The sequence below is a fragment of the Flavobacterium sp. LK-23 genome (assembly GCF_058135255.1).
Genome location: NZ_JBYUVT010000001.1, coordinates 57,672 through 519,044, shown reverse-complemented (window position 1 = coordinate 519,044; position 461,373 = coordinate 57,672). Strand labels below are relative to the sequence as shown.

Genomic DNA, 461,373 nt, shown 5'->3' with positions numbered 1-461,373 from the left:
GTCATTAAAGCAAAACAAAAACTCAAAAAAGAAACTGTAAATTTTAATTTCATTTTTATTTAGAATTAATTTTGATAGTGCAAATTTAATTGTTGGATAGCAACTAAACAAGTTATTCTTATTTATTCTAAATTAAATAGTTTTTAAAGGTTAAAATTTTCATTAATTCAAAAAATTAACATCTTAAGCTAATCTTAAGTTAATTTTAAGCAAAAAAAAACCTGTTCTAATGAAAGAACAGGTTTTTATATTGTCGAAAATTACTTAAAAATTACAACTCTAAAGCACGTTTAGCGTCACCATTCATTAATAATTCTACTGGGTTTTCTAAAGCCTCTTTTACAGCAACTAAGAAACCAACAGACTCACGTCCGTCGATGATTCTGTGATCGTAAGAAAGAGCAACGTACATCATTGGGTGAATTTCAACTTTTCCGTTTACAGCAATCGGACGCTCGATGATGTTGTGCATTCCTAAGATTCCTGATTGCGGAGGGTTGATGATTGGAGTAGATAACATACTTCCAAAAACTCCACCATTAGTAATTGTAAAAGTTCCTCCAGTCATATCGTCAACTGTAATTTGACCGTCACGAGCTCTTAAAGCTAATCTTTTGATTTCAGCTTCAATTCCACGGAAAGTCAATAATTCAGCATTACGAACAACAGGAACCATTAATCCTTTTGGTCCTGAAACTGCGATTGAGATGTCAGCAAAATCATAAGCGATTTTGTAATCACCATCCATCATTGAGTTAACATCTGGATATAATTGTAAAGCTCTTGTAACTGCTTTTGTAAAGAATGACATAAAACCTAAACCAAGACCACCATGTTTTGCTTTGAAAGCATCTTTGTATTCGTTACGAATTTGGTTGATTGGTGTCATGTTTACTTCGTTGAAAGTAGTAAGCATAGCTGTTTCATTTTTAGCTGAAACTAGTCTTTCTGCTACTTTACGACGTAACATAGATAATTTTGTACGCTCAGTTCCACGGCTTCCACCAGTTGGAGTTCCCATAGATGGTACTGCATTTACAGCATCATCTTTAGTAATTCTTCCGCCTTTACCAGTTCCTGAAACTGTTGCTGGAGCAATATTTTTTTCGTCTAATATTTTTCTCGCTGCCGGAGATGGAGTTCCAGCTGCATAGCTTGTTGCTGCCGGAGCCGCTTTCGGAGCCTCAGCTTTTGGTGCTTCTGCCTTTGGAGCTTCCGCTTTTGGAGCTTCCGCTTTTGGTGCCTCAGCTTTAGGAGCTTCCGCCGCTGGAGCTGCACCACCTGCTGGTTTAGCAGCATCTGTATCAATTAAACAAACTACAGCACCTACAGCTACTGTATCACCTTCTTCAGCTTTTAGTGTAATTACACCGCTCATTTCAGCAGGTAATTCAAGAGTAGCTTTATCTGAATCAACTTCAGCAATCGCCTGATCTTTTTCTACATAATCTCCGTCTTTTACTAACCAAGTTGCAATTTCAACTTCTTTTATTGATTCCCCTGGTGATGGGACTTTCATTTCTAAAATCATCTTATTTCTTTGTTTAAGGTTTTTATGGTTTCAATCCCGATAGCTATCGGGATTGAAACTTGAAACATTTTTTTATTATCTGAATAAATTTTTATCGAATACCATTCTAATTGCATCTGCATGACGACGTTTCGCACGTGTGTAGCTTCCAGATGCTGGAGCAGAATATGCTTTTAATGAAGCCAATCTCCATTTTACAAGATCAAAGTTCATTAACATAAAGCTGTAAGCTCCCATGTTTTTAGGCTCTTCTTGCGCCCAAACATAATCGTCAGCATTTGGATATTGTGCAATAATTTCTTTGATTTGATCTACAGGGAAAGGGAATAATTGTTCGATACGAACCACTGCAACATCATTTCTTCCGTTGTTTTCTCTTTCTGCTACGATATCATAGTAGAATTTACCTGTAACAAAAACTAAAGTTTTTACACCTTTTTTGTCTACGGTATTGTCATCAATTGTTTCTTGGAAACTTCCGTTTGCAATTTCTTCAACTGTAGATACACATCTTGGATCACGCAATAAACTTTTTGGAGAGAAAACTACCAATGGTTTACGGAAATTCGTTTTCATTTGTCTTCTTAACAAGTGGAAGAAGTTAGCAGGCGTTGTACAATCTGCAACATACATGTTGTGTCTTGCGCAAAGCTGTAAGTAACGCTCCATTCTTGCAGAAGAGTGTTCTGCACCTTGTCCTTCATATCCGTGAGGCAATAATAAAACGATACCATTTTGGTTGTTCCATTTGTCTTCACCACAAGAAATGTATTGGTCAATCATGATTTGAGCACCGTTAGAGAAATCTCCAAATTGTGCTTCCCAGATTGTTAAGGCTTTTGGGTTTGCTAATGCATATCCATAATCAAAACCTAAAACACCATATTCTGATAAAAGTGAATTGAATACACCAAAGTTTCCTTTTTTGTTTTCAATAGCGTTCAATAAGATTACCTCTTCTTCAGAATCTTCTACTTTTACAACAGCATGACGGTGAGAGAATGTACCACGCTCAACGTCTTGACCAGAAATACGAACGTCGAATCCTTCTGTTAAAAGTGAACCGTAAGCTAGTGCTTCTGCAGTTCCCCAATCGATGGTATTGTTATCGTAACCAGCTTTTCTGTCTGTAACAATTTTACTGATTTTGTTAATAAACTTTTTGTCTTCAGGTAAAGTTGAGATTGTCTTAATGATAGAATCTAATCCTTCTTTGGCAAAAGTAGTGTCAACTTTTTGAAGCATTTGTGTATCTGTTACTTGAACAAATCCGTCCCATTCGTTTTTCATGAATGGAGTAATGATTGTTAAGTCTTTTTTACGTGAAGCTTCTAAGTTTTCTTCTAAAGCAGATTTGTATTGTTTTTCTAAAGCATTAACATAAGATGCATCGATTACACCGTCAGAAAGTAATTTATCTGCGTAGATGTCTCTTGGGTTTTTATGTTTAGCAATGATTTTGTATAAAACAGGTTGTGTGAAACGAGGTTCGTCACCTTCGTTGTGTCCGTATTTTCTATATCCTAATAAGTCAATAAATACGTCACGTCCAAATTGCATTCTGTAGTCTAATGCAAAAGATACAGCGTGTACAACAGCCTCTGCATCATCAGCATTTACGTGTAATACTGGAGAAAGAGTCACTTTAGCAACGTCTGTACAATAAGTAGAAGAACGAGCGTCTAAGTAGTTTGTTGTAAATCCAACTTGGTTGTTAATTACAATGTGGATTGTTCCTCCAGTTTTGTAACCATCAAGTTGGGCCATCTGAATGATTTCATATAAAATACCTTGACCTGCAATTGCAGCATCTCCGTGTACTGCGATTGGCAATACTTTAGAGAAATCGTCAGCATAGTATTTATCTTGTTTAGCTCTTGTGATACCTTCAATTACAGCTCCAACAGTTTCTAGGTGAGAAGGGTTTGGCGCTAAATTGATGTTGATGCTTTTTCCTGATCTTGTTTTTTTGTCGGCAGTAAGACCTAAGTGGTATTTTACGTCACCGTCAAAATATTCTTGATCGTAATCTTTACCGTCAAACTCACCAAAGATATCTTGAGTAGATTTTCCGAAGATGTTTGCCAAAACGTTCAAACGACCACGGTGAGCCATTCCCATTACGAATTGTTCAACACCTTTTTCAGCAGCTTGCTCGATTAAAGCATCTAAAGCTGGGATGATAGATTCTCCACCTTCTAATGAGAAACGTTTTTGTCCAACATATTTAGTATGAAGGAAGTTCTCAAAAGAAACAGCTTCGTTTAATTTATTTAAGATTGTTTTCTTTTCTTCTGTAGAGAAATTTGGCTGATTAACATTTACAGCCAATTTGTCCTGAATCCATTTTACAACACCAGGATTTCTAATGTACATATATTCAATACCGATATGCTGGCAGTAAATAGCTTTAAGACGATTTACGATATCTTGCAAAGAAGAAGGCACCATGCCGATGGTTTGAGCAGCATCAAAAACAGTCGAAAGATCGGCTGTTGTTAACCCGAAGTTTTCAATATCCAAAGTTGGAGATGAAGTTCTACGGTCACGAACAGGATTTGTTTTCGTGAATAAATGCCCGCGCGTACGGTATCCGTCAATTAATTTTAGTACATTGAATTCTTTTTGCAGTTTTTCTGAAACCAAACTACAGTCTGCGTTGTCGCTAGTCACGTACTCAACGATCGTTTGCACTGGATTTTCGTCGTTATAAGTTGTTTGTCCAAAGTCAAAACCTTGAAAAAAACTTCTCCAGCTAGGCTCAACGCTGTCTGGGTTAACTAAATATTGATCGTATAATTGTGCAAAAAACTCGGTATGCGCTGCGTTTAAAAATGAAAACCTATCCATAATATGAGTGAATATACTTTTTTGTTATATAGAAAGGCAAAAGTACAACAATCACATTTATTTAAATCTTTTTTTTACGTACTTTTACGTAAAAATTTGTTAAAATAAACGTTAACTATGAATAAAATTCAATTTTCAATCGATTGCAAATATTTTTTTGTGATTTTGGCCGTCTTATTTTCAAGTTATAGTATTGCACAACAAAAATATGTCATTGACAACAGTAACCATTTTTGGGAAAAAGTTCAATTTGGAGGTGGTTTAGGTCTTGGGTTTGGCTCAGGATACACTAATGTCTCTGTAATGCCAAGTGCCATTTACAATGTCAACGAAATTGTTGCCCTTGGAGTTGGATTGCAGTTTGGCTATTTATATCAAAAGAATTATTACGAATCATTTGTTTACGGCGGAAGTTTTATAACACTTGTAAACCCGATTCCGCAACTTCAATTATCTGCAGAATTGGAACAAGTTAAGGTCGATACCGACTACGATGAAAATTATTATCATCCCGGTTTTTCCGATTCTTATTGGAATACCGCATTATATCTAGGAGCAGGTTATAGAACAGGAAACGTGACAATTGGAGCGCGTTACGATGTTTTATACGATCCTAATAAAAGTCTTTACGGTTCAGGATTTATGCCTTTTGTGAGGGTGTATTTTTAAAGTACTTTATATAATAAAAAAGACCGATTCAATTTGAATCGGTCTTTTTTTATTTTGAAAACTTATGCTTCACTATTATTGTTCTACATAAATAGAATATACGCTCCTTGGGTCAGTAATTGGATCACCTGGATTACTACCTCCCACAATTGATCTTGCTTGTTTTGAGTCAAGTTCCATAATATTTGTTTTCTTAAATACTATTTTTTTTGGTTTGATTTTGTTCATAATCTTTTTCATAATGTTTTTGGGTTTTAAAATTGGGTTTAATATTTTAAATTGTTTGGTGAAATTATTCTAAAAATGATATTAAAAAAAACCGATGTACCTTATTTTTATAAAAATAGCCTGCCTTTTTATAAAAAAAATATATCTTCGGCATTAAATTAATTATTCCTATTTTTTTGAAAAAGAAACGAAAATGAATAGACTGTCTAGGTTGTACTGTTTACTTTTATTATTTTCTATTAATTTATTTTCTCAGAATAAAATAGAGGTCTATAAGGATTCTGTAAAAAGTTTGCTGTATACTAATCCTGTTAAAGCAAAATATTATTGCCATAAAATACTAAAATACGCTAAATCTAATAATTTGCTCGAAGAAGAAGCCAAATCTTCTTGTGTTTTAGCTGACTTAAGCGGTGCATTAATGCAAAAAGATAGTGCTTATTATTACTTTGATAAAGCAATCCAAAAGACGATTCAAATCGGTAATCAAAAACTCGAAATGGTCTTCAAGATCAATAAAGCAAACTTTTTATTCAACGAATTTGATTTTGAGGAAGCTTTAACTCTTTATGAGGAATGTTCGGAATTGTCTAAAAAACTGAAAGATGAAAATGCTTATGATTACATTTCGATAAAAAAAGGAAGTATTGCTTATGAATTGGAGCGATATCAGGACGCTTTAAATATCTACAAAGAAAACCTAAATAAAAAAGGCAGTAGTCCTGTAGGTCAATTAAACCTCAAATTGGGATTAGTAAAAACGTATATTAATCTAAACAAACCAGATTCAGCCTATATCTTTATAAAAAGTGGACTTAAGGAATCTCAAGAAAGTAGATTTAGAGAACATGAAGTTCATTTTTTGATTCAGTTAGGATTAATTTATATAGATAAAAAAAAATACTCAGAAGCTAAATCAACTTTTGATAAAGCATTGCTTATTGCGCAAAATATCCAAAGTAAAAATTTAATAATCGATACCAATATCAAGATATCAAGATTGTATTCTATCCAAAAAGAGTACGATAAAGCAATTTTGATCTTGGATTCATTAATAAAAAAGGAGGCTGCATCAAATATTCCGGTAGAGACTTTATCTGAAATCTATTATCTATTAGCAGAAAACTATAAATCAATTAAGAAATTTTCTGAATCAAACTACTACTATAGTCAATTTATTGAAAAATCGAAGAAAATTGGAGAAAAGAGAATTGAAGCTATTGATCATTTGCATAAAATTGACATCAACGAAATTAAAGAACGTGAAAATGAACAAAAAAAACAAAATTGGATTTTACTTGGTTTAATTCTTTTTTTGATTCTAGTATTTGTTAGATTTTTACTTAAAAGAAGAAAAGACAGCATACAAAATCAGATAAAATTTGAGGAGCTAATGTTTAAAATTAAAAAATTTGAACATCAAGCCCACATAAAAGTGGATGAACAAGAACAAAGTACAGATTTTTTAAGCGAAGAATTGGAAGATCATATGGTAGAGGATAAATTTGAATTAGAACAGGTTCAAAATCCAATTATGCCTATTATTACAGATCTTGATGATGAAATATTTATTGAAAAAAATAATCTTGAAGATAACAATACAGAAAGTGGAGAAGACGCAAACTCTCAATTTGTTATAAAAGATACAACAAGAATAGAAATTTTGGAGAAGCTTATTAAATTGGAAGAAAAAAAATTATTCTTAAAACAAGATTTTACATTGCATAATGTTGCAAAGAGATTAAAGACAAATACGGCCTATTTATCTAAAATAGTGAATAATGAATTAGGCAAGAATTTCAGCACTTATGTAACTGAATTGAGAATTAATTATATCATTCTTGAATTAAAGAATAATGCAAAGTTAAGATCCTATTCAATTAATGCCATAGCAGAAGAAATTGGATATAAAAGTCCTGAATCATTTACCAAATATTTTAAGATTGCAACCGGAATTAGCCCTTCTGTTTATATAAAAAAGATAAATCAAATGCTAGAAGATGAAAAGAAGTAATTCTTGCGCAAGTTGTTGATTTGTAAGCAATTAAATTTATATTTTGCCCCCTTATTTTATAAATATGGGGGCTTTTTGTTTTTTTGACAGGAAAAAAAGATTTTACTTTGTCTCAGAAATAATTCGAATATCGAAATGTTTCAATTGGGTTTAAAAAAGTGGTGAAAATAAGTAGCCACTTTTAAATCTAAAAAAATAAAACAGAGTGTGGAGACTCTGTTTTATAAGGTAATTTAAAAAAAAACGTAATACCTAGCAAGGTTGCCAGAAATTACTTCTGCAAAAGTAAAAAAAAATGTGCTTCATAATACATTTTTTTACAAATTCTAAAGTACTTGTACAAAGCATTTCTTGTTAGCTTTTGAAACAAAGGTTATGAAAACAAGTAATCAATCTGGTCCTAAAAGACTCAGCAAAAATTCAATTTTTAAAATTTATGACAACCAGGGCATAAGTAGTTCTAAGTCATTGTTTTATAAAATTTCAAAAAAAATTAAAGGTTTTTTCAAATAAATCAGCCAGGATATTTTTAGTGAAGCAATTATATGCTTTCGTGTTTTAGCTATAAATATCTATTGATTGTAATTGAGTAAGGTTGAAATAGTTTTAGGTACAGTGATGTTATTTTAATCGCTGATCACTAGATGCTTGAATTAATTAACTAATACAAAATAAAAAGAATTGAATGGTAGTACAGACTTTTTCCTGCCTGTATTATGTGAGATTCTTATTTATAAAAATTAATCGTTAAACAATTAAACAATAATCAAATGAAAAAAACAATTATTACCAACAAACTGGCTTTTAAAAAAGCAGATGTTACAGAATTAAATGAAAATTCAATGAATGAAATCATTGGAGGATCAACTATTTTAGGAGGAGACAATTGCACAGGATGCTGTTGTTTGCAAATAAGTATTATAATAATGCAAGATATGTAATCCAGACATTTTAGAATGAAAAAATTAACTCAAAACAACAAATTAGCTTTCAATAAAGCTATTGTTACTGAATTAAACGAAAATGAATTGCAAGATATCAATAGCGGCACAAATGATTTAATTATAAGTTTTATTATAACTGCCGGATATGGTACTTGGTTAATGGTTGTGTAAAAAGCAAATGAGCAATAGCATTACTATTAGTTTGTTAGTAACTAGACAATTGTACAGAATAAACAGGGTGTGGAGACTCTTTTTTATAAGGTAATTTAATAAAAAACGTAATCTTAAAAGTTTACTGGAAATTGCTTCTGCAGATGTAAAAAACATTTTCATTTCGTTTTTTACGCTTTCAAAAGCACTTCTTCTATCCAATACTTGATTACAAAAATAGAGTGTATGTCTAGGAATATATTTGCCTAAAGGGTTAATACTGTCTAAAAATCATACAGATCATTATGTTCTAAACTGCTAAAATTGGGCCGATTTCTCAGCTTAGATTTTAGTACGCGGCATCAGTATGTTCTAAAAAGAAATGGGACGTATTCAAATTTGGGCAATATGGACTCTGAATCTATTGCGTGCCATAATTCAAATGAAAGTAAATTATTAAAAAACAAATGATCATGAAAAAAAAAGACACAAGCAATAAACTTGCTTTTAATAAAACGGCTATTACAGAGCTTAATGAAAGTCAACTTCAAGAAATAAACGGAGGTACTGATTCACTCAGAAGTATTTCTATTACGATTTATGTTTTGACTTTACTTTAAAAATAATAACAACCTAATAATTAGAAAATGAAAAAACAAAATTCAAACAACAAGCTGATTTTTAATAAAACTGTCGTTGCAGAATTAAACGACACCCAGCTTCAAGATGTAAATGGCGGAAGCATCCTTTCATCTATACTTGTAATTGCTAGTATTGGACTAGGAATTCTAACTAGTCAAGCAGAGAATATCTAATAAATAAAATTATGAAAAAACAAAACTCAAACAACAAGCTTGCTTTCAATAAAGTAGCTGTTACAGAATTAAATGACAATCAATTAAACGAGATCAACGGCGGAACATCAATAGATGGTGGCGGAGATACTTGTACAGGATGTTGCTGTGTGCAGACTTTACTTGCAGTAGCTTAAAATTTTACTGTTTAATCTATTAGTTTTTTTAACAATTAACTGAAGATAAAAACAATCCTAAAAAAGGAGTAACCCAAAAATCCTTAAAAGAGTAGGGAACAAAAATTAAATATAAAATTATGAAAAAGCAAAACGCAAACAACAAGTTAGCTTTCAATAAAGCTAGTGTTATCGAATTGAATGACAGTCAAATGCAATCTGTAGAAGGAGGAACCGTGACAGTCTCTTCATATTATTGTGTAGCTGCCATTAGTGCATCTATTTATTGGTTAATGGCTGACTAATGGAAACAATGAGTTATAAAAGCAATCGGATAGTTTTGATTTTTTTATTAGCCGCTTTGACAAGTTATATTATTGTTAGAGATTTTAAGAAGAAGCAATATTCTAAAAAAAATGAAATCGAAAATAAAACTGCAAAACAAAGCGATCTGAAAAGTCATAAAATAGAGTAAGAATAAATTGCCGCTAAAAAACAACCAAATGGGTATAAAATAGCAGACCTATTTTTATAGTACTAACAGTATTTTAATACCGTATCGTATCCCATATTGTATTGCTTAGACGACAATTTATTGAGATCTTAAATTTTATATTAAAACAAACAAGGAGAAACCTGAAAAGCCTGAAAAGAGTAAGGATTGAATTTAAAGTTTAAAAAATTATGAAAACGCAAAACCAAAACAACAAGTTAGTTTTTAACAAATCTGTACTTACAGAATTAAATGATGATTTATTAAAGGAAGTAAACGGAGGAGGTAGTGTTCTAGAAAGTTTCTTGGCTTCAGTAGCGATCAGTTATGAAATCACTAAAGATTTATTTGCTGACAAGTAATAGATTAGAATCCACACGATAAGTTACAATGAATGACAAGGAGTAACCCGAAAATCCTTAAAAGAGTAGGGAATAAAAATTAAATAATAAAATTATGAAAAAGCAAAATGCAAACAACAAATTAGCTTTCAATAAAGCTAGTGTTATCGAATTAAATGACAACCAAATGTATTCAGTAGATGGAGGAACTTCTCCAGTAGCAACTTCTTCAGGATATTGTTCAGCAGTACTTGGTGGACTTGTTAGTGCAGGTATCGCTTGGTTAATGGCTGATTAGTATAAACAATGAGTTGTGAAAGTAATCAGATACTTTTGACTTTTTTATTAGCCTTTCTGACAAGTTATATTATTGTTAGAGATTTTAAGAAGAAGCAATATTCTAAAAAAAATGAAATCGAAAATAAAACTGCAAAACAAAGTAATCTGAAAAGCCATAAAAAAGAGTAAGGACTAAATTTAAAATTTAAAATTATGAAAACGCAAAACCAAAACAATAAGTTAGTTTTTAACAAATCTGTAATCACAGAATTAAATGATGATTTATTAAAGGAGGTAAACGGAGGAAGTAGTGTTCTAGAAAGTTTCCTAGCATCAGTAGCGATCAGCTATCAAATCACTAAAGATTTATTTGCTGATAAATAATAAATCAAAAAAACAAAACAGAAACAACATTATGATTTTTAATACGTCTGAACTTACAGTATTAAAAACTATTACTAATAAACCGAGATAGTTTAAGGGGTGTTTTTGTAAAGTTATTAGAGACTCAATTAAGGATAGCACAATTGATTCTTAAAAAAACTATCTGCATTAATTTGCAGGTAGTTTTTTTTTTATTGAGAATAAACTATAGATAATATTTTAATAGTTCAAAAAGGGCTGGTTTTATTGTAGCGTTATTGATTTTAAAAATCAGATAACGCTTTTTTTTGTCATTAAAAACCATGAGAACTAACTGAAAGCATAAAGACTCGTAAAAATGCAAATGATATTTTATTTATCTAAAAATCAACAATATAGATCGTATTTTTATATGCTTTTTTTATAAAAATAGGGATTCTTCACTTTTTTCTTCTTTAAATATTAGGTTCATTTGTCAAACAATTTAATACTAAAGAAATGAGCGATAATGAAATTTTTCCAAAAGAGATTTTAAACAGTACAGTTGAAAATCATATTATCAAGCATAATAAAAAAACGTCGCTTTTATTTGTGATTACTTTCTTAGCACTTTTAATTGCAGCGGTTTCTTTGCCTTTTATAGTTATAGATATTTATACGACAAGTAGAGGAAACATAATTCCGCAAGAAAAAAAACTGACACTATACTCACCCATAAGTGGTAAAATATCTTTTTTTAATGTTGATGAAAATCAAAAGATAAAAAAAGGCGATACTCTACTAATAATAGAACACAATATATTAAAAGAAAGAGAGAATCTGAACATTGTTCAAAGTTCTGAAAACTTACGTTACTTAAATGATTTGAAGAATTTGATCGATCGAAATTACAATCAAATACAATCCGATCAATATAAAAGAGAGCTTTTAAAACATCAGCAAGAATTATATAATCTAGATGTTATTATTAAAAACACCCAATCCGATTTTAATAGAAAAGAATACTTGTTTCAAAAAGAAGTTATTTCTAAATCCGAATTTGAAAAAGCACAACTGGATCTGGATAAGATTAAAAACGATCGAATCAATTTAATTAAACAAACCGAATTATCTTGGCAAAAAGAATATACACAGCTAAGTCAGAATAATAAAAGTATTCATTCGAATCAAAAACAGTTAAAAGAAGAAGAAAATAATTATATGATAATTGCCCCCATAGATGGCGAATTAATAAACATGCAGGGTTTTCATAAAGGCAGCGGAATTGCAGCAGGAAACCCAATTGTTGAGATTTCTCCCGATAGGGATATTATTGTAGAAACCTACGTTAATCCTTCAGAAATAGGGTTTTTAAAAGAAGGTGGAGACGCCATATATCAGGTTGATGCTTTTAATTCAAATCAATGGGGTTTTGCAAGGGGTAAAATTATCGAAATAAGTAAAGATATTTTAATCATCAATAATGCTCCTTATTACAAAATTAAGAGCAGTCTAGAAAAAGACACTTTGTCTCTAAAAAATGGGGCGACAGGAAACTTGAAAAAAGGGATGAGTTTAACAAGCCGTTTTTTTCTAACTAAAAGAACTGCATATCAGTTATTATTTGACAAAGTAGACGATTGGTTTAATCCTTATAACAACAAAAATGAGTAAAATTGCAATAAAACAACATGATTCTTCAGATTGCGGTGCTGCTTGTTTAGCTTCAATTTCAGAACATTACAATTTAAGTCTGCCTATTTCGAGAATTAGACAATATGCGAATACCAATCAAAAAGGAACAACATTATTAGGGTTAAGAGAAGCTTCAGTAAAATTAGGATTTCTAGCCAAAGGAGTAAAAGTTGAATTTGAAGGATTAAGAGATATTCCGTTACCTGCCATATTGCATGTATTAATTATAAAAGACGGGCATGAATTTCCTCATTATATAGTGGCTTATAAAGTTACCAGCAAATATGTCCTTACAATGGATCCTGCGGTAGGCAAATTGGAAAAAAAGTCATTTGCTGAATTACAAAAAATATTTACTGGGTATGCTTTAATCTTAGTTCCTGATGATGACATTTTTAAAGAGAAAAACGAGAAAATATCAAATTTCAGAAGGATATTATTTTTATTAAAACCGCATAAGTACATTTTACTGCAAGCTATTATTGGAGCCGTTTTATATACGCTTTTAGGTTTTTCGGTTTCAATTTATGTTGGTAAGATTACAGATTTTGTACTAGTCAGCGGGAATAAAAGCTTGTTGAATTTAATGAGTGTAATTGTAATTGGCTGTTTGTTGCTTCAAATTATATACAGTGTTCTAAAAGATGTATTTATTCTAAAAACAAGCCAGCAAATAGATTCAAGATTAATCTTGGGATATTACAAGCATCTTTTTACAATGCCTCAAAAGTTTTTTGACACCATGCGAATTGGTGAAATTATGTCAAGAATTGGAGATGCCGTAAAAATTCGAGCCTTAATAAATGAAACTGCTTTAAGCGTTTCTGTTAACATTCTAATTGTCATTTTTTCGTTCGTTTTTATGTTTACTTTTTATTGGAAATTAGCTTTAATTATTTCATTGATAATTCCGTTTTATGTTGCTATTTACTTCATAACAAACAAGCTAAATAAAAAAGTAGAACGCGAAATAATGGAGAAAAACGCGCTTTTAGAATCTCAATTGGTAGAGTCTATAAAAAATATAGGTACTGTTAAAAGATTATCGTTGGAAGATTTCTCTAAAATAAAAACAGAATTAAAATTTATTGATTTGCTTCAAAGCATTTATAAATCTGGATTGAATGGAATTTTTTCAAGAACATCTACAGATTTTGTTTCCAGATTATTCACTATAATCCTTTTATGGGTAGGAACTTATTATACAATTGATGGCGAAATTACACCAGGAGAATTGTTTTCGTTCTACTCTATTATTGGATATTTTACTGGTCCGGCAGCACAATTGATTGGGACTAATCAGGCAATTCAGAATGCAATGATTGCTTCAGACCGTTTGTTTGGAATTATGGATCTTGATCGTGAAGAAATGGAATCTAAAGTAAATCTAACCGCACATAATTTTGATGATATCAAATTTAAAAACATCGATTTCTCTTATGAATTAGGAAGATACATTTTTAAAGATTTGAATTTAACAATCAAGAAAGGTCAATTTACAGCTTTGGTTGGAGAAAGCGGAAGCGGAAAAAGTACAATTGCCTCATTAATTCAAAATATTTATGCTCCAAAAGAAGGTAAAATATTAATTGGGGAATATGATCTGAATTATATCTCTAAACAAAGTATCAATTCATTAATTACCACAGTGCCTCAAAATGTAGAGCTTTTTGATGGGACCATTGCTTTTAACATTGCAATCGGACAATCCAATCCAGACATGGAAAAAATAATTAATGTGAGTAAAAAAGTGGGAGCTTATGATTTTATTGAGGCTTTACCAAATGGATTTAATACTTATTTAGGCGAGTTTGGAGCTAATTTGTCAGGAGGAGAAAGACAAAGAATCGCTTTTGCAAGAGCACTCTATAAAGATCCAGAAGTGCTTATTCTTGATGAAGCTACTTCAGCTCTTGATTCGGAATCAGAGTTGGTAATAAAAAATCTGGTAGAAGATTTAAGAGCACAGGGAAAAACAATAATTGTAATTGCGCACAAGCTGCAGTCGATAAAAAAAGCAGATGTTATTTATGCCTTTAAAAAAGGTGAAATCATTGAGGCAGGTTCTCATGAAGAGTTGCTAAATAAAAAAGAATACTATTATAAAATGTGGAACAATATAATTGTTGAATAAGGAAAATTTAAAAAAATGAAAAATTACTCTTTTACAAAAACAGCTATTGTAAGAACTCCAATTGAAGAAAAACAATTGGATATTACTTGGGAGAAGATTTTAGAAATCTTCTCAAAAAAAGAAAACAGAGAAGCATTATTTATTGGCTCGCCAAACATCTACAAAGCACTTTTATCTTGGGAAAAAGGAGAAGCTTTTCAGACTGAAGATGACTTGAAAAACTTAAAGGGATCTTTGTATAAATATGTTTCCCGTTTGTCAAACAGAAGTACGCCTTTTGGAATGTTTGCTACTGTGTCAGCTGTAGATGTGAACTCGGAAACTGACTTGAATGTTAAGGAGAGCGTTTTTGGCAGGTTTACTAAATTTGATATGTATTTCTTAGGGAGCTTTTTGCCTGTAATCTTGCAAAATGATGCTATACAAAAGGTTTTAAAATACCATAGTAACAACTCAATTTACACCGTTTTTGATAAATATAGGTATGTAGAATACTATTTTAAAGATAATGTTCGATTTCATAAAATTTCTGAAGTAGAAATCAGTGAATATCTGGAAGAAATATTCACGAAAGCTAAAAACGGAGTTTTGTTAAGTGAATTGGTAAATAATTTAGTTTCTGATGAAATCACGGAAAATGAGGCCAAAGAATTTATCAATACTCTTATACAAAGTCAATTTATCGTAAGTGAACTTGAGTTTACCATAACGGGAGAAGATTATCTGGATAAATTAGTAAAAGTATTTTCGGAAAAACGATTTGATTTTTATGAAGCACAGGTTATCAAAGAATTAATTACTAATCTAAAAACAAAAATTAATACCCTTGATGAAAATAATACTAATGATCCTGTTTTATATACTGAAATTCATGAATTAGTAAATGAGGAACTAAACCATGTTGATGTTTCAAAATTATTTCAGGTTGATAGTTTTAGAAAGATAGAGAATGGTTCTATTAGTTTTAAAACTTTAAAAAAACTACGTCCTGCACTAACAGTTCTAAATAAATTGCAGTCAAAATACAACAATGCCAATTTGAATGATTTTAAGAAAAAATTTCAAGAACGTTTTGAAGAATATGAACAGCCATTGGTAAGCGTTCTAGATCCGGACATTGGTATTGGTTATGGAAGACAGTCTGGAGCAAAATCTCCTTTGGTTGACGAATTGCTAATCAACACCGAACAGTCTGATGTGAATCAGATTTCAATGGACACAAAAAAGGCGTTTATATTCAAAAAATTGATTCAGGCTACAAAAAATAACCTTCAGTCTATCGAAATTACAGATGACGAAGTCAATAAATTTGAAGAAAATGAATCTTTATACCCAGATACTTTTTCAGCATTTGTAAATGTTTTTCATGAAGATGGAGTTGAAAAAATCAATTTAAAAACAGCTAGTGGTCCATCTGCAAACGGATTAATAGGAAGATTTAGCCATTTAGATACCAAAATTTTAGATTTATGCAATGAAGTAACTGCAATTGAAAATCAACTGCAACCAGACAAAATTATTGCCGAAATAGTACACTTGCCTCAGGCGAGAACAGGAAATATCTTATACAGAAATTTTCAAAGAGAATATGAAATTCCGTATTTAGGAAATGCATCTGTAGAAAAAGAGAATCAAATTATGATTGAAGATCTTTATGTTTCAGTTAAAGGAGGAAAAATCGTTTTGCGCTCTAAAAAGCTCAATAAAGAAATTATTCCAAGACTAAGTAATGCACATAACTATAGTGCAAATGCATTGCCAATCTATCATTTTCTTTGTGATCTTCAAAATCAAAACTCTTTTGGATTTGGATTTAGTTGGGGGGCACTTCAAAATCAGTTTGATTTTTTACCACGATTAACTTATAAAGATGCGGTTTTAAGCAGAGCTACCTGGAACATCAGTAAAACTGAAATTGAAAGTATTCTGGCAGTTAGTGAATCAAAAAACATTGAATTTATTCGAAATTTCGTAGCACAGAGAAACATTCCGGATCTTGTATATTTTACTCAGGGAGATAATGAAGTGTTGATTAATTTCAAAAATGATTTGAGCTGTAATGTTTTTTACTTTATGCTCAAAGGTGAAAAATTCGTTCAATTAAAAGAGTTTTTCTTCGCTGAAGATACTATAACAGGCACTTATTGTAATGAAATAATTTTTACCGCGCATAAAAATATCGATCAAAAACAAGAAGCTGACACCACAATTCAGTTTGTATCGAAAGAGTCTAAGTCAAATGTTATTCCTTCATTTTCAATAGGAGAAAAATGGCTTTACTATAAGTTTTACTGCGGAGAAAGAGCAGGAGAAGAGGTTCTAAATAGAGCGATAAACCCAATTGTCGAAGAATTAAAGTCAAATGATTTAATCGATAAATGGTTTTTTATTCGTTATCATGATACTCAGGGACATCATATCAGATTCCGTGTTTTGTTAAAAAAGACAGATTCTTTTACAGATTGTATTCAAATCGTTAAAAAGCATATCGAGCCTCTTGAAAAAATGAAAATAATCTGGAAAACACAAACAGATAATTATCTTAGAGAGTTGCAGAGATATGGTTATGAGGTTATCGAAGAAACTGAAACCTTGTTTCATAATGATAGCGAGTGTACTTTGCAGTTTACTGATATGATTGAAGGAGATTCGGGAGAAAAAGTAAGATGGCTGTTCTCCTTATTGTCTATTGATCACTTTTTAGATGATTTCAATATTGGCCTTGAAAGTAAAGTCAAATTGTTTAATGTGGCCAAAACCAGTTTTGGAAAAGAATTTAATCGTTCAGGAAAACTTAATAAACAGATTAATGAAATGTTTGTAACTCATGAATCTGAAATTGAAGCTTTCTTAGACAGAAACAATATCGATGAAATGTATGAGCCATTAAATCAAATTCTTAAACAGCGTTCAGACAAAAATGTCGATGCTATCGCTACAATAAAAAGAAGTAGCGAAGACCAACGTCTTCCTACACTGCTTTTTAATATCATGTTAAGTTATGTCCACATGATTTGTAATCGAATTTTTATAACCAAACAAAGAGCACACGAAATGGTTGTTTATGATTATTTGTATAAATATTACAGTAAAAAATTGCACGCAAGTAAAACACTTAAAGAAAAAGCAGAATTAATAAATTAAAATTATGAGAGCATTAGCAGTAGTAACTTCTTCTTTATTTGATAAAATCGAAGACAGTCAAAAACATTTAATCGAAATTGATAACTTAAAAATTCCTATTGCTTTCATTGAAGGAACTCCTCCTAATTTTGAAGCTGATTCTGATAAATACGCGAATTTTGTTTTAGTAAAAAAATCAAGTTTCTCTTTAAATTATAGAGATTTAGGCGTAATTGAAGGCGCATGGAAAAAATTGAATGCTGAAAAAGAGGATACTTTTTACGCCATTGGATCTGATTTTTCAGGACACGTGGCAGCTATTGGTAAAAATGTAACCACATTAGCAGTAGGTGATTTAGTGATGGGTAATTGCTTTTATCCTGAATCTGAAAATGGAACTATCCCAGGAATTCCCTCTAATCATTCTAGTAAAGAATATGAAATATATCATTGGGGAAAACTAATCAAAGTACCAGATTATATTTCCAGTGTCGAAGCTGGAGCGATGAGTATCGGAATTCAAACGGCTACGGCAATGATTAGAAAAGCCAATATCAAAAAAGGAGATAATGTATTGGTAACATCAATTACATCTAATACTTCTTTCTTTTTCCTAAATGCGCTTTGGAATCTGGATTGCAATGTTTACGGATTATCTTATTCAGGGAAAAATACAGAAATAGTGCGTGAGCATTTTACTTTTATTAAAGATGTTTTTGGGATAAAGGAAAATAAAATACCCGAAAAAATATTTTTTGATGTCGTTTTGGATGCCTTTTCAGACACATATTTGCCTATTTTGTCTTCAAAATTAAATTTGCATGCACGATACGTGACTTGTGGCATTTTTAATCAGTCATCAGATAAAATAACAAATGTAAAACCAATAAATTTACCTTTATTGATTGCCAATTTAATGATTCGTAATGTGAGTTTTATTGGCAATTGTTTGGGAACAACGGAGGATTTGCTGACAGGTATTGAAACCTATAAAACACATAAAATAAAGATTGATTCTATTTTTACAGATGGCGATACTTTGGCTGAGTTTATCAATAAAACCTATAATTTAGGATCTGATAAATTCGGGAAGGTTGTTTATCAATATACTTAATTCGGGGGAAAAGTCTATTTATAATAATTTCTAAACCAAACCTTCTGCCATTCTCTCTTTAGAATCAAGAAAGCAACTTGTTCGGCCAGAATAACCAAATCTGATCCGTCAAGTTGTTTGATTTCGTTTTCGGGAACGTCAATGATGTAGAGAAGATTTAAGTATTCAGCAAATTTGTACTGAATCATTCGGTAAACTTTTTCATGAAGCTGAATCTTTAATTCGTCTGGCGAAATGCTTAACGGAAAATCGATTCCTTCATTGGCCAGATTAAAATCTTTATTAATCTGCTCAATAAGATTCAAATATAAAGTCTCTGCCTGCGCTTGCTCTAATAATGATTCGGTATTTACTGGTGCTACAAACATGTGATTTTAGATTTTTGATTGCTGATTGTAGATTTTTTTCTGAATACTAATTTCTGAAAACGGAACACTAAACTTTGCGTCCCATTAAGTTTTCTCCAAAAGTCCTCAAAACGTTTTTCTTTTCATCGCTGATTTCCATTTTTTCCAATGTTTCAAAAGCTTTAAAAGTATACATTTCAATTGCTTCCTGTGTTGCTTTTGATGCTCCAGATTCGTTAAAAATTGCTTTGGCAGTTTCTATTTTTTCTACATTATCTTCTAGCTGAAGCGTAAACAATTTTTCTAATTCTGAAGCTTTTTCGTTAGAAGAAAATTCTAAGGCTTTTAGATATAAATACGTTTTTTTATTTTCAATAATATCTCCTCCAACTTGTTTTCCAAAAGTTTCAGGATCTCCAAAAGCATCCAAATAATCATCTTGAAGCTGGAAAGCCAATCCTAAATTCAATCCGAAATCATAAATTAAATCGGCTTCTTTCTCAGAAGTTTTAGATACAATTGCGCCCATTTTCATGGCAGCTGCAACCAAAACAGCTGTTTTGTATTCAATCATTTTAAGATATTGCGGAATCGTAACATCTTTACGAGTTTCAAAATCTACATCCCACTGCTGTCCTTCGCAAACTTCAAGCGCTGTTTTGCTGAATAATTTGGCTAGATTTCTAAAAACAGTTGGTTCATATTGTTCAAAATATTGATAAGCCAAAATAAGCATGGCATCTCCAGAAAGAATCCCAGTGTTTAAATCCCATTTTTCATGCACCGTAACTTGTCCTCTTCTCAACGGCGCGTCATCCATAATGTCATCATGAACCAGCGAAAAGTTATGAAAAACTTCAACCGCCATTGCTGCCGGAAGCGCAATCGAATAATCAGTGTCAAAGACCTCTGCAGCCATTAAAGTTAAAACAGGACGAATGCGTTTTCCGCCAAGACCTAAAATATATTCTATAGGCTCGTAAAGGTTTTTAGGCTCTTTATGTATGTTTTGGCTTTGAAGATAATTGATGAAAAAATCTTGGTACTGACTTATATCGTGCATAATGAATTCTGATTTCGAAGCTCAAAGATACAATTCAAATATGAATTTCAATTATTGAAATGATTAAAAGCTTCTTAAAGAATTGGAAAGGGGTCTTAATTATTCTCATTTCTAAGATGTTAAAATTTTTTATAAAAAACTTGGAAACTTTTTTGGTATTTAGAGTTTCCTGTCTATATTTGCAGCACTATAATGGAAACTGACAACACTGTAAAAGTTTCCATAAGAGTTTGAATGATTTATAAATTCAATTAAATCAAGTATTTATGAAAACAAAATGGACCTTAGATTCTAGTCAGTCAGATGTTTTATTAGAAATGAGAAGATCGAGAACTGCTTATATGGGTGGAAACACAAATAAATTTGATGGTTATGTAAACATAGAAGATAATGAGATTGAAGATGCTTCGGTTGAATTCTCTTTGGATATCAATAACAAAAATGAAAGTTTCCAATCTATAGATGCTTATTTACAGCTTCAAGACTTTTTTGAAGAAGATGAGCATCCAATTATTAGCTTTAAATCGACTTCATTTCAAAAAGTAAATCAGAATATCAATTTCTTCAAAGGAGATTTAACCATAAAAGATATTACAAGAGTAGTTGAATTGGATGCTGAATTTTTGGGAGAAAATATTTATAACGGAGAAAAGAAAGTAGCTTTTGAAATTAAAGGAAATATCAAACGAGAAGACTTTGGTTTAGATTTTAGCTCTTTTAATCATTCTTCTGGCGCCGCTTTGGGAAAAGACATCAAACTTATAGCAAATTTAGAATTTAGCATATAAATCTTACTAAAAGAATAAATTAATGTAAAATTATTACAAAAATATCGGAAACTATTTTTTTGATTTTAGTTTCCAAAGTATATTTGTAAGGCAATTCGAGAATTTAAAATGAAAGAGAAGATTATATCAAAAGCAAGCGAGTTATTTTTAAAGCTTGGTTTTAAGAGTGTTACAATGGATGATATTGCAGGAGAAATGTGTATTTCTAAAAAAACGATTTACAAATATTTCTGCAACAAAGAAGTTTTGATTGAGGAAAGCACATCATTAGTTCATGGCCAAGTGCACGAAATCATGGACACGATTATAGCAAAGAATTATAACGCTATTCATGAGAATTTTGAGATTAGAGAAATGTTTCGTGATATGTTTAAAAACAACATTGACACTTCGCCAATCTATCAGTTGAAAAAACACTATCCAGAGATTTATCAGAACATTTTGTCTTTTGAAATTGATCAGTGTACGCAACTTTTTAGAGAAAATATCGAAAAAGGAATTCGTGAAGGACTATATAGAAGTGATTTAAATGTAGAGGTATATGTTAAGTTTTATTACACTCTAGTTTTTCATATAAACGAAAATACGGTTTCTGAAAGTGAAGCGCAAAGAATAGAGTTGGAGGCCTTGGAGTATCATACTCGTGCAATGGCAACCGAAAAAGGAGTAGAGGAATTAGAAAAGCAATTAAAAAAAATAAATAATTAATTATCCAAATTGTCGTCATTTATTCTGGGAGAGTTGTAAAAGATGAAATGACGATGCCATCTCAAATTTTTAAAATAAATAGTAACTACTTATGAAAAGAATCTTTCTTATAGTTTTGTGTACACTAGGCATAACTGCTGGCGCACAAGTCAAAACCTTAACCTTGAAAGAGGCTGTTACATATGCACTTGAAAATAAAGCCGATGCTAAGAAGGCAAAACTTCAGGTCGAAAACAGCGAATATAAAATTCAAGAAATACGCTCGAGAGCATTACCGCAAATAACTGCAAATGGTAACTTAACCTATAACCCTATCATTCAAACAACAGTTATTGATGGTGCGGGATTTGGACAGCCAGGAACGACAATTCAAGCTGCTTTTGGTCAGAAATGGACATCAACAGCTGGGGTTTCTTTAACTCAGGCAATATTTGATCAGGCAGTTTTTACAGGTTTAAGAGCAGCACAGTCTACGCGTGAATTTTATCAAATTAATAGTCAATTGACAGACGAACAAGTTATTGAAAGAGTTGCAAATAACTACTATTCTGTTTATGTACAGCGTGAAAGACTGATATTGTTAGACAGTAACTATGTAAATACTCAAAAGGTTCGTGATATTGTGCAAGGACAATTTGATAATGGTTTGGCTAAAAAAATAGATTTAGACCGTATTATTGTAAAAATGTCTAACATTGACACAGAGCGTCAACAAGTTAAAAATCAAATTGAACTTCAGGAAAATGCATTGAAATTCTACATGGGTATGCCTATCGAATCTCAATTTGTGATGCCTAAAGAAGAATTTGAAGTGGTTCCAACGTCTTTAACAGAAGAGCCAAATGTTGAAAACAGAACTGAATACCTGCTTTTAAAGAAACAAGAAGAGCTTTTAGTATTTAATAAAAAGGCAATTCAGGCAGAATATTATCCTACTCTTTCATTGACAGCTGGATATAACTATATAGGTCAAGGTCCAGAATTTCCTTGGTTTGCAAAACCATCATCTGGAGTATACTGGTCAGATTTCTCTGGAATCGGATTAAATTTGAGAGTGCCGATTTTTACAGGTTTTGGAACTCGTTCTAGAGTAAGACAAGCTGATGTTGAAATCAGATCTCTTCAAGAAGATATCAAAGACACTAAACTTTCTTTGGATTTAGATTATAGAAATGCAATGACGCAGATCAATAATAACCTTGTAACTATTGAAAACCAAAGAGAAAATATGCGTTTAGCGCTTGATATTTTATCAAATACCAAAAACAATTACCTTCAAGGTTTAGCATCTTTAACCGATTTGTTAGACGCACAAAATGCATCGCTTGAAGCTCAAAATAACTTTACAAGAGCAGTTTTAAATTATAAAATTGCCGAAATATCTCTAATCAAATCGAAAGGCGAACTAAAATCTCTTACTAAATAACAAATTATTACAATGAAGAAAATAATTATAACAATCGTAATCATAGTCGTGGCTATTGTCGGGATTAACTACATTCTAAATAAGAACAAAACAGAAAACGAAGCGAAAACTGCAATTGTAGCAGAAAAAAATGCAGCCGTTTCTGTAAAAGTAGCTACAGTAAAAACAGAAGATGTTAACTTAGGTTTTACTGCAAACGGAAACTTTGCACCGATTCAGGAATTGACTTTTTCTGCTGAAAAATCTGGAAAAGTAATTAGTGTTTTAGTTAAAGAAGGCGACTACGTAAGAGTAGGACAAACTCTTTTAACAGTAAGAGGCGATGTTATCAATGTAAATGCTCAAGCAGCAGAAGCAGCATATCAAAATGCAAAATCTGATTATGCTAGATATGAAAATGCTTTCAAAACAGGTGGTGTTACAAAACAACAATTAGATCAAGCAAAATTGGCTTTGACTAATGCGCAATCTAGCTATACTCAAGCTAAAATTAATGTTGGAGACACAAGAGTAAAAGCTCCTATTAACGGATACATCAATAAAAAATATATCGAGCCAGGTTCTATTTTAGCTGGAATGCCTGCAACTGCTTTATTTGATATTGTAAATGTTTCTAAATTAAAATTGACTGTTACAGTAAACGAAACGCAAGTTGCTAGTTTAAAATTAGGGCAGACTGTAGATATTACAGCAAGTGTTTATCCTGATAAATCTTTTAGCGGAAAAATTACTTTCATCGCTGCAAAAGCAGATGCATCTTTAAATTTCCCTGTTGAAATTGAAATTACAAACAATGCAAACAATGACCTAAAAGCGGGTATGTACGGAACTGCAAACTTTGGTGCTAAAAACCAAAAACAAAACTTGAAAGTTGTTCCTAGAAATGCTTTTGTTGGAAGTGTGAGCAGCAACGAAATCTTTGTTGTAGAAAACAATGTTGCTAAATTGAAAAAAGTTGTAGCTGGAAGAATTTTAGGAGATAAAGTTGAAATCATTAATGGTTTAAATGACGGAGAAGTAGTAATTGTTACAGGTCAGATCAACTTACAAGACGGAAATACAGTAGAAATTATTAAATAATTATACCGCTTTAAGCCTTAAGCCATAAACTTTAAGCCTTTAATAAAAGCCTAAAGCCTACAGCATATAGCCTAAAGCCAAAAATAAGATATATGAAATTAGCCGAAATATCCATAAAACGTCCGTCGTTGGTAATTGTATTGTTTACAATTCTGACTCTTGGTGGATTGTTCAGCTACAGCCAATTAGGCTACGAGCTGATCCCAAAATTCGAAACCAACGTTATTACGGTTTCAACTGTATATCCTGGAGCTTCTCCAAGTGAGGTTGAAAATACAGTGACAAAGAAAATTGAAGATGCGATTGCGTCTCTGGAAAATATCAAGAAAATTGATTCTAAATCTTATGAATCTCTTTCTGTAGTATCGATTACATTGACATCAAATGCAAACGTTGATATTTCGATGAACGATGCGCAGCGTAAAATTAATGCTATTTTAAGTGATCTTCCAGACGATGCAGATCCACCGTCATTGACTAAATTCTCTTTGAGCGATTTACCAATTATGACGCTTGGTGCGAATGGAAAAATGGACGAAGCAGCGTTTTACGATTTGATCGATAAAAAGATTGCTCCAGTTTTATCTCGTGTACAAGGGGTTGCTCAGGTAAACATTATTGGTGGTCAAGAGCGTGAGATTCAAGTAAACCTTGACGCAGTAAAAATGCAAGGTTACGGACTTTCAGTTCCTCAGGTGCAGCAGACTATCTTAACTTCGAATCTGGATTTCCCAACGGGTAACATTCAAACTCGTAACCAAAAAATATTAATTCGTTTAGCGGGTAAATATAAAAATGTTGATGAATTAAGAAACTTAGTAGTTTCTTCACAAGACGGAATTCAAGTTCGTTTAGGAGATATTGCTGATGTTCAGGATACACAAAAAATCGCGGAGAAAATTGCGCGTGTAGATCAAAAAAGTGCGATTGTACTTCAAATTGTAAAACAATCAGATGCAAATGCCGTTGCGGTAAGTGAGCAATTGATTAAGACAATTAAGACTTTAGAGAACGATTATAAATCGGCTCAATTGAAATTGGAAGTAGCAAAAGACAGTACAGTCTTTACTCTTGAAGCAGCAGATTCTGTTGTACACGATTTGTTAATTGCGGTTATTCTGGTAGCTTTCGTAATGTTGTTCTTCTTGCACAGTATTAGAAACTCATTGATCGTAATGGTGTCTATTCCAGCATCTTTGATTGCGACATTTATCGGAATTTATTTGTTAGGTTACACACTTAACTTAATGTCTTTACTTGGTTTATCTCTTGTTGTTGGTATTCTTGTGGATGACGCGATTGTGGTATTGGAGAATATTTATCGACACATGGAGATGGGTAAAAGCCGAATCCGTGCAGCTTATGACGGAACTGCCGAAATTGGTGCAACAGTAACTTCGATTACATTAGTAATTGTGGTAGTGTTCTTGCCAATTGCAATGAGTACAGGATTAGTATCGAACATTATTACACAATTCTGTGTTACGGTAATTATCTCTACGATGTTTTCATTATTGGCTTCGTTTACCATTATTCCGTGGTTGTCTTCTCGTTTTGGAAAACTAGAACATATTGAAGGTAAAAACATTTTCGGAAGAATCATTTTAGGATTTGAAAGCTACTTAACTCGTTTTACTAACTGGGTATCTAACTTGTTAAACTGGTGTTTGGATCACTATATTAAAACAATGGGAGTTATTCTGGTATTGTTTTTTGGTACGATCTTCTGGTTAATGGGAGGTGGATATATTGGAGGAGAGTTCTTCGCATCATCTGATAGTGGTGAGTTCTTGGTTCAAATTGAGATGCCAAAAGATGCTTCATTAGAGCAAACTAACTTTATGACGCAAAAAGCAGAAGCTTTCTTAAAAGGAGAGAAATATGTTTTCAGCCAAATTACAACTGTAGGACAAACCAGTGAAGGTTTAGGAGCTGCTCAGGCAACTGCTTACAAAGCTGAGATTGACGTTAAAATGATTGATCAAAAAGATCGTACAGATGATGCCAATGTTTATGCTGCAAAAGTAAAACGTAAATTAGAAAAAGTTTTAGTTGGTGCAAAAGTTAAAACGGTTCCAGTAGGTATTTTAGGTACTGCTGAGGATGCAACTTTAGGTTTGATTGTAACAGGTCCAAACGTAGAAAGCGCGATGAAATTTGCAAAAATGGCTGAAGCTGAATTACGTACTATTCCTGGAACAACGGAGATTAAATTAACAGTTGAGGATGGAAACCCTGAGATCAATGTTCAAGTTGATAGAGATAAAATGGCCGCTTTAGGATTAACACTTCAAACGGTTGGTTTAACTATGCAAACAGCTTATAGTGGTAATACAGACGGTAAATTTAGAGCTGGTGAATACGAATATGACATCAATATCAAATACAACGAATTTGATAGAAAAAATATCACAGACGTTAGTAACTTGATTTTTATCAACAATGCAGGTCAGCAGATTAAATTAAATCAATTCGCAACAATTACTGAAGGTTCTGGACCAAGTAAATTAGAGCGTAGAGATAAAACGGCTTCTGTAACTGTACAAGGTCAGAACGTTGGGGTGCCAGCAGGAACAATTGTACAGCAATGGCAAGCAAAACTGGATAAATTGCAAAAACCAACTGGAGTTAACTACATCTGGGGTGGTGACCAAGAGAATCAATCTGAAGGATTTGGTACTTTAGGAATTGCATTATTAGCCGCTATTATCTTGGTTTACCTTGTAATGGTTGGATTATATGATAGTTTCGTTCACCCGTTTGTCGTATTATTTGCTATTCCGCTTTCGTTCATTGGAGTTTTATTCGCTTTAGCGTTAACAAACAACACTTTAAATATCTTTACGATCTTAGGGGTAATCATGTTGATTGGTCTGGTGTGTAAGAATGCGATCATGCTTGTCGATTATACCAATCAGCGAAGAGCAGCTGGAGAATCAATTAGAAATGCCCTAATCCAAGCAAACCACGCTCGTTTACGTCCGATTTTGATGACAACAATTGCGATGGTTTTTGGTATGTTCCCAATTGCATTAGCATCTGGAGCAGGAGCAGAGTGGAAAAACGGATTAGCATGGGTAATCATTGGAGGTTTGATTTCATCATTATTCCTTACTTTGATTGTTGTGCCAGTTATCTACGACATTATGGAGAAAATTATCCGTAAGTTCTCTAAAGGAGAAAAAATCGATTACGAAGCTGAAATGCATGCCGATTATGAGCATACAGAATTAAGTGAAGACGGTTTTAATCCGAAACATACTCATTAATAGTTTTGATTTTCAATAGAAATTCCAAAGTCCGAAATTGGAATTTCCCCATTAAAATCCCAAGTTCCTTTAAATTGGAATTTGGGATTTTTTTATTGATTCTTTAAAATTATTTCACGCAGATTTTACAGATTTTGGCAGATTAAATTAAAAGAAATCTGCATGTATCTGCTCAAATCTTTAGTAGATCTGCGTGAAAAAAAATAGCACTTTACATTGGAATTTGGAATTTGAACTTTGGAATTTGAACTTTGAGATTTGGAATTTTCCTATTCTTAATTGAAAAATATGTTTATTTGCATCACCTTACTAAAATAATTATGCTACAAAAAGATAAATCTGCAGCAATTGGTTTTATTTTCATAACCATGTTAATAGACATTACAGGATGGGGAATTATTATTCCTGTAATACCAAAACTAATCGAAGAATTGATTCATGGAGACATCAGCGAAGCGGCAAAAATTGGTGGCTGGTTAACTTTCGCGTATGCGATAACTCAGTTTGTATTTGCTCCTGTAATTGGAAATTTAAGTGATAAATTCGGAAGAAGACCAATCATCTTAATTTCCCTTTTCGGATTTTCTTTAGATTATATTTTACTGGCGTTCTCGCCAACCATTATCTGGCTCTTTATCGGAAGGATTATTGCTGGAGTCACTGGCGCAAGTATTACAACCGCTTCGGCTTATATTGCGGATGTCAGCACTCCTGAAAATAGAGCTAAGAATTTTGGATTAGTAGGTGCTGCTTTCGGACTAGGATTCATAATCGGACCAGTTATTGGAGGGCTTTTAGGCCAATACGGATCACGAGTTCCTTTTTATGCCGCAGCCATTTTATGTATGGTAAACTTTCTTTATGGATTTTTTATTTTACCAGAATCACTTAAAAAAGAGAATCGTAGACCTTTTGATTGGAAACGTGCCAATCCAATTGGAGCTATTTTAGGTTTGAGAAAATATCCAACTTTAATTGGTTTAATTGCCGCAATATTTTTGTTGTATGTAGGTTCGCATGCCGTACAAAGCAATTGGAGTTTCTTCACCATTTACCAGTTTAATTGGGACGAAAGAATGATCGGAATCTCATTAGGAATAATTGGTCTCTTGGTAGGAGTTGTGCAAGGAGGATTGGTTAGATACATCAATCCGAAGATTGGAAACGAGAAAAGTATTTACATCGGTTTAGCTTTATATACAATCGGAATGCTGTTGTTTGCTTTTGCAACAGAAAGCTGGATGATGTTTGTATTTTTAATTCCGTATTGCCTTGGCGGAATTGCTGGACCAGCACTTCAGTCTGTTGTTGCAAGTAAAGTTGAGCCAAGCGAGCAAGGAGAAATTCAAGGAACTTTAACCAGTTTAATGAGTGCTTCTTCTATTATTGGTCCGCCAATGATGGCCAATACATTTTACTTTTTTACGCACGATGATGCACCGTTTAAATTTGCAGGAGCTCCTTTTATTTTAGGAGGAGTTTTAATGTTACTAAGTACAGTTGTTGCTTATTTTTCGTTGAAAAAACATGCTGTTCCACAAACAGAAAAGGAACAATAAAAGGTATATTTTTAAAGTAAAAAAGCCTTCATATTTAAATTATGAAGGCTTTTTTATGTGTGGTGAAGTTTTATTCTTTAATAAATTTCACAGCTTTTTCTTTTCCGTCAGACTTTATATTTAAAATGTACAGACCAGAAGCAAGATGAGATAAATCTATTTGAGCTTCTGTACTATTTAATTTTTTTGCAAAAACAGATTGTCCCGAAACAGAGAAAATTTGAATGTCTTCAATAACTGATCTGTTTTTGACTGATAAAATATGTTTTACAGGATTTGGGTAAAACTGAAAACTGGTCAAGTCAAAATCTGGATTAGAAAGCGAACCATTTAGTTTGGCTGTTACAGCAAGACGTTCCTTACTTTCAATTCCGTTTATAGTTTGAGAAGCATAATAAGTTACACCATCAACCAAAACCGTAGACAATGGTAAAGAAGGTTCTATGGCAACTTTACTTGTTTTTCCGGTTGGAGAAGTTCCTGGTCTACTGTACCATTTAATGTTTTGACCATTAATAACAAGATCACCTAAAGTTTGCCCAGATTTAAACTCTAAAACCATTTCTTTTTTACCATCTATTAAAGGCGCTGGCGGATTAACCGTTATGTATAGCATGGTGTAACAGCCATTTTCATCGATAACATAAATTTCATGATTTCCAAAACTTACATTTGTAAAGACATTATTAGCCACACGTTCGAAAGGATCTAAAGAATAAAGATATTTTCCAGTTCCTCCAACTGCATTTACAGTTATGGTCTGATTTTCAATATTTACACTTACAATTATTGGATCAGGCTCACTTATATGTATTATTGATGATCTTATACTGCAGTTTACGGCATCAATAACATCAACAGTGTAATCTCCCACTCCTAGATATTTAAAAATATTAGACGATTGCGGGTCTGTTAGTTGAGTTCCAATGGCGTTTCTAAGTTGGAATTTGTAGGGAAAAACACCGCCAGTTGCATTTGCTTCAATTGATCCGTCTGCTGCTGATGTACAGGATACATTTTTGGCTGTTAAATCAAGAGATATTGGGTTATATTGTTTTATAAGAATGTTTTGTGTAAATGTACAGTTTGCATCATCTTTTGTTGTTATGGAATAAGCGCCTGGTTCTAAGTTATTTAAAGTAAAGTTAGATGTTTGATTAGTTATATAAGGAGCACCATTTATAGAATACTGGTATGGCAGTTTTCCGCCTTCGGTAACAATTTTAATTGAACCTTTGTTATTACAAGTAGTATTGGTTATCGCAGCCATTGAAGATAAAGTAGATTTATATTGATTGACTGTAACGTTTGTTGAAGCAATACATCCAACTTGATCTTTTATGTATACAGTATGAGTTCCCGCTTTTAATTCGCTTGATACATTTGAGGCGGAGTAATTTTTTCCATCAAAAGAATAAGTATAAAAAGATGCCCCTCCAGTTCCTGTGATTGTAACAAGATCTTTATCGCCACAACTAACACCTTCTGTAACAGTTGCATTTGCAATCAATGGAGTATAGCTACCTACTTGTATGTGTAAAGGATTATTGAGAGGTGCACAATTTTTACTGTCTCTAATCAGAACTGTATAGTTTCCAGGATCTAAATAGAAGAAACTTGTTGGCTTGTAAGTTTCTCCATAATCAAGAGAATAATAATAAGTGGTATTGCCTCCTGGCCCCACTATCATAATTTGTGATTTTGGTTGATCACAAGTTATTGCAGTTGTGAGATATTGAACTTCAAAAGACGGATAGAAACTTAACTCAAAATAGTTAATGCTAATAGTGCCATTATTATTTATTCTGGCATATATAGTGCGAGGATTATAAGAAGAATACCTGACAGGATCAGGTATTGCATTTACATTATTATTAGCATCTTCCAGACTTAGATGATAGCTGACGGTTGTCTGCAATGGATTTAAATTTCCAATTAGTTCCGCACTTTTAGTAGTCAAATCAAATAAAGGATAATTTTGGCAGGTTTCAAGTTTGCTAATCTGAGCAAAAATTAAAGTAGGCAATAAAAAAAGAAAACAGAGTAGAGTTTTTTTCATACAGATATATTTGTTAAAATAGCTCAACAAATATATCAAAAAAAGGGATTGTCTTATTTTAAATACAAATAATGGTTAAAATAGTCAATAATTGCTTTTCCTTGCAATAAAACATCGGCACCGATAATACCGTGAACAGGTTTTGCTTTGTACGATTCTAATGCTTCGTTTACATGTGAAAGATCAAAAATGACAATGCTAAAATCTTTACTTTTCCAGCTGCCCAATTGCAGTTTATTTTGAGATGAAATCTGTGTTGCCATTCCGGTTCCTCCAGCTCCAGAAGCTTTTGTTTTAGAATTTTTTGCAGCAAGTTCAAAACGTTCAATAGACTCAAAACCTACGCAAGTATTTGATGCGCCTGTATCTAAAATAAAATTTCCAGAATAGCCATTAATTTTAGCTTTAATTAGCAAATGCTGTGTTTTGGTTATTTTAAACTTTATTTTTTTGTACTTCTCTATTTTGAGAATTTCGTGAAGATTTTCCATTCCTAGTATTGATTGAAACTCAAAAATAAAGCAATTAAACCCAAAAAACTAATGATATGCAAAAGATATAATTGGAAGGCTTGTTGGAGTTTCAAAATATACGTAAGGTTTGTTTCCTATTTTTATCCTTTTAAATTTTTAAAGCTTTTTTTAAGTTTTTTTTTGATTATATGCAGTTGATTATAATGTGGTTACCTTTTGTTTTTTAAGATTTTTAGGATTCTTTTTTTTAAATTAGCTATAAAATGCTTTTTTATGGATCTAAATACAATTCATCCGGATCAAAAATATATCGACGGACTTGCTGCAAATGACTCGGTAGTAATTGAAATGATATATAAAAAGTTTGCGCCCAAAGTGGTCCAGTTTATAACCAATAATTCTGGAGACAAAGATCAAGCGCAGGATGTGGTTCACGAAATCATGGTTTTGCTTTTTAATCAGGCGAAAGCGAGAAAACTTCACTTAACATGTCCATTTGATGCCTATTTTTTCTTGCTTTGTAAAAGACGATGGCTAAACGAACTCAAAAATTCTGCCCATAAAGATGTAACAATTTATGAAAACGTGGTATCTGTTAATGAATCTGCTCACGAATTGATTGCTCAAACAGAAAAATTTGAAGAAGAACAAAAGCGTTACGGAAACGAAAATAAACAGGAAATAGAAGAGGATAGAGTTGCTTTTGAAGGAAACCTGACTAAAATTTCAGATAAATATTTCAATAAAAAGAAACATAAAACAGCGTCGCTTAAACCTTGGTATTTTGCCGTAGCAATTTCTATAATTGTAATGTTCGGATTGTTTTTCTTTGATTATAGACATTATCCTAATTTTGAAGATTATAACCATCCAGAAAGTGCCTATTTTACAGAAAGAGGCGTTTCTGAAGCCATTTTAAAACAAGCAGAAAATAATTTTAACGGAAAAAGATATGAAACCGCGATTCCGATTTTTGAAAGTATTTTGAAGGAAAACAATTCAGATGAAATAAAATATTTTTATGCTGTTTCATTGTTGCAGGTAAGCAAATACGTAAAAGCAGAAACCATTTTTAAAGAATTGGAAGCCGGAAATTCTGTTTACAAAGAAAAAGCAAAGTGGAATCTGGCTTTATCTAAGCTAAAACAAGGAAAATATAACGAATGCAAAGCCATTTTACAGACCATTTCGCAAGACTATGAAGGCTATGATGATGTAGAACAATTACTTGAAGAATTGGAGTAAAATTAAATTATTAAGAAAAATTTTATCTCTTTACGGGAAACCTCAATCGAATTTGGAATTTTAGTTCTAAATTCGATTTTCTTTTTTAACGAATAGCCCAAAATCAATTTAACCTAACCATTAAAACCAAAATGAAAAAAGTTATCCTGTTGTTTCTTTTTATTTGTTCGCAAACCATTTTTAGTTTCAATAAAATTACCGATACTGAAAAATTAGCTGCGACTTGTAAAGTATGGGGTTTCTTAAAATATTATCATCCCAAAGTGGCTAATGGAGAATTGAATTGGGATAATCAGCTTTTGGAGAAATTGCCATTAATAGAAAAAGCACAAACTAAAGAAGAGTTGTCTTTAATCTTAGAAAATTGGATCGATGATCTTGGACCAGTAAAAGAAATTGCTCCAATTATTACTCCAAAAGAGGTTAAACTTTTTGATAAGAACTTCGATTTAAGCTGGTTCAATGACAAATTGTTTTCTAAAAGGCTCTCAAAAAAATTAAAATTTATCGAAGAAAATAGATTTCAAAGTAATGAAGAATTTGGACCAAGTTTTGACGGTTTTAAAAACTTAAAAAACTATTTTAATCTTGATTACACTAATAAAAATTCAAAGCTTTTAATGTTTTATGCGTATTGGAATGTGGTAGAATATTATTTTCCATACAAATACATAATGGATCAGAAATGGGATAAAACTTTAAATGAGTTATTGCCTTCTGTTGTTGAATCCAAAACACCAGAAGATTTTTATAAAGTATTGAGAAAAGCCGCTGCAAAACTCAATGATACTCATGTCCAGTTTCATATTTACCCGTCTGAAACAGCAAAAAAGAGTTTTTATTATTTTCCAGCAACAGGTAAAGTAATAGATGAAAAATTAGTAATTACCGAGATTTTGGGAGATAGTCTTGCAGAGGTCGACAATATTAAAATTGGAACTGTAATTACTAAAATAAACGATAAGAGCATTAGAGAAATTATTGAAGAGAAAAGAGATATTGTTTCTGCTTCAAACGAGGTTGCTTTTCTGGATAAAGTTCTGCGCACAATTTTAGTGAGCGAATCTGAAAAGGTAAATGTAGAATTCCTTAAAGATGGAAAATACGAAACAAAGTCAATGACTTGGTTTAACTATCACGATTCGCATCGAAATGAGTATAAAAAAGGAGCACAGATAAAGAAAGATAAATTTAAACTTTTGGACAATAATATTGGTTACGTAAACATGGGAGTTATTAAACCCAAAAATGTTCCTAATATGATTGACGCTCTGAAATCGACAAAAGCTATAGTTTTTGATATGAGAAATTATCCAAATGGAACTTTTGGAGGAATTGGTAATTTTTTGAATTCTGAAGAAAAAGAATTTTGCCTTTATACCTATCCATATTCAAATTATCCAGGAAAGTATACTTGGGAAGAAGGAAGAAAAGTGGGATTTGAAAATAAAGACCATTACAAAGGAAAAGTTGTTGTATTGCTTAATGAAGATTCTATAAGCCAGTCAGAATGGACGGCGATGTGTTTTCAAACAGCAGGAAATACCACAATTATTGGAAGTCAGACTGCCGGAGCAGACGGAAATGTTTTTGAATTTGATTTTAGTGGTTATCATACTAATTTCTCTGGTATTGGCGTTTACTACCCAGACGGAAGAGAAACCCAACGTATAGGAATTGTTCCCGATATTGAGATAAAACCAACAATTTTAGGTATTCAACAAGGCAAAGATGAAGTTTTGGAACGGGCTTTGCTATATATAGAAACGGGAAAATAAAACCTCGTTTGTCATACTGAAGAACGAGGGGTCACACTAGCTGATCGAGAGAAAAAATGGGGGTTTTCTTTTCGACGCTTCTTGTGAGGCCCTTTGTTCTTCAGAATAACAAAAATTAGGTGATTATTATTCTGACCTTTGTTAAAGCTTCAAGCTTTGACAAAGGTTTTTTTATTTTCAGGCATTTATAAAAAAGAAAAAATCTGTGTTTATCTGTGTTTTCACGAAAGTGAAATCCGTTTTATCCGTGTCCGATTTACGAAATTGCTATTCTTTTAATATTGTCGTAATTTTGGCGCTTTAAAATTATAGTCTTGAATTCAACACCCATTATTACCGATACCCACACGCATTTATATTCTGAAGAATTTGATCAGGATCGTGACGCAATGATTCAGCGCGCAATTGATGCCGGAATTACCCGTTTTTTTATTCCCGCAATTGATGCTGCCGCTACACAGTCTATGTACGATTTGGAGAAAAACTATCCCGAAAATGTATTTCTAATGATGGGTTTGCATCCTACTTACGTGAAAGATAATTATCGGGAAGAATTAGCGCATGTTGAAGCAGAATTATCTAAAAGAAAATTCTATGCTGTTGGAGAAATCGGCATCGATTTGTATTGGGATAAAACCCATTTAAAAGAACAGCAAATCGCTTTTAAAAGACAAATTCAGTTAGCAAAACAATATAAATTACCTATTGTAATTCATTGCAGAGAAGCTTTTGATGAAATCTTTGAAGTGTTGGAAGAAGAAAAATCTGAAGATTTATTTGGGATTTTTCATTGTTTTTCCGGAACTTTAGAACAAGCAGAACGTGCGATTTCCTACAAAATGAAATTAGGAATTGGCGGCGTTGTTACTTTTAAGAACGGAAAAATCGATCAGTTTTTAAATCAAATAGATTTGAAACACATCGTTTTGGAGACAGATTCTCCATATTTAGCACCAATTCCGTTTAGAGGAAAAAGAAACGAAAGCAGTTATTTGGTCAACGTTATTGCTAAATTAAGCGATGTATATGGAGTTTCTACAGAAGAAATTGCAGCAGTTACAACCCAGAATTCCAAAGACGTTTTTGGGATTTAACCTGTACCTTACAAAACTTTAATTTTTTTTTTGTTCTTTTGCCCACTTAAACCCAAATAAATAATGCAGAGATTTGATGCCATTCGACCGTTTTATGATTCCGAAATAAATGAAGCACTTCATGGTGTAGTAAATCATCCTATGATGAAAACCATGATGAACTTTACTTTTCCGGACGTAGAAGATGAGGTTTGGAAGGAACAATTAAAGAAAACACATTCTATTCGTGATTTTCAATGCAACTTTATTTACAACACAATCCAGAAAGTTTTAGAAAAAAGCTCTGAAGGTCTTACAACTTCAGGTTTTGAAAAACTGGAACCTAATACTTCTTATCTGTTTATCTCGAATCATAGAGACATTCTTTTGGATACAACATTATTAAATGTTTGTTTATTCGAACATGGTTTAGTAATGACTGCTTCGGCAATTGGAGATAATTTAGTAAAGAAAGCGTTCTTGGCAACTTTAGCAAAATTAAATAGAAACTTTTTAGTTTTAAGAGGATTAACGCCTCGTGAAATGCTGCAAAGTTCAAAGCTGTTGTCTGAATATATGGGACAATTACTGCTTCGCGAAAATCGTTCGGTTTGGATTGCCCAAAGAGAAGGAAGAACAAAAGATGGAAATGACGAAACCAATCCAGGAGTTTTAAAAATGATTGGAATGGGTTCTGACGAAGAAAACTTAATGGATTATTTTAAGAAATTAAAAATTGTTCCAGTTTCTATTTCTTATGAATACGATCCGACTGATGTTTTGAAAATGCCGCAATTAATGGCAGAAGCAAATAACGAAGTTTACGTAAAAGACAAAAACGAAGATTTCATGACCATTTTGAGTGGTATCATGGGAACTAAAAAAAGAATACATATTTCTGTTGGCGATGTTCTGGATACAGAAATCGATCAGATTGTGGCTGAAAACGATAATGCAAACAAGCAAGTTCAAGCTTTGGCACAAACGATTGATGATGTTATTTTGAAAAATTACCAATTATGGCCAACAAACTTTATTGCTTACGATATTTTAAACGAAACAGACAAGTTTGCTCACAAGTATAAAGAAAGCGAAAAACAGCTTTTTGAGCGTCGTTTAGAAATGAGAATCGGAAGCGATAATCCTGTGACAAGACAAGGATTCTTGGCTATGTATGCTAACCCTGTTGTCAATAAATTGAAATACCAAGATGTCATCTAAAGCAAAAATATTATTGGTTTATACCGGAGGAACTATCGGTATGAGCAAAGATTTTGAAACGGGAGCGCTTAAAGCCTTCAATTTTGGTAAATTAATTCAGAAAATTCCAGAAATTAAACAATTGGACTGCGAAATCGAATCAATTTCGTTTGAACATCCAATTGATTCTTCTAATATGAATCCCGAAATGTGGACAAGAATTGCCACCATTATCGAGGAAAATTACAATACTTACGACGGATTTGTAGTGCTTCACGGCTCAGATACCATGTCGTATTCGGCTTCGGCATTAAGCTTTATGCTCGAGAATTTGGCCAAACCAGTTGTGTTTACAGGTTCGCAATTGCCAATTGGTGATTTGCGTACTGATGCAAAAGAAAATTTGATTACAGCGATTCAGATTGCTTCTCTTCAAGAAAACGGGAAACCAGTTATTACAGAAGTATGTTTGTATTTTGAATACAAATTATACCGCGGAAATAGAACTTCTAAAGTAAACGCAGAACATTTTAGAGCTTTTACGGCGCCAAATTATCCTGAATTAGTAGAATCTGGTGTTCATTTAAAATTAAACAAGCATTTATTTCTTCCAATAAATAAAGATGCAAAGCTGATCGTTCATAAAAATTTGGATAATCACGTTGCAATCATTAAAATGTTCCCAGGAATGAGCGAAATTGTTCTAGCTTCAATCCTTGCAACTCAAGGTTTAAGAGGAATTATTTTAGAAACTTACGGTTCAGGAAATGCTCCAACAGAAGATTGGTTTTTAAACCTAATAGAAAAAGCAATCAAATCTGGAATGCATATCGTAAATGTAACACAATGCTCGGGCGGAAGTGTAAACATGGGACAATACGAAACCAGTACAGCTTTAAAATCGCTTGGAGTGATCTCAGGAAAAGACATCACGACAGAAGCGGCAATTACTAAATTGATGTATTTGCTTGGTCATAATATTCCTCAAAACGAGTTTAAAGATATTTTTGAAACCGCACTTCGCGGGGAGATATCTTAAAGTAAAATTCCAATATTTTTTAAAGGAAATATCAAGTTTTAAATTCCAAATTCCAATCATTTACGATAAAGAGCTTTGTCAAAGTTTTAAACTTTGACAAAGCTGACCAAAGTAGTTTATTAATTCTCTAACGTTTGGAAAAATTGGAATTTGGAATTTCTTTTTTGGAATTTAAAACTTAAAACTTGGAATTTCGATACTCAACCGGACAAGTTTCCAAATCTTCGATTGCTTTATGTTTTTTGTAATACAAATAAACAATTACAGAAATAAGACAGATAATTCCCTGAACAGCGACTGTAGCTCTTACACCTAAAAAGTGAGAAACATATCCAATAATTAAACTTCCCACAGGAATCATTCCTTGATAAGCCATCATGTAGTAGCTAATGCTTCTTGAGCGCATATTGACAGTACTATGAGTCTGAATGTAAATGTTGATAGAAGAAGTTTGTCCCATCATTCCAATTCCGCTTAAAGTCATACAGATCAATGCAATTGTAATACTGCTTGAAAGGGCTAGAATAATTACGCTAAAACCAAGAAGTAAACTTGCCGAGATCATCAATTTGTTCATGTTTTCAGCAGATTTTAGATTGGCCAAATAAATTGCAGACAAAACAGACCCAATTCCGGCAGCGCTTTCAAACCAGCTGAAAGTTTCGGCATTTCCGTTAAAAATATCTTTGGCGAAAACCGGCATCAAAGTATTAAAAGAAATGACGAATAAACTGCTGCAGGTAAGCATTAAAAGCATTCTGGCCATTTCGGTTTCTTTTTTTACATAATCTAAACCTTCTACTAAATCATCTAGCATATTCAGCTTATTTTCGGCTTTAATATGCGGTGTGATTTTCATCAGCATTAGCGAAATCAAGACAGGAACATAACTCACGAAATTTCCAATAAAACAGATATCTTCTCCATATTGATGCAAGATAATTCCAGCAAGAGCAGGACCTGCAATACGAGCAAAATTATTCATGGTAGAGTTTAGCGCTACAGCATTCGGGAGATCTTCTTTATTGTCTACAATATCAATCATCATGGTTTGACGGCACGTCATATCAAAAGCATTGATAATTCCCTGAATAAGACTTAGCGCAAGTATAAAATTGATATTGTAAATTTTAAGATAAATAAGCAGAGCCAAAGCTCCAGCTTGAAGCATTGCCAAAGATTGCAATACCATCATCGCTCGATGTCTGTCATAACGCCCAATAATGCTTCCTGCTAAAGGTGCCAGAAACAAAGACGGAATCATACTTAAGAAAGTTGCCAAACCTAATAAAAAAACAGATCCTGTAATGCTGTAAACCATCCAGCTTACTGCTGTTTTTTGCAACCAGGTTCCGATAACGGATACCGATTGACCGTAGAAAAATAATTTGAAATTTTTTGATTTTAAGGCTTTAAACATAACTCTAAATATTTAATACAAAGGTCGGGATTATGATAGCATTAGAAAAATTAATAATTTTACTGATAATAAGTAGTAAAACTTATCAATATGGAAATTTATCAACTGCAATATTTTATCAAAACAGCTGAGGTTTTGCACTTTACCAAAGCGGCAGAATTGTGTTTTGTAACGCAATCGGGACTTTCGCAACAAATTAAAAAACTCGAAGAAGAACTTGGTTTGCCTTTGTTTAAGCGTATCGGCAAAAAAGTGCAATTGACAGAAGCAGGTTCGGTTTTTTTAATTCATGCTAAAAAAGTAGTAGAGAATGTAGAAAACGGAAAACAGGCCATTGAGGATTTAAACGAAATGATTGGCGGCGAATTACGTATTGGCGTGACGTATATTTTTGGATTATTGATCTTGCCTGTGGTTAATGCATTTGCTAAAAAATACCAAAATCTCAAAATTATTGTCGAATATGGAACTACCGAGGTTTTAGAACAGAAGTTAATTGACAACGAATTGGATTTGGTATTCGTTATTTCGTCACACGAAATTGAAATGCCGATTCAGAAAGTGCCATTATTTACTTCAAATATGGTTATGGTGGTTTCTAAAAATCATGCTTTAGCCAATTTGGACAAAATTGCTTTTAAGAAAATAGAGGATATTCCGCTGATATTGCCAGGGAAAGGATCCAATTCGCGAGAATATGTCGAAGAATTGTTTAAAAAGTTTAATATGAAACCTAAAATTTCGATAGAGCTCCAGTCTATTCACGCATTATTGCAAATGGTCGAAAATAGCGATTGGGCCACAATTGTTGCCGAAATGGCTCTAAAAGATTGGGATAGCCTACAAGCAATTCAAATTACAGGAGTTTCTACAAAGAGAGATTCCTACATGTTGACAATGGGAGGTTACCAGAAAAAAGCCGTAAAACTATTTATGGAAGAATTTAAAAAAAGCATTTAAAAGGAACTTGGATTTTACCTTTGTAAAGTCAGTTTTTTTTGTGTTATTTGCAGACCAAATTAGAAAGGTGTCCGAGTGGTTTAAGGAGCTAGCCTGGAAAGCTAGTATATGGGTAACTGTATCGAGGGTTCGAATCCCTTCCTTTCTGCGAGTTTTTAATTAAAAATAATACCAAACCTCGAAATGTATATTTCGAGGTTTTTTTATTAACTTTCTAGAATTGCGCAATGTACATTTAGATTAACTAGAATAGGATTAATTGGTAGTACAATTGTTTTTTTGCAACTCATATTAAACGTCCTTTTAAGATGGAAAAGCAGGAATTTATTTTTTATAACACCGTTGATGGAAAATCTAATGTAGCTCTTTTTGCAAAAGATGGTGATGTTTGGATGAGCCAAAACCAATTGGCAGAACTTTTTGACACCTCTAAGCAAAATATTAGTCTGCATATTCTAAATATCTTAAAAGAGAACGAGTTAGATGAAAATTCAGTTGTCAAGGATTACTTGACAACTGCCTCTGATGGCAAAAAATATAATGTTGTATTTTATTCTTTACCTATGATTTTGGCAATTGGTTTTAGAGTGCGAAGTATAAGAGGTACACAGTTTAGACAATGGGCAAATCAAAATCTGCAAGAATATATGATTAAGGGGTTTGTAATGGATGACGAACGTCTTAAAAACCCAAGCGGAAGAACAGATTATTTTGATGAATTACTCGAACGAATTAGGGATATTCGTGCTTCTGAAAAAAGATTCTATCAAAAAGTTCGAGATCTTTTTGCTTTGAGTAGCGATTATGATGCTACAGACAAAGCTACTCAAATGTTTTTTGCAGATACGCAAAATAAATTGCTTTACGCTATTACAGGAAAAACAGCCGCAGAATTAATTGTTTCTCGTGCCAATGCAGATGTTCCAAATATGGCACTTACAAGTTGGAAAGGTGGTATTGTGCGAAAACAGGATATTTATATAGCAAAAAATTATCTTACTAGTGATGAGATTGATTTGCTAAATCGATTTGTAGTAGTGTTTCTTGAAACGGCAGAATTACGAGCAAAGAATGCACAAGATATTACAATGAATTTTTGGAAAACAAATGTTGATCGAATTATAGAGTTTAATGACAAAGAAGTTTTAACTCATAAAGGAAAAGTGACGCATTTACAAATGGAAGAAAAAGTTGATGCGATTTATGAAGAATTTAATAAGCAGCGTAAACAACTTGATGCCCAAAAGGCAGATGAACAGGATTTAGAAGAGTTGAAACAATTGGAAGATAAACTTACAAAGAAATCTAACTAATAATTTAGAAGAGATTTTCGAGTGGTTGACGGAGCAAGCCTGGAAAGTTTGTATATGGGTAACTGTATCGAGGGTTCGAATCCCTTCCTCTCTGCTGAAAAAATCCCGCAATTTCAATATTTGAAATTGCGGGATTTTTTGTTTTAAAACAGGTGTAAATACCTAGTTTACTTTTGTTAAATGTTTTTATATTGCTGTTAATGTTGAAGTTATTTTGAGTAGTTACGGAAAACCATAATGAAATTTGTTATAATTATTATATAATTGATGTCTCTAAGATGATTTTTCTTGTAATTCAATTTATAGCTAGAAAAACTCTTTTTAGAGATTTTTATTAACACAAAATCATAATTAAGCAAAATAAAAATAACATGAACAAACCAGAAAATGTAAGATTAGAAGTTTTTAGATTTAATTTAAACCCTAGAAGAAGTTATTCGGGAACAAACACTTTCCGTGATTTGTTTTTAAGGAAAACTTCAAGCCCTCCAGAAATTTCAAATGAGGATTTATTTACTACTTTTTTTAATTATTTTATTACAGCTTTAGATACAGACTATAAAATAGTTAGAAACAAGGCGTTTACTTTAATAAATGGTAATGGTGAAACAAATTTTCAATCAGAAAATACAATTATGTATGGAGTTTTAGAAGGAGGACCGCTAGGGGAAGGGAAAACAAGAAGAACATTGACGAATAAAACTGAAGGTAATTCTTTAGATGGAAATGTTATTAACGATAAATATTTTTTTTACATCTATACTCCTTTAAATAGTAGTAATGGGTATATTATGTTTCAAATTTATCAGCAAGATAGCATTAGATTCGAATTTTTTAATTTTTTGTTTAATGATATATTTAAACACGTTCCGGATTATAACATGCCTGATTATGATCCTTTTATTCCGCAAAGCATTAGAGATGAATTTAAAAGTGGAGCCAAAATTAAAGAATTGAAATTTTCTGAAACTATGCTTTCAAATCAAATTGAAGATTCAGCAAGCTTTAGATCACTAAATGAAAGTTATAAAATTGAGGTCAAAGTTACTCCAGTTAGGGGGAATGTTAGATTTTCATTATTAGAAACATTAGTCCCTCCATTTGTTGCTAAGGCATTTAATGGAATTACACTTAATAATTTCGATAACAAAAAAGTTGTTTTACAAAATGCAACTAGCAAAAAAAGAGCGACATTTGAAATGGACGGTGCAGGTGATATAATGCCGAGGATATATCTGAAAGACAGAATCGAAATAAGTAGTTTTGGAGTTCCAAACTTTGAACAGCTAAAATCTTACTGCGATACGATCTTAGATGGACTATTAGAACAACAACCAACGGTAAGAGAAGTATAAAAGATGATATTTTTAAATGTAAAAAAAATATATACTAACGCAAAAAAATCTCTATATACAGATATAAATGGTAAAGAAGATAGATGGAATATTCCGTATTTATTTATTAATTATATAGTACCAATAATAAGTTGCGTTATTGTATACATAAATAGAGAGAAGCTTTTGGATGATCCTAAAGTTATAGCGACATTGTTATCACTTTTTTCAGGATTAATGTTTGGTGTACTTATCAAAATTCCAGACAAGTTTAAAGATCTAGAACCTAAAAAATTTGAAAGTATAGATGAGGAGACTAAGAGAAAACAAGTGAAAAATTATCTTAAGCTTTTTATGTATTCCTTGTCTTATTCAATACTTGTTGCTCTTTTTTCAATTTTTTTTACTTTATTAAATTCTTTTTTTCCAAGTTTAGTAGGTTGTGATTTAAATCAGTTTTATCTAGTAAAAGATTTAGAAAAGATAAATTGGTTGCGAACATTCGAGTTTTTAATAATTGTTACGTATAGATTTTTACTAGTAAGTTTCTTATTCAATTTTGTTTTTTATATTTTTAAAGCAGTAGTTAATTTATATGAGTTTATGCTTTATGAATTCAGTAAAATAAAATAGAGGCTTATCGAGAAAAAGCAATTTTGATACAAATCAAAGAAAAAAGAGATCTCAAATTTTCAAGATCTCTTTTCTGCAATTATATTTTATAAAACAATTTTACTTCCCTTTCAACAACTTCTCCAAATACTCATTTTTATCCTTTTCAGATTGCAATAAACGTTCGTAAAGTTTTTTGTTTTCCTCATAAACTTCAACCAATTTATCTAAAGGATTGAATGTACAGTGATTTGCATGAATGGCACCAGAATTAGAACTATTATCGTAAAAATTGGCAAAATAGTTAATCATATTTTCTTCCGTAAAATTTTGAATTGCTTCAACACTTACACCAAGAGCTTTTGCGACAGCTTTCAGTTTTTCGTCGTCTATAGTTTCGCTGTTTTCCATAGCAGAAACCGCCTGCTGATTTGTTCCTAAAGCTTGTGCCAAAGCTTCTTGCTTCATGTCTTTCAGCTCACGAATTCGGCTGATTTTTCTTCCTATATGACTTGGTCTTGTTGTTGTGCTCATACTTCAAAGGTATTTAAAATTTTTTAGAGAAAAATAGATTTCAGTAAAAAACAGGCTATATTTTGTAAGATACGGTTTATAATTATTTTCGAAAAGCCAAATTTATGAAAAAGAAAACGTCTAATCTAGCCCCGATAGAAGCGATATCCTTTTGTGTTGGGGTTCAACACAAAAGATAAAGCGGATAGCGGGACTAAACGTGATTTTGAAAATGAGTTTTTCTGCTTCTAAAAATTAAAAATTCTTAATCTTGCAGTGCTATTTTAACCTTCGGCATCATCTTATCGACAAACATTCTATAAGCGGCTTCTGAAGGATGCAAACCATCTGAAGCAACCAAAATTGGATTGTTAAGTCCTTCGCGCGTGATTTCTGTAATCGATACAAAGGCAATTTGATTGGTGTTGCAATATTTCTCTGCAAAAGAATTGTATTGGTTAATTTCTGTTGAAATTGTACCGCTTTGATTTCCTGCAAGAGCTTGTCCGTATGGAGTATACGCGTAGTCTGGAATAGAAATAACGACAACATTTTTTCTGTCGCCTTTGGCTAGCATAATGGCTTTGTTGACTAATTCTGGGAATTCTTTTTCGTAAATAGAAAAACTTCTATGCTGAAATTGATTATTAACACCAATTAAAAGTGTTACGAGATCATAATTGGATTCTGGATTTTGAGAATCAATGGACGAAATTAAATTGGATGTTGTCCAGCCTGTTGTAGCGATTATTTTAAGAGAAATGCTACTAGAGTACATGGCGTTTAAACTCGCCTTTAATTGCTCAGGAAAACGGCATGTAGCGCACACGCTTTGACCAATGGTATAACTATCGCCTAAAGCTAAATAATTTACTTTGCTGGCAATTGGTGGTTCTGTGGTTTTGGGTGGAGTTACAGCTGGTGGAGAAGTTGTGGGAGTAGTTTCGTCTGAACTGCAGCTCAAAAGAAATACTGAAAGTATAATAATAACTATTTGTTTAAAATGTGGTTTCATAATTTGTTCCAATTAGATTCTAGTCGCTTTAAACAAATAGTTACGTTAAATGACTGGTTACGGTTTTGTGGCTTCTTTGTAAATATTTCTTTCCATAGTAATGTGAAGTCTTTCAAACATTTCAAAAATATTAAAACTTTCTTTTTTATAGTAAGCTTGTACAGCTTCTTTGGCGCTTTTCAAGACCGTTTCATTTTCCCAAACGGCAATTGTAATGTAAATTAAATTGCCTTTTTCATCAACGCGTTCGTAAGCATTGTCATTTACAAATCCGTTTAAATGTTTTATAAAGTTTCGGTTGATTTGCAATCGTTCTAAAAATTCTTGTTTTGATTTCTCGGGAACAATAAATTTATCGATAAAAATTTGCTGCATGGTTTCTGATTTTTTAGGTTCAATTTCTGAATTGATTGTTGTTGATTGAGCATTTGTTCTATAGCTGAATAATGTCAAAAAGACAATTCCGATTAAAAGATTTGTTTTCATAATTCTTGTTTTTATTGAGGTAAAATTCAGAATTACGAAGCTCTAATCATTGTAAAAAATCATTGATTTACCAAAATGAAGGAAAGTTGAAAAACTCTGTTGGAGTTTGTCCTGTAAACAATTTGAAGTCTTTATTGAAGTGAGGCTGGTCAAAATAACCCGCATCAAAAGCCAGATCGATAAGGTTTTGGTTTTTTTGTTTGTGATCGATAATTGATTTTATACGAACAACATAACAAAATTGTTTTGGAGTTGATCCAATTGTTTTTCGGAATCTTTTCTCAAAAGCATCTTGACTGATAAAAAGTGCATTGGCAAGTTCTTTTATTTTAATGATGCCTTTTTTAGATTGTATGATATTAATGGCAGCCGAGATTAAATCGTCTGGTTTATAATTGTGGAGTCTTGATAAAAGAAACTGTTCTATAATTGCAATTTTTTGATTGTTGGTTTTTGCTTCGGCTAAAAGTTCTTCAATAATGGCAATTTTTTGCCGTGGAATAAAGTTGTCGAGCGAAACACTTTCTTCAAATAATTCATGAAGCGGTTCTTTAAAAAAAGCTTTAGCACCAGCTTCTTTAAACTGAACGACAAGAGTTGCCGTATCTTTTGCATAATTAATTAATCGTACAGATTTGCGAATACCCGAAATTGTAGAAAGGGGTAATTTATCATGCCGATTTTCTTGAATATAATTAACGTCGCCTTTGCAGCGAAAAGCAATTGCTAGCGAAGTGCTGGGCAAAACCCTGTTTGTCAATTCGTCTTCGCTTTCAATAATTCTGTAAGTTTTGACAAAAGGCTTTAATTGTTCTGTTGGAATGAAATCGATAATTTTCATTTGAAAGTGTTTTCAACAGTTTGAATGTCAAAGGTATGAAAAACAAAATTCCAATAACTTATCTGTTGTTAAAACAGTTTCAGTTATTGGAATTTTTTAGAGAAGAGTTACGTTAAATAACTTATTTTATTTTTAAACCATTTCGGTTTTCATCACGATTTCTTCTTCGATGGCGTTCCAAAGTGCGATACGTCTTTCTAGGGCAAGAATTGAAACTTCTTCAACTTCTTTCCATTTTTGAGCATCTTCTTCACATAATTCTGTAATCATTTGCATTGCCATTGGTCCATGCTCGTCGGCATCCAATTCGATATGTCTTTCAAAATAGTAAAGCAATTTTGTTAGATCTGTATCGGGAAGGTTTTTCTGGAAATTTTTCAAAATCTGAGTAAACATACTCGGAATCAAATCTTCTCTTCCAAAGGTAAATGCAGCGGCAATTTCGTGTGGTTTTCCTTCTTCGATAACTCTAAAAGTAAAATCAAGGAAAGATTTTACATTTGGATGTAATGAACTTTGTTTGATGGCAACAAATATATTTTGAAGAGAATGTACATCTGATAAAAAGTTTAAAACTCCAGTTGTATTGGCTCCACAAGCTTCCATTGCTTCCAGATACATTTCGTAGTGGCTTTGTCTTCTTCCGTCAATTGTCAAATCGGTTTCTTCTGCAAGAACAATTTCGTTAATTAAATAACGAGTTTCTGGGTTTTTAGTTGCAAACCAAGGTGTTGTTGTGCAAGTAAGTTTGGCCTGCAATGCTTTTAAAAGTGACATAAAATCCCAAACAGCATAAACGTGTGTTTCTAGAAAGCTGTGTAAGTCATCTATGTTTTGAATCTTATTGTATAAAGAATGATGTAATAGTTGGTCTTTTTGTGTTTGTATGCTTTTGTTTATCGTTTCGATATTCATTTTAAAAAAATTTTAATGCAAAGATAAAAAGCTTCTCTGTTAGAAGAAGCTTTTTAAGATTGATTTTGTATATATTTTAATAATTATCAATTATTTAAACGCAGGGATTCCAGTTACATCCATTCCAGTTATTAATAAATGTATATCGTGAGTTCCTTCGTACGTAATCACACTTTCAAGGTTCATCATGTGGCGCATAATAGAGTATTCCCCTGTGATTCCCATGCCTCCAAGCATTTGTCTTGCTTCGCGCGCAATGGTAATTGCCATGTTTACGTTGTTGCGTTTTGCCATAGAAATCTGCGCAGTTGTAGCTTTTCCTTCGTTTCTTAAAACACCTAAACGCCAAGTTAATAATTGTGCTTTTGTGATTTCGGTAATCATTTCGGCCAATTTTTTTTGCTGTAATTGAGTTCCTCCAATTGGTTTTCCGAATTGGATTCTCTCTTTTGCATATCTTAAAGCAGTGTCATAGCAGTCCATTGCGGCGCCAATTGCTCCCCATGCGATTCCGTAACGAGCAGAATCTAAACAGCCAAGCGGTGCGCCCAAACCAGACTTATTTGGTAAAAGGTTTTCTTTTGGAACTTTTACGTTATCAAAAATAAGCTCACCTGTTGCAGATGCACGAAGCGACCATTTATTGTGCGTTTCTGGAGTCGAAAAACCTTCCATACCACGTTCTACAATTAATCCGTGAATACGGCCTTCTTCATTTTTAGCCCAAACAATAGCAATGTCTGCAAACGGAGCATTTGAGATCCACATTTTGGCACCATTTAAAAGATAATGATCACCCATATCTTTAAAATTGGTAATCATACTTCCTGGATCTGAACCATGATCGGGTTCTGTTAAACCAAAACAGCCAATAAATTCTCCTGTAGCTAGTTTTGGCAGGTATTTCATTCTTTGTTCTTCATTTCCGTATTTCCATATAGGATACATGACCAAAGAAGATTGTACAGATGAGGTCGATCTTACGCCAGAATCGCCTCTTTCAATTTCCTGCATAATCAAACCATAAGAAATTTGATCTAGTCCTGCACCTCCATATTCTACAGGAATATAAGGACCGAAACCACCAATTTCGCCAAGACCTTTTATAATTTGTTTAGGAAATTCAGCTTTTTGAGCATATTCTTCTATAATAGGAGAAACTTCTCTTTTAACCCACGCACGTGCAGATTCGCGAACTAATTTGTGTTCGTCTGTTAGTAAATCGTCTAAGTTATAGTAATCTGGAGATTGAAATAGGTCTGGTTTCATGTTATTTAATTTTAGCAAAGCAAATTTACATAATAAAAATATAACAAATAGATATAAAATTGTTATATTTTTTTATGGTAAAAATAAAATTAATAGGAATTTGGCAAATAAATTGTAGTTTATTGATAATTTATAGACTATTTTTGAATTCCAAAAACAAACTTAATGAGGCTGATCATCTCTTTTTTCTTTTTATTACTAACACTTTTCAGTGTAGCGGCTCAAAACAATGGAGAGCTTACAGAAGAAAAGTACTTAGAATTACAGGATAAAATCCGCTTTAGTGTTAATGGAGATAATGATGAAGGCTTAGGCTATGTTAATCAGATGCTTAAGTCTAAAAATGACATGCACAAAGCTTTTGCTTATGGGGCAGGTTCGTATTTGTATCAGTTAAAAGGAAATGCTGATAAGTCTGATAAAATGTATGCAGAAGCGATAAAGCAATTAAGCAAGATTCCTGAGTCAAATGAAAAAACAAAACTGCAAGCCTATCTGTGTAACTATAGAGGTCTTACTTATTGGAAAAGATCTAATTATGGTAAGGCTCTAGGCAGCTATCAGGAAGGAGTTAAGCTTTCTTCTAAAATAAATGATGTTGTTCAAATTGTAAAATTCAAAGCCAATATTGCTTTGCTTAATGAAAGTGTTGGCAACTATCAGTTATCTATAAAAATCTTAAAACAAAATGAAGCATTCTTAGACAAGAATGAGAGTCTATACGAAAAAGATCAGTTTCAAAATTCTAAAAGTAACACGTATACCAATCTCGGAAATTCTTATGAAGGATATTATTCTAAAAATCGTCAAAAAAGCTATTTATTAGATTCTGCTGAATATTATTATAAAAAAAGTGTAGCGTATTCAGATAAATTTATTGATAACAAGACTACTGCTAAACTTAGTTTAGGTAATATTTATGTGTTTAAAAAGGACTTTACCAACGCCGAAAAAATTTATTACGATATCTCTTTTTATGCAAAACAAGTGGATAATGAATCTCTATATCAAGTTGCTTGTTTTAATTTAGGAGACCTTTATTATTCTATTAAAAAATATGATAGAGCGCTTATATTTTTAAAAAAGGTAGATTCTATTAGTCAAAAAAATAAAAAGGTCGACATTAGTTTTTTTAGGTCTAATTATATACAGGCTAAGATTTACAGTATTAAAAATGAACCTGAGCTAGCCTACAAGCACTCTAAGCTATACTTGGATTCTTACGAAAAATATGAAGGTAATCTAAGAGATGAAGCATTAGAGGTTAACTATAAATTGGGTACGGCAGATCTTAGTGGAGAAATGCTTAGCGTTCAGGAGAAGTATAAATATGAAGTGTTTTGGAATAAAGCATTGAAAATATTTTATGTTATTCTCGTAATTGGAATTGTGTTTTTTCTCATAAAAAATATTAGGGATAAAAATAAAGCGCAAAAGAAAATGAACGCTTTAATTGAAGAGTTCAAAGCTAATCTGGAAAGGAAAGAACTTGAAAAAACAGAAACTGAGCAAGTTGCAGCCGAAGCAATAGTAACAGAAATTCTAGAAGTAGAGGATGTTGCCTTGAAAAAAGAAAATGCTAATTTGAGTATCGACGAAGCCAAAGAAAATAAAATAGTTGAAAAACTATTGCTTTTGGAAGAAAAGCTAGAATACTTAAATGCCGATTTTACGCTTTCGTATGCTGCAAAAAAAATAAAGACCAATACTACTTATTTGTCTTATGTAGTGAATAAAAGATTTGGAAAATCTTTTAGTGAATATTCTAATGAATTGAAAATTAACTATGTTATCAATCAGATGATTACAAACCATTTGTATCGAAAATATTCGACACAGGCAATTGCAGAAAGTGTTGGTTTTAAAAATGCCGTATCTTTTGCAAAATCATTTCGCAAAAGAACTGGAGTGTCTCCAGCTCAGTTTGCGAATAATATTTAATTTCATATGATATAACTTTTTTAATTGTTTCCATTTCCGCCAGTTTTCTTAGGCTCGTTTGGATCAATAGTTGGATCGTCACCTCCTCCTTTAATTGTTTTTTGCTCTTTTCTAGAGATTGTTTCTAATTGAAAATTTTCGAATGTTAATTTGTTATTTTTCATGACTTTATTTTTTGGATTAGTTTTTAAAAGAGTTTTTTCTATTGTTTATGGATTCCCGTTTCCGCCAGTTTTTCTAGGCTCGTTTTGATTATTTGGGTCAATAACTGGATCGTCACCTCCTTTAATTGTTTTTAGCTCTTTTCTAGAGATTGTTTCTAATTGAAATTTTTCGAATGTTAATTTGCTATTTTTCATGACTTTATTTTTTTGGATTAGTTTTTAAAGTGTTTTTTTTTCTATTGTTTATGGATTCCCGTTTCCGCCAGTTTTTTTAGGCTCGTTTTGATCATTAGGGTCTATATTTCCCCCTCTAATTATTTTTTTTTCTTCTTTAGAAAGTTTGTCTATTTGAAAATCGTTGAATGTTAATTTTGAATTTTTCATGTTATTGATATTTGTATTATTAAAAATTAGTACTATAAATCTTTCATAAATATTTTTTGGCAGTCATATCAGATGCGATAAAAAACAGCGCTAAAAATTGAGTATGTAAAGTTTTTTGGGTTTATTTTTTGGTCTTTAAAAGCAGTAGAAAAAAGATTTATTTATAAGTTAATTCCGATTTTTTAAAATTGTTTTTCTTTGCTTTTTTGGGAGTGTTTTTTGTTCTTTTGGAGGATCAATTATGGACTAAAATTGGTCTTTTTTTACATCCTCTTTTTATGATTTTTTTCTTGTAAAATCACCTCTTTTTTAGGGCCTATTTTTCATGTTTATTAATGTTTAGATTATTACTTATCCAAAACTAGATAAAAAGCGAAACCGTTAATCGAAAATGGGCTTTTGAAGCTTTTTGATAAATAAATATACATTTAAAACCTTGTATTTCAATACTTTGTAGTGGTTACTATACTTGGTATAATTTATAAATTGTATGTGGTATAATTAATAAAATGTATGTGTTCATGCGATTTTAATCAATAAAAACCCCAATCTTTGCAGTGTAATTATGATTTAAAAACGATCCAAAACGATGTTAAAGCTGGTCCAAAAATTTCTGCAAATCAATCGCTACTCAGATATCAAAAATGAGTTTAAGGATCTGTTTTTGTCACATCCAAATTATCCGAGTTTGTTTGCCATTACAGACTCGTTTGATTTGCTTTCTGTGGAGAACGCAGCAGTGAGAGTTTCGAAAGAGCAGATTGAAGATTTGCCTTCAAACTTTTTGGCTTATTTTAAAGACGAATTAATACTGGTAGAAAAAATTAAAAGCGGGGTTAGAATCACAACCACAAAAAAAGGAACTCAAAAATTATCTTATGATAAATTTCTTTTAGACTGGAATGGTGTAATTGTAGCCATTGAACCAAACAATGTAGTAGCAAGAGATAATCTTAAAATAGAATACAATTGGTTGAAATATTTTCTGCCTCTTGCCCTAGTAGCTGGATTATCTTTCTTTTTTAATCGTTTTGATTGGTTTAGCGCTTCCTTTTTGGTAACATCGGTATTAGGTTTTGTCGTAAGCATATTTATTGTACAGGAGAAATGGGGAGTTAAAAACACCGTAATTTCTAAATTCTGTAATTTAAGTTCAAATACTTCTTGCCACTCTGTAATAAGTTTCAATGATGATATTGCAAATAGATGGTTGAGTTTCTCAGATTTGCCATTGCTTTTCTTTGGATCAAGCATCATTGCCATATTAGTTCAGCCTTTAAGTTCGGCTATTTTTATTGGATTCTTAAGTCTATTAGCCATTCCAATAATAGTTTGTTCTATCTGGATTCAGAAATTTGAGATTCAAAAATGGTGTATAATGTGTTTAGCAATATCATTTTTAATCTTAGTTCAAAGTATAGTTTGGTTTTCGTCAGATCTTTTTACGTTGAGTTTTAGTTTTAATGCCATTTTTCCTTATGTATTTTCGTTACTGCTTTTAATTCCGATCTGGGCGACAGTTAAGGTGATGATTAAAAAAATGCTTGATAATGAGAATTCTTTAAAAGAGCTTAAGAAATTTAAAAGAAATTATTCACTATTAAATTTCTTGTCTAAAAAAGTAAAATATACAAAAGGATTTGAAGATTTAAGAGGCTTGACTTTTGGTAATAAAAATGCAGGAGTTAGACTTTCTGTCATTCTTAGTCCAAGTTGTGGACATTGTTATAAAACTTTTCAAGAAGCTTTTGATTTAGTATTGAAGTTTCCAGATAAAATATTTTTGAATGTTCTTTTTAATATTAACCCCGAAAACAACGATAATCCTTATAAAGCAGTTGTAGAAAGACTATTAACAATTAATAGAACAACGCCAGGAAAAACAGTTGAAGCAATCTCAGATTGGTATATCAAGAGAATGGTTCATAAAAAATGGCTTAAAAAATGGAATGTTGATTCTGTAAGCATGATGATAAATCAGGAAATTCAGAAACAATATGATTGGTGCTCTATGAACAATTTTAATTATACACCTATTAAAATTGTCAATGAAAGGCTGTTTCCAAATGAATATGAATTGAATGAATTGAAATATTTCTTAAATGATTTTGTTGAGGAAGTTCAAGTTTTAGAGAAGACAGCATAAAAAAAACAGAAATTTCGACTGTTCAAATAGAAAATGTTAATCCCCGATTTAAAACCTGCAGTTATGTTAAAGAATATTTTGAAATTGAAAGGTGCGGTAGAATTGACTGCAAATGAGCTAAAAACAATGAACGGAGATCATGCTCCTATTTGTGAAGATGGATTTAAAGCGAAAAGATGTACAGAATTTGGAACGGTGCCAGCACATTGGAACTGCATACCAAATAGTTATGTTGGAAGCTGTTAAGGAAAATATTAAGCATCAAGTTATTAAGGATTTGAGGCTTAAACTCAAAAATGTAAATAACCAGTTATGTTAGAAAAAATTTTAAAAAGCAAAGAAACAAGAAAGCTGACAAAAAAAGAGCAGAAAAGCATTTTAGGAAGTGAGTATTCACAAGAACTGAATTGCAATGATACTGCTGTCGAGAAATATTATGCTTGCTAATTTTAATGTTTAGATAGTAACAATCAAGCACTGTTATTATATAAAAAAGGTATTAAATATGTTAAAGAAGATCTTAAAACTCGAAGGTGCTCACTACATTAACAAAAGTGTACAGAAGACCATGAAAGGAGGAATTCCAGATTGTTGGGTTTATGCTTTGGAAGCAGGATGCATTTTAATACCGTTAGGCGAAACTTGTCCGCTAAATACATCATCGGGTATTTGTGATACAAGCCGTCTTTGTTGTTGATTTTTAACTTTTTTAAAAGTAATACGATATAGCCTTATTTAGAATTTAGTCATGTTTTTTTTGAATGTATAGGCGCTCGATCGTGGAACATTGAGCAAATTCTCAGTATTGATGATTGGTACTGAGATTCTTAGGAGTTGGTCGCTGTGTTAATTTTATTTGGTTAGGGTAACCGCGACCATGTCCTAAAGAAATTGTGTTGCTAAAAATTTGTTTTTAAATACGAAACAGAGAAGATCATATCTTCTCTGTTTTTTTATGTTAAAATTCTAATATTGCAATTATGTAAGTTTAAAAGTATTATATTTATAATAACAGTAGGTTTAATCTTAAAATTATGAATTTGATCGCGAGCAAATCATAAAATTTTAAAATTATTCCTGCAGATTATTTCTTAACTATAACATTTTTAAATTATGAAAAATTTACAAAAATTTGGTAAAGCTTTAAGCAAAGCTGAAATGAAAAGTATTAATGGCGGATTTTCTTGCTCTTGCAATGGTCGTTATCTAGGAGAGTATTCTTCTGCGAGCGCATGTTGTTCTGCTTGCAATGTAAGTTGCTAAATTGCAGAGTAGGGTAAGGAGGCAACTCCTTACTCTTTATAAAACCTTTTTTTAACCAGCAATAAAGCCTCTAGAATTACCTCAAATTATTATGATTATAAGTATTTATAAATATCAACAAAGACTCCTAGTTTTGCTTCTTGTGCTATTTTTTAATCAGGAAGCTTTTTCGCAAAATAGTGCAGTTATTCTAGGCAAAGGTTTTGATAAACAAAATGGCAAACTTCTTAAAGTAGCAAAACCAATTGGAAATTATCCTAAAAGTTTTTATAAAAAAAATAGCGACGATATAAAAGTTGAAAATGGGCAATTTGTAAAAGAATTAGAATTAGATTCTAACGGCTTTGTTACCATTTATGAGGATCCGTATATGTTTGGAAGCTTTTCTTTTTTTGTAGAGAAAGGAGATTCCATAATAATAGAACAAAAGAAAGATAGAATTGAAATAAGTGGGAATAATTCAGCTTTTAATAATCTTTATACAAATAATTCATATTTAAAAGTAAGTCCAGATGGTGTTTTTGATGTTTTGACAGTTTTAAAAAAGTACAAAAATGCTGATGATGTTATTAAAAATATAGATATTCAAAAACAAAAAATATTTAATTTTTACCAAGCTTTACACAAAGAGAAAAAAATTAGTGCGAACTGTTTGAAAGCAGTTAATGCTGAAATAGATGGGCGAATTAATTTTTTTGCGGGTAATTATTCAGAAAACGGAAGAAGCGAGGAAACGAGAAAAAAACTAGGATTAGCATTTGATACTAAAGAAGCTCAAAAATTAGTTGAGTTTTATAATTCAAAATATTCTGTATTTAGCGAAAATAGTTTGTATAGTACCATATTGGATCAAAACCTCTATATGACGGGTTGGAATATGGAAGCACAGGCCAAAAAGACAAATAAAAAAGTCAATAGGTTTTGGAATCAATTTGATGAGCTATTTAAAAGTTGCAGATCAAATTTTGGTGTAATTGATTTTGTAGAGCCCGAACAATACAAAGAAATATATATTGCAAGTTGTATTTTTGAGTCAATACGATTCAATTGTGTAAAAAATAAAAAAGACTTAATAGCTGTTTATAGGGCTTTTATAAAAAAATACCCTGAAAGCAATTATAATGCAATAATAGAGAATCTTCTTTTTGAAGATGATCTAAAGCAAAAGGAGAATAATAATTCTCCAATAGGAAGTTTAAGTTCGTATGACGCAGCTGTTGGGTTGTCGATTTCAAATAGCCGTATTGATGTAAAGAAATCCTTTGAGGAGGCAATTGCTGAAAAATATCCAAATCAAAATTTGTTCATTGATTTTTGGGCAACATATTGCTCTCCATGTATCAAGCAATTTGAATATAATGACGAATTGCATGTGTTTTTAAACAAGCAGGATATCAAAACGATTTATGTGACTATTGATAACGAAGCAAGTGTCGATTTATGGAAGAAAATGATTAGCGATTACAGTTTAGTTGGGTATCATCTTTTTGCAAGCGAGGTTTATAGAAATGAAAAAATAATGAAAGAAGTTATCGATTATGTGCCTCATTATTTTGTTTATAATTACAAAACAAAAAAAATAACTTTAGTTGAAGGTTATCCAAGTGAGAAACAAAAATTTTATGATAAAATAACGGCTTCCCTTATTAAATAAACTAGAGCATGGATAATTCCAAGAAAATAGCTTTGCTGTATCCTTACTATGGGAAATTTCCATGGTATTTTAAATTTTTCATTGAATCATGTAAGTACAATCCATCAGTTGATTTTATAATTTTCACAGACATAAAAATTAATGAAGAACTGCCAAAAAATATAATCGTAATTGAATACTCATTTTTAGAATTGAAAAAATTAATAAGTGAGAAAATGGGCTTTTCTGTTTCATTGAATTCTCCTTATAAATTATGTGATTTTAAACCTGCATACGGAGTAATTTTTTCAGAATTTATTACTGATTATGATTTTTGGGGACATGGAGACATTGATTTAATCTTCGGAAATATAAGGACATTTATGACCGATGAGGTTTTGGATAATTTTGATGTAATCTGTGTTAGGGATGAATACGTTACAGGTTTTTTTACTTTATTTAGAAATAATGAGTTTGTAAATAAATTATATGAGGAAAGTAAAGATTATAAGTTTGTTTTTCAAAACGAAAAAAACTTTGTATTTGATGAATGTGGCAACTTGTTTTCAGAGCTTCAGGCGGGAGAATCTATTTTTGAATTAGAATCGGAAATAGAAACAATGACTCATGTGATAAAAAGACTTAATCAGGAAGAAAAAATTAGAGCCTATTTTGATTTCTTTGTTGTCGAAGGTATTCCAGGAAATTTACTTTGGGATAATGGTACACTCAGCTTTAAAGATCAGTACGAAATACTATTGTATCATTTAATCACATTTAAGAATTTTCCACACTTTGTACCTTTTTTTTGGAAAAAAGTACCTTCAAAATTTTACATCGGTAAGAATTACTTTTCCTCTTATCCCGAGAACTCCGCTAGAATTAAGTTCTATAAGATATTCTTTCAATTTTATTTAAGCATTTTAAATCTAAAAGACGCATTTTTGAGATGGTTTGAAAATTTAAAAACAACTACATTATTATTTTTTAATAAAAACGCATATGATGTAACAGAGGTAGTTATAATCATAGATAATAAAAAAAAAAGAAAGGTAAAAAGGTTAGAAAAAAAACAAATTGAAGGAAATGCTTCTAAAGAGATTTTTGGTATAAAATGATTATAGATATTTAACAGAAGAGTTTACAGAACTATTTTGATCTCATCTAATAATTTTATACTTTTTGTAAGTATTTTAGATTATATTGCTGTACAAAAAATTGAATGACAATTGAAAAAATTTCCCCATTATAAACAGGCAGATTACAAAGATTGTGGCCCAACGTGTTTAAAAATAATTGCAAAGCATTACGGAAAAACAATCAAAATTCAGGAATTGCGTGATGCAAGCGAGACAACTCGTGAAGGAAGTAATCTACTTTTTTTAAGCGATGCTGCCGAAAAAACAGGTTTTAGAACTTTAGGGGTAAAGTTAAGCTTGGAGAGATTAGAAGAGGTGCCCTTGCCTTGTGTGCTGCATTGGAACCAAAACCATTATGTGGTACTTTATAAAATCAAAAAAGGGACATATTACATTTCTGATCCAGCTTTTGGATTAATTCAATATAATAAAGAAGACTTTTTAAAATTCTGGATTGGCAATAATGCCGACGATCAAACCAAAGAAGGTGTTGCGCTGTTGCTAGAACCAACACCAGTTTTTTTTCAGTCTGAATTTGATAAACAAGAAGGTGGAGAAATAGGTTTTGGACTATTATCGCATTATATTCTTCGCTATAAATCATTTTTGATACAGTTAAGTATCGGATTATTGGCAAGCAGTTTACTGCAGCTTATCTTCCCTTTCTTGACTCAAAGTATTGTTGATGTCGGAATCCAAAATCAGAATCTTAATTTTATTTATCTGGTTCTTTTTGCCCAACTTTTTCTTTTTGCTGGAAGAACAGGTTTGGACCTTATTAGGAGCTGGATTCTACTACATTTATCAACCCGAATCAACATTTCTCTTATTTCAGATTTCTTTATTAAATTAATGAATCTGCCTATTTCCTTCTTCGATGTGCGAATGACTGGAGATATCATGCAGCGAATAAATGATCATCGCCGTATCGAAAAGATTCTGACCACATCATCGCTCAATGTTCTGTTTTCTGTAATTAATATGTTTATAATGGGAGCTGTTTTGGCCTATTATAATCTGCAGATTTTCTTAGTGTTTTTTGCAGGAAGTGTGTTATACTTTGGCTGGATAATTCTATTCTTGAAAAGAAGAGAAGCATTGGATTATAAACGATTTGCGGAAATTTCGAATGAGCAGAGTAAAGTAATAGAGCTGATAAACGGAATGCAGGAAATTAAGCTTCATAATGCCGAAAAGCAAAAACGATGGGGCTGGGAGTATGTTCAGGCGAGACTTTTTAGGGTTTCGATAAAAGGATTGGTTTTGGAGCAGACTCAAACTATTGGTTCTTCAATTATTAATGAATTAAAGAATATTTTTATCGTATTTCTTTCAGCAAAATTAGTGATTGATGGTTCTATAACTTTAGGTATGATGCTAGCAATCAGTTCGATTGTTGGGAGTTTAAATGGGCCAATTACGCAGCTTATTGAATTTGTTAGGGAGCTTCAGGATGCTAAAATATCGTTAGCCAGATTGTCCGAAATTCATCAGAAAGAAGATGAAGTCCAACAGGAGGTAAACCAGACAAGTGAAGTTCCGCAAGATGTCGACATAGAAATTAAAAACCTTTCTTTTCGATATTTAGGTTCAGATATTCCTGTTTTAGACAATCTAAACCTTTTAATTCCGAGCAATAAAGTAACTGCAATAGTGGGTGTTAGCGGAAGCGGTAAAACGACTTTAATGAAGCTCCTGCTCAAGTTCTATGAACCTGAAAAAGGAGAAGTGCTTATTGGAAACGCACAGCTTAAAAATATATCGCAACATGCATGGAGAGCTAATATTGGAGCCGTAATGCAGGAAGGTTTTATTTTTAGCGATACCATTGCTAATAACATTGCTATTGGAGTGGATAAAATCGATAAAGAAAGATTGCTTTATGCTGCAGATGTGGCAAATATTAAACAGTATATCAGTGAGCTGCCTCTAAATTTTAATACCAAGGTTGGTTCTGAAGGATTAGGAATGAGTACGGGACAGAAACAGCGTCTGCTTATTGCAAGGGCGGTTTATAAAAATCCCGAAATTTTATTTTTTGATGAAGCGACTTCAGCCTTAGATGCCAATAATGAAAAAGAAATCATGAAAAAACTTGATATTTTTTTTAAAGACAAAACGGTTGTGGTAATCGCGCATCGATTGAGTACTGTTATGAATGCTGATCAGATTGTGGTTTTAGATAAAGGAAAAATCATAGAGATAGGAAGCCATTCGGCATTGGTAGAACAAAAGGGTAGTTATTTTGAATTGGTTAGAAATCAGCTGCAATTAGGAAATTAATCATGAACAAAGATACATTTGAATTAAGAAGCGAAGAGGTTCAGGATATCCTGACCAAAGTGCCACATTGGATGATACGATGGGGTACGGTTTTAATATTTGCCATAATTGTTTTACTGTTTTTTGTTTCCTGGTTTGTCAAATATCCAGATGTTGTAAAAACAGAAATTGTAATTACCACTAATATTCCGCCAGAGAAAATAGTTTCAAAATCTTCTGGACGTATTGAGGCTATTTTGGTTAAAAATAAAATGCTGGTTCCTAAAAACAGCACATTGGCTATTATTGAAAATACAGCCAATTACAAGGATATTTTTCGACTAAAGGATATTGTTGATAAATACGACATCAACAACTCGCAAAAAGAATTTCCTTTTGAGCAATTGAAAAATACGCAATTCGGTGAAGTAGAAAGTGCTTATGCTGCATTCCAGAAAGATTATCAGGCACAGGAACTCAATAAAGATCTGCATCCATTTCAGATCGAAAGTAGAGCGCAACAGTCCGAAAAAGTTCAAATAACAGAAAGGTTAGAAATCCTACAACAGCAAAAAATAATTAACGAACGCGAATTGGAACTTCAGAAAAATGAAGTAGCTCGTTTTGAAACGCTGTTTAATAAAGGAATTATTTCTGCTCAGGAAATGGAAGTTAAAAAATTGAATTTCCTTCAGGCGCAAAAGAACTATCGAAGCCTGCTGTCTTCGATTTCTCAATTGAGGTCTTCTTTGATTGACAACACAAAATCAAGTCAGAATTTGCAAATAAATAGCACTAAAGAAGAAGTTAATCTAGATCGTAGTGTTTCGCAGTCCTTTTATCAATTGAAAAAAGTGATAAGAGATTGGGAGTTGGCTTATGCCTTAAAATCGTCAATTAGCGGAAAGGTTACCTTTTTGCAGGTTTGGAATGAAAATCAGACCATAAATGTTGGCGATAACGTGTTTTCGATTATTCCAGATGCAAAAAACAGTTTCATAGGAAAAGTAAAAGCTCCAGCTTTAAATTCAGGAAAAATAAAAGTAGGTCAGAGGGTCAATATTCGTTTGGCAAATTTTCCTGATAGAGAATTTGGGGTTCTAAAAGGAGAGATTAAAAATATTTCGCTCGTGCCCGATAAAGAAGGAAATCTACTAATAGATGTTGCGCTTCCAAACGGTTTGAAAACATCGTACAATAAACAAATTACTTTCCAACAGGAAATGAAAGGAAATGCAGAGATTGTAACCGAAGATCTGCGTTTAATTGAGCGAATTCTATATCAGTTTAAAAGCATTTTTGAACAAGTTTAAAATTAACCAATCCCATACCTAACCATTAACCAAAACCACAAATTTTAAATGAAAAAAACAGTACTTATCACATTTTTACTATTCTTTCAATTTTCTTTTTCAAAACCAATTACCGAAACTCAAAAGTTAGCTGCAACCTGCAAGGTTTGGGGTTTCCTAAAATATTATCATCCGAATGTCGCAGATGGCAGTAAAAATTGGGATGAACAATTATTTCAAATTCTGCCAAAAGTAGAAGAAGCGAAGACTTCTGAAGCATTTTCTCTGGTAATTGAAGATTGGATTGATTCTTTGGGAGAAATTAAAAAACAGGAAACTTTAAAACCAGCTGTAAAAAAAGAATATTTTGATAAAAATTTCGATTTATCATGGGGCAATAATAAAGAATTGTTCTCGAAATCACTTTCAAAAAAATTGAAATTTATTGAAGAGAATAGAATTCAGGAAAAACAGTATTATGTTGCTTATGAATTCGGCAGTAATGGTCCTCCATTACAATTTAAAAATGAAGTAAAATATGCAGATTTTAAATGGACTGATAAAAATTTACGCCTTTTAACCCTTTTTAGATATTGGAATTACATCGAATATTTCTTTCCCTATAAATATCAAATGGATGAAAATTGGGATAAAGTTTTAAATGAAATGCTGCCAAGATATTATGCGCCAGAATCTGAAAAGGATTTTAATTTGGCAATGCGTGAGATCTCTGTAAAGCTAAATGATACTCACGCCTCAACTAGTATGCCTCAATTGTTTGAATATTTTGGCGATAAATTTATTCCTGTAGACGTTACTATCATTGATGAAAAAGCAATTGTTGTTGCATTGAAAAATGATTCTCTGGCAAAAGTTAGTGACATTAAGATTGGCGACGTAATTACAAAAGTAGAAGGGAAGACTATTGCAGAAATTTTGAATGAAAACCGAAAATATGTAGAAGGATCTAACGAGCCATCTGTTTTAAGGAATGCATATTGGGCAATTTTTAATGGCAAAACACCTTCATTTGAAATCGAGTATATTCGAGACGGAAAAACTTCAATAAAGTCTATTAATAGATATGAGTATGAAGATTTAAAAATTCAGTTTCCAGATAAAGAAAAATGGAAAATTTTAGAGGGCAATATCGGTTATGTTGATTTTAATGAACTTGATCCAGCAGATGTTCCGGCCTTAATTTCAGCCTTAAATAATACAAATGCAATAATTTTTGACAATAGAAATCGACCACACGAGGTTATGTATCCAATTGTAGATTGGCTTAATCCTGAAGAGAAAGAATTTGCCAGATTTCTTGATCCAGATGTAAATTATCCTGGACGTTATTATTGGAGAGAAGAAATTCAGAAGTGCGGGAAAAGCAATCCAGATCATTACAAAGGAAAAGTAATTGTGATAACAAATGAAAAAGCTGTAAGTCATGCTGAATTTACTTTAATGAGTTTACAAACGGTTCCTAATTGTGTAGTTATCGGAAGTCAGACAGGTGGAGCTGATGGTGCAAATTACAGATTCCAAATCATTAAAGGATTTGGTTCTTCATTTACCTGCTATGGAGTTTTTTATCCAAACAAAAAAGAAACCCAACGTATTGGAATTGTTCCAGATATTGAAGTGAAGCCTACTATTTTAGGAATTCAGCAAGGAAGAGATGAGGTTTTGGAAAGAGCTGTTCTTTTTGCTAAAAAAGGTAAATAGAAAAATTTAAACAGAGTCTTTGTCAAAGTTTTAAACTTTGACAAAGATGTTTTTTTATAATGAACCCGAATCGCAATTTTTAAATGAAAAGAACATTACTTATTACTTTCGTATTATTGTTTCAACTTTGTTTTTCTAAACCAATAACGGAAACTCAAAAATTAGCCGCAACGTGCAAAGTTTGGGGCTTTTTAAAATACTATCATCCAAATGTTGCTAAAGGAAATTTTAATTGGGACGACCAGCTTTTTAAAGTTTTGCCAAAAATAGAAGAGGCAAAAACAGATATACAGTTTTCAAATGTTATAGAAAAATGGATTAATTCTTTGGGTAAGGTTAAAGCTTATAAAGCAGAACTTCCAAATGAAGAAATAGATTATTTTGACAAAAATTTTGATCTTTCTTGGACACAAAATACAGTACTGTTCTCTAAGAGTCTGTGTCAAAAACTAAAATTTATTGAGCAAAATAGAATTAAGGGAAAACAATATTATGTTGAGAGTGGTGTTGAGTTTACAAATGAAGTAGAATACGATTTATTCGATGATAAAGATAAAAGCTTTCGACTTTTAGCTTTGTTTCGCTTCTGGAATTATGTTGAATATTTTTTTCCATACAAATATCAAATGGATCAAAACTGGGATTTAGCTCTAACCGAACTTTTGCCAAGAACAATTAATCCTGTTTCAGAAGTAGATTTTTATTTGTTGCTCAAAGAAATGAGTGCTAAATTAAATGATACTCATGCTTTGTTTGGAGCAAATAAATTATTCGAAATTTTTGGATGGAATTCGGTTCCTTTCGAGTTTAAATTTATTGGAAATAAAGCTATTGTTACCGGTTTTAAAAATGATTCTTTGTCTGCTATAAATGATATAAAAATAGGCGACGTTATCACAAAAATACAAGGAAGGTCAATAGATGTTCTCATAAAAGAAAATTTAAAATATGCCGAAGGATCGAATTATCCTGCGCAATTAAATCATTTAGAATGGCCAATTTTTAGTCAAAAATCTAATGTTTCAGAAATTGAATTTGTGAGAGATGGCAAAATAGGAGTAAAAGAAATTAATTATTATGAGTATAAAGATTTAAAAATTAATTATGAGAACAATAGTGAGAAATATAAATTCATAGAAAATAATATTGGTTACGCTAATTTGGCTGTCTTAACTCCAGATGACGTTTCTACTATGATGGAGAAGTTTAAAAATGCTAAAGCTATTATTTTCGACATTCGAAACTATCCTCAAGGAACTAATTTTGCAATTGCAGAATATCTAAACCCAGAACCGAAAAATTTTGTAAAATCTATAGATGCTGATTTAAGTTGGCCAGGGCGTTATATTTGGAGAAAAGAAGACACGCCTTGCGGGAAAGTTAATCCGGATTATTTTAAAGGAAACGTAATTCTTTTAGTGAACGAAAAATCGATAAGCCATTCAGAATTTACTGCTATGACACTAATGGTAGCTCCAAAAACGACTATAATTGGTAGTCAGACTGCAGGCACGGATGGAAGAAACTATAGATTTCAAATTATAAAAGGCCTTTGGACTTCCTTTACAACTTACGGAGTTTTTTATCCAAACAAAAAAGAAGTGCAACGTATAGGGATTGTTCCTGATATTGAAGTGAAGCCTAGTATTTTAGGCATTCAGCAAGGAAAAGATGAAATTCTAGATCGAGCTATTCTTTTTGCTAAAAATGGTAAATAATAAATTATAAATCTTTGTCAAAGTTTTAAACTTTGACAAAGATGTTTTATTACATCTTCAAATAAAAATCCTTAGTTAATTCAACATATTCTGGCGTATAAACATGACGATCAATTTCGATTATTAATTCATCAATTTCAATTTCTGAAGCTTCATTTCGGCTAAAAGCCAATAAACTACGCTTAATTTCAGATTTTGAGGTTCCTTTTACTCGAGTAATTTTAAAAGGATGTAATTCTGCTTCTTTAGCTAGAGCAACAAATTTTTCTTCTTCTCTGAAAGGAAGAATAACTGCTAAAACTCCGTTTTCTGAAAGCAATAAATCGGCAGCTTCAACAATTTCTTCAAAAGGCATTGCATCTTGAAAACGCGCTAAATCGCGTTGTTCATTATCTGTTTTGTAGTCTTCAGCATAAAAAGGCGGATTCGAAACAATTAAATCATATTCGTCTTCTGGTTCTTCAATAAATTCATCTAAACCAGCGTGAAAGCAGAATAAGCGATCACCCCAAGGAGAGCTTTCAAAATTTTCTACCGCTTGTTCGTAAGCGTCTTCATCAATTTCAAGCGCATCAATTTGTTCTGCATTTGTTCTTTGCGCCAGCATCAATGCAATTATCCCCGTTCCAGCGCCAACATCTAAAACACTAAACGGATTATGATGAATAGGAGTCCAAGCTCCAAGTAAAACACCATCAGTGCCTACTTTCATAGCGGTTTTGTCTTGTTTAACAGAAAATTGCTTGAATGAAAACATTGCAGTATATAATTGAATTTAAAAGTTTATGATGCAGTTAGAAAACTGAATACTAAAAACTGAGACTGAACACTAACTTTAAAGGTACATCTCCACAAGACCTTCAGGAAGATCCATGATTACTTTTTTGTTCTCACGATCAATTTTTACAAGGAAATTATCAATCATTGGAACTAAGATTTCAACTTCACCATTTAAAACTTCAAAAAGAGGCTGTGCAGTTGAATCGTTGATAGAAGTTATTTTTCCGAAAACACCTAAACGCTGGTCTTCGATTTCAAAGCCAATAACTTCGTGGAAATAAAATTTGTTACCGGTAAGTTTTGGCAACATAGTTAAAGGAAGGTAGATTGCATTTCCTAATAAAGCATCTGCATCTTCTTCGGTATTTACATCTTCAAAACGAACTCTTAGAAAGTCGTTTTTGTGTAATGAACTTGTTTCAATAAAAAAAGGAACCAAGTGTTTGTTGTGTTCAACAAACACTGATTCCAGATTTTCGTATAACTCAGGCTCATCTGTATCTAAATAGACCAAGACTTCACCTTTGAAACTAAATTTTTTAGCGATTTTACCTAAATAAAAACAGTCTTCTTTACGCATTATCGCTAAGTAAAATTATGCTTCAGTTGTTTCGTTATTCTCTTCAGCAGCAGGAGCTTCTTCAGTAGCTTCAGCAACTTCTTCAGTAGCCTCAGTAGCTTGTGCAGCAGCTTCAGCTTGTGCAGCAGCAGCATCAGCAACACGTTTAGCGTTAACTTCTTGCTCAGCTTTTAAAGATTTTGCTTTAGCATCAGCTTTTGCTTTAGATAAACCATCTTTTTTAGCATCAACTTTACCAGCTTTTGATTCTAGCCAAGCAGTTAATTTAGCATCTGCTTGCTCTTGTGTTAAAGCACCTTTACGAACTCCTCCATCAAGGTGGTGTTTCAATAAAGCACCTTTGTAAGAAAGGATAGCTCTTGCAGTATCAGTTGGTTGAGCACCATTGTGTAACCATTTTACTGCGCTGTCAAGGTTTAACTCAACAGTTGCTGGGTTAGTGTTTGGATTGTAAGTACCGATTTTCTCTAAGTATTTACCATCTCTTTTTGAGCGTGCATCTGCAGCTACTACCCAGTAAAAAGGTTTTCCTTTTTTACCGTGTCTTTGTAATCTAATTTTTACTGACATAATCTTATTGATTAAATTTTGAGGTACTCGACCTCTGTTAATTAAGGGCGCAAAGATATAATTTTTTTATGAAAAACACGTTTTAAAGAAGATTAAATATACTTGAGTTGTTTTTTTAGCATTTTTTTGACTTTTTAATTTAAGTATTTAGTTCTTAATGCAATACTTTTGCATCAAATTCATTTTAAACATGAAAAAATACTTTTACTTTTTATCATTTTTACTTTTACTTATCTCTTGTACAGAAGATGTAAGATTTAATAATCCAGCTTTTCAGACTTTAAAAGACAATAATTTTTGGAGGGCTCAAGCTTATGAAGCAGGAACAGAATCGAACGGAACTTTTGTTATACATGGTTCTCTAGGGAATGAACAAATAAGTTTTAAACTTCCTGCGCCAACTGTAAAGACCTATGTTTTAGGTGTAGATGATGTTACAAAAGCGACTTATAAAAACACTTATAAAGGACAAGAAGCAGAATTTAGTACGGGAGTTGCCAAAGGAAACGGGCAAATTGTCGTGACGGAATATAATACGGAAGAAAAAACTATTTCGGGGACGTTTAAATTTACTGTAATTAATACTGATCCTAGTGCTGAGAAGCAGGAAATGCACTTTTCTGAAGGTGTTTTTTATAAAATTCCGGTTGCGCCAGAAGGGAATTTTGTTCCCGTTGATTAAGTTATTCGTCTGAATTTATTTTGCAAAATCAAAATAAAAACTTAAATAAACTAATATATAGTAGATTACAGAATAATAAGACTACATTTGCTTATTATTATAAATAAATATCTATGAATATTTTTGTTGGAAGCCTTCCATTCAGTATTGAGGAAGCAGATTTAAGAGAGTCTTTTGAGGCTTATGGAACAGTTGACTCTGTTAAAATTATTACTGATAAATTTACTGGAAGAAGTAAAGGATTTGGTTTTGTTGAAATGCCAAATGATGCAGAGGCTCAAAAAGCAATCGATGAATTGAACGGTGCTGTAGTTTCAGGTCGTACAATCGTTGTTAATAAATCTGAACCTAAACCAGAAGGCGAAAGAAGAAGTTTTAATAACAACCGCGGAGGAAACGATCGTGGTGGTTACGGAAACAACCGTGGCGGAGATCGCGGAAACAGAAGAGAATATTAATGTTTTTTTTCTAAAATATAAAAGGGATCAACGAAAGTTGATCCCTTTTTTTTGTTTCAGGTTTCAAGTTTCAACAACCTGAAACTTGAAACCTGAAACAAAAATTAACTAAGTTATACATTCGCAGCTAACCAGTCACCAACTTCTTTGGTGCCGTATGCTTTTCCGCCATTAGCCAAATCTTCGGTAACTACTCCAGCTTCTAAAGCCTTGTTTACAGCATCTCTCATCGCTTTTCCTTCTTCTATCAATCCGAAGTTTTCGAACATCATGGCAGCAGATAAAATAGTAGCCATTGGGTTGGCAATGTTTAATCCTGTTGCTTGTGGGTATGAACCGTGAATAGGTTCGAATAAAGATACTTCAGCTCCCATAGAGGCAGAAGGCATTAATCCCATTGAACCTGAAATTACAGAAGCTTCATCTGTTAAGATATCTCCAAATAAGTTCTCCGTAATCAATACGTCATAAGAATTTGGCCATTGAACCAAACGCATAGCAACAGCGTCAACAAATTCGTAGCTTACTTCAACTTCTGGATAGTCTTTTTCCATTGCTTGAACTGTTTCTCTCCACAAGCGTGAAGTTTCCAAAACGTTTGCTTTGTCAACGCAGCATAATTTTTTAGAACGAGTCATGGCTAATTCAAAACCTTTTTTAGCTAAACGCTGTACTTCGGCTCTTGTGTAAACACAGTTGTCGTAAGCTGTATCTCCGTTGTCTTTTCTTCCTTTTTCACCAAAGTAAATTCCACCTGTCAATTCTCTTAAGAAAACTAAGTCAGTTCCTTCGATTCTTTCTCTTTTTAATGGAGATTTATCTAATAAAGATGGGAAAGTAAAAGTTGGTCTTACGTTTGCGAACAAACCTAATGCTTTACGCATTTTTAATAAACCTTGCTCTGGACGTACTGGTGCAGAAGGATCGTTATCGTATTTTGGGTGGCCGATTGCTCCAAAAAGAACCGCATCAGCATTTTTACAAACTTCGTGTGTTGCATCTGGATAAGGTTCTCCCACTGCATCAATTGCAGCAGCACCGGTTAAAGCTGGTTTCCAAGTGATTTCATGTCCGAATTTTTTTGCAATAGCATCAGATACTTTTACTGCTTCATTTATTACTTCTGGTCCGATTCCGTCGCCGGCTAAAAGGGCTATGTTTAATTTCATTCTATATGTGTTATTAAGGTTCAAAGTGACAAAGTGACAAAGTTTCAAAGTTTTTAAAAGCAGACTAAATCTTTGTCACTTTGTTACTTTGAAACTTTGCAACTATATTAAGTTATAATGTTAAGCATTTTCTGTGTTGCAATAATCGCTGCAACGGTTTGATCTGAGTCTAATCCGCGGGTTTTGAATTCTTTTCCATTGTTGACCCATGTAATAATGGTTTCGCACAATGCATCAGAACTACTTCCTGGAGGGATTCTTACCGCATAATCAATTAATTTTGGAAGCGTTAATTTTTTGCTTTTGTAAATCTTGGATAAAGCATTCATAAAAGCATCAAACTGACCGTCTCCTTGTGCATTTTCTTCGATTATTTCTCCGTTTAAATTTAAAGATAAAGTCGTAGATGGGCGCATTCCTTTAGAATGAACCAGCATATAAGAATTTATAGTTATTTTTTCTTCGTAAGTATGACTGTCCAAAACATCCGAAATAATGTATGGAAGATCTTCCTTAGTTACGGTTTCTTTTTTGTCGCCTAGTTCAATAATTCTTTGGGTAACCAATTTTAAATCTTCGTTGTTTAGTTTTAAACCTAATTCCTGAAGATTTTTTTCAATATTAGCTTTTCCAGAAGTTTTTCCTAGAGCATATTTTCTTTTTCTTCCAAAACGTTCCGGAAGAAGATCATTAAAATACAAGTTGTTTTTGTTGTCACCGTCAGCATGGATTCCAGCTGTTTGCGTAAAAACATTATCACCAACAATAGGTTTGTTGGCAGGAATTCTGTAGCCTGTAAAAGTTTCTACCAACTTGCTTACAGAATACAGAGAAGTTTCTTTTACATTGATGTTTACTTGTGGCAAATAATCGTTAATTACGGCAACAGTACTTTCAAGAGGTGCGTTTCCAGCACGTTCTCCCATTCCGTTTACCGTTACATGAAGTCCGTTGATTCCAGCTTTTATCGCTTCCATAACATTAGCAACGCTTAAATCGTAGTCGTTATGTGCATGGAAATCAAAGTGAATGTTTGGATATTTCGCTCTAATTTTTGAAATAAACTCAAAAGTTAGAGATGGAATTAAAACGCCTAAAGTATCAGGAAGTAAAACTCTTTTAATTGGCTGAGTTGCTAAGAAATCTAGGAATTGAAAAACATAATCTGGAGAATTTCGCATTCCGTTGCTCCAGTCTTCCAGATAAACATTAGTTTCTATATTATTTTCTTTAGCTAAAGATATAATCTGAGCAATTTCAGAAAAATGCTGTTCGGGTGTTTTTTTCAATTGATGCGTTAAGTGATTCATTGAACCTTTGGTCAACAAATTTTGCACTTTGGCTCCAGCTTTTTTCATCCAGTCGATTGAAACGCCTCCGTCAACAAACGTTAGCACTTCAATTCTTTCAATATAGCCTCTTTCTTCAGCCCAAGAAGTAATGCCTTTTACGGCCTGAAATTCTCCTTCGCTTACACGTGCAGAAGCAATTTCGATTCTATCAATATTTAATTCCTCCAACAACAATTGCGCAATGGTTAGTTTTTCTGCAGCAGAAAAAGATACTCCTGAGGTTTGTTCACCATCACGAAGCGTCGTATCCATTATTTCAATTTTTCTTTTTTCCATATTGATGTTTCTAACGGGTGGGATATTTTTAATATTCCTGTTTTAATTTTGACGCTGATTTTACGGATTCGCTTTGCGAAGATCCTGATAAAACAGATTTTTTATATTGAATAAAATAAAATCAGCGTCCTATTATTCTAGAAAGACCCGACTGGTTTTTGAAACCTGTCGGGTCTAATATCCTGAATGAGATTTCTATTTAGTAAGGAAGTTTATCAGCAAAAGCTTTAATATCTTCCTTCATATCTTGTAAATAATCAATGTCGTCAAAACCATTAATCATGTTATTCTTTTTGTATCCGTTGATAGCAAAAGATTCTTGCTGACCAGTTGATAATAAAGTAATAGTTTGGTCTGGAAGATTGATTTCTAATTCTGTTTTAGGATCGGCCTCGATAGCTTTGAAAATGTTTTCCAAAAACTCAGGGCTGATTTGTACTGGCAAAACACCAATATTCAAACAGTTTCCTTTGAAGATATCTGCAAAGAAACTAGAAACTACAGCGCGGAATCCGTAATCGTAAACTGCCCAAGCAGCGTGCTCTCTAGAAGATCCTGAACCGAAGTTTTTTCCTCCAACCAAAATTTTTCCGCTGTAAGTTGGGTTGTTTAAAACGAAATCTGCTTTTGGAGTGTCGTCTCCGTTATATCTCCAGTCTCTAAAAAGGTTGTCTCCAAAACCTTCACGTTTTGTAGCTTTTAAGAAACGAGCTGGAATGATTTGATCTGTATCAACGTTCTCAATTGGCAGTGGCACTGCACTGCTGGTAAGTATATTAAATTTATCGTATGCCATTTTTTGGAATTTTAGATTTTAGATTTTAGATTTTAGATTTTCTTTTGAAAACTTAAAACACAGAATCTAAAATGTTTTGTTTTAATAATGTTAGTTAATTTTATTTTGAAGAAATTTAGATAAAGATTGCTCAAAGTGAGGAATCTAAAATCTAAAATCTGCAATCTAAAATAATTCGCGCGGGTCAGTTAGTTTTCCTGTAACAGCAGCAGCAGCAGCCATAATTGGACTTGCCAATAAAGTTCTTGAACCAGGACCTTGACGACCTTCAAAGTTTCTGTTTGAAGTACTTACTGCGTATTTTCCTGCAGGCACTTTATCATCGTTCATTGCTAAACAAGCTGAACAACCCGGCTGACGTAATACGAAACCAGCTTCAGTTAGGATATCTAAAATTCCTTCTTCTTTAATCTGAGCTTCAACAACGTGAGAACCTGGAACTAACCAAGCGGTAACATTATCTGCTTTTTTTCTTCCTTTTACAATTTCAGCGAAAGCTCTAAAATCTTCAATACGTCCGTTTGTACAACTTCCTAAGAAAACATAATCAATTTGTTTTCCGATCATTACATCGTCTTCATTGAAGCCCATGTAAGCCAAAGATTTTTTGTAAGTTTCCTCACCACCTTCAACTTGGTTGGCACTTGGGATATGTTTTGTGATACCAATTCCCATTCCTGGGTTTGTACCGTAAGTAATCATTGGTTCGATATCTTCAGCTTTGATGTTTAATTCAGCATCAAACACAGCATCAGCATCAGTTTTTAGAGTCTTCCAGTATTCAACAGCTTTGGTCCAAGCTTCTCCTTTTGGAGCGTAAAGTCTTCCTTCTAAGAAATCGAAAGTAGTTTGGTCAGGAGCAATCATTCCTCCACGAGCACCCATTTCGATACTTAAATTACAAACTGTCATACGGCCTTCCATAGTCATGTTTTCAAAAACATCACCAGCATATTCAACAAAATATCCTGTACCTCCAGAAGTAGTTAATTGAGCAATAATATAAAGCGCAACGTCTTTTGGACCAACACCTTTGCTTAATTTACCGTTTACGTTAATACGCATTTTCTTTGGTTTAGGCTGCATAATACATTGTGTAGAAAGCACCATTTCAACCTCAGAAGTTCCGATACCAAAAGCAATAGCTCCAAAAGCACCGTGAGTAGACGTATGCGAATCTCCACATACAATAGTAGCACCTGGCAAAGTAATTCCGTTTTCAGGACCTACTACGTGTACAATTCCATTTTTTTGGTGACCTAATCCCCAGTGCGAAATTCCGTATTCGTTAGCATTATCTTCAAGAGCCTGAAGCTGGTTAGCAGAAAGCGGATCCTGAACTGGTAAATGTTGGTTTATGGTTGGTGTATTGTGGTCGGCAGTTGCAAAAGTACGTTCCGGATATAATACGTTAACGCCTCTTGATTTTAATCCTAAAAAAGCAACAGGACTCGTAACTTCATGAATGAAATGGCGGTCAATAAAAAACACATCTGGTCCATCTTCAATTTTACGCACAACATGTGAATCCCATACTTTGTCAAATAATGTCTTACTCATTTTTTATTTTTTTTAATTGTAATTTCTATAACCACAGCAATTTCCTGTTCATTATAATAGCAAAACAAAAGTAAAAAAAGATAAAAAAGCGTCAATTTCGATATTTCATTATATACGATACCCAAACTAATTTACAAATTGCCAAACGGCTTTTGCAGACTAAAATTTGAAAGAAAAATGATGAAGAAACTGATTTGCTTTTTCTTTTTCGGCTTTAATTTTACCTGATTGTTTTTTGTTTTAATAGTTTGCAAATTTATCTCAAAATCAATATAAAATATAAGAATTTAATTGAAAAAATCTAACAAAATGAATAAAAATAGTAATAATTGTTAGTTTTGAAATCTCTGCTTAAAAGAGGTTTTTTGAGTTTTTTATCGCTTTTAAAGGAGTTTTTTGGACATTATTTAGATTCAATAAACAGTCTAAATACTACGACATCCAAGAAGTGTATTTTTATGAAATTTTATGATTTTCTGCGGTAGAAACTGATTTTTTGAGAGCAGTTTTTTTGAAAATTAATTCAATGAATTTTTAAATTATAGAAATATTAAATTGGATTTCTTCTTGTAAATATAGTTTGAAAAATTGCATTTTTTTGATTGTTGTTAATTTGGAATCTAAATATTTCTTAATAATTTTAAGCACATTCAAATCAAAAATTAAACATGAATAATCTTGAATCAATTAACCACAATATAACCCAAATAAGAAGTAAAATAAACAAGTTTAATTTGTGTGCTGCAATTTTAATAGGTACAGGAATATTATTAGTATTATTCTTTATTGTCTTTTTTTATTATACAGATAGAAATCACTATGAATATTTAGTTGATGTTGGTACAATTTCGGGAGGAATTGTATCTTCCTTATTTTCTCTAGGTGGTCTGATTTTAGTTTATGTTGCCTTTTTAGGACAGGAAAAACAAAACCTAAACCAGCAAATAATCAACATCAATAATGAAGAGGAGATTAAAAAACAGAATAATTCAAACCAAGTTCAACATTTTGAAAATATATTTTTCAAATTAGTTGCTAATTATCAAGAAACTAAGTCGAATTTTTACATAGTTAAAGGTTCAAATATATTTTCGGCATTCGTTCAACATTTTAGGAATAAAATTTCACCAATTACAATACTGCGAAACCCGTCAAATCATAAATTATCGTTTACATCTGCAAAAAAAGAATTTAATTTTGATACCTCTTTTATATTTCAAATAAATTCAATTTTAAAATTTACGTATTCTTATAAGTCGGAAATAATAGATAAAAATATGTATGCAGAAATCTTTATCTCAACAATCTCAAATTATGAGAAAAAATGTATTTTTTTAATCTATAATTACAGTGATGAACTTACTCATGAAAATAGAATATATATTGACAAAAGTGAGTTAATGAATGGATTAACTATAAATAATATCTAAATTTTAATAGTTATACATTTTTTCTGTTCTATTTTAAATTTAAGTTATTTTAGTTGCTAGTTATCAGGAATAAATTGATATTACATCGGATAAAATGTAATTATCGGACAAAATAATCTAGTGTTTTAGAGATAAATTGCTATAAAATAATTTAAATGTAATTCTTAATTGCTTGTTTGTTAGGTTTTTACATTAGTGTTCTTCAATTGAAATTAAAAAAACAGTTCGGTGCTTTAGGAAAAAAATAAAATTTATAAGGGCAGTGTGACAAATATGGAAAAGAAAAAAGAAAAATTGCAAGATAGCTATAACAGATTTATAGATCAGTTGTTTATAAAAGAATTATACTTACCAGCAAAAGAACTTCATCAAATTCTTATAGAACAATTTAATATTAGTCCTGAAAATTCAAGAAAGATCGTCAGTAGAGCTGTGTCAAATAATATTATTTCTTCTTCAAAACCTTCAAAGTTTGGAAATGGTCAATTCATCTATTTTTATAATACTTATTCATTATCTATCGATGATATTAAAAAAATAGTTAAAGAAGCAAGACCTCCAATTTATAGATTATTACAATTGCTTGAAGATAATGATGGAATTGTATCGTATTTTGAAGGACTAAAAATTACAGCAGCTCCGCATAAAGATAGTTCTTCTAAAATAAATGGATTGGATGATATTATTAAATTATTGAACAAGTTAGATTTAGTTTACGAAACAAGAGATGAAAATGATAATGCATTTATATTACTAAAAAAGCATAGTCAAGTTTTAAATAAAATGGAAGAATTCGTTTTAATAAATAATCATTATCAAAAAATGATAATTGACTGTAATCTTATTCCTGATATTTTATCATGGCTTAATAACTCTAATATAATTGATAATCTTCAATTTCTTTACAGAAATAAAAACACACCTGGCTTAGGAGTTATTCATAATAATTTGTTTTGGGATGCTTGCGCTTATACTAAGAGTACTGGAATTAATCCAATTTTAGGCGCGAAAGCTGATGTGATCGAAAAACAAACTTTGGTAGCTTTGGATATTGTTTTGGCTACCGAATATTCATTAGTTCATTTGGAAGCATTTTTAAATAGAATTCAAATAAATATTAATTCAGTTAAAGCAACAAAGCGAAAAACATTACCTATAATAATATATCGGGAATGTAGTAAAGAAGTTTTTATGAAAATTCGTAAAAATGGTATAATAGCATTCAATATAAGTGCAATTTTTGGTTCTAAAATTTTTAATATTATACAGAAGACTAGTCAGTTACCATTTCTTTTAAAAGATAATCAAAATTTAGATGAATCAGTCGAATCAATATTAAAAGCAATTAAAAATACTGGACAGGATGGAGCTTTAAAAGATTTAAGAGGGACTTTGTTTGAATACTTAATGTACCCTTATTTAAAATTTTTATATCCATCTGCATCTTTTGAACAGAATAAAATTTTAAAATTAAAGGATAAAAAACATGAATTTGATTTTATTATAACTTCTAGTCACCCACCGGAAATAATATTTGTAGAGTTAAAAGGTTTACGAGATGGAACTTTCGTTTCACTAGGAGATAAAAACACTAAAGCATCTTTGGTTTGGTTTTTTCATAAATCTATGGGTTTGGCTAAAGAATACTATAAAAATAAAAATGAAAAAAATTTAAGTATCAAAGCTATATTTATTACTTCGGCTGATTATTGGTCTACCGCAAAATCATTTATTGAGGAAATGAATAATAGTACTTATAAATCTAAAAAAGCAAATGTTATAATTGCAAGAAATGAACTTTTGGAAAATTTAGAGAATAACGGCTTTTATAATGAGGTAAAAATGATTGATAAATATTATTCTAAATTAGAAGAAGAAATATTTGATAATAATTTCTATGATCAATTTATGAATCAACTAGAAGAAGATTTAAATGTTAGTTTAGATTTAGATAATATACCTAGTGTTGAAACAATTAATGACTATTTGCAAAAGTCAGAAAGTGAAGAAGATTTTTAAAAAAAATCAAATCTTAATTTTTTAATATGACTTTTATGGTATTTTGTTGTCTTTTCATAATCATGTTAAAAAAGCTTTTGTTAACAACTTTCGCTTCTTTATTTCTTTAAAAAAAGCGTAAATTTGAATTCCTCCGATTTTTCATTTCGCATTTTATTATGTTTCATGTTGTCAATGTTTTGCAATGTGTAAGATTTGAGATTTGGAGCTTTAAAATTTGACTTTTACAACTCTATGTATTTAATATTCGATACCGAAACAACCGGATTACCAAAACGCTGGGATGCCCCGATAACCGATTCTGATAACTGGCCTCGCTGTATACAAATTGCGTGGCAGCTTCATGACGAAATGGGACAGCTCATCGAACATCAGGATTATTTGGTAAAACCAGAAGGATTTAATATTCCGTATGATGCCGAGCGTATTCACGGAATCTCTACTGAATTGGCTGAAGCCGATGGAATCACTTTGGCCGAAGTTTTAGAGAAATTCAATATTGCCTTAAGCAAAACCAAATTTATCGTTGGACAAAATTTAGGTTTCGACGTTAATATTATGGGAGCCGAATTCCATAGAATGGGAGTGGAGTCTCAAATGAGTTCAATGCCTGTTCTGGATACTTGTACCGAAGTTACGGCTTCATTATTACAGCTTCCTGGAGGTCGTGGAGGAAAATTCAAACTTCCAACTCTGACCGAATTACACAGTTATCTTTTCGATCAGCCTTTCGCGGAAGCGCACAACGCAACTGCCGACGTTGAGGCAACTACGCGTTGTTTCTTAGAATTGGTTAGAAGAGAAGTTTTTACAAAAGAAGAATTAGACGTTCCGAAGGAATATTTCAAAGAATTTCAGGAAAGAAATGCTGAGCCATTTAAGTTAATTGGTTTAAAACATATCAACTTAAAAGCAGCTTCTGATAAAATCAGAGAGCAGCTTAAAGCTTTAGCTGGAGAAGGGCAGCAAAATGTCGTTTCAGAAGAAGATAAAGCCGATTTCAAAGCAGCGAAATTTGCGCATTTACACAATCATACGCAGTTTTCGGTACTTCAATCGACTATCGGAATTGGGAATATAGTTGCCGCTGCCGCTAAAAACGGAATGCCAGCCGTTGCCATGACCGATACAGGAAACATGATGGGAGCTTTCCATTTTGTGAGTGCTGTAATGAACCACAACAAAGCGGCTTCTGGAAAAAATAAAGCTTTGGTTGAAGCTGGAGAAGAACCAACAGAAACAGAAGTAAAACCCATTGTTGGCTGTGAGTTTAATATCTGCGAAAACCATTTAGATAAAAGCAAAAAAGACAACGGTTATCAGGTTGTTTTAATGGCTAAAAATAAAGCGGGTTATCACAACTTGGCTAAAATGGCTTCGATTGCTTATACAAACGGATTTTATTATGTTCCTAGAATTGACCGCGCGATTGTGGAGCAATATAAGGGAGATATTATGGTTTTGTCGGGGAATTTATACGGAGAGATTCCGAGTAAAATTCTGAATATTGGTGAGAACCAAGCCGAAGAAGCTCTGATTTGGTGGAAAGAACAATTTGGCAAAGATTTCTATCTAGAAGTGATGCGCCACAATCAGGAAGATGAAAATCGGGTCAATAAAACCCTGATTGAGTTTTCAAAAAAACATGATGTTAAGTTAATTGCGACAAATAACACCTATTACTTAAATAAAGAAGATGCCAATGCGCACGATATTTTGCTTTGTGTAAAAGACGGTGAAAAGCAGGCAACGCCTATTGGACGCGGACGTGGTTATCGCTACGGACTTCCAAATCAGGAATACTATTTCAAGTCGCAAGACGAGATGAAAAAACTCTTCGCCGATTTGCCCGAAGCGATTATCAATATTCAGGAAATTATAGATAAGGTCGAAATTTATTCGCTTTACCGTGATGTATTGCTTCCGAAATTTGATATTCCAGAAGAATTTATGGTACCCGAAGATGAAGAAGATGGTGGTGTAAGAGGGGAAAATAAATACTTGAGACATCTTACTATGGAAGGTGCCAAAAGACGTTATGGCGAAATAACCGAATCGATTCAAGAGCGTTTGGATTTTGAGTTAATGACGATTTCAAACTCAGGTTATCCAGGTTACTTTTTGATTGTACAGGACTTCATTGCCGAAGCTAGAAAAATGGACGTATCAGTAGGGCCAGGTCGTGGATCTGCAGCGGGTTCGGCCGTTGCATACTGTCTGGGAATTACCAATATTGACCCTATTAAATATGATTTGCTTTTTGAGCGTTTCCTAAATCCTGACCGTGTATCGATGCCCGATATTGATATCGATTTTGATGACGAGGGTCGTGGTCGTGTAATGGATTATGTAATCAACAAATACGGTCAAAAACAGGTTGCGCAGATTATCACTTATGGTAAAATGGCAACCAAATCGGCAATTCGTGATACGGCGCGTGTACTGGATTTACCATTGTTTGAAGCCGATAGAATTGCAAAACTGATTCCAGGAATGATGCCGTCAAAGTGGAATTTGGCGCGTTTTATTTCTGAGAGTGAAGAGGAAGTTAAAAAAGCGCTTCGTTCTGACGAATTTGACAATGTAAAAGAATTAATAGCGATTGCCAATGAAGATGATTTGGCAGGAGAAACCATTCAGCAGGCAAAAATTCTGGAAGGATCGATGCGTAATACGGGAATTCACGCCTGTGGGGTTATCATTACGCCATCGGATATTACAAATTATGTTCCTGTAACAACAGCAAAAGATTCTGATTTATATGTAACACAGTTTGATAACTCGGTGGCAGAAAGTGCCGGATTGCTGAAAATGGACTTCTTGGGTCTGAAGACCCTTACGCTGATAAAAGATACCGTAAAACTGGTAAAATACAGAACAGGAATTGATCTAGATCCAGATAATTTCCCGATTGATGATGAAGAAACGTATGCGCTTTTCCAAAGAGGTGAAACCGTTGGAATCTTCCAATATGAGTCGCCTGGGATGCAGAAATACATGAAAGATCTGAAGCCAACGGTTTTTGGAGATTTAATTGCCATGAACGCATTGTATCGTCCGGGACCTTTGGAATATATTCCGTCTTTCGTTCGAAGAAAAAATGGTGACGAGGAGATCAAATACGATTTAGATGCCTGTGCAGAATATTTATCTGAAACCTACGGAATTACGGTTTACCAAGAGCAGGTAATGCTTTTGTCTCAGTCTTTGGCAGGATTTACAAAGGGTGAGGCCGACGTCTTACGTAAAGCGATGGGTAAGAAACAAAAAGACGTACTGGATAAAATGAAGCCGAAGTTTGTTGAACAAGCGGCTGCAAAAGGTCATGATGCAAAGGTTTTAGAGAAAATCTGGAAAGACTGGGAAGCTTTTGCGAGTTACGCCTTCAACAAATCGCACTCGACTTGTTATGCTTGGATTGCGTATCAAACGGCTTATTTGAAAGCGCATTATCCTGCAGAATATATGGCAGCGGTACTTTCAAATAACATGAACGATATCAAACAGGTTTCTTTTTTCATGGAAGAATGTAAACGGATGGGATTACAGGTTTTAGGTCCAGACGTAAACGAATCGTACTATAAATTTACCGTAAACGATGACTACGCAGTTCGTTTCGGAATGGGAGCGATTAAAGGTGTAGGTTCCGGAGCTGTCGAAACTATTGTAGAAAACAGAAAAGACGGAAGATATAAATCAATTTTTGATTTGGCGAAACGAATTGATTTACGTGCTGCCAACAAAAAAGCAATTGAAAATTTAGCACTGGCTGGAGGTTTTGATTCTTTTGAAGGAACAACGAGAGCGCAATATTTCCACGATGATGGCGACGGAATTACATTCTACGAAAAGGCAATGCGTTACGGATCGAAGTTTCAGGAAAACGAAAATTCGTCACAGGTGAGTTTGTTTGGAGAAACCAGCGAAGTACAGATTGCAGAGCCAGTTGTTCCTCCATGTGAAGACTGGAGCACAATGGAAAAACTGGCTAAAGAAAAAGAGGTTGTCGGAATTTATATTTCGGGTCATCCGCTTGATGATTTTAGATTTGAAATGAAATACTTCTGTAATGCTCGTTTAGAAGCATTAAAAAGCATGAATGAATATGTAGGTAAAAATCTAAATTTTGCCGGAATTATCAATAACGTACAGCATCGTGTAGCCAAAAATGGAAAAGGTTGGGCGGCTTTCAACTTAGAAGGGTATGACGAAAGTTACGAGTTTAAGATTTTTGGTGAGGAATATTTAAAATTCCGCCACTTCTTAATTCAGAACAATTTTGCCTTTTTGAAAATATTAATCAAAGACGGATGGGTAAACCATGATACAGGTAAAAAGTCGGATCCTAGAATGCAATTTGTAGAGATTCGACAATTGCAGGATATTTTAGAAGCTTTCGCTAAGAAATTGATCGTATTATTGAATATCAAAGATCTTCATCCTGAATTTATTCATAAACTGAGCCATTTGTTTGCTGAATACAAAGGAGAGAATTCAGTGACTTTTGAAATCATGGAGCTAGAAAAAATAAAGCGATTGGTCGAGGTAGAAACTCCAACCGATTTTGAAGCTGAAGATGCTGTTTTTGAAGCCGAAAATGAAAATGAAGATAGTGCGATGGAAGACACTAAGATTCAAGAGGTAAATGAGGTTGAAGAAATAAAAGTAGTCACCAAATTAACCATGCCGAGCCGTCGTTTGAAGGTTAAAATTTCTGCTGAATTATTGCAGGAGTTGGAGAAAATGCAGATTAATTTTAAATTGAACTAAAAAATTAACAGTTAAAATTTAAACACATGTTAATTTTTTATGTTAAAAATATGCATGCATAATAGTTTTTTAGTAATATTGCCCAAAATTACAACGTTTTCGTTCCAAGTCTAACTTTACAAGCTGTAAGAATGTGTTAAAATGTTCTAAGTTTGTACTAATCAATAAATCAAAATTATGAAAAAGAACCTATTTTTATTAGGGTTATTAGTTTGCTCTATGGCCACAATGGCGCAATCAGAAAAAGCAGAAAAACCAGAAAGCTGGTATTTTAAATTGGGGGGATCTTATTTTATTCAAACAGCTGCTACAGAATTTCCAATTGTAAATGGTGCATTGCCTAATACAGATGTTTATGCGGCAGATGGTACAACTTTAATTTCGAGAGAAACAAATCATGGTTCATTTGGAGAAGGATTTCGTACAGGTATAACTGCAGGATATCGTTTTTCAACTCGTTTGGGAGTAGAAGTAGGATTTAACTATTTCAGTAGCGCTAGTAAAACTATGGTTGAAACTACTAACAGATTAGTTGCTGCTGGTCCTGTATTTGCTACTGGAAAAGCAGTAGGAAAAATTCAGGCTTTTGATGTTGCTCCAGCTCTTGTGTTGTTTTTAGGAGAATCTCACGGTTTTGAACCTTACACGAAAGTAGGAGTTATTGTACCTGTTCATGGAGATTTGACAATTAAAACAAATAGAACTTATACAACCCCAGCAGGTACTGTCAATAGTTATGCTAAAGATGTAGTAAAACCTAATCCAACAGTTGGATTTTTGGCTGCATTAGGAACATCTTATAAATTAGGAACACACATTGCTGTTTTTGGAGAGTTAGAATACCGTAACTTTACTGTTCACGGAAAAACAAAAGAAACTGAAGTATATACAGAAAATGGAGTAGATAAATTAAATACACCAACTAATTTCCGTCCTGATGCTTCATACTCTGCAAGTCATACGAAATATGTTGATCAAATTAATACAACTTCAAACAGTAAAGTAACTAATGCTGCAGGATTTGATAATACAAGAGCTACAGATGATATTAGTTCTTATGTTGGAATTTCTGGTTTAGGTTTGACTTTAGGTTTAAGATACAGCCTATAATTTTCCAATTTTTTTTATAGTTTACAAAAAGAGGATATTCGAAAGAATATCCTCTTTTTTTTTGAGTCTTGTCTGTGATCCTTCCTTCGTCAGGATGACAAATTGTATTTTAATTGATAATTATAATTTCGAATCTCTAAACTCCTTCAAAACTTGATCAATAACCCAAGTGGTTCTGGCGCCAGAAGTACCTTTTGATGGAGAAGCATTTTCATTCCCTAAAAGTTCAGCAATAACAGTTTCAATAAACGGCTGTTGAATGTGAAGCGGGTTTTCTATTGTAATGCTTTCTTTTTCTCCATTTGTATATTGAATATGAACGGGATCATTTCCAAAAGTAGAAAACGAGATTTTACCTTTATCGCCTACAATTTCAGTATTATCATAACGTTCAAAACTCGCAAAATTCCATAGACCAGATCCGTGAATTCCGTTTTCAAATAAGAATGACATTGAAACAGCATCTTCGGCAGGATAAGCCATTAACTGAGAAGTGGCATGTCCGCGAACTGATTTTATCGGACCTAAAACAAAATCTAGGAAATCTAAAGTGTGGCAAGCCAAATCGACAAAAATTCCACCTCCAGAAATATGTGGTAGAACTGTCCAAGGAAGATTGATTTCGTCATCATAACGTGCTTCAAAAGGATGGTACAAAACACAATTTACGTGTCTGATAGTTCCTAATTTTCCCTGATCGATTATTTCTTTAATTTTTAAAAAACGAGGCAAAGCCCTTCTATAATAAGCAACAAACAAGGGAACATTATGCTCTTTGCAAGCGCTAATCATTTCGTTGCATTCTTCAAATGTCAAAGCCATTGGTTTTTCTACATAAACAGGTTTTCCAGCTTTGGCGCATAAAATAGTGTATTCTTTATGAGAAGATGGAGGAGTAGCTATGTAAACAGCATCAACTTCTGGATCATTTATTAGATCTTCAGCGTTAGAATACCATTTCGGAACATTATGGCGTTTGGCGTAATCTTCGGCAAGAGCCGCATCTCTTCGCATAACCGCAACTAAAGCAGAATTTGGAGCTTTCTGAAAAGCTGGTCCGCTTTTAACTTCGGTTACATTTCCACAGCCAATAATTCCCCATTTTATAATTTTCATGGTTTAAGTTTTAAGTTTCTCAAATTTAAAAGAAAATTAGCCACGAATTCACGAATTTTTTGATCTGAATGTTTAAAAAATCTGTATCGAATTATGCGAACTAATTTCACGCAGATTTAAAATAATTTTAGCAGATGCTCGCAGATTTTTTTAATTCAATCTGCTAAATCTGCAGAATCTGCGTGAAAAAAAATAAAAGCCACAGATTGAAGAGATTTTCACAGATTTTTTAATCTATCTAATCCTTTTAATCTGTGGCATAAAATAAATAAGCCACGAGCTCACAAAAATAATTCGTGAATTCGTGGCTAATAAAAGCTTAGTTTAAAGTCTTACTTTTTCGGTAAAGCTTTAAAACCCATATTGTAAAGCGTGAAAGCTTGAATGTCTACATTTTCCTGAATTGTAGCTGCAACAGATTTTCCTGCTCCGTGTCCTGCTTTAACATCAATTCTAATTAAAACCGGATTTTCTCCTGTTTGTTTTTCTTGTAACTCAGAAGCAAATTTGAAACTATGTGCAGGAACAACACGATCGTCATGATCTCCCGTAGTTACCATTGTAGCAGGATAATGAGTTCCTTTTTTTACATTGTGTACAGGCGAATATCCTTTTAAGTATTCAAACATTTCTTTGCTGTCTTGAGCAGTTCCGTAGTCAAAAGCCCATCCTGCACCTGCAGTAAAAGCATTGTAACGAAGCATATCCATAACCCCCACAGCTGGTAAAGCTACTTTCATTAAATCTGGACGCTGTGTCATAGTTGCACCGACTAATAAACCTCCGTTAGATCCTCCGCGAATAGCTAAATAATCAGAAGAAGTATATTTTTGAGCAATTAAATATTCTGCAGCAGCGATGAAATCGTCAAATACATTCTGTTTTTGAAGTTTCGTTCCCGCATCGTGCCATTTTTTTCCATATTCACCGCCTCCTCTTAAGTTCGCTACAGCATAAATACCTCCGTTTTCCAACCAAACTGCATTTGCAATATTGAAACTTGGAGTTAAAGAAATATTGAATCCGCCATAACCATAAAGAATAGTTGGATTTTTACCGTCTAATTTTGTTCCTTTTTTATATGTAATAATCATAGGAACTTTTGTACCGTCTTTTGACGTATAGAAAACCTGTTTAGATTCGTAATCTTCGCTTTTGAAATCTACTTTTGGTTTTTGATACACTTCAGATTTACCAGATTTTGGCTCCAAAGCATAGATGCTTCCTGGAGTTGTATAGTTAGTAAAGCTGTAGTATAAAATTTTATCTTCTTTTTTACCGCCAAATCCGCCTGCAGTTCCAACAGCAGGAAGTTTGATTTCACGAACTAATTTTCCGTTGTAATCATATTGCTGTACAAATGAAACAGCATCTTTTGTATAATTAGCAAAGATATAACCAGCACCAGTTGAAGGAGATAAGATATCTTTGGTTTCTTTAATAAAATCTTTCCAGTTTTCAGGTTTCGGATTTGCTGCGTCAACCGTTACGACACGTTTGTTAGGAGCATTAAAGTCGGTTTCGATAAACAATTTGCTTCCTTCATTGTCAATAACACTGCTGTCGCTGTTAAAATTGTCTACGATTGTAACAATTGGACTGTTCGGCTTTGTCAAGTCTTTAATGTACAATTCATTTCCGTAAGTCGAATTAGCAGCTGTAATTACCAAATAACGATCGTCTTCAGTAACATATCCGCCTACATATCTTCTTTTTTGATCTGCTCCAAAAATTACTTTATCGTCTTTTTGAGAAGTTCCCAGTTTATGGAAATACAATTTGTGCTGATCTGTTTTAGCAGATAATTCACTTCCTTTTGGTTTTTCGTAACTAGAGTAGTAGAAACCTTCATTTTTGTACCACGAAATACCACTGAATTTCACATCAACTAAAGTATCTTCTACAACTTTTTTAGAAAGCGCATCTATGATGATTACTTTTCTCCAGTCGCTTCCGCCTTCAGAAATTGCATAAGCAGCTTTGCTTCCATCTTCAGAAAAGTCAAGACCGCCAAGAGAAGTTGTTCCGTCTTTAGAAAAAGTATTCGGATCTAAGAAAACTTCTTCTTTTCCGTTTGCATCTTTTCTGTAAACTACAGATTGATTCTGAAGTCCGTTGTTTTTAGAGTAATAAGTAAATTTCCCTTCTTTATGTGGAGCTCCTATTTTTTCGTAATTCCATAGTTTTTCCATTCGCTTTTTAAGTTCTTCGCGAAACGGAATTTTATCTAAATAAGCATAAGTAACTTCATTTTCAGCTTTTACCCAAGCACCGGTTTCGGCAGACTTATCATCTTCTAACCAACGGTACGGATCGCTTATTTTAGTATCAAAATAAACATCAACAGTTTCTCCTTTTTTGGTTTGTGGATATTGTATTTTGCCTTGTCCAAACGAAATTCCTGCGGTTGTAATTGCCATTAATAAAAATGTTTTTTTCATAGTTAGTTTTATCTGTTGTAACAAAAATAGCACTTTTTGTGAGATTGTTGTGTTACTAACCGCAAAGAACGCAAAGAGTTTACGCAAAGCATGCATAATTAATCTCGCAAAGACGCGGAGGCGCAAAGTTTTAAAATTTCTTTGCGGCTTGGCGTCTTTGCGAGAATCTTTTAATCGTCATTTTATAAAATAAAACTTAGCGAACCTTGCGTAATACTTTGCGCTCTTTGCGGTTAAATTTAAAATTATAAATTGAAATTAACCCCCAAAACGATGTTTCTTCCAATATTCGGAATTCCGTCTGTTTTTAATCTAGAAAGGTGTGCAATATATTTTTTATCAAATAAATTGTTTCCGTTAAGGTTAAGGTCGAAAGCCGTTTTTCCTAGTTTGACCGTTCCTCCAAAACCTAAATTCACCAAAGTATAACCTTTAGAAGCTGTTTCGAAGCCGCTTACATTATCTTGATTGAAAGTAGAAGAAACATTCAAAGATGCAAAACCTTCGCTTAGCCAATTTTTGATATTAAATTCAGTTCTAAGCGTATTATTCCAATTATTTGCAGGAATCAAAGGAAGATAATCTTTGTTGTCTTTTTTACCAGTAACCGTTTCAAAGCTCGTTTCAAAATGCAACCAATCTAATGGATGAGGGTGAAAATGAAGACCAACTTCTCCACCGTACAACTGTGCATTATCCTGAATGTAAGCAAAAACATCATTGTCTTCTAAAACTTCTCCCGTTGGCGAAGTGTAGATATAGTTGTTTACGCGATTATAAAATCCGTTTACAAAGAATTCAAAATGAGAGTTTTTATATTCTAAGTTCAAATCAGTCTGAACATTTTGTTCTGTTTTCAGATTTGCATTTCCAATTTCGTAACGATTTGTTCCTTCGTGAACACCGTTTGAAGTCAATTCTGCCAAATTCGGCGCTCTAAATCCTGTTGCAACATTTAAACGGAAAGTTAAAGGCTCAGCAAATTTTGTTTTGTAGCCTAAAGAAGCATTAAAACTATCAAAAGAACGATCTAAAGCTTGAAAATAGCCTTCTTCACCTTCAGTTCCGTGTGCGATAGAAGTGATGTTTCTGTTGTCAAAACGCAATCCAGCTTGAATAACGCTATTATCCCATTCGTAATTGGCAGTTCCAAAAACTCCAAAATCGTTCGTTGTAGCATCTGGAATTAAATATTCTTCTCCTGAATTTTTGTTGGTCTGATGCATTCCTTGAACGCCAAAAATAGTTTCTATTTTTCCGAATTTAGGAAAATGATATTTCGCATTATAATTGAAAGTATTCAATTTCATGTGTAAAGAAGCATCATTGCTATCTTCAAATTCGCTTCTATCATTAGCGATGTATCCTAAATCGACATGTAGTTTTGAATTTTCAAAGAAAATCACATTATTCAAACTTAATAAATGATTGTAAATTCCTTGTCTCGGAAATTGAGTGTCTTTGCTCGAAGATTGTTCTGCAATTCCATCTTCTGGAATTCCAATGTCCAGTTTGTTAAAATTATATCTAACAACGCTAGAAAAAGTAGAGTTGCTGTACCCGATTCCAGTTTTAAAATCAGTTTCGTTATAGCGTGAATTGGTTACGCGATCGCCGTCAGCAATTTTGTAGTCAGAATGTGTGTTGTAGCTTCCTCTCGCTAAGAATTTCCAGTTGTCAGTAGAAGTTTTCAATCCGATAGACGAATTGCTTCCTTGTGTATTTGTAAAATATTTTTGACTGAAATTGGCTTTAAAATCGCCTGCATCTGCAAATTTTTCAGGATTGAAATATAAGACACCTCCCAAAGCATCAGAACCATACAATAATGAAGCTGGGCCTTTAATAACTTCAACACTTTCTATTCCTGCATCGTTTAAACCTAAACCATGTTCGTCTCCAAACTGCTGGTTTTCGATACGAACGCCTTGAGAATACACCAAAACACGATTACCGCTAAGTCCGCGAATTACAGGTTTTCCGATAGAAGTTCCTGTAGAAATCTGAGAAACTCCAGGGATTGTCGCTAATCCTTCAATTAAAGTTGAGGTTCCTTTTTGCTGTAATGTTTTAATGCTTTCGTGCTCAATTTTCATTACGTTTTGCGATTGCAGTTTGTTAAAAGGCGTTGAAACCACTACTTCGTCCATTTCTAAAATGGATTCTTCAAGAGTGATGTCTAATGTGTTTTGTTTTAATAATTTAGCAATCGTTTTGTTTTGATTGGCATATCCAACATAAGTAAAAGCAATACGTAAGGTTCCATTTGGAAGATTATTCAATTCGTATTTTCCGTTTGCGTCTGTTGTAGTTCCTTTATGCAATTCTGGAGCATAAACAGAAACTCCAGGCAATGGATTATTCTGATTGTCAGTTACGGTTCCTGAAACCGAATTTTGAGCAGTAAGTATGCTCGAAAACCCTAAAATAAGGGCTATTATAAATTTTTTCATTTGAAAATGATGCTATAGTTAAATGGAATTTTTTCTTCGAATGAAAAACCAAAAGCCAACAATAAAGCATTCTGATCCTAATGGATAAAAATAGGATTAGGAAACTCAATGTTATTTGAATTTTAAATTAAAAGAAATGTGATGTTTTTTCGAATAATCGAAACTTAAGAAACTATAGCGGCAGGCGGCCCCCGTAAGAAATACGAAGTGGTCGAAATTGAAAAAATCTTCTCTGAAAATGGGAAGAAATAAGGGGTTTCTCTATCAAATGAATGAAATGCAAAAGAAAAATCTTGTGGAAGAATAAAAGATTCAAAAGCAAAATGGCAAACAAAACAAACGTCATAATCATGATGCTGATGCGTTATTTCGCCGTTCGGATCATTGTAATTATGATGGCACTGTTTTTCTGAAAGCTGCTTTACAATATGCTCATAACTATGTATAGACTGAAACAATATTGAGAACAATATCGTGACAGCAAAAGATAAACTTAGTATGAGCTGCTTTTTCTTCATTTACTGCAAAGGTATAAAACATAAAAAGATAATTGATTTATTTTTGGCTTTTCCAGTCGATTTATTGAAAAATACGCAGCAATTAATTTTATTAGCAGGTAAAATAAGAATATTTGCATTTCTTAGTGTTGCTAAAAGCATTGTATTATATTTGTATATGAAATAAATAAACACATAAAAACGTTTATTTTAAAATCCTCTTTTAAAACCCAATTTACGATATGCGAATTATTTTTAGCTGCTTATTTGTACTCACTTTTTTTAACTCTTTTGCACAAGAAGACGTTAAGCCTGAGATAAAACCAGTTGTAAAAATAGATTCTTTGTATCGAGAAGATCAATTTTATTTTTCGGTTACTTATAATATGTTTACCGATATTCCAGTTAATTTCAAACAGAATAAGTTTTCTCTTGGACTTTCGGGAGGTTTCTTACGCGATATGCCGGTTAATAAATCGAGAACTATTGCTATTGCTACGGGTTTGGGATTGAGTTATCAGAATTATTATCAAAATTTAACGATTTCTGAGGATGCTTCAGGTACAATTATATATGGAGTTAACAGTTATGGAGAATTTGTTTCTAATCGTTACCGACAATATTCTGTAGATCTTCCAATAGAATTTAGATGGCGTAATTCGACTTTCGAAAGCACTAAATTCTGGCGTATTTATGGTGGTATAAAATTGAGTTATGTGTTTTCAAGTTCCTCTATTCTGGATGATGGAGAAACGACATATAGAATTAAGAATAACGATAATATCAATAAATTTCAGTACGGCCCATATCTTTCGGCGGGATACAACACTTGGAATGTCTACATCTATTATGGTTTAAGTCCTTTGTTTAATTCGGCAACCACTTTGTCTGGTGAAAAAATCAATATGAAAACCTTAAATGCAGGATTGATCTTTTATATTTTATAACCACAAGTATAAAAATAGAAGCTGCGGCATTATGCCAACAAACAATCCAATTAATATTTCTCTAGAAGTATGTGCATTCATTTCTAAACGGGATGAGGCCACAATTCCCGATAATAAAATAAGTAAAGCGGGCCAATACGGATTATGAAGCTGAAGATGAATGTTTAATCCGATAACAAAAATCGTTAAACCCGAGATAGCGACCATATGTAAGCTTGCTTTTGTCTTGAACAGCACACATACCAGTGCCAAAATAGTACTGAATAATGCGGCAAGAAAAAAGAAATGAAGCTCTGGATAACGTGTAATTACGATACTTCTTTTAACTAATAAAATATACAGAAAACATTGTAGAATAAGCGGAATCGTTCGTTCTGAAGTCTGACTTAGCATTATCGATTTTACGTGTCCAGTCGATTTTAACAATAGATAAAATAAGACAGGAACTATGACGTTAATGACCAAAATCTGAATTAAGACAAAATACTTTTCGTTTGTACTGAAAATATCGTCTTTGTAAAATAGGTAAAACAAAGTTGCATATAACGATATAAAAATCGGATGTAATATATAAGAGAATATTGGAAGTACTTTTTTCAAAACATGGAAATTTGTGGTGTAAAAACAAATATAATCAATAAATTTTTTCTGCCATGAATTACATGAATTCAGGGGAATTATTTTTTTTTGCCACAGATTTTTAGGATTAAAAAGGATTATAATCAGTGATAATCTTTTAATCTGTGGCTAAAAATTTTCACGCAGATTCTGCAGATTTAGGCAGATCTAAGCCAATTTAATTAATAAAAAAATCTGCGCGCATCTGCTTAAATTTTTTTAAATCTGCGTGAAATTAATTTGTAAAAATTTGGGACATTCGTGGCAAACCTTTTTTTAAATTTGAAAAAAAGAAATTTCTAAATGAGTCTAAATTTAAAAAGCCTTGTTTCAGTATTAAATGCCAAATGGATTGGCTCAGATGCTGATGTTTTAATCGATCATATCTCAATTGACAGCCGTTCGCTTCAAAACGGATCGCAAACATTATTTTTTACTCTGGCTGGGGTTAACAATGATGCTCATTTGTTTATTCCAGATTTAATAGAAAACAAAGTTCAAAATTTTGTTGTTCAATATATTCCAGAAGGTTATGCCGATAAAGCTAATTTTTTGGTTGTCGAAAATACGCTTTTTGCACTTCAGGAATTTGCTGCTTATTATAGAAATTTATTCCATTTTCCAGTTATTGGATTAACGGGTAGCAATGGTAAAACGATCGTAAAAGAATGGCTTAATTTTTTATTGAGTCCAGACTACAATATTATTAGAAGTCCAAAAAGCTACAATTCACAAGTTGGAGTTCCGCTTTCGGTAATTGCAATTAATGAAAAGCATAATTTAGGCATTTTCGAAGCTGGAATTTCGACAGTTAACGAAATGATTCATCTGGAAAAAATAATTAAACCTACAATAGGTGTGCTCACTAATATTGGAAGCGCACACGATGAAGGGTTTCTAAATTTGGTGCAAAAGATTGATGAAAAATTACTTTTGTTTAAAGATTGTCCGATCATTATCTATCAAAAAACCGAAGTTGTCGAATCTTGTTTAACGCAGTTTGCAGCAGAATATATGGTGCATCCACGAAAACTTTTCTCATGGAGTTTTACCGATCAAAACGCAGATGTTTTTATTGAAAAACGAGAACATAAAAACGACCATACTTTTATTCAATATCGATACAAAAACGAAATTTTCAGTTTAGAAATTCCGTTTAACGATTCGGCTTCGGTAGAAAATGCGATTTCTTGTTTGTTGGTTTTATTGCATTTTGATTACGATCAAGAAACGATTCAGAATCGAATTGAGATGCTATATCCTGTTCGTATGCGTTTGGAAGTAAAAAACGGAATTAATAATTGCAGTATTATTGACGATAGCTACAGTTCCGATTTTCAATCGCTTAAAATTGCTTTGGACTTTTTAGAAAGTCAGAAGAAGAAAGGCGCTTCAAAAACGGTTATTTTATCTGATATTTTCCAAAGCGGATTCAGCAATGAAGAATTGTATTCTAAAGTTGCTCAGTTAATCTCAGATAATAAAATAAACCGTGTAATTGGTATCGGATCCACAATTTCTTCTTTTAAAGCGAAGTTTCCAAACAGTACAATGTTTGAAAACACGACCGATTTTATAGCTGAAATCGATAATCTGAATTTCAATAATGAAACGATTCTAATAAAAGGAGCAAGATCTTTTCAATTTGAAGAAATCGTTTCGCTTCTGGAAGAAAAAACACACGAGACCGTTCTTGAAATTAATCTCGATGCGATCACTCATAACTTCAATTATTATAAGTCAAAACTAGCGCCAAATGTCAAAATGATGGTGATGGTAAAAGCATTTGGTTATGGTAACGGCGGATTAGAAATTGCAAAATTACTGGAACATCAAAAAGTAGATTATTTAGGTGTCGCTTTCGCGGATGAAGGAATCGCGTTGAAAAATGGCGGAATAAAACTTCCAATTATGGTTTTAAATCCAGAATCGACTAGTTTTCCATCTATTATTCAATATCAATTAGAGCCTGAAATTTATAGTTTGAAAGGACTAAATGCCTTTTTGAAAATAGCTCGCGAAAAGAACTTAAAAGAGTACCCGATTCATATCAAAATAGATACAGGAATGCATCGTTTAGGTTTTGAAAACAATACGATCGACGAATTGATTGCAACTTTAAAAGGAAATTCAACGGTTCGTGTTCAAAGTATTTTATCGCATTTGGCAACAAGCGATGATCCAAAACATTTTGATTTTGTGCGACAGCAGATTGCATTGTTCGAAAAACTGTCTTCAAAATTAATAGCAGAATTAAATACTAATCCAATTCGACATATTTTGAATACTTCAGGAATCAGTAATTTTCCTGACGCGCAATACAGCATGGTACGTTTAGGAATTGGATTGTATGGCGTTTCAAATGATCCCGCAGAGCAAAAGTATTTAGAAAATGTTGGAACATTAAAATCCATCATTTCTCAAGTCCGAACCATTCCTGGTGGTGACAGTGTGGGATATGGACGCCGTTTTATGGCCGATGCAGCAACTAAAATAGCCACAATTCCAATTGGATATGCTGATGGAATTGCGAGATTATGGGGAAATGAAGTGGGTTTTGTCACCATCAAAAATCAAAAAGCCAAAATTGTTGGAAGTGTTTGTATGGATATGCTAATGGTCAACGTAACCGACATAGATTGTAAAGAAGGCGATTCGGTGATTATTTTCGGCGAAAGCCCTACTGTGATAGAGATGGCTGTAGCCTTAAAAACAATTCCGTATGAGATAATGACCAGTATTTCGCAGCGAGTAAAAAGAGTGTTTTTTAGATAATATTAAGAATTTTCAATAAAATTGCGTATTTTCGATATTCATTTATTATTCAACTAAACAGATCAGATATGGGATTTTTTTCAGAATTTAAGGAATTTGCAATGAAAGGCAACGTGGTTGACCTGGCTGTCGGGGTGATCATTGGAGCTGCTTTTGGTAAAATTGTCAGCTCATTTATTGAAGATGTAATTACGCCATTGCTGTTGAAACCAGCTTTAGATGCTGCGCATTTATCGACTATTGAGCAATTAACTGCTTTTGGAGGAGTAAAGTACGGAGTCTTTATATCGGCAGTAATTAACTTTATTATTGTGGCTTTTGTTTTATTCCTGATAATTAAGGCAATGAACCATGCTAAAAAGAAAGATGTTGCACCACCGCCTCCAGCTGGACCAACTCAAGAAGAATTATTGATACAGATTAGAGATTTATTGAAAAATAAATAAAAATATAATACCGCTACACTAAGTCTAACTTAACCGTCTTCTAAAGAGACGGTTTTTTTACAAAATGTTTATTTTATAACATTTTGTTATTTTTTGTGAATCACCTTGTGGAAACTTTTATTATACTTACTTTTGCCTTACAAATTAGATTAATTGATTATTTAAAAATATAAAAATGAGAATTGCAGTTGTAGGCGCTACCGGAATGGTAGGCGAAGTAATGCTTAAAGTATTAGCAGAAAGAAATTTTCCTGTTACAGAATTAATTCCTGTTGCATCAGAAAGATCAGTTGGAAAAGAAATCGAATACAAAGGAACCAAATATAAAGTAGTAGGATTACAGACAGCTGTTGATATGAAAGCTGATATTGCTGTTTTCTCTGCTGGTGGAGATACTTCATTAGAATGGGCTCCAAAATTTGCTGAAGCTGGAACAACTGTAATCGACAACTCTTCTGCATGGAGAATGGACCCTACTAAAAAACTGATAGTTCCAGAAATCAATGCTGACGTTTTAACTAAAGAAGACAAAATTATTGCAAATCCAAACTGTTCTACAATTCAAATGGTTTTGGCTTTGTCTCCTTTGCACAAAAAATACAACATTAAAAGAATCATCGTTTCTACTTACCAATCTATTACAGGAACTGGTGTAAAAGCGGTAAAACAATTAGAAAACGAGTACGCTGGAGTTAAAGGTGAAATGGCTTACAAATATCCAATTCACAGAAATGCAATTCCACACTGCGATAGTTTTGAAGAAAACGGATACACTAAAGAAGAAATGAAATTAGTTCGCGAAACTCAAAAAATTCTTGGTGATAACACCATTAGAGTTACAGCTACTGCAGTTCGTGTACCAGTTGTAGGTGGACACAGTGAAGCAGTAAATGTTGAGTTTACAAATGATTTTGATGTAAACGAAGTTCGCGAAATTCTACACCATACAGATGGAGTAGTAGTTCAAGATAATTTAGATACCTTTACTTACCCAATGCCATTGTATGCAGAAGGTAAAAATGATGTTTTTGTTGGAAGAATTCGTCGTGACGAAAGCCAGCCAAATACATTAAACATGTGGATTGTTGCCGATAACTTAAGAAAAGGTGCTGCAACAAACACAATCCAAATCGCTGAATATTTAATTAAAGCAGGTTTGGTATAATTGAGAGATTAAATAAAATTGTTATAAAGAGAAAACCGTAATTGCAGTGATGTAATTACGGTTTTTTTGTGCGCTGTTTTATGGTATATTTGATTTGAAATTAGACAAATATGATAGACATAAACTTAAATTACATCAAAGACAATTATATAGAGTTTGAAGAAGTAATAAAAACAGCAAATATTTCATCAGATAAATTAAATCAGTTAATTGAAAGTAAACTTGTTCCTGGACCTTCTTATATTATAAATTCAGAAATAAACATTACCTCTTCATTAAATGATAATCATAGAATTATTGTTGAAGAAAAGTATTTTCACCCAAGTGTTTTAGAACTTATAAAAAAGAATGCGGATAATGCGAATCCTGAAAAGTTTAAATTGGAGTTCAAAGAAAATTTGTTGTCAAACTTAAAAAATCACCCCCACAAAGCTTTTGCATACGGAAATGTTTTCGGTGATAACGGGAATATTGATAACGAAAAAATCGAAAAGGTTTTAGAAGAAGAATGGAATCACTATTGTAATGGCGTTTACGGAATTTGTACTCTAAACAATAACGAAAATGCCATTATTGATAAAGAAATCGCTATAAAAAGGATTTTGAGCTTTATAGAAAAGAAATCAACTTCAGTAACAGACGATGAAAAAATAGAGTTACAGAAAATTAATGTAGAATTTAATAAATCTACGAGTTCTTTTGCACCGTATCAAAGAGAATCGAGTAGTAGAGGTAAATATTTGGATAAATTATTACGAGAGTTTTCTTTAGATAATTTGGTAAAAGAATACGAAGAGATATAAATAAAAAAAGCGAGAATCAATAAATTCTCGCTTTTTTTATTTTTAATATTCCGGAGCCAGTTCTAATTCTAGTCCTTCTAACTCTTCAGTAATTGGTATCTGACAACCCAAACGGCTATTAGACTTAACATAAAATGCTTCCGAAAGCATAGCTTCTTCATCGTCTCCCATTTCAGGTAATGCAACATCATTTAGAACATAACACTGGCAAGATGCGCACATGGCCATACCTCCACAGGTTCCTTCAACAGGAAGTTCGTATGCTTTGCATAACTCCATTATATTCATTGCCATATCAGTCGGAGCCTGTAATTCGTGTATAACTCCTTCTCGATCTTTAATTTTAATTAATACATCCATTTTAATTATTGGAATTTTTGGCAGGATTTTATAACGTGAAAAAATCCTAATTTATATTAGCTAGTAGGTTTAGTACTAAAAGCGTATTCTTTTCTATCATTCTCTTTTAAGTGCATTTTTACACCAAGAACGTTATCGTTTTTTTCAAGAATGGTAACCACTGCGATTACAGAATAATAATCTCTATCAGACTGGAAAATCAATGTTCCTTCGTAAGTCGTGTTTAATACTCCTTGTTTGTCAGTTGAAGCAGAAAGCTTTCTCGGATTTGAGAATTCTGCCGAACTGTAAGTTGATTTTACTGTAAATTTTGCTTTTCCTTCTACAAAATCGTATAAGAAATCGTAGTTTCCAATTCGCAATGTTCCAGGTGCTTCGTTTGGATTGATTGAAAAGATAATCTTACCTGAATATTGAAAGTCAGACCATTCTTCAGATTCACTTACCCAAGCCTTGTCAACCACAACATTCTTACTTTGGGCATATCCTACAGAAACAAAAAACAATAATAAAAAAAGAGCGTAATAGTTTTTCATAAGTTTAAGATTTAAGGGTTTTGTGACAAATTTAAGTTAAAAATGTAACAATTCCTTAACAGAAACTCTTAAATCTTTGCGTTGTTTTTTGTGAATGTGGCAAAAAACGTCTTTTTTTAGGTGTTATTTTATGATTTTTTCAATCAAACAATAATTTACCTATTATTCTTGTTAAACTTTTAGGGTTTAATTTGGATAAAAAGATGCTGTTTTTGTTACATTACATTTACCACAGTTTCAATTTGTGGCGCATATTTTTTTATGGTAGTTTCAACACCAGCTTTTAGTGTCATTTGATTAACGCTACAGCTAATGCAAGCTCCTTCCAAACGAACTTTTACATGTTTGTCATCTTCGATAGAAATTAATGAAATATCTCCACCGTCAGATTTTAAGAATGGTCTTATCTCATCTAAGGCCAATAAAACATTACTTGTTAATTCTTCTGTTGTCATAATATGAATGTGTCAATTAGAGAATGTTTTTTAATTCGAAAATGTGCCAATTAGAAAATTAGAAAATTCACTTTGTTGCGTGAAATTATCTTATTTTCTAATTTTCACATTATCTCATTAGTTTCATTATCTCAATTATCTAATTATTTTTTAACTGCCGAGCAACCTGCCATTGTTGTAATTTTGATGGCTTCTGTTGCTGGTAAGCTTTCGTTTCTGTTTACTGTTTCTTGTACAACATTTCTAGTAATTTCTTCAAAAACTGTTTCTATTGGAGAACCAGTCTGCAATGCTGCTGGACGACCATAATCTCCTGCTTCGCGAATAGATTGTACAATTGGAACTTCTCCTAAAAACGGAACTCCTAAATCTTCAGCAAGGTTTTTAGCACCTTCTTGTCCAAAGATATAATATTTGTTTTCTGGCAATTCTTCTGGTGTAAAGTAAGCCATATTTTCTATAATTCCTAAAACAGGAACATTGATGTTGTCTTGCATAAACATTGCCACACCTTTTTTGGCATCTGCAAGTGCTACCGCTTGCGGAGTACTTACTACAACCGCTCCAGTAATTGGAAGTGACTGCATGATAGAAAGGTGAATATCTCCAGTTCCAGGAGGCAGGTCAAGAAGCATGAAATCTAATTCTCCCCAATCTGCATCAAAAATCATTTGGTTTAATGCTTTTGCAGCCATTGGCCCTCTCCAGATTACGGCTTGGCTTGGCGCTGTAAAAAATCCGATTGAAAGCATTTTGATTTCGTAGCTTTCAATAGGTTTCATTTTTGATTTTCCGTCAACTGTTACAGAAATCGGTTTTTCGTTTTCAACGTCAAACATAATTGGCATAGAGGGACCATAGATATCAGCATCTAAAACACCAACTTTAAAGCCCATTTTTGCAAGTGTAACAGCTAAGTTTGCAGTTACAGTAGATTTTCCTACTCCTCCTTTACCAGAAGCAACTGCAATAATATTTTTAATTCCAGGAATGGCACGACCTTTAATTTCCGGTTTCTCTGGAGCTTCTACTTTAATATTTACCTTTACTTTTGCATCTGGCGATATTAGTTCATGAATTGTTCTTCTAATATCATCTTCAGCTCTTTTTTTGATGTGCATAGCAGGCGTATGCAATACAAGGTCTACAACAGCTTCATCTCCAAATGTAATCACATTGGTTACAGCACCGCTTTCAACCATATTTTTTCCTTCTCCAGCAATAGTGATTGTCTCTAAGGCTTTTAGAATTTCTTTTCTATCTAGTTTCATTGTAATGGGCTATTTTTTTATTCTCTAAAAACAGTCTTATAAGATTATATTTATTTAAACTGATTTCAGGGTGCAAAGATAACAGATTAAGTTCGGAAATTAAGCGTTTTTGGATTGTAATTATTGATATTGAGATTATTCAAAATTATTCAACATAACTTTTTATTAAAATGGAATCTAAGGATCATTATCTATTTTGATGCTTTTAGAAAAGTTCTTCCAATTTAAAAGAATGTTCTTTTATGTAAGTTTTCTTTCAAATAAATAAAATTCTCACAAAACTTCGTTATATTTGATTACCCAAATCGATTGATTACCAGACAGGAAAAAAATATGTGAAAACTAAGGTTTTTTGAGTAATTTTTTGGGTTTTCGGTATTTTTTTTAAAGTTATTTCTACCAATTTAAACTTTAAAAATATGCGAAATTTTACTTTTTCTCTAATTATTGTTACAGTCAGTTTTTTTGCATTTTCATTCAATTCATTGTCTAACAATGCTAAAAGCAATTCTGATCTGTCAAATCGAAAAGCTGTTGCGGTCATTACAATCGATGCGGCTTCCATCAATGCCTTCTTCAAGAAATATCCAAAGCTTAAAAAATATCAGAAAGATGTTGATGATATTTATAAAGCCAAACAGTACAAATCTCTTTGGTATGATGATAAAAGTATCACTGAATTTGGATCCTTATTGTATCAGAAAGTAAATGTTCTGAAAGATCAGGGAATTGAAGAAAAAATGCCTTATAAAGAACAAATTGATGAGGCGTTTAATGAAAGTTCTTCAAACAAACCATCTCAACTCGATACCGAATTACTACTTACCAGTATGTATGTGTTTTATGCGAGTAATGTGTATTCTGGAGTTGATCCTGCGACATTGAAAAAAATAGGATGGTATTTGCCTGCAAAATCTATTTCATATACTCATATTCTAGATTCATTAATGGTAGATACCAATCGATTGAATGAAGATGATAATCTATTATTCAGTCAATACTACAGATTGAAAGGTGCGCTGAAAAAATACCGTAAAATAGAAACCGATAATCTATGGCAGAAAATTGCGATTGACAGTGCGACTTTTAAAGATTTAAGACCAGACGATACAGCTATCGCCATTAAACAAATTAGAAATCGCTTATTTGTAGTAGGAGATTTAAAACAAGATTCTGGAAGTGATATTTATGATGAAGAATTGATGGCGGGAGTTTTAAATTATAAAAAAAGATATAATTTAAAAATAAATTATGCCCTAACGAGAGATATTATCAATCAAATGAATGAGCCGATTAGCAAGAGAATCAGAACCATTATGCTAAACATGGAAAGATGCAGATGGATTCCGACCAAATTGGCAAAAGCAGAGGAGTACGTCATGGTTAATATTCCTTCATTTAGGCTGTTTTATGTTAAGGACGGAAAATATGATCTGGTTTCGGACATTTTTGTGGGTAACAGACTTAGTGAAACGGTGATTTTTAGTGGAAGTATGGATCGAATAGTCTTTAGTCCGTATTGGTACGTGCCAAATAGCATTATACAAAACGAATTAAAACTCCAGATTGCAAGTGATAAGAACTATTTGGAAGAACATAATATGGAATGGAACGGAGGTAAAGTGCGACAAAAACCAGGGCCGAAAAATTCGTTGGGATTAGTAAAATTCATGTTCCCAAATCCAAACGATATTTATATGCACGATACGCCTGCAAAAAGTTTATTCGAATTTGAAAAACGTACTTTTAGCCACGGCTGTATCAATGTGAAAGAAGCCAAACAGCTTGCTTTGCATATTTTAAAAGACGATCCAGACTGGCCGGCAGACAAAATTGAGAGTGCTATGAATGGCGGAAAAGAAACAACCTGTATGCTTAAACGTAAAATTCCGGTTTATATAGGTTATTTTACCTGCTGGGTTCAGGACAACGGAGAAGTTAATTTTTTCCCAGATGTATACGATCGAGACCAAAGTTTGGATAATTTGATTTATAATGATGCCATTACAATGAAAGATTAAAAATAAAAGCCCGACGGATTTTACTGAAATCTGTCGGGCTTCTTTAAAAAAAATGGTCTACAAGCTTATTCGTATTTTAGATATTTTAATACATCTATTCTAGTTACCTGAAATGCTTTTGTTAAAACAATTACTAATGTTAAAAACAAAAGTGAAATCAGGGCAATTATAAACGGAACTGTCGATATTCCAATTCTAAAAGCGAAATCTTCAAGCCATTTCTGTAATAATATATAAGCAGGAACAATCCCGATTGCAAATCCTATAAAACAGAAGACAATATATTGTTTCGACAATTCTTTTAGGAGTATATCTGTTTCGGCTCCTAATGTTTTTCTAATGGCGATTTCTTTCAATCTTCTCTCCATCGAAAATGATGCCAAAGCGAACAATCCGAATATAGCAATTATGATTACGACCAAATTTAGGATGAAAAAGAGGTTTTTTTGTTTGACTTGCTCTTCATAAGTTTTTGCGAATCCTTTGTTAACAAATTCGTAATCAAATGGATAGTCAGGATTAACGTTTTTCTCCCAATATAATTTCAATTTTTCTAACGTTTCTGTTAAATTATTTGGAGAAACCTTTACAAGAACTCTATTAAAATTATTCCATTTTAGCGTTTTTAAACTAATAAAAACCATTGGCGGAACCTTATTCTGTAAATTGATTAAATTAAAGTCTTTCACAACTCCAACAACTTTAAACTTCAAATTATCACTGTTTCCAATACTCCAGCCCGATGTTATCATGGTGTTTACTGGATTCTTAAGATTTAGTTCTTTGGCAAGTGTCTCGTTTATAAGCATGCCGTTTACAGTGTCTGAAGCAAATTGAGCAGATAAATCGCGCCCTTCAACGATTTTAATCTTCATCATTTCAAGAAACCCAAAATCCATTTCGATGTTTTTTGGCTGTACAAAAATTCCATTATGCTTAAATCCTGAACTTGATCCCGAATTGCCTCCAAAAGTGCCGGCAAATGTAGTAACATCTACAACTCCGGGAATTTTTTTAATTTCTTGTTTCTCTGCTAAATATTTATCTGTTCTGCTTAATCGGTCTTTTGTATTGTACGTAATAGAAAGTACCTGATCACCGCTAAAGCCTAGATCTTTGTTCATCATGTAACTAACTTGCGAATTAACAATCAATGCTCCAATGATAAAGAAGGCAGCAATTCCGAATTGAAAGATAAGCATCGAGTTTCGAATCCAAATACCGCTTTTACTTCTTGAAAAATTCCCTTTTAAAACCTTTAATGTTTCAAAATTTGAGATATAAACAGCAGGGAAAATACCCGCAAGAACGATTACTAATCCAAATATAAAAATGAGCTGCAGGTAAAATTCGCCGCCATTCATAGTCAAAGTTTTTCTCAAAAAGGTATTGTAATAAGGTAATGAAAGTTCTACAATTGCAAGTGCAAAAACAATTGCAAGTGTTACGATTATAGAAGTTTCAAAAATAAACTGCGTAACAATTTGCTTTTTTGTTGCACCCACAATTTTACGCACACCTACTTCTTTGGCGCGTTTGATGGCCGATGCAGTTGCCAAATTGATATAATTTACTATAGATAAAAATAAGATTAGAATAGACAAACCGCCCATAATGTAAAGCAATTTCAAATTGCCCTGTCCTTCAGGAAAATTTTGGCCTCCTGAACTTATTGTGCCATATAAACGAGACGTTTTCAATTGATCTAGGATCACTTCTACCTGTCCGTTTTCTTTTAAATATTGCTCTACGGTCTGACCGCTGGCTTTGGCATCTTTTACGGTTCTGTTAACAAAAATTACATTTTGCATTTTCTTTATAAGAGCAGCAGAATTGGTTCCTTTTTTAGCTTTGACCATTAAAGCATAATTAAAATTCCCCCATTGATCTCTGTCGCCCTCACGTTTAACCCCGTTAAAGACATAATTTGGTTCAATTGAAGAAGGTGTAGTTACACGAAAAACCGCTTTTACGATATAATCGCCATTACCATACGAAATTGATTTACCAATTGGATCATCGTTTTTGAAAAGCAATTTTGCTTGATCTTCGGATATGGCAACACTATTTTTTTCTTTTAAAATGTTCTGTTTGTTTCCTTTTATAATTTCAAAAGGGAAAAAATCAAAAAAGTTTTCGTCTGTACGAACAACTTTTTTATCTAATATTTTTAGATTTTGAAATTTAACAACACCATCTTCGTACCAATTGTAGAGAAAACAAATTTTGTCAATTTCAGGGATTGTAGCTTTACAAGTCTCGCCAAAAGGGATTGAACTAGTTGCCCAAATATCTCCCGAACCAATTTTGTTTAGAACAAGATAAGTGTTCTCTTTTTCAGGATTCCATTGATCGTATGCATTTTCATTGTTCCAATATAAGATCGCAAAAATGACAGAAGCAATCCCGATGCTTAGTCCTAAAACATTTAAAAACGAAAACAATTTGCTTTGTTTTAAATGATATATAAATATTTTAAACCAGTTAAAAATCATTTTGTGGTATATTTTTTATAGTTGATATGGTTGTTTTTGGTAAACCTTTCGGTTTTACATCATAGTAAATATTTTGCATACTAGCTCTACCAGAACTACAAGTGCAGTAACAATAATTTTAATCATCACTTTATTATTTAGCGTCCATAAAAACATCAACATTGCGTTGATTTAATTTCTCAGAAAATATAACTCCGTCTTTCATATGAATGGTTCTTTGCGAAAAAGAAGCATCATAATCAGAGTGGGTAACCATCAAAATGGTAGCGCCTTTAGCATGTAAATCGGTTAAAAGTTCCATTACTTCATTACCGTTTTTACTGTCTAAGTTTCCTGTTGGCTCATCGGCCAAAATAATTTTAGGATCATTTACCAACGCTCTTGCAACGGCAACTCTCTGCTGCTGTCCTCCAGAAAGCTGTTGCGGAAAATGTTTCAAACGATGAGAGATATTAAGTTTTTCGGCAATCGCTTCGATTTTTTGTTTTCTTTCAGAAGCTTTTACGTTGTTGTAAAGCAATGGCAATTCGATATTATCATAAACAGAAAGCTCATCAATTAAGTTGAAATTCTGAAAAATAAAACCAATGTTTTCTTTCCTCACTTGCGCTCTGCCTTTTTCTTTTAAGCCAATCATTTCTTGGTCTAGCAGTTTGTAGCTTCCGGTGCTTGCACTATCCAAAAGCCCGATAATATTTAATAAAGTCGATTTTCCACATCCAGAAGGCCCCATAATGGTTAAAAAATCTCCTTTTTTTATTTCTAAATTGATACCGCTCAAAGCAGCAGTTTCTATTTCTTCTGTTCTAAAAACTTTGGTTAAATTCTGAATTGTGATCATAATTTTTTAGGTTTTGAAATGTTTATTAAATACGTTTTTTGATTGATGATTGAAATTATATTTTTGTTTATTTTGTTTCAAGTTTCAGGTCTCAAGTTGGTTGCAGCGTTAACGTGAAACCTGAAACTTGAAAACAAAATAAACTATTCTTTATTTAGAGAAAGCTCTTCAATATCTTTATAATCGGTGTAAGAAGAAGTAACTACAGATTCGCCTTCTTTTAAACCTTTTAAAACTTCATAATACGAAGGATTTTCACGTCCTAATTTGATATTTCTTCTTATCGCTTTGTTTCCGTTTACAACAAAAATCCATTTTCCTGCAGCTTCTTGGTTAAAAGCTCCTCTCGGAATTACCAAAGTTCTATTCTTTTCAGACAAAATCAGTTTTACTCCAAAACTAAGTCCGTCCTGTAGAACAATGTTTTCTTTGCTTACAAAAGCAAGCTCCACAGTAAATCGTCCGCCTTTTACTTCAGGAATTACTTTGGTCACGATAACTTCAAGATTTTTCCCTTTAAATTCTACCTGTCCTTTTAAACCTTCTCTAAGTTTTTCCAGATAAAATTCGTCTACTTCAGCAATCAGCTTGTATCCTTTGTTAGAGTCGATTCTTCCAATGCTTGCACCTGCCTGAAAAGTCTTTCCTAAAACAGGTTCAAAAGAGGTTAATCGTCCTGTTTCTGGCGCTGTAATTAAAAAGTTCTTTTTGTTGTTTCTAAGAATATCCAAACTTTTTTCCATAGTCTGGATTGAACGGTTTATTTGTGAAATCTGAACCTGATTGCTTTGTTTTTCTTTTTGAATACTCTGCTGAATGGTTCTTTTGCGTTCTTCCTGAAAACGAAGGCTTTCTTTAAAAGTATTCCAGTCATTTTTAGAAATTACATCTTTCTCATACAACTTCGCGTTCATATCATATAATCTCTTTGCGTCGTTATAATCATGCTCTATCAAAACCAAATCTTTGTTTAGATTTAATTCTTGATTTCGAATGTTTAATTTCCCCGTATTCAAATTGTTAATTTGTTCGATAATAGCAGTTTCCTGAGTCAGATAATTCAATTCTGTATTTGGATTGTACAAACGAGCCAGCGATTGTCCTTTGGTAACCATTGCGCCATTTTCTACAAAGATTTCTTTTACAGAACCTCCCTCGGTAACATTCACAAGCATAACATTCAAAGGTTCTACTTTTGCCTGAAAAACAACAAAATCTTCAAAAAAGGCTTTTTCTGCTTTTTGAATTACCAATTCGTCGGCTTTTACATTTAAAGTTCTTTTGGTGTTAAATGCAAAAAGGACGATTACGAGCAAAACTAAAAAAACAGCAATTGCTATTGCGAGATATCTAAATTTTTTACTTTTACGAGGAATTATCGTGTCCATTTTTTTAATTATTTTACTGATAATCAATAGGTAAATATTGTGCCATAAAATTTATTATCTGTAAAGTATTGATTTTAAAGAGGCTCTAAAAAACACTTCTAAAAAGCAGTGTCCGATAATGAACAGTTGACCGTTCGGAAGCGGACAGAAAAAAGACCACATGAGAAAAAAACTAGCCCAAATATTAGTTGTTGACGATCAGGAAGAAATTCTTTTTTCTGCAAAAATGATTCTTAAAAAACATTTCGAGACGATTTTTACAACCAATAGTCCTAAAAAAATCATTTCGATCTTAAACGAAAATGACATAAATGTGGTGTTGCTGGATATGAATTACCGAATTGGTTTTGAAGATGGGCGAGAAGGAATTCATTGGCTGAAAGAAATTAAAACACTTTCTCCCAATACAATTGTGATCTTAATGACCGCTTTTGGTAAAATTGAAACCGCTGTAGAGGGTATTAAAATTGGAGCTTTTGATTATGTACTAAAGCCGTGGAATAACGAAAAACTGCTAGAAGTTATTGATAAAGCAGTCACTGAAAGCAGAAAAACTAGCAAAAAAACAACTTTAGAAAAAACAGAGAAGGCCGAAAAGAAATATTTTGTCGGCACTTCAGCAAAAATAAAACAAGCGTATTCTATCGCCGAAAAAGTGGCCAGAACAGACGCCAATGTTTTAATTTTGGGCGAAAATGGAACAGGAAAGTATGTTTTTGCCGAATTTATTCATCAGCATTCGGAAAGAAAAAATGAGCCTTTTGTACATGTTGATTTAGGTTCGTTAAGTGATAATTTGTTTGAAAGTGAACTTTTTGGTTACGCCAAAGGTGCTTTTACGGATGCTAAAATCGATACCGCTGGCCGTTTCGAAAATGCATTAAACGGAACTATTTTCTTAGATGAAATTGGAAATATTCCCTTGCATCTTCAAGCTAAATTATTGCACGTTTTACAAACCAAAACCGTAACGCGTTTAGGCGAAAGCAAACCACGATCGCTGAATGTTCGTGTTATTGCCGCAACGAATAGTGATATTAAAACAGAAGTCAAAAATAAAACGTTCCGTGAAGATTTGCTGTACCGAATCAATACTATGGAAATCAATTTGCCTTCTTTAAGAGAAAGAAAAGACGATATTGTACCGATGGCCAATTTTATTCTGGAACAGATTGCTGAAAAATACAATCAAGAAAATTGGCGTTTTGAAGAAAATGCTGCATACTATCTTGAAAAATATCCATGGAAAGGGAATGTCCGAGAAATGGAAAACAAAATTGAACGCGCTTTGATTTTAGCTGAAAACAATACTATTTCGGTAATGGATCTGGATATTTTGGATTTTGAAGAAATTCAGGAAAATGATGAAAATCCGTTATCGGAAATGGAGAAAGGCGCAATTGAAAAAGCACTTTTCAAGCATAACGGAAACATCAGTAAAACGGCTGAAGAACTTGGTTTGTCGCGCGCTGCGTTGTACAGAAGAATTGAAAAATACGATTTGAAGAATTAGAATGAATAATAATTTTGCCACAGATTAAAAGGATTTTCACAGATTTAAAATAAAAAATCCTTTTTAATCCTTTTAATCTGTGGCAAAAAAAAATAATAAATGAAAAACTGGAAATTTTATAATGCCTTGTTCCTGAGAGTCGTGTTTATCATGGTGCTCTTTCTGTGCAGTGCATTATTGTTTTACAAAGGATTTCAATACAACGCTTTATTAGTCGGTATTTTCGTTTTGATTTTTCTAATTGAAATGTATTTTTTTGTCAAAAGCCAATTGCTATTTTATGACAAAACGATAAACTCGATTCTACATGACGACTTTTCTGCCCATTTTCCAGAAGAACATAAAAAAGACAACTTCAATAGTCTGTATCTTTTGTATGATACTTTAAAAGTTCAGAAACAAGAGCAGATCTCTAAAGAATTAATCTACCGTTCGATTTTGAATAGTATTGATACCGCTGCTTTAATCTTAGAAAAAGAAAATGAGGATTGGTCCATTTTTATAATGAATGACTGTTTTTCTAATCTTTTCAAAGTGCCAAAAGTAAGTCATTGGAAATACCTGAAAAACTATCTTCCGAGTTTATGCGGCGAAATTGAAAAGGTTGGTTTTGCAGAATTAAAAACCGCTATTTCAATCAAAATTGAAGATCAGGATCTGCAGACTTTTATGTTGCAAACTTCTCTTACGCAGACTTATGACAAAGAGTATTTTATTGTTTTACTAGACAGTATTCAGCGCGTTATTGAGAAGAAAGAAAAAGAAGCATGGATTAATCTGATGAAGATTATTTCGCATGAACTAATGAATTCTTTAACGCCTATTCGTGCGCTTTCGCAGAATTTGCTTCACATTGTAGATCAGGATGAATTGGAAGATGATGATTTTGAGGACATTAAAAGCAGTATTTCGACAATCATAAATAGAAGTGATCATTTACAGTTTTTCGTGGAAAATTATCGCAAACTGGCAATGCTTCCAACGCCGAATAAACAAATGACACCAATCAATGCTTTGTTTGAAGATTGCCTTCGAATTATGAGTCCGATCTTGAAGGAAGAAAGAATAGAATTGATGAATGAAATACACAGTTCACGTTCTATTATGATTGATAAAAATCAGATGGAGCAGGTAATTATCAATTTGATTACCAATAGTATTCATGCTTTAAAAGAGAAATCAGAAAAGAAATTAATGATTTCCAGTTATACAGAGAATAATCGTTTTTTCATTGTAATTTCAGATAATGGAAAAGGAGTAGATGCTGAAATTAGAGATAAAGTTTTCCTTCCGTTTTTCACCACCAGAAAAGACGGAGCCGGAATAGGATTAACGCTTTCTAAGAATATTATTGAAGCACACGGAGGTTATCTGAGCTATCAAACTGATGAAGATAAAACGAGTTTTGTGATTTGCTTGATTTAGTGGGTTTGCCACAAAGTCGCAAAGACGCGAAGATTTTATTGTAGAGACGCACTGCAGTGCGTCTACACAAAGAGAGTAAATATTGATAATGGTTTAATCTCGCAAAGTCGCAAAGACGCGAAGATTTTATCGTAGAGGCGCACTGCAGTGCGTCTACACAAAGAGAATAAATATTGATAATGGTTTAATCTCGCAAAGACGAGAAGTCGCAAAGCTTATTTTAAATTTTCTTTGCGACTTCGCGTCTTTGCGAGAGATATAAACACATTGTTTAAATGAACTTATATCACTTATATGGTGAAAATGTTTGCTATGATTCAACTTCCGGTTTCCAGAAATGTTTTTCAAAATCTACAATTTGATTGTTGACCACTTTGATTCCCTCATTTTCTAAAAGCTGTTGCATTAAATTAGTTCCATCAAAGTGATGTTTTCCTGTTAGAAGTCCTTTTTGGTTAACCACTCTGTGTGCAGGAACATCATCCATATTATGACAGGCATTCATTGCCCAGCCGACCATTCGTGCAGAACGAGCTGTGCCTAATGCTTTTGCTATTGCACCATAAGAAGTAACTTTTCCAAACGGAATTTGTCTGGCGATTACATAAACTCTTTCAAAAAAATTTTCCTCTGCCATTTTAAAATATTTTTACCATTAAGATATGAAGCTAATAAAGATAAAAACTTAATTTTTCTTAATCTCTTAATGGTTAATTTTATTTATCCGAAGTAGTAATTCAGGATATTAAAAAGTGTTGCTAGAGCTACTAATCCAGTAATGGTCCCGATAATGGTATTCATGTTTCTCATGAAGTAATCGGTTTTCTTTTCTATTCTTCCGAAGAAAGCAATATAGCTGTATAAAATTCCGAAAGCCCCAAGAACAGAACCTAATACAAATGTTAGTATAATCGGGTTTTGAAATGTAAAAAGATTGTATGAAGCCAGAGTAACACTTACGACAACATAATACGGAATCGGAAAAAAGTTTAATCCAGAAAGCAGCATTCCGAGAAAGAAACTGCTTTTTTTACTCTTTTTGATTTTCGTTTTTTTCTTTGCTATCGGATCTTTTGCAAAAAACAAAAAGTAAATAGTTAAGATCGAAAAAATGACAAAACCAACTTCACGCAATAAGGTTACAACATCTGGACGATTGTCTATGACACGAGCAAACAATACGGCAACATAAGCTTGAAAAAAAATAACTAAAACAGCCCCGATTACAAACCATAAAGCATTCTTTTTGCCTTCTTTCATTTTTATTTTGGCAGCTGTCATATTGAGCAATCCTGGCGGAATAGTCCCGATGGCTGCAGCAATAAAGCCTGAAAGTAATGGGGTAAGATAGGTCATTTAGTTATTAAAATCGGTTAGATAAAGGTTTCAAAATTAAAGTTAGTCTTTAATTTTGAAACGAATATACGTAATTGCCTTATTAATTTCTAAATATTGTTTTTCGTAAAAAGTCTGTATAGAAGTTACAACTTCTGGGCTTCCTTCGTTTTTATAGACGTTATGGTTGGCATACAAAACTTCGTGACCTTCTCCGTGAAGCAATCCAAGAGTATAACCGTGCATAAATTCGCTATCGGTTTTAAGGTTTACGACACCGTCTTTTTTCAGGATTTTTTTGTACAATTTCAAGAACTCAGAATTGGTCATTCTGTGTTTGGTTCTTTTGTATTTGATCTGCGGATCTGGGAAAGTAATCCAGATTTCGTCTACTTCGCCTTCAGCAAAAATATGATTGATCAATTCGATTTGGGTACGAACGAAAGCAACATTATGAAGTCCGTCTTCAACAGCAGTTTTGGCACCACGCCAGAAACGCGCACCTTTAATATCAATTCCGATAAAATTTTTGTTTGGGTATTTTTCTGCTAATCCAACAGAATATTCTCCCTTTCCACATCCTAATTCTAAAACTAATGGATTATCATTTTTAAAGAAATCAGAGTTCCATTTTCCTTTTAAAGGCATTAAATCGCCTACAACTTCTTCTCTGGTTGGCTGAAAAACGTTTTGAAATGTTTCGTTCTCTCTGAATCTTTTTAGTTTATTTTTACTTCCCACTTTTACAAAAATTTTCCGCAAAATTAAGGAATATAAACGAATGAAAATAGCGTAATTAGGTTTAAAAAGTTTTCCGCCACGAATTCACGAATTATTTTAAAAATAAAATTCGTGAATTCGTGGCGGAAAAAAATATTTTTAACCGTAATGTGGCTCAGTAATTGGTTTTGATTTCGGATCTAATGTTTCATCATGTTGTGATAAATCCAATCCGATGTGTTCTGATTCTTCTGAAACTCTTAGCGGAATAATGAAATTGGTTACTTTGAACAAGAAATAAGCTCCAAAGAAAGTAAAGACTGAAACCAGAACCAATGCCATCATGTGGTGTCCGAAAACATTCCATCCGCCGTGAAGTAAACTTGCATTTTCGCCGTGAGCGAAAATAGCGGTTAGAATCATTCCCATAATTCCGCCCACACCGTGACAAGCAAAAACGTCAAGAGTATCGTCGAATTTTTTAGAATATTTACAATTTACAGCCGTATTAGAAACCAAAGCTGTAATGAATCCGAAGAACATACTTTCTGGGACAGAAATAAATCCTGCAGCAGGCGTAATGGCAACTAAACCTACGACAGCTCCAATACAAGCCCCTAAAGCAGAAACTTTTCTTCCGTTCATTCTGTCAAAGAAAATCCAAGTTAACATCGCTGCAGCCGATGAAGTTGTCGTTGTAGCAAAAGCCATAGCCGCAGTTCCGTTGGCAGCAAGAGCAGATCCAGCGTTGAATCCGAACCATCCAAACCAAAGCATTCCTGTTCCTAACAATACAAATGGAATATTGGTTGGAATATGCTGGCTGTTTTTTCTTTTTCCTAAAACAATAACGCCCGCCAAAGCAGCAAAACCAGAACTCATGTGTACCACAGTTCCTCCGGCAAAATCTTTAACTCCAAAATAGCTTCCTAAAACGCCTGTTGGGTACCAAACTGCGTGACATAAGGGAGCATATATAAAAATGGTAAATAAACTAATGAAAACTAAATAAGAAATAAAACGAACGCGCTCTGCAAACGAACCTGTGATAATCGCAGGACAAATGATGGCAAATTTCATCTGAAACAAAGCAAAAAGCATAAACGGAATCGTATTGGCCAATTGTTTATGAGGCAGAACGCCAACATAATCCATAAAAGCAAAAGTGGTCGGATTACCAAAAAAGCTGTAAAAATGATCTCCAGAACCAAAACCAACCGGTTCTCCAAAAGCAAGACTAAATGCAACTACAACCCATAAAAGCGTAACGACACCCAGACAGATAAAACTTTGAAGCATAGTCGAAATAACGTTTTTCTTTCCTACCATTCCACCATAAAAGAAAGACAATCCTGGTGTCATGATTAAAACCAGACAGCTTGAAGTAAGCATCCAGGCAACATCGGCAGGAACAATATGATCTGTAGTTCCAAATTCTGATAAAACATAATTATTTTCGGTAACTGTTGGCCAAAAAGCCCCTATCGTACATACGACGCTTATCATGATAAAGGAGATAATCCAGCGTTTTTCTATTTTCATTTTTAAAATACTTTGTTTAACCCTATTTTTTTTGGGGTCAAAGTTAGAAAAAAATAAATATTCTTGTTTTTAAGGCTGTTAAAATAGAGGTGTGGGTTTTATTTTGATGAATTTTGTAAAATACGGTTCGTTTTTTTGACAGTATCTTATTCTAAAGTTACAAAAAAGCGCTGTTTTTGCCGAATTAATTAAAATTAATCTGCTAACAGTGCTTCTAAAGTGCTCAAAAAGTTATGTTTATAATAAGAAAACCGTAAAATGTTTTATTTTTTCTGAAGTTTTGCGATCAAAGCGTCTTCAATTGGAGCTTTTATCTTGGTTACAGTATCAACTTCGTCATTTGGAACGGTCATCGATAGAACATAATGCTGAATTTTCCATTCGTTCCCTACTTTTATTAAAACTCCAGAACCGCGGCAAATTTTCATTTGTGTGTCTAGCAATTCGTCAAACCAAGCAATCTTTCCGCTTTTATCAAAAAAGATATGACGCTCTAAAGCTTTAAAATTCCACGTAGTTCCTTTATCGAAAAAGGGTTTTGCCCAAATAGCAAATTCTTTTTTGGTCCAATTTTCAGTTGCATCGGTTCCAATGTAAATTGCGTCGTCTGCCAATACATTAAAGTAAGCATCAAATTTTACTTCGCCAGCAGCTTTGTGCCACGCGTCAAGAGTCTGATTGATTTTGTTTTTGTCTGCTTGTGCATTGGCAAAAGAAGCAACGAATAAAAGAAGTAAAAGTGTTTTTTTCATGAGATATGTTATTTGAGTTTAAAGGTATAATTTTTTTTGAACCATATAAGTGATATAAGAAAACTAAAGAAAACGAATTATTGCCGCAAAGGCACCAAGGCACTAAGAATCTTTAAAATAAAACTTTGCGCCTTGGTGCCTTTGTGGCAAGTGTAAGTAAAGCTTAAATTATCTTACAATACTTATATGGTGTAATATCTCAAAAACCACTATATTTGATTCTCAATAAAAATACCCCAGTCATGAAGGCAAAATTACTTATAAGTTCACTTGTTATAACCTCTCTTTTGATTGTTTCCTGTAAAAAGGAATTAGAGCCGCAAGAAAGTACAGCGACTTCAGAATTAGTACGATTAGGACTTGCAAAAGATACCACAAAACCTGCTGCGCCAGTGGTGCAAGCACCTGCAACAAAACCAAATACAGTTTTAAGCGATACAAAAGGAATTAATCCTGCTCACGGACAGCCGGGACACCGTTGCGATATTGCGGTTGGCGCACCTTTAAATTCTGCACCAACACAGCAAGCGCAGGCAACTCAAGCACAAACCGTTCAGGTAAATCCGACTCAGCAGAAAATGGTTACGACTACAACTGCTGCTCCAGTTAAAGTAGCAAAAGGAATGAATCCGTCACACGGACAGCCAGGACATAGATGTGATATTCCTGTTGGAGCACCTTTAAATTCTGCTCCTGCAAAAACTACAACAACAACAGCTTCAAACACAGCTCAAAGCGGAACAGTTACGCAAAACTTTACGGTTACTCCGCCAGCATCAAACCCAGTTCCAGCCTTGTTAAGTACAGAAGGCACTGAAGCTACCGTAGCAGACGGAATGAACCCACCACACGGAAAACCAGGTCATCGTTGCGATATTGCAGTAGGGGCACCGTTGCCAAAATCATAAGTTAAAGAGACAAAGTAATAAAGTAACAAAGTGACAAAGATTCCAAGAAAACTTAGAATCTTTGTCACTTTATTACTTTGCAACTTATTATATTAATGCTCTTTTATTTTTTCGAAAGTGCTCGTCAATGTTTTTTTAGCTTTGGCCAATGCACCGCTAAAAGCTTTTTCAAGACTTTCGGCGTGTTCTGTAACCGTAATTGGCTGTAGTTTTACAGGACGAACTTCAATCACACACTTTTTGTCATGCAAGCTGAATTTTTCTCCATTTTCATCTCCAAAATGAATTTCTACGCGAGTAATTTTATCTTGAAAACGGTCTAAGCTTTTTTCTACTTCTCCAGAAAAATAACTTTCTAATCTTGCACTTCCTTCAATGTTTTTGTCGGTGTTGATTTGTACTTTCATAACAAATAAAATTTAATGATTCATTCTCAAACTTATTTATTTTAAAGGAAAAAGACAAGTGAGTTAAGGAAATATTATGAAATTTTAAATTGATTTATTTTTCAATTTTGTAATTTCGATTTGGAGAAAATATACTTATAGTATTTTAATTTATAAATAAAGAAAAAAACTTACAATTAATTATTTTGTTTCGTATGTTTGCAATTCCTAAATGCAAAATATTATGAATACAAAAAAAATTCTTGCCCGTGTAGTATGGTGGCGATATTGGAAACAATCGCAACGCTCTTTGCAGCGTAGGACACCTAAACTATGCGGGTTTTATAATTCCTAAATGCAAAATTATGAGTACCAACACCCTTTCCAAAGAAACCGAATTGAGATTAACTGAATTCTTCAACAATTCAATCGATTCCAAAAGTATGGCTAAAACCATTAGGCAAGTCAATTTCCTAATTGCTTTAAATGCAATACGAGAAGATGGATTTATGAAAACCGAAACCGTAAATATTGAAGATGGTTTCTATTGGCTAAATGAATTAGCAGAAATTCTTGATCCTTATTTGGGGATTGAATAGATTTTAGAAATTGGAAAAAGCCACTTTGAGGAGTGGCTTTTTGGTTTTTATTTATTGTTACAATAAAAATTATTGACAAATTATTTTATAGTGATCTTCAATGAACAAAGTAGTAACGTTTTTTTAAAACTTGATCCAAAAATCACAATTTATATTTATATTTGCTAAAATTAGATCAAATCATAATTTGTAAAACTAAAAAAATGGCAAGTTTTGGAGATTTTTTAAAACTAGAGAGAGAAAAGAGAGAATGGACTCAAACAGAATTTGGAGCCAAAATAGGAATTAATTCAAGCGCAATTAGTCGGATGGAGAATGGTTCTCAGAAGTTTAGCATTTCCAAGCTCAAAATACTTGCTGAATTGTTTCAAATGGATAATGAAAAAATAAGTGATTTGTTTTTTGCAGATAAATTTGCGAGGGAAGCATTTAAATATAAATGTTCAGATTCTGTTTTTGCTGTTGCAGAAGACACTTCAAAATATTTAAAAAATAAAAACTATAAACAAGGGGAATTAGATTTATAATGAAAAAATATACTTTAATAGATGTCTTTTCTGGAATAGGAGGGTTTCATAATGGATTCTTGAATACTGAACGATTTGAGATGTTACTAGCTGCTGATTTTAATCAGGATTGTGAAGCATTTCATATAAAAAACCATCCAGATTTGCCTTTTGAAAAAATTGATTTATCACAAATAGACGAAAAAAAATATTGGGAAGATAAGGGAATAACAGAAGTTGATGTGTTAATTGGCGGGCCACCTTGCCAAGGATTTTCAACTATTGGAAATAGAGCTTCCTCGAATAGTTTAAAAAGAGAAAAGTATGATATTCGTAATAATCTAATTGGTCATTTTATTAATCATGTCAGAGTTCTTCGACCAAAATACTTTATAATGGAAAATGTTAGAGGATTAACAACTTATAAAAAAGGAAATTTTTTTGAAGATGTATTAGAAGAGTTTAACTCTATTCCGGGATATGAAATTGATTATAAAGTGCTTAATGCAGCAGATTATGGAGTGCCTCAAATAAGAAACAGAACCTTTGTATTTGGTAATAGAATTGGTTTTTTAGAAAATACTTATCCTGAAGCTGATCATTTTGAAAAAGGTGTTAATGGTGAAAAATGGAAGACCGTTGGGAATGCCATAAATGATCTTATTGGTAAAGAGAATGAAATTGAAAACCATAGTCCGTTAAATCACAAACCTAAGAATATAGCAAGATATCAATTAATACCAGAAGGAGGTCGTATGCCAGAAGACAAATTGTCTCCTGAACTTTATAGGAAAAATTTTGGAAGTACATTTAAAAGATTACATAGAGATAGACCTTCTTTAACAATGGTGCCAGGACATAACGCATTTCCAATTCATCCTATTTTAGATAGGAGCCTAACTGTCAGAGAGGCTGCGAGGATTCAAACTTTTTCTGATAATTTAATTTTTACAGGAAATAGACAAGCTCAATGTATTCAGGTAGGAAATGCAGTACCTCCTTTATTTGCAGAAAAATGGGCACAACATGTAATAAAAATTTTAGATGAATATGGAGAATAATTTGACTTTTATTGATTTATTTTCAGGAGCTGGAGGGTTTTTGAGGGGATTTTTGAATCAAGGATTTGAACCTTTATATTCTGTTGAGAATTGGAAACCAGCTATTGATACCCATAAACGAAATTATCCTAATGTGCCAATTATTTCAAAAGATATACGTGACGTATCAAATGAGCAGTTAATTGAATTTACAAAAGGGAAGAAAGTGAATGTAGTTGTCGGCGGTCCTCCTTGTCAAGGATTTTCTACCATTGGAAATCGTAATCCAGAAGATGCAAGAAATAATCTAATATTAGAGTTTCTAAGAGTAGTGGATACGTTAAAGCCAGATTACTTCATAATGGAAAATGTTCGTGGTCTCGTATCTTCACAAAATGGTTATTTTAAAGATATTTTACTTGAGAAATTTAGGGATATTGGATATAAAAACGTAGAATGTAAAATTGTTTGTGCTACTGATTATGGTGTCCCTCAGAAAAGGTATAGAGTTCTTTTTATAGGGTCATTAGATGAATCAGAAATTGATTTCCCACAAAATATAAACTCTAAAGATAATCCCGAGACATTGAGAAAACATATAATGGATTTAGTTGGAAAAGAAAATAAAATTCCAAATCATGTACCAATGAACCATAATCCTCTTGTTAAAGAGAGAATTAGTTATATTAAAGAAGGAGGAGGTATTAGTGCCGACATACCTAAAGACTTACTTAAGGGTTCTAGAAGTGATTATAAAGAAAATACTCTTAAGAATTTTAGCCATGTTTACAAGAGATTGCATAGAGATAAACCGGCGACAACAATGGTTCCGGGACATAATGCATTTCCTCTTCATCCTACAGAAAATAGAAGTTTAACAGTGAGAGAAGCTGCAAGAATTCAAACATTTCCAGATGATGTAATATTTGAAGGGACAAGACAAGAGCAGTGTATTCAAGTCGGGAATGCAGTACCTGTTAAGTTGTCTGAAGTATTTGCTGAACATTTAAAACTTAAATTAATTGAGCAATGGGAGCAAATCACGACTTATTAGCTGAAAAAGCAGGAAGAGCTATTATTTCTAAAATTGTCAATAAAGTCGACAATTGGTCTCAGATTTTCTCTGATAATATAAATAAGGCCGGGGATTTTAGTTGGCCAAGACCAGATTATGTTTGTTTTGATTATGATTTAGATCAAAGTTTAGCATTTGAATTTAAGCCGCCAAATCATTCAAAACGAGAATATTTAACGGGATTAGGTCAAACTCTTTCTTATTTGGAGAAACATCATTATTCGGGTATAATTTTGCCTAAGGTAGTTGAAGGATTCAATATGGCGGAGCATTTGGCAAAAATTCTTTCATTAGATATTTTTTCAAGACATTATATTGCAGTAATTGGTTATGATGAAAGAACTTTAGAGTATGACCCAATTGGCTCAATACAACTTTATAAAGCAATTGAGCATGAAAGAACAGGTGAAATAGTAGATGTAAAAATTAGTCAAACTTATTGGTGTTGGTGGCGCGATATTAGTCATTATGAGGTGTTTACTTTGCTAGACTTACTGGATAGATATGGGAATCATGGGGGCGATATTTATACGCATTATGCATGGCCAGAATTCTGGGGATTAATGATCGGTGGTTGTACAAAAACTTGGGAAGGTGAAAGCCGAGATAAAAAAGATGATGAAGCTAATTATAGAAGTGAAAAGCAAAACTATAAAATTCCATTATTTCAACTTGGTTTAATTGAGCCTTCCGAGGGAAGACTTACGGCTGAAGGCTATAAGCTAATTGCAATCGGTAAAATATATGGGTTAGATAGTAGTCTTTACATTGATTATTTAACTAAATTGGTTCTTATCGAAGGAAAACATTTGATTTTAATTCAAGATTTAGAAGAATATAAATCCAAAGCAAGCACTGTTAGTTTATCTAATAGTGTACAATTTCGCAAGGATTTTGAGACTTATTTAGATCGGAATAATTCTATAGGCTCTAGAAAAGAAGGAAGAACAACTACAGGTAATAAGGGAAGTTATATACGAGACGAGTTAAAATTGTGGAATAAGTTAGGATTGTTAAAATTAACTAGAAACGGTTATTTTATTCCTGGCAGAGGAATCGAATTTAATTGGGCAAGAATAACGGAGATTCTTACTAAAGATTTTTTATACTAATAATCTAAATTATGTACGTTTTTATTTAATGAATTATTTTAAATCAAAAAGGGAGTAGCTATTTTTAATGGTTTTAATAATTCGATTGTTTTTCTTTAAGAATTAATTTACTTTGAAGCTAAGTGCCCTAGCCCTGATGGGAGGGAAAATCCTTTTGTGGCGGCGTTCGGCATAAAAGATTGGAAGGACAGCAGGAAACAGCTCCTTATTGAAATTCTAAAAATGAAAGCTCTTCTCCTGAAGCCTCGAGATCGATCAGAGTGACAAACTAAGAGAACGCCTAAGGTTAAAAAGTTATTTCTCCTTATCCTTCTTCCCCCACTTAACCTTCATTTTTCCTTCATTATCATAAGCAATCAAATGCAGGACAATACCGCGTTCGCGAACGGCTTTTCGTTCTTCTTTGGTAGCGAGTTTGGCGTCGTTTTTAGAATTTCTTAGCGGGATGGTAAGTGCGAGATTGGTGCCTCGGCCGAAAGAGTAAATGCCATTTATGTCAAAATTTAAGACGCTGGAACTTATGGTAAGTTTATTGACATCGATTTGTTCTCCGCGCAGATTGAGCGAACCCGACAAATCGCTGAAAGTAATATTTTCGACATCGCGAAACGGAAAAGCAAATTTTCCGACTTTCATAATCGGTTCAAAATTGAGTAATGCGCCTTGGTTGACATTAAAATCGAGTTTTCCTTTCATCGAATTTACAATCAAATCGCCTTTACTACTCATTAAACCTGCAACATTGGTATTGCTGGTTAATCGTCCGCGAATGTTTTTTGGACTAAAAGATTTGATTCCGAAATTATTAAAAGACCTTAAAAAGTTCGCAATATCAACTCGGTTTACCTGTGCGTTTGAAGTAAAAACATAATGATTGCCGCTTGGCTGTACAGAACCGCTAAAGATGATGCTTCCGCCAGAAGTATTTAATGTTCCGTTTTTGAGCAGAATCTTAGAATTTAGCATCTGAATTGTAGCCTGAGTATTGGTTGCGGTAAGCGCTCCGTAGGTGATATTATCGGCTTTGAGATTAATTACAGCTGTACATTTTTCTATTACCGATCGTAACTGATTCGTAAAATTGACATTCTTTTTAACTGGTTTTTTCTCTGCCACTTTTTGTTTTGGAGAATTTTGCAGAACGCCTAAAAACTGTTTCACATCAATATTCGGACAGTAAATATTCCAATTTACAACCATTTTTTCGGGCGCGTCGTAATAAAGATTCAAGAAATTATCGATTTTTCCGTCAATGCGAATAATGTTCTTTTTGTGTTTGTAAGCTATTTTTTTAATGTAAAGCGCTTGTTGCGTAAACGACAATTGTACAGCCGTTTTTTCGGCGTGAATCTTTTTCGGAAGATAATCGAATGTAGCATCAGCAATATCTACGTCGCCCGTAAATTTGGGTTTATTGATGTACAAATCGACAATGTCAAACTGAAATTTCAAATTGGCTTTGGCATGACCGCTTTCAAAATGAAGAATTTTCTCGTTCATCATTCCGTTGAGTTTCGAAATGTCAAAATCGGAATTTACAACTCCTGTGGCAATCGGTTTTTCGAGATTGTTAATTACGGCTTGCGCAATTTTTAATGGAATGTTTTCGTATTCAGCTTTAAAATTGGTTAGAATAATGGCTGAATTTGGATCGCTGGATTCTTCTTTGGGTTTAAAAGTGTTAGTAAAAATTCCTTTGAAACTGCAATTGGTAAACAAACCGTCAGGAATACTCACTTCGTTATCGCGAATGTCTGCCTGCACTACAATTTTCGGATCGCCCTCAACATTCAAATCGCCTTTAATGTCGCAGTTTACCTTAATCGGTTTTTTGATGTCAAACTGATTAAGCTTCGAACTAATGTTTGACGATAATAAATTGGAAGCATTTCGCCATAAAATATCCGTTCCGATATTGATTCCGAAAAGCGAATTGTTTTTTCCGACATTAAAGAAAGCGATAATATCAAAAACGTCAGAACCAATTTTAAGTCCTTTGGTTTTAATATCTATTTTCTGATTGGCTTCGGCATACGAAATATCAAAATTGCCTTCGAGAATTTTTTCCTTAGCAAAACTTCCGTGGACGGTATTAAAAGCTAGACTGTTAATTTTGGTTTTCAAATACAAATTGGTTTGCCAGCTGTCATCTTCATAATTTACTTTTGATTTTAAACTTGCCACATCAAAATTAAACAATTTATGTCCCAAATGATTGTCAATAATAACATGAACATCGTTGAGGTTTACTTCGTCAATTGTCGTTTCGGGTTTTTCTTTATCGGTCTGCGTTTTTTTCTGTTTAGGTTTAAAAATATTGGCGTTCGAATAACCATTTTCGGCTTTATAAATATAAATATCGGCGTCGTTGATTAAGATTTTATGAATGTTGATTTCGTGCTGCAGTAAGCTCCAAATGTTCAAACGCGCTTCGATTTCTTTTGCTCTCAGCAAAGTATGTTTGTGGCTCTGCCATTGATTGTCTTTTATTTCGACATCACTTAGCGCCAATGTAAAGTTTGGGAAACCAGTAAGAAACTTATAATGAAAATCTCTAATATGGAATTTACCGTTTATATTTTCGTTGATTTTGGTATTGACTTTAGCAATAATTTCGGCTTTATTTCGGTTAAAATAAATCGACAAACCTCCGCAGGCCAGCAAAAGTATTGCAATTAAACCCAAGATAAAATATCCAAAGCGTTTGGCATATTTTTTAAAAGAATCAGATTGCAGAAAGGATTTGGTTTTGGATATAGCTTCTTTCATAGTAGCCGAATTTTGGATGTATTAAAGATACTACAAAAAACTTTAACTTTTTATTGGTTTGATTTTCAGATAAATATATTGTAATTTTAAAGCTATGTGGCTTATAATTAATGATAATACATTTATAACGAAAACTAATTTAGTAATGGTGTTTGATTTATTTTAAATTTTTAAATTTGTACTGTAGTTTGAAAGTTAAATATTCAAACCTAATTTTAATCTTAATATATTATGGCATTAGCAATAACAGATGCTACTTTTGATGAAGTAGTTTTGAAATCAGATAAACCAGTAATGGTAGATTTTTGGGCAGCATGGTGTGGTCCTTGTAGAATGGTTGGTCCAATCATTGACCAATTAAGCGAAGAGTACGCTGGTAAAGTAGTTGTTGGTAAAGTAGATGTAGATGCTAACCAAGAATTTGCTGCAAAATATGGTGTGCGTAACATACCAACCGTTTTGGTGTTTCATAACGGTGAAGTAGTAGGAAAACAAGTAGGAGTAGCTCCGAAACAAACCTACGCAGATAGTTTAGACGCTTTATTGTAATCTTAGATTACGATTGATATAAAAGAGGTTTGACGAGTAGTCAAACCTTTTTTATTTTTCTGCCACGAATTCACGAATTAAATTTGTGAAATTATCAGGCCGGCTATATACATTTTAGAAGTAATTAAATTAGCGCGAATTCGTGAATTCGTGGCAGAAAACCTTTGTTTGAAAATCAATTAGTGACTGTGAGTTTCACTGTTTTCGTAACCCAAAACTGTAATCATATAAGGAGTACTAGAAACCTTAGTCTTTTTGATTGCCAATGTAGAAAGATTTACTTGTACTAACTCGCCAGTTGTTGGCGAAGTAATGTAAGCAAAACGGTCTGTAACTGCCATTTGAGGTTTTAATGTGGCATCTATAGCTGTTTCTGCAGTTGCTTTAGTTTCTTTTACTGCTTGTAAACTGCTGATGTCGTAAAGTTTAAGCTCTCCAGAATGCAATAAAACAGCCAGTTTTTTATGGTCGTAACTTGTTTTGCATTGCATAATGGTTGTGTTCGCAATAATTGGTTTTACAGTATTAGCCGCAACATCAATTAAATAAGCGCCTTTTGCAGCTGTATAACCAATAAATTTTCCAGCCGAAGCCGTTTCTAAAATACTTCCAAACCAAGCCGTTCCAAAATCTGCTGGATGATCGATTAGTTTTTGGTTTCCGTTGCTTTCTACAACCAAAATTCCGCTTGACGAACCGAAAACAGCATAAACGCCGTCTGAGGCATTTCCGTGAATTCCTTTTGTCACAATTTTAGCATCAAAAAGTGTTTTTCCAGTATTGTCAATGATTTTTACTTTTTCTGGAAGCGTTCCCGTAACCGAATTGTCTTTTACCGTAATCGCATAAGTTCCGTTTGTAAAAGTCGCCATTGCACCGTGATGTGCCAATAAACCAGCGTTTATCGTTTTGAAAGTTGAACCAGCTTTGTTTACATCAGCTTCTTTACCAACAGAAAGCGTTCCGTCTCCGTCGTTAAAAGTCAGTATTTCTCCAATTTTACTTTTAAAATGCGTTGGTTTTAATGCGCTTGTAGCTAAAATTCCAAATTTCGGAACATCATCTACATCAATATGATCGCCGTGTAATTCCAATCCGCTGTCGAAAGTTTCTACAAAATTATTGTCTCTGTGAACAATTCCCGCATAACGTCCAGATTCTGTTGTGTACAAAGACGATTTAGCAAATTTTGCCGTAAAAGAACTGATCTTATCTTCATGCGGATCAAAAAGGGTTAACTCCGTAGTTTTTTCGTCAGAAAGTAAAACTCGAACAAATGTATGTTCTTCAGAAGTGTCGTGATCATGATCGTGATCGTCGTGGTTGTCATCGTCGTTGCTGCACGAAACAGCAAAAAGCGATAAAGCAAATAAAAATAGTAGTTTGTAAAACTTGTTTTTCATTGTAATAAAGGATTTAAAATTTGTAAATAATTGAGTTTTGAAAGGTTGTACTTATCGCGAAATCAAAAACGGAATCTTCATAGAAACAATAATGTTTCTTCCCGCTTCTGGAAGTTCGATAAGTCTATAAAAGCTAGTGTGATTTAAATATCTGGTATTAAATAAATTCTGGATCTGAATATTGATGCTGATATCCTGTTTTCCTGTTTTTATTTTTGAGCCCAAAGCCACATTAAAAACATGACTTTCAGCCGTTTTTTTCTCAGGCGGAACAATATTGTTTTGTTGTGCCGTAAAGCGATAATCAACAGAAAAGTAAGGTTCTTTTAAAAAGGATATTTGAGGTTCGTAATTCAATCCCAACAAAACAGAAGGCGGTGGCGAAAACGGAAGCGTATACCCTTTTTTACTGCCCGATTTTTGTTCGGAATAAAGATATTCGGCACCAATTTCTGCACTTAAAGATTTTAGGAAATAATAACGAGTCTGAAATTCTGCGCCATAGCGAAATACTTTGCTTTGTTCATATTCAAAAACCTGATTTCCTGCGCCATAATAAATATCATGAGCTGAGGTTGGATTCAGATAAATGAAATTTGGAAAATAGTTCACAAACGGAGTCAGTTGAAAAGAGAAGTTTTGCTGATTCCATTCCATTCCCAAATCCAATTGATATGAACGTTCTGCGTCCAAATTAGGATTTCCTTTTTCGAATCGGAAATAATGATAATTTACACCATTTGAAGCCAGTTCTTTGGCAATCGGCATTCTAAAACTCGAACCCAAATTGGCTTTCAGCGAAAGCTTTCCAGGATTGTAATTTGCTCCAACCGACCATGTAAAACTGTCAAAAGTTTTGGTTAAATCTTGAGAACGTTGTAAATATTCCAATTCCGTTTGATTGTTTTCAGAAACTGGACTTTGAAACCAATCGTAATACGATTTCATTTTAATTTTTCCGTAATCGTAACGAACAGCGCCGTTTAAAAACCATTTTTCGTTCAATTCAATTTTATCGTAAGCAAATAAGCCAGCGTTAAATTGTGTGAAAGCGGGAATTAAAAAACTCCATCCGCCGATTTCATTTTGCTGAAAAGCTAAATTCGAACCAACCGTAATTTGATGGTTATCAATTCTAAATTCGTCTTTAGCAGAAAACGACCAAACATCTTTATCATATTGGCGTTCCAAATCTTGTGGAGCGTACATATCTTCTGGATAAATAGGAGGCATATAACCGTGATTGACATAATGGCTATATTCTCTTCTAAAGTTATTCTGAAAACCAATTTGCGTCTCAAAAGCATGATTTACCAATTGAAAAGAAGTCGTATTGCTAACCTTTAAATGATTGACTTGCTGAAATGGCATCAAAATATCGCGGCTCGATTTATCGTGTAATTCCAGATCTACATTTCGGGGTTCGAGTCCGTGCGCATTCGCAAAAAAACCGCTTTTGGTATGCACATTGCTGAAATAGAAAACCGATTTAAAATGTTCTCCCGAATAACCCGAACTCAAATGAAAATCGAGTTCTCGTCCTGCCGTATTTCGTAAATGATTTTTGTATAATGGAACAGCATAACTATACACATGAACCACATCGGTCGGAACGCGATAATCGCCATAATCCATTGTGGTTACTCGAGAATCAAAGAACCAATTTTCGTTTCTTCCAAATAAATTAATAGAACTTCCAAATTGCGCATTGTTGCTTTTTCCAGTAAGATCAACGCTTCCGCCAAAAGTATTTTGAGATGGAAGTGGCAATGGTTTAATATTGACCGCACCGCCCACAGCATCAGATCCGTAAATAAATGAAGAAGGGCCTTTTATAATTTCTACTCGATTAACCGCATATTGATCGATTTCCAATCCGTGGTCTGCGCCCCATTGTTGGCCTTCGTGTTTCAAACCGTTCTCCACCACAATAACCTGATTGAAACTCAAACCACGAATCAGCGGTTTAGAGCCTCCAGAACCAATCGAAATAGTTTTAACGCCAGGCAATTTCTGTAAAGATTGCATCAAACTTCCGCCAAGATTACGCTGAATAAAACTATTGTTTACCGTTTCAACATTTAGCGATTCTTCTTTTTTGCGTTTTTCAATAGAATTTCCGTTAACTAAAACTTCGTTAAGTTCCTTGATTTCTTGTTTTTTTTCTGAAGGCTGATTTTGAGAAACAGCTTCGGCTGCAATCAGTAAACTGAGGAGTAAGAAACAATATTTCCAATATATGGATAGGGCATTCTTCATTAATCTGATCTTATAAAATTTTAATACTTAAACCTTTCAGCGTTTGCCAGCCTTCTTTATCCGTCAAGCGAATCATAAAATGATAATCTCCAGGATCAACATCGGCTGGAATGGTAATTTGTGTCGTTGCTTCATAGCTTTTCACCCCGTTTGGAATAGTGTAATTGTTAATGAAAAGCATTGGTTTTACAGGCTTTTTTACCGCTTCCATTTCACAGCTCGTCACTTCTGTACTGTGTGTATGATGATCGAAATTGTGATGAATATCTAGGCTGTAAGAACCAAGCGCGACATTATCATTAAAAATGGCTTTGAAAGTGATGGTTTGACCGCGCTGGATTGTACTACATTGAATCGGAAAAGCATCTGTTCCAGTAATATCAATTACAGGATATTCGGTGTCAATTTCAGTATTATCGCTGGAGCAGGATAAAATAATGGCAAGAGCAAAAACGCCTAAAAGAAACTTTATATTTTTCATATTTTTGGATTGGAATTAAAGTGCAAATGGAAGCTCAAGAGATTGCGAAAAGTTGATATTGTACGTCGTATTTTTATACAAAACCAAGAAAGTATAGTTGCCAGAAGTCCAAGATTTATTAGCAACCAAATCTTGTGGAACTGGTAAATTGTTATCTTTTGCGGCACCAATAGTAAGCTTTGGAGTTTCTCTTAGAAATTTTGTTCCGTCCCACGGAATGTTAGAGAATTGACTAGCATCTGCCACGTTTTTATGTTCGAAAACATCATATACAATCACTTTGCTAAAATCAATCTGATCTACACTTTCTGGATTATGTTTGGTATTTTTATTAATCAAAAGCAAATACATAATTCCGTCGCCTTTTACGCCTTCAAGCGTTACTTGCGAACTGAAAATGTCGTTGTTTTTGTATTTAGCCGTCTCATCAGAAAACTTGCCTTTTCGATACATAAAAGTGTCATTTATAAAAAGAGTAAATACCGAAGCAACAGGGTTTACAGGAATATTTTCTAGTTTGTAAATCGTTAGGTTTTTCTTTACTTCCAGCTTCGTTCCGTTTTGATCGTTTATGATAATGATGAAATCATATTTTCCTTCTGCAGCATCTTCTGGAATATCAAAGTGTTTGTGAACCGTTGCGTTTTTTGCGCCCGCATACTGCGTCCATGTAATTTCATGTGACCATATTTTAGAATACGTTTCGGTGCTTTTTTCTACAATCTTAACTTGTACATTTTTGATTTTATCAGCAGCTGTCACTTCTGCATTAAAATGGAAATCCTGACCAATAGTTGCTGTTTCGTTATTGCCAAGACCAAGTTCGATTTTATCAATGGTGGGAATTGCCTGTTCTTTTTCGGAATCGTCATTGCTACAGCTTGTAAAAGCAATTGCAGCAAAGAGAGAAGCCAAAATGAGTTTTGTGGTTTTCATTTTTTCTGATTTGATTTTGATCATTTTATAAAGGGTATTTGGGTTATAAAAGAGATTGTAAATACTTTTAAGTTTTTATGACTAAAGACATTAGGTTAAGATTTTTTCTTTAAGGTTTTCTTTGATTTAGCTCTCGCAAAGTCGCGAAGACGCAAAGAAAATTGCTCTAAGCTTTGCGTCTTCGCGACTTTGCGAGAACAAACAAATGCTTAAAGAGAATAGCCGTAACTAAAACCTGAATTAGAATTTAGTTCGAATGTGTTAATCGATAAAAAGTTGAGGTTTTTTTGTGTAGAAAAGCTATTTCAATATCGATATCAATATCAATATCAATATCAATATGTTGTATTAAATGCTTAGAATGAATAAAATAGACGTTGAATGTTTTAAGATTTTGAAATCATAAAAACAATTAAATAGCCGAATGGCAAAACAATCGGGAACACAAAAAAATACTAAAGTGTAAAAGGCGGGGCTCGAAGGGAAAATAAAGAGCCCTTAAAAAATGTAAAATGTGGTTTGCTGTAAAAACTAAGGTGTTTTACAACAGGATTATTCTTGAAAAACTGAAAAACAGTAAACTCAAAGGTGCCAACAGCACTGAATTTAAAATCGCAAATCGAACATTTGTGAAATGAATGAAGTTTGGCTTTAAATTGCGGTTTTTCGGAAACAGAAAACTCTAATTTCTCTTTGCAATTATGAGTGTCTAAAATATGTTCGTACGAATGGACAGCCGGAAAAAGTATTGCGAACAATACAATTAAAGGCATAAAGAGATTAATAAGTTTAAGTTTCTTTTTCATTCGTTGAGATTATTTCCGACTCATTTAAAGTCAGAATTAATGCAATAGTGTTGCAAATATAGAAATCTTATTTTTAAATGCAATGTTGTTGCAGTAATTGTTTGCGAAAAATCAATGCTTTTGCTAATTTTAGCAAATCTTATATTCCTTAAAAATGAAAATTTTCTACAGCTTCCTTTGTTTTTTTATCTTGATTTTCAATAGTTTTTCGCAGTCAAAAGAAATGCAGGTTTATCTTTTGGATAAAGGTGTTTCAGAGTCATTGGCTAATTATAGAAAACAGGAAATCTCAGATGTCACTTACGGACTTTCATTTGAAATTCCGAATAAAAAAGAAGAACAAATTAAAGCCAATTTGGTTTTAGGAGTAACTTTGCCAAATCATCCTTATCGTTATGTTTATTTAGATTTTAAAGAGAAAACGGAAAACATACAAGCAATTGAAGTCAATGGAAAAAAGGTTTCAATTGTACACGAAAATGGCCATATTGTGATTGATTCTTCGGCTTTAGTTTCAGGAAAAAATAGCATTTCAATTTCTTTTATTGCAGGTAATTTATCATTAAATAGAAATGATGATTTTCTATACACTTTATTAGTTCCAGATCGCGCAAGTACATTGTTCCCGTGTTTCGATCAGCCAGACATAAAAGCGACTTATAAACTAAGTCTTTCTGTGCCCAAAGAATGGTCAGTTTTGGCTGGAGCCAATGTAAAAGAAAAAACCGAAAAGGGAGATTTTACACTGTACACTTTTGCAGAATCAGACAAAATGAGCACGTATTTATTTTCTTTCGTTGCCGGAAAATTCAAAAGCGCGACACAAAAGCCAGGTTTAGAAATGACCATGTTGTATCGTGAAAATAGTCCGGAGAAATTTCGCGTAAGCGCTGATACTATCTTCAATTTGCATCAACAATCTTTAGATTTTTTAGAAAAATATACTAATTATAAATTTCCATTTCAAAAATTAGATTTTGTTTCAATTCCAGTTTTTCAATATGGCGGAATGGAGCATGTAGGAGCAATTCAATACAGAGAATCGACTTTGTTTTTGGACAACAGTGCAACCGACAGTGAGAAATTAAACCGCGCAAAACTCATCGCGCACGAAACCTCGCACATGTGGTTTGGCGATTTGGTAACCATGAAATGGTTTGACGATGTTTGGATGAAAGAGGTTTTTGCCAACTTTATGGCCGATAAAATCATGAATCCGATTTTTCCGAAAGTCAATCATAATCTACAATTTTTTACGGCGCATTATCCTAGCGCTTTCGCGGAAGACCGATCTTTAGGAACACATCCTATCAAACAGCATTTGGCGAATTTAAAAGATGCGGGTTCGCTATATGGAGCCATTATTTACAACAAAGCACCAATTATGATGCGTCAGTTAGAAGCTTCTATGGGAAAGGAAGCTTTTCAGAAAGGAATCGAAAAATACATTCAGAAATATGCCAACGACAATGCCGATTGGAATAATCTCGTAGAACTTCTCGATGCCGAAACTCCATTAGATATGAAAAAATGGAGCGATGTCTGGGTAAATAAATCGGGGAGAGCCATTTTTACGGATCAAATCGAATATGATGCTAAAAACCGAATTAAAAGCTTTAAAATTCAGCAAAAAGCAGAAGATAAATCAGAGAATATCTGGCCTCAGGTTTTTCAGATTGGTTTAGTTTATGGTAAAGAGGTAAAGGTTTTATCGGTTAATATTAATGACAAAAATACGATTGTAAAAGAGGCTATCGGACTTGAAAAACCGCTTGCCCTTGTTTACAATTATAATGGTTTTGGATACGGCGTTTTTCCGCTTGACGGAAACAATTTAAATTATATTGCTGGTTTAAGAGATGAAATGGCAAGAGCTTCGAGTTATAGTAATCTTTATGAAAATACTTTGATTGGCAATGTTTCGCCAGAAAAAGCTTTTGATTGTTTTTTAAAGGGGATTCAAACAGAACAAAACGAATTGGTTTTAAGAATTGTTTCAGGAAATTTAAATACGATTTACTGGAGATTATTGACAGAAAAACAGCAAAGTAAATTTCAGAAACAGCTTGAAGGTGTTTTATACGAGCGTTTACAGGCCAATTTATCTGCAAATATCAAAAAGACTTTATTCGGATTATTTAGCTCAATTGCCTATTCTGATTCGGCGAAAGCCAGTTTGTATAAAATTTGGAACAGAGAAATTTCTATTCCGAATTTGAAATTAAACGAAGACGATTATACCAATGTGGCAATGAATCTGGCTATTTTTGAACATCCAAAAGCTGATGAAATTTTGGAGAAAACCAGAACATCTTTCACAAATCCGGATAAACAAAAGCGTTTTGAGTTCTTGCTTCCCTCATTATCAAAAGACGAATCGGTTCGAAATGCTTTTATGGAATCTTTAAAAGACGATGCAAACCGTGAGAAAGAATCTTGGGTTTCGGTTGGGTTGGCAAATGTAAATCATCCGCTTCGTCAAGGAAGTGCTCAAAAGTATATTAGATTTTCATTAGATTTGGTAGACGAAATCCAACGGACGGGAGATATTTTCTTTCCGAAAGATTGGCTGGATAATACCGTTGGGAAATATTCGTCGAAATTTGCTTTTGATGAAGTACAGCGATTCTTAAAAGAAAACCCTAATTTTAGTCCGATCTTGAAACGTAAATTGTTTCAGGCGACAGATTTGCTTTTTAAAGCACAAAATATTAAAAAAGAAACCGAATGAAAATCGAATCGGAAATAGAGAAAGTCTCCAGTTTTCAGCATCTAGAAATGCTGGCCAATCAGGTTGTGGAAGGTTTTATATCGGGAATGCACAAGAGTCCGTTTCATGGATTTTCGGCCGAATTTGCAGAACATAAAGTCTACAATGCAGGCGAAAGCACCAAACATATCGATTGGAAATTGTTTGCTAAAACGGATCGTTTGTACACGAAACGTTTTGAGGAAGAAACCAATTTACGCTGTCATCTTATTGTAGATAATTCGTCATCAATGCATTATCCTGAACTAAAATCAAATCAGCCTTTTTACGAAAAGAAAATCGGATTTGCAGTTTTGGCTTCGGCGGTCTTGATGAATATTCTAAAGAAACAGCGCGATGCCGTTGGGTTAAGCGTTTTCTCGGATAAATATGAATATTACGCTCCAGAAAAAGGAAGTGATCGTCACCATAGAATGCTTTTGAATAAACTGGAAGAATTATTGGTTCAGCCAAAAGTCAAAAAGACGACCGATACAATAACATATCTGCATCAGATTGCAGAGAAAATGCATCGCCGTTCGATGATTATTTTGTTTACCGATATGTTTCAGACCGAAGATGATGAGAAATTATTCAACGCACTGCAACATCTAAAACACAATAAGCACAAAGTAGTTTTATTTCATGTAGTTGATAATGAAACCGAATTGAAATTTGATTTTGATAACACGCCAAGAAAGTTTATTGACTTAGAATCAGGAGAAGAGGTTTCGATTTTTGCTGACAATGTAAAAGAAGAATATGAAAAAAGGGTAGAGGCTTACTTTAAAAACTTGGCTTTAACCTGTGCGAAGAACCAAATTAAGTACGTTCCAGTAAATGTTGGCGATAATTTTGAAAAAATATTGACTACATATTTGGTTGAAAAACAAAACTTTGGATAAATATTTGAAAATTTATTTCATTTTTTTTACAAAAACACTTGCAGAAATGAAATTCTGTACTATCTTTGCAACCGCAATAACGCAGAGGTTTGGTAGTTCAGTTGGTTAGAATACATGCCTGTCACGCATGGGGTCGCGGGTTCGAGTCCCGTCCAGACCGCAATATTGGGGAAGCCTTTCTTAACAGAAAGGCTTTTTTGCCCAAATACGGTATCTAAGATTAGTTGTGTTGTTTTGCTACGACTTTGTAACTCGTAGCTGGTTTAGTAGTTAGACCAATGAAAAGCTTTCCACTTTTGTGGATGGCTTTTTTGATTTAAGACACTTTTGGTTTTTTTTTATTTAACCGCAAAGAGCGCTAAGATTTTACGCAAAGTCCGCAAAGATATTTTCTAAAGAATGCAAAGTTCGCAAAGCTTACAATTGAGAAAGCTTTGCGATTTTTTTTTTTTGCTTAATTCTAATTTTAACCCACAGTTTGTAATTCTGAGGAACGAAAGCACGAGCGAAAGCGAACTGGCGAAGTAATCTCCGCAAGTAACTCTATAAAGATTTTCCATTCATTATATAAAAACATGGCCCGTGGTTTCAACCACGGGAACACAATCTATATAAATACGTCTCCGGTGGTTGAAGCCACGGGCTATGTTTAAAAATGAGTGTTTGAAACAATGGGTTATGTGAATGAAAAACTGCGGACTTTGCGTAAATCTTAGCGCTCTTAACGGTTAAGTAAAAGAAAATTCTTGCTTTTTGATTGAAACTTGAATTTTTAAAATATTGGATTTTAACCAATTAAAAAATTGTCTAAATTTTATTTGAAAAAACACTTGCAGAAACGAAATTCTGTTGTATTTTTGCACCCACAATAACGCAGGGTTTGGTAGTTCAGTTGGTTAGAATACATGCCTGTCACGCATGGGGTCGCGGGTTCGAGTCCCGTCCAGACCGCCTAAGTTTGTAAAAAGCTTCTCTTAATGGGAAGCTTTTTTGTTTTTATACAGTTTATGAAATTTAACCGCAAAGAGCGCAAAGGTTTACGCAAAGTTCGCAAAGCTATATCATATAGCTTTGCGAACTTTGCGTTTGTAAACGTAATCTTAGAAGAAATCTTAGCGCTCTTTGCGGTTAAAATTCTATTATCTTTATAATATGGAACAATCCCCTTTTAAAGTAGACAAATATTACATCAAGAGAGTAGATGCCGATAAGAAAAGCATTTACTGTCATCATGATATAATGGGTGAATTACTGGTTCCTACACATAAACACAACAAAGCTCAGATGCTGTATGCAGAAGGCGATGTGGTTTTTGTGACAACTGAAACGAAATCATATTTTTTGCCTGCAAGACATTTTATTTGGATTCCCGCGGGAGTAGAGCATAGTATCGAGCCCAAGTCGGAACATGTGATGATGCGAAATTTGTATTTTCCGGTTGAGAAGGATGAGGATGATTTCTATAAAAGCGAAGGTATTTATCCGGTGAATAATCTACTGCTTCAAATGATGATGTTTACCAATCAGTGGAACGGCGATTTGAAAAAAGGAAGTCCTAGTTTTGTGATTGCAAAAGCCATAAAAGCGATTCTTCCGCAGATATGTCATACCAATTTACCTTTAGAACTTCCTCAGCCTAAAGATAAACGATTAGGAAAAATTCTTCGACATATTGAGAACAATCTAGGAGAAACGATTCTTTTTGCCGATGTGGCGCATGAATTTGGGTTTAGCGAACGCTCTTTGTATCGCTTATTTCAAAAAGATCTCAAGATGTCTTTTATTCAATATTATACCATTCGAAGAATCCTCAAAGCGATCGAACTTTTATTAGAAAGAAAACTTTCGGTAAAAGAGGTAGCTCTAGAAGTTGGGTATAATAGTGTTCCGACTTTCAGTAATACTTTTTTTAAGATTTTAGGTCAAAGACCTTCTGATTACTTAAACGGAGAAGAAATTTTAGAAAGAAAGTAGTTTTTATTTCACGCAGATTTTAATAGATTTTACAGATTCTTTTTATTCCATGCGTAAAAAAGAATCTCTCACAGATTCCGCAGATTTGAGAGATTTTTTTAAATGCTTTATAATCTGCACAATCAGCTAAAATCTATTAAAATCTGCGTGAAATAGCACAATCCAAACCTATTTTGTAATAAATTGTTTTTCAGTGTTTTAATATAACGTTTTCGGAAAATGGAATTTTAACATTTGTCCGAAATGAATATGTTATTGACTTTTTAGAATCATCCGCCAAGCAAAAAATGAAGGAACTTTGCAGCATAAATTATTCAAATATTCATGTTCCTTACAAAAACAAACTCTAAAGAAGATTGTTTTCCCAGAAGCTTATTGATTTTACTAATGGTATTGGTATTCAGTAGTTTACAAGCTCAGGAAGTTCATACGGTTTCTTTACAAGAAGCGATGAAACTGGCGAAGGAAAACAACAAAAAAATCCTTAAATCTCAACTGGAGATTACGCTCGCTGAGCAAAACATCAAAGAAAGAAAAGAACTTAGATTACCGGATGTACAACTAAACGGAATGTACTCCAGAATTACGAACATTACAGAATTTAAAGGAGATGGTTTCTTAAACGGAAAAGAAGTTACGAAAGCAATTCCTGAAATCTATGAGGTAAATTCAACTTTTAAAATGCCAATTTACGTTGGAAACAAGATTAATAACGCAATAAAAATTGCGAATCAGGAAAACGAAATTGCAAAAATAAAATCGGAAAAAACAGAAAATGATATTGAACTAGAAGTTGTTGCAAACTATCTGGCGATTTATAAAATGATGGAACTTCAAAAGATATTTGAAGAAAACATCAAAGAAGAAAAAAGCCGATTAAAAGAAGTGCAATCGCTTCAAAAACACGGAACGGTAACCAAAAATGAGGTTATACGTGCCGAATTACAGCTTTCAGATCGTGAGTTGAACGCGCTTACAAACTCCAAAAACATTAAAATTGCGCTTCACGATTTGAAGACTTTAATTCAGATTTCAGAAAACGAAGAAATTGCAATCGATACAACTGCAAGTCTGGACGAAATGAATGGTTTAGATCCGTATGATTTTTATCTGAACAAAGCGATGCAGAATGAAGAAATGCGAATTGCAAGTCAGGAATTAAATATCAGTAAAACCGAAATGCAATTGGTAAAAGGGAATTATCTGCCAAGCGTAAACTTCTTCGGGAATTACGGCTTTTATTATCCAAATTACAAATTCTTTCCGCCAAATCCGTATTTGTACACTTTAGGGCAGGTAGGAATCGAGGCACGTTTTGATCTTTCGGCTTTGTATAAAAACAAGACGAAAGTGGCAAAAGCAAGCACTAAAATCGATATGCAGAAAATGCAGACTGAAATTATAAAAGAAGAAATTCAAGATCAGTTATATAAAGAGCATACTCAGTATCAGGAAATACTTGAAAAATTTGTCGTGGTGGATAAAGCTTTGGATTTAGCTGAAGAAAACTACCGAATTGTAAAGCTGAAATACTTAAATCAATTGGTTTTAATTACCGAAATGGTCGATGCTGATAATGCGTTGCTTCAGGCAAAATACAACAAAATCTCTACCCGATTGGATGCTGTTTTGAAACATTATGAAATGATGCACACGGCAGGGATCATGCCTCAGAGCTAAATGCTGATAAAGATTTGACTAAAGCCTTAGAGGGAAGAAGCAAGAGGAAAGACTTGGAAGAGGAAAGAAGCAAGAGAAAAGATTTAAAAGAAAAAACTTAGATAAAGAGATAAAAAAGATGGTTAAGATAAAAAATGAAACTAAGAGAAATAAAACGTTTCATATATTAATAACAATTATTGCGTGTACGCTGGTAATAAGCGGGGTTATTTTGGGAATTTGGTTTTATGTGTTTAACCGAAACCATGAAGAAACCAATGATGCGCAGGTAGAACAATATGTTACGCCAATTATGTCGAGAATTACAGGTTATGTACAGGAAGTTCGTTTTGACGAAAATCAATTTGTACATAAAGGAGATACTTTGGTGGTGATCGATAATAGAGAATATAAATCGAAATTGAATGTGGCTCTTGCCGATGTTCAAAATGCGCAGCAAAATAGCGTTGTGGCTCAAAAAAATGCCATTAATACAGCAAGTGCAACGGCAATTAACGAGTCGCAATTAGATGCTGCAAAATCGAATCTTTGGAAAACTAAGCTAGAATACGAAAGATATAAAGCTTTGGTGAGCGAAGAAGCAGCAACTTCTCAGCAATTAGAAAAAGTAAAAGCAGATTACGAGTCGGCACAAGCACATTTTCAGGAAATGAAAAATAGAATTCATTCGGCTACTTTAAGTACTTCTGTTGCTGAAGCGAATGTTCCAACAACGCAAACGAATATTGCTTCAAAACAAGCTGTTGCAGATAATGCGGCATTGTTTCTTTCATATACTGTAATCACAGCACCTTATGACGGCTGGGTTGGAAAAAGAACTTTACAGCCTGGACAAATGGTAAAAGAAGGACAATCTTTGCTTTCTATTGTAAGTAAAGAAAAATGGATTACAGCGAACTTTAAAGAAACGCAATTGCAATATTTAACTGTTGGGCAAGAAGTTGAAATCAAAGCAGATGCAATAAGCGACAAAGTTTTTGTGGGAACAATTGCTTCGTTATCGCCTGCGAGTGGTGCGAGATTCTCGTTGCTACCTCCAGATAATGCGACTGGAAACTTCGTAAAAATCGAACAGAGAATTCCAGTTCGAATTCAGTTAAAAGAACAAGACAAACAAACCGATTTTTTAAGAGCAGGAATGAACATTACGGTTGTTGCTGCACGCAAATAAAATGGAAGATAAAAGTATATTTAAATCATGGGTTCCAAAATGGGCGATCATTATTATTTTGTTCGTTTGTTTACTGCATTCCATGATTTTATTGGGAGTTTACACGTCAAACGTCACATATGCGGCGAGTTTTCTGGACATTGAGCCAGAAGATTTGCAGTTTGCAATGTGCGTTACGTACGGAACTCTGCTGGCAACCATTTTAATAGAAAGCCGATTTTCAAGTTTTTTTCCTGCAAAAAATTACCTGATGGCGGTTTATTCCTTAATCGGAATTACCATTATTTCATCGGCTTATATTACTAATTTTTCAGTTTTTTTATTGATGAGAGTTGCCGAAGGAATCTTGATGGCGCTTCCTGTAATCACGATCAGACAATTGCTTATTGAGCAGTTCAATACTAAAAATGCCATTATTATCGGGTTTTCATTTTACTACGGCGCGCTGTTGTTGTCTACGCCTTTTATTATGAATATCGCTGTGTGGTTTCTCGATCATTACGACTGGAAATATATGTTGTATGTTTCGGGCGGACTACAAGTTTTAAACGTCTTTTTAATCTTAGTTACTTTCAGGGGGCACCGAATTACAAAGAAGATTCCGTTGTATCAAATCGACTGGATGAGTTATTTTTTGGTTTTAATTTCGATTCTTTGCGGTGCCTACTTTTTTGTTTTTGCTGAGAAAAAATATTGGTTACAGTCTTCAGAAATGGTTTTAATCTTGATGATTTCGCTCATTACAGGCGGATTATTCATTTTTAAAGAACGTTTAGTAAAACGACCAAGTTTTAATTTTGAAGTTATAAAATACGCCAATCTGCGAATAGGATTTTTATTGTTTTTCCTTTTCTATATTAGCAGAGCAACACTGAGTCTTTGTCATTCGGCAATGTTTTCAATCTGGAATTGGGATCCTTCTCGTGTTGCGGGCGTTCAGTATATAAACGGATTAGGAAACGTAATCGGACTTATTTTAGCCGCATTTTTCTTGATGAAATCTGTTTCGACTAAAATTATTTTTATGATTGGTTTTACGCTTATTGCTATTTTCCATTTCTGGTTTACGTTTCTTTTTGTGCCAGATATTGCATTGAGCGATATTATCATTCCCTATATTTTGCAAGGAATCGGTGTTGGATTTTTATTTGTTCCGCTCATCTTATTTACCACATCATCGGTTCCGGCAAATATGGCGGTTTCTTCAGGAATTGTTGGGGTTTCAGGGCGTTTTTGGGGAAGTACAATTGGTTTCTGCGTCATGCAGAATGCAATGGTTTTCTTGAACAAAAAACACTTCTTGAAATTAAGTCAATTTGTTACTGGTGAAAATCCAGAAGCACAGCAAACCATTGCAAGCACAACTCAAAGTTTTATTGCCAAAGGATATTCGGCAGATAATGCAAATGTTTTGGCCATGAAAAAGGTTTTCAGTACAATCACAAAACAATCGACTTTATTGGCCGATATGGAAATTTATACGATTGTTGGTTATGGTTTAGTGGTTTTGATTATTCTAATTGCATGCAATCAGCATTTAAGACAAACCATGACGTTGGTTAAAAGTAAAATTTGGATCGGCTAGAAAGCAAATCCCAATTTTTTAAATTCCAAATTCCAAAAGGCGTAAAGTTTTATTTTTAAAGCCACAGATTATAAAGATTAAAAGGATTTTTGTTTCACGCAGATTCGGCAGATTTTAGCAGATTTAATTTTTGAGATTTTTAAAAATAAATAATCTGCGCTTATCTGCTTAAATCTTTTTAAAATCTGCGTGAAACAAAAAAACTTTGCGGCTTCGCGACTTTGCGAGATTAAAAAAAAACTCTTAGCGAATCTCTGCAAAAAACCTCCGCGCAACTCTGCGGAAAAACTTATCTTGCAACCGTTAAAACAACAAAATAAAATTATGAGCCAGCAATGTGTAATTTTTGATATGGATGGCGTGATTTCACACACCAATCCGCATCATGTAATCGCTTTTGAAAAGTTTTTCGATAAATATAATGTTCCGTATACTCAAGAAGAATTTGAAGAACATATGTACGGAAAACACAATAGTTATATCATGACGCATTTCTTCAAACGTCCAATTGAGGGAGAGGAATTGATTAAGCTTGAAGATGAGAAAGAAGGAATGTTCCGTGAGATTTATAAAGACAAAGTCGAAACGATTCCGCATTATATGGATTTTTTAAACGAATTAAAATCTCGTGGTTTCAAAACTGCAGTTGCCACATCAGCGCCGCGTGCAAATTTGGATTTGATCGCCAATTTCCTGAAACTCGACGAAAAAATGGATTCGATGATGTCCAGCGAAGACGTTACATTTCATAAACCAAATCCAGAAGTGTATCTAAAATCGGCAGAACGCGTTGGAGTTTCTCCTTCTGATTGTGTGGTTTTCGAAGATTCTTTTTCGGGTATTACGGCAGGACTAAATGCCGGAATGAAAGTGGTTGGCGTTTTGAGCACGCATACCAAAGAACAGCTTCCGCCATGTGATTTTTATATTAATGATTATAGTGAAGTGAATGTGGATAAGGTTATTGAAATATTGGGTAAATAAATTCCAATTTTTTAAATTCCAAATTCTAAACTTTGCGACTCTGCGTCTTTGCGAGATTAATTTTAAAGTATTAAACTTATGAATCTCTCGCAAAGTCGCGAAGTCGCAAAGTTTTTTTAATACTTCTCCTCCAAAAAAGCCATCCAGCCTTTTTCAAATTCCTCTTGCGTTACATTCAATGTTTTTTCAATGTTGCCGAAAGATGCAATCAGTTTGGGCAGAATGTCTTTTCCCCATTTTTGCGTCATGTATTCGATTATCGTGTAGCCAATATTATAAATCTGATTGCTGTGATTTAAATCTTCTAAAGTCAGGTTTTTGCTTTTGGCGTATTTTACGCTTAACGTATTTACTTCTTCTGCTTCAAACATACTAATCGATTCCCAAAGCCAACGCGGATATTCGGCTTTGAATTTTTTATCAAATTCTCTTTCAAAAGTCAGTCGGTCTTGGGTGATAATGGTATCTTTTGCTTTGTGTATTAATATGTTCAGCTGAACGCAATGCGTAAACTCGTGCAAAGCCGTTTTGAGCGGATCGTCTGGAAAGATGGAATTAAACCAATTCGTCCATACAAAATGAAATTCGTTTGGACCACGACTTGTGCCTTTTGTGTTTTCTGTTAAACCCGTAGCTTCATTAAACTTGAATTGCGAACCGTAAACAAAAACCTTTATCGGGTCGTGTTCTACGTCTTTTAGATTTTCTCTTATTCTAGAATAATTTTCCTCGAGATGTTTGCTGACTTTTTCGGCCTCGCTTTTATAAATTCCGTTATAGGAAACAATAAAATGCTCTGATTTAAGAGTTTTGGTTTCGTGCTGAACGGTAAAGCTTCGGATCGTTCTAGCAAAATAAAAAACAGCAATAATTGCTAATAGAATAACTAATAATCTGTATTTTCTCATGTGTTCTAATTGTTTTTTGAGATTAAAAACAAGCGAAATTTTGAGAATTAGGTTTTTGGTGTTTTAAAAATAAGAATATTTAAATACTAAAGCTTAAAATAATTAAAGAAATTTCTGAATTTATAGTTTTTGGTGGTTTTTAATCTCGCAAAGTCGCAGAAGCGCAAAGTTTTTTTTTAGCCACAGATTATTAAGATTAAAAGGATTTTTTACGCATTGTAACCATAAAGTATTGTCATTTCGAGGAACGAGACTCGAGCGATAGCGAATAGGCGAAGCAAATCTCCACAAGTAGCTCCGCAACGAAAAGCTAATCTTTGTCGATATGCGAGTGTGATTTCTCCTTCGTCGAAATGACAAACTAGACGGATAGTCTTTGACTAAAATTTAAACTCGTCTGTTCTTTATCTTCAAAAAAACTTCATTTCTAAACCAATTTTCATCTTCTTGAGTTTCAAAAATTCGTTTTGGAAGGAAGATTGCTTGTCCTTTGGTGTAGTATAAAAGATAGAGGTCATTTAGTTCGAAAACTTTTACAAAATTTTGCATAGGAACTGTACTATTAGAGATTTCCCCCATTCCAGAAATAATTCTATCTGAGAATATTTCATGTTGTCTTTCGTAGAAAATAATCTTATTATCTTTTGAATTTGTAAAAATCCAATATTTATAAATCGTAAGAACAGGATACATAAAACCAACGACTATAATAAAAATGCTAAAAGAATCTTTCTTTCCAGTAAAAAGAACGAAAGCAGAAAACATCCACATAAAAAGAAATAACCATCCTCGTCTTTTTAATTCAAGTCTAACGAGGAACATGAAATATTCTTTTTTTGTAAGTTGAACTTTTTTGGTTTTAATCATTGGAGATTAAGGAAAATTTTAAGGTTTTATTTCAAAGGAAAATCAAACAATTCTTTAGGTTCAATATCTAAAGCATTTGCGATTTTTATAAGAGTTTTTACTGTAGTATTGATTTTAGCAGTTTCTATTCTTGCTATCTGAGACTTAGTAACACCAGAATCATCAGCTAAATCTTGCTGTGATAAGTCTTTCTTTTCACGTAATTGTCTGATGTGAATGCCAAGATTTATAATATAATTTTCTTCTGAAATGTTCATATTTCAAAAGTGGAAAGATTTATTTCGCTTTCGATAGCATACATGCCTACAAATTATTATATTTGCTCCAAATAAAAAATAAGACAATGGCTACAAATGATCTTTCGGAAGAAACAGAAAAGAAACTCTTAGATTTTTTTAATAATGTTATTGATGCCAAAGATTTGGCAAAAGCAATACGGCAATTAAATTATGCAATTGCATTAGTTGTGATGAGAGATGATGAAAGAGGATATGTTTATGCTCAAAGAGAAAACTTAGAAAAAGGTTTTTATTGGCTGAATGAATTAGCTGAAATTTTACATCCTTATTTGGAGGTTGAATAAGAGAAAATAACGTTTTAAGATATCTTCATTTCGACGAAAGGAGAAACCAAAAGCAAAACCGACAAAAAATTCCAGAGTGATTTCCGCAATTTTTTTCATAGTTTGACAACCTGTTGGTGATGCTGAAAAGCTCCTTTCGTCAAGGTGATAGGAAGGGGTTCTAAAATTTTAATTTTAGATGATATAATTATATGATAAGTCAATTGATTTAACAAAGAATATTCATTAAAACGGTAAATCATCTGGCTCATCCGCAGTTATTTTTTCATTTTTTGAAAGAGCAATTTTAGTTAGAAAATCTGTTGCTTCTTTGTTTAAATTTATTCCTTTTTGTTCTAATTCTTCAATAACTATAGATTTAAATTCTAGTTTGTCTATTAGGTGTTTGTGTTTAATTGTGAAAATTCGAAATAAATCATCCCATGTCATGGCGTATATTTCATAATTTTTTATTGACTGTACTAAGTATTTTTTTCCTTTTTCTTTTTGATTAACATGTAAATCTTTGATGTATTCATCTAGTTTTATCCCAACTAAAATGAATTTCCACGTTCTTGTAACGCTATTAAATCTTTCATCTTCAATTATAAATCTCAGATATCTTTCTACTTGTTGAAACTGTTCAGAGCCAATAATAACGCTAGGTCTCTTTAATTCAACAATAATATTCTCTTCAATTGTCAAGTCTGGATCACTGCCATCAATAATCTCTGATTTTCTAGAAATAAAAATATCTGGTCTTTGTAATTTATTTTTATTATCTATTTTCTCTGGCTTTTTTTTGTTTTTTTCTAAATGAGAGTAATAATTATTCAGAAGAATTTCGAAGTTTTTATCAGCAGAAACTAAATGGTATTGCTCTCCAAAAAGCCAGTAGTTATCTTCAATTACCTTTTGAACATGATTTCTTTCATCAGTAAACTTTTTCAAATCAAAGACTAGTAATTTAAGTATATCAACTATCTTAAATCTATTTTCTAAAAATTTCACAAGTGAAGTAATATGTGAAAGTTTAGTTGTTTTCAGAACATTTGAAAGTTCCAGTCTATCCGCATCTGAAAGTTTTACAACATTATCTACAATATTTAAAACATGTTCTCTTTGATCAGTATCTAATAATAGATTTAAAAAACCTACAATCGTTTTGCTTTGTGGGATACTAAGATTTTGAAAAATTTTAGGTTGAACACTATATAATTCTTTTACAACATTTTCTAAATCCTCTTTTCTAAGCTTATCATATTTATTGTCGCTAAAAAAGGGGAAAATACTGTTTCTATTATATTTCTCAATTAAAGCATCAGCTTTTAAATTTCTTACAAATTCTTTTTCTTTAGAGCTAACAAACTCGTTAAGATGGTCTATTAAGACTTTAAATGTTGGGTTGCTTTGATTAAAAGAATCATCTAGAACAGGATGATCATTTTTAGTGGCTTTAAATAAATCGAAATAATCAGATTCTATATAAACAGAATGATGAAAATCTGCAGTTTTATTGTTAAAAGAAGTATGCTTTCTATAAGCTTCTTTCTTATTGCTATTCAAAAAATAATAATAGTATTTATCTCCGATTTTTTCATTCCATCGTAAAAAACTTATTTTAAAAATGAATTTACCGAACTGAATTTCGTGATCATCTGAATCAGCAATTACTGTTTCGTAATTTAGAGGATGGTTGTTTATAAGGATTTTATAATCTCGCTCTTTATTTAAGTAGAGAAACCATCCAAACTCATTTGCTAAATAATTCTCGAAGTCTTCATTGTCGAGCAAATCGCTAGTTAATGCAAAAAAATCTTCAAATATTACTTCTGTACCATTTTGTTTATTTTTTGTAATAACTGTATCAATAGTTTCAAAGTTCTGAATTTCGTCTTTGTTTATTTGAATATTATAATTTAAAAAACGTCCGTCATCAGATTTAAAGGTAGTGTCCCATTTTGCTTTATTGCAAAAAAGTGAAAAGGAATATCTTCCTTTCCCTTTTTTTCCTTTGACAAATCCAGTTTCTGAAAATGAATTTGTTTTTAAGGAGACCATAAAGTTCCCGAATGTTTCTGAAATATTGGCAATATTTATTCCTGTCCCATTGTCTGATATGGAAAAATTATGAATATAGCCAATTTCATTAGCCGTGAAATCAATTTTTATGATAGAAGCATTTGCATCAAAACCATTCCAGATATATTCAGCTATAGCTCTTTTGTAATCAGTTGGAAGCCCACTTCCTTCTATACTCTTTGATGTAAGTTTGGTGGTGTGTTTTTTCATTTTTTTGGCTAGAATTGGATATAAATATAGAAATTAATAACCAATCTTATGCTTTGTAAAAAAAATGATAATAAAATAAAGAAAAACAAAAAAGCTTCTGAAAATCTATTCAGAAGCTTTTTTTTGTGCGGATAATAGGACTCGAACCTACACGCCTTGCGGCACCAGATCCTAAGTCTGGCACGTCTACCAATTTCGCCATATCCGCGGTAATTGTGGGTGCAAAGATAGGCATACTTTTGAATTATCAAAGCATTTTTTGAAAATTTTTTTTAATTCTCTTTTTCGTACTTTTGGGTTTCTATAAAAATAATTTAAATGGAAAATATTAAGTCCTACGTTCAACAACATAAAGATCGGTTTATCAATGAATTGATCGAATTATTAAAGATTCCGTCGGTTTCTGCCGACACTGCATATTCTCAAGATGTTATTGACACAGCAGAGGCTGTAAAAGAAAGTTTATCAAAAGCAGGGTGCGATTATGTCGAAACTTGCGACACTCCAGGTTACCCAATTATCTACGGAGAGAAAATTATAGATCCAAATCTTCCAACGGTTTTAGTTTACGGCCACTACGACGTACAACCGCCAGATCCATTAGAATTATGGACTTCACCACCTTTTGAACCCGTTATTAAAACTACAGATATTCACCCAGAAGGAGCCATCTTCGCGCGTGGAGCTTGTGACGACAAAGGTCAGATGTATATGCACGTAAAAGCGCTTGAATTAATGGTGCAAAGCAATACGTTGCCTTGTAACGTAAAATTCATGATCGAAGGTGAAGAAGAAGTAGGCTCGGCAAGTTTGGCTTGGTTCGTAGAGCGCAATCAGGAAAAACTGAAAAACGACGTTATCTTGATTTCAGATACAGGAATGATCTCCAACCAACAGCCGTCGATTACGACAGGTTTAAGAGGTTTGAGTTATGTTGAAGTAGAAGTTACAGGTCCAAACCGCGATTTGCATTCAGGTTTATACGGTGGAGCTGTGGCAAACCCAATTAATATCCTGGCAAAAATGATTGCTTCGCTTCACGACGAAAACAATCATATTACAATTCCAGGTTTCTACGATAAAGTAGAAGAATTATCTGCAGAAGAAAGAGCAGAAATGGCAAAAGCGCCATTCAGCTTAGAAAAATATAAAAATGCTTTAAACATTGCCGATGTTTATGGTGAAAAAGGGTATGTAACCAACGAGCGCAACTCAATTCGTCCGACATTAGACGTAAACGGAATCTGGGGCGGCTACACTGGCGAAGGTGCTAAAACGGTTATTGCGAGTAAGGCTTTTGCTAAAATCTCGATGCGTTTGGTTCCAAATCAGGAATGGGAAGAAATTACAGAACTTTTCACGAAACATTTTACAAGCATTGCTCCAGCTGGAGTTACAGTAAAAGTTACGCCTCACCACGGTGGTCAAGGTTATGTTACGCCAATTGACAGCATTGGTTATCAGGCAGCGAACAAAGCGTATACAGAAACGTTTGGAGTTCCTGCAATTCCGGTTCGTTCTGGCGGAAGTATTCCGATTGTGGCTTTGTTTGAAAAAGAATTAAAAAGTAAAACCATCTTAATGGGATTTGGTTTGGATAGTGATGCAATTCACTCGCCAAATGAGCATTTCGGAATCTTTAATTACTTGAAAGGTATTGAGACAATTCCGTTGTTTTACAAGTATTTTGTGGAATTGAGCAAATAGTTTTTTAACCGCAAAGAGCGCGAAGAATTACGCAAAGTTCGCTAAGTTTTTTTTAAAACAAGATTATAAAAGTTCGCAAAGCTATATAGATAAAGCTTTGCGAACTTTGCGTTTATAAGCGTAATCTTAAATAAAATCTTAGCGTTCTTTGCGGTTAAATTTTTTTAACCGCAAAGAACGCTAAGATTTACGCAAAGTTCGCTAAGATTTTTTAATAAGATTTATAGAAGTTCGCAAAGCTATGTCTGCAAAGCTTTGCGAACTTTGCGTTTATAAATGCGATTCAAAATAAAATCCTTGCGTTCTTTGCGGTTAAATTTTCAGCAGCATTTTTAAGATATAAATCCGTTCAGAAATGAGCGGATTTTTTTGTTTCTAATATTTTAATATTCAAAGGAAAAACCTCTGTCACTTTGTGCCTCTGTCACTTTGCAACTAAAAAAAAAGACCTCTTTTTCTTGCATATTTAAAATTTAACTCTACATTTGTAGAAACGAATCTATAATTGTAGAGTAATGGTAAATATGAAAAACATCTTTTTATTATTTCTTTTAGGTTCAATGCTTTTGGGGTGTAAAAGCCAGCCGATCAATCAGAAGATTGACAAGAAAAAAGAAGGTGTTTGGATTGACACATATTCACAAGACGGAACAGATTATAAATCGTATGAATATTATAAAAATGATCTTCCGGTAAAAAAGTGGAAATCGTACATTAATGGAAAAATCTACAAAACGGAGAAATACAAAAACGGAATCTGTATTGTAAAAAGTTATTACGAAAACGGAAAACTGGAATCGAAAGGGAAAACAAAATTAGAAACGAATTCGGTAGAAACGCATTGGTTTTATTTTGGAGAATGGAAGTTTTATTCGGACAAAGGAAAATTAAAAGGAATCAAAAATTACGAAAAAGGAGAATTGATTTCGGAACAAAATATTAAATAAACCAACTAACCTCTAAACCATGAAAAAAATAATTACACTCTCTTTATTAGTGATGAACTGTGTTTTTATGCAAGCCCAAACGTATAAAGAATGGGTTCGAAAAGCAGATTCTTGCTACACAGCAAAAAACTATGAATTGTCTGTTTCGTATTATGAAAAGGCTTTTAAAATAGAGCAAAAAGACGATCGAGACTTATACAACGCAGGCTGTTCTGCTTCTATGGCAAAAAAGAACAAAAAAGCATTTAAATGGCTAAATCTTTCTATCGATAACGGATACGAGAATATTGCACATCTTAAAATTGATAACGATTTAAAGCCTTTGCACTCAGAAAAACAGTGGAATAAAACAATTGATAAACTGCAAAAGAAGTTAGATATTATTGGAGCAAATTATGATAAAGTGCTAGAAAAAGAGCTTGCAGAAATTTATACCGAAGATCAGGAAATTCGAGGAGAATTTATGAATGTTTATAGAGCTTCAAAACCTGATAAAAAGAAAATTGACAGCATTGGTAAAATCATGGAAAGAAAAGACAGTATTAACCTCATTAAGGTGATGAAAATACTGGACGAAAGAGGATGGCTAGGAAAAAATGTGGTAGGTTCTCAGGGAAATCAGACTTTGTTTCTGGTGATTCAGCATGCCGATTTAAAATACCAACAAAAATATCTGCCTATGATGAGAGAGGCGGTTAAAAACGGAAATGCCAATCCAGGGAATCTGGCCTATTTGGAAGATAGAGTGGCTTTGAGAGAAGGAAAAAAACAAATTTATGGCAGTCAGAGTTCAATGAATAAAAAGACTAATAAAATTCGGATAGCGCCAATGATAGATCCAGATAATGTCGATAAAAGGCGTGCAGAAGTCGGACTTGGAACTATGGCCGAATATGCGACAAAATTGAATGTTGAATGGAATTTGGAGGAATATAAAAAGGAATTGGCCGAAACAGAAAAACTTGAAAACACAAAACCATGATACAATTATCAAATGCAGAAGAACAATTAATGGAGCATTTATGGAAGCTTGAAAAGGCTTTTATGAAAGATTTGCTCGAAGCGTATCCTGAACCAAAACCAGCAACAACAACCGTGGCGACGCTTTTAAAACGAATGATCGATAAGAAATTTGTGGCGTATACCGAATTCGGAAATTCGAGAGAATATTATCCGCTGGTCAAGAAAACAGACTATTTTGCAAAACACGTAAAAGGATTAATTAGTAATTTCTTTAATAATTCGGCTTCACAGTTTGCTTCATTCTTTACAACTGAGACCAATTTATCGGCTTCAGAACTAGAAGATCTTAAAAAAATAATCGACTCAGAAATTCAAAAAAAGAAGAAATGATAACGTATCTTTTAAAATCCGGTGTACTGCTTGTTGTTTTTTATGCGGTATATAAATTGTTGTTAGAAAACGAAAGAATGTTTCGATTCAATCGTGCTTATCTTCTCGGAAGTTTGGTTTTTAGTCTAGTTATCCCGCTGCAATTGTTTTCGATTGCATCATTTTTTTCGTCAAAAATTAAAACAATTCAGCTGGATGAAATAATGATTGTGTCTAATCAATCAATCTTAAACAAAGTTTCATACAATGAAATCGTATATTTCTTTTTAAGTGCAATTTATGTTCTCATTGCAACAATTTTATTGATTCGATTTGCTGTAAATGTTTCTTCCTTTTTCTTGAAAATGAAAAAGAATTCGGTACAATTTATAGACAATCAGAAACTTGTTTTAATGAAAGAATCGGTTTTACCACATTCTTTCTGGAATGCTATTTTTATTAGTAAAGAAGATTTTACAAATGGAAAAATTCCATCAGAATTAATAGCTCATGAAAAAGCACATTTAGAGCAAAAACATACTTTGGATATTCTTTTTGTTGAGGTTTTGCAAATCGTATTTTGGTTTAATCCGATATTTGTTTTGTTTGAAAAAGCCATAAAGCTCAATCATGAATTTTTAGCTGATGAAGCTGTAAATAAAAAATTTGGAGAAGTTAGAAGTTATCAGAACTTATTGTTGCAATTTGCTTCAAATAAACATACCGTCGTTTTGGCAAGTACTATCAATTATCAAATAACAAAAAAACGTTTGCTCATGATGACTAAAGAAAAATCGCCAATTGCAATGGTTTTAAAAGTGAGTTCTGTAAGTGTCGTTTCTATTTTATTGTTAATTGCTTTTAATTCGGAAGCTACTGCGCAAACCAGTTTTAATGGAAAAAACAGTATTGGCGTTAATGAAAAGGCAGATGTTAAACAACCACAATTTCCTGGTGGAATAGAAAAGTTCTATATGTTTGTGGGACAAAATTTTAAAATGCCAGAAGAATTTTCGAAACAAAAAAAGGATGGCAAAATTTTTATTGAGTTTATGGTCGAAAAAGATGGAAGTTTGTCTGAATTTAAAGTCGTAAAAGATTTAGGTTATGGAGTAGCAGAAGAGGCGACTCGAGTTTTAAAACTTTCTCCAAAATGGATTCCAGGAAGCGAACACGGAAAACCTGTTAGAGTCCTTTATACTTTACCAATTACTATTCAAAATAATAATTAGCAAAAAATTTAAAAGAAATAAGAATTAGTGTAGATTTGTAAAAAATATGCTACAAATGAAACCATTTTCTAATTTAATATTTAAAGTTGCTTTTTCCTTTTTTTTACTGCTTTCATGTAATTCAAAAAGTTGGGCACAAGAAGTAGAACTAATAGATCTTTCTGCTAAATCTGATAATACTGTAAGTGTAGAAACTCAGGCAGAATTTCCTAATGGTTTAACCGATTTTTACATCTTTTATGCTCAAAATTATAAGATGCCTGAGATTGCTTACGAAAAAAAAGTAGATGGAAAGTATTATATACATTTCACAATTGAAAAAGATGGGTCTTTATCTAATATAAAAATTGTAAAAGATTTAGGATATGGTTTGGGTGCCGAAGCTATTCGTGTTATGAAAATCTGCCCAAAATGGATTCCAGCAACTAAGGATGGCGAACCTGTAAGTTCTAAATTTATTTTACCGATGGTTGTTCAATTGGCGAGACCTTTAGGGCATTAAATAAAAACAAAAAAATCCGTTCTTTTTGAACGGATTTTTTTTTGTTCTGGCGCTAAAATTGGAACAACTTTAATTAAAGTAAAAATCTATATTTGTAAGTATAGTATATAATATTTAGCGGTTAAACAATTAAAAATATGAAGAGAATATTTACTCAGAGTTTTGTATTACTAATATTGATTTTCATGAGTACGAAAAGTATGGCTCAGGAAAATAATTCGAAAGATGAGGATAGACCCTTGGAAATGAAGGTTGATAGCATTGAGAAAAAGCCTGATTTTCCAGGTGGAATAAACAAGTTTTATAGGTTTGTGGGTAAAAACTTTAAAGTTCCAGAAAAAGCATTGAAGTATGGAGGAAAGGTAAAACTGCAGTTTATTATTGAGAAAGACGGTACGTTATCTGATATTAAAGCAGTGGAAGATATAGGATATGGAACGGGTGAAGAAGCTGTAAGGGTTATAAAACTTTCGCCTAATTGGATTCCGGGTTCAAACAAAGGTTTGCCGGTAAGAGTATTGTATACATTGCCCATTACGCTTACACCAGCTATGTAAAATAAAAAAATCCGCTTCTGATGGGAGAAGCGGATAAAATTAAAAACTAATTAAAAAAAAATTCTAAAAATAAACATGCAGATCCAGACTAAAACAGGTCTGGATTGTATCCAAAATAAGGCACATTTTGTTCATTAAAAATGACCCCATATTCTTCTAACTCTTTCAAAATCGGCTCATAAACTTCTTTTTTTATAGGAAGCTGAACGCCTGGAGTTGTAATTTTTCCGTTTAAGATTAATAAAGTAGCAATTGCAACCGGAAGTCCGACTGTTTTTGCCATTGCAGTATAAGTTTGGTCTTCGCCAATACAAACCATTTTAGAATCGATTTGTTTCTTTTCTCCATTTAGTTCATAACCAAATTTATGATACATCACAATCATATCTTTGTCCTCTGGTTCAAGAGCCCAGCTGTCAGTCAGAATTTTTTCTAAGATTTGAGCCGGAGTAGCATTTGGCAGATTTACTTTTTTGTCTGGGTTAAATAAATCCAATTCCAAAAGTTTATCCCACATAATATCGTCTTGATCGATTTTTAGAATCAATCGAGTTTTAATTTCTACAGAATCTGTTGGATGATACGGAAGGAAAGAATTGATGAACTGACGATAACTCATATTTTCTGACCCCTCTAAAATATAGCTATCATCAGTCATCCCGAGCTGTACAAACATATTCCATGCGCGAGAATATCCCACTCTTCGAATAGTTCCTCTATATAAGGTAAGAATATCATCTAAACCATAAACCGAGCGGTATTTAAGAGAATCGCGATTAGAATAGGCTTCAAATTTACCGTAACCTTCTACTTCTAGAAATTCAGTTCTTCTAAATAAAGCGCTGTACGGAATATATTTATAAGTTCCTTCCTGAATGAATTTTGCAGCACCGCCTTGTCCTGCTAAGACCACGTTTCTGGGGGCCCAAGTAAATTTGTAATTCCATAAATTATTGTCAGATTCAGGAGCTACAAGTCCGCCACAGAAAGATTCAAACAAAAGCATTTTACCGCCTTTCGATCTGATTTCGTCAATAACTTTCATGGCACTCATATGATCGATTCCTGGATCTAGACCAATTTCGTTCATAAAAATCAGATTGTTTTTGATGGCTTCTTCGTTTAAAGCTTGCATGCCGTCACTTATATAAGAAGCTGTAACAAGATGTTTTTTGAATTCTAAACAATCTTTTGCAATTTCGATATGCAAATGTGCAGGAAGCATAGAAATTACTATTGACGCATTTGCAATAGCTTTTTTTCTTTCGTCGGAATTAAAAATATCTAAGGCAAGCGGTGTGGCATTCGGATGATTCTGAGTCTTTGCTTTTGCAAGATTCAATGAAAGATCGGCTACGGTTAAATGCAGCTTTTCTTCATTAGATTTTGATAGTAAATATCGAATCAAAGACGATGCAGATCTTCCTGCTCCAATTATTAAAACGTTTCTCATGTCTCAAATATTTAACACAAATATATTTAAATGTTATAAATATAACAATTCAAATTAAATAAAATTCAATATATTTTTTGAAATCGGATAAAAAATAACCTGATTTTGTTCTAAATAATCCAGAAACTAAAGCGGTTTTTCGATTCGTTTAAAGTATTTTTGTTTCAAATTTCAAAAGAGATATATTATGAAAAGAAGAATCGTTTTAACTGGAGCTTTTATCGGTATGTTAGCTATTATTTTGGGTGCTTTTGGCGCTCACTTATTGAAAAAATATCTTTCAGTTGATCAATTAAATACTTTTGAAGTTGGTGTTCGTTACCAAATGTATCACGCCTTATTTCTTCTCTTTTTATCTACTCAAAAAGATATAGCCGAAAAGACCTTAAAAACGATCTATAATTTTGTGGTAGCAGGTGTTGTTCTTTTCAGCGGTTCAATTTATGTATTGGCTACAAAAGACTACACTTTGTTTGAATCTAAAATTATCGTATTCGCAACTCCTGTGGGTGGTTTTCTATTAATTATTGGTTGGGCGCTATTATTCTTTACGATATTGAAGAGAAAATCATAAAATCCCGAAAAAAAAATTCTGTCTAAGAATTAATCTTTAATTTTGTCACATAAATAACATATAACTTTATTTATGTGACTTTTTTGTATTTTCTGTTGTCAAACAAAAATAATATAACAAATTCGCGCATAAGGTTGTAAATAAACAAATTAGAGGCGGTTATTTTTTTCTTTTTATAATTTTTAAAGTGAAATTTCTCTTTTTTCATATAAATTAAAGTGAAATTTAAGTATTTTAAAAGAAATAAAAATAAATCTGTAATTTTGCTTTAAACAAAAAATCACACACAACTTAAAAACTTATGGACACTAATACAGTTTTCGCGCAATCGATTTCGTTAAAAGAGTTAGGAATTGAAAATGCAAAAGTTCGTTATCAACTATCTGCAGATGAATTACATGCGATTACTTTGCAGTCAGGACAAGGTGTTGAGAATTCTACAGGAGCGTTAGCAATTAATACAGGCGAATTTACAGGTCGTTCTCCACAAGATCGTTTTATCGTAAAAGATGATATTACAAAAGATCAAGTTTGGTGGGGAAATGTAAATATCCCTTTTGAGCCCCAAGCTTTTGAAAAGCTTTATAATAAGGTAACAGCATTTTTATCAGACAAAGAGGTTTTTGTTCGTGATTCTTATGTATGTTCAGATCCAAATTATAGATTAAATGTTCGTGTTGTAACAGAAACTGCTTGGTCAAACTTGTTTTGCTACAATATGTTCTTACGTCCAGAAGATTCAGAACTGGCAAATTTTACTCCAGAATGGACTGTAGTTTGTGCTCCAAGTTTTATGGCAGATCCTGCTGTAGATGGAACACGTCAGTCTAATTTTGCTATTTTAGATTTTACTAAAAAAATTGCTTTAATTGGAGGAACAGGTTATACGGGAGAAATGAAAAAAGGAATTTTCTCTGCATTGAACTTTATTCTTCCGGTTTTCAAAAATACACTTCCAATGCACTGCAGCGCCAATGTTGGTGAAGCAGGAGATACAGCAATCTTTTTCGGATTGTCTGGTACAGGAAAAACAACTTTATCTGCAGATCCAGAACGTAAATTAATTGGAGATGACGAACACGGATGGACAAACGAAAACACTGTTTTCAATTTTGAAGGGGGATGTTATGCAAAAGTGATTAATTTAACAGAAGAAAACGAACCAGACATTTTTAGAGCAATCAAAAAAGGAGCGCTTTTAGAAAATGTGGTTTTCAAAGAAGGAACAAACGTAGTTGATTTTGACGATGTTTCTATTACTCAAAATACTCGTGTAAGTTACCCAATTACACATATTGATAATGTACAGCCAGGTTTGATTGGACATAATCCTAAAAATATATTTTTCTTAACGGCCGATTCTTTCGGAATTCTGCCTCCAATCTCAAGATTAAATCCAGGTCAGGCGGCTTACCACTTTATTTCTGGATATACAGCAAAAGTTGCGGGTACAGAAGCGGGTGTAACAGAGCCTCAGCCTAATTTCTCTGCTTGTTTTGGAGCGCCATTTATGCCTTTACACCCAACGCGTTATGCTGAGATGTTGAGCAAGAAAATGAAAGATGCGGGAGTAAAAGTTTGGTTGATCAACACAGGTTGGACAGGTGGACCTTACGGAGTAGGAAGCCGTATGAAACTGAAATATACTCGTGCTATGATTACTGCTGCATTAAAAGGAGAATTAGACAATGTAGAGTACGTAGATCACAAAGTGTTTGGAATTGCAAAACCACAATCTTGCCCGAATGTTCCAGAAGAAATTCTAAATCCTAGAAATACTTGGGAAGACAAAGATTTATACGATAAAAAAGCGTTAGAATTAGCTCAGAAATTCAAAGCTAATTTTGCCAAATTTGAAGAGTTTGCAAATGCTGAAATCTTAGCAGGAGCACCAATTACAGAATAAAGGGAATTATTTAATTCAAAATAAAAAAGCTGTTCAGAAATGAACAGCTTTTTTGTTTTTTGTGTTTGTCTGATAATTCTTCCTTGTCTCCCTGAGCGGAGTAGAAGGGCATTTCAATTAGAAACTTGGCTTCGACTTCGCTCAGCCTGACAATAAGTGCTTTTTAAGACATTGAAACGCAGTTTTCAGTACAGTTTAAAGGAAAGTACCGAAAAACTGCAATTTCAAATCAACACTGAATCTTTATTTCTTCGTTTCGTCAATTCGTTTTTGAATCAAATCCCAACTATAATAGTGGAAAGTCATTCCGTTGCTCATCGCTACAAAAAGTCCGTTTTTATATTTTGGCCCTAAGTTTACGCTTGTCACATCTGCACCATCACATTCGATCGTAGAAGTCGGAACTTCTGCCAATAAAGGATGATTGTTCGGATCTCCTTTTGCACCTTCTCTTGGATAAACCATAAAAGAATTGGCCTGTTGATTGGATACTAAAATATATCCTGTAGAATCTGTTTTTTTGTAAATCGCAATTCCTTCGTGATCTGCTTTGAAATCTTTTTGACCAAAGAAAGCCAATTCTTTATTATCGTTTAAAGCCGGATCTGCTTTGTATTTTCTAATTCCAGCTTGTTCATCGCAATAGTACACAAAACCTAATTCGTTATCCACAGCAATAGCTTCAATTTCTTTTTTACCGCTGTATGTTCCGAATTTGCGAACCACTTTTGCTGCAGCAAATTTTCCGTTTCCAGAAAGTTCATATTGCCATAAATAACTTCCAGAAGGCCCCGTTTTTCTTCCCACAATAGCAAAAATCTTTCCATCGCTTGGGCGTGTATATAAAGCAACTCCCATTGGGTCGCGTTGTGCTTCTCCTTCAAAAACAGGAATTCCGCCGTTATCAATAGGTTCTAAATCAGGTAAGCTAAAAATTCTGATTTTATTTTCTTCACGTTCAGTTGTTACTGCAACATCTACTTTTTTTCCGTCAATAATTAATCCGTAAGCGATATCAACGTTGTTAGGACGTTTTAGCGGAATTGATTTTTTAAGGATTTTTCCACTCAAATCAAAAGCATACAAACCTCCGTCTGTGTCTTTATCTGTTCCCACAATAATACTTTTTGAAGGATCTGTTGGGTTTATCCAAATAGAAGGATCGTCTGTATCGTGAGGTAAAGCTTCTGTAACTGCTGTTGGTTTTACAGCGTTTGGCTGAACTGGAGCTAATTTATCGTCTTTACAAGCTGTAAATGAAACAGCTAAAAGTAAAAGAGCAACTAAAGATTTATTTTTCATTATGTTATATATTTTAATGCAATTAGACAGAGCGCTAAACTCTGTCTAATTTAAGAATTTTATAAAAGTGCAGATTACAAGTCTAACTTCAATCCGAAATTGTAACGTGGCTGGTAATATTCTGCTTGTTTTGTATGAGCAGCAACTCCTTGGTAGTAACGTAACGGTTGGTTTGTTAAGTTATTTGCTTCAGCAAAAACACGTAATTGTTTTGTGATTTTATAAGAAGCATTGGCATCTAAGAAAAATTGCTTGTCATAGTAACTATCCTTGTAAGACTCAGAACCTAATTCATCTAAATAATCAGAAGTAAAGTTGGTTGAGATTCTAGCAGAAAAACGTTTGTTTTCCCAAGATAAAGATCCGTTAAACATGTGAGGCGTTGTTCCAGGAAGACTGATGTCGTTTCTTTCATTTCCATCTTCATCAGCAATTCCGCTTGCTTTAGATTTTGTGTAGGTATAATTTAAATAGATACCGAAACCTTTTAGGAATTTACCTGGCAAGAAATCCAATTGGCGTTGGAATGCAACCTCAAATCCGTAAACATCAACATTTTCTCCGTTTCTTGATTGTAAGAAAGACCAGTTTTCTCCTGCTGGAACTGGGTTTGCTTGATTAGGAAAATCTGCAGCAAATTTCGCATCTGTATATTGATTGTCGCTGTAGTTGTAAATGAAATCATTTAATCTTTTGTAGAAAACACCTCCAGAAATTAAACCAACAGATTTGAAATAGTTTTCAGCCATGAAATCATAATTGTATGAATAGGTAGCTTTAAGATCTGGATTTCCAGCTGTAATTTCTTTATCGGCAGCGATATTGTTTACATAAGGAGCCAATGCATAATAATTTGGTCTAGCCAATGCTGTTGTAGCAGCAGCTCTCAAAACTAAATCTTTGGTTGCGTTGTATTGGAATGAAATACTTGGCAATAAATTAGTGTAAGAGTTGGTGTTGTTGATTTTGCTTTCTAATTCTTCCTCGTCTAATACACGGTTTCCTGTATAATCTATATGAGTATTTTCAACACGGAAACCTAAAACCATAGAAAGTTTATCATTAAAATCTTGATCCCATCTTACATAAGCAGCAGTAATTCTTTCTTTAGCATTGTAGTTTACAGCTAAATATTCTGCTGGATCTGTTTCTTTTTCAAATAAAGAAGCATTGTTCAAATCTAAACCTCCTAAATAGTTAGCAGAAGCGAAAGTTCCCGGTACATATTTGCTTCCTGGATTAAATCCGTTTCCATCATAATAAGATGTTGGAACTTGCGATAATAATTCCATATCGTCGTTAAGCGGAGTATAAGAATAGAACATATTGTTTCTTTCTTTTTCTTTTAAACGAAGTCTAAGACCCGTTCTCAATCTTCCTTTTTCTCCTGCAATTACAGAGAATGGGAAACGAATGTTTACTTTAGCACCAAATTCGCTTTCGCTTGTTTCGTCTGTGTTTTCAGTAACAGAGTCAAATTTAAATTCGTCAACAGACTCACCAACAGTAGTGATTAAAGGAAATCTAATATCTGATAAATCTTCGAACATTTCTAGACCTTTTTGACGGTATTCGATATAACGCTCACCCGGACGGTATTCTCTAGCTTTTGCATAGTTTGCAGACCAATCTAAATCTAATGTAGAATTGATTAAGTGTTCTCCACGAATAGAATAGTTTTGAACTCTTTGATCTTCTAATCTTCTGTTTTTGTTTCGGTTGTTGTCTAAACCACCTTTGGTCTGACGTTTTACACGACCTTCAAAACCAACAATTTCTTCACCATTATAAAGTGGCTCAATATCATCGTAAGTGGTTCTAAAACGGTTTTCTCTATCATCTCTCCAGTTGTAGATTGCATTGGCAAAAATGGTATTATTGTCATTGAATTTATAATCTAAAGCAACAGAAGCACTACGACGGATACGCTGTACATCATACTTTCTAATTTCAGAAGCTTGTAAATAGTCATTTCCAAACTCATCTTTTACCCATTCGTTTTCGACGTTATCAGAACCGTAATCCACATTGTTATAAGATCCGCTAAAAACTACTCCTAATTTATCATTTGCAAAACGGTTACCATAAACAAAACCAGCAGTATAAGAAGCATGTTCACGAATTGGTAAATAACCTCCTGCAAGAGTTGCAGAAATTCTTTCTCCGTTTGGAGTTGCTCTTGTAATTAAGTTTACAGAACCCCCAATTGCATCAGCATCCATGTCTGATGTTAGTGTTTTGTTTACTTCGATTGTAGAAATCATATCAGATGGAATTAAGTCCATTTGTACGTTTCTGTTATCTCCTTCAGCAGATGGAATACGATCTCCATTTAAAGTTACAGAGTTCAAAGATGGAGCTAAACCTCTAATAATAATGTTACGCGCTTCACCTTGATCATTCTGCATTGTGATACCTGGAACACGTTTTAAAGCATCTCCAACGTTAGCATCTGGGAAACGTCCCATTTGATCTGAAGAAATTACGTTTCCGATGTTTTTGTTATTTTTCTGTTGATTCAGCGCTTTTGCCTGACCTTTTAAGATATCTCCAACAATAACCTCTTTCAGTTCATTTTCAGAAGCTTTAAGAGAAAAATCAATTACGTTGTTTTTTCCTTGCTCCACTTTTATTTCTTGAGTTAAAGAAGTATATCCAATATATTTTACTTCAACTTGGTAAGTTCCTTCATTAATATTTAATAATTCGAAACGACCGTTGTAGTCAGAAACGGTGTATTTTTTTTCGCCTACAATTTGAATCATTGCTCCAGGAAGAGGCAGTTTGTCATCGGCGTCTAATATCTTTCCAGATATAATAGCCTTCTGAGCAAAACCTGTAAAGGCGAATAAAAAGAATGCTGTTAATAGATAGAATTTTTTCATTGTGTGTGTTTAGTTTAATTTCGGTTGCGAAACTAAGACCCATGTATTACTAAAGCCTTGAAAAAAAATTAACATAGTGTTATGATTAGTCAGTTATTGCTTATAATTATTAATGTTTAACTAACATTGCGCTTTCAAACGTTTGATTCACAACTAAAAAGAAATTGATATTTTGACTGTATTTGAAAATTTGGCGTTAAATTTGCCATATCAATCACAATCAAAAATCATCAATCATGTTAAAACAATTTTTTATCCTATGTTCAGGAGCCGACCGTGATCTCTTGAAAGACTGCTCAGAAGGCGAACAAACCAAATATGTTGGTATTGGCGCCACCGTGTTCTTTACGGCAGTTATGGCTTTTCTAGCCAGTGCTTATGCGCTTTTTACTGTTTTCGATTCTATTTACCCAGCCTTAATTTTCGGTTTTGTTTGGAGTTTGCTAATCTTCAATTTAGACCGATTTATCGTTTCTACGATTAAAAAAAGAGATCGTTTTCTAGACGAATTCCTTCAGGCAACTCCGCGTATTGCTTTGGCTATTATTATTGCAATTGTAATTTCGAAGCCTTTGGAGATTAAGATTTTCGAAAAAGAAATCAATACCGTTTTATTGAAAGAGAAAAACGAAATGGAATTGGCCAACAAAAAACAAATTGGAACGTATTTCAAAACGGATTTAGATAAAAATAAAGCTGAAATTGCTGCGCTTAAAGCGGATATTGTAAAGAAAGAGAAAGAAGTAAACGATTTATATTCAGTTTATATTACTGAAGCCGAAGGAACAACCGGAACTAAAAAATTAGGAAAAGGTCCTGTTTATAAAGAGAAACGCGAAAAACACGATGCGGCCTTAAAAGAATTTGAAATACTTAAAAAAGCAAACGAAGCTAAAATTGCCGAAAAAGAAAAAGCTGGCGTACAGCTTCAGGCTGATTTAGACAAAAAGGTTTCGCAAACACAGCCTATCATTGAAGGTTTCGACGGATTAATGGCGCGCATCAATGCCTTAAATAAACTGCCTTGGCTTCCGTCATTTTTCATTATGCTGTTGTTTCTGGCAATTGAAACCTCTCCGATTATTGCTAAATTATTAGCGCCAAAAGGGGAATTCGATTTCAAGCAAGAAGAAGCCGAAACCGCCATGAAAGCAACTTTGACACAAAATAAATACCAACGTGAATTATTAGTTAAAACAAGTGCAGAAATGCATGATAAAGTTTATGCTGATATTGCAGAAGATAAAGGTTTATTCGATCTGCAACGAAAAAACGCAAAAGAATTGCTAGAACTGCAATCTCATAAATTTGTAGAAAAGCAAAAAGCGACTTTATAAGTACAAAGTGCAAAGTTTCTAAGTGCAAAGTTATAAATGCAAAGCCCGAAATAGAATCTCTATTTCGGGCTTTTTATTTTAGACAAAGTCAATAATCTTTGTACTTTGTACTCAGAACTTTGTACTCAGAACTTTGTACTTTTAAATTACATATAACTTAAAATCTCTTTTTTGTAAGCGTCATATTCTCCTTGCATGATCAAACCATTATCAAGAAGTTTTTTGTAATTCTGTAATTTATCAAAAAGTTCTTCTTTAGATAAATCACTTAATCTACGTTCTCCAGCAGGTTGATTTGGTTGCGTCGGAAGCGGTTCAAAAGTTTCTGTCACAGCTGGAGCTGCAGGTAAAATTTCTGCAAAGCTTGTTACTTCTTCTGTTTCTACCTCTTCGATTTCGTCTTCAACTTCTGCTTCTTCCACAATTTCTTGAACTGGAGCTGCTGTCTGAACAGGATTTTTTAATAAATCTAATTGCTCTTTAGCATAGGTATACATTTTTCTAGCCTGAATTTTCGGAATATAATCTATAGAAATAATCAGGTCTGTATTAGTGCTAAATGAAAACTCAGAACCTAAAATATTTTCTTTTACAAATGAGCTTGTAATATCATCCCAAGTATAATCTGTAAAATTCATTGAAAGGCCTAAGTTTTTAGGCGTGCAAATAATAATACGTTTATTGGTTAAGATTATACTATCAGGAAAAACAGTAATTGCAGGCTTTTTTTGCACGGCGATGTAACCAACTTCTTCACCTTTCATTAATAAATCAGTAAGTTTCGAAGTTATTTTTTCAATCGCTTTTGGATCTTGTTCTTCGTTTAGAAATTTTTTAAATTGTTCTTTCATTGTTTATTAGTTGCTAAGTTTCAAAGCGGCTAAGCTGCTAAATTTTTTTTCTTACGATGCAAATGTAATGCCTAATTTTCTAATTCGATAATTTCATTTTGAATTTTCTTCGTCAAACTTTTGAAAACCAATTCGTATGAATGGTCTATGAGTTCCTTCACGAATTTATCAGGTAAATTTCCGTTCAAAGCCACGGTATTCCAGTGTACTTTGCTCATATGAAATCCAGGCTGTATTTCGTCATACTCTGCTCGAAGTTCCTGTGCGCGGTCTGGGTCGCATTTTAAATTTGCTGATTGCTCATTTTTTTCCCATTGAGAAAGAGAAGACAAAGCAAACATTTTTCCGCCCACCTTAAAGACCAAAGTATCTTCATCAAAAGGAAAATGTTCGCTGGCTCCTTTTTTTGAAAGACAATATTCGTAAAACGTTTCTAAATTCATAACTGTTTATTTACCAATTTCACCTAAATGCGTGTATTTAAAGCCTTTTTCATATTTAAGACCGTAACCAAAAATACGATCCATTGCCGAATGTGAAAATAAAATAATTCCCGCTAATTGCACCATTTCAATACTTAAATAAAATCCGATGGCATAAATTAAAAGCGCAATTCCTTTGTGATGAAAGATGTTGTAAAGAAATGCTCCAGTTTTGTTTCCAAAAGCATAACCCATCATTGATAAATCGGGAGCCAGAATTAAAACCAGAAACCACCACCATTCATAATTTAAGCGGTTGAACAAAAAGATTCCAAGAAGGAATAAAGCGACTTCCTCAAGTTTTAAAACTGTTTTCATTTGACTATTTTTTCCATCATCTTTTCAGGATGATTTAGTTTTGTAAATCCGAATTTCTCGTATAAAAAATGAGCGTCAGTTGTTGCCAATCGCCAGATTTTAACTTCTTGCAGTTGAGGTTCTTTCATCATCGCTTCAATTAGAATTGATGAGTAGCCTTTTCCACGATGTTCTTCATCAATAAAAACATCCATTAAATAAGCAAAAACGACATAATCGGTGATCACACGTGCAAAGCCAATTTGTTTGTCCTCTAAATAAATTCCAAAACAAACCGAAGCATCAATCGTTCTTTGCACTTCGTCAATCGTTCGTCCTGCAGCCCAATAAATGTCTTTTAAAAAGTTCTGTATAAAGGGGACATCGAGTTTGGTTTTGTCAGTTGAAACACTAATCATATTGTCTAATTTTTTTGCCACTAATTACACTAATTTTCACGAATTATTTTTTGCCACAGATTAAAGGATTAAAAATGATTAAATCTGTGTGAATCTTTTTAATCTGTGGCAAAATAAAAAAAAGAAATTCGCGAAAATGAGTGCAACTATTGGCGGCCTTTTAAATTTTATATAAAATTGGTTTGCTTGGACTTGCATCATTTTCAAACGAAGCGATTTGAAGATTTAATATATAATTTCCGTCTTCAATTTCGTCTGCAACATAAATCATTTCTGTAATTGTCGCATTGAACCGTGCATCTTGATTTAAATTATTTGTGTCTTTTACATTCCAAAATGCTTTATGTGCTAATAATTTTCCTTCGTCATGTTCTTTGTCCACACTTGGGAGATCGATCAATAAATGCTGAATTTCGCTTTCGCGGATGAAAATTGCAGCATCTTCAGACAAATACGGTGGATTGGTATTGGAATATTTTCTTGATTTTTTATCTTTTTGATTGGGAAGAGTCCGAATTACTAAGGCTTCGTTTGTCACGCTGAGCGGAGTCGAAGCGCTATCCAGTGATGTCACATTGAGCGAAGTCAAAATGTTTTCTTTCATAATCACCAAATCATCTCCAATCTTTTCAGGTTCAACCGTAATCAGTTTAGCAAAAAAGAAGAATTGTTTTAGAGATTGGTTAATACTGTAAAAATCATTGGTAATATGCCCCAAGCATTCCGTATGCGTTCCATGCCCATGCGGATTGAAGAAAATATTATTGAAATTCGTAGATGATTTTCCTTCAGAAACTTTTCCAATCCAATCACCAAAAACTACTGGTTCAATGACTGGTTTTTCAATATACCACGCAATCGGATTTTCATCTGTATTGGTTAATGGAATAGAAATATCAATGGGTTTTGATAAGTCGATTTCGAAGTTGTTGATTTTTGCTATCATAATTTAACCGCAAGGTTCGCTAAGGTTTACGCAAAGGTCGCTAGGATTTTATTAAAGATTGTTTGCTATTCTTTTAACTCCATGTTTTAGTAATGCAACATTAAAATTTATTAATAAGCCTAGTTTGCAATTTGTTAATTTTAAGTAAGTCAATAGTTGGGCAAAATGAACTTCATTTAAGCAATCTACAGACTTTATTTCCAAAATTAGTTTATTTTCTACTAAAATATCTAATCGATAACCAACATCTAATTTTACTTCTTCGTAAATTAATGGTAGAGGCTTTTGTTTTTCAACTACCAAGTTAAATTTTTTCAACTCATAAAATAGACATTCTTCATAAGCACTTTCTAAAAGTCCAGGTCCTAAAGTTTGATGAACCTTCAAAGCTGAATGAAACACAATTCGAGATAAATCATTCTCTGACATAAAATAAATATTTAAAGCCCCAAATATAATACCTGCGCCTTTAAAATATAGATTTATTCCTACAAAAAAACAAATAGCGTTCTTTGCGTAAACCTTAGCGAACCTTGCGGTTAAACTTAAGTTTCAACATAAAACAAATCTGAAGCAATTCCATCTGTTAAAAATTTTCCTTTAAGAGTTGGTTTTAAAATGTTGTTTTCGATCGAAAGCAAATCGTCATTTAAGAACTTTTGAGCTTGTTCCAGTAAATAATTCAAATATTCTGATCCGAATTCCTTTTCAATTCTTTCTAAAGAAACGCCCCAAATGGTTCGTAAACCCGTCATGATATATTCGTTGTAACGATCTGAAACAGTTAAGATTTCGGTTTCAATTGGAAGTTCGTTGTTTTGAATTGCTTTTAAATACAACGAATTATTAGCAATATTCCAGCCTCTTTTTTCGCCATCATAACTATGTGCCGAAGGTCCGATTCCTATATATTTCTTGCCCAACCAGTAAGCCGAATTGTTTTTGGAGAAATAATTTTCTTTTCCAAAATTGGATAATTCGTAATGAATAAAACCATTTTTTTGAAGCATTTCGACCAAAATCATAAAATGATTTGAAGCCACTTCGTCTTGCGGTTCAGCAACTTTTCCAGTTTGAATTAATTTGCTTAAAGCCGTTTTGGGTTCAACCGTCAAAGCATAACTCGAAATATGCGGAATGCCAAAATCTAAAGCAGTCTGAATATTATGTCTCCACATTTCGTCACTCATTCCTGGAATTCCATAAATCAAATCCAGTGAAATATTGTCGAAATATTTTGTCGCTTCTTCCAGACATTTTTTGGCTTCCGCTGAATTATGGGCACGATTCATCATCTTTAAATCTTCTTCATAAAAAGACTGAATTCCGATGCTTAATCTATTTATTGGGCTTTTCGATAATTCCAGAATTCGTTCAGCAGACAAATCATCCGGATTAGCTTCAAGTGTAATTTCAGGGTTTTGTACAACTTTATAGTTTTTATAAACTTCAGAAATTAAAAAGTTGATTTCTTCATTTGATAAAACCGAAGGAGTTCCGCCGCCAAAATAAATGGTTTCTACGATCTCATTGTCACTTTGAGCGGAGTCGAGAAGCTCGTTTTTACGCATGCCAATTTCTTTAGCTAATGCCAAAACCATATCGTCTTTCTTTTTCATCGAAGTCGAAAAATGAAAGTCACAATAGTGGCAAGCTTGCTTGCAAAAAGGTATGTGAATGTAAATTCCTGACATTTTTTATTAGATAATTAGAGAATATGTCAATTAGATAATTTATCCGTTGTCTACAGAATTATCTAATTATCAAATTGACGCATTGACTCATTTCTTAACTCGATCCTCATTCTGTTTTACAAAAGCATCCCAACCAGAATAGCTTTTTCCAGCCACGACTTTTCCCGAATTAAAGAAATGACAAACTGCTGCTGCTAAACCGTCTGTTGAATCGAGATTTTTTGGTAATTCTTTTAAGCCTAAAAGCTGTTGCAGCATTTTAGCAACTTGTTCTTTACTGGCATTTCCGTTTCCGGTAATCGCCATTTTTATCTTTTTAGGTTCGTATTCAGTAATCGGAATGCCTCTTGAAAGTCCTGCTGCCATTGCAACACCTTGCGCTCGTCCGAGCTTTAACATCGATTGTACGTTTTTGCCAAAGAAAGGTGCTTCAATAGCAATTTCGTCTGGACAATGCGTTTCGATAAGTTCAATGGTTCTTTCAAAAATGATTCTTAGTTTTTGGTAATGATTGTCGTATTTGGAAAGCTGCAATTCATTCAATTGCAGAAATTCCATTTTTTTATTGATTACTTTAATCAATCCAAAACCCATAATTGTGGTTCCGGGGTCAATACCTAATATGATGCGTTCTTGTGTCAAGAGAGTTTTTGTTTCAAGTTTTTTTGTTTCAAGTTTCAAGTTTTTGAAAAATGAACAATTCATTTTCTCATTTTCAAATTGCCACAGAGATTCACAAAGTTTTTATTTTCTCCGTGTATCTTTGTGATTTCTTCGCGAATCTTTGTGAAATAGCTTTACTTTTGCGGCATGATTTCAATTCCTCACAAAGCTAAGCAATTCCTAGTTCTCGTAGTCAAACTTTTAATTGTTGGCGGCGCATTTTATTTTATTTATAATCAGTTGGCTAACAATGATAAATTAGACTGGCAGAAGTTTATTGCTTTGTTCCAAAAAAATCAGTCGGTTCTAGGGATTTCGTTTATCTTACTTTTGAGCGTTTTGAACCGTTATTTCGAGATTTTGAAATGGCAGAATCTAGCGCAGGTTATTCATAAATTATCGGTTTATGAAGCGACAAAACAGGTTTTGGCTGCTTTGACGGCAGGAATTTTTACGCCGAATGGAGTAGGAGAGTATGCAGGAAAAGCGCTGTATTATCCGAAATCAGAAGCCAAAAGAGTGGTTTTCTTAAACTTAATCTGCAACGGAATCCAAATGATTTTAACGATCATTTTTGGGATTTTCGGATTACTCTATTTCAATGCGCAATTTAATGTAATTACAACCAAAACAGTCTTGATTCTTTTTGGCGGATTTGTTCTGATTTTGATTTTATTATTCTCCATTAAAAAGATAAAAGTCAAAGGATATTCGATAGAAAAACTGATTCATAAAATCAATGAAATTCCGAAATCGGTTCATCAGAAAAATATCTTTTTAGGGATCTGTCGTTATTTGGTTTTCTCGCATCAATATTACTTTTTGTTTTTAGGTTTTGATGTCGATTTGCCTTATTTAACTTTGATGGCAGCGATAACATCAGTTTACTTTTTAGCTTCTTCATTGCCAACTTTTCAGTTTTTAGACTTTGCAGTAAAAGGAAGTGTTGCGATTTACTTCTTTGGGATTTTGGGCGTAAACGAATGGATTGTTGTATTTATAAGCACTTTAATGTGGTTTTTAAACGTAGTTCTTCCCGTAGTTTTAGGAAGCTTTTTTGTGTTGAATTTTAAAACAAAAACTCCAGAATGATTTTTGGATTATTCACCATATTAGCAATTTATGTAATTAGCATTGCGTTGCTGATTTATGGTTTTTTAAAAATAAAAAAATATCAAAAACAAGATTTAGAACCAAATACAAGTTTTACGATAATTGTTCCTTTTCGGAATGAAAAAGAAAATCTGCCCCTACTTTTGGAAAGTTTTTCAAAACTAAATTATCCAATAGATTTATTTGATGTAATTTTAGTTGACGATGCTTCAGATGAAAAATTTCAAGTCTCACATTTCACATTTCACATTTCGCAAATAAACAATATTCGGGTTTCCAATTCTCCTAAAAAAGATGCCATTACAACGGCAATGCAGCACGTAAAAACCGATTGGGTTATTACAACCGATGCCGATTGTATTGTTCCCGAAAATTGGTTGTTGACTTTTGACAATTACATTCAGCAGAACAAAGTTTCCATGCTTGCTGGAGCTGTAACGTATCAATGTGAAAACTCATTTTTAGATCATTTTCAGCAATTGGATTTAACGAGTCTGCAAGGCGCTACAATTGGAAGTTTTGGTTTAAATAAGGGTTTTATGTGCAACGGAGCTAATTTTGCTTATACAAAAGCATTCTTCGAAAGTTTAAATGGTTTTGAAGGGAATGATAAAATTGCCAGTGGAGATGATGTTTTTTTACTGCAAAAAGCGATTCAAAAGTGTTCGGATGAAGTTCATTATTTAAAAGCCCAAGAAGCAATTGTAGTTACAAAACCAACTGAAAATTGGACATCATTATTTCATCAAAGAGTGCGTTGGGCGGCTAAAACAAGTTCGTATAATAGCAATTTCGGAAAGTTTCTTGGATTAATTGTTTTCTTCGGAAATCTGAGTTTTGTAATTGGATTTTTCTCTCTTCTTTTAGGAATTTGCTCGTATCCAATTTTTGTAATTTTTGCTTTTTCTAAAATTTCAGTTGACTTTATTTTGCTTTTAATCACTAATCGATTTTTGGCAAATAAGAGAATTAAAAGTTTTTTGTTAAGTAGTCTATGGTATCCGTTTTTTAGTTCGACTGTCGCTTTGTACAGCTTATTTGGGTCTTATAAATGGAAAGGACGCCAATTTAGAAAATAACTACTTTTCTTCTTTTGCTTTTATAATTACAGGCAAAATAAACTGTGTTTTTACTGGAATACCGCGTTTTATGGCTGGATTTGCTTTCGGAAAATCGACTAGACGCGCGTGCAGAATGCTGTCAATCCTTATAGTATCGTAAACTACAGAATCTTTAGGAAACTGAGGTTCAAACTTCATAGTTGAGTTAGGAAAAACAGTTACTTTGACTTCAATGGTGTCCAATTCTGGATACAGAATAGATAAAGTATCAACGTTAAGTTTTTCTTGAATAAGATTCGACATCACTTCAAAAAAACATTGCTGGCGAAGCTTTTTATCACCAATTTTATCGCAATCAGGCAAAGAAGGATATTCATCAACTTCTTTCCAGTTGATGGATTTCAATTCTTTTTGAAGTAATTCTTTTTCAGACGGAACCTGCTTCTCAAAATATTGACAAGAATTAAAAAGGATGCAAATAAGAAAAGGGAAAAACTGCCTCAAAGTTTTAAAATTGGATGATATAACAAAAATACGATTATTTTTTTTGAGAAGCTTTGTATTCTAAATAATCTTCATAGTTTTCCGATAGCCAATTTTCTTTATTTTTTTCTGCAACTTCCTTTTGATCAGGATATAATTTGATGAGTCTGTCTGAAAAAGCTGCTATTTGAACCGTATAGGTATAAAATTCAATTTTACTCAGAAGGATATTGGGATCATTTTTTTTACTAAAAAAATCGAAAAATAGCTTATCAAAGTCTCTCATAGAAAAATTTATTACTTTTTTCTTATTGGAGGAGTAAAGACTGTCTTGTATTACTTTGTCATCTGTAGAAAGTTTCTTAGATTGAGCTATTGTTTTTTCGCTGATGGAAAATACAAAGAATAGAAAAAAAACTATTTTTACAAGAGTTCTCATACTAGTAAAATGTTTAAATAATAAGTACAAACTTACAAAATATTATGGATTTACTTTTAGTGCTGCTAGGATTTATATGTGTAATCGTGGGCGTTTTTGGAAGTTTTCTTCCTGTTCTACCTGGATTATCATGCTCTTGGGTTGGGATATTATTACTTTACCTAACTAAAGCAGTCGAAAATAATTACTGGGTTTTAGGGATTACTTTTGTTCTAATGGTCATCATTACTATATTAGATTATATTATTCCGTCAAAAGGCACTAAAAAGTTTGGAGGAAGCTCTTATGGAGTCTGGGGAACCAACATTGGTTTGGTTGTCGGAATTTTTGCTCCAATTCCTTTTGGAATTGTAATTGGTCCATTTTTGGGCGCTTTAATTGGAGAGTTAATGTATGATTCTCAAAATCATAAACGAGCTCTAAAAGCAGCCACTGGATCGCTATTAGGATTCATTGCTTCGAGTTTTGTTAATTTTCTGTTTGCAGTGGTTTATTTGGGCATATTTTTAAATATTGTGTGGGAATATCGAAACATTTTATTTTAATTTTATAACAATTTTAGCTTTTTAGCGTTGCTTGCAAAAATAAACATCAAACTTTTCTTAACTTTTTTTCTTTTGTGTTTGACAACGAAAGGGTTGAGTTTACTAGTGTTAAGGCATTTTTAGTGTTAAGAACTGGTTATTAAGAAGGTAAATTTTTAACTTAATTTTTGGAAATGTTAAAATATTTTATATTTTTATCACGATAAACGATAAAAAGCCTCATTTTATCGATTATTTTAAATAAGTATAAATAATCATTTTTTAAGTTATGAGTATGACCCCAAACCTACAAATTGAACTTAGACGCTTTATTTCTTCTAATGTTGTCTCCAAGTTAAACAAGTTTTATTTTGAGAATGATGCACTTTTAATAAAGGGAATAGACGTCTCGATCGGTACAATTTTAATGGGACTCTACAACAAAGCCGAAGAATCTGATTTTTATTCTGAAATCGTTTCATTAATCCAAGAAGATTCTACTTTTTACCAAGAAATAGACTTTAATGCAGGCAGAATTTTATCAGTCGACGATTGTTACCGCATAGAAGGAAATGCTTTACTGAAAGAATTATTCTCGAACAAAAAAGGTAGAATTTCAGAAATGGTTTCAAACGAAGTTGGCATTAAAAGCGAAACAGCCAGAGAAATACTTAACTTTTCAGCATTACTTGTAATGTCTTATTTAAGATACAATCTTCAATTAATAGAAAGTTTAAAACTCCTTTTAGAAGACCAAAAAAGAGATATTTTAAACAGCATTCCTCCCGGAATTAAAATCATCCTAGGTTTTTCATCTTACGAAACTGTAGAAGATAAAAACCAATCTATCGGAAGATCTATTTTTACACTTTTCGGACATAATTTCTTTAGTTTTTAAAAATAAAAAATCCCATTTTCTAGAAGAAAACAGGATTCATTTATGACTTAAATTTGAAAAACGTTTAGACGTTTTTCAAATTGATAACTTCTTGATCGGTCAAAAAGCGCCAATTTCCACGAGGAAGATTCTTTTTGGTTAATCCAGCAAACGAAACACGGTCAATACGCAATACATTGTATTCGAAAGATTCAAAAATTGAACGCACCACTTTTACGTTAGCAGTACGCAGTTTAAGACCAACTTCGCTTTTTGGTTCATTATCAATATAGCTTACTTCTTCAACAAAAACGCGGTGTCCGTCAAGAACTAAACCTTTGCTGATTATCTCTAAATCTTCAAATTTCAAGTTTTTGTCTAAAGAAACTTGATAGATCTTAGACGATTTCTGGTTTGGCAATGTAAACTTACGAATCATATCAGTATCGTTTGTAAACAATAATAAACCAGTTGTATTCTTGTCCATTCTTCCTACAGCAGCAATTTTTGCATTTGTAGCGCCACGAACAAGTTCTAGAACGTTACGATATTCCTGACCTTCGTCAAAGGCAGTCGTAAAGTTTTTAGGCTTATTTAATAAAATATATTCTTTCTTTTCAGGAGTCAGTGTAACACCGTCAAAGTTTACAACATCATTTAGTTTTACCAAATAACCCATTTCTGTAACTACAGTACCGTTAACTTTAACGTTTCCAGACTGAATATAAATGTCGGCGTCACGACGAGAACAAACACCAGAATTAGAGATGTATTTGTTCAGACGAATTTCATCTGAAGCCTTTTGTCTCTTTGCTGGCTGATTTTGTTTTCTCAATTTTTCAGCAGCAGCTTCCTGAGCAGCTTTAACTTCAGGTTTTACTTTTTTAGGCCCTTGCGCGCGCTTAGCCATAGGAGGTTTTGGCTTGTTAGAGTTTGGTCGTGAGCTATTTGGTCTCGATCCACCTCTTTTATTGTTGCCTTCCTTGTTGTTCATAGAATCATTAATTTGTGCAAAGATAGTTTTTTCCTGCTAATAAATCTTAAGTTCAATGTTCTTAGATTAATAGCGCTTTATTTTAAGAGGTTTAGGAGCAATATAATTGATCTTTTTAAAATAGATTGTTCCGCAGAGATTCGCAAAGAATTTCGCGGAGTTACACAAAAAAGACTTTGCGAATCTCTGTGAAATAAAAAGCTTTAGTAATTAGAAATCAATTCGCGACCATGCCATAAGACGCTTGGATTAATCAGAACAATGCAGCAAACGCCAGATACAATCAGGAACTTAAGAACATTATGTAGTCTTAGATATTGTTCTTTAGAGTCCGATTTCCATAAATAAATCAGGAAGAAAAGAAGAACTCCAAAACACACATAAAAATAAATGTCCATATAGCCTACATCATAAATATTAACCAAAACGTAAACAGGTAAAATGGTAGACAAAGTCAAACCCGTGATAATTTGCTTAGAAATTTTTTCTCCGTATAAAACCGGAATCGTTCTATAGTCGCTTACTAAATCGCCTTTCAGGTTTTCTAAATCTTTTATCATTTCGCGAATCAATAAAAGCAGAAACAAGAAAACCGCATGTGCCGAAATCACTACAAAATGACTCATGTGATTCTCAATTTCTTCAAATGAGATCTTATTATAGAAATAAAGTAAAATGGCAAAAAATGGCGTTACAGCAAGTAAAGCAGACATTAAATTTCCAATAATGGGATACTTTTTAATTTTATGAGAATAAAACCAAATCATAAAAATATAGCCCGAAAAGAACAAAAAGGCTCTCCAGGAAACTATAAAAGCCATTAGAACAGCGAGAAAATTCAAACTGAAATATACGTTCAATTTAGTTTTCTGACTAACCAAACGATCCAACATCGATTTATTCGGACGATTAATCAAATCCTTCTGACTGTCGTAAAAATTATTGATGATATATCCTGAAGCGATTGTAATAGCCGAAGCAAAAACAATTAAAAACAAGTGAAAATCAAGCAAAATATCCAACGCTCTAATTTCTGGAGCAAGTATAAAAATTGCCGATAAATACTGGGCTAAAACGATAATTGGAATATTGTAACCTCGAACTACAGAGAACAGACTAACAATTTTCATTACTAAAAGTTTTTGTTGTCTGCTTAACATAGATGATATAGTGGAGTTGATTTGATGTAGGGAAGTTAAAGTATATTTTTTGATTCTGAAAACTAGAGCTTGTTTTTTAACAATTCTTCAGATCCGTAACCTAATTTTCGAATGCAGGCCAAAGCTTGTTTTTGCGTAATATCGATTTCTGTAATATCTTTTTTATCTACAAAAACCACCGACCCGCTCCAAGGGTTTGGAGCATCTGGTATAAAAACTGTGAATTTCTCATCACTGACTTGTTCTATTAAAAAAGCAAATTGTAAACCAGCATCAGTAGGAACTAATATTACTTTTAAATCGTCTTTAGATTCTAATCCCAATATATTTTCATTCATGCTTTTCATAAATGAATAACCGGGAACAAAACTTAAAATCCCTTCTTCTAATTTCTGAACCAATTTTTCTGCCGCTGCAGTTCTTGCCAATAATCCAGCAACCAGACAGATTAGAATTATGATTAATAACCCAACAAGTTCTTGAATTGCAAGCCCTAAAACGCTGACTTTTGGTAAAGCACTTACTAGCGGAAGTGTTGTCTTTTGTACAATACCATATCCTTTTTCTAAAACAATTAATAGTACAACTAAAGGCACTAAAAAAAGAATTCCTCCTAAAAAAGTTGCTTTGATAATCTTTAAAATACTTTTCATAGGCAATAATTTTTTAAGATTAAATGTTAGGAAAGGGTATTCAATACATCACAACAATATTTTTAAGAGGTTTAACTTTAAAACTGGTAAACTACTTCTAATTTATAGTCTTTTAAGGATGCTTTGGCTCTTTCTAAATCTTCGGTAAAACCAAGGATGTAACCGCCTCCTCCAGAACCGCAAAGTTTTAGGTAATAATCGTTAGAGTCAATTCCGTGTTGCCAGATTCCGTGAAATTGTTCTGGAATCATGGGTTTAAAATGATTTAAGACAACTTTAGAAAGTTTTTTGGTATTGGTAAACAAAGATGTCATATCGCCATGCAGGAAGTTTTCTACGCAAGCATCTGTATATTTCACAAACTGATTTTTAAGCATAGCACGGAAACCTTTATCTTTTAAGTTTTCCATAAAAATACTTACCATTGGAGCAGTTTCTCCAACAATTCCTGAGTCTAACAAAAATACAGCACCTTTTCCGTCAAAACTTTGAGTTGGAATTCCAGTTGCTTCAATATTGTCTTTCGAATTGATTAAGATTGGAATGCTCAAATAGCTGTTTAAAGGGTCTAAACCAGAACTTTTTCCGTGGAAAAAGCTTTCCATTTGAGAAAATATATTTTTTAAGTGTAATAACTTTTCGCGAGTCAGATTTTCCAGAACAGTGATTTTGTTGGTAGCATATTTATCGTAAATAGCAGCAACAAGCGCACCGCTGCTTCCAACTCCATATCCTTGCGGAATACTAGAATCGAAATACATTCCAGTTTCAACATCATTTTTTAAAGCTTCTAAATCAAAAGTAACCAATTCTGGCTGTTGCGTATGTAGCACTTCAAGATAAGAAGCAAAACTTCTTAAGCTTTTGTTTGATGAAATGGCTTCTTCTGTAGGCTCTTCAGATTTTTTTAAAGCGCCGTTGTAAAAATTATAAGGAATAGAAAGTCCTTTAGAGTCGCGGATAATTCCGTATTCTCCAAAGAGTAATATTTTTGAGTAAAATAGTGGTCCTTTCATGATTTATTTTATGTCTTTCTAATAAAAATTTAATTAAAGATACGGAAAATTATAATGCAATCGCACCGTGTCCAATTTTGTCGCAAATGTATTGATTATTCTGACAAAATACAACTAATTCGTCCTGAATAAATTGAAGTACTTTTTCGCTAACGTTTTCGGGATAAAGTACATGCACATTTGCTCCAGCATCTAGCGTAAAACATACTGGAATCTGGGTTTCATTTCTAAATTTCCAGATCGCATTTATGATTTGCAGTGTGTTTGGTTTCATCAAAATAAAGTACGGCATAGAGGTCATCATCATAGCGTGTAGTGTCAATGCTTCACTTTCTACAACTTTTATAAACTCGTTTAAATCTCCGTTTTCAAAAATGGAAATTAATTTATCCAGATTTTCATGTGCCTGAGCAAAACGTCTTTCAGCATACGGATGGTTGTGCATTAAATCGTGCCCAACTGTGCTCGAAACTTGTTTCTCACCTTTGTCAACCAATAAAATAGTATCTTGATAATTCTTGAAGTTTTCGTGAATTGTATATGGAAACTCAACACCAAACAAATCGGTGCTTCCTTCAATATTTTCCTGATTTCCCCAAACGACAACATTCCCTTTCACACTTCTGCAAGCGCTTCCAGAACCTAATCGCGCTAGAAATGAAGCTTTTTGATAGAAATACTCATCGGTCATTTCTGGATTCAATTTTCTCTCCAAACTCATAAAATTCATTGCCAAAGCCGCCATTCCAGAAGCCGAAGAAGCAATTCCTGAACTATGAGGAAAAGTATTTTGAGTGTCAATTGTAAAATGATATTCTTTCAAAAACGGCAGATAAACTTCAACTCTTTCTAAAAACTTCTGAATTTTTGGTTTGAAATCTTCTTTTGGTTTTCCTTCAAAAAGTAAATCAAAAGAAAAACCATTTGTCACGTTGCGTAAACTCGAAGCGTCTCTTTTTTCAAAACCTAATTTTGTAATTGTTTTACAGTTATTTAGAGTAAAACTAACAGAAGGATTTGCTGGAATCTGGTTGTCTTTTTTCCCCCAGTATTTCACTAAGGCAATGTTGCTTGGAGCGCTCCATTCAAAGTTTCCGTTTTCGATTGCTGAAGTATATGAATTTGGTATAAAATCGGCTGCTGTTAACATGAATTATAAAATTTTGGCAAAGATAGTTTTTTCGCCTTAAAGGGATAATTTTTTATCTATATGGTTTAAACTTTTCTTTTGACTATTTTTGAATTCAAAATTTGATATCATGAATAAATTTGTAAAAATCGCTATAGCTTTAGTAATTTGTTTAACAGTTGGATATTCTGCTAGTTTAGTAACAAGACCAAGTATTGAGACTTGGTATGTAACGTTGGAAAAACCAGTTTTTAATCCGCCGAATTGGATTTTTATGCCAGTTTGGACAGTTCTTTACATATTTATGGCAATCGCAGCAGCGCTGGTTTGGGACCGAATAAAAGAACATACTGAGGAAGTTAAAAAAGCACTGCTTTTCTTCATCATTCAATTGATTTTAAATGCTATTTGGTCTTATTTATTTTTCGGATTAAAAAACCCGATGTTGGCTTTAGTCGAAATCGTGCTTTTATGGCTGATGATTTATGAAACGTATTTGAAATTCGTCAAAATCAATAAAACTTCAGCTTATTTATTGATTCCATATTTAGCTTGGGTTGGATTTGCTACAGTTTTGAATGCTAGTATTTGGTGGCTGAATAAGTAGTTTTTTGTTTCAAGTTTTTTTTTGTTTCAGGTTTAATCAAGACGTATTACTTTATGAATAGATTTAAGGTTTTTGTTATTGCTTTAGTTTTAATTTCCTTTAAAGGGTTCGCTTGTTTGAATGGTGAAACGAAAATTCTAAAAAATGGAGCTTATGCTTATGAAGATTATGATGGAATTAATCCTCAAGGGCATAATTTTTTCGAAGGAGATTTTCCAAGATTGATAATTGAACTTGACAGCTTATATAAGAGGACCAAAGATCTAGATTATCTATCAGATAAAGGATATCTTTTAATTGTTTTGAGGAAATATGATGAAGCTTTAAAATTATATCTGAACATTGAAAAAATTAAACCCAATAGATATTCGACAGCATCAAATTTAGGGACGCTTTATGAATTAATGGGCGAAAACCAAAAAGCCTATAATTGGATTAAAAAGTCTATTGCTATAAATCCCAAATCCCATAAAGGATCAGAATGGCTTCACTTGAAAATATTAGAAGCAAAAATCAAGAACCTAAAAGATGTTTCTGGTCAGTTTCTAATTAATACAAATTTTGGAACGTCACATGAGCCTAAGACAAAATTGTCTCAAAAAGAGATTGATGAATTGGCACAATCAATTTATTTTCAGGTAAATGAAAGAATGTCATTTATAGAACCAAAAGATAAAATCATTTCAATTCTACTCTTTGAACTTGGAAATCTTGCAGAATTATTAGGAAAAAATAGCAGTGCGCTTGAGACTTACAGGACTGCCAGAAAATATGGTTATGAGGGAGATTTAATTGTAGAAAGAATGATTAATAGTTCCCAGAACGAAATTAACTATTATAGTGAAAGAGCTCAAAGTTATGGTTCTCAACTTCGGGCTTTAAGAGAAAGCAAAGGGAACATATATTCAGGTTATATATCTCAAATTGAAATAATTATTGTTATCCTTTCGGGGATAATACTAATTTTATTAATTGCTTTTGTTGCATTTTTTATAAAATGGAAGAAGCTGAAAAAGTCTACTTCAGCTTCTTAAATTCCTCATTTTTAGCATATAGAAAGTCTATCAATTCCAAATCATTTGATTTTTCTAAAAGTGTTTTAGATTTCGAATCGGCATTACAAAAGTTTAAGAAAATTTCTTTTTCTTCGGGTTTTATTTTCAAATTCTTGATAAAAAAATCCGGAGAACAAGTAGCGATGACGAGTTTTTTAAAACGGTCATCACGTGGCTCAATTTTTTTCTTCGGTTTATCAAAAATGGGGTAACTAAAATCTAGCCCATTTTTGATCCTCCCGTCATAAACATTCAATTTTGAAGCCACTTCGTCAAATTGTTTACGATTTTTAATCTCCTTTATTTTTTCCTTATTATTGACGATTTTTTTAATTTCAGCTTTATTAAAAATGGATCGAGAAACCGTAACATTCTCCAGTTCTTCAGCTTTTGGAGTCATTTCGACAATGAGATAGCTTTTTTCTAGATCTTTCGCGGTTAGTTTCAATCTTGTAAATAAGTAATTATTGGAAAAAAACAATATACTGTCTTGCTCTTTCACTAAAATTGAAAATTCTCCAAATTCATTTGTTCTCGCGCTGGTTTTGGCTGTTTTATTAATGACTTCTACATTTTGAAGCGCATTCTCCTGAGAAATAACCTTTCCACGAAGTAGTTTTTCTGTCTGCGAAATGCTAAGCTGATAAGTAAGAAAAGAAATTGTAGTGAGTAATTTTACTTTCATTTACGGATTTTTTTAGTTTTTAATTCCAGTATTCAATTTTTTAAACTCTTCATTTTTAGCATATAAAAAATCCATCGTATAAAGTAAATTTTTCTGTTTTAGAATAATTTCAGATTGCGGATCGGCTGTGCAAAATTCTAGGAAAAGAGCTTTTTCATAAGGATTTAATTTTAGATCTTTTGTAAAAAAATCTAAAGGACAAGTTGCTTCGGCGAATGTTTTGAAATCCAATTCAGGAGTTTTCTTTTTAGGTTTTTTGTTGCCTCTATCTTCTTTTTTAAACAAACTTACAAGACCTGCTCCCATAGCGGCGAAATTCATTCCGTTTGCAATAGTACCGTCATAAACGCCAGTATATTTTCGTAAATCGCTCGAGGCTCTCATTAATGCAATCGAATCTGAAACTTCTTGAGTAGGACCAACATGAGGAAATTTTATAGTTGTAATTAAGACTTCATCGAGTTCTTCTGGTTTCAAAATCATATTGACAACCAGGTTATTTTGATCTATGTTTTTCTGAGAAATTTTAAATCTTTTAAAGAAATAGTCTTTGGAGTAAAAAAGAAGGCTGTCTTGTGGACGGACTAAAATTGAAAACTCGCCTAGCTCATTTGTTCTGGTACTAATTCGAGCGGTTTTGTTAATTACCTCTACTTTATTAAGCGGAATGTTTTGCGAAAAAACTTTTCCGTTTAATACTTTTTCCGTTTGAGAAACGCTGAGCTGATAAGTGAAAATAGAAATTGTAGTAAGTAATTTTACTCTCATATAGGATTAATTAGTTGAGAGTAAAATTATTAGAATTGTCTTAATGAAAACTTACGGAATATGTAAATTCTTGTTAATAAAATTATAGCATATTTTGAACAAATTTTCCCAGTTCTCCATTATTAAATAAAACTGGTCCGTGACCAAAACACAATATTTTAGGTTGCAATGATGCCAATTTGAGAATTGATTTTCTATTGGTTTCTTTATTAGCAGTAAATAAATGGGGAGGTTCATGCAAACCGACTTTTGTAGTGAGAAGATTCATATTGGTCATCACATCGCCTACAATTAAAACGCCATCCTTTTCTCTGAAAAAAGAGATATGTCCACTTGAATGTCCCGGTGTTTCAATAACCGTGAATCCGCCGATCTGATCTCCTTCTTTTAAAGTTTCAGAAACGGGATGTCCTTTTCCTGCCCAAAAGTTTTTCTGAAATTTAGAAATGATATGATTCGGATTTGGGTATTCTGTAATTACATTTCCATTTTCAGCAAATGCCTTTTCAGGTTCACTGCATAAAAAGGGAATATTAAAGGTTTCGCAGATTATTTTACTGCTTCCCTGATGATCGGCGTGAGCGTGCGTCAAGGCGTGTTTGGTAATAGATTTACCCTTAATTGCTTTTACTATTTTATGGGTAGAAGTTCGAATTCCTGCATCGATTAAAACATCTTCAATTATGTAACAATTAATGGCGTTGCGTGGAAATAACGGAATCTGGTAAACGTCTTTGGCGATATTCATCTTTTTCAAATTTTATTTTGGCAAAGATTTGAATTCAGATTCTTAATCCACTTGATAAATGTTAAGAAATATCCTGACGAATTCTGCTCAAAGATTCTGGAGTTATTCCGAGAAAAGAAGCGATATAAATTAAAGGCGTTCGCTGAATTATTTTGGCTGGAGCCGAAGATAAAAAAGTCTGGTACTTTTCTTTTGCCGGAATCATTTGCAGTTTTAAAACACGATCCGCCATACAAAGGTAATTTTGCTCGGCTAAAATTCTTCCAACACGTTCCCAATTCGGAATTTCGTTATACAGAAACTGCATTTTTTCGAAAGTAATCGAAAGAACTTCGCAATCTTCAATACACTGAATATTTTCAAAAGAAACGGATTGATTTATAAAACTGGAGTATGAAGCGATAAAACCTTCATCACAGCTTAAATAAGTCGTAATTTCTTTTCCATCTTTTAAATAATAAACCCGCGCCAGACCTTCGACAACAAAAAAGATTTTATTGCTGATTTTTCCCATTGAAGAAAGAGAGTCTTTGGCTGTAAACTTTTCATATTCAAAACAAGAATCTATCTTTTCGATTTCTTTTTCAGAAAACGAAGCGATTGATAGTATTTGTTTTTGTAATTCAGCATTCACGATTTATAATATTTCGATTAATTCTGAAGCATTATTAATAACCGCTTTTGCGCCACTAGATTTCAATTCATCTGCTGTTCTGTAGCCCCAAGTTACTCCCACAGGAAACATATTAGCATTTATGGCCGTTTTCATGTCAATATCAGAATCTCCGACAAAAAGGATTTCTTCGGGTTTTAGATTCCATTTTTTACTGATTTCAATCGCTTCAAACGGATTCGGTTTCTTAAGCGATTCTGTACTCAAGCCTATAGCTGTGTCGAATTGTTTTGGAAATAATTCATAAGCTATTTTCTTCGTCAATTCATCGGCTTTGTTAGAGAAAACAGCCATTTTGATGTTTTGCGAAGTGAGATTTTCTAGCAATTCTACAATACCTTCATAAGGTTTTGTTTTCAGCGTACAGATTTTAGTGTATTCATCGACCATACATTCAAAACAACTTTCGATTTCATCATCAGAATTGTTTGTAGCAGGTAAAGCTTTACTTACTAGATTTCGTAAACCGCTCCCAATAAAATATTGATAAGTGTCGTAAGTATGTGTAGGATAATTTAAAGCGGTAAGCACTTTGTTCATCGCATCTGATATGTCTTCTAAAGAATTGACTAATGTGCCGTCTAAATCGAAAATAATTCCTTTAAATTTCATTTTGTATTAAATATTTTGAGCCAGAATAAACCCGCTTGTCCAAGCATTCTGAAAATTAAACCCTCCCGTTATGGCGTCTATATTTACAATTTCACCAGAAAAATAAAGGTTTTCGTGAATTTTACTTTCCATGGTTTTGAAATTTATTTCTTTTAAATCGATTCCGCCCGCTGTTACAAATTCTTCTTTAAAAGTACTTTTTCCATTTACTTTAAATTCAGCTTTTGTTAATTGTGAAGTTAGATTCTGCAATTGAATTTTAGATAAATCGGCCCATTTGGTTTCGACTTCAATTCCCGAAGCCAAAACTAAACTTTCCCATAAACGATTCGGAAAGTCAAAAGGAGATTTTTTTGAAACGGCTTTTTTCGCGTGTTCCTGCTTTAAATCTTTTAGGATTTTTTCGGCATCTTCAAAATCAACATCATTTAGCCAATTAACGAAAATGGTAAATTGATAATTTTTATCATGTAAAATACGAGCGCCCCAAGCTGAAAGTTTAAGAATTGCGGGACCGCTCATTCCCCAATGGGTAATTAATAAAGGTCCTGTAGATTCTAATTTGGTATCTTTTACATTTACAGTAACTTGTGCCGCAACTCCGGGTAGTTCTTTAATTCGAGAATCTTTGATATTGAAAGTAAATAGGGAAGGAACAGGGCTCACGACAGCGTGTCCGTGTTCCTGAAGCATTTCCCAAATTTTTGGGTTGCTTCCGGTTGCCATTACTAATTTTTCGGCAGCATAATTGTCGCTTTGGGTATCTATTTTCCAATGATTTTCTTTTTTGAAAATAGATTGAACGCTTTGACCTGTCAGCACTTTTATACCTAGTTTTTCGGTTGCTTTTAAGAAACAATCAATAATGGTTTGTGACGAATTAGAAACTGGAAACATTCTACCGTCTTCTTCAATTTTTAATTCTACACCGTGTTTTTCAAACCATTCAATGGTATCTCCCGAACAAAATTGATGAAAAGGCCCACGAAGTTCTTTTTCTCCACGAGGATAAAATTTAACCAATTCGTTGGGTTCAAAACAAGCGTGTGTAACGTTGCATCGTCCGCCTCCTGAAACGCGGACTTTAGAAAGAACTTCTTTTCCTCTTTCTAAAATGACAATTTTTAGTTTCGGATTTTTCTCGGCAATATTAATTGCGGTAAAAAAACCAGCAGCGCCTCCGCCAACGATGATTATGTCGAAATTTTTGATCATATTTTTTTGGGTTGCCACGAATTGCACGAATTGGCACTAATTTTTTTCTGCCACAGATTAAAATGATTAACACAGATTTTGTTTGCATTGAATTCATTTATTCTATTTTGAATTTGTGGCAATTCGTGTAATTTGTGGCGAAATAAAAATCCTTTTAATCCTTATAATCTGTGGCTAAAAATTTTACACTTTATATTTTATCTGGATTATCAGAGATAATTCCGTTTACTTTATAGCTTTTTACTTTTTCAATGTCTTCTTTTGAGTTTACTGTCCAAGGTAAAACCAGAAATCCTTTTTCCTGAATTTGTCGAACATTTTCTTCATTCAATAAATTAAAATCAGGATGAATGGCTTTTGCTTTTATTTTTTCGGCGAAAGCCAAAGCAGTATCAAGATTTTCTTCTGTTAAAACACCAATTGGGATATTTGAATTTAAAGTTGAAGTTTCCTCCAGCATATTCCAATCAAAACTTGAAATGATGAATTGATTGTAATTCCAGTTTTTTTCGGAGATGTATTTTTCAATTAACTGAACAACTTTAGGCGCAGTTCCTAAACCTTTTAATTCGATATTGATTAAACATCTTTTGTCAACCAAATCAAAAACTTCATTTAAAGTTGGGATTTGATATTTTCCATCAATCAGAAACGATTTTAATTCTGCTAAAGTAATATCATTTACAAGACCTTTTCCATTAGTGGTTCTGTCTATTGTTTCGTCATGAATTACGATGATATGTTCGTCAGAGCTAAGGTGAACGTCAAGTTCAATTCCGTCAGAATTTAAGTCTAAGGCTTTTTGGAAAGCTTGTAAAGTATTTTCAGGTTCGTAGGCTTTGGCGCCTCGATGTGCAATTTTGAGCATTTTGCAGTGTTTTTTTCTAACCGCAAAGGTCGCAAAGTTTTACGCAAGGTTCGCAAATAAATTAGTGAAAATTAAATAGCCACGAATTCACGAATTATTTTTTTACAATCTTTGAGAATAAAAATTCGTGAATTCGTGGCTGAAAAAATCTTTGCGGTTAAATTATTTCTAATAAAACAATATCAAAATCATTGTCAATAATCACTTTCCCATCAATTACTTCGACTTCCTGATTCGAATAAGCATCTTTTAGTTTTGTTCCGTTTGGGAAAATATCGCCAACAGGAAGCTCTTTTCTGCCTTTTGGTAAATCTACTCCCATCACGACTTTATCTGTAAAAGAACCTTTAGTAAACGTTCTAGAAAAAGTATAAGGATATGGATTAATCAACTTGTGAACACCAGCTCCAACCGCAGGATGATTTCGTCTAAACTGACCTAATTTCTGCCAATGTAAAAGTGTTTTCTGTGTTTCAGGATTATTCTGAATTTCGTCCCAATTCATGTTTGAACGTAAAGTTGCATCGCCATTTGTACCTTCAACAACTAAGGAACGATTTGATTCGTCGCCATAATAAACTTGCGACATTCCTGGCGAAAGCAAAAGTTTAGTTCCCGTTTCAATTCCTTTTACACGGTTTGCATCAAAAGGCTGACCGTCGTCGTGCGAAGACATATAATTAAGGACAGAATATCCTTTTAGATCATTGTTAAGTGCATTCGAATATTTAGAAAATAAACCTTCGTAATCGTTTTGAGCAGCATTCCATTTAAATTCAAAGTTGATCATGCTGTTAAAACCATTTTGAAAATAATTGACTTTTCGATCTCCAAAATCATAATCCTGCCCACCGCTGATTCCGTAGCCGTAAACTTCGGCAATAGTATAAAACGGATTTTGATCTAAAACTTGTAAAGGATGATGTTTTTTCCAGGTTTCGAAAGCGTAATCACATTCTTTTTTAAAATCGGCCCAAACACCTTCTTCAGTGTGTTTTACAGTATCGGCACGGTAGCCGTCAATTCCGAATTCCAGAATGTAATCGGTAAGCCATTTTATGATGTAATATTTTGGAGTTCTTGGGTAACCTGTTCTTTTGAAGAATTCATCCAACGAAGCAATTTCTTTTTCATAACGGCCTTCTTTTTTCCATTTTTCTATTAAAAAAGGAGGGAGTTCGACTTCTTGTACACTTTCAGTTCTAATATCTGGAAGGTTGTCAACCAAAGTACACATCGTAGTATTTTCAAAAGATTTATAATCACATACTACGCCAGTTCTTACCCAGTCAGAAGGCCAAACGGGATCTTCGGGAGTTACAGGGCCAGTATGATTAATTACGCCGTCTAGAACTATTCTAATTCCTTTTTCGTGTGCTTTTTTTACCAGACTGGCTAAATCTTCTTTTGTTCCAAAGTTCGGATCGAGAGCCGTCCAATCTTTTGCCCAATAACCGTGAAAACCATAGCTCAATCCAGTTCCTTCGTCAACACCTTCATGAATCTGTTCGACAATCGGCGTAAGCCAAATGGCATTTATTCCTAATTTTTCAAAATAACCCGATTCGATTTTTTTAGTGATTCCGATGATGTCACCACCTTCAAATCCGCGTAATTTTCCCGGAGTTTTGGTTCGATTGAAATTGACATCGTTGGAAGTATCTCCATTGTAAAAACGGTCTGTAAGTAAAAAATAAACATTTGCCCCTTCCCAAACGAAAGGTGTTTTCGAAGTATTTTCGTTATTCATTGTAACTGATTTTGAGCCAGAACAACTCATTGTTAAGTATACTAAAGATAAAAAAAGGAAAGTGTATTTTTTCATTATTTTAGAATATTTTAGGATGGATTGTGTTGAAAAAAATAGCCACGAATTCACGAATTATTTTTTAAAATCTGTGAGAATAAAAATTCGTGAATTCGTGGCGGAAAAACTTTGCGTAGACGCACTGCAATGCGCCTCTACGATATATACTGTGGCAAAAAATATTGCGAACTTTGCGCTTGTCCTTGCGAACTTTGCGGTTAGGTCTATTCCAATTCTAAAACCAAAGCTGATTTTGGTTCTAAAGTAATTTCAGAAGCTAAATCGAATGTTTTTCCTGAAATAACATCTTTTCCTGATTTGTAGTTTTTGATGCTTTCTTTAAAACGGTTTGTTTTTACAACCTGTTCTTTTGCATTGTTATTGAAAACTACCATAACCGTTTTATTGTCAGTATATCTGAAATATACATAAGTGTTGTTTTCTGGAATATAATGCTTCATTTTTCCGAAATGAACCGCTTCGTTTGTTTTTCTCCAGTTGAATAATTTTGCACTGAAATCAAAGTAAGCTGCTTGTTCTGGAGTTCTTCCTTCTTTGGTGAAAGCATTGTTTTTGTCCCCAGCCCATCCGCCTGGAAAATCCTGACGAATATCGGCATCTCCGCCTTTTCCTTTGTCGCCGCCCATTCCAATTTCTGAACCGTAATAGATTTGCGGAATTCCACGAACTGTTGCCAATAAAGTCATTGCCAGTTTGTATTTTGGTAAATCATATTTGAATTTTTCATTCATACGATCCGTGTCATGATTTTCAGCAAAAACTAAGATATTATTGGTATTTGGATATAAAAAATCCATTGCAAAATTGTTGTAGAATTTAATCAATCCGCTGTCCCAGTTTGGTTCATCTTCACTAAAGGCAGATGTAATCTGACTTTGAAGCGTAAAATCCATTACACTTGGAAGATTCGAATTGTAGTTTTCAATTGCACCAATTTTACTGTCTTTTTGCCAAAAAGCTAAATTCGCCTGATTGTGCATCCAGATTTCACCTACAATATTAAAATTAGGATATTCGTTTGTGATTGATTTTGCCCATTCGGCCATTGCCGTTTTATCTGAATAGTTATAAGTATCTACACGAAATCCGTCAAGATTTGCAAATTCGATCCACCAAATAGCGTTTTGAGTTAAATATTTGGCTACAAGAGGATTTCTTAAATTCAAATCTGGCATTGAAGGAACGAACCAGCCGTCCACACAAACTTCCTGATCGATTTTTGAAGCATGAATATCGGTAATTACTTCACGACGGTGATGTGTTTGGGTAAAAGTTTCAAATTGATTGAACCATGTTTTGGTCGGAATATCTTTCATCATCCAATGCGTAATTCCCCAGTGATTAGTTACATAATCCATAACCAGTTTCATGTTCTTTTTGTGCATTTCTGCCGATAAACGAGCATAATCATCGTTTGTTCCGTAACGCGGATCTATTTTGTAAACATCCGATTGTCCATACGTATGATACGAATGCTGTTTGTCGTTGTCTTCGCATAAAGGTGTGCTCCAAATTGTTGTCGCGCCAAGAGACGAAATATAATCTAGGTTTTTGATAATCCCTTCGATATCACCGCCGTGGCGTCCGCTTGGATCTTGACGATTTCCTTTTTCAGTTAAAGAAGCGTCGCTGTCATTTTTAGGATTTCCATTAGCAAAACGATCCGGCATGATTAAGTACATCAAATCAGAGGCGTCGTAACTTTTTCTTTCTGCCGAATTTGCTCTTCTTTCTTTTAGAGCATATTTTTGTTTAAAGGCAATTTTATTATTGTTTTTGAAAGAGAAAACCAATTCAGAAGCTTTTACGTCTTTTGTATCAATTGTTACGAAAAGATAGTTTGGATTTTCTGTTTTTTCTACATTTTTAATCACAACATTATTTGAAACCGAAGCTTCGTATTGTGCAATATTTTTTCCGTAGAACATAATCTGCAGTTCTGAATTTTTCATTCCAGCGTACCAGAAAGGCGGTTCTACTTTTTGGATTTGTGCTTTCGCGGAAGCGGAAAACAGCAAAACCAATAAGACTAATTTATAGATAAGTGATGTTTTTTGGTTTTTCATAGTGAAGTAGAATTTAAACCATATAAGAAATGTAAGAACAATTAAGAAAAAAACTGGGGGATTTTAATTTTAAATGATCTTACATTTCTTATATGGTTAATTTAAATTATTTATTTTCAATAATGCTTATCGCATAACCTCCACCTGGAGCAGAAAACTGAGATAATTTTGATTTGTTTGTTACAGCAATTTTTTTGATAGTATAAGCCTGCGGATTCGTTTTGTAATGCGCATCTTTTGCATCAGCATAAATGGTTGCTGTATATTTTTTACCTTTTTCAAGGAAACTGAAATCGATGTTTGAAGTACGTGGCGTTTCTCCGTTAACGTTTCCAACAAACCAGTTATTTGTTCCTTTTGCTTTACGAGCAACTGTGATAAAATCTCCTGGCTCAGCTTCAATATATTTACTTTCTGACCAATCTACAGCGACATCTTTAATGAATTGGAATGCATCTAGAAAACGGTTGTAGTTTTCTGGAGTATCAGCAGCCATTTGCAACGGGCTGTACATAGTAACGTATAATGCCAATTGGTTTGCAATTGTACTGTTTACATGAGATTTGTTCTCAGGATTCATTTTGCTAATATCCATTTCGAAAATCCCAGGAGTATAATCCATTGGACCACCAATTAAACGTGTAAATGGTAAAACGGTAACGTGATTTGGTTTAGAACCTCCAAAAGCTTGGTATTCTGTTCCTCTCGCCGCTTCGTTTCCAATTAAGTTAGGATACGTTCTTGCAATTCCTGTTGGGCGAACTGCTTCATGAGCGTTCACCATAATTTTATAATCAGCTGCTTTTTCGATAGCATATTGGTAGTGGTTTACAATCCATTGGCTATAATGATTTTCACCTCTTGGTAAAATGTCACCTACATAACCGCTTTTTACAGCATCATATCCGTTATCGTTCATGAATTTATAAGCAGCATCCATATGGCGCTCGTAGTTACGAACAGATCCTGAAGTTTCGTGGTGCATGATGATTTTTACACCTTTAGATTTTGCATATTCATGCAGACCTTTTACATCAAAATCTGGGTATGGAGTCAAGAAATCAAAAACATAATCTTTAGAATGTCCAAACCAGTCTTCCCACCCTTCGTTCCAGCCTTCAACCAAAACAGCGTCGAAACCGTGTTGTGCAGCAAAATCAATGTATTTTTTCACATTAGCATTGTTTGCTCCGTGCGTTCCGTTTGGTTTTGCTTTCGCGAAATCAGTAACTCCCAATTGTACTGTTGGGTAATCATTAGTATATGACCAAGAGCTTTTTCCTGTAATCATTTCCCACCAAACACCAATATATTTTACAGGTTTAATCCAAGAAGTATTGTCAATTTTTGATGGATCGTTTAAGTTATAAGTCATTTTTGAAGCTAAGATTTCTCTAGCATCATCGCTTACAATAATCGTTCTCCAAGGTGAATGATTTGGTGCTTGCATATGACCTTTGTCTCCTTTTGCATCTGGAGTTAACCAAGAGGTGAAAGTCATGTTTTTATCATCTAAATTCAAGTGCATACAAGAATAGTCAATTAAAGCCGCTTCGTGTAAGTTGATGTAGATTCCTTCATTTGTTTTTAACATCAAAGAAGTCTGAACTCCTGTTGGAGAAAAAGATTTTTGTGAAACGTTTGCTGTGTATGCTTTTTCAGATAAACCTCGAATCTCAGATAGTTTCGATTTTGTGTAATCGTATTCCTGAGTATCATAATCTCCTGGAATCCAGAAAGCAGTATGATCTCCAGTCATAGCAAATTGAGATCTTTCTTCTTTAATTACAAAATAAGTAAGATTCTTTTGTGCTGGGAATTCATATCTAAATCCAAGTCCATCCTCGAATAAACGGAAACGAATTATGATTTGTCTGTCTGTTCCTTTTTGATTTAAAGTCACAGCCAATTCATTATAATGATTTCTGATGTGATCTACTTCTCCCCAAACCGGTTTCCAAGTTTCGTCAAAAGTGGAAGTTTTCGTATCACCAATTGTAAAGTCGTTTAATAAAGATTTTTTATCATCTTTTAGTTCAAGACCCAATTTACTGGTTTTTACAACTTCTTTGTTTTTGTATTTTAAATTGTAAGTTGGAGTTCCGTCGTTTTGAAGAGAAAATTCCATTACGAACTTGCCTTCGGGTGATTTTAACTGCTGCGCTTTTGCAACCGTGCTAAACGCAAACAAAATTAAACTTGCGAAAAATAAGTTTTTCATGTTTTTTAGATTTTTAGTGTATTGTAATTTAATTTATTTGTACAAATTTACTTGCAATTTCAGGTTTTCCATTAACGATAATTGTTAAATCTTGATCGCCATCTACAGTAAATGTTGTTTCGTTATGATTTACAGCTACTTTTAAAATTTGATTTCTGAAATTAATTTTAAAAGAATATCCCTTCCATTCTTTTGGAATTTTTGGTGAGAAATGAAGCTGGTCATTTTTAACACGCATTCCTCCAAAGCCTTCCACGATACTCATCCATGTACCGGCCATTGACGTGATGTGGCAACCTTCTTCCACTTCTTTATTATAATCATCCAAATCAAGACGAGAAGTTCTTAAATAAAATGTATATGCCATGTCCATTTTATCTAAAGCTGCAGCTTGAATCGAGTGCACGCAAGGCGAAAGTGAACTTTCATGAACCGTAAATGATTCGTAGAACTCAAAATTGCGTTTTAATTCTTCTTTAGAAAAATGATCTTCGAAGAAATAAAAACCTTGTAAAACGTCGGCTTGTTTGATGTAAGGTGAACGCAACACACGATCCCAAGACCATTTTTGATTAATTGGACGCTGTGAACGATCTAAATCTTTTACCGGAACTAAATCTTTGTCTAAGAAACCATCTTGCTGTAAGTAGATTCCAAGTTCTTTTGAAATAGGAAAGTACATGTCGTCTGCCACTTTTTTCCATTCTTTGATTTCTTCAGATGAAAGATTAACTTTTTCCATTACTCTTTTGTGATCTGCTGGATATTCTGAAGCTACTTTTTCAATTTGTTCAGCAGCAAAATCAATACACCATTTAGCAATATAATTGGTGTAGAAATTATTGTTGATGTTGTTTTCGTATTCATTTGGACCTGTAACTCCTAAAATCACATATTGATTTTTATCTTTTGAGAAAGAAGCTCTTTGGTGCCAGAAACGTGCAATACCAATTAAAACTTCTAAACCTTTTTCTGGAATATAAGAGTAATCTCCCGTGTAACGGTTATAGTTGTAAATTGCAAAAGCAATCGCACCATTTCTATGGATTTCTTCGTGTGTGATTTCCCATTCGTTGTGGCATTCTTCACCATTCATGGTAACCATTGGGTACAACGCTGCGCCGTTTTTGAAACCTAAATTATCCTTAGCATTTTCAATCGCTTTATCCAATTGATTGTAACGGTATGTCAACAAGTTTCTTGCAACCTGCTGATCTTTTGTCGCCATGTAAAATGGAATGCAATATGCTTCAGTATCCCAATAAGTAGATCCGCCGTATTTTTCTCCTGTAAATCCTTTTGGACCAATATTTAAACGAGAATCTTTTCCTGAATACGTTTGGTTTAATTGGAAAATGTTGAAACGAATTCCCTGTTGCGCTTTTACATCGCCTTCAATGGTAATATCTGACATTTCCCAAACTTTTGCCCAAGCCTCAATTTGATTTTGAAGCAAAGTATCATATCCTAAGGCAACCGCAGATTTGATTACTTTTTCGGCTCCAGCCAAAGTGTTTTCGTGGTTCAAAGAAACCGTATAACCTCCAATTTTTTGGATTGTTGAGGTTTGTCCTTTTGCGATAATAGTACCGTAAGTGTACTGAACTTTATCTAAAGTTGAATCGATTGTTGATGGCGAAACATTGATGTTTTCTCCATTTGCCAAAATCGTATTGTGCATAAAAGTCGTTACTTTAAAATGCGTTTTGAAAGTTTGAGCCGTTACAAAAGCTTCATTTGTACCTTTTTTAACTTCCAAAGGTTCCCAGAATTTTTCTTCCCAGTTGGCATCTTCATTGGTTACACCAGCGTCTATATACGGTTTATAAACGATTTTTGCATCTTTATTTAAAGGTGTAATATCGTATTTGATCACTCCAGCTTCGTCTAAATCTAAGGAAAGAAAACGACGAATATTTACCGCAATCTCAGTTCCGTTTTTAAGAACAGCTTCAAAAGAACGATTGTACCATCCTTCTTTCATATTCAATTCTCTGCGGAAATTTTTAACTTCGGTACAATTGTGTAAATCAAGGTTTTCTTCGTTGATTTCAATATCAATTCCAATCCAGTTTGGTGCATTTAGTACTTTGGCGAAATATTTCGGATAACCGTTTTTCCACCAGCCCACTTTTGTTTTATCTGGATAATAAATCCCTGCGATATAACTTCCTTGGAATGTTTCGCCAGAATATGTTTCTTCAAAATTCGCACGCTGCCCCATAGCACCGTTTCCGATACTAAAAAGACTTTCGGACGATTTTACTCTTTCGACATCAAATCCTTCTTCTATGATGGACCAATTGTCTGGTTTTATATAATCTTGATTCATTTTTAAATTAGATAATGTGGCAATTTGAGGAATTAGAAAATGTGTCAATTTGATAATTAGATAATTATTTTTTTGACGCTTTTTTTACCTTTTGAACTGCTTGGTTGTTCTACGTTTTTTTTAAGTGAAATAATTTGTCGGTTTGATCATTAAATAATTGTCATTTTTAGAAATTATCTAATTATCAAATTTTCTTATTGACTAATTAAATCGTTAATAAAGCTTGTTTCGATTTGGGTAAAATCTTTAAAAATATGATCAGCTTCATGTAAAATTGTTTCCTCACCAATTCCAACACTTACCATTTCTGCGATGTTTGCTGCCTGAATTCCGGCAACAGAATCTTCAAATACGATTGAATTTTTTGGATCAATATGTAATAATTGAGCCGCTTTTAAGAAAACTTCCGGGTCTGGTTTTGCATTGGTAACGTCATTTCCGTCAACAATAACATCGAAGTAAGATAGAACTCCAGTTTTTTCTAAAATTGGTCTTGCATTTTTGCTGGCAGAACCCAATGCAATACCTTGATTTTTCTCTTTTAATAGTTTTAGAATTTTTAAAACTCCTGGAAGAACCTCACTTTCATCCATGCCAACTAAATAAGATAAATAATCTTCGTTTTTTTGAATTAACCATTTGTCTTTGTCCTCTTGCGAAGCGTGAACATTTCCTAATCCAAGTATAATATCCAACGAACGAACTCGGCTTACACCTTTTAAAAGTTCGTTGTCTTCATGCGTAAAATTTATATTTAACGACTGAGCAATTTTTTGCCAAGCCAAAAAGTGGTATTTAGCGGTATCAACGATCACGCCGTCAAGATCGAAGATGAATGCTTTTTTATTATTCATGGATTTCAATTTTAGTTTTACTATTTACTCTAAGAGTCAATAATCCTGCGAAAATCATTGATACACCTCCAATTATTAGAGCGTAAATAGGTTCATTATGGAAGAATTGTTTGATTACGAATCCTAATATCGTAGCGGCTACGATTTGCGGAATTACTACGAAAAAGTTAAAAACTCCCATATAATAACCCATTTTTGCAGCTGGCAAAGCACCAGACAACATAGCATAAGGCATTGATAGAATACTTGCCCATGCAATACCAACTCCCAGCATTGGAAGGATAAGCATTTGTTTGTCACCAATAAAATAAATTGAAATTAAACCAACACCTCCAGCACATAAAGCCAATAAGTGTGTTGCTCTAACGCCTACTTTTTTTGCAATTATTGGCAGTAAAAAGGCAACTGCAGCGGCAATTCCGTTGTAAACTGTAAACAATACCGAAACCCAATCGGCGGCATCATTGTAGGTTTTCGAAGTTGTGTCTGTAGTTCCAAAAATATGCTGCGTGACTGCTTGAGTCGTATAAATCCACATGGAGAAAAGCGCAAACCAAGAGAAAAATTGAACCCAAGCTAATTTTTGCATTGTTTTTGGCATATTCAATAAATCGGTCATGATTATGGTAAAACCATTCTGAACTTTTTTTGTTCGTAATTGCGATGCAATTACAAATAAAATACCCATGAAAATTAGACCGATAAATAGAATGTAAAGTTCTTTTGCCAGACTGTTTTCGAAAATTAAAAATGAAATTAATGCTCCGATACCAGCAAACAATAATCCTAAAAGCAATTGTTTTTTTGTAGAAACGCCAGATTCTGTTTCAGAATTTGATATGCCTTCTGAGTCTTTTTTGCTGTTAGCTTCAAAAGCATGAAGTTCTTCAGGCGTATATTCGGTTGATTTAAAAACGGTCCATAAAACGGAAAGCAGAAAAACGATTCCACCAATATAAAATGACCATTTTACCGCATCTGGAATAATTCCTTTTGGCGCAACATTACTGACATCAAAAACATTTGTGAAAAGATAGGGCAAAACAGAACCAACAACGGCACCGGTACCAATAAAGAAACTCTGCATAACAAAGCCCAAGGCACGCTGATGATCGGGTAAATTATCGCCTACGAAAGCGCGGAAAGGTTCCATTGAAACGTTGATCGATGCATCCATTATCCATAAAGTTCCTGCAGCAATCCATAAAGTTGGAGAGTTGGGCATTACGAACAAAGCCATCGATGATAAAATCGCGCCAATTAAAAAATAGGGGCGTCGTCTCCCTAAACGAGTCCAAGTTCTATCGCTGAAATAACCAATAACGGGCTGAATAATTAAACCTGAAACAGGCGCAGCAATCCACAAAATTGGGATTTCATCTATTTTAGCACCAAGGGTTTCAAAAATTCTTGAAGTATTTGCGTTTTGCAGTGCAAAACCAAATTGTATTCCTAAGAAACCGAAACTCATGTTCCAAATTTCCCAGAAACTTAATTTACGCTTTTCCATTATCGTAATTTGAAAAATTATACGATAAGCGCCTTGCTTATCAAAACTTTGTTCTTTTCGAAGTAAAACTAAAAGCCTTGACGGGCGTAAAATTATAAATTATTTTTTTATTTATGCTAATAAAAAAGCCATAAATATTTTTTATGGCTTTAGAAAGTGTTGATTTTAAGTTTTTTAGTCAGTAGATTCTCTTTTTATCAAATGAGTTTCTATAACTTCTGTGGTGTAATTTTCAGTATGTTCTTCGTCGTCATCTTCTTCTGCTTCAAGTCTTTCAATAAGCATTTTTGCTGCTTTGTTGCCCATTTTTTCTCCACTTTGGCTAACGGTTGTAATTGTTGGAGTCGAGTATTTTGAAATGATTCCGTCAGTAAATGCAATTACAGCTAAATCTTCTGGAACTTTTAATCCCATTTTATTTGCTGTTTTGATAATTGTTACAGCAAAAAGCTCATTTACGGCAAAAACAGCATCGAAAGCTCTTTCATGCAAAAGCTGACTAATGGTTATTTCGCAAGTTTCTACATCTTCAATTTTTATGATTAAATCTTCATTAAAAGGCAATCCATTGTCTAATAATGCTTTTTCATAGCCATCGGTTCTCAGTTTTCCAACACTTACATAATCGACCGTGGTCACCAGAGCGATCTTCTTGCGGCCATTATCAATTAAACTTTGAACTGCTTCATAGGCTGCAGATTTATCATCAATAATTACTTTATCGCATAATATATCATTTGTAACGCGATCAAACATTACGACAGGCATTCCTTGATTGATCACTTCGGTAATATGATGAAAGTCGCCTTTAAATTGTGTTTCTTTAGAAAGAGACATGATAAAACCATCGATACTTCCGTTGGCTAACATCTCCATGTTTAGAACTTCTTTGTCAAAAGAATCATCTGATACACAGATAACTACGCTGTATCCGTATTCGTTTGCAACCTGTTCTACTCCATTGATGACAGTAGAGAAAAAGTAGTGTACGATTTCGGGAATAATAATCCCGATACTCTTGGTTTTTCGGTTCTTTAAACTAAGGGCAATATTGTTTGGCTTGTAGTTGTAAAACTTCGCAAAAGCCTGCACTTTTAATCGTGTTTCTTCACCAATTTCTAGACTGTTTCTAAGTGATTTTGAGACAGTTGAGATGGACACGTCAAGCTCTTTTGCAATCTGTTTGAGGGTTATTTTACGTTTCATGGAGTTAATTGAAAAAAATCTAATTAATAATAAAGGTGTGCAATATTTTTGGTATTTGCAATTTTAACGCTAAAAGATTACAAAAAATAGAAAGTTTTCAACACTACCACGTTTTCGTAAAGCAATAAAAATTGTCTCTGGTTGAGCATGTTAATAAATTCATAATTTTGAAATTCGAAGTAAAATTAAAAACTTAACTAACAGTCAAAAACTCAAAACTAATTTAAACAAAAAGTATGAAAACAATTTACAAAAAGTTGTTATTTTTATTCCTTCTGCTTCCGTTTACAGTACTAGCTCAGAGTACTTTAAGTGGAGTAGTAACTGATCATGCCACAGGTCAGCCAATACCAGGGGTAAATGTAAATGTACAAGGTTCCGCAACTGGTACCTCTACAGATTTTGATGGTAAATTCCAATTGCCAAATTTAAAAAATGGAGACAAGATTTTAGTTTCATTTATTGGATACAAAACAGCGACTATTGTCTTTAATGGTCAAAAAAACTTGCCAGTATCTTTAGAAGAGGATACCAATCAATTGCAAGAAGTTGTAGTACAAGTGGGTTACGGAACTGTTAAGAAAAAAGACGCAACAGGATCTGTTTCTCAAATTTCGGCCAAAGAATTTAATAAAGGTATCAACGTTACTCCAGAATCTTTGATTGGTGGACGTATTGCTGGTGTAAATGTTGTTGGAGGAGGTGCTCCAGGAGCAAAAGCAGATATTAGAATTCGTGGAGGATCTTCATTAAGTGCTTCAAACGACCCATTGATTATTTTAGATGGACTTCCTTTAAGCAACGCTGTTCCAAGTGGTGCTACAAGTATATTGTCTACAATTGACCCAAATGATATTGAGTCATTTACAGTTCTTAAAGATGCTTCTGCAGCAGCTATTTATGGTTCACGTGCAGCAAATGGTGTAATCGTAATTACAACTAAAAAAGGAACTAAAGGTGGTGTAAAAGTGAACTTCAGCTCTCAAGTTGGTATCAATACAGTGGCTAATACAGTTGATGTTTTAAATGCAGATCAGTTCAGAAATTTTGTAAACACAAAAGGATCTGATGCTCAAAAAGCATTAATGGGTACTGCAAATACAAACTGGCAAGATGAAATTTTCCATACTGCTTTAACAACAAATAATAATATCTCTGTAAGCGGTGCTTTATTCAATAAATTACCAGTGCGTTTATCTGTTGGTAATGTTGATAATCCAGGAATCTTAAGAAACACTTCTTTTGAAAGAACAACGACATCGATATCGTTAAATCCAGTATTGTTTGATAATCACTTAAAAATTGATATTAGCGGAAACTTATCTTTCAGCAAAAATCAATTTCAAGACGAAGATGCAGTTATTGGTTCTGCAATTAGCTTCGATCCAACACAATCTCCTTATCAAGCGGGTTCTCGCTACGGAGGATATTTCGAATGGTTGGAACCAAACGGAAACTTAGCATTATTACCTGCTAAAAACCCAGTTGCAAGATTAAATCAAGAAGACAAAAGATCTAAATCTACTAGAAAATGGGGTAACATCAGCCTTGATTATAAATTCCATTTCTTCGAAGATTTAAGATTTGTTGCTGAAGCTGGTATCGATAGATTCGACAGTAGCGGATACAACAGACAAAGTACAGAAAGTGCTTTAGGATATCAGCCAAACCCATTCAGTTCTGGAAACTGGGTAAATTTAGGAAACGATAATACGTACACAGATGATCTTCAAAACAAAAACTTGAATGCGTATTTTGTGTATAGCAAAACTTTTGGAAAACTTAAATTGGATGCTACAGCTGGTTACAACTATCAGTTGTTCCAAAAAGAAAAATACCAATCTGGAGAGCTTACACAGCCTGCAGCTAGTAGAAATGAAGATGTTATTACTGATCCAGATATCAATTTACAATCTTATTTTGGACGTGTGAATTTAGGTTGGGACAGTAAATATTTATTGACTTTAAACTACAGAAGAGACGGAACTTCTCGTTTCTCTGAAGAAAACAGATGGGGTAACTTTATGGGAGGTGCTTTTGCATGGAATATTGCTGAAGAGTCTTTCTTAAAAGATAACGAAACACTTTCTAGTTTGAAATTAAGAGTTGGTTACGGTACTACAGGTCAGCAAGATATTTCTGCTCAGTATGACTATTTAAGAAGAGTTACACTTGGTACTGTTAATACTCAATATGTATTTAATGGTGTTGTTTACAGAACAGCTAGACCAGAAGGATATAACCAAAATATCAAATGGGAAGAATTGGCTGAGATGAATATCGGAGTTGATTTTGGATTCTTAAAAGATAGAATTACTGGATCTGTTAACTATTTTGATAAAAAATCATCTGACTTATTAGCTGATGTATTAGTGCCAGATGGTGCTAACTTGAGAAACCAAGGATTTAATAATATTGGTGATTTAAGAACTAAAGGGGTTGAATTCAGCCTTCAGTCAGATATCATCAAAAAAGATAATTTAACTTGGAACGTAGCGGTTAATGCTACTTATTTAGACCAAAAAATTGAAAGTTTAGGTCAGACTGTTGAAGGTTTCCAAGGTTATGAAGTAGGAGATAATATTAAAGGTGGAAACGGAAATAAAGTTTTAATTAATACAGTTGGATCTGCTCCAAATTCATTCTTTGTATACGAGCAATTGTATGATGCAAACAAAAAACCTATTGCTGGAGCTTATGTTGACAGAAATGGAGATGGTAAAATTGATGGTAACGATCGTTACAGATACAAAAAACCAACAGCAGATTATACTTTCGGTTTATTCTCAACTTTAAACTACAAAAAGTTTGATTTTACAATGAACTGGAGAGCAAGTTTAGGAAATTACATTTTTGATAACGTAAATTCTAACTTAGGATATTCAGATGCAGGTTTAAGAAGACAAACAGACTTATCAAACGTAAGTTCAGATTATTTAAATACTGGATTTACTTATGAAGATAATGGAACTCAGCGTTATTTATCTAATTACTATGTAAAAGATGCTTCTTTCATCAAATTAGATAACGTAACAGTTGGTTATACTTTGGATAAAGCTTTATTGAAAGCTGCTTCTTTAAGATTCTCAGCAGGTGTTCAAAATGTTTTTGTACTTACAAAATATGATGGATTAGATCCGGAGAAATTCAACGGAATCGATGGTAACGTTTATCCAAGAGCAAGAACATTCTTGTTTGGAGTAAATGCAAGTTTCTAATAGTACATTGAAAAACAAAATTTTAAAACATACAAAATGAAAATATCATTTAAATATATATCTTATTTCTTCCTATTTATTTTAGGAATAAGTATGACGCTTACTTCGTGTACTGACGATTTAAACGTGACACCAAAAGATGATGATGAATTTTTATCGGAAACTTTTTTTGAAGATCCAGCATCTTACAAGCAGGTTTTAGCAAAATTATACGCTGGACTTTATGTAGGAGGAAATGATGGTGACGGACAAGCAGATATTGCTGGTCTTAGCGGGGATTTCAGTAGTTACTTGCGTTTGCTTTTTGTAACGCAAGAATTACCTACAGATGAGGCTGTTATTGCTTGGGCAGATGGTGCTTTGCCAACATTAAACACGCAAACATGGTCTCCTGTAAATGAGTTTTTATACGGAACTTATTCTAGAGCCTCTTACCATATCAGTTTGGCAAATGAATTTTTAAGACAAACTACAGATGAGAAATTAGAAGCAAGAGGTGTTGATGCCAATCTAAAAGCTGAAATTGCAACTTTTAGAGCAGAAGCACGTTTCTTAAGAGCTTATTCTTATACAAACTTAATGGATTTGTTTGGTAATGTGCCAATTACAACAGAAGCAGATCCTGTTGGATTCTTTTATCCAGTACAAAAATCAAGAGCAGAAGTTTTTGCTTTTGTAGAGTCTGAATTAAAAGATTTAGATAATAGTTTAGCAAATGCTAGATCAAATGAATACGGTAGAGTTGATAAAGTAGCGGCTAAATTTTTATTAGCTCAAATTTATCTTAACTCTAAAGTTTACACTGGAACAGAAAGAAACAATGACGTAGCAACTTTATGTACTGAAATCATTAATTCAGGATATACATTTGCAAACGTTCCTTATTCTTACTTATTCTCTGCAGATAACAATACAAATGGTGCTCAAAACGAATTTATTTTCCCAATCGTAAGTGATGGAAATGCAATTAGAGCAACTGGTGGAGGAATGAGTTTTATTATTCACGCTGCTATTGGAGGAAGTATAGATGCTGCTTCAAGAGGAATGGACGGAGGTTGGTTCGGTACTAGAACTCGTAAAGAATTCGTAGCTCTTTTTCCTGATGCAACTGCTACCGGAGATAAAAGAGGAACATTCCATACTGATGGACAAGCTTTAGATATTACTAATATTTCAACATTTACAGATGGTTATGCTGTAACTAAATATATTAATAAAAAATCTGATGGTTCACCAGCTCAAAGAACTGATATTCCAGATACTGATTTTCCAGTATTCAGAGTTTCTGATGCTTATTTAATGTATGCTGAAGCTGTTGTACGTGGTGCAACTACAGGTAATTTGGCAACTGCTGTAGATTATGTTAACCAAATTAGAACAAGAGCAGGAGCAACTACAATATCTAGTGCAAATTTAACTCTTGATTTTCTTTTGGCAGAAAGAGGTAGAGAGTTATTCTGGGAGTGCCACAGAAGAACAGATTTGATTCGTTTTGGAAAATTTACAGGAGGAAGCAAAATCTGGCAATGGAAAGGTGGCGTAATGAATGGTATGGCAACAGATTCATATAGAGACTTAATGCCTATTCCTTCTAAGACAATTCAGGCGAACCCTACATTGAAACAAAATCCTGGGTACTAATATCTAATAGAACTGTAAAATGAAAAATATATATAAAATTTTAATCGCATTTATTGGTGTGCTATTGGTTTCGTGTAATGCGGACTCTGTAGACGAAAGACCAGTGCTTAATGTTGTTGCAGCTCCAGAAATTACAGCGCCAACAACAGGTCAGAATTATGTTCTTGATGTTGAGAAGGCATCAGATGAAGTGGCTAAATTTACTTGGTCGGCTGCACAATATTCTTCAGATGTAGCAATAAAGTATACATTGCTTATTGATAAGAAAGGCGGAGATTTTACTGCTGCAAAAACATTGCAGAGTACTACAAACAGTCTTACTGAGGTTTCTGTTCTAGGTAAAGAGTTAAATCAAGCAGCAATTGATTTAGGAGGAAAACCAGAAGAAGCGGCTCAGTATGATGTGAAAATTACTGCTAATGTTTCTGGAGGTTTTGTTCAAGTTTCAAAAGGTATAGTTTCAATTACTGTAACTCCTTACGTAGGTAAGTTAGATTATAACTTTGTTGATTGGTACTTAGTTGGAGATGCAACTGTTTCAGGTTGGGACAATAATAAAGGAAATCAAATCTTGTTTAGAAGCGCTAAAAACGCTAATGAATATGTGTTTACAGGATACTTTAAAAAAGGTGTATTCAAAACTATTAAAAATTTAGGTAATTGGGCTCCAATGTATGGAGGTAAAGACGGTTCTCTTATCTATAGAGCAACAGATGGTGATGCAGATCCTGCAAGCATAGAAGTCCCTGCTGATGGTTACTATAAATTTAAGATGGATGTTGAAAAGTTAACGTACACTTTAGAGTCATATGCAGCAGGAGCGACAGCACCAACATACAGCACTGTAGGTATTATTGGAGATGCAACTGCTAAAGGATGGGATGCATCAACACCAATGGTAAAATCAACTTTTAATGCGCATGTTTGGACTTTAGGTGTAACTCCTCTAAATGATGGAGGAATGAAGTTTAGAGCAAATGACGCTTGGGATGTTTCATGGGGAGGAACTACTGCCTTTGCAGGTGGAGGAAACGGTGAAAACATACCGGTTGCAAAATCTAAATATCTTATTTATTTTAATGATTTAGACGGAAGTTATGTAATGATTCCAAATCAATAAAACTTCAGTTAATAACTGAAAAAGGGCTATCTCAGATAGCCCTTTTTTAATCAAACTTACTAATCAAATAACCACACTGATTATGAAAAAAACTTTACTATCAATATTTTTATTGATGGCACTAACTGCTTTTGCCCAACAGCAAACGGTTAGTTTTTCAATAAATCCACCCACTTTTGAAGATACTACTTCTATAACTATTTCAATTGCAGGAACAAGTGTTAATGAAGGCACTTGGGGAATTACAGACAATGCCTTATATCTTTGGTCATGGTCTTATGATGTAAATGATGCAAATCAAGCGGATTCTCCTTCAAACGGATCTTGGACCGCTTCAAACGAAGCCAGCAGATTTACATACAATGCAGGAACCGACACGTATACCAAAACATTTATACCCTCTGTATATTTTGGCAGAAACGGAATAGGCAGAATAGGTTTTTTGGTTAAAGCAAAAGATGGATCTGGATCAAAACAATCTCAAGATGCCGTTGTTGAAGTAGGAGCTTTTCAGGTAAATCTCACTTCGCCAGTCGAAAATAGTGCTTTAATTATAGCTTCTGGATCAAATTTTAATATCGTTGCAACAAATACAAATGGAGCGGCAAGTTATTCTTTAAAAGCAAATGGAGTAGTGATAAATGCGAATGCAAGTACAGCAAGCTATTCCTATTCTCATACAAATGTTACAAGCAATCAGATGTATGAATTGAGTGTCACTCAAGCAGGAGTTACCATTATAAAGAAGTTTTCGGTTGTTGTAAATCCGAATACAGTTTCTGAAGCAATGCCAACAGGATTGGTTGATGGAATTAACTATTCTAGTGATGTTTCCAAAGCAACATTAGTTCTTGATGCACCGTCAAAAGATTTTGTTTACGTTGCCGGAAGTTTCAATAACTGGCTGCCTACATCGGCGTATGCCATGAAAAAAGATCCTATTTCGGGAAAGTTTTGGTTAGAATTGACTGGATTGGTTTCAGGTGTAAATAATACTTTTCAATATTGGGTTGTAGATGCTTCACCGCTGGCAAATTCTCCATCTTTAGTAAAAACAGCAGATCCTTATTCGACCTTGGTTTTATCACCTTATGATGATCCTTGGATTCCAGCATCTTCCTATCCAAATTTACCAGTTTACCCAACAGGCCAACAATTTGAAGTTACCGTTCTTAAAACAGGACAGACTCCATACAACTGGCAGGTTACAAACTTTGTAAAACCAGAAAAAGAAAAACTGGTAGTTTACGAGGTTTTGGTTCGTGATTTTGATGCTTCTCGCAATTTTCAAAGTTTAATAGATAAGATAGATTATTTTAAAAACCTTAAAATAAATGCTATTCAGCTAATGCCCGTAATGGAGTTTGAAGGCAATGAAAGCTGGGGTTACAATACTTCTTTTCATATGGCTTTAGATAAGTTTTATGGAACTTCAGATAAACTAAAAGAGTTTATTGATTTGTGTCATCAAAATGAGATCGCAGTAATTTTGGATGTTGCCTTAAATCATGCTTTTGGAAGAAATCCCATGGTGAGAATGTGGATGAATGATCCTGACGGAGACGGTTTTGGATCGCCAACAGCAGAAAATCCATATTTTAATACCGTGGCAAAACATACTTATAGTGTAGGTGAGGACTTTAATCATCAGTCGGCTAAAACGCAATATTATGTAGAAAGAGTAATTAAACAATGGATTGAAGAGTATAAAATTGATGGATTTAGATGGGATTTAACCAAAGGATTTACTCAAGCTTGTACGGCTTCAGATAATGCATGTACCGATGGTTATCAGCAAGACAGAGTAGATATTTTAAAAAAATATGCCGATTATTCTTGGAGTTTAGATCCAACTCATTATACCATTTTTGAGCATTTAGGAAGTGACGCCGAAGAAAAACAATGGGCAGATTATAAAATTTCTGAAACGCCAAGTAAAGGAGTGATGATGTGGGGGAAAATGACAAAAGAGTACAATCAATTGTCAATGGGATACGCTTCTGAAAGTAATATTTTTAGAATGAATAGTGCAAACCGCGGATTTGCTGCCAACCGTTTAATGGGATATGCAGAAAGTCATGACGAAGAACGTTTAATGTATAAAAATGTACAATACGGAGCTTCAAATGGAAGTTATAATGTAAAAACATTAAACACAGCTTTGTCAAGAATGTCGGCAATTGGTGCCGTTTCTTTATTAATTCCAGGGCCAAAAATGATTTGGCATTTTGGTGAACTAGGCTGGGAGAAGTCTATTTTTACCTGCAATGATGATTCTGTAAATTCAGATTTTGATGCTGTAGGCGGAGATTGTAAATTAGATACAAAGCCACAGCCTCAATGGGTAAACAATTGGCTTGGAAATTCTAATCGTAATAAAATTTATAATGATTGGGCAAAAATGATTACACTTAAAAAGACGGAGCCCGTGTTTTTAGGTACAGCCATAATTCCAGACGCCAATACATTAACTTTAAATGTAAAAATTACGAATGCAAATCTTACTTCAGCACAGTTAAAAGACGTTTTGATTCTGGCTAATTTCGATACTTCGTCACAAAATATTTCAACCGGTTTTCCATATACAGGAACTTGGTATAATTTGATGGATAACACGACAATAAATGTTACCGATGTAAATGCTCCAATTAATTTACCACCTGGAGAGTATAGAATTTATGGTAATAAAACAGCAAATTTGGCAATTGAAGATTTCGAAAAAGGAAACCAAGTTAATTTATATCCAAATCCTGTTGCCGATTATTTTACTTTAGGTTTCAAAACTTCAAAAGTAGAGATCTATTCTGTTACAGGACAATTAGTAAAAACAATTAATACAAACGGAAATACAGATTATCAATTCTCTGTAAGCAGTTTAGCATCTGGATTATATCTAGTAAAAACGTTTGACGAATATAATAAGGTTCGCGTTGTGAAGTTTATTAAAAATTAGGTTTGGTTAGTAATGAAAAAGGGCTGTCTAGAAATGGACAGCCTTTTTTTGTTTAGTAGTTTTTTATGCAAATGTTTTATTTTGATATGTTTAATGTCTTTTGAGGTAATTAAATCACGAGACATTATTTTTTGTGGTTTAGCTTATAATTATTTATCTGTTTTTCTTTTAGTGTCGTTATATTCTCCAATTAAAGAATAATACCCAAATGTTCCTAATCCCATGACTATAAGCGGTGTTAGTATAAATAGTATAATAACACCAAATACTAAATCGTCTTGTTGGTCTGAGAGAAGCTTAGGCAAACCAAATTCAAACACGCAAAAATAGGCAGCAGCTGCGGCCAAAGCAATCCATAACGCCCCTAAAACTTGTTTAATCGCATTCATTTTTTTGTAAATTTTAAAGGTGAGTAATTTTGTTTTTGTTGTCAATATAAATCATTCCAATAACAAAGCAGATTCCAGCAATAATTATAGGATACCATAATCCGTCCAGATAAAAATCGGCTTTGCCTGCTGTTTTGGCGTGTGATACAAAGTAAGTAGAGATAGCAGGGAGCAATCCTCCAAAAATTCCATTTCCGACATGATAAGGCAATGACATAGAAGTATATCTAATTTTGGTTGGAAACATCTCCACTAAAAATGCCGCAATCGGACCATAAACCATGGTCACAAATAATACTTGAATAAAAACCAGAAAAATTAAAGTCCATTTATCATTAGGAGTTATTTGAATTGAGACACTTGTTTGCACATCTTTTTTCTCCATGTACGTTTTTTTCTCTATTACGGTTGTACCATCTGTATATTTTTTTTGAATGGTTATAACAGAACTTCCATCAACTTTCTTTTCGGTCGTATCTCTAGGATTTTCTGCAATTTCTGTTTTTTGGCTAATGTCTGTCGTGTTGTACATGGCTTTATAAATAGGTCTGTAGGATAAAATTGCCAATAGCATCCCGAACATCATAATGTATTTGCGTCCAATTTTGTCGCTCAGCCAACCAAAAACAATAAAAAATGGAGTTCCAATTAAAAGAGCAATTCCTAACAATTCATCAACTTGAGAAGAATCAACATTCATTACCGTTTTCATAAAGCTCATCGCATAAAATTGTCCCGTATACCAAACAACACCTTGTCCCATTGTCGCTCCGAACAAAGCCAAAAGAACAAATTTTAAATTATATCGGTTTCCAAAACTCTCCTTTAAAGGATTTGTGCTTGTAGTTCCTTCTTTTTTAGCTTTCGCAAAAACTGGAGATTCATCCATGTTTTTTCGAATTAAATACGAAACTCCAACCATCGCAATCGAAACCCAAAACGGAACGCGCCATCCCCATAAATCAAAGGCTTCAGCAGAAAGCACACTTTTAGTAGCTAAAATAACCATTAGCGAAATAAATAAACCAACAGTAGCAGTGGTCTGAATCCAAGAAGTCCAATATCCCTTTTCTCCAGCAGGTGCGTGTTCGGCTACATACGTAGCGGCTCCGCCATATTCACCTCCAAGAGCAAGCCCTTGCAGTAGTCGTAAAATCAGAACTAATAAAGGAGCGAGAAAACCAATCGTTTCGTAACTCGGAATACAGCCAATTAGAAAAGTAGAACCACCCATTAATAATAAGGTAGCCATGAAAGTATATTTACGCCCAATAATATCGCCAAGTCTCCCAAAGAATAAAGCTCCAAAAGGTCGAACTACAAATCCTGCGGCAAATGTGGCCAAAGTAGATAAAAACGCTGCGGTTGGATTGTCGTTTGGAAAAAATTTAGTTGAAATAACGACAGCCAGACTGCCAAAAATGTAAAAATCGTACCATTCGATCATGGTGCCCATAGAAGAGGCTGAAATTACTTTCCAAATGCCCTTAGTAGAAGTTTTGCTCATAAAACTGCTTTGAGATCTTGTTAGTGAATGAATTCTAAAAATACAGTTTTACGAATATAGAAGATATTTCGTTATTCACTTAATACTTTTTTAACAAAAACTATTTATTTGTTGACATTTGGGTTTAACCGCAAAGAGCACAAAGAAAAAACGCAAGGTTCGCAAAGTTTTTTTTGAATTGGGTCACAAAAGAAAACTTGAAGAGGGTTTAACCGCAAAGAGCGCAAAGAAAAAACGCAAAGGTTCGCAAAGTTTTTAAAATTAAACTTTGCGAACCTTTGCGTAAACCCTAGCGTTCCTTGCGGTTTAAAAAAAAACAGAAAAGTATAAAAAACAAAAAACCCGAATATTTCTATTCGGGTTTCGTGGTACCTCCAGGGATCGAACCAGGGACACATGGATTTTCAGTCCATTGCTCTACCATCTGAGCTAAGGTACCGTGCTTGTTGCGGGTGCAAATATATAATCATTTTTGGTTTGTGCAAAACATTTTTTAGAAAAAATCTATTCGTATCTTCGCAAAAGCAAAAAAGGAAATATGATTTTAACGATCGATGTTGGCAATACCAGAATTAAAGCGTCTGTATTTGAGGATAATACTTCTCTAGAAAATTTTGTTTTTGATAAAAATGAAATCGAAAAAAAAATTGAAAAAATTTTAGAAAAATATCCAAAATGCTCCGATTTGGTTGTTGCTTCGGTAGGAAATATCGAAAAACAGTCCTTTTTGACTTTTGAAAACAGACTAAAAGTTCACTTTTTTACCCACGAAGATGTTTTTCCTTTTCAAAATAAGTATGCGACTCCAAAAACTTTAGGAATAGATCGAATGATTTTGGCTGCAGGAGCAACACTTCAATTTCCAAAACAAAACCGTTTGGTTATCGATGCAGGAACTTGCATAACCTACGATTTCATCGACGAAAATGATAATTATTTAGGAGGAGCCATTTCTCCAGGGCTTCGTTTACGATATGAATCGCTGCATAATTTTACGGCCAGACTGCCGTTACTAACCTTAGAAGAGCCGGACTCTTATGTAGGAAACTCAACGGCACAGGCTATACATTCTGGTGTTGTCAACGGTTTCGTCTATGAGATTGACGGTTTTATCGATGAATATCGGAAAGAGTTTTCAAATTTTATCATAATTTTAACGGGTGGCGATGCAGATTTTTTGGCTAAACGATTAAAAAATACCATATTTGCCAATTCAAATTTCCTTCTGGAGAGTTTGAGCCAAACATATCAATATAAAATCGACAATGATTAAAAAAGTAATACTAAGCGCTTGTTTGCTTATATCGTTCGTTTCATTCGCTCAACAAGGTACTGCTTCGCCTTATTCTTTTTTCGGAATAGGAGATGTGAGATTCAAGGGAACACTTGAAAACAGATCTATGGCAGGAGTTGCAGTAGAGCAAGATACGATTCACTTAAATATAGAAAACCCGGCAAGTTATGCCAGCTTAATTCAGACAACTTTTACAGTTGGAGGAACATTTGCTACTTCTAATTTAAAGACGACTTCTCAATCAGAAAAAGCACAAAGAACTACTTTTGATTATTTAGCATTAGGTATTCCAATGGGAAAATTTGGTGCTTCATTTGGTTTGATTCCGGTAAGTTCAGTAGGATACAAAATACGTAATGACAATTCGGCTACAGAAGGCGCATTAAATTCTCAGCTTGACGGAAAAGGTGGTGTAAATAAAGTATATTTTGGTTTATCATATAAAATCATGAAAAACTGGAATATTGGAGCAGATGCACAATATAATTTTGGAAAAATTACTACTACAACTATAGAAGGTATTACTGGAGTTGAAAGCGGAACGGCAGAAGTGAATACGTCTGAACTTTCGGGCATGGCATTTAGTTTCGGTACAATGTATCAGAAAAAAATCGATAAAAAAACGAGCATTTTTTCTAGTTTAAGCTATACTTTCGCTAGCAATCTGAATTCAGACAATAGGAGAGCTATTTCGGTTCAAGGAGATTCTGACCCTTATATCTCTCCAACAGAAACAACAAAATTAAAACTTCCGAACAAATTGAGTATTGGTTTTGGTATTGGCGAATCTAGAAAATGGCTTGTAGGAGCAAACATGACTTTTCAAGGAGACGGACAGCTAGCAAATTATTACAATGAGGCAAGTAATGTAAGATATGAGAGCTATTCTAAATACGCTCTTGGTGGATATTACCTTCCAAATTATACTTCTTTTACTAGTTATTTGAGCAGAATTACGTATAGAGCTGGTTTGAAATATGAAAAAATCGGTCTTATTGTAAATAATGAATCTATTAAAGATGTTGGAATGAGTTTAGGAGCTGGAATTCCAATTACAGGATCTTTCTCAAATCTAAATTTCGGAATTGAATTTGGTAAACGTGGTACAACGGCATCAGATTTAGTGCAAGAGAATTATGTTAATTTTAGTGTGAGTTTCTCTTTCAACGACAAATGGTTTGTGAAGAGCAAATTCCAATAAACAGAATATTTTATCTTTTAGAAGCTCATTACAATTTACTACATTTGGCAAATGAATTTACCAAAAAGATATAGTCTATTAGTTGTCACAGTTATTGCTGTGACACTATTTTTTGGATGCGAAAGTAATTTTAAAGAAGTTCAGAAAATTAACTTCTCAGAATTTGTTCCTGCAAGTGATGCCGATACTGTAAATATTAAATACACAGATTCTGGACGCATTACAGGGGTTTTGATCAGTCCGAAAATGCTAGATTATTCCAATCTTGATTTTCCTTTTACAGAATTCCCTAAAGGAATCGATGTTACTTTATATGATAAAAAGCAAAAGCGTACCTTTATCAGAGGTAATTATGCTGTTTCCTATAAAAACACCGGAATTATTGATTTGATCGGTAAAGTAAAGATTACTTCTGAAGAAGGACAGGTTTTAGAAACAGAACAATTGTATTTCGATCAGAAAAATGAGTGGTTTTATACAGAACGAAAGTTCAAATTGACCGATAAAAAAGGGGTTTCCTATGGTCAGGGAATAGATTTTAGTAAAGATTTTAAAGTGATTAATTCGCAGCGAATAAGCGGTGAAATTGAATCAGACGAAGAATTATAATATTATGGGTTATTTAAAATATACACAATACGTTTACATCCTTTTTGCGGTTTTCTTTACTTATGATGGTATTGTAAAACTAAATGAAGGCGATGAGAGTTATCCTTTCTATTTTGTAATTGCAGGGATGGCTGTTTTTATGTTTTTCTTTAGGAGAAGATTTCTTAATAGGCATAATGACCGAAACAAAAAACAATAAAAATGGAAATTAGTATTATAATACTCTGTTTAATACTAGCTGCCTTTTTTTCTGGGATGGAAATTGCTTTTACATCCGCCAATAAAATTTATCTCGAAATAGAAAAGAAACAAGACGATTTCTTGTCTCGAATCTTAACAAAATTAACCGAAAACCCTTCTAAGTTTATTGCTGCCATGCTTATCGGCAACAATGTAGCTTTGGTGATTTACGGTTTTTTTATGGGCGATCTGATTTTAGATTGGATGGCTTATTTTGGTTTAGTTTTTTCTGATTGGTGGAATATCCTTATCCAGACACTTCTGGCTACATTTGTAGTGCTACTGACTTCAGAATTTTTTCCGAAGGTATTTTTCCAAATATATGCCAATTCTTTAATTAAGATTTTGGCATTTCCGGCTTATTTATTTTACCGATTGTTTTATTATATCTCGACTTTCTTTATTTGGATTGCAGATTTTGTGTTGAGTAAATTTTTTAAAACAGAAGGAAGCCAAATCCATTTGTTTAGTCGAATTGAGCTAGGGAATTACATAACAGAGCAAATGAGTACGGTTGAAGAAGATGAAGAGGTAGATTCTGAAATTCAGATTTTTCAAAATGCTTTGGAATTTTCAGCTGTTAAGGCACGCGATATTATGACACCTCGAACAGAGATTGTCGACATAGATTTATTTGATACTGTAGATGATCTTAGAGCCTTATTCATAGAAACAGGTTATTCCAAGATTATCATAAGCCAGAATTCATTAGATGATATTGTAGGTTACGTTCATTCCTTCGATTTGTTTAAAAAACCAGCTACAATAAAATCGGTTTTAATGACCGTAGAATTTGTTCCAGAAACCATTTTGATTAAAGATGTTCTGAATTTATTGATAAAAAAACGGAAAAATGTTGCAGTAGTTTTAGATGAATATGGCGGGACTTCAGGAATTATTACAATTGAAGATATTGTAGAAGAGCTTTTTGGAGAAATTGAAGACGAGCACGATTTAGATGAAGAATTGATCGAAGAGCAAATTGGAGAAGGCAAGTATTTGTTTTCAACACGATTAGATGTTGAGTATTTGAATGAGACCTATAAATTAATGATTCCAGAAGAAGATTCTTATGGCACATTAGGAGGTTTTATTGTCAATCATACAAAAGAAATCCCACAAAAAGGAGATAAAATTGTAATAGATAAGTTTCATTTTTATATTGAAGAGGCATCAAATAAGAAAATAGAACTAGTCAAAATGACAATTAAAGACTGATTTTTTAAATTAATGAAAAAAAATGTTGAAAATAAAACGCTAGTTGTATTGTTATTAACTAGATAATTGTATTTTCGCAAACTGAATATAAAATTAACGATAATAAAATGGCAGTTTTAGCAAAAATTAGACAGCGTTCCGCTTTATTGATAGGAGTTATTGCACTTGCATTATTTGCATTTATAATACAAGATCTATTTACAAGAGGAACATTTGGTCAAAGTTCAAAAGATGTAGGAAGCATCGATGGAAAAGATATTTCATTTGAAGACTTTAGAGTTAAAGTTAGTAATGTTGAAAAAAGTGGGCAAGGTATAACTTCCACTGAAGCTGCAAACAGAGTTTGGGATCAAGAAGTTTCAATCGCTTTATTGTCATCTCAATTTGATAAATTAGGATTGAGAGTTGGTGAAAAACACATTTTAGAGGTTTTGAAATCAGATCCAAATATTGGTAAAAACCCAATGTTCTTAAACGCAGCAGGAATTTTTGATGTTGTTAAGTTTAAAGATTATTTTAAAACAAATCCAGAAGCTGCACAATACATCGCTGAGAAAGAGAAAGATGCTGAATTGAATGCTAAGTTTCAAATCTATAATACTTTAATTAAATCAGGACTTTACACAACTGCTAGTGAAGGAAAATTAAAGTATGAAATGGAAGCGAATAAAGTGAGTTTTGCTTATGCAGCAGCTCCTTATTCTTCTATTAAAGATAGTGAAGTAAAAATCTCTGATGATGAGATTGTAGCTTACATGAAGAAAAACGAGAAAAAATTCAAAGCTGATGCAACTCGCGAAATTCAGTACGTTTTAGTTGAAGATAAAGCTTCTAAAGAAGATGAGGCTGAAATTAAAGCTAAATTAACTGCTTTATTATCAGGAAGTGTTGTTTACAATGCAAAAACAGGTAAAAACGATACATTGCCAGGATTTAAAAGTGCAACAAACATTGCTGAATTTGTAAATGCAAATTCTGATGTGCCTTACGATTCTACTTATGTTCCTAAAAATGCATTACCAGCAGTTGATGCTGATAAATTATTTAGCTTGCCAGCTGGAGCAATCTACGGACCATACGTTTACGGAAGATATTATGCGATCTCTAAATCTTTAGGGTTTAAAGCTGGTGTTAATGCAAAAGCAAGTCATATCTTAATTGGTTATGAAGGATCTCAAACTCCAAATCCAAAAGAGAAAAGAACTAAAGAAGAAGCTAAAGCTAAAGCAGAAGAAATTTTAGCTCAAGTTCAATCTAATCCAGATAGTTTTATGATGTTGGCTTTTACAAGTTCTGATGATTCATCTGCACAGCAAGGTGGTGATTTAGGATATTTTGGACCAAACCAAATGGTAAAACCTTTCAATGATTTTGTATTCAGCAACGGAATTGGTAAAGTTGGTTTAGTAGAAACTCCTTTCGGATTTCACATTATCAAAATTACAGACAAACAAGACGGAATTCGTTTAGCTACAATCGCTCAAAAAATCGAGCCTTCTGAAGCTACATCTGATAAAGTATTTACATTAGCGACTAAATTCGAAATGGATGCTGCTGATAAAGATTTCAACGCTGCAGCAAAAGAATTAGGTTTAAAAGTGGCTCAGCCAGTTAATGCAAAAGCTATGGATGAAGCGTTTGGACCATTAGGAAACCAACGTAACATTGTAAGATGGGCTTTTGATAAAGAAACTGACAAAGGAGATGTAAAACGTTTTGAAATTGCAAACATCGGACACGTTATCGCACAATATAAAGGGGAAAATAAATCTGGTTTAGTTTCTGTTGATATGGCAAGACCTTATGTTGAGCCAATCTTGAAAAACAAGAAAAAAGCAGAATTGTTAAAAGCTAAAATGCAAGGTTCTAGCATTGAAGCTATTGCTAAAGCTGCAGGTGTTGCAGTTCAACAAGCTACAGATGTAACTCTAGATAATCCTGTATTGCCAGGCGGAGTTGGACAAGAGCCAAGAGTAGTAGGTAATGCATTTGCTTTAGCAGCAAACAAAATCTCTGCTCCAATTGAAGGAAATACAGGTGTTTATGTTGTTAAAAACATTAAAACTGTAAAAGCTCCTGCAATTGCTAATCATGCTGCTTATGTAGAGAAAGTAAAAGCTCAAAGTGCTAATGATGCAAGTAGAGTATTGCCAGCGTTGAAAAACAATGCTAAAATTGAAGATAACAGATTACAATTTAACTACTAGTTTTATTACGTTAAAAAGGTTAATATATAAGAGCCCAAAACTAAATGTTTTGGGCTTTCTTTTTTTTAGTGACTTTGCTAAGATTTGGTTTCGTAATTAGTGTTTTTTAATTTTTATAGATCTAATAAAGAGTTTTTAATTTTTAAAAAGTAAGTTTTATTTCAAGATTAGATAAAACACGCACAAGGAATTGGTAAAGGTTTTCTGTCCTTATTGAAGCAAATATTTTTCTTTGTATTAATTTTCCTAAAGTATATAGGGATTATCGAAATTTAATTTGAAAAACTTGTGATTTTCAAAATATTACAGTTTATTTGCTCGATTTTTCATTTTAACATATTTTTGGCTTTTGCTGGAAATAAAATGAGAAAGAATCCAAAACCAAAAGCAATATCCTTAAATAATTAATCATTTAATGTTTTTTACTTTTAATTTTTTTAGAAAGAAGCCGAGAGTATACACCAAAATAGAGAGTCATATTTATGGGATTATTATCGAGCTTTTAAAAGTTGCCAGCACCGACATCAATGTTGATGAATTGGGTGGGAAGTATTATTTGAGTAATGAAGAACAGCATTTTAAAGTTACTATTTTGAGTAACGATTATGTGATCAGATTGACCAATACACATGATTCTGTTGCCGAAAAATATGATAAAGTTTTTGTAGAAGATGTTCTAAGAGCAGTAAAAGAGGAGAAACACCGCCGAATGGAAGTAGTTTACGATTCTATTACAAACAGTATCGAAAAAATGGCTGAACGCTTGCACAATAGGCTTATAGAGTCTAACGAGCAAGAAAGTAAAGCTGTTCGTCGTTTGGAGACCAAGCACGTTAAAAGCACTAAAAAGGCTAACTAATGTCTTTTTTCAAAATTGATTTATAAAATCATTTCTTCATAAGTCAAAATCGTCTCATATCCTTTATTAAAGAAGTAGTCTTTCGGATTTTCTTTAGAAACTACCATAACAAAATCGCCGCCCCAAGCTCCTAGACTTTTAATGACACCATTAAAATCAGGAAAAACAGCTTCTTTTATAGTTTGCATTTCTAAGATTTTGCTCAAATGGATTTCGTGTTTATGAACTGCAGAAGCAAAATCTTTTAATGTTTGAGCATGAAGAATCGTGTTTGTAATTTTATTGTTTTCTGCAACGCGGTCTGCCAAATGATTGTTTTTGTGGTTGTTGTATGAGAAAATAGCAGATTTGCTGTTTTGTTTTTTATTCAAGTAAACAAAATAGATATGCTCCTTAAAGTCTGGGTTAAATTCAACTTGTTTTACAAAATTATCTTTTATTCTGTATACAACAGGGGTGTTGTTTTGTGCGCACGCAATATCGTAACCGCTTCCGCCAAAACTATTGTTTAATAGCGTAAAAGCATTAATTTCAGTCCACTGCGCAATATTATTTATAAGAGTCGAGGAAGTTCCTAATCCCCAGTTTTTTGGAAAACTCAAATGCGTGCTTACTTTATAGCCTGTAGCGTTATCAATAAACTTTGGATTTAAGATATAAGCTTCATGCAGGATGTTGACTAAAGTCGATTTTACCGTGTCAATTTGAGAGTCTAAACCTTTTATAACTTCGTCAAATGAAATAGTCTCTTCAAACCATAAGTGTTTGTCGTAATCATAACTTTTCCATTCGATTTGTTTGTCTTCTGAATCTTCAATCACTAAATCCTGACCAAATTTTGTAGGCAACGCAAAAGCATCTGCTCCATCTAAAACCAGATATTCTCCAGCTATAAAAAGTTTTCCGTTACTATAAAAGGTTGTTGACATACTTGTTTTATTATATAAATTCTAAATCTAAATTTCAAATTCCAAATGTGAAATTCCAAATTCCAAGTAGGAAATTTGGAATTTGGAACTTAAAATATTGGATTTTTTTTGACTTTGTTATTTTCTTAAGTTTTCAATAAATTCTACCACAGCGCTATGAGAAACTGCTGTTTTTTTGAAGTGTGTTTTAATTAAATGTCGCTCTTCATCGGTAGCTTCAAATTGATTGATGATGTTGTTAAGATGCATTTTCATGTGGCCTTCCTGAATTCCAGTTGTGGTTAACGAGCGTAAGGCAGCAAAATTTTGTGCTAAACCTGCAACAGCTACAATCTGCATTAATTCTGGAGCAGAAGGTTTTTCTAAAATTTCTAAGCACAATTTTACTAATGGATGTAAAGAAGTTAAGCCACCAACTGTGCCAACTGCAAGCGGAATTTCAAGCCAAAAAGTAAAGATTCCGTCTTCGATTTTGGCGTGAGATAAACTCGCGTATTGACCATTTCGTGCTGCATAAGCGTGAACACCAGCTTCTACGGCTCTAAAATCGTTTCCTGTTGCCAGAATTACGGCATCGACACCATTCATGATGCCTTTATTATGGGTAACCGCTCTAAAAGGTTCTACTTCTGCAATTTGAACAGCTTGCACAAAACGTTCTGCAAACTCTTGAGGATTGGTGATGTGCTTTTCTGCTAATTCTTCAATTGGGCAAGAAACTTCGGCTCTAACCAGGCAGTGTGGCACGTAGTTAGAAAGAATACTCATTATGACCTCTAAACTTTCACCATTTTCACATAAATCAGAATTTTGAGCTTCTTCTTTTAAAGTTGAAGCAAATTGCTCTAAGCAAGAATTGATGAAATTGGCTCCCATGCTGTCTTTGGTTTCAAAAGTAGCATGAAGCTGATAGTAGTTTTCAAGTAAACTTCTTTTGTCTTTTAGTTTAATATCTAAAATTCCTCCCCCACGCTGCTGCATGTTTTTGGTAATGCTTTGCGTTTCTGAAAAGAATTTTGGTTTTAATTGATCGAAAAATTCAGTTAATTTTTCTGCATCTCCATTATAAGTAAAATGCACCTGACCAATTTTTTCAGTATTGATAATAGTAGCTTTAAATCCGCCTCTTGTAGACCAATATTTTGCTGCTTTTGAAGCTGCTGCGACTACAGAACTCTCTTCGATTGCCATCGGAATTGTTTTGTATTTTCCGTTAATCAAAAAGTTAGGGGCAACTCCAAGTGGAATATAAAGGTTTGTAATGGTGTTTTCTATAAATTCGTCATGAAGCTGCTGAAGCTTTTCGTCTGAATTCCAGTAATTTCTTATAATATTTTGTGCCTCTTCAGGATTTGAAAAATATTCATTTGCAATCCAGTTAATTTTTTCTTTTTTGGATAATTTAGAAAATCCGGCAACAGCGTTGTTCATTCTCAATGTATTAAATAATATTGTGTGCGCAAAGATACTATTTTAAGAGTTTTGATTGCAATCTATTTCAGACATGAAAGTACGCAATCGTTATTTTTTTTAACATTTAACACTTAAAATGTGTATTATGTTTATTTTTTTTACTAAAATTGGGCTCTTTTTATATTTAAAATAATTCTAATGAATACAAGCAAATTTACTGCAGTACTTTTATTCTTAACTGCGGTTGTTTTTGGACAGCAGAAAATAACTGTCGAAAATGTTTTTAGCGGTACTTTCCGGGCTAAAGGAATGGATGAACTACAATCGCTGAAAAATACAAATCAATATACTGTTTTAAATGTAGATCAGGCAAGCAGAAGTATGCAGATTGATTTATACGATTTTGCTACCCTGAAAAAAGTATCCAATCTTATTGATACTAAGAACCATAAAGAACTTGCCGACGGAATTGACAGCTATACTTTTGATGCTTCTGAAAAAAAGATCTTAATTGCTTGTCATTCTTCTAAAATCTTCCGTCACTCTTTTACTGCCGATTACTACCTTTATGATATCGCAGCAAAATCTCTGATCAAACTTGTTGATTTTCAAATTCAAGAGCCAACATTCTCACCTGACGGAACAAAAATCGCTTACGCAAAAGAAAATAACTTATATGTATACGACGTAGCCTCAAAAAAATCTACGGCTATTACAACAGACGGAAAGAAAAATGCTGTTATAAATGGTATTACGGACTGGGTTTATGAAGAAGAATTTGCATTTGTTCGCGCTTTTGACTGGAGTAAAGACAGTAAAAAAGTAGCTTATATTCGTTTTGACGAAAGTCAAGTTCCTGAGTTTTCAATGTCAATCTTTCATAAAGATTTATATCCAAAAATTGAGACTTTTAAATATCCTAAAGCTGGAGAAAAAAATTCAGAAGTTTCGTTACATATCTATGATGTAGCTGCTGCGGCAACTAAAAAAGTAGATTTAGGAAAATATAATGATTTCTATATTGCAAGAATGCAATGGACAAATGATGCAAATGTACTTTGTGCACAGGTTTTAAACCGTCATCAAGATAATTTAGACTTATTGTTTGTTGATGGAAACACAGCTGCTTCAAAAGTAGTTTTGAATGAAAAAGATAAAGCATATGTAGATATCAATGATAATTTGACGTTCTTAAAAGATAACAGCTTTATCTGGACAAGCGAAAAAGACGGTTTCAATCATATTTATGTATATGATAAAAACGGAAAACTTAAAAATCAAGTTACAAAAGGAAACTGGGAAGTAGTTTCATACTACGGTTTCGACGAAAAAACAAAAACTATTTTCTACCAATCTACAGAAAATGGTTCTATTAATAGAGATCTTTACAGAATTGGTTTAGACGGAAAAAATAAAGTTCGTTTATCTTCAAAAACTGGAACAAATAAAGCGACATTCAGTCCAAATTTCCAATACTTTATCAATACGTATTCTAGCGCTACACAGCCAACGGTTTATACTTTAAATGATGCAAAAGCTGGAAAAGAAATTCAGGTTATCGAAAATAATCAGGCTCTTGCTGATAAATTGAAAGCGTATGATCTTCCTTCAAAAGAATTTATTGTTTTAAAAACAGCAAAAGGAAATGAATTGAATGCTTGGATTTTAAAACCAAAAGATTTTGATCCTTCAAAAAAATATCCTGTTTTCATGTTCCAATATTCTGGTCCAGGATCTCAGCAGGTAGCAAATCAGTGGAATAATTCTAATGATTACTGGTTCCTTTCATTAACGCAGCAAGGTTATATCGTAGCTTGTGTTGACGGAAGAGGTACAGGTTACAAAGGGGCTGATTTCAAAAAAGTGACTCAAAAAGAATTAGGAAAATATGAGGTTGAAGACCAAATAGATGCTGCAAAAGTAATTGGTGGTTATTCTTATGTTGATGCTTCAAGAATTGGAATCTTCGGATGGAGCTATGGTGGTTTCATGGCTTCTAACTGTATTTTCCAAGGAAACGATGTGTTTAAAATGGCAATTGCTGTTGCACCAGTTACCAACTGGAGATTTTATGACAGCGTTTACACAGAAAGATACATGCAGACTCCACAAGAAAATGCAAGTGGATATGATCAAAACTCTCCAATTAATCATGTTAGTAAATTGAAAGGAAAGTTCTTATTGATTCACGGTTCTGGAGATGACAATGTTCATGTTCAAAACTCGATGCAGATGATGGAAGCTTTAATTCAAGCTAATAAACAGTTTGATTCTCAAATTTATCCAGATAAAGACCACGGTATTTATGGCGGAAACACTAGAGTTCAGCTTTACACAAAAATGACCAATTTCATCAAAGAAAATCTATAATTTAAAATCATAACCTAATTAAATAGTGAATAATATGGGAGAAACACAAGTAAAAACCGCGCATCCAAAAGGGCTTTGGGTATTGTTTGGAACGGAGATGTGGGAGCGATTCAATTTTTATGGAATGCGAGCTTTATTAACTTTATTCCTTGTGAATTCATTATTAATGAAGGAAGAAGAAGCTTCTTTAATTTACGGAGGTTTCCTTGGGCTTTGTTATTTGACTCCAATGTTAGGAGGTTTTGTTGCTGACCGCTATTTAGGAAACAGAAATTGTATCTTATTAGGAGGGTTATTAATGGCAATAGGACAAATGCTTTTGTTTACCAGCGGAAGTATTTTTGAGTCTAATTTAGACTTGGCAAAAATCGTTATGTACTCTGCATTGGGTGTAATTGTTTTTGGTAACGGATTCTTTAAGCCAAACATTTCTAGTATGGTTGGAAGTTTGTATCCAAAACAAGAAAAAACAAAATTAGATAGTGCTTTTACTATTTTCTATATGGGAATTAACATCGGAGCATTCTTAGGCCAGTCTATCTGTCCTTTGTTAGGAGATGTTAAAGATGCTGGTGGAATTAGAGATATCCACGCTTTTAGATGGGGATTCATGGCGGCTTCTGTGGCTATGTTATTAGGAACAATTTTGTTCTATTTCTTAAAAAATAAATATGTAGTTTCTCCAGAAGGAAAACCATTAGGAGGACTTCCTTCTAAAAATGATGCTTCAGACTTTGAAGAGGGAGAAGCGCAAAAGGCAAACTTTTCAAATAAAGCTCTTGCTATGGCAGGGGTAGCATTTATTGCTTTAGGATTCTTTTTCCATTATGTTGTAGGTCAGAACTTAATTTATACTTTGATTTATTCAAGTGGTTTGGCTTTGGCAGGATTAATTATATCTGATACTTCTTTAACTAAAATTGAAAGAGATAGAATTATTGTAATCTATATCGTATCGTTCTTTATTATTTTCTTCTGGGCGGCATTTGAGCAGGCAGGTTCATCTTTAACTTTTATTGCAGATAACCAAACAGACAGACATTTCTTTGGTTGGGCAATGCCACCATCGATGGTTCAAATTTTTAACGGAATGTTTGTAGTGTTTTTAGCGGTTCCTTTCAGTATTCTTTGGGATACTTTGAGAGCTAAAGGGAAAGAGCCGATTTCTCCAGTAAAACTGGCTGCGGGTTTAGTAATCATTTCGATCAGTTTCTTTATGATTGCTACTCAGGTATCTTATATCGGGACTTCTGGTTTATTGCTAGTTAAATGGTTGATCTTATTATATTTCTTAAATACATGTGCAGAGTTATGTTTGTCTCCAATTGGTTTGTCATTGGTTGGTAAATTATCTCCAAAACGTTTTGCCTCATTATTATACGGAGTATTCTTTTTGTCTAATGCATCAGGTTACGCTTTAGGAGGAACTTTAGGTTCTATCTTGCCAGCAACTGGTGATAAATTTGCAAAAGCAAAAGAATTAGGAATCGATCTTCAGGCAGTTTTAGATAAAAAAATAACACTTTCAGCAGACCAATTGGCTTTGTTGGATCATCATCAAATTAGTGCGCAAAACCCAATTTTTGCAGGATTTGAAATCCATAACTTATATGAATTCTTTATGGTATTTGTTGTCCTAACTGGTATTGCTGCAATTTTATTATTTGCTTTAACACCACTATTGAAAAAATTAATGCACGGTGTTAGATAAAAAATGGAAAACAATATTACTTTAGAAGAAATTCAAAATTTTAAAGGCAAGTACCCAAAACAATTGTGGTACTTGTTTTTGGTTGAAATGTGGGAGCGTTTTTGTTTCTACGGAATGAGAGGGGTTTTAGCTTTTTTTATGGTAGACCAATTAGGTCTAGTAGAAGGAAAAGCAAATTTGCAATATGGAGCAATTCAGGCTTTTGTATATGCATTTACTTTTATCGGTGGAATCTTTGCCGATAAAATACTAGGTTTTAAGAAATCGCTTCTTTTTGGAGGAATTGTCATGATTCTTGGGAACTTGCTTATTGCAGCTTCTCCGCATGATTTCTTTTATTACGGAATAACACTTTCTATTATCGGAACTGGTTTTTTTAAACCAAACGTATCTTCAATGGTAGGGGAGTTGTATCACGAAAGTGACGGCCGTCGAGATGCTGGTTACGGATTGTTTTATGCGGGAATTAATATTGGAGGTATGCTTGGTGGCGCAATTCCTATTTATTTAGGAAAGAACTATTCTTGGAGTCTTTGTTTTCTTTCTGCGGCAATTGTTATGATAATTGGAGTTATTACTTTTCTCTTAACGAAAAAGCATCTAGCGCCAATTGGAAATTCTCCGTTAGAAAATCATGCGCCTAAAAAACGTAATCTTTATGAAACTGCAGTTTATGTAGGTTCTTTTGTTGTAATTCCATTAGTTTATATAATGGTTATCAATTCTGATTTTACAGAGTACTTTATGTATACTATGGGAGTAGTGGCATTAGGATATTTTGCATATGAATTGATAATGTTAAAAGATGGAAAACAGCAGAGAAAACTTCTAGCTGCATTTGTATTCATTTTTGGATACTTTATGTTTATGGCTATCTCGGAGCAATCTGGAGGTTCATTGTCTTTGTTTGCAAAAGACAATTTATCGAACAAGTTGTTGTTTTTTCATATTGATCCAAATGTGGTAAATAATAGTATCAACTCCTTGTATGTTGTTATTTTTAGTCCATTGGTAGGCTTGTTATGGATATTAATGGCTAAACGAAAAATTGAACCGAATACTGTTATTAAGTTTGGGTTGTCATTTATTTTGCTTGCGGCAGGTTTCTTTATCTTTTACTCTGCTAGATTTTTTGTAGATGCAGATGGATTAAGTTCTCTTGATGTTTTTGCTTTAGGATATCTTGTTTATACGCTTGGAGAGTTGTGTATTGGTCCAATCGGAATGTCGGTAATTACCAAATTATCTCCTAAACGATTGTTTGGAATGATGATGGGATTATGGTTCTTGTCTAGTGCATTCGGGCAGTTTGCTGCCGGTAAATTGGGAGCTGAAATATCTGATGCCAACACAGGAACGACATTAATGTCTAAACTTATTGCTTATACAGACGGATATTATCAATTAGCATTATATTCTTTAATTGCGGGAGTTGTTTTAATTGTGGCTACCCCGCTAATCAGAAGGTTAATGCAGGAAGTTAAATAATTATATTGTAATAACTTTTTGCATAAATTTGCATAAAATTCCTCGTTATGAAAAAAATACTACTCATCGCTTTGTTTTTAATTGGTGCCGCAAATATTCAGGCACAAGAATTAAAATGGTATACAGATGTTAGAGAAGCCATTACTATAAGTAACAAAGAACAAAAGCCTATGCTAATGTTTTTTACTGGCAGTGATTGGTGTGGTTGGTGTATTCGTTTGCAAAATGAAGTTTTAAAAACTGCTGAATTTAAAAAGTGGGCGACAGATAATGTAGTTCTAGTAGAATTAGATTATCCTAGAGCTGTTGCACAAACGCCAGAGCTTAAAAGTCAAAACAATGAATTGCAGCAAGCTTTCGGTATTCAAGGGTTTCCAACTGTTTTCTTTACAAGTGCAGAAACAAAAGACGGAAGAGTTAATTTTAAAGGTCTTGGTAAAACGGGATATGTTGCCGGTGGTCCATCTGCTTGGTTAAATGTTGCAGAAGGAATAGTGCATCCAAAGAAATTATAAATTTAGAATAAAAAAATATCAAAAGGTCCCTTACAGTGTAAGGGACCTTTTTTTGTTTAGTAGGAAAAATTCTTTACAAAATCTGTGTAAATTGAGTATTATTTATTTTATCATGTTTAAAAAAACATATAATGTATTTTTTGTGCTAATAAAATTTGGATAACTAAAATATAATGTTAATTTCGTCTTGCTAATCTAACCAAAACCAATTTATATGACTAAAAAATTACTTATCCTACTATTTTTTTTAGGTTCATTTATGGCGCAAGCACAAAACTTAGCATGGAGAACAAACATGACAGATGCTATTGCTATAAGTAATGACCAGAAAAAACCAATGCTGATTTTATTCACTGCCTCAGGTGTACCAGAAAATCTTCAAAATGAAATCTTTAAAACGCCCGATTTTGCGGTATGGTCACGCGACAATGTGGTCTTAGTAAAATTAGATTTATCTGATATGAATGCTTCAGATAGCGATCGTGAACAAAATGTGAAATTAAAAAATGCATTTGGAGTTCAAGATCTTCCAGAAGTATGCTTTGCAATGGCGTCGGTAAGAAAAAACAAAACTACATTTAGTGCCTTAGGAAAAATAGCCTATAAACCTGGAGGAGCGAAAGCTTGGATTGCAGAATCTAATGCAATTTTACATCCAGCAGAATAGTAAACGATTTCATTCGACTTTTATTTTAATTTTTTTTAGTCCCCTTTCTGTTTTACAGAAGGGGATTTTTTTATTATTAAAAAGATCAATCAATATTTAACGGTTTTTATTAGTGTTTATTTCACATTTATTAAAAAATAAGCAATTTATTGTCAATTTGATTTTAATGCTTAGAAGTTGGTTTTTAATCTCTTAAATTCTTTATTGGATTCTATTTTTATACTATTTTAGTTTTATTAACATAACCCAAACTAAAATTTATATGCCGAAAAAATTACTTATCCTATTATTTTTTTTAAGTCCATTTTATATGAATTCTCAAAATATAATATGGAAAACAGACATCAATGATGCTGTAACTGCAAGCGCAGAAAAAAGAAAACCGTTACTCATTTTTTTTACTAGTCAAAACGTGAGTCCTCAATTGCAAAATGAAATTTTTGCCACTCGTGATTTTGAAGAATGGTCGCGTAAAAATGTTATTTTGGTCAAGCTTGATCTTTCCGATCCGTCTATTTCTGATGCAAGTAAAGAGCAAAATTTACGATTGAAAAATGCTTTTGGTATCGAAGAGATTCCGCAAGTGTGTTTTTCTGAAGTTACTAGTAGAAAAGGAAAGACCAATTTTAATAAACTAGGGCTTATTGGCTATACAGCTTCTGGCGTTAAATCATGGATTTCTGAATCGGATTTGATTTTAAATCCAGAATAAAATTACAATCTATAATATCCCTTTTCTTTTGTTGAATGAAAAGGGATATTTTTTTTAAGACAACTATTTTTCCAATTTTTCTGAATCGAATTAGAGTTCGATCCATCGGCAATAACAATTTTGGGATGAATATTTTCTAGCAATCTATCCAGATTTATTTTTGAGGTCTGAGTTAGAATTAAGATATCTGGATTTATTTTTTCTGGTAAAGTTTTAGTGCTGTCAATAATTAGAATTTTGTTGTCTTTAAAATAAAGCACATTTTTAATTTCTGTGATTCTAGATAACGCAATTGAATTCCCTACGAGATACGAATTGATGTTTCGATTGTTTTCAATAACAGTATCTCTAGTGAAAAACACAAGATTTCTTCCTGAACGTTCAGAAATGAGAGTATTGTTTCTTTCGTTATAAACAATCAATTCTTCTTCTTTTTCTGTTTCTATTTTGGTTAAAATAAAGGCAAGCTGGATCGCAATAATTGAAATTAATGCATATAGCAATTTGCTGAAACTTGGTTTTTTAATCCAGACAATCGTGCTGATTATAAATAAAGAAAATGCCCATAAATGAAACAAATTAAAGCTAATGTCTCGGATAACAAACGAATCTATAGAAGCAACAGCATGAATCATGAGATTTAGCAGATAAATGCTTTTCTCAAAAATCATGGTGATGAATAAAGGCGGACTAGTGAAAATAGCGATAATCATAACCACAATTCCAGCAATCATGATAAAGGATAAAATAGGGAGTATAATAATGTTCGTGACAAAAAATAATCCTGGAAATTGATGAAAATAGTAAAGGCATAAAGGCAATGTGCCAATTTGAGCAGCGAATGAAACCGTTAAAGCTTCCCAAATGTAAACTGTTATTTTGTTCTTTGGTTTATAAATGTTTTTTAAAATAGGCTGTAGCCAAAGGATGAAAAAAAGTGCGATATAACTTAATTGAAAGCCAACATCAAACAAGAAATAAGGCTCAAAAAGTAATATTAGTAAAATTGAAACTAGTAAAGTATGGTAGATGTTGCCAGTTCGGCGCAAATGATTTCCAATTGCAAGAAAGGAGAACATGACTACAGATCTCAAAACGGAAGGAGATAAACCAGAAATAATAGCAAAACCAGCTAAGGAAATTAGAATGCAAGCCAGTTTAAAAAACGAACCTTTTTTTGTGTTTGGAATTGGTTTGAGTATAAAGGTTATAAAAAGCATTATAAAGCCTACATGAAGCCCAGAAACCGATAAAACGTGTGTAGCGCCAGAGGATTGATAATCTTGGATGATATCTTGTGAGATGTCCTGCTGCTGACCTAAAATGAGCGCCAGAGCAACATTCATTTCAGATTTGTTGAATTTTGACTTTTCAAGATTAAAAATTATTCGCGAATGTAATTTGGCACAATAATACCAAATGTCTTTTTGAATGTTTTTGTTCACCAAAATTTCTTTTTTGGAACAATAAATCTGAGCATAAATTTGTTTGTCTGCCAAATAGCTGCTGTAATCAAATTGATTTGGATTTTTACTGGGTTTATTTCGCTGTAAAAGCGTTTGAATTTTAATGCTGTTTCCTATAATTAGAGGATTGCGGCTACTATCTTTTTGAACGTTTACAATTATTTTTCCAGAATAAACTTTTCCTGAAATGGTTTTGATATGTCCAATGTAACGATCACTGAAATCATTGCTTTTTAATTTTTCTCTCAAGATTAAAGTAAGAGATTGTTTTGTTTCAAATGCTGCTTTGCAATGCGTGTAATTGTTCTTTTGAAGACTTTCGGTATGGCTAATAAGGGTAAAAGAACCCAAGAAAAAAGAGAGCAAGTAAACTGAAATCCCGAAAAGAATTGTTTTCTTATTGTTTTTTAAATTCCAGAAAAAGGTAATGAAAAATAGGGTAAGACAAATTATTAGTAAATAATGAATTGCCGCAATAGGTAAGTGTAGATAATAAGATGTGATGACACCTATTATAAAAGCGATTGTAATTTTTATTAACGGAAAATCTAATACTTTCATAGCTTAAAAGTATTAAATATTTGTAAGAAAAATAATAAAAAAAATATTTTTTTATGGAAGAATCCTATTTACCTGTTCAAAAGAGTTTTTGTAATAGGGTTCTTTGGTAGAGGAAATAATTACACCTTTTGAAGTAGAAGAATGTACAAATTTTATTTCATCAGAATTGACCTCTGTAATTAGCCCGACGTGATTGATTTGTCTGCTTTTGTTGGTTTTAAAGAAAATTAAATCTCCCTTTTTTGCGTCATTTAACGGTACAACTTTTCCAATTTTTGCTTGATCAAAAGAACTTCTCGGAAGTTTGATATTTTCACTTTCAAAAGTAGTGTAAACCAGTCCAGAACAATCAAAACCGCTTTTTGTAGTTCCGCCTGCTTTATAGCGAACGCCAATATTATCAGTAGCTTTTTCAATTAAATTATTAACCAAAGCTCTGTTTTCTTTTTTCGATTCGCTTTTTGTGCTGTTTTTTGATACCGCTGTCGAAGTCGATCTACAAGAAGTAACGGCAATTGCTAAAAGCAGAAAAATTACAATTCGTTTCAAATTAATTAATTATTTTGTTTTAAATCGGCAACAATGAGTTTTGCTGTGTTTTTACTCGCGCCAACTCCACCTAATTTTTGTTCTAATATATCGTAATTTTGCAGCACTTTATTGCGATGGCCAGGCTCTAATAATTTTTGAAGTTCTTCTTTGATTCGTTTTTTATTACAATCTGCTTGAATCAACTCGGTCACAACTTCTTGATCCATAATTAAATTGACAAGAGAAATATATTTTAATGTAATAATACGTTTTGCAATTTGGTACGAAACTTCGCTTCCTTTATAGCAAACTACTTCGGGAACTTTAAAAAGAGCTGTTTCAAGAGTCGCAGTTCCAGAAGTTACCAGAGCAGCGGTAGAAGAACGAAGCAAATCGTACGTTTTATTGGAAACAAAGGCGATGTTTTTATTTTTTAGAAACTGCTGATAAAATTCGTATTCCTGACTTGGAGCACCCGCGATAACAAATTCGTAATCCTGAAAATCATCCACAACGCTCAACATTACGCTCAACATTTTGGTAATTTCCTGTTTACGGCTTCCTGGTAGAACGGCAATAATGGGCTTTTCGCCTAAATTATTTTCTTTTCTAAATAACGCTTCATCAAAAGCGGGCTGATTCTGGATGGCATCAATTAGCGGATGGCCAACAAAATCTACAGGAAAATGATGTTTGTCTTCGTAGAAACTTTTCTCGAAAGGCAAAATAACATACATCTTATCAACGTCTTGTTTGATGGCTTTAATTCGGTTTTCTTTCCAAGCCCAAATTTGAGGAGAAATATAGTAATGCGTTTTATAGCCTAATTCTTTTGCCCATTTTGCAATTCGCATATTAAAACCAGGATAATCAATAAAAATAATCACATCTGGTTTAAACTCCGAGATGTCTTTTTTACAGATTTTAATATTGTTTAAAATGGTTTTTAAATTGAAAACCACTTCAATAAAGCCCATAAAAGCTAGGTCGCGATAGTGTTTTACCAGAGTTCCGCCTGCTTTTTGCATTAGGTCTCCACCCCAAAATCTAATTTCTGCTTCTGGATCTTCGGTATATAAGGCCTTCATTAAATTTGAACCATGTAAATCTCCAGAGGCTTCTCCTGCAATTATGTAATACTTCATGTTGGTTTTTTTGTAAATGTGCTAAAGTTGTAACCATTTAAGGGAACTTAGCAAAGATAAGATTTAAATAACTAATGTAGAAATTGCCAGTACAATCACGGCTAAAATTACGCCACGCGCCATAAATTCTTTATTTCTTTTTAACAGAATACCAAAAACGGCAAGGTCTAAAAGTGTTCCTATAGTAATTATTTTTCCGAGATATCCGTATTCTCGAATCATTTGAAATCCTTGAGAAATATCAAATGTGGTAAAAAAAGTGATGAATAGATAACTTCCTAAAAGAGCTGTGAAAATTCCGATTAAAAATCCGATCAGTATTTCTTTAATCATTTAATTTCCAAGTATTAAGTTGTTGAATAGAGTGGTGAGCGGTCAAGTCAAATTGTACCGGAACTACAGAAACATATCCGTTTTCCAATGCCCATTCGTCAGTGTCTTCGCCTTTATCTTCGTTTACAAATTTTCCGGCAAGCCAGTAATAATCTTTTCCAAAAGGAGTTTGTCTTTTATCAAATTTTTGCGCGTAGTAGGCTTTCGCTTGACGGCAAACTTTAATTCCTTTAATTTCAGACTCCTTTAGTTTTGGAAAATTCACATTTAAAACGACTCCTGGCGGAAGTTTATTGGCAAGGGTTTCTAAAGTGATTTTTTTTACGAAAGATTTTATAGGTTCAAAATCAGCATTCCAATCAAAATCTAAAAGAGAAAAACCTATGGCTTGAATACCTTCGATTCCAGCTTCAACCGCGGCGCTCATGGTGCCGGAATATATGACATTAATAGAAGAATTCGATCCGTGATTTATTCCCGAAACGCACAAATCGGGTTTCCGTTTTAAGATTTCGTTTACTGCCAATTTTACACAATCGACAGGCGTGCCAGAGCAGCTGTACTCTGCAATTGTGTCATTGTCTTTGGAGATTTTATCAATAAATAAAGTATTATTGACGGTGATGGCGTGCCCCATTGCACTTTGTGGTTTGTCTGGCGCAACAACAATGACATCGCCTATTGTTTCCATAACGCTAATAAGGGCTCTAATTCCGGGAGCCAAAATACCATCATCGTTAGTTACTAATATAAGTGGTTTCTCAGCTTTCATTTAATAAATATTATGTGTAGTTTTAACAATTGTAAGATTTTAAGAACAAAATTAATCACAATTATTTGCGAGAACTCACAAATACTGTAAAATTTGTCAACTAAGGTAAAGAACTTTTTTGCGAATTAAACATTTTTATATCTTTAACAAAAAATTATCGAAGCGTTAGCTCTCGTGGCATAGTTTTTAACGTAACTTAGATAAAAAAATTGATGAATGCTATTATAAAGTTTATGAAAAGAAATTATAAGATACTCATAGCCGTATTGTGCTTATCGCTTACATTATTTGCATTTAAGATGAATGCCGATAGGACAATCGACCCAGATCCAAACAAAGACAAGACACTTTTAGAATTATTAGCATTTGTTATTGAAAAAGGACATTATAGCCCAGCAGAAATAAATGATGAATTTTCTAAAGGTATTTTCAAGGATTACATTGATGCTCTAGACCCTTCAAAAAGATTTTTTCTTCAGTCTGATATTGACGAATTCAAACAGTATGAATTAATGCTGGACGATCAGTTTTTGAATAAAGATATTACGTTTTTCAACCTTACCTATACAAGGTTAATGAAGCGTATGGAGGAAAGTAAAAAACGTTATAAAACGATTTTAGCTCAGCCATTTAACTATAATGTAGATGAGACTTTTGATGCGGATTATGAGAAGATTCCGTATGCAAAAAACTTAGCGGAAATTAATGAAAGATGGAGAAAACAAATCAAATTATCCACTCTTTCTTCTTTGGTTACAAAACAAAAAATTGAAGATGAAAAGAAGAAAAAAGATCCAGCTTACAAAGAGAAATCTTTTGAAACTTTAGAGAAAGAAACTCGTGAGAGCTCATTAAAATCTCTAGATGATAATTTTAGCGTGATTAAAGATTTGAATAGAGACTACTGGTTTTCTGTTTATTTGAACTCTATCATGGCTCGTTTTGATCCGCACACAAGCTATTTTGCACCAGAAGAAAAAGATCGTTTTGATGTAAACATCAGCGGTAAATTGGAAGGTATTGGAGCGCGTTTGACTAAGAAAAATGATTTTACTCAAATTGATGAGTTAATTTCTGGAGGTCCAGCTTGGAAAGGAAAACAATTAGAAGCAGGAGATTTAATCTTAAAAGTTGCTCAAGGTAACGAAGAGCCTGTAGATGTTGTTGGAATGCGTTTGGATGATGTTGTAAAGAAAATTAAGGGTCATAAAGGAACTGAAGTAAAATTGACTGTTAAGAAAGTTGATGGTTCTATTAAAGTGATTTCTATTATTCGTGATGTTGTTGAAATTGAAGAAACGTACGCTAAGTCTAGTATTGTAGAGAAAAATGGTTTAAAATATGGAGTAATTTATCTTCCTAAATTTTATATCGATTTTGAAAACAAAGACGGACGTGATGCAGGAAAAGATATTGCTCGTGAAGTAGAGAGATTGAAAAAAGAAAACATTAACGGTATTGTTTTAGACGTTCGTGATGATGGTGGAGGATCTCTTTCTACAGTGGTTGATATTGCTGGTTTATTTATCGAAGAAGGACCAATCGTTCAGGTAAAATCTGCTGGTAAAAAGAAAGAAGTTTTATATGATAAAGATAAAAAAATCGAGTGGGATGGTCCATTAGTTATCATGGTAAACAGTTTTTCTGCTTCGGCTTCTGAGATCTTGGCGGCTGCAATTCAGGATTATAAACGTGGTGTTATCATCGGAAGTAAACAAACTTACGGTAAAGGAACTGTGCAAAACGTATTAGACTTAAATCAGTTTGTGCGTAATGCAAACTACGGAGATCTTGGAGCATTGAAAATTACAGGACAGAAGTTTTATAGAATTAATGGTGGTTCTACTCAATTAGAAGGTGTTCATAGTGATGTGGTAATGCCAGATCGATATGCTTACTTAAAAATGGGAGAGAGAGACATTGATAATGCAATGCCTTGGGATAAAATTGATCCAGCCGATTACAGCACTTGGACTTCTAATGAGAATTTCAACAAAGCAATTATGAACAGTAAAAACAGAATTGCTCAAAATGCTCAATTTAAGTTAATTGATGACAATGCGAAATGGATCGATGTTAAGAACAAAGAAAACGTATATAGCTTGAATATTAAGAATTTTAAAGAAACTCAAGAACAAGTTGAAAACGAAGGAAAAAAATATAAACCAATTTCTGATTACAAAAACGATTTGATTTTTAAATCATTACCGTATGAAGAAGATGAAATGAAAGCTGATGCTTCTTTAAAAGAAAAAAGAGAGGCATGGCACCAAGCTTTATCTAAAGATGTTTATGTAGAAGAAGCGTTAAACGTATTGGATGATTTACAATCAAAAAGTTTGGTAAAAGCTACAGTTAATCCTAAAATGAAAAAGGACAAGCTAGTGAAGTCTTAAATTCGAGAAGAATTTAATTTGTTTAAAAACGCTCTATGAATTTTAAATTTATGGAGCGTTTTTTTGTATGTTTAACCTCTAAAAATAGAATTATGAAAGTTGGCCTGAGTTTGATTTTAATGGGGTTTGCATTGTTGTCTTGTAAAAAAGAGAATAGAGGAATTACGGAAAAAGTAAATAATGATGAAGCGGTTTCTTCTTTTAAAGGAAATTCTTCTAGCACAGATTCTGTCTATACGGTTGCTTATTTGCCAACTTCGACGACAAAGCAGATTGTAAAACACCAATATTATACTTTATCGTATAATGAAAACTTCGAGCAGGCAGAATGGGTGGCGTACGAATTGAAAAAAGAATACTTAAAAAATAATGATTTTAAAAGACCTTATTTTATTGAAGATCCAAATGTAACGACTGGTTCTGCAGATTGGAGAAATTATAAAAATTCAGGTTATGATAAAGGTCATCTTTGCCCTGCTGGAGATATGGAATTTAGCAAAGAGGCTTATAACGATACTTTTTACACGTCGAATATTTCACCTCAGAAAAAGGAATTTAATGCTGGAATTTGGAATAGGATAGAGCAGAAGACACGTTATTGGGCAGGAAAATATAATGATATTTATGTCGTAACTGGCGGAATTGCGAAAGAATCGGATAAAAAAATAGGAACGGAAAAAGTTGCTGTGCCTAAATATTTTTATAAAATCGTTTTGGCTAAAACAGGTAACGAGCATAAAGCAATTGCTTTCTTGGTTCCAAACGAAAAAAGCGACAAATCTATTTATGATTTTGTTGTTCCGATCGAGACTTTAGAAAAAATGACTGGAATTGATTTCTTCCCGAATCTTAAAAATCTAAAAAGCAGTAAGGATTTTTAATTCAATACTTTTTAGTCATAAATTAATACAGAATACAAATACGAATGCAATTTTTAGAATGAACAAGCAAATGATTTTTGTTGGTTTAATGATTTTTTTTTATCATAAACCAAGGCTATAGCCAAATAATACTGAATAAACAAAATATAGAAAATGCACTTAATGAGGCCTTTAATAAATTTAAAGATTTAAAAGAAGGAAAAAATGCCGACTATATTCAAGAACTGGCCAATGTTGATCCCAATATTTTTGGCATTGCACTTGTTACTGCAGAGGGAGCCATATATACAAAAGGTGATATAACGTCAATGGTTTCGATTCAAAGTATATCGAAAGTATTTACTATGGCAAAAGTAATTGAGCAAGAAGGCCCACAATTTTTGGAAGATAAAGTAGGAGTAAATGCGACTGGATTGCCATTTAATTCTATTGTTGCAGTAGAAATGCATAAAGGCGATAAAATCAATCCTCTTGTAAATCCAGGAGCTATTGCAACTACGAGTCTTATTCGTGGTGTTGATTCTATAGCAAAGTGGAAAGAAATCGAGAAAATTCAGAGTGACTTTGCCGGAAGAGCGCTTTCTATAAATCGTCCTGTTTATAGAAGTGAGGCTGGTGATAATTTGCGTAATCAAGCTATTGCACATTTGTTGTTGGCTTATAACAGAATATATTTTGATCCAGTACAAGCAACAGATCTTTATACGAAACAATGTGCATTGAATGTAAATGTAAAGGATCTTGCTACAATGGCGGCTACATTGGCAAATGGAGGTGTTAATCCTATTACAAAGAATAAAGTCGTTAGTCAGACAGCTGTCATGTATACTTTGCCAATAATGGCAACTGCAGGTCTCTATGACAATTCTGGGATTTGGCTATTTAATTCGGGACTTCCAGCAAAGAGTGGTGTTGGGGGAGGAATATTGGCGGTTTGTCCTGGTAAATTTGGAATTGCCGTTATTTCGCCTCCATTAGATGAAACTGGAAATAGTTTGAAAGCTCAGAAAGTGATCCAATATGTTGTAGAAAAACTTAAAGTAAACCCTTATTGGATTACTCCTAAGTAAGTTTGAAGTAAAAAAAAGTCCAAAATTATTTTTGGACTTTTTTTTTGTTGTTTTTTTGAAAGTTTAAAAAGCAGTAAGAGCTTTTAGTTCTGCAATTGTTTCCGTTGGATTCTCGGCTTTAAAAACAAAGCTTCCAGCAACTAAAACATCTGCACCAGCTTCTACCAATTGTTTGGCGTTTTTGCTTGTTACACCGCCGTCAATTTCGATTAGTGTTGAAGCATTTTTACGTGTAATAAGAGCTTTTAGTTTCTTTACTTTATCGTAAGTGTTTTCGATGAATGATTGTCCTCCAAATCCAGGATTTACGCTCATAATGCAAACCACATCAATATCATTAATAATGTCTTCTAGTAAATCAACATTGGTATGCGGATTCATGGCAACACCAGATTTCATTCCTTCTGCTTTAATGGCTTGAAGCGTTCTGTGTAAATGGGTACAAGCTTCGTAGTGTACAGTTAATCCGTTTGCGCCTAAATCGGCAAAAGTTTTAATGTATCGATCTGGGTCGATAATCATTAAATGTACATCGATATATTTTTTGGCATGTTTTGAAATTGCTTCTAGAACTGGCATACCAAATGAGATATTCGGAACAAAAACGCCGTCCATAATATCGATATGAAACCAATCTGCCTGACTGTTGTTAAGCATTTCTGCATCACGCTGTAAATTACCAAAATCGGCAGCAAGAACTGAAGGAGCAATAAGTGTATTTTTCATTGTAGTGTGTTGTGTGTTGTTTTATTGCAAAGATAAAGTTTAACCGCAAAGTTCGCGAGGTTTTTTTACTGTACTTAGTTATTTAAACGCAAAGAGCGCTAAGATTTTTCGCAAAGTTCGCAAAGCTTTTTATCTAAGATTATTCAAGAATAGGAAGTTCGCAAAGCTTTGTGTTCTTTATATTCTTTTAAAATAAAAACTTTGTGAACTTTGCGTTGCCCTTTGCGCTCTTTGCGTTAAAAAAAACTTTTCAGTTAAGAAATAAAAAACTCCGGTAATCAGCCGGAGTTTCAATCATCAATCAAAAAACGAACAGTCAATCAAACTGTTGTTTGGGGTAAAATTCCAAGTTATAAATTCCAAATCCCAATTAGATTGGAATTTGGGATTTTAAATATTGAAATTTAATATCGTTTATCCTAAATAAGTTTTAAGGATTTTACTTCTAGAAGTGTGTTTCAATCTACGGATTGCTTTTTCTTTAATCTGACGAACACGCTCACGAGTAAGGTCGAAAGTTTCTCCAATTTCTTCAAGAGTCATTGGGTGTTGGTCACCAAGTCCGAAATACAAACGTACAACATCTGCCTCTCTTGGAGTTAATGTTTCTAAAGAACGTTCGATCTCAGTACGAAGAGATTCGTGAATTAATTCTCTATCTGGATTTGGAGATTCGCCAGAACGTAATACGTCATAAAGGTTAGAATCTTCTCCTTCAACAAGAGGAGCATCCATAGATAGGTGACGTCCAGAGTTTTTCATAGACTCTTTTACGTCGTTTACAGTCATGTCAAGTTCTTTTGCAATTTCTTCAGCAGAAGGCGGACGCTCGTTAGATTGCTCTAATAACGCATACATTTTGTTGATTTTATTGATAGAACCAATTTTATTTAATGGTAAACGTACAATACGAGACTGTTCAGCTAGAGCTTGAAGAATCGATTGACGAATCCACCATACAGCGTAAGAAATGAATTTAAAACCACGAGTTTCATCAAAACGTTGAGCCGCTTTAATTAAACCTAAGTTTCCTTCATTAATTAAATCCGGAAGAGTTAATCCTTGATTTTGATATTGTTTAGCCACAGATACTACGAAACGTAGGTTGGCTTTTGTTAGTTTTTCTAAAGCTCTTTGATCACCAGCCTTTATTCTTTGTGCTAATTCTACCTCTTCATCAGCGGTAATTAGGTCAACTTTTCCAATTTCTTGTAGATATTTATCTAACGATGCAGTTTCACGATTAGTTACCTGCTTGGTGATTTTAAGTTGTCTCATGTTGTTGTCTCCCTATTTTTAAAGTGTACAAATGATTATACGTAAGGAGTATCAAAAAAGTTACAATATTTTAAAAATATTTTTAAAATTTATAACTAACACCAGTTTGAAGCGAAATACTGTATGGTTTAGCCTCTTCATTTTTATTGAAAGTGCTTAAATAATATTTGAATAAAGGGTTTATATCCAATGCAATACGTTCCGTCAATTTATAACTTAATCCGAGACCTAAATTATAAGAGAAATTTACGCCTGAAAGATTTTTTGCTTCTCCTATATTTTGCTGAGACACATTTTCTGATTTTAAATACAGTTTGTTTTTATCCAATATTAAAAAGCTAAAGCCTGTAAAAGCCTCTATTCCAATTTTGCTTTCGTCTTTTTTTATTGCGTAATTAAATTCTAAAGGCAGTTCATAATAAGAGACATTCTGTACTAAATCTACTTGGTTAGAATCGCCAAATGTTTCTTTTACGTTTATTTCTGTTTTTAAATTTATATTGGTGTAATCTGGAATTAAATTCTCATTTAATCGTGTTGATGTTTTTAGATTTATCTTAGAAAATCCTGCTCTGAAACCAATTTTGTCGTACATCGTTTTTACATAGATACCATAATGTGAGGTAATAGGATGACTTTTAGACAAATCATTCATTCTAGGACTAATCATGGATTTATTGTTTAAAGAACCAAAAAGCGCAGGCCCGTAAAAAACGGAAATTGTAAATTCAGGTTCAACTTCTGTTGTTTGCGACGTATACTTACGTTCTTTATACTCTCGTTTTGGAGTTATTTTTTTCTTTAAATCTGTGCTGTCTTTTTTGGCAACACTATCCATTTTGGGTTCAGTTATTACTATTGAAGTTGGGAGGTCTTTTTTGAAATTATTATCAGTTATAGTATCTTTTTCTACAGTTATTTTTTCTGTAATTGCCTTTTCTGAAATTGTGTTTTTTGGAGTTTTGTTTCCTGCAATAGTATTTTTTGAAATTTTATTGATTTCCTTTTTTTGAGTTTTCTTCGGATTTGTGAAACTAGATTTTGCTGTTTTTTGTGCAACACCGTTTTTAGAATTGCCTTTTTTATAAGCTACAATTGGTTTTTTTGCATTAATTGGATTCGGGTCTTTTGCATTAGCTTTTATTGGTTTAGACGTGATTTGTTCTTTTTTAATAATGACTTTATACTTTTTTACCACTTCATATTCTTCGTATTCATTAGTCGATGTAACAAATTTGCTTGACTGTTTTACGAGTTTTACGGTCTTGGTTTTTTTAACAGTAGTAACTTCATCCGATCCTTTTTTTTGCAGGTTAACTGGCATAGTTTGGTTTTTCGAGCTAGTCGAATTAGAAGCGTTATTTTGTGATGGAGTTTTTGGGTCTACATTTTCTTTCTGAAAATCTGAATTAAGATACAGCAAGCTTGATAAAATTGTAACCGTAAGAATGCTAGGGATTAGCCAAAACAAAATTCTTTTACGTCTTTTATTATTTAAATCTTTCTCAATTTTAGACCATACAAAATCACTCGGACTTTTGTCTAAATTGTCCAATTTGTTTTTGATTGCTTTTCCTATTTCAGTTTTATTCTCCATTTTTTTGTTTTGAATAATAAAATGTATTTTTTGATTTGATTTTTAATTTCAGAATCTGTTTCGCTCGATGTAAATTTGATTTTGATGTGCTTTCGGAGATGGATAACATTGTAGCAATTTCTTTATGCGTATAATCATCGAGTTCGTATAAGCTAAAAACCAATCGGTATTGATGAGGGAGTTCTTGAACAAAAGATAAAATGGTGTCAAGAGAAAAATCTATTTCGCTTTCATTTACGGTGTCGTCTTGAGAGAAATCGTCTTTAATGGCAGTGAGCAGGTACGATTGCTTGTATCGCATTATGGCTTTATTGATCGTGATTCTTTTAATCCAGCCTTCAAAACTTCCGTTTCCTTTATAGTTTTTTATATTGGTAAAGATTTCAATAAAAGAATCATGCAGATTATCTTCGGCTTCTGCTTCATTAGGGCAATATTTCAGACTAAGCACAAAAAGAGTGTTTTTATACAATTGGTATAATTCTTCTTGTGCTTTTCTGTTTTGCCTAATGCAATCTTTTATGAGCTGATCTAAATTCAAATTTTAAAAACTATAATTTTGAAATTAATATAGTGCTTTGACATTCTAAAGATTTCTTGTTATATGCTGAAATTTCTCCCTTAGTAAAATCTTTATTAAAGTAAAAAGAGGCTTCTTTTGTGCCTTGTCCTTTCAGTAAAATTATTGAGCCACTTGTAACAGTCCATTCAATTTCATAATCGTCAGATGGTGCATTAAATGCTTTATAGTTATAGGTATATTTATATGAAGTTTCTGTTTCTACCCATATCCTGCCATCTACATCGCAGCAGGTTCCAGACGTTATATCTTTGCAATCCGGATCTTGATCATAGTATGTGCTATCATCTATTGGGATTGTATTTTTTGTTTCTGCAGCTTCATTATTGCATGAAAATAAAAAAACAAGCAGAATTGCCGAAATAAAAAGTGTTGCTTTTTTCATCTTAGTTAGCCTTTTATAATCTATAGTATAAAAACAATTAAAAGGTTGCGTAACTATGAAAAAATAAAAAGCCCATGTTTCTAACTTTTTGAAACATGGGCTTTTAGTAGTTGTAATTTTTTTAATTTGTCGCTGTATCTTTTACTTCAATTAATTCTTTAATAGAAACTGGAGTTCCGTTTTTTGCAAAACCTTCCAATCTTATTTCATAATTTCCTGCAACATCAGAAGTGTAGAATGAAGTTTGAGAATCCTTATTTAATTTTACATCAGGATTCCAAAGCAATTGATTTCTAAAATCAGGAATTCTTGCATTGTCAGCTAAGTTTGTATAATCTACATTGTTGTAGATTTTTTTAAGCTGTGGTCTCAAAATTGTAGTTTTTAGAATTGAAGAACCGCTTTGTGTGCTTGCGAAATCCTTATCAAAAGTTATAAAACTTACTAATCCGTTAAATGATTTTGGTCCAACATAATATCTTCCGACAATAAGGTCGATTCTATAGATGTTTTTCATGTTGTATTTTAATAAATCAATTTGGTTTTGCAATTGCAATCCGTCAACTAGTACTAATGCAGGATCTGGTAATTGAGGGAAAACAGATGGATCTGTTACATGCAAATGCATGACTCCGTTATTTTCTTTATGATATACTTCTGTTGTAACCTCTGTTATTGTTTCTTTTAATGTCTTAAATCTCGTATAATCATCCAGAACGTATTCTTTTGCTTTAGTGGCATAGAATGGATCTTGAGTGGTTTGCTTTTCTAAGTTGTCCTTTTTTCTATGGATATAAGCATTTTCAATTTGACTTGAAACCGCTCTGTCTAAAAGGCTTTCCTTAAATGTATATGATAAATTGTTATTTGGCGAAAATGCTAATTGCGTTGTGTTTATGCTTGGAAGTTCGTCCAATGTAATAGAATAATTATCAGCACGCTCATCAATTACTTGAATAATGATGTTTGGATTGTAATTCTCTTTATCAATGCTAAAAATAAATCGTCCTTCTGAATTTGTCTTTACTACTTGAAAAACAAAAGATTTTCCTGGTAAAGAAAAAGAAACCGTAACATCTTGAATCTTATCTGTTCCGCTTTTAGAAACCACTTTACCCGATATCATTTCTCCTCTTAATTCTGGAAGCACTGCTTTTGAATTACCATCTAGCACAACAGTATTTGATGGTATAGTGGCAAAATTAGTTGCCGAAATTGAATTTTGAGTAGGGATGTTGTCTAATTTTCTAACAGATAAGGAGTAACTTCCTTCTTTAATATTATCATTTGATGATTCTAGTTTTAAATCGACATGTTCGCGACTAGAGAAAACTTTTTTGTTTAATCTAAGGTTTAAATCTGTCGTGTTTACTGAACTCTCTAAAGTATTTGAAGCGCCTGTTAAAACATTGCTGTTTGGAGTTTTTTCATTTGTTTTATAAGGATTAACAATGTTAATATCCATTTGAAAAAAATCTGAAGCAGGTTTGTTTAACATCCAATTGGTGTAAGCAACTAGTTTGTAACTTCCTGTTTTAAGAGTAGTCGGAATAAAATAATCTCCTTGTCCTAGCGCATTTTCTAGCTTGATTTTGGCTTTAAAAACGCTTTTTTTATCGCTGTCTACCAATTCTACATAAGCAATTTTACTAATAGGACTTATGGTTTTGTCAGACGATTTTAAGCAGTAAATTTTATACAATAATGTCTCACCCGATACAAATGTCGATGCATTGGCATGAAGGTAAATAGTTTCGTCTACAACAATATTTTGCTGTGCGTTTCCTAATTGTGTGCTAATTAAAACAAACAATAATAATAGGTGCTTTATTCTGTCCAAAATGAAGGTTTTACGTTAGATGAAAATGTTGTGCAGTCTCCGCATTCTATAGGTACCATAGTATAATAGTCGTTGGTATTATAGCTGTACCAAAGTCTATAGCTGTTAAGTTCTGTTATTAATTGTCGTCCAAGGCAAGGAGGATCACCAAATCCGAAACAGAATCTGTACTCAGCGTCAATACATGGCACATAATACGGAGGTAAAGGTCTTCCTGGATATAAGTCGGCATAATTAAAAAACATTCTTTTTGATGATACAGAAGATACATCAAAAAAGCCTATTACTTTGCTTTCAGTATCGGTAACGCATTTAATATTACCATTTAAAAAACCAGGCTGTTTAGGCGATAATACACTAGAGCTGCTTGAAATTTCTTTTAATGTTTTGTAAAAAGTATAGGCTTCAAGATTTTGTACGTATTGGCGAACTAGAATACTATATCTGTGACTGATGATATAATTCTGGTCACTTATAAATCGCACAGGAAAATTAACGCGGTCTTCTTGTAGATTTGTTGTTGATGTTTGAATGATATCAACAGATTTTTTTGAGCCATAACAAATTTGAATGTCTAATGGACTTGGAACAAGTGCAATTTCTTGTGGGCCAGTTGCAATTAGTTTTTGGTCACCCCATTTTGGTGCGATTATTTTATAGGTTTCTTCATATTCGTATCTGTAGTATTTTGAAGTATTTGTTGGGTCGTAGCTTTCAACACTTATTTGTACGCCTTCTCCTTCTTGGGTTGAAACCACTTTAGGGACTAGGTTTTCAATCTGATTTTCAGTTGTCAAAACTTCACTTGTAGATTGGTATTTTTTACCGCCTTTTGTAGTGATTTCTAAAGAATATTCTGTGTTAGGTTCTGCTTTAAACTCTAAATCAGAAATATATTTTTCTGAATTTTCAGTAAAATGATAGCTATTTCCTTTATTGTCGGTAACCACAACATTCGCACCTGTTTCTACTTGTATACCTTCTTCTTCCAAACGAGCAGTCTTCGTCAGTTTAATTTCCTGATTTTTTAATTCATTTGTTATAGTTGCTTCTACAACAAGTGCTTCTTCGTAAGAATCAGTCTTAAGGTTATAGGTTTCAGTACAGCTAATGAATATAGTACTCATTAGTAGTAATGCTGCTATTTTATTTTTTAATAATGTTTTCATGATTTTTAAATTCTGCTTTACGGAAGATTAAAATTTAAAATTATAAGTTATACTTGGAACTGGAATAGAAAAGATTGATGTTTTGTATCCCTTTAATTTTCCGTTTGGATCTGTTACAAAAAATATCGAGTATGGATTATTTCTTCCTAATACATTGTAAACAGAAATATTCCAGAAACTATGCGCTAATTTTTTAATTTTATGATTCCCTTCAATATTAATACCGATGTCTAAACGAATGTAATCTGGTATTCTAAATTCATTTCTATCGCTATATAAAGTGTATTGTGCGCCTCCAAGATTATATGTTCCAATAGGGTAGGTAATTGGTCTTCCCGTTTGGTATATAAAGTTTGTTGACAGACTATAACGTTTTGTGAATTTGTAATTTAAAACAGCGCTTAAATCATGTGGCTTATCAAAATTTGAAGCGAAGAATTTACCATTGTTCACAATTTCTTCATTAAACTCGCCATCTAATTTAATCAATGATCTTGAATAAGAGTATCCTAACCATCCATTTAATTTACCAACTTGTTTTTTAATTAAAAACTCTACACCATAAGCTTTTCCTTCACCTTGTAAAAGTTCTGTTTCTACATTTTCATTTAGCAATAATTGCGCACCAACTTTATAGTCTAAAATATTTTTAGATTTCTTGTAGTAACCCTCTAAGCTAACTTCGTATTCGTCATCTCCAAAGTTTTTAAACAATCCTAAAGATGCTTGTTGTGCACTTTGTGGTTTTACGTTAGCATCAGATAATTTCCAAGTGTCAGTAGGAGATTGTGTGGTGTTGCTAGACAAAAGATGAATGTATTGTCTTGTCACATCATAACCTGCTTTGATAGAAAAATCTTCTGTAAAGAAATAGCGTGCCGCTATTCTTGGTTCTAGGCCTCCGTAAGTTTTTACAACTTCATTATTGTTATAGTGCTTTGTATCGATAATTGTAGCATCACTAATTGGTTTGCCGCTTTCATAAGTATTAACATCAGCAGGCCCTAATGATGCGTATAAAGAATATCTTAAACCAAGATCAATCAATAATTTGTCGCTTACTTTATAATTGTCTGCGAGGTAAATTGCCGATTCTAATCCTTTTTCCTTATTAATATCAGTCGGAACTAAAGTTGAATTAGGGTTTGTCGGATGCTGGTAGCCTGGTGAAATATTATATAATTTACTAGCTAAACCATAAGAAAAATTGTGTTTTTCATTCAACTTATAATTCATCTTTAATTGCAATTGAGTCTCGTTTATTTTATATCCGAAATCAAAAGAATTAACATTGTCAGAATGATAATCTATGTTGAATTTGTATTCACTATTCGTTAAAATAAGAGCTCCTTTGTTTTTGTCATTAAAAGTATGATCCCATTTTGCAGAAAATAATCTGTTGCTGTATTTGTATAATGAATCTGAACTCAATCTGAAACGGTCATGACTGTAATAGGCCATTGCTTCAATTGCATTTTTACTGTTGATGTTGTTTTGGTATTTTAAAATTCCATCATAAAATCCAGCTTCACTATTTTTAAGCCTTTCATCATCCAATTGTTTTAAAATCCAATCAGAATATGTTGCGCGGCCTCCAACAATTATACTAGATTTATTTTTTTCAAGAGGCACACTTAATGTCAAGTTTGAAGTAATTGGTCCTATAGCACCTTCTCCAGAAATTTTCTCTTTGTTTCCGTTTTTTGTCGCAATATCAAATACAGACGATAGTCTTCCTCCAAAATCGGCAGGAATGCTTCCTTTGTAAATGTCAGCTTTTTTTGTTGTGTAAGGATTAACAGCAGAGAAGAAACCTAAAAAGTGCTGTGGATTATACACCACTGCATTATCCAAAAGAATTAAGTTCTGATCTTCTTTTCCTCCACGAACGTTAAATCCTGAAGATCCTTCACCAGTAGTTTTTATACCAGGGAAAGTAGTAGCAACTTTAAAAATATCTCTTTCTCCAAGAATAAGAGGAACATTTTTTATGTTTTCAATATCAATAGAAACCAAACCAGATACAACTGTTTCTGTAGCTCTTTGTCCTTTCTTTTTAATGACTACTTCGTCTAATTGATTCGATTTTTCGTTAAGTTCTATATCAAATTGACCGTCATCGTATACCACTAAAGTTTTTGTAACCTCTTTATGGCTAAGCGATTTTATTTCTACTATATTTATTCCGCGTGGCAATTGTAAAGTATAATTTCCGTCAAGATCACTTGATGTACTTATGTTTTTATTTTTTACCTTAATATAAATATTGGCTTCTGGTTTTCCGTTTTCTTCATTTTTAACGGTTCCAGTAACTGTAAATGTTTTCTTTGTTGTGTCCTTATTTTCTTTACCTATAAATACAATAGAGCTCTTTTTGCTTACACTATAGCTACTAGTTGAGTCATATTGCTGATAAAAAACCGGATTATCATTCTGATCATTTCCTTGGCTGTTTGTTTGAAGTGGTTCGTCAGGGAAATAATTAGATGGTAAAGTACTGTATATTGTGCTGTTAAGCGTCAAGATTACTTTGTTCTTGATAACAACATAATTTAAGTCTGTTTTATTTAAAACAGCAGACATAAATTCATCAATACTAACATTATTAAAAGTGCCAGAAATAAGTGTTTTGTTAGAATTTAACCAAGCCGAATCAAAATAAAATTTATAAGATGTCGTTGATTCAATACGTTTTATAGTGTTTTCTAAAGTTTCATCTTTTAAAGTAATCGATAACTTCTCATTAGAATTTTGCGCAAAAGACAATTGAAAGGAGAAGACGATAAGTAAGGAGAGTAAAATTTTTTTCATTTGTTTTATTTGCTTGATATTGAAAGAGAGTTAAAAGTGTATTTCATCAAATTTTTCATGAATTGATCTAAATCGGATTTTCTTAGTTCTCTGTTCAATAAATAAAACCCATTGATTTGTTTTTTCTGTTCTGGGAATAATTTAATAAGGTCGCCTTTGCTTTTTATTAAATAAATTTTGCCTTTTAAATCGATAAAATAAGAATTGTTTTCTTTGAATACATAGTAGATGCTGTTGTCAGAAATTGTTTTTTGCATGTCTTTGTGATGTCTGATATACAAAATTAATTCTGGTGCAACCTTACTTTCTTCGTAGTAGCCTGTGGTAAATTCAGGAATGTCTTCGGTTGCTCTTTCTCTTTTGATAAAGTTCTTATCTTGGATCGAAAACGAACTGACTTTATTCTGAATTAAACTTATACCGACATTTTCTGAACCTCCAGCTGGATTCAAAACCAATATGTCGCGATAGATGTCGTATTTAAGTTTAACATCATAATAAGCTTGGTTTTCGTAGATAGCTTTTCCTAATTCGTATTTATCTACTAAATACAAATGAATGTCATTTCTTAAAGTTCTGTAAGGATTTGTGTGTGGTACCCCATTGTTAATATCCAGATTGTCTTTGCCAACTGTAGTGTCAAACCAATTGTAAGTTTTTACGTCATTGCTAGTTTGACTCTGGATAGTATGAATGTTTAATAATAATTCAAATAAAATGAGAAAAACGATTTTTTTTTGGTAATTTTTCAAAGGATTTAATGGTTTATTAGTTGTTTTTGGAAGAATTCAAAAGTATAAAAAAAAGGTTACAAATAAAACGCTAATTTGTTAAATTGTTATAAAATCACGCTACAGGCTAGTGAAAGGCATTGTTAGACTATTAAAATTTAGAATTTTTATTAAAAATATTCGAAAAATGATGTTGTAGTGATGTGTTTTTTGATTTTTATGAAGAATAAGCCTGATTTGTAGAAGGATAGCAAAAAGGTACAAATAGTTCAAAAACTGAAAAACCCCAATTCGATTAAGAATTGGGGTTTTCTATGAATAAACCTTTAGTAAACTAAGATCTGATTACTCTTTTTTCTCCTCACGTGGAGGTCTTGGAACAAGTGCTTTTTTAGACACTTTTTCTTTTTTAGTTTTAGGGTCAACTCCTAAGTATTTCACTTGGAAAACATCTCCCATTTTAACTACGTCGGCAACATTTTCTGTACGCTCCCAAGCTAGTTCAGAAACGTGAAGTAAAACTTCGTTTCCTGGTGCAGCAGTATATTCTACAACAGCTCCAAAATCAAGCATTTTAATTACTTTAACTTCGTAAGCTTCTCCTAATACTGGTTTGAAAGTGATAGAAGCAATTTTTGCTAATACAGTTTCAATTCCAGCAGGATCTGTACCTAAAATCTCGATAACACCTTGTTCGTCAACTTCATTAATAACGATAGTTGTTCCAGTAGCTTTTTGTAATTCTTGAATTACTTTTCCACCAGGTCCAATTAAAGCTCCAATAAAGTTTCCAGGAATAGTTCTGGTAATGATTTTTGGCGCATGAGCTTTTACGTCAGCTCTTGGTGCAGCGATTGTTTCAGTTAATTTTCCTAAAATGTGTAAACGTCCATCACGAGCCTGAGCCAAAGCTTGCTCCATAATATCATAACGTAAACCATCAATTTTGATGTCCATTTGACAAGCTGTAATACCGTCAGCAGTTCCAGTTACTTTAAAGTCCATATCTCCTAAGTGATCTTCGTCTCCTAAGATATCAGACAATACAGCAAATTTCTCACCGTCAGTAATTAATCCCATAGCAATACCAGAAACTGGTTTTACCATTTGAACTCCAGCATCCATCAAAGCCATTGTTCCAGCACAAACTGTTGCCATAGAAGAAGAACCATTAGATTCTAAAACCTCAGAAACAACACGAATTGTATAAGGACAATCAGCAGGAATCATATTTTTTAAAGCTCTTTGAGCTAAGTTACCGTGACCAACTTCTCTTCTTGAAGTTCCTCTTAATGGTTTTGCTTCACCAGTTGAGAAAGGAGGGAAGTTATAGTGTAAGTAGAATTTCTCTTCACCTTGTTCAGATGGAGAATCGATTTGGTTTGCTTCTCTAGATGTTCCTAAAGTTACTGTAGCCAAAGCTTGAGTTTCTCCACGAGTAAACAAAGATGAACCGTGAACTCTTGGTAAATAATCAGTTTCACACCAGATTGGTCTGATGTCTGTAGTTTTTCTACCATCTAAACGTACACCTAATTCTAAAACTACATTACGAACAGCTTCTTTGTTTGTTTTGTAGAAATATTTAGAAACTAAATCACCATCAGCAGCTAATTCTTCTTCAGTAAATAAAGCTTTAACTTCTTCTTTTACTTCAGCAAATGCAGCGCCTCTTTCGTGTTTAGCCGAACCAACTTTTGCAATAGCATAGATTTTGTCGTATGCTGCAGCTTTTACTTTTGCGTAAATTTCTTCGTTTTCTCTCTCTCCTTCGTAAGTACGAATTTCTTTTTTACCAAAAGCTTCTTGTAAACGATATTGAGCTTGAATTTGAACTTTGATAGCTTCGTGAGCAAACTTAATAGCTTCGATCATTTCAGCTTCTGAGATTTCTTTCATCTCACCTTCAACCATTGCTACAGAATCCATAGAGGCTCCAATCATCATATCGATGTCAGATTTTTCTAATTCTTCTCTACTTGGGTTGATTACTAATTTCCCGTCGATACGTGCAACACGTACTTCAGAAATTAAGTTATAAAATGGAATGTCTGAAACTGCTAATGCCGCAGAAGCAGCTAAACCAGCTAATGCATCTGGCATAACTTCTTCGTCGTGAGACATTAATTGAATCATAACTTGTGTTTCAGCATGGTAATCGTCTGGGAAAAGCGGACGCAATACACGGTCAACTAATCTCATTGTCAATACTTCGCTGTCGCTTGGACGAGCTTCTCTTTTAAAGAAACCTCCTGGAAAACGACCTGCTGCTGCAAATTTTTCGCGGTAATCTACCGTTAACGGTAAAAAATCAACGCCTGGGTTTGATGTGCGAGCTGAAACTGCTGTTGCAAGAATCATAGTGTCGCCCATTCTTACTACTACAGAACCGTCAGCTTGTTTCGCTAAACGTCCTGTCTCGATTGTGATGCTTCTGCCATCACCTAAATCGATCTTTTCTACAAATAATTGTGGAATCATAAATTTTTTCCTTATTGATTATACAATGGGTTTTAGTTGTGTTGTAGTGTTGTTGTGTGTAGTTGTTGTTATCTAAAACCCAATGAAAAACCAAACTTTTTTTCTTGTAATATGCTTATTATAAATAGCTATAATGTAAAAACAAAAAGAGGCACTTTCGCACCTCTTTTCTATATTGATTATTTTCTGATATTCAATACTTTGATAATCTCACGATATCTGTTGATATCTTTCTTTTTCAAGTAGTCCAACAAAGCTCTTCTTTTACCTACTAATAGTACAAGAGAACGCTCAGTGTTGTAATCGTGACGATTTTTTTTCAAGTGTTCAGTTAAGTGAGAGATTCTGTAAGTGAACAATGCGATTTGACCTTCAGCTTTACCAGTGTTTTTTGCATCACCGTGTTGTGCGAAGATTTCTTCTTTCTTTTCTTTAGTTAAATACATTCCAATATTGTTTTAATGATTTTTATGTATGCCATACAACTTTTGTAAGACGGGTGCAAAATTAGATTAAAAAAACAGAAAAATCAAAAAAAAATAAAAGAATCTTAAAAAGGAATTCTATAAAATTCAATTTTAATGATTTGAAGGTGTTTTTTTAAATTAAGATTTTTAATTTTATTTTGTCATTATAGTTATTGGTAATTTATAAAGAGCTCTTACTGGAATACCTCTGTTCTTTCCCGGATTCCATTTTTGAGCTTCTTTAATCAATTGTATTGCACTTTCATCGATGCCATAACCAACGCCTTTTATTACTTTTGGTTCTACTAGATTACCTTCTTCATCTACTATAAATGTCATGTATATTTTTCCAGAAACTTTTCTGGCTTCAAAAGGAATGTGCATTGACTTCCCAATATAACTGTAGAATGAATTTATTCCATTCTTAGGACTTGGCTGAAGGTATTTAGTACTGTAGGAATGTTTTATGTTTAGAGAATCTGTGGTAATGCCAGAAACTAATTTTCCATTCTTATACATTTCAATGAAACTTGATTTTCTCCTAAAATCACTTCCTTTCCATGTGCCTTCTGGTTCGCCGTCTTTAATTTGCCCAGCTTCTTCACTGTTTTTGCTTTTATAGGAGTAATATCCATTTCCATCTGTTATAATTTGTTCTTTTTCAGGATTCCAAAAATTATTTAGTTTGCCCTCAACGTTGCCTTTTTCATCTTCTGGATAGTAAACTTCAGATTTTATATTTCCATTTTCGTACCAGTTATATTCTTTTCCTGATTTCTTTGAATTGACATAGTTGACAGTGTATTTTTTATTTCCATTTTCATAGTAAGAGACAGCTTGCCCCTCAATTTTGATAATATCTCTGTCTGTAGTAGTGGCAATAAATTTTATCTTTCCAGATTTATAATAATCTTTATAGATATAAGACTTTTTATCTGAGTAGTATTCTTCAATAAGTCTCGTGTATTTATAATTTTCCGGAGTAGTCGGAACCCACATAGAATCTAAATAAATTAACTTATTAGCAGTTACAGCGTTTTGTGAAAATGCCTGAACAAAAATTAAAATAAAAAATAAAAGCCGTAAAATTTGTTTCATATAGGTTTTGGAAATAAAATTAAAGCAAAGTAATATTTTTAATACAAAAAGTCAAGATTGGTGTATTATAAAAATAAAAAGTCTTTTTTTCTTTGCTGTTGACTAATGTATTATTTTAATTTGACAACTTTTTTCCCTGATTGTTTCTCGCCTAATGAAGAATAAGAAGTTTTAATATTGTTTTCATCAACACGTACTCCAGAAATTAAAATCCCTTTGTCATAGTTGTCAGTAAAAGAAGTGTTTTTAGCTAAATCATTTCCCTGCCAGATGCCTTGTTTTAAACCGTTTTTAATTTCTCCTTTTTGAGTTATAGGTCCATCGGTTTCTTGATAATCCCCATTTCCGTCTGTTACAGTTTGCGTTTTGTCTTCGCTCCAAGAGTTAATAATCAAAGTTTGTGATTTCTTTGTTTTTGGATCCCATAGATTCTGTTTTTCGCACTTTTTATTCTGGTTTTCGTACCAATTGATTTCTTTTCCGTTTTTGTGATCCTCAGAATAATTGACAACGGTTTCTTTTGCTCCGTTTTTATAATAGTAAATAAATTCGCCATCTTTTTTTAAGACGTCGCGATCCAGAGTAGAACCAGTCATTTTCTTTCTTCCATTCTTATAAAAATCAGTTACAACATACCGAACACTTTTTTGCGAATAATTGGTAATTACTCTTGTGTAGGCAGAGTTTTCTAGTGTGCATTCGCGATTTAAGGAGTCTAAAAAGATTTTTTTAGAAACCATATTAATTTGTGCAGACAGATGAGCTGAAATTAGTGTAAGCAAAAAGAGAAGGAAGTTTCTTTTCATTCTGTGCTATTTTTTATCTTAAAAATAGTTCTTCTAGAATAATTTAGCAACTTCTTGATTTACAAATTCTAAAAATCTTTCGTCAGCTTCTGTAAAAGGATCAATAACGTGGCTGTCGATGTCGATTTGACCAATATTTACTCCGTTAACAAAAAGGGGTACTACGATTTCCGATTTTACGGTTAAACTGCAGGCGATGTAATTGTCTTGTGCTTTCACATCTGGAACAACAAAATTGGCATTACTTTCAGCAACTTGGCCGCAAATTCCTTTTCCAAAAGGAATAACAGTATGGTCTGTTTCTGCACCAACATAAGGTCCTAAATGTAAAGTTTTAGCCTCGTGATTAGCAAAATAAAATCCAACCCAGTTGTAATACTCCACGTTTTCGTTTAAAAGTTGGCATATTGCTAATAATTTTCCGTCTCTATCTGTTTCAGTGCCAGTAACAATTGCACTTATTTTTGGTTGTAATTCTTGAAATGTCATAATGTAAAAATTTATACAAAAGTATTTAAAGCTGAACTCAAAAAATACATAAATTTGAAAAAAAAATCTCTTGAAAAAATATTTAGTCCAGTTTAAGCCATTCTTAATTTTTGTAAGCGTCTTTTTTCTTACCTATATTGTCCTTACACTGCTGTATAAGTTTTATTTAAATGGCTATCAAGCCGAGGAACTTGATGGTGCGACAATGATAGCCGGGCAAAATGCAGAACAATTGCTAAAGCTTTTTAATTATGATATCATAATTCAGAAAAGTTCACAAAATCCGTGGCAGGAGATTATTTTAAGTGGCAAATTCATAGCGCGTATAACAGAGGGGTGTAATGCTGTTAGCGTAATGATACTTTTTGTGTCGTTTGTAGCTGCTTTTTCGAGAAGTTTAAAAAAAACAGTACTGTTTATACTTTTTGGACTTATATCTATATACCTATTAAATGTTCTAAGAATTGCGATTTTGATTATCCTTGTATATAATTTTCCTCAATATACCCGATTTTTACATGGTACTTTCTTTCCTTTAGTGATTTACGGATATGTTTTTATTTTATGGGTTTTCTGGATTAATAGATTTTCAAAATATGCTAAATAATTTAAAAGAGAATAAATTTAAAATCTTTACAGCAATTATTGTGGTAATAGGTTTTGCTTTGATTAGGTCATTTGAAAGAAATTTGTTTTATGATCCTTTTCTGAGATACTTTGAAGCCGATTTCCATTCGAGTCCTTATCCTGAAGTGACAACTTTAAAACTTTTCGGGTCGCTTTTTCTTCGTTATTTTCTAAACTCTGCTTTGTCACTTTTACTGATTTATGTCTTATTTCAAGATCGTGATATTTTTAAGTTTAGCTCATTTGTTTATGCCTCCTTTTTGGTTGTGCTATTGAGTTTATTTTATATAATACTTAATTTTTTTCCGGATGGCAGTTGGCTTCTTTTTTATGTGAGAAGATTTATAGTTCAACCAATTTTGGTGTTATTGTTTATTCCTGGATTTTACTATCAGCTTCAGAAATCTAAAAAATAACAATTCATTTAGTTTTTTATCAACAGTTTTTGAATAGCTTTGCAGTATGAATTTGAAAAAGTGTACAGGTCTGTTTTTGGCGTTCCTTTTATTGGTTTCCAATATTGGGTTTGCTTTTGATGTGCACTATTGTGGCGGAGAAATTGCTTCGGTTTCATTAAAGACTACTGCAGAACCTGTTGTTGAAAAGAAATGCTGCGGTTCTAAAGAGAAAAAGAACTCTTGTTGTAAAGACAAAGTTGTTCATTTCGAAAAGAAATCAGATGATGCAACAATCAAATTCTTCTTTTTTCAATTTGCTTTCCCAGCAGTTGTACAAGATTACAAACCTCTTGTCTTTTTAGAAATTCCAAATTTTAAAAAGAAAGAAGTTCTTTCGTATTATGCTGACGCGAATGCGCCCCCTTTATTTAAATTATACCATCAGTATATTTTCTATTCCTGATTTTAATGTTAAGATGCACTACAAGTCTTGATTAAGACTTCGTATTTACATTTTAATTGCTTTCGCTTTGGGCAGAATGCAATAATGTAATTCTATTTCAACATTAAAATCATTTTTTATGCAAAAAAATATAATGCTTTTTGTGGCGTTTTTGCTTTCTGTATCTGTGTTTTCACAAGAAGATCTAGAAGAGGTAAAAATCACTAAAAAGCAAAAAGGAATTAAAAAATCCTATACCTTAACAGCCAATACTTCTGTAATTACTAGTAAAGAACTGCTTAAAGCGGCTTGTTGTAATTTGGCAGAAAGCTTTGAAACCAATCCATCAATCGATGTCAATTTTTCTGATGCTTTAACAGGAACTAAGCAAATTAAAATGCTTGGATTGACGAGTCCTTATTTAATGATTACAGAAGAGAATATTCCTTCTGTTCGAGGAGCTTCTCAAGCTTACGGATTGTCATTTACTCCTGGAACTTGGATCGAAAGTGTTCAGATTACCAAAGGAGCGGGAAGTGTTATAAATGGATACGAAAGTATTTCAGGTCAAATTAATACGGAGCTTTTAAAACCTTTAAACGATATTCCGTTTTTCTTGAATGCTTATGGTTCAACCGATTCTCGTTTTGAATTAAATACTCATTTCAATAAAAAATTATCAGATAAATGGGCAACAAGTCTGTTTGTTCATGGAAATGCGCGCGTAGCTAAAAACGACATGAATAATGATGGCTTTTTAGATAATCCGTTAGGAAAACAAATCAATGTTTTAAACCGTTACCAATATTACGATCCGGAAAGCGGATTGGTTAGTTTTATCAATTTCAGGTATATGAATGATAAAAAACAAACAGGAGAAGTTGATTTTGATAAAGATCGCGATCGAGGTACGACTAACCATTGGGGATCTGAAATTAATACAGAACGTTTTGATGTTTCAACAAAAATCGGATATGTGTTTAAAGATATGCCTTATCAAAGTATCGGTTTTCAAAATGCTTTTAATAGTCATAAACAGGATTCTTATTATGGTTTAAATCAATACGATATCAAACAAAATAGTTTTTATTCTAATTTGATTTTCAATTCGATCATCAATAACACCATGCACAAGTTTACTACTGGTCTGAATTTTACTTACGATCAATATCAGGAGTTTGTCAACTTAATAGATGTGGGCAGAATTGATAATTCTGTTGGCGCTTTCTTTGAGTATACTTACGATAATGCAGACAATTTCAGTTTGATTTTAGGAGGAAGAGTAGATAACCATAATCGATTAGGTTTTTTTGTTACTCCAAGATTGCACATGAGATATAATCCTTGGAAAAATGGAGTAGTTCGTTTTTCTGCGGGAAGAGGGAAACGTTCTGCCAATATTTTTGCCGAGAATCAGCAGCTTTTTGCCAGTTCAAGAACTTTTTCGATTTTAGATTCTAGTGGAAAAGTTTACGGTTTAAATCCAGAGATTGCTTGGAATTATGGTGTAAGTTTCTCGCAGAAATTCCGTCTTTTCAATAAAAATGCCGATGCAGGTTTTGATTTTTACCGCACCGATTTCCAAAATCAAGCTGTTGTAGATGTGATGCAAAGCCCGCAACAAGTTTTGTTTTATGATTTGAAAGGAAGTTCTTTTGCAAACAGCCTTCAAGTAGAGTTTAATTATGAATTGATTCATAACTTAAATTTGAGAACAGCTTACAAATATTACGACATTCAAACCGATTATTTAAGAGGAACATTCCAGCGTCCGCTTCAAGCTAAACATCGTTTCTTAGGAAATTTAGAATACGAAACAACAATGAATGATGATAAACAATGGAGGTTTGACTTTACGTATAATTGGTCAGGAAAACAGCAATTGCCTTATACGGCAACAAATCCTGTAGAAGATCAATTTCCTGATTTTTCACCAGCTTATGGCGTGATGAATGCTCAGGTAACTCGTGTTTTTTCATCGGTTTTTGAGGTATATGTAGGAGGGGAGAATATTGGAAATTATAAACAGCAAAAAGCAATTTTAGGAGCAAACGATCCTTTTGGACCTAATTTTGATGCATCGATCGCATACGCTCCAATTTTTGGACAGATGTATTATGCGGGGTTAAGATTTAAAATTAAATAGCAATAACAAAAATCAATTTCAATAACAATAAAAATAAATACAATGAATAAGATAGTTTTAATCGCGATGATGGTTTTTTTAGGTTTGTCCGCTCAGGCTCAAACGAAGAAAAATAAGAACTTAAAATATGCAACAGAAGTAAATGGTAACTGCGAACAATGCAAGAAACGAATTGAAAAAGCGGCTTATGGAGTTCCGGGTGTAAAAAGTGCAAGTTGGGATGTAAGCTCTCATCAGCTTTCGGTTATTTTAAATGAAGAAAAATGTTCTCCTTCAGATTTAAACAAGGCGATTGCAAAGGCAGGTCATGATACTAAGGAAGTTAAAGCGACAACTGAAGATTATGATAACTTGCATAGCTGTTGCAAGTATGTAAGAGAATAATGTGAAGTAAAGCCCAGACAAATAGTTTGGGCTTTTTTTAATAGTTAATTTATGTTTAAAATACCGTATTTTATTGTGGTTAAGCTAAATTATTGTTACTTTCACGAACTTATAAGATAACCAATTCCCCTTTTATGAATAATTTTGAATGGACCCAGTTACTAAACCCTGAATTTTATATTACTTTAAGCGTTGGCGGTTTTCAGATTGGGTTATTTATTGTTCTGTTTATCGTTTTCGCCGAAACAGGACTTTTTGCAGGTTTTTTTCTGCCTGGAGATAGTTTGCTTTTTTTGGCAGGTATTTACAGCCGTGATCTAGTTGAGAATGTTGCCTCTATTCCAAATGATTTTATAAATGTCTTTCTGCTTGCCACAGCAGTTGCTGTAATGGGTGTTTTGGGTAATATGACAGGTTATTGGTTTGGCGCAAAAAGCGGTTATTATTTATTCAAAAAAGAAGATACATTCTGGTTTAAGAAGAAATATCTGTTGCAGTCAAAAGATTTCTTTGAAAAATATGGTGGAAAAGCAATTATTTACGCACGTTTCCTTCCAATTTTCAGAACGTTTGCTCCAATTGTTGCGGGTATTGTATCGATGGATAAAAAGAAGTTTATGTTTTACAATATCTTGAGTTCTTTCCTTTGGTCGTTTATTTTAATTTTCGCAGGACATTATCTATATGGTATTTTCTTGAAGCAAGGCATAGATTTAAAGAAACACATTGAATACATTATTATAATTATAGTTATAATCTCAACGTTCCCTGTTCTAGTTAAACTATTTAAAAAGACACCAAAGGAACAAATATAATCTTAAGGTAAATAAAAAAATCCGAAGCTTAAACTTCGGATTTTTTTATGCTTTGTTTTTAAAGTTATTGTTGACGTTTCCATTGTATGATATATATCTTACTTAGAAAATAAAATCGAAGCTAATAGAGTAAATGTAAAATCAAAAAAAGCTGTAATTAGTTTTTAAAACGTAATTACAGCTTTTAGGTTAAATTATTCTAGTTGTATAAAAGTAATTTCTAATTGGAATTTGGCATTTAAAAATTGAATATTTTAAACATTTACCATTCATTCACTTTATTTGCATCCATTTTAAGAAAAATAAACAGCAAAATGGTAAATCCCCAGAGTCCAGAGCCTCCGTATGAAAAGAACGGCAGAGGAACACCAATTGTAGGGAAAATTCCAATTACCATCGCGATATTTACAAAGAAGTGTATAAATAGAATTGCGGCGACGCAATAACCATAGACTCGGCTAAACTTTGTCTTCTGTCTTTCTGCCAAATAAATTACTCTAAGCAATAAACTAACGAAAAGTAAAATAACGACAAAAGAACCTGCAAATCCCCATTCTTCACCAACAGTTGTAAAAATATAATCGGTGTGTTGCTCAGGAACAAATCCTCCTTTGGTTTGTGTTCCTTCTAGGAAACCTTTTCCGATCCATCCACCAGAACCAATTGCAATTTCAGACTGATTGGTATTGTATCCAATCCCTTTCATATCTACAGTTTTACCAAGTAAAATATTGAAACGGTCTCTGTGATGCTGTTTAAAAACATTATCAAAAACATAATCTACAGAGAAAACAAATCCTGAGATTAAAACTAATAAGATACCGCTTAAAATAATATTTCGATCTACTGCTCTGCCTTTAAAATGTATGATCGCCAAAACGACAAAAGCCATTGCGATAACGGCGTATGGTTCTAAAACCAAAGTAAGAACAAAGAGTATAATTGTTATAAATGCTGTCCAAACATACCAAGAAGGTAGGCCTTCTCGATACAGAACAAGAATAAAAGCACTATAAATTAAAGCGCTTCCAGGATCTGGCTGTGGTAGAATAAGTATTACAGGTAATAGCATTATGGCCAAAGCCTGAATTTGTCTATTCGTTTCTTTTAAGTTGATCTGTGTGTCGCTTAAATATTTAGCCAAAGCCAATGATGTCGCGGCTTTTGCAAACTCAGAAGGCTGCAAAGTAAAGCTTCCGATGGCATACCAGCATCGCTGTCCAGCAATTGTTTTTCCGAAGAGAAACAATCCAGCAAGAGATAATAAAGAAACTCCAAATATGATACTGGCATATTTTTCATAGAATTTACCATCAACAAAAAGCACAACAAATATCAAAGGAATTGTACAGCAAATAAAAATCAGCTGTTTTTGATAAGTACCATCTGTTGATAATAAGGAAGACGAGTAAATATTAAGCCAACCTAAAGTTACCAGCGCAATGTAGATAAAGACACTTATCCAATCAATATTATTTTTTACACTTTGATTTTTCATTTGAAATAATCTTTCTTAGTTTTTCTTAGTTGTGTCTACCGCTGTTTTTTTAACTTCAGTTTTTGGTGCCGTTGTAACTGGTGCTTTTGGCTTTGCAATTTTAGCTTGTAAAACAGAATCTTTAGGAACAGATTCAATTTTAAGAGCCTCACTTATTCCTCCCAATTTAGCATATTCTGAAAGTAAGCTTTTATTCAGTACTCTTATTTCTAGATCGGTTCTTGTAATTTTCTTTCTTAGATATTTTTCAATCATTAAACTCGCTATTGGACCCGCAACTGTTGCTCCAAAACCTCCATTTTCAATCATAACCGCAATAGCAATTTTTGGATTGTCTTTTGGTGCAAAAGCAACAAATATAGAGTGGTCTTTAAGCTGTGTTCTTTTGCCGTTTATTTTGGCAAAGTTCTCGGCAGTACCTGTTTTTCCGCAAATATCGATTCCTTCTACTCTTAAGCTGTAAGCGGTACCTTTGTTGTAAACATCAAACAGTCCGCTGATAACTGGCGGGAAATATTTTTGATCAATCGTAGTCACGTGTTTCGTGGTGAACTTTTCGTCTATTTTCTCTCCTTCAATTTTTTTAATGATATGAGGAGTGTAGTAATACCCCTGATTTGCTACAGTAGCCATCATGTTGGCTAGCTGAATAGGCGTCATTAAAACCTCTCCCTGACCAATTGCATTCGATACAATAGTTGAGCTTCTCCATCCTCCATTAGGGTAAATTCTTTTGTAGGTTTTAGAAGTTGGGATATTTCCTCGTTTTCCAATAGGTAAATCATATCCCATAAATTGTCCTAAACCAAAACTTTTTATGTGACCGCTCCAGACATCAACTGCTTGGCCAGGATCTTTATACTTATTGATTGTAAGCATATAGGCTTGTCCAAAATAAGTGTTGCAAGAATTGTAAATTCCGTTATGCAATTGATGTGGACCAAAACCGTGACACTTCATGAATCGGCCTCCACCATAACTAAATCCGTGATGACACATAAAAGTAGTCTGCTCATTTACTACACCTTCTTGAAGCGCAACTAAACCAGTTAGGATTTTAAATGGAGAACCTGGAGGGTACTCTGCTAAAAGCCCTCTGTCGTATAATGGTTTTGAAATAGAATCGTTATATAAAAGTGTATAGTTTTTAGATCTTTGGCGGCCTACCAAAATACCTGGATCGTAGGAAGGAGCAGTAACCAACGCTAGAATTTCTCCAGATTTAGGCTCAAGGGCAACAATTCCTCCTCGCTTATTGATCATCAATTCCTCGCCATATTTTTGAAGTTCAGCATCAATAGTTAAATTAATATCTTCTCCAGCTACGGCGATGGTGTCGTATTTTCCTTCTTTATAGGCGCCAATTTCTCGGTTGTATTTGTCTTTTTGAATGTATTTTACACCTTTTATTCCGCGTAAAATTTCTTCATAACTTTGTTCTACACCTTGTTTTCCAATTAAATCTCCACTATTGTAGTAAGGATTTTTTTCAATCTGTTTTTCGTTAACCTGTGTAATAAAACCAAAAATATTTGCACCATAATCTACTTCATAATCACGAAGTGATCTTTTTTGGAAATAAAAACCATCATATTTTCTGATTTTTTCCTGAAAAGCAGCAAATTCATTTTTGTTTAGCTGCGATAAGAAAACAGAAGGAAGTCTAGGGCTATATACTTTTGCCTTTTCGACGCGTTTATGATATTCTTCTTCAGTAATATTTAGAAGAGCGCAAAATTCGGCAATATTTAAATCTTTTTTTACATCTCTCGGAATAACCATGATGTCATAAGAAGCCTGATTCGCAACAAGAAGTTTTCCGTTACGATCATAAATATAACCTCTTTCAGGATAGTCATATACTTTTTTTATCGCATTATTTTCCGATTTCAATTTAAAAGAATCATCAATAATTTGCAGGTAAAAAATCCTAATCACTAGCAAAGACGCTGCAATAATAATTATAGTGGGCAGCAAGACTTTTCTCATCGTTTATTGGGCTTAATAAGATAAATTATTATTATTGAGGTGATTATAGTAAAGATCGAACTAAATAAGGTTCGGAGCAAAATGTCCCAGATGAATTTGAATTGAAATGCTTCTAAGACAAATAATACAATATGATGCATTAAAACCGAAACCAGTATAAATGAAAATCGTTCTGGTGTTAAAGATTCATTTAGTTTAATAGTTTGATATTCATAACTCAGACCAAAAGAAAATTTAAAAATATAGGGTCTATAATACGCTAATATAACACATGCAGTGGCATGTATACCTCCAGAATTACAGAACATATCCATTGTAAGTCCAAGTAAAAAACTAGAAATTATTAATCCTGCTTTATTGCTGTTTACAGGGTATAGAATGATATACAAGATATACGGAAAAGGACTTATATATCCTAAGAAATTCATATTGTTGAAAATAACAATCTGAACTGCCAGTAACATAATAAATCGAAAAATATTGACTAACAGAGCGCTATTCATTTTTTTCTTTGTTTTTGTTTTCTAAGTTAATAAGTTCTTCTCTGTCTTTACTTTTGATGACATATACATGACCCAAGTTTGTCATATCGTTAAATAGTTTAACTTTTATAACATAAAAGCTTGTGTTCTCTTTTTTGTATATAACGTCTACAGTTCCGATATTAATTCCTTCAGGGAAAATTACAGATTGTCCTCCGGTAACAATGGTGTCACCTTTTCTAATTGATGCTAATCTTGGCACATCCTCTAGCTGAACAAATCCTGTGCTTTTACCGTCCCAAGTTAAAGAACCAAAGTGGTTAGATTTTTTGATTTTGGCATTAATATGCGACTTCATGTTCAAAATGCTCACTACTGTAGAATAGTTTGCAGAAGTATTGTCTACTACTCCAATAATACCTAAACTGTTTATAACTCCCATATCTGGTTTAACTCCTTCTTTGCTTCCGGAGTTTAAAGTGATATAGTTTTCGTGTGTGTTGTATGTATTATGAATTACTTTTGATACCACGATATCTGCAGGTTTTACACCTTTAATGCTATCTGGCAATGGTGCTTTGGTAGTGTCTTCTTTATTGAACAAAAGACTTTTTAACCTTGCATTCTCTAATACAAGTTCATCATTTTCGGCTCTTAAATTCAAATATTCGTTTACACGATTAATTCTTTCATAAACACCTCCGCTTAAAAAATTAGCTGAACTGATTACTCTGCTTCTGTGGTAGGAATGCGATTGAATTGTGAGCGTCAACGAAATACCTAAAAGCAGCAAAAACAGCAATCGATTACTGTTTCTTATAATGAAATTAAATATTTGCTGCATTTCTTGTCTGGTTATTTTGTTTCAGGATATGCTTAAAGGTTTCAGTTTTTACAAGGGTCAAATATTAAAAATCTGACCCTTATAAAAGTAAATTGATTGTTATTTTGAATCTTATTTGATTAAGATACTTTTAAATTTAGCGATGTTTTTAAGAGCCATTCCTGTTCCTCGTACAACTGCTCTTAAAGGATCTTCGGCAATATAAACCGGTAAGTCTGTTTTTTGAGAAATACGTTTGTCAAGACCTCTTAACATTGATCCACCACCAGCTAAATAGATACCAGTGTTGTAGATATCTGCTGCTAATTCTGGCGGAGTCTGAGATAATGTTTCCATTACCGCATCTTCAATACGCTGAATAGATTTGTCTAATGCTTTTGCAATTTCACGGTAAGAAACATCTACTTGTTTTGGTTTACCAGTAAGTAAATCTCTACCTTGAACTGACATATCTTCTGGCGGACCATCTAAATCTTCAATAGCCGCTCCAATTTGAATTTTAATTTTTTCTGCAGTACTTTCTCCTACAAAAAGGTTGTGCTGTGTACGCATGTAATAAACGATGTCGTTTGTGAAAACGTCACCTGCAATTTTTACAGATTTGTCACAAACAATTCCGCCTAAAGCGATAACAGCAATTTCTGTTGTACCACCTCCGATATCTACAATCATGTTACCTTTTGGTTGCATAATGTCTATACCAATACCAATTGCCGCTGCCATTGGCTCATGAATCAAGTAAACTTCTTTTCCGTTTACTCTCTCACAAGATTCCTTCACCGCTCTCATCTCCACTTCAGTAATACCAGAAGGAATACATACAACCATACGTAAAGCTGGAGTAAACATTCTTTTTTTCAATGCAGGAATACTTTTAATGAACATATTGATCATTTTTTCCGAAGCATCAAAATCAGCGATTACACCATCTTTCAAAGGCCTTATAGTTTTGATGTTTTCATGTGTTTTACCTTGCATCATATTGGCTTCCTTACCAACAGCAATGATTTTGCCTGATACTCTATCACGTGCAACGATAGATGGACTATCAATGACAACTTTATCATTATGAATGATTAAAGTGTTTGCGGTTCCAAGGTCTATCGCAATATCCTCGGTCATGAAATCAAAAAATCCCATAAGTTTTTTAGGGGTTTAAAATGTTATAAATTATTTATCGAACAAAGTTAAACAAATTAATGTTTAAAATGACGAGTTCCTGTAAATACCATTGCAAGATTATTTTCATTGCAATAATTTATACTTAATTCGTCTTTAATTGAACCTCCTGGCTGAATTACAGCAGTTATTCCTGCTTTTTTGGCTAATTCTACACAATCCGGAAATGGGAAAAATGCATCACTTGCCATCGAAGCTCCATTTAAATCAAATCCAAAAGCTTTTGCTTTGTCAACAGCTTGAATTAAAGCGTCAACTCTTGAAGTCTGACCTGTACCTGATGAAATCAATGTTCCGTTCTTAGCAAATACAATAGTGTTTGATTTTGTATTCTTGCAGATTTTAGAAGCAAAGATCAAATCTTCGATCTCTTGAGCAGTAGGTTCTGTAATTGTAACGGTTTTTAAATGCTCTTTATTATCCGTAATATTATTTCTGTCCTGAATTAACAAACCATTAAGACAAGTTCTTACTTGACGAGCTGGTAATTCAACTTCATTTTGAACTAATATAATTCTGTTTTTCTTCTCTTGTAAAACTGTAACTGCCTCATCATCATATGCAGGAGCGATTACAACCTCGCAGAATAATTTGTTGATTTCCTGTGCAGTTTCTAAATCAATTTTTGTGTTAGAAATTAACACTCCTCCAAAAGCAGAAGTAGGATCACAAGCTAAAGCCGCTAAATAAGCTTCACTGATTGTTTTTCTTGAAGCCAATCCGCAAGCATTGTTGTGTTTTAAAATGGCGAACGTTGGTCCGTCAGTTTTAAATTCAGCAATTAAATTTACTGCAGCATCAACATCAAGTAAATTATTGTATGATAATTCTTTTCCGTGAAGTTTGTTGAACATAGCATCAAAATCTCCAAAGAAGAATCCTTTTTGGTGAGGGTTTTCACCGTATCTTAAAACTTGACCATTTGCAATGCTTTCTTTGTAAATAGTCTCGTCTGTATTGAAATAATTAAAAATAGCTCCATCGTAGTGAGAGGAAACGTGGAATGCTTTAGTAGCCAACAATCTTCTGTTTTCCAAAGTTGTTGCTCCATCTTGCTCGGTAATCAAATCTAGAAGCAAGCTGTATTCGTTAACAGAAGCTACAATTACAGTGTCTTTAAAGTTTTTTGCACCTGCACGAATTAATGAAATACCACCAATATCAATTTTCTCAATAATATCTTGTTCGCTAGCTCCAGAAGCAACTGTTTTTTCAAAAGGATATAAGTCAACAATTACTAAATCGATTTGAGGAATATCAAATTCCTTCATTTGCTGAACGTCGCTTTCATTATCTTGACGATTCAAGATTCCGCCAAAAATCTTTGGGTGTAAAGTTTTTACTCTTCCGCCAAGAATTTCAGGGAAAGAAGTGATATCTTCAACAGGAACCACTGGAATACCAAGGTTTTTGATAAAATCTTCAGTTCCTCCAGTTGAATAAAGTGTTACATTTTGTTCGTGTAATTTTCTAACAATTGGTTCTAATCCATCTTTAGAAAAAACAGAAATTAATGCCGATTGTATTTTTTTTGTTGTGCTCATTGTGTAGTTATGATTTTGAGACTGCAAAAGTAGTTTTTTTATATATTATATTAAAGAAAATTAGTGTAACAAAATGCTAAAAAAATCTACTGATGAGTAAGTTAACTTTTATTAGGTTTTTGAATTTAAATTATTGAATTTTACTTTATTGAAATATACAAAAATATGATCGTTTATCTAAGATTATTAAAAGAAAGTCTAAGCTTTGCCATCAATGCTTTGCGAAATAATAAATTACGCACATTATTGTCGCTTTTAGGTGTAACGATCGGTATTTTTTCAATCATTGCCGTTTTGGCTGCTGTTGACTCTTTAGATAAAAAAATCTCTAAAGATCTGAGTAGCTTAGATAAAAATACAATTTATTTAATGAAATACTGCTTTGGGCCGTCTGAAATTCCGCAATGGAAGAGAGAACAGTTTCCAAATGTAAAATATGACGAATATATTGGTTTAAAAAATTCAATGAATAATACCGATCAAGTAGCATATCAGCTTTTTGTAAATAGGGAAAGTTTAAAATATGATTCTAAAACAGTCAGCGATGTAAATATTATTCCGGCATCAAACGAAATGGTCGATATTGACGGATTGAGTTTTGACAAAGGAAGATTTTATAATGAATCTGAATCAAATTCAGGAACTCCCGTTATTGTTCTTGGATATGATATAGCCGAAGGACTTTTTGGTTCTAGTGATCCAATTGGGAAAAATATTCGCTTATATGGACAGCGATTTACTGTAATTGGTGTAATGGCAAAACAAGGAGCTGGATTTTTTGGAGACAGCAATGATACTTCGGTTTATCTTCCGGCTAATTTTCTAAGAAGAATGTATGGAGATAGCGATTCTATGACGCCAGTAATAGTTTTAAAACCAGAAAAAGGCGTAGACATGGAGGCGTATAAAGCAGAAATTGCCCAAAAATTGCGAGCAATTCGTGGAATGAAAGCGGGAGAAATGGATAATTTCTTTATTAATGTGCTTTCTGGTTTTACCGATTTCATTGACGGAATTTTAGGTCAGATGAATTTTGTGGGGTGGATCATTAGTGGGTTTTCTCTTTTAGTTGGCGGGTTCGGAATTGCGAATATTATGTTTGTTTCGGTTAAAGAAAGAACCAATCTTATCGGAATTCAGAAATCATTGGGAGCGAAGAACAAATTTATCTTATTTCAATTTTTGTTTGAAGCCGTTATTCTTTCTGTTATTGGCGGAATTATAGGTCTGCTGATGGTTTGGGGAATTGCTGTAATCTTAACAAAAGCCCTCGATTTTGAATTTGTCTTAAGTTTAGGAAATATTCTTTTAGGAACTAGTTTAGCGGCTCTTATTGGTTTGATTTCTGGAATTCTTCCTGCTATTTCGGCGGCAAATTTAGATCCTGTAGAAGCCATTCGAACAGGAATGTAAAATATTGTTTTTATGTTATTTAATTGTAAATTTTGTTGAGTGGGAATAAATAGATACATTTGATAGGCAACAAATTAAAACACAAGATAAATGAGCTTTAATCTTAAATCTGTTGATACTGTTGAGTCGATTTCTAGGGAAGATTTTAAAAAGAATTACCTAGATAAAAGAAAACCTTTAATCATAAAGGGGCTTACAAAAGATTGGCCGGCAAGAGAAAAATGGTCAACAGAGTATTTCAAGCAGATTGCTGGAGATATAGAGGTTAAACTTGTAGATAATTCAAAGGCAGATCCAAAAAAAGTAATCAATGCTTCGATTGCGAGTATGAAATTTGGAGAATATCTGGATTTGATAAAACGTGAACCCACACAATTGCGTATTTTTTTCTTCAATCTTTTCAAGCACAGACCCGAATTAATTGATGATGTAAAAGTTCCTAAAGAATTAATGGGAGGTTTTATAGAAAGTATGCCTGCGATGTTTTTTGGCGGTTCAAAGGCAATTACTTTTTTGCATTATGATATCGATTTGCCACATCTTTTTCACACTCATTTCGGTGGAAGGAAGCATATTATCTTATTTGATAATAAATGGAAGAAAAGATTGTATTGTCTTCCAAATACGACTTATGCATTAGAAGATTATGATGTTGCTAATCCCGATTTTGAAAAATTTCCAGCTCTAAAAGGAGTAGAGGGTTATGAAGTTTTTTTAGAACATGGTGATACGTTATTCATGCCAACAGGAATGTGGCACTGGATGCGTTACATTGATGGTTCTTTTTCGCTGACACTTCGTGCATGGGATCAATCTGTTTCTCGTAAAATAGCCAGTGTTTGGAGCTTGTTTATGCATGGAGCAGTAGATAGCGGTATAAAAGTGATATTTAGAGAACGTTATGCTGTTTGGCGCGAAAAGCGGGCGTTTGTAATTGCTGAAAAACAATTAAAAAAGGATTTGAAAAAAGCAGGGTAAATTTTAGGTTTTACTTTTAATAAACTTAACTTGTTTTGGGATTTCTGGGAATTTGATTCTTTTTTGATCCCATTTAATATTTTTAGAATCATAGTAACTATTGTCTTTTTTGTATTTCAAGACAGTATCCTCTTCTTGTGTCGTTCTTCTGATAATGATAAAATCCCGATCTCTTTTGAAGAAGTTTAAAGATTTATTTAAATCAAAAAACATTTTAGAATTTAAAGTATCAGATTGGGATGCAATAAAAGTTTGATTTCGAAAATCATCTCTATAGTTCAATTTTATAAAATCATAAATATTTTTATTTGAGATTTCAATTATTTCTAAAGGTTGTAAATTTGTAAAATAAGGGATTGTGTCTGCTGTGGGTGTACCACAAACAGATGCTATTCCTTTTCTTTGGAAATAATAAGCGGTAGAATCTGAGTTTATGATGAAAGTATTAGTTCCATAAAATAGCCAGCCAGGAATAGGTGGTGGTGGAGGAATTGTGTCTTTGCCACGAACTACTTCTTTATTATTCTGAGAAATTATATATGGAATGTTTTCTTCTTGATTGTCTTTTTTACTACAATTCAAAAAGAGAAAACAAATCATAAAACCAATAAAAATTCTTGCCATAAAGAATAAGATTTAAAATAAAGATATAAAAAAATCTCAAGAAGCAATTTCTTGAGATTTTGTATTGAATTTGTATGTTTTTAGAAAGATTATTTCTCTTTCATTAATTTTTCCAAATATTCGTTTTTTTCTTTTTCTGCCAAAACCAAACGTTCGTAAAGTTCAACTACTTTATCTAACGGATTAAATGTGCAATGAGTTGGATTGAACATTCCATTTATTCCAGTACTTGTGCTGTTATCGTAAAAATTATTAAAATAATTTATCATATTTTCTTCAGTAAAGTTTTTAATTGCTTCAACAGTTACTCCAAGCGCTTTTGCTACTTCTGCAAGTTTTGCATCATCTATGGTTTCACTGTTCTCCATAGCGGAAATCGACTGTTGATTTGTACCCAAAGCCTGCGCAAGAGCTTCCTGCTTCATATCTTTAAGTTCACGAATACGACTGATTTTTCGTCCTATATGGTTTTGTTTTGTTGCTGTGCTCATAATTCAAAGATATTTATATTACTTTAGAAAAAATAGATTTCTGTAAAAAACAGGTTTGCATTAGTATGATACGCTATTGTCATTTATGCAAAAACAAAAATACAATTTTTCAGACAAGTTATTAATTGTACTTATAAAACTTATATGGTTTAAAAACAAAAAATCCCAAGAAGCAATTTCTTGGGATTTTCTATTTTAAGTAGTTTTAAAACTATCTAATATCATTATTTTGAATCAAATCGATATATAAGTTAATCTTATCTTTTAATTCTTTTCTTGGCGTGATAAAGTCTAAGAAACCGTGCTCTAATAAGAACTCAGCAGTTTGGAAACCTTCAGGTAAATCTTTTCCTGTAGTGTCACGTACAACTCGCGGACCAGCAAAACCAATCAAAGCGCCTGGCTCAGAGATGTTGATATCTCCTAACATCGCGTATGATGCTGTTGTTCCTCCAGTTGTTGGATCTGTACAAAGAGAAATATAAGGTAATTTAGCTTCAGCTAATTGAGCTAGTTTTACAGAAGTTTTTGCTAATTGCATTAAAGAATAAGCAGCTTCCATCATACGAGCTCCACCAGATTTAGAAATCATTACAAAAGGAAGTTTGTTTTTAATAGCGTGATCAATACCTCTTGCGATTTTTTCACCTACTACAGCCCCCATAGATCCACCGATGAATGCAAAATCCATACAGCAAATTACAAGTTCTCTTCCTTTAGATTTTCCTACTCCCGTACGAACAGCGTCTTTTAAGTGAGTTTTTTCCATTACATCTTTTAAACGCTCTGCATATTTTTTTGTATCCACAAAATGCAAAGGATCTTTAGAAGTCATGTTTTTATCTAACTCAACAAATTCGTTGTTGTCGAATAAAATTTCAAAATAGGTTGCGCTTCCAATTCGAACATGAAAATCATCTTCAGGGCTCACGAATAAATTTCTCGCTAATTCGTCAGCATCAATAATTTTTCCAGTAGGAGATTTGTACCACAATCCTTTCGGAACGTCCATCTTATCTTCTGTCGCGGTCGTAATCCCTTTTTCTTGTCTTTTAAACCAAGCCATTTTTTTAATTTTAGAATGTAGATTTTAGATTTTAGATTTTTAATCTGATTCAGAAATTAGATTTCAGGCTTTTAGAAGTCTGAAATCTAAAATCAGAAATCTAAAATTTAAAGCGTGTTTACGTTATTTAAATCTGCAAAAGCTTGTTCCAATCTTGCGTTGAATGTTACTTCGCTCTCACGAACCCATCTTCTTGGGTCGTAATATTTTTTGTTTGGAGCATCAGCACCTTCTGGGTTACCAATTTGTGATTTCAAATAGTCAAGGTTTTTAACCATATAATCACGGATTCCTTCAGTGTATGCAAACTGTAAATCTGTATCAATGTTCATTTTGATAACTCCGTAGCTAATTCCTTCTCTGATTTCTTCAAGTGTAGAACCTGAACCTCCGTGGAATACGAAATCAACTGGATTGTGTCCTGTGTTGAATTTGTTTTGTACGAAATCTTGAGAATTTTTTAAGATTTTTGGAGTTAATTTTACGTTTCCTGGTTTGTAAACACCGTGAACGTTTCCGAAAGCAGCAGCAATTGTAAATTTAGGGCTTACTTTAGATAATTCTTCGTAAGCGTAAGCTACTTCTTCTGGTTGAGTATATAATTTTGAGCTGTCAACATCAGAGTTATCAACACCATCTTCTTCACCACCTGTAATACCAAGTTCGATTTCCAATGTCATACCCATTTTGCTCATTCTAGCTAAATATTCTTTACAGATCTCGATATTTTCTTCGATTGGCTCCTCAGACAAATCGATCATATGAGAACTGAATAATGGTTTTCCTGTTTCTGCAAAGTGTTTTTCAGAAGCATCTAATAAACCATCGATCCAAGGTAAAAGTTTTTTTGCACAGTGGTCAGTGTGTAAGATTACAGTTGCACCGTAAGCTTCTGCCAAAGTATGAATATGTTTTGCTCCCGCGATTCCTCCTGCGATTGCTGCTTTTTCACCTGCATTTGATAATCCTTTTCCAGCGTTGAATTGTGCTCCTCCGTTAGAAAATTGAATGATAACTGGCGCGTTTAGTTTTGCTGCAGTTTCAAGAACTCCGTTAATTGTGCTTGATCCAGTAACGTTTACTGCTGGAAGAGCAAAACCCTTCTCTTTAGCATAATTAAAGATCTCTTGTACTTGATCTCCTGTAGCTACTCCTGGTTTAATGTTATGTGCCATTGTAATTTTTTTTATAGTTGTTTTTAGTTTTTAGGTTGCAAAAATAAGAATTAATTAGCATTAGAACGGATAATTTATTCCAAAATTTAAAACCGAGTGCCCAAAATTGTATTCTTTAAACCATCTATCTCCTTTGTCATGCGAGGGATTATAGGTCTTAAAGCCTAAATCTAAACGAATAACAAAAAAGCTTAAATCGTATCGTAAACCGAATCCTGTACCCAAAGCAATTTCTTCTAAATCGTTTAAGTTGTCAAATTTTGCTTTAGGATCTACGACATTATCGAGCACATTCCAGATATTTCCGGCGTCTGCAAAGAGAGCTCCTTTCACATCTCCAAAAATTTTGAAGCGATATTCGATACTTGCTGCAATTTTCATATTTGCTTCATTAAAGTCATTTACAGCATTTGTACTTCCCGGTCCTAAAGCATAAGGTTGCCAAGCACGGTTGTCATTTGAACCTCCGGCATAATAACTTCGTGAAAACGGAATGTAATTTGAATTTCCAAACGGAACCGCAATTCCGAAGAAGCTTCTAACAGCCAAAACTTTTTCTTTTCCAAAGTCCCAGTGTTTGATGTAATCAAATTCAGTTTTAACATATTCTGAGTATTCTAGGTTGAAAATCTCATAATTACCTCTTGAATTTTTTTGAAGGTTTCCAATTTCAGAGACTAGAGACAATAAAGTTCCCGCTGATTCTATTTTTGTTCTAAATTGATAGAAGTTGTTATCTGCTAAATCTTTTTTAGTTGTTTTGGTAAAAGAGAAACTTGTTGCTAGAATGAAATCATTTTCAGTTAAACGAACTCTTCTTTCTTCAATACTTTCAACTTCTTGGTATTGAGAGTCTGAAGGTGTTAGAGCAGTTTGGCCTGTTAATACGTCATTCGTAAATCCTGTTGTCCCTTTAGGTATTGTCAGATCTTTTCTTGCTTGTTCTTCTGTTGTTTCTCCCCAGTTGCCAGGGTTAACATTGTAGTCTTTTCCAATTCCATTCAAATCATCATAAGAAGAAGTGTAAACTCTAAAATAGTTGTCTGGATTTAAGTTGCGGACAAACTGTGCATTCAATAATTCCAGTTTCGCAGTATTATGGCGTTTTGGACTCCAGTTATACGAGATACCTCCTGTGAAGTTTTCTTTATCAAGACCAATATTTCTCTGTTTGGAAAAACCAGAAGATATTGAGGTATATGGAATCATGCTTTTCGGAATGATTTTTTCGGTTCCAAAAGGCAGTAAAATTCTCGGAAAATTCAATTTCATATCTAGACCATATTCCGAAACGTTAAAGAAGTTGTTGTTCGGATTGGCCATGTCTCTAGATGAACCAACATTTAGACGTGCTGAAATTTCAAGAGTTTCTGCTCGATTAAATACGTTTCGAATCGTTTCAGAAATGCTGGCTCCAATTCCGAAATCCTGAATATTAGAGTGCGTTACGTCAAGAGTAGCCCCAAAACTGTATTTTTTTCTTGGAGTCAAATAAACATTAGCAATAAGAGATTGAGCTGTCGAATCTCTCTTGTCTACTTCGTATTGAATAGAAGGATAGTTGAAAATCCTCAAATTGTTTAAAGAGCGAGAAGAAAGGGTGGTTCTAAAATCGGCAAAAGTGCTTCCTTTTGTAATGAAAATAGCGTCGGTAATAGCGCGTGGTCTGTATTTTAATCCTTTGTAACTGTAAAGGTTAAAATTGTTGTATGTTACGCTATCTGTTGGTTTTTTCTTAGCATTGGTAGCAGAATAATCAGTGTAAATATTTACATCACTAATTTTGTATAGTTTAAAAGGCTCTGTACGGCTCGAATCTTTTTCCTGAATAGTATTGTTGTTAATAATTAAACTCACATCGGCTTTTGCTTTTTTGCCAATGGTATCAATGTCAAAAGTTACATAAGTAGGCTGAAAATAATAAGCTCCGTGATTTCTAAAGTAGGTTGTAATACGGTTTTTCTCTTCTTCAAAATCGGTAGTTTTATATTGATTTCCAGATTTTAATAAAGAAGGTTCATTGTTTGTTCTGTATAAAGAGTCTAACGCAGGAGTCATTATTTTGGTTCTAATAGTGTCCAATTTATAAGCTGGTCCTGTAGTGATGTTATAATTAATTTCGGCTCTTTTTACTCCAATCGTGTCGATTGTATAATCGGTATGAACATTGAAAAAACCATTGTTAAAATAATAGTATTTTAAACGCAATAATGATTTTCTGGTTTTTGAAGTGTCAATTATTACAGGCGGTTCACCAGTGCTTTTTAAAAACTCATGAATTCCTTTGTAATAAAAAGATTGTCCAAGGCGATCTACTTGTTTTGCAGAGAGTATTTTAGACATACGCTCATATTTTCCAGGATTATTTTTAAATTTTGCCTGATAAGTAGAATCTGGATTTAAATTGGCTAAATTGTATAAATTTAATCGAAGTTTATAACCTAATAATTTACCATTTGGTTTTTGGTACATTTGGTTAGAAGCTGTTTCGTCATTTGTAGATTTTCCGTTAACTAAAATATTATTTTTTACAAGAAGGTTTTTTCCATCGGGAACTCTTTTTACGGCATTACAAGCGCAAATTAATATTGCAATTAGAAGAAATGCTATTATTTTTGTGGAATTATTTTTCAAGTGTTTTTTAATATTTAATTCAAAAGTACATTATTTTATGGTTAGTAAAAACCAAATAAAGCTTATCTCTAGTTTACATCAAAAAAAGCAGCGTCTTGCTAGTCAATTATTCTTTGCTGAAGGAGTAAAAGTAATTCAAGAATTGCTGCAATCCAATTTTGAATTAGAACATTTATACACCACATTGAATGATTTTGAAACGGTACAGGCTTCAAAACGAACTCTTATTAATGACCAAGAACTGAAAAAAATAAGTGCTTTGTCGACTCCGAATTCTTGTTTGGCAGTTTTTAAAATTCCAGCTCCCAAAAAGACAATCGATTCGGGCTTAATTTTAGCATTAGACGACATTAGAGATCCTGGAAATCTAGGAACTATTTTGCGTTTATGCGATTGGTTTGGTATTAAGCAGATTATTTGTTCTAAAGAAACGGTAGATATTTATAATCCGAAAGTGGTACAAGCTACAATGGGGTCAATTGCCAGAGTAAATGTAAGCTATGTTGATTTAAAACTTTTTCTTGCTCAAACTAAACTGCCAGTTTTTGGAACTTTTATGGACGGAGAAAATATTTATCAATCCAAATTACCTCAGGATGGAATCATTATTATGGGTAATGAAGCCAATGGGATTTCAGAAGAAATTGAAAAAATAGTAACCAGTCGCCTAACAATTCCTAGATTTGGAGAGCTTCAAAAAACCGAAAGTTTAAATGTAGCTACTGCAACAGCAATTATTCTTAGTGAATTTAAACGAAATAGTTGATATTTTGTTTTAATGAAAAGTGAAATTTATTAAAATTGCTCTAGATTTCATCGAATCGATATTTCCAGTCCAAGGGCTGTCTGGAGTTTTATCTCTAATAAGTTCATCTGTGATTCCGAACATTCCTCTAACAGAAGGAGAAAAAATAAAGTATTCGGTAAAAATATCAATTCCTAAACCTAACTCGTAAGCAGCGGTCCATTGTTTTACTCTAAATTTTTGCTCAAAGTTATCATCTTGAGACTTCGCATTACTAGATAAATTTAAAGTTGTAGACATACCGCCAACCAAGTACGGACGTATGTTTCCTGTGCGCAAGGCAGAAAATTTCAATAATAAAGGAAAGTGAATATAAGTACTATTTACTTCTCTTAAATAGTCGTTTTCTGTAGTTCCTACGCCAGGAAAAAACAAATCACGTTTAGTGTAATACAAACCTGGTTCAAAACGAAGATTAATGTATTCCTGAAGTCTTAAATCGGCTACGACACCAACATTAAAACCAGTAGTTTTTTTTACTTGAATATCTTCCTGTACAGGAGTTTTGTAGTCAAATTTAAAGTCAAAACTATTAAAACCTAGATAATAGCCAAAATAGACACGCTGTTTTTGCCAGTTTTCAAGATTAATGATAGGGTCTTTGCTAAACATGTTTTTAGCAAATTGAGAATGTCCTTTTGTCGTTAAGACTAATAAAAATAAGATTACAACTTTTTTCATACTATTTTTTAGATGCAGAATAAATTGTTGCGACACCAAAAGTTTGGGGCATTGCCACAACATCTATAAACCCAGTTTTTCTCAAAATATTGTTTAAGGCTTCGCCATAAGGAAAAGCGGCAGCAGACTCAGACAAATAGCCATAGGCATCATTATCTTTAGAGAATAATTTACCAATTAATGGAAGTATATTTTTGCTGTAAAAATTATAACCTTGTTTATAAGGAAATTTATCTGGAACAGAAGTCTCTAATATAACAAATACTCCATTTGGTTTTAAGACTCTTAAGATTTCTGCAAAACCTTTTTCTAGGTTTTCAAAATTTCTCACACCGAAGCCAACCGTAATAGCATCAAAGTAATTGTCCTCAAAAGGCATATTTTCAGAATCGCCTAAAACTAGTTCAATAATATTAGATAGATTTTTTTCTTCAACTTTCTTTTTACCAACTTCTAGCATTCCAGCAGAGATATCTAGGCCAATAATTTTTTCAGCATTAGTCTTTGCCATTAAAATGGCTAAGTCACCAGTACCTGTTGCGATATCCAGAATAACTTTTGGTTTTTTGTCTGAAACAATTTTTAATACTTTTTTGCGCCATTTAACGTCAATTCCAAATGAAATTACACGATTCAAATTATCGTAATTCCCAGAAATGGTGTCAAACATTTGGGTTACTTGCTCTTTTTTACCTAAGGTAGAGTCTTTATACGGAGTTACTTTTTCAGACATTTTTTTTATTTAGGCAAATATAAACAATCTAGTTTAACTGTAATTGAGTTTTTTAATTTGTCAAATAAATGTTTTGGAGTGTTTATTTTAAAACAGAATAAAATGGTATTTCTGCTATCCCTAAATCTAGGTATTTTGTCAAAATCCCTAAATCACGGTATTGTCTAATAGGCCTATTATGGCCAACTTTGTCAAAGTAAAAATGATTAAAGTTAATGATTGATAATGTCGCAATGACTTAAACAAATGGTTGCTTTTTTTGCGCTGGTAATTTCATTTGTTCATGAAAGAGTTTTGTAAGTATTGTTCTTTGGGGGGAAATACTATATTAAGTGCAAAGTACGTTCTTAGGATTAAATTTGTTTTTGGAAATTTTAATTTTCTGCCTTTAATATCTTAGTGGTATTTGTTATTAAAGGCCTTTTGAGATTTAGGTCTCAAACAACATTAAATGTTATTCAGTTTTACGAATGTTTCTCAACATTTGTGATTTTTTTTAAACAAAAATTTTTTCTTGAGCGAGTTAAGCTTCATGTCAATTATTTAAAAACATCCTCCGTTAAAAGAGGATGTTTTTTATTTATTTTCTAATGTAAGTTTCATAAGTGTAATCATAAAGATGTTTTTCATCTTTGTAGTTTTCTTCAGATTCGACCAAAGTCCACTCACTTTTATTGATTTTAGGAAAAAAGGCATCTGCTTCAAAAGAATGATGAACCTTAGTTAATTCAATAATGTCGGTAAACGGAAGGGCTAAATTGTAAATTTCTCCACCACCTATAACATAGCTATCATCATTTTCAGGACATATTGCAATGGCTTTTTCAATACTATCTACTACGATGCATCCTTCTGGTTTGTAATTTTCTTGGCGAGAAATTACAACATGAACGCGGTCAGGTAATGGTTTTGGGAAACTTTCAAAAGTTTTTCTTCCCATAATAATATGATGACCTGTAGTTAGTGATTTAAACCTTTTAAAGTCATTTGGCAAATGCCATACTAATTCGTTATTTTTTCCAAGCGCATTATTTTCGGCTGCAGCCGCTATCATTATAATCATGGTATGCCTAACTAAATTTTATTTTCATTTTCTTCATTAATAGAAGATTCGAGCTGACTGATTCGTTTTTGCTGTAAAGCAACCAATCGATCAATTTGTTCTCTTTCCCATTTTTTATTCATAAAACGGTCAGTTATGTACACTTTTATAAAATGCAGAATAAAAATGAAAAGCCAGATTGTAATTCCCCAAATACACCAGTTTTGGGTTGTGCCCTCGCCAAAACCAAAAAATTTGTTCGCAATAAATAGAAATAAACTTCCTAGAAGGAAAAGAACAAAATGAAAATATAAGATTTTTTTTTGTCTTAATCGGCGTCTAGCGTATTCGTATTGTTCGTGTACTTCTTTTTCCATAAGATAAAAATGAGATTATAAAGTTAAAATTTATTTTCGAAAGTCCATATTTTGGATTAGGAATATTTGTTTTTAAAAATTATAAGAATTTGAAAAACAAAATTTTAACCACTTTAAATTACAGATATAGCGAAAATAATATGCAGTTTTTGGCATTATCATAAATCGGTTCTGAGGTTAGTTAGTGTTTCGTTGAATTTAAGTAATTTTAGATGTATAAATCTAAAAACGAAATAGTTATGTCTTTGAAAAAACAATTTATCAAAACGAAGCCGGTTGTTAAAGTTACATTTTCAATAGATGCCAAAGATGCTGATTCGGCAGCGGTGGTTGGAGATTTTAATAACTGGAATGCCTCAGAAGGAACTTTAAGCAAGTTAAAAAACGGAACGTTTAAAGCAACTTACGATTTGGTGAAAGATGCGATTTACGAATTTAAGTATGTAATCGACGGAAATTATGTTAATGATCCTGAAGCCGATTTTTACAAATGGAACGATTATGCCGGAAGTGAAAATGGAGTTTTAGTTGTATAAAAAAATCCGCTTAAATTTTTAAGCGGATTTTTTTATAATTATACAGCAACACTTCCTTTTATAGCTGGATGCGGATCGTAATCTACAAGTGTGAAATCATTATAATCAAAATCAAAAATGTTTTTAATCTCCGGATTTAAAATCATTTTGGGTAATGGTTTTGGTTCTCTAGAAAGTTGTAATTCCAATTGCTCAAAGTGATTGTTATAAATGTGTGCATCACCAAAAGTATGAATAAATTCGCCTGCTTCTAAATCGCATACTTGTGCAATCATCATGGTTAGCAATGCATAAGAAGCAATATTAAAAGGAACTCCCAAAAAGATATCAGCACTTCGCTGATACAATTGGCAAGATAATTTTCCTTTTGTTTCGCCTTTTTCAGGATCTGGGCTTGCTACATAAAACTGAAAAAAGGCATGGCATGGAGGTAATGCTGCTTTGTTATTGGCAACATTCTCTTCAAAAGACTTTTTAGTATCTGGCAAAACCGATGGGTTCCAAGCAGAAACCAACATTCTTCTGCTATTCGGATTTGTTTTTAATTCTTTAATTAATTCAGAAATCTGATCTATTTCCTCACTATTCCAATTACGCCATTGATGACCATAAACAGGTCCTAAATCGCCATTAGAATCTGCCCATTCATCCCAGATTTTGACTCCGTTTTCTTGAAGGTATTTTACGTTTGTATCGCCTTTTAAAAACCAAAGCAATTCGTAAATGATGGATTTTAAATGCAGTTTTTTAGTTGTAACCATTGGGAAACCTTCACTTAAATCAAAACGCATTTGGTAACCGAAAACACTTTTTGTTCCAGTTCCAGTTCGGTCTCCTTTTTGATTGCCGTTTTCTAAAACGTGTTTTACTAAATCTAAGTATTGTTTCATGTTTTGTGTATTCGGTTATTCGTTTAACTGTTTAATCGATTTAACGAATAAACAAATCAACGATTAAACATATATTTATCTTCGAGAGATTTCGTCTCTAATTTTTGCTGCTTTTTCGTAATCTTCTTGAGAAACGGCTTGATCTAAAAGCTCGTTTAATTCCTGTAAAGAATGTTTTGCGTAAACATCTCCAGATTGGTTGCTTTCTTCTTCGTGTCCGAAAGTTTCAGGATTTGAAAGAACATCATCTATTTCCTGAGCTCCAGAATCTGTTTCAGCAGTATTTGATTTTAGATAAATACCAGCTTTATCTAAAATGTTTTTATAAGTAAAAATAGGGGCATTAAAGCGCAATGCCAAAGCAATAGCATCAGACGTTCTTGCGTCGATAATTTCTTCGATTTTGTCTCTTTCGCAAATTAAGCTAGAGTAGAAAACACCATCAACTAATTTATGAATGATGACTTGCTTTACTACAATATCAAATCTTTCGGCAAAATTTTTGAATAAATCGTGAGTTAAAGGACGTGGAGGTTTTATTTCTTTTTCTAAAGCAATAGCGATTGACTGGGCTTCAAAAGCGCCAATAACAATGGGTAATTTTCTTTCGCCATCAACTTCATTCAAAATTAAGGCATAAGCGCCATTTTGAGTTTGACTGTATGAAATTCCTTTTATGGATAATTTTACTAGACTCATATATGTTTGTAAAAAAGGTACTTAGCACCTTATTTTAATGCTTTTTTGGTTTGAAAAATAAAGCTGCAATTTTAATCAAAAAATATGGAACAAAAAAGCTGCCTATAAACAAAGATACAACATCTTGTTTTTAGGCAGCAAAAAATTTAAAGAGAATTCTTTGTGTTAAGAATGCTGAGCTTTAAAAGCTTTTAATTTCTCTGTTAATTGTGGTACAATTTCAAAAGCATCTCCAACTACACCATAATCTGCAACTTTAAAGAAAGGTGCTTCAGGGTCGTTATTGATAACCACTTTTACTTTAGATGAGTTAATACCTGCAATATGCTGAATAGCTCCAGAAATACCGATTGCAATATATAAGTTTGTTGCAACTGGTTTTCCTGTTTGTCCAACGTGCTCGCTATGAGGTCTCCACCCTAAATCTGAAACTGGTTTAGAACATGCGGTTGCACCACCAAGTACGGCAGCAAGATCTTCTACTAATCCCCAGTTTTCTGGACCTTTTAATCCACGTCCGCCAGAAACTACGATATCCGCGTCAGCGATAGAAACTTTTCCAGAAACTTTTTCTACAGATTCTACTTTTACACCAAAATCATTGTCTCCAATTGTTGGATTGAAATCTTCTGCTGTAGCTGCTCCTGCGCTTTCAAAAAGACCATGAGAGTTTTTAGCTAAACCAAGCACTTTTACGTCTGTACTGATTTCTGTAATATTGAAAGCTTTGTTTGAGAAAGCATTTCTTTTTACTTGAAATGGAGAAGTGCTAACAGGCAATCCAACTACATTTGAAGCAAAACCAGCATTTAAAGCAACCGCCACTAGTGGTGAAAGATAAATACTGTCTGTTGTAGAAGAAAGCAATACTACTTTTGTTTCTTCTTTCTCAGCAGCTTGTTTGATAACATCAGCGTAAGCTTTTGCATTAAAACCGGCTAATTTATCATTACTTACTTTTAGAACTTTATCAACTCCGTATTTGCCTAATTCGCTCACATCGCTAATGTTTACAGTCAAAGCTGTAACAGTTGTTCCTAATGATTCAGCTACTTTTTTAGCATAAGAAGCTAATTCGAAAGCAACTTTTTTAAATTTTCCTTCTGCAGATTCTGCATATATTAATATTGACATAACAATTTTAGATTTTAGATTTTAGATTTTAGATTTCAGATTTTTAAAAATTGAAATCTAAAATGATTATTGATTTTAGATTTGAAGTGAATCAAATGTTGAGTTTTAGATTTCGTTTGCATCAGCAATCTAAAATCTAAACTCTACAATCTTAAATCACTTTAGCCTCGTTGTGTAATAAATTGATTAACTCATCTAAATTATCTGCAGAAACTAATTTTACTGCCGATTTTGGAGCTGGTTTCTCAAATTTCACTGCTTTTGTATTTACAGCAGCATCAACTGGCTCAAGAATAGTAAGAGCCTTAGTTCTTGCTGTCATAATTCCTCTCATGTTCGGGATACGTAAATCTTTTTCTTCAACAAGACCTTTTTGACCTCCAATGATTAAAGGAAGAGTCGTGCTTACTGTTTCTTTTCCACCGTCGATTTCACGAACAGCTTTTACATTATTTCCGTCAACAGTTAAAGAAGTGCAAGAGTTTAAGAAATTAGAACCTAAAATACCAGCGATCATTCCAGGAACCATTCCTCCATTATAATCTAAAGATTCTTTACCAGCAATTACTAAGTCGTAACCACCGTTTTTGATAACTTCTGCCAATTGTTTTGCAACAAAAAAACCATCAGTAGGGTTTGCATTAACACGAATTGCTTCGTTTGCTCCAATTGCCAAAGCTTTACGTAAAGTTGGTTCAGTATCAGGACCTCCGACGTTTACAACCGTTACATTTGCGCCTTGTTGTTCTTGGAACCAGATAGCACGTGTAAGACCGAATTCGTCGTTAGGGTTAATTACATATTGTACGCCATTGGTGTCAAATTCTGAGTCACCGTTGGTGAAGTTGATTTTTGAAGTAGTATCAGGCACATGGCTGATGCAAACTAGTATTTTCATAAGTATATATTTTGAATTTATAATATGCTTTTACAAATTTAGAATTTAATTTGGAATAATTATACTATGCACGCATAATATTTTTCAAAACTATTACGATTTCGAAGATTGTGCAATTTTGTGGGATTTTCATCGTAATCCAAAAATGAAATGATAGTCATTTTGTCTGATTGTTAGGAATTTTGCAATGGCTGATGGTTGGAAAGCGAATTAAATTTGTCTTATAAATACTATTTTTTGGTTTTCTGCGTTATGATGAATGAATTTTGGAGAGATAAGAATTAAACAAATCCATAAAAGTTTGTCTGAAAAATATTTTGAGGAGATTAAGTGTGATTTATACGTTATTATATCGATTTCGTAATTATCACAATAAAGATTAAAAAGTTAAAACAAGAGAACAGATAGAAGTTCATGCGATTTTAAATTCAATTTATGCTTTTAAGTTATTTAAAATATTTATTTTTGCTCTTCAGAAAATTCAACATACAATATAAAATATGAGAACAATACAATTTAGAGAGGCCATTTGCGAAGCGATGAGTGAAGAAATGCGTCGCGATGAATCCATATATTTAATGGGAGAAGAGGTTGCAGAATACAATGGAGCTTACAAAGCTTCTAAAGGAATGCTTGCTGAGTTTGGTGAAAAGAGAGTAATTGATACTCCAATCGCTGAGCTTGGATTTTCAGGAATTGCAGTAGGTTCTGCAATGAATGGAAACCGTCCTATTGTAGAATATATGACATTCAACTTCTGTTTAGTTGGTATTGATCAAATTATAAATAACGCTGCTAAAATGCGTCAAATGACAGGAGGACAGTTTAATGTGCCTATCGTTTTCCGCGGACCAACAGCTTCTGCAGGTCAATTAGGAGCTACTCACTCACAAGCTTTAGAAAACTGGTTTGCTAATACTCCAGGTCTTAAAGTTGTTGTTCCTTCAACTCCTTACGATGCAAAAGGACTTTTGAAATCTGCTATCCGTGATAACGATCCAGTTATTTTCATGGAATCTGAGCAAATGTACGGTGACAAAGGTGAAGTGCCAGACGGAGAATACACAATTCCTCTAGGTGTTGCTGATGTTAAACGTGAAGGAACAGATGTAACGATTGTTTCTTTCGGAAAAATCATCAAAGAAGCTTTTATCGCTGCTGATGAATTAGCGAAAGAAGGTATCTCTTGTGAGATCATCGATTTAAGAACAGTTCGTCCAATGGACAAAGATGCAATCTTAAAATCAGTTAAAAAAACAAACCGTTTAGTAATTCTTGAGGAAGCTTGGCCAGTTGCCAGCCTTTCTTCTGAAATATCTTATATCGTACAAGAACAAGCGTTTGATTTCCTTGATGCGCCAATTCAACGTATTACAACTGCAGATACTCCTGCACCGTATTCTCCAGTACTGCTTAAAGACTGGTTGCCAAATGCAGGTGATGTAGTAAAAGCAGTAAAAAAAGTATTATATAAATAATACAAATACATAATACTCATAAAACTTCATCAGACAAACATGGATTGGTGAAGTTTTTTTTTACTTTATAATGAACAAATTAACTCTACTTCTCTTATATTTTTTATTTGCATTTGCGAATGTTGCTACTGCACAAACTAAGGTGAGTGGAGTTGTTTTGGATAAATCAAACCAGCCAATACCTTTTGCAAATGTTGTATTTAAAGGTTCTAATATCGGAATTGTGTCTAATGAAGACGGACGTTTTTATTTAGAATCGCCAAATACGTATACGGCACTTATGGTTACTTCGGCAGGATTTTCAGATAAAGAAGTTCCTTTAGAAAAAGCAGTTAATTATAATTTCAAAATTGTTTTAGGCGAAGCCGAAGCGCTAAATGAAGTTGTAATTTATACGGGTAAAACTTCTAAAAAGAACAATCCCGCATTGGATATTTTAAGAAAAATCTGGGAAAGAAAACGTAAAAACGGACTTTATCAGTTTAATCAATATCAAATGCAGAAGTATGAAAAAGTAGAGTTTGACATGAACACTATTGATAGTGCATTCATGAAAAACAAGCTTTTTAAAGGAATGGAGTTTATCTTCAATCATGTTGATACTTCAGATGTTACAGGAAAAACGTATCTGCCAATTTTTATCAATGAATCTGTTTATGATGTTTACGGTGATAATAAATTAAAGAAAGTAAAAGAAAATATAACAGGAAATAAAATGTCTGGTTTTAATGGAAATCAGCAGATTCTATCCTTTGTAAAAGACCTTTATTCAGAGTATAATATTTATGATAATCACCTTAAATTTTTTGATAAAAGTTTTACAAGCCCACTTTCAAGAACAGGAATTGATGTTTACAATTATGTCTTAAAAGACAGTGCATTTGTAGATAAAAAATGGTGTTATAATATTGTCTTTTATCCTAGACGTAAAAACGAATTAACTTTTAAAGGAGATTTTTGGGTTAACGATACCACTTTTGCGATCAAAAAAATTAATATGGGCGTAACCAAAAGTGCCAATATTAACTGGGTGAAAGATATTTATATCGAACAGGAATTTGATGTGCAAAACGATTCAATTTTCCTTTTGACGCGTGATTATATGATGTCCGATTTTGCTTTAAATAAAAAAGAAAAATCAAAAGGAGTTTACGGTAAAAGAACAACTTTATATCGCAATCATAAATTCAATATTCAGAAACCCGAGAAGTTTTACAAAGAAGAAGTCAATTTTATTGATAATGCAGTTTATGATCGACCGCCTGAATTCTGGGACGAAAATCGTTTTGAAAAATTAAATAAAGACGAGCAGGGAATTTATAAAATGCTCGATACATTACAAACGGTCAAGAGATTTAAGCAGTTGTATAATCTCGTCTCCATTTTAGGAAGTGGTTATGTTGAGTTTAAAAACTTCGATTACGGACCAATTTTTTCAACTTTTGGATATAATGAAGTCGAAGGTTTAAGGTTGAGAGTGGGAGGAAGGACCTATTTTGGACCAAATGATCCTTGGCGTATTCAAGCCTATACAGCTTACGGATTTGATGATAATAAATTCAAATACGGAGTTTCTGGAAAATGGATGGTTGACAAGAAAAACCGTGTTATTATCTCTGGAGGAAATAGGCGGGATATTGAACAAATTGGTGCAAGCTTAACCACAACAAATGATGTTTTAGGGCGAAGTTTTGCTTCTTCTGCGTTGTTTACAACGGGAAGTAATGGTAAGCTGACCAATATTAATCTGAGTAATGTTTCTGTTGAAATGGAGGCTAAAAAGAACTTTATAGTTCAGGCTGGTTTCTCTTATCGAACATTAGAATCGGCATCAAAAACATTTAGTTTAGATTATTATTCGACTTTACCAACTCCTGAAAATCCAGCTGGAGTTATTGAAAATGCAGTAAAACAATCTGAAGCAAATATTCAATTTGAATATATGCCTAACCGTAAAACTATTGGTTATGGTGTTGAAAGAGATTTAGTTGATAGCCCTTTTAGTCATTTCTTTGTGAATTTTAGTTATGGTTTAAAAGGAGTTTTTGACAGTGATTTTGCTTACGAAAAAATTCAAGTTTTCTACAGACAGCCAATCATTATTGGACCTTTAGGAAGAAGTAATATTACAGTTGAGACAGGAAAAACATTTGGTACAATTCCGTTAGGTTTGATGAGTGTAATTCCGGGTAACCAGACTTATTTTACAATCGAGAATACATTCAGTAACTTGAATTTCTACGAATTCGTTACGGATCAATATACGACCCTGCAGTGGAATCATGATTTTGGAGGAAGATTATTCGCAAGAGTTCCTTTTATGAGAAAACTGAATTGGAGAGAGTTTGTTGGAGTAAGAGCGGTTCACGGAACAATTTCTGATGCCAACCGCGCGATTAATGCCTCTGGATTGCCTTATAATGCTCCAGAAAAAGTGTATTATGAATATCATGCAGGAATTGGAAATATATTTAAAGTTTTCCGAATTGATTTTTCTTGGAGAGGAAATTATTTAGATATGCCAGATGCTCACAAATTTGCAGTAAAAGGATCTTTTGGATTTTATTTCTAGTTGTATTTAGGGGCAAAGGCTCAAAGTTACAGAGTCGCAAAGGTTTAAAATCTTTGCGGCTTTTTTTGTGATGAAAAAAACTTAGCGCCTTTGCGCCTTTGCGAGAACTAATTTCATTTTTCTTATTTTTGATTTACTTTCAAAATCCAAAACAATGCAAGAAGCCATTGATTTTCTTTCATCTAAAAATCCAATATTTCTTGAAATAATAGAAAAATACGGATTGCCTCCAATTCCCAAACGTCCACCAGGTTTTGAAACTTTGGTTTTGCTTATACTCGAACAGCAGGTTTCTATTGATTCGGCGAAAGCCACATTTTTAAAAATTAAAGCTTACAAAACTTGCAATCCTGAAAACATGGCCGAATTGCCTGATGAAGAATTTAGAAATCTAGGAGTAAGCCGTCAGAAAACAAAATACATCAAAATCTTAGCGGAAGCAGTTTTAAACAAAGAATTAGATATTGAAAGTTTAGCCTCAAAACCTGCAAAACAAGTTCGCGAAGAACTCATTAAATTAAAAGGAATCGGTAATTGGACAATCGATATTTATTTAATGTTTTGTCTGGAAGAGCCTGATTTGATTCCGCTTGGCGATATTGCAGTAATCAATACCATCAAAGAATTGCTTAATATTCACGATAAACAGGAAATGGAAATCCATGCAGAACAATGGAGTCCGTATCGATCTTATGCGACTTATTTGCTTTGGCATTATTACCTGAAGAAGAGAAATCGAAAGATTACCTATTAAATGCTTGTTTTTTAAACTCTAATGGCGATAATTTAACCTTGTTTTTTGTTGTAGAACTAGATTCTTTAGTTATTTTTGCAACCGAAATTATAGAAATAATAAAAAACGAAAATGACCGCAGACAAATTAACGACTTTCGATGTATTAATCGAAATACCAAGAGGAAGCAGAAATAAATATGAGTACGATTTTGAAATCAAAAGAATGCGTTTTGACAGAATGTTATTCTCTTCAATGATGTACCCAGCAGATTACGGATTTATTCCAGAAACTTTAGCTTTAGACGGTGATCCTCTTGATGTATTAGTTTTGGTAAACGAACCAACTTTCCCTGGATGTGTTATGGAAGTTAAGCCAATCGGTGTATTCCACATGGCAGATGATAAAGGACCAGACGAGAAAATTATTTGTGTACCAGTTTCAGATCCAATTTGGAATTCATTAAATGATCTTTCTGATATTAACCCACACTTAGTAAAAGAAATCGAGCATTTTTTCCAAGTTTACAAAGATCTTGAAAACAAAAAAGTAGACGTTGAAGGATGGGGAGATGTTAAAGAAGCTTATGATATTATCGCAGAGTGTACAAAGCGTTTTGATGACATTGAAAATAAACCGGCAGGATTATTTAGTATTAAATAATTTTAACCGCATTCTAATATAAAAAAAGCAATACTACCGTCAGGAGTATTGCTTTTTTGTTTAAATTCGTTTTAGTTAGATTGTTGACTATTAACCAAAACCATTAAAATATTATGAATGCATTTATGATTTACCTGCCCATTGTAATGGCAGTTTTAGGATTACTTTTCATGGGAATAAAAAGGACTTGGGTTTTAAAACAAGATGCTGGAGACGGTAAGATGAAAGAGATTTCAGATTACATCTACGAAGGAGCCTTAGCCTTTCTAAAAGCCGAATATAAACTATTAACCATTTTTGTAATTATTGCCAGTTTAGCTTTGGCAGGAATTACTTTTATTCCGGGAGTAAAAACACATTTATTAATCGTAATAGCATTTATTTTTGGTGCTTTATTTTCAGCTTATGCTGGAAATATCGGAATGAAAATAGCAACTAAAACAAACGTTAGAACCACCCAAGCGGCGCGTACTAGTTTACCGCAAGCTTTAAAAGTTTCTTTTGGCGGTGGAACTGTCATGGGGCTTGGCGTTGCTGGTCTAGCTGTTTTGGGTTTAACATCCTTTTTTATCATTTTCTTTCATTTATTTTCTGACGGAGTTTGGAAAGATACAGATACCATGACAGTTGTCTTGGAAACTTTAGCAGGATTTTCATTAGGAGCAGAATCAATAGCTTTGTTTGCCCGTGTTGGGGGTGGAATCTATACTAAAGCTGCCGATGTTGGAGCCGATTTAGTTGGTAAAGTAGAAGCGGGAATTCCAGAAGATGATCCTCGTAATCCCGCTACAATTGCAGATAACGTGGGAGATAACGTGGGGGACGTTGCAGGTATGGGAGCCGATTTATTTGGGTCTTATGTAGCAACAGTCCTTGCTGCAATGGTATTAGGAAATTATGTTATAAAAGATATGGGCGGAAGTATTAATGATGCTTTCGGCGGAATCGGCCCAATTTTACTTCCAATGGCAATTGCTGGTTTTGGAATTATATTTTCCATTATAGGAACACTTTTAGTGAAAATCTCAGATGATAATGCCAAAGAAGCACAAGTTCAAAAAGCTTTAAATGTAGGAAACTGGGTTTCGATTGTTTTAACAGCTGTGGCTTGTTTCTTCTTGGTACAGCACATGCTTCCAGAAACGATGCAGATGAGTTTCTTTGGAGAAGGATCAAAAGCTATTTCGTCAATGCGTGTTTTCTACGCTACATTGGTAGGATTAGTTGTTGGTGGAGCTATTTCTTCAGTGACAGAATATTATACAGGATTAGGGACAAAACCCGTTTTGGCAATTGTTCAAAAATCATCTACAGGAGCAGGAACAAACGTAATTGCTGGTTTAGCAACAGGTATGATTTCGACTTTCCCAACGGTATTGTTGTTTGCTGTGGCAATTTGGATCTCGTATGCTTTAGCAGGATTTTATGGAGTAGCTTTGGCGGCTTCAGCCATGATGGCGACAACTGCCATGCAATTAGCAATTGATGCTTTCGGACCTATCTCTGATAATGCTGGAGGAATTGCCGAAATGAGCGAATTGCCAAAAGAAGTTCGTACCAGAACCGATATTTTAGACTCAGTTGGAAATACAACAGCAGCGACAGGAAAAGGATTTGCTATTGCTTCTGCGGCCTTAACTTCATTGGCTTTATTTGCAGCCTATGTAACTTTTACAGGAATAGACGGAATCAATATTTTTAAAGCTCCAGTTTTGGCCATGTTATTTGTCGGCGGAATGATACCAGTGGTTTTCTCTGCTTTAGCAATGAATTCTGTTGGAAAAGCGGCAATGGATATGGTGTACGAAGTTCGTCGCCAGTTCAAAGAAATTCCTGGAATTATGGAAGGAACTGGAAAACCAGAATACGGTAAATGTGTTGAAATTTCTACAAAAGCTGCTTTAAGAGAAATGATGCTTCCAGGGATTTTAACGATTGGTTTCCCAATTTTAATTGTTCTTATAGGAAAGTTAGTTTACTCAGACAACAATCAGTTAATTGCTGAAATGTTAGGAGGATATATGGCAGGAGTTACGGTTTCTGGAGTACTTTGGGCAGTTTTCCAAAATAACGCAGGAGGTGCTTGGGACAATGCGAAGAAATCTTTTGAAGCAGGAGTTATGATCAACGGAGAAATGACTTATAAAGGTTCTGATGCTCATAAAGCTGCCGTAACAGGAGATACAGTTGGAGATCCATTTAAGGATACTTCTGGGCCTTCTATGAATATCTTAATTAAATTAACTTGTTTGATTGGATTGGTAATCGCTCCAATTTTAGGCGAAGGTCACGCGCCATCAGATATTGCTGCAAAAGCTTCTTGCTGTGCAAAAGCAGAAATGCATGCAGGAATTTCTAAATGTGGAGATATGTCTGGAATGACAAAAGAAGAATGTATTAAAATGTGTAAAGAAAAAGGTTGTTCTGAAGAAGAAACAGCTAAATGTTTAGCTCATTTTGATGCGAAAGGAAAATACTCTCATACAGAAAGCCAATCGGTTCGTGTTGAGGTTAAAAATATAAACGGAAAAACTACAGGAACTGTTACTAAAACAGAAAATGGTAAAACAACAACTGAAGTTTTTGAAGGAACTGAAGAAGAAGTTCTAGCAAAAGTTGAAGCTGCAAAATAATAATCTATCTGAGAGGTTTTGAAACCTGCCAGAATAATCAAAAAAAGTCTCTCAAATTATTCGAGAGACTTTTCCTTTTAATAAAGTCTTACAATCGTTTTATTCTAAGTGTAAAATATAGGTTTCCTTTAAAATATTTTTTTTGAAATCTTTCGAAAACTCTTTTTTATAAAGCGCATTGTGATTTTCAGGAGCTCTATTTTTAGGTATTCCTGAAAGTGCAATTAGTAGATACCAAACTGCTATAGTGAGAAAAGAAAGAATTATAGTTGAAACAAAATTTATCAATGCAATCAGCCAGTTTGTTTTATTAAGAGACTTTGGATTTTTGGAAAGGACATACCATTGAAAGCAAAAATTCATGAATAAAAGTAAAGGTAGAATGGGATACAGATTATCGAGTTTTCTGTCAATCATTAAAGCGCCGATAATGAATATTATAATATTTAGCAAGAGACCACTCGAGATGATTTTTATTTTAAACATAATCTTTTTTAAGTATAAAGATCACGATTTAATTATTTAAAGTAGTATTTTAATTGTTAAATTTGGAAAAAATATTCTATTTTTTCTAATGCAGGATTTTATATTACAAACCAATAATAAGGTAATTCTGAAATTTTAAAAAATAAAAAAGCCTCTTGAATTTTAAGAGGCTTTTGTGTTTTTATGTGAATTTGTATTTTAAAACAATCCGTTCAATTCAGCATCAATTCTATTAATGATATCACCCAAATCTTCAGGGTTGTCAACAAAATTGATATTATCAACATCAATAATCAAGAGTTTTCCTTTAGTGTAAGTCTGGATCCAAGCTTCGTATCTTTCGTTCAAACGGCTTAAATAATCGATCGAAATAGAGTTTTCATATTCGCGTCCGCGTTTATGAATTTGTCCCACTAAATTCGGAATAGAACTTCTTAAATAAATCAATAAATCTGGAGCTTTAACCAAAGATTCCATCAATTCAAACAAAGATGTGTAATTTTCAAAATCACGACTCGTCATTAATCCCATTGCATATAAGTTGGGAGCAAAGATGTGAGCATCTTCATAAATCGTTCTGTCCTGAATGATTCTTTTTCCGCTTTCGCGAATTTGCTGCACTTGACGGAAACGGCTATTTAGGAAATAAATCTGAAGATTAAATGACCAGCGCTCCATTTGATGGTAGAAATCATCCAAGTACGGATTATCAACAACATCTTCATAATGAGGTTCCCATTTGAAGTGTTTCGCCAATAATTTGGTCAGAGTGGTTTTTCCTGCGCCTATGTTTCCTGCTATTGCTATGTGCATTACGGTGTTACGATTTTATAATTTGATATATCTGTAGCTGTAAAAATAGATAAAATTTGGTCTTTGTAATAAAAATTGTCAAAGGTTTTTTCTAAAATTTTAATCTCAGAAATTACCTCTGGATTCGACTTATTAATACCTTTAAAGTACAGTAAACGATTCTTGCTGAAAAGATATTGCGAAGGACTAATTATAACAATTTTATCAAAATCTGCTATTGGGCCTAATGAAGTTATTTTTCCAAAAATATCACAAGAATACCCGTTGTTTTTTTTATCAATCCAATAGAAAGTATTAAAATCGGTTTGATAATATTGAATTGATTCAGTCAACGGAATTGAAACCGTTTTATATTCATTTTTTAAATAATCAAAAAGTCCAATTTGCTGATTTAAAGTGTTGTAAATCCATAACTGGTTTTGCGTTGACATTCCGATGGCACTTACTACAATTGGCGCTGCATTTTGCGAAAAGTTAATTTCGGTCATTTTATTCAATTGATTGTCTAATAAAACGACACTGTTGAAATCTTCATAAAATAAAACAATTTTTAACGGATTTTGAAGATCGACTTTTGTTATTTTTCCCAAAGAAACATTCTTATATTCGAAGATTTCTTTTCCTTTAATTTTGCTAAAAACGTTGTTCGTAATCTGATAGGAATATCCAAACGAATCGTATCCTAAAAATTCATCAGCAGTGCTTTTATACTGCGAAATTAAAGTTGGATTTATGCTCAAATCCTGAGCTGAAACCGCATGAAAAGTGCAGAAAAGAAATACGGAAAATAAAATTTTTTGCACGTTTCTATACATTAGAAAATTAATTTACAAGAGCACCAAATTACAAAAAACTCTCCTTAAAATTTCAATTTGGAGTCTTAAACCTTTTTAAAATCTAATAGTCTAAAAAATAAGCGGTTCTATCTATACCTTAATGCCGTTTATATATTTAGTTTTTTGAATTTTAAAATAAGTAATACATTTGAATGTAAGCTTTATCGGATTTACTCACTTAAAGAAAATGAAATGAAAAAGATATTTTTTTATATGACTTTACTGCTTGTTTCTGCACAAATTCAAGCGCAAAAAGATTTTCAAGGAATGGCTGTTTATGAGTCAAAAACACAGGCTCCAAAATTTGAAGGCATGCGCGGCAATAGAGATATTACTCCAGAAATGCAGAAAAACATGGAGGAGCGTATGAAAAAGATGCTCGAAAAAACATTCATTTTAAATTTCGATAAAGCAGTATCGATTTATAAAGAAGAAGAAAAACTAGAAGCCCCAGGTCAGCAGCAAGGCGGTTTTCGCATGATGTTTGGGTCGCTTACAGGTGGAGGCGGTACTTTTTATAAAGATGTAAAAACAAAAACGTATACAGTTGATAAAGAGTTTATGGGTAAAGAATTTCTTGTGATTGATTCGCTGCCAAAATTAGACTGGAAACTGGAGCAAGAAACCAAGCAAATTGGAGGCTACAATTGTTATAAAGCAACAGCGGTAAAACAAGCTAGCAAAACCGATTTTAGAAACTTCAGACCTAAAAAGGATGACGATAAAAAAGACGAGACTAAAAAGACTTCGGGAGATACCAAAACGAATTTTGCTGATAACTTCGAAATTCCAAAAGAAATTGTAGTAACAGCTTGGTATACACCTGAAATTCCTATAAATCAAGGGCCAGAAAATTACTGGGGACTTCCTGGTTTAATTTTAGAAATTAACGACGGAACCACTACAATTTTGTGTTCGAAGATCGTTTTGAATGCTAAAGAGAAAGTGGAAATAAAACCTTCTAAAAAAGGAAAAGTAATTTCTCAAAAAGAATACGATGAAACGGTAATTAAAAAAATGGAAGAATTTAGGGAGATGAACCGTGGTCGAGCTGGTGGACCTCCTCCAATGGGAAGATAAAATTTATAAAATCCAAATTCCAAAATCGAAACTTCCAATATTCTTATCATGAATAAGACACTTTTTTTATTTGCCTTACTTTTTACATCTATTTCCTTTTCGCAAAGTATCCGTTTTGATGGTTTAATTCAAGACGAACAGAAAAATCCGTTGGAAATGGCCAATATCATGGCGATTAACAATGGCACCAAAGCAATGGATTCATACGGAATCACGAATGATAAAGGGAAGTTCCAGCTTACCTTAAAACCTAATACAGCTTATACTATTAAATTAAGTTATTTGGGAATGAAATCTAAGGAAATTGCTCTAGTTACAAAAGCTGAGAACATGACTCAAAATATTATTATGGATGGTGCTGGAATCGAATTGGAAGGTGTAGAAATTGTTCGAGAAATGCCTGTTTCTATAAAAGGAGATACAATTGTTTACAATGCAGATTCTTTTAAATCGGGAACAGAAAAAAAGCTCGAAGATGTTCTGAAGAAATTGCCAGGAGTTGAGGTAAATGCCGATGGTGAAATTGAAGTTGAAGGGAAAAAAGTCAGTAAATTGATGGTGGAAGGAAAAGATTTTTTTGACGGAGATACCAAATTAGGCGTTAAAAATATTCCGGCCGATGCTATTGATAAAGTTCAGGTTTTAAGAAATTACAATGAAGTAAGCGCACTTAAAGGTCTAGAAAACGATCAAGATAATGTGGCAATGAATATCAAATTAAAAGAAGGAAAAAAGAACTTTTGGTTTGGAGATGTGACTGCTGGAATTGGAGTTGCAGAATTGGATAGTCGCTATATTATTAATCCGAAATTATTCTATTACAGTCCAAAATACAGTATAAATTTAATCACTAATTTTAATAATATTGGAGAATTACCGCTTACTGCACAAGATTATTTTAAGTTCACGGGCGGATTTAAAAACATGATGAAAAAGGGAGGGAGCAGTTTTAATGTTTCTTCAAATGATTTAGGAATTTCATTGCTTCGAAATAATCGCGCTAAAGAAATCGAAACCAAATTTGGCGCAACAAACTTTGCTTATTCTGTAAATAAAGCTTGGAATATAAGCGGTTTTGGAATTCTTTCTTCTTCAAAAACAGATTTAGAAACGAAATCTCAAACCACGATTTTAGATTCTGGGGATCAGCAGAAACGGGATGAATTGACGCATCAAAAGAATAATTTGGGACTTTTTAAACTGAGTTCGACTTACAAGCCAAATGATAAATTTCAGTTTGATTATGATATCCTGACCAAATTATCAAAGCAGAATGAAGATACAGACTTGCTTCGTGAATCGGTTGTTGATAATGTTTCGGCAGTTGAAACAATTTTAACTCAAAAGAAACAAGATCCAACTTCTATCAATCAAAATCTGAGTTTGTATTATACGCAAAGCAGTAAAAATATTTTTGCTTTCGAAATGCAACATTTGTATCAAGATGAAAATCCATTTTATAATGCCAATTTAAGAACACAGCCTTTTGATTTATCAGGATATATTACGGGACAAAATCGAAACGACTTAAATCAAGATCGTTTTGTAAAAACCAATAAATTGGATGCCAAATTGGATTACTATTATATGGTAACGCCAAAAAGTAACATCAATATTACGGTAGGAAATACATATTCGTATCAGAATTTCAATTCTCACATTTTTCAAATTTTAGATAATGGGGATAAAAATGATTTGAATGATGCCGAAAATAACAATGATGTTGATTACAGTTTTAATGACGCATTTTTAGGTTTTCATTATAAAATTCTAACAGGAAAATTTACATTAACGCCTGGAGTGAGTTTGCATACGTATCAAATGACAAATGGGCAATTGGGAACCGATTATTCTCAGAATTTCGTAAAGGTCCTTCCTGATTTCTTTGCCTTATATCAAATCAAAAAATCGGAAACGCTTACCTATAATTTCTCTTTTACAAACGATTTTACCGATATTAATCAATTGGCTTCGGGTTATGTTCTGTCAGATTACAGTAGTTTGTTTCGCGGAAATCGCTTCTTAGAAAATGCGACTTCACAAGTGCATTCACTTCGTTATTTTAAATATAATATGTTCAATTTTGAGAATATTTTTGCCAATGCAACCTATACCAGAAAAGTAGACGCAATTAAGACAAAAGCCAATTTTGACGGAATTAATCAGTCTTCTGTTCCTTACAATTCCAATTTAGCCGATGAAACTTTTACAGGAATGGGAAATTACGGGCGCTCATTTTTAAAGAATTATAAAGCTTCTGTCAATGCTAGTTTTAATTGGTCGAAATTCAACAATATTCAAAACAATCAATTATCAACTACAGAAAGTTTCAGTCAAAGTTATACCGTTAAAGCTTCAACAAATTATAAAAACCTTCCTAATATCGAATTTGGTTATAATCTTTTGGTTAACAAATACAGTGGTTCAACTTTTTACACCGACAAGCCATTTGCAAGATTAGACTATTATTTCTTGGATAGTTTTTCATTTGTTTCGGAATACGAATTTTATCATTACTATAATGGAGATAAAACGGTCGATAATGAATATGATTTTTTAAGCGCAAGTTTGGTTTATCAAAAAAAGAATAGCAAATGGGAATATAAAGTTTCGGCAACCAACCTGTTAAACACGACTTATCTTAACGACGACAGCTTTTCTCAGTTCTCTACACGAGTTTCTCAATACACAGTTCAGCCGCGTTACATCATATTTTCGATGAAATACAATTTGTAGTATTTTTGGTGCTAATATTGTGGTTTTTGTGATTTGTTTAATGAAGAATCAAATATCTTTGCGATATAGTATTAACGACAAAAAACGTAATCATGCGCAATTTTATCTGGAGTGTATCGCTCCTGTTTGCTGGAATTTCTATCTCTTTCTCTCAAACAAATGGCATCGAAAAAGGAACTTATTTATCTACAAATAAAGGAGGAAAGATTAAGCTAAATTTATTAGAGGATAATAAATACGAATTGGTTTTTTATTCGGGAGGTTATGAGATTAAAGGCGATTCGCTAGTTTTTTTAAAAAGCACTGAAAATAAAACAAATAGATTTGATCTTGTTTTTGCTAAAGATAAAAAGGCAAAAAAAGTTAAGATTAAATTCTTGAATCCATCGTATTATTCTTTTTACATTGGAACCCAAAAAGGTGCAGAATCGGTTCGCTACGAGAGAATTTCTGATATAAAAACGAAGGTAGATCCTGAATATCTTAAAACAGATTTAGATTTTGAAATAGAGAAAACAGATTTCCTTTATTTGGTTTACGAAGATTATGACGGAAAAAGCGATGTAAGTAAATATGCATTGCCAAAAGATGTTTCAGAAGTAACGATCAATTATGATATGGCTGTTTTAAGCGATTTAAATCTTATTGGATCTTTTGATAAAAGAACAAAAGAATTGAAAATTTCTGATCAATACGGAAAAGATCCTTTGGTATTTATAAATGAAAAAGAGGAGAAACCTGCTAAAACTCCGACAGTTGTTCCTATAGAAAATCAAACCATAAAAAATTGGACGTATCCAGGAAAAGAAAATGTTTTAATAAATGATGATTTTGGCTCTGGAGTAGCTGTAGATAGTGCCGCTGTGATAGTAGATGCCGCCGCCATTGATGCTACAATTCCTCCGCCAGCGTATACCAAATATGATTTTAAATTAAAAGTTGAAAACAATCTAAAAAAGGCAATAGAATCTACAAAAACGGCAAATAATAAATTTTTGGTTGTTGTAGTTGACAATAAGGATAAGTCTGCAAAAGAAAATTTTGATGCTTTTGTAAAAGAGCAGGAAACCCAGACGGGATATAATATGTACGATTCTTATAATGCTCTTTATGATATCTACAATTATTATTTTGCTGGAGCCGATGATAAAAAATGGCTTAAAAACAATAAAATTGCAAGCGACCAAAGTGTAATTATTTTAAATGGAAATGGTGATCTGCTTGCTGTTGCAAAATCAGACTTAACTACGCAACAATATCAATTTAGTTATTATGGCGATTTCTATAGAAAACTTCAGAGAGCAAATGCGTTTCTTTCTGTAGATAAAGTTTTAAAGAACAAAAAAGCTCCAGACTCAGATTTAATTGCAGCTTTTAATAAGGCAGCCTTATTAGAAACATCTTATGATTATGATTCAGATTATACAGTAAACGATCCTAATTCGACTGAATTTGTAATTACAAAAACAGCTTTAAACCAAAAAGAGGTGGCTCAAACTTGGAAAAAGTTGATTGAAGCGCATCAAAAAGATAAAGTTGCCAATATGTATTTGGTAGAAACGATTATTAAAGAAATCAAAAACCAAGGATTTACAAAACAGCTTTTTAGTACAGATAGAATTCTAAATGATACCGATTTCTTAGCAATCGATTATTTGCTAAATCACTCAGAAGATATTGAACGTAATCGTGCAGATTTTAATAGCAAACAAGGAGAACTTCATACCATTGGGAATGTGGTTTCTGAAGTTTCAGATGCATTGCAGCAAAACCTATATCTTGCTCAAGATGGAGTTTCTGGAGAAATGAATAAAGAAAAGATCAATTCTATTTATAAAAAGATTATTGCTTCTGGAAAAGGGAATTTCGATTCGTACAGAAACTATTTTTATTACTTAAGCCAGCTTGAAGATCAGGACGGTTCAAACACAACTTATTTAAAAGAGTTCAACACTTATTTTGATAATACTTTGGCAGGAACAAGTCCGATAGAAAAATTAGACGCTATTTTTTCTGGATTAGATTCAAGTTCAAGCTATTCTTATGATGGATGGAATTCATTCAAACTTTACCATTCAGATATCTGTAACAATGCGGCATGGACAGTTGTGTTAAAACCACAAAATTCAAACTTTATTAAAGATGCTATTAAATGGTCTGAATATAGTTTGGTGATCTCTAAAAACAATCCGTATTATTTAGACACTTTAGCGCAATTGTATTATAAAGATGGACAAAAAGACAAAGCTATTGAAACGCAAGTTTTAGCAGTAAAGTTTATCACTAGTGATATGGATGAAGAAACTGCAAATCAAATGAAAGAAGTTTTAACTAAAATGAGCAACGGAACTTACTAGTTTTAGTAATTATAGAAGTAAAAAAAAGGCTGTCTAAAATTTTAGACAGCCTTTTTTAGTATTTAAAATTTAGATTGAATTACAATCCAAATGCAGCTTTTACTTGGTCAACAAAATCAAGTTTTTCCCATGTAAACAACTCAACAGTAACCGTTTTTTCGTTTCCTCCTGGAGCAGAGAAAGTTTTAGTAACCGTTTCAGGTTTACGTCCCATGTGTCCGTAAGCAGCAGTTTCGCTATAAATAGGGTTTCTTAATTTTAAACGTTGCTCGATAAAGTAAGGACGCATATCGAAGATAGCCTCTACTTTTTTAGCGATTTCACCGTTAGTTAAGTTTACTTTAGAAGTTCCGTAAGTTTCAATGAAAATTCCCATTGGCTCAGCAACTCCAATTGCGTAAGAAACCTGAACTAAGATTTCGTCAGCAACACCAGCAGCAACTAAGTTCTTAGCGATATGACGAGTTGCATAAGCAGCACTTCTATCAACTTTACTTGGATCTTTTCCAGAGAACGCACCACCACCGTGAGCACCTTTTCCACCGTAAGTATCAACAATGATTTTTCTTCCTGTTAAACCAGTATCTCCGTGAGGTCCTCCAATAACGAATTTTCCTGTTGGGTTAATATGGTAGTTGATTTTATCGTTAAATAAGTGAGCGTGCTCTGGGTTTTTAGCGATAATTCTTGGAATCAAAATTTCGATAATATCTTTTTTGATTTTAGCCAACATCGTAGCTTCTTCATCAAAATCATCGTGTTGAGTTGAAATTACAATCGCATCAATACGAGTTGGTTTGTTATCGTCGCTATATTCTAAAGTTACTTGAGATTTAGCATCTGGACGTAAATACGTGATTTCTTTATTTTCACGTCTTAAAATAGCTAACTCTTGTAATAATTTATGAGATAAATCTAATGCCAATGGCATGAAGTTTTCAGTTTCGTTTGTTGCGTAACCAAACATCATTCCTTGGTCACCTGCACCTTGCTCTTCTGGCTTAGCTCTGTCAACACCTTGGTTAATATCTGCAGATTGCTCATGAATAGCTGAAAGAATTCCACAAGAATTCGCTTCAAACATATACTCACTTTTAGTATATCCAATTTTACGGATTACTTCGCGAGCGATTTGCTGAACATCAAGATAAGTATTCGACTTTACTTCACCTGCTAAAATAACCTGACCTGTAGTAACTAAAGTTTCACATGCTACTTTAGAATCAGCATCAAATGCCAAAAAGTTATCGATTAATGCATCCGAAATTTGATCTGCAACTTTGTCTGGATGCCCTTCACTAACAGATTCTGACGTAAATAAATAAGCCATAATAATGTAATAATAAAATATTAGTTTTTAAAAATTTAAGCAGGGAAAGTAATTGCTAAAAAGGGCTAAAGGAGAGTTCCTGCTTTAGCATTTTTTACTACTGAAATGAATCTTTCAGCATTCATAACGAAATCATTTCATTATGAAGAGGTTGCAATCAGTTCAAATTTTTCCTCTGTTTCGGGTGCAAAGGTATGAAACCATTTTGATTTGCAAATTAAAGTTCAACTTTTTTTATTTTTTCTAGCAGAAATTTAACAATAATATACTATTTTGATAGGGTAATGGAAAATAATTTGTTTTTTGTTTGGTCGATTAAAAAATAGTTTGCAACTTTGCCCCGTTAAAACAAAAGAAACAAATGAAATTTACAGTTTGCAATATGATGTCTTGTAAGATGCCGGAGTTATCCGCAGAGACGCTATTGTAATTATTTTTCAATAAAATATAAATAGAACCTCTGCCGAAACGCAGAGGTTTTTTTTATGCCAAAAATAAACCTGTAAGATTTTTTTTAAGCCAAAAACAATAATTAATCAGTAAAAAAAGAAATGAAGAAAAATGTACTAATCGTTTTAGGTCTTGTGACTTTTTCAGGACTTTATGCTCAGGACAATAAAAAAGAGCAGGATAGTTTAAAAAACAACGAACTGTCTGAAGTTACTATTATTGGATCAAGAAGTAAAAACAGAGTTAAAACAGATGTGCCGGTTCCGGTTGATGTTTTTAACGTATCAGAAATAACAAAAGGGGCACCGCAAACGAGTGTAACTCAAATTTTAAATTATGTTGCGCCGTCGTTTACGAGTAACCCAACATCTACAGCAGATGCAACAGACCACGTTGATCCTGCACAATTAAGAGGATTAGGACCCGATCAGGTTTTAATTTTAGTAAACGGAAAAAGAAGACATACAAGTGCTTTAGTAAACATAAACGGATCGCCAGGAAGAGGATCTGTAGGAACAGACTTAAATGCAATTCCGTCTTTTGCAATAGAAAGAATAGAAGTTTTAAGAGATGGAGCAGCAGCCCAATATGGTTCTGATGCGATTGCGGGAGTCATTAATATTGTTCTAAAGAAAAACGCTAATTATTTGACAGGAGGAATTCAGTATGGAGCCAATCTATCTTCCGGATCAAATAATTTTGAAGGAGGAGCAGACGGTCAAACTGCCCAAATCGATTTAAACTACGGAACTTCATTGGGTAAAGCGGGAAGTTTCTTAAATGTTACAGGAACTGCGGTGACGAGACAAGCAACTAGTAGAGCAGGAATAAGAAGTAATGGAATTTTTAATGCTTACAATGCCGTTGAAAATAGAGCGGCGCAAAATGGAGTAGAAATCAACTCTTTGTTTAGCAATATTAATACAACTGCAAACTCGGCTCAGATTTTGTCTTCTTTAAAACAATATGCTCCGCAAGTAGGTTATTTTACAACAGCACAACAAAATGCTATTGCATCGGCATCAACAATTGCGCAAATGCAGACGGCTTTAAATTTTGACGTAACTAATAATGAATTGGCTTACAGAGGTCAGCAAAGAAGTGATTATAATATGAGTGTTGGACAGTCAGAATTGGCTGCAGGACAATTGTATTTTAATGCTAAATATCCTTTGAGCGAAACCACTTCTTTATATTCTTTTGGAGGGGTTTCTTATAGAGGAGGTAAATCGTATGCGTTCAATAGATTGCCAAATGGTTCTGGTACTTTCACTCAAGTGTATCAAAACGGATTCTTGCCAGAAATTGAATCTAAGATTTTAGATGCTTCAGCAGCAGTTGGTGTAAATACGCAATTATTTGGGTTTGATACCGATTTAAGCACCAACTTAGGAACAAACTCTTTTAATTATGATGTGAATAATTCCATCAACGCAACTTTAGGAACCAATTCTCCTTTTAGTTTTGATGCTGGAAAAGTTTCGTTTTTACAGAGCACTACCAATTTGGACTTTAGCAAAAAACTGGATGTGCTTTCTGGGCTAAACGTTGCTTTTGGAGGTGAATTCAGATATGAAAATTACCAAATTAAAGCAGGAGAAGAAGCTTCTTACGGATTATATGATGTAAACGGAAATTTAGTTTCGGGAATCTTGCCAAGCAATTCGCCATTGATTGTAACTGACTTCTTCGGAAACAAACGTGGAGCAGGAGCGCAAGGATTTTCAGGATTTCAGCCTTCTGATGCTAAAGAAAAAGACAGAAAAAGTGGTGCCGCTTATGTTGATTTAGAATTGAATGCCACTGAAAAATGGCTTATAAATGGAGCTGCGCGTTATGAAAACTATTCAGATTTTGGAAATACAGTGACTTTCAAACTAGCTTCTCTTTTAAAATTAAATGATAATATCAATTGGAGAATTTCTGGACAAACGGGTTTTAGAGCGCCTTCTTTGCAGCAAAGATATTTTGAGTCAAGCTCTACTCAGTTTATCAACGGCTCTCCATACCAAGTGGGTTATTTTACAAACGATTCGCAAGCGGCAAAAAGTATTGGAATTGAAAGCTTAAAACCAGAAAAATCAAAAAGCATCAGTACAGGATTTACATTCAAAATTCCTGAAGCTAACATAACCATTGCAACTGATGCTTATTTTACAAGAATCGACGACAGAATTGTATTGTCTGGACAATATTCTAGACCAACAGATGCGCAAATTGGCGCTGCAACTTCGCCAGAACAAGCAGAGGCATTGACTTTGTTTCAACAAGCATTTGATTTGAAAGGTGTAGAAAGAGCTTCATTCTGGACAAACGGAATCGATTCTGAAACAAAAGGGATTGATTTGGTAATTTCTCAGAAATACGATGTAATTCAGGATTTCACAATTAGAAACGATTTTGCATTTAGTTTCAACGAAACCAAAAGAGTAGGAGATCTGCACATTCCAAAATCGATTGTTGATGCAGGAGGAGAACCATATATTTATTCGTTCTTTCCAGAATCAAGCCGAGTGTATTTAGAAGAAGCGATTCCGAAATTGAAAGCCAATCTGATGACTACTTTCAATATTAAAAAATTGGATATTTATTTAAGAAATAGCTATTTCGGAAAAGTTACAGATCCAGGAGCAACAGATGTTAATCTGGACGGATTTTCTTCTGTGTACGAACATCCAGAATACAGCGCAAAATTGGTTACCGATTTGTCTTTAGGATATCAGATCAACGAGCATTTGAGAGCTACAATTGGAGTTAATAATATAGGAGATGTTTATCCAGACAGAAATAATCCTGCAACTCCGGCCTTTACCAATACAACTCCAACTTTGTCGCCAGCGCCAAGTACCGATTTGACAAATGCGAATCAGTTTGCTTATTCACGAGCAGTTTCTCAATTCGGATTAAACGGAAGATTTGGTTTTGCTCGTTTGAGCTTTAAATTTTAATTAAAATAGGCTCTTTCAGGCCTTTATTTAAAAGGCTTGAAAGGGATTCTAAAAAAAATAGTATAAAATTTCAAATTTAATTTGGTCGTTAAAAAAATACTTATTACATTTACTCTATCGAATTAGTCGAATTTAAAAAATAGTCGAATTCAAATTTTAAATCAAAATGAAAACAATAGCAAAAAGAAATATGATGTGTTGTGAGATGATGCAAATGTGCATCCCAATTTGCTGTTGCCAAAAGTGAAAGAGACAATCTTTGTTATAGTTAAACTATAAGCCCTTTTGGTCGCCATCCGAAAGGGCTTTTTTATTTCCAACATTTTAAATTTTAAATCATGAATACACTAGATATAAATACGATAGCATTTCAATACTTATTAAGAAATAATAATTCGGAAGAAACATCAACTGAAACTCCAAAATATGATCCTGCACAGCAGATAAAAACGCAGAAATCATTACTGTTCCATCTATATGATCTTGAAGAAGAAGCTGAAGATATTTTGGCTTAAATCAATTTCAGATTCAATAGCAATTTCAAAAAGCGATTTCAATATCAATATCAATATCAATATCAATTACATATAACAATATATAAACGTATTAAAAATACCTAAAAAACTAAGAAATCATGAGTACACAAAAATTCGCAACAAACGCATTACATGCAGGTCACGACGTTACTAAAAATTCAGGAACAAGAGCCGTGCCTATTTACCAGACATCATCATATGTATTTAACAACGCAGATCATGCAGCCAATTTATTTGGTCTTGCCGAAGCTGGATTTATCTACACTAGATTAAATAATCCGACAAACGATATTTTAGAACAACGTCTGGCAGCTCTTGAAGGCGGAATTGGAGCTGTAGTAACTGCTTCTGGAGCATCTGCAATTTCAACAACTTTATTGACACTCTTAAAAGCGGGAGATCATATTGTTGCTTCAAATAGTTTATACGGAGGAACTTACAATCTATTAAAAGTTACCTTGCCAAGATTAGGAATTACCACCACATTTGTAGATCCTTCAAAACCTGAAAATTTTACCAAAGCAGCAAAAGAAAATACAAGAGCTTTCTTTGTGGAGTCTCTTGGAAATCCAAAATTAGATGTACTAGACTTAAAAGCAATTTCGGCAGAAGCCAAAGCATTCAAAGTGCCATTTATAGTAGATAATACAGTTGCGACACCTTATTTGTTGAATCCAATTAAATATGGTTCCGATATTGTAATTCATTCCTTAACTAAATATATCGCAGGAAACGGAACTTCATTAGGAGGCGTTATCATTGATGCTGGAAACTTTGATTGGGCAAACGGAAAATTTCCTGAATTTACCGAGCCATCTGCAGGATACCACGGATTAGTATATCATGAGGCCTTAGGAAATGCAGCTTTTATAGCAAAAGCTCGAATTGAAGGTTTGCGTGATTTTGGTGCTGCTTTAAGTCCATTTAATGCTTTTCAGATTATTCAGGGACTAGAAACACTTCCAATTCGAATTAAGAAACACAGTGAAAATGCTTTGGCTCTAGCCGAATGGTTAGAAAAACAAGATGAGGTGGTTTGGGTAAATTATCCAGGTTTAAAATCGAGTAAATATAATGCTTTGGCCAAAGAATATCTCCCAGAAGGGCAAAGCGGTATTATCACTTTCGGATTAAAAGGAGGTTTTGATGCTGCTAAAAAAGTGGTTGATGATACTAAATTATTCTCTCTGCTAGCCAATATTGGCGATACAAAATCGCTGATTATTCACCCAGCAAGCACTACGCACCAGCAATTAACAGATGAAGAACAAATAGAAACAGGAGTTTCTAAAGATTTGATTCGTCTGTCTGTGGGAATTGAAGATATTGAAGATTTGATTGCTGATTTGCAAACTGTTTTTGAGAGCGTTTCGCTTTCTCAATTCAGCATCAATAAAAATTAGGTTTTTTTGTTTTTTGTTTGAAAAATTGCCTTTAGCGAGTGGTTTTGCTAAAGGTAATTTTTTATGAAAAGCATCTTTATAAAATTTAAACCCTATAAAGAATATAATTGCATTTTGTAGAGACGCACTGCAGTGCGTCTACCTTGATAAACGTTGGAATATTAAATGAACTTATATCTCTTATATGGTTTCAAAAATTAAAAAATAGAAATTATGTCAAAGCTTAAAATAAACATTATCCTTTTCGGAATTGGAAATATCGGAAGTACTTTGATTAATCAGATTGTCGAAAGTCAGGAGTTTTTTCTTGAAAGCAAAAATGTCGATTTTCATTTTCCCATAATAACCAATTCGACGGTCGCTTTTTTTGAGAAAGAAGGTGTTGGTTATGCTTGGGAAACCAATTTTAGACAATTGGCAGTTCCTTTTAAAGTAGAAGATATTGTCGAATTTGCACAAGAAAATGAATTTGAAAACTTGATTGCCGTAGATGCAACAGCCAGTGATGAATTGGTAAAGCATTACAACACGCTAATCAAAAACGGATTCAATATCGTAGCGGTAAACAAAAAAGCCAATACGCTCCCGATTGACTTATATAAAGAACTACGATCAGATCTTAAAAAGCATGGCAAAGAGTTTCTGTATGAAACTTCTGTCGAAACTGGGATTCCCGTTTTGCAAACCTTAAGAGATTTGTACTATTCGGGCGAAAAAATCACAAAAATTCGAGGTGTTTTCTCTGATAATCTAAGTTATGTTTTTAATCGATTTTCATCAGAAGAAGTTTCGTTTTCATCTGTTTTAAAAGATGCGAGTCTTTTAGGATTAATGAAGTCAAACTTTAAAGAAGATCTGTCTGGAAACGATACTGCAAGAAAACTTTTGATCTTGGCCAGAGAGATAGGAAAAGATTTTGAGCTTTCAGACATTAAAATCAAGCCATTTATAACCAAAGAGCATTTGGAGAAAAACGGAGTGCTAAACAAAGACGCCCTCGATAAATCTTTTAAAATCACCAAAATTACTCAAGCAGAAAATCATGTATTGAGATATGTAGGAGAATTTGATGTAGAAAAAGGCATTTTGGAAGTTAAGTTGATTTCGGAACCAGTAGATTCTCCAATCGGACAATTGAAAGGTTCTGATGCCATTTTTGAAATTTTCACTAAATCTTATGCCGACATTCCTATCGTAATTCAAAGTGCTCCGCCTTGCAAACAAGCAATTTCTAGAGGAATTATAACCGATATTCTGAAAATTGCGGAGCGAATTAGGAGCAAAGAAGCTGTTTGGCTTTAATTTTTTAGTTAAAAAAAAGAAAAAAGAGAAAAAAGTTCTTTGATAAATTGATTTGTCAAATGGAGTCATGAAGAAAAAATTAGCTTTTTTGTAAGTTTTTTACCTTTGTTATTTCGTTTTCGTTTTTGTAAGATGTTTTTTGTCGTTAAAAAACACATTTTCAACGAATTTTGTAATTAAATTCTTGAATTTTATTTGTGTAATAAAAAAAATATTTGCATATTTGTTATACCCAAAAACTACTAGAAATCAAATGAACTTAAAAGTCAACAAAATGTTTTGTGCCATTTCGGTTAAGACCGAGGCTGGGGTGTCTATTGCTTAAAAAAATTGTAAGAATACAATAACAATATAGTAAGAGCCTCCGATAGAAATATTAGGAGGCTTTTTAATTTAACAGAAATGCAAAATTTTAAAATACAATATAAATCACAGATGAATAAATCCTTACAGATGAACAAGATGTTTACTGTCGCGCTTATTTGCGCATACGTCTGTTGATACTAAAAGCATACATGAGTGTAAAAACTTAAACCCTTTTGGTATCTAAAAATCCAAAAGGGTTTTTTTATTCGGTAAAACGAATTAACAAAAAGATAAACGAGAAATAAAGATTATAAAACACAACTTAACTAAAACTTAATATCATGAGCAAATTGAACTACTTCGCAGAAAAAATTTCTAAATTGAAAAATAGAAGGACAAAAAATAGTAATCCACCGCCAACAAACGAATTGGCTCACCCAAGATTCGGAATGACAGAGGAAGATAAAAGTGCTGAGAAAAAAGCACCAAATTCTTTATTGTTTTTGATGTATTCAAAAGAAAATGAAACGCTTTTTATCTAAACGGAAAAGCATCATAAACTAGGTGAAAACCTGCTTAATTTTACTGGGCATTTTTGTTCGGTAAATTTTTGCGTATAATAGTTTTTGCTAAAGTATGTCACAGAAATTTAACAAACACTTTTAGATAAAATTTGTTTGTTAGCGAAATTAGTAGTTAATTTGCACTCGTTAAGTTCAAACACGTATTGAAATGTTATAAAGAAAGGACGAGGGATTAGACCCGATGAAGCCTTAGCAACCCTTCGGTAAAACGAAGAAGGTGCTACATTCTACCACGCCAAACGTGGAAAGATAACAACAAGATTTTTTCTAGTTAAACCTAGTTTTTCTTTCTAATATTTCCATATACAAATCAATAATACAACAGATTTGAAATTGGAAAATATACCAAATCCCATTATAATTCAAGATTTCATCACAGAAAGTGGTGCAACTTATCATTCTATACCATTAAGTTTTACGCTGGCAGGACAACCTTTGCACAGCGCGCCTATTGTTTTGGTTAATCATGCTTTAACTGGAAATTCGCAAGTTACTGGCGAAAATGGCTGGTGGAATGACTTGATTGGTAAAGGTAAAACCATTGATACTGATGTTTATGCCATTCTAGCTTTCGATATTCCAGGAAACGGAAGCAATTCTTTTTTAATTGACAACTATTTAGATTTTACAGCGAGAGACATTGCCAAAATCTTTATCGAAGGTGTAAAAACTCTAAATATCGAAAAGCTTTTTGCGGTTATTGGAGGTTCTGTTGGTGGCGGAATTGCTTGGGAAATTTTAGCATTAGCGCCAAATATTACAGAAAACCTTATTCCGATTGCGAGTGATTGGAAATCTACTGATTGGCTTATTGCAAATTGCTTTTTACAAGAGCAAATTCTGAATAATTCTTCGAAGCCAATTGAAGACGCCAGAATACATGCAATGCTTTGTTACCGTTCGCCAGAATCTTTCAAAGAAAAATTTCAGCGTACAATCAATCAAGACCTTTTGATTTTTAATATAGAAAGTTGGCTGGCGCATCACGGGAAAAAATTGCAGAAAAGATTCCAATTGTCTTCTTATAAATTAATGAATCAGTTGCTTAAAACAATTGATATTACTAGAAATAGTGAAAGTTTTGAAAATTTATTGTCTAAAACAAAAGCTTCAATTCATATTATCGGAATCAATTCGGATTTGTTTTTTACAGCTAAGGAGAACGTAGAAACCTACGAAGAATTGAAGAAATTTAAAGATAATGTTTTCTACAGCGAAATTGATTCGGTTCACGGACATGACGCTTTTTTAATCGAGTACAAACAATTAGATCATTTACTTAGCGATATTTTTAAGGCAGAAACAATAAAGAAATAAAATGAAAGTATTAAAATTTGGAGGTAAATCGTTAGCAAACGGAGAAGGACTTAACAAAGTTGTTTCAATCATTTCTGATAAAGTAAGTCAAGGTGAAAAAATTGCCGTTGTAGTTTCTGCACGCGGAAATGCTACAGACGAATTAGAGTTTATTTTGAGCATTGCTGCTAAAAACGGCAGTTACAAAGAATTATTAGAGAATTTTAAAAAATATCAAATATCAGATTATCCGAATGTAGATTTATCGGAAGAATTTGGTGTCTTAGACAAACTTTTTGAAGGGGTAAGTTTAATTGGCGATTACAGCAAGAAAATCAAAGATCAGATTTTGTCTAAAGGAGAATTGCTTTCGGCTAAATTATTAACAGCTATTTTATTGGAAAAAGGAATTCCAGCCAATTTTGTAGATACAAGAGAATTGTTGAAAACCGATTCTAAATTTGGTGATGCACAGCCTTTAGAACAGCTTTCAAAGAAAAACGTAGTCAATTATTTTAAAGAACATAACGGCGAAACGGTTAATATAGTTACAGGCTTCATTGGCTCAAACAACAACAACGACACAACTACTTTAGGTAGAAATGGCAGTAACTATACCGCTTCGTTAATTGCAAATTATTTAAATGCAGAAGAATTACAAAACTTCACGCACGTAGACGGAATCTACACGGCAAACCCAGATTTGGTTGCCGATGCTAAGAAAATTGAGTATTTATCGTTTAATGAAGCGAACGAATTGGCAAATTTTGGCGCAACGATTCTTCATGCGAAGACAATTATTCCTTTGTTAGAAAAGAATATTCCGCTTCGTATTTTAAATACTTTCAATCACGAAAACCGTGGAACTTTAATTACATCTGATTCTTCTAAAGAAGGAATTAAAACGCTTTCTGTTTTAGAAAATGTCTCTCTTGTAAATCTTGAAGGACGCGGATTACTTGGAAAAGCAGGAGTTGATGCTCGAATTTTTAAAGTAATGGGCGATCACAATATCAGTGTAAGCATCATTTCGCAAGGTTCTTCAGAAAGAGGAATCGGATTGGTTGTGGCAACAGAAAAAGCTACTCTTGCAATGGTCGAATTGGAAAAAGAATTCGAAAATGACTTCTATTCTAAAGACGTAAATCAGATTACGGTGACAGACAATGTATCGGTAATTTCGATTATTGGTCAGGATTTGAGCACTTTCCATAAACCGTACACAGCTTTAATCAAAAATAAAATTGTTCCGATTTTGTTTAACAACACCGTAACGGGTAAAAATGTGAGTTTGGTTGTTAAAAAAGAAGAATTAAATAAAGCTTTAAACGTAATTCACGGAGAGATTTTTGGAGTTTCTAAGAAAATCAACATTGCTATTTTCGGCCATGGACTAGTAGGAGGAACTTTGATTAATCAAATTTTAGAATCGGCTGCAGCAATCGAAAAACGTAAAGATATTAAGTTGAATGTTTTCGCTATAGCGAATTCTAAAAAACTGCTTTTGAACAAATACGGTGTTACAGATAACTGGAAAAACGATATTCAAACAAAAGGCGAAGCTTACACGATTAAAGATATTATTGCTTACGCAAACGAACATCATTTAGAAAACTTAATTGCAATTGATAATACAGCAAGTGCAACTTTCGTTGAGAATTATATTCCGCTTGTAGAAAGCAGTTTCGATTTGATTTCTTCGAATAAAGTAGCTAATACTTTGACGTACGGTTTCTATAAAGAATTGAGAAAAGCTTTGGCAGAAAACCAAAAGAATTACTTATACGAAACCAATGTTGGTGCAGGATTGCCGTTAATTGATACGATTAAATTATTACACCTTTCGGGAGAAAATATCACAAAAATTAAAGGGGTTTTCTCTGGAACATTAAGTTATTTATTCAATAATTTTTCTGCGAAAGATGCTCCTTTTAGCGAAATCTTGCAAGAAGCAATTGATAACGGATATACAGAGCCAGATCCGCGTGAGGATTTATGCGGAAACGACGTAGGTAGAAAATTATTAATTTTAGCTAGAGAATTAGATTTGCAAAATGAGTTTGAAGAAATTTCAATTCAGAATTTAATTCCAGAACACTTACGTGAAGGAAGTGCTGCCGATTTCTTGACGAAATTGAAAGAATTCGATCCAGTTTACGCTAAAATAAAAGCAGAGCAACAGCCAAATCACGTTTTAAGATATATCGGTGAGTTGTCTGGAGATTTGCAGAATGACAAAGGAAATCTAGAAGTAAAATTAGTTTCAGTGCCAAAAGATACTGCATTAGGCGGATTAAAAGGTTCAGATTCTTTCTTCGAAATTTATACAGAATCATACGGAGATCGTCCAATAGTTATTCAGGGAGCCGGTGCAGGTTCTGCGGTAACGGCGAGAGGGGTTTTCGGAGATATCTTGAGATTGTCTGATAAAGGATAAGACGATTTTAGATTGCAGATTTTAGAGTTTAGATTTAAGATTTGCAAGCCTAGTTTGTCATTTCGACGAAGGAGAAATCTCCGCAAGTAGCTCTACAAAGCAATGTCAATCTTTGTCGATTTAGCAACCAAGATTTCTCCTTCGTCGAAATGACAAAATTGAATAGAATTAAAAAAAACAAAAAAATAACAACACAATGAAAGTAAGTTTAAACAGAGTAAATGACGCATTTCATTTTAAAGTAAAAAATGAACGCGGACACGTAGTTGACGTTGATAGCAGAGCCGAATTTGGCGGAAGCGATTTAGGTGCAAGTCCAATGGAATTGGTATTAATGGGAGTTGCAGGATGCAGCGCTATTGATATGATTTCGATCTTAAAAAAACAGCGTCAAGAAATCACTTCTTTTAATGCTGAGGTTGAGGGAACAAGAGTTCAAATCGAAGAAGCAAAACCTTTTAAAGAAATCGATGTGGTTTTTTATTTAGAAGGAGAAATCAACCCAGAAAAGGCCAAAAAAGCAGCACAACTTTCTTTCGAGAAATACTGTTCAGTTGCCAAAACAGTTGAACCGACTGCAACAATTAAATACAAAGTTGTCTTGAACAACGAAGCTTTGTAAATTAGATAATTAGTCAATTAGGGAATTAGATAATTCTTGGATTGAGTTAAATAATAGACTCGTTTTGGTTTAGGTTTTTAGATTTCTTTTGCCTCGTTGGAAAACTTGAAACTTAAAACATGAAACCTGAAACAAAAAAACAAAACAACACACAATGAATACAGAAGAATTTGGTTTTGAAACACAAGCCATTAGAACACAATTAGAAAGATCTCAATATTTAGAACATTCGGTGCCTTTGTACCTATCATCAAGCTTCGTTTTTGAAGATGCTGAGGATATGAGAGCTTCTTTTACAGAAGAAAAAGAGAGAAATATTTACAGCCGTTTCAGTAATCCAAACACTTCGGAGTTTGTAGATAAGATCTGTAAAATGGAAGGGGCTGAGTCTGGTTATGCTTTTGCAACAGGAATGGCGGCAGTATATTCTACTTTTGCAGCTTTGTTAAATTCTGGAGATCATATTGTTTCTGCAAGCAGTGTTTTTGGTTCTACTCACGCTTTGTTTATGACTTATTTTCCAAAATGGAATATCGAAACTTCTTATTTCGAAATTAATAAGCCAGAAACAATCGAAAGCTTTATTAAGCCCAATACCAAAATATTATACGCCGAATCTCCAACAAATCCAGGAGTTGATGTAATTGACTTAGAATTGTTAGGAAATATTGCTAAAAAACACAACTTGATTTTAATAATCGACAACTGTTTTGCAACACCATATTTACAACAGCCAATTAAATTTGGAGCACATTTGGTTATCCATTCAGCAACAAAATTAATCGATGGACAAGGACGTGTTTTAGGAGGAGTAACAGTTGGAGATGCAGAGTTAATTAGACAGATTTATTTGTTCTCTAGAAATACAGGTCCAGCTTTGTCACCATTTAATGCTTGGGTTCTTTCAAAAAGTTTAGAAACATTAGCAGTTCGTGTTGATAGACACTGCGAAAATGCTCTAAAAGTAGCTGAATTTTTAGAAAGCCATCCAAATGTAAACAGTGTAAAATACCCGTTCTTGAAATCGCATCCACAATACGAAATTGCTAAAAAACAAATGAAAGCTGGTGGAAACATCATCGCATTTGAAATTAAAGGCGGAATCGAAGCAGGAAGAAAATTCTTGAACTCAATTCAACTTTGTTCATTATCGGCAAACATTGGAGATACAAGAACAATTGTTACACATCCAGCTTCTACAACACATAGCAAATTATCTGAAGAAGATCAATTGGCAGTGGGAATCACGCAAGGTTTAGTTCGTGTTTCTGTTGGTTTGGAAACTGTTGAAGATGTAATTGCAGATTTAAAACAAGCATTGGCTTAAAATAAAATATAATACTTTTGAAAGGGCTATTTTTTCTAAAATAGCCCTTTCTTATATAAAGAAAATTGCTTTTTTAAAACGAGACATCAAAATATGAAAAAAACAAGATTGCTTTTGTTATCAGATTTGTTTGGAGGCAATCCTGAATGGGTTGAGTATTATATCAAAATATTGGAAGTTAAATATGATATTCAATATTATGATGTTTTAAAATTAGCTCAGATGAGCTCAACAAATAATGAGACCGAAATTCATAACCAATTTTTAAATGACGGAATTGAAAAAGCAGTAAGCAATTTATTGGATTTTGAAAAAGAAAAAGTTGCCGTTTTAGGTTTTAGCATTGGCGGAACTATTGCGTGGAAAGCTTCTCTAAAAGGCTTAAAGATTACAGAATTAGTGGCTGTTTCTTCTACAAGATTGCGTTTTGAAACTGAAATGCCTAATTGTAAAGTCAAACTTTATTATGGTGAAAAAGATTTGAATAAGCCTAATGAAGAGTGGTTTTTGGACTTAAAAATTTCAAATCAAACTATTGAAAATCGAGATCATCTTTTATATAAGGAAAAAGAGATTGCTTTTCTCTTTTGTAGTAATTTTTTGTAATTAATGCTGCAAAAGACATATTTTTGTGAATCTAGAATATTAAATAATTAAAGCGAAAAATGGCTAATTCTACATATGTGCTGGGAAAGAAATTGTTAACGTCTGATCGTGATCGTTTTTTTAATGGCATTATTGATTTTGTTTTTATTTCAGTTTTCATATTTGTTTTTTCATTTTTCGTTGTAATTATAGGAAATGTTTTTCAATGGGAGATTTATAGCGCTTGGGTGGAAATCATGATAAGCCTTGGAGCAGTAGGAACATATCTTTCTTTTGCAACGATTTATTATTTGTTTTTGGAAAGTCTTTTTGGAAGAACAATTGGAAAAATTGTTACAGGAAGTGTTGTGGTAGATGAAAATGGGCTAAAACCAAGTTTCAAGATTATTTTTATTAGAACTTTATGTCGTTTAATTCCTTTTGAGGTATTATCTTTTTTAAGTAAATCAGCAAGATTTTGGCATGATTCTTTTTCTAAAACCTACGTTGTGGAGAAAAAAGATTTAGAACAAGATATGGAAAATTTTTATTCTTTAGATTTAATTGGCAAAAAGGAAGTAATCTGATAGATTTAGTAGAATTTAACTTTATTCTTTGTGATAGTTCAAACAAAAAGCATACTTTTGTTATTCAATAATTTGCAAGAGTTTGATTTGAAATTAAATTCTGCAATCAAAATTTTACATTAGTGCTTTCAAAGAAAACAAAATACGGAATTAAAGCTTTAACTTATTTAGCCAGACGTGAGAATAATGAACCGGTACAAATAGCTGAAATTGCGAAAAGTGAACATATTTCGATAAAATTTTTAGAAAGCATTTTATTGCTGTTAAGAAACTCGGGTTTCCTTGGTGCTAAAAAAGGAAAAGGCGGAGGTTATTATCTGATAAAAGATCCAAAAGATATCAGCATGGCCAAAGTGTACCGAATTCTTGAAGGTCCAATTGCGTTACTGCCTTGTGCAAGTCATAATTTTTACGAAAGATGTGACGATTGCGATGATGAATCAACTTGTGCTGCTAGACGTTTAATGACAGAAGTGCGTGATAATACACTTAAAATATTAGAAAGTAATTCTTTGGCAGACATTGCGTTTTAGAAAATACTTTAATTTATAAAACAAAAGACCATTTCTAAATTTGAAATGGTCTTTTGTTATTTATGATGCATTAGAATATCAACTTGTATCCAGCTAAAAATAGCATTACTGCAATTGCATTTCTAAGAAACTGGTCAGGCACTTTTCCGCTTAGCATACTTCCCATGTATATTCCAGGAAGTGATCCCATTAATAATTGACCCAATAATCCTAAATCTAAATTTCCCATAGAAGCATGGCCAATTCCAGCTACTAAAGTTAAAGGAACAGCGTGTGCAATTTCGGTTCCGACTAAACGAGGAGTTGGTAATAATGGATAAAGGAAAAATAAAGTTACAGTGCCTAATGCTCCAGCGCCAATAGAAGTTAAGGTTACGGTTGCTCCTAATAAAACTCCAATTCCAATGGTAAGCATGTTTTGTGTAGTGCTTTCACTATGAAATTTATCTCCAGCATGTTTTTGAGAAAAAACTAAAAGTTTCTTTTTGAATATTATCGCTACCGAAGTAAATAATAAAGCCCATCCTAAACTGTACTTAATAACTCGATTTATAGTTTCTATATCGGTTTTAATGCTATGTAAAATCCATAAAGTTACTAAAGCGGCTGGAACGCTACCTAAAGTCAACCAGCCTGTGATTTTCCAGTTGATGTTTCCTTTTTTATTGTGTACAAATATTCCTCCAGCTTTGGTAAAAGCAGCGTATAGTAAATCGGTTCCTACTGCGGTTGTTGGAGAAATGCCGAAATATAATAAAATAGGAGTCATTAAAGAGCCACCACCAACACCTGTTAACCCAACAATAAATCCAACTGCTAAACCTGCAATTACAAGACCGATCTGAAAATCCATGAAAAATTATTTGCCGCTAAAATAATAACAATTTTATAATTATCCTATAGATTTTGTAGAGATTAAATGTGTATTTTTGTGGATCACAAAATGGGATCATGTTGTTAAAATAGTAAGAGGCAGCATTTAATTTGTTAAAATAATCACTAATTCTTTTTTAAATCTCTTTTAACTTGGTTTATAAGAAGATAGCTTATGTAAAAAAGTAAATATATTGTTTTGATATTTCGAAATATATAGTACTTTTGCAAAGTAATCTACTAAGCCGATAGGGTAATGGATTTTTAAGAACAAAAACAATTCTTAAAATATGGAAAATGAACTTAAGTTAAACAACACGATAGTAAAGTCTGATTCTTTATTAAAGGAAAAATTGTGGGTTGTAATACCTGTTGTTTTATTGTTAGGTTTGGCAGTTACATTAATTTATAATCATCACGCTGAATTTTCGTGGGATGGTTTTGTTCAGGGGCTTGATGAAAATCTTTTAGCGTTTTTTTTAATTGGTGCTTTTGCTCAATTGGTAGATGGCGCTTTAGGAATGGGATATGGAGCAACTTCTACGTCATTTTTATTGGCTTATGGAGTTTCGCCAGTTTTGAGCAGTACGGCAGTTCACGTTTCAGAAATGTTTACAACCGGAGCATCGGCGCTTTCGCACCACCGTTTTGGAAACATCAATAAAAAACTAGTCAAACATTTATTGATTCCCGGAGTTTTAGGATCAATTACAGGAGCTTATTTATTATCAGATGTTATTGACGGAGATATTATTAAGCCTTTTATTGCGGTTTACATGATTATTCTGGCAGTTGTAATTATCAGAAAAGCTTTGAGAAAAAGTGTTGTTAAAAAGAAAACTAAGAAACTAGGAGTTTTGGCAGTGTTTGGAGGTTTCATGGATTCTGTTGGAGGAGGAGGCTGGGGGCCAATTGTGACTTCAACATTGTTAGGAAGAGGAAGAAATCCGAAATATACCATAGGTTCTGTGAATGCGGCTGAGTTTGCCATTTCATTTGCAAGCGGAATTACTTTCATGCTTTTTGGCGGAATTCACGGTTGGCAGATCATTATCGGATTGATTTTAGGAGGAGTTATTTCAGCGCCAATAGCAGCTTATTTGGTAAATAGAATCAAAAGAAAACCAATGATGGTTGCGGTTGGAGTTCTAATTATATTATTGAGTTTAAAAACATTATCTAAATTATTGTAAAGATAATTTTAGAAAGGAGAGATTATGAGTGCGATTATTGTACAAGAATTATTAGAGAAAACTGCAGCTCTTTCGCTTGACGAAACCTTAGTTTTTTTAGCAAAAGAATTTCCGGGAAAAGTAATTTTCTCAACTTCTTTCGGTCAGGAAGATCAGGTAATTACTGATTTTATTGCAAAAAGTAATACAGATATTACGGTATTTACTTTAGACACTGGAAGATTATTTCAGGAAACTTACGATGTTTTTCATAAAACATTAAAAAAATACAAAAGACCAATCGAAGTTTTTTTCCCAGAAGCTGCTTCAGTAGAAAATCTTCTGAAAACAAAAGGGCCAAATAGCTTTTACGATTCGGTTGAAAACAGAAAAGAGTGCTGTTTTATTCGAAAAGTGGTTCCGTTAAGAAAAGCTTTGGCAGGAAACTCAGTTTGGATTACAGGTTTAAGAGCAGAACAATCAGAAAACAGACACGATTTAAGTTTGTTTGAATACGACGGAAACTTCGAAATCATCAAATTCAATCCATTGCTAAAATGGACTTTAGAAGAAGTTGAAACGTATTTATCCGAAAACAATGTTCCGCAAAACGCTTTACACAAACAAGGTTTCGTAAGTATTGGATGCGCACCGTGTACGAGAGCAATTTTTCCTGGAGAAGATATAAGAGCCGGAAGATGGTGGTGGGAATCAAGCCATAAAGAGTGCGGACTTCATAGTGCTAAGAAAGAGTAGATAGAAGCAAGAAGAAAGAGGCGAGACTTTCGCAGAGAATAGGATATAGATTATAGAATAAAGAGTGTAGATTTTTAGATCAGGCAACTTGAAACTTTAAACATGAAACCTGAAACAAAATTTTTCACAAACAAAATATCAAACAAAAAAACAATGAGTTCAGTATTAAAAACAAACGCTTTAGAGAGTGAAGCGATATACATTTTCAGAGAAGTAATTTCACAGTTTGACAAACCGGTTTTACTTTTCTCAGGAGGAAAAGATTCTATCACATTAGTGCGTTTGGCGCAAAAAGCATTTTTCCCTGCTAAGATTCCGTTTCCTCTATTACACGTTGATACGGGACACAATTTCCCTGAAACAATTGCTTTCAGAGATAAATTGGTAGAAGAATTAGGTTTAGAGCTAATCGTTCGTAATGTTCAGGATGCTATTGATGAAGGAAAAGTGGTTGAAGAAACTGGAAAATATTCAAGCCGTAACAGCTTGCAGACTACAACGCTTTTGGATGCAATTGAAGAATTTAAGTTTGACGCTTGTATTGGTGGTGCACGTCGTGATGAAGAAAAAGCAAGAGCAAAAGAACGTATTTTCTCTGTTCGTGATGATTTCGGACAATGGGACGAAAAAAATCAGAGACCTGAGTTGTTTGATATTTTAAATGGAAAAATCGAAAATGGACAAAACGTTCGTGTTTTCCCAATTTCAAACTGGACAGAATTAGATGTTTGGAGCTATATCGAGAAAGAACACATCGAGATTCCATCAATCTACTTCTCACATAAAAGAAAAGTTTTTTTGAGAGACGGTTTAATCTGGTCACATTCTCCTTTTGTGTACCAAGAAGAAGACGAACAAATCGAAGAAAGAATTGTTCGTTTCAGAACCGTTGGAGATATGAGTTGTACAGCAGCAGTTGAATCTTACGCAGCAACAATCGAAGAAGTAGTTGGAGAAATCAGATCATCAACCATTTCTGAAAGAGGAGCCAGAATTGATGACAAACGTTCGGAAGCTGCAATGGAAAAGAGAAAACAACAGGGATACTTTTAATAATTATGAGTTATGAATTGTGAATTATGAATGCAATTCAGAATTAATTAAAGTAAAAATCAAGAAAACAAAAACATACAGGTTTAATTTTTAGATAAAGTTTTTCAACAACTTGAAACCTGAAACTTGAAACAAAAATTTAAACCTGAAACAATATATAAGATGGACGTTTTAAAAATAGCAACAGCAGGAAGTGTAGATGACGGAAAAAGTACTTTGATCGGGAGATTATTGTACGATACAAAATCATTGACAACTGATAAAATAGAAGCAATCGAAAAAAGCAGTAAACAAAAAGGATACGATTATCTTGATTTTTCTTTGGCAACTGATGGTTTAGTAGCAGAAAGAGAACAAGGAATCACGATTGATGTTGCGCACATTTATTTTTCGACTGCAAAGAAAAGTTACATTATTGCCGATACTCCGGGGCACGTAGAATATACTAGAAACATGGTTACAGGAGCTTCGACTTCTCAGGTTTCTATTATTTTAATTGATGCTAGAAAAGGAGTAATCGAGCAGACTTACCGTCACTTTTTTATCAATAATTTATTGAGAGTAAAAGAAGTAATCGTTGCCATCAACAAAATGGACTTAGTAGATTATTCTGAAGAAGTTTTCAATAAAATCAAAGCTGATTTTCAGGCATTAAATGCAAAAAGTACTTTCAAAGAGCAAAACGTAAGTTACATTCCGTTAAGTGCAATCAACGGTGGAAACGTGGTTGATAAATCAGAAAATATGCCTTGGTATGATGGACAAACGGTATTGGAACATTTAGAAGGATTACATGCTTCTGATGTTTTTGAAGCAGGAAAAGCACGTTTCCCAGTTCAAACTGTGATTCGTCCAAAAACAGAAGAATACCACGATTTTAGAGGTTACGCAGGAAAATTATACGGAAACTCAATTAAAGTTGGAGATGCCGTAACGGTTCTTCCTTCTTTAACGGAATCAAAAGTATCTAAAATTCACTTTTTCGATAAAACATTTGACGAAGCCGTTGCAGGTTCTTCAATTACAATCGAATTAGAAAATGATATCAATGTAACAAGGGGTGATATGATTGTAAAATCATCGGAACTTCCAAAAATTGAAAAAGATATTACCACAACAGTTTGCTGGATGGACAGTAAAAAACTGGTTCCAGGAACTAAATATTTGGTACAACACAATACAAACAGAGTTTTAGCAAAAGTAGAAAGTATTAAAAACACAATTGCGACAGATTACTCAGGAACGACAGAAGCTTCTCAATTAGCTATTAACGAAATTGGAGAAGTAACGATCAAATTAAGCAAACCGTTATATTTTGATTCATACAACGAAAACAAATCAAACGGAGCTTTTATCTTAATTGATACAGCAACTAACACAACAGCAGGAGTAGGATTTATTAGGTAAACCTGCTATAAGCTTTAAGCAATAAGCCTTAAGCTTAAAAGATTGAAGACACAAAGTTTAAAAAGCTTATAGCCTACAGCTTAAAGCCTAAAGCAACAAAAAGAAAATGGAAAGTTTTAGAACAGAAATAGAAAATCCGGTAGTTCAGAAGGAGATTATCGAATTAGAAAAAAAGATTCACTTATTCCGTGGAGGAAAAATTGATGATGAGCGTTTTCGTAGTCTTCGTTTAGCGCGCGGAATCTACGGTCAGCGTCAGGAAGGCGTTCAGATGATTCGTATCAAATTGCCTTATGGTAAAGTGACCAGCGAGCAATTAGTGCGTATCACACAAGTTTCTGATGAATATTCTACAGGGCGTTTGCATATTACAACGCGTCAGGATATCCAGATTCACTACGTGAGTTTAGACCGAACACCAGAACTTTGGGCAGATTTAGCTAAAGACGATATCACACTTCGTGAAGCTTGTGGAAATACAGTTAGAAATATTACAGGAAGCGAATTGGCAGGTGTAGATGTAAACGAACCATTTGATGTTTCGCCTTATGCGCACGGACTTTTTCAATATTTGTTAAGAAACCCAATCTGTCAAGAAATGGGACGTAAATTCAAAATTTCGTTCTCTTCTTCGTACGAAGATACGGCGCTGAGCTATTTACACGATTTAGGATTTATTCCTAAAATTAAAGACGGACAAAAAGGTTTCAAAATCATGTTTGGAGGAGGTTTAGGATCTCAGCCAGCACATGCTGAATTGCTTTCGGAGTTTGTTCCAGTAAACGAAATCATCCCAACAGCGGAAGGAATCATTCGTATTTTCGACAGATATGGAGAACGTGCTAAAAGAATGAAAGCGCGTATGAAATTCTTAATCAAAGAAATGGGGAAAGATGTTTTCCTTGATTTGGTTGAACAAGAGAAAAAAGCCATCGCGTTTGAAACATACGAAATTGATACAACAGCTTTTGATGGTCCAATTCCAGAACCATTATTAGAAGTTCCGCAAGTCACAATCGAAGATACAGAAGCTTATGAAGCATGGAAAAAATCGAATGTAATCAAGCAGAAACAAGACGGTTATTATGCTATTGGAATCAAAGTTTTATTAGGTGATTTTTATACTGATAAAGCCAGATTATTAGCCGCTTTAATTAAAAATTACGCAGCAAATGAATTACGTTTTTCATTGCGTCAAAATATTGTAATTCGTCACGTAAAAGAAGAGAATTTACCATTCTTTTACCAAGAATTAGCCAAGTTGGATTTTGTTCAATTAGGATATAATTCAGTTGGAGATATTACGGCATGTCCGGGTACTGATACTTGTAATTTGGGGATTGCAAGTAGTACCGGTATTGCAGAAGAATTAGAAAGAGTTTTAACGGCAGAATATCCTCAGTATTTAAACAACCGCGAAATCGAAATTAAAATTTCAGGCTGTATGAATGCTTGCGGACAACATAATATGTCTGCAATTGGATTCCAAGGAATGTCTATCAACTCAGGTAAACTCGTTGCTCCGGCTTTACAAGTTTTACTTGGTGGAGGAAGATTAGGAAATGGAGCAGGACGTTTTGCTGATAAAGTAATCAAAGTGCCTAGTCGTAGAGGTCCTGATGCGTTGCGTACCATTTTAAATGATTTTGATGCTAACGGAAGCGGACAAAAATTCCTAGATTATTATGATACAAAAGGAGAAAAATATTTCTACGAAATCTTAAAGCCTTTTGCAGATGTAACCAATTTAACAGAAGCTGATTTTGTAGATTGGGGTAATGCAGACAATTACGTAAAAGCAGTTGGAGTTGGAGAATGTGCTGGAGTTGTGATCGATTTAGTGGCGACATTATTGTTTGAAGCGAAAGAGAAATTGATTTTGGCTCAAGAATCTTTCGACGAGAAAAAATGGTCAGATGCAATCTATCATGCTTATGCAGGATTTGTAAATGGAGCAAAAGCTTTGTTATTGTCAGAAAACCAAAAAACAAATCACCACGCTGGAATTGTAGACTTGTTTGATACTGTTTTTATCGATACTAATAAAATTGAATTAAACTCAACTTTTAAAGACTTGGTTTACCAAATCAATAAAAATGAACCATCTGACGCTTTCGCTAAAGATTACATTGCACAAGCAACAGTTTTCTTTGACAAAATCGAAACTTTCAGAGCACAGGAATTAGCAAATGCATAATATAAAACCCAAAATAACTTTAGTCGGTGCAGGTCCGGGCGATCCCGATTTACTGACGCTAAAAGCTGTAAAAACATTGGCTGAAGCAAATGTGGTTTTGTATGATGCTTTGGCCAACGAAGAAATTCTGGATTACGTGCCAAAAAGCGCAATTAGAATTTTTGTTGGAAAAAGAATTGGAAATCATGCTTACACGCAAGATCAAATCAATCAATTGATTGTTGATAATGCACTGACTTATGGAAACGTAGTGCGATTAAAAGGCGGTGATCCATTTATTTTTGGAAGAGGCGGAGAAGAAATTGATTTTGCAGAAAGTTTTGGAATCGAAACCATTGTAGTTCCAGGAATTTCATCAGTAGTTGCCGTTCCTGCAAGTCAGGGAATTTCGATTACAAAACGAGGCGTTTCAGAAAGCTTTTGGGCAATTACCGGAACAACTTCTGATAGAAAATTATCGTCAGATGTAGCTTTGGCAGCACAATCTTCTGCAACCGTTGTGATTTTGATGGGAATGCACAAATTGCCTCAAATTATCGATTTGTTTCAAAAAGAAAATAAAGGAAATTTACCTGTAGCGATCATTCAAAACGGAACAACAGCAGAAGAAAAAGTAGGCGTAGGAACCGTAGATTCGATTTTAGAAGTTGTAAAAGAAAAAGAATTAGGTTCGCCAGCGATTATTGTTCTAGGAGAAGTTGTCCGTGAAAGCAATAAACTAAAAGGATTTTACGAAGAATTTCTATCAAAAGAAATCGCAAGATAACTTTAGAATTTAACCATTAAGAGCATAAAGTTAATAAAGCGATGCTTAATCTTTCTTAATAACTTAATGGTAAAAAGAAAATTAAGAAAAGTTCTTAATTTTTAAAAAGGTATATTAAAGAACAAAAAGGTATAATTTTGTTTAGATGAAATTAAATTAAAATGGAACAAAACGAATTATATCCAATATTTCTAAAGCTTCACAATTTAAATGTACTAATTGTAGGCGGAGGAAATGTAGGTCTGGAAAAGCTTTCTTTCTTGCTCAAGTCAAGTCCGAACGCAAATGTTGAGGTAGTGGCAAAAGAATTTCATTTAGAAATAAAAGTTCTGGCCGAAAAACATCCTTCGATTAAATTAACAGAATCGAAGTTTAAAAAGAAAATGCTCAAAAAACGTCACATGGTAATTGCCTGTACAGACGATTTGAAAGTAAATAAAAAGGTTTACGATTTGGCGAGAAAACGTTATTTGATTTGCAATATAGCCGATACACCAGATTTATGTGATTATTATTTGGGCGGAATCGTAACAAAGGGAAATGTAAAAATTGCCATTTCAACCAACGGAAAATCACCAACAACAGCCAAAAGGCTTCGGGAGTTTTTTGAAGAAGTAATTCCTGAGGATATCAACCAAATGGTTGAGAACCTTAACGAATATAGAAAAAACCTTAAAGGTAATTTTGAGGATAAAGTGAAACGAATGAATGAGATCACGGCTTCACTCAAAAACAAGGAGTAAAAACAGCATAGAAATGAATGATAAAAATCATTGTCAGTAGAATAAATTATTCGTTTCTTTGTATTATTAAGAATGATTATAAACAACAACATAATGATTAAAACTGATATACTTATAATTGGAGCAGGCCCAACAGGTTTATTTGCCGTTTTCGAGGCAGGACTATTAAAATTAAAATGCCACATTCTTGACGCTTTACCACAGCCAGGAGGACAACTTTCAGAGTTATATCCAAAAAAGCCAATTTATGATATTCCTGGATTTCCAGAAGTATTAGCCGGAGATTTAGTTGATGGTTTAATGGAGCAAATTAAACAATTTGAGCCAGGTTTTACATTAGGAGAACGTGCTGAAACCATCGATAAACAAGAAGATGGATCTTTTATTGTAACATCAAATAAAGGAACTAAATTCCACGCCCCAGTTATCGCAATCGCTGGAGGTTTGGGAAGTTTTGAGCCTCGTAAACCACTTATTGAAGATATCGAGTTTTATGAAGATAAAGGAGTAAAATACTTCATCAAAAATCCTGAGAAATTCAGAGATAAAAGAGTTGTAATTGCAGGGGGAGGAGATTCAGCATTAGACTGGAGTATTTTCTTGGCAAACGTAGCTTCAGAAGTAACTTTAATCCACAGAAGAAACGAATTTAGAGGAGCTTTAGATTCTGTAGAAAAAGTACAGGAATTAAAATCAGCTGGAAAAATCAAATTAATCACTCCAGCAGAAGTTATCGGAATCAATGGTGCTGAGCATGTTGAGTCATTAGACATCGAAGAAAACGGCGCACACCGTAAAATCGAATGCGATTATTTCATCCCGCTTTTCGGATTAACACCAAAATTAGGTCCAATTGGAGACTGGGGATTAGAAATTGAGAAAAATGCAATTAAAGTAAACAATGCATTAGATTACCAAACTAACATTCCGGGAATCTTCGCTATTGGAGACGTAAATACATACCCAGGAAAATTAAAGTTGATCCTTTGTGGTTTCCACGAAGCAACTTTAATGTGCCAGGCTGCATACGGAATCATCAATCCAGGTAAAAAATACGTATTGAAATATACAACAGTTTCAGGAGTAGACGGTTTCGACGGAACACGTAAAGAAGCTCCAAAAGCAGTTGTGAAAGCGATTGTTTAAGTTGCTAAGATTCTTAGTTTCTAAGACACTAAGATTTTATAAAAAAAAAGCTCAAACTTTTTTAAAGTTTGAGCTTTTTTTTATAAAACATATTCAAACATAGCCAGTGGTTTCAACCACTGGAACACAACGTATAGACACAACGCACAATCAATTTACATGATAACAAAACAAAACAGATTATCACAATACGTTTCCCGTGGTTGAAACCACGGGCTATATTAGAAAAACAGGTTTAGCTTTTTTATTAATCCCAGAGGGATGACATATTTATAGAAAAGAAATTATTCGTTTGGGCAAGAGCTCAGCGGAGCGAAATATATTTCGCTCCGCTGGAGCTCTTGTGTTGTGCTTGTCTTTTTTCTATAAATATTATGCTCCTCTGGAGCTAAATCACGTAAAAGATAAAAACTTAGAATCTCAGTATCTTAGCCTCTCAGCAACTTCAAAAAAAACATTTGCAAATAGAAACCCTATTTCATACCTTTGCACTGTTCTTAAAATTATTGTCAGTTATCACGAAAGGCGGAGGGATAGACCCGATGAAACCTTAGCAACCCTTTATCATAAAGAAGGTGCTAAATTCTACTTTATACGACATTTTCCAGTATTAAAGATAGATAACACAAATACATACTCGTATTTCTCAAAACTTTTCTCGATAACATATAATATTTACTGAAACAGATTCTGTATCAGGAGCGAATCATTGGCGCATTTTTGCAGTCAATAGTTCCCGCTTTTCGTTGCAATCATTTTGTCCGCCGCGGCGGACAAAATAATTTCCACTTCAATCGGGGCTAAGGAGCCAGCAATAGTGCACTTTTGGAATTAATGTGAAAAAAATATCCGAAGCAAACCTAACAGGTTTTTAAAACCTGTTAGGTTTAAACTTCACAATCATAATAAAAAAAACTTAGCATCTTAGAACCTTAGCGTCTTAGCAGCTAAAACAAAAAAACATGGCAATTACAATTCAAGAAGCAATAAAAAAGAATATCCTAATCCTAGATGGAGCAATGGGAACAATGTTGCAGCGCTATAATTTCTCCGAAGAAGATTTCAGAGGAGAGCGTTTCAAAGATTTCCCGCATCCGTTAAAAGGAAACAACGATTTACTATCCCTAACACAACCACAAGCAATCCGCGATGTTCATGCCGCTTATTACGAAGCTGGTGCTGACATTGTAGAAACCAATACTTTCTCTGGAACGACAATCGGTATGGCCGATTATCATATGGAAGATTTGGTTTACGAGTTAAACTACGAATCGGCAAAAATTGCAAGACAAGTAGCCGATGAGTTTACTGCAAAAAAACCGGAAAAACCACGTTTTGTAGCCGGTTCAATCGGACCGACAAACCGTACAGCAAGTATGTCTCCAGATGTAAACGATCCAGGTTACAGAGCCGTAACTTTTGACGATTTGCGAATTGCTTACAAACAACAAGCAGAAGCTTTAATGGATGGTGGATGCGATTTACTTTTAGTAGAAACGATTTTCGATACACTGAATGCAAAAGCAGCACTTTTCGCAATTGAAGAAGTAAAAGAAGAACGAAACATCGATATTCCAATCATGGTTTCGGGAACAATTACAGATGCGTCTGGAAGAACACTTTCTGGACAAACTGTAGAAGCGTTTTTGATTTCAGTTTCGCATATTCCGTTATTAAGTGTAGGATTCAATTGCGCTCTTGGGGCCGATTTGTTGAAACCATACTTAAAAACATTAGCACATAATACAAGTTTTAATGTTTCGGCGCATCCAAACGCAGGATTGCCAAACGCTTTTGGACAATATGATGAAACGCCAGAACAAACTCAGGCTTTCATTAAAGAATATTTAGATGATAATTTAATCAATATTATTGGCGGTTGTTGTGGTACAACTCCAGATCATATTAGATTAATGGCTGAAGTTGCGAAGGATTATAAGCCTAGAGTGGCACCAGTAACTGTATAGTCTAATTTTTGAAATATTAAATATGAAATTTAAATATCTGGTTTTATTAGTTTTTCTTTCAACTTTACTTACGCAATGTGCTTCGTCAGCAAGCATCGAAGGAATGACAGTTAAAGATTATAAAGCCGAAAAGAAAATTGGAGATAAAATTTTCATTAAGTCTGTTACAGGCGGAAAAAAAACAAATCCTTTATGGACATCTAAGATTTCTAATGAAAATTTTGGAGAAGCATTTAAAAAATCTGTTATTGAATCGGAAGTATTTTCGAAAATAGATTCGATTGCAAATGATGAGAATTGGGTTCTTGAAATTAATTTGATTTCTGTTGATCAACCTTTTTTTGGTATGACCTTTACGGTCAAAACTACAATAGAATATAAATTGTATTATCAAAATAAATTGAGGTTCAGCAAGAATATTAAACAATCTGGAAGTGCTACAACATCAGATGCCATTTTAGGAGTAAAAAGGTTGCGATTAGCGAACGAAGTGTCGGCAAAAAATAATATAAATGAGTTACTCCGATCTTTAAACGAAATTTCTTTATAGATAATAATTTTAAATGCTTAAATGAAGAACTTATTGAATGAAGCAATTACGAATAATAGTATCAGTATTTGTCCTTTTTGGTTTGCTTGGTTTCGGAAGTAAGAAAAAAGAGAAGCCATCTGATTTTTATTTTGTAATTAACGATGGTAGATGTGATGCTTATAATTCTCAAAACAGTACTTTTTCTCGAAAATATTCAGAAGGAGAAAGAGTTACAAAAATTGAATTAACAGAAAAGGAAAAAGAAAAAATATATTCATTGATTCAGAGAAGTAATTTTTTGAAAATGCCAATGAAATTTGAACCAAGAGGCGAAATAGTAATTAAGGATCCAAGCTTTACAAGAGTAATAGTTGCTAATGTAAGTGGAGAAAAAAAATGGGTGAGTTATAATAATGGATGGACAAATACTTTAAATGAAAAAAAAGCGAAACCTTTTTTAGATTTATATACTGAGATTTGGAATGTCTTGTATAAAAAACAAGAAGTAAGAGGAATAGATAAATCGGATATTCATTTTAAATAATTGAAGAAAAATAGAGTTCATTTTGAAACCGAATCTGCGTGAGGGATAGAAGTGAAAAGCCCACAGCCTGACGAAGGAAGAGCGAGGACTTGTAATGGATAGCCCGGCCCAGAGGGACACGCCCAAATTAATAAAAGATTATAGGTTTAAACACCTAAAAAAATATAGAATAAAAAACTCAGAATCTAAGCATCTTAGAATCTTAGTAACTTAAAAAGAAATGACAGAAAAAAGAAGAGACCTTGTATTATCAGGATTAGAACCGTTGATTATTACGCCCGAAAGTGTTTTCGTTAATGTTGGTGAGCGTACGAATGTAACAGGTTCAAGAAAATTCCTAAGATTAATCAAGGAAGAGAAATATGACGAGGCACTTGATATTGCGAGACAACAAGTAGAAGGAGGAGCACAAATCATCGATATTAATATGGATGAGGGAATGCTTGACGGTGTTACTGCGATGACTAAATTTTTGAATTTAATTGCTGCAGAACCAGATATTTCGAGAGTGCCAATTATGATCGACAGCTCGAAATGGGAAATCATCGAAGCAGGTCTAAAAGTAGTACAAGGAAAAAGCGTTGTAAACTCGATTTCGTTAAAAGAAGGAGAAGAAGCCTTTATTCACCACGCCAAATTAATCAAACGTTACGGAGCAGCTGCTATTGTTATGGCATTTGACGAAGTGGGTCAGGCGGATAATTACGATCGTAGAGTGGAGATTTGCCAACGTTCGTATGATATTTTGGTAAATAAAGTAGGATTCCCTCCGCAGGATATTATTTTCGATTTGAATATTTTCCCAGTTGCAACAGGAATGGAAGAACACCGCCTGAATGCTCTGGACTTTTTTAGAGGAACAAAATGGGTTCGTGAGAATTTGCCACACGCACATATCAGTGGTGGAGTGAGTAACGTTTCATTCTCGTTTAGAGGAAATGATGTTGTTCGTGAAGCGATGCACTCGGTGTTTTTGTATCACGCAATTAAAGAAGGAATGACGATGGGAATCGTAAATCCAGAGATGCTTACGATTTACGATGATATTCCGAAAGACTTATTAGAACACGTTGAAGACGTAATTTTAGATAGACGTGACGATGCTACTGAAAGACTTTTAGACTTTGCAGAAAATGTAAAAGGCGAAGTAAAAAGCGATGAAAAAGCGATTCAGGAATGGCGTTTAGGATCTGTTCAGGATCGTATTACACATTCGTTGGTAAAAGGAATCGATGCTTTTATTGAAGAAGATGTAGAAGAAGCCCGTTTAGCAGCAACGAAACCAATTGAAGTTATCGAAATCAATTTAATGGCCGGAATGAATGTGGTTGGAGATTTATTCGGGAGCGGAAAAATGTTCTTGCCTCAGGTAGTAAAATCGGCTCGTGTAATGAAAAAAGCGGTGGCTTATTTATTGCCTTTTATAGAAGCAAGCAAACAAGCGGGAGATAAACAAGGAAACGGAAAAATCCTGATGGCGACTGTAAAAGGTGACGTTCATGATATTGGTAAAAACATCGTTTCGGTTGTATTGGCTTGTAACAATTATGAGATTGTAGATCTTGGTGTAATGGTTCCTCCGGAAAAAATCATTGCAGCGGCGATTGAACATCAAGTAGATATTATTGGATTAAGCGGATTGATCACTCCTTCGCTTGACGAAATGGTTTATTTAGCCAAAGAATTAGACAAACAAGATATTAAAATCCCGATTATGATTGGCGGGGCAACGACTTCGCGCGCGCATACTGCCGTGAAAATTGCACCTCAATACAGAGAAACTGTAATTCACGTAAACGATGCTTCGAGAGCTGTTACGGTTGCAGGAAATCTTTTAGATCATAACCGAAAAATATATGCGGCAGATATTCGTGCAGAATACGATTCGTTTAGAGAAACGTTCTTAAATCGTTCAAGAGACAAAAACTTCCTGACGATTGAAGATGCCCGTAAAAACAAATTGCCATTGGATTGGTCTGAATATACGCCAACTAAACCAAAAGTAATTGGCAAACAAATTGTCGAAGTTGAACTGGATGTTTTGGTTCCGTATATTGACTGGACACCGTTTTTCCAGACTTGGGAATTGTACGGAAAGTATCCAGCGATTTTAACCGATGAGGTTGTGGGCGAACAAGCAACATCTGTTTTTAAAGATGCTCAGGCGATGCTTAAAGTAATTTTAGAAGAGAAAAAACTAAAAGCGAAAGGTATTTACGGAATTTTCCCTGCGAATCAAGTTGGTGATGACGATATTGAATTGCGTGATGAAAACGGAAAAGTTTTAGAAAAGTTCTTAACGCTTCGCCAGCAATCACAAAAAACAAAAGGTGCTCCAAACATTGCTTTAGCCGATTTTATTCTGCCAAAAGAAAGCGGAATTGAAGATTATATGGGAGCGTTTTGCGTAACCACAGGTTTTGGTGTAGATGAATGGGCTGCGGAATATGAAAAGAATTTAGACGATTATAATTCGATTATGGTTAAAGCGCTTGCCGATCGTTTTGCTGAGGCTTTCGCCGAATATCTTCACGAGAGAGTTCGTAAAGATTTTTGGGGTTATGACAGCGAAGAATCTTTAACCAACGAAGAATTGATTAAGGAAAATTATAAAGGAATTCGTCCGGCTCCGGGTTATCCAGCTTGTCCTGATCACTTGGAAAAACCAACGATTTGGAAGCTTTTAAATGTAGCCGAAGAAATTGGAGTTACCCTGACAGAAAGTATGGCGATGTGGCCGGCTTCTTCGGTTTCAGGATATTATTTTGGAAATCCAAAAAGCCGATATTTCGGATTAGGAAAAATAAAAGAAGATCAGGTTGTAGATTACGCCAAACGACGTAATGTCTCAACAGATTACGCCATGAAATGGTTAAACCCTAATATAGCAGATTAATAAAAGTTATTTTGGTTTCAGGTTTCAGGTTTCAAGTTCTCTACAGCAACTTGAAACTTGAAACCTAAAACTTGAAACAAAAAATAAAAAATGAAAGTAACAGAGCATATAGAAAACGCCAAAGGAAAAACATTATTCTCATTTGAAATTATTCCACCTCAAAAGGGGAAAAGCATTCAGGAATTATACGATAATATTGATCCGTTAATGGAGTTTAAACCGCCGTTTATTGATGTAACGACTTCTCGTGAAGAATATATTTATATTGATAAAGGTAACGGACTTTTGGATAAGAAATTAACTCGTATGCGTCCAGGAACGCTTGGAATTTGCGCTTCTATAAAACATAAATACAATGTAGATACGGTGCCGCATTTGCTTTGCGGTGGATTTACACAAGAGGAAACCGAATACATGCTGGTTGATTGTCAGTATTTAGGAATCAACAACGTAATGGCACTTCGCGGCGATGCAATGAAAGATGAACAATCTTTTGTACCGAAAGCAGGAGGAAATCATTACGCAGTTGATTTGGTTCGTCAAATCAAAGATTTAAATTGTGGAAAATATCTGCACGAAGTGATGGATATTGATAATAAAGCTGACTTTTGTATTGGTGTTGCGGGTTATCCGGAAAAACATTTAGAATCACCATCTTTACAATCAGATTTAAAAAGATTAAAAGAAAAAGTAGATGCAGGAGCAGATTATGTGGTAACACAAATGTTTTTTGACAACTCAAAATATTTTGCCTTTGTAGAAAAAGCAAGAGAAATGGGAATCACAATTCCGATTATTCCTGGAATTAAACCAATTGCAGTTCAGAGACATTTACAAGTTTTACCGCAAATTTTCAGAATCGATTTGCCAGAAGATTTAATCGATGCTGTAGATAAATGCAAAAATAATGTTGAAATCAAACAAGTCGGAATCGAATGGGCGATTCAGCAGTCATTAGAATTGAAAGCCGCTGGAGTTCCGTTTTTACATTATTATTCAATGGGAAAATCGGAGAATATCCGCCAGATTGCAAGTCAGGTTTTTTAAGGTCTTTGCGAGGAACTTTGTCAAAGTTTTAAACTTTGACAAAGTTGTTCAGCACTAAGAAGGCAGTCTTGGAATTTGGAATTTTTTAAGTTTGGATTTTAAATTTTTACAACCATGAAACAAGAAGAACTACAAGCCATAGCCTCTCAATTAAAACAGCCATCGGGGGAAAAAGGAATCGAAATGGGCAATATGATGAACGAGACGAACATCAATATGACCAAACATTCGATTCAGAATCTAAATATTTCAAACGAAAATAGAATTCTGGAACTCGGACATGGAAATGCAGGACATGTAGAATTTCTGTTTGAACAAGCCAAAAATCTAAAATATTACGGACTGGAAATGTCGGAACTGATGTTTCAGGAAGCAAGACAAATCAACCGAAATTTCGTTTCTCAAAAACAGGCTTTCTTTTCACTTTATGACGGAAATACGATTCCGTTTGAAGATGGATTGTTCGATAAAATATTTACTGTAAATACGATTTATTTCTGGCAGAAGCCTGAAGAATTACTTTCAGAAATCTACAGGGTTTTAAAACCAAATGGAAATTTCTGCCTGACATTTGCCGAAGAAGATTTTATGAAAAAACTGCCTTTTACGCAATTCGAATTTGAATTGTACAGTACAGAAAAAGCGCAGGAATTAATCAAAAAATCGGATTTTAAAATTGTGTATACAGAAACACAAACCGAAAAAGTAAAAAGCAAAACAGGAGAATTAGTCGATAGAGCTTTTACTACCATTGTTCTGGAGAAATAATTTTTTTTTCCACAGATTATAAAGATTAGCACAGATTAGAAAATCATTTTAATCCCTATAATCTGTGGCAAAAAAATAACCAATCAATTTTTGCAATCCTTTTTTGAGTACTTTCATTACTTTATTATTTAATCTTTCTGAATTATAATTCTCTACATTATGGAAGTTAAGAAAATCAATTTTTTGCAGAGTTACAGCAGTATTTTATGGCTTCTTGGCGGAATCATAATCGGAAGTATTTTTGGTTTGGTGTTTGGAGAAGATGTTTTGATTATAAAACCACTTGGCGATATATTCCTTAATTTACTTTTTACAGCCATTATTCCGCTTATTTTCTTCACAATCGGTTCTTCGGTTGCGAATTTGGAACGAACAGAAAAGCTAGGAAAACTATTTGTCATAATGTTATTGGTTTTTCTCGCTACAATTTTAATTTCTGCCATTGTAATGATTTTTGCTGTTTATCTTTTTCCAATTCATGAAGATATTGCGATTGCGAAAGTTCCGTTTGAAGAAGTAGCATCAGGATCGGCGGGAGATCAAATTGCCAAACTGCTTACAGCCAATGATTTCTTCGAATTATTGTCTCGAAAAAGTATGCTCGCGTTGATTATTTTTTCTTTTTTAGTGGGTTTCGCTACATTACAATCTGGAGAAAAAGGAAATGCTTTCAAGAGTTTTCTGGATTCAGGAAACGAGGTAATGAAACAACTTTTAAACATCATCATGAAACTTGCGCCAATTGGTTTAGGAGCGTATTTTGCTTATCAAGTTGGAGTTTTTGGGCCACAATTGCTAGGCGTTTATGCAAAACCAATGGCAGTTTATTACGCCGCCTGTATTTTCTATTTCTTTGTTTTCTTTAGTTTATATGCCCTTGTCGCTGGCGGAAAAAGAGCTTTTAAAGTTTTTTGGAGCAATAACATAATGCCTTCTTTAACCGCTGTAGGAACCTGTAGTAGTATTGCAACCATTCCAGCCAATTTAGCGGCTGCAGAAAAAATGGGAATTCCGGCACATGTACGAAATCTGGTAATTCCGCTTGGTGCGCCTCTACACAAAGACGGTTCGAGTATGTCATCCATCTTAAAAATAACCTTTTTGTTTGCCATGTTTGGCAAAGATTTTTCAGATCCGATGACGATTCTTTTAGCACTTGGAATTACAGTTATAGTTTCAATTGTCGAAGGCGGAATTCCAAACGGAGGTTATATTGGAGAAATTTTAGCCATAACAGTTTATGGTTTTCCAATGGAACAAGCTTTGCCAGTTGCCATGATTTTAGGAACTCTGGTTGATCCAATTGCTACTTTATTAAACGCAAACGGTGACGTAATTTGTTCGATGATGGTTTCGCGGTTCTCAGAAAAGACAAAGTAGTAGCTTCACTATAAATTTCCAATTCTTAAAATAAATACTAAAAACAACTTATCTCGCGTGAAATGGCTTCGACTTCGCTCAGCCTGACAATGCGTGATGTAAATCACTATATAATATGAATTCAAAATTACAGCACGATCTCGACAATTTTGAGAATATCTTAGAAAAAACAAAACAGCAGGGAATTGATTTTTTGAGTAATATCGATAACATTCCAACCTCCAATACTTATTCAATAAATCCTAAAACGGAGCTAAATGAGTTAGGTTTAGGGTCTATTGAAGCTTTAAAGGAATTTAATGAAAGATTGGCTCCATTGATGGTTTCCTCGTCTGGTCCAAGATATTGGGGATTTGTGACAGGGGGATCAACTCCCGCTTCTATTGTTGGAGATTGGTTGGCATCGGTTTACGATCAAAATACACAATCGGTGACTTCACAGGGCGATAATTCAGCTTTAATAGAGTTTGAAACTATTAATTTATTATTGCAATTATTAGAACTTCCCGATTCGTTTTTAGGCGGATTTGTAACAGGGGCAACAATGTCCAATTTCACCAGTTTAGCAGTTGCGAGACAATGGTTTGGAAAACAGTATGGAAAAGATTTTGCTAAAAATGGAATTTCTGAAACCATCAATATTTTAACGGCGACTCCACATTCTTCTTCCATAAAATCATTATCGATGTTAGGAATTGGAAGCCAGAATTATACAGTTATAAAAACAATTGAAGGAAATCGTGAAGCTTTGGATATTGCCGATTTAGAAGAAAAGATTAAAGCTTTAAACGGAAAACCTTTTATCCTGATTTCAAGTGCTGGAACGGTAAACACCGCAGATTTTGATGATTTTGAAGCCATTGCCAAACTAAGAGAAAAATACAATTTCTGGTGGCATATTGATGGTGCTTTTGGCGGTTTTGCGGCAGTTTCAGAAAAATACAAACATTATGTAAAAGGCTGGGAAGGAGCAGACAGTATTACGATTGATTGTCATAAATGGCTGAATGTTCCATACGAAAGTGCTTTTTATTTGGTTAAAAAAGAGCATGTTAATCTGCAAATTGAAACATTCCAAAATTCTAATGCGCCTTATTTAGGGAATCCTTTAGAGAATTTTAATTATCTGAATGTACTTCCTGAAAATTCACGCCGTTTGCGTGCGCTGCCAGTATGGTTTTCGCTTAAAGCCTACGGAAAAGAAGGTTTTAGAGATCTTATTGAAGATAGTACAGCATTGGCTTTACATTTTGCAAATGCTTTAATAGAAAATGATTTTGAGCTTTTAGCGCCAATTCGTTTAAATAATGTTTGCTTTACATTAAAAGGAGAACACAATCAGGAAAAAGTAACTCCCTTTTTATCTGCTTTAAATGATACTGGAAAAGTATTTATGACGCCAACAGTTTATCAGAACAAAAAAGGAATTAGAGCTTCTTTTGTGAATTGGAGAACTACTGAAGATGATGTAAAACTTGTAATCGACGAAATGCGAGAAGTGCTTTTAAAATTATAAACTTTATAAAAGTAGAAGAGCCTGTTTGAAGGAACAGGCTCTTGACTAACACAAAAAAAAACAAAAAACAAGGTATTTAAAGAACGAAACTTTATATGCGGTATGTAAATGCAATTGTCGCTATACGATTGTCAAGATCATATCTTTTATCAATAGTAGTTTGTGCAACAGCAGATTTAATGTAGAAATTATTGGTATTAAAAACATCGGTAAAATTGAGTTTGATATTCCCTTTTTTAGCCAAAACTTGCTTAGAAATCCCAATGCTGAAATCAAAGAAACCATCTCTTTGGTAAATTCCAAGATTAGATTTTGACTGGTATTGTGCGTTTCCTTCTGCTTTCAAGGTTTCGGTTATAGTAAAAGAGTTTTGAACACTCAGATTGATTGTCATAATAGGATCAATTGTATTGCTGTTTAAAATTTGCCCCATAAATTTATTTTCAAAAACATTCAATAAAGTGTTGACAGACCACCATTTGCTTAACTCAGAAGTATTGGTAATGTTAACTCCGTAATTGTATGATTTATCAACGTTTATTTGAGTGGTAACGGTTGTATTCGTGTCTGGATTGTAGTTGTACACTTCTGTAAAAACATCTTTAGTACTATTAAAATATAGAGAAGCCATAAAATTGCTTTTCCAAGCATAACCAATTTCCATAGCGTGTGTGATCTCTGGAATCAAGTTCGGATTTCCTTGCGAATAATTGAATGAATCATCGTAAAAACGAAACGGATTCAAATCAAACTGACTTGGTCTATTAATTCTTTTGCTATACGATGCATGTGCAGAATGATTACTCGTGAATTCATATTTTAAAGAAAGACTCGGGAACCATTTCAAATAATCATCTTTGTGTTCTTCATTCAATGTTTTCTGATCAATATTGATTGCGGTGTATTCGCTTCTTAAACCCGCCTGAATATTTAATTTCTCTAACTGATATTTGTAGTTGGCGTAAGCGGCGTAAATCTGTTCATTATATTCAAAATGATTGGTCGAGTTAAAATCAATAAGCCATTCGTTGTTTTCATAATATTCGTAAACAGATGGATTATCATTGTTTTTAATACTGGCTTTAAAACCCCATTCAATAGATTGTTTTTCCTTGAACGGATTTACAAAATCGACTTTTCCTGTAAAGACTTTTAATTGAGAAGGAATATAACCGCGACGATCGTTTACAACAGTAGCATTTGCCGTATTATCTGCACTCTGAAATTGATTAGATCTAAACTTCGAAGTTTCATATTCAAAATCAAAAATCATATTTTTTCCTTCGTCGTTGAATTTATGCGTGCCAGAAAAAGCATACGTGTAATCGTTCCATTTTTCTTTACTATCATTGTAAGTCAAAGCATCAAAAATGGGCTGATTCGAAGTGTTGAAGACTTTATTTGTCCCGTCAGCCATATTTTCATAGCGTCCGATTTTGGCATCAACATAGAACTCTAAATTGGTTTTAGGCGAAACCTCATATTGAGTTCCAACCTTAAAATTATTAGAAGTCAAAGGTTCGTCTGTTATAGAAGTTTGATGATTTGTAGAAGCAATTTCCTGATGTGTAAGACTTGTATATTGAGTCTGATTGAATTGTTTATGCTCTTCTTCGCCACGGAAAGTATAGCTGTAATTTCCGAAAACGCCCCATTTATCTTTATTGTAATTTAAATTGAAACCCGAATTGGTTCTGTTTTTTCGCCCTCTTCCGTAACTCGCAAAAGCAGTGCCTTTTAAACCAGATGAGTTTGGTTTTTTAAGTATGATGTTAATAATTCCAGCTTTTCCGGCTGCATCATATTTAGAAGAAGGATTGGTAATTACTTCAATTTGTTTGATGTTCGATGAAGTTGTAGCTTTTAGATAATTGGCCAATTCTTTTTGAGAAAGCTGCGTTAGTTTACCATTAATCATTACAGCAACGCCTTGTTGTCCGCGAATAGACAAATCGCCATCTTGAGACACAACAACGCCTGGCGCACGTGATAAGACGTCAAGCGCGGTCCCGCCTTCAGAAACGATGCTGTTTTCTACATTAAAAACAAGACGATCCGATTTTTGAGTGTAAAGTACTTTCTTTTTACTAATCACAATTTCATCTAAAGCATTTATAGTGGTTTCAACAATACTATCGGTTTCTTTTTCTGTTTGAGAATATCCATCATATACCGAAAAAGCGAGCATAAGAGAGGTTATAATTTTTTTCATGTTGTTTAAATTTGGCCTATTCTAAACCGAGATTTAGAACATAATAATCTTTTGTATTTTTAAAATCAGAGTTTAGCGCAGTACAATTTGTTCTAATTTGTCTGATAATCTTTTTCGAAGATGTATTATTTGATTTGGAACAACAGAAATAAGTTTTTTAAGAGTAAGGAGAATAGGTAACATACCGTGGCATTTAAAATTTGATTTGCCAAATATAACATTATTTATAACAAGTCTAAATAAAAATAGTAATTATTTTTTTTGAAAACTCCCTATTTTACTGATTTACAGAAAAAAGAGAATAAGAAAAGCGGTTTGTTTTATTTAAAAACAAACCGCTTTTCTAACTGAAAACCGTGACTGCGACTGAAAACTTATTTAGTAATTTCTCTAAAAACAGCTTCTAGATTTTTATTTTTCTGATTGAGTTGTAAAGTTTTTAATCCATTTTCGTTGGCAAAGTCAAAAATAGCAGGGCGCATATCTTTTTCTGTAATAAAAGTTAGCTCCCATGTCATGTCATGCGTATTTACATAAGAAGAAATATTTTCTAGTCTAGCCAAAAGCTGTTCTTCAACTTTGTAATCAAACTCTACTTCAATTACTTGCTCTTTATTGGCAGTAACCAAATGATCCAATTTATTGTCTGCAACGATTTGTCCTTTGTCAATAATTATGACACGATCGCAAATTGCTTCAACCTCTTGCATGATGTGTGTCGATAAAAAAACAGTTTTATTTTTCCCTGCATTTTTAATCACATTTCGAATTTCCATTAACTGGTTAGGATCCAGTCCAGTAGTTGGTTCATCCAAAATTAAAACTTCTGGATCATGAAGCAGAGCATTTGCCAATCCAACGCGTTGGCGGTATCCTTTAGAAAGCTGTCCAATCTTTTTATGACTTTCTGGTGTCAGTCCTGTCAGTTGAATTACTTCTTCAATTCTTGATTTTGGCACGTTATAAACATCAGCATTAAATGCCAAATACTCACGAACATACAAATCCAAATATAACGGATTGTGCTCTGGTAAGTAACCAATTGAGCGTTGTACCTCTTTTGCGTTTGTCATGACATCGTGACCATTTACAAGGGCTGAGCCACTATCGGCAAGTAAATAAGTGGTCAAAATTTTCATCAAAGTAGATTTTCCAGCTCCGTTTGGACCAAGAAATCCTACGATTTCTCCTTTCTCTATTTTAAAAGAAATTTCATTTAGAGCTTTTTGCTCTCCGTAACTTTTTGATATACTGTTTACTTCTATCGACATGACTTTTTATTTGTTACAAAAGTAGCGAGAAATAGTTTCGATTGCTAAAAATTTATCTCTTAAAGTAATTATAAAAAAATTGAGCAGCCCAGTATTCACGGCATCGTTATTGTTAAAGGAATGCTAAAATTAAAATAAAAACCCAAATCATGAAAAAAATTCTAGTGATGGCTGCTTTAGCTATCTGCAGTTTTGCAAACGCACAAAAAGGTACAATCTTAGTTGGTGGAAACATCGGTTACACTTCTGAAAAATCAGAATACAGATTTAGCGAAGACAAAACAAGTACATTTACTTTTTCTCCAAAAGTAGGTTACCAATTTAACGATAACTGGACAGTAGGAGGAGAATTTGCAGTAAGTTCATCTAACAACGAAACTACAGCTGGTATCGAAGAAAAAAACAACAATTTCAAATTAGGAGCATTCGTTCGTTACTCTGTGCCATTAAGCCAAACTTTTGCAGTTTTTGCTGATATGGGTGCAGGTTTCCAAACTCAAAAAGACAAAGTATACGGTCCTGGAAATGCTTTCTCAAAATACAAAGGAGACGGTATGTATGTTGGAGTAACTCCAGCTCTTTTCATCAACATGAAAAAAGGTTTTGGTCTTAACTTCAGCATTGGTGGTTTAGGATACGAAACTTTAAGCTATGACAATAATGGAGCTGATTACAGTAAATTCTACTTCAACTTTGGTCAAACATTTAACATTGGAATCTCTAAAAACTTCTAATCTTAGTTTTTATATTCAATTTCAGAAAGCGCTCCATTTGGAGCGCTTTTTTTATGCTCTAATGTAAATTTATTGTTTACCAATTTGTAATAAAAAACGCAATTATGGTGAATGTGTTTAGAATGTATTAAGTAACTGTAAATGTTTGGTTTTTCGATTATTATTGATTGTCTGCTGGCATTGTTGTTGGTTAATACCTACAAATTTTAAATATAAACCATTATGAAAAAAATGCTACTTATTCTTGCATTGTCAGTTTTTGGCTTTGCAAATGCCCAAAAGGGAACAATTTTAGTTGGAGGAAATATTGGTTATACTTCTGAAAAAACGGATAGAGAAATTGTATCAGCAAAAAACAATTTTTTTGAGTTTTCTCCAAAAATCGGATATCAATTTCATGATAACTGGACAGCTGGAGTCGAATTTTCGGTACAATCTTCAAAAAGTAATCTTGGAGAGGGTGAAGGTAAAGCGAATACTTTTAAAACAGGAGCCTTTGTACGTTATACAATGCCATTGAACGAAACTTTTTCAGTTTTTGCTGATTTGGGGGCTGGGTTTCAAAATCAAAAAATCAAAAATTACGAAAATGGATCGCTTGTATCAGAAAACAAAGCGGATGGTTTTTATACAGGCATCACTCCAGCTCTTTTTATTAATATGAAAAAAGGTTTTGGCCTAAATTTTAGTATTGGAGGATTAGGATATGAAACATTAAACTATGATATAAGTGGTACTGATGTTGATTATAGTAAATTTTTCGTCAATTTTGGAAAAACCGTAAACATAGGAATTTCTAAAAACTTCTAGATTTAGATTTTTACATTATTTAATCTTATCAAGCATCTGTCGTGGCAGATGCTTTTTTTTTGTATAATCCAAACCGAAATCTATAATTCAATCTTCTGTTAACAAAATACAGCTTTAAAAATTATTCAATTTTAGAGTCTTTTTTATTTTTTTCAATGCGGCATTCAATGTTAGAAACATTGATCGAATACTAAGCCCTTGTAATCAACTTCATCTAGTTTTTTAAATAAATAAGAAAAATCATTCAATTTAGTTTTTTAATTCAAAAAAATAACATAAAATTGTAGGAAATTTATATTAAAAAAAATGTTGTTTATAATGAAGCCTTATGAGAAAAATTAAAACCCTACTGATTTTAAGTTTTATTTTGTTTTTTAATGTTAAATCCTTTAGCCAATCTCCTGGAGGTGTTTCTGGATTTCAAGCTTGGTTTAAAACTGGTAAACTGTCAAATGGGTATTTCAATTGGCAAGATTTCAGTGGTGATGGTGTCAAATTAAATAAATGGAATTCTGAGAATGAATACTCAAGTAGCGGAAGGTATTTTAATTTTAATGAAGCTCTTTATCTTGATGGAGGGAGCAGACAGTTTTTTTTAAATCAAACCAATTTGCAGCAAGGAACTATTATAGGGTTGTTTGGTTATACAGCAGCTTATTTTAATTATGAAAATATTTTATTTGGTATCACAGGCCGAGCCAATGAAGGGACTATAATCACTAATGACAAAGTAGCTAATAGTACAGAAAGAGATGGGGAAATTCTAGATTATGGAAGTACTAATGGTGAAGATTTGTACCGTAAACAAGACAATAGTGAAGGAACAGAAGCAAAGTTTAGAGAACGTTCCTTAAAAATTGTTTCCTATTACCAATACCAGCAGCCTAACATTTCGGTGTGGGGCGAAGATCAAAAATCAAATTTGACTTTGGGATATGGATATCTTAATACTGCAAACGGGCTATCTACTTACGCACTAAAAAATTTCAGCAATAATTTTTACGGTTATATTCCAGAATTATTGGTTTATAGTCGTGTTTTAAATCCTCTTGAACGTCGAAAAGCAGAAACCTATCTGGCTATAAAGTATGGTGTCAGTTTAAGTAATTCTTATATCTCTAGTGATGACAAACTACTATGGGACTGGGATGCCAATAAAACGTATAATAATCGAATAACCGGAATTATACGGGATGATGCAAGTGCCTTAAATCAGCCATTTTCTACCACAAGTTATGAAGAAGGTCCTTATTTTTCTGATGGCTATGATTCTTATCAGGAACCCAATTATAAAGATTTATCTACCCGTTATCGCTTGTTGGCAATGGGACAATTTCCTGCGAATGATTTAGCAGATAAAAATGCTTCTTTATGGGGAGATGATGGTGGCGCTCTAACTACGCAAAATGCAGGTGGTATTGCAGGAATTAAAAGGATGGAACGAACGTGGAAGCTTATTACTAATACTTTGCCTCCAACAGCAGAGCAAAAAACATTACTTTTTAATACTACAGATTTAGTTATAGAATCAAATTTTGGCAAGGCGACATTTACTAATACGATAAACTCAAGCATTGGGACAGGAGTAACAAAAACGCCGTTATTAGGATTAAATGGTTATTTAGAATTTAAACCGGTAGCTATAGGAAGTTCAATGATAGTAAAATTTGGATCGCAAAGTGGTACAGCAGATGCATCAGATTATGGTGTAAGAATAGATGCAAGTGGAGCTATTTATGCGATAGAAAATACCAAACAACCTTATAGACTGGGAACCATAATTGCCAATTATCATAAAATTACCATTGAGAAAAAAGAAAATGAAGTTGCTATAAATATCTATAATCCAGTTGGCAATAAAGATAGTGCTACAAAAATTCTGACGATATTGCCTTCAGATGCTAACAAGGCTTTTTATGGGGCTGTTTTGTTAGAGAAAAAAACAACAGATTTTTCAATAAACTTGATTCATGGTGGTTTTGCAGCCACAGGATCAAAAGTAGAACTTTCGTATGATAGTTCAAGAGCGGCTGAATTTGCAAACAATACTGATCGAAGTTTTCTAATTATAGACCGTTCGGGTACCGGTTCTTTTGAGGTTGAAAATGTAGAATATTATCCTGTTAGTGATATAGATCAAAATAGAAAGAAGATTATTTTCAACAATGTCATTTGGGATGCAGATGGTAACGGAAAAGATGTTTTTTCTTTTGGATATAAAGACGCGACAGTTAAACTAATAGCGTTGGAAGATGGAATTTCTCCTACTTGTGCAAATGGTATTCTACAGCAGGATGGAAAAATTAATATTGAAGTAAAAGAAGGAATTCCAGGATATAAATATTCTCTAAGCAAAACAGGAGTTGCTACGGTTTTGAAGTCAGACACTTTTTATGATTCTAAAATAACAATAACAGACCTGGAAGCAGGTAGTTATGATTTGACATTAGAAATGATAGGAACCAATTTTGAAAGATCGGGAGGAAGCAGTCAGGTTGGTGTAACCACAACTACTTCATTGCCAGCTGGAGGAAATGGAAGTTTAGAATGGGCAGTAATCGATTTTGCTTCAGATAAATATATTGGTTTTATCAATCAAAAAACGACAAAAACATCGGCGGTATTAAATTATGGTGTTCAGATCAAAAAAGATCAATTGTATTTCTGGAATAAAGGAGTCGCATCTGCTACTTCTTTAGCGACATTAACTAAAGGCAGTAAAATAAAACTGGAAATCCAAAATGGCATTTTACAATGTTCTGTGGATGGTATTCTGAAAGGAACTCAAAATATCGCGACTGCAGATGTAGGATTAACTTATTTTGGATTTGTCGCTCTTGATGCAGGTAGCAATGCAATTTACAATTTAGTCCATACCGGTTTTGTAACCAGTCCAGCCAAGCTTGTTTGGGGAACAGCAACGTATCTTAATATCACAGAAGGTGATGGTATCTCAAGTAAAGTAACACAAAAAATAATACTTACAGCTCCCGAATGTAATGAAATTCTACCTCCAGTTACACCGGTAGTAACAGACAACCTTGTTGTGTCGCCAGTACCTTCAAAAGCAGGGGCGAATTTTAATATCAATGTCAAATTAAACAATCCTTCAGAAGTGATGGTCTTGATATTTAATACATCAGGAACCTTAATACAGCAGCTGCGTAATCCTCAATTGCAAAAAGAAGCTGTAATTACCACCAGTCTTCCAGCACCAGGAATTTATCTTATAAAAGTTTTGACAACAGAGGGTGAGTTCTCGAAATCAATCATCATCAATTAGACAGCAAGTCAATAAAAATTAGTTATACGCCAAAACCAGTAAAAATGGAAAAGAAAGAAAACTTAAAATCAACAATACAGAGAATCACCGCAAGTGTTCTGGCCGTTATAATATTTGGGCAGAGTGCCCTTGCTTATAATTTTAAATCGGCAACGGAAGTATTTTTTAATACATCTTCTAAAAGCAGTTCTAGCAATAGTGAAGAACATACTGAATCTGCTGGGGTATCAAATCAATCAGCATCTAATAATTTAGTTAGAAACGCAGATAAAACTTTTGCTAAAGTAACTCAGAAAATTATTCCTGCAGAAGAAAAAGCAGGAGTTATTGGAGTTTACGCAGGCAAGCTTTTGGATAATCCGGCAGACAATATTTTTCATTTTAGTCTTAAAGAAAAGCCAGCATCAGAAGACCGTGTGAAACTGGTTTACGAGTTACAAGGAATTTCAGATTATCATGGAGCAGCTATAAGTATCAATGATGAATTTTCAAGAGGAGGAAACTGGGTGCAAAAAAGCGACCAGTGGAGCCAGCAGGAACAATATATCAGTGCCTCAAGTTTACATCTTGGCGATAATACAGTATTATTTTCACTTCCAGAAAATGCTTCTTACGGATATCAGGTTCGTAACTTATCTATTATTATAGAGAAAGGAAAAGCAAAATCACTTAGGTTAGATAACATGACAGCCTTAAGTTACAAAGGCGAAAGCTATGTAAGTGGTTTTGTTGATGGATTATCTGCGGACAGCAAAATTAGTATTGACGGAAAAATGATTCCGCATTATAATGGATTTTTTGAAACGGTTTTGCCAATCGAAAACAATTCAAAAGCAACAGTAACGATAACGGCTAACGGCCAGACTTTACAACAAAATATTAGTGTAAAACCTGTTTCGGTAATGCATCAGGAACCCTTAATGAATGTTCTTGCAGGACAAGCTAAAACATTTGTAAAAGGCCAAAAAATGATGCTTTCTGTAGGAGCAGCCAGTATCGAAGTGAACAATACAGCTTTATTAGAAAATAAAACATTAAGTATTACACCTTTGCGATCTTTAGATTTGCCGGCATTAGATCCTACAATGACCAATTTAACCAACGGAAGAGGATATCGTTTCCTGCCTCATGGAGAACATTTTGCAGAGGGAGCTCTAGTAAAATTAGGATATAATAAGGAATTGCTGCCTCCAGGCTATACCGAGGAAGATATCCGTACCTTCTTTTTTGACAAAAATACAGGACACTGGGAAGCTTTGGAGCGCGATAGTCTTGATGTTGTCCATCAGATTATTATTTCTAAAACAACTCATTTTACAGATATGATCAATGGTGTTATCAAAACACCAGAATCTCCCGATACACAAGGTTTTGCAGCAACGATGATGAATGACATTAAAGCAGCAGACCCGACAGCGGCAATTCAAGTGATACAACCGCCAACAGCCAATCAAAAAGGTTCAGCCAATTTAAGTTATCATATTGAAGTGCCTCCTGCTCGAAATGGTATGATACCCGATATCAACGTTACGTATAATAGTGATGGTGGCAGTGGCTGGCTTGGTGAAGGCTGGGACATACAAATACCTAAAATCACCGTTGATACCCGCTGGGGCGTACCGCGTTACAGCGCAACAGAAGAAACAGAAACCTATAGTTTGAATGGTGTAATGCTGGTTCAGATGGACAATCAAAATCCAAGTGTAGCCCACCGTGGAGATAAAATTGCCCGTAAGTCAGGTGAAGTTCAATTTTACCCAAGAACAGAAAGTAATTTTGCTAAAATTGTAAGAATAGGTGATTTTAACAATTATATCTGGCATGTAACAGATAAAAACGGTATTCTATATTCTTATCAGTACGCTATCAAAGATAAAAATGGTGGAGGCAGTTATGCAGAGTGGTATCTGACATCTGTGACAGATACACATGGAGATTACATACGATATACGTACAATTCGGCGACGGAAAATATAGGAGGTAAACTAGCGGGTCAGTCGATGTATCTGGAATCTATTGTATACAGAACTAAAGATAATACTGAACAAGCTGCAATCTTGTTTACCAATGGAGGGACAAAAACGGTAAAAACAAATAATGGACGTTATGGGTTTTTAATCGCTCAGAATAAATTACTGACTAATATTAAAGTAACGCAATTTGGCGCCACTTTACGTAGTTATGATTTTGTTTATAAAAAAGACGATGGAGCCTTCAAGAAAACCTTGTTAGAAAAAATAGTGCAGAATGACGCCAGCGGAGCAAAATTCAACGAGCATGTTTTTGACTATTACGATGATGTAAAAGCTGCGGAAGGATATGTGCCTTTTAGTAGTACTACAGAAGATTGGAATACTGGAAATGATGGAGTAACCGGAAATGGTGTGATTACCAAAAAAGATCTTACAAAAGATGGTGTAATTTTTAACGATAAAATTTCGGCATTAGGAGGAGGTGTTTCTACTTCCAGAGGTTTTTCTTCCTATGTTGGTGTAGGACCCGTAGATTCTCAACCAACTACAAGTAATACAGCAGGAGCCAGTCTTTCATATACCCCTTCTGAATCAAAAGGACTTTTGGCTTTGGTTGATATTAATGGAGACGGTTTACCAGATAAAATTTTTAAAGATTCAGGTAACCTATATTATCGACCTAATTTGGGTAATGGTACCTTTGGGGAGCGTCTGGAGATACATGGAGTTTCTAACTTTAGCTTTGTTAAATCCAAAGCATTCACTTTTGGCATGAACATAAAAATAGGTTTTGGAGGATTAATGGCTACAACGGGAACCAGCCTTCAAACTAGTACAACTACCAATAGTACCTATTTCCAGGATGTCAACAATGATGGTCTGGTAGATATAGTGCGCGACGGTGTTGTGTACTTTAATCATATTGTAAACCTTAACGGCAACGCCATTCCAACTTTCACCACTTCAAGTTCTGATACTGCCAGTCCTATAATGGGCGGTGGAAAAGTAGATCCCAGCTTTACAGTAGTAGATCCGGCAGAACAGGCAGAGGCTATAGCCAATTCGCCTTTACACGATGTAGTGAGAGTTTGGGAAGCACCTTTTACAGGAACCATAAAAATAGAAAGTACGGCTACACTTATACCGCCAACAGGAACTTATGACCAGGCAGAATATGACTTGGCAGACGGTGTTTTTGTTGGAATTCAAAAAGGCGCAGTTCAAATTACCGCACCACAATCCTTGACCAAAGTCGCACCAACAGCCAATCTTTCGGCAGTTTCGCAGACAATAGAAAAAGGAGAAAAAGTATATTTCAGGGTTCAGTCCGGACGTACAGATCTGGCCAATGGAGCTTTTGATCAGGTCGACTGGAATCCCGTAATTACCTACACCGATGTAGCGAGAACGGGCTTGCCAACAAATCCTGACGGACAGCAGCGTTACAGCTATAAAGCTACAGAAGGTTTTGTACTGGACAATAGCACGCCCAATATAGTAATCCAGAAAGCAAATGAAGCAGGAGCTGTACAGGTCACAGGCGTTTTTACAAAACCTGTAACCAGTGATGCTGTTACTGTAAGCCTTTTAGGCAAAAACAATGAAGGTACATTTAATACACTTTGGTGTAAAACCTATTCTGCAGTCGAAACGGTAAATAGTGTACTGACGGCCAATACTATTTTATCTGCTCTTGCAGCCGATTATCAGGAAGTGAAAATTGCCATAACCAGCGATACAAATGTAGCCTGGGATAAAATAATGTGGGATGCAAAATTAACCCATTATCCTTTGGGGAATTTTACAGTAATTACTCCTACTCCTTCAGATACAAATTGTACGGGATTAAATAGTGCAGTAATTACCGGGAAATCAGATTATGAAACGATACCTTTTCAAGATTACAGCCTTTTTGCCGATCATTTAATAGAAGGAAAATTGTATCCTTCAGCTGTAAAAGCCACCCTTACAATTGTGCCTAATTTAACAGGAGTGAATACAAACGGAATTACCTATAAAGTAACCCTTTCTGCAAAAACAAGCACAGGAGTTTTGCTCGGAAAAAGCAATTATAATATGCTTAATGGAGTATTAACCTCTGCAGCTCCATTGCAGGTAAACGTGAATGAAGGTGATAAAATCTGGATCGAATATACCCTTGCAGATCGTGAAGCATTAGGGGTTATTCCGGTATCGGCAGCTACAAAAGCAACCGTAACTGTAAACGGAACTCCAATTACAGCAGCGGTATTTGCACCAATTTTAGCCGATACAGAAAAATTTGGACCTATGCAGCGTCATTGGGGACAATTTATTTATAATGCCATGGATGGACGTTATAACAAACCTATCGACGAGAGTAAACTGGTATTGCCAGATTCTGATAAAGCAGAGATGGATCCTCGAAAAATGATCTTTAATATGATGTTTCCGGATCTAACAACAAAAAAATATTGGTCTGGTGCCGACAATTTAACTTATGTAAATGGAAATATAGTATCAAGTTCACGTTTGGGAGAAGACAATGTAGTGTTGACCAACCCGCTTGAAAACTTTTCGACAGGAACAATAAATACCAATAGTTTGTATTGTACCCAAGCTTCAGGAACATCTGCAATAGATAAAGTAACAAAAACAAATAGTACAGCTGCACAAACGGGTGTAACCCCATTTACCAGAAGTAAAGCACAGGGAACCTTACAAGTTGTAAGTGATTTTCAGGATATGAATGGTGATGGTTTTCCGGATATTATTAGCACAAGAAACATTCAAATGACCAATAGCAGAGGTGGTTTTGACGGAGAAAACGTCTCAATTAATGGCTGGCATAATAGCAAGAGCGAGTCTGATGGTTTATCAATGGGAGCAGCGGTAAAACACACTATTGCCGTAGTTACAGCAAAAATAGGGAATATAAAAGACGCTAACAGTGGTACAAATGCTTCCGAACAAGCTAAAAGCAAAACAGATTTTACACCTTCAGGAGGGATTGATACGAGCAAGGAAGAAACAGTACAAACTTGGATTGACGTAAATGGCGACGGATTACCGGATCAAATATTAAATAATAAAAAAGTAAAACTTAATTTAGGATACGGTTTTACAGAAGAAATAGACTATGGTCTGGAAGATATAACAAAAGGCGAGACATTTTCATATAATCTTGGACTGGGAGTTGATTTTGGTTCATCCTCACTTAGTGCAGGTTATGGTATAGTAAAAAACATTAACTCAAATGATTTTAGTCTGCAGGATGTCAATGGTGACGGACTGGTTGATCAGGTATTCAAGAATGATTTGGTCCGTCTGAACTTGGGAGACCGTTACAGCGCACCAATGGCATGGAATGGCTTAGGAGTTTTAGGAAAATCTTCTTCGACAGCAGAATCCCTAAATATATCCTACACAATTCCTATTCCTGTTACATTAATGAAATTGGCTTTAAACCCAGGAGATAGTGCAGGACTTTCAAGCAATCGTACAGAATCACAACTGCAGGATATTGATGGTGACGGATTCCCGGATTATTTAACTTCGACTACAGATGATTTATTGAATGTAAAACGTTCTACCATTGCGCGTACCAATAAATTAAAATCAGTTCATACGCCATTGGGAGGGGAATTTATTGTCGACTACAGTCGCAGTACACCAACTTATGATCATCCGGGAGGAAAATGGGTCATGCAGAGTGTGGTGGTAAAAGACGGAATTGCAAGTGACGGTCCTGATATGAAAACACAATTTGCTTATGCAAAAGGGAGATACGAACGCCACGAAAGAAGTTTCCTTGGCTTTGGCGAAGTGAAAACACAAAACATCGATACCGAAAATGGCGATAAAGTATACAGAACCTTAACGCAAAACTATGATGTGTCCGATTATTACAATGCCGGACAATTACTAAGTACTGTTCTGGAAAGTAATGAAGGTGTAAATGCTAGATCCAATACAGGAGCAAAATATACAGAGAGTACTCAGGATTATTATTCGTATGCCGTAAAAGCAAGTGGAGACAAATACGATTTTACACCGACAGCTAAAATTTGTTCAGACAGAGGAGTGAGTTTTAACCCTGTTAAAAATATAACTTCATTGGCATATGAAGGCGGTACAGCACCTTTGAAATTAAACGAAATTCACAATGAGTATTATGTGGGTTCAGGCGATTTTGGGGATTTAAAAAGCTATAGTTTTAAAGACAACAGTACCGGAAATTATAAGACAGAAATTGGATATACTACTAATTTGTCAAAACATATTCTGGGACTTCCAACGAGCAGTAAAGTCACTATGGGCGGCGTAACCGTGCATGAGGTAAAAGCAGTTTATGATACCAATTATGCTAATCATCTCACGCAAATAAGCCAGAAATTAAATGACAGCCAATGGGCAGTTACAGATCTTAAATACGATGCTTACGGAAACATAACGCAGAAAACATTACCAGAGAATTACAAAAAAGAACGTCCGTTTTATAAATACCGTTACGACGATAAATTTAGAATGTACGTAGAGGAAATCTCCGATAATTTTGAATACCGCAGTTATGCGAGAAATTACGATTACCGTTACGGAATTGCTCTGGAAACAGAAGATGTAAACGGTTATGTGATCAAAAAAGAAATCGACGAATTTGGACGTCTGACCAAAGTTCAGAGCCCGAAAGAAGCCGCAGCAGCACAGCCGTATACCATCGCGATGGAATATTTCCCGACAACAACAGTTTCTAACGGGAATATAACCCGAACGGCTTATGCAAGAACCAAACATTTTGATGCACAGCACCCGAATGATCCTATTGAAACGGTGACTTTTGTGGACGGACTGGGAAGAGCGATCCAGGTGAAAAAAGATGGGGCAATTACCGATACTAAAACACCTGACCAGCAGAGTGATGTGATGATTGTTTCGGGACGAGCGAAGTTTGATGCTTTCGGGCGCGTAAAAGCGGCATATTACCCGCAGACTGCACCGCTTGGCGACTGGAATAAATTGATGGACAGTTTTGATTCGGTAGAGCCGACTAAAACCACGTATGATATTCTGGACAGACCAGTTGCAACGACTCTGCCTGACGGTGCAGAAACCAAAATGGCGTACACGATTGAAAGCGGTTTATTGAAAACAGAAGTAACCGATGCGTTGAATAATACCAATTCAAGCTATGCCAACGGTTCAGGACTGACCATGAAAACTTTGGATGCCAATAGTGTAATGACACAATTTGGTTATGACGGAATAGGAAGAAATATTGCCGTAACCGATGCTCAGGGACAGCAGACATTGAGCAAATACGATCTAGCCGACAAGAGAATAGAAGTCATCCAGCCCGATGCAGGAAAAAGCACGTTTAAGTTTGATGCTTTAGGCAATTTACTGGAAAGGCAAACGGCAAATCTGGAAGCCAAAAGCAAAAAGATTACGTATGAATACGAGTTTAACCGATTAACCAATATCCATTATCCGGAGAATCCCCAGAACGATGTACGTTATGTTTTTGGTTCTAAAAACGAAAGCCAGAACCGTAAAGGAAGACTGATTCTGATGGAAGATGCCACAGGAGCGCAAGAGTTTTCATATGGCGTGATGGGCGAGATCGAGAGCATCCGCAGAACGGTAATTGTACCTAATTCTGCTGTAGCAACCTATGTAACGAGCTGGAAATACGATTCGTGGAACCGTCTTCAGGAAATGATTTATCCTGATCAGGAGAAAATAAGTTACACCTATAATTCAGGCGGATTGTTACAAACCGTTGCAGGAAAAAAAGCGTACAGCTACAACTATGTCAACAAAATTGGCTACGATAAATTTGAGCAGAGAAGCTATTTAAAATATTGCAACGGAACGGAAACGAAGTACAATTACGAGCCATTAAGAAGAAGACTCGATAATATGACTGTGGCTTCAGGAACAGGATATCAGGGTAATAATACACCAAGAATGTTCATGAACAATAAGTATCAGTATGATAAAGTAAGTAACGTACTCAATGTTACTAACAGCGCAGCTGGCGTAAGCAATAAAATGGGCGGAATGATGGCGCACAATTATGCGTATGATAATCTGTACCAGCTGACATCTGCCAGTGGAGTTTACACAGGAGCCGACCAGAAAACAGCCAATTACAATCTGGAAATGAAATACGACGATCTGCACAATATTGTGAGCAAAACACAAAACGTGATGCAGAATAAAGTAACAGAAACAAGCGCATTGAAAGCAGGTTACACAATGAACTATAATTATAATAGTACGAACAAACACCAGTTGGACAATGTAACAGAAACGGAATACAGAACTAAAAACACCGACCCGAAAGTCGACAAGAATAAAAACAACAAATATGTTTACGACAAAAACGGGAACATGATTTATGTGAATACTGATGAGGTTAAAACTGACGGAAAAGTAAATGAAAAAGCCCAAGAGAAGAAATTTATCTGGGACGAAGAAAACAGACTTGGAGCTGTTGACATTAATGGCTACGTGAGTAATTATACTTACGATGCTGGAGGAGAAAGAGTAACTAAGTTATCTGGCGGAGGACAGGGAATTTTTGTAAACTCTGTTTTTGCTGGAGGAAAAACCTCTACATCAGATTTTACATTGTATGTTAACCCATATTTAGTGGCGCAGAATGGCGGTCGCTATACGAAACATATTTATATTGGCTCGCAGAGAATAGTTTCGAAACTTGGAGATTTTGATTCTTACGGAGCAGATCCGAGAAGAGTAGAAAAAGCAGGAGAATCATTCTCTGGCGTGAAAGTGAATTACGATGCTAAATACAAGAAGTCATTAGATGTTGTAAAAGCTAATTATGATACTTTTGAAGTGCCATATTACGGTTTAGATAATAATGATTATGTGAATGGTCTTGGATTCTGCTGTAATCCTTTGGGAGATGCTGGAACTTCCAGTTCTCCAACAGGGAAAATGACAGCAAAGAATGACAATGCAGAGTTACAGCAATTCTATTACCATCCTGATCATTTGGGAAGTTCATCTTATATCACTAATTTAGACGGCGAAGTTGTACAGCATATTGAGTATGTGCCTTTTGGGGAAGTTTTCTTAGAAGAGAAAAATGCGAAATGGAATACGCCGTATTTGTTTACTTCTAAGGAGTTGGATAGAGAGACTGGTTTATACTACTTTGGGGCACGTTACCAAGATCCGAAAGATGGAATGATGAAATCAGTTGACCAAATGGCTGAAAAATATCCAAATTGGTCATCATACAATTATGCATTTAATAATCCAGTTAAGTTTGTAGATCCTGATGGTAATGATCCTGATGATATTGTTATTAGAGGGACTGATAAAAAAGAATTACGTATAAAAACTGCGGGCAAGGACAAAGTTTATAATGTTCCATTTGACATAAAAAAGAATACTACAGTAGATGTTGGTATTGGAAATGTTGACCCAAGTAGATTTGCGGTTGGATATACAGTGCAGGGAGATGCGGGTGCAGCAGCTGCTTTCGGAGGAGGAGTCGGATTAGAAATATCTACAGTACAATTTTCTAATGAAAAGTATAGTAATTACAATTATGTTTATGCAGGAGTTCATGAGAATTTTTCTTTTGGAGCACAAGCAAATATTTCAGCAAGTATTGGGGGAAGTGTGTTTGTCGCATATAATACCGATACCAAGCCTTTTAATCCTACATCTTATGAGGGGATATCTTTTTCAAAAGGAGTATCAGCTGATGTTAAATTTATTGTTGGTGGTGGTGTAAGTATCAATTCATTTACAAGTGGAGGTAAGACTGGATGGAGAGGCGTTTCAGTAGGCTTCAATGTTGGAGTTGGAGCTGGAGGAAATTTAGGCTCAGCAAATGGAAGTTTATCTAGAACTTGGTTAATAAATGATGTTAAACCTACAAATGAAAGAAGTTTTATGGATAGAGCTTTTAATGCAGTAAGCCCTTGGGCTTCTGCTATAACGACGGGTACGATTGATAAGGTAAAAACATATAATAAAAGAAAATGATGAAATACATGCGATACATAATCTTAATTATTATTTTTATATTTATAGTAGTTTATTTTAATAGGCAATCTGATAAAAAATGGGATAATTTAGATAAATATTTAGATAACAATGTTTTTTTTGAAGGAACTGTGACAGATATTAAACAATCTGACAATCATTCTTTTGGAATTATTCGGTTAAAACTTACGAAATCTAGCGTTAAGGAATTCGATAAGATTTTAAAAGGAGGAATTTATCCTTATCGAATAAAAGACGATACAGCCGAATTGTATACAGCGATTCCAGACGATCTTCAAAATTCAGATTTTTTTGTTGTTAATTCGAAATCTCATAATTATAGATTTGAATATAAGAAAAATAAAGAAAGTTACAATTCAGTAATTTATATAATTACTGACACATATGATGTTGACTTTGTGAAAAAGAATACAATATTTGGGAATGTATCAGATTAGGTATTTTTATATAAAATAAAAATTAAACCTCCCGCTCTTCGAAGAGTTTGATAAGCTGTTTTGAGCGCTGTGCGAAGTCTCCCGACTTTGTACCCGCAAAGGGAATCGACAAAGAATAGAAAAATTAAACCTCGCAGAAATGCGAGGTTTTTTTATGTAAAAAAAGCAATGAGAATCTGCATTTTTTTTGAAAAAATGCCCGCGATAATGGTAAATTGAAGCGTTAGATCCCAGATGGCTCGGATATGCGCAACGATAGCGCGGAAATTCTTTCCGTGCCCGTAAAGAGAATCGATAAAGAATAGAAAAGAAAACTGCTCAGCCATGAGCAGTTTTTTTATGTCTTATATTGTTGTAAAAAAAACTTTTGCTTGCTTTTAATTTTAAAGAATAAAACAATCTTTGTTTATAATGCCAATGGTAACATGATTTATGTAAATACCGAAGAAGTTAAGATTAACGGTCAGATTGCAGAAAAAGCCCAAGAGAAGAAATTTATCTGGGATGAAGAAAACAGACTTGGAGCTGTTGACATTAATGGCTACGTGAGCAATTATACTTACGATGCAGGCGGTGAGCGTGTAACGAAGTTATCTGGCGGAGGTCAGGGCATTTTTGTAAACTCTGTTTTTGCAGGTGGAAAAACTTCTACGAGTGATTTTACATTGTATGTTAACCCATATTTAGTGGCGCAAAATGGCGGTCGATATACGAAACACATTTATATTGGAAGCCAAAGAATAGTTTCGAAACTTGGCGATTTTGATTCTTATGGAGCAGATCCTAGAAGAGTAGAGAAAGCAGGAGAATCTTTTTCTGGCGTGAAAGTGAATTACGATGCTAAATACAAGAAATCTCTCGAAGTTGTAAAAGCTAATTATGATACTTTTGAAGTGCCTTATTATGGTTTGGATAACAATGATTATGTAAATGGAATTGGTTTCTGCTGTAATCCTTCTGGGGAAACAAGTTCTAGTTCATCTAGTTCTACAACAGGGAAACTGATGGCAGGCAAGAATGACAATGCAGAATTGCAACAGTTTTATTATCACCCTGATCATTTGGGAAGTTCTTCGTACATTAGCAATCTGGATGGAGAAGTGGTCCAGCATATTGAATACGTGCCTTTTGGAGAAATTTTCCTAGAGGAAAAGAATGCGAAATGGAATACACCGTATTTGTTTACTTCGAAAGAGCTTGATAGAGAAACAGGATTGTACTACTACGGGGCGAGATACCAAGATCCGAAACTTGGAATTTTTATTTCTGTTGATCCGTTGGCGGAGAAACATCCTGAATATTCTTCTTATGCTTATGTTGCTAATAATCCTGTGAAATTTATTGATCCAGATGGTAAAGATTGGCTTATTAATTATGTTGATAAGCAAGGAAAAGATCAAATATTTGTTTTTACAGGAGGTGCTACAGTATTACCAGACAATCAATTTGTAAGGGATTTTGTTGACGCATATAATTACACTGTAGGAAATGGAGGAGGAGACGCCATGAAAATTATTGCTGAGACTAAGAGTATAGTAGTAAATATCCAAGAAAATAGGATAAGTAAGCAAGAAAGTTTCGGGAATAATTTTAATTTAGTAGATTGGAATCCAAATTCTGGTTTATTAACAACAAATGGTTTTGTTTTATCTCCAGCTACAATATTAGAACATGAAGCAGATCATGCTCTAGCAGATGCAATTAGCCCTAAATCAAAGTTTAAACTCAAAATTGCTACTGATATAATGTATGATAATAAGGAAGAAAAAAGAGTTATATCTAGAGGAGAGCAAAGGACAGCTAAAGCTAATGGAGAGATTAGGGGAGCACAAAAAACTAGAGAGAATCATAAAGGCCTACCTGTTATAACCGTATCTCCTACTTCCACCAAAGTCGATAATAAAAAAACGTATAAAATTTTGATGGAACAACATTCTCAAGGGACTTTCTATCCTGGGTTTGGAATTGAGGATACAGAAAAATATAACAAATGATTTTATGAAATATATATGTATATTGTTGTTTTTAATATTTGGGTGTTCTACTAAAAAAAGTTCCCAATATTTAGAAGTTTATTATTTAGGTCCCAATATAAGTACACCAATGAGTTATCCTTGCGGGATGATTGCTGACTATGCTTTAAAAGATGATTTAAATTATAAAAAAATAGATGATGAAATCAATTTTAAAAAAATTAACACACTATGCAATCGGTATGAAAAAGTTGAGGATACAACTGGTATTGATGCTAGGATAAAAGTCATTATTCATAATGAAGGTAAAGTTGATACATTATGTTTAGGAGAATATTTTAATACTTATAAAAATGGCGTAAAAGTGAAAGATGATAAAGAAATGTTAGATTTAATTAAGAAGCTAATAGATTATGAAAACACGATTCCTTCCTTTATAAGAAAACATCCTGAACGCTATGGAATAAAAAAATAAAGAACGTGCCGGTAATGGGTAATGTATCAGATTAGGTCACATATTAAACTATAAAATTTAAGAATAGAAAATTATACCTCGCAGTAATGCGAGGTTTTTTTGTTATATAAGTTTTAGGAAAAAATTTTGTCTTATTGTGTTCAAGATTAAACTTTTGCGGGTTTTTGTTATAAAATAATTGTGCAATCTTTGAAGCTATGTGTTGTTAAAAAGAAGGTTGTTTAAAAAACGGGAACATGATTTATGTGAACATTGATGAGGTTAAAACTGACAGTAAAGTAAATGAAAAAGCCCAAGAGAAGAAATTTATCTGGGATGAAGAAAATTGTTTAGGTGCTGTTGACATTAATGGTTATGTTTCTAACTATACTTACGATGCGGGAGGCGAGCGAGTAACGAAACTTTCAGGAGGCGGACAGGGTATTTTTGTAAATTCTGTTTTTGCGGGAGGTAAAACTTCTACATCAGACTTTACGCTTTATGTAAATCCTTATTTGGTTGCACAAAACGGCGGAAGATATACGAAACACATTTATATTGGAAGCCAAAGAATAGTTTCGAAACTTGGAGATTTTGATTCTTACGGAGCAGATCCGAGAAGAGTAGAAAAAGCGGGAGAATCATTCTCTGGCGTGAAAGTGAATTATGATGCTAAGTATAAAAAGTCTTTAGAAGTTGTAAAAGCTAATTATGATACTTTTGAAGTGCCTTATTATGGTTTGGACAACAATGATTATGTAAATGGAATTGGTTTCTGTTGTAATCCTTCTGGGGAAACAAGTTCTGGGACATCAGGTTCTACAACTGGTAAACTTATGGCGGGTAAAAATGATAATGCGGAGCTACAACAGTTTTATTACCATCCTGATTATTTGGGAAGTTCTTCGTACATTAGCAACTTAGATGGTGAAGTAGTTCAGCATATTGAGTATGTGCCTTTCGGGGAAGTTTTCTTAGAAGAGAAAAATGCGAAATGGAATACGCCTTATTTGTTTACTTCTAAGGAGTTGGATAGAGAGACTGGACTTTACTACTTTGGGGCACGTTACCAAGATCCGAAACTTTCGATTTTTATATCTGTGGATCCTTTGAGAGAGAAATACCCCGAATATTCTTCGTATACCTATTGTTACAATAATCCACTGAACGTTATTGATCCAAATGGGAAGGAAGGAATTGTTCTTTCAGGACAACCGGGATCTCATTCTAATAAAGAACATTTTTTAATTAATGGGTTAGATAGAGTAAAAGGAGCATTAAAACACAGACAATCAAAATCTGAGAAAGTCACATGGTTAGTTTACAATGATGGATCACAGAAACATGGTTATACGAAGGAACTATTGTCTAAGTATCAAAAATTAGCAAAAAAGGCTGGTGTTACGATGAAGGTTATTTCTACTGTTGAAGAAATTACTGATTATGTAAATAATAAGTCAGGTGGTAGTTCAAGAAGTAATGATAAAATTACAAGTTTTTATTATATTGGACATGCAAAACCGAGTAACCTAAACCCAGGATATCCAGAAGATAAAGGTGCATTAGATCCAAATAACTTTAACGCTGATTCTTTTTCTAGCGGATCGTGGATAAATGTAGTTGGTGGTTGTCGAACAGATGTTGATAAATCATGGATTTTTGATGATAGTGTTGTTGATAAACTTCAATCAAAAGTTGATAGCAAGTCAACGGTTAATGGCAGTAGTGTCAGAGTTCAATATGACGGTGGGGTTAGATCTGATGAACAATTAGTAAAAGAAAATAATGGAAAAATAGTAACTGTTAAAGGAACAAGAGATGAATAAAAAAGTAATTTTTAGTTTTCTTGTGATCTTTATTTATATATACTTTATATATAATCCGATCCTAATTCACACAAGACCTGACATATCGGATAATTTAATCTATAATAAATTCAGTAAAGGAGATAGAATAAATCTTTTTAATTCCTTTAATTTTGACGATGGAAACGACTGGAAAGCTTCGATAATAATAGAAGAAAGAGATGAAATATCTACAAAGATACCGTATGGAAAATATTTAACAACGAAAAATATTAACTTAATTAGAAAGCTAAATACAGTTTCACTTAAGTATGCTGAAAGTGATATGGCAACGGTCTTAAACGAATTGATAGTTTATAGAAACGATACAATAGTTTTTAGAAGTTACATTGTTATAGATAGTAAAAGAGAAGGGCTTCAAAGTTATAAATATGGTTGGCTTGATGCAAATGACTCTCAATTTTCTAATATTATTAAAGATTTTAAAAAGCCTTATTTTCCAATTGTATATTGGTAATGTGTGGTAATTAATGTATCAGATTAGGGCATTTTCAAGAAATGTGCTTTTGAGAGCTTTAGAGTAAAGGATAAATATTAATTTTTATAAAAAATCAGACAGCCTTCGGGCTGTCTTTTTTGTTTTTAGAGTTTTAAACGGTTTTAAAATGAGGTTTTTACTCTCGAGTGTTTCAGATTAGGGCATAAAAATAAAAGGTTTTTTGTCTTATTCTGTTTAAGATTAGGCTTTTGAGGGTGGTTAATGTTGAATAATAAAGCAATCTTTGAAAGATAGCAGTATAAAAGTTGTATAAGTTATATTGGAGCGGGTAAGAAGTCGGGAGACTTCGCACAGCGGGTAATAATGATATTATGGGAGAAATAATTTTTGATTATAAATTAGATTTAAATGTTGTTGAGTCTGAGAGAAAAGCTGGTAATATCGAAGAATATGATATTGATTGGTTAAAAGGAATTTGTAACGGAAGAATATTTATTTTTTTTGATTCAGCAAATAGTCAAAAGAGAAATTTTATGTTACTTGAAACAGGAGTTATTGATTATTTATTGCAGTTTGAAAATATGTTTTCTTACAAAGAAGAACCTAACTATGTTTTTTCTTTAGTATCTTGTGATTATTATAGTAATAGTAATTACTTTAAGTATACATTGCCTGATAATTTAGAAATTAAGGAGGGAAATGGAGGGATTTACGTTATAAATTGTAAATATAGCTCGTTTAAAAAAGCTCATGCAAATTTCAGGAAAAAGGTTATTACAGAATTAACGGTATATTATCCAGAACTATTAGAAAATAATAGTTTTAAGGAAAACTTTTTGAGATAGAGGGTATAATTATCAGATTAGGGGTAATGTATCAGATTAGGGCAATTTAAATAAATGAACTTTTAAGAACATTAGAGTAGAATGAATATTAATTTTTATAAAAAATGAGGCAACCTTAGGGGTGCCTTTCTTATTTTTTAAGCATTGAAAAATAAGGTGAAACTGATTAAGTGTATCAAATTAGGGCATGGATGTAGAGTGTAGATTTTGCGGAGGAAAATGTAATAAAAATGGAGGTCAGTCTAACGGAATTCAGCGTTATAAATGCAAGGTTTGCAAAAAGAAACAACAATTGAATCAGAACTAATATTCGGCCTTATTTGTTGACATAAAAAACAAAAACTATTTAAAGGTATTAAGTCAAATTATAGAATGTTACAATATTTCTGGCGATTACGATTTTATGCTCAAGATCTTGGTGCAAGATATGACTAGTTATCAGGATTTTGTAATGAATAAGCTGTCAACGATTGAAAACATTGGAAATACCAACAGTATTTTTGTAATGGGAGAAATCAAACACAGCACCGCTTTAGAATTTTAAAGCAGAAGAAAATCCTAAAATAAAACGTATTTTTGAAATCTAAAATCAGCAATTTAGATCAAAAATCTAAAATCGTTAATCTACAATCAAAAATTAAAATGAACTGGGAACAACTTTTATCATTAAAACGTCAGGGAGATACAAGCAAAAGATTACGTGTAGAACAAGATGATACTCGTTTAGGATTTGAAGTCGATTACGACCGAATTATATTCTCTGCCGCTTTTAGAAGTTTGCAAGATAAGACACAAGTTATTCCGCTTTCTAAAACCGATTTCGTGCACACGCGTTTAACGCATAGTTTGGAAGTTTCTGTTGTAGGTCGTTCGCTTGGACGTTTGGTTGGAAAAAAAATCATTGAAAAATACCCTTATTTAAAAGAAGTTCATGGTTATCATATGAACGATTTTGGTGCAATTGTGGCTGCGGCTTCTTTAGCGCACGATATCGGAAACCCGCCTTTTGGACATTCTGGCGAAAAAGCAATTGGCGAATATTTTGCTATCGGAAATGGGCAGAAATATAGAAATCAGCTAACAGATAAGCAATGGCAAGATTTAATTGATTTTGAAGGAAATGCAAACGGATTTTCAGTTTTAACCGCAAGCCGCCCTGGAATTGAAGGCGGACTTCGTATTTCGTATGCTACTTTGGGGGCTTTTATGAAATATCCGAAAGAGAGTCTTCCGAAAAAGCCGACCAATAATATCGCCGATAAGAAATACGGTTTCTTTCAAACAGATAAATTATTCTTTGAAGAAGTTGCCAAAGATATGGGAATGATTGCCAATAAATCTGGAGACGATATTGGTTTTGAAAGACATCCTCTAGCGTATTTGGTTGAAGCTGCAGATGATATTTGCTATACGATTATTGATTTTGAAGACGGAATTAATTTAGGTTTGGTTTCTGAAGATTTTGCTTTAGAATATTTAATTAATCTTGTAAAAGATAATATTGGGGTTTCTAAATACAAATCGTTAACTACAAAAGAAGATCGTATCAGTTATTTGAGAGCTTTGGCAATTGGAACTTTGATTAATGATGCTGTAAATGTTTTTGTTGAAAATGAAGAAGCAATTCTGGCGGGAAATTTTCCTTATGCTTTAACAGATAAAAGCAAATACAAAGCGCAGATGAATGATATTATCAAACTGAGTGTTGAAAAAATATACCAGAGCAGAGAAGTAATCGAAAAAGAAATTGTAGGTTACCAGATTATTCAAACGCTGTTGGATAAATTTATTACAGCATTTAATAATAAATATGATGGAACTGCCTCCAACTACGATAAGTTGATTTTGAAAATGCTTCCAGAAAAACATCATTTAGAGAAAACCAATTTATATGAGCGTTTATTGCATATCTGCCATTATGTTTCGCTCTTAACAGACGGAAATGCGCTTGAACTCTATGAAATGATTCAAGGACAAAAAAAGCGTTAAATAAAAAAGCTTCTTTCAGAAATAAATATTCTAAAAGAAGCTTTTTTATTTTTATTGGTTTCTTTATTTGAAGGCATAAACCAAACCAACACCAAGGACTTGTTTTAACTGCATTCTTGGACCTTCAGTAACTTGACTTTTTGTTCCTGTGGCAGGATCAATAACGTCTTTTTTGTTTTTAATGTCATCATCGTAAATTAAATGAACGCCAATATTTGCTTTGACATAAGCATTTACAACCAAATCTAGACGTGTATCATAATCAATGTCGACATTTCCGAATCGATTTAAATAGTCAGTATATAAGGAAAGTCTGTTTTCGTAAAAAACATTTTTATAGATTTCGTTTTTCATGTAGGCAGTAAAAAGGATACCAAATTCGGCTTTTACCTTTTGACCTTCTTCAATCAAAATTTGCTGAGTTGGATCTAAAGGATCTGGCGCATAAACGGCTTTTTTAACACCAAAAGAACCTTGGTTTGCCAAATTTTGATCTAATACCAATGTAGTCTTTAAAGTAATTGGTGAGAAATAAAATGTTCTGTTTTTTTCTTTATTTGAATTCTCTGCTCCGGCTCCTAAAAAGACATATGCTGGCGCAAAAGGTCTAGAAATAGGAACGTCTCGATTAGGATAATTGTAACCGTTGGTAAACTGCGTATTGAAGTTAAACTTTGCTGAGTAGTACCAATTTGAAGCGGTATCTTTTCTAAAACCGTACGTAGAGTTCAATTGAATCGCATCATCTGTTTTTCTCGTTTCAATATCTTCTTGTTTGTTTAGACCATATTTCATAATAAGTTCGTTGAACCATTTATGATTTCCTTTCAAATAAGTTCTAGAGAATTCTCCTTTAAATAATCCAGAGATAGAACTTGTTCCCCCCGCGCTCCAGTTTACAAAAGCTATTTGTGAAAGGTCAAAACCAAGTTGGTTTTTTTCTGTCCAGTTTGAAGGCGGTTTAGGTGCTTGATTGGGGCTTAGAGTTGTTTGTATAATCTGGGCAAAGTTATTAGAAGTACACAAAAGCAATAATAGCAAAAGGGTAGAACGCAATAATTTCATTATAGGTAATTTTTGTTTTGGTATCGCAAAATAATTATTTTGAACCGTTAGAAAAAAGATTTATTAAATTTTTAACGTCAATTTTACACAATTGTTGTAATTGATTTACTGTTCCATGCTCAATAAATTGGTCTGGAACACCCAAAATTTCAATCGAATTTTTAAAATTATTTGATGCTGCAAATTCTAAAACAGCACTTCCAAAACCACCATTTTTAACTCCATCTTCGATTGTAATAATGTTTTTAAAAGTTTTAAATATAGTGGTTAATGTATTGGTATCTAGTGGTTTAATAAAGCTAAAGTTGTAATGGGCAATCTCATCAGAATGGGTTGATTCTTTGAGTGCTTCTATAACATTATTTCCAATTGTTCCGGTCGACAGTACAGCAACTTTTGTACCATCTTTTAAACATTTTGCTTCGCCTAAATTTATTTTTTTGTAATGTCCGAAATTTTCTACTTCCCAATTTGGCAGTACACCTCGACCTCTTGGATATCGAATTGCAATTGGATGATCTAATCCTAATTGCGCAGTATACAAAATGTTTTGAAGTTCAATTTCGTTTAAAGGCGCATAGATAATCATATTCGGAATCGAACGCAGATACGCAATGTCAAAAACACCGTGATGCGTTGCTCCATCTTCTCCAACTAAACCTGCTCTGTCCAAACAAAAAATAACAGGAAGGTTTTGCAGCGCCACATCATGAATCACTTGATCGTATGCACGCTGTAAAAAAGTCGAATAAATATTGCAGTAAACAATCATTCCCTGAGTTGCCATACCAGCTGCTAATGTAACAGCATGTTGCTCGGCAATTCCAACATCAAAGGCACGATCTGGCAATTCGTCCATCATAAATTTTAATGAACTTCCAGATGGCATTGCAGGAGTAATTCCGATTATTTTTTCATTCTTTTTGGCTAAATCTAAAATGGTCAAGCCAAAAACATCTTGATATTTTGGAGGAAGATTTTCTTCCGATTTTAAATGAATTTCGCCAGTCGAAGCATCAAACTTTCCAGGTGCGTGATATTTTACCTGATTTTCTTCAGCCTGAAGCAAGCCTTTCCCTTTTGTAGTTACGATATGAAGGAATTTTGGGCCTTTAATCTTTTTTAAACGATTTAATTCTTTTATTAATTTCGGAAGATCATGACCATCTATTGGACCAGAATAATCAAAATTTAAAGACTTGATGATATTATTTTGTCTTGGATTTTTTCCGTTTTTAACAGAAGTCAGATATTGTTTTAAAGCGCCAACACTGGGATCAATTCCGATCGCATTGTCATTTAGAATAACCAAAATATTTGCATCGGTAACTCCAGCATGATTAAGTCCTTCAAACGCCATTCCGCTTGCAATAGAAGCATCGCCAATTACAGCAATATGTTCTTTGTCAAAATCACCTTTTAGCTTAGAAGCAATCGCCATTCCTAAAGCTGCAGAAATAGAAGTGGAAGAATGCCCAACGCCAAAAGTATCGTAAATGCTTTCGCTTCTTTTTGGGAAACCAGAAATACCTTCGATTTGCCTGTTGGTATGAAAGTTTTCTCTTCTTTCGGTCAATATTTTATGTCCGTAAGCTTGATGTCCAACATCCCAAACCAATAAATCATCTGGAGTGTTAAAAACATAATGCAAAGCAATTGTAAGCTCTACAACGCCCAAACTAGCCCCCAAATGCCCTTCTTTTACAGAAACGATATCAATAATAAATTGACGTAGTTCTTGAGCAACCTGAGTAAGCTGTTCTTCTTTTAAAAGACGTAAATCGGCAGGATTGTATATGTTTGAAAGTAAATCGCTTTTCATTGTATGGTAAAAAGCAAATTTACGGTTTTAAATTTAATTTCTCTGTGCGTATTATTTTAGAAGAATAGGCACAGAATATTGCATTCTGACTTTTTTTCCGTTTGATTCGCCTGGCTGCCATTTAGGACATAAGTTTAAAACTCTTATGATTTCTTTTTGCAGTGATTCTTCAACAGCTGGCGAACATTCAAGAAAAGATACCGAACCGTTTTTTTCTATTGCGAATGCGAGAGTGAAATTGAGTTTCCAATAGCTTACGTCTTCTGGTTTTTTATATTCTCTCATGAAGAAGTTATGGAATTGTTCTATTCCGCCAGGGAATTCTGCATTTGTTTGAGAAGCTATTTCTCCTGTGGGAGAAGCGTAAATAGCTGTTTTTGAAGTATTGCTTTTGTTTTTCTTTGTTTTTTCAGATTGTATTGTTGTCGTTTGTTTTATTTTAAGCTGCTCAATTTTTGATAAATCTGACGGCGCTTGATCTGTTTTTTTTGTACTAGTTGCAGTTCCGTCTAACACTTCTGGTTTTGCTGTCAAAGTATCTTCAATAACTTCAATATTTTTAATTTCTTGCTGTTTGGCTTCTTTGTTTTGACAACCGAAAAAAACTACAGCTATAACTACATACAACGTTGGCAAAAACGATTTGCGATTCATATAAGTAGTTATTTTATGTTTTATTTTCATTATTTAAATGTAATTGGCAAAATGAAAGTTGATCGAACAAACTGATTGTTTGTTTTTCCAGGAATCCATTTTGGGCCAGATTCTAATACTTTAATAACTTTTGCTTCATTTTCTGACGACTTGTTTTGAGTTACTCTAAAATTGCTCAAAGTGCCATCTCTGTCTACAACAAATAAAACGGACATTTCTCCTTCTTTTGAAGCAGTATAATTTTTTGCAAAATAAGAATAGAATTTTTTCATTCCGTTTTTTGGAGCGGGTAGAATATCCAAATCAACGGCATTATATATAATACTATATTTAAAATGTAGTCTCTCATTTTCACTAGCTATAGGAGGAAGTACCGCTCCCATTGTGATTCTTTCTCTTGGCTTTTTTGTTTTTTCTTTTTTAGATTCAATCTCATGGCCATAGCAGGAGTAAACATCTTCATCTTGATTTTGTGTCGGATTGTCGACGATTTCAATTTGATCAATTTTTTGCTTGTTTCCTTCTTTATCTTGGCAGCTAAAAAGAGTTGTTCCCATGGCAATAAACAAAGCAAGTAGAAACATTTTATGATAGTTGGTCTGAGAATATAAAACGCGATTAGGAATTTGAATGGTAATGGTATCTAACTGTGATTGCTTAAATCTACCGCAAATTTTTTTGTTTTGATTTTGAATGAAATAATGCTGAATTTCTTCTGGAAGCATAGAACTAAAATCTATAACCGTTTTAGAACAGCTCATACAAAAACGGCCATTTTCATTTGGCGTCATTTTGTTCCAGTCTTCATGACATGGTTCAGGTATTGTTATTTTTCCTTTTCTTTCCATTTCTAAATTCAGAGAATTAAATGTAATAAATAATAAGCACAAGCAATTTTTTTATAGAAAAATCTCTTAAAGTTAGTCCTTTATGGTTGTAAACTTAATTCGGTTTGTTCCTGACTATCACCAGTTTTAACAATTTGCATGGTCGTAATTTTTGAAAACTTTCTCTTCCTTTTTTTCGGATTTAAAGTATCGAGTTCCAATGTGATGGGTAGATTGTAAAAAGTTCTAACTTTCCTTCCTTGGATTTCGCCTGGAGTCCATTTTATAGATTTTTGTAAAACTCTGATAGCTTCTTCTCCAGTTCCAAAACCAAGATCTTCAATGGTTTTTATTTCATTTAAACTTCCGTCTTTTTCAATAACAAAAGACATTTTGATTACTCCGGTAGATTTTTTTAACTCTTTGGGTATTTTAAATTCAGATTTAAAAGCTTCGTAAAATACATCTTTCCCTCCAGGATAATCAGGTATAACATCAATTCCCATTCCTCCATAGACGGTATTGTCTTCATAAATATCCTCATTGGGTAGCGTTTCTGCGCATTCTGTTTTTACTAAAGAAAGGTATTTTTTGCTTTTTAGAGTAGAAACCTTTTTAGATTTTGTTTTGCTAATGGTTGTTGGTTTAGTAGTAGATACTTCCTGCTTTTCGTTGGATTCAGTTTTTGGAGAAGGAGCATTTTCAATTATTTCAATTTTCTCGATTTTTTGTTTGTTTCCTTCTTTATTCTGACAGCTAAACAAAGTAGTTCCCATGGCAATAAATAAAGCCAGTAAAAACATTTTATGAAAATGCGTTTGCGTATAAAGAACCTTACTCGGAATTTGGATTGTTATCGAATCTAGTTGAGATTTTTTAAATCGGCCACACATTTTATGGCCTTGATTTTTAATAATGTATTGTTGAATTTCTTCTGGAGACATCAAGGTAAAATCAACAACAGTTTTTGAACAGCTCATGCAGAAACGGCCATTTTCATTTGGCGTCATTTTGTTCCAGTCTTCAGAGCATGGTTCAGGAATGCTGATTTTGTAATTTCTTTCCATATTCAGATATCAAAGATTAAATGTAATAAAAATAAGTTCTAAAATCCTATTTTTGCAATTATGATAAATCCTTTTACAGACGAATATTTTATGAAAAAAGCTTTGCAGGAAGCAGAAATAGCTTTTGAAAGAGGCGAAATTCCTGTTGGCGCTGTAATTGTCGTTGCAGATAAAGTAATTGCAAGCAGTCATAACTTAACCGAATTATTAAATGATGTTACCGCTCATGCTGAAATGCAATCTATCACAGCAGCAGCAAACTTCCTAGGCGGAAAATACTTAAAAGACTGTACGCTTTATGTTACTCTTGAACCTTGCCAAATGTGTGCTGGCGCTTTGTATTGGAGCCAGATTTCTAAAATTGTTTTTGGCGCAAGAGACGAACAACGCGGTTTTATCAATATGGGAACAAAATTGCATCCTAAAACGACTGTCGTTTCTGGCGTAATGGCAAATGAAGCTGCAGATTTGATGAAACGATTCTTTCTTGATAGGCGTAAATAATTCCAATATACCATGACAGATTTTTCAAAAATAAAAAAGCTTTTTGGCATTACCGAACCCAATGGTTTTACCGAAAATGAAATTCAGGTTGTAAAAGATATTTTTGGAGATCTTCCAGCAGTTTTTGTTGATTACTTTACTGAATTGGGTAAAATTGAAAATCTAAATCAGACCCAAGATTTATTGATTGTTCCAAAACGTTTTCAATATTTTAAGCATAATGATTATTTGATTTTTTATTATGAAAATCAACGTGCTTGTGTTTGGGGAATTCATAAAGACGATTTGTCAAAAACGAATCCGCCAGTCTATATGAGTTATGATGAAAAGGAATGGAATTTGGAAACAGAGACCTTGACAGACTTTTTTACTGCAATGGCTTTTCTTCAGGCTGGTTTTGCGCTAGAATTTCCCAGCAATACATTTTATGAAATAGAGCCGAACGATCTAGATTTTATTATCAAAAATTACTCAGACAAAGGCGTATCATTTAAGCAATGGCTTGAAGGAATACAATTTTACGGAAACCATGATGATGAGGTTATTATAATTACGGGTGGTAATCAAATGTTTTATTCCTCAAACACAGAAAATCATTTTTTGGAAATGGATAAAGTTTTATCAAAATTAGGTTCTGAGCTTTGAGTGCAATGATAAAACTTCAACAAAAGTTAAATAATCATATTAGAGAATTTTCTTCTTAAAAGATTCAGAAAATATTTTACTTTTATAATAATTTAATTGCGTTTTTGCTGTTACAACTTTTGACGGTAAATTGTATTAAATTCTTAGTTTATTAACCAATTAACTCTAATTAAAGGTGAAAGTAAAAGGACTAATTCTCGTATCTTTTGTGTTTTTTATTTTTCAATCTTGCGGGCGCAAATCAGCAGCAGATTTCAATTCAGATTTTTCACTATTTAAAGATTACATTACCAGTTTTACGGGCGGAATCGTTTCTGCAGATTCTGACATTCGTGTGGTTTTGGCTTTCGATAAAAACGACTGGAAACCAAATCAGGAATTAGATGACGATTTGTTTGATATTTCGCCAAGTGTTCACGGAAAAGTCATAGCGCTTTCAACAAATACTTTAGCTTTTATTCCAGAGAAAAAACTCAAAATGGGAACAGAATATCAGGTTACTTTAAACTTAGATAAACTGACTGCCATTCCGAAAGAGAAAGAAAAAGAACTGTCAAAATTCAACTTTACAGTTAAAACGGTTAAACAAGATTTTACCATCAATACAGGTGATATTCAATCGTACAGCAAAGAATACCAATATTTAAACTGCATTTTGAAAACAGCCGACAATATTGATTTGGAAACAGCTCAAAAGCTGGTTGAAGCCAAACACAAAGGCAATAATCTTAAAATTAAATTTGAGAAAGTAGCTGGACCTTCAAAAGAATTTCGTTTTATAATTGACAGTATTCAACGCCAGTCAGAAGCTTCAAACTTAGAGATTATTTATGACGGAAATGATTTTGACATAGATCAAAAAGGGCAAATAGATTTCCCGATTACAAGCATCAACGAATTTAAAGTTATAAAAGTTGAAATTCCAGATGGAAACAATCAACAGGTTTTGATTAATTTCTCGGAGCCTTTAGAAAAAGGTCAAGATTTTGCAGGATTGGTTTCAATTCAAAACACCAATAATCTGAAATTTTCTACACAAGGAAATTTACTTAAAGTATATTTTACAAACCAAAATGCTTCTAAAAAACAAGAGCCTGTAGCAGTAGCTGTGCAGGAGCCAGTTGCAGTAGCATTAGATTCGGCTGCGGTAGTGGTTGATTCAGCCGCGGTTGCCGTAGATTCAGCCGCCGAAGTTGTAGAAGAAGCTGTTGAATATGTGCCAGACGAAGAACCAGAACAAGTTGTTACGGGCGAACTATTATTGGAAGTTTTTCAGGGAATCGAGAGTCAATATGGTAAAAAACTGGAAAACAATTACAGCGAGAAAATTTCTTTTGATCAGATAAAACCAAACATTCGTTTCATTAAAAACGGAACAATTCTGCCAAGTTCAAACAATTTAAAATTGAATTTCGAAGCCGTAAATCTAAGCGCTGTAGATGTAAAAGTGTATAAGATTTATAAAAATAACATTCTGCAATTCCTTCAATACAATGAACTAAATGGCGGGCAAAATCTTAAAAAAGTCGCACAGCCAATTGCCAAAACCACTTTAAATTTAAAAGAAAGTACGCTCGTAAATCTGGCGAAATGGAATACGTATGCCTTAGATTTATCTAAAATCATTAAACCAGAGCCAGGAGCAATTTACAGAGTCGAATTTGTTTATAAAAAGAAATATTCACTTTATAAATGTGAAACATCAGACAATAGCGATGATGAAGCTGAGGAAGAAGAAGTTGATGAAAACGACGTAAACTACAGCGGAAACTCTTATGACGATTACTATTATTATGATGATTATGACTGGAGAGAAAGTCAAGATCCGTGTACAGGTTCTTATTATTACAACGCTAGAATTGCAACCAATATTTTAGCATCAGATTTAGGAGTTATTGCCAAAAGAGGCGAAAACAAATCGTACTTATTTGCTGTAAACAATATCGTTACGACCGAACCCGTTTCAAACGCAAGAGTAGATTTATACAACTTCCAACAGCAAAAAATAGCGACAGAGGCAACAAGCAGTGAAGGTATTGCATCTTTCCAATTGGATAAATTCGCCTATTTTGCCATTGTTACTTTAGGCGATCAGTCGACTTATGTGAAGTTAGACGATGGACTTTCGTTATCTGTAAGTAATTTTGATGTTGCAGGTGAAACTTTGCAAAAAGGACTGAAAGGATTTATTTATGGAGAAAGAGGCGTTTGGCGTCCGGGAGATAATTTGTATCTGTCATTTATTTTGAATGATGCAGTAAATAAACTTCCAAAATCACATCCAATTAAATTCAGATTAAACGACCCGAACGGTAAGACGGTTTATCAGACTGTTCAAAAAACGAATGATTTAAATCATTACGCCTTTATAGTACCAACAAACCAAGATGCGCCAACAGGAAATTGGGAGGCAATGGTAAGCGTTGGTGGAGCTAAATTCTATAAAAGCATTAAGATCGAAACCATCAAACCAAATCGTTTAAAAATCAAGAATACATTTAGCAGAAAAACACTTTCGGCTTCGTATCCAAATACAGACAATCTTGAGGTAACATGGCTTCACGGTGCAATTGCTAAGAATTTGAATGTAGAAATGCAGGCTAAATTCTCTCAACAAAGCACGACTTTTAAAGGTTATGAAAAATATACTTTTGATGATTTAGCACGTCAATTCAGTACAGAAGAAATTAATATTTTCTCTGGCAAATTAAATGAAAGCGGAAAAGCATCAGTAAACATTCAACCAAGATTACAAGGTCAGGCGCCTGGAATGCTTCGTGCTTCATTCATTACAAAAGTGTACGAAGAAGGAGGAGATTTTAGTACAGATGTAATGTCAACGACCTATTCTCCGTACAAAACCTATGTAGGTTTAAAAACGCCGGAACTGAATAAATACAGCATGCTTGAAACGAGAACAAACAATCGTTTTGATGTGGTAACAGTTGACGAAAACGGAAGACCAAAATCGGTTCGTAATCTCGAAGTACGAGTTTATAAAGTAGACTGGAGATGGTGGTGGGATTCTTCAAGCGATAATTTATCAAATTATAATTCTTCGAATGCAACTACTTCGTACAAAACTTTTGTTATCAATACCGATTCTAGCGGAAAAGGAAGTTTCCAATTTGCCTTGACAGATGAAGAATGGGGACGTTATTTAATTCGTGTTGCCGATCAGCAAGATGGTCATGCAACATCTTTAACCGTAAATATCGATTGGCCAATCTGGTCTGGAAAAACACGTAATAGAGATGCTTCTACAGCCAATATGTTAGTTTTTTCTACCAATAAAAAGAATTATGCTGTTGGAGAAAAAGCACAGATTTCTTTCCCCTCAAGTGAAGGTGGCCGTGCGTTGATTTCTATCGAAAATGGTTCAAGAGTTGTACAGACTATTTGGGCTGAAACTAAAAACGGAGAAACAAAAGTTGAAGTTCCAATTACAGGAGCTATGGCGCCAAACGTGTATTTCAATATCACCTTATTACAGCCTCACGCTTCAACCAAAAACGATTCTCCGATTCGCATGTACGGAATTGTTCCAATCGAAGTCGTAGATAAAAACACCATTTTGGCACCAACTCTTACTATGCCAGATGTATTAAGACCAGAACAGCCATTTACGGTTAAAGTGGGTGAAAAATCAGGTAAAGAAATGACTTATACAATCGCGGTTGTAGATGAAGGTCTTTTGGATTTAACTCGTTTTAAAACGCCTAATGCATGGGATAGTTTCTATGTACGTGAAGCTTTAGGAGTAAAAACTTGGGACATTTACGATGATGTAATTGGAGCGTACGGCGGAAAAATAAATCAGATTTTCAGTATTGGTGGTGACCAGGATTTAGGAGGCGGAAAAGCTAAAAAAGCTAATCGTTTTAAACCTGTAGTATTGTATTACGGACCATTTAAATTAGGAAAAGGAGAAACAAAATCGCACGATTTAAAGCTTCCAAAATATATTGGTTCTGTTCGAACTATGGTAGTAGCGGGAGATGCAGCGACTAGTGCTTACGGAAGTGTGGAAAAAGCAACACAGGTTAAGAGTCCGTTGATGGTATTGGCTTCGTTGCCTAGAAAAATTTCTCCATCTGAGAAAGTAACACTTCCTGTAACTGTTTTTGCAACTGAAAATAAAATCAAAAATGTTTCAATTCAGGTAAAAACCAGCAACGGATTGAAAGTAATGGGAAGTGCAGTTCAAAAACTAAATTTTGCACAGCCAGATGAGAAAATGGCTTATTTTAATTTAGTTGTCGGTTCTGCAACCGGAATTGCAAAAGTTCAAGTAATCGCAACATCTGGAAGCGAGAAATCAACTTATGATGTTGAAATCGATATGACGAATCCAAATCCGGTTACGAGTACTTTTACCGATGTTGTTTTAACGCCAAATAGCACAAAGACAATTTCATGGAACACTTTCGGAATTGCCGGAAGTAATAAAGCAAGATTAGAAGTTTCATCTATGCCATCAATGAATTTGAATGGAAGATTGCAATTCTTGATTCAGTATCCGCATGGATGTGTGGAGCAGACGACTTCATCTGTTTTCCCGCAATTGTATTTGGGAGATGTGGCTGATATTGATGCAAAACGCAAAGATCTGATTCAGAAAAACATTGCAGCCGGAATTGCCAGATTGGGTAATTTCCAATTATCAAATGGTGGAATGCCGTACTGGCAAGGAAATGCAATTGCAGACGATTGGGGAACTTCATACGCTGGACATTTCTTAATTGAAGCAGAGAAAAAAGGATATGTACTGCCAATTAATTTCAAATCGAAATGGCTTTCCTATCAGCAGAAAGAAGCGAAACAATGGCGTTTTGAACCTAAATACGGAAATGATTTAGCTCAGGCATATCGTTTATACACTTTAGCATTAGCAGGAAATGCCGATTTGTCGTCTATGAACAGATTGCGTGAAACAAAAGGTATTTCAAATGAAAGTATGCTTCGTTTAGCAGCAGCTTATGTTTTAGCAGGTCAGAAATCGGCTGGGCAAAGTTTGTTCCTGAAAACCAGCATTGATGGTAGTTCAGATGGTTACAGCTATTACTATTATGGTTCAAGTGAAAGAAACCGAGCAATGGCTTTAGAAACGATGCTTCTTTTAGATCAAAAACAAAAAGCATTTGTTACTGCAGCAAAATTAGCCAAAGAAATGTCGGCTAATCAATGGATGAGTACGCAGACAACAGCTTATTGTTTGTATGCAATGTCGAAATTTGCAGTGAGTAATGGTCCGAAAGGAATCAATATCCAATTTAGTAAAAATGGGAAAGGAGAGACAATCAATATAGGTAAATCGGTTGCAGATCGCAGTTTGTCTGTTGCTTCGGGTTCAAACAGTATTACGCTGAAGAACAATAAAGCTAATACCGTTTATGTTCGTGTATTGAACACCGGAATATTGCCTATCGGACAAGAAAATGCGGTTCAAAGTGATGTTACGGCTTCTATTGTTTTCAAAAACAGAAAAGGAAGTGTAATCAATGTTTCAAGAATTAATCAGGGAACTGAATTTGTGGCCGAGGTTACGATTAAAAACCAAAGAGGAGAAAGCGTTCAAAACGTAGCGTTATCTCAAATTCTGCCTTCTGGATTTGAAATTGTAAATACTCGTTTTACCGATTATGGAGACGCTGTAAACAACATTGCAGATTATATTGATATCCGAGATGACAGGACTAATTTCTATTTCGGAATGAAAGCAAGAGAAACTAAAGTTTTCCGAATTCTGCTAAATGCATCGTATTTAGGAAACTATTATTTACCTGGACTACAATGTGAAGCGATGTATGATAATACATTCTTAGCCAGAACAAAAGGATTCTGGGTTGAGGTTGTGAAATAAAATTTTTGGCCACAGATTGCACAGATTATTACAGATTTCAAAATCTTTTTAAATCCTTTAATCTGTGGCAAAAACTTTGCGAACTTAGGAAAAAAGTTTCCCGCAGATTTGCAGATCAAGCAGATAATATAAGATTTCCTAAATCTGCGAGAGAAAAACTTTGCGAACTTTGCGTAAATCTTTGCGTCTTTGCGGTTAAAAAAATAAGCATTGAAAAATAAAATTAAAGCGTTTTTTCAGCGCATTCTAAACTGGATAAAAAGAAATAAAAAAAAATCAGCAATTGCATTTCTGCTCTTGCTGATTTACTATTTTTCGATACCTCGAACGTTATTCAAAGAGCCTTATTCAACCGTAATTGAAAGCAAAGAAGGAGAATTACTTGGAGCTAAAATTGCCCGTGACGGACAATGGCGTTTTCCAGCACAAGATAGCGTTCCAGAAAAGTTTAAAAAATGCATTGTGTATTTTGAAGATGAGTATTTCTATAAACATCCCGGCTTCAATCCTGGTGCAATGATTAATGCTTTTAAACAAAACAGAAAAGCAGGAAAAGTGGTCAGAGGAGGAAGTACCTTAACACAACAGGTTATTCGATTATCCCGCAAAGGAAAAAACAGAACGTATTTTGAAAAAATAATAGAAATTATTCTCGCCACGAGATTAGAATTAGGGTATTCTAAAAATGAAATTCTAGAAATGTATGCTGCACATGCGCCTTTTGGTGGAAATGTTGTGGGATTGGAAATGGCTTCGTGGCGTTATTTTGGCGTACAGTCCAATCAATTATCGTGGGCAGAAAATGCAGTTTTGGCTGTTTTACCTAATGCACCAAGTTTAATTTATCCAGGGAAAAACCAGATAAAATTATTGAACAAAAGAAACCGACTTTTATTAAAACTACATCAGGAAGGTATTATCGATAAGCAGACGTACGAACTTTCAATAGAAGAACCATTACCTCAAAAGCCATACGATCTGCCTCAAATCGCTCCGCATTTATTACAGAGAGTCTCAAAAAATGAAGAAGGAACAAGAGTAAAAACTACTATTGATTATGGCTTGCAAAATCGTGTCAATCAAATTGCAAGATATTATTACAACCAGTATAAACAGAATGAGGTTCATAATCTGGCGATTTTGGTTATTGATGTTCAGAGTAGAAATGTAATGAGTTATGTTGGAAATTCTCCGGCAGATGCAGATCATCAAAAAGACGTAGATATTATCGATGCGCCAAGAAGTACAGGAAGTATTCTAAAACCACTTTTGTATGGAGCAATGTTGGATGATGGCGAATTACTGCCCAATACTTTAGTAGCTGATATTCCAACACAGATTTCTGGATATACGCCTCAAAATTTCAATCTAACTTTTGATGGCGCTGTTCCTGCACATCGTGCATTATCACGTTCGTTGAACATTCCTGCGGTTTTAATGCTTCAGGAATTTACTGTAAACAAGTTTTATGAAGAACTTCAAAAATTTAAATTAAAAAACATAAATAAAACTCCCGATCATTATGGGCTATCGCTTATTTTGGGAGGTGCTGAAAGTAATTTATGGGATTTATGCCGAACGTATGCAAATCTTTCGTCTACGGTCAATTATTATACTAAAAATAAGAGTAAGTATCGGACTAACGAATTTACCGAACTCAATTATAAAAATGATTTTAAGCCGGATTTTGGCTCAGAAACCGACCAGAAGAATATTCTGGGCGCTGGATCAATTTGGCTAACATACAACGCAATGGAGGAAGTCAACAGGCCTGAAGGAGATGAAGCTTGGAAGTTTTATGACAGTTCGCTTAAAATTGCTTGGAAAACAGGAACAAGTTTCGGGAATCGAGATGCGTGGGCAATTGGAACAAACTCAAGATATGTAGTAGGAATTTGGGTTGGAAATGCAACAGGTGAGGGGCGTCCGACATTAACGGGAGTTACGAGCGCTGCGCCAATTTTATTTGATGTTTTTAATTTACTGCCAAGGCAAAGATGGTTTGATACGCCGTATAATGATTTAGCAGAAGTTGAGGTCTGCCGATTAAGCGGTTATCTGGCAAAAGAAAATTGCCCAAAAATTAAACAATGGGTTACTAAAAAAGGTAAATCGACCAAAGTTTGTCCGTATCACAGAACAATTCATTTAGATCAAACAGAGCAATTTCAAGTCAATAGTAGCTGTGAGAGTATTGATAATATTGTGACTAAAAACTGGTTTATACTGCCTCCTGTTATGGCTTGGTATTACAAAAGTCAGCATATTGAATATTTGCCGTTACCGCCATTTAAAGAAGGATGCGAAGGAACGCAAACGACTACAATGGACTTTATTTATCCGAAAGCGAATAGTAAAATTTATTTAACGAAAGATTTTAACAGTAATGTACAGCCTGTAATTTTAAAAGTGGCTTATTCTGAAAGAGATAAAGAATTATTCTGGTATGTTGATGATGTTTATAAAGCCACAACCAAAACCTTTCATGAACTGCCTATTACGCCAACAACAGGAATACATTATGTTACAGTTGTGGATGCTTCTGGAAATGAAATAAGGCGAAGAATTGAAATTGTGAGAGACTAAACGGTAAATATAAAGCCCAATTTTTAAAATTCCAAATTCCAAAAAAAAGAGGTTAGGTTGTCTGGCTGAGCGAAGTCGAAGCCCATGTGCCAATTGGAGCGCCCTTCGACTTCGCTCAGGGTGACAATTGTGCTTAGAATGACTTTTTATTATGTAATGATCTTATGAAAACGAGAGCCTAGCCCAGATAGGAGCGGTATCCTTTTTCTGGCTTCTTTAGCCAGGAAAAGATATAAGCGGATAGCTGGAAATTGCTTCTAAATAAAAAAAAGCCACAAAAAAACCGCCAATCTCACGAAAGGCGGTTTTGTTTTTATTCTGAAATAACATTTCCTTTTTTATCATAGAAATGGTATTCTAAGTACGTGTAAGCGTCACGAGGTATGATTTTCACCCATTTCTTATGTTCAAAAAACCATTTTGAACGTAATGATGGAAAACCTTTACTGAGGTATGCAGCCACAAACGGATGTGTGTTTAGTACAACCTTGTTGTGGGTTTTTAAAAGTCTTTCTAAATCAGCGGTGATCTTATCAATGATTAAAATTGGAGCTTCAATTTCACCATTATGTTTGTTAGGATCTTCCTCTCTGGTTTTGATATTCACTTCTGGTCTTACGCGCTGTCTTGTAATCTGGACCAAACCAAATTTACTCGGCGGTAATATTTTATGTTTTGCTTTATCGTCGCTCATTTCTTCTCGCAAGAAGTCGAACAAAACTTTCCTGTTTTCTGGATTAGACATATCGATAAAATCAACTACGATTATTCCGCCCATATCACGCAAACGAAGTTGTCGTGCGATTTCTGCTGCGGCAATCATATTCACTTCCATGGCTGTGTCTTCTTGGTTGGTCGCTTTATTAGAACGGTTTCCGCTGTTTACGTCTATAACGTGTAACGCTTCAGTGTGTTCTATAATAAGATACGCACCTTTGCTCATGGAAACAGTTCGTCCAAAAGAAGTTTTGATTTGTCTCTCTATATTGTATTTCTCAAAAATGGGAGTGTCATTTGATTGATAAAACTTAACAATCGATTGTTTTGAAGGCGCAATTTCTTGCAAATATTCCTTCGTTTGATGGTACAACTCTTCATCATCTATTTGAATACCACTGAAGGTATCATTAAATACATCTCTTAATATCGAAGAAGCTCTATTAAGCTCTCCTAACACTTTTGATGGATGATGAGCAGTTGGTAATTTTTTACACATTGCAGACCATCTGCCAAGCAGGTTCTGCAAATCTTTTTCTAATTCGGCTACGTTTTTGCCTTCGGCTACTGTACGAACAATAACACCAAATCCTTTAGGTTTGATCGATAGAACAAGTTTTTTTAGACGATCCTTTTCTTTTTTGTCCTCTATTTTTTGAGAAATAGAAACACGATCAGAGAAAGGAACTAGAACAATAAATCTTCCGGCAAGAGAAAGCTCAGCACTTATTCTTGGGCCTTTGGTCGATATAGGTTCTTTAACTACTTGAACTAAGACAGATTGATTGGCACTTAAAATATCAGTAATGATGCCATCTTTGTCAATCTCTTTTTCAAACTGAAAGGTTTTTAGGGAGAAATCTTTTAATTTACCTGCGCTTACAAGTTTTATGAATTTCAACTGAGAAGCTAGATTTGGACCCAAATCGTGATAATGTAAAAAAGCATCTTTTTCGAAGCCTACATTTACAAAAGCGGCGTTAAGTCCAGCAACTGGTTTTCTAATTTTGGCAATAAAAATATCACCAACCTGAAAGTTGCTTTTTTCTTCTTCTTTGTGTAATTCAATTAGTTTTCCATCTTTTAATAAGGCAAAATCTACTGCTTCAGAACTAGATCTAATGATTAATTCTTTATTCACACTGTAAATTTTTATCTGTTTTTTCAGAAAATAGAAAAAGAGAGAAGAGTATAGATTAGTAAAAATCTAAAATCTTAAGTCTAAAATCTAAAATCTTATCTACAGATGGATTAAACAATATTTTAACAGGTATTGAACCCGGGAGGGAAACTTAAATTTCAAATTTTTAAATTCCAAATTCCAATTAAATCAATATTGATTTCTTAATTTTTGGATTTTGGATTTTATTTTTTGGAATTTTTGAAATTTCCCAAATTTCAATGAACGTTTAAAAAGAAAAAAGTAGTTTAAAACTACTTTTTCTTTTTGTGGCGGTTAGCTCTCGCTCTTTTCTTACGTTTGTGAGTAGCTACCTTATGTCTCTTTCTTTTTTTACCACTTGGCATATTGTGTCAGATTTATGTTAATTAATATTATTTTGCTTCGTTGTTGGTTTTAACTCCTTCTACAAAAACTTTTGCAGGTTTGAAAGCAGGAATGTTGTGTGCTGGAATTTTAATAGTAGTGTTTTTAGAAATGTTTCTTCCAGTTTTTTCAGCTCTAGTTTTAACGATAAAACTACCAAAACCTCTAAGGTATACATTGTCTCCAGTCTCTAAAGAAGTTTTAACTTCTTCCATAAAAGTTTCTACTGTTGCTTGAACGTCTCCTTTTTCAAGACCTAGCTTCTCTGAAATCTTCGCTACGATATCTGCTTTCGTCATTTTCTTTCCTATTTTATTTTATAAATGGTGTACTATTTTTTTGAGTTTGCAAATATAGGAATTAAAAAAATAATTAATCAAGCTAATTCGTTAAATTTTAATTACATAAACATTTACTTTTGCAATCTAAGTATTTTGCAATGGATTTTCATAACATATTGATAAAATGGTATTTACAGCACCAGCGTGATTTACCGTGGCGAAAAACGGTCGATCCGTACCAGATTTGGCTCTCAGAAATCATGCTTCAGCAGACTCGAGTTGCGCAAGGAATGCCTTATTTTTTTTCATTTACTCAGGAATTTCCTACCGTAAAACATTTAGCAGATGCTTCAGAAGAGAAAGTTTTGAAACTTTGGCAAGGTCTGGGGTATTATTCTCGAGCTCGTAATCTTCATAAAACAGCTCAATATATATCTAATGACTTAAATGGAGTTTTTCCTGATTCTTATAAAGAGCTGCTAAAACTCAAAGGTGTTGGCGAATATACAGCTGCTGCAATAGCTTCTTTTTCTTATAATGAAGCGGTTCCTGTTGTAGATGGAAATGTGTTTAGGGTATTGGCTCGTTATTTTGATATTGAGTCTGATATTGCGCTTCCAGCAACCAAAAAAGAGTTTGCCGCTTTGGCGCAGCAATTAATGCCTAAAGATAATCCAGCGATATTCAATCAGGCTATAATGGAGTTTGGTGCGCTGCAATGTGTTCCTAAAAGTCCTAATTGTGCGATTTGCGTTTTTAACGAAAGCTGTGCTGCTTTGCAAAAAGGAAAAGTAAATACGCTGCCCGTTAAGTCAAAAAAGATTAAAGTAACCAATCGTTACTTTAATTATTTGATTGTAGAAGATGCTTTAGGAAATACATTAATTCAAAAAAGAACCGAAAAAGGAATTTGGCATAATTTATATGAGTTTCCGTTATTGGAAACGCAATCAATTGTTGATTTTGACGAGATTTCTCAAACAGTAAAAAATGAGATTTTTACAAAGTACACTATTATAAGTATAGAAGATTGCAGCGAATCGACCCTTATACACAAGCTTTCGCACCAACATTTACATATTCAGTTTTGGAAAATTAAAGTAAAAGAGGAAGTAGAAAATGGAGTGGATGCTCAAAAATTGAAAACTTTTCCTTTTCCTATTGTGTTGTATAATTTTATAGAAAAGCAAGAAATAAATTGCTAAAAAAATGTATCTTTGGGAGAAATACCACCAAAACTATGAACGGAACATTAAATAAAGTGATGCTTATTGGCCATTTAGGCGATGATGTAAAGATGCATTATTTTGATGGAGGAAACTGCATCGGACGTTTTCAGCTGGCTACCAATGAGGTATATATCAATAAAACGACTAATGAAAAAATAACCTCTACAGAATGGCATAATTTGGTTGTGCGTAATAAAGCCGCAGAGATTTGCGAAAAATATCTTTCTAAAGGAGACAAAATTTATGTCGAAGGAAGAATAAAATCTCGCCAGTGGCAAACAGAAGATGGAACGACAAAATATACGACCGAAATTCAGGTAACGGAGTTTACTTTCCTGACAACTAAAAAAGAAACTGCGTATACTAAACAAAACCAGGATACAGAGTCGGCAAAAAACACTAACTTTGATGCTCCTGAAGGGCTTCCAATTAACGATCTGCCCTTTTAAGCGATGTTTAACTAATTTTATGCAATTTGGACCCGGAGCCCAGTTTACTTTTTTCTACAAATCTTGACGCCAATTTAATTATTGGTTTCGTCGGAATTTTTATTTTATTATTTCTTTCAGCAATCGTTTCTGGTGCCGAAGTAGCTCTTTTTTCTTTATCGCAGCAAGACATCGATGATTCTTTAAATGATAGTCCAGCAAAAGGTAAAATTATTTCGAATCTACTAGAAAAGCCCAAAAAGCTTTTGGCAACTTTATTGGTTGCGAATAACTTTTTTAATATTGGCGTAGTAATCCTATTTGCTTACATAGGACAAAATATTTTTGCCAATATAAGTTCGCCAGCCTTTAAATTTACTCTAGAGGTAATTTTAGTTACTTTTTTAATTTTATTATTTGGCGAAGTGCTTCCTAAAGTTTACGCTAGCAGAAATAGTATTCGTTTTGCTAAGCGAGTTGCGTATCCGCTGGCATTTTTAGACAAAGTGCTTTCTCCAGTTAGTTTGCCAATGCGTGCCGTTACTATATATTTTCAAAATAAATTAGGAAAGCAAAAAAGTAATTTTTCTGTTAATCAACTTTCTCAGGCATTGGAACTTACAGATTCGGAAGGAACTTCTACAGAAGAACAGAAAATTCTGGAAGGAATTGTTTCTTTTGGAAATACCGATACAAAACAGGTAATGAGCCCGAGAATTGATATTTTTGCATTGGAAATATCAGAAACATTTGCGGAGATTTATCCTAAAATAATAGAAACAGGTTTTTCGAGAATTCCGGTTTATCGAGATAATATCGATCAGATTGAAGGAGTGCTTTTCGTAAAAGATTTACTGCCTCATATTGATAAGGAAGAATTTGACTGGACATCATTAATAAGAGAAGCGTTCTTTGTTCCTGAGAATAAAAAACTAGATAATCTGCTGAAGGATTTTCAGAGCTTAAAAAGCCATTTAGCCATTGTGGTTGATGAATATGGCGGAACTTCTGGATTAGTTTCTTTAGAAGATGTTATCGAAGAAATTGTTGGAGATATTAGTGATGAGTTTGACGATGAAAATCTAAACTTCTCACAGATCGATGAAAATAATTTTCTTTTTGAAGGAAAAATAAACCTGAAAGATTTCTACAGAATTGTAGATGTCGACGAAGATGTTTTTGAAGCTCACAAAGGAGAAGCCGAAACATTGGCCGGATTCATTCTGGAGATTTTGGGTAATTTCCCGAAAAAAGATCAAAAAGTGCCTTTTGAAAACTGTATTTTCACCGTAGAAACAGTGGATAAAAAGCGTGTAAAACAAATAAAAGTAACCATAAATAAAAATGTTTAACAAAATACTTTCAATATCAGCAATTTTGCTTGCTCTAACGGTTATAAGCTGTAAAAATGATGTTTTGCCAAAACCAGCAAGTTACCTGCGATTAGATTATCCGGAAGCAAAATATGTGAATTTTGAAAACAATTGTCCGTTTTCTTTCGAAATGAATGAAGATGCAATTATCAAAGGAGAGAAAGAATGCGGATTTGCTATCACATATCCAAAGATGAAAGCAACTATTTATTTGACATATAAGCCAGTAAATGGAAATATTGATAAGTTATTGCGTGACGCACAAAAACTGACTTACGAACACGTTATTAAAGCCGATGATATTTTGGAACAGCCATATTTAAATCCGCAGAAAAAGGTTTACGGAATGTTTTATCAAGTTGATGGAAATGCAGCGACAAACTCTCAGTTCTATGTTACCGACAGTACAAAACATTTTCTAATAGGCTCTGTGTATTTTTATGCAAAACCAAATTTCGACTCGATTATGCCGGCTGCGAGTTATGTTAAAAATGATATGCAACGTTTGATGGAAACATTGAAATGGAAATAAAAAAAAGGATTCAATTTTGAATCCTTTTTTTTTACGTTTAAAAGATTATTTTTTATTAGTTATATCTATAGCTATGTATAATATTCCGTAGGAATATCTCGTCGGTAGAAAAAAGATAATGTTGTGCCGCATCGTGTCCTGTAGGGACACCTGATTTTTAGAAAAATCGAATGTGTTTATCAAACGTTCCCACGGAACGTATAATCATAATTCAAATTTAATTCTACTACCAACCAGACATTCCTACGGAATGTTTTTACAAAAAAAAAGCACTCAATTGAGTGCCTTTTTGATTTTTAATCTAGAATTTAAGATTTAAAATTCGAAACTTTATATGTTTTTCCATCTCCAGTTTCTTGAACCACTTTTGTTAAAGATTCTGAGTTTTGGATTGTTTTGTCAAAACTTACCGTTGCAGTTTTTTTGTCAAAATCGACAGTTGCTTTATCAACTCCGTCAAGATTAGCTAATTCTTCTTCTATTGTCTTTGCGCATCCCATAGCACAAGTCATTCCGTCAATTGTAAAGCTTGCTGTTTGAAGATTTTCGGCAGCAATAGGTTTGTGTTCTTTTGGAGCACTTTTTTCTGCATTTACAACTTCAAGACTTTTGTCTTCTGCTTTTTTGCATCCAACAAATACTAAACCAGCGATTGCTGCAGCGAATAAGATTTTTGAAATTTTCATTATATATAAATTTAAAAATTGCGAATATGATTCTTGCAAAATTAATAAAAAGAGAATGCTTAGTTCGTAAAATAATTACAAATTTGCAGTAAATAACAATTTATGGAAACAAAACAGTTAAAGTGGATTTACTTGACTATTCTTTCTCTTATCTGGGGAAGCTCTTTTATTCTGATAAAAAAAGGATTGATAGGCTTAAGTGCTGTTCAAGTAGGATCGTTCCGAATTATTTTTGCTGCTTTGTTTTTATTGATTGTGGGTTTTAATAGTCTGAAAAAGATTTCTCGTCGCCAATGGAAATTTGTCGCCATAACTTCGCTTTTCGGGACTTTTATACCGGCTTATCTTTTTGCTATTGCAGAAACTCAGGTTAATAGTTCGATAGTTGCGATTTTAAATTCGCTAACGCCATTAAATACTTTGATTTTAGGAATTATAGCATTTGGGATTCAGTTTCAAAAGCGACAGGTTTTAGGTGTTTTTGTTGGACTTGTAGGCTGTTTGCTTTTGGTTTTAAGCGGAGATTCTGCAAGCGGAACTCAAAATTACCTTTATGTTTTATTGGTAGTTATTGCAACGCTTAGTTATGCTATCAATGTAAATCTGATTAAAAAATATCTTCACGATTTAAATTCTGTAAGTATCACAACAGGAAATTTTGCAGTTTTACTTTTACCAGCATTAATAATTTTAAGCACAACCGATATCAGTCAGAAAATACATTTAGCAGAAACACAGCATTCTATACTTTTTGTAGCGATTTTAGGTGTTCTTGGAACAGGAATCGCGAACATTCTATTCTTTAAACTAATTCAGATGTCATCGCCAGTTTTTGCAACATCTGTGACATATTTAATTCCGATAGTTGCTTTTTTCTGGGGATTGTTAGATAATGAATTCCTGACGCCAATTCAATCTGTTGGGGCTTTTATTATTTTGATTGGGGTTTATTTATCGGCGAAGAAGTGATTTGAATTGCGAAATGTTACTTGTAAAAGGTAAAATGTAATTTGATGCGAATGTCACCTTGAGCGGAGTCGAAGGGCGTACCAATTGGAACGGGGCTTCGACTCCGCTCAGCCTGACAAAAGAGAGGCTTTTTCCTTTAATAGTATCAAATCATTGAGCCTAACAAAACTTAGTAAATAGAAAAAGCTTTGTCAAAGTTTTAAACTTTGACAAAGCCTTGAATGCTTAGAGCCTTGATAACTTAGTATCTCAGAGTCTTTGTTCCTTTGCGCCTTTGCAACTTTGAAACTTCTATAAAAAATCTTTCTCAGAAACTCCTTCGTTGATCTTAATATCAGACATTTTAATGTCCAATTCAAAACCAACATTCTGAACTAAGTTAAAAGGGACTTTAACGCCTTTTACTTCTTTATAATCATTGAAATTAGTGATTTGTTCAACTGATTTTCCGCCTTGTTCGCGAACTTTAGATTCGGCTGTTTTTAATCCGGATTTAACGTCGTAATAATACTTTGTTTTGCCGTCTTTAATTACGTAGGCATCATTCCCATTAATCGGTTCAATTCCTTCTACTTTAAGATCGGTTCTTTTTACAAGTTGCAATTCTTCAAAAGGAGCGGCATTAGCTTTCATTTCGGCTAAATCTTCACCTTCAAGGTTTTTTCTTTGGCCTTGCTGTTCAACGTAAGCACCTTTTTCGTTAACCACCTGTTTCATTAAATTCATAGTTCCCATAGAAAGCGAAACCATCATTTTTCCTTTTGAATCTAATTTAGAAATAAAAGTTAATGGATTAGGAGCTTGCGGAACAGTTGTTGTGCCATTCATGTATAATGTTTTTACTGCTGTAACTGCTTTTTCTCCACCAATTGCGTTAATATAGTTTTCAAAAACCGTTTTTGCGCTAATATCTTTAGGCGCCTCTTTTTTTGTAGCAGGTTTTTCAACTGGATTTCCGTATTTGTCGAAATAATGAATCGGAATTTGTAATTTTTCTAAACCAGAGATTACATCAGATCCTTTACCAACAATTACGATACGCATATTGTCTAACAAGAAATACTTGTTGGCCACACGATAAATATCATCTGCAGTAACATTGTTAATGGTCTGAATGTATTTTTCATAGAAATCTGCAGGAAGTTTTTCGGTTTCAATGTTCAAAGCGTAACGCGCAACAGCTTGCGGTTTTTCAACTTGCATTACAAATCTTCCAATATAACCTGCTTTTACATTTCTTAAAACTTCTGGATCAACTCTTTCTGTTCTGATTCTCTTGATTTCTTTAACGAATTGAACAACAGCGCTATCTGTTACTGTGTTTCTAACAGCAGATGAAGCCTTAAATTTAGTAACATACTTTCCGCTTCCAATACTAGAACTTGCTCCATAAGTCCAAGCATGCTGTTCACGTAAATTCATGTTTAAGTAACTATTAAAATCGCCTCCAAGAATTTGATTGGCAATAACAGCAGGGAAAAAATCTGGATCGTTCATTCTTAAATTTACCGTATTTACTAATGAAATTTCAGATTGAACCGCATTTGGAACATCAACAAAATCGATTTGTAAGCTCGAAACATTTACTGGAGTTGGGTAAGTGTTTTTTGGTGCAGTCTGCTTTTTCCATCCGCTGAATAATTTCTCAACGGCAGTTTTTGCTTCTTTAAATTTGACGTCTCCAATAATAACTAAATAAGCATTTTCTGGAACGAAATAAGTATTGTAATTGTTTTGAACATCTGCAAGAGTTACATTTTTTACAGTCTCTTCAGAAAGATATTCTCCTACCGGATGATTTTTTCCAAAAGCCAAAACATCAACCACTCGGTTTGAAATGGCAGGAACACTTTTTTCATCGGCTTTTAGGCCTTCCAACAGTTTTGCTTTTTCTTTATCAAATTCAGTTTGAGTGAAATTGGGTTGTAAAGCACCTTCTGCTAATAGCTCCAGAACACGGCCAGAATATTTAGACAGTGAACTTGCATAAGCGCCTTGTGAAGTAAAGTTGATATTAGCGCCGTAAAAATCAATTTCTTCATTAAAAGCTTCTTTGGTTGTTTTTTTAGTTCCGTTTCCAATTAAGCTGCTGGTCAATTCGTCAACCCCTTTTTTGTTGCCTTCAGTAAACGGAGCATTATCTAAAGTAAGTGTATAGCTCACTCTAGGTAATTTGTGGTTTTCAACAACTAAAACTTTCATTCCGTTTGCTAAAACAAAGGTCTGCGGTTTTTTGATGTTGACTACTGGGGCATTTCCTGGTTTGGGTTGTGGACGATCTTGTGCTTGCATAATTCCAGTTAGGAAAATAAGGATTAAAAAAGGATATATTTTTTTCATGATTCGATATTCTTAGTTTTGAGATTTGGCAGTAGGAATATAATCTAAAATCAAACGCTGATTCGGATTCAGGTATTTTTTGGCAACTTCTCTAATCTCTTCTCTTGTAATAGAATGGTAAATGTCGATTTCAGTATTAATTAAATTGACATCTCCGTATAGAAGATAATAAGAGGCTAGATTTTCTGCAATTCCTTCTACGCTTGCGTTGGCATTTACATAATTGTTATCGAATTTGTTTTGTAATTTTTGATAATCTTTTTCAGAAATAAGATCGGTTTGGATTTTTACAATCTCTTCATCCATCTCCTTTAAAATATCATTAATGGTGTATGGTGCCATTGGTAGGCCGTAAAGAATATACATTCCGTAATCTTCTTGGCTAAATCCTACTGCGCCAATTTGTAAAGCCATTTTTTTATCGTCAACTATTTTTTTGTAAAGTTTAGAGCTTTTACCATCACTTAAATAAGAAGAAATCAGATCTAAAACCCTTGCATCTCTTGTTTTCATTGAAGGGGTTCTGTAGGAAGCCACAATCATTGGGATCTGAATATTCGGATCTTCGTAAGTTGCTTTAATTGTTTGGTTTATAGGTTCTTCTGTGTAAGTTTGTTTTTTAACTTCTTCACCTTTTGGAATTGGCCCAAAATATTTCTGAATCCATTCTTTTGTTTTTGTTTTTTCAAAATCTCCTGCAACGACCAAAACGGCATTGTTTGGAGTATAGAATTTTTTATTGAAAGCTTGGAATTCTTCAAGAGTTGCTGCATCCAAATCTTTCATAGAACCAATTGTAGTCCATCTATAAGGATGATTTTTGAACATATTCTTTTTAACCTCAGGAAGAATATTTCCGTACGGCTGATTGTCATAACGCATTCTTTTTTCTTCTTTTACGACTTCATTCTGCGTGTCAACTCCAATCTTATTAATGATAGGATGCATTAATCTTTCCGATTCCATCCATAAGCCAAGTTCTAAACTGTTAGAAGGGAAAACTTCATAATAATACGTTCTGTCATCAGATGTGTTGGCGTTGTTTACACCTCCATTTGCAGTAACAATTTTCATCCATTCCCCACGTTTTATATTTTGGGTTCCTTCAAATAATAGATGTTCAAAAAAGTGAGCAAATCCAGTTCTGTCCGGACGTTCGTCTTTTGATCCCACATGATACATTACCGAAGTGATAACGACAGGAGCAGAAGGGTCATTGTGTAAAATGACGTGTAGGCCATTGTCTAAGTCGTATTCTTCGAAAGCTACTTTTTGGGCATGAGCCACTCCGCCAAGCATTAATGCAGCACTTAACATCATTACTGATTTTTTCATAAAGATTAATAATTTTAAAATATCAACATATAGTAGGTAGACAAGAGTTGATTTTGGTTACATCAAAAATAGTTTTTTTTAATTACGAATTGTAGATTTGGTTTTAAATAAATACAATTTTAACAATCTTTTACTTTAAATTAATTGTGTTTTATGTGCAGAACTGCTTGAAAAACAAGGTTTTTTCGGGTAAAAATATTTTTCCTTCTATGGGTTGCATAGTAAATTATTAGTTGTATATTTGCAACCTTAAAATTCAATAAATCAATTTGATATGTATGCAATCGTAGAGATAGCAGGGCAACAATTTAAAGTAAGCAAAGACTTAAAGGTTTATGTTCACCGTTTAGCTAATGAAGAAGGTTCAAAAGTTTCTTTTGACAAGGTTCTTTTATTAGATGATAATGGAAATGTAACTTTAGGCGCCCCAGCTATAGAAGGTGCTTCAGTAGAAGCTAAAGTGTTACAACACTTAAAAGGTGATAAAGTTATCGTTTTCAAAAAGAAAAGAAGAAAAGGATACAAAAAAAGAAATGGTCACAGACAATATCTTACACAAATTGTAATTGAAGGTATTACTGCAGCAGGAGGAACTAAAAAAGCAGCAGCTAAAAAAGCGGTTGTAGCAGAAGAAGCAGCTACTGAAGAAGTAGAAGCTCCAAAAGCTAAAAAAGCAGCTCCAAAAGCAAAAAAAGAAGCTACTAAAGAATAATAACAATATTTAAACTCATACGTCATGGCTCACAAGAAAGGTGTCGGTAGTTCGAAGAATGGTAGAGAATCAGAATCAAAACGTTTAGGCGTTAAGATTTATGGTGGACAAGCTGCTATTGCTGGGAACATCATCGTTAGACAAAGAGGTTCAAAACACAATCCAGGTGAAAACGTTTACATTAGTAAAGATCACACTCTTCACGCAAGAGTTGCTGGAGTTGTTAAGTTCCAAAAGAAAAGAGATAACAAATCTTATGTATCTATTATTCCTTTCGAGGCTTAATAATTTAAGATTACTTTTTATAAAAAACCCGTTCAGTAATGATCGGGTTTTTTTATTTCTATAGCTTTTTTGGAAAGACTTTAAAACTTACATTTGTTTAGCCTCTTTAAATAAAAAAGTTTGAAAAAGATTTTATTATTGTTTTTGTTGTGCTGTCTTGGCACTTATGCAAATACTCCTTCGGAAAATATCGTAAGTCATTTAAGTGCTTTAAATGAAAAACAGAAAAAAACTTTATATGAATTTGAAGTTCTAAAAAAGAATGGCTGTAAAACAGATCGATTTTGGGAGGAAAACAAAAAAATGTTTCCAGAGTTTGATTCTAAAACGAGAGATGAATTAGCGCAGCAGATTTTTGAAAATTCCAAAGTAATCTATGAACCTCAAAAAAACTCCAGAGTTCAAATTTGGATGCAGACTCAGTTGTTTACCAACTGGATGTTTTATTTGTCGGCCTTTATAGCTATTTGTGCGGTTATTGCGCTCTTTAAAAAATATTGGAGTTTATGGATTGGATTTCTTCTCAAACGTTTAGAGCCTGTTTTAAGATATTTATTTTCTCCATTATTGTTGACTTTCGAACTTTTGATAGTAGGAGTCGCTTGTATCTTTTATGCCGTTTCTGTTGAGGATTTTGTAGTGCGAACAGTAATTATTCATTTAGGATTATTTTTATTGTGGAGTCAGTCAACGGCTTTGTTTACTAGAGAATATTGGGTTAAAAAATACGTTTTTGAGATCGGAAGTAATTTCTGGGGAAAAGATCCGTGGGAGACCATAAAAACAATATGTCTGCCAGCTGTTTTGGTTACATTGGCTCTTTGGTATGTATTGTATAAAGTTCCCGCAGATATTTTTTATAACTACGAAATTGTGGTTTCAGCAATTACTGCAATTTATGCTTTACCGTTTTGGCGTACATTGGAAAAATTTATGTATCCAATTTTATTTCCTTTTAAGAATGAAGTATATAGAGAAAGAAGTGTCAATTCTCTAGCCGCATGTACAGTTGTAGCGGTTGTTTTGACTATTGTTCTTGTACTGCAATGGAATGCTGTTTTTTATAATGTTATTGCGGCATTCATAAGTTTGGAGATTTTTTCATTTTTAATATTGTCATTGAAAATGAATCACAAACGCAGTCTTAGAAATTATTATTTTATACAATTGGTAACGTTCCTTTTTCTTGGTGCGGTTTTTCTATACGGTTTTTATTTTGGCTTATACGAAGTGATCTGGTTTGCCATTATAGGGTCAACCTTATTTGTAATAATAAAGTATATGGAAGTCTTTTCTTTTTTCTCAAATTGGAAAAGAGGAAGAGGTTGGGCTTGGAAATTATTGGGACTTGCTTTATTGCTGTGGTTAATGGGACAGGGAATCTTGTATTTTTCGAGAATGTTATTTGAAATTTAATTAAGCTGTCTTTTTATATGTTTTTTGATGTATTTTTCTAATTGTTTTCCTTCGAAAGTTTCATGATTGATTTCGAAGTATACTTCATTTTTGCTATTTTGTTTTAAATATATTGTTGTTTCTGAAGTGTTTTTCAGGATTTCGATTTCAATCCATTTTACGACTTTGATATTTTCAATATATTTTGTATTTGATGAATTTATAATTTTGCAAAAATCAAGAATTTCGTTCTCGTTTAACGTAAAGTGATATTCGGTATAAAAATCATAATTCTTTTCGTCCCATTTCCAATTTCCTGCTTCGCTTTTTATTTTGATTATTTTATCTGTAATTATATGTGCTTTTTTGGAAGTACCAAAAGAGTGTTCTTTGTAATACAGTATATTGAAAACAGTCCACAGAAATCCTAAGTTAGCAATTATTATTAAAAAGATTATTACTCGTTTAATAGTCATTTTTTACTTTCTTCTGGATAATTTGTTTAAAATTGGAATTTTGTAGTTTGAAATTTTAATCTTCAGTATCCTTTGTTTCTTCCAGGTCTTCTGTTTTTCTTCCCACTTTTACTTTTGGATTATCCTGTGTTCCTGTTACGGTTAAAGGAATTCCAAAAATACCGAAAGGAGGCAGTCCTAAGCGCATTTTTAGGTTCAGTCTTCCGTCTAAGCTTGATGTTCCCTCGATTCTTGGTCTAAAGCCCGCAAACTTAAATTTAAAGCGATCTACAGTTATGATATTGTTTTTAACGGTTGTTTTAATGTCTACTTTCGAAAGATCTGGATTTTTCATAGATTCAGAATTGGTTTGTTTGCTTACAGCATTAAACATTTTCAAACCTCTCACTTTTACATCTTTTACAGAAAGTGTCCCACCGCCTACAAGAGAAGGATAGACAGGATCCATATTTGCATTTAAGCGACCTTTTAATTGATAATCTAAAGAAACAATCCCTTGTGCTTTCTCTGCAGCGCTGGCCATTTTTCTGAAAACTTCAATTTCATTGTATGCTCTTTTAATATCAAAATCAGTAGCTTTTATAGCATAATCAAAATTTGCTTTTTGCGGAGTAACGGCTTGATAATTGGCGTTCATAGAAACGTTGCATCCAATTAAGTTGAAACCAGTATTTTGCATAGTTAATTTACCATTTTTCATGGTTAAATTTCCAGTTGCATTTTGCAGATTTAGTTTGTCGAAATTAACTTTTTGTGCATTTGCGAATAACTGTAAATTCAAATTGTTTGGAATGATAATAACGCCAGTTTGGGTGTTGTCTGATTGTTTGGCTTCTGTTTTTGAAGCTGGACTTTGTGTTACGGGTGTATTAGGGTCTACACTCGACATAAATTCGTCAATATTGATATATCGAGAAGTGACTTTAAAAGAACCTCTCAAAACGCCTGTATTGGTCATGGCATAATTAAAAACATTCTGTAAATAACCATTCATTTTAAAATCAGATTGTCCGTAAGCGGCCAAGAAATTATTGAAGGACATTTTATCCTGATTGATTTTGAAAATTCCTTCTTTGATAATGAATCTCTTTGGAAGATATTCAGAAGCAATTCCGATGTTTCTTAATTCAAGAGTTCCTTTATTGTTTAGTTTGCTGTAATTTCCTTTTTCGGCATCGCTTTGTTTTCCTTTCAAAAACAAATCTGCTTTTACGAAACCGTCAAGATCAAGGCCTTTTTGCGAGAAAACTTTATAAATTCTACTTACATCCAATTCTCCTTTTGCTTTTATGTCGTAATTTAAATCGTCAAAATTGCTTAAATAAGCTTGCACAAAAACCGGTTTTCCTTCAAAAGTAAATTGAGTTGGGGTTAAGTTTATTTTTAAATCCTCAAAAGTTCCTTTTTGGTTTTCGATTTTCGATTTAATAGTAATGTTTGTAATCGGATTTGGGTAATACGGTGTTTTCAAATAGCCATTTTCCAAATTAACAATTCCGTTTGTAACAGGAAAACGCTTGTTTTTTTGATCGAATACTCCGTTTGCTTTTACATCTCCAGCCAAAGCTCCTTTTAGCTCAATATCAGGAATTCCGAGTGCTTTGGTTAGTTTTTCAAGATCAATTTTAGCTTTAAAATTGGCGTTAATTTCAGGTGTATTTACTCCTTTGACCAAAAATGTAGATTTTAAATAATCCTGATTAATGTTCAAGGAAAGGTTTTTTGCATCGACAATAACCAGATCCGGATTTAAAGACGGAACTTTTGTTTTAATGTCTAAATTTAAGTTTGAAACAGGAAATGCGCTTTTGTTATAATTGACAAAACCGTCGTTTATTTTTACATCTAAGTTCAAATCTGGAGCAATATTTTCTGAGGCAATATATTTTCCTTTTAAAGTCAGTAAAAGATTCGTATTTCCTTTCAGTTCCGTTTTAGAAAGCCAAGTAATGTATTTTGGAGGAAAAGCGGTAAAAACATCATATAGATTGCTATTGTCAGATTTAATAACAAAATCCATATTATAACCATCTTTCAAAATGTCAAATTTTCCTTTAAAGTCAACCAGAAGCTGATTGATTTTAAGGTTGTTTTGTTGGAAAAAGAAAGAAAGCGAGTTGATGTTGACTTTTGTAATCAAATCAGCATCAATTTTTTTGTTCATTAAATAAGGTTCGTCTTCATAAACGATATTCAATTTCTCGATTTTAGCTTTCGAATACAAATCAAAAACGGCTTTATTCAAATCTCCTTTTCCTAAATAATTAAATCCGTAAGCATCAAAATGGACTTTTGTAGATTTATCGTCGTAAATAATTTTGCTATTCAAAATCTCAATTCGCTCTAATTTTAAGGCAGTGTCGGAGCTGTCTTTTGGTTGCGAAGCCTGTTCCTGAGATTTGTAAATGTTGTAATTGGCTTCTCCATTTGGATTCACTTTTACATTTATAAAAGAATCGGATAAATAGATCTGGTCAATTTTTACCGATTTGCTGAAAATAAGACTCGCTACATTGATTCCGAAAGAAACCTCTTTTGCAGTGATAAATTTTTCGTTTGTATATGGAGCTGAACCATTTAAACTTAAATTATCTAAAGTTAAAGTAAGAGAAGGAAAATGGCGGAAGAATGAGACAGAAACGTCAGAATAATTTAGTTCTGCGCTTAATCTTTCATTAGCTGTTTTCTTTATTTGCTCTTTTATTTGATCCTCAAAGACGATAGGCGTTAAAAATAATAATCCTATAATAACCGCGAAAGTTATTGCGAAATACTTCGCAATTTTAAAAACGATTGATCTGGATTTACTTTTCTGCATAGCGAATAGTGGTATTTAAATATGAAAATAGAGTAATAAAAAAGAGCGTAATTTATCCGTGAACGGTTTCGTTTTTACCATAATTAGTAATAATCGAACCTTCATATTCAATCCATTCTTTCCAGCGTTTATCAATATCAATATTATCTTGGTATTTTCTGGCAAATCCTAAAAATGTAGTGTAATGGCCAGCTTCAGAGATCATTAAATCGCGGTAGAATTTTGCTAATTCTTCATCTTTAATATTTTCAGAAAGTACTTTAAAGCGCTCGCAACTTCTAGCTTCAATCATGGCAGAAAACAATAATCGGTCGCAAAGTGCATCTCTACGGCTACCATCTTTTTTCATGAACTTAAAAAGTACATTTACGTAATGATCTTTTCTTTCGCGGCCTAAAGCAAGTCCGCGTTGCTTTATAATGTTATGAACCATCTGAAAATGTTCCAGTTCTTCTCTAGCAATTTCAAGCATTTCGGTTACCAATTCTTCGAGTTCAGAGTTGTAAGTAACGATACTAATCGCATTTGAAGCCGCTTTTTGCTCGCACCAGGCGTGATCCGTTAAAATTTCTTCGATATTTGACTCAACGATATTTACCCAGCGAGGGTCTGTAGCTAATTTTAATCCCAACATAATTTCCCACCATTTAGATTTTGCAAAATTAGTGTTTTTTTACGACCGAATTTCAGGAAATTGGGTGCAAATCCGCGGAAAATAGTATTATTTTGTAATATGAAACAAAGATTATGAATCAAATCAAAAAACTTTTAATTATAGGGTTTGTCTGGCCCGAGCCAAAGTCTTCTGCAGCAGGTGGAAGAATGATGCAATTGATTTCTATTTTCAAAGAAAATGGATTTGAAATTACTTTTGCAAGTGCGGCTCAGGATAGTAATTTTATGGTTGATTTGTCTGAGTTTGGAGTAATAAAAAAGAACATCGAACTCAATTCTTCCACTTTTGATGATTTTATCTTGGAATTAAATCCAGATGTTGTCTTGTTTGATCGCTTTATGATTGAAGAACAATTTGGGTGGCGCGTAATTGAAAAGTGTCCAAAAGCGATTAGAATTTTAGACACAGAAGATGTACATTCTTTAAGAACGGCGAGACAAAAAGCTTTTAAAGAAAATCGGATTTTCGAATTGGAAGATTTATTGTCTGAAGAAGTGGCAAAACGAGAAATTGCTAGTATTTTAAGATGTGATCTGTCTTTGATTATTTCTGAATTCGAAATGAATATTCTAAAAGATGTTTTCAAAATTAATGAAGACTTACTTTTTTATCTTCCGTTTTTGGTGGATGAAATGAAAGAGGAAGAACTTTTGAAATTGCCTTCTTTTGATGAACGGAAAAATTTCATTTTCATTGGAAACTTTCTTCATGAACCAAATTGGAATACTGTTCAATATTTGAAAGAAGCAATCTGGCCTGCTATAAAAAGAGATTTTCCAGAAGCCATTTTGGAAGTTTACGGAGCATATCCTTCGCAAAAAGTACTGCAATTGCATCAGCCTAAAAATGGTTTTTATATAATGGGAAGGGTAGAAGATGCGAATGAAGTTGTAAAAAAAGCTAGAGTTGTTCTAGCGCCAATTCGTTTTGGTGCGGGTTTAAAAGGTAAACTTTTAGAAGCCATGCAATGTGGAACGCCAAGTGCGACAACGTCAATTGGTTCTGAAGCAATGCATGAAAATTTGCCTTGGAATGGTTTTATCGAAGATGATTCTGCTGAGTTTGCAAAAAAAGCGATTGAGCTTTATAAGGATGAAAATCTTTGGAAACAATCACAAAAAAATGGAATCGAAATCATTAATAAATGCTATCAGAAAAGCGCTTATTCAAGTCAATTGATTTCATTGATAAATTCACTTTTAGTAGATTCTAAAAGCCACCGACTTCATAATTTCATGGGAAATCTGTTGCAACATCACGCTTATACAAGTACGAGATACATGTCTAAATGGATAGAAGCGAAAAATAAGTAATCAGTAACGGTTTTATAGTAATCAGCAAGCTGCGACTGAAAACTGCGACTCTAAACTAAGTATCCATTTTACCAAAACCTACCGTTTCACGATAAATTTGTGGAGAAACATCCGCATTGGTTTTAAAGAATCGGCTAAAATAATGTTCGTCGTCATAGCCTAATTCGTATGCAATTTCTTTGACCGTTTTGTTGGTCATATATAATTCCCTTTTGGCTTCAATGATGATTCTTTCCGAAATTAAATCTGTTAAGGTTTTATTGAAATAATTCTTAGATAATTTTGCCAAGGCTTTTGGGGAAATGTTCAATAATTCAGCATAGTTTCCAGCAGAATGTTTCGTTTTAAAATTCAGTTCAATGGCATCTTTCAAGTTTTGGAGAATGACAGGTTCTTTGGAATCTGGAACCGATTTCATCTCTTCCAATTGTTCTGTTTTTAATCTTGAAGCGGTAATTAAAAATATTTTCAAGTAAGAAATCAATAATTCATACTGCGCTAATTCTGCGTTCTGAATTTCAGCTTTCATCTGATCAATTACCATATTAAAAGTTTGTGAAGCTTGTTCTGTAACCTGAACATACGGAGGCTGATAAATATTATTGAATAAAACACCATTGCAGGAAACCTCTTTTTGATGCATGTGAATGCAATAGAAATCAGAATGAAAATGGATTGCGATTCCTTCAATTGGTTCGCTCACGCAAAGCATAAAAGGCTGGTAAGGCGAAAAAGCAAGAAGTGAGTTTTCTTCAAAATGATGTTCTGCAAAATCGGCTTTTACTTTGCCTTTTCCTTTGGTTACCCAAATTAAAGAGTAATAATTATTTCGCTGCAAATGATCAAAATAGCTGTTATCTTCAAAAGGAAGAATTTTAAAAGCCAAATTTCCATTTTGCGGATTTATTAAAGTAAAAACATTTTGAGCGCTCATATTCGGTCTTGTTTTTGAAAGTATAAAGATAGCCATGAAATAAATCCGTGGCTATCTTTGCAAATTGTTTTTTGTTATAGTGATTGCCTAAATCTTGATTAAACTGCTGGAAAATCAATTTCAGTATTTGCTACATTATTAAAGTAGTTTGTCAATACATTCAAAGCTACATGAGCGATAGTTTCTGCAATTTCAGCATCAGAAACTCCTGCGTTTTTAGCTTTGTTTACATCTTCGTCATTTACTAAACCGCCTTTGCTGATTAGTGTTTTAGCCAATTGTAAAATCGCTTCTGTTTTCGCATCATCAGAATTTCCAGATCTTGCTGCTTTTAAAACTGCTGGATCTGCTTTTACCAATTTTTCTCCAATAAAGGTGTGAGCTGCTAAACAATAATCGCAAGAGTTGCTTTCTGAAACCGCCAATGCAATTAATTCACCTGTTTTTGCGCTTAATTTTCCGTGACTTAATGCACCGCTCAAATTCAAATATCCTTCCAAAACGGCTGGAGAATTTCCCATTGTTCTCATCATGTTTGGAACAACGCCTAATTTTGCCTGAACTGCGTTGAATAAATCTTTAGTTTTTCCTGTTACTTCTTCTGGGTTTAAAGCTGTTAATCGTGTCATTTTATTTAATATTTAATTGTTATTATTTGTTGTTGTCTTTTGACATTACAAAGTTGCGACGATTACAGATTTTAAAACATGGAGAATGTACGCTATGCGATGGATAATTTTCCCCGGTGGTTTTTTTAGGAGCTATTTCCCGCTATCCGTTGCAATCTTTTGTGCCGAACCCCGGCACAAAAGGATTTCCACTTCTATCGGGGCTAGAACTCTCGTTTTCATAAGATTGTTTTCGTTTAGTTTGTCATCCTGATGAAGGAAGGATCGCACTAGAAATTCTGAAAACAATTAACACAATCTTGTCATTTCGACGAAGGAGAAATCTTCGCGAGTATCTCCGCAATGAGAATCCAATCTTTGTCGAGCTTCTTGTGAAGATTTCTCCTTCGTCGAAATGACAAATAAGGCGTAAAAAAAAGTGGCTGTTCCTAAAGAACAGCCACTTTTTAGAGTTATAATCTTGAAAAAACTATTTCAAAACACTTGAAGCATCTTGAATTGTAGTTGCATGATAGCCAGATTTAGCTTTGTCAAATACTTTCTTAGCCCAAACTTTTCCTTCTGGAGTTTTAACCATTTCTTTATAAAGCATCATAATAGAGCCAGTTCTGCTGCTTCCAATTAAAAATTGTTCAATTGCAGGATTTGCAGCTTTATATTGATGGCGAATTGCCTGAACAAACCATTGGCGTTTAATGATGAAATTACCGCCTTTAGTAAAGTTGAATTCTTTATCAATTGCTTCCATTTCTTTTGCAGTTATATCAGTAGGAAGATGGTTAATAAAATGCTGTTTTTCTGCTGTAGTTGTGATTTTTTTGCTTAAACCTGCAACGCCAGTTTCTCTCCAGCTTTTTTGGATTGCGTCAATAGCATCAAAATCTGCAGAACTTACAGGAAGAATGTTTGACGGAATTCCCGGTTTGTAAATCCAATTGTCTAATTGGATTTTATCTGCTAAAGCTTTGTCGCCTTTAATAAGGTTTTCGTTGATGTATTTAACGAAATCTTCTGTTGTAATAGATTGAAAAGCGTGGGAATCAAAATAATTTTTAATAAACGGATCGAATTTTTCACGCCCGACAGCATTTTCAATAACTCTTAAAAAAGCATATCCTTTTACGTAAGGAATCATGCTGATACCTTCGTCAGGGTTTCTTCCTGTCAAGCTAACTTTTAATCTTGTGTCTGGATTTGTATCTCCATATTCGGCAACATTATCAACCAATTCTTTATTGGTGATAACATTCTGCATGTCAAATTCTTTCTTCCCGAAGATTGCTTCTCCAATTCTATGCTCAACATAAGTAGTAAAACCTTCGTTTAACCAAATATCATCCCAAGTTGCGTTTGTAACTAAGTTTCCGCTCCAGCTGTGTCCCAATTCGTGTGCTAGTAAACTCGTAAGAGAACGATCTCCAGCAATTACCCCAGGAGTTAAGAAAGTCAAGTTTGGATTTTCCATTCCGCCATAAGGGAAACTTGGAGGTAAAACCAAAACATCATAACGTCCCCAGCGGTATGGCCCGTATAGTTTTTCGGCAGCATTTACCATTTTTCCTAATTCAGCAAATTCATAAGCTGCGCTTTTTAGAACAGATGGTTCTGCGTAAACTCCAGTTCTGTTGTCGATTGCTTGAAATTCGATATCTCCAACAGCAATTGCCATTAAATAAGAAGGAATTGCTTTGTCTTGTTTGAAAGTATAAACTCCAGTATCATTTTTCTTCTGCGGATTTACAGCACTCATAACGGCTAATAAATCTTTAGGAACTGTAACTTTTGCATTGTAAGTAAAACGAATTCCTGGAGAATCTTGACACGGAATCCATGTGCGAGACCAAACACTTTCGCCTTGAGAGAAAACAAAAGGTTTCTTTTTGTCTGCAGTTTGTTCTGGTTTTAACCATTGCAATGCCACGGCATCTTTAGTAGTGTTGTAGTAAATATTTACTTTGGTTGTATTAGGTTCGATTGTAACATGAAGCGGTTTTCCATGAAATTCAGTGGCTGCCCCAAGTTCGAATTTGGTTTCTTTTTCGTCATCGCCTAAAGTTACTTTTGTGATGTCTAAAGTGTTTTCGTCGAAAATAATTTCGTTCCCTTTGCTGATGTTGTCAATTGTCCAAGATGCTTTTCCTGAAATAGTTTGCGTGTCAAAATCAACTTTAATATCAAGATCAAGATGTTTTACAACAGCAAGTTCTGGTTTGGAATAACTGTGTTCGTCTGTAACGACACCTGTTTTTTCTTTCTGCTCTTTTTTCTGGCAGGCAATTGCTGTCAGAAATAAAGTAACAAGAATTAGTTTCTTCATTTTGTGAGGTTTTGAATTTGAGGATGAAAATTAAACAAAAAATCCCGTCCCGAAAAACTTCGGGACGGGATTTTATTATGAACCTTCGACTTCGCTCAGGCTGGCAATTTGAAATTATGCCAACATTGTAACTGGGCTTTCGATGTATTGTTTTAATGTTTGTAAGAACTGAGCTCCAGTTGCTCCGTCAATTGTTCTGTGGTCACATGCTAATGATAACATCATTGTGTTTCCAACTACGATTTGACCGTTTTTAACTACTGGTTTCTCAACAATTGCACCTACAGAAAGGATAGCAGAGTTTGGTTGGTTGATAATTGAATTGAATTCAGTAATACCAAACATTCCAAGGTTAGATACTGTAAAAGTACTTCCTTCCATTTCTTGTGGTCCTAATTTTTTGTTTTTAGCTCTTCCAGCAAGATCTCTTACTGAACCACCGATTTGAGATAAACTCATAGCGTCTGTAAATTTCAATACAGGAACTACTAATCCGTCTTCAACTGCTACAGCAACACCAATGTTTACGTGGTGGTTGATGATGATAGCATCTTCTTTCCACTGAGAGTTGATTTTTGGATGTTTTTTCAATGCTAAAGCACAAGCTTTGATTACCATATCGTTGAAAGATACTTTTGTATCTGGAACGCTATTGATAGCAGCTCTTGCTTGCATTGCTTCGTCCATACTTACTTCGATCACTAAGTTGTAGTGAGGCGCAGTAAACAAAGATTCTGCCAAACGTTTTGCAATGATTTTACGCATTTGAGAATTTTTGATCTCTTCTGTGTAAACTTCTCCAGCAGGAACAAAAACTTTTGGTGCAGCAGGAGCAGAAGCTTCTTGTTTAGCAGCAGGTGCAGAAGCAGTTTGTGTTTGAGCAGATGGAGTAAAGTTCTCGATATCGCTTTTTACGATACGTCCGTTTTCTCCAGAACCTTTAACTTGAGATAATTGGATTCCTTTGTCAGAAGCAATTTTCTTAGCTAATGGTGAAGCTAAAATTCTTCCTCCGTTTGAAGTTTCAGCAGCAGCTTCAGGTGCTTTTTCAGCAGCAGGAGCAGCTTTTTCTTCTGCAGCAGGAGCACTTGCAGTTGCAGCGCCTCCAGCAGTAAAGTTATCAGCAACTCCAGAAATATCAGTTCCTGCAGGTCCAATGATAGCTAATAAGCTGTCAACAGGAGCGGTGTTTCCTTCTTGAATTCCGATGTATAATAATGTACCAGCATTGAAAGACTCAAACTCCATTGTCGCTTTGTCTGTTTCAATTTCTGCTAAAATATCGCCTTCAGCTACAGTATCGCCAACTTTTTTCAGCCAAGTTGCTACAGTACCTTCAGTCATTGTATCACTTAAACGTGGCATAGTTACAACTATAACACCTTTTGGTAATTCAGCAGCTTTTGCAGGAGCAGCAGTTTCAGTTTTTGCTTCAGCAGCAGGAGCATCCGTTTTTGGAGCTTCAGCAGCAGGAGCATCACCACCAGCTAAAAGAGCAGAAATATCTTCTCCTTCTTTACCAATGATAGCTAATAGTGAATCAACAGGAGCAGTTTCTCCAGCTTGAATTCCGATATGTAAAAGAGTTCCTTCGTTAAAAGATTCGAACTCCATTGTAGCTTTGTCTGTTTCGATTTCAGCTAAGATATCACCTTCGCTTACTTTGTCGCCTACTTTTTTAAGCCAAGTTGCTACCGTTCCTTCAGTCATAGTATCGCTCAAACGAGGCATTGTTACTTTAATCGCCATGATATTATAATTTATGAGGTGTAAATGGATAGTCTTCTTGTGCGTATACTACATCGTATAATTGTTGTAAGTCTGGGTATGGAGATTCTTCAGCGAATTTCGCACACTCTTCAACTAAGTCTTTAACTCTTTGGTCAATTACTTCAATTTCTTCTTGTGTAGCATATTTTTGATCCAAGATTACATCAAGAACTTGAGTAATTGGGTCGATTTTTTTGTACTCTTCAACCTCTTCTTTCGAACGGTATAATTGTGCATCAGACATAGAGTGTCCTCTGTAACGGTACGTTTTCATTTCAAGGAAAGTTGGTCCGTCTCCGCGACGCGCTCTTTCGATAGCTTCGTGCATTGCTTCAGCAACTTTTACAGGGTTCATTCCGTCAACAGGTCCGCAAGGCATTTCATAACCTAAACCTAATTTCCAGATGTCAGTGTGGTTTGCAGTTCTTTCTACAGAAGTTCCCATTGCGTAACCATTGTTTTCAACGATAAATACAACTGGAAGTTTCCATAACATAGCCATGTTAAAAGCTTCGTGAAGAGAACCTTGTCTAGCAGCACCATCACCAAAGTAAGTCATAGTAACACCGCCAGTGTTGAAATATTTGTCTGCAAAAGCAATACCTGCCCCAACTGGGATTTGAGCACCTACGATTCCGTGTCCTCCGTAAAAACCATGTTCTTTAGAGAAAATGTGCATAGAACCTCCCATACCTTTAGAAGTTCCTGTTGCTTTTCCTAAAAGTTCTGCCATTACGTTTCTAGGATCAACTCCCATACCAATTGGCTGAACGTGGTTTCTGTAAGCAGTAATCATTTTATCTTTGGTCAAATCCATAGCGTGGAGTGCGCCAGCTAATACAGCTTCTTGACCATTATATAGGTGTAGAAAACCTCTAACTTTTTGTTGAATGTATAATGCTGCAAGTTTGTCTTCAAACTTTCTCCAAAGTAGCATGTCCTCATACCACTTTAAATATACCTCTTTTGTAACTTCTTTCATCTGAATTCTTTCTTTTGCTAAAGTTGTTTGTGTTATCGATTATTGTGCCTGTAACGCAAAATAGTTTCCTCCCACAAATTTGCGCCCGAAAGGTCGGGATGCAAAAATAAGACATTACATTTAAGAACTAAAATTAAAACGATACTTTTTGGCTTTTTTTTACAAGAACTTTTTGTCGAACATCAATGGGAGTAAATTTTTTAGGGATGATGATTTATAAATTTCACCAATTTCTCCCATAAAATAGATTTCAATAGGGGTGTCTTGTTTTATTTCGTATTCTGCTATTGATTGGCGACACGATCCGCAAGGCGGAATAGGAGCAGTGGTCTGATTGATGTCTGAAGCTGCTGTAATTGCCATTTTTAAGATTTTTGCTTCTGGATACGTGCTTCCTGCGTAAAAAATCGCAGTTCTTTCTGCACAAAGTCCAGACGGATAAGCGGCATTTTCTTGATTAGAACCTAAAATAACTTTACCATTGTCTAAAAGTAAAGCAGCTCCAACTTTAAATTTTGAATAGGGTGCATAAGCTTTTTTTCTAACCTCGATGGCTTGATGCATTAAATCCTGAATTTCCGTTGGAAGTTCATTTAGGGTATCAAATATGGTAAATGATGTTGTTATTTCGATTTCTTTCATCTGTTTTTAAGGGAAAAAAAATCCAAATTCCTAAAATGCCGGAATTTGGATTGAATTATTTTTATTTTAAACTTTCTCTTTAATACGTTTCGTATTTGTCTCCAAAGTTAAACGTTAAAGAGAAACGAAGTGTGTTTTCTAAAGGATTTTTTATTTTAGATGCTGAGAATAAGTACGACACATCGATTTTCATAATGTTGTATTTGAATCCTGCTCCTAAAGAGAAAAATTGTTTAGCACCTTTTTCTGGGCTTTCATGATAATATCCTAAACGCATTGCAAAAGCATCTTGATACATATACTCTGCAGCTACGCTATACGTTACTTCTTTTATTTCTTCTTTAAATCCGCCGGGTGCATCTCCAAAAGATTTAAAGATTCCTTGAAACCAGCCAATGTCATTATAATTTCTATAACCAATGTCTGTCGCTTCTTGTTGAGAAATATCTTCTGGATCGTCAAAATCCCCATCGCCGTTTACGTCTACAGGTGTTCCAATTCCTGGAGGAGTCGGAACTAAAAGTTTAGTAAGCTCAGCACTTAAAGTAAGTTTGTTGTAATCATCAAAGATAAAATCAAATCCTCCTCCTAATCTTAAATTTGCAGGTAAGAAGTTTGTGCTTACGTCGTCGTTATCATAGCTAATTTTTGGTCCCATGTTTTGGAAGTTAACACCGGCTCTCCATCTACCATTGAAATCTTGATAAGCAATTTCTTCAGATTGGTAAAAAGCTGCCACATCAACAGCAAAAGATCTTGCAGATGTAGCATCAACTTCTTCTGAAGCAACTTTTAAGTTTGAACTGATGAAACGTCCGGCAACAGCCATCGAGAATTTCTCGCTTAATTTTAATGAATAAGATCCGTCTAAGGCAAATTCGTTTGGATTTACTTCTCTTACGGCCTCATTTGGGTCTCCAGTGTATCTTAATTCAATTCCTCCAAAACCAAAATAACGAAAACTTCCTGCAAAGGCACTTTTTTCGTTGATTTTGTTGTAGTACGTAATCTGGCCTAATGAGATATCATTGGCAAGATCTGTTAAATAAGGAGTGTAACTGATAGAAAGCCCTTGTGCATCTTCAGAAAATGCATACTTTGCAGGGTTCCATTGTTGAGAGAAAACGTCTGCAGAAGTGGCGACACCTTGATCTGCCAAACCTGCTGCTCTAGCATCAGCAGCGACTAATAAAAAAGGTACTCCGGTAACAATAGGTCTTGATTCCTGAGCCCTAGAATTGTAAATGCTAAAAATACAAATTAATAAAAGTGATAGTTTTTTCATTTATGGGACTAATGTTTTTGGTGGTGCAAATATATATAATATTATAGGATGACAAGCTTTTCGTATTTTTCTGCTTTTTTATTTGTTAAATTAGATTTTACAGTCAGTTTGTAAATATACACTCCTTTTCCGATTTTGTCACCAAAATCGTCTCTTCCGTCCCATGTTATTTCTCTAGATAAAAAACCTTCTGTTGTAATCGTTTGATTTTTTGTCCAAACTACTTTTCCTGTAATAGTCATTACTTGTACTTGTACGTCTAATGGTTCATAAGGTCTATTGTGCGAAAACCAGAATTGGGTATAAGTTGAAAATGGATTTGGATAATTAAGAACGTGTGATAGTGTCAAGGAATCGTCTCCTACCACTGTAAATTGGATTTCACTCGTTACGGGATTATTGTAAACATCCCAAGCGGTAAAGCTTATAGTGTGCAGTCCAGGGGCTAAATTTCGGAAAGGAAAACGTAAATTTCCATTAGTGTAATCGTCTAATTTTGTTTGGTAATAATCATTCAAAATATAAGGATTACTCACATCTCCGTCTAAAATAGCGACAATATCGTGTCCGATTCCACTTGCTGTATTAATTCCGTTTTCATCTTCTAAAAAAGCCAAAAGAAAAGGCGATTCATTCGTTATTCCACCAGATACAAAAGTTTCGTCGTTCATATATAACTTCACTTTTGGACTTATATTGTCCTGAGGTGCATTTTCGTTAATTCCTCCAATTTTGATCGTATTGTTGTATCCTGTTTGGTTTTCTAGCGATTCGTTTTTCTTTGAATAAAAACTGATTCTTCCGTTGTCAACAGGGATTCTAATATCTCTAGGCACAACAAAGCTAAATTCAAATTGTCCGTTGGTAACAGATGCATTTCCTCTAAAAATGGTTTCTCCCAAAGTTTTAAATTGCATTGGAGGGCTAAATCCGTCGTTGTTTAAAGTGGTGTTTGTGATTAATTTATCGAAAATGGCCGTTGCCAATTCTCCGTTATAATTGCTTAAAAGCGTATTGTTTTCGTCTGTGATTTCTCCTGAAATTTTAATTTTTGACAATGATTTTAAATCAGGAATTGCCTGCGAAATCACAATATCGTTTACTTTAGTTAAATTAATTCGTGGTTTTGGAATAGCAAGCATTAAAGCAGGATCTCCTAAATAAAAGACAACATTGCTGGAAGAGCTTGGGTTTTCGTTTTTGGATATTCTTAAAGACTCTGCAATAGTGTTGTATTGATTTGACCCATAAGAAAGAAGGTTTTTGCTGAGCGTTTTATTGAATTCTTCCGCGTTTGCTTGACCGATTTCGCGAATTGTTGTGAGCATTGAAATAGCTCCTCCTTTTGGATTCCAGAAAACATATTCTCCAGCAGTTGGTCTCGTCGGATCGTCAAAACGAGAAAATTCACAGGTAATGGTAATAAATAAAGGGTATTTGTATTGGTTGGTCAAGTTTTGCCCATCTGATTTTTCCCAAATTCTTTCGCTTGCTAGTCCGTCCTCTCCACCATGACCTAAATAGTTAAATATTAAAGCGCCTTTTTCGAAAGCATTAAAAAAGTCGGTTCTGGCTTTAGGATATCGCGCTCCGCCCGCAGAAGCTTCTTGTGCGTAAGAGTCTAGAAATATTTTGTCGATATTAAAAAAAGGCTTTTCTGTTGCAATTTGATCTGCAAGAGCATTTTGGTTTGCTTGTAACGTCTGATCGCCAGCTTTGTCTGAATCATCACTAATTAAAACAACATTATTTCTCCAATTTCCGTACGATTTTGTGTCGTAATATTCAAAGACTTTGTTCACCATTTCCTGCGCTTGGGCATTATCTGAAACTAGCATTCTTCCTACGGCTATGTCTATTCCTGCAAGAGACGGAATAATAACTCCTTCGTTAGAATCCATTAATCCGTAAAAATCATCAGAAGCAAAAGAAGATTCTCCGACAGTATTACTTATTAGAGATTGATATATAGGTACAATATTGGTATTGTTTGAGATTCGATCTTTATAATCAAACGAAGCGTCTCCAAATAAGTTTACGTAACGTACTCTTTTTTCTGGAGAAGAAGCATTATTGTAAATATATCTGATACAATTTCGAATAGCGGCAATATCTTGTTTGCCAGAAGAAAATTCTTGATAGATATTTTCTAAGGCAATCACTTTTACATTTAAATTGGAATTGGTTCTGTGAAAACTCGCCAATCTTTCTGCTTGTGACGCTAATGCCTTTGGAGTTATAATTACATAGTCAATATCCTGAAAAGAACTTTGATTGTTTCTGAAAATTGTTCCTTTTAAGTTCTGGTTGGCAACTTTTGACTGATTTTCTTTTAGTGGCGTATAATAGTCAGAAGCATCTATTGCGATATATTTTCTAACTTCTCCCAAATTGGCCTTAAAGCTAAAAGAAGCTTGATTGGCATTTTCGATTTTATATACATTATATAGGTCAGTAATGTCCCAGATTTGCGTTATTCCAGATGCATTTCCGATGGTGTAATTGGCAATTCCTGCTTTAGAGCCAGCATCGTTGTATTGAAAATGAAATTGTTTGCCTGTTCCTAAAAGTTTTCGTTTGGCAATAAGATTGATATAATCTAAATAACCTTTAGATCCTGGAACACCATTATTATTATAGGTAAGTTTTATTTTGATATTGTCTGTTCCGGTAAATTCTGTATTTGCTGGAAGTTTTCCCGTCCTATATTTAGTGTCAGAGTTTGCAATTAAAGATGGAAAGCTTATGGATCCTACATTTTGTGTGTTTGCGGCTACTGAAAAAGAAGTGCTGGTTAAAGATGCAGATGCCGCGCTTACTTCTATTTTTACAGGCACAGTGGCATCAAGGTTTGGGAAATTAAATGAAAATTCCTGTTCTTGATTGATATCAAACGACTCGCCGAGCCATTGACGACCGAGGTGCACAATGTTGGTTTGGTCAATTTCGTGATATTGATAGTCATCAAACGTGTTTAGATCTAAGGTGCTATTTCCTGCTGGCTGATTTAAGTTTTGAATTCTTTTGCCATCTCCGCCAGAAGCCGTAATATAATAATAGGACTTGGTATCGTATAAATTTAAGTTAGTTTGGTTTTCAGAGCTCCAACTGTCAGGCCCTTCGGCATAAAAAAGAATGTAATCTTCATTGTTAAAAGTGCCATCATTTTCACCTATTATCTGTATAGTGTTTTCTGTTAAATCATCGGGATAATAACTGTCATTAGGAAGGGGGAGCATTCTTCCTCCGTTTCCATAAATTTTGATTTTCCTAGGATCAGCTTTAGAAGGGTCAAATCCTAAACTTTGCAAAAAAGATCGGTTTATTCTGTAGACACCAGATTTCTGAATATAAAAGCGATACCAATCTCCAGATGCTAAGACAGAATTTGAGATTGCTGCCGATTTTTGAAAGGAAGAAGTAGATGCTGTTCGTCCTGTTGTGTTGCCAATAAAGTAAGAAAATGACTTGATGCGTTTGTAGCTGTTTCCTTCCTTAATTATAGGGGATAAGGAAAGGAAAGTATATCTTTTGTCTCTTGCATTGGTGACTATTAATGATTCATTTGGTTTTTCCGGTATGTTTTCAAGTGTTAAATCTCCTAAATCTGCTCTCGAAACCGATTCATAAATGACATTACTAATTTGTGCCGAACTACTGCCTGAAGCGTTAGGTTGATTCAGATTTTGGAGGAACATTATGTTTTTTTTTGTAGTGTCGAAGCGAAAACTACTTCCTGAGAAGAATGGAATTGTAATTTTATTTTCGCCATAATTTACCTCTTTTTTGTTTTGCCAATCTATCGTTATGCTCCCATTTATCTGGGAAAACGAAAGAATTGGGATCAGTAAAAGAGAGATAAGAATTGCTTGTTTCATGAGTTAAAAAACCGAAATTTAATTAAAAAATAATTAGTAAGTAAAAATATAGTATTTCATGTTACAGTAAATAATAAAAAGTATATTTTTGCGTTCGTAACTAAAGGTTATTTTCTGGAAAAAACAGCTAAATAAAATTATTAGAACAGATGTTGCCAATTAAATGTTAATTATTATATTGCAGCACCTAAATTTATCACCTAAGAATGAGTATGAAAGTAAACAAAATTGTAGTCTTGCAGTTAATGATGTCAATGGTATTGATGTTGGGCACGGCTAGTTGTAGCAAAAAATCGAGTTCGAGCCATGCTTCTAGAGCTACAGGCTGGGATGTAGATAGTCAGAATGGAACTGCTGCCAGAAATGCAGGTAAAAAACAACAGGCTGGTCCTGGTTTGGTTTTTGTTGAAGGAGGTACGTTTACTATGGGTAAAGTACAGGATGATGTTATGCATGATTGGAATAACACACCAACTCAACAACACGTTCAATCATTCTATATGGATGAAACCGAAGTTACGAACGGTATGTACTTAGAATACCTAGAGTGGTTAAAGAAAGTTTTTCCACCAACAGAAGAGAATTACAAGAATATTTATGAAGGAGCATCTCCTGATACATTAGTTTGGAGAAATCGTTTAGGATACAACGAAACGATGACTAATAACTATTTAAGACACCCATCTTATGCTAACTATCCTGTAGTTGGTGTTAACTGGATTCAAGCAGTTGAGTTTAGTAAATGGAGAACAGACCGTGTAAACGAGGCTGTTTTAGAGAAAAATGGGTATCTTAAAAAAGGTGCAAAAACAAATGATGTAAGTGCTGAAAGTTTATTTAATACTGAAGCTTACGTTGCTTCTCCATCTACAACTTATGGAGGAAACGAAGAGTTAGTGTTGAAGAAAAATCCTAACGGAAGAAAACCTAGAGCTGGTAAAGATGGTGTAGTTCCTGAAGAGAAAAACGTTTATGCTCAGCGTTCTTCTGGTATCATTTTGCCAGAATATAGACTTCCTACTGAAGCAGAATGGGAATATGCAGCTGCTGCAGACGTTGGACAAAGAGAATACAACATCTACAAAGGACAAAAGAAATACCCTTGGTCTGGAGATTATACACGTTCTAACAAACGTAAAAACAAAGGTGACCAATTGGCTAACTTTAAACAAGGAAACGGTGATTACGGTGGAATTGCAGGTTGGTCAGATGACGGAGCTGATATTACAAATGAAGTAAAAAGTTATGCACCAAACGATTTCGGTCTTTATGATATGGCAGGAAACGTTGCAGAATGGGTAGCTGACGTTTACAGACCTATTATTGATAATGAAGCAAATGATTTCAACTACTACAGAGGAAACCAATACGCTAAAAACAAAATCGGTAAAGATGGTAAACTTGAAATCGTTTCTACTGCTACAATTAAATATGACACTTTAAGTAATGGTAAAGTTATCGCTAGAAACCTTCCTGGAGAAATTGCTCAGGTTCCGGTTGACGAGCAAGAGACATATTTAAGACAAAACTTTAGCACTAGCGACAATATCAACTACAGAGATGGTGATAAACAATCTTCTAGATATTTTGATTTTGGTGACTCAGAGTCTGGATCTAAAACAGAGCAGGCAATGTACAACTCTCCTAAACATAATGTTACAACAGACAGTTTAGGAAAAATGATCAGAAAATATGATAACTCTAGTAAACGTACTACTTTGATCGATGATAAAGTAAGAGTTTACAAAGGAGGATCTTGGAGAGATAGAGCTTACTGGTTAGATCCAGCTCAAAGAAGATATTTCCCACAAGATATGGCAACTGATTACATCGGTTTCAGATGTGCAATGTCTAGAGTAGGTTCTAAAGCTGAAAAAAGAAAATCTCCTAGAAACTAAGATTTAGGAATTATAATATCAAAAATTCCAAATTCCAAAAGCTGAATATTCAGTATGGAATTTGGAATTTTTTTATTGTTTTTTTTCTACTTTTATGACATATTAAAAAAATTATAAATGAATATTCAAGACATTCATAACTTATATTTAAAGTGCAGTTCTCTGTCTATCGATACAAGAAAAATCGAAAAGGACTCGATGTTTTTTGCTATTAAAGGAGAGAATTTTGATGCTAATACATTTGCTAAAGAAGCATTAGATTTGGGAGCTTTATTTGTTGTTATTGACAACGAATCCTATTTTATTGACGATAGGACTATTTTGGTAAAAAATAGTTTGGAGACGCTTCAGGAGCTGGCAAAGTTTCACCGTGCTTATTTAGCACTACCAATTGTTGCTTTAACAGGTAGTAACGGAAAAACGACGACAAAAGAATTAATCAATGTTGTTTTGTCAAAAAAGTATAAGACAAAAGCGACTGTTGGTAATTTAAATAATCATATTGGCGTTCCTTTGACCCTGCTTTCTTTTACAAAGGAAACAGAAATCGGAATTGTAGAAATGGGTGCCAACCATCAAAAAGAAATTGAATTTTTGTGTCAGATTGCACAGCCTGATTTTGGCTATATAACCAATTTTGGAAAAGCGCACTTGGAAGGTTTTGGCGGAGTTGAAGGTGTAATAGCAGGAAAAAGTGAAATGTACCAATATCTTTCTGCAAACGGGAAAACTGTTTTTGTAAATTTAGAAGATCCGATTCAGATAGAGAAATCAGCAGGCATAAAGTCTTTTACTTTTGGAATAAAAAAAGAAAAGGCAGACTTAAATATACAGAATATTACGGCAAACCCTTTTGTTGCTATTGAGTACAATGATTTTTCAATCGAATCTCATTTAATTGGGCTGTACAATGCCAACAACATAAATGCAGCTACTGCAATCGGGAAATATTTTGAGGTAAAAGAAAGTGATATTAAGAGTGCTATTGAGAATTATATTCCAGCTAATAATAGATCTCAAATGATGCAAAAGGGCTCCAATGAGATTATTTTAGATGCTTATAATGCCAATCCGAGCAGTATGGCGGTGGCGATTACCAATTTCTTGCAATTGGACAAGAAAAATAAGATTATGGTTCTTGGGGATATGTTCGAATTGGGAGATGAAAGTCTTCACGAGCATAAAGTTATAATTGATTCTTTAGCAGATCAAAAACAGGCTTTATGTTTTCTCATAGGAAAATCTTTTTTCGCTAATAAGATTCCGAGTGAAAATATTCTATTTTTTGAAACATTCGATGCTTTTGCTGAATTTTTAAAAACCTTCAGCTTTCAGTCTAATATGATATTGATAAAAGGTTCGCGAGGCATGGCCTTAGAACGAACTTTAGATTATATTTAATTAAAAAGAGAAGCCATTCAAATTTGAATGGCTTCTCTTTTATATACTCATTAAAAATCCGATTAGGTTTTCCTTTTTGTTTAGGCCTAATTTCTTTCTTAAACGATAACGAGCTAACTCGACTCCACCTGTAGAAATGTTCATAATTTCGGCTATTTCTTTGGTAGACATATTCATTAATAAATAAGTAGATAAATCTAATTCTCTTGGAGAAATGGTTGGATATTGTCCTTTTAATCGCTTTAGAAACTCAAAATGAACGTTTTTAATGTGTTTTTCGAGGTCTTTCCAACTCTTGTCTGTATTTACTTCTTTTACAATGCTTTTATGTAATTTGCTAAACTCAGATTTGGTGTTTTCGTCCAAAATTCCAGTGTCAATATCTTTCAGTTTATGAATGATTCCGTTTAAAACTTTGTTCTTTTTTACAACTTGTAAAGAGTTATTTACTAGTTCTTTATCCTTTGCTAGGATTTTGATTTGAAGCTTGTCATTTTTCAGCTTTTCAATTTCTTTTTCCAAGTCATGTTGTTCGTGTCTGATTTTAGACTCCTTTTCAAGATATAGTCTTCTTTGTTCGATGGTTTCATAATACCTATTTTTTCTAATCTTCAGTTTAATTCTAACTGAGATTAAATACGCGCCAAGCAGAATAAGAACCAGATAAAATAAGTAAGCCAAAAAGTGCCTGTACCATGGCGGAGATACTGTAAATTCTACTTCTGTGATGCTAGATTCTATACCATAGCTATTTCGGGCTTTTAGTTTCATTACATAATTGCCCTCTCTAAGATTGGTATATTCTTTTATTGCTGTAGATGACCATCCGCGCCAGTTTTCTTCAAAAGGTTCTAACTTATAGGAGTACATTACGTTTTCCTGATTTTCATATGTTGGTGACGCAAAAGTAAATTTGACACGATTGTATTTATACGGTATGCTGTAGGATTCTAGTTTATTGGCCAAATTACCAGTTAAAATAGTGTCTCCAGGATTGGTAAAGCTTTCAATAAAAGCTTTTGGTTTTGTCATAAAAGTGTTTGGAATGGTTGAGTTATAATGCGCCAAACGATCAGTTAATCCTATAAAAATATTCTGAGGATCTATTGCATTTACAGAGATGTAATTGTTAACCAAATTCCCCGTTAAATTTGAAAAAATAGCTTGTTTTTTCGTGAAAGTTCCATTCTTGTTTTTGACTAATACGCCCAGAGATTCGTTAAATGCATACCAAAGGTTTCCGGCAGAATCTTCAATTAAGGTATTAATAGTAGGAATTCCGTTGAATAGGTTTGTTAATTTTTTATCTTCAAAAAAAGCTTCTTGCTCAACAGAATATCTGAAAAAATGATTTTTTACTTGAAAATAGACTTTGCCATTTATATTCTGCAGGCTGTTTATTCCTTTATACTTTTCTGATATGTTGACGTGCTTTTTTATGAAATCAAAGCGTTGTAAATCTTCAGATAATTTTACTTGATATAGGAAAGGGTTTTTCTTTAGCCAAAGATAATTCGCATCAATTTCTACAGAAAAATTATTGGTCGTTTCATCAAAACCTTTTACCTGATGTAAATAATCGTACCCAGTGGCTGATCGTTTAAAGACAGAAAACCCATTGTAGCTTTCGCCTATTATATAGTTTTCATGATCGGGTATTTTTTTGAAGCCAAAATATCCTTTATTATCCAATATCTTTGAAACCCTGTTGTTTTCAATAATTAAGGCTCCGCTATTACTGGCGCATATTAATACATCGTTTAAAACCTGAATGTTCCAAACTTGCGAAATTGTTCCTTCAACTCTTGTAAACGGACTGTCTTTAAAAGAACCTCCCCAAGAATGATAAAATAATCCCTGGTTGGTTGCGACATAAAGATTCCCGTTATACATCGTAGAGGCGTATACAGTGCCTATATTATAACTGTAATCAAAATAGGAGAAAGGAGAATTTTCATTTATAAAAGTGATACCATTATCTAGTCCGAGCCAAATATTACTTTTGTTGTCAACAAATGAAGCTAGAATTGTATTGTTCTGAATTCCTTTTTGGCGGTTTAAATGTTGGATTATTTTTCCGTTTAGATCGCAGATAATGGCTCCGTCTAATACCGAATTAAGTATTATAAATTTATTTTTGATGATAGATCCGCCGAGCGAAGTGTTTTTCTTTATAAATTCATTGGCTTCAGTTGCCCATGGTTTAATAATGCCATTTTCGGACACAAAAAGTCCTTTTTCTAAAGTAGCGTATAATAATTTATTGTTAGGCAATGGGAAAAGAGACCATATCTCTTTATCATTAAAAATGGTAGTGCCTTTTATTGCAGTAAGCTTTCTGTTTTTGTATTCGAGTACACCTAATGTTTTATCTTGAAAATAAAGTCTGTTGTTTACTAAAAATGAAAATTGAAATTTATGAGGAGCTGTAAGGGTTGTGACTTTTTCATTTTTTAGAAAAAATACTTTGCTGAAAGACTGAAAGATAACTTCTCCATTAAAAATATGAATTCTCCATATTAGGTTGATGTTTTCTTTGTCTATTGGACTCAATAAATTATAGAGAGAGTGATATTTTAATATTCCTTTTTCGTCGTTTTTGAAATAGCCAAATTCGTTATTTCCTCCAACAAATATTCGTCCTAAAGCATCAATTTTTAAACTTCTGATCTCAGATTTGTTTGGTAAAGAGTATTTGTGCCAGTTTGAGCCGTCAAATTGAATTAAACCGCTGTTATTAGCGAAATAAATATTTCCATTTTTATCCTGATCAATACTCCAATTTTGAGTTCCACCTTTATATTCTGATCTTTTATAGTTTTTTATGTCTGGAATTCCAATATTTTTTACTTGCGAAAAACCTTTAATTTGTAAGAATAATAACAAAATTAATGTAAAAATTCTAACTATGTATTTCATAAAATTTTAAATATATTTTTATTAGAAATGCTTTATTTTGATTTTAAATTGTTGATTTATCAATCACGATAAATCTTGTTTTTTGATTTTTTTATAAATTATAACGTAATAGTTACTCTTCTGCTCATGTAATATACGTTTTTTTTAATTAACATTTTTATAACAATTTTTTTTAAAAATTAAAGCTCAGTAAATGAGTTGATTAAAAGATAAATGTTGTGTTTTTGTAGTGTGTTAATATTTAGTTTGAAGTGTTTTTGTAAAGATTTTTAATAAGAGTTTATTCAAATTTAACATTATCATTGCATTAAATTACTAATTAATTAACCAAAATTTTTAGAAAAATGAAATTGACAAAATTATTTATTTTTTGTATTTCGTCTTTACTGTTTTCTGTTGTCGCATTAGCTCAGGATGTGACCATAAATGGAATCATTAATGACGAAAGTGGATTACCCGTCCCAGGTGCGACGGTTTTAGTAAAGGGAACCAATAAAGCAACTGCATCTGACTTTGATGGGAAGTTTCAGATTAGTGCTCCCTCTAACGGAACTTTGACTATTAGTTTCGTTGGTTTTGAAACTGTAAATGAAGCAATAGGAGGAAAAACCAAGCTTACTATTGTTCTTAAAGCAGTATCTCAAAGTTTAAATGAAGTTGTGGTTATCGGATACGGTACACAAAAGAAAGCTTTGATTACGGGTGCTTCTACTAACTTAAAAGGAGAAACACTAAAAGAATTGAATACAGGATCGGCAATGGAAGCTCTTCAAGGTATTGCGCCAGGTATTAGTATTACAAGAAATAGTGGTGCGCCAGGAGCGGGTACAAAAGTTGTTATTCGTGGTATTGGTACCATTGGGTCTTCAAATCCGTTGTATATCGTAGATGGAGTTGCTGTTGGAGATATTGATTATCTAAGCCCTTCGGATATCGAATCTATAGATGTTCTTAAAGACGCGGCTTCTGCTGCAATCTATGGTTCTAGAGCAGCAAATGGAGTTGTTTTGGTAACTACAGTGAAAGGACGTAAAGGAAGACCAGCTAAAATTTCTTATGACACTTATTTTGGAATTCAGAACATCTACAAAAATCTGGATCCTTTAAATGCACAAGAATACATGTACATCATGGATGAAGGAAGAGTAAATGACGGCCTTGCTCCAAATGATTGGAAAACAATGTTGACTACCAACGATTGGTTAGAGAGAAATTATCCTGGAGCTGGAACACAGCTTGGAGAAGAGATCTGGAATAAACTGCAAAATGGTTGGACAGGAACGAACTGGATCAATGAAATGTCTAAAAAGGATGCTCCTGTAGTGAATCATTCGATTAATATTACTGGAGGAACTGAAGATATTACGTATTCATTTGGGGTTTCTTATTTTGATCAAGACGGTATACTAGGTGGAAATATAGTAGATGCTGGATTTAAAAGATTAACCGCAAGGATGAATACCCAAATGGTTTTGAAAAAAAATGAAAGCCATAATATTATCACTATTGGAGAGAATTTAACTTATACCAATATTCAAAAGAGAGATGTTTCAAATGGAAACATTTATGGAAACGACTTGCACAACGCTCTTACACAAAATCCGTTACAGCCTGCTTATTGGCAAACAGCAATTGATAGAAATATCAACGAATACGGATTTACTCCTACATTGGATGGGTTAAATACAAATCAAACCAATCCTTTGGCGGTAATGTATTACAGAAGTAATTACAATTATCCAAAAGATCATAAAATTATTGGGAATGTATTTGTAGAGATTGAGCCAATTTCTAACCTGAGATTTAAATCAGTTTATGGAATCGATTCATGGTTTGGATACAATAGAACAATGAACCCAACCTATCATTTGGGAGTACTTTACAATGATGCTATTGATGGCGCTACGCAATCTCAGTATTTTGGTGCTAACTCAACATGGACGAATACAGCTGCGTATCAGAAACAAATTGGTAATCACAATATTAATGCAGTAATTGGTACAGAGTTATGGCAAAGAATTGTTGATAATAATGTATATGGTTCAAGAAACGGTTTATTGTTTCCAAATGATCCAAAGTATTCTTATTTAGATAACACTAAGAGCCCTGGAACTGTTGCTGATATTAATACAACAGGCTTTGATAAAGCAGCGGGTGGTGGTGCTATTATGTCTTATTTTGCACGTGCTCAATACGATTATAAAGAGAAGTATCTTCTTTCTGCTGTTATACGTCGTGACGGATCTTCAAACTTTGGTGATGGACACAAGTATGGTAATTTCCCTTCAGTTTCTGCAGGATGGGTTGTTACAAAAGAAGATTTTATGGCAAGTACTTCAAAATATCTTAATTTCTTGAAGTTAAGAGCAAGCTGGGGGCAAAACGGTAATCAATATACTGATTATGCTTTCTATTATTCATCTAGTATTAAATATGCTTTCCCTGGGTATTTCTTTGGAGACACAAAACCAGTTTCTGGACAGACTGCATATCCTTCAACAGTGCCAAATCCAGATGTTAGCTGGGAAACGTCAGAACAGTTAGATTTCGGATTTGATTCAAGTTTTTTCGATTCAAGATTAGGTGTAACATTTGACTGGTACAAGAAAACAACAAAAGACTGGTTGGTTAAAGCGCAATACCCTGGAACTGCTGGTGCTGATGATCCTTATATTAATGGAGGAGATATTGAAAATAAAGGTTATGAGCTTTCTGTTACTTGGAAAGATAAAATAGGTGGCTTTAAATATGGGGCTACTGTAAGTGGAGCTTTCAATAAAAATAGAGTTACAAGAATTGCAAACGGTAATGGTATCATTAACGGATTATCGCACGTACTATCTCAAGGAACATCAGAGATTTCAAGAGCACAAGTAGGTTATGCGATTGGTTCTTTCTATGGCTTTAAAACAGCAGGAATTTTACAAAACCAACAAGAGGTTGAGGCTTATGTAGGTCCTACAGGTCAGCCTTATTTTAATGATCAGCGTCCTGGTGATGTTCGTTTTGTCGATCTAAATAACGATGGTGTTATAGATGAAAAAGATAAAACAATGTTAGGAGATCCAAATCCTGATTTCCAATTAGGTATCCAATTAAACTTCGAATATAAAAATGTGTATTTAAACACTACAATGGCAGGGAAATACGGAATGCAGGTAATGCAATCTTACAGATCATTTGCTGATAGTCCGAAACAAAATTATACTTCAGATGTTTTTGATCGTTGGCACGGAGAAGGAACTTCGAACAAAATGCCTCGTTTAAGTTCTGTATCAAACAGAAATACAAATTATGTTTCTGATATATACATGCACAATGCTGATTATTTGAGAATTAATAATTTAACTGTAGGTTATAATTTTAATGAAATACTGAAAGATTTTAAATTTATCTCGAATCTTAAATTTTATGTTGCAGTAAATAACTTGTACACATTTACTAAATATGATGGTATGGATCCAGAGGTTCGCTGGGGAGGAGATAATACAAACTATTCATGGGCTTCTGGGGTAGATCTAGGTCTATATCCACAATCGAGAACAGTAATGTTTGGATTAAGTGCAGATTTTTAATATTAAAACATTGACAATGAAAAAACTAAGATATATAATAGCAATTTCAGCAATTTTTGCAGTATCGAGCTGTGATGATTATCTGGATACCGAGAACCTTTCAGAAAAGAGTTTAAATAGTTTTTATAAGAGCCCTACTGATATAAACGAAGCCATGGCAGGTGTTTATAATGCCATTTATACACCAAATGTTCATAGTGAAGAACAAGTTGCTGCCAACTTAATGGATAATATGATGTTTGGCGGTGGTGGTCCTGATGATAAGTCTGCAAAATGGGTAGATAATTTTGAAGACCCTGCTGAAGATACTTATCGCGACATGTGGAAACAATCGTACAATGGAATTTCTAGAGCAAATGCCATTATAGAAAAAGTGCCAACGGCAGATTTTTCTAAGTATTTTAATACACCGCAAGAAGCAGATGATTTTAAAAAGCAAGCGCTTGGTGAAGCTTTATTTATGAGAGCTTTCTTTTATTTCAGATTAGCTAAATTCTTTGGAGGAGTTCCATTGATTGTAACATATGATGCTGATAGATTAGTGCCAAGAGCAACTTATGAGGAGACCTTTGCGCAAATTGCATCTGATTTGAAATTGGCTATTGAAACTTTGCCTTCTACACCATTTACAAGCATTCCAACTTCTAGATATGGACATGCTAATAAATGGGTTGCCGAAGCTTATTTAGGACGTGTATTTTTGTTTTATACTGGATACATGAGCAATATCGAAAAGAAAGCAACCGCAGATTTACCTCTTGTAGGCGGCGGTTCTTTAACAGGAACGCAAGTTGCCTCTTATTTAGATGATTGTATCAATAATAGTGGTCATAAGCTAGCATCTGATTTCAGAAACCTTTGGCCGTATTCTTATGTGAATAAAAGTGCAAAAAGCGATAGTGTATTGCCTTGGGCTGCAGCAGAAGGATTGTCATGGGTTGGTCAAGACGGTGTTACTCCAACATTTGGGACAGGAAATTTAGAGACTATGTTTGTACAAAGATATTCTTTTGGTAATTGGGATTGGACAAATGGTCAGAGCTATACTAATAGACTTGCCCTGTTTAATTCATTACGCGGTAACTCATTGGCGCCTTTCGGAGAAGGCTGGGGATGGTGTACCGTAAACCCAAGATTATATAGCGGCTGGGATGATGCCGACCCAAGAAAAAGAGGTTCTATACTTGAAGTGGGTAAAGCGGATCAAGGAACAGATGGCTATGCCGCAGATAAAGGGGACCATGAAACAGGGTATTTTAATAAAAAATATGTTTCATTACAGCACGACAATGGTAAAGGATCATATGTTGGTATGTTTGTTCAAATGTATGCTTGGTCAATTACAGATATGCAGTTGATGCACGCTCAAGACTTTATTTTTATGCGTTTTGCAGATGTATTATTAATGCATTCTGAAATTACTAAAACAGCTGACGGTATGAATGCGGTAAGAGGAAGAGCACATCTCGGACCGGTTGCCTATTCTCTTGAAAATATTAAAACAGAACGCTTGCATGAATTGGCTTTTGAAGGTTTGCACTGGTTTGACTTAGTTCGTTGGGGAGATGTTGAAACCGCTTTTAATGACGTAACTCAAGTTAGAAATTCTGGTGTGGATGCTAATTATAGTGTAAAATACAGAACCGAAACTAAAGGGTTGGTTCCGATTCCTGAAACTGAAATCAGACTATTGAATGGAGTTTACAATCAAAATCCGGGTTGGTAATATTTAATAACTATTAATAATTAGAAAGATGAAAATTCATAATATAAAATATTTACTAATTGCTGCATTTATGCTGGTCTTTTCGGCATGTGACCCAATTGTAGATGAACAGCATTTACAGAATTCTACAGACGTTGCTGGTGTTCAATTAAAAAGTGTGCAAACCCCTCCTGGCGGAAATAAAATTACTTTAAGTATGGATACGCCTGGTGTTACGGGATATTGGGACTATAATTTAGGAAAAGCGCTTACAAATGAAGTAACTGTTGTTTATCCAATTCCTGGTAAGTCTACTTTTACATTCATAGGAACATTAGGAGGAGAATTTTTTACAAAAACGATAGATGTACAAGTCGACAAACTTGATACTCCATTAGATCAAGATTGGTATGATTTAGTTAGTACTAACACTGCGGCAGGTAAGACTTGGGTTTTTGATGGTGCTGCAGGTACAGGTGAAGCGTATTGGTTTATGTCTCCTCCAGATAATCCTGATTCAGCCATGACTGCATGGTGGAATGCAGGAGATTGTTGTCCTCCTCTAGACGTTGCTGGTAAAATGCATTTTGACTTAAATGGGGCTGCGAATTATAATCATTATCAAACAGCTTCTGCAGCAGCTGAAAAAGGAAGCTTTGTTTTGGATATTGCTAATAAAAAGCTATTTATTACGAATTCAAAGATTTTAGGATATGAAGCTGGGAACACTGCCAATGAGTATAATGTTGTTACACTTACAGAAGATAAATTGGTATTATATGTGCCAAGAAGTTTAAAAGATCCTGGAACTGGTTGGACATTTGTTTATAGACCTGAATAAAATATTTTGTGTTAGTTATTTCGAAAAAGGAAGACTAAAAGATTCCTTTTTCGAATTTCAAACCTTTTATACTTCATTCTAAGAAAGAAGTGTATTTAAGATTTAAACTATGGTTAGTTTAAGTTAAGTTTATTGCCTGGTTAGCCCATAATTTCGATTATGGGCTATTTTTTTGCTTATTGCTTTCCTAGAAGTTAAGTGAATGTGATTGTAAACGATATGCTCTGTAACGCCTCAAAAGGCCTTTTATATCTAGTTTCCTGACCATATCCCAACAAAACTCTTTTTTATTTTCATTTAAGGAAGTATAGGAAATGTACAATGGTGTTTTGAAGCTTTCTAAGGCTTTTTTTTAAGATTCTTTTATTATTCTCTTTTTCTTTTAAAATAAAATTACAATGACTCTTAAAAGCGCTTTAAAAGAAAGTACAATTGCGAGATTAAATTCCAATGAAAAACCAAACTTATTCTGATTTGCGCTAAAAAAGATGTTTTTTCCATTTTTTAAGCTGCTATTTCGCATTATTTTGATCCATAAATCTTTTTAAAAGAAAGTAATTTCCTGTAAAATTTTGCAAAATAAGTTTTTTCCTATAATAAAAATAATTACTGATAATGTAAAAAAAGTAGGGTAAAAAAAACGATATTCTCTGTTTTTTTGGTTTTAGTAAAAATGAAAGCTTTATTCTTCTAATTGTTTATTTAATAGCTATTTACGACGTAATAGTAGGCACTATCACGTTGTAGTTTTAATGATTTTTAATAAACTATTGTAGCAAAAAGTTGATGTAGTGTTATTTTTTAATATTAACTTTTATTTAGTACTATTTTTTGTTTTTTTAAAATGCTAATAATTAAGTAATTATAGTTTTTTTGATGTGTTTTTATAATATTATTTTTTTGTTTTTGATGTGTTTTTGTAATGACTTTATGATGTGAAAAGTAAAAATTTAGTTTTAGTATTGCATCAAATTACTAATTAATTAACCAAAATTTTTAGAAAAATGAAATTAACAAAATTACTTGTTTTTTGTATTTCATCTTTGTTATTCTCGGTTATTGCTGTGGCTCAGGATGTCACAGTAAATGGAATAATTAATGATGAAAATGGTTTGCCTGTCCCAGGTGCAACAGTTTTATTAAAAGGCACTACTAAATCTACTGCGTCAGACTTTGACGGAAAATTCCAGATTCAGGCACCTTCAAACGGATCATTAACAATTACTTTTATTGGTTACGCTACAGTAACAGAAGCAGTAAACGGAAGAACAAAAATTACAATTCAATTAAAACCAGAATCACAATCTTTAAATGAGGTTGTAGTTGTTGGATATGGTACTCAAAAGAAATCTGTTGTAACTGGAGCAATCTCCAGTGTAAAAGCAGCTGATCTTGAAAAAGTGCCAAACGGAAGAGTTGAGCAGACGCTACAAGGTAGAGTAGCAGGGGTTTCTGTAGCGGCAACTTCTGGACAGCCTGGTGCGGCATCAAAAGTTCGTGTAAGAGGTATCACTACCTTTAGAGAAGGAGGAAATGATCCTTTATGGGTTGTTGACGGAATTGCTGTAGATGCTGGTGCAATTGGTTTCATCAATCAATCTGACATTGAGTCTATTGAGGTGCTTAAAGATGCTGCTTCTGCTGCAATCTATGGTACTCGTGCTGCAACTGGGGTTATTTTAGTTACTACTAAAAAAGGAAAATCAGGAAAAATTTCTGTAAACTATAATGGTTTTGCAGGTATTTCTGCTCCAGCTAAAAGATTAGATATGTTGAATGCGACTCAGTATGCAACTCTTATGAATGAAAAATCTTTGAATGATGGCGGGGCTATTAAATATGCAAATCCAGCATCATTTGGTAAAGGTACAGATTGGCAAGATGCCATTTTTAACGATTCTGCTTTCAGATACACACATGAATTAAGCATTAGCGGTGGTGGTGAAAAATCTACTTTTTATGCTTCTTTTGGAATTCAAGATCAAGAAGGTATCGTAGCTACTCAAATTTCTAATTATACTAAGAAAAACTTCAGATTAAACTCTACACACAAAATTTCTGATTATTTTACTTTCGGACAAACTTTCGGATATACACACCAAAAGTCTAAAGGTATTGGTAATACAAACAGTGAGTTTGGTGGACCGTTAAGCTCTGCAATTAACTTAGACCCACTTACTCCACTAGTGGTTACTGATCCTGCTGTAGCAAATACAGGTTTCTATACAAACCCAAATGTTATTAGAGATGCAAACGGAAATCCTTACGGAATTTCTTCTTTAGTGCAGCAAGAGATGACAAACCCTCTAGCATATACTCAAACAAGATTAGGAGGTTATAACTGGTCAGATGATTTTGTTGGTAATGCTTATTTAGAAGCTAACATTACAAGTCATTTAAAATTTAGAACTACACTTGGTGGTAAGATTGCCTATTGGGGAGATGAGATGTTTACTCCGGTTAACTTCTTAAACCCAAATATGAAAGCGGATAGAAACAACTATAACCAAAACAATGAGAAATCATTTTCTTGGACTCTTGAAAATATCTTAACATATGCTAACAAATTTGGAGAGCACAATTTTAGTGTTTTAGCAGGACAAGGTGCTTATGTTGAGAATATTGGTACTACTATCGGAACAACAATGTTTGGTCTTCCAATTACAAGCTACAAAGATGCTTCTTGGAATTTTGATATTCCTCAAGCAGATAGAACAACAAGAACAAGCGATAAAGTAGAGCACAAATTATCTTCACTATTCTTACGTGCAAACTACGATTACATGGAAAAATATCTTTTCACTGGTATTGTTCGTCGTGATGGTTCAACTCGTTTTGGAGAAAATAACAAATGGGGAGTTTTCCCTTCATTCTCTCTTGGATGGGTACTTTCTAAAGAAGGCTTCTGGAAAGAAAACAATGTAGTTAATACTTTAAAACTACGTGGAGGTTATGGAGTTGTAGGTAACGATAATATTGATGATTTTAAATATAGAGCATTAGTAGTTGGAGGTTACAATTATGCTGTTGGAAATACAGGAGATATTACAACAGGATACGGAAACTCTACTCTTCCAAATGCAAACTTAGGATGGGAAGAAACTTCTCAAACAACTGTTGGTCTTGATGCAAAATTATTTAATGATTTTACTTTTACTGCTGATTACTACAAAAAAACAACAAAAGGAATTTTAAGAAACATTGTAATTCCTGGATATGTAGGAGTTGTTGATGCGCCTTCTGCAAATATCGCAGATATGGACAATAGCGGTTTTGAGCTTGAATTAGGATACAAGAAAAGACTTGGAGATTTTAACTTAGGTGTTAATGCTAACGTTGCTTACCTGAAAAACGAAATTACTTATGTAGGATCATCTACTAATTTCATTGTTGGAGATGCTAGTTTCCAATCTATGGGGCCAGTAACTAGAACACAAGTTGGACATTCATTTAACGAATTCTATGGTTTTAAAACAGCTGGTATTTTCCAAAATGAAGCTGAAGTTGCTGCATACAAAAATGCAGCAGGTGGTTTAATCCAACCAAATGCTAGACCTGGAGATTTCCGTTGGGTAGATACAAATGGTGACGGAAATATTACTGAGGATGATAAACAATTCTTAGGAACAAACTTGCCTAAATATACTTTTGGTTTTACCGTAAATTTAGATTACAAAAACTTCGACTTTATGGCATTTACTCAAGGAGCTGCGGGAAGCAAAATTTTCCAAGGTTTAAGAAGATTAGATGTATTGAATGCAAACTACCAGACTAAAGCTTTAGAGCGTTGGGTTGGAGAGGGAACTTCAAACGATTATCCAAGATTGACAAATAATGATCCAAATAAAAATTACACTAACATGTCTGATTTTTATCTTGAAAATGGTAACTACTTGCGTTTAAAAGTGGTAACTCTTGGTTACACAATGCCAGCTAGTTTATCATCTAAAATTGGAGCAGATAAATTACGTTTTTATTTAACTGGAGAAAACTTAATCACTTTTACAAAATATACTGGATTTGATCCAGAAATTGGAGGTCAGGTTTATGGTGTAGATAAAGGAGTTTATCCGCAAGCAAGATCTATTCTGTTTGGAGCTAACGTTCAATTTTAAAAAATTAAAGAATCATGAAAACGATAAAATTTAAATATATATATATCGCTGTGGCAATGGCTGTTCTAGGATCTTGTTCTGAAGATTTTGTAACCATTGACCCACAAGGAAAATTTGATACAAGTACCTACTTTTCTAATGAGCAGCAATGTTATGCCGCTTTAATTGGAGTTTACGATCCAATTAGAAAAAACACTGGAGGTTTTGAAAACCTAGTAGCAATGTTGAATGCTGGTTCTGACGATTTTTATGCTGGTGGAGGTAGTTCTACAGATGGAACAGGAATTCAAAATTTCTCTACACACTCACTTTCTTCAATCACTATTCCAGGAAGCTACTGGAACGATCACTACCAAGGTATTTCTAGAGCAAATATTTTGTTGTCTAAGTTACCAGCTGCCTCAATGAATGATGCAGTTAGAAGTAGATTTGCGGCAGAAGCTAAAACATTGCGTGCATTTTACTATTTTAACTTAGTAAGATTGTTCAAAAACATTGCATTAGTTTTAGAGCCATTAACAACAGAAACAATCTTTACACCTGAGCAAGTTGCACCAGAGGTAATTTATGCTCAAATCGAAAAAGATTTAACAGAGGCTATTGCAGCTTTACCAAATACGGTAGTTGCAAAAACTGAAGCTGGAAGATTTAACAAAGGAGCAGCTCAAGCACTATTAGGAAAAGTATATTTATTTGAAGGTAAAAAAGCAGAAGCAGCAGCTGTTTTAGCAGAAGTAAATGGTACTCCAGGAGGAGTGAATCAATATGGCAATAAATTGTTAGATAAATTTAGCGACTTATGGATTACATCAAATAAATTCAACGCAGAATCATTAATCGAGGTATCTCACAGTAGTGCAGGAAACTCTGATTGGACATTCTGGGGGCAAGGTAGAGACGAAGGTAACTCTTTAAACATCATGGTTGGACCTAGAGGATATTCTAGACCAGAAGGTTCTGATGCGCCAAATCTTCCTGCAGGATGGGCATTTAACGTTGCAACACAAAAATTATATGATGCAATGCAAGGCGATCCACGTAAGGATGCTACAATTCTTGACTTAAAAGCGTTAAAAGCAGCAGGGAAAGCAGATTATATTCCAGCTTACCAAGATACTGGATTTTTCTTAAACAAATACCTTCCAAGACAGTCAGATGTAAGTACGGGTGGAGGTAACTCAGAGTTGAACTACAAACAAAATTCTTATATAATCAGACTTGCAGATACTTACTTAATGGAAGCAGAAGCTTTAGGATCTGGAACAAGAGCACAAGCTTTACTTGACGCAGTTAGAAAAAGAGCTGGCCTAGATCCAGTTCCTGTAACATTAGCAGCTATCAAACATGAAAGAAGAATGGAGTTAGCAGGGGAAGGACATAGATTTTTCGATTTAGTAAGATGGGGAGATGCGGCGGCAGCTTTATCTGATAGAGGTTTTGATGCTGGAACAGATGAGATTTTCCCAATTCCGTATACAGAACTTAACGGTACTAAATTGAAACAAAATCCTAATTACCAATAGTATTTACTAATTAACCAAAACAAAAAGAAATGAACCTAAATATATATTTTAGAAAAAGTGTATACCTAATGCTAGCTTTAGCATTAGGAACACTAAGCAGTTGCAGCGAAGAAGTTAATGAGAATCCTCTTGTAGCTACAAATGTTGATGCTTCGTTTACAATAACACCAGTTGCAGGTGCTGTGAATACTTACCTTTTAACGGCACAGCCTAAGGGAGTTATTTCTTCAAAATGGGATACTGGTGACGGTGCTAGTCCAGGAAAAATGAATCAAGTGATTTCTTTACCTGATGCAGGAACGTATACAGTTACGCATACAGCTATTGGAGCTGGAGCAGCAATGGCAACTTCTTCTCAGCAGATTATAGTAGCACAAACAGATCCTGCAAAAGGAAACTTAGTGCAAGGCGGAACTTTTGCTACAGCTGCAGATCAAGCTAAATGGACTAGCGTACAATTAAGCCCATCTGGTGCTGCTTTTTGGTCTTTTGGTAACAACAGTGCTACAATACATTCGCCTGGAGGATGGGCTCAAGAAGGTATCTACCAAGCAATCGAAGTCGTAAAAGATAGAGAATATACTATAGATATGACAGTGTCTTGCCCAAGTGGTTCTGATGAAACTTGGTTTGAAGTTTACGCTGGTAAATCATTGCCTCAGCCTGGGGTAGAATATAAAGACAATAAAGTAATGGGTCTAAGTACGTGGGATGGTTGCGCAAAAGAGAAATTTTCAGGAAAATTATCCGCAATTGGATGTGTGAAAAACGATGTAACAGGTACAGTTTCAAATGTTGTAAAATTCAATGAAAGCGGAAAAATCTACTTATTGATTCGTTCTGGAGGTAATACTTTCACTAAAGACGGAATTACAGTTACAAAAATTGAGTTCAGAGGAAAATAAAAAGTTAAGTTAAGTTTAAGTTTAAGTTTGGTTGTAAATAGCCCATAATCATTATGAGTATGGGCTATTTTTTAAATCCTTCAAAGGGTAGAACTCGATTTTTGATTTCTTCTAAACTTCAATTTAATAACACACAATAATTGGAAGCGAATGAAAAAAAATAGCCTAAAAATTTTATGCCTTTTGTTTTCTGCTGCAGCATTTGCACAACAGCCAAAGACAAAAAAAGAGTTTACAACCAGCGGCAAAAAAATAACCGTTTATACTACCGCAGAGAACTCTAAGTTGCGATTAACTACCACAGATAATTTGACTTTTTCTGCCGCAAAGCAGCCTTTAGAAATAGAAACTTCTGTTTTTGTACAGCCATCTAAAAAGTTTCAGACTTTTATGGGAATCGGAGGGGCTATTACAGATGCTAGCGCCGAAATATTTGCTAAACTTTCAAAAGAAAAACAAGCCGAATTTTTAAATGCTTACTACGATCAGCAAAAAGGTATTGGCTATTCTTTGCTAAGAACAACAATTCAAAGTTCTGATTTTAGCAGCGGAAGCTATTCTTATATCGAAGAAGGAGATAAAGATTTGAAGACTTTTTCTATTGATCATGATAGACAATATCGTATTCCTTTAATCAAACAAGCCATTCAGAAAGCGGGAGGAAAATTGACAACATACGTTGCGCCTTGGTCTCCAAATGCTTTTATGAAAAGCAATAAGAATGTTTTGAAAGGCGGAACTTTACTTCCAGAATACTACCAGACTTGGGCAAATTTCTATGTAAAGTTTATTAAAGCCTACGAAAAAGAAGGTATTCCAATTTGGGGAACTTCTACACAAAATGAACCAATGGCGGTGCAGACTTGGGAATCTTGTATTTACACAGCTGAAGCTGAAAGAGACTTTATCAAAAATTACCTTGGGCCAACTTTGAAAAAAGAGAACCTTGGCAATAAAAAAATAATCGTTTGGGATCATAACCGCGATTTAATGAACTATCGTGCAAACGTAATTTACTCAGATCCAGAAGCATCAAAATATGTTTGGGGAATGGGATTTCACTGGTACGAAACTTGGTCGGGCGGTGCGCCGATGTTTGATAATGTTGGAAAAGTAAATGAAGCTTATCCAGATAAAAAATTGATGTTTACTGAAGGATGTATTGAAAAGTTTGATGCATCTAAATATCAATTTTGGGGTAATGCAGAGCGTTACGGAATCAATATGATAAATGATTTTAATAATGGAACAGTAGCTTGGACAGACTGGAATATTCTTTTAGACCAGTTTGGAGGACCTAATCATGTTGGAAATTTTTGTTTTGCACCAATCCATGCAGATTCAACAACAGGAGAATTAATCTACACACCATCTTATTATTATATCGGACACTTTTCAAAATTCATCCGTTTAGATGCAGTTAGAGTAAGTACTGCAGTAAGCAAAAGTGCTTTATTAAGCACCTCTTTTTTAAATGCTGACGGAACAATGGCAACAATTGTCATGAACCAATCGGCAAACGACCTTACCTACAATTTGATTATTGGAGATAAAAAGGCAGAAGTAAAAATTCCGCCACACGCTATACAAACACTTGTTTATTAATATTTTGTAGTAAAGTAATGAAGAGGACTAATTTGAATCATCCATCTTAGTCTTCTCTTGCTTTTAATTTTAAAACGATTATTTAAGCAACATGAAAGTTACCTCTCAAATATTTTTATCAGCCTTTGTCTTAATTCAATTAAGCGGTTTTAGCTCAAAAATAATAGCTCAAAAAAACAGCAAAATAAAGGTTTATACTACTGCCGAAAACACCAATTTGAAATTGTCTTTATCAAATGATTTAATTTCAAAAAACAACACTACACAACAAAAAACACCAACAGTATCTATTCGAGTAAATACTGAAAAAACAGACCAGACTTTCCTTGGAATAGGGGGCGCAATTACAGATGCAAGTGCAGAAGTTTTCGCAAAATTATCGCCTAAAAAACAGCAGGAATTCTTAACTGCTTATTACGATAAAAACAAAGGTATTAGTTATACTTTAGCAAGAACAAACATTCACAGCTGTGATTTCAGCAGTGACAGCTATACTTATGTTTCAGAAGGAGACAAAGAACTAAAGACTTTTAATATAAACCACGATCGCAAATATAGAATTCCATTAATTAAAAAAGCAATTGAAACAGCCGGCGGGAAACTAACCTTATTTGTCAGCCCTTGGAGTCCCCCAGCTTTCATGAAAGACAATAACGATATTTTGCACGGCGGCGTTTTGTTGCCAGAATTTGCTCCTGTCTGGGCATTGTATTATGCTAAGTTTATAAAAGAATACGAAAAAGAAGGAATCCCAATCTGGGGATTAACGGTTCAGAACGAACCAATGGCTAAACAAAGATGGGAATCTTGTATTTACACTCCAGAAGCAGAAAGAGATTTTCTTAAAAATTATCTTGGTCCAACTTTAGAAAAAGAAGGGCTGGGTTCTAAAAACGTTATTATTTGGGATCATAACCGCGGAGATATGCTAACCAAAAGAGCCAATCTAGTTTTCTCAGATCCAGAAGTTTCTAAATATGCTTGGGGAATTGGATTTCACTGGTATGAAACTTGGAATGGAGGCCCGCCTCAATTTGAATCGGTAGCGAAAGTTCATGAAGCATTTCCAAATAAAAACCTCCTTTTTACCGAAGGATGTATTGAGAAATTTGATGCCAAAAAATATCAGTTTTGGGGAAATGCAGAACGTTACGGAATCAATATGATTCATGATTTTAATAATGGTACTGTAGGTTGGACAGACTGGAATATTCTTTTAGACCAGAACGGAGGGCCTAATCATGTCGGTAATTTCTGTTTTGCACCAATCCATGCCGATACCACAAAAGATGAATTAATTTATACGCCAATGTATTATTATATTGGGCATTTCTCAAAATTCATTAGGCCAAATGCAAAAAGAGTACTTGAAAACGTAAACGACAAATCGTTGTTAAGCACTTCTTTTAAAAATTCTGACGGACAATTGATTACAATCGTAATGAATCAATCTGAAAAAGAGATTGTTTATTCTTTAGAAAATCAAAAAGAAAAAACAACAATTACAATTCCGGCACACGCTATACAGACAATTGTATATTAATTGTCAGCTAACTAAATAACCACGAAATATGAAATTTAATCTAAAGAACACCATAAGAGCTTTTTTCTTTATGGCAGCTGTAATGGCTCAAGTAAAATGCTCTTCTTCAAGCGATCCGGTAGAAAATCCGCCAGTAGATCCACCAGTTGTAAATCCACCAGTAGTGGTAACAAACGATGTTGATTTTTGGCTTACAAAAGGCAATCAAAGTGTTTTATTCGCAAAACAATCAGGGACATTAGGATTTGGTACAACAGCAAATGGTTATGCTAATATTGAAATAAATGCTAATCAAAAATACCAGACTATTGATGGTTTCGGATATACCTTGACAGGAGGAAGCGTAGATGTTATAAACCAATTAAATGCGGCTAAAAGAACTGCTCTTTTGCAAGAATTATTCGGAAACGGAGAAAACTCAATTGGAGTGAGTTATATCAGAATCAGTATCGGAGCTTCAGATTTAAATGCAACACCATTTACTTACAACGATCTTGCAGCTGGAGAAACAGATTTAAATCTAGAGAAATTCAGTCTAGAAAAAGACAAAAATCTAATTGCCATGCTGAAAGAAATTGTGGCAATTAATCCTAAAATATTAATCTTAGCAACGCCTTGGTCTGCGCCTATTTGGATGAAAGATGTAGCAAGTTTTAAAGGCGGAAAACTGAAAACAGAATACTATGATGTTTACGCTAAATATTTTGTAAAATACATTCAACAGATGAAAACAGAAGGAATTACAATCGATGCTGTAACTCCTCAAAACGAACCTTTGCATGACGGGAATAATCCAAGTATGTATATGTCTGCCACTGATCAGGGGAATTTTATTAAAAAGAGTTTAGGGCCTGCATTTAAAGCCGCAAATTTAAACGTAAAAATTATTGCCTACGATCACAATTGCGATAATCCAAATTATCCAAAAGCAATTTTGGCAGATGCAGATGCCTTTCCTTTTGTAGACGGATCGGCTTTTCATTTGTATGCAGGAGATATTAGTGCGCTAACCAATGTGTACAATTCTTATCCGACCAAAAATGTATATTTTACAGAACAATGGACTTCTTCTGAAGGTAGTTTTGATGGTGATTTAAAATGGCATCTTCGTAATGTAATTATCGGATCAATGAGAAATTACAGTAAAAATGCTTTAGAGTGGAATGTGGCAAATAATGCAAATTTTGGTCCGCACACTGATGGTGGTTGTACAATGTGTAAAGGAGCTATCACGATAACTTCTGGCGATAGTTTTCAGCGTAATGTGGCGTATTATATTATTGCTCATGCTTCAAAATTTGTTCCAATGGGATCTACTAGAATCGAGAGCAATTCTGGTGGAAGCTTGCAAAATGTCGCTTTTATCACCCCTTCAGGTTCAAAAGTATTGATTGTTGAAAATGATGGATCTGCAACAGAAACTTTTAATATTAAATTCAATGGAAAATGGGTAACTACTTCACTTGAAGCAGGATCTGTCGGAACTTATACTTGGAAATAAACGCATAAAATTTAAAAGTCGTTTTGATCTAAAACTTTTTGTTATGAACAAAAACAAAAAGTAGAAGAAATAATATTTATCTTGATATTCAATTTATTAACTAAACCATTTAAATAATAAAAAGATGAAAATGATTAATCTCGCAAATAGAGCTGGAGTTCTTACTTTAATTCTGTTGTTTGTATTCCAATCTTGCAGCAGTAACAACGATACGACAGATACCCCTGTCGTTGTAACTCCAGATAAAATTTCTGTACAAGTTGATGTAGTGGGCAAAACTGCCGAAATGCCAAATGGAGATGGAAGCGGAAAAATTAATTTAAAAATTGATGCTCCTAATGCAAAGTCGTATAAGGTAGTGGTGAACAATGAAACAAAAGAGTTTACAACTAGCAGTTTTGCATATGAATTTACGCAGCCAGGAACAAAAACCTATACGATTGATGTTACAGCATTTAACGGTATAAAGTATACAAATACTTCTGCAACAGTAAATATTTTCGTAGCCAGAAAATTAATTTGGTCAGATGAATTTAATACCGATGGAGCGCCTGATAGTTCAAAATGGGGTTATGATTTGGGAACAGGAAATGGCTGGGGAAATAACGAATTGCAATATTACACCAATCGTTCTGAAAATGTAAAAATCGAAGGAGGTCTTTTAAAAATTACGGCAATCAAAGAAAATTACCAAGGAAGCCAATACACTTCTACAAGAATGTTGACCAAAGGAAAGTTTTCTTTTAAATACGGAAGAGCAGAGATTCGCGCAAAATTACCAGCTGGCGGCGGTACTTGGCCAGCTTTCTGGTTGCTTGGAGATAATATAGATACGGCAGGATGGCCATTATGCGGAGAAATAGATATTTTAGAATCGGTTGGTAATAATCCAAATGTAATCCATTCGTCTTTGCATTCTCCAGGACGTTCAGGAAACACGCCAGATACCAAAACAACAACGGCTCCAAATTCGACAACTGAGTTTCATATTTATGCTGCCGAATGGGACGCCGAAAATATCAAATTTTTTGTAGACGATAATTTATTTTACACTTATAAAAACTCAAGCACAACTCCATTTAATGCCAAATTCTTTGTGATTATAAACTTTGCAATGGGAGGAAATTTTGGAGGAGCTGTCGATCCAAACTTTCAAAGAGCGACCTACGAAATTGATTATGTAAGAGTATATAATTAACATAATTTTTAAACAGATTTTTTTCTTTAAAGCCTCGTAAACACTAGCTTTACAAGATTAAAATTTTTTAACATGAAAAAGATAAACAAACTTGTTTTTGCAGTAATCCTGCTTTTAAGCGTGAACTCATTTTATGGTCAGAATTTAAAAATTATGACATATAATATCCGTTTGGATGTTGCTTCAGATGGAGAAAATGCTTGGCCAAACCGAAAAGATTATTTTACATCTCAAATTGGTTTTTACAGTCCAGATATTTTCGGAGTTCAGGAAGCGACCCCAAACCAAGTGTTAGATATTGCATCGGCTTTGCCAAATTATAACAAATTCGGCGTTGGAAGAGAAGAAGGCGGTTTAGGTGAAGCGTGTACGATTTATTACAAAAAAGACCGTTTTAAAGTAGAGCAATCTAATACTTTCTGGTTGTCTGAAACTCCAAATGTGGTTTCAAGAGGTTGGGATGCTGCTTGCAATAGAGTTTGTACATACGGACTTTTTAAAGATCTAAAAACAAAGAAAGTATTTTGGGTTTTCAATTTGCATTTAGATCACATGGGCGAAGAAGCTAGAGTAAAAGGCGTACAGCTTGCTCTTTCTAAAATAAAGGAATTAAACACAAAAAATTATCCTGCTTTTTTAATGGGTGATTTCAATTCTGAACCAAACACAACGCAAATTGGAGAAATCAAAAAAGTGATGGATGATACCAAAGATGTTTCAATAGAAAAACCTTTTGGACCTTCAGGAACTTTCAACGATTTCAAACACAATGAACCCGTAACATTATTATTAGACTACATTTTTATTTCAAAAAATAGTGGTCTAAAAGTTCAAAAACACGCAGTGTTAAGTGATTCCAAAGATTTAAAATATCCGTCAGATCATTTGCCTGTCTTAATAGAAATAGATTAAAAATGAAAAACATCAACAAAAAACTTCAAATCCTAGTTTTGCTGCCATTAATTGCAATGCAGTTCAACTGTGGATCTTCAACAAATACTGTAAAAAATACTGGAAAAGTTTCTTCTTGGATTACCACAACAGATGAAACTTCAAAACTTAAAAAACAACCAGAGTTAGTTTTCACTTCAGAAACAAATTCAAATCAAACTATTGAAGTAAATCCTTCAGAGAAATTTCAAACTATTGAAGGTTTCGGATTTTCATTAACTGGAGGAAGTGCGCAAGCTATTAAAAAACTAGACAAATCAAAAAGAGAAGCTTTGCTTCAGGAATTGTTTTCTAGAAAAGAAGATGCTATTGGTTTAAGTTATTTAAGAATAAGTATTGGAGCATCAGATTTGAATGAAAAAGTTTTTTCGTATGATGATATGCCAGAAGGTCAAACCGACTTAAAATTGGAACATTTCAATCTTGGTCCAGATTTAGACGATGTAATTCCGGTTTTAAAAGAGATTTTAGCTATAAATCCTAAAATCAAAATAATGGGTTCTCCGTGGTCGCCTCCAGTTTGGATGAAAGATAACGGAAGTTCAAAAGGCGGTAGTTTACAGCCAAAATACTATCAGGTTTATGCAGAATATTTTGTGAAATATATTCAGGCAATGAAATCGCACGGAATTGTAATTGATGCGATTACGCCTCAAAATGAACCTTTACACCCAGGAAATAACCCAAGTTTGCTAATGTTGGCAGAGCAGCAAGCAGATTTTGTTGGGAATAATTTGGGTCCCGCTTTCGCGAAAGCAGGAATCAAAACCAAAATTATTGTTTACGACCACAACTGTAATAAACCAGAATATCCTTTGACGATTTTAAGAGATCCAAAAGCAAATCCGTTTGTAGCAGGATCAGCTTTTCACTTGTATGAAGGAGACATTAGTGCTTTAGCAACTGTTCATAACGAATTTCCAAATAAGGATCTGTATTTTACAGAACAGTATACCGGAAGCGGAACTAATTTCGAAACCGACTTGAAATGGAGTGTAAAAAATGTAGTAATTGGTTCAATGCGTAACTGGAGTAAAAATGCGCTTTCTTGGGGATTAGCAAATGATGAGTTTTATAAACCTTTCACGCCAGGAGGATGTTCAACTTGTAAAGGTGCTTTGATGATTGACCAAAATCAAAATATCAAAAGAGAAGTAGGATATTATATTATAGGACATGCTTCTAAATTTGTTCCAGAAGGTTCAGTAAGAATTGGTAGTAATATTATAGGAAATTTATACAATGTTTCTTTTATAACTCCGTTAGGACAAACAGTTTTAATTGTAGAAAATGACGGAGCTTCAGCAGAAACTTTTAATATAAAATACAACGACAAACAAACTACAACCACACTAAACGCAGGAGCAGTTGCTACTTACGTTTGGTAAACCACTTAAACTATGAAAAAAGCAACTACAATTACACTGTTTATGCTCTCGCTTTTTGCGACGGCACAGCAGCAGTCAATAGATCAGAAAGTCAATGATCTGTTGAAAAAAATGACAATTGAAGAAAAAATTGGTCAGCTAAATCAGTACACTGGTGACAATCAGGCAACGGGACCAATTACGATTAATCCGAACAAGCAAAACGAAATCAAACAAGGTTTAATTGGTTCGATGCTAAATGTTATCGGAACAAAATATACAAGAGGATATCAGGAATTGGCGATGCAGTCAAGACTTAAAATTCCGTTGTTGTTTGGCCAAGACGTTATTCATGGTTACAAAATGACTTTTCCTCTCCCTCTAGCAGAAGCGGCAAGTTGGGATTTAGCAGCAATCGAATTAGGCGCAAGAGTTGCGGCAACAGAAGCAGCAGCAAGCGGAATTCATTGGACATTTGCTCCAATGGTAGATATTGGTCGTGATCCTCGCTGGGGACGTGTAATGGAAGGCGCGGGAGAAGATACTTACTTGGGTTCTAAAATTGCTTACGCAAGAGTAAAAGGTTTTCAAGGAAACAAACTGGGAGACTTAAACTCTGTTATGGCCTGTGTAAAACACTTTGCAGCTTATGGAGCCGGAGTTGGAGGAAGAGATTACAACTCTGTAGACATGAGCGAAAGAATGTTATGGGAAACCTATTTACCGCCATTTAAAGCGGCTTTAGATGCAGGTGCAGCAACATTTATGAATTCATTTAATGATATTAACGGAATTCCAGCAACTGGGAATGCACATTTACAAAGAGATATCTTAAAAGGAAAATGGAACTTTCAAGGTTTCGTAGTTTCAGACTGGGGATCAATTGGAGAAATGGTCGCACACGGTTATTCAAAAGATCTTAAAGAAGCCGCTTATTCAGCGATTACTGCAGGGAGCGACATGGATATGGAAAGTAATGCATACCGTAAGCATTTAGCAGAGTTAGTAAAAGAAGGCAGAGTTTCTATTGATTTAATTGATGATGCTGTAAAACGTATTCTTCGCAAGAAATTCGAATTAGGATTATTTGATGATCCTTACAGATACTCAGACGAAAAACGTGCTGAAAAAGCATTAAACAATCCAGAACACAGAAAAGCAGCTAGAGAAATGGCTGAAAAAAGTATCGTTTTATTAAAGAACGAAAACCAAACTTTGCCAATTTCAAAAAATGCTAAAACCATTGCTTTTATTGGCCCAATGGTAAAAGAATATAAAGAAAACATGGGATTCTGGTCTGTAGAACTTCCAGAAGTTGATTACAATAAATGGATCGTTTCACAATGGGATGGATTGCAAAATAAAGTGGGCAAAAACACCAAATTATTGTATGCAAAAGGTTGTGAAATAGAAGGAACAAACAAAGATGGTTTTGCAGAAGCAGTTGCGACAGCTAAACAAGCCGATGTTGTGATTTTGAGTATTGGTGAAAGACGCGACATGAGCGGTGAAGCCAAAAGTAGAAGCGACTTGCATTTGCCAGGAGTTCAAGAAGATTTAGTAAAAGCAGTTATGGCAACAGGAAAACCAGTTGTCGTTTTAATAAATGCTGGAAGACCTTTGGTTTTCAACTGGACTGCAGATAATGTTCCAGCAATTTTATACACTTGGTGGTTAGGAACTGAAGCTGGAAATGCTATTGCAAATGTTTTATTTGGAGATTACAATCCGTCTGGAAAACTGCCAATGACTTTCCCAAGAGAAGTAGGGCAGATTCCAATTTACTACAATCACTTCAGCACAGGAAGACCTGCTAAAGACGAAAACGCAACAAACTATGTTTCGGCTTATATCGACTTGAAAAACTCTCCAAAATATCCTTTTGGATATGGTTTGAGCTATACAACGTTTGATTATTCAGGTTTGAAATTATCTTCAACTAAAATAAAAAGCAATGAAACAATCAAAGTTTCTTTCCAATTGAAAAATAGCGGAAAAGTAGCGGGAGAAGAAGTCGCTCAATTGTATTTGAAAGATAAATTTGGATCTGTTGTGAGACCCGTTTTAGAATTAAGAGATTTCCAGAAAGTGAAATTAAATGCAGGAGAATCTAAAACAATCGAATTTACAATTGACAAAGAGAAACTTTCTTTCTATAATGATAAAGTAGAATGGGTTGCTGAACCAGGAGATTTTGAAGTTATGATCGGAACTTCATCAGCAGATATTAAATTAAGATCTGATTTTGAATTAGTAAATTAAATAAAAAACGGGGCTTCTTTTTTGAGCCCCGTTTTTTTATATCGAAATTATTTTAGTCGTTTTTTAAAACTATACTTTAGCATGTTCATTAAACCTTGTTCGATAATGTCAATTCCAACGCCATAATTACTATCGGCAATTTCATGATGAGCATTTCTAAAATCTTCAAAATCTTCACTTGGAATTTCTAAGTTGATTAACGGTTTATAATCAACAATTATAGAAGCACCATGTTTGGTAACTTTTTTACGGCTTGTAAAATCAAAATAAGGATTTGTGATCGTACTTTCCTGAATTGTATATTTTTCCTGAGTATCGATTTTTTGATCTGTCGTTAAATTGATTTCGTACTTCTCGTTATCAAAATTATGCCAAAACAAAAGATCCGTGTGCATAAAGTCGCGTGCAGCATTTTTAACCACATTGCGATCAAAATACATTAAAAAGCGATTCTTTTCGGCATCTGTAAAATACGGATTTTCGACTGTAGCATTATACTGAATCGTAAATTCATTTAGCTTTTTATCATCGCTTACAAGTTCAATCGTTGCATCTTTAAAAATGGTTCTGATATCCGTTCCGTTTCGATCGTTAGAATAATTTAAAGCATAGAACAAGAAATTATTCCAGCTGTCAATGATCTCTCTTTTGTTTGTGTTTTTGAAATATTTACGCATATAGTTGGCACGACCTCCTTTGTAAGTCGAAACCAATTTTAGTGTTCCTATATTATTTTGAGCACTAAAATCTGCTTTTTCAGTTATTCCATAATAAGGAAATCTGTAAGGCTCCTTAATCTGCAATTCCTGATTTGGTTTTACTTCCAAATAATGCATAAAATAGATGTAGCCGCGATTTTCAATTAACCCGAATTCGTCTCTTGAGGTAGCATCAACAAAATAAGTTCCGCCTTTGTAATTGATTTTTACAATAACGTGATTAAAAGTCAATAATGACGGAAGGTAATATTTAATGTAAAGATCTGAATTGAAATTAACCAAAACTACAGAAGAATCAACATTGATATAATTTAAAACCACTTTCAGTAAAACCGACTTTGCCTTGCAATCTCCCTGTTTATTTTCATACGTTACGGATGGTTCTTGCGGTTTATGGCCGTTCATTTCGTCAGCATTATAAATATAGTAAACATGGTTCTGCACGTAATCAATTGCAAATTGTAATTTTTCGTCTTGATCTACAATGGCATCCAATTTTTCTACCAGTTTTGGAGCAAATTCTGTTAAAGAAGCTTTACTGTATATTTCTTCGTAAAGCGGAGAAATGTAATTTGATAAGTCAACCCATTTACGATCTGTTGCAAAATCAATAAAAGGAGCAATTTCTCGGTTTGAATCAAAAGAGTTGATATAATCTTCTTTTTCAATTACAAATTTTTCTCCTTTTTTCAAGAAATTAATTTCTGGTTCCAAAACATTTCCTTCTTCATCTCTAAAGAATGTCTTTTTGTATGTGATCGCTTCCTTTCTGTCATTGATAAAAGAAAACTTGTATTTGCCATAAGCCCAATAAGTACTTGGTGTTACGTACACATACTTAAGAAATTCTTTTCGCATAAAATCGCGATCAGTAAAAACCTTAGTACGCGAATCTTCTGTAATTAATACATCATAAAGACGTAAATCTTTAATCGTAATATTTACTTTTTTGTTGCTGCTTAAAATGCCGCCTTCACTCTGATTTTCACTATCTAAAACTTTAATTTTAGTATCAGGAATTTTATCAATCAAAACGCCATCTCTCAGCACGCTAATTCTGTGTATCAGATAAGTTTCATTTTCTTCTACAACAACATCTTTTACCGAAGCGTTTTCAAGATTTGAAGGCTCGTTAAGAGTATAGGCAACGCAAGCATATTCGCTATTTTCAGTATCGCTTGTGTAGTAGATTTTATCTAAGAAGTAGCAGAAATCACGACCTTCTTCAACTTGTTTGTTTGAGAAATCGGATTCTTTTATATAGTCGATAAGTTGATCGTCATTAATTGTAGGGGCCCAGTTTTCTGGTTTTTGAATTTTGTAACTCTCTGATTCGATGATGTTTTCCATGTATTCGGTCTATAGGGGTATATTCTTACTTTTAAAACGGCTAAAATAACTAATAAATGACCATTTTCTTTCATTTCATTGTAAAATTTATAATAAAAAACCTCACCGAAGTGAGGCCAGCATTATAAATTATAAAAATGTGTAGGTATTTATTTTAAAACGGTATTTATAAAATCCATTGCGCCAATTCCTTTGTAAGATGCATACAAAGCTTTTTCATAAGCTTCTCGCTTTGCTTTTTTGTCTTTTGCATCGGTTTCGACGATCATTTCGTTGAAAATTCTCTCCTGTTCTTCGCTATATTTTAGAGATTCTTCCAGAAGATATGTTTTCGAAACAAATCCGAATGAAGACCAGATTCTGGTTCTAATTTTTTTATTGATGTCTTTTAAAGGATTGGTAATCATAACTTCTGCATTTAAATTTCTACGCTCACTTGAAGAAAAATGGAAACAGCTTGTATTATTTTTCTTTGAATTTGATTCTAATAATAACAGTTAAAAATCGTTAATGTGTTATTATGACGCAATGTACTTATTTTTTTTAAATTTGATTTTAAATTTTCGTTAAAATTGTAGTTTCAACACTTCTGTTTTAATGAAAGTTAGCGCTTTGTTTCTATAACATATTTGCATTTTATAAAAATGAAGTAAATTGCAGAGTTATTAAAAGAAGAATTTATACCAATCTGATGTTAAAAGACATTATAGATAATAACGAAAATTATCAACCAGGACTTTCTATAGACTGTGTCATTTTTGGTTTTCATGATAATCAGTTAAAAGTTTTATTGATTAAAGTGGAACGTGCCAATAAATGGTCTTTGCCCGGCGGTTTTATTCCTGTAGATCAGGATATTGATACGGCTGCAATCACGGTGCTGAATGGCAGAACAGGTGTTGATGGGGTATTTTTAAGGCAATTTGCGACCTTTGGAAAAGTAAATCGCAACCATCAGCATTTTGATAAAAAAACCTTGGAATATCTCCAAATTGAAGAAGAAAAAGGAAAATGGCTAACGCGCCGTTTTGTTACAATTGGATATTATGCTTTGGTGGATTTTTCTAAAATTCTGCCTAACCCAACAGGCAGATATGAAATAGTGGAATGGATTGATCATAAAGAAGTTCCTGAGCTTATTCTAGATCATAAGGAAATTTTGGATAAAGCCTTAGACACTTTACGTACAGAATTAAATTTAATGCCAGTGGGTTACAATTTATTGCCAGAGAAATTTACCATTCCAGAACTGCAAAAATTGTACGAAACAATTTTGGATAAAAAACTGGACCGCCGAAACTTTTTACGTAAAATCACCAATATAGGAATCCTTAATAAATTGGACGAAAAGAAGAGTAACGTAGCACACAAAGCTCCAAACTTATATTCCTTCGATAAAGAAAAATACGATGAGGTTCTTAAAAACGGACTGAATCAAGGCTGGTAAAAAGTAAACTTTAATCTTTAAAAATGATATTATGGTTTCAATTGAAGAATTTAGAAAATTAGCAATATCATTTCCAGATGCGACCGAAGAGCCCCATTTTGAGAAAACTTCCTTTCGAATCAAAAAGAAGATTTTTGCCACTTTTGACGAAAAAAATAATCGCGCCGTTTTAAAACTAAACGAAATCGACCAATCCGTTTTTTGTGCTTCCAGCGAAAAGATTTTCTATGAGGTTCCAAACAAATGGGGGAAACAAGGCTGGACAATTGTTGAACTTTCAAGAGTAAGACCCGAAATGTTTGAAGATGCTTTAATACGTTCGTACGAAAATGTTGCTACAAAAAAGAAGTAATATTTTATCTCACAATAGTTCTAAAAGTCAAATTTACTCGAGGTTTTTGGGTTGTTTTTGTTGGAGGTAATCGATGCAGCCAATGCGTTTGTGTTTCGTCTTTCATAACCAATAAACTTCCATGTTCCAGAATTAGAGAAACGGTTTCTTTAGATTCTTTATGTTTGAAGGCAAATTTACGTTCAGCACCAAAACTTACCGACCCAATAGCGCCATTTTTCTTTAAATCTTTTTCGGCATCGCTATGCCAGGCCATTCCTTCTTCGCCAGTATGATATAAATTTAGTAAGCAAGAATTGAAAGTTTCTCCCGTTTTCTCTTCAATGATTTTCTTTAACTTTAAAAGTTCAGGAGTCCAAGGCAAGGCTTTTTTGGTCGTATTCGAATACGTATATTCAAATTCCTGATCGCCGTACCAAGCCACTTTTCGTTTAGTTAAAATTAATTTTCCGAAGATCACCGCTTCGTCATTTTTCCATTCAATTGTATTTAATAAGACATCGCGATAGAAATCGGCTTCTTGTCTGGAGAAGCATTTTCCATAATAATTTACCGTTCCATCTTTCGGAAGCAGATTAGTTGTTTCGTCTGTTTGAGGATTAAATAAGTCCATTTTTCCATTTTTGATATTCCGATTTCATACAATGTCCGCAAGGTCTGAAACCATTTTGTTTGGCGTCATTTTCAGATAAAAAGAAAACACGATTTTCTCTTTTCATTCTTTTTCCCGAAGAGCATTTGAGCGTTCCGTAGATTTTTAATTTCTGGTTGCCACCGAAACAAATTTCGCCTTTTTTAATTTTATTTCGGAGGTCTGAATCGGTTATTTTGTTATGTTCAAACATATTGTTTTGTGTTTTGTTTTTCCGCCACGAATTCACGAATTATTATTCTAAATAATTCGCATAAATAATCGCAAAGAATTTAAAATAATAATTCGTGAATTCGTGGCGAAAAAAAAATATTTACGAAAGGGCATCATGAAAAATAATTCCCAGTGTATATCTTTCGCCAGAATGAACTTCGCTTACTCCATGTTTCATATTCACGCGATAATAGCCTTTTGTACCTTTTACAGGTCTGAAATTGGTTGTAAAAACAAGAATATCTCCTTTTTTAGGTTTCAAAACAATCGCTTTAGATTGTGCTCGTGGAGTTTGTTGCATCAACACAAATTCACCGCCAGTAAAATCTTCATCGGGGTCATTTAGAAAAAGCACAATTTGAATAGGAAAATATACATCTCCATATAAATCCTGATGTAAAGTATTGAATCCGCTTTTTCCATACTTTAAAATTAGAACCGTCGCTTTCAGCTGATTATTGTCGTGACATTGTTTCAATAATTCTTCGTGTTTGTTAGGAAAAACGGTATTGATGTTCAATGCTTTCATCCAAGAATTAGCAATCGGAGCCAGTTTAGGATAAATTGATGAACGAATGTTTTGAATTAAATCTGGCACTGGATAATTGAAATATTTATACTCGCCCAAACCAAATCGATAACGTTCCATAACAACTGTTTTTCGATATAAATTCGGATTATCATAATCAAATTTTAAATCTTCGCATTCTTCGTTATTAAGCACTTTTGGAATAATGGCAAAGCCATTTTCGTGCATAGATTCAGTAATGCTTTCCCAGTCTTGAGAAGCAATTTTAGATTGTATATTTTGCATAAAGAAGTTTTAGATTGAGATTTTTTTTCCGCCACGAATTCACGAATTATTTTTTTAAATACTTTATCTAATATTATTCGAATTAATTCGAATAAATAATCGCAAAGATTTTAAAAAGAAAATTCGTGAATTCGTGGCAGAAAAACTAAGGATTTATTTGCGCACCTTCCCAGCCAATAATGGCTGTTTTTCGGGTTTTTCCCCACATATAACCGCCAAAGGTTCCAGAAGACTGAATAACGCGATGGCACGGAATTAAAAATGCAACAGGATTACTTCCAATTGCTGTTCCAACTGCTCGTGATGCATTTGGTTTCTGAATTTGGTGTGCAATAGTTCCGTATGTAGAAAGCTGTCCCATTGGAATTTTTAGTAAAGTTTCCCAAACTTTCAATTGAAAATCGGTTCCTTTTAAATGCAGTTTGATTTCAGATAATTTGCTCCAATCGTTTTGAAAAATGAATAAGGCATTTTGCTGCAATAAATCTAGTTTTTTCGAAAATTGAGCATTCGGGAATTTATCTTTCAACGCGATAAATCCAGTCACTTCATCTTCGGCGAAAGCCATAAAACAAACGCCTTTTTGAGTAGACGCAACAATAATATTCCCAAATGGACTTTCGGCAAAACTGTAATTGATCTCAAGATTTTTTCCTCCATTTTTATATTCGGCCGGAGACATTCCTTCGATATTTACAAATAAATCATGAAGTCGGCTGGTTCCTGAAAGGCCAGTTTCAAAAGCAGTTTCAGATATTGTGGCTTGATTTTCTTTAAGTAACTTTTTAGCGTGTTCGATACTGGTATATTGTAAAAACTTCTTAGGGCTTGTTCCTGCCCATTCACTAAAAAGTCTCTGAAAGTGAAACGGGCTCAAATGCACTTTCTCAGCCACCTCATCCAGATTGGGTTGTTCTTTAAAATTAGCTTTGATATAATCTATAGCTTCAGCGATACGATTATAATTTATGGTTTCCTGTGTGTTCATCTTCTTTCCATTTTATAATACAAATATCGATTGGTTTTAGAAGGTATAAAATCCGAAACTTGCTTTGTTTTTTTAACCGTAAAGTGCGCTAAGGTTTACGCCAAAGTTTGCAATATTTTTAATCTCGCAAAGACACAGAGTCGCAAAGATTTTTCTCAATTTTGTCTTCCTGAGCGAAGTCGAAGGATCTCAAAGTAAGTCTACAAAGATTATAAACTTAAAAAATAAAACTTTGCGACTCTGCGTCTTTGCGAGAGATTTATTTCGCTAGATTTTTATTGTTTTAATTGCTTCTCCATTTTGTAATTGATCAGTTCAACATTTAAGCGTATGTTTTTTTGCTCAGCTTTTGCAACAAATCCTTTCTTTTCAAAAAAAGGTTTGGCAGTAATGCTAATATCCGAAGTTATCATTTTTGAATGCTGTTTTTGAGCTTCAAGTTCTAATTCGGCTAAAAGTTTATCTGCAATTCCTTGTCGTTGAAAATCTTTATGAATGTAGAAAAAATCAATATAATTTCCGTCTTTTAAAGTTGCGAAACCTGCAATTTTGTTTTCAATTACCGCTAATAAAACGTATTGTTTTTCAATTACTTCAAGCCAGCGCTCTTTATTATTTACCCCATAAGTCCAAGCTTCAATTTGTTCTGCATTGTAGTCGTTTTTGCAAACAGATTGAATGGTCTGGACAAATAAATCCTGCATTTCGGGAAGGTCTGAGATTGTAGCTTTTTTTAAAAACATATAATGGTTTGATTTTTAAAACAATGTAAAATTTGATAGTATCAAATGATACTATCATTGTTTTGATTAATGCGCCGTAGTTTTAGAAAAAACATTAATTACAATAACGCCAATTACAATCAATGCAAGACCAATTATTGCTGGCAAATCTGGAATTTCTTTGAAGAAAAGAGCGCCTATTATCGTAATTAAAACAATTCCGACACCAGACCAAATGGCGTAAGCAAAACCAACTGGAATGGTTCTGATGGCAAAACTTAAAAAGTAAAATGCACCGCAATAACCAATAATGGTGATGATGCTTGGAATAAGTTTGGTGAATTCTTCAGACTTTTTTAATGCTGAAGTAGCAATAATTTCGAAGATTATGGCAAGGCCTAAAAATATAAAATTCTTCATAGTTCACTTTTTTACAAAGTTAAACTTTAAAGCTGAAAATTATTTAAGATTATCTGTTCTAGAAGAAACACTTATTAACTTATATCCGTTTTCTGTTCTTAGAAATTCAAAATGATCTTGCCCGCGATCGGTTTGCTTTTTTGGATTGATAACAATATCCATTGTTGGATAAATCCAATCTTTAGATTCATTACAATTGTTGAAATAAATGTCGTATTCACTTGATTCAAAAATAAACTGATTTAATCCGCCAGAAGAAATAAAATAATCTGTTTTTGGATTTTTAAGCTCCTGAAGTTTTAGTTTTAAATAGGTATAATTTTGATTAATGAATTTGGTTTTCGAAGCATTTATCCAGCCGTCTGGTTCTTTCCAATAGGTAATTTTATCGAAGGAATGTTTTTCTAAATTGGGTTTAGATAAGTCCTTAAGTAGAGTATTTTCTAACCAATATTTAAACTCTTTATCAAAATTTATGAAAGAATAATATTGTCCATCAACTCCAAGAAAACTGTCTCTTGTTGGATCTTTGCTAGGTTCTTTTGACTTCTCTAAAGAGTAAAAATTCAATTTATCATTATAAGAGAAATTTTCAATCAGGACTTTGTTGTTGATGTCGATTAAAAATTCCTTTCCTCCTGTCAAGAAAAAGTGTTCTCCATCTTGTTGCTTTTTGGCGTCTTTCAAAGCCATAATCATTCCGTTTCTTACTTTGGTTAAGGCGCTGTATTCTGCTGGAATTGCAATTTTTCCTTCGGCATTAAATACTCCCATTTTATCAGTTTTACGATCTGTGAATCTTATAAAGCCTTCGTTTTCGCAGTCTGGACCATTATCAAATACATACAGGCTATCTTGCCCGACAATCTTTCCTTGTTTGGTTAAATAATAGCTGTTCCATTTGCCATTTTCTTCTTCAGTAACAGCAATTATATTTTCGAATTTGCGTGCAATGGTAAAACCAGTAAACTTGGGTTCTATTTTGATTGTTCCGTTTTTGTCTTTAAACCCTGTTAATGTGGTGTCTTTGTTGTGAAATGCAGTCCAGATGTCATTGCTTTGAGCGAATGCTAAAGAATTAAAGAGAAATAATAAAATGAGGATAAGAATTTTTTTCATGAGAATGCATTTATCGAATATGAACTTCTGTTTCGTTGTTTCTTGCTTCTTCAAAACAAGCAGAACATAACATTTTAAAATCGGCAAGAGATTGAAAAGTTTCTGTCCATTCTTCTCCATTATCCAAAAGATATTGTTCGCAAGAACCACACCAAGCAATTTGTGGAAGATCTTCCTCGGCTTCTGAATAGAAAAATCCAACTTGGTTTTTTGAATCTATCGCAGTTGCGATATGAATGCAGGTAAAAGACATTTCTTTTGAGCCGTGTATGTCGCAGGAAATTTTTTCGATCATTTTTTAAATTTTAAAAGCTTTAAGTTCAAATTTAAAGCTATAAATTAAAAACCTTGTAAATGTCTTGTTAAATTAAGTCGTTCATGATCTACGTGAGCGTGAGGGATAGGAGTAGGCTACCGAAGTAGCACGGATAGCCCGACAGCATCCCGATAAGAGGGCGAATGAGCATAAAGTATTTTTGCCCTCTTATCGGGATGGTGGCACGCCCAGATTATTTTTTTTGTTTCAAGTTTCAGGTTTCAAGTTTAAGCGTTAGGTTTTTCTTTTAAGGATTCAGGGATAATCCAACGCTAAAAAATAATCGTACTTTGTCGATATTATTGATCCATGAAGTGTCAAAATGGATTGGACCTAAAATGGATTGATAGGAAATTGCGGCGCCTCCCGATATTACTAAGCTGGTCTCGGTATTTTCGTCCCAATTTCCTTTTGGATTGAAGGCATGTTTTAAATAGTCGTTAAAACTTTCAAAACCGACAGAGGCAAGATTGAAATGAGGGGTAAGATAAATTTTTCCGATTAGATTGATTTGAGACGCAAGTCGGAGACCCAAATATTGTGTAACATTAAGTTCGTCTTCGTGGAGTCCAGCAAAGGAGAAGCGATTGCTGCCAGAACTAGGTATGATGCCGCCAATGAAATATTTTGCAGCATAACCAAATCCTGAAAATGGAATATCGTCATGTTTAAGTTTATCCTGAAAAATAAAATAAGAATCAAAGCCTACAATTCCTGTAATTTTCTTTTTTATGGGCAGTCTTTTTTCGTAGGTTAAACCAAATTTGGTGTAGCCATTTGTTGAGCCAGAAACACGTGTTAAGTCCGGATCGGAAAATGCGGCATTAAGATCGGTAAGAAATGACCGTGCTATGTTTGATTTTATAATGGTTCCGTTTGTGGCAAAGAAAACTCGATCCATGTCATTATAAGAATAATGTAGGTTGAATTCGATGTTGTTAAAGTTGTAGTCGTTAATACTCACAGAATTTGGGTTGTATTCTCGGTCATATTTTGGTTTTAGATTCGTATAGCTGTAGTTTAGTCCAAAGCCTACATAGCTTTTCAGAGAATTTATGTTTCTGTTTACTTCACTGTTGAGTTCAAAAGTATTGTAAAGTATATTGTCTGATGCTTTACCGTTTATATAAATTTCTTGGCGCAGGAAAGCTCCATAAGCTTCAGTTGCCCACCACCATTCTCTATGGCCTCCAAAATTTTTCTGATAATTGATTCTGGCTTTTGGCTGTTCGGCAATGTCGGCAGTTATTAAAAGTCGGGAAGCATCAGCCAAGACGTTTCTTCCTGTGTAGTTAAAAATGATTCCAACACCTCTATACGTGTCATAATGCACTGAAGTATTTAGCTGGTTTTTGGCACGTTCAAAACCAAACAATGTAATGCCTAGTTTATCACCGTCTTGGAAATAACTATATGTAATCTCATCAAAAAGATTGGTTCCCATTGCTCTGTTAATTCCTGCTATTAAATCTTTGGTAGTATATTTTACATGGGTTTTAAGATTGGCTCTTCCGACAACCAATGGCATATTTTCAGGGCTTATTTTTTTATAAACAATCGTGTCTAGAACAAAATCATTTGGCATATCAGGCAATTTATGCGTTCGCTGCTGAAATCCTTTTAATTTTTCCGAAAGAGAAATTAAAGCTGGGAGATTTTGATTTGTTGCTATTTTTCCATCCTTGTAAATTTCGTTACTATCGGCAAAATCGGCTGTTGAGAAACGGAGATTGGGTAAGTGATCTATCAATATGTTGCATAAATCACGATTTGCAGGATTTTTAATGTTGCTCGGAAACATACTGGTCTGCATTAATATGGTCATAAGATTATTTAGCTTATCTACAGGTTCCATTCCGCCTCCGACGTCACTTCCAATAATAATGTTGGCACCCATTTGTTTGGCAACATCTGTTGGAAAATTATTCAATACTCCACCGTCTACCAAAACTGTTTTTCCGTATGGCATTGGTTTGAAGATAGCAGGCAGCGACATACTGGCGCGCATAGCGTAGGATAAACTTCCTTTGCTTAAAATAACTTCTTTTCCTTCGACCAAATCTGTGGCCATGGCCCTAAAGGGAATTGGGAGACTGTCAAAATCTTTAACATTGTATACAGGGAAAGTTAATTCGGAAAGGTATTCTCTTAGATTTTGATCATTTAACAAAGAACCAATGCTGTTAAGTTTCCCGTCTTTAACACCTATTCCGACTAAATACCGTTGAAATTCTCTTTTTTCTTCGGCACTTACAGATCGTAGAGCCTGTCCTCCGCCTAGGAGTTTATCCCAATAAATATCTTTAGTGATTTTTTCTATGCTGTCACCAGAATATCCCATTGCATATAAACCGCCTATAATGCTTCCCATACTGTTTCCAACAATAAGGTCTGGAACGATGTGGAGAGAGTCCAATTTCTGTAAAAGAGGAATATGTGCAATTCCTTTTGCACCACCACCGCTTAATACTAAGACAACTTTAGGCTTTTTTTCTTGAGAAAAAATAATTTGTGGGAGACTTAATAAAAATAAGAAGACGAATAAATAAGATGTTTTTTTCAATTTTTTACTATTTAAGTATTTGATAAATAGATTCTTATTCTGGTTATTAAAAGTAAGCAGATATTTATAAAAGTACAATTTTTTGAGAGAAATGTTTTTTTTACTGAAGCATAAAAACAGAAAACCCGACAAGTTTTTAAAAACTGTCGGGTTTGGAATATGTAATTAAAATACATTTGATATTTAAAAAAGACTAATCTAGCTTCTCGTTTTTGACTTTAATTAAATCATATACCTTAATACCATATGCAATTGCATAATCTGAAAGTTTAGAGTCTGATGTTATTAAGAGTTTGCATGATTTTGCATGTTCTAATACTAATGAATCTGTTAGACCTAGGTCAAAAAAACTTTCACATTCACTACCAGTTTTTGAATCTATGTATTTTTCAGAAGTGTTCTTAATTATTTCAGTTATTTTTTGAATATATAGATATTTGTAATTTCCTCCAAAACTGTTTAATAAATTGTCAACTTCAGTCCAAATGTTTGGTAAAACAATAATCTGGTTAAAATCCCCGATTACAAACAATAATTCACGAAAATCTTCTTCATCATATATTGATGTAGCCTTATGAGTCTTAAGTAATTTGGGATCAATGAGTCCAAGTAGGAGAACTATTAAAGCATTTGAATCTATTAAAATCATGCTTTGTTATCAAACATTAAAAAAGAAACAACTTCATTTTTATCGTTTATTTCAAGTTTTTTATACATTCTTACAAAAGCAAATTCAGGTGAAAGAGCAGAAAACGCTTTTGAAGGTCTGTTTGTATTTTCTACAAGATAAGAAACAACAACTTCCCATATCTTTTCATCCTTTCTATAAACTGCTTGTTCAAGTCGGAAATCGGGATTTTCAACAGTAGATAAGTCTGCTAATTCTGTTTGTGCAATTCTCAATATATCTTTAAGTTTCATAAACGGCTAATTTATTTTAGTTCTTTTGAAGTGTAAAAATAACTAACTTATTTTGTTTTTAAGTATTTTGTATTATTTTTTTTACATTTTAAAGCGCTAAATTTTTGCAATTTTAGGTTAGAGTAACAACTTAAAACAGAAAACCCGACAGGTTTTTAAAAACCTATCGGGTTTGGAATATGTAATTAAAGAAATCTAAAATCAGAAATCTTCAATCTAAAATATGTTAGTATCTGTAGTACTCTGGTTTAAATGGACCTTGAACTTCAACACCGATATAAGCAGCTTGATCTTCTCTTAGAACTTCAAGTTCAACACCTAATTTAGCTAAGTGTAAAGCAGCAACTTTTTCATCTAAATGTTTTGGTAACATATAAACTTCGTTTTTGTAAGCTGCGCTGTTGTTCCATAATTCGATTTGAGCCAAAGTTTGGTTTGTAAATGAGTTACTCATTACAAAACTTGGGTGACCTGTAGCACAACCAAGGTTTACTAAACGACCTTCAGCCAAGATGATAATATCTTTTCCGTTGATGTTGTATTTGTCAACCTGAGGTTTGATTTCGATTTTAGATGCACCGTGGTTTTTGTTTAACCAAGCCATGTCGATTTCGTTATCGAAGTGACCGATGTTACAAACAACAGTTTTATCTTTCATTTGCTCGAAGTGCTCTCCAAGAACGATATCTTTATTTCCTGTAGTTGTAATGATGATATCAGCATTAGCAATTACAGTGTTTAATTTTTTAACTTCATAACCGTCCATTGCAGCTTGTAAAGCACAGATTGGATCGATTTCAGTAACTGTTACAATAGAACCAGCACCTCTAAAAGAAGCAGCAGTTCCTTTTCCAACATCACCGTATCCGCAAACGATTACTCTTTTTCCAGCTAACATTAAGTCAGTTGCACGACGTACAGCATCTACAGCAGATTCTTTACATCCGTATTTGTTATCAAATTTAGATTTAGTAACAGAGTCATTAATGTTGATTGCAGGCATTGGTAAAGTTCCAGCTTTTACTCTTTCGTAAAGTCTGTGAACACCAGTTGTAGTTTCTTCAGAAAGACCTTTAATTCCAGCAACTAATTCTGGGTAACGATCAATAACCATGTTAGTTAAATCTCCACCATCATCAAGAATCATGTTTAATGGTTTTCTTTCTTCTCCAAAGAATAAAGTTTGCTCAATACACCAGTCAAATGACTCTTCATCAAGACCTTTCCAAGCGTAAACTGAAATTCCAGCAGCAGCAATAGCAGCAGCAGCCTGATCTTGAGTAGAGAAAATGTTACAAGAAGACCAAGTAACTTCTGCACCAAGAGCAATTAAAGTTTCGATTAAAACAGCAGTTTGAATCGTCATGTGTAAACATCCAGCAATACGAGCACCTTTTAATGGTTGTTCGTCTTTATATTCAGCGCGAAGTGCCATTAAACCTGGCATTTCAGCTTCAGCTAGTTCAATTTCTTTTCTTCCCCAAGCCGCTAGAGAAATGTCTTTTACTTTGAAAGCCACGTAAGGCGTAGTCGTTGTACTCATTTATATTATATTTGTAGAATTGTAAATTTTTTGCAAATTTAAGGAATAGCTTTTTATTTTTACTAATTTCTGACAGATTTGTGAAATCTTTAATTTCTTAATCTCTAGAATGTTAGTTTCTGAATCGTTTTAAACCATATAAGTAATATAAGTTCATTTTAAAAAAGATTCTGAAACTATTACCTTTGTTGCAAATTGCTTATATTTACTAATACATTTTTTGAACCAGCAGTTATATCTTCTTAAATGACTTTTATGGTTTAGTAATCAAGAAAATAATTTATCATTCACCATTCATAATCTACAACTAAAAAGTAATGCCTTTATTTCAGACCATACAATTCAATGAAACGACTAAAATTTTAATTTGGGAAATCACAGAATCTCTCGAAGAATTATTGAGTAAAGTGGTGTTAAAAGAAAAAACACAAAAGAGATTGGACGGAATGAAATCTCAAATGCATCAGCGTGCTTTTTTGAGTGTTCGTATGCTGATTCAGGAAATGGGTTTTACAGATAAAGATTTGCATTATGATGAGTTTGGAAAACCTTATTTTGATTGTGATAATCATATCTCAATTACACATTCTTACCATTTTGCGGCGATAATTATAAGCAAAGAAAAGGTTGGAATTGACATGGAATTGCAGCGAGAAAAAATCCAGAGAATTGCAGATAAATTTACAGACTTTGAATGCGATTATTTAGATCCTTCATCTATAGAAGAATACATAAAAAAACTTACCGTAATCTGGGGAGCCAAAGAGGCGATCTTTAAAATCAGAAATGAAAAAGGGATCAGTTTTAAAGATCATATTAAGGTGAGCAACTTTTCTTTAGGAGAAACCCAAACGCAGGCAAGTCTTCATTTTGATAATCTGATCAAGGATTTTGATGTGCATTATCAAGAAGTCCAATCAGATAATTTTGAGGGTAAGTTTACTTTGGTTTATGCTTTTGAGAAATAGATTTTAGTCTCAGTCTCAGTAGACAGTTTTCTGTTTAAACTTCACTTTCTTTTTGACGGTGCTGAAACATACTCATGTATAAAAAAGTGCTCATTTTTCGAGCGCGTCTTTTTAATGTTTCGGCATTTTCGCCTTCAAAATGTTCGTCAATAGTTTGAAACCAATGATTCAACCAGATTCCGAATTCGTTTGTTGTGATTTTTTCGCCAAAATGAGCGTCAACTTCATTATGGACCGCATGAGGATTTCCTTTGTATTTGCGAACACCAAATAGATTGGTTTCCCAAAAATCAGTTAGTTTTTCGAGATGAGCATCCCAATCCGAAATCATTTCATTAAAATAAAAGCCGATTTCTCGATCGGCTCTTATTTTAGCATAAAACTGATGAACCAAAAAGGAAACATCAGCTCTATTGTCTATTTGTTTTCTCATAGAATTAAACTATTTAAAAGTATAAAGAACAAACTTAAAAATGCACTTAGCATTATAAGGTTGAAAACTACTTTATGTTTCATTTGTGCCAAGATAGAGGTGTTTGCAAAAACACAAGCTAAAACAATAATGCCTAGCTGAATCATTTGCGGAATTGAAGTTCCGTTGGCTAAAACATACATAGCTGCAGCGCCTCCTAAACAGCTTTGTCCGATAACTGCCATTGCAGCAGAGCCCATATAGTTTCTATTGAAAATGTCGAATGTTGTTTGATATAGTGTCATGGTATTCAGTTTTTTATACCAACAAAATTACGCCTACAATAGTGCTGCATTTTATGATTTTAATCATAAAATGGGATTTTTTTTATCTGTATACTTTTCGGTTAATAATCTTCAATTCGCCTTTTTTCTCCAATGCTTTTATGGCTCTAATGACTGTTTCTACACGTAAACCGGTCAAATCTCCAATTTGTTGTCTTGTAAAGTTAATCAGATATCCATTTTTGTCTTTCTGAAAATTGAAATAGGCAATACCGTGATCTATTAGCTTCAGTACGCGATGTTCGGGTTCGTGTGTAGAAATTTCGGCTGCCATAACCGATTTGTAATACAATCGTTGTGCAAGATTTTCGATTACTTTAATGCTGACTTTTGGGTTTTCTTCTAAAAGCTTCATAAAGTTTTCTTTTGGAAGGATGAAAACTGCCGCTTTTTCTACAGCAATAGCATTTGCGGGATATTTTTGATTTAAGAATAAAGGAGGTTCGCCAAAAGACTGTCCATTATAAAATATACCCTGAATAAATTCGCGTCCGTCATCATTATAATTACTCATTTTTATTTCACCCGAAATAATCTGATAATAGTGCAATGGCAGATTTCCTTCTTCGAAAATAATGTCATTTTTATCAAATGATTTTTTTGCAACACCATACTTTTCTAGTAATTCAACTGTAATCATAATGTATTATTTATGTTATCAAAAGACGTAGAACAAATATAATTTATTCAAAATAGTTCTTCTGCATTAAAAAACTTTTACTTTTACACCTTGGTATGCAAGAACAATTACTCACTATTAGACAACAGATTTTAGAAGCTAAAAGCAACGGTCAAAAACTACTGGCAGTGCTTTTGGATCCTGATAAAATTGTACTGGAAAATTTAAATCATTTAATTGATAAAATTAATCAGTCTCCAGCAACTCATATTTTTGTGGGAGGAAGTATTGTTAAGAAAAATATTTTAGAGGAATTAATTGCGGCATTAAAACAAGAAACGAATCTGCCTGTTATTTTGTTTCCTGGAGATCCTTCGCAGATTTCACCAAATGCAGATGGTATTTTGTTTCTGTCTTTATTGTCTGGACGAAATCCCGATTATTTAATTGAATATCAAGTTCAGGCTGCTCCAATTCTTAAGAAAACAAATTTAGAAGTTATTTCTACTGGTTATATTTTGATAGAAAGCGGTAACGAAACCGCTGTTGCTCGTGTAAGTAAAACAAAACCCTTAAGCCGCGAAAATCTTGATTTGGTCTTGGCGACGGCACAGGCAGGAGAAATGTTAGGAAATCAACTGATTTATTTAGAAGCCGGAAGTGGGGCAAAACAGTCCGTTCCGACAGAAATGATTGAGATGATTTCTCAAAATATTAAAATTCCTGTTATTGTTGGTGGAGGAATTGTAGATTTGCACGGAATTCAGAAAGCATATAAGGCTGGTGCAGATTTGGTTGTTATTGGAACTGCTTTTGAAAACAACAGTCATTTTTTTGAACAATAAACGCCAAATACCACATTTCCGATGATAGATTTTTTTTTAGAAAGTTATAAAAATGCACCGCTATGGCATATTGCTTTAGAGTTTTTAGTATTTGTTTGCGGAATTTTGAGCGTTTGGTTTGCTAAAAAAGAAAATATTTGGGTATATCCCACAGGACTAATTGCTACCGTAATATCGGTTTATCTGCTTTATGTTGCGGGTTATATAGGAGACATGATTATTAATGCTTATTTCTCAATAATGAGTATTTATGGATGGTATGTGTGGGCAAAAGGAGGAACAACTGAAGACAATCTGCCGATTACCCGTACAAGTTTTAAGGAAAAAATAATCGGAATCTTACTGTTTATTGTGACCGTTTTTGTAGTTTTCGGGATTTATAAATATTTTGACTATGAAATTCATAAAGACAATTATGTCGATATGATTTCGTCTGGGATATTTTTTGCTGGAATGTGGTACATGGCCAGAAAAAAAATAGAAAACTGGACACTTTGGATTATTGGTGATATTATTGTTGTGCCTCTTTATGCTTATCGTGGCTTAGGGATGCTGTCACTTCAGTATATAATTTTTACAATTTTGGCTATTTCAGCTTATTTAGAATGGAGAAAAATCTTAGACAGCAAAAAACAAATATCATAAAAATTGCTTTGTTTGGACCTGAAAGTACAGGGAAAACAACCTTAGCAAAACAGCTTGCCGATTACTACGAAACAGAATGGGTTCCTGAGTTTGCACGTGACTATTTGCAAGAAAAATGGGAAGAAAATCAGCATATTTGCGTCGCAGATGATATGTTGCCAATAGCTTATGGACAGACTGCATTAGAAAACGAAAAGCTTGCAAATGCAAATAGATACTTGTTTTGCGACACCAACTTAATGGTGACTAAAGTATTCTCTGAAATGTATTATGGTTTTTGCGACCCGCTTTTGAATGAAGTGGCATTAAAGCATGAATACGATTTGTTTTTCTTGACCGATATTGATGTTCCGTGGGAAAAAGATGATATTCGTGATACTCCCGAAGGAAGAGAAACTGTTTTTTCTGCTTTTAAACAAACTTTAATAGATACAAAAAAGCCTTTTATAATCTTATCCGGTAATAAAGAAACGAGATTGGAAAAAGCAACATCCATCATTGAGAATTTGACTATTGCTAAAGAAAATGATTTCTCATCGAATGATTTTGTGCAGATATACAATAGAGGTATTTCTTTTGATGCTATTCTAAAACAATTAGAGTTTTTTGATAATGGAATCATTAAAAGTAATTTAGTAAATCCTGCCACAATTGGTAATGGAATTTTAAGTTTAACAGAAGCTGATTTCGAAGAAAAAGCTGATTTTTTTGATAATCAGAAAGAAGAATTAAAGATCAAAAAATTTGTTCCAGCTTCTGGAGCAGCAACAAGAATGTTTAAATTCTTGACTGCTTTTTTGAATGATTTTGATATTCAGAAAGAAACGATTAATGCTTACATCAATAGAAAAAAAGATAAAGAACTTGCCATTTTTATTATCGGAATGGATAAGTTTCCTTTCTTTAAAGCAGTAGATCAAAAATTAAGAGAAATTTATCCTGATTTTGAAACTCTTGAAAGAGACTTAAAGAATTACTATTTTATAAAATTATTGTTGTCTCCAGACTATTTTGATTTCGCAAATAAACCAAAAGCCGTATTGCCATTTCATTGGTATGACACACATATTGCAACTCCAATAGAAGAGCATTTGAACGAGTGTATACATTATGCTACTTCAAATAAGGTGTCCAATTTGCATTTTACAGTTTCAGAAATTCATCAAAATTTATTTTACAAAGGAGTTGATGATGTTATAGAAAAAATTGAAGAACCATCTGGGGTGAAAATTAATATTGGATATTCTTATCAAAATAAAAGTACAGATTCTATTACTATAGATGAGAAAAAGAAATTAGTAAAAGATAAAAATGGAAATTTAGTCTTTAGACCGGGTGGACATGGAGCCTTAATTGAAAATCTTAATAGTCTTGATGCTGATGTAATTTTTATTAAAAATATAGACAATGTAATTCAAAATCATATCGATAAAATTACATTGTACAAAAAAACACTGGCAGGTGTTTTGATTGAAGTACAACAAAAAGTTTTTTCTTATTTAAAATTAATTGACCAAAATAAGATTAAAGAAGGCCATCTTGCAGATATTGTTTTGTTTTTAAAAGAAGAGCTAAATGTCGAGATGGGTAATGACTTCAATAAATTTACTTTTGAGAATAAGATAAACAAAATTAGAGAACTTTTAGATAGGCCAATTCGTGTTTGCGGAATGGTAAAAAATGAGGGAGAACCTGGAGGCGGTCCGTTTTGGGTTATGAATGATAAAGGTGTGGTTTCTCTGCAAATTGTTGAAACTTCTCAAGTAGATTTGACAAGTAAAAAGCAACAGTCAATTTTAACAGAGTCGACTCATTTTAATCCCGTAGATTTAGTTTGCGGTATTAAGAATTATAAAAATGAAAAGTTTGATTTATTGCAATTTGTAGATCAGAAAGCTGGTTTTATTGTAGAAAAGAGTATTGATGGAAAGACAGTGAGAAGTTATGAATTGCCAGGTCTATGGAATGGTTCAATGGCAAATTGGCTTACTATTTTTGTTGCTGTTCCTTTGATTACTTTTAATCCCGTAAAAACAGTAAACGATTTATTGAAAGCGGCACATCAGCCACAATAATATGGATGCAGAAAAAATTATATCAGAATTAAGTCTTAAAGCCGTTCGCAGTAGCGGTTCGGGCGGACAAAACGTGAATAAAGTTTCCTCAAAAGTTGTTCTGAATTTTGATTTGAATGCTTCTCAATCTTTGTCTGATGAAGAAAAATTGCTCTTGCAGGAAAATATAGCAGCAAGATTAACTTCAGAAAATATCCTGATTTTAAATTGTGATGAAGACAGAAGTCAGCTTAAAAATAAAGAAATTGTAATTAAACGATTTTTGGAAATTATCAAAAAAGGATTGCATGTTCCGAAAGTAAGGAAGGCTACAAAAGTTCCGAAAGCGGTAATTAAAAAGAGAATTAAAGACAAGAAAAGTATTTCTGAAATAAAACAGACTAGAAGAAAACCAGATTTTTAGTATTAAGACAGTAGAATTAAGTATTAAGAAATTCAAAGATGAAAAATCTTAATACTTAATACATTTATCTTAATACTTTTTTATATTTGCACTGTCTCAAAGGGGTGCTCTAAATAACGAGCTGAGATCATACCCAAAGAACCTGAGCGAGTAATGTTGCTAAGGGAAAAACGACACAATCGAGCGTATACACTTTATTTTGTCGGGAAACACATTTATTAATTTAACAAAAGAATAATTCCCCCTTTTATTCGTAATTCTTTACGAATGAAAACTATCTTTAAAGGTACTGAGGTACTAAGTTGCAAAGGTTCTAAGGCTCAAAAAATGAGCAGAACCAAATCTATTTTATTTTTTCTATTCTCTTTTTTCTATTCTCTTTTTTCTTTTGCGCAACAGCAAGATTCTACAAAGGTTAATCAGCTTGACGATGTTTTAGTCTCTGCAGTTCGTGTTACTTCTAAAACTCCAGTGAGTTTTAGCAATATGGATAGAAAAGAAATTAAGTATAGAAATTTAGGTCAGGACATTCCTGTTTTGATGAATTATCTTCCTTCGGTTGTAACAACTTCAGATGCAGGTAACGGTGTTGGTTATACCGGAATTCGTGTGCGTGGAAGTGATGCTACTCGTGTAAACGTAACCATAAACGGAATTCCGTATAATGATGCAGAAAGTCAAGGAACTTTTTGGGTAAATATGCCCGATTTTGCTTCTTCTGTAGAAAGCCTTCAACTACAACGCGGAGTTGGGACATCTACAAATGGAGCAGGTGCTTTTGGAGCTAGTTTAAATTTATTGACAGATAATTATGCTAATAAAGCAACTGGAGAAATTTCTAGTTCTGCGGGATCTTTCAATACATTTAAAAATACAGTGAAATTTAGTACTGGTTTGATGAATGATCATTTTGAAATTGCGGGGCGTTTATCTACAATAAAAACAGATGGTTATATTGATCGTGGAAGCGCAGACTTAAAATCATATTTCCTTCAAGGGACTTATGTTGGCAAAACAACCTTGATTAAAGCTTTGGTCTTTGGCGGAACTCAAAAAACATATCAATCTTGGAACGGAATTGACGGGGAAACATTAAACGAAAACAGAAAGTATAATTCGGCAGGAGTATATACAGACGAGTTTGGTGTAACGCGTTATTATGATAACGAAACCGATAATTACAATCAAGATCATTATCAATTGCATTGGAGCGAATCAATTTCTGATAAATGGAGTACAAATTTTGCATTGCATTATACAAAAGGAAAAGGTTATTTCGAAAATTATAAAGAAGATGCAGACATGGCCGATTATAGTTTAAATCCTGTTGGAACAGTAACAACAACAGATTTGATTCGCCAAAAATGGTTGGATAATGATTTCTACGGAACTACTTTTTCTGCTAAATATGTAACAGAGGACTTGAATGTGATTTTGGGCGGAGGTTGGAACAAGTATGAAGGAGATCATTTTGGAAAAGTAATCTGGGCAAGATATGCTTCTCAATCTGAATTAGGAGATCACTACTACGATGATTATTCATCAAAAACAGACGGTAATATTTTCGCGAAAGCAAATTACCAATTCACAGAAAAATTAAGTTTCTACGGAGATTTACAATACAGAAATGTAAAATACAAGGCTAATAGTGCAGAAACTGGTTTGGTAGATGATAATTTCAATTTCTTTAATCCTAAAGCAGGTTTAAATTATGCCTTTACTCAAAACAGCACTTTGTACTTTTCTTATGCAACAGCGAATCGTGAGCCAAATAGAACCGATTACGAAGGCGGAAATGTAAAACCTGAAAAATTAAATGATTATGAGTTAGGATGGAGATTTAATACAGAGAAATTCCAACTGAATTCTAACGTGTATTATATGGCTTACAAAGATCAATTAATCTTAACGGGAAGATTAGACGATGTTGGAAACCCAATTCGTGCCAACACAGAGAAAAGTTACCGTTTAGGTTTTGAATTTGATGCCACAATTGCGCTGTCTGAGAAATTTACTTTACGACCAAACTTTACTTTGAGCAGCAATAAAAATGTGGATTTGGCTGTTGATGGCGAATACTATGGAACAACTAAAATTGCGTATTCTCCAGAAGTTATTGCAGGAAACGTAGTGGTATACAAACCACTTAAGGGATTGTATCTTTCATTATTGCAGAAATATGTTGGAGAACAATATATGAATAACATTGAACTTCCTGCAGCAAAATTGGCAGATTACTTCGTAAACGATTTTAATGCTTCTTACGAAATAATTCCTAATAAGATTTTTAAATCGATAACCATAACGGCTTTGGTTAATAATATTTTCGACAAAAAATATGTTTCAAACGGATACATGTATGATGTTTATCCATACTATTATCCTCAAGCAGGAACAAATTTCTTAATTGGTTTAAATTTGAAATTCTAATGAAGTCAAATACAAAAAAAGCCTGAAATTTATTTTTCAGGCTTTTTTGTATTTAGTTGTATACGTGAATAACAGTTCCAGAAGATTCGACACGATATTGTTTCATCGGATATTCTTTTCCGCCAAGTCCTGTAAATAAATTATATTGAGTTTTATCACAAGAACAAACAGCATAAATTCCGTCAATTGTCATTGCAGTGCAAGAAGTTAAGGCTTGGTTTGGGCAGGCAGCATCAAAAGCGGTGTAGGTTCCTTCGCCAGTCTTCATAACAATAATTCCTTTTGCACCGTAATTGGCAACATAAACAGGGTTGCTCGGATACATTAACTTGTTATAAGTTGGCAAATTGGTATCAAGATATGCGTTTACAGAATAATTAGGAATGTAAGGATTGTTGTTGCTCTTGCTATTGTCACTACAAGAGAATAAAATAACAGTAAATGCGATAAAAAACCAGATTTTTTTCATTATTTGAATAAGAATTAGTTAAAACAAAAATAATTTATTTAGATTTGAAATCTATATGATTAACATATAATTATGTACTATTAAAAATTATAGTATATTTGTGGTAAGAAAATCCCGTCGCGATGGGATTTTTTGTATTTATATAAACGATGAAGTTATGAGTAAAGTATCTTATTATACAGCTGAAGGATTAAAAAAATTAAAAGATGAATTGGAGCACCTGAAAAGTGTAATGCGTCCAAAAGCATCTCAAGATATTGCAGACGCAAGAGATAAAGGAGATTTGTCTGAAAATGCAGAATATGATGCCGCAAAAGAAGCACAAGGCTTGTTAGAGATGAGAATTTCTAAACTAGAAGAAGTATATGCAAATGCAAGATTAATTGACGAATCTCAATTGGATGTTTCTAAAGTTTTGGTTTTATCGAATGTAAAAATCAAAAATCAAAGCAACGGAATGGAGATGAAGTATACGCTTGTTGCTGAAAGTGAAGCAGATTTAAAGACTGGTAAAATCTCTGTAACTTCTCCTATCGGGAAAGGTTTATTAGGAAAATCTGTTGGAGAAGTAGCTGAAATTACAGTTCCAAACGGAGTTTTGAAATTTGAAATTTTAGAAATTTCGAGAGATTAAATTTTAGTTTAACCGGTTAATTGTTTATTCGTTTAACCGATTTGACGATTAACCGAATTATACAAATAAACAATGGCATCAATATTCACTAAAATAGTTAACGGAGAAATTCCGGCATACAAAATCGCTGAAGACGAGAACTATTTAGCATTTTTAGATGTAAATCCGAATGCTAAAGGACATACACTTTGTATTCCGAAACAAGAAATCGATAAGATTTTTGATATGGATGAAGAATTGTATTTAGGGCTGATGAAATTTTCTAAAAAAGTGGCAGCAGCTTTAGAAAAGACAGTTCCATGCAAAAGAATCGGAATTGCAGTTGTTGGACTTGAAGTGCCTCATGCACACGTACATTTGATTCCGTTAAACCATATGGATGAAATGCGTTTTATTGATAAAGTTTCTCTTTCAAAAGAAGAATTCGAAGCTTTAGCAAAAGATATTCAGTCAAATTTATAAGATTCAAATAGAATAAGATTGTCAGGCTGAGCGGAGTCGAAGCCATATAAAGCTGAAAAATTATATATAAAGCAAAAAAGTGCAGTAATTGATTACTGCACTTTTTTATTTAATGAAATCTGAAAAGTAGTTCCTTTTCCAATTTCAGAATGCAGAACTTTTATTTTTCCATTGTGATATTCCTCGACAATTCTTTTAGTTAAAGAAAGACCAAGACCCCAGCCACGTTTTTTAGTTGTAAAACCAGTTTCAAAAATAGTTTTAAACTGCTTTTTAGGAATTCCAGTTCCAGAATCTTTAATATTGATTTTTACATGATTTGCATCTTGTTCGAGATAAAGGTCTAGTGTTCCTTTTCCTTTCATGGCATCAATAGCATTTTTAACCAAATTCTCTATCGTCCAGCTATGCAATGTTGGATTTATCATTCCTAAAATAGGTTCTTTTGGAGCTTGAAACGAAAATGCGACCTGTTTAGAAAAACGGGACTGTAGATATTCATAAGCCGTTTTAGTTTCTTGTACGATATCGTGAAGTTCCAAAACGGGTATCGAACCAATCTTGGAAAAACGATCTGTGATAGTCTGCAAACGTTCGATATCTTTTTCTATTTCGGTACTAATAGACGGATCTATATCTTCTGTTTTTAATATTTCAACCCAGCCAATTAATGAAGAAAGCGGTGTACCAATCTGATGCGCTGTTTCTTTTGCCATCCCAGCCCAAAGTTTGTTCTGGGTTGCCATTTTGGTGCTTTTATAAAAATTGTAAATTAAAGCAATACATAAAAATATAATCAGAAGCAGTGCAATAGGATAATATTTGAGTTTATTTAGTAATGAAGAGTTGCCATAATATAGTGTCTGATATTTCCCAGGTGCATATTCGAAGGTGATTGGTTCATTTTCATTTTTCAGCTTATTTAAGAAAGCGATCCTTTTTTTCTTATCATTCAGAATTTCGTCGGGGACATTTACTGCACTCACCACTTTATCATACAGCATAATTATACCCGGAATAGAAGTATTATTGTTAAAAATCTGAAGAGGAAGTTCTACATCGGTATTTTCATCGGCATTAACTATTGAAATTTGTGCCTTTACAAAAAGGTTCATTTTCAAGCGTTCTTCATTTTTAAAAATTTGGAAGAAAGTATAAGTATTCCAAAGAATTAGGGAAATGATTATAAAACAGACCGAAATAATAATCCAGCGGGTTGTATTTGTTCTTTCAGAAAAAGACATATCAGTTTTTTTGAGGTATAAATATAACGAAATATACACATTTTATATTTTGCCTATGTGGAAAGATTTTTCGTTTTTATCTGCAAAACTATTTCTTCGAATTAAACCATTTCAATACTTTTGTAGCTACTAAAATGAGATTCTGTCTAAATTTTAAAGTATGATCAGCGTTAACCCAAAAGAAATTCCAACGGCCAAATTGCAAGGCTATCTGCAGAGTTCAATCGGACCGAGGCCTATTGCTTTTGCAAGTACAATTAGCGAAACTGGAGTTCCAAATTTATCTCCCTTTAGTTTCTTTAATGTATTTAGTGCCAATCCGCCAATTTTGGTTTTTTCGCCATCAAGACGTGTTCGCGATAATACGATTAAACATACTTTAATTAATGCCGAAGCAACTAGAGAAGTAGTGATAAATGTTGTAAATTACGATATTGTTCAGCAAACTTCTTTAGCAAGTACAGAATATGGAGACGGAGTAAACGAATTTATTAAAGCTGGATTAACTCAAATCCCGTCAGATTTAGTAAAACCATATCGAGTAAAAGAATCTCCAGTTCAGTTTGAATGTAAGATTACGCAGATTATTCCGTTAGGAACAGAAGGAGGAGCAGGAAATCTGATTTTGTGCGAAGTGGTGAAAATTCATATCCACGAATCGATTCTAGATGAAAACGGAGCAATCGATCAGCATAAAATTGACTTGGTTTCGAGACTTGGAAATAATTGGTATTCAAGATCTAATCAAGGACTTTTTGAAGTTGCAAAACCCTTGACAACACTAGGGGTTGGAGTAGATGCAATACCAGATTATGTAAAAGAAAGTGATGTTTTTGATGGAAATGATTTAGGAAAATTAGGTAATATAGAAGCCTTGCCTACAAAAGAAGAAGTTACTATATTTGTGAAAGAAAATTTCGCAGTCAAAGGAGTTTTAAGCTCAGACGACCAGAAAAAAGTACACTTAGAAGCCAAAAAATACTTGGATAATGGCGATGTAGAATCGGCTTGGAAAGTACTTTTAGCTAAAAAATAAAAAGAAATAGAAACAATAATTAAATAGACGAAGATGGAAGTTACAGGAAAAGTAAAAGTGGTTAACCCAGAGCAGCAAGTTAGTGCCTCATTCAAAAAAAGAGAGTTAGTTGTTACTACTGAGGAGCAGTATCCACAACATATTTTAATCGAATTTACACAAGATAAATGCGATTTATTGAGTAGCTATAAACAAGGAGATGCAGTAAAAGTTTCTATCAATTTAAGAGGAAGAGAATGGGTTAACCCACAAGGAGAAACTAGATATTTCAATAGTATTCAAGGTTGGAGAATCGAAAGATTAGCTCCAGAAGGGCCTGCACAAGGAGCACCAATGCCAGCTGCAGAAACTTTTGCGCCAGCAACAAGTATAAACGAAGACGAACCAGACGATTTACCGTTCTAAAAAAGGTTTAAATTCCAAATTATAAATTCCAAATTCCAATTCATTCACTTGAGTTTGGGATTTGGAATTTTGTTTTTGAATTAATAATTCTAATTAGAATTTTGTCATTGAAATTTAAATAATGTATTTCTTATTTGATAATTTATATTTTCCGCCCGTTTCAGAAGCCGATGAAGAAGGTATTTTGGCTGTTGGTGGTGATTTAAGTCCCGAACGCTTAAAATTGGCGTACCAAAGAGGAATTTTCCCTTGGTTTAATGAAGGTGAGCCTATACTTTGGTGGGCACCTGATCCTCGTATGGTTTTATTTTTAGACGAATTAGTTATTTCTAAAAGTATGCGGAATATTTTAAATAGAAAACAATTTACAGTTACCTTTAATACCAATTTTAAAGAAGTAATTTCGAACTGCCAGAAAATACAACGTATTGGCCAGGACGGAACTTGGATTTCAGATGATATAGTAGAATCGTATTGTGAACTTAATCGTCAAGGAATTGCAAAATCGGTTGAGGTTTGGCAAGACGATGTTTTAGTTGGAGGTTTGTATGGCGTCGATTTGGGACATATTTTCTGTGGAGAAAGTATGTTTTCGAAAGTGTCAAATGCTTCTAAAGTGGCTTTTATATCTCTAGTAAATCATTTAGAAAAAGAGAATTACAAATTATTGGATTGTCAGGTTTATAATCCACATTTGGATAGTTTGGGTTGTCGCGAAATTGATCGTGAAGAGTTTATGTCCATTTTAAAAAGTAAATAGAAAATGAATACAATTTACAGCGTAAAAGAAATTTATATTTATCCGATAAAGAGTTTCGCGGGAATCAGCCTTAAGTCTGCAAAAGCTGAAGAAATGGGATTTGAAAACGATCGACGTTGGATGCTCATTGATGCAGAAAATCAAATGCTGACGCAGAGAGAACATCGCATTATGAGCCAGTTTTATCCGCAGATCTCAAATGGAAAAATCAGTATTACGTTTCAGGATCAAAAACATGAATTCTCTACTGACGAAAGTTTAGAAGATGCAATAGAAGTAAATGTGTGGGATGATAAAAGCCAAGTTGTTGAGGTAAATCTAGAAACATCAAAATGGTTTAGCTTGCATTTAGGTTTTGAATGCAAATTGGTTAAAATACTTAAAAATGGAGCCCGTAAGCACGAAAGTTCCAGATTAAAAGAAACATTCAATGTAAGTTTGGCAGATGGTTATCCATATTTATTAATTGGATCCAAAAGTTTAGATTTTTTGAATGAGAAGCTCGATGAAAAAATTACCATAAAAAGATTTCGTCCCAACATTGTAGTAAGCACCGAAAACCCTCATGAAGAAGATGATTTTAAGACTTTTGCGATAGGCGGAGTTCAATTTAAAAACATAAAACCTTGCGGAAGATGCGTTATGGTGAACAATGATCCAGAAAATGGACGTTTGAAAAAAGAACCTTTGAAAACGTTAAGTAAATACAGAAATGTGGACAATTCTGTCTTATTCGGAACCAATATCGTGAGTTTAAATTCTGGAATTATTAGCGTAGGTGATGAGGTTGTTTTTTAGAAATTCAGCTTTATAAAGTTCCAGTTTAAAGTATTAAAAATGACCAATTCATTTTTTAAAGTTGGTAATTCCAAAATTAATTTTAAGGTTTCGTGCGCCATCATGTTACCAATAATTCCTGGCAATGTTCCTAGAACACCGTTTAAATTGCAATTTGGAACATCTTTTGGATCGGGCATTTCAGGAAATAAATCTCTAAGATTTTTACTTCCGTTATGATTGAAAACCGCAATTTGCCCTTCAAATTTTAAAATGCTTCCGTAAACTAAAGGTTTGCCGTGCTCAATGCAAGTATCATTGACTAAATAGCGAGTAGAAAAATTATCAGAACCATCTACAACAATATCATACTGCTGAATGATTTTTGAAGCATTTTCAGCAGTTAGTTTTTCGTTAATTGCGATAGCTTCAATCAGCGGATTTAGCTTGGAAACTACATCTTTCGCTACAATTGATTTGCACTGGCCAATTTCATTTTCGGTATATAAAATTTGTCGATGAAGATTGTGAATTTCAATAGTGTCAAAATCCATGATTCCAATAAAACCAACTCCTGCAGTTGTAATGTATTGTAAAATTGGACAGCCCAAACCGCCTGCGCCAATTACTAAAACTCTAGCTTTTTTTAATTTTTCCTGCCCCTCATCACCAATTTCGGGCAGAATAGTTTGTCTGTTGTAACGAAGAAATTCTTGTATAATGCTCATTTTTTAAATTATGAATTGTGAATTGTGAACTGTGAATTGTAAAATGTTAAGTCTTCAAATCTGAAACTTGAAACTTGAAACATTTCAACTATAAGCTTTGTCCCAGTCTTTCCAAACGGGTTCATAGCCTGCGTTTTTAATAATTTTTGAAATTTCTTCTGCCGAGCGCTCATCGCTGATTTCGAATTGCTCCAAAGATTGCGGGTCGACAACATAACCACCCGGATTTGTTTTAGAACCAGCACTCATGCTTGTAACCCCAATCGGAATAATATTATTTCTAAATTTCTCGTTTTCACGAGTTGAAATCGAAATTTCTAAATCTTCATTCCATAAACGGTAAGCGCAGATTAATTGCGTCAAATCTTTATCATCCATAATAAAATTAGGTTCAATAATGCCTTCAGCTGGACGAAGACGTGGAAAAGAAACCGAATATTTCGTTTGCCAATATTTTTTTTGCAAATAATCTAAATGCAAAGCATTAAAAAAGCTATCTGTTCGCCAGTCTTCTAAACCTAATAAAACGCCCAAACCTATTTTATGAATTCCGGCAGTTCCAATTCGGTCCGGAGTTTCCAATCGATAATCGAAGTTTGATTTCTTCCCTTTTGTATGATATTTTTTGTAAACTTCCTGATGATATGTTTCTTGGTAAACTAAAACAGAATAAACACCAGCTTCATGCAGACGCTGGTAATCTTCTGTAGAAAGTGGCTGTACTTCAACAGAAATAATAGAAAAATCTTTTCTAATTAAATCAATTGCATTTAGAAAATAATTGATGTTTACTGTATAATTTGCTTCACCTGTAACCAATAAAACATGATCAAAGCCAGTGTTTTTTAAGGCTTCTACTTCCAGTTTTATCTCAGCATCAGAAAGAGTTTTTCTTTTGATTTTATTGTCTAAACTAAATCCGCAATACGTACAAATGTTTTGGCATTCGTTGCTTAAGTAAAGCGGGGCATACATCTGAATGGTTTTCCCGAAACGTTTTTTGGTGATTTCATTGCATTTTTGTGCCATTTGCTCTAAATAATTTTGAGCAATAGGAGAAATCAGAATCAAAAAATCATCGAGGTTGTATTTGGTTTTAGCCAAAGCGCGCTCAACATCTTTTGATGTGGTTTTATATATCTTGGATTGGATTTCATCCCAATTATATTGCTCAAAAATAGTTTTAAAAGTATTCATGTGAGTTTATTTAGTTTTACTGCAAAAGTTTTTTAACGCAAAGTGCGCTAAGAATACGCAAAGTTCGCTAAGCTTTGAGTTCTTGTCTTTGACAAAAAGTCCGCAAAGCTTGGCGAACTTTGCGAAAAAACCTTGCGAACTTTGCGGTTAAATTTATTCGTAAAGAAAAGAAGTCAACGGGCTAGAAGCCGAAGCATAATTTTGCTGATTGGCAACTTTAGCTTCAAAAGCTTTTCTTCCTGCAATTACAGCCTCTCTAAAAGCTTCAGCCATTAATTTCGGGTTTCCTGCAACAGCAATTGCAGTGTTCACCAAAACAGCATCAGCACCAATTTCCATTGCTTTTGCGGCATCAGAAGGAGCTCCAATTCCTGCATCGACAATAACAGGAACTGTACTTTGTTCAATGATAATTTCTAAGAAATCAATCGTTTTTAAACCTTTATTGCTTCCAATTGGTGAACCCAAAGGCATAACGGCAGCAGTCCCAGCACTTTCCAAATGTTTACACAAAACAGGATCAGCATGAATGTAAGGAAGTACAATAAAGCCGAGTTTAGCCAATTCTTCTGTTGCTTTTAAAGTCTCAATTGGATCTGGCATTAAATATTTTGGATCGGGATGAATTTCGAGTTTTACCCAATTGGTTTCCAAAGCTTCACGAGCTAGTTGCGCTGCAAAAACAGCTTCTTTGGCATTTCTTGC

Annotated in this window: 384 protein-coding genes, 6 tRNA genes, 1 pseudogene and 2 riboswitches (2 of these 393 running past the window's edge); of the genes and pseudogenes, 211 read left to right on the top strand and 180 right to left on the bottom strand. The window is 33.6% G+C overall.

Annotated elements, in window-relative coordinates; translation table 11 throughout:
- The 3 genes from AC3Y25_RS02195 to AC3Y25_RS02185 form a co-directional block, all read right to left on the bottom strand.
- On the bottom strand, nucleotides 1–53 hold the start of the coding sequence (locus AC3Y25_RS02195) for a TonB-dependent siderophore receptor (RefSeq protein WP_489901589.1). 2,428 nt of this gene lie to the left of the window's left edge; 53 of the gene's 2,481 nt are visible here — the first part of the coding sequence; it begins with the start codon at nucleotides 51–53; its stop codon lies off the left edge, out of view.
- A gap of 218 nt (nucleotides 54–271) precedes the next feature.
- Nucleotides 272–1,531: a 2-oxoglutarate dehydrogenase complex dihydrolipoyllysine-residue succinyltransferase gene (odhB, locus tag AC3Y25_RS02190; protein ID WP_489901588.1), complete on the bottom strand. Its 1,260-nt coding sequence runs from the start codon at nucleotides 1,529–1,531 to the stop codon at nucleotides 272–274.
- Nucleotides 1,532–1,606: 75 nt separating this feature from the next.
- Nucleotides 1,607–4,381, bottom strand: a complete 2,775-nt coding sequence (locus tag AC3Y25_RS02185) for a 2-oxoglutarate dehydrogenase E1 component (RefSeq protein WP_248729027.1) — start codon at nucleotides 4,379–4,381, stop codon at nucleotides 1,607–1,609.
- Nucleotides 4,382–4,498: 117 nt separating this feature from the next.
- On the opposite strand from AC3Y25_RS02185, the gene AC3Y25_RS02180 reads away from it, so the two are divergent.
- A complete protein-coding gene (locus tag AC3Y25_RS02180; protein WP_379794922.1) occupies nucleotides 4,499–5,050 on the top strand; it encodes a hypothetical protein in 552 nt (183 codons plus the stop codon).
- Between the two features lie 75 nt (nucleotides 5,051–5,125).
- Here the strand turns inward: AC3Y25_RS02180 and AC3Y25_RS02175 are convergent, their stop codons facing one another.
- On the bottom strand, nucleotides 5,126–5,290 hold the full coding sequence (locus AC3Y25_RS02175; RefSeq protein ID WP_427871638.1) for a hypothetical protein: 165 nt from the start codon (nucleotides 5,288–5,290) through the stop codon (nucleotides 5,126–5,128).
- Nucleotides 5,291–5,864: 574 nt separating this feature from the next.
- Between AC3Y25_RS02175 and AC3Y25_RS02170 the strand changes: the two genes are divergently transcribed.
- The 14 genes from AC3Y25_RS02170 to AC3Y25_RS02105 all read left to right on the top strand — a co-directional run bounded on the left by AC3Y25_RS02170 (nucleotide 5,865) and on the right by AC3Y25_RS02105 (nucleotide 18,877).
- Nucleotides 5,865–7,292: a helix-turn-helix domain-containing protein gene (locus tag AC3Y25_RS02170; RefSeq protein WP_489901587.1), complete on the top strand. Its 1,428-nt coding sequence runs from the start codon at nucleotides 5,865–5,867 to the stop codon at nucleotides 7,290–7,292.
- A 770-nt stretch (nucleotides 7,293–8,062) separates the two neighbouring features.
- The gene (locus tag AC3Y25_RS02165) at nucleotides 8,063–8,233 is read left to right on the top strand and encodes a class I lanthipeptide (RefSeq protein ID WP_489901586.1); all 171 of its coding nucleotides are present in this window, start codon (nucleotides 8,063–8,065) and stop codon (nucleotides 8,231–8,233) included.
- A gap of 15 nt (nucleotides 8,234–8,248) precedes the next feature.
- Nucleotides 8,249–8,407 carry a class I lanthipeptide gene (locus tag AC3Y25_RS02160; RefSeq protein ID WP_427871642.1) on the top strand — a complete coding sequence of 53 codons (159 nt, stop codon included), beginning with the start codon at nucleotides 8,249–8,251 and terminating at the stop codon, nucleotides 8,405–8,407.
- A 452-nt stretch (nucleotides 8,408–8,859) separates the two neighbouring features.
- A complete protein-coding gene (locus tag AC3Y25_RS02155) occupies nucleotides 8,860–9,006 on the top strand; it encodes a class I lanthipeptide (protein WP_427871643.1) in 147 nt (48 codons plus the stop codon).
- Nucleotides 9,007–9,033: 27 nt separating this feature from the next.
- Nucleotides 9,034–9,201, top strand: coding sequence for a class I lanthipeptide (locus AC3Y25_RS02150; protein ID WP_427871644.1), 168 nt, complete (start codon nucleotides 9,034–9,036; stop codon nucleotides 9,199–9,201).
- Nucleotides 9,202–9,212: 11 nt separating this feature from the next.
- On the top strand, nucleotides 9,213–9,377 hold the full coding sequence (locus AC3Y25_RS02145) for a class I lanthipeptide (RefSeq protein ID WP_489901585.1): 165 nt from the start codon (nucleotides 9,213–9,215) through the stop codon (nucleotides 9,375–9,377).
- Between the two features lie 119 nt (nucleotides 9,378–9,496).
- A complete protein-coding gene (locus AC3Y25_RS02140; RefSeq protein WP_427871648.1) occupies nucleotides 9,497–9,661 on the top strand; it encodes a class I lanthipeptide in 165 nt (54 codons plus the stop codon).
- Between the two features lie 379 nt (nucleotides 9,662–10,040).
- On the top strand, nucleotides 10,041–10,211 hold the full coding sequence (locus tag AC3Y25_RS02135; protein WP_427871649.1) for a class I lanthipeptide: 171 nt from the start codon (nucleotides 10,041–10,043) through the stop codon (nucleotides 10,209–10,211).
- 94 nt (nucleotides 10,212–10,305) lie between these two features.
- A complete protein-coding gene (locus AC3Y25_RS02130) occupies nucleotides 10,306–10,488 on the top strand; it encodes a class I lanthipeptide (protein ID WP_427871651.1) in 183 nt (60 codons plus the stop codon).
- Between the two features lie 194 nt (nucleotides 10,489–10,682).
- Nucleotides 10,683–10,853: a class I lanthipeptide gene (locus AC3Y25_RS02125; RefSeq protein WP_489901584.1), complete on the top strand. Its 171-nt coding sequence runs from the start codon at nucleotides 10,683–10,685 to the stop codon at nucleotides 10,851–10,853.
- 477 nt (nucleotides 10,854–11,330) lie between these two features.
- Nucleotides 11,331–12,485 (top strand): HlyD family secretion protein, encoded by a 1,155-nt coding sequence (locus AC3Y25_RS02120; RefSeq protein WP_489901583.1) that lies wholly within the window; start codon nucleotides 11,331–11,333, stop codon nucleotides 12,483–12,485.
- Entirely contained in the window at nucleotides 12,478–14,640 is a 2,163-nt protein-coding gene (locus AC3Y25_RS02115; protein ID WP_489901582.1) for a peptidase domain-containing ABC transporter, read from the top strand. Before AC3Y25_RS02120 ends, AC3Y25_RS02115 begins: the two co-directional genes overlap by 8 nt.
- Nucleotides 14,641–14,655: 15 nt before the next feature.
- Complete coding sequence (locus tag AC3Y25_RS02110) at nucleotides 14,656–17,784, top strand: lantibiotic dehydratase (RefSeq protein ID WP_489901581.1); 3,129 nt, start codon at nucleotides 14,656–14,658, stop codon at nucleotides 17,782–17,784.
- 4 nt (nucleotides 17,785–17,788) lie between these two features.
- Nucleotides 17,789–18,877 carry an alcohol dehydrogenase catalytic domain-containing protein gene (locus AC3Y25_RS02105; RefSeq protein ID WP_489901580.1) on the top strand — a complete coding sequence of 363 codons (1,089 nt, stop codon included), beginning with the start codon at nucleotides 17,789–17,791 and terminating at the stop codon, nucleotides 18,875–18,877.
- A gap of 14 nt (nucleotides 18,878–18,891) precedes the next feature.
- Here the strand turns inward: AC3Y25_RS02105 and AC3Y25_RS02100 are convergent, their stop codons facing one another.
- The gene (locus AC3Y25_RS02100) at nucleotides 18,892–19,245 is read right to left on the bottom strand and encodes a hypothetical protein (RefSeq protein WP_250834455.1); all 354 of its coding nucleotides are present in this window, start codon (nucleotides 19,243–19,245) and stop codon (nucleotides 18,892–18,894) included.
- A 67-nt stretch (nucleotides 19,246–19,312) separates the two neighbouring features.
- Nucleotides 19,313–20,287 (bottom strand): polyprenyl synthetase family protein, encoded by a 975-nt coding sequence (locus tag AC3Y25_RS02095; protein WP_489901579.1) that lies wholly within the window; start codon nucleotides 20,285–20,287, stop codon nucleotides 19,313–19,315.
- 266 nt (nucleotides 20,288–20,553) lie between these two features.
- On the opposite strand from AC3Y25_RS02095, the gene AC3Y25_RS02090 reads away from it, so the two are divergent.
- The 6 genes from AC3Y25_RS02090 (at nucleotide 20,554) to AC3Y25_RS02065 (ending at nucleotide 29,117) form a co-directional block, all read left to right on the top strand.
- Complete coding sequence (locus tag AC3Y25_RS02090) at nucleotides 20,554–21,075, top strand: YceI family protein (protein ID WP_250834453.1); 522 nt, start codon at nucleotides 20,554–20,556, stop codon at nucleotides 21,073–21,075.
- Between the two features lie 108 nt (nucleotides 21,076–21,183).
- A complete protein-coding gene (locus AC3Y25_RS02085) occupies nucleotides 21,184–21,783 on the top strand; it encodes a TetR/AcrR family transcriptional regulator (protein ID WP_427871670.1) in 600 nt (199 codons plus the stop codon).
- 91 nt (nucleotides 21,784–21,874) lie between these two features.
- Nucleotides 21,875–23,209, top strand: coding sequence for a TolC family protein (locus tag AC3Y25_RS02080; protein WP_489901578.1), 1,335 nt, complete (start codon nucleotides 21,875–21,877; stop codon nucleotides 23,207–23,209).
- A gap of 12 nt (nucleotides 23,210–23,221) precedes the next feature.
- Entirely contained in the window at nucleotides 23,222–24,289 is a 1,068-nt protein-coding gene (locus AC3Y25_RS02075) for an efflux RND transporter periplasmic adaptor subunit (RefSeq protein ID WP_250834450.1), read from the top strand.
- Nucleotides 24,290–24,381: 92 nt separating this feature from the next.
- Nucleotides 24,382–27,558 carry an efflux RND transporter permease subunit gene (locus AC3Y25_RS02070; RefSeq protein WP_379794917.1) on the top strand — a complete coding sequence of 1,059 codons (3,177 nt, stop codon included), beginning with the start codon at nucleotides 24,382–24,384 and terminating at the stop codon, nucleotides 27,556–27,558.
- A 320-nt stretch (nucleotides 27,559–27,878) separates the two neighbouring features.
- The gene (locus tag AC3Y25_RS02065) at nucleotides 27,879–29,117 is read left to right on the top strand and encodes a TCR/Tet family MFS transporter (RefSeq protein ID WP_250834448.1); all 1,239 of its coding nucleotides are present in this window, start codon (nucleotides 27,879–27,881) and stop codon (nucleotides 29,115–29,117) included.
- A gap of 70 nt (nucleotides 29,118–29,187) precedes the next feature.
- On the opposite strand, the gene AC3Y25_RS02060 is transcribed toward AC3Y25_RS02065, so the two are convergent.
- Nucleotides 29,188–31,176 (bottom strand): T9SS type A sorting domain-containing protein, encoded by a 1,989-nt coding sequence (locus tag AC3Y25_RS02060; RefSeq protein WP_489901577.1) that lies wholly within the window; start codon nucleotides 31,174–31,176, stop codon nucleotides 29,188–29,190.
- 53 nt (nucleotides 31,177–31,229) lie between these two features.
- Nucleotides 31,230–31,667 (bottom strand): retropepsin-like aspartic protease, encoded by a 438-nt coding sequence (locus tag AC3Y25_RS02055; RefSeq protein ID WP_095929782.1) that lies wholly within the window; start codon nucleotides 31,665–31,667, stop codon nucleotides 31,230–31,232.
- A gap of 255 nt (nucleotides 31,668–31,922) precedes the next feature.
- Here AC3Y25_RS02055 and AC3Y25_RS02050 point away from each other — a divergent pair, with 255 nt between their 5' ends.
- The 5 genes from AC3Y25_RS02050 (at nucleotide 31,923) to AC3Y25_RS02030 (ending at nucleotide 37,984) form a co-directional block, all read left to right on the top strand.
- Nucleotides 31,923–32,894, top strand: coding sequence for a CDC27 family protein (locus AC3Y25_RS02050; RefSeq protein ID WP_427871678.1), 972 nt, complete (start codon nucleotides 31,923–31,925; stop codon nucleotides 32,892–32,894).
- Between the two features lie 131 nt (nucleotides 32,895–33,025).
- Nucleotides 33,026–34,672 (top strand): S41 family peptidase, encoded by a 1,647-nt coding sequence (locus AC3Y25_RS02045; protein WP_489901576.1) that lies wholly within the window; start codon nucleotides 33,026–33,028, stop codon nucleotides 34,670–34,672.
- 314 nt (nucleotides 34,673–34,986) lie between these two features.
- Nucleotides 34,987–35,766 (top strand): TatD family hydrolase, encoded by a 780-nt coding sequence (locus AC3Y25_RS02040; protein ID WP_489901575.1) that lies wholly within the window; start codon nucleotides 34,987–34,989, stop codon nucleotides 35,764–35,766.
- A 63-nt stretch (nucleotides 35,767–35,829) separates the two neighbouring features.
- Entirely contained in the window at nucleotides 35,830–36,966 is a 1,137-nt protein-coding gene (locus AC3Y25_RS02035; RefSeq protein WP_095929678.1) for a 1-acyl-sn-glycerol-3-phosphate acyltransferase, read from the top strand.
- The gene (locus tag AC3Y25_RS02030) at nucleotides 36,956–37,984 is read left to right on the top strand and encodes an asparaginase (protein WP_489901574.1); all 1,029 of its coding nucleotides are present in this window, start codon (nucleotides 36,956–36,958) and stop codon (nucleotides 37,982–37,984) included. Before AC3Y25_RS02035 ends, AC3Y25_RS02030 begins: the two co-directional genes overlap by 11 nt.
- Nucleotides 37,985–38,162: 178 nt before the next feature.
- Here the strand turns inward: AC3Y25_RS02030 and AC3Y25_RS02025 are convergent, their stop codons facing one another.
- Complete coding sequence (locus AC3Y25_RS02025) at nucleotides 38,163–39,404, bottom strand: MFS transporter (protein WP_489901573.1); 1,242 nt, start codon at nucleotides 39,402–39,404, stop codon at nucleotides 38,163–38,165.
- A gap of 90 nt (nucleotides 39,405–39,494) precedes the next feature.
- Here AC3Y25_RS02025 and AC3Y25_RS02020 point away from each other — a divergent pair, with 90 nt between their 5' ends.
- The 6 genes from AC3Y25_RS02020 to AC3Y25_RS01995 all read left to right on the top strand — a co-directional run bounded on the left by AC3Y25_RS02020 (nucleotide 39,495) and on the right by AC3Y25_RS01995 (nucleotide 43,644).
- Nucleotides 39,495–40,364 carry a LysR substrate-binding domain-containing protein gene (locus tag AC3Y25_RS02020; RefSeq protein ID WP_095929681.1) on the top strand — a complete coding sequence of 290 codons (870 nt, stop codon included), beginning with the start codon at nucleotides 39,495–39,497 and terminating at the stop codon, nucleotides 40,362–40,364.
- Nucleotides 40,365–40,425: 61 nt separating this feature from the next.
- A tRNA-Ser gene (locus AC3Y25_RS02015) sits at nucleotides 40,426–40,512 on the top strand.
- Nucleotides 40,513–40,672: 160 nt separating this feature from the next.
- Nucleotides 40,673–41,677 (top strand): virulence RhuM family protein, encoded by a 1,005-nt coding sequence (locus AC3Y25_RS02010; RefSeq protein ID WP_379794909.1) that lies wholly within the window; start codon nucleotides 40,673–40,675, stop codon nucleotides 41,675–41,677.
- A gap of 7 nt (nucleotides 41,678–41,684) precedes the next feature.
- Nucleotides 41,685–41,771 (top strand) — tRNA-Ser (locus tag AC3Y25_RS02005).
- Between the two features lie 277 nt (nucleotides 41,772–42,048).
- Nucleotides 42,049–43,032 carry a hypothetical protein gene (locus AC3Y25_RS02000; protein WP_489901572.1) on the top strand — a complete coding sequence of 328 codons (984 nt, stop codon included), beginning with the start codon at nucleotides 42,049–42,051 and terminating at the stop codon, nucleotides 43,030–43,032.
- 3 nt (nucleotides 43,033–43,035) lie between these two features.
- Nucleotides 43,036–43,644, top strand: a complete 609-nt coding sequence (locus AC3Y25_RS01995; protein ID WP_489901571.1) for a hypothetical protein — start codon at nucleotides 43,036–43,038, stop codon at nucleotides 43,642–43,644.
- Between the two features lie 99 nt (nucleotides 43,645–43,743).
- Here AC3Y25_RS01995 and AC3Y25_RS01990 read toward each other — a convergent pair whose 3' ends face one another.
- From AC3Y25_RS01990 to AC3Y25_RS01965, 6 genes are all read right to left on the bottom strand, one after another.
- A complete protein-coding gene (locus AC3Y25_RS01990) occupies nucleotides 43,744–44,157 on the bottom strand; it encodes a helix-turn-helix domain-containing protein (protein ID WP_489901570.1) in 414 nt (137 codons plus the stop codon).
- 244 nt (nucleotides 44,158–44,401) lie between these two features.
- Nucleotides 44,402–45,151 carry an SGNH/GDSL hydrolase family protein gene (locus AC3Y25_RS01985; protein ID WP_489901569.1) on the bottom strand — a complete coding sequence of 250 codons (750 nt, stop codon included), beginning with the start codon at nucleotides 45,149–45,151 and terminating at the stop codon, nucleotides 44,402–44,404.
- 57 nt (nucleotides 45,152–45,208) lie between these two features.
- Complete coding sequence (locus AC3Y25_RS01980) at nucleotides 45,209–45,637, bottom strand: hypothetical protein (protein ID WP_489901568.1); 429 nt, start codon at nucleotides 45,635–45,637, stop codon at nucleotides 45,209–45,211.
- Between the two features lie 67 nt (nucleotides 45,638–45,704).
- On the bottom strand, nucleotides 45,705–46,478 hold the full coding sequence (locus AC3Y25_RS01975) for an AraC family transcriptional regulator (RefSeq protein WP_489901567.1): 774 nt from the start codon (nucleotides 46,476–46,478) through the stop codon (nucleotides 45,705–45,707).
- 132 nt (nucleotides 46,479–46,610) lie between these two features.
- A complete protein-coding gene (locus AC3Y25_RS01970) occupies nucleotides 46,611–47,393 on the bottom strand; it encodes a DUF3050 domain-containing protein (protein WP_250834432.1) in 783 nt (260 codons plus the stop codon).
- A gap of 90 nt (nucleotides 47,394–47,483) precedes the next feature.
- The gene (locus tag AC3Y25_RS01965) at nucleotides 47,484–48,662 is read right to left on the bottom strand and encodes an acyl-CoA dehydrogenase family protein (RefSeq protein WP_248729059.1); all 1,179 of its coding nucleotides are present in this window, start codon (nucleotides 48,660–48,662) and stop codon (nucleotides 47,484–47,486) included.
- A 165-nt stretch (nucleotides 48,663–48,827) separates the two neighbouring features.
- Between AC3Y25_RS01965 and AC3Y25_RS01960 the strand changes: the two genes are divergently transcribed.
- Entirely contained in the window at nucleotides 48,828–50,603 is a 1,776-nt protein-coding gene (locus tag AC3Y25_RS01960) for a helix-turn-helix domain-containing protein (RefSeq protein ID WP_489901566.1), read from the top strand.
- A 20-nt stretch (nucleotides 50,604–50,623) separates the two neighbouring features.
- Here AC3Y25_RS01960 and AC3Y25_RS01955 read toward each other — a convergent pair whose 3' ends face one another.
- From AC3Y25_RS01955 to AC3Y25_RS01945, 3 genes are read right to left on the bottom strand one after another with little or no spacing between them, the layout of a single operon-like run.
- Nucleotides 50,624–50,767 carry an rSAM-modified peptide gene (locus AC3Y25_RS01955; protein ID WP_379794904.1) on the bottom strand — a complete coding sequence of 48 codons (144 nt, stop codon included), beginning with the start codon at nucleotides 50,765–50,767 and terminating at the stop codon, nucleotides 50,624–50,626.
- A gap of 45 nt (nucleotides 50,768–50,812) precedes the next feature.
- Nucleotides 50,813–50,962 (bottom strand): TIGR04149 family rSAM-modified RiPP, encoded by a 150-nt coding sequence (locus tag AC3Y25_RS01950; protein WP_489901565.1) that lies wholly within the window; start codon nucleotides 50,960–50,962, stop codon nucleotides 50,813–50,815.
- A 48-nt stretch (nucleotides 50,963–51,010) separates the two neighbouring features.
- Nucleotides 51,011–51,151 carry a hypothetical protein gene (locus AC3Y25_RS01945; protein ID WP_427871697.1) on the bottom strand — a complete coding sequence of 47 codons (141 nt, stop codon included), beginning with the start codon at nucleotides 51,149–51,151 and terminating at the stop codon, nucleotides 51,011–51,013.
- Between the two features lie 589 nt (nucleotides 51,152–51,740).
- On the opposite strand from AC3Y25_RS01945, the gene AC3Y25_RS01940 reads away from it, so the two are divergent.
- The 10 genes from AC3Y25_RS01940 to AC3Y25_RS01895 all read left to right on the top strand — a co-directional run bounded on the left by AC3Y25_RS01940 (nucleotide 51,741) and on the right by AC3Y25_RS01895 (nucleotide 64,326).
- Complete coding sequence (locus tag AC3Y25_RS01940) at nucleotides 51,741–53,297, top strand: vitamin K epoxide reductase family protein (protein ID WP_250834426.1); 1,557 nt, start codon at nucleotides 51,741–51,743, stop codon at nucleotides 53,295–53,297.
- Nucleotides 53,298–53,360: 63 nt separating this feature from the next.
- Nucleotides 53,361–53,543: a hypothetical protein gene (locus tag AC3Y25_RS01935; RefSeq protein WP_379794900.1), complete on the top strand. Its 183-nt coding sequence runs from the start codon at nucleotides 53,361–53,363 to the stop codon at nucleotides 53,541–53,543.
- A 66-nt stretch (nucleotides 53,544–53,609) separates the two neighbouring features.
- Nucleotides 53,610–53,744, top strand: a complete 135-nt coding sequence (locus AC3Y25_RS01930; RefSeq protein ID WP_284705076.1) for a hypothetical protein — start codon at nucleotides 53,610–53,612, stop codon at nucleotides 53,742–53,744.
- Between the two features lie 58 nt (nucleotides 53,745–53,802).
- A complete protein-coding gene (locus AC3Y25_RS01925; RefSeq protein WP_489901564.1) occupies nucleotides 53,803–53,994 on the top strand; it encodes a hypothetical protein in 192 nt (63 codons plus the stop codon).
- A 657-nt stretch (nucleotides 53,995–54,651) separates the two neighbouring features.
- On the top strand, nucleotides 54,652–56,214 hold the full coding sequence (locus AC3Y25_RS01920) for a TlpA family protein disulfide reductase (RefSeq protein WP_489901563.1): 1,563 nt from the start codon (nucleotides 54,652–54,654) through the stop codon (nucleotides 56,212–56,214).
- A gap of 8 nt (nucleotides 56,215–56,222) precedes the next feature.
- Nucleotides 56,223–57,311 (top strand): DUF6625 family protein, encoded by a 1,089-nt coding sequence (locus tag AC3Y25_RS01915; RefSeq protein ID WP_489901562.1) that lies wholly within the window; start codon nucleotides 56,223–56,225, stop codon nucleotides 57,309–57,311.
- Between the two features lie 111 nt (nucleotides 57,312–57,422).
- Entirely contained in the window at nucleotides 57,423–59,615 is a 2,193-nt protein-coding gene (locus tag AC3Y25_RS01910) for a peptidase domain-containing ABC transporter (RefSeq protein ID WP_489901561.1), read from the top strand.
- Nucleotides 59,616–59,617: 2 nt separating this feature from the next.
- On the top strand, nucleotides 59,618–60,907 hold the full coding sequence (locus tag AC3Y25_RS01905; protein ID WP_489901560.1) for an HlyD family secretion protein: 1,290 nt from the start codon (nucleotides 59,618–59,620) through the stop codon (nucleotides 60,905–60,907).
- 48 nt (nucleotides 60,908–60,955) lie between these two features.
- Complete coding sequence (locus AC3Y25_RS01900) at nucleotides 60,956–62,608, top strand: S41 family peptidase (protein ID WP_489901559.1); 1,653 nt, start codon at nucleotides 60,956–60,958, stop codon at nucleotides 62,606–62,608.
- Between the two features lie 83 nt (nucleotides 62,609–62,691).
- Nucleotides 62,692–64,326, top strand: coding sequence for a S41 family peptidase (locus AC3Y25_RS01895; RefSeq protein ID WP_489901558.1), 1,635 nt, complete (start codon nucleotides 62,692–62,694; stop codon nucleotides 64,324–64,326).
- Nucleotides 64,327–64,375: 49 nt separating this feature from the next.
- Here the strand turns inward: AC3Y25_RS01895 and AC3Y25_RS01890 are convergent, their stop codons facing one another.
- The 3 genes from AC3Y25_RS01890 to AC3Y25_RS01880 form a co-directional block, all read right to left on the bottom strand.
- Nucleotides 64,376–65,083 carry a tRNA1(Val) (adenine(37)-N6)-methyltransferase gene (locus AC3Y25_RS01890; RefSeq protein ID WP_489901557.1) on the bottom strand — a complete coding sequence of 236 codons (708 nt, stop codon included), beginning with the start codon at nucleotides 65,081–65,083 and terminating at the stop codon, nucleotides 64,376–64,378.
- Between the two features lie 78 nt (nucleotides 65,084–65,161).
- On the bottom strand, nucleotides 65,162–65,686 hold the full coding sequence (rimM, locus tag AC3Y25_RS01885; protein WP_095929708.1) for a ribosome maturation factor RimM: 525 nt from the start codon (nucleotides 65,684–65,686) through the stop codon (nucleotides 65,162–65,164).
- 15 nt (nucleotides 65,687–65,701) lie between these two features.
- Nucleotides 65,702–66,256 (bottom strand): 30S ribosomal protein S16, encoded by a 555-nt coding sequence (locus AC3Y25_RS01880; protein WP_489901556.1) that lies wholly within the window; start codon nucleotides 66,254–66,256, stop codon nucleotides 65,702–65,704.
- A gap of 190 nt (nucleotides 66,257–66,446) precedes the next feature.
- Between AC3Y25_RS01880 and AC3Y25_RS01875 the strand changes: the two genes are divergently transcribed.
- A complete protein-coding gene (locus tag AC3Y25_RS01875) occupies nucleotides 66,447–66,938 on the top strand; it encodes a DUF6252 domain-containing protein (RefSeq protein ID WP_489901555.1) in 492 nt (163 codons plus the stop codon).
- A gap of 113 nt (nucleotides 66,939–67,051) precedes the next feature.
- Entirely contained in the window at nucleotides 67,052–67,396 is a 345-nt protein-coding gene (gene rbp, locus AC3Y25_RS01870; protein WP_250834416.1) for an RNA-binding regulator, read from the top strand.
- Between the two features lie 113 nt (nucleotides 67,397–67,509).
- On the opposite strand, the gene leuB is transcribed toward rbp, so the two are convergent.
- The 4 genes from leuB to leuC all read right to left on the bottom strand — a co-directional run bounded on the left by leuB (nucleotide 67,510) and on the right by leuC (nucleotide 72,549).
- The gene (leuB, locus tag AC3Y25_RS01865; protein WP_489901554.1) at nucleotides 67,510–68,565 is read right to left on the bottom strand and encodes a 3-isopropylmalate dehydrogenase; all 1,056 of its coding nucleotides are present in this window, start codon (nucleotides 68,563–68,565) and stop codon (nucleotides 67,510–67,512) included.
- Between the two features lie 107 nt (nucleotides 68,566–68,672).
- On the bottom strand, nucleotides 68,673–70,193 hold the full coding sequence (locus AC3Y25_RS01860) for an alpha-isopropylmalate synthase regulatory domain-containing protein (protein ID WP_095929713.1): 1,521 nt from the start codon (nucleotides 70,191–70,193) through the stop codon (nucleotides 68,673–68,675).
- A 199-nt stretch (nucleotides 70,194–70,392) separates the two neighbouring features.
- Nucleotides 70,393–70,989: a 3-isopropylmalate dehydratase small subunit gene (gene leuD, locus AC3Y25_RS01855; RefSeq protein WP_489901553.1), complete on the bottom strand. Its 597-nt coding sequence runs from the start codon at nucleotides 70,987–70,989 to the stop codon at nucleotides 70,393–70,395.
- Nucleotides 70,990–71,154: 165 nt separating this feature from the next.
- The gene (gene leuC, locus AC3Y25_RS01850; protein WP_489901552.1) at nucleotides 71,155–72,549 is read right to left on the bottom strand and encodes a 3-isopropylmalate dehydratase large subunit; all 1,395 of its coding nucleotides are present in this window, start codon (nucleotides 72,547–72,549) and stop codon (nucleotides 71,155–71,157) included.
- 668 nt (nucleotides 72,550–73,217) lie between these two features.
- Here leuC and AC3Y25_RS01845 point away from each other — a divergent pair.
- The 4 genes from AC3Y25_RS01845 to AC3Y25_RS01830 all read left to right on the top strand — a co-directional run bounded on the left by AC3Y25_RS01845 (nucleotide 73,218) and on the right by AC3Y25_RS01830 (nucleotide 81,878).
- On the top strand, nucleotides 73,218–73,979 hold the full coding sequence (locus AC3Y25_RS01845; protein WP_489901551.1) for a hypothetical protein: 762 nt from the start codon (nucleotides 73,218–73,220) through the stop codon (nucleotides 73,977–73,979).
- A 273-nt stretch (nucleotides 73,980–74,252) separates the two neighbouring features.
- Nucleotides 74,253–75,998, top strand: coding sequence for a hypothetical protein (locus AC3Y25_RS01840; RefSeq protein WP_489901550.1), 1,746 nt, complete (start codon nucleotides 74,253–74,255; stop codon nucleotides 75,996–75,998).
- Between the two features lie 234 nt (nucleotides 75,999–76,232).
- Nucleotides 76,233–80,768 (top strand): DNA polymerase III subunit alpha, encoded by a 4,536-nt coding sequence (gene dnaE / locus AC3Y25_RS01835; protein WP_489901549.1) that lies wholly within the window; start codon nucleotides 76,233–76,235, stop codon nucleotides 80,766–80,768.
- Between the two features lie 177 nt (nucleotides 80,769–80,945).
- Nucleotides 80,946–81,878 (top strand): outer membrane beta-barrel protein, encoded by a 933-nt coding sequence (locus tag AC3Y25_RS01830; protein ID WP_489901548.1) that lies wholly within the window; start codon nucleotides 80,946–80,948, stop codon nucleotides 81,876–81,878.
- A gap of 120 nt (nucleotides 81,879–81,998) precedes the next feature.
- Here the strand turns inward: AC3Y25_RS01830 and AC3Y25_RS01825 are convergent, their stop codons facing one another.
- The 4 genes from AC3Y25_RS01825 to AC3Y25_RS01810 all read right to left on the bottom strand — a co-directional run bounded on the left by AC3Y25_RS01825 (nucleotide 81,999) and on the right by AC3Y25_RS01810 (nucleotide 88,406).
- Complete coding sequence (locus tag AC3Y25_RS01825) at nucleotides 81,999–82,994, bottom strand: Gfo/Idh/MocA family protein (protein ID WP_489901547.1); 996 nt, start codon at nucleotides 82,992–82,994, stop codon at nucleotides 81,999–82,001.
- A gap of 332 nt (nucleotides 82,995–83,326) precedes the next feature.
- A complete protein-coding gene (locus AC3Y25_RS01820) occupies nucleotides 83,327–85,435 on the bottom strand; it encodes a prolyl oligopeptidase family serine peptidase (RefSeq protein WP_489901546.1) in 2,109 nt (702 codons plus the stop codon).
- Nucleotides 85,436–85,680: 245 nt separating this feature from the next.
- A complete protein-coding gene (locus AC3Y25_RS01815; RefSeq protein WP_489901545.1) occupies nucleotides 85,681–87,888 on the bottom strand; it encodes a TonB-dependent receptor in 2,208 nt (735 codons plus the stop codon).
- Between the two features lie 164 nt (nucleotides 87,889–88,052).
- Nucleotides 88,053–88,406, bottom strand: coding sequence for a hypothetical protein (locus AC3Y25_RS01810; RefSeq protein WP_489901544.1), 354 nt, complete (start codon nucleotides 88,404–88,406; stop codon nucleotides 88,053–88,055).
- A 221-nt stretch (nucleotides 88,407–88,627) separates the two neighbouring features.
- Here AC3Y25_RS01810 and AC3Y25_RS01805 point away from each other — a divergent pair, with 221 nt between their 5' ends.
- Complete coding sequence (locus tag AC3Y25_RS01805; protein ID WP_489901543.1) at nucleotides 88,628–89,332, top strand: porin family protein; 705 nt, start codon at nucleotides 88,628–88,630, stop codon at nucleotides 89,330–89,332.
- Here AC3Y25_RS01805 and AC3Y25_RS01800 read toward each other — a convergent pair.
- Nucleotides 89,327–89,932: a hypothetical protein gene (locus AC3Y25_RS01800; RefSeq protein ID WP_250834404.1), complete on the bottom strand. Its 606-nt coding sequence runs from the start codon at nucleotides 89,930–89,932 to the stop codon at nucleotides 89,327–89,329. The genes AC3Y25_RS01805 and AC3Y25_RS01800 overlap by 6 nt on opposite strands.
- A 321-nt stretch (nucleotides 89,933–90,253) precedes the next feature.
- Between AC3Y25_RS01800 and AC3Y25_RS01795 the strand changes: the two genes are divergently transcribed.
- The 4 genes from AC3Y25_RS01795 to AC3Y25_RS01780 all read left to right on the top strand — a co-directional run bounded on the left by AC3Y25_RS01795 (nucleotide 90,254) and on the right by AC3Y25_RS01780 (nucleotide 95,139).
- A complete protein-coding gene (locus AC3Y25_RS01795) occupies nucleotides 90,254–92,725 on the top strand; it encodes a bifunctional UDP-N-acetylmuramoyl-tripeptide:D-alanyl-D-alanine ligase/alanine racemase (RefSeq protein ID WP_489901542.1) in 2,472 nt (823 codons plus the stop codon).
- Nucleotides 92,726–92,793: 68 nt separating this feature from the next.
- Complete coding sequence (gene mscL, locus AC3Y25_RS01790; protein WP_095929726.1) at nucleotides 92,794–93,171, top strand: large conductance mechanosensitive channel protein MscL; 378 nt, start codon at nucleotides 92,794–92,796, stop codon at nucleotides 93,169–93,171.
- Between the two features lie 175 nt (nucleotides 93,172–93,346).
- Nucleotides 93,347–94,336, top strand: coding sequence for an aspartate-semialdehyde dehydrogenase (locus AC3Y25_RS01785; protein WP_489901541.1), 990 nt, complete (start codon nucleotides 93,347–93,349; stop codon nucleotides 94,334–94,336).
- A 110-nt stretch (nucleotides 94,337–94,446) separates the two neighbouring features.
- On the top strand, nucleotides 94,447–95,139 hold the full coding sequence (locus AC3Y25_RS01780) for a DUF6058 family natural product biosynthesis protein (protein WP_489901540.1): 693 nt from the start codon (nucleotides 94,447–94,449) through the stop codon (nucleotides 95,137–95,139).
- A gap of 42 nt (nucleotides 95,140–95,181) precedes the next feature.
- Here the strand turns inward: AC3Y25_RS01780 and AC3Y25_RS01775 are convergent, their stop codons facing one another.
- From AC3Y25_RS01775 to AC3Y25_RS01760, 4 genes are all read right to left on the bottom strand, one after another.
- On the bottom strand, nucleotides 95,182–95,499 hold the full coding sequence (locus AC3Y25_RS01775) for a 2Fe-2S iron-sulfur cluster-binding family protein (RefSeq protein WP_095929730.1): 318 nt from the start codon (nucleotides 95,497–95,499) through the stop codon (nucleotides 95,182–95,184).
- 56 nt (nucleotides 95,500–95,555) lie between these two features.
- Nucleotides 95,556–96,035 (bottom strand): hypothetical protein, encoded by a 480-nt coding sequence (locus tag AC3Y25_RS01770; RefSeq protein WP_095929731.1) that lies wholly within the window; start codon nucleotides 96,033–96,035, stop codon nucleotides 95,556–95,558.
- 215 nt (nucleotides 96,036–96,250) lie between these two features.
- Nucleotides 96,251–96,490 carry a NifU family protein gene (locus AC3Y25_RS01765; RefSeq protein ID WP_095929732.1) on the bottom strand — a complete coding sequence of 80 codons (240 nt, stop codon included), beginning with the start codon at nucleotides 96,488–96,490 and terminating at the stop codon, nucleotides 96,251–96,253.
- Between the two features lie 143 nt (nucleotides 96,491–96,633).
- The gene (locus AC3Y25_RS01760) at nucleotides 96,634–97,761 is read right to left on the bottom strand and encodes an Mrp/NBP35 family ATP-binding protein (RefSeq protein WP_095929733.1); all 1,128 of its coding nucleotides are present in this window, start codon (nucleotides 97,759–97,761) and stop codon (nucleotides 96,634–96,636) included.
- A 419-nt stretch (nucleotides 97,762–98,180) separates the two neighbouring features.
- Between AC3Y25_RS01760 and AC3Y25_RS01755 the strand changes: the two genes are divergently transcribed.
- Nucleotides 98,181–99,782, top strand: a complete 1,602-nt coding sequence (locus AC3Y25_RS01755) for a L,D-transpeptidase family protein (protein ID WP_489901539.1) — start codon at nucleotides 98,181–98,183, stop codon at nucleotides 99,780–99,782.
- 65 nt (nucleotides 99,783–99,847) lie between these two features.
- On the opposite strand, the gene AC3Y25_RS01750 is transcribed toward AC3Y25_RS01755, so the two are convergent.
- The 3 genes from AC3Y25_RS01750 to AC3Y25_RS01740 form a co-directional block, all read right to left on the bottom strand.
- A complete protein-coding gene (locus AC3Y25_RS01750) occupies nucleotides 99,848–102,277 on the bottom strand; it encodes an ABC transporter permease (protein WP_489901538.1) in 2,430 nt (809 codons plus the stop codon).
- Between the two features lie 133 nt (nucleotides 102,278–102,410).
- Nucleotides 102,411–103,118 carry an ABC transporter ATP-binding protein gene (locus AC3Y25_RS01745; RefSeq protein WP_248729096.1) on the bottom strand — a complete coding sequence of 236 codons (708 nt, stop codon included), beginning with the start codon at nucleotides 103,116–103,118 and terminating at the stop codon, nucleotides 102,411–102,413.
- 143 nt (nucleotides 103,119–103,261) lie between these two features.
- Nucleotides 103,262–104,506 (bottom strand): efflux RND transporter periplasmic adaptor subunit, encoded by a 1,245-nt coding sequence (locus AC3Y25_RS01740; protein ID WP_489901537.1) that lies wholly within the window; start codon nucleotides 104,504–104,506, stop codon nucleotides 103,262–103,264.
- 160 nt (nucleotides 104,507–104,666) lie between these two features.
- Here AC3Y25_RS01740 and AC3Y25_RS01735 point away from each other — a divergent pair, with 160 nt between their 5' ends.
- Nucleotides 104,667–106,019, top strand: a complete 1,353-nt coding sequence (locus tag AC3Y25_RS01735; protein WP_489901536.1) for a sigma-54-dependent transcriptional regulator — start codon at nucleotides 104,667–104,669, stop codon at nucleotides 106,017–106,019.
- Between the two features lie 99 nt (nucleotides 106,020–106,118).
- Nucleotides 106,119–107,444, top strand: a complete 1,326-nt coding sequence (locus AC3Y25_RS01730; RefSeq protein WP_489901535.1) for a sensor histidine kinase — start codon at nucleotides 106,119–106,121, stop codon at nucleotides 107,442–107,444.
- Nucleotides 107,445–107,754: 310 nt separating this feature from the next.
- On the opposite strand, the gene AC3Y25_RS01725 is transcribed toward AC3Y25_RS01730, so the two are convergent.
- The 5 genes from AC3Y25_RS01725 to AC3Y25_RS01705 all read right to left on the bottom strand — a co-directional run bounded on the left by AC3Y25_RS01725 (nucleotide 107,755) and on the right by AC3Y25_RS01705 (nucleotide 111,793).
- A complete protein-coding gene (locus tag AC3Y25_RS01725; RefSeq protein WP_111286436.1) occupies nucleotides 107,755–108,081 on the bottom strand; it encodes an MGMT family protein in 327 nt (108 codons plus the stop codon).
- A gap of 83 nt (nucleotides 108,082–108,164) precedes the next feature.
- Entirely contained in the window at nucleotides 108,165–108,800 is a 636-nt protein-coding gene (locus AC3Y25_RS01720; protein ID WP_095929741.1) for a LysE family transporter, read from the bottom strand.
- 42 nt (nucleotides 108,801–108,842) lie between these two features.
- Nucleotides 108,843–109,520: a tRNA (guanosine(46)-N7)-methyltransferase TrmB gene (gene trmB, locus AC3Y25_RS01715; protein WP_095929742.1), complete on the bottom strand. Its 678-nt coding sequence runs from the start codon at nucleotides 109,518–109,520 to the stop codon at nucleotides 108,843–108,845.
- A 138-nt stretch (nucleotides 109,521–109,658) separates the two neighbouring features.
- Nucleotides 109,659–111,041, bottom strand: a complete 1,383-nt coding sequence (locus tag AC3Y25_RS01710) for an ammonium transporter (protein ID WP_379794852.1) — start codon at nucleotides 111,039–111,041, stop codon at nucleotides 109,659–109,661.
- Between the two features lie 263 nt (nucleotides 111,042–111,304).
- Nucleotides 111,305–111,793: a nuclear transport factor 2 family protein gene (locus AC3Y25_RS01705; RefSeq protein ID WP_489901534.1), complete on the bottom strand. Its 489-nt coding sequence runs from the start codon at nucleotides 111,791–111,793 to the stop codon at nucleotides 111,305–111,307.
- Nucleotides 111,794–112,035: 242 nt separating this feature from the next.
- Here AC3Y25_RS01705 and AC3Y25_RS01700 point away from each other — a divergent pair, with 242 nt between their 5' ends.
- Complete coding sequence (locus AC3Y25_RS01700; protein WP_489901533.1) at nucleotides 112,036–112,701, top strand: hypothetical protein; 666 nt, start codon at nucleotides 112,036–112,038, stop codon at nucleotides 112,699–112,701.
- Between the two features lie 92 nt (nucleotides 112,702–112,793).
- Here AC3Y25_RS01700 and AC3Y25_RS01695 read toward each other — a convergent pair whose 3' ends face one another.
- Complete coding sequence (locus tag AC3Y25_RS01695) at nucleotides 112,794–113,108, bottom strand: HPF/RaiA family ribosome-associated protein (protein ID WP_095929746.1); 315 nt, start codon at nucleotides 113,106–113,108, stop codon at nucleotides 112,794–112,796.
- A gap of 344 nt (nucleotides 113,109–113,452) precedes the next feature.
- Here AC3Y25_RS01695 and AC3Y25_RS01690 point away from each other — a divergent pair, with 344 nt between their 5' ends.
- The 5 genes from AC3Y25_RS01690 to AC3Y25_RS01670 all read left to right on the top strand — a co-directional run bounded on the left by AC3Y25_RS01690 (nucleotide 113,453) and on the right by AC3Y25_RS01670 (nucleotide 117,419).
- Entirely contained in the window at nucleotides 113,453–113,686 is a 234-nt protein-coding gene (locus AC3Y25_RS01690) for a hypothetical protein (RefSeq protein WP_129746039.1), read from the top strand.
- Nucleotides 113,687–113,889: 203 nt separating this feature from the next.
- Entirely contained in the window at nucleotides 113,890–114,213 is a 324-nt protein-coding gene (locus AC3Y25_RS01685) for a helix-turn-helix domain-containing protein (protein WP_489901532.1), read from the top strand.
- Entirely contained in the window at nucleotides 114,213–115,253 is a 1,041-nt protein-coding gene (locus AC3Y25_RS01680) for a DNA cytosine methyltransferase (RefSeq protein WP_489901531.1), read from the top strand. Before AC3Y25_RS01685 ends, AC3Y25_RS01680 begins: the two co-directional genes overlap by 1 nt.
- Nucleotides 115,243–116,286 (top strand): DNA cytosine methyltransferase, encoded by a 1,044-nt coding sequence (locus AC3Y25_RS01675; RefSeq protein WP_489901530.1) that lies wholly within the window; start codon nucleotides 115,243–115,245, stop codon nucleotides 116,284–116,286. The genes AC3Y25_RS01680 and AC3Y25_RS01675 overlap by 11 nt, the downstream gene beginning before the upstream one ends.
- Nucleotides 116,262–117,419, top strand: a complete 1,158-nt coding sequence (locus tag AC3Y25_RS01670; RefSeq protein WP_489901529.1) for a hypothetical protein — start codon at nucleotides 116,262–116,264, stop codon at nucleotides 117,417–117,419. Before AC3Y25_RS01675 ends, AC3Y25_RS01670 begins: the two co-directional genes overlap by 25 nt.
- A gap of 294 nt (nucleotides 117,420–117,713) precedes the next feature.
- Here AC3Y25_RS01670 and AC3Y25_RS01665 read toward each other — a convergent pair whose 3' ends face one another.
- On the bottom strand, nucleotides 117,714–120,188 hold the full coding sequence (locus tag AC3Y25_RS01665) for an AsmA family protein (RefSeq protein WP_489901528.1): 2,475 nt from the start codon (nucleotides 120,186–120,188) through the stop codon (nucleotides 117,714–117,716).
- Nucleotides 120,189–120,419: 231 nt separating this feature from the next.
- On the opposite strand from AC3Y25_RS01665, the gene trxA reads away from it, so the two are divergent.
- On the top strand, nucleotides 120,420–120,737 hold the full coding sequence (trxA, locus tag AC3Y25_RS01660; RefSeq protein WP_068844792.1) for a thioredoxin: 318 nt from the start codon (nucleotides 120,420–120,422) through the stop codon (nucleotides 120,735–120,737).
- 179 nt (nucleotides 120,738–120,916) lie between these two features.
- Here trxA and AC3Y25_RS01655 read toward each other — a convergent pair whose 3' ends face one another.
- From AC3Y25_RS01655 to AC3Y25_RS01640, 4 genes are read right to left on the bottom strand one after another with little or no spacing between them, the layout of a single operon-like run.
- Nucleotides 120,917–122,140: a hypothetical protein gene (locus AC3Y25_RS01655; protein WP_489901527.1), complete on the bottom strand. Its 1,224-nt coding sequence runs from the start codon at nucleotides 122,138–122,140 to the stop codon at nucleotides 120,917–120,919.
- A 51-nt stretch (nucleotides 122,141–122,191) separates the two neighbouring features.
- On the bottom strand, nucleotides 122,192–124,399 hold the full coding sequence (locus AC3Y25_RS01650) for a TonB-dependent receptor (protein WP_489901526.1): 2,208 nt from the start codon (nucleotides 124,397–124,399) through the stop codon (nucleotides 122,192–122,194).
- Nucleotides 124,400–124,409: 10 nt separating this feature from the next.
- Nucleotides 124,410–124,880, bottom strand: a complete 471-nt coding sequence (locus AC3Y25_RS01645) for a DUF4625 domain-containing protein (protein ID WP_489901525.1) — start codon at nucleotides 124,878–124,880, stop codon at nucleotides 124,410–124,412.
- A 15-nt stretch (nucleotides 124,881–124,895) separates the two neighbouring features.
- Nucleotides 124,896–125,816: a DUF4625 domain-containing protein gene (locus AC3Y25_RS01640; RefSeq protein ID WP_489901524.1), complete on the bottom strand. Its 921-nt coding sequence runs from the start codon at nucleotides 125,814–125,816 to the stop codon at nucleotides 124,896–124,898.
- A 960-nt stretch (nucleotides 125,817–126,776) separates the two neighbouring features.
- On the opposite strand from AC3Y25_RS01640, the gene AC3Y25_RS01635 reads away from it, so the two are divergent.
- The 9 genes from AC3Y25_RS01635 to AC3Y25_RS01595 all read left to right on the top strand — a co-directional run bounded on the left by AC3Y25_RS01635 (nucleotide 126,777) and on the right by AC3Y25_RS01595 (nucleotide 137,670).
- A complete protein-coding gene (locus AC3Y25_RS01635; protein WP_489901523.1) occupies nucleotides 126,777–129,353 on the top strand; it encodes a M1 family aminopeptidase in 2,577 nt (858 codons plus the stop codon).
- On the top strand, nucleotides 129,350–130,276 hold the full coding sequence (locus AC3Y25_RS01630; RefSeq protein WP_248729114.1) for a DUF58 domain-containing protein: 927 nt from the start codon (nucleotides 129,350–129,352) through the stop codon (nucleotides 130,274–130,276). Before AC3Y25_RS01635 ends, AC3Y25_RS01630 begins: the two co-directional genes overlap by 4 nt.
- An 86-nt stretch (nucleotides 130,277–130,362) precedes the next feature.
- Nucleotides 130,363–130,436 (top strand) — tRNA-Asp (locus AC3Y25_RS01625).
- Between the two features lie 717 nt (nucleotides 130,437–131,153).
- A tRNA-Asp gene (locus AC3Y25_RS01620) sits at nucleotides 131,154–131,227 on the top strand.
- A 201-nt stretch (nucleotides 131,228–131,428) separates the two neighbouring features.
- Nucleotides 131,429–132,250: a helix-turn-helix domain-containing protein gene (locus tag AC3Y25_RS01615; protein ID WP_489901522.1), complete on the top strand. Its 822-nt coding sequence runs from the start codon at nucleotides 131,429–131,431 to the stop codon at nucleotides 132,248–132,250.
- A 387-nt stretch (nucleotides 132,251–132,637) separates the two neighbouring features.
- Nucleotides 132,638–133,930, top strand: a complete 1,293-nt coding sequence (locus tag AC3Y25_RS01610) for a TolC family protein (protein ID WP_489901521.1) — start codon at nucleotides 132,638–132,640, stop codon at nucleotides 133,928–133,930.
- A gap of 118 nt (nucleotides 133,931–134,048) precedes the next feature.
- Nucleotides 134,049–135,101 carry an HlyD family secretion protein gene (locus AC3Y25_RS01605; RefSeq protein ID WP_489901520.1) on the top strand — a complete coding sequence of 351 codons (1,053 nt, stop codon included), beginning with the start codon at nucleotides 134,049–134,051 and terminating at the stop codon, nucleotides 135,099–135,101.
- A 1-nt stretch (nucleotide 135,102) separates the two neighbouring features.
- Nucleotides 135,103–136,686, top strand: coding sequence for an efflux MFS transporter permease (locus tag AC3Y25_RS01600; RefSeq protein ID WP_489901519.1), 1,584 nt, complete (start codon nucleotides 135,103–135,105; stop codon nucleotides 136,684–136,686).
- 324 nt (nucleotides 136,687–137,010) lie between these two features.
- Nucleotides 137,011–137,670 (top strand): HAD family hydrolase, encoded by a 660-nt coding sequence (locus AC3Y25_RS01595; RefSeq protein WP_489901518.1) that lies wholly within the window; start codon nucleotides 137,011–137,013, stop codon nucleotides 137,668–137,670.
- Between the two features lie 116 nt (nucleotides 137,671–137,786).
- Here the strand turns inward: AC3Y25_RS01595 and AC3Y25_RS01590 are convergent, their stop codons facing one another.
- The 3 genes from AC3Y25_RS01590 to AC3Y25_RS01580 all read right to left on the bottom strand — a co-directional run bounded on the left by AC3Y25_RS01590 (nucleotide 137,787) and on the right by AC3Y25_RS01580 (nucleotide 139,702).
- A complete protein-coding gene (locus AC3Y25_RS01590) occupies nucleotides 137,787–138,578 on the bottom strand; it encodes a hypothetical protein (RefSeq protein ID WP_489901517.1) in 792 nt (263 codons plus the stop codon).
- Nucleotides 138,579–138,965: 387 nt separating this feature from the next.
- Nucleotides 138,966–139,400, bottom strand: coding sequence for a YcxB family protein (locus AC3Y25_RS01585; RefSeq protein WP_489901516.1), 435 nt, complete (start codon nucleotides 139,398–139,400; stop codon nucleotides 138,966–138,968).
- Nucleotides 139,401–139,471: 71 nt separating this feature from the next.
- Nucleotides 139,472–139,702: a helix-turn-helix domain-containing protein gene (locus AC3Y25_RS01580; protein ID WP_489901515.1), complete on the bottom strand. Its 231-nt coding sequence runs from the start codon at nucleotides 139,700–139,702 to the stop codon at nucleotides 139,472–139,474.
- A gap of 86 nt (nucleotides 139,703–139,788) precedes the next feature.
- Between AC3Y25_RS01580 and AC3Y25_RS01575 the strand changes: the two genes are divergently transcribed.
- Entirely contained in the window at nucleotides 139,789–140,028 is a 240-nt protein-coding gene (locus AC3Y25_RS01575) for a hypothetical protein (protein ID WP_250834368.1), read from the top strand.
- Nucleotides 140,029–140,253: 225 nt separating this feature from the next.
- Here the strand turns inward: AC3Y25_RS01575 and AC3Y25_RS01570 are convergent, their stop codons facing one another.
- Both AC3Y25_RS01570 and AC3Y25_RS01565 read right to left on the bottom strand, forming a co-directional pair.
- Nucleotides 140,254–142,299: an ATP-binding protein gene (locus AC3Y25_RS01570; RefSeq protein WP_489901514.1), complete on the bottom strand. Its 2,046-nt coding sequence runs from the start codon at nucleotides 142,297–142,299 to the stop codon at nucleotides 140,254–140,256.
- A gap of 126 nt (nucleotides 142,300–142,425) precedes the next feature.
- A tRNA-Leu gene (locus tag AC3Y25_RS01565) sits at nucleotides 142,426–142,507 on the bottom strand.
- 110 nt (nucleotides 142,508–142,617) lie between these two features.
- Between AC3Y25_RS01565 and AC3Y25_RS01560 the strand changes: the two genes are divergently transcribed.
- From AC3Y25_RS01560 to AC3Y25_RS01530, 7 genes are all read left to right on the top strand, one after another.
- The gene (locus tag AC3Y25_RS01560; protein ID WP_095929770.1) at nucleotides 142,618–144,006 is read left to right on the top strand and encodes a dipeptidase; all 1,389 of its coding nucleotides are present in this window, start codon (nucleotides 142,618–142,620) and stop codon (nucleotides 144,004–144,006) included.
- 524 nt (nucleotides 144,007–144,530) lie between these two features.
- Entirely contained in the window at nucleotides 144,531–144,953 is a 423-nt protein-coding gene (locus AC3Y25_RS01555; protein ID WP_489901513.1) for a hypothetical protein, read from the top strand.
- Between the two features lie 19 nt (nucleotides 144,954–144,972).
- Nucleotides 144,973–145,935, top strand: a complete 963-nt coding sequence (locus AC3Y25_RS01550) for a DUF6624 domain-containing protein (RefSeq protein ID WP_489901512.1) — start codon at nucleotides 144,973–144,975, stop codon at nucleotides 145,933–145,935.
- The gene (locus AC3Y25_RS01545; protein WP_427871787.1) at nucleotides 145,932–146,306 is read left to right on the top strand and encodes a BlaI/MecI/CopY family transcriptional regulator; all 375 of its coding nucleotides are present in this window, start codon (nucleotides 145,932–145,934) and stop codon (nucleotides 146,304–146,306) included. The genes AC3Y25_RS01550 and AC3Y25_RS01545 overlap by 4 nt, the downstream gene beginning before the upstream one ends.
- Complete coding sequence (locus AC3Y25_RS01540) at nucleotides 146,303–147,517, top strand: M56 family metallopeptidase (protein ID WP_427871789.1); 1,215 nt, start codon at nucleotides 146,303–146,305, stop codon at nucleotides 147,515–147,517. The genes AC3Y25_RS01545 and AC3Y25_RS01540 overlap by 4 nt, the downstream gene beginning before the upstream one ends.
- Nucleotides 147,518–147,572: 55 nt before the next feature.
- Nucleotides 147,573–148,019 carry an energy transducer TonB gene (locus AC3Y25_RS01535; RefSeq protein WP_427871791.1) on the top strand — a complete coding sequence of 149 codons (447 nt, stop codon included), beginning with the start codon at nucleotides 147,573–147,575 and terminating at the stop codon, nucleotides 148,017–148,019.
- Nucleotides 148,020–148,156: 137 nt separating this feature from the next.
- On the top strand, nucleotides 148,157–148,576 hold the full coding sequence (locus AC3Y25_RS01530) for an energy transducer TonB (RefSeq protein WP_489901511.1): 420 nt from the start codon (nucleotides 148,157–148,159) through the stop codon (nucleotides 148,574–148,576).
- Nucleotides 148,577–148,664: 88 nt separating this feature from the next.
- On the opposite strand, the gene AC3Y25_RS01525 is transcribed toward AC3Y25_RS01530, so the two are convergent.
- Nucleotides 148,665–150,029, bottom strand: a complete 1,365-nt coding sequence (locus AC3Y25_RS01525; RefSeq protein WP_489901510.1) for a saccharopine dehydrogenase family protein — start codon at nucleotides 150,027–150,029, stop codon at nucleotides 148,665–148,667.
- A gap of 187 nt (nucleotides 150,030–150,216) precedes the next feature.
- Between AC3Y25_RS01525 and AC3Y25_RS01520 the strand changes: the two genes are divergently transcribed.
- Together AC3Y25_RS01520 and pckA are read left to right on the top strand one after the other, a co-directional pair.
- The gene (locus tag AC3Y25_RS01520; RefSeq protein ID WP_250834359.1) at nucleotides 150,217–150,603 is read left to right on the top strand and encodes a DUF423 domain-containing protein; all 387 of its coding nucleotides are present in this window, start codon (nucleotides 150,217–150,219) and stop codon (nucleotides 150,601–150,603) included.
- Nucleotides 150,604–150,904: 301 nt separating this feature from the next.
- The gene (gene pckA / locus AC3Y25_RS01515) at nucleotides 150,905–152,509 is read left to right on the top strand and encodes a phosphoenolpyruvate carboxykinase (ATP) (protein ID WP_489901509.1); all 1,605 of its coding nucleotides are present in this window, start codon (nucleotides 150,905–150,907) and stop codon (nucleotides 152,507–152,509) included.
- A 243-nt stretch (nucleotides 152,510–152,752) separates the two neighbouring features.
- Here pckA and AC3Y25_RS01510 read toward each other — a convergent pair whose 3' ends face one another.
- A complete protein-coding gene (locus AC3Y25_RS01510) occupies nucleotides 152,753–153,811 on the bottom strand; it encodes a phytase (RefSeq protein WP_489901508.1) in 1,059 nt (352 codons plus the stop codon).
- A 74-nt stretch (nucleotides 153,812–153,885) separates the two neighbouring features.
- Nucleotides 153,886–156,696 (bottom strand): TonB-dependent receptor, encoded by a 2,811-nt coding sequence (locus AC3Y25_RS01505; RefSeq protein ID WP_489901507.1) that lies wholly within the window; start codon nucleotides 156,694–156,696, stop codon nucleotides 153,886–153,888.
- Between the two features lie 236 nt (nucleotides 156,697–156,932).
- Here AC3Y25_RS01505 and AC3Y25_RS01500 point away from each other — a divergent pair, with 236 nt between their 5' ends.
- The gene (locus AC3Y25_RS01500) at nucleotides 156,933–158,033 is read left to right on the top strand and encodes a DUF4407 domain-containing protein (protein WP_095928186.1); all 1,101 of its coding nucleotides are present in this window, start codon (nucleotides 156,933–156,935) and stop codon (nucleotides 158,031–158,033) included.
- A 146-nt stretch (nucleotides 158,034–158,179) separates the two neighbouring features.
- Here AC3Y25_RS01500 and AC3Y25_RS01495 read toward each other — a convergent pair whose 3' ends face one another.
- From AC3Y25_RS01495 to ruvC, 8 genes are all read right to left on the bottom strand, one after another.
- Nucleotides 158,180–158,884, bottom strand: a complete 705-nt coding sequence (locus tag AC3Y25_RS01495) for a PH domain-containing protein (protein WP_489901506.1) — start codon at nucleotides 158,882–158,884, stop codon at nucleotides 158,180–158,182.
- Nucleotides 158,885–158,955: 71 nt separating this feature from the next.
- Complete coding sequence (locus AC3Y25_RS01490; protein WP_489901505.1) at nucleotides 158,956–159,327, bottom strand: MmcQ/YjbR family DNA-binding protein; 372 nt, start codon at nucleotides 159,325–159,327, stop codon at nucleotides 158,956–158,958.
- Between the two features lie 6 nt (nucleotides 159,328–159,333).
- Entirely contained in the window at nucleotides 159,334–159,684 is a 351-nt protein-coding gene (locus AC3Y25_RS01485; RefSeq protein WP_489901504.1) for a DUF4260 domain-containing protein, read from the bottom strand.
- Nucleotides 159,681–160,082: a GNAT family N-acetyltransferase gene (locus AC3Y25_RS01480; protein WP_250834351.1), complete on the bottom strand. Its 402-nt coding sequence runs from the start codon at nucleotides 160,080–160,082 to the stop codon at nucleotides 159,681–159,683. The genes AC3Y25_RS01485 and AC3Y25_RS01480 overlap by 4 nt, the downstream gene beginning before the upstream one ends.
- A gap of 160 nt (nucleotides 160,083–160,242) precedes the next feature.
- A complete protein-coding gene (locus tag AC3Y25_RS01475) occupies nucleotides 160,243–161,028 on the bottom strand; it encodes a cyclase family protein (RefSeq protein ID WP_489901503.1) in 786 nt (261 codons plus the stop codon).
- Nucleotides 161,029–161,079: 51 nt separating this feature from the next.
- Nucleotides 161,080–161,457 (bottom strand): GxxExxY protein, encoded by a 378-nt coding sequence (locus AC3Y25_RS01470; RefSeq protein ID WP_250834349.1) that lies wholly within the window; start codon nucleotides 161,455–161,457, stop codon nucleotides 161,080–161,082.
- Nucleotides 161,458–161,573: 116 nt separating this feature from the next.
- Entirely contained in the window at nucleotides 161,574–162,722 is a 1,149-nt protein-coding gene (gene hemW, locus AC3Y25_RS01465; protein WP_489901502.1) for a radical SAM family heme chaperone HemW, read from the bottom strand.
- A gap of 87 nt (nucleotides 162,723–162,809) precedes the next feature.
- Nucleotides 162,810–163,364 (bottom strand): crossover junction endodeoxyribonuclease RuvC, encoded by a 555-nt coding sequence (ruvC, locus tag AC3Y25_RS01460; protein ID WP_095928179.1) that lies wholly within the window; start codon nucleotides 163,362–163,364, stop codon nucleotides 162,810–162,812.
- Between the two features lie 168 nt (nucleotides 163,365–163,532).
- Between ruvC and AC3Y25_RS01455 the strand changes: the two genes are divergently transcribed.
- Together AC3Y25_RS01455 and AC3Y25_RS01450 are read left to right on the top strand one after the other, a co-directional pair.
- Nucleotides 163,533–164,477: a hypothetical protein gene (locus AC3Y25_RS01455; protein WP_489901501.1), complete on the top strand. Its 945-nt coding sequence runs from the start codon at nucleotides 163,533–163,535 to the stop codon at nucleotides 164,475–164,477.
- Nucleotides 164,474–165,577 carry a glycosyltransferase family 2 protein gene (locus AC3Y25_RS01450; protein ID WP_489901500.1) on the top strand — a complete coding sequence of 368 codons (1,104 nt, stop codon included), beginning with the start codon at nucleotides 164,474–164,476 and terminating at the stop codon, nucleotides 165,575–165,577. The genes AC3Y25_RS01455 and AC3Y25_RS01450 overlap by 4 nt, the downstream gene beginning before the upstream one ends.
- On the opposite strand, the gene AC3Y25_RS01445 is transcribed toward AC3Y25_RS01450, so the two are convergent.
- Nucleotides 165,578–166,063 (bottom strand): hypothetical protein, encoded by a 486-nt coding sequence (locus AC3Y25_RS01445; RefSeq protein WP_489901499.1) that lies wholly within the window; start codon nucleotides 166,061–166,063, stop codon nucleotides 165,578–165,580.
- Nucleotides 166,064–166,097: 34 nt separating this feature from the next.
- Nucleotides 166,098–166,481 carry a hypothetical protein gene (locus AC3Y25_RS01440; RefSeq protein WP_489901498.1) on the bottom strand — a complete coding sequence of 128 codons (384 nt, stop codon included), beginning with the start codon at nucleotides 166,479–166,481 and terminating at the stop codon, nucleotides 166,098–166,100.
- A 44-nt stretch (nucleotides 166,482–166,525) separates the two neighbouring features.
- Here AC3Y25_RS01440 and AC3Y25_RS01435 point away from each other — a divergent pair, with 44 nt between their 5' ends.
- Together AC3Y25_RS01435 and AC3Y25_RS01430 are read left to right on the top strand one after the other, a co-directional pair.
- Complete coding sequence (locus AC3Y25_RS01435; protein WP_489901497.1) at nucleotides 166,526–167,026, top strand: DUF456 domain-containing protein; 501 nt, start codon at nucleotides 166,526–166,528, stop codon at nucleotides 167,024–167,026.
- A gap of 274 nt (nucleotides 167,027–167,300) precedes the next feature.
- Nucleotides 167,301–167,903: a DUF937 domain-containing protein gene (locus AC3Y25_RS01430; RefSeq protein WP_095928173.1), complete on the top strand. Its 603-nt coding sequence runs from the start codon at nucleotides 167,301–167,303 to the stop codon at nucleotides 167,901–167,903.
- Nucleotides 167,904–167,967: 64 nt separating this feature from the next.
- On the opposite strand, the gene AC3Y25_RS01425 is transcribed toward AC3Y25_RS01430, so the two are convergent.
- The 5 genes from AC3Y25_RS01425 to AC3Y25_RS01405 all read right to left on the bottom strand — a co-directional run bounded on the left by AC3Y25_RS01425 (nucleotide 167,968) and on the right by AC3Y25_RS01405 (nucleotide 172,855).
- Entirely contained in the window at nucleotides 167,968–168,876 is a 909-nt protein-coding gene (locus AC3Y25_RS01425; RefSeq protein ID WP_489901496.1) for a pseudouridine synthase, read from the bottom strand.
- Nucleotides 168,877–169,079: 203 nt separating this feature from the next.
- Nucleotides 169,080–170,036, bottom strand: a complete 957-nt coding sequence (locus tag AC3Y25_RS01420; RefSeq protein ID WP_095928171.1) for a geranylgeranylglycerol-phosphate geranylgeranyltransferase — start codon at nucleotides 170,034–170,036, stop codon at nucleotides 169,080–169,082.
- A gap of 62 nt (nucleotides 170,037–170,098) precedes the next feature.
- Nucleotides 170,099–170,689, bottom strand: coding sequence for a DUF502 domain-containing protein (locus AC3Y25_RS01415; RefSeq protein WP_489901495.1), 591 nt, complete (start codon nucleotides 170,687–170,689; stop codon nucleotides 170,099–170,101).
- Nucleotides 170,690–170,766: 77 nt separating this feature from the next.
- A complete protein-coding gene (locus tag AC3Y25_RS01410) occupies nucleotides 170,767–171,705 on the bottom strand; it encodes a mevalonate kinase family protein (RefSeq protein WP_250834341.1) in 939 nt (312 codons plus the stop codon).
- Nucleotides 171,706–171,754: 49 nt separating this feature from the next.
- Nucleotides 171,755–172,855 (bottom strand): diphosphomevalonate decarboxylase, encoded by a 1,101-nt coding sequence (locus AC3Y25_RS01405; RefSeq protein WP_489901494.1) that lies wholly within the window; start codon nucleotides 172,853–172,855, stop codon nucleotides 171,755–171,757.
- 109 nt (nucleotides 172,856–172,964) lie between these two features.
- On the opposite strand from AC3Y25_RS01405, the gene AC3Y25_RS01400 reads away from it, so the two are divergent.
- Together AC3Y25_RS01400 and AC3Y25_RS01395 are read left to right on the top strand one after the other, a co-directional pair.
- On the top strand, nucleotides 172,965–173,441 hold the full coding sequence (locus AC3Y25_RS01400; protein WP_489901493.1) for a TspO/MBR family protein: 477 nt from the start codon (nucleotides 172,965–172,967) through the stop codon (nucleotides 173,439–173,441).
- A gap of 53 nt (nucleotides 173,442–173,494) precedes the next feature.
- Nucleotides 173,495–174,475, top strand: a complete 981-nt coding sequence (locus tag AC3Y25_RS01395) for a tetratricopeptide repeat protein (RefSeq protein WP_427871825.1) — start codon at nucleotides 173,495–173,497, stop codon at nucleotides 174,473–174,475.
- On the opposite strand, the gene AC3Y25_RS01390 is transcribed toward AC3Y25_RS01395, so the two are convergent.
- The 14 genes from AC3Y25_RS01390 to AC3Y25_RS01325 form a co-directional block, all read right to left on the bottom strand.
- Nucleotides 174,459–175,181, bottom strand: a complete 723-nt coding sequence (locus AC3Y25_RS01390; RefSeq protein WP_489901492.1) for a hypothetical protein — start codon at nucleotides 175,179–175,181, stop codon at nucleotides 174,459–174,461. The two genes, AC3Y25_RS01395 and AC3Y25_RS01390, sit on opposite strands and share 17 nt — an antisense overlap.
- A gap of 12 nt (nucleotides 175,182–175,193) precedes the next feature.
- Nucleotides 175,194–175,949: a hypothetical protein gene (locus AC3Y25_RS01385; protein WP_489901491.1), complete on the bottom strand. Its 756-nt coding sequence runs from the start codon at nucleotides 175,947–175,949 to the stop codon at nucleotides 175,194–175,196.
- 82 nt (nucleotides 175,950–176,031) lie between these two features.
- A complete protein-coding gene (locus tag AC3Y25_RS01380) occupies nucleotides 176,032–176,697 on the bottom strand; it encodes an MBL fold metallo-hydrolase (protein WP_427871836.1) in 666 nt (221 codons plus the stop codon).
- Between the two features lie 61 nt (nucleotides 176,698–176,758).
- A complete protein-coding gene (locus tag AC3Y25_RS01375) occupies nucleotides 176,759–177,331 on the bottom strand; it encodes a Crp/Fnr family transcriptional regulator (RefSeq protein WP_250834335.1) in 573 nt (190 codons plus the stop codon).
- A gap of 3 nt (nucleotides 177,332–177,334) precedes the next feature.
- Nucleotides 177,335–177,982: an HAD family hydrolase gene (locus AC3Y25_RS01370; protein WP_427871838.1), complete on the bottom strand. Its 648-nt coding sequence runs from the start codon at nucleotides 177,980–177,982 to the stop codon at nucleotides 177,335–177,337.
- Nucleotides 177,983–177,988: 6 nt separating this feature from the next.
- Nucleotides 177,989–179,197 carry a BaiN/RdsA family NAD(P)/FAD-dependent oxidoreductase gene (locus tag AC3Y25_RS01365; protein ID WP_489901490.1) on the bottom strand — a complete coding sequence of 403 codons (1,209 nt, stop codon included), beginning with the start codon at nucleotides 179,195–179,197 and terminating at the stop codon, nucleotides 177,989–177,991.
- Nucleotides 179,198–179,387: 190 nt separating this feature from the next.
- Nucleotides 179,388–180,065, bottom strand: a complete 678-nt coding sequence (locus AC3Y25_RS01360) for a glycerophosphodiester phosphodiesterase (RefSeq protein ID WP_489901489.1) — start codon at nucleotides 180,063–180,065, stop codon at nucleotides 179,388–179,390.
- 157 nt (nucleotides 180,066–180,222) lie between these two features.
- Nucleotides 180,223–181,890, bottom strand: coding sequence for an alpha-amylase family glycosyl hydrolase (locus AC3Y25_RS01355; protein ID WP_489901488.1), 1,668 nt, complete (start codon nucleotides 181,888–181,890; stop codon nucleotides 180,223–180,225).
- 206 nt (nucleotides 181,891–182,096) lie between these two features.
- Complete coding sequence (locus AC3Y25_RS01350; protein ID WP_489901487.1) at nucleotides 182,097–183,959, bottom strand: glycoside hydrolase family 13 protein; 1,863 nt, start codon at nucleotides 183,957–183,959, stop codon at nucleotides 182,097–182,099.
- 106 nt (nucleotides 183,960–184,065) lie between these two features.
- The gene (locus AC3Y25_RS01345) at nucleotides 184,066–186,180 is read right to left on the bottom strand and encodes a glycoside hydrolase family 97 protein (RefSeq protein ID WP_489901486.1); all 2,115 of its coding nucleotides are present in this window, start codon (nucleotides 186,178–186,180) and stop codon (nucleotides 184,066–184,068) included.
- Between the two features lie 28 nt (nucleotides 186,181–186,208).
- Complete coding sequence (locus tag AC3Y25_RS01340; RefSeq protein ID WP_489901485.1) at nucleotides 186,209–188,512, bottom strand: glycoside hydrolase family 65 protein; 2,304 nt, start codon at nucleotides 188,510–188,512, stop codon at nucleotides 186,209–186,211.
- Between the two features lie 194 nt (nucleotides 188,513–188,706).
- Complete coding sequence (pgmB, locus tag AC3Y25_RS01335) at nucleotides 188,707–189,366, bottom strand: beta-phosphoglucomutase (RefSeq protein ID WP_489901484.1); 660 nt, start codon at nucleotides 189,364–189,366, stop codon at nucleotides 188,707–188,709.
- A complete protein-coding gene (locus AC3Y25_RS01330) occupies nucleotides 189,359–190,876 on the bottom strand; it encodes an MFS transporter (protein WP_482503715.1) in 1,518 nt (505 codons plus the stop codon). The genes pgmB and AC3Y25_RS01330 overlap by 8 nt, the downstream gene beginning before the upstream one ends.
- Before the next feature lie 174 nt (nucleotides 190,877–191,050).
- Nucleotides 191,051–192,082 carry a LacI family DNA-binding transcriptional regulator gene (locus tag AC3Y25_RS01325; protein ID WP_095928151.1) on the bottom strand — a complete coding sequence of 344 codons (1,032 nt, stop codon included), beginning with the start codon at nucleotides 192,080–192,082 and terminating at the stop codon, nucleotides 191,051–191,053.
- Nucleotides 192,083–192,318: 236 nt separating this feature from the next.
- Here AC3Y25_RS01325 and AC3Y25_RS01320 point away from each other — a divergent pair, with 236 nt between their 5' ends.
- The 4 genes from AC3Y25_RS01320 to AC3Y25_RS01305 all read left to right on the top strand — a co-directional run bounded on the left by AC3Y25_RS01320 (nucleotide 192,319) and on the right by AC3Y25_RS01305 (nucleotide 201,014).
- Nucleotides 192,319–195,300: a SusC/RagA family TonB-linked outer membrane protein gene (locus AC3Y25_RS01320; protein WP_489901483.1), complete on the top strand. Its 2,982-nt coding sequence runs from the start codon at nucleotides 192,319–192,321 to the stop codon at nucleotides 195,298–195,300.
- A gap of 36 nt (nucleotides 195,301–195,336) precedes the next feature.
- The gene (locus AC3Y25_RS01315; protein ID WP_489901482.1) at nucleotides 195,337–196,941 is read left to right on the top strand and encodes a RagB/SusD family nutrient uptake outer membrane protein; all 1,605 of its coding nucleotides are present in this window, start codon (nucleotides 195,337–195,339) and stop codon (nucleotides 196,939–196,941) included.
- 19 nt (nucleotides 196,942–196,960) lie between these two features.
- Nucleotides 196,961–198,061, top strand: coding sequence for a SusE domain-containing protein (locus tag AC3Y25_RS01310; protein WP_489901481.1), 1,101 nt, complete (start codon nucleotides 196,961–196,963; stop codon nucleotides 198,059–198,061).
- 82 nt (nucleotides 198,062–198,143) lie between these two features.
- Nucleotides 198,144–201,014, top strand: coding sequence for an alpha-amylase family glycosyl hydrolase (locus AC3Y25_RS01305; RefSeq protein WP_489901480.1), 2,871 nt, complete (start codon nucleotides 198,144–198,146; stop codon nucleotides 201,012–201,014).
- A gap of 149 nt (nucleotides 201,015–201,163) precedes the next feature.
- Here AC3Y25_RS01305 and AC3Y25_RS01300 read toward each other — a convergent pair whose 3' ends face one another.
- From AC3Y25_RS01300 to AC3Y25_RS01290, 3 genes are all read right to left on the bottom strand, one after another.
- Entirely contained in the window at nucleotides 201,164–201,403 is a 240-nt protein-coding gene (locus AC3Y25_RS01300; protein ID WP_489901479.1) for a DUF6814 family protein, read from the bottom strand.
- A 13-nt stretch (nucleotides 201,404–201,416) separates the two neighbouring features.
- Nucleotides 201,417–202,910, bottom strand: a complete 1,494-nt coding sequence (locus AC3Y25_RS01295; RefSeq protein ID WP_489901478.1) for an MFS transporter — start codon at nucleotides 202,908–202,910, stop codon at nucleotides 201,417–201,419.
- 366 nt (nucleotides 202,911–203,276) lie between these two features.
- Nucleotides 203,277–203,349 (bottom strand) — tRNA-Phe (locus AC3Y25_RS01290).
- A gap of 99 nt (nucleotides 203,350–203,448) precedes the next feature.
- Between AC3Y25_RS01290 and AC3Y25_RS01285 the strand changes: the two genes are divergently transcribed.
- The 7 genes from AC3Y25_RS01285 (at nucleotide 203,449) to AC3Y25_RS01255 (ending at nucleotide 210,538) form a co-directional block, all read left to right on the top strand.
- Nucleotides 203,449–204,183 carry a type III pantothenate kinase gene (locus AC3Y25_RS01285; RefSeq protein ID WP_489901477.1) on the top strand — a complete coding sequence of 245 codons (735 nt, stop codon included), beginning with the start codon at nucleotides 203,449–203,451 and terminating at the stop codon, nucleotides 204,181–204,183.
- Nucleotides 204,176–205,405 carry a BamG family beta-barrel-assembly machinery protein gene (gene bamG, locus AC3Y25_RS01280; protein WP_489901476.1) on the top strand — a complete coding sequence of 410 codons (1,230 nt, stop codon included), beginning with the start codon at nucleotides 204,176–204,178 and terminating at the stop codon, nucleotides 205,403–205,405. The genes AC3Y25_RS01285 and bamG overlap by 8 nt, the downstream gene beginning before the upstream one ends.
- Nucleotides 205,406–205,456: 51 nt before the next feature.
- Nucleotides 205,457–206,014: an LPS export ABC transporter periplasmic protein LptC gene (lptC, locus tag AC3Y25_RS01275; protein ID WP_379794760.1), complete on the top strand. Its 558-nt coding sequence runs from the start codon at nucleotides 205,457–205,459 to the stop codon at nucleotides 206,012–206,014.
- 4 nt (nucleotides 206,015–206,018) lie between these two features.
- The gene (locus AC3Y25_RS01270; protein ID WP_095928142.1) at nucleotides 206,019–206,213 is read left to right on the top strand and encodes a hypothetical protein; all 195 of its coding nucleotides are present in this window, start codon (nucleotides 206,019–206,021) and stop codon (nucleotides 206,211–206,213) included.
- Between the two features lie 2 nt (nucleotides 206,214–206,215).
- Nucleotides 206,216–207,472, top strand: coding sequence for a hemolysin family protein (locus AC3Y25_RS01265; RefSeq protein WP_489901475.1), 1,257 nt, complete (start codon nucleotides 206,216–206,218; stop codon nucleotides 207,470–207,472).
- Between the two features lie 107 nt (nucleotides 207,473–207,579).
- Complete coding sequence (locus tag AC3Y25_RS01260; RefSeq protein WP_489901474.1) at nucleotides 207,580–209,679, top strand: peptidylprolyl isomerase; 2,100 nt, start codon at nucleotides 207,580–207,582, stop codon at nucleotides 209,677–209,679.
- Nucleotides 209,680–210,094: 415 nt separating this feature from the next.
- Nucleotides 210,095–210,538, top strand: coding sequence for a hypothetical protein (locus tag AC3Y25_RS01255; RefSeq protein ID WP_379794754.1), 444 nt, complete (start codon nucleotides 210,095–210,097; stop codon nucleotides 210,536–210,538).
- Nucleotides 210,539–210,558: 20 nt separating this feature from the next.
- Here the strand turns inward: AC3Y25_RS01255 and AC3Y25_RS01250 are convergent, their stop codons facing one another.
- Entirely contained in the window at nucleotides 210,559–211,467 is a 909-nt protein-coding gene (locus AC3Y25_RS01250; protein ID WP_489901473.1) for a GYDIA family GHMP kinase, read from the bottom strand.
- A 117-nt stretch (nucleotides 211,468–211,584) separates the two neighbouring features.
- On the bottom strand, nucleotides 211,585–212,898 hold the full coding sequence (locus AC3Y25_RS01245) for a hydroxymethylglutaryl-CoA reductase, degradative (protein ID WP_489901472.1): 1,314 nt from the start codon (nucleotides 212,896–212,898) through the stop codon (nucleotides 211,585–211,587).
- 180 nt (nucleotides 212,899–213,078) lie between these two features.
- On the opposite strand from AC3Y25_RS01245, the gene AC3Y25_RS01240 reads away from it, so the two are divergent.
- The 6 genes from AC3Y25_RS01240 (at nucleotide 213,079) to AC3Y25_RS01215 (ending at nucleotide 220,343) form a co-directional block, all read left to right on the top strand.
- Nucleotides 213,079–215,250: a S9 family peptidase gene (locus AC3Y25_RS01240; protein WP_489901471.1), complete on the top strand. Its 2,172-nt coding sequence runs from the start codon at nucleotides 213,079–213,081 to the stop codon at nucleotides 215,248–215,250.
- A gap of 34 nt (nucleotides 215,251–215,284) precedes the next feature.
- Nucleotides 215,285–216,961, top strand: coding sequence for a peptide MFS transporter (locus AC3Y25_RS01235; RefSeq protein ID WP_250834311.1), 1,677 nt, complete (start codon nucleotides 215,285–215,287; stop codon nucleotides 216,959–216,961).
- A gap of 3 nt (nucleotides 216,962–216,964) precedes the next feature.
- On the top strand, nucleotides 216,965–218,449 hold the full coding sequence (locus tag AC3Y25_RS01230) for a peptide MFS transporter (RefSeq protein ID WP_250834310.1): 1,485 nt from the start codon (nucleotides 216,965–216,967) through the stop codon (nucleotides 218,447–218,449).
- Between the two features lie 47 nt (nucleotides 218,450–218,496).
- Nucleotides 218,497–218,964, top strand: a complete 468-nt coding sequence (locus tag AC3Y25_RS01225) for a thioredoxin family protein (RefSeq protein WP_095928133.1) — start codon at nucleotides 218,497–218,499, stop codon at nucleotides 218,962–218,964.
- Between the two features lie 214 nt (nucleotides 218,965–219,178).
- Nucleotides 219,179–219,631 (top strand): thioredoxin domain-containing protein, encoded by a 453-nt coding sequence (locus tag AC3Y25_RS01220; protein ID WP_248729183.1) that lies wholly within the window; start codon nucleotides 219,179–219,181, stop codon nucleotides 219,629–219,631.
- 262 nt (nucleotides 219,632–219,893) lie between these two features.
- The gene (locus AC3Y25_RS01215) at nucleotides 219,894–220,343 is read left to right on the top strand and encodes a thioredoxin family protein (RefSeq protein ID WP_427871877.1); all 450 of its coding nucleotides are present in this window, start codon (nucleotides 219,894–219,896) and stop codon (nucleotides 220,341–220,343) included.
- Between the two features lie 2 nt (nucleotides 220,344–220,345).
- On the opposite strand, the gene AC3Y25_RS01210 is transcribed toward AC3Y25_RS01215, so the two are convergent.
- The 5 genes from AC3Y25_RS01210 to surE all read right to left on the bottom strand — a co-directional run bounded on the left by AC3Y25_RS01210 (nucleotide 220,346) and on the right by surE (nucleotide 225,151).
- Nucleotides 220,346–222,370 carry a ComEC/Rec2 family competence protein gene (locus AC3Y25_RS01210; RefSeq protein ID WP_489901470.1) on the bottom strand — a complete coding sequence of 675 codons (2,025 nt, stop codon included), beginning with the start codon at nucleotides 222,368–222,370 and terminating at the stop codon, nucleotides 220,346–220,348.
- 51 nt (nucleotides 222,371–222,421) lie between these two features.
- A complete protein-coding gene (locus tag AC3Y25_RS01205; protein ID WP_489901469.1) occupies nucleotides 222,422–222,919 on the bottom strand; it encodes a C40 family peptidase in 498 nt (165 codons plus the stop codon).
- A 5-nt stretch (nucleotides 222,920–222,924) separates the two neighbouring features.
- Nucleotides 222,925–224,046 (bottom strand): lipid-A-disaccharide synthase, encoded by a 1,122-nt coding sequence (gene lpxB / locus AC3Y25_RS01200; RefSeq protein WP_489901468.1) that lies wholly within the window; start codon nucleotides 224,044–224,046, stop codon nucleotides 222,925–222,927.
- Between the two features lie 63 nt (nucleotides 224,047–224,109).
- The gene (locus tag AC3Y25_RS01195) at nucleotides 224,110–224,379 is read right to left on the bottom strand and encodes a hypothetical protein (RefSeq protein ID WP_489901467.1); all 270 of its coding nucleotides are present in this window, start codon (nucleotides 224,377–224,379) and stop codon (nucleotides 224,110–224,112) included.
- Nucleotides 224,372–225,151: a 5'/3'-nucleotidase SurE gene (surE, locus tag AC3Y25_RS01190; RefSeq protein WP_320493440.1), complete on the bottom strand. Its 780-nt coding sequence runs from the start codon at nucleotides 225,149–225,151 to the stop codon at nucleotides 224,372–224,374. The genes AC3Y25_RS01195 and surE overlap by 8 nt, the downstream gene beginning before the upstream one ends.
- 212 nt (nucleotides 225,152–225,363) lie before the next feature.
- Here surE and AC3Y25_RS01185 point away from each other — a divergent pair, with 212 nt between their 5' ends.
- The 3 genes from AC3Y25_RS01185 to glsA all read left to right on the top strand — a co-directional run bounded on the left by AC3Y25_RS01185 (nucleotide 225,364) and on the right by glsA (nucleotide 229,498).
- A complete protein-coding gene (locus AC3Y25_RS01185) occupies nucleotides 225,364–227,547 on the top strand; it encodes a carboxy terminal-processing peptidase (RefSeq protein WP_489901466.1) in 2,184 nt (727 codons plus the stop codon).
- Nucleotides 227,548–227,639: 92 nt separating this feature from the next.
- Complete coding sequence (locus tag AC3Y25_RS01180; RefSeq protein WP_489901465.1) at nucleotides 227,640–228,428, top strand: DNA/RNA non-specific endonuclease; 789 nt, start codon at nucleotides 227,640–227,642, stop codon at nucleotides 228,426–228,428.
- Between the two features lie 101 nt (nucleotides 228,429–228,529).
- Nucleotides 228,530–229,498 (top strand): glutaminase A, encoded by a 969-nt coding sequence (glsA, locus tag AC3Y25_RS01175; RefSeq protein ID WP_489901743.1) that lies wholly within the window; start codon nucleotides 228,530–228,532, stop codon nucleotides 229,496–229,498.
- A 63-nt stretch (nucleotides 229,499–229,561) separates the two neighbouring features.
- Here the strand turns inward: glsA and rpe are convergent, their stop codons facing one another.
- The 14 genes from rpe to AC3Y25_RS01105 all read right to left on the bottom strand — a co-directional run bounded on the left by rpe (nucleotide 229,562) and on the right by AC3Y25_RS01105 (nucleotide 245,956).
- Complete coding sequence (gene rpe, locus AC3Y25_RS01170; RefSeq protein ID WP_489901464.1) at nucleotides 229,562–230,224, bottom strand: ribulose-phosphate 3-epimerase; 663 nt, start codon at nucleotides 230,222–230,224, stop codon at nucleotides 229,562–229,564.
- Between the two features lie 414 nt (nucleotides 230,225–230,638).
- Complete coding sequence (locus tag AC3Y25_RS01165; RefSeq protein ID WP_007804760.1) at nucleotides 230,639–231,502, bottom strand: sigma-70 family RNA polymerase sigma factor; 864 nt, start codon at nucleotides 231,500–231,502, stop codon at nucleotides 230,639–230,641.
- Nucleotides 231,503–231,584: 82 nt separating this feature from the next.
- Nucleotides 231,585–233,099 (bottom strand): porin family protein, encoded by a 1,515-nt coding sequence (locus tag AC3Y25_RS01160; protein WP_489901463.1) that lies wholly within the window; start codon nucleotides 233,097–233,099, stop codon nucleotides 231,585–231,587.
- A complete protein-coding gene (locus tag AC3Y25_RS01155) occupies nucleotides 233,089–233,640 on the bottom strand; it encodes an RNA polymerase sigma factor (protein WP_489901462.1) in 552 nt (183 codons plus the stop codon). The genes AC3Y25_RS01160 and AC3Y25_RS01155 overlap by 11 nt, the downstream gene beginning before the upstream one ends.
- Nucleotides 233,641–233,650: 10 nt before the next feature.
- Nucleotides 233,651–234,064, bottom strand: coding sequence for a hypothetical protein (locus tag AC3Y25_RS01150; protein ID WP_489901461.1), 414 nt, complete (start codon nucleotides 234,062–234,064; stop codon nucleotides 233,651–233,653).
- 121 nt (nucleotides 234,065–234,185) lie between these two features.
- Nucleotides 234,186–235,904 (bottom strand): hypothetical protein, encoded by a 1,719-nt coding sequence (locus tag AC3Y25_RS01145; protein ID WP_489901460.1) that lies wholly within the window; start codon nucleotides 235,902–235,904, stop codon nucleotides 234,186–234,188.
- A complete protein-coding gene (locus tag AC3Y25_RS01140; protein WP_489901459.1) occupies nucleotides 235,892–237,073 on the bottom strand; it encodes a DUF4249 domain-containing protein in 1,182 nt (393 codons plus the stop codon). Before AC3Y25_RS01140 ends, AC3Y25_RS01145 begins: the two co-directional genes overlap by 13 nt.
- A 27-nt stretch (nucleotides 237,074–237,100) precedes the next feature.
- Nucleotides 237,101–239,884 carry a TonB-dependent receptor gene (locus AC3Y25_RS01135; protein WP_489901458.1) on the bottom strand — a complete coding sequence of 928 codons (2,784 nt, stop codon included), beginning with the start codon at nucleotides 239,882–239,884 and terminating at the stop codon, nucleotides 237,101–237,103.
- Nucleotides 239,885–239,889: 5 nt separating this feature from the next.
- Entirely contained in the window at nucleotides 239,890–240,636 is a 747-nt protein-coding gene (locus AC3Y25_RS01130) for a hypothetical protein (RefSeq protein ID WP_489901457.1), read from the bottom strand.
- A gap of 324 nt (nucleotides 240,637–240,960) precedes the next feature.
- Nucleotides 240,961–243,096: a polyribonucleotide nucleotidyltransferase gene (locus AC3Y25_RS01125; RefSeq protein ID WP_250834293.1), complete on the bottom strand. Its 2,136-nt coding sequence runs from the start codon at nucleotides 243,094–243,096 to the stop codon at nucleotides 240,961–240,963.
- A 179-nt stretch (nucleotides 243,097–243,275) separates the two neighbouring features.
- The gene (gene rpsO / locus AC3Y25_RS01120) at nucleotides 243,276–243,542 is read right to left on the bottom strand and encodes a 30S ribosomal protein S15 (RefSeq protein WP_012023524.1); all 267 of its coding nucleotides are present in this window, start codon (nucleotides 243,540–243,542) and stop codon (nucleotides 243,276–243,278) included.
- A gap of 174 nt (nucleotides 243,543–243,716) precedes the next feature.
- Nucleotides 243,717–244,661: an energy transducer TonB gene (locus AC3Y25_RS01115; protein ID WP_379794709.1), complete on the bottom strand. Its 945-nt coding sequence runs from the start codon at nucleotides 244,659–244,661 to the stop codon at nucleotides 243,717–243,719.
- A 110-nt stretch (nucleotides 244,662–244,771) separates the two neighbouring features.
- On the bottom strand, nucleotides 244,772–245,467 hold the full coding sequence (locus AC3Y25_RS01110; RefSeq protein ID WP_489901456.1) for a toxin-antitoxin system YwqK family antitoxin: 696 nt from the start codon (nucleotides 245,465–245,467) through the stop codon (nucleotides 244,772–244,774).
- 33 nt (nucleotides 245,468–245,500) lie between these two features.
- Entirely contained in the window at nucleotides 245,501–245,956 is a 456-nt protein-coding gene (locus AC3Y25_RS01105) for a GAF domain-containing protein (RefSeq protein ID WP_250834291.1), read from the bottom strand.
- 70 nt (nucleotides 245,957–246,026) lie between these two features.
- Here AC3Y25_RS01105 and xrtF point away from each other — a divergent pair, with 70 nt between their 5' ends.
- The 6 genes from xrtF (at nucleotide 246,027) to AC3Y25_RS01075 (ending at nucleotide 250,768) form a co-directional block, all read left to right on the top strand.
- Nucleotides 246,027–246,563, top strand: a complete 537-nt coding sequence (gene xrtF / locus AC3Y25_RS01100; protein WP_489901455.1) for an exosortase family protein XrtF — start codon at nucleotides 246,027–246,029, stop codon at nucleotides 246,561–246,563.
- Nucleotides 246,553–246,999, top strand: a complete 447-nt coding sequence (locus tag AC3Y25_RS01095; RefSeq protein WP_489901454.1) for an exosortase F system-associated membrane protein — start codon at nucleotides 246,553–246,555, stop codon at nucleotides 246,997–246,999. Before xrtF ends, AC3Y25_RS01095 begins: the two co-directional genes overlap by 11 nt.
- 46 nt (nucleotides 247,000–247,045) lie before the next feature.
- Nucleotides 247,046–247,444, top strand: a complete 399-nt coding sequence (locus AC3Y25_RS01090; protein WP_489901453.1) for an HYC_CC_PP family protein — start codon at nucleotides 247,046–247,048, stop codon at nucleotides 247,442–247,444.
- Between the two features lie 118 nt (nucleotides 247,445–247,562).
- Nucleotides 247,563–249,569: a TonB-dependent receptor plug domain-containing protein gene (locus AC3Y25_RS01085; protein WP_489901452.1), complete on the top strand. Its 2,007-nt coding sequence runs from the start codon at nucleotides 247,563–247,565 to the stop codon at nucleotides 249,567–249,569.
- 42 nt (nucleotides 249,570–249,611) lie between these two features.
- Nucleotides 249,612–249,953 carry a heavy-metal-associated domain-containing protein gene (locus AC3Y25_RS01080; protein ID WP_489901451.1) on the top strand — a complete coding sequence of 114 codons (342 nt, stop codon included), beginning with the start codon at nucleotides 249,612–249,614 and terminating at the stop codon, nucleotides 249,951–249,953.
- Nucleotides 249,954–250,087: 134 nt separating this feature from the next.
- Entirely contained in the window at nucleotides 250,088–250,768 is a 681-nt protein-coding gene (locus AC3Y25_RS01075; RefSeq protein ID WP_489901450.1) for a DedA family protein, read from the top strand.
- Between the two features lie 262 nt (nucleotides 250,769–251,030).
- Here the strand turns inward: AC3Y25_RS01075 and rodA are convergent, their stop codons facing one another.
- The 6 genes from rodA to purH all read right to left on the bottom strand — a co-directional run bounded on the left by rodA (nucleotide 251,031) and on the right by purH (nucleotide 258,304).
- On the bottom strand, nucleotides 251,031–252,266 hold the full coding sequence (rodA, locus tag AC3Y25_RS01070; protein WP_095928105.1) for a rod shape-determining protein RodA: 1,236 nt from the start codon (nucleotides 252,264–252,266) through the stop codon (nucleotides 251,031–251,033).
- A gap of 15 nt (nucleotides 252,267–252,281) precedes the next feature.
- The gene (gene mrdA / locus AC3Y25_RS01065) at nucleotides 252,282–254,255 is read right to left on the bottom strand and encodes a penicillin-binding protein 2 (protein ID WP_489901449.1); all 1,974 of its coding nucleotides are present in this window, start codon (nucleotides 254,253–254,255) and stop codon (nucleotides 252,282–252,284) included.
- On the bottom strand, nucleotides 254,252–254,758 hold the full coding sequence (locus AC3Y25_RS01060) for a rod shape-determining protein MreD (protein ID WP_095928103.1): 507 nt from the start codon (nucleotides 254,756–254,758) through the stop codon (nucleotides 254,252–254,254). The genes mrdA and AC3Y25_RS01060 overlap by 4 nt, the downstream gene beginning before the upstream one ends.
- On the bottom strand, nucleotides 254,751–255,581 hold the full coding sequence (mreC, locus tag AC3Y25_RS01055; protein WP_095928102.1) for a rod shape-determining protein MreC: 831 nt from the start codon (nucleotides 255,579–255,581) through the stop codon (nucleotides 254,751–254,753). Before mreC ends, AC3Y25_RS01060 begins: the two co-directional genes overlap by 8 nt.
- A 111-nt stretch (nucleotides 255,582–255,692) precedes the next feature.
- On the bottom strand, nucleotides 255,693–256,721 hold the full coding sequence (locus AC3Y25_RS01050) for a rod shape-determining protein (protein WP_008466528.1): 1,029 nt from the start codon (nucleotides 256,719–256,721) through the stop codon (nucleotides 255,693–255,695).
- A gap of 56 nt (nucleotides 256,722–256,777) precedes the next feature.
- Entirely contained in the window at nucleotides 256,778–258,304 is a 1,527-nt protein-coding gene (gene purH / locus AC3Y25_RS01045; RefSeq protein ID WP_320493422.1) for a bifunctional phosphoribosylaminoimidazolecarboxamide formyltransferase/IMP cyclohydrolase, read from the bottom strand.
- 165 nt (nucleotides 258,305–258,469) lie between these two features.
- On the opposite strand from purH, the gene AC3Y25_RS01040 reads away from it, so the two are divergent.
- Together AC3Y25_RS01040 and AC3Y25_RS01035 are read left to right on the top strand one after the other, a co-directional pair.
- Nucleotides 258,470–259,717 (top strand): ABC transporter permease, encoded by a 1,248-nt coding sequence (locus tag AC3Y25_RS01040; RefSeq protein ID WP_250834283.1) that lies wholly within the window; start codon nucleotides 258,470–258,472, stop codon nucleotides 259,715–259,717.
- 90 nt (nucleotides 259,718–259,807) lie between these two features.
- On the top strand, nucleotides 259,808–260,695 hold the full coding sequence (locus tag AC3Y25_RS01035) for a cupin-like domain-containing protein (protein ID WP_250834282.1): 888 nt from the start codon (nucleotides 259,808–259,810) through the stop codon (nucleotides 260,693–260,695).
- Nucleotides 260,696–260,698: 3 nt separating this feature from the next.
- Here the strand turns inward: AC3Y25_RS01035 and AC3Y25_RS01030 are convergent, their stop codons facing one another.
- The 5 genes from AC3Y25_RS01030 to tamL all read right to left on the bottom strand — a co-directional run bounded on the left by AC3Y25_RS01030 (nucleotide 260,699) and on the right by tamL (nucleotide 266,685).
- Nucleotides 260,699–261,319, bottom strand: a complete 621-nt coding sequence (locus tag AC3Y25_RS01030; RefSeq protein ID WP_489901448.1) for a hypothetical protein — start codon at nucleotides 261,317–261,319, stop codon at nucleotides 260,699–260,701.
- An 89-nt stretch (nucleotides 261,320–261,408) separates the two neighbouring features.
- Nucleotides 261,409–261,810 carry a helix-turn-helix domain-containing protein gene (locus AC3Y25_RS01025; RefSeq protein WP_379794683.1) on the bottom strand — a complete coding sequence of 134 codons (402 nt, stop codon included), beginning with the start codon at nucleotides 261,808–261,810 and terminating at the stop codon, nucleotides 261,409–261,411.
- 211 nt (nucleotides 261,811–262,021) lie between these two features.
- Nucleotides 262,022–262,876, bottom strand: a complete 855-nt coding sequence (accD, locus tag AC3Y25_RS01020; RefSeq protein ID WP_026728501.1) for an acetyl-CoA carboxylase, carboxyltransferase subunit beta — start codon at nucleotides 262,874–262,876, stop codon at nucleotides 262,022–262,024.
- Nucleotides 262,877–262,983: 107 nt separating this feature from the next.
- A complete protein-coding gene (gene fbaA, locus AC3Y25_RS01015; protein ID WP_035645669.1) occupies nucleotides 262,984–264,051 on the bottom strand; it encodes a class II fructose-bisphosphate aldolase in 1,068 nt (355 codons plus the stop codon).
- A gap of 60 nt (nucleotides 264,052–264,111) precedes the next feature.
- Nucleotides 264,112–266,685 (bottom strand): translocation and assembly module lipoprotein TamL, encoded by a 2,574-nt coding sequence (gene tamL, locus AC3Y25_RS01010; RefSeq protein WP_489901447.1) that lies wholly within the window; start codon nucleotides 266,683–266,685, stop codon nucleotides 264,112–264,114.
- 37 nt (nucleotides 266,686–266,722) lie between these two features.
- Here tamL and AC3Y25_RS01005 point away from each other — a divergent pair, with 37 nt between their 5' ends.
- Nucleotides 266,723–267,451 carry an RNA methyltransferase gene (locus AC3Y25_RS01005; RefSeq protein WP_489901446.1) on the top strand — a complete coding sequence of 243 codons (729 nt, stop codon included), beginning with the start codon at nucleotides 266,723–266,725 and terminating at the stop codon, nucleotides 267,449–267,451.
- 9 nt (nucleotides 267,452–267,460) lie between these two features.
- Here AC3Y25_RS01005 and porT read toward each other — a convergent pair whose 3' ends face one another.
- The 4 genes from porT to AC3Y25_RS00985 form a co-directional block, all read right to left on the bottom strand.
- Nucleotides 267,461–268,171, bottom strand: a complete 711-nt coding sequence (porT, locus tag AC3Y25_RS01000) for a type IX secretion/gliding motility protein PorT/SprT (RefSeq protein WP_095928096.1) — start codon at nucleotides 268,169–268,171, stop codon at nucleotides 267,461–267,463.
- Nucleotide 268,172: 1 nt separating this feature from the next.
- Complete coding sequence (ubiE, locus tag AC3Y25_RS00995) at nucleotides 268,173–268,904, bottom strand: bifunctional demethylmenaquinone methyltransferase/2-methoxy-6-polyprenyl-1,4-benzoquinol methylase UbiE (protein ID WP_095928095.1); 732 nt, start codon at nucleotides 268,902–268,904, stop codon at nucleotides 268,173–268,175.
- 580 nt (nucleotides 268,905–269,484) lie between these two features.
- Nucleotides 269,485–269,967 (bottom strand): dihydrofolate reductase, encoded by a 483-nt coding sequence (locus AC3Y25_RS00990; protein ID WP_095928094.1) that lies wholly within the window; start codon nucleotides 269,965–269,967, stop codon nucleotides 269,485–269,487.
- Between the two features lie 11 nt (nucleotides 269,968–269,978).
- The gene (locus AC3Y25_RS00985) at nucleotides 269,979–270,323 is read right to left on the bottom strand and encodes a 2TM domain-containing protein (RefSeq protein WP_427871926.1); all 345 of its coding nucleotides are present in this window, start codon (nucleotides 270,321–270,323) and stop codon (nucleotides 269,979–269,981) included.
- Nucleotides 270,324–270,562: 239 nt separating this feature from the next.
- On the opposite strand from AC3Y25_RS00985, the gene AC3Y25_RS00980 reads away from it, so the two are divergent.
- On the top strand, nucleotides 270,563–270,859 hold the full coding sequence (locus AC3Y25_RS00980; protein ID WP_095928206.1) for an isoamylase early set domain-containing protein: 297 nt from the start codon (nucleotides 270,563–270,565) through the stop codon (nucleotides 270,857–270,859).
- A 38-nt stretch (nucleotides 270,860–270,897) separates the two neighbouring features.
- On the opposite strand, the gene AC3Y25_RS00975 is transcribed toward AC3Y25_RS00980, so the two are convergent.
- The 4 genes from AC3Y25_RS00975 to AC3Y25_RS00960 form a co-directional block, all read right to left on the bottom strand.
- Nucleotides 270,898–271,749, bottom strand: a complete 852-nt coding sequence (locus tag AC3Y25_RS00975; protein ID WP_095928092.1) for a thymidylate synthase — start codon at nucleotides 271,747–271,749, stop codon at nucleotides 270,898–270,900.
- 75 nt (nucleotides 271,750–271,824) lie between these two features.
- Entirely contained in the window at nucleotides 271,825–272,448 is a 624-nt protein-coding gene (locus AC3Y25_RS00970; protein ID WP_008466556.1) for a bifunctional nuclease family protein, read from the bottom strand.
- Between the two features lie 165 nt (nucleotides 272,449–272,613).
- Entirely contained in the window at nucleotides 272,614–273,582 is a 969-nt protein-coding gene (locus tag AC3Y25_RS00965; RefSeq protein ID WP_489901445.1) for an electron transfer flavoprotein subunit alpha/FixB family protein, read from the bottom strand.
- A gap of 151 nt (nucleotides 273,583–273,733) precedes the next feature.
- Nucleotides 273,734–274,480 carry an electron transfer flavoprotein subunit beta/FixA family protein gene (locus tag AC3Y25_RS00960; protein ID WP_095928090.1) on the bottom strand — a complete coding sequence of 249 codons (747 nt, stop codon included), beginning with the start codon at nucleotides 274,478–274,480 and terminating at the stop codon, nucleotides 273,734–273,736.
- A 500-nt stretch (nucleotides 274,481–274,980) separates the two neighbouring features.
- On the opposite strand from AC3Y25_RS00960, the gene AC3Y25_RS00955 reads away from it, so the two are divergent.
- The 5 genes from AC3Y25_RS00955 to AC3Y25_RS00935 all read left to right on the top strand — a co-directional run bounded on the left by AC3Y25_RS00955 (nucleotide 274,981) and on the right by AC3Y25_RS00935 (nucleotide 282,559).
- Nucleotides 274,981–275,958: a pyruvate dehydrogenase complex E1 component subunit beta gene (locus tag AC3Y25_RS00955; RefSeq protein WP_008466560.1), complete on the top strand. Its 978-nt coding sequence runs from the start codon at nucleotides 274,981–274,983 to the stop codon at nucleotides 275,956–275,958.
- 70 nt (nucleotides 275,959–276,028) lie between these two features.
- A complete protein-coding gene (locus AC3Y25_RS00950; RefSeq protein ID WP_489901444.1) occupies nucleotides 276,029–278,530 on the top strand; it encodes a DUF5686 family protein in 2,502 nt (833 codons plus the stop codon).
- A 154-nt stretch (nucleotides 278,531–278,684) separates the two neighbouring features.
- On the top strand, nucleotides 278,685–279,284 hold the full coding sequence (locus AC3Y25_RS00945; protein WP_489901443.1) for a DNA-3-methyladenine glycosylase family protein: 600 nt from the start codon (nucleotides 278,685–278,687) through the stop codon (nucleotides 279,282–279,284).
- A 111-nt stretch (nucleotides 279,285–279,395) separates the two neighbouring features.
- Entirely contained in the window at nucleotides 279,396–279,926 is a 531-nt protein-coding gene (locus AC3Y25_RS00940; protein ID WP_111288276.1) for an inorganic diphosphatase, read from the top strand.
- A 113-nt stretch (nucleotides 279,927–280,039) separates the two neighbouring features.
- The gene (locus tag AC3Y25_RS00935; protein WP_489901442.1) at nucleotides 280,040–282,559 is read left to right on the top strand and encodes a sodium-translocating pyrophosphatase; all 2,520 of its coding nucleotides are present in this window, start codon (nucleotides 280,040–280,042) and stop codon (nucleotides 282,557–282,559) included.
- A 99-nt stretch (nucleotides 282,560–282,658) separates the two neighbouring features.
- Here the strand turns inward: AC3Y25_RS00935 and AC3Y25_RS00930 are convergent, their stop codons facing one another.
- The 3 genes from AC3Y25_RS00930 to AC3Y25_RS00920 form a co-directional block, all read right to left on the bottom strand.
- The gene (locus tag AC3Y25_RS00930; protein WP_489901441.1) at nucleotides 282,659–283,045 is read right to left on the bottom strand and encodes a hypothetical protein; all 387 of its coding nucleotides are present in this window, start codon (nucleotides 283,043–283,045) and stop codon (nucleotides 282,659–282,661) included.
- A 198-nt stretch (nucleotides 283,046–283,243) separates the two neighbouring features.
- Nucleotides 283,244–283,858 (bottom strand): deoxynucleoside kinase, encoded by a 615-nt coding sequence (locus AC3Y25_RS00925; RefSeq protein ID WP_095928085.1) that lies wholly within the window; start codon nucleotides 283,856–283,858, stop codon nucleotides 283,244–283,246.
- Nucleotides 283,858–284,673 carry a hypothetical protein gene (locus AC3Y25_RS00920; protein ID WP_489901440.1) on the bottom strand — a complete coding sequence of 272 codons (816 nt, stop codon included), beginning with the start codon at nucleotides 284,671–284,673 and terminating at the stop codon, nucleotides 283,858–283,860. The genes AC3Y25_RS00925 and AC3Y25_RS00920 overlap by 1 nt, the downstream gene beginning before the upstream one ends.
- 213 nt (nucleotides 284,674–284,886) lie before the next feature.
- On the opposite strand from AC3Y25_RS00920, the gene AC3Y25_RS00915 reads away from it, so the two are divergent.
- The 3 genes from AC3Y25_RS00915 (at nucleotide 284,887) to AC3Y25_RS00905 (ending at nucleotide 290,867) form a co-directional block, all read left to right on the top strand.
- Nucleotides 284,887–285,774, top strand: a complete 888-nt coding sequence (locus AC3Y25_RS00915; protein WP_489901439.1) for a GLPGLI family protein — start codon at nucleotides 284,887–284,889, stop codon at nucleotides 285,772–285,774.
- A gap of 48 nt (nucleotides 285,775–285,822) precedes the next feature.
- The gene (locus AC3Y25_RS00910; protein WP_489901438.1) at nucleotides 285,823–288,510 is read left to right on the top strand and encodes a carboxypeptidase-like regulatory domain-containing protein; all 2,688 of its coding nucleotides are present in this window, start codon (nucleotides 285,823–285,825) and stop codon (nucleotides 288,508–288,510) included.
- 92 nt (nucleotides 288,511–288,602) lie between these two features.
- Nucleotides 288,603–290,867 carry a hypothetical protein gene (locus tag AC3Y25_RS00905; RefSeq protein WP_489901437.1) on the top strand — a complete coding sequence of 755 codons (2,265 nt, stop codon included), beginning with the start codon at nucleotides 288,603–288,605 and terminating at the stop codon, nucleotides 290,865–290,867.
- A 79-nt stretch (nucleotides 290,868–290,946) separates the two neighbouring features.
- Here AC3Y25_RS00905 and metK read toward each other — a convergent pair whose 3' ends face one another.
- Nucleotides 290,947–292,197 (bottom strand): methionine adenosyltransferase, encoded by a 1,251-nt coding sequence (metK, locus tag AC3Y25_RS00900; RefSeq protein ID WP_035645622.1) that lies wholly within the window; start codon nucleotides 292,195–292,197, stop codon nucleotides 290,947–290,949.
- Between the two features lie 551 nt (nucleotides 292,198–292,748).
- On the opposite strand from metK, the gene AC3Y25_RS00895 reads away from it, so the two are divergent.
- The 12 genes from AC3Y25_RS00895 (at nucleotide 292,749) to AC3Y25_RS00840 (ending at nucleotide 307,113) form a co-directional block, all read left to right on the top strand.
- The gene (locus AC3Y25_RS00895) at nucleotides 292,749–295,595 is read left to right on the top strand and encodes a TonB-dependent receptor plug domain-containing protein (RefSeq protein WP_489901436.1); all 2,847 of its coding nucleotides are present in this window, start codon (nucleotides 292,749–292,751) and stop codon (nucleotides 295,593–295,595) included.
- Between the two features lie 338 nt (nucleotides 295,596–295,933).
- The gene (locus AC3Y25_RS00890; protein WP_427871944.1) at nucleotides 295,934–296,110 is read left to right on the top strand and encodes a hypothetical protein; all 177 of its coding nucleotides are present in this window, start codon (nucleotides 295,934–295,936) and stop codon (nucleotides 296,108–296,110) included.
- A gap of 119 nt (nucleotides 296,111–296,229) precedes the next feature.
- Entirely contained in the window at nucleotides 296,230–297,534 is a 1,305-nt protein-coding gene (locus AC3Y25_RS00885) for an O-acetylhomoserine aminocarboxypropyltransferase/cysteine synthase family protein (RefSeq protein WP_489901435.1), read from the top strand.
- Between the two features lie 213 nt (nucleotides 297,535–297,747).
- The gene (locus tag AC3Y25_RS00880; protein WP_489901434.1) at nucleotides 297,748–298,836 is read left to right on the top strand and encodes a homoserine dehydrogenase family protein; all 1,089 of its coding nucleotides are present in this window, start codon (nucleotides 297,748–297,750) and stop codon (nucleotides 298,834–298,836) included.
- A 647-nt stretch (nucleotides 298,837–299,483) separates the two neighbouring features.
- Nucleotides 299,484–299,684, top strand: a complete 201-nt coding sequence (locus tag AC3Y25_RS00875) for a hypothetical protein (RefSeq protein WP_250834265.1) — start codon at nucleotides 299,484–299,486, stop codon at nucleotides 299,682–299,684.
- A 190-nt stretch (nucleotides 299,685–299,874) separates the two neighbouring features.
- A riboswitch (SAM riboswitch) is annotated at nucleotides 299,875–299,982 on the top strand.
- Nucleotides 299,983–300,059: 77 nt separating this feature from the next.
- On the top strand, nucleotides 300,060–301,043 hold the full coding sequence (locus AC3Y25_RS00870; protein WP_489901433.1) for an alpha/beta fold hydrolase: 984 nt from the start codon (nucleotides 300,060–300,062) through the stop codon (nucleotides 301,041–301,043).
- A gap of 1 nt (nucleotide 301,044) precedes the next feature.
- On the top strand, nucleotides 301,045–303,459 hold the full coding sequence (gene thrA / locus AC3Y25_RS00865) for a bifunctional aspartate kinase/homoserine dehydrogenase I (protein ID WP_489901432.1): 2,415 nt from the start codon (nucleotides 301,045–301,047) through the stop codon (nucleotides 303,457–303,459).
- 196 nt (nucleotides 303,460–303,655) lie between these two features.
- Nucleotides 303,656–304,081 (top strand): OsmC family protein, encoded by a 426-nt coding sequence (locus AC3Y25_RS00860; protein WP_095928071.1) that lies wholly within the window; start codon nucleotides 303,656–303,658, stop codon nucleotides 304,079–304,081.
- A 154-nt stretch (nucleotides 304,082–304,235) separates the two neighbouring features.
- On the top strand, nucleotides 304,236–305,408 hold the full coding sequence (locus AC3Y25_RS00855) for a trans-sulfuration enzyme family protein (RefSeq protein ID WP_248729237.1): 1,173 nt from the start codon (nucleotides 304,236–304,238) through the stop codon (nucleotides 305,406–305,408).
- Between the two features lie 93 nt (nucleotides 305,409–305,501).
- On the top strand, nucleotides 305,502–306,014 hold the full coding sequence (locus AC3Y25_RS00850) for an alpha/beta hydrolase (RefSeq protein WP_489901431.1): 513 nt from the start codon (nucleotides 305,502–305,504) through the stop codon (nucleotides 306,012–306,014).
- A 59-nt stretch (nucleotides 306,015–306,073) separates the two neighbouring features.
- A complete protein-coding gene (locus tag AC3Y25_RS00845) occupies nucleotides 306,074–306,580 on the top strand; it encodes an RDD family protein (RefSeq protein ID WP_489901430.1) in 507 nt (168 codons plus the stop codon).
- Nucleotides 306,581–306,702: 122 nt separating this feature from the next.
- Complete coding sequence (locus AC3Y25_RS00840) at nucleotides 306,703–307,113, top strand: RrF2 family transcriptional regulator (protein ID WP_008466594.1); 411 nt, start codon at nucleotides 306,703–306,705, stop codon at nucleotides 307,111–307,113.
- 70 nt (nucleotides 307,114–307,183) lie between these two features.
- Here AC3Y25_RS00840 and AC3Y25_RS00835 read toward each other — a convergent pair whose 3' ends face one another.
- The gene (locus AC3Y25_RS00835; RefSeq protein ID WP_427871954.1) at nucleotides 307,184–307,966 is read right to left on the bottom strand and encodes a sulfite exporter TauE/SafE family protein; all 783 of its coding nucleotides are present in this window, start codon (nucleotides 307,964–307,966) and stop codon (nucleotides 307,184–307,186) included.
- A gap of 310 nt (nucleotides 307,967–308,276) precedes the next feature.
- Between AC3Y25_RS00835 and AC3Y25_RS00830 the strand changes: the two genes are divergently transcribed.
- From AC3Y25_RS00830 to AC3Y25_RS00755, 16 genes are all read left to right on the top strand, one after another.
- Entirely contained in the window at nucleotides 308,277–309,179 is a 903-nt protein-coding gene (locus AC3Y25_RS00830; protein WP_489901429.1) for a sulfite exporter TauE/SafE family protein, read from the top strand.
- Nucleotides 309,180–309,203: 24 nt separating this feature from the next.
- On the top strand, nucleotides 309,204–309,914 hold the full coding sequence (locus tag AC3Y25_RS00825; RefSeq protein ID WP_427871956.1) for a phosphoadenylyl-sulfate reductase: 711 nt from the start codon (nucleotides 309,204–309,206) through the stop codon (nucleotides 309,912–309,914).
- Between the two features lie 153 nt (nucleotides 309,915–310,067).
- Nucleotides 310,068–310,967: a sulfate adenylyltransferase subunit CysD gene (gene cysD, locus AC3Y25_RS00820; protein WP_017497285.1), complete on the top strand. Its 900-nt coding sequence runs from the start codon at nucleotides 310,068–310,070 to the stop codon at nucleotides 310,965–310,967.
- Between the two features lie 162 nt (nucleotides 310,968–311,129).
- A complete protein-coding gene (locus tag AC3Y25_RS00815; RefSeq protein ID WP_095928065.1) occupies nucleotides 311,130–312,374 on the top strand; it encodes a sulfate adenylyltransferase subunit 1 in 1,245 nt (414 codons plus the stop codon).
- Between the two features lie 106 nt (nucleotides 312,375–312,480).
- Complete coding sequence (locus AC3Y25_RS00810; RefSeq protein ID WP_489901428.1) at nucleotides 312,481–314,571, top strand: HEPN domain-containing protein; 2,091 nt, start codon at nucleotides 312,481–312,483, stop codon at nucleotides 314,569–314,571.
- Nucleotides 314,564–315,337, top strand: coding sequence for a uroporphyrinogen-III C-methyltransferase (cobA, locus tag AC3Y25_RS00805; protein WP_489901427.1), 774 nt, complete (start codon nucleotides 314,564–314,566; stop codon nucleotides 315,335–315,337). Before AC3Y25_RS00810 ends, cobA begins: the two co-directional genes overlap by 8 nt.
- A 161-nt stretch (nucleotides 315,338–315,498) precedes the next feature.
- Entirely contained in the window at nucleotides 315,499–316,080 is a 582-nt protein-coding gene (locus AC3Y25_RS00800) for a precorrin-2 dehydrogenase/sirohydrochlorin ferrochelatase family protein (protein ID WP_489901426.1), read from the top strand.
- A 93-nt stretch (nucleotides 316,081–316,173) separates the two neighbouring features.
- Nucleotides 316,174–317,226, top strand: coding sequence for an NAD(P)/FAD-dependent oxidoreductase (locus AC3Y25_RS00795; protein WP_073407989.1), 1,053 nt, complete (start codon nucleotides 316,174–316,176; stop codon nucleotides 317,224–317,226).
- A gap of 510 nt (nucleotides 317,227–317,736) precedes the next feature.
- Nucleotides 317,737–317,853: riboswitch (SAM riboswitch) on the top strand.
- Between the two features lie 335 nt (nucleotides 317,854–318,188).
- On the top strand, nucleotides 318,189–319,193 hold the full coding sequence (locus AC3Y25_RS00790; protein WP_489901425.1) for a homocysteine S-methyltransferase family protein: 1,005 nt from the start codon (nucleotides 318,189–318,191) through the stop codon (nucleotides 319,191–319,193).
- Nucleotides 319,194–319,215: 22 nt separating this feature from the next.
- Nucleotides 319,216–319,743 (top strand): hypothetical protein, encoded by a 528-nt coding sequence (locus tag AC3Y25_RS00785; protein ID WP_489901424.1) that lies wholly within the window; start codon nucleotides 319,216–319,218, stop codon nucleotides 319,741–319,743.
- A gap of 37 nt (nucleotides 319,744–319,780) precedes the next feature.
- Entirely contained in the window at nucleotides 319,781–320,269 is a 489-nt protein-coding gene (locus AC3Y25_RS00780) for a hypothetical protein (RefSeq protein WP_489901423.1), read from the top strand.
- Between the two features lie 220 nt (nucleotides 320,270–320,489).
- Complete coding sequence (gene metH, locus AC3Y25_RS00775; RefSeq protein ID WP_489901422.1) at nucleotides 320,490–323,165, top strand: methionine synthase; 2,676 nt, start codon at nucleotides 320,490–320,492, stop codon at nucleotides 323,163–323,165.
- A 90-nt stretch (nucleotides 323,166–323,255) separates the two neighbouring features.
- Nucleotides 323,256–324,212: a methylenetetrahydrofolate reductase [NAD(P)H] gene (metF, locus tag AC3Y25_RS00770; protein ID WP_489901421.1), complete on the top strand. Its 957-nt coding sequence runs from the start codon at nucleotides 323,256–323,258 to the stop codon at nucleotides 324,210–324,212.
- A 114-nt stretch (nucleotides 324,213–324,326) separates the two neighbouring features.
- The gene (locus tag AC3Y25_RS00765) at nucleotides 324,327–324,980 is read left to right on the top strand and encodes a class I SAM-dependent methyltransferase (protein ID WP_489901420.1); all 654 of its coding nucleotides are present in this window, start codon (nucleotides 324,327–324,329) and stop codon (nucleotides 324,978–324,980) included.
- Nucleotides 324,981–325,139: 159 nt separating this feature from the next.
- Nucleotides 325,140–326,360, top strand: coding sequence for a dicarboxylate/amino acid:cation symporter (locus AC3Y25_RS00760; RefSeq protein WP_489901419.1), 1,221 nt, complete (start codon nucleotides 325,140–325,142; stop codon nucleotides 326,358–326,360).
- A 115-nt stretch (nucleotides 326,361–326,475) separates the two neighbouring features.
- Nucleotides 326,476–327,876 (top strand): pyridoxal phosphate-dependent decarboxylase family protein, encoded by a 1,401-nt coding sequence (locus tag AC3Y25_RS00755; RefSeq protein WP_489901418.1) that lies wholly within the window; start codon nucleotides 326,476–326,478, stop codon nucleotides 327,874–327,876.
- Between the two features lie 91 nt (nucleotides 327,877–327,967).
- On the opposite strand, the gene AC3Y25_RS00750 is transcribed toward AC3Y25_RS00755, so the two are convergent.
- Nucleotides 327,968–330,088 (bottom strand): TonB-dependent receptor domain-containing protein, encoded by a 2,121-nt coding sequence (locus tag AC3Y25_RS00750; protein WP_489901417.1) that lies wholly within the window; start codon nucleotides 330,086–330,088, stop codon nucleotides 327,968–327,970.
- A gap of 374 nt (nucleotides 330,089–330,462) precedes the next feature.
- Nucleotides 330,463–331,359: a gliding motility-associated ABC transporter ATP-binding subunit GldA gene (gene gldA / locus AC3Y25_RS00745; protein ID WP_489901416.1), complete on the bottom strand. Its 897-nt coding sequence runs from the start codon at nucleotides 331,357–331,359 to the stop codon at nucleotides 330,463–330,465.
- A gap of 149 nt (nucleotides 331,360–331,508) precedes the next feature.
- On the opposite strand from gldA, the gene AC3Y25_RS00740 reads away from it, so the two are divergent.
- The 5 genes from AC3Y25_RS00740 to AC3Y25_RS00720 all read left to right on the top strand — a co-directional run bounded on the left by AC3Y25_RS00740 (nucleotide 331,509) and on the right by AC3Y25_RS00720 (nucleotide 346,621).
- Nucleotides 331,509–332,093 (top strand): outer membrane beta-barrel protein, encoded by a 585-nt coding sequence (locus tag AC3Y25_RS00740; protein WP_248729255.1) that lies wholly within the window; start codon nucleotides 331,509–331,511, stop codon nucleotides 332,091–332,093.
- Between the two features lie 222 nt (nucleotides 332,094–332,315).
- Nucleotides 332,316–332,903, top strand: coding sequence for an outer membrane beta-barrel protein (locus AC3Y25_RS00735; protein WP_489901415.1), 588 nt, complete (start codon nucleotides 332,316–332,318; stop codon nucleotides 332,901–332,903).
- A gap of 328 nt (nucleotides 332,904–333,231) precedes the next feature.
- Complete coding sequence (locus tag AC3Y25_RS00730; protein ID WP_489901414.1) at nucleotides 333,232–336,186, top strand: DUF8202 domain-containing protein; 2,955 nt, start codon at nucleotides 333,232–333,234, stop codon at nucleotides 336,184–336,186.
- 44 nt (nucleotides 336,187–336,230) lie between these two features.
- Nucleotides 336,231–346,163, top strand: a complete 9,933-nt coding sequence (locus tag AC3Y25_RS00725) for a SpvB/TcaC N-terminal domain-containing protein (RefSeq protein ID WP_489901413.1) — start codon at nucleotides 336,231–336,233, stop codon at nucleotides 346,161–346,163.
- Between the two features lie 8 nt (nucleotides 346,164–346,171).
- The gene (locus AC3Y25_RS00720; protein ID WP_489901412.1) at nucleotides 346,172–346,621 is read left to right on the top strand and encodes a hypothetical protein; all 450 of its coding nucleotides are present in this window, start codon (nucleotides 346,172–346,174) and stop codon (nucleotides 346,619–346,621) included.
- Between the two features lie 152 nt (nucleotides 346,622–346,773).
- On the opposite strand, the gene AC3Y25_RS00715 is transcribed toward AC3Y25_RS00720, so the two are convergent.
- Nucleotides 346,774–346,947 (bottom strand): hypothetical protein, encoded by a 174-nt coding sequence (locus AC3Y25_RS00715; protein WP_489901411.1) that lies wholly within the window; start codon nucleotides 346,945–346,947, stop codon nucleotides 346,774–346,776.
- A gap of 45 nt (nucleotides 346,948–346,992) precedes the next feature.
- Between AC3Y25_RS00715 and AC3Y25_RS00710 the strand changes: the two genes are divergently transcribed.
- From AC3Y25_RS00710 to AC3Y25_RS00675, 8 genes and pseudogenes are all read left to right on the top strand, one after another.
- Complete coding sequence (locus tag AC3Y25_RS00710; RefSeq protein ID WP_489901410.1) at nucleotides 346,993–348,615, top strand: RHS repeat domain-containing protein; 1,623 nt, start codon at nucleotides 346,993–346,995, stop codon at nucleotides 348,613–348,615.
- Nucleotides 348,616–348,619: 4 nt separating this feature from the next.
- Nucleotides 348,620–349,069, top strand: coding sequence for a hypothetical protein (locus AC3Y25_RS00705; RefSeq protein WP_489901409.1), 450 nt, complete (start codon nucleotides 348,620–348,622; stop codon nucleotides 349,067–349,069).
- Nucleotides 349,070–349,305: 236 nt separating this feature from the next.
- Nucleotides 349,306–350,874: an RHS repeat domain-containing protein gene (locus AC3Y25_RS00700; RefSeq protein ID WP_489901408.1), complete on the top strand. Its 1,569-nt coding sequence runs from the start codon at nucleotides 349,306–349,308 to the stop codon at nucleotides 350,872–350,874.
- Nucleotides 350,867–351,370, top strand: coding sequence for a hypothetical protein (locus tag AC3Y25_RS00695; protein ID WP_489901407.1), 504 nt, complete (start codon nucleotides 350,867–350,869; stop codon nucleotides 351,368–351,370). The genes AC3Y25_RS00700 and AC3Y25_RS00695 overlap by 8 nt, the downstream gene beginning before the upstream one ends.
- Before the next feature lie 353 nt (nucleotides 351,371–351,723).
- A complete protein-coding gene (locus tag AC3Y25_RS00690; RefSeq protein ID WP_489901406.1) occupies nucleotides 351,724–352,197 on the top strand; it encodes a hypothetical protein in 474 nt (157 codons plus the stop codon).
- Between the two features lie 187 nt (nucleotides 352,198–352,384).
- The gene (locus tag AC3Y25_RS00685) at nucleotides 352,385–352,504 is read left to right on the top strand and encodes a transposase-like zinc-binding domain-containing protein (protein ID WP_489901405.1); all 120 of its coding nucleotides are present in this window, start codon (nucleotides 352,385–352,387) and stop codon (nucleotides 352,502–352,504) included.
- A 48-nt stretch (nucleotides 352,505–352,552) separates the two neighbouring features.
- Nucleotides 352,553–352,741 (top strand): annotated as a pseudogene (locus tag AC3Y25_RS00680) (Lrp/AsnC ligand binding domain-containing protein); the annotation flags it as partial.
- A gap of 98 nt (nucleotides 352,742–352,839) precedes the next feature.
- Nucleotides 352,840–354,186, top strand: coding sequence for a deoxyguanosinetriphosphate triphosphohydrolase (locus AC3Y25_RS00675; protein ID WP_095928204.1), 1,347 nt, complete (start codon nucleotides 352,840–352,842; stop codon nucleotides 354,184–354,186).
- 63 nt (nucleotides 354,187–354,249) lie between these two features.
- Here the strand turns inward: AC3Y25_RS00675 and AC3Y25_RS00670 are convergent, their stop codons facing one another.
- From AC3Y25_RS00670 to AC3Y25_RS00650, 5 genes are all read right to left on the bottom strand, one after another.
- Nucleotides 354,250–355,251, bottom strand: coding sequence for a DUF3078 domain-containing protein (locus tag AC3Y25_RS00670; RefSeq protein ID WP_095928045.1), 1,002 nt, complete (start codon nucleotides 355,249–355,251; stop codon nucleotides 354,250–354,252).
- A 34-nt stretch (nucleotides 355,252–355,285) separates the two neighbouring features.
- Entirely contained in the window at nucleotides 355,286–357,073 is a 1,788-nt protein-coding gene (locus tag AC3Y25_RS00665; protein WP_489901404.1) for a 1-deoxy-D-xylulose-5-phosphate synthase, read from the bottom strand.
- Nucleotides 357,074–357,124: 51 nt separating this feature from the next.
- On the bottom strand, nucleotides 357,125–357,757 hold the full coding sequence (locus AC3Y25_RS00660; RefSeq protein WP_489901403.1) for an energy transducer TonB: 633 nt from the start codon (nucleotides 357,755–357,757) through the stop codon (nucleotides 357,125–357,127).
- Nucleotides 357,757–358,575 carry an energy transducer TonB gene (locus AC3Y25_RS00655; protein ID WP_489901402.1) on the bottom strand — a complete coding sequence of 273 codons (819 nt, stop codon included), beginning with the start codon at nucleotides 358,573–358,575 and terminating at the stop codon, nucleotides 357,757–357,759. The genes AC3Y25_RS00660 and AC3Y25_RS00655 overlap by 1 nt, the downstream gene beginning before the upstream one ends.
- An 80-nt stretch (nucleotides 358,576–358,655) precedes the next feature.
- Nucleotides 358,656–359,621: an energy transducer TonB gene (locus AC3Y25_RS00650; RefSeq protein WP_489901401.1), complete on the bottom strand. Its 966-nt coding sequence runs from the start codon at nucleotides 359,619–359,621 to the stop codon at nucleotides 358,656–358,658.
- A gap of 60 nt (nucleotides 359,622–359,681) precedes the next feature.
- Between AC3Y25_RS00650 and AC3Y25_RS00645 the strand changes: the two genes are divergently transcribed.
- The 4 genes from AC3Y25_RS00645 (at nucleotide 359,682) to pbpC (ending at nucleotide 369,219) form a co-directional block, all read left to right on the top strand.
- Complete coding sequence (locus AC3Y25_RS00645; protein ID WP_489901400.1) at nucleotides 359,682–360,125, top strand: nucleoside deaminase; 444 nt, start codon at nucleotides 359,682–359,684, stop codon at nucleotides 360,123–360,125.
- A gap of 12 nt (nucleotides 360,126–360,137) precedes the next feature.
- Nucleotides 360,138–360,770: a hypothetical protein gene (locus AC3Y25_RS00640; RefSeq protein WP_489901399.1), complete on the top strand. Its 633-nt coding sequence runs from the start codon at nucleotides 360,138–360,140 to the stop codon at nucleotides 360,768–360,770.
- Between the two features lie 175 nt (nucleotides 360,771–360,945).
- A complete protein-coding gene (locus tag AC3Y25_RS00635) occupies nucleotides 360,946–366,633 on the top strand; it encodes an alpha-2-macroglobulin family protein (protein WP_489901398.1) in 5,688 nt (1,895 codons plus the stop codon).
- Nucleotides 366,634–366,843: 210 nt separating this feature from the next.
- Nucleotides 366,844–369,219, top strand: coding sequence for a penicillin-binding protein 1C (gene pbpC / locus AC3Y25_RS00630; RefSeq protein WP_489901397.1), 2,376 nt, complete (start codon nucleotides 366,844–366,846; stop codon nucleotides 369,217–369,219).
- A gap of 313 nt (nucleotides 369,220–369,532) precedes the next feature.
- On the opposite strand, the gene AC3Y25_RS00625 is transcribed toward pbpC, so the two are convergent.
- Both AC3Y25_RS00625 and AC3Y25_RS00620 read right to left on the bottom strand, forming a co-directional pair.
- Complete coding sequence (locus AC3Y25_RS00625; RefSeq protein ID WP_248729267.1) at nucleotides 369,533–371,077, bottom strand: Rne/Rng family ribonuclease; 1,545 nt, start codon at nucleotides 371,075–371,077, stop codon at nucleotides 369,533–369,535.
- 413 nt (nucleotides 371,078–371,490) lie between these two features.
- Nucleotides 371,491–371,781, bottom strand: a complete 291-nt coding sequence (locus AC3Y25_RS00620) for an HU family DNA-binding protein (protein ID WP_007805026.1) — start codon at nucleotides 371,779–371,781, stop codon at nucleotides 371,491–371,493.
- 140 nt (nucleotides 371,782–371,921) lie between these two features.
- On the opposite strand from AC3Y25_RS00620, the gene mutY reads away from it, so the two are divergent.
- Genes mutY through gldD form a run of 4 tightly spaced genes read left to right on the top strand, consistent with a single transcriptional unit; the run spans nucleotide 371,922 to nucleotide 375,325 of the window.
- A complete protein-coding gene (gene mutY, locus AC3Y25_RS00615; RefSeq protein ID WP_489901396.1) occupies nucleotides 371,922–372,968 on the top strand; it encodes an A/G-specific adenine glycosylase in 1,047 nt (348 codons plus the stop codon).
- Nucleotides 372,969–373,003: 35 nt separating this feature from the next.
- Nucleotides 373,004–373,441: a single-stranded DNA-binding protein gene (locus AC3Y25_RS00610; RefSeq protein WP_095928033.1), complete on the top strand. Its 438-nt coding sequence runs from the start codon at nucleotides 373,004–373,006 to the stop codon at nucleotides 373,439–373,441.
- Between the two features lie 26 nt (nucleotides 373,442–373,467).
- Nucleotides 373,468–374,772 carry a gliding motility-associated protein GldE gene (locus AC3Y25_RS00605; protein WP_489901395.1) on the top strand — a complete coding sequence of 435 codons (1,305 nt, stop codon included), beginning with the start codon at nucleotides 373,468–373,470 and terminating at the stop codon, nucleotides 374,770–374,772.
- Nucleotides 374,765–375,325: a gliding motility lipoprotein GldD gene (gene gldD / locus AC3Y25_RS00600; RefSeq protein WP_489901394.1), complete on the top strand. Its 561-nt coding sequence runs from the start codon at nucleotides 374,765–374,767 to the stop codon at nucleotides 375,323–375,325. Before AC3Y25_RS00605 ends, gldD begins: the two co-directional genes overlap by 8 nt.
- Nucleotides 375,326–375,633: 308 nt before the next feature.
- On the opposite strand, the gene AC3Y25_RS00595 is transcribed toward gldD, so the two are convergent.
- Nucleotides 375,634–376,011 carry a heavy-metal-associated domain-containing protein gene (locus AC3Y25_RS00595; RefSeq protein ID WP_250834223.1) on the bottom strand — a complete coding sequence of 126 codons (378 nt, stop codon included), beginning with the start codon at nucleotides 376,009–376,011 and terminating at the stop codon, nucleotides 375,634–375,636.
- Between the two features lie 102 nt (nucleotides 376,012–376,113).
- Here AC3Y25_RS00595 and AC3Y25_RS00590 point away from each other — a divergent pair, with 102 nt between their 5' ends.
- Nucleotides 376,114–376,980 carry a DMT family transporter gene (locus tag AC3Y25_RS00590; protein WP_489901393.1) on the top strand — a complete coding sequence of 289 codons (867 nt, stop codon included), beginning with the start codon at nucleotides 376,114–376,116 and terminating at the stop codon, nucleotides 376,978–376,980.
- Nucleotides 376,981–377,271: 291 nt separating this feature from the next.
- Here AC3Y25_RS00590 and AC3Y25_RS00585 read toward each other — a convergent pair whose 3' ends face one another.
- Together AC3Y25_RS00585 and AC3Y25_RS00580 are read right to left on the bottom strand one after the other, a co-directional pair.
- The gene (locus tag AC3Y25_RS00585; RefSeq protein WP_489901392.1) at nucleotides 377,272–379,320 is read right to left on the bottom strand and encodes a M16 family metallopeptidase; all 2,049 of its coding nucleotides are present in this window, start codon (nucleotides 379,318–379,320) and stop codon (nucleotides 377,272–377,274) included.
- 12 nt (nucleotides 379,321–379,332) lie between these two features.
- A complete protein-coding gene (locus AC3Y25_RS00580) occupies nucleotides 379,333–380,655 on the bottom strand; it encodes a M16 family metallopeptidase (RefSeq protein WP_489901391.1) in 1,323 nt (440 codons plus the stop codon).
- A gap of 274 nt (nucleotides 380,656–380,929) precedes the next feature.
- Between AC3Y25_RS00580 and rplU the strand changes: the two genes are divergently transcribed.
- The 3 genes from rplU to AC3Y25_RS00565 all read left to right on the top strand — a co-directional run bounded on the left by rplU (nucleotide 380,930) and on the right by AC3Y25_RS00565 (nucleotide 383,068).
- Entirely contained in the window at nucleotides 380,930–381,367 is a 438-nt protein-coding gene (gene rplU, locus AC3Y25_RS00575; protein WP_073412831.1) for a 50S ribosomal protein L21, read from the top strand.
- 24 nt (nucleotides 381,368–381,391) lie between these two features.
- Nucleotides 381,392–381,652 (top strand): 50S ribosomal protein L27, encoded by a 261-nt coding sequence (gene rpmA / locus AC3Y25_RS00570; RefSeq protein WP_012023622.1) that lies wholly within the window; start codon nucleotides 381,392–381,394, stop codon nucleotides 381,650–381,652.
- A gap of 120 nt (nucleotides 381,653–381,772) precedes the next feature.
- Nucleotides 381,773–383,068 carry a hypothetical protein gene (locus AC3Y25_RS00565; RefSeq protein WP_489901390.1) on the top strand — a complete coding sequence of 432 codons (1,296 nt, stop codon included), beginning with the start codon at nucleotides 381,773–381,775 and terminating at the stop codon, nucleotides 383,066–383,068.
- On the opposite strand, the gene AC3Y25_RS00560 is transcribed toward AC3Y25_RS00565, so the two are convergent.
- Genes AC3Y25_RS00560 through AC3Y25_RS00550 form a run of 3 tightly spaced genes read right to left on the bottom strand, consistent with a single transcriptional unit; the run spans nucleotide 383,065 to nucleotide 386,975 of the window.
- A complete protein-coding gene (locus tag AC3Y25_RS00560) occupies nucleotides 383,065–383,523 on the bottom strand; it encodes a hypothetical protein (RefSeq protein WP_489901389.1) in 459 nt (152 codons plus the stop codon). The genes AC3Y25_RS00565 and AC3Y25_RS00560 overlap by 4 nt on opposite strands.
- A 55-nt stretch (nucleotides 383,524–383,578) precedes the next feature.
- Complete coding sequence (locus AC3Y25_RS00555; protein ID WP_489901388.1) at nucleotides 383,579–386,341, bottom strand: AsmA family protein; 2,763 nt, start codon at nucleotides 386,339–386,341, stop codon at nucleotides 383,579–383,581.
- 52 nt (nucleotides 386,342–386,393) lie between these two features.
- Complete coding sequence (locus AC3Y25_RS00550; protein ID WP_095928023.1) at nucleotides 386,394–386,975, bottom strand: MiaE family protein; 582 nt, start codon at nucleotides 386,973–386,975, stop codon at nucleotides 386,394–386,396.
- Between the two features lie 113 nt (nucleotides 386,976–387,088).
- Here AC3Y25_RS00550 and AC3Y25_RS00545 point away from each other — a divergent pair, with 113 nt between their 5' ends.
- The gene (locus tag AC3Y25_RS00545) at nucleotides 387,089–388,330 is read left to right on the top strand and encodes a glycosyltransferase (RefSeq protein WP_489901387.1); all 1,242 of its coding nucleotides are present in this window, start codon (nucleotides 387,089–387,091) and stop codon (nucleotides 388,328–388,330) included.
- A gap of 55 nt (nucleotides 388,331–388,385) precedes the next feature.
- Here AC3Y25_RS00545 and AC3Y25_RS00540 read toward each other — a convergent pair whose 3' ends face one another.
- The 8 genes from AC3Y25_RS00540 to porU form a co-directional block, all read right to left on the bottom strand.
- Nucleotides 388,386–389,264, bottom strand: coding sequence for a helix-turn-helix domain-containing protein (locus AC3Y25_RS00540; protein ID WP_489901386.1), 879 nt, complete (start codon nucleotides 389,262–389,264; stop codon nucleotides 388,386–388,388).
- Between the two features lie 98 nt (nucleotides 389,265–389,362).
- Nucleotides 389,363–389,893 (bottom strand): carboxymuconolactone decarboxylase family protein, encoded by a 531-nt coding sequence (locus AC3Y25_RS00535; protein ID WP_379795917.1) that lies wholly within the window; start codon nucleotides 389,891–389,893, stop codon nucleotides 389,363–389,365.
- 469 nt (nucleotides 389,894–390,362) lie between these two features.
- Nucleotides 390,363–392,210 carry a hydrolase/aminopeptidase gene (locus tag AC3Y25_RS00530; protein ID WP_489901385.1) on the bottom strand — a complete coding sequence of 616 codons (1,848 nt, stop codon included), beginning with the start codon at nucleotides 392,208–392,210 and terminating at the stop codon, nucleotides 390,363–390,365.
- A gap of 114 nt (nucleotides 392,211–392,324) precedes the next feature.
- Nucleotides 392,325–393,959, bottom strand: coding sequence for a dihydrolipoamide acetyltransferase family protein (locus tag AC3Y25_RS00525; protein WP_489901384.1), 1,635 nt, complete (start codon nucleotides 393,957–393,959; stop codon nucleotides 392,325–392,327).
- A 4-nt stretch (nucleotides 393,960–393,963) separates the two neighbouring features.
- The gene (gene pdhA, locus AC3Y25_RS00520; RefSeq protein ID WP_095928018.1) at nucleotides 393,964–394,962 is read right to left on the bottom strand and encodes a pyruvate dehydrogenase (acetyl-transferring) E1 component subunit alpha; all 999 of its coding nucleotides are present in this window, start codon (nucleotides 394,960–394,962) and stop codon (nucleotides 393,964–393,966) included.
- Between the two features lie 159 nt (nucleotides 394,963–395,121).
- The gene (cdd, locus tag AC3Y25_RS00515; RefSeq protein ID WP_379795923.1) at nucleotides 395,122–395,604 is read right to left on the bottom strand and encodes a cytidine deaminase; all 483 of its coding nucleotides are present in this window, start codon (nucleotides 395,602–395,604) and stop codon (nucleotides 395,122–395,124) included.
- A 79-nt stretch (nucleotides 395,605–395,683) separates the two neighbouring features.
- Nucleotides 395,684–396,889, bottom strand: coding sequence for a type IX secretion system outer membrane channel protein PorV (porV, locus tag AC3Y25_RS00510; RefSeq protein ID WP_379795925.1), 1,206 nt, complete (start codon nucleotides 396,887–396,889; stop codon nucleotides 395,684–395,686).
- Nucleotides 396,890–396,930: 41 nt separating this feature from the next.
- A complete protein-coding gene (gene porU, locus AC3Y25_RS00505) occupies nucleotides 396,931–400,767 on the bottom strand; it encodes a type IX secretion system sortase PorU (RefSeq protein ID WP_489901383.1) in 3,837 nt (1,278 codons plus the stop codon).
- Nucleotides 400,768–400,979: 212 nt separating this feature from the next.
- On the opposite strand from porU, the gene gldJ reads away from it, so the two are divergent.
- Nucleotides 400,980–402,665, top strand: coding sequence for a gliding motility lipoprotein GldJ (gldJ, locus tag AC3Y25_RS00500; protein WP_489901742.1), 1,686 nt, complete (start codon nucleotides 400,980–400,982; stop codon nucleotides 402,663–402,665).
- Between the two features lie 117 nt (nucleotides 402,666–402,782).
- Complete coding sequence (locus tag AC3Y25_RS00495) at nucleotides 402,783–404,066, top strand: UDP-N-acetylmuramoyl-tripeptide--D-alanyl-D-alanine ligase (protein ID WP_489901382.1); 1,284 nt, start codon at nucleotides 402,783–402,785, stop codon at nucleotides 404,064–404,066.
- 39 nt (nucleotides 404,067–404,105) lie between these two features.
- Here the strand turns inward: AC3Y25_RS00495 and AC3Y25_RS00490 are convergent, their stop codons facing one another.
- Nucleotides 404,106–406,985 (bottom strand): helix-turn-helix and ligand-binding sensor domain-containing protein, encoded by a 2,880-nt coding sequence (locus AC3Y25_RS00490; RefSeq protein WP_489901381.1) that lies wholly within the window; start codon nucleotides 406,983–406,985, stop codon nucleotides 404,106–404,108.
- Nucleotides 406,986–407,329: 344 nt separating this feature from the next.
- On the opposite strand from AC3Y25_RS00490, the gene AC3Y25_RS00485 reads away from it, so the two are divergent.
- The 13 genes from AC3Y25_RS00485 (at nucleotide 407,330) to AC3Y25_RS00425 (ending at nucleotide 430,076) form a co-directional block, all read left to right on the top strand.
- The gene (locus AC3Y25_RS00485; protein ID WP_489901380.1) at nucleotides 407,330–410,560 is read left to right on the top strand and encodes a SusC/RagA family TonB-linked outer membrane protein; all 3,231 of its coding nucleotides are present in this window, start codon (nucleotides 407,330–407,332) and stop codon (nucleotides 410,558–410,560) included.
- 16 nt (nucleotides 410,561–410,576) lie between these two features.
- Complete coding sequence (locus AC3Y25_RS00480; RefSeq protein WP_489901379.1) at nucleotides 410,577–412,286, top strand: RagB/SusD family nutrient uptake outer membrane protein; 1,710 nt, start codon at nucleotides 410,577–410,579, stop codon at nucleotides 412,284–412,286.
- A gap of 28 nt (nucleotides 412,287–412,314) precedes the next feature.
- Nucleotides 412,315–413,106, top strand: coding sequence for a hypothetical protein (locus AC3Y25_RS00475; protein ID WP_489901378.1), 792 nt, complete (start codon nucleotides 412,315–412,317; stop codon nucleotides 413,104–413,106).
- Nucleotides 413,107–414,110: 1,004 nt separating this feature from the next.
- Nucleotides 414,111–417,221 carry a SusC/RagA family TonB-linked outer membrane protein gene (locus tag AC3Y25_RS00470; protein WP_489901377.1) on the top strand — a complete coding sequence of 1,037 codons (3,111 nt, stop codon included), beginning with the start codon at nucleotides 414,111–414,113 and terminating at the stop codon, nucleotides 417,219–417,221.
- A gap of 14 nt (nucleotides 417,222–417,235) precedes the next feature.
- A complete protein-coding gene (locus tag AC3Y25_RS00465) occupies nucleotides 417,236–418,744 on the top strand; it encodes a RagB/SusD family nutrient uptake outer membrane protein (RefSeq protein WP_489901376.1) in 1,509 nt (502 codons plus the stop codon).
- A gap of 29 nt (nucleotides 418,745–418,773) precedes the next feature.
- Nucleotides 418,774–419,649, top strand: a complete 876-nt coding sequence (locus AC3Y25_RS00460) for a hypothetical protein (protein WP_489901375.1) — start codon at nucleotides 418,774–418,776, stop codon at nucleotides 419,647–419,649.
- Between the two features lie 150 nt (nucleotides 419,650–419,799).
- Nucleotides 419,800–421,254 (top strand): glycoside hydrolase family 30 protein, encoded by a 1,455-nt coding sequence (locus tag AC3Y25_RS00455; RefSeq protein ID WP_489901374.1) that lies wholly within the window; start codon nucleotides 419,800–419,802, stop codon nucleotides 421,252–421,254.
- A 91-nt stretch (nucleotides 421,255–421,345) separates the two neighbouring features.
- The gene (locus AC3Y25_RS00450; protein WP_489901373.1) at nucleotides 421,346–422,797 is read left to right on the top strand and encodes a glycoside hydrolase family 30 protein; all 1,452 of its coding nucleotides are present in this window, start codon (nucleotides 421,346–421,348) and stop codon (nucleotides 422,795–422,797) included.
- 28 nt (nucleotides 422,798–422,825) lie between these two features.
- Complete coding sequence (locus tag AC3Y25_RS00445) at nucleotides 422,826–424,298, top strand: glycoside hydrolase family 30 protein (protein ID WP_489901372.1); 1,473 nt, start codon at nucleotides 422,826–422,828, stop codon at nucleotides 424,296–424,298.
- Between the two features lie 124 nt (nucleotides 424,299–424,422).
- Nucleotides 424,423–425,496 (top strand): glycoside hydrolase family 16 protein, encoded by a 1,074-nt coding sequence (locus AC3Y25_RS00440; RefSeq protein WP_489901371.1) that lies wholly within the window; start codon nucleotides 424,423–424,425, stop codon nucleotides 425,494–425,496.
- 72 nt (nucleotides 425,497–425,568) lie between these two features.
- Nucleotides 425,569–426,408, top strand: a complete 840-nt coding sequence (locus AC3Y25_RS00435) for an endonuclease/exonuclease/phosphatase family protein (RefSeq protein WP_489901370.1) — start codon at nucleotides 425,569–425,571, stop codon at nucleotides 426,406–426,408.
- Between the two features lie 2 nt (nucleotides 426,409–426,410).
- Nucleotides 426,411–427,835, top strand: coding sequence for a glycoside hydrolase family 30 protein (locus AC3Y25_RS00430; RefSeq protein WP_489901369.1), 1,425 nt, complete (start codon nucleotides 426,411–426,413; stop codon nucleotides 427,833–427,835).
- A gap of 12 nt (nucleotides 427,836–427,847) precedes the next feature.
- The gene (locus AC3Y25_RS00425) at nucleotides 427,848–430,076 is read left to right on the top strand and encodes a glycoside hydrolase family 3 N-terminal domain-containing protein (RefSeq protein WP_489901368.1); all 2,229 of its coding nucleotides are present in this window, start codon (nucleotides 427,848–427,850) and stop codon (nucleotides 430,074–430,076) included.
- A gap of 47 nt (nucleotides 430,077–430,123) precedes the next feature.
- Here the strand turns inward: AC3Y25_RS00425 and AC3Y25_RS00420 are convergent, their stop codons facing one another.
- Together AC3Y25_RS00420 and AC3Y25_RS00415 are read right to left on the bottom strand one after the other, a co-directional pair.
- The gene (locus AC3Y25_RS00420) at nucleotides 430,124–432,145 is read right to left on the bottom strand and encodes a hypothetical protein (protein WP_489901367.1); all 2,022 of its coding nucleotides are present in this window, start codon (nucleotides 432,143–432,145) and stop codon (nucleotides 430,124–430,126) included.
- Nucleotides 432,146–432,294: 149 nt separating this feature from the next.
- Entirely contained in the window at nucleotides 432,295–432,552 is a 258-nt protein-coding gene (locus tag AC3Y25_RS00415) for a hypothetical protein (RefSeq protein ID WP_095927997.1), read from the bottom strand.
- 284 nt (nucleotides 432,553–432,836) lie between these two features.
- On the opposite strand from AC3Y25_RS00415, the gene AC3Y25_RS00410 reads away from it, so the two are divergent.
- Nucleotides 432,837–433,592 (top strand): NUDIX hydrolase, encoded by a 756-nt coding sequence (locus AC3Y25_RS00410; RefSeq protein ID WP_379795963.1) that lies wholly within the window; start codon nucleotides 432,837–432,839, stop codon nucleotides 433,590–433,592.
- A gap of 31 nt (nucleotides 433,593–433,623) precedes the next feature.
- On the top strand, nucleotides 433,624–433,944 hold the full coding sequence (locus tag AC3Y25_RS00405; RefSeq protein ID WP_489901366.1) for an MmcQ/YjbR family DNA-binding protein: 321 nt from the start codon (nucleotides 433,624–433,626) through the stop codon (nucleotides 433,942–433,944).
- A 4-nt stretch (nucleotides 433,945–433,948) separates the two neighbouring features.
- Here the strand turns inward: AC3Y25_RS00405 and AC3Y25_RS00400 are convergent, their stop codons facing one another.
- The 12 genes from AC3Y25_RS00400 to ahcY all read right to left on the bottom strand — a co-directional run bounded on the left by AC3Y25_RS00400 (nucleotide 433,949) and on the right by ahcY (nucleotide 444,215).
- Nucleotides 433,949–434,557: an alpha-ketoglutarate-dependent dioxygenase AlkB family protein gene (locus tag AC3Y25_RS00400; protein ID WP_095927994.1), complete on the bottom strand. Its 609-nt coding sequence runs from the start codon at nucleotides 434,555–434,557 to the stop codon at nucleotides 433,949–433,951.
- Entirely contained in the window at nucleotides 434,544–434,789 is a 246-nt protein-coding gene (locus AC3Y25_RS00395; protein ID WP_489901365.1) for an Ada metal-binding domain-containing protein, read from the bottom strand. The genes AC3Y25_RS00400 and AC3Y25_RS00395 overlap by 14 nt, the downstream gene beginning before the upstream one ends.
- Before the next feature lie 120 nt (nucleotides 434,790–434,909).
- Complete coding sequence (locus AC3Y25_RS00390; protein ID WP_489901364.1) at nucleotides 434,910–435,623, bottom strand: 2OG-Fe(II) oxygenase; 714 nt, start codon at nucleotides 435,621–435,623, stop codon at nucleotides 434,910–434,912.
- A 145-nt stretch (nucleotides 435,624–435,768) separates the two neighbouring features.
- Nucleotides 435,769–436,611, bottom strand: a complete 843-nt coding sequence (locus AC3Y25_RS00385) for a bifunctional helix-turn-helix domain-containing protein/methylated-DNA--[protein]-cysteine S-methyltransferase (protein WP_489901363.1) — start codon at nucleotides 436,609–436,611, stop codon at nucleotides 435,769–435,771.
- 275 nt (nucleotides 436,612–436,886) lie between these two features.
- Complete coding sequence (locus AC3Y25_RS00380; RefSeq protein WP_489901362.1) at nucleotides 436,887–437,354, bottom strand: GNAT family N-acetyltransferase; 468 nt, start codon at nucleotides 437,352–437,354, stop codon at nucleotides 436,887–436,889.
- Nucleotides 437,355–437,420: 66 nt separating this feature from the next.
- Nucleotides 437,421–437,753 carry a DMT family transporter gene (locus tag AC3Y25_RS00375; protein ID WP_489901361.1) on the bottom strand — a complete coding sequence of 111 codons (333 nt, stop codon included), beginning with the start codon at nucleotides 437,751–437,753 and terminating at the stop codon, nucleotides 437,421–437,423.
- Nucleotides 437,754–437,792: 39 nt separating this feature from the next.
- The gene (locus AC3Y25_RS00370; RefSeq protein WP_489901360.1) at nucleotides 437,793–438,872 is read right to left on the bottom strand and encodes a WG repeat-containing protein; all 1,080 of its coding nucleotides are present in this window, start codon (nucleotides 438,870–438,872) and stop codon (nucleotides 437,793–437,795) included.
- 10 nt (nucleotides 438,873–438,882) lie between these two features.
- The gene (locus AC3Y25_RS00365) at nucleotides 438,883–439,167 is read right to left on the bottom strand and encodes a hypothetical protein (RefSeq protein WP_489901359.1); all 285 of its coding nucleotides are present in this window, start codon (nucleotides 439,165–439,167) and stop codon (nucleotides 438,883–438,885) included.
- A 268-nt stretch (nucleotides 439,168–439,435) separates the two neighbouring features.
- Nucleotides 439,436–441,751 carry a patatin-like phospholipase family protein gene (locus AC3Y25_RS00360; RefSeq protein ID WP_489901358.1) on the bottom strand — a complete coding sequence of 772 codons (2,316 nt, stop codon included), beginning with the start codon at nucleotides 441,749–441,751 and terminating at the stop codon, nucleotides 439,436–439,438.
- Nucleotides 441,752–441,944: 193 nt separating this feature from the next.
- Nucleotides 441,945–442,400, bottom strand: coding sequence for a PIN domain-containing protein (locus AC3Y25_RS00355; RefSeq protein ID WP_489901357.1), 456 nt, complete (start codon nucleotides 442,398–442,400; stop codon nucleotides 441,945–441,947).
- Nucleotides 442,397–442,672, bottom strand: a complete 276-nt coding sequence (locus tag AC3Y25_RS00350; protein ID WP_489901356.1) for a hypothetical protein — start codon at nucleotides 442,670–442,672, stop codon at nucleotides 442,397–442,399. The genes AC3Y25_RS00355 and AC3Y25_RS00350 overlap by 4 nt, the downstream gene beginning before the upstream one ends.
- Before the next feature lie 226 nt (nucleotides 442,673–442,898).
- Nucleotides 442,899–444,215 (bottom strand): adenosylhomocysteinase, encoded by a 1,317-nt coding sequence (gene ahcY, locus AC3Y25_RS00345; protein WP_250834182.1) that lies wholly within the window; start codon nucleotides 444,213–444,215, stop codon nucleotides 442,899–442,901.
- A 317-nt stretch (nucleotides 444,216–444,532) separates the two neighbouring features.
- On the opposite strand from ahcY, the gene AC3Y25_RS00340 reads away from it, so the two are divergent.
- On the top strand, nucleotides 444,533–445,183 hold the full coding sequence (locus tag AC3Y25_RS00340; RefSeq protein WP_482503877.1) for a 4'-phosphopantetheinyl transferase family protein: 651 nt from the start codon (nucleotides 444,533–444,535) through the stop codon (nucleotides 445,181–445,183).
- 34 nt (nucleotides 445,184–445,217) lie between these two features.
- Here AC3Y25_RS00340 and AC3Y25_RS00335 read toward each other — a convergent pair whose 3' ends face one another.
- From AC3Y25_RS00335 to AC3Y25_RS00325, 3 genes are all read right to left on the bottom strand, one after another.
- A complete protein-coding gene (locus tag AC3Y25_RS00335; RefSeq protein ID WP_489901355.1) occupies nucleotides 445,218–445,616 on the bottom strand; it encodes a group III truncated hemoglobin in 399 nt (132 codons plus the stop codon).
- Nucleotides 445,613–445,900, bottom strand: coding sequence for a hypothetical protein (locus tag AC3Y25_RS00330; RefSeq protein WP_095927983.1), 288 nt, complete (start codon nucleotides 445,898–445,900; stop codon nucleotides 445,613–445,615). The genes AC3Y25_RS00335 and AC3Y25_RS00330 overlap by 4 nt, the downstream gene beginning before the upstream one ends.
- Before the next feature lie 82 nt (nucleotides 445,901–445,982).
- Nucleotides 445,983–446,579, bottom strand: coding sequence for a Crp/Fnr family transcriptional regulator (locus AC3Y25_RS00325; protein WP_379795991.1), 597 nt, complete (start codon nucleotides 446,577–446,579; stop codon nucleotides 445,983–445,985).
- 95 nt (nucleotides 446,580–446,674) lie between these two features.
- On the opposite strand from AC3Y25_RS00325, the gene AC3Y25_RS00320 reads away from it, so the two are divergent.
- The 5 genes from AC3Y25_RS00320 to AC3Y25_RS00300 all read left to right on the top strand — a co-directional run bounded on the left by AC3Y25_RS00320 (nucleotide 446,675) and on the right by AC3Y25_RS00300 (nucleotide 452,956).
- Complete coding sequence (locus tag AC3Y25_RS00320) at nucleotides 446,675–447,403, top strand: phosphoglycerol geranylgeranyltransferase (RefSeq protein WP_489901354.1); 729 nt, start codon at nucleotides 446,675–446,677, stop codon at nucleotides 447,401–447,403.
- 21 nt (nucleotides 447,404–447,424) lie between these two features.
- Complete coding sequence (pnuC, locus tag AC3Y25_RS00315; RefSeq protein ID WP_250834178.1) at nucleotides 447,425–448,048, top strand: nicotinamide riboside transporter PnuC; 624 nt, start codon at nucleotides 447,425–447,427, stop codon at nucleotides 448,046–448,048.
- Nucleotides 448,009–450,123 carry a DUF4301 family protein gene (locus AC3Y25_RS00310; RefSeq protein ID WP_489901353.1) on the top strand — a complete coding sequence of 705 codons (2,115 nt, stop codon included), beginning with the start codon at nucleotides 448,009–448,011 and terminating at the stop codon, nucleotides 450,121–450,123. The genes pnuC and AC3Y25_RS00310 overlap by 40 nt, the downstream gene beginning before the upstream one ends.
- Before the next feature lies 1 nt (nucleotide 450,124).
- On the top strand, nucleotides 450,125–450,526 hold the full coding sequence (gene arfB, locus AC3Y25_RS00305; RefSeq protein WP_489901352.1) for an alternative ribosome rescue aminoacyl-tRNA hydrolase ArfB: 402 nt from the start codon (nucleotides 450,125–450,127) through the stop codon (nucleotides 450,524–450,526).
- Nucleotides 450,527–450,793: 267 nt separating this feature from the next.
- Nucleotides 450,794–452,956: a TonB-dependent receptor gene (locus tag AC3Y25_RS00300; RefSeq protein ID WP_489901351.1), complete on the top strand. Its 2,163-nt coding sequence runs from the start codon at nucleotides 450,794–450,796 to the stop codon at nucleotides 452,954–452,956.
- A 52-nt stretch (nucleotides 452,957–453,008) separates the two neighbouring features.
- Here the strand turns inward: AC3Y25_RS00300 and AC3Y25_RS00295 are convergent, their stop codons facing one another.
- The gene (locus AC3Y25_RS00295; protein ID WP_489901350.1) at nucleotides 453,009–453,425 is read right to left on the bottom strand and encodes a Rieske (2Fe-2S) protein; all 417 of its coding nucleotides are present in this window, start codon (nucleotides 453,423–453,425) and stop codon (nucleotides 453,009–453,011) included.
- A gap of 157 nt (nucleotides 453,426–453,582) precedes the next feature.
- Between AC3Y25_RS00295 and greA the strand changes: the two genes are divergently transcribed.
- A complete protein-coding gene (greA, locus tag AC3Y25_RS00290; protein WP_111288069.1) occupies nucleotides 453,583–454,059 on the top strand; it encodes a transcription elongation factor GreA in 477 nt (158 codons plus the stop codon).
- Between the two features lie 72 nt (nucleotides 454,060–454,131).
- On the top strand, nucleotides 454,132–454,521 hold the full coding sequence (locus AC3Y25_RS00285) for an HIT family protein (protein WP_129748510.1): 390 nt from the start codon (nucleotides 454,132–454,134) through the stop codon (nucleotides 454,519–454,521).
- A 92-nt stretch (nucleotides 454,522–454,613) separates the two neighbouring features.
- Here the strand turns inward: AC3Y25_RS00285 and AC3Y25_RS00280 are convergent, their stop codons facing one another.
- Complete coding sequence (locus tag AC3Y25_RS00280) at nucleotides 454,614–455,765, bottom strand: sensor histidine kinase (RefSeq protein WP_489901349.1); 1,152 nt, start codon at nucleotides 455,763–455,765, stop codon at nucleotides 454,614–454,616.
- A 160-nt stretch (nucleotides 455,766–455,925) separates the two neighbouring features.
- Here AC3Y25_RS00280 and AC3Y25_RS00275 point away from each other — a divergent pair, with 160 nt between their 5' ends.
- From AC3Y25_RS00275 to AC3Y25_RS00260, 4 genes are all read left to right on the top strand, one after another.
- A complete protein-coding gene (locus tag AC3Y25_RS00275) occupies nucleotides 455,926–456,801 on the top strand; it encodes a flavin reductase family protein (RefSeq protein WP_489901348.1) in 876 nt (291 codons plus the stop codon).
- Between the two features lie 33 nt (nucleotides 456,802–456,834).
- A complete protein-coding gene (locus AC3Y25_RS00270; RefSeq protein WP_095927972.1) occupies nucleotides 456,835–457,206 on the top strand; it encodes a DUF3127 domain-containing protein in 372 nt (123 codons plus the stop codon).
- A 121-nt stretch (nucleotides 457,207–457,327) separates the two neighbouring features.
- Nucleotides 457,328–457,966 (top strand): leucyl/phenylalanyl-tRNA--protein transferase, encoded by a 639-nt coding sequence (aat, locus tag AC3Y25_RS00265; RefSeq protein ID WP_489901347.1) that lies wholly within the window; start codon nucleotides 457,328–457,330, stop codon nucleotides 457,964–457,966.
- Between the two features lie 3 nt (nucleotides 457,967–457,969).
- The gene (locus AC3Y25_RS00260; RefSeq protein WP_489901346.1) at nucleotides 457,970–458,764 is read left to right on the top strand and encodes an MOSC domain-containing protein; all 795 of its coding nucleotides are present in this window, start codon (nucleotides 457,970–457,972) and stop codon (nucleotides 458,762–458,764) included.
- Here the strand turns inward: AC3Y25_RS00260 and AC3Y25_RS00255 are convergent.
- From AC3Y25_RS00255 to AC3Y25_RS00245, 3 genes are all read right to left on the bottom strand, one after another.
- Nucleotides 458,761–459,471, bottom strand: coding sequence for a HesA/MoeB/ThiF family protein (locus AC3Y25_RS00255; protein ID WP_489901345.1), 711 nt, complete (start codon nucleotides 459,469–459,471; stop codon nucleotides 458,761–458,763). The genes AC3Y25_RS00260 and AC3Y25_RS00255 overlap by 4 nt on opposite strands.
- Nucleotides 459,472–459,555: 84 nt before the next feature.
- Nucleotides 459,556–460,668 carry a 2-iminoacetate synthase ThiH gene (gene thiH, locus AC3Y25_RS00250; RefSeq protein WP_489901344.1) on the bottom strand — a complete coding sequence of 371 codons (1,113 nt, stop codon included), beginning with the start codon at nucleotides 460,666–460,668 and terminating at the stop codon, nucleotides 459,556–459,558.
- Between the two features lie 153 nt (nucleotides 460,669–460,821).
- Nucleotides 460,822–461,373: the 3' portion of a thiazole synthase gene (locus AC3Y25_RS00245; protein WP_489901343.1), read on the bottom strand. 225 nt of this gene lie beyond the right edge of the window; 552 of the gene's 777 nt are visible here — the last part of the coding sequence; its start codon lies off the right edge, out of view; its stop codon occupies nucleotides 460,822–460,824.

Coding starts and splice junctions, on each gene's coding strand:
- AC3Y25_RS00760 (WP_489901419.1), top strand. CDS start 325,140: ATGGAAGTTAAGAAAATCAATTTTTTGCAGAGTTACAGCAGTATTTTA.
- AC3Y25_RS01400 (WP_489901493.1), top strand. CDS start 172,965: ATGAATAAATTTGTAAAAATCGCTATAGCTTTAGTAATTTGTTTAACA.
- AC3Y25_RS00325 (WP_379795991.1), bottom strand. CDS start 446,579: ATGATTACAGTTGAATTACTAGAAAAGTATGGTGTTGCAAAAAAATCA.
- AC3Y25_RS01700 (WP_489901533.1), top strand. CDS start 112,036: ATGAAGGCAAAATTACTTATAAGTTCACTTGTTATAACCTCTCTTTTG.
- AC3Y25_RS01160 (WP_489901463.1), bottom strand. CDS start 233,099: ATGGAGAATAAAACTGAAATAGGAAAAGCAATCAAAAACAAATTGGAC.
- AC3Y25_RS01105 (WP_250834291.1), bottom strand. CDS start 245,956: ATGACATTTCAAGAATTACAACCAAAAATAAGTGCAATTGTTACTGGC.
- AC3Y25_RS01210 (WP_489901470.1), bottom strand. CDS start 222,370: ATGAAAGTATTAGATTTTCCGTTAATAAAAATTACAATCGCTTTTATA.
- AC3Y25_RS01355 (WP_489901488.1), bottom strand. CDS start 181,890: ATGAAAAAATACACTTTCCTTTTTTTATCTTTAGTATACTTAACAATG.
- AC3Y25_RS01830 (WP_489901548.1), top strand. CDS start 80,946: ATGAAAAAGAACCTATTTTTATTAGGGTTATTAGTTTGCTCTATGGCC.
- AC3Y25_RS02025 (WP_489901573.1), bottom strand. CDS start 39,404: ATGTTTAAAGCCTTAAAATCAAAAAATTTCAAATTATTTTTCTACGGT.
- rpmA (WP_012023622.1), top strand. CDS start 381,392: ATGGCTCACAAGAAAGGTGTCGGTAGTTCGAAGAATGGTAGAGAATCA.
- AC3Y25_RS00465 (WP_489901376.1), top strand. CDS start 417,236: ATGAAAACGATAAAATTTAAATATATATATATCGCTGTGGCAATGGCT.
- AC3Y25_RS01545 (WP_427871787.1), top strand. CDS start 145,932: ATGATACAATTATCAAATGCAGAAGAACAATTAATGGAGCATTTATGG.
- AC3Y25_RS01845 (WP_489901551.1), top strand. CDS start 73,218: ATGAATAATCTTGAATCAATTAACCACAATATAACCCAAATAAGAAGT.
- AC3Y25_RS01675 (WP_489901530.1), top strand. CDS start 115,243: ATGGAGAATAATTTGACTTTTATTGATTTATTTTCAGGAGCTGGAGGG.
- AC3Y25_RS00525 (WP_489901384.1), bottom strand. CDS start 393,959: ATGGCGATTAAAGTAACAATGCCTCGTTTGAGCGATACTATGACTGAA.
- rpe (WP_489901464.1), bottom strand. CDS start 230,224: ATGAAAAATACACTTATTGCTCCTTCAGTTCTTGCTGCCGATTTTGGT.
- AC3Y25_RS02000 (WP_489901572.1), top strand. CDS start 42,049: ATGAACAAACCAGAAAATGTAAGATTAGAAGTTTTTAGATTTAATTTA.
- odhB (WP_489901588.1), bottom strand. CDS start 1,531: ATGATTTTAGAAATGAAAGTCCCATCACCAGGGGAATCAATAAAAGAA.
- AC3Y25_RS01140 (WP_489901459.1), bottom strand. CDS start 237,073: ATGAAAACATTATTAAAAAATAAAATAGCAGCATTACTACTAATGAGT.
- AC3Y25_RS01480 (WP_250834351.1), bottom strand. CDS start 160,082: ATGATTAGTGTTTCAACTGACAAAACCAAACTCGATGTCCCCTTTATA.
- AC3Y25_RS02140 (WP_427871648.1), top strand. CDS start 9,497: ATGAAAAAGCAAAACGCAAACAACAAGTTAGCTTTCAATAAAGCTAGT.
- AC3Y25_RS01505 (WP_489901507.1), bottom strand. CDS start 156,696: ATGAAAAAATTCTATCTATTAACAGCATTCTTTTTATTCGCCTTTACA.
- AC3Y25_RS01710 (WP_379794852.1), bottom strand. CDS start 111,041: ATGAAAATAGAAAAACGCTGGATTATCTCCTTTATCATGATAAGCGTC.
- AC3Y25_RS01575 (WP_250834368.1), top strand. CDS start 139,789: ATGGCTACAAATGATCTTTCGGAAGAAACAGAAAAGAAACTCTTAGAT.
- AC3Y25_RS01080 (WP_489901451.1), top strand. CDS start 249,612: ATGAATAAGATAGTTTTAATCGCGATGATGGTTTTTTTAGGTTTGTCC.
- AC3Y25_RS02155 (WP_427871643.1), top strand. CDS start 8,860: ATGAAAAAAAAAGACACAAGCAATAAACTTGCTTTTAATAAAACGGCT.
- AC3Y25_RS01610 (WP_489901521.1), top strand. CDS start 132,638: ATGGTATTGGTATTCAGTAGTTTACAAGCTCAGGAAGTTCATACGGTT.
- AC3Y25_RS02160 (WP_427871642.1), top strand. CDS start 8,249: ATGAAAAAATTAACTCAAAACAACAAATTAGCTTTCAATAAAGCTATT.
- AC3Y25_RS01490 (WP_489901505.1), bottom strand. CDS start 159,327: ATGAATTTAGAAACGTTTTACGAATATTGTCTTTCAAAAAAAGGAGCC.
- gldJ (WP_489901742.1), top strand. CDS start 400,980: ATGAAAGTAAACAAAATTGTAGTCTTGCAGTTAATGATGTCAATGGTA.
- AC3Y25_RS00755 (WP_489901418.1), top strand. CDS start 326,476: ATGAATTCAAAATTACAGCACGATCTCGACAATTTTGAGAATATCTTA.
- AC3Y25_RS01525 (WP_489901510.1), bottom strand. CDS start 150,029: ATGAGAAACGTTTTAATAATTGGAGCAGGAAGATCTGCATCGTCTTTG.
- AC3Y25_RS01815 (WP_489901545.1), bottom strand. CDS start 87,888: ATGAAAAAATTTATAATAGCCCTTATTTTAGGGTTTTCGAGCATACTT.
- AC3Y25_RS00980 (WP_095928206.1), top strand. CDS start 270,563: ATGTCTTTGAAAAAACAATTTATCAAAACGAAGCCGGTTGTTAAAGTT.
- AC3Y25_RS00270 (WP_095927972.1), top strand. CDS start 456,835: ATGGAAGTTACAGGAAAAGTAAAAGTGGTTAACCCAGAGCAGCAAGTT.
- lpxB (WP_489901468.1), bottom strand. CDS start 224,046: ATGAAGTATTACATAATTGCAGGAGAAGCCTCTGGAGATTTACATGGT.
- leuC (WP_489901552.1), bottom strand. CDS start 72,549: ATGAGTAAGACATTATTTGACAAAGTATGGGATTCACATGTTGTGCGT.
- AC3Y25_RS00660 (WP_489901403.1), bottom strand. CDS start 357,757: ATGAAAATAAAACATAAAATAACTACTTATATGAATCGCAAATCGTTT.
- AC3Y25_RS01665 (WP_489901528.1), bottom strand. CDS start 120,188: ATGAAAGAAGCTATATCCAAAACCAAATCCTTTCTGCAATCTGATTCT.
- AC3Y25_RS00535 (WP_379795917.1), bottom strand. CDS start 389,893: ATGACACGATTAACAGCTTTAAACCCAGAAGAAGTAACAGGAAAAACT.
- AC3Y25_RS01785 (WP_489901541.1), top strand. CDS start 93,347: ATGAGAATTGCAGTTGTAGGCGCTACCGGAATGGTAGGCGAAGTAATG.
- AC3Y25_RS01680 (WP_489901531.1), top strand. CDS start 114,213: ATGAAAAAATATACTTTAATAGATGTCTTTTCTGGAATAGGAGGGTTT.
- AC3Y25_RS01320 (WP_489901483.1), top strand. CDS start 192,319: ATGAAAACAATTTACAAAAAGTTGTTATTTTTATTCCTTCTGCTTCCG.
- AC3Y25_RS01945 (WP_427871697.1), bottom strand. CDS start 51,151: ATGAAAAATTCAAAATTAACATTCAACGATTTTCAAATAGACAAACTT.
- AC3Y25_RS00480 (WP_489901379.1), top strand. CDS start 410,577: ATGAAAAAACTAAGATATATAATAGCAATTTCAGCAATTTTTGCAGTA.
- AC3Y25_RS01415 (WP_489901495.1), bottom strand. CDS start 170,689: ATGAAAAGTATTTTAAAGATTATCAAAGCAACTTTTTTAGGAGGAATT.
- AC3Y25_RS00735 (WP_489901415.1), top strand. CDS start 332,316: ATGAAAAAAATGCTACTTATTCTTGCATTGTCAGTTTTTGGCTTTGCA.
- AC3Y25_RS00410 (WP_379795963.1), top strand. CDS start 432,837: ATGTTAAAAGACATTATAGATAATAACGAAAATTATCAACCAGGACTT.
- AC3Y25_RS00590 (WP_489901393.1), top strand. CDS start 376,114: ATGGAAACAAAACAGTTAAAGTGGATTTACTTGACTATTCTTTCTCTT.
- AC3Y25_RS02050 (WP_427871678.1), top strand. CDS start 31,923: ATGGATCTAAATACAATTCATCCGGATCAAAAATATATCGACGGACTT.
- AC3Y25_RS00915 (WP_489901439.1), top strand. CDS start 284,887: ATGAAAAAGATATTTTTTTATATGACTTTACTGCTTGTTTCTGCACAA.
- AC3Y25_RS00400 (WP_095927994.1), bottom strand. CDS start 434,557: ATGGACTTATTTAATCCTCAAACAGACGAAACAACTAATCTGCTTCCG.
- gldD (WP_489901394.1), top strand. CDS start 374,765: ATGTTTAACAAAATACTTTCAATATCAGCAATTTTGCTTGCTCTAACG.
- AC3Y25_RS01735 (WP_489901536.1), top strand. CDS start 104,667: ATGAGAAAAAAACTAGCCCAAATATTAGTTGTTGACGATCAGGAAGAA.
- AC3Y25_RS01595 (WP_489901518.1), top strand. CDS start 137,011: ATGAGCCAGCAATGTGTAATTTTTGATATGGATGGCGTGATTTCACAC.
- rpsO (WP_012023524.1), bottom strand. CDS start 243,542: ATGTATTTAACTAAAGAAAAGAAAGAAGAAATCTTCGCACAACACGGT.
- AC3Y25_RS01330 (WP_482503715.1), bottom strand. CDS start 190,876: ATGGAAAAGCGTAAATTAAGTTTCTGGGAAATTTGGAACATGAGTTTC.
- thiH (WP_489901344.1), bottom strand. CDS start 460,668: ATGAATACTTTTAAAACTATTTTTGAGCAATATAATTGGGATGAAATC.
- AC3Y25_RS00715 (WP_489901411.1), bottom strand. CDS start 346,947: ATGGCTGAGCAGTTTTCTTTTCTATTCTTTATCGATTCTCTTTACGGG.
- AC3Y25_RS01630 (WP_248729114.1), top strand. CDS start 129,350: ATGAAAATCGAATCGGAAATAGAGAAAGTCTCCAGTTTTCAGCATCTA.
- AC3Y25_RS00855 (WP_248729237.1), top strand. CDS start 304,236: ATGAATACAGAAGAATTTGGTTTTGAAACACAAGCCATTAGAACACAA.
- AC3Y25_RS00640 (WP_489901399.1), top strand. CDS start 360,138: ATGACAGATTTTTCAAAAATAAAAAAGCTTTTTGGCATTACCGAACCC.
- AC3Y25_RS00850 (WP_489901431.1), top strand. CDS start 305,502: ATGAAAAAAACAAGATTGCTTTTGTTATCAGATTTGTTTGGAGGCAAT.
- purH (WP_320493422.1), bottom strand. CDS start 258,304: ATGAGCACAACAAAAAAAATACAATCGGCATTAATTTCTGTTTTTTCT.
- AC3Y25_RS01025 (WP_379794683.1), bottom strand. CDS start 261,810: ATGAGCACAGCAACAAAACAAAACCATATAGGACGAAAAATCAGTCGT.
- AC3Y25_RS01180 (WP_489901465.1), top strand. CDS start 227,640: ATGAAAGTTGGCCTGAGTTTGATTTTAATGGGGTTTGCATTGTTGTCT.
- AC3Y25_RS00895 (WP_489901436.1), top strand. CDS start 292,749: ATGAAGAAAAATGTACTAATCGTTTTAGGTCTTGTGACTTTTTCAGGA.
- AC3Y25_RS00790 (WP_489901425.1), top strand. CDS start 318,189: ATGGCAATTACAATTCAAGAAGCAATAAAAAAGAATATCCTAATCCTA.
- AC3Y25_RS01585 (WP_489901516.1), bottom strand. CDS start 139,400: ATGTTCCTCGTTAGACTTGAATTAAAAAGACGAGGATGGTTATTTCTT.
- AC3Y25_RS01300 (WP_489901479.1), bottom strand. CDS start 201,403: ATGAATGCGATTAAACAAGTTTTAGGGGCGTTATGGATTGCTTTGGCC.
- AC3Y25_RS01970 (WP_250834432.1), bottom strand. CDS start 47,393: ATGAATATCGAAACGATAAACAAAAGCATACAAACACAAAAAGACCAA.
- AC3Y25_RS01340 (WP_489901485.1), bottom strand. CDS start 188,512: ATGAATCAAGATTATATAAAACCAGACAATTGGTCCATCATAGAAGAA.
- AC3Y25_RS01915 (WP_489901562.1), top strand. CDS start 56,223: ATGGATAATTCCAAGAAAATAGCTTTGCTGTATCCTTACTATGGGAAA.
- AC3Y25_RS02010 (WP_379794909.1), top strand. CDS start 40,673: ATGGAAAAGCAGGAATTTATTTTTTATAACACCGTTGATGGAAAATCT.
- AC3Y25_RS01005 (WP_489901446.1), top strand. CDS start 266,723: ATGGTTAGTAAAAACCAAATAAAGCTTATCTCTAGTTTACATCAAAAA.
- AC3Y25_RS01225 (WP_095928133.1), top strand. CDS start 218,497: ATGAAAAAAATACTACTCATCGCTTTGTTTTTAATTGGTGCCGCAAAT.
- AC3Y25_RS00300 (WP_489901351.1), top strand. CDS start 450,794: ATGAAAACTATCTTTAAAGGTACTGAGGTACTAAGTTGCAAAGGTTCT.
- cdd (WP_379795923.1), bottom strand. CDS start 395,604: ATGAAAGAAATCGAAATAACAACATCATTTACCATATTTGATACCCTA.
- AC3Y25_RS01990 (WP_489901570.1), bottom strand. CDS start 44,157: ATGAGCACAACAACAAGACCAAGTCATATAGGAAGAAAAATCAGCCGA.
- AC3Y25_RS01295 (WP_489901478.1), bottom strand. CDS start 202,910: ATGAGCAAAACTTCTACTAAGGGCATTTGGAAAGTAATTTCAGCCTCT.
- AC3Y25_RS00470 (WP_489901377.1), top strand. CDS start 414,111: ATGAAATTAACAAAATTACTTGTTTTTTGTATTTCATCTTTGTTATTC.
- pnuC (WP_250834178.1), top strand. CDS start 447,425: ATGATAGATTTTTTTTTAGAAAGTTATAAAAATGCACCGCTATGGCAT.
- AC3Y25_RS02045 (WP_489901576.1), top strand. CDS start 33,026: ATGAAAAAAGTTATCCTGTTGTTTCTTTTTATTTGTTCGCAAACCATT.
- cobA (WP_489901427.1), top strand. CDS start 314,564: ATGCATAATATAAAACCCAAAATAACTTTAGTCGGTGCAGGTCCGGGC.
- AC3Y25_RS01860 (WP_095929713.1), bottom strand. CDS start 70,193: ATGGAAAAAAGAAAAATTGAAATAATGGATACGACGCTTCGTGATGGT.
- AC3Y25_RS00795 (WP_073407989.1), top strand. CDS start 316,174: ATGATTAAAACTGATATACTTATAATTGGAGCAGGCCCAACAGGTTTA.
- AC3Y25_RS01265 (WP_489901475.1), top strand. CDS start 206,216: ATGGAAATTAGTATTATAATACTCTGTTTAATACTAGCTGCCTTTTTT.
- AC3Y25_RS01615 (WP_489901522.1), top strand. CDS start 131,429: ATGGAACAATCCCCTTTTAAAGTAGACAAATATTACATCAAGAGAGTA.
- AC3Y25_RS00740 (WP_248729255.1), top strand. CDS start 331,509: ATGAAAAAAATTCTAGTGATGGCTGCTTTAGCTATCTGCAGTTTTGCA.
- AC3Y25_RS01590 (WP_489901517.1), bottom strand. CDS start 138,578: ATGAGAAAATACAGATTATTAGTTATTCTATTAGCAATTATTGCTGTT.
- AC3Y25_RS00940 (WP_111288276.1), top strand. CDS start 279,396: ATGACCGCAGACAAATTAACGACTTTCGATGTATTAATCGAAATACCA.
- AC3Y25_RS01035 (WP_250834282.1), top strand. CDS start 259,808: ATGAGCTTTAATCTTAAATCTGTTGATACTGTTGAGTCGATTTCTAGG.
- AC3Y25_RS01795 (WP_489901542.1), top strand. CDS start 90,254: ATGAGTCTAAATTTAAAAAGCCTTGTTTCAGTATTAAATGCCAAATGG.
- AC3Y25_RS00675 (WP_095928204.1), top strand. CDS start 352,840: ATGAACTGGGAACAACTTTTATCATTAAAACGTCAGGGAGATACAAGC.
- AC3Y25_RS01650 (WP_489901526.1), bottom strand. CDS start 124,399: ATGAAGAATGCCCTATCCATATATTGGAAATATTGTTTCTTACTCCTC.
- AC3Y25_RS00690 (WP_489901406.1), top strand. CDS start 351,724: ATGGGAGAAATAATTTTTGATTATAAATTAGATTTAAATGTTGTTGAG.
- AC3Y25_RS00650 (WP_489901401.1), bottom strand. CDS start 359,621: ATGGAAAGAAATTACAAAATCAGCATTCCTGAACCATGCTCTGAAGAC.
- AC3Y25_RS00960 (WP_095928090.1), bottom strand. CDS start 274,480: ATGAAAATACTAGTTTGCATCAGCCATGTGCCTGATACTACTTCAAAA.
- AC3Y25_RS02035 (WP_095929678.1), top strand. CDS start 35,830: ATGCAGAGATTTGATGCCATTCGACCGTTTTATGATTCCGAAATAAAT.
- AC3Y25_RS00260 (WP_489901346.1), top strand. CDS start 457,970: ATGAATACAATTTACAGCGTAAAAGAAATTTATATTTATCCGATAAAG.
- AC3Y25_RS01560 (WP_095929770.1), top strand. CDS start 142,618: ATGGAAAATATTAAGTCCTACGTTCAACAACATAAAGATCGGTTTATC.
- AC3Y25_RS00475 (WP_489901378.1), top strand. CDS start 412,315: ATGAAAATTCATAATATAAAATATTTACTAATTGCTGCATTTATGCTG.
- AC3Y25_RS02120 (WP_489901583.1), top strand. CDS start 11,331: ATGAGCGATAATGAAATTTTTCCAAAAGAGATTTTAAACAGTACAGTT.
- AC3Y25_RS01570 (WP_489901514.1), bottom strand. CDS start 142,299: ATGAAAAAACACACCACCAAACTTACATCAAAGAGTATAGAAGGAAGT.
- AC3Y25_RS01580 (WP_489901515.1), bottom strand. CDS start 139,702: ATGAACATTTCAGAAGAAAATTATATTATAAATCTTGGCATTCACATC.
- AC3Y25_RS01430 (WP_095928173.1), top strand. CDS start 167,301: ATGACCCCAAACCTACAAATTGAACTTAGACGCTTTATTTCTTCTAAT.
- AC3Y25_RS01255 (WP_379794754.1), top strand. CDS start 210,095: ATGTTTTTTACTTTTAATTTTTTTAGAAAGAAGCCGAGAGTATACACC.
- AC3Y25_RS02085 (WP_427871670.1), top strand. CDS start 21,184: ATGAAAGAGAAGATTATATCAAAAGCAAGCGAGTTATTTTTAAAGCTT.
- AC3Y25_RS01935 (WP_379794900.1), top strand. CDS start 53,361: ATGTTAAAGAATATTTTGAAATTGAAAGGTGCGGTAGAATTGACTGCA.
- rplU (WP_073412831.1), top strand. CDS start 380,930: ATGTATGCAATCGTAGAGATAGCAGGGCAACAATTTAAAGTAAGCAAA.
- AC3Y25_RS01895 (WP_489901558.1), top strand. CDS start 62,692: ATGAAAAGAACATTACTTATTACTTTCGTATTATTGTTTCAACTTTGT.
- hemW (WP_489901502.1), bottom strand. CDS start 162,722: ATGTCAGGAATTTACATTCACATACCTTTTTGCAAGCAAGCTTGCCAC.
- AC3Y25_RS00330 (WP_095927983.1), bottom strand. CDS start 445,900: ATGACACTATATCAAACAACATTCGACATTTTCAATAGAAACTATATG.
- AC3Y25_RS02180 (WP_379794922.1), top strand. CDS start 4,499: ATGAATAAAATTCAATTTTCAATCGATTGCAAATATTTTTTTGTGATT.
- AC3Y25_RS01550 (WP_489901512.1), top strand. CDS start 144,973: ATGAAAAAAATAATTACACTCTCTTTATTAGTGATGAACTGTGTTTTT.
- AC3Y25_RS01485 (WP_489901504.1), bottom strand. CDS start 159,684: ATGAAAACAGTTTTAAAACTTGAGGAAGTCGCTTTATTCCTTCTTGGA.
- AC3Y25_RS00310 (WP_489901353.1), top strand. CDS start 448,009: ATGGAGAAAAATCTTAGACAGCAAAAAACAAATATCATAAAAATTGCT.
- AC3Y25_RS01685 (WP_489901532.1), top strand. CDS start 113,890: ATGGCAAGTTTTGGAGATTTTTTAAAACTAGAGAGAGAAAAGAGAGAA.
- AC3Y25_RS02165 (WP_489901586.1), top strand. CDS start 8,063: ATGAAAAAAACAATTATTACCAACAAACTGGCTTTTAAAAAAGCAGAT.
- AC3Y25_RS01410 (WP_250834341.1), bottom strand. CDS start 171,705: ATGAAAGGACCACTATTTTACTCAAAAATATTACTCTTTGGAGAATAC.
- AC3Y25_RS00415 (WP_095927997.1), bottom strand. CDS start 432,552: ATGATTACCAATCCTTTAAAAGACATCAATAAAAAAATTAGAACCAGA.
- AC3Y25_RS01770 (WP_095929731.1), bottom strand. CDS start 96,035: ATGAAAAACTATTACGCTCTTTTTTTATTATTGTTTTTTGTTTCTGTA.
- AC3Y25_RS01920 (WP_489901563.1), top strand. CDS start 54,652: ATGATTATAAGTATTTATAAATATCAACAAAGACTCCTAGTTTTGCTT.
- AC3Y25_RS00405 (WP_489901366.1), top strand. CDS start 433,624: ATGGTTTCAATTGAAGAATTTAGAAAATTAGCAATATCATTTCCAGAT.
- AC3Y25_RS02100 (WP_250834455.1), bottom strand. CDS start 19,245: ATGTTTGTAGCACCAGTAAATACCGAATCATTATTAGAGCAAGCGCAG.
- AC3Y25_RS00555 (WP_489901388.1), bottom strand. CDS start 386,341: ATGCAGAAAAGTAAATCCAGATCAATCGTTTTTAAAATTGCGAAGTAT.
- AC3Y25_RS02060 (WP_489901577.1), bottom strand. CDS start 31,176: ATGAAAAAAACTCTACTCTGTTTTCTTTTTTTATTGCCTACTTTAATT.
- AC3Y25_RS01725 (WP_111286436.1), bottom strand. CDS start 108,081: ATGGCAGAGGAAAATTTTTTTGAAAGAGTTTATGTAATCGCCAGACAA.
- AC3Y25_RS00340 (WP_482503877.1), top strand. CDS start 444,533: ATGCCTTTATTTCAGACCATACAATTCAATGAAACGACTAAAATTTTA.
- AC3Y25_RS01890 (WP_489901557.1), bottom strand. CDS start 65,083: ATGTTTTCATTCAAGCAATTTTCTGTTAAACAAGACAAAACCGCTATG.
- leuB (WP_489901554.1), bottom strand. CDS start 68,565: ATGAAATTAAACATAGCCCTTTTAGCCGGCGACGGAATCGGACCAGAA.
- AC3Y25_RS01605 (WP_489901520.1), top strand. CDS start 134,049: ATGGTTAAGATAAAAAATGAAACTAAGAGAAATAAAACGTTTCATATA.
- AC3Y25_RS01905 (WP_489901560.1), top strand. CDS start 59,618: ATGAACAAAGATACATTTGAATTAAGAAGCGAAGAGGTTCAGGATATC.
- AC3Y25_RS01960 (WP_489901566.1), top strand. CDS start 48,828: ATGAGGCTGATCATCTCTTTTTTCTTTTTATTACTAACACTTTTCAGT.
- AC3Y25_RS00385 (WP_489901363.1), bottom strand. CDS start 436,611: ATGAACACACAGGAAACCATAAATTATAATCGTATCGCTGAAGCTATA.
- AC3Y25_RS01370 (WP_427871838.1), bottom strand. CDS start 177,982: ATGAAATTTAAAGGAATTATTTTCGATTTAGACGGCACATTAGTCAAT.
- mutY (WP_489901396.1), top strand. CDS start 371,922: ATGGATTTTCATAACATATTGATAAAATGGTATTTACAGCACCAGCGT.
- AC3Y25_RS00620 (WP_007805026.1), bottom strand. CDS start 371,781: ATGACGAAAGCAGATATCGTAGCGAAGATTTCAGAGAAGCTAGGTCTT.
- AC3Y25_RS00930 (WP_489901441.1), bottom strand. CDS start 283,045: ATGTTTAAAATAAAAATCATCTCGAGTGGTCTCTTGCTAAATATTATA.
- AC3Y25_RS01195 (WP_489901467.1), bottom strand. CDS start 224,379: ATGATTAAAGAAATACTGATCGGATTTTTAATCGGAATTTTCACAGCT.
- AC3Y25_RS01875 (WP_489901555.1), top strand. CDS start 66,447: ATGAAAAAATACTTTTACTTTTTATCATTTTTACTTTTACTTATCTCT.
- AC3Y25_RS00255 (WP_489901345.1), bottom strand. CDS start 459,471: ATGAGCATTATACAAGAATTTCTTCGTTACAACAGACAAACTATTCTG.
- AC3Y25_RS01220 (WP_248729183.1), top strand. CDS start 219,179: ATGACTAAAAAATTACTTATCCTACTATTTTTTTTAGGTTCATTTATG.
- AC3Y25_RS01450 (WP_489901500.1), top strand. CDS start 164,474: ATGATTTTTGGATTATTCACCATATTAGCAATTTATGTAATTAGCATT.
- AC3Y25_RS00375 (WP_489901361.1), bottom strand. CDS start 437,753: ATGAAGAATTTTATATTTTTAGGCCTTGCCATAATCTTCGAAATTATT.
- metH (WP_489901422.1), top strand. CDS start 320,490: ATGACAGAAAAAAGAAGAGACCTTGTATTATCAGGATTAGAACCGTTG.
- AC3Y25_RS00825 (WP_427871956.1), top strand. CDS start 309,204: ATGAGTGCGATTATTGTACAAGAATTATTAGAGAAAACTGCAGCTCTT.
- AC3Y25_RS01645 (WP_489901525.1), bottom strand. CDS start 124,880: ATGAAAAATATAAAGTTTCTTTTAGGCGTTTTTGCTCTTGCCATTATT.
- rodA (WP_095928105.1), bottom strand. CDS start 252,266: ATGAAAAATCAAAGTGTAAAAAATAATATTGATTGGATAAGTGTCTTT.
- ahcY (WP_250834182.1), bottom strand. CDS start 444,215: ATGAGTACAACGACTACGCCTTACGTGGCTTTCAAAGTAAAAGACATT.
- mreC (WP_095928102.1), bottom strand. CDS start 255,581: ATGCAGCAAATATTTAATTTCATTATAAGAAACAGTAATCGATTGCTG.
- AC3Y25_RS01995 (WP_489901571.1), top strand. CDS start 43,036: ATGATATTTTTAAATGTAAAAAAAATATATACTAACGCAAAAAAATCT.
- AC3Y25_RS00730 (WP_489901414.1), top strand. CDS start 333,232: ATGAGAAAAATTAAAACCCTACTGATTTTAAGTTTTATTTTGTTTTTT.
- AC3Y25_RS02175 (WP_427871638.1), bottom strand. CDS start 5,290: ATGAAAAAGATTATGAACAAAATCAAACCAAAAAAAATAGTATTTAAG.
- AC3Y25_RS00815 (WP_095928065.1), top strand. CDS start 311,130: ATGGACGTTTTAAAAATAGCAACAGCAGGAAGTGTAGATGACGGAAAA.
- AC3Y25_RS00580 (WP_489901391.1), bottom strand. CDS start 380,655: ATGAAAAAATCAGTAATGATGTTAAGTGCTGCATTAATGCTTGGCGGA.
- AC3Y25_RS00280 (WP_489901349.1), bottom strand. CDS start 455,765: ATGTCTTTTTCTGAAAGAACAAATACAACCCGCTGGATTATTATTTCG.
- AC3Y25_RS01950 (WP_489901565.1), bottom strand. CDS start 50,962: ATGAAAAATAGCAAATTAACATTCGAAAAATTTCAATTAGAAACAATC.
- rimM (WP_095929708.1), bottom strand. CDS start 65,686: ATGCGTAAAGAAGACTGTTTTTATTTAGGTAAAATCGCTAAAAAATTT.
- AC3Y25_RS01600 (WP_489901519.1), top strand. CDS start 135,103: ATGGAAGATAAAAGTATATTTAAATCATGGGTTCCAAAATGGGCGATC.
- AC3Y25_RS01555 (WP_489901513.1), top strand. CDS start 144,531: ATGAAAAACATCTTTTTATTATTTCTTTTAGGTTCAATGCTTTTGGGG.
- AC3Y25_RS01640 (WP_489901524.1), bottom strand. CDS start 125,816: ATGAAAACCACAAAACTCATTTTGGCTTCTCTCTTTGCTGCAATTGCT.
- AC3Y25_RS01135 (WP_489901458.1), bottom strand. CDS start 239,884: ATGAAAAAAATTTTACTCTCCTTACTTATCGTCTTCTCCTTTCAATTG.
- AC3Y25_RS00705 (WP_489901409.1), top strand. CDS start 348,620: ATGAAATATATATGTATATTGTTGTTTTTAATATTTGGGTGTTCTACT.
- AC3Y25_RS00845 (WP_489901430.1), top strand. CDS start 306,074: ATGGCTAATTCTACATATGTGCTGGGAAAGAAATTGTTAACGTCTGAT.
- AC3Y25_RS01775 (WP_095929730.1), bottom strand. CDS start 95,499: ATGGATGTATTAATTAAAATTAAAGATCGAGAAGGAGTTATACACGAA.
- AC3Y25_RS00540 (WP_489901386.1), bottom strand. CDS start 389,264: ATGAGCGCTCAAAATGTTTTTACTTTAATAAATCCGCAAAATGGAAAT.
- AC3Y25_RS01345 (WP_489901486.1), bottom strand. CDS start 186,180: ATGAAAAACTTATTTTTCGCAAGTTTAATTTTGTTTGCGTTTAGCACG.
- AC3Y25_RS00485 (WP_489901380.1), top strand. CDS start 407,330: ATGAAATTGACAAAATTATTTATTTTTTGTATTTCGTCTTTACTGTTT.
- AC3Y25_RS01955 (WP_379794904.1), bottom strand. CDS start 50,767: ATGAAAAATAACAAATTAACATTCGAAAATTTTCAATTAGAAACAATC.
- AC3Y25_RS01385 (WP_489901491.1), bottom strand. CDS start 175,949: ATGAGAGTAAAATTACTTACTACAATTTCTATTTTCACTTATCAGCTC.
- AC3Y25_RS00955 (WP_008466560.1), top strand. CDS start 274,981: ATGAGAACAATACAATTTAGAGAGGCCATTTGCGAAGCGATGAGTGAA.
- AC3Y25_RS00395 (WP_489901365.1), bottom strand. CDS start 434,789: ATGTTTGAACATAACAAAATAACCGATTCAGACCTCCGAAATAAAATT.
- AC3Y25_RS01985 (WP_489901569.1), bottom strand. CDS start 45,151: ATGAAACCACATTTTAAACAAATAGTTATTATTATACTTTCAGTATTT.
- metF (WP_489901421.1), top strand. CDS start 323,256: ATGAAAGTAACAGAGCATATAGAAAACGCCAAAGGAAAAACATTATTC.
- pgmB (WP_489901484.1), bottom strand. CDS start 189,366: ATGAATAATAAAAAAGCATTCATCTTCGATCTTGACGGCGTGATCGTT.
- AC3Y25_RS00550 (WP_095928023.1), bottom strand. CDS start 386,975: ATGTTGGGATTAAAATTAGCTACAGACCCTCGCTGGGTAAATATCGTT.
- cysD (WP_017497285.1), top strand. CDS start 310,068: ATGAGTTCAGTATTAAAAACAAACGCTTTAGAGAGTGAAGCGATATAC.
- AC3Y25_RS00785 (WP_489901424.1), top strand. CDS start 319,216: ATGAAATTTAAATATCTGGTTTTATTAGTTTTTCTTTCAACTTTACTT.
- AC3Y25_RS01745 (WP_248729096.1), bottom strand. CDS start 103,118: ATGATCACAATTCAGAATTTAACCAAAGTTTTTAGAACAGAAGAAATA.
- AC3Y25_RS01930 (WP_284705076.1), top strand. CDS start 53,610: ATGTTAGAAAAAATTTTAAAAAGCAAAGAAACAAGAAAGCTGACAAAA.
- AC3Y25_RS01820 (WP_489901546.1), bottom strand. CDS start 85,435: ATGAAAAAAACATTTTTATTAATGGCAATTACAACCGCAGGAATTTCG.
- AC3Y25_RS00455 (WP_489901374.1), top strand. CDS start 419,800: ATGAAAAAAAATAGCCTAAAAATTTTATGCCTTTTGTTTTCTGCTGCA.
- AC3Y25_RS00890 (WP_427871944.1), top strand. CDS start 295,934: ATGAATACACTAGATATAAATACGATAGCATTTCAATACTTATTAAGA.
- AC3Y25_RS01980 (WP_489901568.1), bottom strand. CDS start 45,637: ATGAAAACAAATCTTTTAATCGGAATTGTCTTTTTGACATTATTCAGC.
- AC3Y25_RS00320 (WP_489901354.1), top strand. CDS start 446,675: ATGCAAGAACAATTACTCACTATTAGACAACAGATTTTAGAAGCTAAA.
- AC3Y25_RS01405 (WP_489901494.1), bottom strand. CDS start 172,855: ATGTTAACAGCAGCCGATTTTATACCAAATTCATATACTTCAGCAATC.
- AC3Y25_RS01670 (WP_489901529.1), top strand. CDS start 116,262: ATGGGAGCAAATCACGACTTATTAGCTGAAAAAGCAGGAAGAGCTATT.
- AC3Y25_RS01535 (WP_427871791.1), top strand. CDS start 147,573: ATGAAACCATTTTCTAATTTAATATTTAAAGTTGCTTTTTCCTTTTTT.
- porT (WP_095928096.1), bottom strand. CDS start 268,171: ATGAAAAAAGTTGTAATCTTATTTTTATTAGTCTTAACGACAAAAGGA.
- accD (WP_026728501.1), bottom strand. CDS start 262,876: ATGGCTTGGTTTAAAAGACAAGAAAAAGGGATTACGACCGCGACAGAA.
- AC3Y25_RS00530 (WP_489901385.1), bottom strand. CDS start 392,210: ATGAAGAAACTAATTCTTGTTACTTTATTTCTGACAGCAATTGCCTGC.
- AC3Y25_RS01500 (WP_095928186.1), top strand. CDS start 156,933: ATGTTAAAACAATTTTTTATCCTATGTTCAGGAGCCGACCGTGATCTC.
- AC3Y25_RS00765 (WP_489901420.1), top strand. CDS start 324,327: ATGAAACAAGAAGAACTACAAGCCATAGCCTCTCAATTAAAACAGCCA.
- AC3Y25_RS00490 (WP_489901381.1), bottom strand. CDS start 406,985: ATGAAATACATAGTTAGAATTTTTACATTAATTTTGTTATTATTCTTA.
- AC3Y25_RS00720 (WP_489901412.1), top strand. CDS start 346,172: ATGCGATACATAATCTTAATTATTATTTTTATATTTATAGTAGTTTAT.
- AC3Y25_RS00965 (WP_489901445.1), bottom strand. CDS start 273,582: ATGTCAATATTAATATATGCAGAATCTGCAGAAGGAAAATTTAAAAAA.
- AC3Y25_RS00970 (WP_008466556.1), bottom strand. CDS start 272,448: ATGAGTCTAGTAAAATTATCCATAAAAGGAATTTCATACAGTCAAACT.
- leuD (WP_489901553.1), bottom strand. CDS start 70,989: ATGGCATACGATAAATTTAATATACTTACCAGCAGTGCAGTGCCACTG.
- AC3Y25_RS00645 (WP_489901400.1), top strand. CDS start 359,682: ATGATAAATCCTTTTACAGACGAATATTTTATGAAAAAAGCTTTGCAG.
- surE (WP_320493440.1), bottom strand. CDS start 225,151: ATGAAAGCTGAGAAACCACTTATATTAGTAACTAACGATGATGGTATT.
- AC3Y25_RS01150 (WP_489901461.1), bottom strand. CDS start 234,064: ATGAAAAAAGCAACACTTTTTATTTCGGCAATTCTGCTTGTTTTTTTA.
- AC3Y25_RS00560 (WP_489901389.1), bottom strand. CDS start 383,523: ATGACTATTAAACGAGTAATAATCTTTTTAATAATAATTGCTAACTTA.
- AC3Y25_RS01440 (WP_489901498.1), bottom strand. CDS start 166,481: ATGAGAACTCTTGTAAAAATAGTTTTTTTTCTATTCTTTGTATTTTCC.
- AC3Y25_RS01310 (WP_489901481.1), top strand. CDS start 196,961: ATGAAAAATATATATAAAATTTTAATCGCATTTATTGGTGTGCTATTG.
- AC3Y25_RS01365 (WP_489901490.1), bottom strand. CDS start 179,197: ATGATCAAAAATTTCGACATAATCATCGTTGGCGGAGGCGCTGCTGGT.
- AC3Y25_RS00945 (WP_489901443.1), top strand. CDS start 278,685: ATGCAAGAAGCCATTGATTTTCTTTCATCTAAAAATCCAATATTTCTT.
- AC3Y25_RS00285 (WP_129748510.1), top strand. CDS start 454,132: ATGGCATCAATATTCACTAAAATAGTTAACGGAGAAATTCCGGCATAC.
- AC3Y25_RS00985 (WP_427871926.1), bottom strand. CDS start 270,323: ATGGAAAAAGAAGTACACGAACAATACGAATACGCTAGACGCCGATTA.
- AC3Y25_RS02145 (WP_489901585.1), top strand. CDS start 9,213: ATGAAAAAACAAAACTCAAACAACAAGCTTGCTTTCAATAAAGTAGCT.
- AC3Y25_RS00835 (WP_427871954.1), bottom strand. CDS start 307,966: ATGGATTTTCAGATCGGTCTTGTAATTGCAGGTTTAGCAGTTGGATTT.
- AC3Y25_RS02110 (WP_489901581.1), top strand. CDS start 14,656: ATGAAAAATTACTCTTTTACAAAAACAGCTATTGTAAGAACTCCAATT.
- AC3Y25_RS01720 (WP_095929741.1), bottom strand. CDS start 108,800: ATGACCTATCTTACCCCATTACTTTCAGGCTTTATTGCTGCAGCCATC.
- AC3Y25_RS00670 (WP_095928045.1), bottom strand. CDS start 355,251: ATGAAATTATTGCGTTCTACCCTTTTGCTATTATTGCTTTTGTGTACT.
- AC3Y25_RS01810 (WP_489901544.1), bottom strand. CDS start 88,406: ATGAAGAAAAAGCAGCTCATACTAAGTTTATCTTTTGCTGTCACGATA.
- AC3Y25_RS01305 (WP_489901480.1), top strand. CDS start 198,144: ATGAAAAAAACTTTACTATCAATATTTTTATTGATGGCACTAACTGCT.
- gldA (WP_489901416.1), bottom strand. CDS start 331,359: ATGTCGATAGAAGTAAACAGTATATCAAAAAGTTACGGAGAGCAAAAA.
- AC3Y25_RS01245 (WP_489901472.1), bottom strand. CDS start 212,898: ATGAACAACGCTGTTGCCGGATTTTCTAAATTATCCAAAAAAGAAAAA.
- AC3Y25_RS01425 (WP_489901496.1), bottom strand. CDS start 168,876: ATGAACAACAAGGAAGGCAACAATAAAAGAGGTGGATCGAGACCAAAT.
- AC3Y25_RS01495 (WP_489901506.1), bottom strand. CDS start 158,884: ATGAAAGAACAATTTAAAAAATTTCTAAACGAAGAACAAGATCCAAAA.
- mrdA (WP_489901449.1), bottom strand. CDS start 254,255: ATGAGAAAAGTCTTGCTGCCCACTATAATTATTATTGCAGCGTCTTTG.
- AC3Y25_RS01435 (WP_489901497.1), top strand. CDS start 166,526: ATGGATTTACTTTTAGTGCTGCTAGGATTTATATGTGTAATCGTGGGC.
- AC3Y25_RS01165 (WP_007804760.1), bottom strand. CDS start 231,502: ATGAGACAACTTAAAATCACCAAGCAGGTAACTAATCGTGAAACTGCA.
- AC3Y25_RS00725 (WP_489901413.1), top strand. CDS start 336,231: ATGGAAAAGAAAGAAAACTTAAAATCAACAATACAGAGAATCACCGCA.
- AC3Y25_RS00445 (WP_489901372.1), top strand. CDS start 422,826: ATGAAATTTAATCTAAAGAACACCATAAGAGCTTTTTTCTTTATGGCA.
- AC3Y25_RS01060 (WP_095928103.1), bottom strand. CDS start 254,758: ATGAATAGCGCTCTGTTAGTCAATATTTTTCGATTTATTATGTTACTG.
- AC3Y25_RS01900 (WP_489901559.1), top strand. CDS start 60,956: ATGAAAAAAACAGTACTTATCACATTTTTACTATTCTTTCAATTTTCT.
- AC3Y25_RS01750 (WP_489901538.1), bottom strand. CDS start 102,277: ATGATTTTTAACTGGTTTAAAATATTTATATATCATTTAAAACAAAGC.
- AC3Y25_RS00875 (WP_250834265.1), top strand. CDS start 299,484: ATGAGCAAATTGAACTACTTCGCAGAAAAAATTTCTAAATTGAAAAAT.
- fbaA (WP_035645669.1), bottom strand. CDS start 264,051: ATGGCACATAACATTAAACCAGGAGTAGCTACAGGAGATCAAGTACAA.
- AC3Y25_RS00910 (WP_489901438.1), top strand. CDS start 285,823: ATGAATAAGACACTTTTTTTATTTGCCTTACTTTTTACATCTATTTCC.
- AC3Y25_RS00800 (WP_489901426.1), top strand. CDS start 315,499: ATGGAACAAAACGAATTATATCCAATATTTCTAAAGCTTCACAATTTA.
- AC3Y25_RS01085 (WP_489901452.1), top strand. CDS start 247,563: ATGCAAAAAAATATAATGCTTTTTGTGGCGTTTTTGCTTTCTGTATCT.
- AC3Y25_RS00365 (WP_489901359.1), bottom strand. CDS start 439,167: ATGATCGAAAAAATTTCCTGCGACATACACGGCTCAAAAGAAATGTCT.
- AC3Y25_RS02080 (WP_489901578.1), top strand. CDS start 21,875: ATGAAAAGAATCTTTCTTATAGTTTTGTGTACACTAGGCATAACTGCT.
- AC3Y25_RS01395 (WP_427871825.1), top strand. CDS start 173,495: ATGAATAGATTTAAGGTTTTTGTTATTGCTTTAGTTTTAATTTCCTTT.
- AC3Y25_RS01740 (WP_489901537.1), bottom strand. CDS start 104,506: ATGGACACGATAATTCCTCGTAAAAGTAAAAAATTTAGATATCTCGCA.
- AC3Y25_RS00695 (WP_489901407.1), top strand. CDS start 350,867: ATGAATAAAAAAGTAATTTTTAGTTTTCTTGTGATCTTTATTTATATA.
- arfB (WP_489901352.1), top strand. CDS start 450,125: ATGGATGCAGAAAAAATTATATCAGAATTAAGTCTTAAAGCCGTTCGC.
- AC3Y25_RS01530 (WP_489901511.1), top strand. CDS start 148,157: ATGAAGAGAATATTTACTCAGAGTTTTGTATTACTAATATTGATTTTC.
- AC3Y25_RS01350 (WP_489901487.1), bottom strand. CDS start 183,959: ATGAAAAACCAAAAAACATCACTTATCTATAAATTAGTCTTATTGGTT.
- AC3Y25_RS00595 (WP_250834223.1), bottom strand. CDS start 376,011: ATGAAAATTTCAAAAATCTTATTCGCTGCAGCAATCGCTGGTTTAGTA.
- AC3Y25_RS01780 (WP_489901540.1), top strand. CDS start 94,447: ATGATAGACATAAACTTAAATTACATCAAAGACAATTATATAGAGTTT.
- AC3Y25_RS00435 (WP_489901370.1), top strand. CDS start 425,569: ATGAAAAAGATAAACAAACTTGTTTTTGCAGTAATCCTGCTTTTAAGC.
- AC3Y25_RS02065 (WP_250834448.1), top strand. CDS start 27,879: ATGCTACAAAAAGATAAATCTGCAGCAATTGGTTTTATTTTCATAACC.
- mscL (WP_095929726.1), top strand. CDS start 92,794: ATGGGATTTTTTTCAGAATTTAAGGAATTTGCAATGAAAGGCAACGTG.
- bamG (WP_489901476.1), top strand. CDS start 204,176: ATGATTAAAAAAGTAATACTAAGCGCTTGTTTGCTTATATCGTTCGTT.
- AC3Y25_RS01520 (WP_250834359.1), top strand. CDS start 150,217: ATGAAAAGAAGAATCGTTTTAACTGGAGCTTTTATCGGTATGTTAGCT.
- AC3Y25_RS00295 (WP_489901350.1), bottom strand. CDS start 453,425: ATGAAAAAAATCTGGTTTTTTATCGCATTTACTGTTATTTTATTCTCT.
- pdhA (WP_095928018.1), bottom strand. CDS start 394,962: ATGAAAGAAGTTACAAAAGAGGTATATTTAAAGTGGTATGAGGACATG.
- AC3Y25_RS00950 (WP_489901444.1), top strand. CDS start 276,029: ATGAACAAATTAACTCTACTTCTCTTATATTTTTTATTTGCATTTGCG.
- AC3Y25_RS01760 (WP_095929733.1), bottom strand. CDS start 97,761: ATGAAACTAGATAGAAAAGAAATTCTAAAAGCCTTAGAGACAATCACT.
- AC3Y25_RS00860 (WP_095928071.1), top strand. CDS start 303,656: ATGAAAGTAAGTTTAAACAGAGTAAATGACGCATTTCATTTTAAAGTA.
- AC3Y25_RS01825 (WP_489901547.1), bottom strand. CDS start 82,994: ATGAAAATTATAAAATGGGGAATTATTGGCTGTGGAAATGTAACCGAA.
- AC3Y25_RS01075 (WP_489901450.1), top strand. CDS start 250,088: ATGAATAATTTTGAATGGACCCAGTTACTAAACCCTGAATTTTATATT.
- ubiE (WP_095928095.1), bottom strand. CDS start 268,904: ATGTCTGAAAAAGTAACTCCGTATAAAGACTCTACCTTAGGTAAAAAA.
- AC3Y25_RS02135 (WP_427871649.1), top strand. CDS start 10,041: ATGAAAACGCAAAACCAAAACAACAAGTTAGTTTTTAACAAATCTGTA.
- AC3Y25_RS01325 (WP_095928151.1), bottom strand. CDS start 192,082: ATGAAACGTAAAATAACCCTCAAACAGATTGCAAAAGAGCTTGACGTG.
- AC3Y25_RS01215 (WP_427871877.1), top strand. CDS start 219,894: ATGCCGAAAAAATTACTTATCCTATTATTTTTTTTAAGTCCATTTTAT.
- dnaE (WP_489901549.1), top strand. CDS start 76,233: ATGTATTTAATATTCGATACCGAAACAACCGGATTACCAAAACGCTGG.
- AC3Y25_RS01730 (WP_489901535.1), top strand. CDS start 106,119: ATGAAAAACTGGAAATTTTATAATGCCTTGTTCCTGAGAGTCGTGTTT.
- AC3Y25_RS00990 (WP_095928094.1), bottom strand. CDS start 269,967: ATGATTATAATGATAGCGGCTGCAGCCGAAAATAATGCGCTTGGAAAA.
- greA (WP_111288069.1), top strand. CDS start 453,583: ATGAGTAAAGTATCTTATTATACAGCTGAAGGATTAAAAAAATTAAAA.
- AC3Y25_RS01470 (WP_250834349.1), bottom strand. CDS start 161,457: ATGTCAGAGAATGATTTATCTCGAATTGTGTTTCATTCAGCTTTGAAG.
- thrA (WP_489901432.1), top strand. CDS start 301,045: ATGAAAGTATTAAAATTTGGAGGTAAATCGTTAGCAAACGGAGAAGGA.
- AC3Y25_RS01475 (WP_489901503.1), bottom strand. CDS start 161,028: ATGATAGCAAAAATCAACAACTTCGAAATCGACTTATCAAAACCCATT.
- porV (WP_379795925.1), bottom strand. CDS start 396,889: ATGAAAAAACTATCACTTTTATTAATTTGTATTTTTAGCATTTACAAT.
- AC3Y25_RS00350 (WP_489901356.1), bottom strand. CDS start 442,672: ATGAAACTTAAAGATATATTGAGAATTGCACAAACAGAATTAGCAGAC.
- AC3Y25_RS00380 (WP_489901362.1), bottom strand. CDS start 437,354: ATGTTTTTAAAAAAAGCTACAATCTCAGACCTTCCCGAAATGCAGGAT.
- AC3Y25_RS00700 (WP_489901408.1), top strand. CDS start 349,306: ATGATTTATGTGAACATTGATGAGGTTAAAACTGACAGTAAAGTAAAT.
- AC3Y25_RS02090 (WP_250834453.1), top strand. CDS start 20,554: ATGAAAACAAAATGGACCTTAGATTCTAGTCAGTCAGATGTTTTATTA.
- AC3Y25_RS02150 (WP_427871644.1), top strand. CDS start 9,034: ATGAAAAAACAAAATTCAAACAACAAGCTGATTTTTAATAAAACTGTC.
- AC3Y25_RS00880 (WP_489901434.1), top strand. CDS start 297,748: ATGTCAAAGCTTAAAATAAACATTATCCTTTTCGGAATTGGAAATATC.
- AC3Y25_RS01115 (WP_379794709.1), bottom strand. CDS start 244,661: ATGAAACAAATTTTACGGCTTTTATTTTTTATTTTAATTTTTGTTCAG.
- AC3Y25_RS01925 (WP_489901564.1), top strand. CDS start 53,803: ATGTTAAAGAAGATCTTAAAACTCGAAGGTGCTCACTACATTAACAAA.
- AC3Y25_RS01030 (WP_489901448.1), bottom strand. CDS start 261,319: ATGGCAAGAATTTTTATTGGTTTTATGATTTGTTTTCTCTTTTTGAAT.
- AC3Y25_RS01185 (WP_489901466.1), top strand. CDS start 225,364: ATGAATGCTATTATAAAGTTTATGAAAAGAAATTATAAGATACTCATA.
- metK (WP_035645622.1), bottom strand. CDS start 292,197: ATGGCTTATTTATTTACGTCAGAATCTGTTAGTGAAGGGCATCCAGAC.
- AC3Y25_RS00420 (WP_489901367.1), bottom strand. CDS start 432,145: ATGGAAAACATCATCGAATCAGAGAGTTACAAAATTCAAAAACCAGAA.
- AC3Y25_RS01125 (WP_250834293.1), bottom strand. CDS start 243,096: ATGATTCCACAATTATTTGTAGAAAAGATCGATTTAGGTGATGGCAGA.
- AC3Y25_RS01380 (WP_427871836.1), bottom strand. CDS start 176,697: ATGAATATCGCCAAAGACGTTTACCAGATTCCGTTATTTCCACGCAAC.
- AC3Y25_RS00935 (WP_489901442.1), top strand. CDS start 280,040: ATGAATGCATTTATGATTTACCTGCCCATTGTAATGGCAGTTTTAGGA.
- AC3Y25_RS01095 (WP_489901454.1), top strand. CDS start 246,553: ATGCTAAATAATTTAAAAGAGAATAAATTTAAAATCTTTACAGCAATT.
- AC3Y25_RS02125 (WP_489901584.1), top strand. CDS start 10,683: ATGAAAACGCAAAACCAAAACAATAAGTTAGTTTTTAACAAATCTGTA.
- AC3Y25_RS00685 (WP_489901405.1), top strand. CDS start 352,385: ATGGATGTAGAGTGTAGATTTTGCGGAGGAAAATGTAATAAAAATGGA.
- AC3Y25_RS00440 (WP_489901371.1), top strand. CDS start 424,423: ATGAAAATGATTAATCTCGCAAATAGAGCTGGAGTTCTTACTTTAATT.
- AC3Y25_RS00750 (WP_489901417.1), bottom strand. CDS start 330,088: ATGAAAAAAATTATAACCTCTCTTATGCTCGCTTTTTCGGTATATGAT.
- AC3Y25_RS01230 (WP_250834310.1), top strand. CDS start 216,965: ATGGAAAACAATATTACTTTAGAAGAAATTCAAAATTTTAAAGGCAAG.
- AC3Y25_RS00425 (WP_489901368.1), top strand. CDS start 427,848: ATGAAAAAAGCAACTACAATTACACTGTTTATGCTCTCGCTTTTTGCG.
- AC3Y25_RS02070 (WP_379794917.1), top strand. CDS start 24,382: ATGAAATTAGCCGAAATATCCATAAAACGTCCGTCGTTGGTAATTGTA.
- AC3Y25_RS01455 (WP_489901501.1), top strand. CDS start 163,533: ATGATTTCAATTCCTCACAAAGCTAAGCAATTCCTAGTTCTCGTAGTC.
- lptC (WP_379794760.1), top strand. CDS start 205,457: ATGAATTTACCAAAAAGATATAGTCTATTAGTTGTCACAGTTATTGCT.
- AC3Y25_RS01655 (WP_489901527.1), bottom strand. CDS start 122,140: ATGAAAAACAAGTTTTACAAACTACTATTTTTATTTGCTTTATCGCTT.
- AC3Y25_RS02105 (WP_489901580.1), top strand. CDS start 17,789: ATGAGAGCATTAGCAGTAGTAACTTCTTCTTTATTTGATAAAATCGAA.
- AC3Y25_RS01110 (WP_489901456.1), bottom strand. CDS start 245,467: ATGAAAAGAAACTTCCTTCTCTTTTTGCTTACACTAATTTCAGCTCAT.
- AC3Y25_RS02095 (WP_489901579.1), bottom strand. CDS start 20,287: ATGCACGATATAAGTCAGTACCAAGATTTTTTCATCAATTATCTTCAA.
- AC3Y25_RS02130 (WP_427871651.1), top strand. CDS start 10,306: ATGAAAAAGCAAAATGCAAACAACAAATTAGCTTTCAATAAAGCTAGT.
- AC3Y25_RS02020 (WP_095929681.1), top strand. CDS start 39,495: ATGGAAATTTATCAACTGCAATATTTTATCAAAACAGCTGAGGTTTTG.
- AC3Y25_RS01260 (WP_489901474.1), top strand. CDS start 207,580: ATGGCAGTTTTAGCAAAAATTAGACAGCGTTCCGCTTTATTGATAGGA.
- AC3Y25_RS00655 (WP_489901402.1), bottom strand. CDS start 358,575: ATGGAAAGAAAAGGAAAAATAACAATACCTGAACCATGTCATGAAGAC.
- AC3Y25_RS01840 (WP_489901550.1), top strand. CDS start 74,253: ATGGAAAAGAAAAAAGAAAAATTGCAAGATAGCTATAACAGATTTATA.
- AC3Y25_RS00390 (WP_489901364.1), bottom strand. CDS start 435,623: ATGCAAAATATACAATCTAAAATTGCTTCTCAAGACTGGGAAAGCATT.
- AC3Y25_RS01975 (WP_489901567.1), bottom strand. CDS start 46,478: ATGAAAATTATCGATTTCATTCCAACAGAACAATTAAAGCCTTTTGTC.
- AC3Y25_RS02115 (WP_489901582.1), top strand. CDS start 12,478: ATGAGTAAAATTGCAATAAAACAACATGATTCTTCAGATTGCGGTGCT.
- AC3Y25_RS00665 (WP_489901404.1), bottom strand. CDS start 357,073: ATGAAAAGCGATTTACTTTCAAACATATACAATCCTGCCGATTTACGT.
- AC3Y25_RS01510 (WP_489901508.1), bottom strand. CDS start 153,811: ATGAAAAATAAATCTTTAGTTGCTCTTTTACTTTTAGCTGTTTCATTT.
- AC3Y25_RS00830 (WP_489901429.1), top strand. CDS start 308,277: ATGGAAAATGAACTTAAGTTAAACAACACGATAGTAAAGTCTGATTCT.
- AC3Y25_RS02055 (WP_095929782.1), bottom strand. CDS start 31,667: ATGGAAAATCTTCACGAAATTCTCAAAATAGAGAAGTACAAAAAAATA.
- AC3Y25_RS02030 (WP_489901574.1), top strand. CDS start 36,956: ATGTCATCTAAAGCAAAAATATTATTGGTTTATACCGGAGGAACTATC.
- AC3Y25_RS01940 (WP_250834426.1), top strand. CDS start 51,741: ATGTTAAAGCTGGTCCAAAAATTTCTGCAAATCAATCGCTACTCAGAT.
- AC3Y25_RS01090 (WP_489901453.1), top strand. CDS start 247,046: ATGAATTTGAAAAAGTGTACAGGTCTGTTTTTGGCGTTCCTTTTATTG.
- AC3Y25_RS01880 (WP_489901556.1), bottom strand. CDS start 66,256: ATGTCAGTAAAAATTAGATTACAAAGACACGGTAAAAAAGGAAAACCT.
- AC3Y25_RS01705 (WP_489901534.1), bottom strand. CDS start 111,793: ATGAAAAAAACACTTTTACTTCTTTTATTCGTTGCTTCTTTTGCCAAT.
- AC3Y25_RS00275 (WP_489901348.1), top strand. CDS start 455,926: ATGATCAGCGTTAACCCAAAAGAAATTCCAACGGCCAAATTGCAAGGC.
- porU (WP_489901383.1), bottom strand. CDS start 400,767: ATGAAACAAGCAATTCTTATCTCTCTTTTACTGATCCCAATTCTTTCG.
- AC3Y25_RS00450 (WP_489901373.1), top strand. CDS start 421,346: ATGAAAGTTACCTCTCAAATATTTTTATCAGCCTTTGTCTTAATTCAA.
- AC3Y25_RS00975 (WP_095928092.1), bottom strand. CDS start 271,749: ATGAAACAATACTTAGATTTAGTAAAACACGTTTTAGAAAACGGCAAT.
- AC3Y25_RS01690 (WP_129746039.1), top strand. CDS start 113,453: ATGAGTACCAACACCCTTTCCAAAGAAACCGAATTGAGATTAACTGAA.
- AC3Y25_RS00355 (WP_489901357.1), bottom strand. CDS start 442,400: ATGATTTTAATAGATTCAAATGCTTTAATAGTTCTCCTACTTGGACTC.
- AC3Y25_RS01050 (WP_008466528.1), bottom strand. CDS start 256,721: ATGGGATTTTTTGATTTCATGACCGAGGATATTGCGATAGACCTTGGA.
- AC3Y25_RS01270 (WP_095928142.1), top strand. CDS start 206,019: ATGGGTTATTTAAAATATACACAATACGTTTACATCCTTTTTGCGGTT.
- AC3Y25_RS01540 (WP_427871789.1), top strand. CDS start 146,303: ATGATAACGTATCTTTTAAAATCCGGTGTACTGCTTGTTGTTTTTTAT.
- AC3Y25_RS01805 (WP_489901543.1), top strand. CDS start 88,628: ATGCGAATTATTTTTAGCTGCTTATTTGTACTCACTTTTTTTAACTCT.
- AC3Y25_RS01040 (WP_250834283.1), top strand. CDS start 258,470: ATGATCGTTTATCTAAGATTATTAAAAGAAAGTCTAAGCTTTGCCATC.
- AC3Y25_RS00610 (WP_095928033.1), top strand. CDS start 373,004: ATGAACGGAACATTAAATAAAGTGATGCTTATTGGCCATTTAGGCGAT.
- AC3Y25_RS00780 (WP_489901423.1), top strand. CDS start 319,781: ATGAAGCAATTACGAATAATAGTATCAGTATTTGTCCTTTTTGGTTTG.
- AC3Y25_RS01240 (WP_489901471.1), top strand. CDS start 213,079: ATGAATACAAGCAAATTTACTGCAGTACTTTTATTCTTAACTGCGGTT.
- AC3Y25_RS00885 (WP_489901435.1), top strand. CDS start 296,230: ATGAGTACACAAAAATTCGCAACAAACGCATTACATGCAGGTCACGAC.
- AC3Y25_RS01315 (WP_489901482.1), top strand. CDS start 195,337: ATGAAAATATCATTTAAATATATATCTTATTTCTTCCTATTTATTTTA.
- AC3Y25_RS02075 (WP_250834450.1), top strand. CDS start 23,222: ATGAAGAAAATAATTATAACAATCGTAATCATAGTCGTGGCTATTGTC.
- AC3Y25_RS01390 (WP_489901492.1), bottom strand. CDS start 175,181: ATGAAAGTAAAATTACTCACTACAATTTCTTTTCTTACTTATCAGCTT.
- aat (WP_489901347.1), top strand. CDS start 457,328: ATGTATTTCTTATTTGATAATTTATATTTTCCGCCCGTTTCAGAAGCC.
- pckA (WP_489901509.1), top strand. CDS start 150,905: ATGGACACTAATACAGTTTTCGCGCAATCGATTTCGTTAAAAGAGTTA.
- AC3Y25_RS00920 (WP_489901440.1), bottom strand. CDS start 284,673: ATGTATAGAAACGTGCAAAAAATTTTATTTTCCGTATTTCTTTTCTGC.
- AC3Y25_RS01360 (WP_489901489.1), bottom strand. CDS start 180,065: ATGCTCAAAATTGCACATCGAGGCGCCAAAGCCTACGAACCTGAAAAT.
- AC3Y25_RS00460 (WP_489901375.1), top strand. CDS start 418,774: ATGAACCTAAATATATATTTTAGAAAAAGTGTATACCTAATGCTAGCT.
- AC3Y25_RS00430 (WP_489901369.1), top strand. CDS start 426,411: ATGAAAAACATCAACAAAAAACTTCAAATCCTAGTTTTGCTGCCATTA.
- AC3Y25_RS00925 (WP_095928085.1), bottom strand. CDS start 283,858: ATGCACATAGCAATAGCAGGAAACATAGGCGCAGGAAAAACCACTCTG.
- AC3Y25_RS00370 (WP_489901360.1), bottom strand. CDS start 438,872: ATGAAAAAAATTCTTATCCTCATTTTATTATTTCTCTTTAATTCTTTA.
- AC3Y25_RS00545 (WP_489901387.1), top strand. CDS start 387,089: ATGAATCAAATCAAAAAACTTTTAATTATAGGGTTTGTCTGGCCCGAG.
- AC3Y25_RS00585 (WP_489901392.1), bottom strand. CDS start 379,320: ATGAAAAAAATATATCCTTTTTTAATCCTTATTTTCCTAACTGGAATT.
- AC3Y25_RS01235 (WP_250834311.1), top strand. CDS start 215,285: ATGGGAGAAACACAAGTAAAAACCGCGCATCCAAAAGGGCTTTGGGTA.
- AC3Y25_RS00495 (WP_489901382.1), top strand. CDS start 402,783: ATGAATATTCAAGACATTCATAACTTATATTTAAAGTGCAGTTCTCTG.
- AC3Y25_RS00335 (WP_489901355.1), bottom strand. CDS start 445,616: ATGAGAAAACAAATAGACAATAGAGCTGATGTTTCCTTTTTGGTTCAT.
- AC3Y25_RS01755 (WP_489901539.1), top strand. CDS start 98,181: ATGCGAAATTTTACTTTTTCTCTAATTATTGTTACAGTCAGTTTTTTT.
- rbp (WP_250834416.1), top strand. CDS start 67,052: ATGAATATTTTTGTTGGAAGCCTTCCATTCAGTATTGAGGAAGCAGAT.
- AC3Y25_RS01965 (WP_248729059.1), bottom strand. CDS start 48,662: ATGAAACCAGACCTATTTCAATCTCCAGATTACTATAACTTAGACGAT.
- AC3Y25_RS01420 (WP_095928171.1), bottom strand. CDS start 170,036: ATGTTAAGCAGACAACAAAAACTTTTAGTAATGAAAATTGTTAGTCTG.
- trxA (WP_068844792.1), top strand. CDS start 120,420: ATGGCATTAGCAATAACAGATGCTACTTTTGATGAAGTAGTTTTGAAA.
- AC3Y25_RS01695 (WP_095929746.1), bottom strand. CDS start 113,108: ATGAAAGTACAAATCAACACCGACAAAAACATTGAAGGAAGTGCAAGA.
- AC3Y25_RS01285 (WP_489901477.1), top strand. CDS start 203,449: ATGATTTTAACGATCGATGTTGGCAATACCAGAATTAAAGCGTCTGTA.
- AC3Y25_RS01765 (WP_095929732.1), bottom strand. CDS start 96,490: ATGACAACAGAAGAATTAACAAGTAATGTTTTATTGGCCTTAGATGAG.
- AC3Y25_RS00810 (WP_489901428.1), top strand. CDS start 312,481: ATGGAAAGTTTTAGAACAGAAATAGAAAATCCGGTAGTTCAGAAGGAG.
- AC3Y25_RS01635 (WP_489901523.1), top strand. CDS start 126,777: ATGAAAATTTTCTACAGCTTCCTTTGTTTTTTTATCTTGATTTTCAAT.
- AC3Y25_RS00905 (WP_489901437.1), top strand. CDS start 288,603: ATGCGCAATTTTATCTGGAGTGTATCGCTCCTGTTTGCTGGAATTTCT.
- AC3Y25_RS02185 (WP_248729027.1), bottom strand. CDS start 4,381: ATGGATAGGTTTTCATTTTTAAACGCAGCGCATACCGAGTTTTTTGCA.
- AC3Y25_RS01250 (WP_489901473.1), bottom strand. CDS start 211,467: ATGTCAACAACCTTTTATAGTAACGGAAAACTTTTTATAGCTGGAGAA.